The organism is Micromonospora sp. NBC_01655, from assembly GCF_026339755.1.
Classification (GTDB): domain Bacteria; phylum Actinomycetota; class Actinomycetes; order Mycobacteriales; family Micromonosporaceae; genus Micromonospora.
Genome location: NZ_JAPEQF010000001.1, coordinates 5,787,900 through 6,244,434, shown reverse-complemented (window position 1 = coordinate 6,244,434; position 456,535 = coordinate 5,787,900). Strand labels below are relative to the sequence as shown.

407 protein-coding genes, 9 tRNA genes, 7 pseudogenes and 1 riboswitch (2 of these 424 only partly in view) are annotated in these 456,535 nt (G+C 74.4%); of the genes and pseudogenes, 261 read left to right on the top strand and 162 right to left on the bottom strand.

Going from position 1 to position 456,535, the window contains the following annotated elements:
* From pglZ to OOK41_RS27465, 5 genes and pseudogenes are all read left to right on the top strand, one after another.
* A protein-coding gene (gene pglZ, locus OOK41_RS27485) for a BREX-2 system phosphatase PglZ (protein ID WP_266267206.1) crosses the window boundary here: on the top strand, window positions 1-2,667 show its 3' portion. 66 nt of this gene lie to the left of the window's left edge; 2,667 of the gene's 2,733 nt are visible here — the last part of the coding sequence; the start codon falls outside the window, past its left edge; it ends in the stop codon at window positions 2,665-2,667.
* Window positions 2,664-3,965 (top strand): BREX system ATP-binding protein BrxD, encoded by a 1,302-nt coding sequence (gene brxD / locus OOK41_RS27480; protein ID WP_266267205.1) that lies wholly within the window; start codon window positions 2,664-2,666, stop codon window positions 3,963-3,965. Before pglZ ends, brxD begins: the two co-directional genes overlap by 4 nt.
* On the top strand, window positions 3,962-6,142 hold the full coding sequence (locus OOK41_RS27475; RefSeq protein WP_266267204.1) for a DEAD/DEAH box helicase: 2,181 nt from the start codon (window positions 3,962-3,964) through the stop codon (window positions 6,140-6,142). The genes brxD and OOK41_RS27475 overlap by 4 nt, the downstream gene beginning before the upstream one ends.
* 314 nt (window positions 6,143-6,456) lie before the next feature.
* Entirely contained in the window at window positions 6,457-6,816 is a 360-nt protein-coding gene (locus tag OOK41_RS27470; protein ID WP_323136269.1) for a fatty acid desaturase, read from the top strand.
* Window positions 6,732-7,049, top strand: a pseudogene (locus OOK41_RS27465) (hypothetical protein); the annotation flags it as partial. The gene OOK41_RS27470 and the pseudogene OOK41_RS27465, both read left to right, overlap by 85 nt.
* 61 nt (window positions 7,050-7,110) lie before the next feature.
* Here OOK41_RS27465 and ilvD read toward each other — a convergent pair.
* Complete coding sequence (gene ilvD / locus OOK41_RS27460) at window positions 7,111-8,958, bottom strand: dihydroxy-acid dehydratase (protein ID WP_266267202.1); 1,848 nt, start codon at window positions 8,956-8,958, stop codon at window positions 7,111-7,113.
* A 130-nt stretch (window positions 8,959-9,088) separates the two neighbouring features.
* On the opposite strand from ilvD, the gene OOK41_RS27455 reads away from it, so the two are divergent.
* The 5 genes from OOK41_RS27455 (at window position 9,089) to serA (ending at window position 17,053) form a co-directional block, all read left to right on the top strand.
* Complete coding sequence (locus OOK41_RS27455) at window positions 9,089-11,521, top strand: bifunctional diguanylate cyclase/phosphodiesterase (RefSeq protein ID WP_266268022.1); 2,433 nt, start codon at window positions 9,089-9,091, stop codon at window positions 11,519-11,521.
* Between the two features lie 183 nt (window positions 11,522-11,704).
* Complete coding sequence (locus tag OOK41_RS27450; protein WP_266267201.1) at window positions 11,705-13,588, top strand: acetolactate synthase large subunit; 1,884 nt, start codon at window positions 11,705-11,707, stop codon at window positions 13,586-13,588.
* A complete protein-coding gene (ilvN, locus tag OOK41_RS27445; protein WP_117666201.1) occupies window positions 13,588-14,103 on the top strand; it encodes an acetolactate synthase small subunit in 516 nt (171 codons plus the stop codon). Before OOK41_RS27450 ends, ilvN begins: the two co-directional genes overlap by 1 nt.
* A 71-nt stretch (window positions 14,104-14,174) precedes the next feature.
* Window positions 14,175-15,188 carry a ketol-acid reductoisomerase gene (gene ilvC, locus OOK41_RS27440; protein ID WP_117666203.1) on the top strand — a complete coding sequence of 338 codons (1,014 nt, stop codon included), beginning with the start codon at window positions 14,175-14,177 and terminating at the stop codon, window positions 15,186-15,188.
* A 266-nt stretch (window positions 15,189-15,454) separates the two neighbouring features.
* On the top strand, window positions 15,455-17,053 hold the full coding sequence (gene serA, locus OOK41_RS27435; RefSeq protein ID WP_266267200.1) for a phosphoglycerate dehydrogenase: 1,599 nt from the start codon (window positions 15,455-15,457) through the stop codon (window positions 17,051-17,053).
* An 85-nt stretch (window positions 17,054-17,138) separates the two neighbouring features.
* On the opposite strand, the gene OOK41_RS27430 is transcribed toward serA, so the two are convergent.
* Together OOK41_RS27430 and OOK41_RS27425 are read right to left on the bottom strand one after the other, a co-directional pair.
* Window positions 17,139-17,495 carry a hypothetical protein gene (locus OOK41_RS27430; RefSeq protein WP_117666207.1) on the bottom strand — a complete coding sequence of 119 codons (357 nt, stop codon included), beginning with the start codon at window positions 17,493-17,495 and terminating at the stop codon, window positions 17,139-17,141.
* A 353-nt stretch (window positions 17,496-17,848) separates the two neighbouring features.
* A complete protein-coding gene (locus tag OOK41_RS27425) occupies window positions 17,849-18,724 on the bottom strand; it encodes an FAD:protein FMN transferase (protein WP_117666209.1) in 876 nt (291 codons plus the stop codon).
* 224 nt (window positions 18,725-18,948) lie between these two features.
* Here OOK41_RS27425 and OOK41_RS27420 point away from each other — a divergent pair, with 224 nt between their 5' ends.
* A complete protein-coding gene (locus tag OOK41_RS27420) occupies window positions 18,949-19,980 on the top strand; it encodes a 3-isopropylmalate dehydrogenase (protein ID WP_117666211.1) in 1,032 nt (343 codons plus the stop codon).
* 177 nt (window positions 19,981-20,157) lie between these two features.
* Complete coding sequence (locus OOK41_RS27415; RefSeq protein WP_266267199.1) at window positions 20,158-21,252, top strand: branched-chain amino acid aminotransferase; 1,095 nt, start codon at window positions 20,158-20,160, stop codon at window positions 21,250-21,252.
* 30 nt (window positions 21,253-21,282) lie between these two features.
* On the opposite strand, the gene OOK41_RS27410 is transcribed toward OOK41_RS27415, so the two are convergent.
* The 4 genes from OOK41_RS27410 to OOK41_RS27395 form a co-directional block, all read right to left on the bottom strand.
* Window positions 21,283-21,981: a tyrosine-protein phosphatase gene (locus OOK41_RS27410; protein ID WP_266268020.1), complete on the bottom strand. Its 699-nt coding sequence runs from the start codon at window positions 21,979-21,981 to the stop codon at window positions 21,283-21,285.
* 126 nt (window positions 21,982-22,107) lie between these two features.
* A complete protein-coding gene (locus OOK41_RS27405) occupies window positions 22,108-22,521 on the bottom strand; it encodes a PRC-barrel domain-containing protein (protein ID WP_243639258.1) in 414 nt (137 codons plus the stop codon).
* Between the two features lie 205 nt (window positions 22,522-22,726).
* On the bottom strand, window positions 22,727-23,257 hold the full coding sequence (locus OOK41_RS27400; RefSeq protein ID WP_117666218.1) for a carboxymuconolactone decarboxylase family protein: 531 nt from the start codon (window positions 23,255-23,257) through the stop codon (window positions 22,727-22,729).
* A 2-nt stretch (window positions 23,258-23,259) separates the two neighbouring features.
* Window positions 23,260-23,820: a peroxiredoxin gene (locus OOK41_RS27395; RefSeq protein ID WP_117666220.1), complete on the bottom strand. Its 561-nt coding sequence runs from the start codon at window positions 23,818-23,820 to the stop codon at window positions 23,260-23,262.
* 373 nt (window positions 23,821-24,193) lie between these two features.
* Here OOK41_RS27395 and cimA point away from each other — a divergent pair, with 373 nt between their 5' ends.
* Window positions 24,194-25,777, top strand: a complete 1,584-nt coding sequence (gene cimA, locus OOK41_RS27390; RefSeq protein WP_117666222.1) for a citramalate synthase — start codon at window positions 24,194-24,196, stop codon at window positions 25,775-25,777.
* 37 nt (window positions 25,778-25,814) lie between these two features.
* Here cimA and OOK41_RS27385 read toward each other — a convergent pair whose 3' ends face one another.
* Window positions 25,815-26,756: an endonuclease/exonuclease/phosphatase family protein gene (locus OOK41_RS27385; RefSeq protein WP_266268019.1), complete on the bottom strand. Its 942-nt coding sequence runs from the start codon at window positions 26,754-26,756 to the stop codon at window positions 25,815-25,817.
* Window positions 26,757-27,183: 427 nt separating this feature from the next.
* Between OOK41_RS27385 and OOK41_RS27380 the strand changes: the two genes are divergently transcribed.
* From OOK41_RS27380 to arfB, 6 genes are all read left to right on the top strand, one after another.
* Complete coding sequence (locus tag OOK41_RS27380; RefSeq protein WP_266267198.1) at window positions 27,184-27,711, top strand: hypothetical protein; 528 nt, start codon at window positions 27,184-27,186, stop codon at window positions 27,709-27,711.
* A 175-nt stretch (window positions 27,712-27,886) separates the two neighbouring features.
* Window positions 27,887-28,936 carry a MoxR family ATPase gene (locus OOK41_RS27375; RefSeq protein WP_117666229.1) on the top strand — a complete coding sequence of 350 codons (1,050 nt, stop codon included), beginning with the start codon at window positions 27,887-27,889 and terminating at the stop codon, window positions 28,934-28,936.
* 89 nt (window positions 28,937-29,025) lie between these two features.
* A complete protein-coding gene (locus tag OOK41_RS27370) occupies window positions 29,026-30,030 on the top strand; it encodes a DUF58 domain-containing protein (protein WP_266268018.1) in 1,005 nt (334 codons plus the stop codon).
* The gene (locus OOK41_RS27365) at window positions 30,027-30,986 is read left to right on the top strand and encodes a VWA domain-containing protein (protein WP_117666233.1); all 960 of its coding nucleotides are present in this window, start codon (window positions 30,027-30,029) and stop codon (window positions 30,984-30,986) included. The genes OOK41_RS27370 and OOK41_RS27365 overlap by 4 nt, the downstream gene beginning before the upstream one ends.
* Window positions 30,987-31,081: 95 nt before the next feature.
* On the top strand, window positions 31,082-31,945 hold the full coding sequence (locus OOK41_RS27360) for a S1C family serine protease (RefSeq protein WP_266267197.1): 864 nt from the start codon (window positions 31,082-31,084) through the stop codon (window positions 31,943-31,945).
* A gap of 75 nt (window positions 31,946-32,020) precedes the next feature.
* A complete protein-coding gene (gene arfB, locus OOK41_RS27355) occupies window positions 32,021-32,446 on the top strand; it encodes an alternative ribosome rescue aminoacyl-tRNA hydrolase ArfB (RefSeq protein WP_266267196.1) in 426 nt (141 codons plus the stop codon).
* A 406-nt stretch (window positions 32,447-32,852) separates the two neighbouring features.
* Here arfB and OOK41_RS27350 read toward each other — a convergent pair whose 3' ends face one another.
* Both OOK41_RS27350 and OOK41_RS27345 read right to left on the bottom strand, forming a co-directional pair.
* Window positions 32,853-33,770 (bottom strand): 3-methyladenine DNA glycosylase, encoded by a 918-nt coding sequence (locus OOK41_RS27350; protein ID WP_266267195.1) that lies wholly within the window; start codon window positions 33,768-33,770, stop codon window positions 32,853-32,855.
* Between the two features lie 46 nt (window positions 33,771-33,816).
* Entirely contained in the window at window positions 33,817-35,187 is a 1,371-nt protein-coding gene (locus OOK41_RS27345) for a hypothetical protein (protein ID WP_266267194.1), read from the bottom strand.
* Window positions 35,188-35,418: 231 nt separating this feature from the next.
* Between OOK41_RS27345 and OOK41_RS27340 the strand changes: the two genes are divergently transcribed.
* The 4 genes from OOK41_RS27340 (at window position 35,419) to OOK41_RS27325 (ending at window position 36,906) form a co-directional block, all read left to right on the top strand.
* Window positions 35,419-36,222, top strand: coding sequence for a fumarylacetoacetate hydrolase family protein (locus tag OOK41_RS27340; protein ID WP_117666245.1), 804 nt, complete (start codon window positions 35,419-35,421; stop codon window positions 36,220-36,222).
* A gap of 126 nt (window positions 36,223-36,348) precedes the next feature.
* Window positions 36,349-36,420: transfer RNA gene (locus OOK41_RS27335), tRNA-Gln, on the top strand.
* 130 nt (window positions 36,421-36,550) lie between these two features.
* A tRNA-Glu gene (locus OOK41_RS27330) sits at window positions 36,551-36,623 on the top strand.
* 210 nt (window positions 36,624-36,833) lie between these two features.
* A tRNA-Glu gene (locus OOK41_RS27325) sits at window positions 36,834-36,906 on the top strand.
* Window positions 36,907-37,004: 98 nt separating this feature from the next.
* On the opposite strand, the gene OOK41_RS27320 is transcribed toward OOK41_RS27325, so the two are convergent.
* Window positions 37,005-37,691: an IclR family transcriptional regulator gene (locus OOK41_RS27320; RefSeq protein WP_091671614.1), complete on the bottom strand. Its 687-nt coding sequence runs from the start codon at window positions 37,689-37,691 to the stop codon at window positions 37,005-37,007.
* 49 nt (window positions 37,692-37,740) lie between these two features.
* Here OOK41_RS27320 and leuC point away from each other — a divergent pair, with 49 nt between their 5' ends.
* The 4 genes from leuC to OOK41_RS27300 all read left to right on the top strand — a co-directional run bounded on the left by leuC (window position 37,741) and on the right by OOK41_RS27300 (window position 42,932).
* Window positions 37,741-39,183 (top strand): 3-isopropylmalate dehydratase large subunit, encoded by a 1,443-nt coding sequence (leuC, locus tag OOK41_RS27315; protein ID WP_117666247.1) that lies wholly within the window; start codon window positions 37,741-37,743, stop codon window positions 39,181-39,183.
* A gap of 17 nt (window positions 39,184-39,200) precedes the next feature.
* Complete coding sequence (gene leuD, locus OOK41_RS27310; protein WP_266267193.1) at window positions 39,201-39,788, top strand: 3-isopropylmalate dehydratase small subunit; 588 nt, start codon at window positions 39,201-39,203, stop codon at window positions 39,786-39,788.
* A gap of 172 nt (window positions 39,789-39,960) precedes the next feature.
* On the top strand, window positions 39,961-40,713 hold the full coding sequence (locus OOK41_RS27305) for an HU family DNA-binding protein (RefSeq protein ID WP_207892621.1): 753 nt from the start codon (window positions 39,961-39,963) through the stop codon (window positions 40,711-40,713).
* Window positions 40,714-41,036: 323 nt separating this feature from the next.
* Entirely contained in the window at window positions 41,037-42,932 is a 1,896-nt protein-coding gene (locus tag OOK41_RS27300) for an endonuclease/exonuclease/phosphatase family protein (protein WP_266267192.1), read from the top strand.
* 20 nt (window positions 42,933-42,952) lie between these two features.
* Here the strand turns inward: OOK41_RS27300 and OOK41_RS27295 are convergent, their stop codons facing one another.
* From OOK41_RS27295 to cofC, 4 genes are all read right to left on the bottom strand, one after another.
* Window positions 42,953-43,831, bottom strand: a complete 879-nt coding sequence (locus OOK41_RS27295; RefSeq protein ID WP_266267191.1) for an NUDIX hydrolase — start codon at window positions 43,829-43,831, stop codon at window positions 42,953-42,955.
* Between the two features lie 15 nt (window positions 43,832-43,846).
* Window positions 43,847-46,000, bottom strand: coding sequence for an RNA degradosome polyphosphate kinase (locus OOK41_RS27290; protein ID WP_266268017.1), 2,154 nt, complete (start codon window positions 45,998-46,000; stop codon window positions 43,847-43,849).
* Window positions 46,001-46,263: 263 nt separating this feature from the next.
* Entirely contained in the window at window positions 46,264-46,461 is a 198-nt protein-coding gene (locus OOK41_RS27285) for a cold-shock protein (RefSeq protein ID WP_117666257.1), read from the bottom strand.
* Between the two features lie 36 nt (window positions 46,462-46,497).
* The gene (cofC, locus tag OOK41_RS27280; RefSeq protein WP_266267190.1) at window positions 46,498-47,151 is read right to left on the bottom strand and encodes a 2-phospho-L-lactate guanylyltransferase; all 654 of its coding nucleotides are present in this window, start codon (window positions 47,149-47,151) and stop codon (window positions 46,498-46,500) included.
* Window positions 47,152-47,274: 123 nt separating this feature from the next.
* Between cofC and OOK41_RS27275 the strand changes: the two genes are divergently transcribed.
* The 4 genes from OOK41_RS27275 to OOK41_RS27260 are packed head-to-tail and all read left to right on the top strand — an operon-like array spanning window position 47,275 to window position 50,968.
* The gene (locus OOK41_RS27275; RefSeq protein ID WP_266267189.1) at window positions 47,275-48,018 is read left to right on the top strand and encodes a 1-acyl-sn-glycerol-3-phosphate acyltransferase; all 744 of its coding nucleotides are present in this window, start codon (window positions 47,275-47,277) and stop codon (window positions 48,016-48,018) included.
* The gene (locus OOK41_RS27270; RefSeq protein ID WP_117666262.1) at window positions 48,015-49,022 is read left to right on the top strand and encodes an NAD(P)H-dependent glycerol-3-phosphate dehydrogenase; all 1,008 of its coding nucleotides are present in this window, start codon (window positions 48,015-48,017) and stop codon (window positions 49,020-49,022) included. The genes OOK41_RS27275 and OOK41_RS27270 overlap by 4 nt, the downstream gene beginning before the upstream one ends.
* Window positions 49,023-49,029: 7 nt before the next feature.
* On the top strand, window positions 49,030-50,145 hold the full coding sequence (locus OOK41_RS27265) for a cystathionine gamma-lyase (protein ID WP_266267188.1): 1,116 nt from the start codon (window positions 49,030-49,032) through the stop codon (window positions 50,143-50,145).
* Window positions 50,146-50,176: 31 nt separating this feature from the next.
* A complete protein-coding gene (locus OOK41_RS27260; protein ID WP_117666265.1) occupies window positions 50,177-50,968 on the top strand; it encodes a putative protein N(5)-glutamine methyltransferase in 792 nt (263 codons plus the stop codon).
* 193 nt (window positions 50,969-51,161) lie between these two features.
* On the opposite strand, the gene OOK41_RS27255 is transcribed toward OOK41_RS27260, so the two are convergent.
* Together OOK41_RS27255 and OOK41_RS27250 are read right to left on the bottom strand one after the other, a co-directional pair.
* Window positions 51,162-51,362 (bottom strand): DUF397 domain-containing protein, encoded by a 201-nt coding sequence (locus OOK41_RS27255; RefSeq protein ID WP_266267187.1) that lies wholly within the window; start codon window positions 51,360-51,362, stop codon window positions 51,162-51,164.
* A gap of 4 nt (window positions 51,363-51,366) precedes the next feature.
* Window positions 51,367-52,212 (bottom strand): helix-turn-helix transcriptional regulator, encoded by an 846-nt coding sequence (locus OOK41_RS27250; RefSeq protein WP_117666269.1) that lies wholly within the window; start codon window positions 52,210-52,212, stop codon window positions 51,367-51,369.
* Window positions 52,213-52,640: 428 nt separating this feature from the next.
* Between OOK41_RS27250 and OOK41_RS27245 the strand changes: the two genes are divergently transcribed.
* Together OOK41_RS27245 and OOK41_RS27240 are read left to right on the top strand one after the other, a co-directional pair.
* Window positions 52,641-52,856, top strand: a complete 216-nt coding sequence (locus OOK41_RS27245; protein ID WP_117666273.1) for a hypothetical protein — start codon at window positions 52,641-52,643, stop codon at window positions 52,854-52,856.
* A gap of 468 nt (window positions 52,857-53,324) precedes the next feature.
* A complete protein-coding gene (locus OOK41_RS27240) occupies window positions 53,325-54,422 on the top strand; it encodes a D-alanine--D-alanine ligase family protein (RefSeq protein ID WP_266267186.1) in 1,098 nt (365 codons plus the stop codon).
* Window positions 54,423-54,465: 43 nt separating this feature from the next.
* Here OOK41_RS27240 and OOK41_RS27235 read toward each other — a convergent pair whose 3' ends face one another.
* Both OOK41_RS27235 and OOK41_RS27230 read right to left on the bottom strand, forming a co-directional pair.
* Window positions 54,466-55,002, bottom strand: coding sequence for a DUF3515 family protein (locus tag OOK41_RS27235; protein ID WP_266268015.1), 537 nt, complete (start codon window positions 55,000-55,002; stop codon window positions 54,466-54,468).
* 117 nt (window positions 55,003-55,119) lie between these two features.
* The gene (locus OOK41_RS27230) at window positions 55,120-55,353 is read right to left on the bottom strand and encodes an Lrp/AsnC ligand binding domain-containing protein (RefSeq protein WP_013284547.1); all 234 of its coding nucleotides are present in this window, start codon (window positions 55,351-55,353) and stop codon (window positions 55,120-55,122) included.
* A 182-nt stretch (window positions 55,354-55,535) separates the two neighbouring features.
* Here OOK41_RS27230 and OOK41_RS27225 point away from each other — a divergent pair, with 182 nt between their 5' ends.
* Both OOK41_RS27225 and OOK41_RS27220 read left to right on the top strand, forming a co-directional pair.
* On the top strand, window positions 55,536-56,474 hold the full coding sequence (locus OOK41_RS27225; protein WP_266267184.1) for a thiamine-phosphate kinase: 939 nt from the start codon (window positions 55,536-55,538) through the stop codon (window positions 56,472-56,474).
* Window positions 56,475-56,503: 29 nt separating this feature from the next.
* A complete protein-coding gene (locus tag OOK41_RS27220) occupies window positions 56,504-56,971 on the top strand; it encodes a GNAT family N-acetyltransferase (protein WP_117666281.1) in 468 nt (155 codons plus the stop codon).
* A 123-nt stretch (window positions 56,972-57,094) separates the two neighbouring features.
* On the opposite strand, the gene rpmB is transcribed toward OOK41_RS27220, so the two are convergent.
* The gene (gene rpmB, locus OOK41_RS27215) at window positions 57,095-57,286 is read right to left on the bottom strand and encodes a 50S ribosomal protein L28 (RefSeq protein WP_007456456.1); all 192 of its coding nucleotides are present in this window, start codon (window positions 57,284-57,286) and stop codon (window positions 57,095-57,097) included.
* A 186-nt stretch (window positions 57,287-57,472) separates the two neighbouring features.
* Between rpmB and OOK41_RS27210 the strand changes: the two genes are divergently transcribed.
* The 3 genes from OOK41_RS27210 (at window position 57,473) to OOK41_RS27200 (ending at window position 62,377) form a co-directional block, all read left to right on the top strand.
* The gene (locus OOK41_RS27210) at window positions 57,473-59,083 is read left to right on the top strand and encodes a DAK2 domain-containing protein (protein WP_266267183.1); all 1,611 of its coding nucleotides are present in this window, start codon (window positions 57,473-57,475) and stop codon (window positions 59,081-59,083) included.
* The gene (gene recG, locus OOK41_RS27205; protein WP_266267182.1) at window positions 59,080-61,284 is read left to right on the top strand and encodes an ATP-dependent DNA helicase RecG; all 2,205 of its coding nucleotides are present in this window, start codon (window positions 59,080-59,082) and stop codon (window positions 61,282-61,284) included. Before OOK41_RS27210 ends, recG begins: the two co-directional genes overlap by 4 nt.
* 154 nt (window positions 61,285-61,438) lie before the next feature.
* Window positions 61,439-62,377: a serine hydrolase gene (locus tag OOK41_RS27200; RefSeq protein WP_266267181.1), complete on the top strand. Its 939-nt coding sequence runs from the start codon at window positions 61,439-61,441 to the stop codon at window positions 62,375-62,377.
* A 230-nt stretch (window positions 62,378-62,607) separates the two neighbouring features.
* Here OOK41_RS27200 and OOK41_RS27195 read toward each other — a convergent pair whose 3' ends face one another.
* A complete protein-coding gene (locus tag OOK41_RS27195; RefSeq protein WP_266267180.1) occupies window positions 62,608-63,894 on the bottom strand; it encodes a cell wall anchor protein in 1,287 nt (428 codons plus the stop codon).
* Between the two features lie 300 nt (window positions 63,895-64,194).
* Between OOK41_RS27195 and rsmD the strand changes: the two genes are divergently transcribed.
* The 8 genes from rsmD (at window position 64,195) to mutM (ending at window position 69,770) form a co-directional block, all read left to right on the top strand.
* Window positions 64,195-64,758 (top strand): 16S rRNA (guanine(966)-N(2))-methyltransferase RsmD, encoded by a 564-nt coding sequence (gene rsmD / locus OOK41_RS27190; RefSeq protein WP_266267179.1) that lies wholly within the window; start codon window positions 64,195-64,197, stop codon window positions 64,756-64,758.
* A complete protein-coding gene (coaD, locus tag OOK41_RS27185) occupies window positions 64,755-65,237 on the top strand; it encodes a pantetheine-phosphate adenylyltransferase (protein WP_117666293.1) in 483 nt (160 codons plus the stop codon). Before rsmD ends, coaD begins: the two co-directional genes overlap by 4 nt.
* 220 nt (window positions 65,238-65,457) lie before the next feature.
* A complete protein-coding gene (locus OOK41_RS27180) occupies window positions 65,458-65,955 on the top strand; it encodes a hypothetical protein (protein ID WP_117666294.1) in 498 nt (165 codons plus the stop codon).
* Window positions 65,956-66,064: 109 nt separating this feature from the next.
* Window positions 66,065-66,628, top strand: a complete 564-nt coding sequence (locus OOK41_RS27175; RefSeq protein WP_117666296.1) for a DUF177 domain-containing protein — start codon at window positions 66,065-66,067, stop codon at window positions 66,626-66,628.
* A gap of 5 nt (window positions 66,629-66,633) precedes the next feature.
* A complete protein-coding gene (gene rpmF / locus OOK41_RS27170; protein WP_266267178.1) occupies window positions 66,634-66,807 on the top strand; it encodes a 50S ribosomal protein L32 in 174 nt (57 codons plus the stop codon).
* 114 nt (window positions 66,808-66,921) lie between these two features.
* Entirely contained in the window at window positions 66,922-67,920 is a 999-nt protein-coding gene (locus OOK41_RS27165; RefSeq protein ID WP_266267177.1) for a phosphate acyltransferase PlsX, read from the top strand.
* Window positions 67,921-68,023: 103 nt separating this feature from the next.
* The gene (gene rnc / locus OOK41_RS27160; RefSeq protein WP_266267176.1) at window positions 68,024-68,920 is read left to right on the top strand and encodes a ribonuclease III; all 897 of its coding nucleotides are present in this window, start codon (window positions 68,024-68,026) and stop codon (window positions 68,918-68,920) included.
* Window positions 68,913-69,770, top strand: a complete 858-nt coding sequence (mutM, locus tag OOK41_RS27155) for a bifunctional DNA-formamidopyrimidine glycosylase/DNA-(apurinic or apyrimidinic site) lyase (RefSeq protein WP_117666304.1) — start codon at window positions 68,913-68,915, stop codon at window positions 69,768-69,770. The genes rnc and mutM overlap by 8 nt, the downstream gene beginning before the upstream one ends.
* Window positions 69,771-69,782: 12 nt before the next feature.
* Here mutM and OOK41_RS27150 read toward each other — a convergent pair whose 3' ends face one another.
* Both OOK41_RS27150 and OOK41_RS27145 read right to left on the bottom strand, forming a co-directional pair.
* Window positions 69,783-70,628, bottom strand: a complete 846-nt coding sequence (locus OOK41_RS27150; protein ID WP_266267174.1) for an endo alpha-1,4 polygalactosaminidase — start codon at window positions 70,626-70,628, stop codon at window positions 69,783-69,785.
* 143 nt (window positions 70,629-70,771) lie between these two features.
* Complete coding sequence (locus tag OOK41_RS27145; RefSeq protein ID WP_266267173.1) at window positions 70,772-72,121, bottom strand: CAP domain-containing protein; 1,350 nt, start codon at window positions 72,119-72,121, stop codon at window positions 70,772-70,774.
* 372 nt (window positions 72,122-72,493) lie between these two features.
* Between OOK41_RS27145 and OOK41_RS27140 the strand changes: the two genes are divergently transcribed.
* From OOK41_RS27140 to OOK41_RS27130, 3 genes are all read left to right on the top strand, one after another.
* Window positions 72,494-72,688, top strand: a complete 195-nt coding sequence (locus tag OOK41_RS27140; RefSeq protein WP_036374707.1) for a hypothetical protein — start codon at window positions 72,494-72,496, stop codon at window positions 72,686-72,688.
* A gap of 308 nt (window positions 72,689-72,996) precedes the next feature.
* Window positions 72,997-76,605, top strand: a complete 3,609-nt coding sequence (gene smc, locus OOK41_RS27135; protein WP_266267172.1) for a chromosome segregation protein SMC — start codon at window positions 72,997-72,999, stop codon at window positions 76,603-76,605.
* Window positions 76,605-77,222, top strand: a complete 618-nt coding sequence (locus tag OOK41_RS27130) for an HAD family hydrolase (RefSeq protein WP_117666311.1) — start codon at window positions 76,605-76,607, stop codon at window positions 77,220-77,222. The genes smc and OOK41_RS27130 overlap by 1 nt, the downstream gene beginning before the upstream one ends.
* A gap of 46 nt (window positions 77,223-77,268) precedes the next feature.
* Here the strand turns inward: OOK41_RS27130 and OOK41_RS27125 are convergent, their stop codons facing one another.
* The 4 genes and pseudogenes from OOK41_RS27125 to OOK41_RS27110 all read right to left on the bottom strand — a co-directional run bounded on the left by OOK41_RS27125 (window position 77,269) and on the right by OOK41_RS27110 (window position 80,322).
* Entirely contained in the window at window positions 77,269-77,790 is a 522-nt protein-coding gene (locus OOK41_RS27125; RefSeq protein WP_266268013.1) for a DinB family protein, read from the bottom strand.
* 135 nt (window positions 77,791-77,925) lie between these two features.
* Window positions 77,926-77,982, bottom strand: a pseudogene (locus OOK41_RS27120) (universal stress protein); the annotation flags it as partial.
* Window positions 77,983-78,128: 146 nt separating this feature from the next.
* Complete coding sequence (locus OOK41_RS27115) at window positions 78,129-78,572, bottom strand: MarR family winged helix-turn-helix transcriptional regulator (protein ID WP_266267171.1); 444 nt, start codon at window positions 78,570-78,572, stop codon at window positions 78,129-78,131.
* Window positions 78,573-78,603: 31 nt separating this feature from the next.
* Window positions 78,604-80,322: an alkaline phosphatase D family protein gene (locus OOK41_RS27110; protein WP_266267170.1), complete on the bottom strand. Its 1,719-nt coding sequence runs from the start codon at window positions 80,320-80,322 to the stop codon at window positions 78,604-78,606.
* 145 nt (window positions 80,323-80,467) lie between these two features.
* Here OOK41_RS27110 and ftsY point away from each other — a divergent pair, with 145 nt between their 5' ends.
* The 8 genes from ftsY (at window position 80,468) to proS (ending at window position 91,419) form a co-directional block, all read left to right on the top strand.
* Complete coding sequence (gene ftsY / locus OOK41_RS27105) at window positions 80,468-81,658, top strand: signal recognition particle-docking protein FtsY (protein WP_117666319.1); 1,191 nt, start codon at window positions 80,468-80,470, stop codon at window positions 81,656-81,658.
* A gap of 7 nt (window positions 81,659-81,665) precedes the next feature.
* Window positions 81,666-82,529, top strand: a complete 864-nt coding sequence (locus tag OOK41_RS27100; RefSeq protein ID WP_266267169.1) for an aminoglycoside phosphotransferase family protein — start codon at window positions 81,666-81,668, stop codon at window positions 82,527-82,529.
* Window positions 82,530-82,807: 278 nt separating this feature from the next.
* On the top strand, window positions 82,808-84,217 hold the full coding sequence (locus tag OOK41_RS27095) for an ammonium transporter (RefSeq protein WP_266267168.1): 1,410 nt from the start codon (window positions 82,808-82,810) through the stop codon (window positions 84,215-84,217).
* Between the two features lie 25 nt (window positions 84,218-84,242).
* Complete coding sequence (locus OOK41_RS27090; RefSeq protein WP_174537509.1) at window positions 84,243-84,581, top strand: P-II family nitrogen regulator; 339 nt, start codon at window positions 84,243-84,245, stop codon at window positions 84,579-84,581.
* Window positions 84,582-84,596: 15 nt separating this feature from the next.
* Window positions 84,597-86,951: a [protein-PII] uridylyltransferase gene (locus tag OOK41_RS27085; protein WP_266267167.1), complete on the top strand. Its 2,355-nt coding sequence runs from the start codon at window positions 84,597-84,599 to the stop codon at window positions 86,949-86,951.
* A 195-nt stretch (window positions 86,952-87,146) separates the two neighbouring features.
* Window positions 87,147-88,706 (top strand): signal recognition particle protein, encoded by a 1,560-nt coding sequence (gene ffh, locus OOK41_RS27080; RefSeq protein WP_266267166.1) that lies wholly within the window; start codon window positions 87,147-87,149, stop codon window positions 88,704-88,706.
* 71 nt (window positions 88,707-88,777) lie between these two features.
* Complete coding sequence (locus tag OOK41_RS27075) at window positions 88,778-89,857, top strand: amidohydrolase family protein (protein ID WP_266267165.1); 1,080 nt, start codon at window positions 88,778-88,780, stop codon at window positions 89,855-89,857.
* 146 nt (window positions 89,858-90,003) lie between these two features.
* Entirely contained in the window at window positions 90,004-91,419 is a 1,416-nt protein-coding gene (gene proS / locus OOK41_RS27070) for a proline--tRNA ligase (protein ID WP_266267164.1), read from the top strand.
* 82 nt (window positions 91,420-91,501) lie between these two features.
* On the opposite strand, the gene OOK41_RS27065 is transcribed toward proS, so the two are convergent.
* Window positions 91,502-91,651, bottom strand: a complete 150-nt coding sequence (locus OOK41_RS27065; protein WP_266267163.1) for a hypothetical protein — start codon at window positions 91,649-91,651, stop codon at window positions 91,502-91,504.
* A gap of 125 nt (window positions 91,652-91,776) precedes the next feature.
* Between OOK41_RS27065 and OOK41_RS27060 the strand changes: the two genes are divergently transcribed.
* Complete coding sequence (locus tag OOK41_RS27060) at window positions 91,777-93,366, top strand: chloride channel protein (RefSeq protein WP_266267162.1); 1,590 nt, start codon at window positions 91,777-91,779, stop codon at window positions 93,364-93,366.
* Window positions 93,367-93,382: 16 nt separating this feature from the next.
* On the opposite strand, the gene fxsT is transcribed toward OOK41_RS27060, so the two are convergent.
* The 7 genes from fxsT to OOK41_RS27025 all read right to left on the bottom strand — a co-directional run bounded on the left by fxsT (window position 93,383) and on the right by OOK41_RS27025 (window position 104,888).
* Window positions 93,383-96,373: an FxSxx-COOH system tetratricopeptide repeat protein gene (gene fxsT, locus OOK41_RS27055; protein WP_266267161.1), complete on the bottom strand. Its 2,991-nt coding sequence runs from the start codon at window positions 96,371-96,373 to the stop codon at window positions 93,383-93,385.
* Between the two features lie 147 nt (window positions 96,374-96,520).
* A complete protein-coding gene (locus tag OOK41_RS27050; RefSeq protein WP_266267160.1) occupies window positions 96,521-97,729 on the bottom strand; it encodes an FxsB family cyclophane-forming radical SAM/SPASM peptide maturase in 1,209 nt (402 codons plus the stop codon).
* Window positions 97,726-97,962: a hypothetical protein gene (locus OOK41_RS27045; protein ID WP_128763522.1), complete on the bottom strand. Its 237-nt coding sequence runs from the start codon at window positions 97,960-97,962 to the stop codon at window positions 97,726-97,728. The genes OOK41_RS27050 and OOK41_RS27045 overlap by 4 nt, the downstream gene beginning before the upstream one ends.
* A 176-nt stretch (window positions 97,963-98,138) precedes the next feature.
* On the bottom strand, window positions 98,139-101,549 hold the full coding sequence (locus OOK41_RS27040; RefSeq protein WP_266267159.1) for an SAV_2336 N-terminal domain-related protein: 3,411 nt from the start codon (window positions 101,547-101,549) through the stop codon (window positions 98,139-98,141).
* A complete protein-coding gene (locus tag OOK41_RS27035) occupies window positions 101,549-102,559 on the bottom strand; it encodes a MoxR family ATPase (RefSeq protein ID WP_117666339.1) in 1,011 nt (336 codons plus the stop codon). The genes OOK41_RS27040 and OOK41_RS27035 overlap by 1 nt, the downstream gene beginning before the upstream one ends.
* 36 nt (window positions 102,560-102,595) lie before the next feature.
* Complete coding sequence (locus OOK41_RS27030; protein WP_266267158.1) at window positions 102,596-104,530, bottom strand: trypsin-like peptidase domain-containing protein; 1,935 nt, start codon at window positions 104,528-104,530, stop codon at window positions 102,596-102,598.
* A gap of 13 nt (window positions 104,531-104,543) precedes the next feature.
* The gene (locus tag OOK41_RS27025; protein WP_266267157.1) at window positions 104,544-104,888 is read right to left on the bottom strand and encodes a CU044_2847 family protein; all 345 of its coding nucleotides are present in this window, start codon (window positions 104,886-104,888) and stop codon (window positions 104,544-104,546) included.
* A gap of 141 nt (window positions 104,889-105,029) precedes the next feature.
* Here OOK41_RS27025 and OOK41_RS27020 point away from each other — a divergent pair, with 141 nt between their 5' ends.
* The 11 genes from OOK41_RS27020 to OOK41_RS26970 all read left to right on the top strand — a co-directional run bounded on the left by OOK41_RS27020 (window position 105,030) and on the right by OOK41_RS26970 (window position 111,993).
* Complete coding sequence (locus OOK41_RS27020; protein ID WP_266267156.1) at window positions 105,030-105,677, top strand: DUF402 domain-containing protein; 648 nt, start codon at window positions 105,030-105,032, stop codon at window positions 105,675-105,677.
* A 273-nt stretch (window positions 105,678-105,950) separates the two neighbouring features.
* Window positions 105,951-106,403 carry a 30S ribosomal protein S16 gene (gene rpsP / locus OOK41_RS27015; RefSeq protein WP_117666346.1) on the top strand — a complete coding sequence of 151 codons (453 nt, stop codon included), beginning with the start codon at window positions 105,951-105,953 and terminating at the stop codon, window positions 106,401-106,403.
* A gap of 1 nt (window position 106,404) precedes the next feature.
* Window positions 106,405-106,638, top strand: a complete 234-nt coding sequence (locus OOK41_RS27010) for an RNA-binding protein (RefSeq protein WP_013732101.1) — start codon at window positions 106,405-106,407, stop codon at window positions 106,636-106,638.
* A gap of 2 nt (window positions 106,639-106,640) precedes the next feature.
* Window positions 106,641-107,195 carry a ribosome maturation factor RimM gene (gene rimM, locus OOK41_RS27005; protein WP_207892637.1) on the top strand — a complete coding sequence of 185 codons (555 nt, stop codon included), beginning with the start codon at window positions 106,641-106,643 and terminating at the stop codon, window positions 107,193-107,195.
* A gap of 19 nt (window positions 107,196-107,214) precedes the next feature.
* Complete coding sequence (trmD, locus tag OOK41_RS27000) at window positions 107,215-108,018, top strand: tRNA (guanosine(37)-N1)-methyltransferase TrmD (RefSeq protein WP_266267155.1); 804 nt, start codon at window positions 107,215-107,217, stop codon at window positions 108,016-108,018.
* 141 nt (window positions 108,019-108,159) lie between these two features.
* The gene (rplS, locus tag OOK41_RS26995) at window positions 108,160-108,516 is read left to right on the top strand and encodes a 50S ribosomal protein L19 (protein ID WP_117666351.1); all 357 of its coding nucleotides are present in this window, start codon (window positions 108,160-108,162) and stop codon (window positions 108,514-108,516) included.
* Between the two features lie 196 nt (window positions 108,517-108,712).
* Window positions 108,713-109,594: a signal peptidase I gene (gene lepB / locus OOK41_RS26990; RefSeq protein ID WP_266267154.1), complete on the top strand. Its 882-nt coding sequence runs from the start codon at window positions 108,713-108,715 to the stop codon at window positions 109,592-109,594.
* The gene (gene lepB, locus OOK41_RS26985) at window positions 109,591-110,226 is read left to right on the top strand and encodes a signal peptidase I (RefSeq protein WP_117666355.1); all 636 of its coding nucleotides are present in this window, start codon (window positions 109,591-109,593) and stop codon (window positions 110,224-110,226) included. The genes lepB (OOK41_RS26990) and lepB (OOK41_RS26985) overlap by 4 nt, the downstream gene beginning before the upstream one ends.
* Window positions 110,227-110,297: 71 nt before the next feature.
* Window positions 110,298-110,867 carry an NUDIX hydrolase gene (locus OOK41_RS26980; RefSeq protein WP_266267153.1) on the top strand — a complete coding sequence of 190 codons (570 nt, stop codon included), beginning with the start codon at window positions 110,298-110,300 and terminating at the stop codon, window positions 110,865-110,867.
* Entirely contained in the window at window positions 110,861-111,673 is an 813-nt protein-coding gene (locus OOK41_RS26975) for a ribonuclease HII (RefSeq protein ID WP_117666937.1), read from the top strand. Before OOK41_RS26980 ends, OOK41_RS26975 begins: the two co-directional genes overlap by 7 nt.
* Window positions 111,670-111,993, top strand: coding sequence for a DUF2469 domain-containing protein (locus OOK41_RS26970; RefSeq protein WP_007075222.1), 324 nt, complete (start codon window positions 111,670-111,672; stop codon window positions 111,991-111,993). The genes OOK41_RS26975 and OOK41_RS26970 overlap by 4 nt, the downstream gene beginning before the upstream one ends.
* Before the next feature lie 43 nt (window positions 111,994-112,036).
* Here OOK41_RS26970 and OOK41_RS26965 read toward each other — a convergent pair whose 3' ends face one another.
* Window positions 112,037-112,279, bottom strand: coding sequence for a hypothetical protein (locus OOK41_RS26965; RefSeq protein ID WP_266267152.1), 243 nt, complete (start codon window positions 112,277-112,279; stop codon window positions 112,037-112,039).
* Window positions 112,263-113,150: a molybdopterin-dependent oxidoreductase gene (locus OOK41_RS26960; protein WP_266267151.1), complete on the bottom strand. Its 888-nt coding sequence runs from the start codon at window positions 113,148-113,150 to the stop codon at window positions 112,263-112,265. The genes OOK41_RS26965 and OOK41_RS26960 overlap by 17 nt, the downstream gene beginning before the upstream one ends.
* A gap of 260 nt (window positions 113,151-113,410) precedes the next feature.
* Here OOK41_RS26960 and OOK41_RS26955 point away from each other — a divergent pair, with 260 nt between their 5' ends.
* Complete coding sequence (locus OOK41_RS26955; protein WP_266268008.1) at window positions 113,411-114,085, top strand: murein hydrolase activator EnvC; 675 nt, start codon at window positions 113,411-113,413, stop codon at window positions 114,083-114,085.
* 162 nt (window positions 114,086-114,247) lie between these two features.
* On the opposite strand, the gene OOK41_RS26950 is transcribed toward OOK41_RS26955, so the two are convergent.
* From OOK41_RS26950 to OOK41_RS26925, 6 genes are all read right to left on the bottom strand, one after another.
* Entirely contained in the window at window positions 114,248-115,429 is a 1,182-nt protein-coding gene (locus OOK41_RS26950) for an aminotransferase class V-fold PLP-dependent enzyme (RefSeq protein WP_266267150.1), read from the bottom strand.
* 211 nt (window positions 115,430-115,640) lie between these two features.
* Complete coding sequence (locus tag OOK41_RS26945) at window positions 115,641-116,807, bottom strand: tyrosine recombinase XerC (protein WP_266267149.1); 1,167 nt, start codon at window positions 116,805-116,807, stop codon at window positions 115,641-115,643.
* Between the two features lie 212 nt (window positions 116,808-117,019).
* Window positions 117,020-118,213 carry a DNA-processing protein DprA gene (locus OOK41_RS26940; RefSeq protein ID WP_266267148.1) on the bottom strand — a complete coding sequence of 398 codons (1,194 nt, stop codon included), beginning with the start codon at window positions 118,211-118,213 and terminating at the stop codon, window positions 117,020-117,022.
* A complete protein-coding gene (locus OOK41_RS26935; protein ID WP_266267147.1) occupies window positions 118,210-119,730 on the bottom strand; it encodes a YifB family Mg chelatase-like AAA ATPase in 1,521 nt (506 codons plus the stop codon). The genes OOK41_RS26940 and OOK41_RS26935 overlap by 4 nt, the downstream gene beginning before the upstream one ends.
* 15 nt (window positions 119,731-119,745) lie before the next feature.
* Window positions 119,746-120,105: a YraN family protein gene (locus OOK41_RS26930; protein WP_117666941.1), complete on the bottom strand. Its 360-nt coding sequence runs from the start codon at window positions 120,103-120,105 to the stop codon at window positions 119,746-119,748.
* A 152-nt stretch (window positions 120,106-120,257) separates the two neighbouring features.
* Window positions 120,258-121,976, bottom strand: coding sequence for a sialidase family protein (locus OOK41_RS26925; protein ID WP_266267145.1), 1,719 nt, complete (start codon window positions 121,974-121,976; stop codon window positions 120,258-120,260).
* Window positions 121,977-122,383: 407 nt separating this feature from the next.
* Between OOK41_RS26925 and OOK41_RS26920 the strand changes: the two genes are divergently transcribed.
* The 8 genes from OOK41_RS26920 to OOK41_RS26885 all read left to right on the top strand — a co-directional run bounded on the left by OOK41_RS26920 (window position 122,384) and on the right by OOK41_RS26885 (window position 131,487).
* A complete protein-coding gene (locus tag OOK41_RS26920; protein ID WP_323136242.1) occupies window positions 122,384-123,598 on the top strand; it encodes a hypothetical protein in 1,215 nt (404 codons plus the stop codon).
* Between the two features lie 203 nt (window positions 123,599-123,801).
* Window positions 123,802-124,692: a 30S ribosomal protein S2 gene (gene rpsB / locus OOK41_RS26915; protein ID WP_117666373.1), complete on the top strand. Its 891-nt coding sequence runs from the start codon at window positions 123,802-123,804 to the stop codon at window positions 124,690-124,692.
* Between the two features lie 134 nt (window positions 124,693-124,826).
* Window positions 124,827-125,654 carry a translation elongation factor Ts gene (tsf, locus tag OOK41_RS26910; protein WP_266267142.1) on the top strand — a complete coding sequence of 276 codons (828 nt, stop codon included), beginning with the start codon at window positions 124,827-124,829 and terminating at the stop codon, window positions 125,652-125,654.
* A gap of 161 nt (window positions 125,655-125,815) precedes the next feature.
* A complete protein-coding gene (pyrH, locus tag OOK41_RS26905; protein WP_117666377.1) occupies window positions 125,816-126,583 on the top strand; it encodes a UMP kinase in 768 nt (255 codons plus the stop codon).
* Window positions 126,584-126,662: 79 nt separating this feature from the next.
* The gene (gene frr / locus OOK41_RS26900; protein ID WP_117666378.1) at window positions 126,663-127,220 is read left to right on the top strand and encodes a ribosome recycling factor; all 558 of its coding nucleotides are present in this window, start codon (window positions 126,663-126,665) and stop codon (window positions 127,218-127,220) included.
* A gap of 358 nt (window positions 127,221-127,578) precedes the next feature.
* Entirely contained in the window at window positions 127,579-128,943 is a 1,365-nt protein-coding gene (locus OOK41_RS26895; RefSeq protein WP_266267141.1) for a phosphatidate cytidylyltransferase, read from the top strand.
* A gap of 104 nt (window positions 128,944-129,047) precedes the next feature.
* Window positions 129,048-130,199 carry a 23S rRNA (adenine(2503)-C(2))-methyltransferase RlmN gene (gene rlmN, locus OOK41_RS26890; RefSeq protein ID WP_266267140.1) on the top strand — a complete coding sequence of 384 codons (1,152 nt, stop codon included), beginning with the start codon at window positions 129,048-129,050 and terminating at the stop codon, window positions 130,197-130,199.
* Window positions 130,200-130,230: 31 nt separating this feature from the next.
* Window positions 130,231-131,487, top strand: coding sequence for a DivIVA domain-containing protein (locus tag OOK41_RS26885; RefSeq protein WP_266267139.1), 1,257 nt, complete (start codon window positions 130,231-130,233; stop codon window positions 131,485-131,487).
* Window positions 131,488-131,659: 172 nt separating this feature from the next.
* Here the strand turns inward: OOK41_RS26885 and OOK41_RS26880 are convergent, their stop codons facing one another.
* Window positions 131,660-131,881 carry a DUF2631 domain-containing protein gene (locus tag OOK41_RS26880; RefSeq protein ID WP_323136241.1) on the bottom strand — a complete coding sequence of 74 codons (222 nt, stop codon included), beginning with the start codon at window positions 131,879-131,881 and terminating at the stop codon, window positions 131,660-131,662.
* A 245-nt stretch (window positions 131,882-132,126) separates the two neighbouring features.
* On the opposite strand from OOK41_RS26880, the gene OOK41_RS26875 reads away from it, so the two are divergent.
* Window positions 132,127-133,689 (top strand): Rieske 2Fe-2S domain-containing protein, encoded by a 1,563-nt coding sequence (locus OOK41_RS26875; RefSeq protein ID WP_117666387.1) that lies wholly within the window; start codon window positions 132,127-132,129, stop codon window positions 133,687-133,689.
* Between the two features lie 26 nt (window positions 133,690-133,715).
* Here the strand turns inward: OOK41_RS26875 and OOK41_RS26870 are convergent, their stop codons facing one another.
* Window positions 133,716-135,317, bottom strand: a complete 1,602-nt coding sequence (locus tag OOK41_RS26870) for an NAD(P)/FAD-dependent oxidoreductase (RefSeq protein ID WP_117666389.1) — start codon at window positions 135,315-135,317, stop codon at window positions 133,716-133,718.
* Between the two features lie 11 nt (window positions 135,318-135,328).
* Complete coding sequence (locus OOK41_RS26865) at window positions 135,329-136,213, bottom strand: YhjD/YihY/BrkB family envelope integrity protein (RefSeq protein WP_117666943.1); 885 nt, start codon at window positions 136,211-136,213, stop codon at window positions 135,329-135,331.
* 555 nt (window positions 136,214-136,768) lie between these two features.
* On the opposite strand from OOK41_RS26865, the gene dxr reads away from it, so the two are divergent.
* Genes dxr through ispG form a run of 3 tightly spaced genes read left to right on the top strand, consistent with a single transcriptional unit; the run spans window position 136,769 to window position 140,412 of the window.
* Window positions 136,769-137,980, top strand: a complete 1,212-nt coding sequence (gene dxr / locus OOK41_RS26860) for a 1-deoxy-D-xylulose-5-phosphate reductoisomerase (protein ID WP_266267138.1) — start codon at window positions 136,769-136,771, stop codon at window positions 137,978-137,980.
* A complete protein-coding gene (locus tag OOK41_RS26855; RefSeq protein ID WP_266267137.1) occupies window positions 137,980-139,230 on the top strand; it encodes an RIP metalloprotease in 1,251 nt (416 codons plus the stop codon). Before dxr ends, OOK41_RS26855 begins: the two co-directional genes overlap by 1 nt.
* Before the next feature lie 9 nt (window positions 139,231-139,239).
* Window positions 139,240-140,412 carry a flavodoxin-dependent (E)-4-hydroxy-3-methylbut-2-enyl-diphosphate synthase gene (gene ispG / locus OOK41_RS26850; protein ID WP_117666395.1) on the top strand — a complete coding sequence of 391 codons (1,173 nt, stop codon included), beginning with the start codon at window positions 139,240-139,242 and terminating at the stop codon, window positions 140,410-140,412.
* Between the two features lie 135 nt (window positions 140,413-140,547).
* Here the strand turns inward: ispG and OOK41_RS26845 are convergent, their stop codons facing one another.
* Complete coding sequence (locus OOK41_RS26845) at window positions 140,548-141,147, bottom strand: PadR family transcriptional regulator (protein ID WP_117666397.1); 600 nt, start codon at window positions 141,145-141,147, stop codon at window positions 140,548-140,550.
* A gap of 299 nt (window positions 141,148-141,446) precedes the next feature.
* On the opposite strand from OOK41_RS26845, the gene OOK41_RS26840 reads away from it, so the two are divergent.
* Together OOK41_RS26840 and OOK41_RS26835 are read left to right on the top strand one after the other, a co-directional pair.
* Window positions 141,447-142,286, top strand: a complete 840-nt coding sequence (locus tag OOK41_RS26840) for a DUF4081 domain-containing GNAT family N-acetyltransferase (protein WP_266267136.1) — start codon at window positions 141,447-141,449, stop codon at window positions 142,284-142,286.
* Window positions 142,287-142,445: 159 nt separating this feature from the next.
* On the top strand, window positions 142,446-145,952 hold the full coding sequence (locus OOK41_RS26835) for an ABC transporter ATP-binding protein (RefSeq protein ID WP_266267135.1): 3,507 nt from the start codon (window positions 142,446-142,448) through the stop codon (window positions 145,950-145,952).
* 78 nt (window positions 145,953-146,030) lie between these two features.
* On the opposite strand, the gene OOK41_RS26830 is transcribed toward OOK41_RS26835, so the two are convergent.
* Both OOK41_RS26830 and OOK41_RS26825 read right to left on the bottom strand, forming a co-directional pair.
* Entirely contained in the window at window positions 146,031-147,320 is a 1,290-nt protein-coding gene (locus OOK41_RS26830) for a dicarboxylate/amino acid:cation symporter (protein ID WP_266268006.1), read from the bottom strand.
* A 247-nt stretch (window positions 147,321-147,567) separates the two neighbouring features.
* Entirely contained in the window at window positions 147,568-148,248 is a 681-nt protein-coding gene (locus tag OOK41_RS26825) for a DUF998 domain-containing protein (protein WP_266267134.1), read from the bottom strand.
* A gap of 132 nt (window positions 148,249-148,380) precedes the next feature.
* Here OOK41_RS26825 and pcaF point away from each other — a divergent pair, with 132 nt between their 5' ends.
* The 5 genes from pcaF to OOK41_RS26800 all read left to right on the top strand — a co-directional run bounded on the left by pcaF (window position 148,381) and on the right by OOK41_RS26800 (window position 153,971).
* Window positions 148,381-149,586 (top strand): 3-oxoadipyl-CoA thiolase, encoded by a 1,206-nt coding sequence (pcaF, locus tag OOK41_RS26820; protein WP_266267133.1) that lies wholly within the window; start codon window positions 148,381-148,383, stop codon window positions 149,584-149,586.
* Between the two features lie 167 nt (window positions 149,587-149,753).
* Window positions 149,754-150,566, top strand: coding sequence for an SAM-dependent methyltransferase (locus OOK41_RS26815; protein WP_266267132.1), 813 nt, complete (start codon window positions 149,754-149,756; stop codon window positions 150,564-150,566).
* A 6-nt stretch (window positions 150,567-150,572) separates the two neighbouring features.
* On the top strand, window positions 150,573-152,750 hold the full coding sequence (locus OOK41_RS26810) for a bifunctional diguanylate cyclase/phosphodiesterase (protein WP_266267131.1): 2,178 nt from the start codon (window positions 150,573-150,575) through the stop codon (window positions 152,748-152,750).
* Window positions 152,747-153,247: a DUF456 domain-containing protein gene (locus OOK41_RS26805; protein ID WP_117666412.1), complete on the top strand. Its 501-nt coding sequence runs from the start codon at window positions 152,747-152,749 to the stop codon at window positions 153,245-153,247. The genes OOK41_RS26810 and OOK41_RS26805 overlap by 4 nt, the downstream gene beginning before the upstream one ends.
* 259 nt (window positions 153,248-153,506) lie before the next feature.
* Entirely contained in the window at window positions 153,507-153,971 is a 465-nt protein-coding gene (locus OOK41_RS26800; protein ID WP_266267130.1) for a hypothetical protein, read from the top strand.
* A 163-nt stretch (window positions 153,972-154,134) separates the two neighbouring features.
* On the opposite strand, the gene OOK41_RS26795 is transcribed toward OOK41_RS26800, so the two are convergent.
* From OOK41_RS26795 to OOK41_RS26785, 3 genes are all read right to left on the bottom strand, one after another.
* Window positions 154,135-154,722: an ATP-binding protein gene (locus OOK41_RS26795; RefSeq protein WP_266267129.1), complete on the bottom strand. Its 588-nt coding sequence runs from the start codon at window positions 154,720-154,722 to the stop codon at window positions 154,135-154,137.
* A gap of 79 nt (window positions 154,723-154,801) precedes the next feature.
* A complete protein-coding gene (locus OOK41_RS26790; RefSeq protein ID WP_266268005.1) occupies window positions 154,802-154,993 on the bottom strand; it encodes a DUF397 domain-containing protein in 192 nt (63 codons plus the stop codon).
* Complete coding sequence (locus OOK41_RS26785; protein WP_266267128.1) at window positions 154,990-155,790, bottom strand: helix-turn-helix transcriptional regulator; 801 nt, start codon at window positions 155,788-155,790, stop codon at window positions 154,990-154,992. The genes OOK41_RS26790 and OOK41_RS26785 overlap by 4 nt, the downstream gene beginning before the upstream one ends.
* A 303-nt stretch (window positions 155,791-156,093) precedes the next feature.
* Between OOK41_RS26785 and OOK41_RS26780 the strand changes: the two genes are divergently transcribed.
* The 3 genes from OOK41_RS26780 (at window position 156,094) to OOK41_RS26770 (ending at window position 156,885) form a co-directional block, all read left to right on the top strand.
* On the top strand, window positions 156,094-156,351 hold the full coding sequence (locus OOK41_RS26780; RefSeq protein WP_266267127.1) for a hypothetical protein: 258 nt from the start codon (window positions 156,094-156,096) through the stop codon (window positions 156,349-156,351).
* Window positions 156,352-156,428: 77 nt separating this feature from the next.
* Entirely contained in the window at window positions 156,429-156,620 is a 192-nt protein-coding gene (locus tag OOK41_RS26775) for a hypothetical protein (RefSeq protein WP_266267126.1), read from the top strand.
* Window positions 156,613-156,885 (top strand): hypothetical protein, encoded by a 273-nt coding sequence (locus OOK41_RS26770; RefSeq protein ID WP_323136240.1) that lies wholly within the window; start codon window positions 156,613-156,615, stop codon window positions 156,883-156,885. The genes OOK41_RS26775 and OOK41_RS26770 overlap by 8 nt, the downstream gene beginning before the upstream one ends.
* A 697-nt stretch (window positions 156,886-157,582) precedes the next feature.
* Here OOK41_RS26770 and OOK41_RS26765 read toward each other — a convergent pair.
* Complete coding sequence (locus OOK41_RS26765; RefSeq protein ID WP_266267125.1) at window positions 157,583-158,035, bottom strand: GNAT family N-acetyltransferase; 453 nt, start codon at window positions 158,033-158,035, stop codon at window positions 157,583-157,585.
* A gap of 233 nt (window positions 158,036-158,268) precedes the next feature.
* Between OOK41_RS26765 and OOK41_RS26760 the strand changes: the two are divergent.
* The 5 genes and pseudogenes from OOK41_RS26760 to OOK41_RS26740 all read left to right on the top strand — a co-directional run bounded on the left by OOK41_RS26760 (window position 158,269) and on the right by OOK41_RS26740 (window position 165,785).
* A pseudogene (locus OOK41_RS26760) lies at window positions 158,269-159,560 on the top strand (glutamine synthetase family protein).
* A gap of 135 nt (window positions 159,561-159,695) precedes the next feature.
* Window positions 159,696-161,048, top strand: a complete 1,353-nt coding sequence (locus tag OOK41_RS26755; RefSeq protein ID WP_266268004.1) for an aldehyde dehydrogenase — start codon at window positions 159,696-159,698, stop codon at window positions 161,046-161,048.
* A gap of 4 nt (window positions 161,049-161,052) precedes the next feature.
* Window positions 161,053-161,820 carry a 3-oxoacyl-ACP reductase gene (locus OOK41_RS26750; protein WP_117666429.1) on the top strand — a complete coding sequence of 256 codons (768 nt, stop codon included), beginning with the start codon at window positions 161,053-161,055 and terminating at the stop codon, window positions 161,818-161,820.
* Window positions 161,821-161,911: 91 nt separating this feature from the next.
* Window positions 161,912-162,463, top strand: a complete 552-nt coding sequence (locus OOK41_RS26745) for a pyridoxamine 5'-phosphate oxidase family protein (protein WP_266267124.1) — start codon at window positions 161,912-161,914, stop codon at window positions 162,461-162,463.
* Window positions 162,464-162,698: 235 nt separating this feature from the next.
* The gene (locus tag OOK41_RS26740) at window positions 162,699-165,785 is read left to right on the top strand and encodes a SpoIIE family protein phosphatase (RefSeq protein ID WP_266267123.1); all 3,087 of its coding nucleotides are present in this window, start codon (window positions 162,699-162,701) and stop codon (window positions 165,783-165,785) included.
* A 54-nt stretch (window positions 165,786-165,839) separates the two neighbouring features.
* On the opposite strand, the gene OOK41_RS26735 is transcribed toward OOK41_RS26740, so the two are convergent.
* On the bottom strand, window positions 165,840-166,154 hold the full coding sequence (locus tag OOK41_RS26735) for an STAS domain-containing protein (protein ID WP_117666435.1): 315 nt from the start codon (window positions 166,152-166,154) through the stop codon (window positions 165,840-165,842).
* A gap of 113 nt (window positions 166,155-166,267) precedes the next feature.
* On the opposite strand from OOK41_RS26735, the gene map (OOK41_RS26730) reads away from it, so the two are divergent.
* Both map (OOK41_RS26730) and OOK41_RS26725 read left to right on the top strand, forming a co-directional pair.
* Complete coding sequence (gene map / locus OOK41_RS26730) at window positions 166,268-167,125, top strand: type I methionyl aminopeptidase (RefSeq protein WP_117666438.1); 858 nt, start codon at window positions 166,268-166,270, stop codon at window positions 167,123-167,125.
* Window positions 167,122-167,835 carry a VIT1/CCC1 transporter family protein gene (locus OOK41_RS26725; RefSeq protein WP_117666439.1) on the top strand — a complete coding sequence of 238 codons (714 nt, stop codon included), beginning with the start codon at window positions 167,122-167,124 and terminating at the stop codon, window positions 167,833-167,835. The genes map (OOK41_RS26730) and OOK41_RS26725 overlap by 4 nt, the downstream gene beginning before the upstream one ends.
* Window positions 167,836-167,899: 64 nt before the next feature.
* Here OOK41_RS26725 and OOK41_RS26720 read toward each other — a convergent pair whose 3' ends face one another.
* The 7 genes from OOK41_RS26720 to OOK41_RS26690 form a co-directional block, all read right to left on the bottom strand.
* The gene (locus tag OOK41_RS26720) at window positions 167,900-168,610 is read right to left on the bottom strand and encodes a nucleotidyltransferase domain-containing protein (protein ID WP_117666441.1); all 711 of its coding nucleotides are present in this window, start codon (window positions 168,608-168,610) and stop codon (window positions 167,900-167,902) included.
* Between the two features lie 75 nt (window positions 168,611-168,685).
* Window positions 168,686-169,183 (bottom strand): nitroreductase family deazaflavin-dependent oxidoreductase, encoded by a 498-nt coding sequence (locus OOK41_RS26715; protein ID WP_266267122.1) that lies wholly within the window; start codon window positions 169,181-169,183, stop codon window positions 168,686-168,688.
* A 72-nt stretch (window positions 169,184-169,255) separates the two neighbouring features.
* Entirely contained in the window at window positions 169,256-172,069 is a 2,814-nt protein-coding gene (locus OOK41_RS26710; protein WP_266267121.1) for an FtsX-like permease family protein, read from the bottom strand.
* Window positions 172,066-172,791 carry an ABC transporter ATP-binding protein gene (locus tag OOK41_RS26705; RefSeq protein WP_117666947.1) on the bottom strand — a complete coding sequence of 242 codons (726 nt, stop codon included), beginning with the start codon at window positions 172,789-172,791 and terminating at the stop codon, window positions 172,066-172,068. Before OOK41_RS26705 ends, OOK41_RS26710 begins: the two co-directional genes overlap by 4 nt.
* Before the next feature lie 23 nt (window positions 172,792-172,814).
* Complete coding sequence (locus tag OOK41_RS26700) at window positions 172,815-173,423, bottom strand: PadR family transcriptional regulator (RefSeq protein WP_266267120.1); 609 nt, start codon at window positions 173,421-173,423, stop codon at window positions 172,815-172,817.
* Between the two features lie 92 nt (window positions 173,424-173,515).
* Entirely contained in the window at window positions 173,516-173,965 is a 450-nt protein-coding gene (locus tag OOK41_RS26695) for a ferritin-like domain-containing protein (protein WP_117666447.1), read from the bottom strand.
* Window positions 173,962-174,414: a hypothetical protein gene (locus OOK41_RS26690; RefSeq protein ID WP_207892639.1), complete on the bottom strand. Its 453-nt coding sequence runs from the start codon at window positions 174,412-174,414 to the stop codon at window positions 173,962-173,964. Before OOK41_RS26690 ends, OOK41_RS26695 begins: the two co-directional genes overlap by 4 nt.
* Window positions 174,415-174,642: 228 nt before the next feature.
* On the opposite strand from OOK41_RS26690, the gene rimP reads away from it, so the two are divergent.
* The 17 genes from rimP (at window position 174,643) to OOK41_RS26605 (ending at window position 192,823) form a co-directional block, all read left to right on the top strand.
* Entirely contained in the window at window positions 174,643-175,335 is a 693-nt protein-coding gene (gene rimP, locus OOK41_RS26685) for a ribosome maturation factor RimP (RefSeq protein WP_117666449.1), read from the top strand.
* On the top strand, window positions 175,332-176,375 hold the full coding sequence (gene nusA, locus OOK41_RS26680) for a transcription termination factor NusA (RefSeq protein WP_117666451.1): 1,044 nt from the start codon (window positions 175,332-175,334) through the stop codon (window positions 176,373-176,375). The genes rimP and nusA overlap by 4 nt, the downstream gene beginning before the upstream one ends.
* Window positions 176,376-176,391: 16 nt before the next feature.
* Complete coding sequence (locus tag OOK41_RS26675; protein WP_117666453.1) at window positions 176,392-176,724, top strand: YlxR family protein; 333 nt, start codon at window positions 176,392-176,394, stop codon at window positions 176,722-176,724.
* A gap of 93 nt (window positions 176,725-176,817) precedes the next feature.
* The gene (gene infB, locus OOK41_RS26670; protein ID WP_117666455.1) at window positions 176,818-179,832 is read left to right on the top strand and encodes a translation initiation factor IF-2; all 3,015 of its coding nucleotides are present in this window, start codon (window positions 176,818-176,820) and stop codon (window positions 179,830-179,832) included.
* Between the two features lie 90 nt (window positions 179,833-179,922).
* The gene (locus OOK41_RS26665; protein WP_266267119.1) at window positions 179,923-180,219 is read left to right on the top strand and encodes a DUF503 domain-containing protein; all 297 of its coding nucleotides are present in this window, start codon (window positions 179,923-179,925) and stop codon (window positions 180,217-180,219) included.
* A gap of 138 nt (window positions 180,220-180,357) precedes the next feature.
* Complete coding sequence (rbfA, locus tag OOK41_RS26660; protein ID WP_266267118.1) at window positions 180,358-180,849, top strand: 30S ribosome-binding factor RbfA; 492 nt, start codon at window positions 180,358-180,360, stop codon at window positions 180,847-180,849.
* On the top strand, window positions 180,846-181,886 hold the full coding sequence (locus OOK41_RS26655; RefSeq protein ID WP_117666459.1) for a bifunctional oligoribonuclease/PAP phosphatase NrnA: 1,041 nt from the start codon (window positions 180,846-180,848) through the stop codon (window positions 181,884-181,886). The genes rbfA and OOK41_RS26655 overlap by 4 nt, the downstream gene beginning before the upstream one ends.
* A gap of 64 nt (window positions 181,887-181,950) precedes the next feature.
* Window positions 181,951-182,358, top strand: a complete 408-nt coding sequence (locus OOK41_RS26650) for a hypothetical protein (protein WP_117666461.1) — start codon at window positions 181,951-181,953, stop codon at window positions 182,356-182,358.
* Window positions 182,358-182,567 carry a DUF6186 family protein gene (locus OOK41_RS26645; RefSeq protein WP_207892624.1) on the top strand — a complete coding sequence of 70 codons (210 nt, stop codon included), beginning with the start codon at window positions 182,358-182,360 and terminating at the stop codon, window positions 182,565-182,567. Before OOK41_RS26650 ends, OOK41_RS26645 begins: the two co-directional genes overlap by 1 nt.
* Window positions 182,568-183,197: 630 nt before the next feature.
* Window positions 183,198-184,514 carry an MATE family efflux transporter gene (locus tag OOK41_RS26640; protein WP_266267117.1) on the top strand — a complete coding sequence of 439 codons (1,317 nt, stop codon included), beginning with the start codon at window positions 183,198-183,200 and terminating at the stop codon, window positions 184,512-184,514.
* Between the two features lie 191 nt (window positions 184,515-184,705).
* Complete coding sequence (gene truB / locus OOK41_RS26635; RefSeq protein WP_243639264.1) at window positions 184,706-185,548, top strand: tRNA pseudouridine(55) synthase TruB; 843 nt, start codon at window positions 184,706-184,708, stop codon at window positions 185,546-185,548.
* A gap of 95 nt (window positions 185,549-185,643) precedes the next feature.
* A complete protein-coding gene (locus OOK41_RS26630) occupies window positions 185,644-186,573 on the top strand; it encodes a bifunctional riboflavin kinase/FAD synthetase (protein ID WP_117666468.1) in 930 nt (309 codons plus the stop codon).
* A 430-nt stretch (window positions 186,574-187,003) separates the two neighbouring features.
* Window positions 187,004-187,273, top strand: coding sequence for a 30S ribosomal protein S15 (rpsO, locus tag OOK41_RS26625; RefSeq protein ID WP_043962418.1), 270 nt, complete (start codon window positions 187,004-187,006; stop codon window positions 187,271-187,273).
* A 231-nt stretch (window positions 187,274-187,504) separates the two neighbouring features.
* Window positions 187,505-189,889 carry a polyribonucleotide nucleotidyltransferase gene (locus tag OOK41_RS26620; protein WP_117666469.1) on the top strand — a complete coding sequence of 795 codons (2,385 nt, stop codon included), beginning with the start codon at window positions 187,505-187,507 and terminating at the stop codon, window positions 189,887-189,889.
* Between the two features lie 96 nt (window positions 189,890-189,985).
* Window positions 189,986-191,356, top strand: a complete 1,371-nt coding sequence (locus OOK41_RS26615) for a pitrilysin family protein (RefSeq protein ID WP_266267115.1) — start codon at window positions 189,986-189,988, stop codon at window positions 191,354-191,356.
* Between the two features lie 172 nt (window positions 191,357-191,528).
* Entirely contained in the window at window positions 191,529-192,302 is a 774-nt protein-coding gene (dapB, locus tag OOK41_RS26610) for a 4-hydroxy-tetrahydrodipicolinate reductase (protein ID WP_117666473.1), read from the top strand.
* Window positions 192,303-192,346: 44 nt separating this feature from the next.
* Window positions 192,347-192,823 (top strand): GNAT family N-acetyltransferase, encoded by a 477-nt coding sequence (locus OOK41_RS26605; protein WP_266267114.1) that lies wholly within the window; start codon window positions 192,347-192,349, stop codon window positions 192,821-192,823.
* Window positions 192,824-192,868: 45 nt separating this feature from the next.
* Here OOK41_RS26605 and OOK41_RS26600 read toward each other — a convergent pair whose 3' ends face one another.
* On the bottom strand, window positions 192,869-194,989 hold the full coding sequence (locus tag OOK41_RS26600) for a glycogen debranching N-terminal domain-containing protein (protein WP_266267113.1): 2,121 nt from the start codon (window positions 194,987-194,989) through the stop codon (window positions 192,869-192,871).
* A 222-nt stretch (window positions 194,990-195,211) separates the two neighbouring features.
* Here OOK41_RS26600 and OOK41_RS26595 point away from each other — a divergent pair, with 222 nt between their 5' ends.
* Genes OOK41_RS26595 through OOK41_RS26580 form a run of 4 tightly spaced genes read left to right on the top strand, consistent with a single transcriptional unit; the run spans window position 195,212 to window position 199,535 of the window.
* Window positions 195,212-196,225 (top strand): LacI family DNA-binding transcriptional regulator, encoded by a 1,014-nt coding sequence (locus OOK41_RS26595; RefSeq protein WP_266267112.1) that lies wholly within the window; start codon window positions 195,212-195,214, stop codon window positions 196,223-196,225.
* Window positions 196,226-196,270: 45 nt separating this feature from the next.
* Window positions 196,271-197,518 (top strand): extracellular solute-binding protein, encoded by a 1,248-nt coding sequence (locus tag OOK41_RS26590; protein WP_117666480.1) that lies wholly within the window; start codon window positions 196,271-196,273, stop codon window positions 197,516-197,518.
* 30 nt (window positions 197,519-197,548) lie between these two features.
* Complete coding sequence (locus tag OOK41_RS26585) at window positions 197,549-198,637, top strand: carbohydrate ABC transporter permease (protein WP_266267111.1); 1,089 nt, start codon at window positions 197,549-197,551, stop codon at window positions 198,635-198,637.
* Between the two features lies 1 nt (window position 198,638).
* The gene (locus tag OOK41_RS26580) at window positions 198,639-199,535 is read left to right on the top strand and encodes a carbohydrate ABC transporter permease (RefSeq protein WP_266267110.1); all 897 of its coding nucleotides are present in this window, start codon (window positions 198,639-198,641) and stop codon (window positions 199,533-199,535) included.
* Window positions 199,536-199,601: 66 nt separating this feature from the next.
* On the opposite strand, the gene OOK41_RS26575 is transcribed toward OOK41_RS26580, so the two are convergent.
* Entirely contained in the window at window positions 199,602-200,183 is a 582-nt protein-coding gene (locus tag OOK41_RS26575; RefSeq protein ID WP_117666486.1) for a GNAT family N-acetyltransferase, read from the bottom strand.
* Between the two features lie 35 nt (window positions 200,184-200,218).
* Here OOK41_RS26575 and OOK41_RS26570 point away from each other — a divergent pair, with 35 nt between their 5' ends.
* Window positions 200,219-201,535: a glycosyltransferase 87 family protein gene (locus OOK41_RS26570; RefSeq protein ID WP_266267109.1), complete on the top strand. Its 1,317-nt coding sequence runs from the start codon at window positions 200,219-200,221 to the stop codon at window positions 201,533-201,535.
* Here OOK41_RS26570 and OOK41_RS26565 read toward each other — a convergent pair.
* On the bottom strand, window positions 201,434-201,985 hold the full coding sequence (locus OOK41_RS26565; RefSeq protein WP_117666490.1) for a GNAT family N-acetyltransferase: 552 nt from the start codon (window positions 201,983-201,985) through the stop codon (window positions 201,434-201,436). The genes OOK41_RS26570 and OOK41_RS26565 overlap by 102 nt on opposite strands.
* Before the next feature lie 78 nt (window positions 201,986-202,063).
* Between OOK41_RS26565 and OOK41_RS26560 the strand changes: the two genes are divergently transcribed.
* From OOK41_RS26560 to OOK41_RS26540, 5 genes are all read left to right on the top strand, one after another.
* Entirely contained in the window at window positions 202,064-203,293 is a 1,230-nt protein-coding gene (locus OOK41_RS26560) for a winged helix-turn-helix domain-containing protein (RefSeq protein ID WP_266267108.1), read from the top strand.
* Between the two features lie 5 nt (window positions 203,294-203,298).
* Window positions 203,299-203,817, top strand: a complete 519-nt coding sequence (locus OOK41_RS26555; protein ID WP_266267107.1) for a DUF2752 domain-containing protein — start codon at window positions 203,299-203,301, stop codon at window positions 203,815-203,817.
* Window positions 203,818-204,097: 280 nt separating this feature from the next.
* A complete protein-coding gene (gene thyX, locus OOK41_RS26550; RefSeq protein ID WP_266268003.1) occupies window positions 204,098-204,835 on the top strand; it encodes an FAD-dependent thymidylate synthase in 738 nt (245 codons plus the stop codon).
* A 53-nt stretch (window positions 204,836-204,888) separates the two neighbouring features.
* Window positions 204,889-205,812: a 4-hydroxy-tetrahydrodipicolinate synthase gene (gene dapA, locus OOK41_RS26545; protein WP_117666497.1), complete on the top strand. Its 924-nt coding sequence runs from the start codon at window positions 204,889-204,891 to the stop codon at window positions 205,810-205,812.
* A gap of 55 nt (window positions 205,813-205,867) precedes the next feature.
* Complete coding sequence (locus tag OOK41_RS26540) at window positions 205,868-207,556, top strand: ribonuclease J (protein ID WP_266267106.1); 1,689 nt, start codon at window positions 205,868-205,870, stop codon at window positions 207,554-207,556.
* 86 nt (window positions 207,557-207,642) lie between these two features.
* Here OOK41_RS26540 and OOK41_RS26535 read toward each other — a convergent pair whose 3' ends face one another.
* Both OOK41_RS26535 and OOK41_RS26530 read right to left on the bottom strand, forming a co-directional pair.
* Entirely contained in the window at window positions 207,643-209,406 is a 1,764-nt protein-coding gene (locus tag OOK41_RS26535) for a YbjN domain-containing protein (RefSeq protein ID WP_266267105.1), read from the bottom strand.
* A complete protein-coding gene (locus OOK41_RS26530) occupies window positions 209,403-209,882 on the bottom strand; it encodes a YbjN domain-containing protein (RefSeq protein WP_266267104.1) in 480 nt (159 codons plus the stop codon). The genes OOK41_RS26535 and OOK41_RS26530 overlap by 4 nt, the downstream gene beginning before the upstream one ends.
* A 113-nt stretch (window positions 209,883-209,995) precedes the next feature.
* Here OOK41_RS26530 and OOK41_RS26525 point away from each other — a divergent pair, with 113 nt between their 5' ends.
* On the top strand, window positions 209,996-212,467 hold the full coding sequence (locus OOK41_RS26525) for a DNA translocase FtsK (RefSeq protein ID WP_117666505.1): 2,472 nt from the start codon (window positions 209,996-209,998) through the stop codon (window positions 212,465-212,467).
* 30 nt (window positions 212,468-212,497) lie between these two features.
* Here the strand turns inward: OOK41_RS26525 and OOK41_RS26520 are convergent, their stop codons facing one another.
* The gene (locus OOK41_RS26520) at window positions 212,498-212,812 is read right to left on the bottom strand and encodes a multidrug efflux SMR transporter (protein ID WP_117666507.1); all 315 of its coding nucleotides are present in this window, start codon (window positions 212,810-212,812) and stop codon (window positions 212,498-212,500) included.
* Window positions 212,813-212,869: 57 nt separating this feature from the next.
* Window positions 212,870-212,941: riboswitch (guanidine-III (ykkC-III) riboswitch) on the bottom strand.
* Window positions 212,942-213,095: 154 nt separating this feature from the next.
* On the opposite strand from OOK41_RS26520, the gene OOK41_RS26515 reads away from it, so the two are divergent.
* From OOK41_RS26515 to OOK41_RS26485, 7 genes are all read left to right on the top strand, one after another.
* Entirely contained in the window at window positions 213,096-214,019 is a 924-nt protein-coding gene (locus tag OOK41_RS26515; RefSeq protein ID WP_266267103.1) for an ornithine cyclodeaminase family protein, read from the top strand.
* 134 nt (window positions 214,020-214,153) lie between these two features.
* Window positions 214,154-215,650: a 30S ribosomal protein S12 methylthiotransferase RimO gene (rimO, locus tag OOK41_RS26510; protein WP_266268002.1), complete on the top strand. Its 1,497-nt coding sequence runs from the start codon at window positions 214,154-214,156 to the stop codon at window positions 215,648-215,650.
* Between the two features lie 77 nt (window positions 215,651-215,727).
* Window positions 215,728-216,321, top strand: a complete 594-nt coding sequence (pgsA, locus tag OOK41_RS26505) for a CDP-diacylglycerol--glycerol-3-phosphate 3-phosphatidyltransferase (protein WP_117666511.1) — start codon at window positions 215,728-215,730, stop codon at window positions 216,319-216,321.
* A 139-nt stretch (window positions 216,322-216,460) separates the two neighbouring features.
* Window positions 216,461-217,036 (top strand): CinA family protein, encoded by a 576-nt coding sequence (locus OOK41_RS26500; RefSeq protein WP_117666513.1) that lies wholly within the window; start codon window positions 216,461-216,463, stop codon window positions 217,034-217,036.
* 157 nt (window positions 217,037-217,193) lie between these two features.
* Window positions 217,194-217,658, top strand: a complete 465-nt coding sequence (locus tag OOK41_RS26495) for a helix-turn-helix domain-containing protein (RefSeq protein WP_266267102.1) — start codon at window positions 217,194-217,196, stop codon at window positions 217,656-217,658.
* 263 nt (window positions 217,659-217,921) lie between these two features.
* Window positions 217,922-218,794, top strand: coding sequence for a PspA/IM30 family protein (locus OOK41_RS26490; RefSeq protein ID WP_117666517.1), 873 nt, complete (start codon window positions 217,922-217,924; stop codon window positions 218,792-218,794).
* 95 nt (window positions 218,795-218,889) lie between these two features.
* Complete coding sequence (locus tag OOK41_RS26485) at window positions 218,890-219,672, top strand: hypothetical protein (protein WP_266267101.1); 783 nt, start codon at window positions 218,890-218,892, stop codon at window positions 219,670-219,672.
* A gap of 4 nt (window positions 219,673-219,676) precedes the next feature.
* Here OOK41_RS26485 and OOK41_RS26480 read toward each other — a convergent pair whose 3' ends face one another.
* Both OOK41_RS26480 and OOK41_RS26475 read right to left on the bottom strand, forming a co-directional pair.
* Window positions 219,677-223,321: a multicopper oxidase domain-containing protein gene (locus OOK41_RS26480; RefSeq protein ID WP_266267100.1), complete on the bottom strand. Its 3,645-nt coding sequence runs from the start codon at window positions 223,319-223,321 to the stop codon at window positions 219,677-219,679.
* 207 nt (window positions 223,322-223,528) lie between these two features.
* A complete protein-coding gene (locus OOK41_RS26475) occupies window positions 223,529-224,398 on the bottom strand; it encodes a zinc finger domain-containing protein (protein ID WP_266267099.1) in 870 nt (289 codons plus the stop codon).
* A 213-nt stretch (window positions 224,399-224,611) separates the two neighbouring features.
* Here OOK41_RS26475 and OOK41_RS26470 point away from each other — a divergent pair, with 213 nt between their 5' ends.
* A complete protein-coding gene (locus tag OOK41_RS26470) occupies window positions 224,612-225,790 on the top strand; it encodes a hypothetical protein (protein WP_266268001.1) in 1,179 nt (392 codons plus the stop codon).
* 36 nt (window positions 225,791-225,826) lie between these two features.
* On the opposite strand, the gene OOK41_RS26465 is transcribed toward OOK41_RS26470, so the two are convergent.
* Together OOK41_RS26465 and OOK41_RS26460 are read right to left on the bottom strand one after the other, a co-directional pair.
* Window positions 225,827-226,069 (bottom strand): CPCC family cysteine-rich protein, encoded by a 243-nt coding sequence (locus tag OOK41_RS26465; protein WP_117666525.1) that lies wholly within the window; start codon window positions 226,067-226,069, stop codon window positions 225,827-225,829.
* A gap of 32 nt (window positions 226,070-226,101) precedes the next feature.
* The gene (locus tag OOK41_RS26460; RefSeq protein WP_266267999.1) at window positions 226,102-226,968 is read right to left on the bottom strand and encodes an S-adenosyl-L-methionine hydrolase; all 867 of its coding nucleotides are present in this window, start codon (window positions 226,966-226,968) and stop codon (window positions 226,102-226,104) included.
* 141 nt (window positions 226,969-227,109) lie between these two features.
* On the opposite strand from OOK41_RS26460, the gene OOK41_RS26455 reads away from it, so the two are divergent.
* Entirely contained in the window at window positions 227,110-227,280 is a 171-nt protein-coding gene (locus tag OOK41_RS26455) for a hypothetical protein (protein WP_266267098.1), read from the top strand.
* Here OOK41_RS26455 and OOK41_RS26450 read toward each other — a convergent pair.
* Complete coding sequence (locus tag OOK41_RS26450; protein WP_117666527.1) at window positions 227,262-227,822, bottom strand: hypothetical protein; 561 nt, start codon at window positions 227,820-227,822, stop codon at window positions 227,262-227,264. The genes OOK41_RS26455 and OOK41_RS26450 overlap by 19 nt on opposite strands.
* A 136-nt stretch (window positions 227,823-227,958) precedes the next feature.
* Window positions 227,959-228,261: a helix-turn-helix domain-containing protein gene (locus tag OOK41_RS26445; RefSeq protein WP_117666529.1), complete on the bottom strand. Its 303-nt coding sequence runs from the start codon at window positions 228,259-228,261 to the stop codon at window positions 227,959-227,961.
* Window positions 228,262-228,325: 64 nt separating this feature from the next.
* On the opposite strand from OOK41_RS26445, the gene map (OOK41_RS26440) reads away from it, so the two are divergent.
* Window positions 228,326-229,108: a type I methionyl aminopeptidase gene (gene map, locus OOK41_RS26440; RefSeq protein ID WP_117666530.1), complete on the top strand. Its 783-nt coding sequence runs from the start codon at window positions 228,326-228,328 to the stop codon at window positions 229,106-229,108.
* Between the two features lie 124 nt (window positions 229,109-229,232).
* On the opposite strand, the gene OOK41_RS26435 is transcribed toward map (OOK41_RS26440), so the two are convergent.
* Window positions 229,233-230,465, bottom strand: coding sequence for a hypothetical protein (locus OOK41_RS26435; protein WP_266267097.1), 1,233 nt, complete (start codon window positions 230,463-230,465; stop codon window positions 229,233-229,235).
* Between the two features lie 345 nt (window positions 230,466-230,810).
* On the bottom strand, window positions 230,811-231,212 hold the full coding sequence (locus OOK41_RS26430; protein WP_266267096.1) for a GntR family transcriptional regulator: 402 nt from the start codon (window positions 231,210-231,212) through the stop codon (window positions 230,811-230,813).
* A 377-nt stretch (window positions 231,213-231,589) separates the two neighbouring features.
* Here OOK41_RS26430 and OOK41_RS26425 point away from each other — a divergent pair, with 377 nt between their 5' ends.
* Both OOK41_RS26425 and OOK41_RS26420 read left to right on the top strand, forming a co-directional pair.
* Window positions 231,590-231,760 (top strand): hypothetical protein, encoded by a 171-nt coding sequence (locus OOK41_RS26425; protein ID WP_165878041.1) that lies wholly within the window; start codon window positions 231,590-231,592, stop codon window positions 231,758-231,760.
* Window positions 231,750-232,955 (top strand): helix-turn-helix domain-containing protein, encoded by a 1,206-nt coding sequence (locus OOK41_RS26420; protein ID WP_266267095.1) that lies wholly within the window; start codon window positions 231,750-231,752, stop codon window positions 232,953-232,955. The genes OOK41_RS26425 and OOK41_RS26420 overlap by 11 nt, the downstream gene beginning before the upstream one ends.
* Window positions 232,956-233,197: 242 nt before the next feature.
* Here OOK41_RS26420 and OOK41_RS26415 read toward each other — a convergent pair whose 3' ends face one another.
* Complete coding sequence (locus OOK41_RS26415) at window positions 233,198-237,772, bottom strand: ATP-dependent helicase (RefSeq protein WP_266267094.1); 4,575 nt, start codon at window positions 237,770-237,772, stop codon at window positions 233,198-233,200.
* A gap of 199 nt (window positions 237,773-237,971) precedes the next feature.
* Between OOK41_RS26415 and OOK41_RS26410 the strand changes: the two genes are divergently transcribed.
* The 10 genes from OOK41_RS26410 (at window position 237,972) to OOK41_RS26365 (ending at window position 248,247) form a co-directional block, all read left to right on the top strand.
* A complete protein-coding gene (locus tag OOK41_RS26410) occupies window positions 237,972-238,382 on the top strand; it encodes a hypothetical protein (protein WP_243639224.1) in 411 nt (136 codons plus the stop codon).
* A 132-nt stretch (window positions 238,383-238,514) separates the two neighbouring features.
* Window positions 238,515-241,358: a Na+/H+ antiporter subunit A gene (locus OOK41_RS26405; RefSeq protein ID WP_266267093.1), complete on the top strand. Its 2,844-nt coding sequence runs from the start codon at window positions 238,515-238,517 to the stop codon at window positions 241,356-241,358.
* Window positions 241,359-241,375: 17 nt separating this feature from the next.
* Window positions 241,376-241,828: a Na(+)/H(+) antiporter subunit C gene (locus tag OOK41_RS26400; protein WP_266267997.1), complete on the top strand. Its 453-nt coding sequence runs from the start codon at window positions 241,376-241,378 to the stop codon at window positions 241,826-241,828.
* Window positions 241,825-243,339, top strand: a complete 1,515-nt coding sequence (locus OOK41_RS26395; protein ID WP_266267092.1) for a Na+/H+ antiporter subunit D — start codon at window positions 241,825-241,827, stop codon at window positions 243,337-243,339. The genes OOK41_RS26400 and OOK41_RS26395 overlap by 4 nt, the downstream gene beginning before the upstream one ends.
* A 38-nt stretch (window positions 243,340-243,377) precedes the next feature.
* Window positions 243,378-244,019: a Na+/H+ antiporter subunit E gene (locus tag OOK41_RS26390; RefSeq protein WP_243639225.1), complete on the top strand. Its 642-nt coding sequence runs from the start codon at window positions 243,378-243,380 to the stop codon at window positions 244,017-244,019.
* Complete coding sequence (locus OOK41_RS26385) at window positions 244,016-244,279, top strand: monovalent cation/H+ antiporter complex subunit F (protein WP_117666545.1); 264 nt, start codon at window positions 244,016-244,018, stop codon at window positions 244,277-244,279. Before OOK41_RS26390 ends, OOK41_RS26385 begins: the two co-directional genes overlap by 4 nt.
* Window positions 244,276-244,614, top strand: a complete 339-nt coding sequence (gene mnhG / locus OOK41_RS26380; protein ID WP_117666547.1) for a monovalent cation/H(+) antiporter subunit G — start codon at window positions 244,276-244,278, stop codon at window positions 244,612-244,614. Before OOK41_RS26385 ends, mnhG begins: the two co-directional genes overlap by 4 nt.
* A gap of 142 nt (window positions 244,615-244,756) precedes the next feature.
* Entirely contained in the window at window positions 244,757-246,133 is a 1,377-nt protein-coding gene (locus tag OOK41_RS26375; protein ID WP_266267091.1) for a hemolysin family protein, read from the top strand.
* A complete protein-coding gene (locus OOK41_RS26370; protein WP_266267090.1) occupies window positions 246,130-247,197 on the top strand; it encodes a hemolysin family protein in 1,068 nt (355 codons plus the stop codon). The genes OOK41_RS26375 and OOK41_RS26370 overlap by 4 nt, the downstream gene beginning before the upstream one ends.
* Before the next feature lie 126 nt (window positions 247,198-247,323).
* Window positions 247,324-248,247, top strand: coding sequence for a sporulation protein (locus OOK41_RS26365; protein WP_117666968.1), 924 nt, complete (start codon window positions 247,324-247,326; stop codon window positions 248,245-248,247).
* A 69-nt stretch (window positions 248,248-248,316) separates the two neighbouring features.
* Here OOK41_RS26365 and leuE read toward each other — a convergent pair whose 3' ends face one another.
* Window positions 248,317-248,985 carry a leucine efflux protein LeuE gene (gene leuE / locus OOK41_RS26360; protein ID WP_117666553.1) on the bottom strand — a complete coding sequence of 223 codons (669 nt, stop codon included), beginning with the start codon at window positions 248,983-248,985 and terminating at the stop codon, window positions 248,317-248,319.
* Complete coding sequence (locus tag OOK41_RS26355) at window positions 248,982-250,226, bottom strand: bifunctional pyridoxamine 5'-phosphate oxidase family protein/GNAT family N-acetyltransferase (RefSeq protein WP_266267089.1); 1,245 nt, start codon at window positions 250,224-250,226, stop codon at window positions 248,982-248,984. The genes leuE and OOK41_RS26355 overlap by 4 nt, the downstream gene beginning before the upstream one ends.
* A 38-nt stretch (window positions 250,227-250,264) precedes the next feature.
* Here OOK41_RS26355 and OOK41_RS26350 point away from each other — a divergent pair, with 38 nt between their 5' ends.
* From OOK41_RS26350 to rny, 8 genes are all read left to right on the top strand, one after another.
* Entirely contained in the window at window positions 250,265-251,602 is a 1,338-nt protein-coding gene (locus tag OOK41_RS26350; RefSeq protein WP_266267088.1) for an aminotransferase class I/II-fold pyridoxal phosphate-dependent enzyme, read from the top strand.
* 176 nt (window positions 251,603-251,778) lie between these two features.
* Complete coding sequence (locus tag OOK41_RS26345; RefSeq protein ID WP_117666559.1) at window positions 251,779-252,483, top strand: UdgX family uracil-DNA binding protein; 705 nt, start codon at window positions 251,779-251,781, stop codon at window positions 252,481-252,483.
* Window positions 252,484-252,598: 115 nt separating this feature from the next.
* Window positions 252,599-253,741, top strand: a complete 1,143-nt coding sequence (locus tag OOK41_RS26340; protein WP_266267087.1) for an acyl-CoA dehydrogenase family protein — start codon at window positions 252,599-252,601, stop codon at window positions 253,739-253,741.
* Between the two features lie 94 nt (window positions 253,742-253,835).
* On the top strand, window positions 253,836-255,146 hold the full coding sequence (locus tag OOK41_RS26335; protein WP_266267086.1) for an MFS transporter: 1,311 nt from the start codon (window positions 253,836-253,838) through the stop codon (window positions 255,144-255,146).
* A gap of 2 nt (window positions 255,147-255,148) precedes the next feature.
* On the top strand, window positions 255,149-255,349 hold the full coding sequence (locus OOK41_RS26330) for a DUF3046 domain-containing protein (RefSeq protein WP_117666565.1): 201 nt from the start codon (window positions 255,149-255,151) through the stop codon (window positions 255,347-255,349).
* 187 nt (window positions 255,350-255,536) lie between these two features.
* Window positions 255,537-256,583 carry a recombinase RecA gene (recA, locus tag OOK41_RS26325; RefSeq protein WP_117666970.1) on the top strand — a complete coding sequence of 349 codons (1,047 nt, stop codon included), beginning with the start codon at window positions 255,537-255,539 and terminating at the stop codon, window positions 256,581-256,583.
* Between the two features lie 14 nt (window positions 256,584-256,597).
* The gene (locus tag OOK41_RS26320) at window positions 256,598-257,290 is read left to right on the top strand and encodes a regulatory protein RecX (protein ID WP_266267085.1); all 693 of its coding nucleotides are present in this window, start codon (window positions 256,598-256,600) and stop codon (window positions 257,288-257,290) included.
* Between the two features lie 605 nt (window positions 257,291-257,895).
* Window positions 257,896-259,662: a ribonuclease Y gene (rny, locus tag OOK41_RS26315; protein ID WP_117666569.1), complete on the top strand. Its 1,767-nt coding sequence runs from the start codon at window positions 257,896-257,898 to the stop codon at window positions 259,660-259,662.
* A gap of 153 nt (window positions 259,663-259,815) precedes the next feature.
* Here rny and OOK41_RS26310 read toward each other — a convergent pair.
* The 5 genes and pseudogenes from OOK41_RS26310 to OOK41_RS26290 all read right to left on the bottom strand — a co-directional run.
* Window positions 259,816-260,031 (bottom strand): annotated as a pseudogene (locus OOK41_RS26310) (IS1380 family transposase); the annotation flags it as partial.
* 216 nt (window positions 260,032-260,247) lie between these two features.
* Window positions 260,248-261,216, bottom strand: a complete 969-nt coding sequence (locus tag OOK41_RS26305) for an amino acid ABC transporter permease (RefSeq protein WP_266267084.1) — start codon at window positions 261,214-261,216, stop codon at window positions 260,248-260,250.
* On the bottom strand, window positions 261,213-261,920 hold the full coding sequence (locus OOK41_RS26300; protein ID WP_266267083.1) for an amino acid ABC transporter permease: 708 nt from the start codon (window positions 261,918-261,920) through the stop codon (window positions 261,213-261,215). Before OOK41_RS26300 ends, OOK41_RS26305 begins: the two co-directional genes overlap by 4 nt.
* A gap of 38 nt (window positions 261,921-261,958) precedes the next feature.
* Window positions 261,959-262,837 carry a glutamate ABC transporter substrate-binding protein gene (locus tag OOK41_RS26295; protein WP_266267082.1) on the bottom strand — a complete coding sequence of 293 codons (879 nt, stop codon included), beginning with the start codon at window positions 262,835-262,837 and terminating at the stop codon, window positions 261,959-261,961.
* Window positions 262,838-262,895: 58 nt separating this feature from the next.
* Window positions 262,896-263,651 carry an amino acid ABC transporter ATP-binding protein gene (locus OOK41_RS26290; RefSeq protein ID WP_266267993.1) on the bottom strand — a complete coding sequence of 252 codons (756 nt, stop codon included), beginning with the start codon at window positions 263,649-263,651 and terminating at the stop codon, window positions 262,896-262,898.
* Window positions 263,652-263,847: 196 nt separating this feature from the next.
* Here OOK41_RS26290 and selD point away from each other — a divergent pair, with 196 nt between their 5' ends.
* Together selD and OOK41_RS26280 are read left to right on the top strand one after the other, a co-directional pair.
* Entirely contained in the window at window positions 263,848-264,837 is a 990-nt protein-coding gene (gene selD, locus OOK41_RS26285; protein ID WP_117666579.1) for a selenide, water dikinase SelD, read from the top strand.
* A gap of 290 nt (window positions 264,838-265,127) precedes the next feature.
* Window positions 265,128-265,607 carry a hypothetical protein gene (locus OOK41_RS26280; protein WP_117666581.1) on the top strand — a complete coding sequence of 160 codons (480 nt, stop codon included), beginning with the start codon at window positions 265,128-265,130 and terminating at the stop codon, window positions 265,605-265,607.
* 187 nt (window positions 265,608-265,794) lie between these two features.
* On the opposite strand, the gene OOK41_RS26275 is transcribed toward OOK41_RS26280, so the two are convergent.
* Window positions 265,795-266,028, bottom strand: coding sequence for a DUF2277 family protein (locus OOK41_RS26275; RefSeq protein ID WP_117666583.1), 234 nt, complete (start codon window positions 266,026-266,028; stop codon window positions 265,795-265,797).
* Window positions 266,029-266,079: 51 nt separating this feature from the next.
* On the opposite strand from OOK41_RS26275, the gene miaB reads away from it, so the two are divergent.
* Window positions 266,080-267,651 (top strand): tRNA (N6-isopentenyl adenosine(37)-C2)-methylthiotransferase MiaB, encoded by a 1,572-nt coding sequence (miaB, locus tag OOK41_RS26270; RefSeq protein ID WP_266267081.1) that lies wholly within the window; start codon window positions 266,080-266,082, stop codon window positions 267,649-267,651.
* A 228-nt stretch (window positions 267,652-267,879) separates the two neighbouring features.
* On the opposite strand, the gene OOK41_RS26265 is transcribed toward miaB, so the two are convergent.
* Window positions 267,880-269,088, bottom strand: a complete 1,209-nt coding sequence (locus tag OOK41_RS26265) for a DUF349 domain-containing protein (RefSeq protein ID WP_266267080.1) — start codon at window positions 269,086-269,088, stop codon at window positions 267,880-267,882.
* A 202-nt stretch (window positions 269,089-269,290) separates the two neighbouring features.
* On the opposite strand from OOK41_RS26265, the gene OOK41_RS26260 reads away from it, so the two are divergent.
* Genes OOK41_RS26260 through dapF form a run of 3 tightly spaced genes read left to right on the top strand, consistent with a single transcriptional unit; the run spans window position 269,291 to window position 271,792 of the window.
* Window positions 269,291-270,010 carry a hypothetical protein gene (locus OOK41_RS26260; RefSeq protein WP_266267079.1) on the top strand — a complete coding sequence of 240 codons (720 nt, stop codon included), beginning with the start codon at window positions 269,291-269,293 and terminating at the stop codon, window positions 270,008-270,010.
* Complete coding sequence (gene miaA / locus OOK41_RS26255; RefSeq protein ID WP_243639270.1) at window positions 269,995-270,945, top strand: tRNA (adenosine(37)-N6)-dimethylallyltransferase MiaA; 951 nt, start codon at window positions 269,995-269,997, stop codon at window positions 270,943-270,945. The genes OOK41_RS26260 and miaA overlap by 16 nt, the downstream gene beginning before the upstream one ends.
* A 7-nt stretch (window positions 270,946-270,952) precedes the next feature.
* Window positions 270,953-271,792 (top strand): diaminopimelate epimerase, encoded by an 840-nt coding sequence (dapF, locus tag OOK41_RS26250; protein WP_266267078.1) that lies wholly within the window; start codon window positions 270,953-270,955, stop codon window positions 271,790-271,792.
* A gap of 48 nt (window positions 271,793-271,840) precedes the next feature.
* Here the strand turns inward: dapF and OOK41_RS26245 are convergent, their stop codons facing one another.
* The gene (locus OOK41_RS26245; RefSeq protein WP_266267077.1) at window positions 271,841-273,307 is read right to left on the bottom strand and encodes an NAD-dependent malic enzyme; all 1,467 of its coding nucleotides are present in this window, start codon (window positions 273,305-273,307) and stop codon (window positions 271,841-271,843) included.
* A 206-nt stretch (window positions 273,308-273,513) separates the two neighbouring features.
* On the opposite strand from OOK41_RS26245, the gene hflX reads away from it, so the two are divergent.
* Both hflX and OOK41_RS26235 read left to right on the top strand, forming a co-directional pair.
* On the top strand, window positions 273,514-274,965 hold the full coding sequence (hflX, locus tag OOK41_RS26240) for a GTPase HflX (protein WP_266267076.1): 1,452 nt from the start codon (window positions 273,514-273,516) through the stop codon (window positions 274,963-274,965).
* A 166-nt stretch (window positions 274,966-275,131) separates the two neighbouring features.
* Complete coding sequence (locus tag OOK41_RS26235) at window positions 275,132-276,862, top strand: hypothetical protein (protein ID WP_266267075.1); 1,731 nt, start codon at window positions 275,132-275,134, stop codon at window positions 276,860-276,862.
* A 151-nt stretch (window positions 276,863-277,013) separates the two neighbouring features.
* Here OOK41_RS26235 and lexA read toward each other — a convergent pair whose 3' ends face one another.
* Window positions 277,014-277,799, bottom strand: coding sequence for a transcriptional repressor LexA (gene lexA / locus OOK41_RS26230; protein WP_266267074.1), 786 nt, complete (start codon window positions 277,797-277,799; stop codon window positions 277,014-277,016).
* Window positions 277,800-278,376: 577 nt separating this feature from the next.
* Between lexA and nrdR the strand changes: the two genes are divergently transcribed.
* The 6 genes and pseudogenes from nrdR to OOK41_RS26205 all read left to right on the top strand — a co-directional run bounded on the left by nrdR (window position 278,377) and on the right by OOK41_RS26205 (window position 284,364).
* Entirely contained in the window at window positions 278,377-278,892 is a 516-nt protein-coding gene (nrdR, locus tag OOK41_RS26225) for a transcriptional regulator NrdR (protein WP_117666598.1), read from the top strand.
* Window positions 278,893-278,956: 64 nt separating this feature from the next.
* Window positions 278,957-279,343 (top strand): annotated as a pseudogene (locus OOK41_RS31985) (vitamin B12-dependent ribonucleotide reductase); the annotation flags it as partial.
* Entirely contained in the window at window positions 279,341-283,066 is a 3,726-nt protein-coding gene (locus OOK41_RS26220) for a vitamin B12-dependent ribonucleotide reductase (protein ID WP_323136268.1), read from the top strand. The pseudogene OOK41_RS31985 and the gene OOK41_RS26220, both read left to right, overlap by 3 nt.
* Before the next feature lie 240 nt (window positions 283,067-283,306).
* Window positions 283,307-283,492 (top strand): hypothetical protein, encoded by a 186-nt coding sequence (locus OOK41_RS26215; RefSeq protein WP_266267072.1) that lies wholly within the window; start codon window positions 283,307-283,309, stop codon window positions 283,490-283,492.
* Window positions 283,489-283,731: a DUF5522 domain-containing protein gene (locus OOK41_RS26210; RefSeq protein WP_266267071.1), complete on the top strand. Its 243-nt coding sequence runs from the start codon at window positions 283,489-283,491 to the stop codon at window positions 283,729-283,731. Before OOK41_RS26215 ends, OOK41_RS26210 begins: the two co-directional genes overlap by 4 nt.
* Before the next feature lie 81 nt (window positions 283,732-283,812).
* On the top strand, window positions 283,813-284,364 hold the full coding sequence (locus tag OOK41_RS26205) for a hypothetical protein (protein ID WP_266267070.1): 552 nt from the start codon (window positions 283,813-283,815) through the stop codon (window positions 284,362-284,364).
* Between the two features lie 79 nt (window positions 284,365-284,443).
* Here OOK41_RS26205 and OOK41_RS26200 read toward each other — a convergent pair whose 3' ends face one another.
* Window positions 284,444-285,169: a metal-dependent transcriptional regulator gene (locus OOK41_RS26200; RefSeq protein WP_323136239.1), complete on the bottom strand. Its 726-nt coding sequence runs from the start codon at window positions 285,167-285,169 to the stop codon at window positions 284,444-284,446.
* A 52-nt stretch (window positions 285,170-285,221) separates the two neighbouring features.
* Between OOK41_RS26200 and OOK41_RS26195 the strand changes: the two genes are divergently transcribed.
* The 3 genes from OOK41_RS26195 to OOK41_RS26185 all read left to right on the top strand — a co-directional run bounded on the left by OOK41_RS26195 (window position 285,222) and on the right by OOK41_RS26185 (window position 290,004).
* Complete coding sequence (locus OOK41_RS26195) at window positions 285,222-286,070, top strand: sulfurtransferase (protein WP_266267068.1); 849 nt, start codon at window positions 285,222-285,224, stop codon at window positions 286,068-286,070.
* 163 nt (window positions 286,071-286,233) lie between these two features.
* Window positions 286,234-287,415: an acetoin utilization protein AcuC gene (locus OOK41_RS26190; RefSeq protein WP_117666974.1), complete on the top strand. Its 1,182-nt coding sequence runs from the start codon at window positions 286,234-286,236 to the stop codon at window positions 287,413-287,415.
* A gap of 30 nt (window positions 287,416-287,445) precedes the next feature.
* Complete coding sequence (locus tag OOK41_RS26185; RefSeq protein ID WP_266267067.1) at window positions 287,446-290,004, top strand: bifunctional GNAT family N-acetyltransferase/acetate--CoA ligase family protein; 2,559 nt, start codon at window positions 287,446-287,448, stop codon at window positions 290,002-290,004.
* A 104-nt stretch (window positions 290,005-290,108) separates the two neighbouring features.
* Here OOK41_RS26185 and sigB read toward each other — a convergent pair whose 3' ends face one another.
* Window positions 290,109-291,125 (bottom strand): RNA polymerase sigma factor SigB, encoded by a 1,017-nt coding sequence (gene sigB / locus OOK41_RS26180; protein ID WP_117666614.1) that lies wholly within the window; start codon window positions 291,123-291,125, stop codon window positions 290,109-290,111.
* Between the two features lie 238 nt (window positions 291,126-291,363).
* Here sigB and OOK41_RS26175 point away from each other — a divergent pair, with 238 nt between their 5' ends.
* Window positions 291,364-292,152 (top strand): sporulation protein, encoded by a 789-nt coding sequence (locus tag OOK41_RS26175; RefSeq protein WP_117666976.1) that lies wholly within the window; start codon window positions 291,364-291,366, stop codon window positions 292,150-292,152.
* Window positions 292,153-292,270: 118 nt separating this feature from the next.
* On the opposite strand, the gene dtd is transcribed toward OOK41_RS26175, so the two are convergent.
* Both dtd and OOK41_RS26165 read right to left on the bottom strand, forming a co-directional pair.
* Window positions 292,271-292,693, bottom strand: a complete 423-nt coding sequence (gene dtd, locus OOK41_RS26170) for a D-aminoacyl-tRNA deacylase (protein WP_266267066.1) — start codon at window positions 292,691-292,693, stop codon at window positions 292,271-292,273.
* Window positions 292,693-294,177, bottom strand: coding sequence for a methyltransferase (locus OOK41_RS26165; RefSeq protein WP_266267065.1), 1,485 nt, complete (start codon window positions 294,175-294,177; stop codon window positions 292,693-292,695). The genes dtd and OOK41_RS26165 overlap by 1 nt, the downstream gene beginning before the upstream one ends.
* A 145-nt stretch (window positions 294,178-294,322) precedes the next feature.
* Here OOK41_RS26165 and OOK41_RS26160 point away from each other — a divergent pair, with 145 nt between their 5' ends.
* The 3 genes from OOK41_RS26160 to OOK41_RS26150 all read left to right on the top strand — a co-directional run bounded on the left by OOK41_RS26160 (window position 294,323) and on the right by OOK41_RS26150 (window position 296,395).
* Window positions 294,323-294,907 (top strand): HhH-GPD-type base excision DNA repair protein, encoded by a 585-nt coding sequence (locus tag OOK41_RS26160; RefSeq protein ID WP_266267062.1) that lies wholly within the window; start codon window positions 294,323-294,325, stop codon window positions 294,905-294,907.
* Window positions 294,908-295,202: 295 nt separating this feature from the next.
* Window positions 295,203-295,472, top strand: a complete 270-nt coding sequence (locus OOK41_RS26155; RefSeq protein WP_117666620.1) for a hypothetical protein — start codon at window positions 295,203-295,205, stop codon at window positions 295,470-295,472.
* Window positions 295,472-296,395 (top strand): hypothetical protein, encoded by a 924-nt coding sequence (locus OOK41_RS26150; RefSeq protein WP_266267061.1) that lies wholly within the window; start codon window positions 295,472-295,474, stop codon window positions 296,393-296,395. The genes OOK41_RS26155 and OOK41_RS26150 overlap by 1 nt, the downstream gene beginning before the upstream one ends.
* 18 nt (window positions 296,396-296,413) lie before the next feature.
* On the opposite strand, the gene OOK41_RS26145 is transcribed toward OOK41_RS26150, so the two are convergent.
* Together OOK41_RS26145 and OOK41_RS26140 are read right to left on the bottom strand one after the other, a co-directional pair.
* Entirely contained in the window at window positions 296,414-296,725 is a 312-nt protein-coding gene (locus OOK41_RS26145; RefSeq protein WP_117666981.1) for a hypothetical protein, read from the bottom strand.
* A gap of 12 nt (window positions 296,726-296,737) precedes the next feature.
* Window positions 296,738-297,025 carry a hypothetical protein gene (locus tag OOK41_RS26140; RefSeq protein WP_117666624.1) on the bottom strand — a complete coding sequence of 96 codons (288 nt, stop codon included), beginning with the start codon at window positions 297,023-297,025 and terminating at the stop codon, window positions 296,738-296,740.
* Window positions 297,026-297,130: 105 nt separating this feature from the next.
* Here OOK41_RS26140 and OOK41_RS26135 point away from each other — a divergent pair, with 105 nt between their 5' ends.
* Window positions 297,131-297,487 carry a DUF3099 domain-containing protein gene (locus OOK41_RS26135; protein ID WP_117666626.1) on the top strand — a complete coding sequence of 119 codons (357 nt, stop codon included), beginning with the start codon at window positions 297,131-297,133 and terminating at the stop codon, window positions 297,485-297,487.
* Window positions 297,488-297,551: 64 nt separating this feature from the next.
* Here the strand turns inward: OOK41_RS26135 and OOK41_RS26130 are convergent, their stop codons facing one another.
* On the bottom strand, window positions 297,552-298,451 hold the full coding sequence (locus OOK41_RS26130) for a carbohydrate kinase family protein (protein WP_266267060.1): 900 nt from the start codon (window positions 298,449-298,451) through the stop codon (window positions 297,552-297,554).
* Entirely contained in the window at window positions 298,448-299,380 is a 933-nt protein-coding gene (locus OOK41_RS26125; protein WP_266267059.1) for a pseudouridine-5'-phosphate glycosidase, read from the bottom strand. Before OOK41_RS26125 ends, OOK41_RS26130 begins: the two co-directional genes overlap by 4 nt.
* A gap of 87 nt (window positions 299,381-299,467) precedes the next feature.
* Here OOK41_RS26125 and OOK41_RS26120 point away from each other — a divergent pair, with 87 nt between their 5' ends.
* The 3 genes from OOK41_RS26120 (at window position 299,468) to OOK41_RS26110 (ending at window position 302,318) form a co-directional block, all read left to right on the top strand.
* The gene (locus tag OOK41_RS26120) at window positions 299,468-299,686 is read left to right on the top strand and encodes a DUF3039 domain-containing protein (RefSeq protein WP_117666632.1); all 219 of its coding nucleotides are present in this window, start codon (window positions 299,468-299,470) and stop codon (window positions 299,684-299,686) included.
* Between the two features lie 39 nt (window positions 299,687-299,725).
* Window positions 299,726-300,376, top strand: coding sequence for a trimeric intracellular cation channel family protein (locus OOK41_RS26115; protein ID WP_117666638.1), 651 nt, complete (start codon window positions 299,726-299,728; stop codon window positions 300,374-300,376).
* Window positions 300,377-300,584: 208 nt separating this feature from the next.
* The gene (locus OOK41_RS26110; protein WP_266267058.1) at window positions 300,585-302,318 is read left to right on the top strand and encodes a DEAD/DEAH box helicase; all 1,734 of its coding nucleotides are present in this window, start codon (window positions 300,585-300,587) and stop codon (window positions 302,316-302,318) included.
* 187 nt (window positions 302,319-302,505) lie between these two features.
* On the opposite strand, the gene OOK41_RS26105 is transcribed toward OOK41_RS26110, so the two are convergent.
* On the bottom strand, window positions 302,506-302,739 hold the full coding sequence (locus OOK41_RS26105; protein WP_074474066.1) for a hypothetical protein: 234 nt from the start codon (window positions 302,737-302,739) through the stop codon (window positions 302,506-302,508).
* Between the two features lie 244 nt (window positions 302,740-302,983).
* Entirely contained in the window at window positions 302,984-304,582 is a 1,599-nt protein-coding gene (locus tag OOK41_RS26100; RefSeq protein WP_117666642.1) for an RNA polymerase sigma factor, read from the bottom strand.
* A gap of 288 nt (window positions 304,583-304,870) precedes the next feature.
* Here OOK41_RS26100 and OOK41_RS26095 point away from each other — a divergent pair, with 288 nt between their 5' ends.
* Window positions 304,871-305,695: an inositol monophosphatase family protein gene (locus OOK41_RS26095; RefSeq protein ID WP_266267057.1), complete on the top strand. Its 825-nt coding sequence runs from the start codon at window positions 304,871-304,873 to the stop codon at window positions 305,693-305,695.
* A 114-nt stretch (window positions 305,696-305,809) separates the two neighbouring features.
* On the opposite strand, the gene OOK41_RS26090 is transcribed toward OOK41_RS26095, so the two are convergent.
* The gene (locus OOK41_RS26090; RefSeq protein WP_266267991.1) at window positions 305,810-306,325 is read right to left on the bottom strand and encodes a LytR C-terminal domain-containing protein; all 516 of its coding nucleotides are present in this window, start codon (window positions 306,323-306,325) and stop codon (window positions 305,810-305,812) included.
* Window positions 306,326-306,760: 435 nt separating this feature from the next.
* Between OOK41_RS26090 and OOK41_RS26085 the strand changes: the two genes are divergently transcribed.
* Window positions 306,761-307,057 (top strand): DUF4193 domain-containing protein, encoded by a 297-nt coding sequence (locus tag OOK41_RS26085; protein WP_007075406.1) that lies wholly within the window; start codon window positions 306,761-306,763, stop codon window positions 307,055-307,057.
* A gap of 176 nt (window positions 307,058-307,233) precedes the next feature.
* On the top strand, window positions 307,234-308,172 hold the full coding sequence (locus OOK41_RS26080) for a hypothetical protein (RefSeq protein ID WP_266267056.1): 939 nt from the start codon (window positions 307,234-307,236) through the stop codon (window positions 308,170-308,172).
* Window positions 308,173-308,201: 29 nt separating this feature from the next.
* Here the strand turns inward: OOK41_RS26080 and OOK41_RS26075 are convergent, their stop codons facing one another.
* A complete protein-coding gene (locus OOK41_RS26075) occupies window positions 308,202-308,693 on the bottom strand; it encodes a DUF3093 domain-containing protein (RefSeq protein WP_117666652.1) in 492 nt (163 codons plus the stop codon).
* Between the two features lie 84 nt (window positions 308,694-308,777).
* Here OOK41_RS26075 and dut point away from each other — a divergent pair, with 84 nt between their 5' ends.
* The 4 genes from dut (at window position 308,778) to OOK41_RS26055 (ending at window position 311,254) form a co-directional block, all read left to right on the top strand.
* Complete coding sequence (gene dut, locus OOK41_RS26070) at window positions 308,778-309,284, top strand: dUTP diphosphatase (RefSeq protein WP_117666654.1); 507 nt, start codon at window positions 308,778-308,780, stop codon at window positions 309,282-309,284.
* A 25-nt stretch (window positions 309,285-309,309) separates the two neighbouring features.
* On the top strand, window positions 309,310-309,975 hold the full coding sequence (locus OOK41_RS26065; protein ID WP_117666656.1) for a DUF3710 domain-containing protein: 666 nt from the start codon (window positions 309,310-309,312) through the stop codon (window positions 309,973-309,975).
* 180 nt (window positions 309,976-310,155) lie between these two features.
* Window positions 310,156-310,539 carry an OB-fold nucleic acid binding domain-containing protein gene (locus tag OOK41_RS26060; protein ID WP_117666658.1) on the top strand — a complete coding sequence of 128 codons (384 nt, stop codon included), beginning with the start codon at window positions 310,156-310,158 and terminating at the stop codon, window positions 310,537-310,539.
* A gap of 31 nt (window positions 310,540-310,570) precedes the next feature.
* Entirely contained in the window at window positions 310,571-311,254 is a 684-nt protein-coding gene (locus tag OOK41_RS26055; protein WP_117666660.1) for a DUF3159 domain-containing protein, read from the top strand.
* A gap of 80 nt (window positions 311,255-311,334) precedes the next feature.
* Here OOK41_RS26055 and OOK41_RS26050 read toward each other — a convergent pair whose 3' ends face one another.
* Together OOK41_RS26050 and OOK41_RS26045 are read right to left on the bottom strand one after the other, a co-directional pair.
* A complete protein-coding gene (locus OOK41_RS26050) occupies window positions 311,335-312,024 on the bottom strand; it encodes a TrkA family potassium uptake protein (protein ID WP_117666662.1) in 690 nt (229 codons plus the stop codon).
* A gap of 2 nt (window positions 312,025-312,026) precedes the next feature.
* Entirely contained in the window at window positions 312,027-312,692 is a 666-nt protein-coding gene (locus OOK41_RS26045) for a TrkA family potassium uptake protein (protein WP_117666664.1), read from the bottom strand.
* 159 nt (window positions 312,693-312,851) lie between these two features.
* Here OOK41_RS26045 and OOK41_RS26040 point away from each other — a divergent pair, with 159 nt between their 5' ends.
* The 4 genes from OOK41_RS26040 (at window position 312,852) to dxs (ending at window position 319,417) form a co-directional block, all read left to right on the top strand.
* A complete protein-coding gene (locus OOK41_RS26040) occupies window positions 312,852-314,924 on the top strand; it encodes an APC family permease (RefSeq protein ID WP_117666666.1) in 2,073 nt (690 codons plus the stop codon).
* Entirely contained in the window at window positions 314,921-316,222 is a 1,302-nt protein-coding gene (locus OOK41_RS26035) for a class I SAM-dependent RNA methyltransferase (protein ID WP_266267054.1), read from the top strand. Before OOK41_RS26040 ends, OOK41_RS26035 begins: the two co-directional genes overlap by 4 nt.
* Before the next feature lie 5 nt (window positions 316,223-316,227).
* Window positions 316,228-317,391, top strand: coding sequence for an anhydro-N-acetylmuramic acid kinase (locus OOK41_RS26030; protein WP_266267053.1), 1,164 nt, complete (start codon window positions 316,228-316,230; stop codon window positions 317,389-317,391).
* Window positions 317,392-317,464: 73 nt separating this feature from the next.
* Window positions 317,465-319,417, top strand: a complete 1,953-nt coding sequence (gene dxs / locus OOK41_RS26025; protein ID WP_266267052.1) for a 1-deoxy-D-xylulose-5-phosphate synthase — start codon at window positions 317,465-317,467, stop codon at window positions 319,415-319,417.
* Window positions 319,418-319,540: 123 nt separating this feature from the next.
* Here the strand turns inward: dxs and OOK41_RS26020 are convergent, their stop codons facing one another.
* Entirely contained in the window at window positions 319,541-320,734 is a 1,194-nt protein-coding gene (locus tag OOK41_RS26020; protein WP_165878043.1) for a hypothetical protein, read from the bottom strand.
* A 433-nt stretch (window positions 320,735-321,167) separates the two neighbouring features.
* On the opposite strand from OOK41_RS26020, the gene OOK41_RS26015 reads away from it, so the two are divergent.
* From OOK41_RS26015 to OOK41_RS26005, 3 genes are all read left to right on the top strand, one after another.
* On the top strand, window positions 321,168-322,955 hold the full coding sequence (locus OOK41_RS26015) for a hypothetical protein (RefSeq protein ID WP_266267990.1): 1,788 nt from the start codon (window positions 321,168-321,170) through the stop codon (window positions 322,953-322,955).
* Window positions 322,955-324,796: a hypothetical protein gene (locus OOK41_RS26010; RefSeq protein ID WP_266267051.1), complete on the top strand. Its 1,842-nt coding sequence runs from the start codon at window positions 322,955-322,957 to the stop codon at window positions 324,794-324,796. Before OOK41_RS26015 ends, OOK41_RS26010 begins: the two co-directional genes overlap by 1 nt.
* Before the next feature lie 170 nt (window positions 324,797-324,966).
* Entirely contained in the window at window positions 324,967-325,395 is a 429-nt protein-coding gene (locus OOK41_RS26005) for a hypothetical protein (RefSeq protein WP_266267050.1), read from the top strand.
* Window positions 325,396-325,505: 110 nt separating this feature from the next.
* Here OOK41_RS26005 and OOK41_RS26000 read toward each other — a convergent pair whose 3' ends face one another.
* Window positions 325,506-327,317, bottom strand: a complete 1,812-nt coding sequence (locus OOK41_RS26000; protein ID WP_266267989.1) for a hypothetical protein — start codon at window positions 327,315-327,317, stop codon at window positions 325,506-325,508.
* A gap of 236 nt (window positions 327,318-327,553) precedes the next feature.
* Between OOK41_RS26000 and OOK41_RS25995 the strand changes: the two genes are divergently transcribed.
* On the top strand, window positions 327,554-328,861 hold the full coding sequence (locus OOK41_RS25995; RefSeq protein ID WP_266267049.1) for a PQQ-binding-like beta-propeller repeat protein: 1,308 nt from the start codon (window positions 327,554-327,556) through the stop codon (window positions 328,859-328,861).
* A 33-nt stretch (window positions 328,862-328,894) separates the two neighbouring features.
* Here the strand turns inward: OOK41_RS25995 and OOK41_RS25990 are convergent, their stop codons facing one another.
* The gene (locus tag OOK41_RS25990) at window positions 328,895-330,091 is read right to left on the bottom strand and encodes a C39 family peptidase (RefSeq protein ID WP_266267048.1); all 1,197 of its coding nucleotides are present in this window, start codon (window positions 330,089-330,091) and stop codon (window positions 328,895-328,897) included.
* A gap of 147 nt (window positions 330,092-330,238) precedes the next feature.
* Between OOK41_RS25990 and OOK41_RS25985 the strand changes: the two genes are divergently transcribed.
* The 4 genes from OOK41_RS25985 to OOK41_RS25970 all read left to right on the top strand — a co-directional run bounded on the left by OOK41_RS25985 (window position 330,239) and on the right by OOK41_RS25970 (window position 335,688).
* Complete coding sequence (locus OOK41_RS25985; RefSeq protein WP_117666689.1) at window positions 330,239-330,907, top strand: response regulator transcription factor; 669 nt, start codon at window positions 330,239-330,241, stop codon at window positions 330,905-330,907.
* 71 nt (window positions 330,908-330,978) lie between these two features.
* A complete protein-coding gene (locus OOK41_RS25980; RefSeq protein ID WP_266267988.1) occupies window positions 330,979-332,163 on the top strand; it encodes a cell wall metabolism sensor histidine kinase WalK in 1,185 nt (394 codons plus the stop codon).
* A 353-nt stretch (window positions 332,164-332,516) separates the two neighbouring features.
* Entirely contained in the window at window positions 332,517-335,057 is a 2,541-nt protein-coding gene (locus OOK41_RS25975) for a malectin domain-containing carbohydrate-binding protein (RefSeq protein WP_266267047.1), read from the top strand.
* A gap of 247 nt (window positions 335,058-335,304) precedes the next feature.
* Window positions 335,305-335,688, top strand: a complete 384-nt coding sequence (locus tag OOK41_RS25970; protein ID WP_117666691.1) for a VOC family protein — start codon at window positions 335,305-335,307, stop codon at window positions 335,686-335,688.
* Window positions 335,689-335,844: 156 nt separating this feature from the next.
* Here the strand turns inward: OOK41_RS25970 and OOK41_RS25965 are convergent, their stop codons facing one another.
* The 3 genes from OOK41_RS25965 to OOK41_RS25955 all read right to left on the bottom strand — a co-directional run bounded on the left by OOK41_RS25965 (window position 335,845) and on the right by OOK41_RS25955 (window position 340,722).
* Window positions 335,845-337,947: a 3-hydroxyacyl-CoA dehydrogenase NAD-binding domain-containing protein gene (locus tag OOK41_RS25965; RefSeq protein ID WP_266267046.1), complete on the bottom strand. Its 2,103-nt coding sequence runs from the start codon at window positions 337,945-337,947 to the stop codon at window positions 335,845-335,847.
* Window positions 337,944-339,164 (bottom strand): thiolase family protein, encoded by a 1,221-nt coding sequence (locus OOK41_RS25960; RefSeq protein ID WP_266267045.1) that lies wholly within the window; start codon window positions 339,162-339,164, stop codon window positions 337,944-337,946. The genes OOK41_RS25965 and OOK41_RS25960 overlap by 4 nt, the downstream gene beginning before the upstream one ends.
* A 211-nt stretch (window positions 339,165-339,375) precedes the next feature.
* Window positions 339,376-340,722: a ribonuclease D gene (locus OOK41_RS25955; RefSeq protein ID WP_266267044.1), complete on the bottom strand. Its 1,347-nt coding sequence runs from the start codon at window positions 340,720-340,722 to the stop codon at window positions 339,376-339,378.
* A 201-nt stretch (window positions 340,723-340,923) separates the two neighbouring features.
* Here OOK41_RS25955 and OOK41_RS25950 point away from each other — a divergent pair, with 201 nt between their 5' ends.
* Window positions 340,924-342,180, top strand: coding sequence for a S1C family serine protease (locus tag OOK41_RS25950; protein ID WP_266267043.1), 1,257 nt, complete (start codon window positions 340,924-340,926; stop codon window positions 342,178-342,180).
* Between the two features lie 76 nt (window positions 342,181-342,256).
* Window positions 342,257-343,324: a hypothetical protein gene (locus OOK41_RS25945; RefSeq protein ID WP_266267042.1), complete on the top strand. Its 1,068-nt coding sequence runs from the start codon at window positions 342,257-342,259 to the stop codon at window positions 343,322-343,324.
* A 108-nt stretch (window positions 343,325-343,432) separates the two neighbouring features.
* On the opposite strand, the gene OOK41_RS25940 is transcribed toward OOK41_RS25945, so the two are convergent.
* A complete protein-coding gene (locus OOK41_RS25940) occupies window positions 343,433-344,005 on the bottom strand; it encodes a DUF3000 domain-containing protein (protein ID WP_117666699.1) in 573 nt (190 codons plus the stop codon).
* A gap of 134 nt (window positions 344,006-344,139) precedes the next feature.
* Here OOK41_RS25940 and hemE point away from each other — a divergent pair, with 134 nt between their 5' ends.
* From hemE to hemQ, 3 genes are read left to right on the top strand one after another with little or no spacing between them, the layout of a single operon-like run.
* A complete protein-coding gene (hemE, locus tag OOK41_RS25935; RefSeq protein WP_266267041.1) occupies window positions 344,140-345,231 on the top strand; it encodes a uroporphyrinogen decarboxylase in 1,092 nt (363 codons plus the stop codon).
* A 2-nt stretch (window positions 345,232-345,233) separates the two neighbouring features.
* Window positions 345,234-346,643, top strand: a complete 1,410-nt coding sequence (gene hemG, locus OOK41_RS25930) for a protoporphyrinogen oxidase (RefSeq protein WP_266267040.1) — start codon at window positions 345,234-345,236, stop codon at window positions 346,641-346,643.
* The gene (hemQ, locus tag OOK41_RS25925; RefSeq protein WP_117666703.1) at window positions 346,640-347,341 is read left to right on the top strand and encodes a hydrogen peroxide-dependent heme synthase; all 702 of its coding nucleotides are present in this window, start codon (window positions 346,640-346,642) and stop codon (window positions 347,339-347,341) included. The genes hemG and hemQ overlap by 4 nt, the downstream gene beginning before the upstream one ends.
* Window positions 347,342-347,532: 191 nt before the next feature.
* On the opposite strand, the gene OOK41_RS25920 is transcribed toward hemQ, so the two are convergent.
* The 4 genes from OOK41_RS25920 to msrB all read right to left on the bottom strand — a co-directional run bounded on the left by OOK41_RS25920 (window position 347,533) and on the right by msrB (window position 350,158).
* Entirely contained in the window at window positions 347,533-348,603 is a 1,071-nt protein-coding gene (locus tag OOK41_RS25920) for a lytic polysaccharide monooxygenase (protein ID WP_266267039.1), read from the bottom strand.
* A gap of 128 nt (window positions 348,604-348,731) precedes the next feature.
* Window positions 348,732-349,187 carry a GNAT family N-acetyltransferase gene (locus tag OOK41_RS25915; protein WP_117666707.1) on the bottom strand — a complete coding sequence of 152 codons (456 nt, stop codon included), beginning with the start codon at window positions 349,185-349,187 and terminating at the stop codon, window positions 348,732-348,734.
* A 46-nt stretch (window positions 349,188-349,233) separates the two neighbouring features.
* Window positions 349,234-349,494: a Prokaryotic metallothionein gene (locus OOK41_RS25910; protein WP_266267038.1), complete on the bottom strand. Its 261-nt coding sequence runs from the start codon at window positions 349,492-349,494 to the stop codon at window positions 349,234-349,236.
* 253 nt (window positions 349,495-349,747) lie between these two features.
* The gene (gene msrB / locus OOK41_RS25905; protein WP_117666711.1) at window positions 349,748-350,158 is read right to left on the bottom strand and encodes a peptide-methionine (R)-S-oxide reductase MsrB; all 411 of its coding nucleotides are present in this window, start codon (window positions 350,156-350,158) and stop codon (window positions 349,748-349,750) included.
* A 47-nt stretch (window positions 350,159-350,205) separates the two neighbouring features.
* Here msrB and ligD point away from each other — a divergent pair, with 47 nt between their 5' ends.
* Window positions 350,206-351,234, top strand: a complete 1,029-nt coding sequence (gene ligD, locus OOK41_RS25900) for a non-homologous end-joining DNA ligase (protein ID WP_266267037.1) — start codon at window positions 350,206-350,208, stop codon at window positions 351,232-351,234.
* A 78-nt stretch (window positions 351,235-351,312) separates the two neighbouring features.
* Here ligD and OOK41_RS25895 read toward each other — a convergent pair whose 3' ends face one another.
* A complete protein-coding gene (locus OOK41_RS25895) occupies window positions 351,313-351,609 on the bottom strand; it encodes a hypothetical protein (protein WP_266267036.1) in 297 nt (98 codons plus the stop codon).
* 167 nt (window positions 351,610-351,776) lie between these two features.
* On the opposite strand from OOK41_RS25895, the gene OOK41_RS25890 reads away from it, so the two are divergent.
* The 4 genes from OOK41_RS25890 to OOK41_RS25875 all read left to right on the top strand — a co-directional run bounded on the left by OOK41_RS25890 (window position 351,777) and on the right by OOK41_RS25875 (window position 359,535).
* Entirely contained in the window at window positions 351,777-354,950 is a 3,174-nt protein-coding gene (locus OOK41_RS25890) for an FtsX-like permease family protein (protein WP_266267035.1), read from the top strand.
* A 190-nt stretch (window positions 354,951-355,140) separates the two neighbouring features.
* Window positions 355,141-357,828, top strand: coding sequence for an FtsX-like permease family protein (locus OOK41_RS25885; RefSeq protein WP_266267034.1), 2,688 nt, complete (start codon window positions 355,141-355,143; stop codon window positions 357,826-357,828).
* A 1-nt stretch (window position 357,829) separates the two neighbouring features.
* Window positions 357,830-358,822, top strand: coding sequence for an ABC transporter ATP-binding protein (locus tag OOK41_RS25880; RefSeq protein ID WP_266267033.1), 993 nt, complete (start codon window positions 357,830-357,832; stop codon window positions 358,820-358,822).
* Entirely contained in the window at window positions 358,819-359,535 is a 717-nt protein-coding gene (locus tag OOK41_RS25875; protein ID WP_266267032.1) for an ABC transporter ATP-binding protein, read from the top strand. Before OOK41_RS25880 ends, OOK41_RS25875 begins: the two co-directional genes overlap by 4 nt.
* 174 nt (window positions 359,536-359,709) lie before the next feature.
* Here the strand turns inward: OOK41_RS25875 and OOK41_RS25870 are convergent, their stop codons facing one another.
* Complete coding sequence (locus tag OOK41_RS25870) at window positions 359,710-360,162, bottom strand: GNAT family N-acetyltransferase (RefSeq protein ID WP_117666723.1); 453 nt, start codon at window positions 360,160-360,162, stop codon at window positions 359,710-359,712.
* Between the two features lie 75 nt (window positions 360,163-360,237).
* Between OOK41_RS25870 and OOK41_RS25865 the strand changes: the two genes are divergently transcribed.
* A complete protein-coding gene (locus tag OOK41_RS25865) occupies window positions 360,238-360,726 on the top strand; it encodes a potassium channel family protein (protein WP_117666725.1) in 489 nt (162 codons plus the stop codon).
* 4 nt (window positions 360,727-360,730) lie between these two features.
* On the opposite strand, the gene OOK41_RS25860 is transcribed toward OOK41_RS25865, so the two are convergent.
* Together OOK41_RS25860 and OOK41_RS25855 are read right to left on the bottom strand one after the other, a co-directional pair.
* Window positions 360,731-362,314, bottom strand: coding sequence for an alpha/beta hydrolase (locus OOK41_RS25860; protein ID WP_117666727.1), 1,584 nt, complete (start codon window positions 362,312-362,314; stop codon window positions 360,731-360,733).
* Window positions 362,315-362,344: 30 nt separating this feature from the next.
* Window positions 362,345-363,463, bottom strand: coding sequence for an ATP-dependent DNA ligase (locus OOK41_RS25855; RefSeq protein ID WP_117666730.1), 1,119 nt, complete (start codon window positions 363,461-363,463; stop codon window positions 362,345-362,347).
* Between the two features lie 134 nt (window positions 363,464-363,597).
* On the opposite strand from OOK41_RS25855, the gene OOK41_RS25850 reads away from it, so the two are divergent.
* Both OOK41_RS25850 and OOK41_RS25845 read left to right on the top strand, forming a co-directional pair.
* Complete coding sequence (locus tag OOK41_RS25850) at window positions 363,598-363,816, top strand: hypothetical protein (protein WP_266267031.1); 219 nt, start codon at window positions 363,598-363,600, stop codon at window positions 363,814-363,816.
* 228 nt (window positions 363,817-364,044) lie between these two features.
* Complete coding sequence (locus tag OOK41_RS25845) at window positions 364,045-364,467, top strand: SRPBCC family protein (RefSeq protein WP_117666733.1); 423 nt, start codon at window positions 364,045-364,047, stop codon at window positions 364,465-364,467.
* Here OOK41_RS25845 and OOK41_RS25840 read toward each other — a convergent pair.
* On the bottom strand, window positions 364,442-364,936 hold the full coding sequence (locus OOK41_RS25840; RefSeq protein ID WP_266267030.1) for a GNAT family N-acetyltransferase: 495 nt from the start codon (window positions 364,934-364,936) through the stop codon (window positions 364,442-364,444). The genes OOK41_RS25845 and OOK41_RS25840 overlap by 26 nt on opposite strands.
* On the opposite strand from OOK41_RS25840, the gene OOK41_RS25835 reads away from it, so the two are divergent.
* A complete protein-coding gene (locus OOK41_RS25835) occupies window positions 364,924-365,523 on the top strand; it encodes a DUF1990 domain-containing protein (protein WP_323136238.1) in 600 nt (199 codons plus the stop codon). The genes OOK41_RS25840 and OOK41_RS25835 overlap by 13 nt on opposite strands.
* Before the next feature lie 36 nt (window positions 365,524-365,559).
* Here the strand turns inward: OOK41_RS25835 and OOK41_RS25830 are convergent, their stop codons facing one another.
* The 6 genes from OOK41_RS25830 to OOK41_RS25805 all read right to left on the bottom strand — a co-directional run bounded on the left by OOK41_RS25830 (window position 365,560) and on the right by OOK41_RS25805 (window position 373,976).
* Window positions 365,560-366,477, bottom strand: a complete 918-nt coding sequence (locus OOK41_RS25830) for a DNA-3-methyladenine glycosylase (protein WP_266267029.1) — start codon at window positions 366,475-366,477, stop codon at window positions 365,560-365,562.
* A gap of 180 nt (window positions 366,478-366,657) precedes the next feature.
* Window positions 366,658-367,515, bottom strand: a complete 858-nt coding sequence (locus OOK41_RS25825) for a spermidine synthase (RefSeq protein ID WP_266267028.1) — start codon at window positions 367,513-367,515, stop codon at window positions 366,658-366,660.
* A complete protein-coding gene (locus OOK41_RS25820; RefSeq protein ID WP_117666997.1) occupies window positions 367,515-368,468 on the bottom strand; it encodes a hypothetical protein in 954 nt (317 codons plus the stop codon). Before OOK41_RS25820 ends, OOK41_RS25825 begins: the two co-directional genes overlap by 1 nt.
* 50 nt (window positions 368,469-368,518) lie before the next feature.
* The gene (locus OOK41_RS25815; protein ID WP_266267027.1) at window positions 368,519-370,993 is read right to left on the bottom strand and encodes an SMC family ATPase; all 2,475 of its coding nucleotides are present in this window, start codon (window positions 370,991-370,993) and stop codon (window positions 368,519-368,521) included.
* The gene (locus OOK41_RS25810; protein WP_266267026.1) at window positions 370,993-372,141 is read right to left on the bottom strand and encodes an exonuclease SbcCD subunit D; all 1,149 of its coding nucleotides are present in this window, start codon (window positions 372,139-372,141) and stop codon (window positions 370,993-370,995) included. Before OOK41_RS25810 ends, OOK41_RS25815 begins: the two co-directional genes overlap by 1 nt.
* A gap of 80 nt (window positions 372,142-372,221) precedes the next feature.
* Window positions 372,222-373,976 carry an ATP-binding protein gene (locus OOK41_RS25805; protein WP_117666744.1) on the bottom strand — a complete coding sequence of 585 codons (1,755 nt, stop codon included), beginning with the start codon at window positions 373,974-373,976 and terminating at the stop codon, window positions 372,222-372,224.
* A 357-nt stretch (window positions 373,977-374,333) separates the two neighbouring features.
* On the opposite strand from OOK41_RS25805, the gene OOK41_RS25800 reads away from it, so the two are divergent.
* Window positions 374,334-375,860, top strand: coding sequence for a M4 family metallopeptidase (locus tag OOK41_RS25800; protein ID WP_266267025.1), 1,527 nt, complete (start codon window positions 374,334-374,336; stop codon window positions 375,858-375,860).
* Window positions 375,861-376,020: 160 nt separating this feature from the next.
* Here the strand turns inward: OOK41_RS25800 and OOK41_RS25795 are convergent, their stop codons facing one another.
* Entirely contained in the window at window positions 376,021-376,797 is a 777-nt protein-coding gene (locus tag OOK41_RS25795) for a pyrimidine reductase family protein (RefSeq protein WP_266267024.1), read from the bottom strand.
* 442 nt (window positions 376,798-377,239) lie between these two features.
* On the opposite strand from OOK41_RS25795, the gene OOK41_RS25790 reads away from it, so the two are divergent.
* The 5 genes from OOK41_RS25790 to OOK41_RS25770 all read left to right on the top strand — a co-directional run bounded on the left by OOK41_RS25790 (window position 377,240) and on the right by OOK41_RS25770 (window position 383,166).
* Window positions 377,240-378,553: an ABC transporter substrate-binding protein gene (locus OOK41_RS25790; protein ID WP_266267023.1), complete on the top strand. Its 1,314-nt coding sequence runs from the start codon at window positions 377,240-377,242 to the stop codon at window positions 378,551-378,553.
* Window positions 378,554-378,705: 152 nt separating this feature from the next.
* On the top strand, window positions 378,706-379,692 hold the full coding sequence (locus tag OOK41_RS25785) for a carbohydrate ABC transporter permease (RefSeq protein WP_266267022.1): 987 nt from the start codon (window positions 378,706-378,708) through the stop codon (window positions 379,690-379,692).
* Between the two features lie 13 nt (window positions 379,693-379,705).
* Window positions 379,706-380,605, top strand: coding sequence for a carbohydrate ABC transporter permease (locus OOK41_RS25780; protein ID WP_266267021.1), 900 nt, complete (start codon window positions 379,706-379,708; stop codon window positions 380,603-380,605).
* On the top strand, window positions 380,602-382,035 hold the full coding sequence (locus OOK41_RS25775) for a GH1 family beta-glucosidase (RefSeq protein WP_266267020.1): 1,434 nt from the start codon (window positions 380,602-380,604) through the stop codon (window positions 382,033-382,035). Before OOK41_RS25780 ends, OOK41_RS25775 begins: the two co-directional genes overlap by 4 nt.
* Window positions 382,036-382,119: 84 nt before the next feature.
* Window positions 382,120-383,166, top strand: coding sequence for a LacI family DNA-binding transcriptional regulator (locus OOK41_RS25770; protein ID WP_266267019.1), 1,047 nt, complete (start codon window positions 382,120-382,122; stop codon window positions 383,164-383,166).
* 182 nt (window positions 383,167-383,348) lie between these two features.
* Here OOK41_RS25770 and OOK41_RS25765 read toward each other — a convergent pair whose 3' ends face one another.
* Window positions 383,349-384,560, bottom strand: a complete 1,212-nt coding sequence (locus OOK41_RS25765) for an acyl-CoA dehydrogenase family protein (RefSeq protein WP_266267018.1) — start codon at window positions 384,558-384,560, stop codon at window positions 383,349-383,351.
* The gene (locus tag OOK41_RS25760) at window positions 384,560-385,720 is read right to left on the bottom strand and encodes a phosphotransferase family protein (RefSeq protein ID WP_266267017.1); all 1,161 of its coding nucleotides are present in this window, start codon (window positions 385,718-385,720) and stop codon (window positions 384,560-384,562) included. The genes OOK41_RS25765 and OOK41_RS25760 overlap by 1 nt, the downstream gene beginning before the upstream one ends.
* Before the next feature lie 149 nt (window positions 385,721-385,869).
* Here OOK41_RS25760 and OOK41_RS25755 point away from each other — a divergent pair, with 149 nt between their 5' ends.
* Both OOK41_RS25755 and OOK41_RS25750 read left to right on the top strand, forming a co-directional pair.
* Entirely contained in the window at window positions 385,870-386,577 is a 708-nt protein-coding gene (locus OOK41_RS25755; RefSeq protein WP_117666762.1) for an amino acid-binding protein, read from the top strand.
* Between the two features lie 252 nt (window positions 386,578-386,829).
* On the top strand, window positions 386,830-387,891 hold the full coding sequence (locus OOK41_RS25750) for a GNAT family N-acetyltransferase (protein WP_266267016.1): 1,062 nt from the start codon (window positions 386,830-386,832) through the stop codon (window positions 387,889-387,891).
* Between the two features lie 165 nt (window positions 387,892-388,056).
* Here the strand turns inward: OOK41_RS25750 and OOK41_RS25745 are convergent, their stop codons facing one another.
* Window positions 388,057-388,248, bottom strand: coding sequence for a DUF397 domain-containing protein (locus OOK41_RS25745; RefSeq protein ID WP_266267015.1), 192 nt, complete (start codon window positions 388,246-388,248; stop codon window positions 388,057-388,059).
* A complete protein-coding gene (locus OOK41_RS25740) occupies window positions 388,239-389,009 on the bottom strand; it encodes a DUF5753 domain-containing protein (protein ID WP_266267014.1) in 771 nt (256 codons plus the stop codon). The genes OOK41_RS25745 and OOK41_RS25740 overlap by 10 nt, the downstream gene beginning before the upstream one ends.
* Window positions 389,010-389,329: 320 nt before the next feature.
* Here OOK41_RS25740 and OOK41_RS25735 point away from each other — a divergent pair, with 320 nt between their 5' ends.
* Both OOK41_RS25735 and OOK41_RS25730 read left to right on the top strand, forming a co-directional pair.
* Window positions 389,330-389,620, top strand: a complete 291-nt coding sequence (locus OOK41_RS25735) for a hypothetical protein (RefSeq protein WP_266267013.1) — start codon at window positions 389,330-389,332, stop codon at window positions 389,618-389,620.
* A complete protein-coding gene (locus OOK41_RS25730; RefSeq protein ID WP_266267012.1) occupies window positions 389,620-389,895 on the top strand; it encodes a hypothetical protein in 276 nt (91 codons plus the stop codon). Before OOK41_RS25735 ends, OOK41_RS25730 begins: the two co-directional genes overlap by 1 nt.
* Before the next feature lie 273 nt (window positions 389,896-390,168).
* Here OOK41_RS25730 and OOK41_RS25725 read toward each other — a convergent pair whose 3' ends face one another.
* The 5 genes from OOK41_RS25725 to bioB form a co-directional block, all read right to left on the bottom strand.
* Window positions 390,169-391,737 carry an aldehyde dehydrogenase family protein gene (locus tag OOK41_RS25725; protein ID WP_266267011.1) on the bottom strand — a complete coding sequence of 523 codons (1,569 nt, stop codon included), beginning with the start codon at window positions 391,735-391,737 and terminating at the stop codon, window positions 390,169-390,171.
* 426 nt (window positions 391,738-392,163) lie between these two features.
* Window positions 392,164-392,964 carry an LPXTG cell wall anchor domain-containing protein gene (locus OOK41_RS25720; protein WP_266267010.1) on the bottom strand — a complete coding sequence of 267 codons (801 nt, stop codon included), beginning with the start codon at window positions 392,962-392,964 and terminating at the stop codon, window positions 392,164-392,166.
* A gap of 373 nt (window positions 392,965-393,337) precedes the next feature.
* Window positions 393,338-393,844, bottom strand: a complete 507-nt coding sequence (locus tag OOK41_RS25715; protein WP_266267986.1) for a GNAT family N-acetyltransferase — start codon at window positions 393,842-393,844, stop codon at window positions 393,338-393,340.
* Window positions 393,845-393,855: 11 nt separating this feature from the next.
* Complete coding sequence (locus OOK41_RS25710; RefSeq protein ID WP_266267009.1) at window positions 393,856-394,047, bottom strand: hypothetical protein; 192 nt, start codon at window positions 394,045-394,047, stop codon at window positions 393,856-393,858.
* Between the two features lie 11 nt (window positions 394,048-394,058).
* The gene (bioB, locus tag OOK41_RS25705; protein ID WP_117666771.1) at window positions 394,059-395,054 is read right to left on the bottom strand and encodes a biotin synthase BioB; all 996 of its coding nucleotides are present in this window, start codon (window positions 395,052-395,054) and stop codon (window positions 394,059-394,061) included.
* Window positions 395,055-395,279: 225 nt separating this feature from the next.
* Here bioB and OOK41_RS25700 point away from each other — a divergent pair, with 225 nt between their 5' ends.
* The 4 genes from OOK41_RS25700 to OOK41_RS25685 all read left to right on the top strand — a co-directional run bounded on the left by OOK41_RS25700 (window position 395,280) and on the right by OOK41_RS25685 (window position 399,823).
* Entirely contained in the window at window positions 395,280-396,416 is a 1,137-nt protein-coding gene (locus OOK41_RS25700; protein ID WP_117666773.1) for an 8-amino-7-oxononanoate synthase, read from the top strand.
* A 199-nt stretch (window positions 396,417-396,615) separates the two neighbouring features.
* Window positions 396,616-397,320 carry a dethiobiotin synthase gene (gene bioD / locus OOK41_RS25695; RefSeq protein ID WP_117667001.1) on the top strand — a complete coding sequence of 235 codons (705 nt, stop codon included), beginning with the start codon at window positions 396,616-396,618 and terminating at the stop codon, window positions 397,318-397,320.
* An 84-nt stretch (window positions 397,321-397,404) separates the two neighbouring features.
* Complete coding sequence (locus OOK41_RS25690) at window positions 397,405-399,120, top strand: sensor histidine kinase (RefSeq protein ID WP_266267008.1); 1,716 nt, start codon at window positions 397,405-397,407, stop codon at window positions 399,118-399,120.
* A 28-nt stretch (window positions 399,121-399,148) separates the two neighbouring features.
* Entirely contained in the window at window positions 399,149-399,823 is a 675-nt protein-coding gene (locus OOK41_RS25685; protein ID WP_266267007.1) for a response regulator transcription factor, read from the top strand.
* Between the two features lie 3 nt (window positions 399,824-399,826).
* On the opposite strand, the gene OOK41_RS25680 is transcribed toward OOK41_RS25685, so the two are convergent.
* The 4 genes from OOK41_RS25680 to OOK41_RS25665 form a co-directional block, all read right to left on the bottom strand.
* Complete coding sequence (locus OOK41_RS25680) at window positions 399,827-400,627, bottom strand: ABC transporter permease (RefSeq protein WP_266267006.1); 801 nt, start codon at window positions 400,625-400,627, stop codon at window positions 399,827-399,829.
* The gene (locus OOK41_RS25675) at window positions 400,624-401,592 is read right to left on the bottom strand and encodes an ABC transporter ATP-binding protein (protein ID WP_266267005.1); all 969 of its coding nucleotides are present in this window, start codon (window positions 401,590-401,592) and stop codon (window positions 400,624-400,626) included. The genes OOK41_RS25680 and OOK41_RS25675 overlap by 4 nt, the downstream gene beginning before the upstream one ends.
* 243 nt (window positions 401,593-401,835) lie before the next feature.
* Complete coding sequence (locus OOK41_RS25670; protein WP_266267004.1) at window positions 401,836-402,951, bottom strand: cytochrome P450; 1,116 nt, start codon at window positions 402,949-402,951, stop codon at window positions 401,836-401,838.
* A 57-nt stretch (window positions 402,952-403,008) separates the two neighbouring features.
* Entirely contained in the window at window positions 403,009-403,677 is a 669-nt protein-coding gene (locus OOK41_RS25665; RefSeq protein WP_266267003.1) for a methyltransferase, read from the bottom strand.
* 86 nt (window positions 403,678-403,763) lie between these two features.
* On the opposite strand from OOK41_RS25665, the gene OOK41_RS25660 reads away from it, so the two are divergent.
* Entirely contained in the window at window positions 403,764-403,934 is a 171-nt protein-coding gene (locus tag OOK41_RS25660) for a hypothetical protein (protein ID WP_243639241.1), read from the top strand.
* A gap of 66 nt (window positions 403,935-404,000) precedes the next feature.
* Here OOK41_RS25660 and OOK41_RS25655 read toward each other — a convergent pair whose 3' ends face one another.
* A complete protein-coding gene (locus OOK41_RS25655) occupies window positions 404,001-404,672 on the bottom strand; it encodes a TetR/AcrR family transcriptional regulator (RefSeq protein ID WP_117666785.1) in 672 nt (223 codons plus the stop codon).
* 415 nt (window positions 404,673-405,087) lie between these two features.
* Here OOK41_RS25655 and OOK41_RS25650 point away from each other — a divergent pair.
* The 3 genes from OOK41_RS25650 to OOK41_RS25640 all read left to right on the top strand — a co-directional run bounded on the left by OOK41_RS25650 (window position 405,088) and on the right by OOK41_RS25640 (window position 405,354).
* Window positions 405,088-405,160, top strand: a tRNA-Gly gene (locus OOK41_RS25650).
* Between the two features lie 35 nt (window positions 405,161-405,195).
* A tRNA-Cys gene (locus tag OOK41_RS25645) sits at window positions 405,196-405,266 on the top strand.
* Window positions 405,267-405,279: 13 nt separating this feature from the next.
* Window positions 405,280-405,354: transfer RNA gene (locus OOK41_RS25640), tRNA-Val, on the top strand.
* 176 nt (window positions 405,355-405,530) lie between these two features.
* On the opposite strand, the gene OOK41_RS25635 is transcribed toward OOK41_RS25640, so the two are convergent.
* On the bottom strand, window positions 405,531-405,770 hold the full coding sequence (locus OOK41_RS25635) for a DUF6458 family protein (RefSeq protein WP_117666787.1): 240 nt from the start codon (window positions 405,768-405,770) through the stop codon (window positions 405,531-405,533).
* Between the two features lie 193 nt (window positions 405,771-405,963).
* Between OOK41_RS25635 and OOK41_RS25630 the strand changes: the two genes are divergently transcribed.
* From OOK41_RS25630 to OOK41_RS25615, 4 genes are all read left to right on the top strand, one after another.
* A tRNA-Gly gene (locus OOK41_RS25630) sits at window positions 405,964-406,036 on the top strand.
* Between the two features lie 63 nt (window positions 406,037-406,099).
* Window positions 406,100-406,174: transfer RNA gene (locus OOK41_RS25625), tRNA-Val, on the top strand.
* Window positions 406,175-406,307: 133 nt separating this feature from the next.
* The gene (recQ, locus tag OOK41_RS25620) at window positions 406,308-408,143 is read left to right on the top strand and encodes a DNA helicase RecQ (RefSeq protein WP_117666788.1); all 1,836 of its coding nucleotides are present in this window, start codon (window positions 406,308-406,310) and stop codon (window positions 408,141-408,143) included.
* Between the two features lie 97 nt (window positions 408,144-408,240).
* Window positions 408,241-409,269, top strand: coding sequence for a reductase (locus OOK41_RS25615; protein ID WP_266267002.1), 1,029 nt, complete (start codon window positions 408,241-408,243; stop codon window positions 409,267-409,269).
* A 7-nt stretch (window positions 409,270-409,276) separates the two neighbouring features.
* Here OOK41_RS25615 and OOK41_RS25610 read toward each other — a convergent pair whose 3' ends face one another.
* The gene (locus tag OOK41_RS25610) at window positions 409,277-410,251 is read right to left on the bottom strand and encodes a nitroreductase (RefSeq protein ID WP_266267001.1); all 975 of its coding nucleotides are present in this window, start codon (window positions 410,249-410,251) and stop codon (window positions 409,277-409,279) included.
* A gap of 186 nt (window positions 410,252-410,437) precedes the next feature.
* On the opposite strand from OOK41_RS25610, the gene OOK41_RS25605 reads away from it, so the two are divergent.
* Window positions 410,438-411,076, top strand: coding sequence for a response regulator transcription factor (locus OOK41_RS25605; RefSeq protein ID WP_117666794.1), 639 nt, complete (start codon window positions 410,438-410,440; stop codon window positions 411,074-411,076).
* Between the two features lie 12 nt (window positions 411,077-411,088).
* On the opposite strand, the gene OOK41_RS25600 is transcribed toward OOK41_RS25605, so the two are convergent.
* The gene (locus OOK41_RS25600; RefSeq protein WP_266267982.1) at window positions 411,089-412,762 is read right to left on the bottom strand and encodes a GAF domain-containing protein; all 1,674 of its coding nucleotides are present in this window, start codon (window positions 412,760-412,762) and stop codon (window positions 411,089-411,091) included.
* Window positions 412,763-412,877: 115 nt separating this feature from the next.
* Window positions 412,878-413,951, bottom strand: a complete 1,074-nt coding sequence (locus OOK41_RS25595) for a nitroreductase family protein (protein WP_266267000.1) — start codon at window positions 413,949-413,951, stop codon at window positions 412,878-412,880.
* A 276-nt stretch (window positions 413,952-414,227) separates the two neighbouring features.
* Here OOK41_RS25595 and OOK41_RS25590 point away from each other — a divergent pair.
* Both OOK41_RS25590 and OOK41_RS25585 read left to right on the top strand, forming a co-directional pair.
* Window positions 414,228-416,007 (top strand): annotated as a pseudogene (locus tag OOK41_RS25590) (heavy metal translocating P-type ATPase); the annotation flags it as partial.
* Window positions 415,981-416,472: a hemerythrin domain-containing protein gene (locus OOK41_RS25585; RefSeq protein WP_266267980.1), complete on the top strand. Its 492-nt coding sequence runs from the start codon at window positions 415,981-415,983 to the stop codon at window positions 416,470-416,472. The pseudogene OOK41_RS25590 and the gene OOK41_RS25585, both read left to right, overlap by 27 nt.
* A 39-nt stretch (window positions 416,473-416,511) precedes the next feature.
* On the opposite strand, the gene OOK41_RS25580 is transcribed toward OOK41_RS25585, so the two are convergent.
* From OOK41_RS25580 to OOK41_RS25570, 3 genes are all read right to left on the bottom strand, one after another.
* Window positions 416,512-417,360: a universal stress protein gene (locus OOK41_RS25580; RefSeq protein ID WP_266266999.1), complete on the bottom strand. Its 849-nt coding sequence runs from the start codon at window positions 417,358-417,360 to the stop codon at window positions 416,512-416,514.
* 40 nt (window positions 417,361-417,400) lie between these two features.
* Window positions 417,401-419,803 carry a phosphoketolase gene (locus tag OOK41_RS25575; RefSeq protein ID WP_266266998.1) on the bottom strand — a complete coding sequence of 801 codons (2,403 nt, stop codon included), beginning with the start codon at window positions 419,801-419,803 and terminating at the stop codon, window positions 417,401-417,403.
* 122 nt (window positions 419,804-419,925) lie between these two features.
* Entirely contained in the window at window positions 419,926-420,789 is an 864-nt protein-coding gene (locus OOK41_RS25570; protein WP_266266997.1) for a universal stress protein, read from the bottom strand.
* Window positions 420,790-422,004: 1,215 nt separating this feature from the next.
* Here OOK41_RS25570 and OOK41_RS25565 point away from each other — a divergent pair.
* The 9 genes from OOK41_RS25565 to OOK41_RS25525 all read left to right on the top strand — a co-directional run bounded on the left by OOK41_RS25565 (window position 422,005) and on the right by OOK41_RS25525 (window position 429,849).
* The gene (locus OOK41_RS25565) at window positions 422,005-422,607 is read left to right on the top strand and encodes an RNA polymerase sigma factor (protein WP_266267978.1); all 603 of its coding nucleotides are present in this window, start codon (window positions 422,005-422,007) and stop codon (window positions 422,605-422,607) included.
* Entirely contained in the window at window positions 422,604-423,551 is a 948-nt protein-coding gene (locus OOK41_RS25560) for a CU044_5270 family protein (RefSeq protein WP_266266996.1), read from the top strand. The genes OOK41_RS25565 and OOK41_RS25560 overlap by 4 nt, the downstream gene beginning before the upstream one ends.
* 202 nt (window positions 423,552-423,753) lie before the next feature.
* Complete coding sequence (locus OOK41_RS25555) at window positions 423,754-423,990, top strand: HTH domain-containing protein (RefSeq protein ID WP_117666805.1); 237 nt, start codon at window positions 423,754-423,756, stop codon at window positions 423,988-423,990.
* Window positions 423,990-424,568: a Clp protease N-terminal domain-containing protein gene (locus OOK41_RS25550; RefSeq protein WP_266266995.1), complete on the top strand. Its 579-nt coding sequence runs from the start codon at window positions 423,990-423,992 to the stop codon at window positions 424,566-424,568. Before OOK41_RS25555 ends, OOK41_RS25550 begins: the two co-directional genes overlap by 1 nt.
* 133 nt (window positions 424,569-424,701) lie before the next feature.
* Window positions 424,702-425,706, top strand: coding sequence for a diacylglycerol kinase family protein (locus OOK41_RS25545; protein WP_266266994.1), 1,005 nt, complete (start codon window positions 424,702-424,704; stop codon window positions 425,704-425,706).
* The gene (locus OOK41_RS25540; protein WP_266266993.1) at window positions 425,699-426,700 is read left to right on the top strand and encodes a YihY/virulence factor BrkB family protein; all 1,002 of its coding nucleotides are present in this window, start codon (window positions 425,699-425,701) and stop codon (window positions 426,698-426,700) included. Before OOK41_RS25545 ends, OOK41_RS25540 begins: the two co-directional genes overlap by 8 nt.
* An 80-nt stretch (window positions 426,701-426,780) precedes the next feature.
* Complete coding sequence (locus OOK41_RS25535; RefSeq protein ID WP_117666813.1) at window positions 426,781-428,271, top strand: phosphatase PAP2 family protein; 1,491 nt, start codon at window positions 426,781-426,783, stop codon at window positions 428,269-428,271.
* Window positions 428,272-428,280: 9 nt separating this feature from the next.
* Complete coding sequence (locus tag OOK41_RS25530; RefSeq protein WP_266266992.1) at window positions 428,281-429,084, top strand: endonuclease/exonuclease/phosphatase family protein; 804 nt, start codon at window positions 428,281-428,283, stop codon at window positions 429,082-429,084.
* An 81-nt stretch (window positions 429,085-429,165) separates the two neighbouring features.
* Window positions 429,166-429,849 (top strand): hypothetical protein, encoded by a 684-nt coding sequence (locus OOK41_RS25525; protein ID WP_117666817.1) that lies wholly within the window; start codon window positions 429,166-429,168, stop codon window positions 429,847-429,849.
* A 321-nt stretch (window positions 429,850-430,170) separates the two neighbouring features.
* Here OOK41_RS25525 and OOK41_RS25520 read toward each other — a convergent pair whose 3' ends face one another.
* Window positions 430,171-431,133 (bottom strand): TIGR03557 family F420-dependent LLM class oxidoreductase, encoded by a 963-nt coding sequence (locus tag OOK41_RS25520; RefSeq protein ID WP_266266991.1) that lies wholly within the window; start codon window positions 431,131-431,133, stop codon window positions 430,171-430,173.
* A gap of 405 nt (window positions 431,134-431,538) precedes the next feature.
* On the opposite strand from OOK41_RS25520, the gene OOK41_RS25515 reads away from it, so the two are divergent.
* Entirely contained in the window at window positions 431,539-432,912 is a 1,374-nt protein-coding gene (locus tag OOK41_RS25515) for a cellulase family glycosylhydrolase (protein WP_266266990.1), read from the top strand.
* Window positions 432,913-433,054: 142 nt separating this feature from the next.
* Here the strand turns inward: OOK41_RS25515 and OOK41_RS25510 are convergent, their stop codons facing one another.
* The 3 genes from OOK41_RS25510 to OOK41_RS25500 form a co-directional block, all read right to left on the bottom strand.
* The gene (locus OOK41_RS25510; RefSeq protein ID WP_266266989.1) at window positions 433,055-433,393 is read right to left on the bottom strand and encodes an alpha-galactosidase; all 339 of its coding nucleotides are present in this window, start codon (window positions 433,391-433,393) and stop codon (window positions 433,055-433,057) included.
* A gap of 180 nt (window positions 433,394-433,573) precedes the next feature.
* Window positions 433,574-434,647 carry an ice-binding family protein gene (locus tag OOK41_RS25505; RefSeq protein WP_266266988.1) on the bottom strand — a complete coding sequence of 358 codons (1,074 nt, stop codon included), beginning with the start codon at window positions 434,645-434,647 and terminating at the stop codon, window positions 433,574-433,576.
* Window positions 434,648-435,204: 557 nt separating this feature from the next.
* A complete protein-coding gene (locus tag OOK41_RS25500) occupies window positions 435,205-436,917 on the bottom strand; it encodes an ISAzo13 family transposase (protein WP_266262960.1) in 1,713 nt (570 codons plus the stop codon).
* Between the two features lie 106 nt (window positions 436,918-437,023).
* On the opposite strand from OOK41_RS25500, the gene OOK41_RS25495 reads away from it, so the two are divergent.
* Both OOK41_RS25495 and OOK41_RS25490 read left to right on the top strand, forming a co-directional pair.
* On the top strand, window positions 437,024-437,863 hold the full coding sequence (locus tag OOK41_RS25495; RefSeq protein ID WP_266266987.1) for a hypothetical protein: 840 nt from the start codon (window positions 437,024-437,026) through the stop codon (window positions 437,861-437,863).
* A gap of 19 nt (window positions 437,864-437,882) precedes the next feature.
* Window positions 437,883-438,920, top strand: coding sequence for a sporulation protein (locus tag OOK41_RS25490; RefSeq protein ID WP_266266986.1), 1,038 nt, complete (start codon window positions 437,883-437,885; stop codon window positions 438,918-438,920).
* A 67-nt stretch (window positions 438,921-438,987) separates the two neighbouring features.
* Here OOK41_RS25490 and OOK41_RS25485 read toward each other — a convergent pair whose 3' ends face one another.
* Complete coding sequence (locus tag OOK41_RS25485; RefSeq protein ID WP_117666828.1) at window positions 438,988-439,359, bottom strand: hypothetical protein; 372 nt, start codon at window positions 439,357-439,359, stop codon at window positions 438,988-438,990.
* 290 nt (window positions 439,360-439,649) lie between these two features.
* Between OOK41_RS25485 and OOK41_RS25480 the strand changes: the two genes are divergently transcribed.
* Window positions 439,650-440,057, top strand: coding sequence for a hypothetical protein (locus OOK41_RS25480; RefSeq protein ID WP_117667007.1), 408 nt, complete (start codon window positions 439,650-439,652; stop codon window positions 440,055-440,057).
* A 78-nt stretch (window positions 440,058-440,135) separates the two neighbouring features.
* Here OOK41_RS25480 and OOK41_RS25475 read toward each other — a convergent pair whose 3' ends face one another.
* Entirely contained in the window at window positions 440,136-442,427 is a 2,292-nt protein-coding gene (locus OOK41_RS25475) for an AAA family ATPase (RefSeq protein WP_266266985.1), read from the bottom strand.
* A 146-nt stretch (window positions 442,428-442,573) separates the two neighbouring features.
* On the opposite strand from OOK41_RS25475, the gene OOK41_RS25470 reads away from it, so the two are divergent.
* Entirely contained in the window at window positions 442,574-443,200 is a 627-nt protein-coding gene (locus tag OOK41_RS25470; protein WP_266266984.1) for an SGNH/GDSL hydrolase family protein, read from the top strand.
* A gap of 74 nt (window positions 443,201-443,274) precedes the next feature.
* Here the strand turns inward: OOK41_RS25470 and OOK41_RS25465 are convergent, their stop codons facing one another.
* Both OOK41_RS25465 and OOK41_RS25460 read right to left on the bottom strand, forming a co-directional pair.
* On the bottom strand, window positions 443,275-445,047 hold the full coding sequence (locus OOK41_RS25465) for a tetratricopeptide repeat protein (protein ID WP_266266983.1): 1,773 nt from the start codon (window positions 445,045-445,047) through the stop codon (window positions 443,275-443,277).
* 60 nt (window positions 445,048-445,107) lie between these two features.
* Window positions 445,108-445,566, bottom strand: a complete 459-nt coding sequence (locus OOK41_RS25460; RefSeq protein WP_266266982.1) for a MarR family winged helix-turn-helix transcriptional regulator — start codon at window positions 445,564-445,566, stop codon at window positions 445,108-445,110.
* 50 nt (window positions 445,567-445,616) lie between these two features.
* Here OOK41_RS25460 and OOK41_RS25455 point away from each other — a divergent pair, with 50 nt between their 5' ends.
* Both OOK41_RS25455 and OOK41_RS25450 read left to right on the top strand, forming a co-directional pair.
* On the top strand, window positions 445,617-446,138 hold the full coding sequence (locus OOK41_RS25455) for a VOC family protein (protein ID WP_117666835.1): 522 nt from the start codon (window positions 445,617-445,619) through the stop codon (window positions 446,136-446,138).
* A 60-nt stretch (window positions 446,139-446,198) separates the two neighbouring features.
* Window positions 446,199-447,203: a hypothetical protein gene (locus OOK41_RS25450; RefSeq protein WP_266266981.1), complete on the top strand. Its 1,005-nt coding sequence runs from the start codon at window positions 446,199-446,201 to the stop codon at window positions 447,201-447,203.
* Here the strand turns inward: OOK41_RS25450 and OOK41_RS25445 are convergent.
* Window positions 447,169-447,690, bottom strand: coding sequence for a potassium channel family protein (locus OOK41_RS25445; protein ID WP_266266980.1), 522 nt, complete (start codon window positions 447,688-447,690; stop codon window positions 447,169-447,171). The genes OOK41_RS25450 and OOK41_RS25445 overlap by 35 nt on opposite strands.
* A gap of 112 nt (window positions 447,691-447,802) precedes the next feature.
* Window positions 447,803-447,982, bottom strand: coding sequence for a DUF4236 domain-containing protein (locus OOK41_RS25440; protein ID WP_007075522.1), 180 nt, complete (start codon window positions 447,980-447,982; stop codon window positions 447,803-447,805).
* 570 nt (window positions 447,983-448,552) lie between these two features.
* On the opposite strand from OOK41_RS25440, the gene OOK41_RS25435 reads away from it, so the two are divergent.
* Window positions 448,553-449,116 carry a flavin reductase family protein gene (locus OOK41_RS25435; protein WP_266266979.1) on the top strand — a complete coding sequence of 188 codons (564 nt, stop codon included), beginning with the start codon at window positions 448,553-448,555 and terminating at the stop codon, window positions 449,114-449,116.
* Between the two features lie 117 nt (window positions 449,117-449,233).
* Here OOK41_RS25435 and OOK41_RS25430 read toward each other — a convergent pair whose 3' ends face one another.
* On the bottom strand, window positions 449,234-449,689 hold the full coding sequence (locus OOK41_RS25430) for an Rrf2 family transcriptional regulator (RefSeq protein ID WP_117666843.1): 456 nt from the start codon (window positions 449,687-449,689) through the stop codon (window positions 449,234-449,236).
* 7 nt (window positions 449,690-449,696) lie between these two features.
* Window positions 449,697-450,959, bottom strand: coding sequence for an AraC family transcriptional regulator (locus OOK41_RS25425; protein ID WP_266266978.1), 1,263 nt, complete (start codon window positions 450,957-450,959; stop codon window positions 449,697-449,699).
* A gap of 171 nt (window positions 450,960-451,130) precedes the next feature.
* Here OOK41_RS25425 and OOK41_RS25420 point away from each other — a divergent pair, with 171 nt between their 5' ends.
* Window positions 451,131-451,907 carry an SDR family oxidoreductase gene (locus OOK41_RS25420; RefSeq protein ID WP_266266977.1) on the top strand — a complete coding sequence of 259 codons (777 nt, stop codon included), beginning with the start codon at window positions 451,131-451,133 and terminating at the stop codon, window positions 451,905-451,907.
* Window positions 451,908-451,978: 71 nt separating this feature from the next.
* Here the strand turns inward: OOK41_RS25420 and OOK41_RS25415 are convergent, their stop codons facing one another.
* On the bottom strand, window positions 451,979-452,410 hold the full coding sequence (locus tag OOK41_RS25415; protein WP_007457244.1) for an SsgA family sporulation/cell division regulator: 432 nt from the start codon (window positions 452,408-452,410) through the stop codon (window positions 451,979-451,981).
* 274 nt (window positions 452,411-452,684) lie between these two features.
* Here OOK41_RS25415 and OOK41_RS25410 point away from each other — a divergent pair, with 274 nt between their 5' ends.
* Window positions 452,685-453,260, top strand: a complete 576-nt coding sequence (locus OOK41_RS25410; protein ID WP_117666847.1) for a TIGR02611 family protein — start codon at window positions 452,685-452,687, stop codon at window positions 453,258-453,260.
* 50 nt (window positions 453,261-453,310) lie between these two features.
* A tRNA-Val gene (locus OOK41_RS25405) sits at window positions 453,311-453,382 on the top strand.
* A gap of 76 nt (window positions 453,383-453,458) precedes the next feature.
* Here the strand turns inward: OOK41_RS25405 and OOK41_RS25400 are convergent.
* The 3 genes and pseudogenes from OOK41_RS25400 to OOK41_RS25390 form a co-directional block, all read right to left on the bottom strand.
* The gene (locus OOK41_RS25400; protein ID WP_266266976.1) at window positions 453,459-454,679 is read right to left on the bottom strand and encodes a site-specific integrase; all 1,221 of its coding nucleotides are present in this window, start codon (window positions 454,677-454,679) and stop codon (window positions 453,459-453,461) included.
* Window positions 454,679-454,876 carry an excisionase family DNA-binding protein gene (locus tag OOK41_RS25395; protein ID WP_266266975.1) on the bottom strand — a complete coding sequence of 66 codons (198 nt, stop codon included), beginning with the start codon at window positions 454,874-454,876 and terminating at the stop codon, window positions 454,679-454,681. The genes OOK41_RS25400 and OOK41_RS25395 overlap by 1 nt, the downstream gene beginning before the upstream one ends.
* Window positions 454,873-455,509 (bottom strand): annotated as a pseudogene (locus OOK41_RS25390) (replication initiator); the annotation flags it as partial. The gene OOK41_RS25395 and the pseudogene OOK41_RS25390, both read right to left, overlap by 4 nt.
* 192 nt (window positions 455,510-455,701) lie before the next feature.
* Between OOK41_RS25390 and OOK41_RS25385 the strand changes: the two are divergent.
* Entirely contained in the window at window positions 455,702-455,938 is a 237-nt protein-coding gene (locus tag OOK41_RS25385; RefSeq protein WP_266266974.1) for a cold shock domain-containing protein, read from the top strand.
* 312 nt (window positions 455,939-456,250) lie between these two features.
* Here OOK41_RS25385 and OOK41_RS32120 read toward each other — a convergent pair whose 3' ends face one another.
* On the bottom strand, window positions 456,251-456,535 hold the 3' portion of the coding sequence (locus tag OOK41_RS32120) for a pentapeptide repeat-containing protein (RefSeq protein ID WP_353962209.1). It continues 63 nt past the right edge of the window; only the last 285 of its 348 coding nucleotides appear in the window; the start codon falls outside the window, past its right edge; it ends in the stop codon at window positions 456,251-456,253.

The window sequence follows — 456,535 nt, the reverse complement described above, 5'->3', positions numbered from 1 at the left end:
GAGCGGGACGACAGCGACGCCATCGTGCTGCACGCCCGCCCCGAGTGGACCGACGAGCCGGTGCTCACCGTGGGGGACACCCCGGTGCGGATCGTGCCCTGCCCGACGCCGATCGCCGCACGGGCCGCGCTCGCCGACCGGGCCGCGTACGAGAAGCTCGTCCTGCTGACCGACCTGACCGACATGGAACTGGGCGACGGCCTGCTGACCCACGTCAGCATGCAGAAGGGGCGCAGCGTCGACCCGTGGGACGTGGTCACCCAGGTGTTCGGCGGCCAGGTGCGGCTCGACTCGACCCTGGTGCGCACCGGCCGCTGGGTCGCCGACGCGCTCACCGATCTCGCCCCGGTCGAGGGCTGGGCCCCGCCCGCGGGCCTCATCCTCACCCGAGATCACGCCCTGCGGCACCTCGCCGGGGCGGTGCTCGGCCTCGACCCCGACGAGCTGGACGGCGCCGGGCTCCTCCAGTGGAGCACCGACGCACGTACCCAACTGCGCTTCGCCGACCTGCCCACCGAGTGGACCGACGGGATTGCCGTGTTCCTCGCCGAGGTGGCCGGCCCGGTCGCCGTGCCGGTGCTCGCCGCCGTCCGGGCCGGGCACGGCATCGACGCCATCCCGCTCGGCCTGCTCGCCGGGGTGCTCCGGCCCCGGGACGTCGAGCCGCGACCCGACGTGGAGCTGGTGGTCGCCCGGACCCGGCTCGAACCGCGCTTCGGCGGTGCCCGGCTGACGGAGGCGCAGGCGACCGCGTTCGGGGAGGCCACGGAGGCGTGGATCTACCGGGCCCTCGACGGCGACGACGCCGTACGCCACGACGCGCATCGGATGCTGCGCCGGGCCGAGGAGATCGCGGCCGAGATCGACATCGCCGGGCGGCTCGCCGCGTCGGCCCTGCTGCCGGCCGGCTTCACCCAGCGGATGCGCGCGTTCGGGGCCGCGGTGCGGCTCGCCGTTCCGGTGGCCGGGGCGGGGCCCGCCGCTGAGCTGATCGAACGGGCGCAGGACCGGCTCGCCGAGGTCGAGGCCCACCGGTCGGCCGACCGGCCTCGGGTGGAGACCGCCAGGATGGCCGTCCGGCTGCTGCGGTGGCTGGCCGTGCCCGAGGGACCCGCCCCCGCCACCATTCTCGACGCCGTGCACCGACAGGTCCGCGCCGACGGGTGGGTCGACCGCGCCCGGCTGGACGTCTTCGCCGGCGACGTCGACCAGGAGGTAGCGCAGGCGTACCGGCTGCTGCATGCGGCCGTCGACGCCCGTCGCGCCCGGCACGACCGCCAGTTCGCCGAGCTGCTGCAGGACATGACCGGCGCCGAGCGGGAACCTGGTGCCCTGCTGCGGGTGGAGGACGTGCTGGACCGCGTCGTCCGTCCCGTCCTCGACGGCGGGCGTCGGGTCCTGATGCTCGTCCTCGACGGCATGGGCACCGCGGCGGGCATCGAGATCGCCGACTCCCTCGGCCGCAGCGGCGTCTGGACCGAACTGACCCCCGGCGGCGGCCCCCGGACCGGGGTCCTTGCCGCGCTGCCGACGGTCACGCAGGTCAACCGGTGCAGCCTGTTCAGCGGGCGGATCGCCGTCGGTGACCGTGGCGCCGAGTTGCGCGCCTTCCGCGAGCAGTTCCCGGGCAGCGTGCTGTTGCACAAGTCCGACCTGCGCACCCCGGCCGGGCAGGCCGTCGACCCCGAGGTGGCCGCCGCCATCGCCGACCCCGCCGTCCCGCTGGTCGCCGCCGTCATCAACACCATCGACGACGCCCTGGACCGCAGCGACCCCGGCACCACCGAGTGGAGCACGGACACCGTCAACGGGCTGCGGGACCTGCTCGCGGTGGCGCAGGACCGGGTCGTGGTGCTGGTCTCCGACCACGGCCACGTCGTCGACCGGGGCACCGAGGCGGTCCTCCTGCCCGCCGACTCCAGCGAGAACCGGTGGCGTCCGGCGACGGGTGAACCCGGTGACGGCGAGCTGCTCTTCCGGGGCAGCCGGGTGGCCCTCGCCGAGGGGAAGGCGATCCTGCCCTGGCGGGAGGAACTGCGGTACGGCCCGCGCAAGGCCGGATACCATGGGGGTGCCGCTCCCGCCGAGGCCGTGATCCCACTGCTGCTCTTCGCGGTGCACGACGAGAACGCCGTCCCGGGGTGGGCGGGAGCGCCGGTGTCGAGCCCCGAGTGGTGGCGCGAGCCGCTGCGGCCGACGGCCGGGGAGGCGACCTCCCGCGAGGCCGCCCAACCGGAGAACAGGCGTTCCGTTCGCCGTGCCGCCCGGCCGGCCGTCCAGGACGAGGGCCTGTTCGACCTGCCCGCCCCGACTGCCGCGCCGGCCCCGCCCGAACCGCCTGCTGCGGCTGATCCCGCGACGGTCCTCGTCGACGCACTGCTGGCCAGCCCGGTGTACGCCGACCGCCGGGGCACCCGGGCGCCCCTGTCCGACGAGCGGGTGGCCGCCATGGTCGCCACTCTCATCGCCGGCAACGGGCGGGCAGCCCTGGAGACGCTGGCCACCAGGGCCGGCGTACCCGTGCACCGGGTCACCGGCACGTTCACCGTGCTGCGGCGGCTGCTGCAGGTCGAGGGGTACCCCGTGCTCAGCCTGGACCCGGACGGCCGGACCGCCAAGCTCGACATCGCCCTGATGGTCGAGCAGTTCGGGCTGGAGGCCCCGTGACGGTAGAGGTCAGCGCGCGGCGGCGCAGGGACATCGTCGACGCCCTCCGGCGGGGAGCGGTGCCCGCCAACGGCCTAGACGCACTCGCCGTCGGACTGGACCGCTTCACCTCCACCCTCGACGAGGAGCTCGACCGGGTCGCCGGTGGCGGCAGCGTGTTCAAGGCCGTGCGGGGCGAGTACGGCGCCGGGAAGACCTTCCTCACCCGGTGGCTGGGGGAGCGGGCGAAGCGCCGGGGATTCGCGGTGGCCGAGGTGCAGGTCTCCGAGCTGGAGACGCCGCTGCACCGGATGGAGACTGTCTACCGCCGGCTCGTCGAACAGTTGACGACCGAGCAGTTCGCCCCGAGCGCGCTGCGTCCGGTCCTCGACGGGTGGATCTTCGCTCTCGAGGAGGACGTGCTGGCCGCTGGCACGGTTGCCGAAACTGACGCGGACGGGCTCGACCGGGCGGTCGGCGAGCTGCTGGAACGTCGGCTGGCGGACATCTCCCGGAGCACACCCGGCTTCGCAGCCGCGCTGCGCGGCTACCGGGCGGCCATCGCCTCCGGCGACCAGGTGACCGCCGGCGGGCTGGCCGCCTGGCTGGGCGGACAGCCCCACGTCGCGGCCACGGCTCGCCGGGCCGCCGGGGTCAAGGGGGATCTCGACCACTTCGGGGCGCTCAGCTTCCTGCAGGGCCTGCTGACGGTGCTCCGGGACAGCGGGCATCCCGGCCTGCTCCTGGTCCTCGACGAGGTCGAGACCCTGCAGAGGGTTCGGTCGGACGCCCGCGACAAGGCCCTGAACGCGCTGCGGCAACTGGTCGACGACATCTACGCCGGGCGCTTCCCGGGCCTGTTCCTGCTGATCACCGGCACCCCGGCGTTCTTCGACGGCCAGCAGGGTGTGCAGCGGCTCGCGCCGCTGGCCCAGCGCCTCGCCACCGACTTCGGCCCGGAACCGCGCTGGGACAACCCTCGCGCCACCCAGCTTCGGCTCCCCGGGTTCACCGAGGCAGCCCTGGTCCAGCTCGGGATACGGGTACGCGAGATCTACGGCAGCGACCGGGTGACCGACGTGGTCGGCGACGACTACCTCGCTGAACTCGCCCGGGCCGTCGCCGGCCGGCTGGGTGGTCAGGTCGGGGTTGCTCCGCGGGTCTATCTCAAGAAGCTCGTCGCCGACATCTTCGACCGGGTGGACCAGTTCGCCGACTGGAATCCCCGGGAGCACTACGCGTTGACGCTGCGCTCCGACGAACTGACGGAGGTCGAACGGAACGCCGCCTCGGCCGACGACGTCGACCTGACCCTGTGAACGAAGAGACTTCGCTCGACCCGGTGGTGCTGCACCACGTCGTCAACAGCCTCGGCTGGCCGGAGCTGCGTCCGCTGCAACGAGACGCGATCGGGCCGCTGCTCCACGGCAACGACGGGCTGCTGCTCGCCCCGACGGCGGGCGGGAAGACCGAGGCGGCGGTGTTCCCCCTGCTGTCGCGGATGGCGCGGGAGGGCTGGACCGGCACCTCGGTGCTCTACCTGTGCCCGCTCAAGGCCCTGCTCAACAACCTGCATCCCCGCATCGAGCGGTACGCCGGCTGGCTCGGCCGCACCGCGGCGATCTGGCACGGCGACGTCAACACCGCCGCCCGGCGGGCCGTGCTCTGGCAGCGCCCCGACATCCTGCTGACCACTCCCGAGTCTCTCGAGGCGATGCTGGTGAGCGTCAACGTCGACCACCGGACCTTCTTCGCCGGGCTGCGGGCGGTGGTGGTCGACGAGGTCCACGCCTTCGCCGGGGACGATCGTGGCTGGCACCTGCTCGCGGTGCTGGAGAGGCTGACCCGGGTCGCCGGCCGGCCGCTGCAACGGGTGGGGCTCTCCGCGACCGTCGGCAACCCGGCGCAACTGCTGACCTGGCTGCAGGGCTCGGCGGCGGGCAGCCGGCCGGGGCGGGTGATCGCTCCCGACGTGCCCGCTTCCGCTTCCGCTTCCGTTGCCGTTGCCGTTGCAGATTCCGGTTCCGATTCCGATTCCGATTCCGCAGAGACTGCCGGCCCGCCGCCCGGCGAGATCGAACTCGACTACGTCGGGTCGCTGTTCAACGCGGCGAAGGTGATCTCCGCCCTGCACGCCGGCGAGAAGCGGCTGGTCTTCTGCGAGTCCCGGCAGACCGTCGAGGAACTCGGCCAACTGCTGCGGGAACGCGGGGTGACGACCTTCCTGTCGCACGCCTCCCTCTCCACTGACGAGCGACGCCGGTCCGAGCAGGCGTTCGCCGAGGCGAGGGACTGCGTCATCGTCTCCACCAGCACGCTCGAACTCGGCATCGATGTCGGTGACCTGGACCGGGTCGTCCAGATCGACGCGCCCGCCACCGTGGCGTCGTTCCTGCAGCGGCTCGGCCGCACCGGCCGCCGCCCGGGCAGCACCCGGAACTGCCTGTTCCTGTGCCGCACCGGACAGGACCTGACCCGGGCGGCTGCGCTGCTGACGCTGTGGGGGCGAGGCTGGGTGGAACCGGTCGTCCCGCCGCCCGACCCTCGGCACATCGTCGCCCAGCAGATGCTCGCGCTCTGCCTGCAGGAGCACCGGGTCGGTGACCGCCTCTGGGCTCAGGCGTGGAACGGCCTCGCGCCCTTCGGCCCGGGGGCCGAGCCGATCGTCCGGCACCTTCTCGACCACGGCTACCTGGACAGCGACGGGGGGCTGCTGTTCGTCGGGCCGGAGGCGGAGCGACGGTTCGGCAGGCGGCACTTCATCGACATGACGGCCGTCTTCACCGGGCCGCCGGAGTTCACCGTCCTGCACGGCCGCCAGGAACTGGGCCGGATCGACCCTAGCCTGCTCACCGAGGAGGTGCCCGGCGACCGGCTGCTGTTGCTCGGCGGGCGGAGCTGGCGGGTCACGTACGTCGACTGGCGTCGGCGGCGCTGCTTCGTGGAGCCGGCCGACGACGGCGGCCGGGCCCGCTGGACCTCGCTGGGCTGGGTGGGCTGGAGTCACCCGCTCACCCGGGCGATGCGGGACGTCCTCCTCGGCGAGGATCCACCGGTCCGGCTGACCGGGCGGGCGGTGGAACGGCTGGCGGCGGAACGGACCGACCGGTCGGCCGTGGTGCACCCGGGCGGGAGCCTCGTCGTCAGGGCACCTAACGGCGACCTGACCTGGTGGACGTGGGCGGGCCTGCGGGCAAACGCGACCCTGACCGCGACGTTGGGCGAGGTCGTCGATCCGATGCAGCGGTTCGACGACCACACCATCCGGCTCCGCGCGGACCTGAACCGGACGCAGTGGCGGGCCCTGGTCGCGGACGCGGCGCAGCGGATCTGCCTGCCCGAGGTCAGTGCGCGGGCCCTCGCCGGGCTGAAGTTCGGCGTCGCGCTGCCGGAGCGGCTGGCCCGCGCGACCCTCGCGGCACGCCTCACGGACATCCCCGGGGCGGCGTCGGTGCTGGCGGAGCCGGTCCGCTTCGCCGCCCTGACGCAGCGGTGAGAAGGGACACCTTCTGTATCCTGACCGATCCGATTTCCACCGCAAACGATGTGGCGGACGTTGCGCGAAGAATTGCGCGTTCGGGGACTGGCTCCCGGCGGAACAAGTTGACGATGCGACCCTTTCAGCAACGAATTCCCATGAGGGCGCGGTAGACGGATACGGCATAATCCCGCCGCGGTGGGGAGCTCGTCCGACGCGATCGTGAGTACAGCACCCTCCGGGTGTGTTGTCTGCCAACGGCAGAGCTCCACGTGTCCGCGCTGCGAAGCCTACGATTGTGGTTATTGGTCGCCGTTTCGGCGACGCTGATCATGTCAGTGCCGGAAGTCGCCTGGTACGTCGGTGGAATGTTGATTCTGTTGACGGCCGCATCGGTGCTGACCACGATCGGACTGCTTCGGGCGATGCACAACTATCTGCTGCATCACGCCAGCCACGGCGACTTCGGGCGGATGAGTGCCATCGTCGGAGACCTGGCCGGTGCGACGGCGGCGACCCACTCGCTCGCGGACTACCGGTCCGACCATCAGCGTCACCACGCCGGGCTGACCGACCAGGACGATCCCGATCAGCAGAGCGTGACGTCTCCTTCGGCCTGGTCGTCGGCAGCGAGTTCGGCGTCGCGGCACTCGGTGCCGGGCTGCTCGCCCTGCGAGGCCGCAGGGAGCTGATCCCCGCCTGGGTCGCCCTCGTGGTGGGGGTGCACCTGTTCCCGGTCGCGGCACTGCTCGACTATCCGTTGATCCACGTGGTCGCCGCCCTGGTGACGGCGGCGGCGCTGGCGGCGGTTCCGGTCGCCCGGGCCCGCACCGTGCCGGTGAGCGCGGCGGTCGGGATCGGCGCGGGCGGGGTGCTGCTCGCCGCCGCGGTGTCGTCGCTCGTCATCGCCCTGTTCGGGTACTGAGCGTCGCTCGTGGACGGTGTCGGGCCCTGCCGCCGCTCCGCGTCCGGCAGGGCCCCCGCGCCTACTCCGGCACCCGGCGGTACGCGCCGTCGCTGGCCGAGGTCGCCATCGAGGCGTACGCGCGCAGCGCCGCCGACACCGGCCGTTCGCGGTCGACCGGGGTGTACGGCCGGTCGCGCTTCTCCTGGGCGATGCGTCGGGCCTCCAGCACGTCCTCGGCGACATTGAGCGAGATCGACCGGGCCGGGATGTCGATGACGATCTCGTCGCCGGGCTCGACCAGGGCGATCAGGCCGCCGGAGGCCGCCTCGGGGGAGGCGTGCCCGATGGACAGGCCCGAGGTGCCGCCGGAGAACCGGCCGTCCGTGAGCAGCGCGCAGGACCGGCCCAGCCCCCGGCCCTTGAGGAACGAGGTGGGGTAGAGCATCTCCTGCATGCCGGGGCCGCCCTTCGGGCCCTCGTACCGGATCACCACCACGTCCCCGGCCACGATCTGTTTGGCCAGGATCGCCGTGACGGCGTCGTCCTGCGACTCGTACACCTTGGCCGGGCCGCGGAAGGTCAGGCACTCGTCGGGCACGCCGGCGGTCTTCACCACGCAGCCCTCGGGGGCGAGGTTGCCGTGCAGGATGGCCAGCCCGCCGTCGGCGCTGTAGGCGTGCTCGCGGTCCCGCACGCAGCCGCCCGCCGCGTCGGTGTCCAGCGTGGACCAGCGGTTCGTGGTGGAGAACGGCTCGGTGGTGCGCACCCCGCCGGGGGCGGCGTGGAACAGCTCGACCGCCTCCTCGGTGGCCGAGCCGCCCCGCACGTCCCAGTCGGCGAGCCACCGCTGAAGGCTGGGGGAGTGCACCGAGCGCACGTCCCGGTGCAGCAGGCCGGCGCGGTCCAGTTCGCCGAGGATGGCCGGGATGCCGCCGGCCCGGTGCACGTCCTCCATGTGGTACTGCGGCGAGTTCGGCGCGACCTTGGCCAGGCAGGGCACCCGGCGGGAGACGGCGTCGATGTCGGCGACGGAGAAGTCCAGCTCCGCCTCCCGGGCGGCGGCGAGCAGGTGCAGGATCGTGTTGGTCGACCCGCCCATCGCCACGTCCAGGGCGACGGCGTTCTCGAACGCGGCCCGGTTGGCGATCTGCCGGGGCAGCACCGAGGCGTCGTCGCTGTCGTACCAGCGCTTGGCGATCTCCACGACGGTGCGGCCGGCCTCGACGAAGAGCGACCGGCGGGCGGCGTGGGTGGCCAGCGTCGAGCCGTTGCCGGGCAGGGCCAGGCCGATCGCCTCGGTGAGGCAGTTCATCGAGTTGGCGGTGAACATGCCGGAGCAGGAGCCGCAGGTCGGGCAGGCGGAGCGCTCGATCTCGCCGAGCTGGTCGTCGGTGACCGCGTCGTTGGACGAGGCGACCATCGCGTCGATCAGGTCGATCTTGGAATGCACGATCCCCTCGATCGCCACCGTCTTGCCGGCCTCCATCGGCCCGCCGGAGACGAAGACGGTGGGGATGTTCAGCCGCAGCGCGGCCAGCAGCATGCCCGGGGTGATCTTGTCGCAGTTCGAGATGCAGACCAGGGCGTCCGCGCAGTGGGCGTTGACCATGTACTCCACCGCGTCGGCGATCAGCTCGCGGCTGGGCAGGGAGTAGAGCATCCCGCCGTGGCCCATGGCGATGCCGTCGTCGACGGCGATGGTGTTGAACTCCCGGCCCACCCCGCCGGCCTCGGCCACCGCGTCGGCGACGAGGCCGCCCATGTCCTTGAGGTGTACGTGGCCGGGTACGAACTGGGTGAAACTGTTGGCGATGGCGACGATCGGCTTGCCGAAGTCGTCGTCGGTCATCCCGGTGGCCCGCCAGAGGGCCCGGGCGCCGGCCATCGTCCGGCCGTGCGTGGAGGTCTTCGACCGCAGCTCAGGCATGCGTACCAGTCTTGCACCGCCGGCCGGCGCCCTCCCAGGGGTGCTGCGCGGTGTCCCAACAATTGCGCACCCGGCCCCCCACGCGAGGCGGGCATCCGGCACAGTTGAGGACGTGTACTCCACCCCGGTCATGATCGCCGTTGCGGCGCTGAGCGGGCTCGTCGCCGCCGGCGCCACCGCGCTGCTGGTCGTCCTCGCCCGCCGGGCCGGCCGCCCGTACGGGTGGGCCGGCACGCTGGTCGCCGCCGCGGCGGCCTTCGCGCTGGTCAGCCTGCTGACCGGGCTGACCGCGGCGCTCGCCGGCGGCAGCCACCTGGCGCACACGCAGGGGCAGCGTACGGGGTGGGCCACCCTGATCTCCGCCGGCACGACGATGAGCGCGTTCGCCTTCGGGGCGGGCCTGCTCCGGCTGCCCGGCGCGGGGGTCACCCGGGCGGCGACGGCCCGGCTGGTGCTCGACGGGCTGGTCGTGGCTGCCGCGCTCTGGTTCGTGGGCTGGGTGCTCCTCTCCGAGCCGAGCCGGCTGCTGGCGAGCGCCACCCCGGTGGCCTGCGCGCCGATCCTGCTGGCCACGGTGGGCGTCGCGCTCACCGCCGGGCTCACCCTGATCGTGCTCGTGCGGGCCGCCGCGCCCCGCCGCCGGCTGGCCTGGCTCGGTACCGGGATCACGGCGGTCACCTGCGGCGGCCTCGGCCTCGCCGGGGGGCTCTGCCAGGGCGTGCCGGGGATGGTGCTGGGCGGCGCCGGGCTGGTCGCGGCCGGGCTGCTGGCCGCCGCGCTGGCCATGCGCGGGGCCGTCCCGCCCGGTCAGGTCGACGTCGACCTGATCCGCCGGGACGGCATGTATGCCTTCGTACCGATGGTCGCGATGGCCGCCTCGGCGATGTACCACCTCCTCCAGGGCGGCCGGTTCGACGCGCTGGGCATCGTCGCCGGCAGCGTCGAGGGGTTCGCCCTGGTGGCCCGGCAGTACCTCGCCCTCAACGACGTGCGCCGGTACGCGGGCCGGCTGGCCGAGCGCGAGGCGCACTTCCGGGAGTTGGCCCACACCGACCCGCTGACCGGCCTGGCCAACCGGCGGGGGCTGCTGCGGGCCCTGCAGGACAGCGCCGGCTCCGGCGTCCCGTGCGTGCTGCTCGGCCTGGACCTGGACGGCTTCAAGAACGTCAACGACATGCGCGGGCACGACGTGGGCGACGAGGTGCTGGCCGAGGTGGGCCGGCGGCTGCGCGGCAACCTGCGCCCCGGCGACCTGGCCGCCCGGCTGGGCGGCGACGAGTTCGCGGTGCTCATGCCCGGCCGCCCGGCCGACGCCGGCCGGGTGGCCGAGCGGCTGCTCGGGGTGCTCGGCCGCCCGTACGAGCAGCCCGGCGGGCCGGTCTTCCTCTCGGTCAGCATCGGGGTGGCCGGGCAGCCCGACGAGCCGGACACCGAGCTGTTGCTGCGGCACGCCGACCTGGCCCTGCGCTACGCCAAGCAGCGCGGCAAGAACCGGATCGAGCACTACGACGTCGCCTACGACCAGCTCCTGCGCCGCCGCACGACGGTGGAGCACGAGCTGCGCGGGGCGATCGAGCGCGACGAGCTGCGGTTGGCGTTCCAACCGGTGGCGTCGCTGCCGTCGGTGCGCCCGGTGGGCGCGGAGGCGCTGCTGCGCTGGCACCACCCCGAGCTGGGCAACGTCCGCCCGGACGAGTTCATCCCGCTGGCCGAGGAGTGCGGGATGATCGCCAAGCTCGGCGCGTGGGTGCTGCACCAGGCGTGTTACCAGCTCTCCCGTTGGCTGGCCGACGGGCACGACGTGTGGGTGTCGGTGAACGTCTCGCCCCGGGAGCTGCACGCCCCCGAGTACGTGGTCCAGGTCGCCGAGGCGCTCCGCGCCCACCACGTGCCGCCGCAGCGGCTGGTGCTGGAGGTCACCGAGCACGCCGTCGCGACCGACCTCGACGAGCTGATCCGGCGGCTGACCGCGCTGCGGCGCACCGGCGTCCGGATCGCCCTGGACGACTTCGGCGCGGGGTACTCGTCGCTCGGGCAGCTCCGCCGGCTGCCGATCGACATTCTCAAGATCGACCACAGCCTGGTCGCCGAGCACGAGCCGGTCCGCCCGGTGGGCACCGACGGCCCGGCCTTCGCCCCGATGGTCGACATCGTCATGCGGCTGGGCCACCAGCTCGGGATGGAGGTGATCGCCGAGGGGGTGACCACCCCCGCCGAGCTGGCCGCGGTGGTCGCCGCCGGCTGCCGGTGGGGCCAGGGCGCGCTCTTCGGCTGGGGGGTGCCGGCCGAGCACCTGGAGGCGATGCTGGAGGCCGCCACGTCCGCCGGTGCGCGTCCCGCCCCGGTGTCGGCGCCGGCCGCCGGGCACCCCGCCGCCGTCGCGCCCCCGCCCGCGGCGGCGCGTCCCCGTCGACTGCCGTCGATGCCCGCCCCGCGCCCCGACGGGGAGGCGTCCGCGCAGCTCGGGACGGTCGGCAGCGGTGTGTCGGAGAGCACTCCGCCGAAGTCCGTGAACCAAAATGTGGGATCAGTTGACTCATCGCGTGAGATGCGGCAGGCTTGACCGCATGTCGTCGACCTCTCCGCGAGTACTTACCTGAGCGCACTCTCCGTCATCGAGAGTGCGCTGGCCCCGTGCATCTGCACGAGGGCCGTTTTTATTGCCGTCGGACCCATCGGGGCGGACCCCGCCCGCGTTGCACCGCCTGAAGAGCATCAGCCACTCCAGCCGAAGGCCTGAACCGCCATGACGAGACCCACGCCAGAGACCCTCGCCCACTCCGCCCGCCGGGCCCGCGCCGGCGCCGAGCCGGCGACCGCCGACCAGGTCGCGCCGGCCACCCGCGCCGCCGGCCCGGCCACCCCGGGGGTACGGCAGCCCGCTCCCGCGCAGACCTCCGGAGCCGGTTCGCTCGTGCGGTCCCTGGAGGCGCTCGGCGTCGACGTCGTCTTCGGCATCCCGGGCGGGGCGATCCTCCCGGCGTACGACCCGCTCTACGACTCCACCGTCCGGCACATCCTGGTCCGGCACGAGCAGGGCGCCGGACACGCGGCCACCGGGTACGCCCAGGCCACCGGCAAGGTCGGGGTCTGCATGGCCACCTCCGGCCCGGGCGCGACGAACCTCGTCACCCCGATCGCCGACGCGTACATGGACTCGGTGCCCGTGGTGGCGATCACCGGTCAGGTGGCCCGGCCGGCGATCGGCACGGACGCCTTCCAGGAGGCCGACATCCAGGGCATCACCCTGCCGATCACCAAGCACAACTTCCTGGTGCAGACGCCCGAGGAGATCCCGCAGGTGCTGGCCGAGGCGTTCCACCTGGCCTCGACCGGCCGCCCCGGCCCGGTGCTGGTGGACATCCCGAAGGACGTCCTCCAGGCGCAGACCACCTTCTCCTGGCCGCCGACGCTGGACCTGCCCGGGTACCGGCCGACCCTGCACCCGCACGGCAAGCAGATCCGGGAGGCGGCCCGGCTGATGACCTCGGCCCGCCGGCCGGTGCTCTACGTCGGCGGCGGGGTGCTCAAGGCCGGCGCCACGGAGGGGCTGCGCCGGCTGGCGGAGCTGACCGGCATCCCGGTGGTCACCACGCTGATGGCGCTCGGGGCGTTCCCCGACTCGCATCCGCAGCACCTGGGCATGCCGGGCATGCACGGCACCGTCGCGGCGGTCTACGGCCTGCAGAAGTCGGACCTGATCGTGGCGCTCGGCGCCCGGTTCGACGACCGGGTCACCGGCAAGCTGGACTCGTTCGCCCCGGACGCGGCCGTCGTGCACGCCGACATCGACCCGGCCGAGATCGGCAAGAACCGGCACGCGGACGTGCCGATCGTCGGCGACGCCCGGCACGTGATCGACGAGCTGATCGCCGCGGTCACCACCGAGCGGGCCGCCGGCCACCCGGCCGACCTCGGGGACTGGTGGACCCAGCTCGACGACCTGCGCGAGCGGTATCCGCTGGGCTACGAGGAGCCGGCCGACGGCACCCTCTCCCCGCAGTTCGTGATCGAGCGGCTCGGGAAGATCGTCGGGCCGGACGCCGTCTACGTCGCCGGCGTCGGTCAGCACCAGATGTGGGCGTCGCAGTTCATCTCGTACGAGCGGCCGGCCACCTGGCTCAACTCCGGCGGCCTCGGCACGATGGGGTACGCGGTCCCGGCCGCGATGGGAGCCAAGGTCGGCCGGCCGGACACGGTGGTCTGGGCGGTGGACGGCGACGGCTGCTTCCAGATGACCAACCAGGAGCTGGCCACCTGCGCGCTGGAGGGCATCCCCGTCAAGATCGCCGTGATCAACAACGGCAACCTCGGCATGGTCCGGCAGTGGCAGACGCTGTTCTACAACGAGCGGTACTCGAACACCGAGCTGGGCACCCACAAGCACCGCATCCCGGACTTCGTCAAGCTCGCCGAGGCGCTCGGCTGCATCGGCCTGCGCTGCGAGAACGCGGCCGACGTCGACAAGACCATCGAGGCGGCGATGGCGATCAACGACGCCCCCGTCGTGATCGACTTCGTGGTCGGCAAGGACGCGATGGTCTGGCCGATGGTGGCCGCCGGCACCAGCAACGACGAGATCATGTTCGCCCGCGGCGTCCGCCCGACCTTCGACGAGGACGACATCTGATGAACCTGCACACCCTTTCCGTGCTTGTGGAGAACAAGCCGGGCGTCCTGGCCCGGGTCTCCGGGCTGTTCTCCCGGCGGGGCTTCAACATCAACAGCCTCGCCGTCGGCGAGACCGAGAACCCGGACGTCTCCCGGATCACCATCGTGGTCAACGCCGAGTCGTCCCCGCTGGAGCAGGTCACCAAGCAGCTCAACAAGCTGGTCAACGTGCTCAAGATCGTCGAACTGGACCCGCAGGTCTCGGTCGCCCGGGAACTGCTGCTGGTCAAGGTCCGCGCCGACCGGGCCGTCCGCGGCCAGGTGCTGGAGACGGTCGCCCTGTTCCGCGCCCGGGTGGTTGACGTCGCGCCCGACACGCTGACGATCGAGGCCACCGGCACCCCCGACAAGCTGGACGCGCTGCTGCGCGACCTCGAACCGTTCGGGATCAAGGAGATGGTCCAGTCCGGCACGGTGGCGATCGGGCGCGGCTCGCGTTCGATCACCGCCGGCCCGGCCCTGCGGGCCGCCTGAGCCCCTTGCCCGCCACACCACCCGCACAAGCCACGACGGGCCGCCCGGGCCGTCGTACGAAAGGGAAGTCAATGAGCGTTGAGGTGTACTACGACGACGATGCCGACCTGGGCCTGATCCAGGCCAAGAAGGTGGCGGTGATCGGGTACGGCAGCCAGGGCCACGCCCACGCGCTGTCGCTGCGCGACTCCGGCGTCGACGTGGTGATCGGCCTGCCGGCGGGCTCGAAGAGCCGGCCCAAGGCCGAGGAGCAGGGCCTGCGGGTGCTCACCCCGGCGGAGGCCGCGGCCGAGGCCGACGTGATCATGATCCTGGCCCCGGACACCGCGCAGCGGACCCTCTACACGGAGGCGATCGCGCCGAACCTGGCACCCGGCAAGGCCCTCCTCTTCGGCCACGGCTTCAACATCCGGTACGACCTGATCAAGCCGCCGGCCGACGTGGACGTCGCGATGGTCGCCCCGAAGGGCCCGGGTCACCTGGTCCGCCGCCAGTACGTCGACGGCAAGGGCGTGCCCTGCCTGGTCGCCGTCGAGCAGGACGCCACCGGCAGCGCCCTCGCGCTGGCCCTGGCCTACGCGAAGGGGATCGGTGGCACCCGGGCCGGCGTGATCCGGACCACCTTCAAGGAGGAGACGGAGACCGACCTCTTCGGCGAGCAGGCGGTGCTCTGCGGCGGCGCGGCGGCCCTGGTGCAGACCGGGTTTGAGGTGCTCACCGAGGCGGGCTACGCCCCCGAGGTGGCCTACTTCGAGTGCCTGCACGAGCTGAAGCTGATCGTCGACCTGATGTACGAGGGCGGCATCGCGAAGATGCGCTACAGCATCTCCGACACCGCCGAGTACGGCGACCTCTCCCGTGGTCCGCGCGTGATCGACGCCCGGGTCAAGGAGGAGATGCGCAAGATCCTCGGCGAGGTCCAGTCCGGCGAGTTCGCCCGGGAGTGGGTGGCCGAGGACGAGGCCGGCCGGCCCAACTTCGCCAAGTGGCAGGCAGAGGGCGCGGCGCACCCGATCGAGGAGACCGGTCAGAAGCTGCGGTCCATGATGAGCTGGGTCGACCGGCCGATCACCGAGACCGCCTGACTCCGGCGCGGACAGCGGCGACCCGCCCGACGCCGATCCGGCGCCGGGCGGGTCGTCGCTGTCTCTACACCCACCCGTAACGCCACTGACGTGTCGGGTTTGTGAGGGCACTCACCCCGAGGTCCGGGGCCTGCCGGCCGGCCCGCGCCCTACGATCGCGGGTAGGTGCGTAGCCGGCACCTGACGGCCATGGCACGACTCGGCGCAGGGCGCAGCGCGGCGCCCCGACGTCCCGGCCGACCGCCACACGACCTCTACGAGGACCGATGAATCCTGTCGTACTGATCGCCGAAGAACTCGCCCCCGCCGCCATCGAGGTGCTCGCCCACGACTTCGACGTCCGGCACGTCGACGGCACCGACCGCCCGGCTCTGCTCTCCGCGCTCTCCGAGGCCGACGCGGTGATCGTGCGCAGCGCCACGCAGATCGACGCCGAGGCGATCGACGCCGCCCCGCGGCTGAAGGTGGTCGCCCGGGCCGGCGTGGGCCTGGACAACGTCGAGGTGCCGGCCGCCACCGCGCGGGGCGTCATGGTCGTCAACGCCCCCACCTCCAACATCGTGTCCGCCGCCGAGCAGGCCGTCGCGCTGCTGCTGGCCGTGGCCCGCAACACCGCCAGCGCCAGCGCCGCGCTCAAGGCCGGCGAGTGGAAGCGGTCCAGGTACACCGGCGTCGAGGTGCAGGGCAAGACCGTCGGCGTGGTCGGCCTCGGCCGGATCGGGGTGCTCTTCGCGCAGCGGATCGCCGCCTTCGGCACCCGGCTGATCGCGTACGACCCGTACATCCAGCCGGCCCGCGCGGCGCAGCTCGGGGTGCGCCTGGTCGGGCTGGAGGAGCTGCTGCGGGAGAGCGACTTCATCTCGATCCACCTGCCGAAGACCCCGGAGACCGTGGGCCTGATCGGCGAGAAGGAGCTGGCGATCGTCAAGCCGGGGGTGCGGATCGTCAACGCCGCCCGGGGCGGGCTGGTCGACGAGCAGGCCCTCGCCGACGCGATCGCCGAGGGCCGGGTCGGTGGCGCCGGCGTCGACGTGTACGCCAAGGAGCCGTGCACCTCCTCGCCGCTGTTCGCCTTCGACAACGTGGTGGCCACCCCGCACCTGGGCGCCTCCACCGCCGAGGCGCAGGACAAGGCCGGCCTGGCCGTGGCCAGGAGCGTGAAGCTGGCGTTGCAGGGCGAGTTCGTGCCGGACGCGGTCAACGTGCAGGCCGGCGGCGTGGTCGCCGAGGACGTCCGCCCGCTGCTGCCGCTGGCCGAGAAGCTCGGCCGGGCGTTCACCGCCGTGGCCGGCGGGGTGGCCGCCAGCGTCACCGTCGAGGTGCGCGGGGAGATCGTCAACCACGACGTCTCGGTGCTCAAGCTCGCCGCCACCAAGGGGCTGTTCAGCTCCGTGGTCGAGGAGCAGGTCACCTACGTCAACGCGCCGCACCTGGCCGCCGAGCGGGGCGTCGAGGTCAACCTCGCCAGCCAGGGCGAGACCGCCGACCAGCCGACCCTGGTGACCGTGCGCGGCGCGCTGCCGGACGGCCGCACGGTCAGCGTCTCCGGCACGGTCTCCCACGCCGGCGCCCGCGACGTCCTCAAGCTCACCGAGGTGGACGGCTTCGACGTGGAGATCGGCGCGGAGGGCATCCTGCTCTTCCTGCGCTACGCCGACCGGCCGGGCGTGGTCGGCACCGTCGGCACCCTGCTCGGCGAGGCCGGCATCAACATCGCGGCGATGCAGGTGGCCCGCCGGGAGGCCGGCGGCGAGACGCTGATGACCCTCACGGTGGACCAGGCGCTGGGCGCCGACCTGCTCACCTCGGCGGCCGAGTCGATCGGCGCGACCTCGGCCAGCGCCGCCGACCTGCGCGACGAGTAAGGTCCCTCCAGGACCCGCGCGACGTGCGTCCACGCAGGACGGATCGGGGGCCCGGCCGAACGGCCGGGCCCCTCGTCGTACCCGGTCAGCGGCGCGCCGGGGCGGGCGGCGGGTAGACCGAGCCGTCCTGGTAGTCGAACAGCATCAGGTTGCACTCGCCGGCCAGCCGCTCGATGTCGAGCAGCACCTGGTCCTCGCAGGCCGGGTTGAGGTTCATCTCGATGTGGTCGTTGGCCGCGTGCAGGGGCGCGACCTCCCACGGGGAACCCGGTCCCGCCGGCCGGTCCGGATAGCTGGCCGTGATCGCCCGGTAGAAGGCGACGACCCGCGGGTCCGGGTAGCGGTCGCTGTGCTGCCCCTGGCGGCACCGTTGCACCGCTGCCCGCACGTCCGCGGGCGTGGCCCCGTCCGGGAGGGCCCACACGCTCAGATCGAAACTCACGGCGGACAGCGTGCCATCCCGGGCCCGCTAAGTCACCGCGACCCCGCGGCAGGTCAGCCGCGAAACTTCCGATCGTCCCCCGGAGACCGTCCGCTGTGGAGACTCTTGCGTTGAGTTGCGTCGATTCGCTAGCGTACTCGTGCGGTCACTGGCTGAGTTCGGCGTCGGCCCGTCTTCGGGTGGCGCGGTCGACGTTCGGCCGGCCCGGGTCCGTACCCCTCGATTGCGCGAGCCACGCGCACTCGTCGCTGACCGGCCCCCACAGTCGTTGCCGAGACCGTGGGGGCCGATCGCGGGTCCACCCACGGCCGGGATGCGAAGACCGGCCGCCGAGGGTGGCCCCGGTCGGGCTCTCAGCGTCGGCGGTGCGCGAACAACGCCCGGTAGTCCGACCCGGTGCGGAACCAGGCCAGGCCCGTCGGGCCCGCGGCGTAGAGCGCGGTGGCGTACGCGTCGGCCACCGCCAGGTCCGGCCCGATCACGGTGGCGGCGTCGAGCTGGTCCGCGGGCTCCCCGGTGTGCGGGTCGACCACGTGCCCCCGTCGGCCGGTCACCCCGGAGGTGCCCACCGCGCCGGCCGTCATCTCCAGCACGAGCGGGGGCCGGCGGGGGTCGGTCGGGTGGTGCACGGCCACCCGCCACGGGCCCCCGTGCGCGGCGTGCCCGCGTACCACCAGGTCGGCGCCGGTGAGGACGGCGTAGTCGTGGATGCCGGCGGTCCGCAGCCGGGCCGCGGCCCGCTCCACCGCCCAGCCGCCGAGCAGGCCGCCCGGGTCGAAGCCGCCGGGCACCGCCCACGCGTCGAACCAGCCGTCGGTCGCCGCCCGCATCGCGGCGCACCGGTCCACCAGGTCGGCCAGCGGCGGGTACGACTCGGGGCTGATCTCCCCCCGGCGCAGCCGGGAGACGAGGCTGTCCCGCCGGTTCGGGCCGTAGGTGAGGTCGATGGCGCGCAGCTCGGCGACGGCGTCGGCGAGAGCCTCGCCCACCCCGCGCCGGCCCAGCCAGTTCGGGGCGTTGAGCAGCAGGGAGTACTCGGCCGTGCTGGTGCGGACGGTGTGCTGCACGGCGATCCGGTCGACGGCGGTGCCGCCGGCCCGGTCGAGGCGGTGGCTGCGGCTGCCCAGGCGCAGGTCGGGGCGGCGGCTGGCGATCGCCGGCTGCTCCACCCACCGGGTTCGCGGCTGCTCGTCGGCCCACCGGTGCCGGGGCTGCTCGTCGATCCGCATCACAGCTACTCCTTCGCTGACGGCGCCGCAGCGTGGCGGCGAATCCCGTCCGGGCCCCCGTGACCCGTTCGCCACCGACCCTAGGCAGCGAAGTTGACCGCATCATGAATCCCACCTGGGAGCCTGCTGTGCATCCCAGTTTCCCAGAATGCGGAAGGGTCGTACCGGGAGGCGGGACGGAGTCGTACCGTTGCGGAAGACGACGAGGCGAGGGAGCTCACGACGTGGCACGGATCGCGGTGGTGGCCGGGGACGGGATCGGACCCGAGGTGGTCGCGCAGGCCCTCAAGGTCGTCGACGCCGTGCTCCCCGGTGTGGAGGCTACCGAGTACGACCTCGGCGCGGCCCGCTACCACCGCACCGGCGAGGTGCTGCCGGACTCCGTGCTGACCGAGTTGGCCGGCCACGACGCGATCCTGCTCGGCGCGGTCGGCGACCCGACCGTCCCGCCGGGCGTGCTGGAGCGCGGCCTGCTGCTCAAGCTCCGGTTCGCCTTCGACCAGTACGTCAACCTGCGCCCGTCGCGGCTGTGGCCCGGCGTGGCCGGCCCGTTGGCCACCGTCAAGCCCGGCGAGGTCGACCTGGTCGTGGTCCGGGAGGGTACCGAGGGGCTCTACGCCGGCGCGGGCGGCTCGCTGCACCGGGACACTCCCGCCGAGGTGGCCACCGAGGAGAGCCTGAACACCCGGCACGGGGTGGAGCGGGTGATCCGCGACGCGTTCGCCCGCGCGTCCCGCCGCGAGCGGCGCAAGGTCACCCTGGTGCACAAGACCAACGTGCTGACCCACGCCGGGTCGCTGTGGGCCCGGGCCTTCGCGGCCGTGGCCGCCGAGCACCCGGACGTGGCCACGGAGTACCAGCACGTCGACGCCGCCGCGATGTTCCTGGTCACCCAGCCCCAGCGGTACGACGTGGTGGTCACCGACAACCTCTTCGGCGACATCCTCACCGACATCGCCGCCGCGGTCACCGGCGGAATCGGGCTGGCCGCCAGCGGCTGCATCAACCCCACCGGGGCGTACCCGTCGATGTTCGAGCCGGTGCACGGCTCCGCGCCGGACATCGCCGGCCAGGGGGTCGCCGACCCGGTGGCCGCCGTGCTCTCCGCCGCCCTGCTGCTCGACCAGCTCGGACACGCCGAGGCCGCGGCCCGGGTGACCGCCGCCGTCGGCACGGAGCTGGCCGGCCGCGCCCCGGGGGTACCGCTGCGCACCGCCGAGGTGGGCGACCGCCTCGCCGCGCACGCGGTGGCCTGACGGCCCATCCCGCCCCGACGCCGCCGGAAAGGGCGTCCGATCAGCCGGAACGTCCGTTCGGGACGTCCGTCCCGCCAGCACGCGGCTACCCGCTGAACGAGCGTTCGGGGTAAATTGCTGGCACCAGTGAATCCGGCGTGCGGTCCCGCGCGCCGTCGTCCCAGGGAGGTCCGCGCGATGAGCGGTGGTGACATGCTCGAATTCGAGATCCGTCCGAATCCCGCGCCGGTATCCGCCGCGGACCGGGCCGCCCTGCTCGCCAACCCGGGCTTCGGCCGGGTCTTCACCGACCACATGGTCACCATCCGGTACGCGGACGGCAAGGGCTGGTACGACGCCCGGGTCGAGGCGCGCGCGCCGATCCCGATGGATCCGGCCGCCGCGGTGCTGCACTACGCGCAGGAGATCTTCGAGGGCCTGAAGGCATACCGCACCGGCGACGCGGTGACCATGTTCCGGCCGGAGGCCAACGCCGCCAGGTTCGCCGCCTCGGCCCGCCGGATGGCGATGCCGCAGCTACCGCCGGAGACGTTCGTCGAGTCGCTGCGCCGGCTGGTGGAGATCGACCGGGAGTGGATCCCCGAGGGCGACGGGAGCAGCCTCTACCTGCGCCCGTTCATGTTCGCCAGCGAGGTCTTCCTCGGTGTCCGCCCGGCCAACGAGTACCTGTACGTGGTCATCGCCTCCCCGGCGGGGGCGTACTTCTCCGGCGGGGTCAAGCCGGTGACGGTGTGGGTCTCGCCGGACTACACGCGTGCGGCCCCGGGCGGCACCGGTGCGGCCAAGTGTGGCGGCAACTACGCCGCCTCGCTGGCCGCCCAGGCCGAGGCGATCGAGGCCGGCTGCGACCAGGTGGTCTTCCTCGACGCCGTGGAGCGCCGCTTCGTCGACGAGCTGGGCGGGATGAACGTCTTCTTCGTCTACGACGACGACACGCTGGTCACCCCGCCGCTGACCGGCACCATCCTGCCGGGCATCACCCGCGACGCGATCCTCACCCTCGCCGCCGAGGCCGGCCACCGGGTCGAGGAGCGGCCGGTCAGCTTCGCCGAGTGGCAGGCCGACGCGACCAGCGGCCGGCTGCGCGAGGCCTTCGCCTGCGGCACCGCGGCCGTGGTCACGCCGATCGGCGAGGTCCGCTTCCCCGACGGCGAGTTCCTCGTGGGCGGGGGCGAGCCGGGCCGGGTGACCACCGACCTGCACCAGCGGCTGGTGGACATCCAGCGCGGCCGGGCCGCCGACCCGCACGGCTGGGTCACCCAGGTCCACTGAGCGCGCCGGGGGAGCGGCCGGGCCGGGAAGTCACTCCAGCAGGTGGTCGCGGAGGGCGGCGAGCTGGGCGTCGGTGACGCCGGCGTGCCGCAGGTACTCCTCGGCGGAGCCGTGTCCCGCGCGCAGTTCGGTCAGGAACAGCGACATCGCCTCGGCCGGGGACGCCAGGAACGGCGCGGGAAGCTCCTCGGTCTCGGGGGTGGTGACGGCCACCCAGGCGCTGAACCGCGCCGCCGCCTCCGTGCTCAGCGCGTAGTCGGCGGCGATGTCGGCGTCGCTCACGCCGAGCGCCGAGAGGGTCAGCGCGCAGACGATGCCGGTGCGGTCCTTGCCGGCCACGCAGTGCACGACGACCGGGGCGGCGGCGCTGTCGGCGATCAGCCCGACCGCCTCGGCGAGCCCGGCGGCGCCGGTCCCGGCGAGGTCGGCGTACCGGTCGGCGAGGTAGCGGGCCAGGTTGGAGCCGGGCTGGTACTGCGACTCCGTCCACGCGGTGTGCTCCGGGTGGATGTGCCGGTAGGTGAGCCCGGCCAACTCCGGCACCCGGCCGTCCCGGGCCACCTCGAACGGGCGGCGCAGGTCGATCACCGTGCGGATGCCGAGGGCGACGAAGGCGTCCCGGTCTGCGCCGTCGATCCGGTGGGGTGAGTCCGAACGGTAGAGCCGGCCCCAGGCGACGGCGCGCCCGTCGCCGGTCGGGTAGCCGCCGACGTCGCGAAAGTTGAACATCGTGGAGAAGGGAATCCTGCGGTTTGCCTCGATCGCGTCCACCCCTGACACGGTAGCGGCCGGTGGGGTTGAACCCCACCGGCCGCGACGATGCATCGATCCCGCCGGCCGTGCCGGTGGCGCGGCTCAGCGCGCGGTGCCCGGGGGCAGGCTGCCGTAGCTCTCGTCGTAGTAGCCACCGAGCTTGTCCCGGTACGCCGGGTCGCTGTGGCTGTCCTCGTCGTACTCGGGCGCGGCCTTGATCTGGTCCTTGGCGCGGTCGACGTACACCTTGCGCTCGTCGTGGTCGACGTGGTTGACCGTGCCGGCCGGCAGCATGACCTTCTTGCCGAAGATCCACGGGCCGGTGTCGACCACGAGGTAGCTGCCGCCGACCTCGTGACTCGCGCTGTCGATCTTGCCGATGCCGCCGTCGGTGGCCTCGATCTTGTAGCCGACCAGGTCGGCGTCGGCCACCGACGCCCGGTCGCGGTAGCTCCACGGGTCGAACGCGCCGGCGGGGGCGCCGCCGGCGATCGCGCCCTGCCCGCCGTGGGTCATGGGCTCCGGTGTGCCGTGCGTGGTGTGCGGGTCGAGCCTGTCCATGGGGTGCTCCTGCCTCGACTGTCGTAGTCGCGTCGGAGAGAAGGTGTTCTCGTGTCCGAAATACACCTACCCAGCCCGGTCGGCCCCTACACGCGTACGGCGCGAACGCCGACTCCGCCGGTGCCGCGACCGCGGCACCGGCGGAGTCTGGACGGCCGGTTCAGGCCAGCGCGGCCTGCGCATCGAGGGCCACCGCGGCGGCGTGCACCACGGCGGCGATCCGCAGCCCCTCGTGCACCTGCTCGCGGGTGTAGCCCGCCCCGCGCAGCGTCTTCTCGTGTGACTCCAGGCAGACGCCGCAGCCGGTGATCGCCGAGACGGCGAGGCACCACAGCTCGAAGTCGCCCTTCTCCACGCCGGGCCTGGCGATGATCTGCATCCGCAGCCGGGCCGGCATCGACGCGTACTGGTCGTCGCCGATGAGGTGCTTGGCCCGGTAGTAGACGTTGTTCATCGCCATGATCGTGGCGGCGCCCTTGGCCGCCTCGACCGCCTCGGGGGTGAGGTGCCCGGCCGCCTCGGCGGCGATCTCCCGCAGCACCACCGGGTTGCGCGCCGCGACGGCGCAGGCCAGGGCGGTGCCCCAGGCCTGCTCCGGCTTCAGCGTCGAGGTGCCGACGGTGGAGCCGAGATTGAGCTTGATGTCCTTGGCGTACTCGGGCAGGGCCGCCTTGACCGCGTCCAGACCCATCGTCAGGCCCCGGCGCCGGCGAGCAGCTTGGTGGCGTCGAGGGTGTCGCCGCCCTTGTTCCAGTTGCACGGGCACAGCTCGTCGGTCTGCAGCGCGTCGAGCACCCGCAGCACCTCGGAGACGTTCCGGCCGACCGAGCCGGCGGTCACCATGGCGAACTGGATCTCGTTGTCCGGGTCGACGATGAAGGTGGCGCGCTGGGCCACGCCGTCCTCGCCGAGCACGCCGCAGGCGGCGGTCAGCTCGCGCTTGATGTCGCTGAGCATCGGGAAGGGCAGCTCGCGCAGGTCCGGGTGGTCCTTGCGCCAGGCGTAGTGGACGAACTCGTTGTCCACCGACACGCCGAGCACCTGGGCGTCCCGGTCGGCGAACTCGCCGTTCAGCCGGCCGAACTCGGCGATCTCCGTCGGGCAGATGAAGGTGAAGTCCTTCGGCCAGAAGAAGACCACCCGCCACTTGCCCTGGTGCGACTTGTGGTTGATCGACTCGAACGCGTTGTCGGCGTCGAGGGACACGCAGGCGGTGAGTTCGTACTCGGGGAAGCGGTCACCGACAGTGAGCACGGGGTCCTCCTTGACAGCGGCACGAGGCCGGTAACTGGATCGGTTCCAGATACTTCCGCAGTGGTGTTTCGGCTTGATAGCGGCCAGGTGACTTGTGAAACCGATCACCAACGGCGGGCTCTGCCCCGCAGGCGAGGGCGGTTGCGGTATCGCAACCCTGAGTCACCGTCCCGGCATGTGGATTGTGCCTCCCAAAACCGTGGGCCGAGTGGCAGAGTGGTGATCGTGACCAGCAGCGTCGTCATTATCGGCACCTAGCGCGCCCGGCCTCCCCTCCGCCGAGCGCGCAGACCTCCCGCATCCGCGGGGGGTCTTTTTGTTGGTCCCGCCCCCGCCGCCCGCCCCGTCCCACCCGCGCCCGAGAGGACTCCCCATGACGTTCCAGGTCTACGACACGACGCTGCGCGACGGCGCCCAGCGAGAGGGGCTCACCTACTCGGTGGTCGACAAGCTGGCCGTCGCCCGGCTGCTCGACGAGTTCGGGGTCGGCTTCATCGAGGGGGGCTGGCCGGGCGCCGTGCCGAAGGACACCGAGTTCTTCCGCCGGGCCCGCACCGAGCTGGACCTGAAGCACGCTCAGCTCGTCGCGTTCGGGGCGACCCGCAAGGCCGGCGTCGCGGTGGCCGTCGACCCGCAGGTCCAGGCGCTGCTGGACGCGGGGACCCCGGCCGTCGCGCTGGTCGCCAAGGCCGACCTGCGGCACGTCGAGCGGGCCCTGCGCACCACCGCCGCCGAGAACCTGGCGATGATCCGGGACACCGTGGCGCACCTGGTCGCCGAGGGGCGGCGGGTCTTCGTCGACGGCGAGCACTTCTTCGACGGCTACCGGCACGACCCGGCGTACGGGGCGGCGGTGGTCCAGACCGCGCTGGCCGCCGGCGCCGAGGTGATGGTGCTCTGCGACACCAACGGCGGGATGCTGCCCTCCCAGGTGACCGCCGCGATCGCCGACCTGGTCGCCCGGACCGGCGTCGACGCCGGGCGGCTCGGCATGCACGCCCAGAACGACACCGCCTGCGCGGTGGCCAACACCATCGCGGCCGTCGAGGCCGGCGTCCGCCACGTGCAGGGCACCGCCAACGGGTACGGCGAGCGCCCCGGCAACGCCGACCTCTTCGCCGTCGTCGCCAACCTCCAGCTCAAGCTCGGGCTGCCGGTCCTACCGGAGGGCTGCCTGGAGCAGATGGTGCGGGTCTCCCACGCCATCGCCGAGATCGCCAACATCGCCCCCGACACCCACCAGGCGTACGCCGGGGCCGCCGCCTTCGCCCACAAGGCGGGGCTGCACGCGAGCGCGATCAAGGTGGATCCGCTGCTCTACAACCACGTGGACCCATCGGTGGTGGGCAACGACATGCGGATCCTGGTCACCGAGATGGCCGGCCGGGCCAGCGTCGAGCTCAAGAGCCGCGAGCTTGGCCTGGACCTGGCCGGCCATCCGGAGACCCTGTCGAGGGTGACCAGCCGGGTGAAGGAGCTGGAGGCCGGTGGCTGGTCCTTCGAGGCCGCCGACGCCTCCTTCGAGCTGCTGGTCCGCTCCGAGCTGGCCGGCGCCGCGCCGGCCCGGCCGTTCGCCCTGGAGTCGTACCGGGTGCTGGTCGAGCACCGGGAGGACGGCGCGGTGGTGTCCGAGGCCACCGTGAAGATCCGGGTACGCGGTGAGCGGGTGATCGCCACGGCCGAGGGCAACGGACCGATCAACGCCCTCGACGAGGCGCTGCGGGTCGGCCTGTCCCGGCACTACCCGGAGCTGCGCGACTTCGAGCTGGCCGACTACAAGGTGCGCATCCTGGAGGGCAGCCACGGCACCGGCGCGGTGACCCGGGTGCTGGTGGAGACCGCCGACGGGACGGGCCGGGACTGGACGACCGTCGGCGTGCACCCCAACGTGGTGGAGGCGTCCTGGCACGCCCTCGTCGACGCGCTCACCTACGGCCTCGACCGCGCCCACGCCTGAGCGGGAGCGTCGTACCGAAGCGGCCGGGCCCGCCCGCTCACCCACCCGTCGGGGGCGGGGCGGGCAGCCGCAGCCCGGCCAGGACCGCGCGGTGGTCGCTGCCCGGCAGCGGGTGCACCGCCACCGACCGGACGGCGATCCGCCGGTCCACCAGCACGTGGTCGATCGTCACCGGCGGGATCGGGTCGCCGTCGTAGGGCCCCCAGGTGCCGGCGAGCCCGGTGCCGGCCGCGTCGGCCGCGTCGGCGTACCCGGTGGCCAGCAGGGCGCGCAGCGGCGCGTGGTCGAGGGTGGCGTTGAAGTCCCCGGCCAGGATCGACAGCCCCGCCGCCGGGGTGGCCGCCGGCTGTGATTCCAGGTCGGCACGCCAGGGCCCGACCTGGTCGACCGCGTACGGGGCCGCCGGGTGGGCCGACTCGACCCGCACCGGCGGCCCGCCCGGCGGCGTCACCGTGCCGTACGCCTGGCTGAACCCCCAGCCGCCGCGGTTCTGCCGGATCCCGCCCCCGGCGATCGGGAAGCGGGCGTAGAGGCCCGAGCCGGTGGTGCCCACCTGCGGGTTGAGCTGCCGGTGGGGCAGCAGGCCGGCCAGGCCCAGCCGGTCCAGCTCGGCCGCCGCGTCCGGGGTGAACTCCTGCACCGTCAGCACGTCGACCCGGTGCGCGCGGACCAGGTCCACCACGGTGCGGGCATCGGCAGCGCCGGCCAGCAGGTTGGCGGTGAGCAGCCGCAGCTCCGGCCCCCGCGCGGCGGGCTGCCCGGCGGCCAGCGCCCGGGGCCCGACCGTCCCGATCAGCGCCACCGCGACGAGGGCCGCGACCGCCGCCGGCCAGCGCCGCCGCAGGGCGAGCGCGAGCAGCAGCGGCACGGGCGTCCAGGCCGCGACGTACGGGGTGAAGGCGACCGCCTGCACGAGCGGGCCCCGTTCCAGGCCGGGCAGCCGCACCGCCGCCCAGGCCAGCCCGGGCGCCACGGCCAGCCAGCAGAGCCCCGCGCGGACCCGGGCACCTCGGTCGAGCCCGGGCGGCGCCTTCTCGGACGTGCTCACGGAGACACGTTAGCGCCTCCTGCGGGGCGTCCGGTTTCCTGGCGTCCCGAATACCTTTCGTGAATTGCGCGGCGCTCACGTCTCGCAATTTTCCGATTGCCTGAACAAATCTGAAACGCCGCCGTAGGCTATTGACCCCGCACTTTTTCCGGTGCTAGTTTCCACCTGGTTCCAGTCCCGGCGCTCTCGGTAGTTATAGCTGCTCAGAGGCCATCTGGTGGCCCGTCCGGCATCGTCAACGCGTCGGCGGCGGCTGTGCCGACGCTTTTCCGCAGCACTGGTCGGGCTCCGAAGCAATCCGACTCGTTGCCCGACGAGCCGGTCGTGTCGACACGGTCAACAAAAAGGGGGACCTGTCATGGCGAAATTCATTTCCGGTAGGGCGGTTACGGTCACGTTCGGCGTGCTGGCGCTGACGCTGGCCGGTGGCGGCATCGCCGCCGCCCAGACGACGGCGGCGAAGCCCGCGGCCCAGACCGGGCAGCCGGGTGCCCGACCCGCCGCCCCGGCCGGCCAGCCGGCGTTGACGCCGGCCGAGGCCGCCGAGGCCAAGGCCGCGCTTCAGGAGGGCGCGAGCCCGTCGTTCGTGGCCGGCTCCACCTCCTTCGCGGTGGTCAGCGCCGCCGGCGCGCTGGTCCGCGGGCGCGACTCGGTCTCGGCGACCAGGTACGGCCCCGGCCAGTACCAGGTCGTGTTCAACCACAGCCTGGTCCGGGGCGGGTACGTGGCCAACATCGGCGACGCCGCCGACTGCTGCATCCCGCCGACCGGCCAGGTCTCGGTCGCGCCGCGGCTCGGCACGCCGAACGGCGTGTTCGTGCAGACCTTCGACTCGACCGGCGCCGCGGCGGACCGACCCTTCCACCTGTCGGTGTTCACCCCCTGATCCACGGCCCACGAGCGACGCCGGTCCCGACGGGGCCGGCGTCGTCGCGTCCGTTACCGGACCTGGGGCGTGCTTCGCGGCGGAAGGCGAGGGTCGTCCCGGTCAGGGGACAAAGGCGCCCCGAGTGGCGTAGATTCCGACGTTTGCCGGACCGCCGCCCCGGGAAGCAAGCACCGTGACGGACATCTCGGACACCCTGGCCAGCCTGCCCAGCCCGGTCGATCCCGATCCGACCGGCGCCGAGCTGCAACAGACGCTCTTCGAGGTCAAACGCGTGATCGTCGGGCAGGATCGGCTCGTCGAACGCCTGCTCACCGCGCTGCTCGCGAACGGCCACTGCCTGCTGGAGGGCGTTCCCGGCGTGGCCAAGACGCTCGCCGCGCAGACGCTCGCCACCGTGGTCGGCGGGACCTTCTCCCGGATCCAGTTCACCCCGGACCTGGTGCCCTCCGACATCGTCGGCACCCGCATCTACCGGGCCTCGAAGGAGAGCTTCGACGTCGAGCTCGGCCCGATCATGGCCAACCTGGTGCTCGCCGACGAGATCAACCGCGCCCCCGCCAAGGTGCAGTCCGCGCTGCTCGAGGCGATGGCCGAGCGGCAGGTCTCCATCGGTGGGCGGAGCTGGCCCGTCCCCGACCCGTTCCTGGTGCTCGCCACCCAGAACCCGATCGAGTCCGAGGGGGTGTACCAGCTCCCCGAGGCACAGCGCGACCGGTTCCTCCTCAAGATCGTCGTGGACTACCCGGGGGACGCCGACGAACTGGCCATCCTCTACCGGATGAGCGCCGGCCGGCCGAGCCCCCGCCCGGTCCTCGACCCCGGCCGGCTACGCGCGCTGCAACGCCGGGCCGGCGACGTCTTCGTGCACCACGCCCTCGCCGAGTACGTCGTCCGGCTGATCCTGGCCACCCGGGACCCGGGCCGGTTCGGGCTGCCCGAGATCGCGCCGCTGCTGGCGTACGGGGCCAGCCCCCGGGCCACCCTCGGCCTGGTCGCCGCCGCCCGGGCCCAGGCGCTGCTGCGCGGCCGGGACCACGTGCTGCCCGAGGATGTCCGGGAACTGGCGGTGGACGTCCTCGCCCACCGGCTGGTGCTCTCCTTCGACGCGGTGGCCGATGGGGTCTCCGCCGAGGCGGTGGTGCACCGGCTGGTCGACGCGGTGCCGCCGCCCCGGATCGCCACCCAGCACACCGGGTACGCCACCGACCTGGCGGCGGCGTGAGGGGCCCCGCCGCCCCGCCGGCGCGGAGCGGGAGCACGTGGGCGTCGAACGGGACCACGCCGGCGCGGAGCGGGACCCCGCCGGCCGACCTGACCCTGGCCGACCTCGCGCCCGACGGGCGGCTGCGCCGGCTGGAGCTGACCGTCACCCGCCGCCTGGACGGGCTGCTGCACGGCCAGTACCGCGGGCTGCTGCCCGGCCCGGGCAGCGAGGTCGCCGGCAGCCGTGAGTACCGGCCGGGCGAGGACGAGGTACGCCGGATGGACTGGGCCGTCACCGCCCGGACCACCGTCCCGCACGTCCGCGAGGTCGACGCCGACCGGGAGCTGACCACCTGGCTGCTGGTGGACGCCAGCCCCAGCATGGAGTACGGCACCGCCGAGCTGGACAAGCGCGAGCTGGCGGTGGCGGCGGTGGCGGCGGTCGGCTTCCTCACCGCCGGCTCCGGCAACCGGCTCGGCGCGCAACTGCTGGCCCCGGACGGGCTGCGCCGGTTCCCCGCCCGCAGCGGCCGGACCCACCTGCTCGGCCTGCTCCGGGCGCTGCTGTCCGCGCCGCGCGTCGGCGGCTACGACCCGGACACCGCGCCACTGGCGCCCCCGGACCTGACCGACGGCCTGGCCGCGGTGGGGCGGGTCGCCGCCCGACGGGGCCTGGTCGTGGTGGTCTCCGACTTCCTCGACGGGCTGCCCGACGAACCGGCGGCCCCGCCGCCGTGGGAGGCACCGCTGCGCCGGCTCGCCGTGCGGCACCAGGTGCTCGCCGTGCAGGTGACCGACCCGCGCGAGCTGGAGCTGCCGGACGTCGGCCTGATCACCCTGGTCGACCCGGAGACCGGCCGGCGGCGGGAGGTGTGGACCGGCGACCCCCGGCTGCGTCAGCGGTACGCCGAGGCCGCCGTCGCCCAACGCGACCAGGTCCGCCAGGCGCTGCGCCGGTGCGGTGCGGGCCACCTGCCGCTGCGCACCGACCGGGACTGGTGCGCCGACATCGTCCGGCACGTGCACGCCCAGCGCCGCCTCGCCCTGGCGCCGGCGGCGAGCGGCGGCGGCCCGACGCCGCGGCCGGGCGCGGCCCGGGGAGGTGCCGCGTGACCTGGCAGTCACCCGCCCGGCTCTGGTTGCTGCTCGGGGTCGCCGCCCTGGCCGCCGGCTACCTGCTGGCCCAGCGCCGCCGCAGCCGGTACGCCGTCCGCTTCACCAACCTGCGGCTGCTCGACCGGGTCGCCCCGCACCGCCCCGCGTGGCGCCGACACGTTCCGGCCGGCCTCTTCCTGGCCATGCTGGGGCTGCTGGTGGTGGGCTTCGCCCGGCCGCACGACGAGGTGCGGGTGCCCCGGGAACGGGCCACCGTCATGGTGGCCGTGGACGTGTCCACCTCGATGCTCGCCTCCGACGTCGACCCGGACCGGCTCAGCGCGGCCAAGCACGCCGCCCGGCGGTTCGTCGACGGCCTGCCCGACGAGTTCAACGTGGGGCTGGTCGCGTTCGCCGGCAGCGCAGCGGTGCTGGTGCCGCCCGGCACCGACCGGGAGTCGCTGCACGAGGGGATCGACCGCCTCGCCGAAGGCGCCACCGGCGTGCAGGGCACCGCCATCGGGGAGGCGATCAACACCTCGCTCGGCGCGGTGAAGGGGCTGGACAGCCAGGCGGCCAAGCAGCCACCGCCGGCCCGGATCATCCTGCTCTCCGACGGGGCGAACACCTCCGGCATGGACCCGATGGAGGCCGCCGACGAGGCGGTCGCGGCGAAGGTGCCGGTGCACACCATCTCGTTCGGCACCCCGTCCGGGTTCGTCGACCGGGGCGGCCGGCCCATCCAGGTGCCGGTGGACGGGCAGACCCTCCGGGCGGTAGCCGACTCCACCGGGGGCGGCTTCCACGAGGCGACCAGCAGCGCGGAGCTGCGGGCGGTCTACGACGACATCGGCACCTCGGTCGGCTACCGCCGGGAACGGCAGGACGTCTCCGCCCGGTTCATCGGGCTCGGGCTGGTCCTGGCGATGGGGGCCGCGGCGGGGTCGATGCGGTGGTTCTCCCGGCTGCCCTGAACCGGCCGAGCGCGGGTCCCGGCGCATCGGCGCGCCGACCTTTCCGGGTGGCCGAGACGGACATCCGCGGTGACGAGGACGTGAGGAGCGCACGCATGGCAGTGCAGACCGGACTGGGCGAGCCGCGCGGACCGTGGTTCGTCTCGCCCGAACTCGACCCGGACGGACGGGGCCGGTGGGACGTACCCGGTCAGGACGGGGGCGGCCGGCGGCGCGGCTGGCGGGACCGGCTGCTGGCCGCGGCCGGGGTGGTGGCCCTGTCCACCCTGTCCGGCGCGGCGGCCGGCGCGTGGGTCGCCGACCAGGCCGGTGCGCCGGGCCCGGCCGCGGCGTCGGCGGCGCCGGTGCCCGCCGAGCTGGTCACCGCCGCCGAGCGGACCGTGCCGGGCGTGGTGTCGGTGCTGGTCGGGGGCGGCTCCGGCGCCGGGGCGACCGGCTCCGGGTTCGCCATCGACGACCAGCAGCACCTGATCACCAACGACCACATCCTGGCCAAGGGTGGCGGGGGAGCGGTGACGGTGGAGCTGCCGGACGGCCGGCGGTTCCCCGCCGAGGTGGTCGGCCGGGAGCCGGGCAGCGACCTGGCCGTGCTCCGGGTGCCCCCGGACGCCGGCCTGGCCCCGCTGCCACTGGCCAAACCGGGCGCCACCCGGGTCGGCGAGCCGGTGCTCGCGGTCGGTTCCCCGCTCGGGCTGGCCGGCACCGTCACCGCGGGTATCGTCAGCGCGCTCGACCGTCAGGTGCGGCTCGGCACCAACCGGCACCGGGCCGTGCAGACCGACGCGTCGATCAACCCGGGCAACTCCGGCGGCCCGCTGGTCAACGCCCGGGGCGAGGTGGTCGGGGTGAACACCGCCATCGCCACCATCGACGGCAGCGGCTCGATCGGCATCGGCTTCGCCATCCCGATCGACCAGGTGCAGCAGACCGCCGACACCATCATCGGCAAGGGCGGCTGAGCCGATCGTCCGCCCGGCCCCTCGGCGCCCCCACACCCCGCACCACGGGCGCGGGCGGGGCGCTAGCCTCGGGGCGTGGACGACGGACTGCGGGTGACCGACCGACTGGTCGTGCCGGACGCCGAGCTGCGGGAGCGGTTCTCCCGCTCGTCGGGCCCGGGTGGGCAGGGCGTCAACACCACCGACTCGCGGGTGGAGCTGAGCTTCGACCTGGCCGGCTCGCCGAGCCTGCCGGAGCCGTTGCGCGCCCGGGCGCTGCAACGCCTGGCCGGACGGCTGGTCGACGGGGTGCTCACCGTGGCCGCCAGCGAGCACCGGGCCCAACTCGCCAACCGGGAGGCGGCCCGGCAACGGATGGCGGCGCTGCTGCGCGAGGCGGTGGCCCCGCCGCCTCCGCCGCGTCGCCCGACCCGCCCGTCCCGGGGCGCCAAGGAGCGCCGCCTCGCCGACAAGAAGCGCCAGTCCCAGCGCAAGCGCGACCGCCGGGCCGACGGCGACTGACCGTCCCGGCGCAGGCCGGCGGCGTCGCGTCGACCGGCTGGTCGGTTGCGCGGCGTGGCCAGGGTGTCGCATGGATCGGCGGTGACGGGCCCCGGGCGGAAATCGGGGGCCGGCCGGAACCGGGGGCTGGGCGCCGAGGCCGTGCGGCTGGTCGTCGGGTACGGCTTCGAGCGGGGGCCGCCCGGACCGCCGGCTGGACGGTCGGCCTCACCCTCCCCGACGGCCAGCGGATCAGCCTGGCGTGGAACGCCGAGCTGACCCAGACCGGCGGGCGGTGACCGCCCGCAACGTGAGCTGGAACGGGCGCTCGCCCCGGGCGCGGAGGCCACCTTCGGCTTCCTCGGCAGCAGCACCGGCACGCCCACCGTCCCGCCGCTGAGCTGCACGGCGAGCTGAGGCCGGGAGGCTAGCGGAGGGGCCCCTGCCGCACCGCAGGCGCCGGGAGGGGCCCCTCCGCCCGCCCGAGTGCGTCGAGCAGCCGGGCGCGCAGGACGGCGGCCCGCTCGGCGAAGCCGCGCTGCGCGGCGGCGTACTCGGCGCGGCCCTCCGGCGTCTCCACCCGCACCGGTGGGTACCCGAGCGCGGCCAGGTCGTACGGGCTGGCCCGCATGTCCAGCGCGCGGATCTCCCGGGCCAGGGCGAAGCCGTCGGCCACCAGCTCCGAGCAGACCAGCGGGGAGAGCTTGTACGCCCACTTGTAGAGGTCCATGTTGGCGTGCAGGCAGCCCGGCTGCTCCAGGTCGTGCTGGCTCTCGCGGGTCGGGGCGAGCAGGTTCAGCGGCCGGGCCGGCGCGGTGAAGAACCGGTACGCGTCGAAGTGGCTGCACCGCACGCCCCGCTCCTCGACCACTGCGGCCGTCTCCGCCGGGCTGAGCCGCAGCGGCCACGCGTTGTGGCGTACCTCCTCCTGGGTCTGCCGGTAGACCATCGCCCACTCGTGCATCCCGAAGCAGCCCAGGTGCGCCGGCCGGTCGGCGGTCGCCGCGAGCAGGGCGCGGATCCAGTCGACCGAGCCGGCCCGCCGGGCGCGTACCCCCTCGGTGTCGAGGGTGAGCCCGGCGGCGGTGGCCCGGTAGTCCGGGCCGAACTCGGCCCCGTCCGCGCCGCGCAGCACCGCGCCCGGCCCGGGATGCCAGCGGCGGAGCTGGGCGGGGCGGTGCGAGTAGTAGGTGAAGAGGAAGTCCTCCACCGGGTGCTTCGCGCCGGTGCGGCGGCGGGCCAGGTGCGGGGCCAGCCACCCGTCGACCCGCTCCTCGTGGGCGCGCCGCCGGGCCTGCCAGTCGGCCAGGTCGAGCGGTGCGGCGGGAGCGAGGGCGGCGGTCACCGACCCAGCGTACGACCGCCGCCCGCCCGCCCCCGCGGCCCCGGGGTCAGGGCACGTCCACCCGGACCCCGGCGGAGAACACCCCGCTGCGCAGTTCGAGCTGCTTCGGCCGGGCCGGACCGTCGACCGTGAACACCAGCGGCAGCACCAGCCGGCTGCCCGCGGCGAGCGGCTGGGCGAACACGTCCCGCCCCTGGTTGGCCAGCCGGGTCGCGGTCTCGTCGGTGCTGACCCAGGTGCCGCCCGGCAGGTACGCCCGCTGCATCTGACCGTGCCAGGTCTGCGGCTGCGGGGTGACGTTGCGGACCCCGACGGTGGCCTGGCACTGCCCGCCGGCGACCGGCGCGTTCGGGCAAACGACCCGGTAGACGGTGAACTCCAGCGCCTGCTCGCGCAGCGGTACGCCGACCACCCCCGTCGCGCTGCGTCCCACCCAGGCGCCGCTGGTCGGCTGCTTGGCCGTGTCGATGGCGGCGACCCGCCGGGTGGCGGTCAGCGTGGCGGCGAGGACCACCCCGGCCAGGAGCACCAGGGCCGCCCCCACCAGCAGCCAGACCGGGGGTCGGCGGCGGCGGGTCACGGCCGCCGGCGTGGCGGGCCGGGGGTACAACACCGTGCCCCGGTCCGGCACGGTCGCCCCGACGGTCCCGGCCGGTGCGGCGGCCCCGGGCTGCCCGGCGCCGGAGCGCGCGCGCCGGTGCCGCTGCCACCACCACACCCCGCCGAGCCCGGCCAGGAGGACCACGGCCAGCGCGGCGAGCAGCACCGGGGGCCGACGCCACGGCGGGGCCGCGGTGGCCTGGGCCGCCGGCACCGCCGGGCCGCTCCAGGTCGCGGTCGCGCAGTCGTACGGCCGGCTGCCGTCGCTGGTGAAGGCGCAGGCCGGCGCGGTGAGCGGCCGGCCCGGCGCGGCGGCGGTGAGCGCGGTGTGCAGCGTGGTGGTGCTGCGGGCGGGCAGGTTGAGCTGCCAGGTCACCTCGGTGCTGGTCGCCGAGCGGGTGGCCCGCCCACCGGGGGTGATCCAGGTCGCGGACGTCCCGACCGGCAGCTCCTGGCGCACCGTGGTGGCCAGCGGCAGGCTCCCGGTGTTGCGGACCTGGACCTGGTAGCCCGGCGCGGGCGTGCCGGCCGGCGCCACCGCCACCGTCACCGGTGACAGCGCGCCCCGGGTCGGCACCACCACGGACGGCGAGACCAGCGGCGGCGGTGCGGGGGCCGCCGGCGTCGGTGCCGTCGCGGAGTCGGTGGGCGTCGGGGTCTCCGTCGGCGTGGCGACGGCCGCCGCCGGGCGGACCGCCGCTGCCGGCGTGGCCGCCGCCTCCGGGGCCGCCGTGGGCAGTGCCGGCACGGCGGCGAGAATGCCGAGGCAGTGTACGAACACTGCGAGGGCCCTGTGGTGTCGTGTCGTTGCAGGCATACGAACGAACCTCCGGTAGCCGACGCTAGGTGCGGCGGCACGTCGTGCGGGTACGAAGTGGCGAACCCGGCCCACGCCGGTGACGGACGACGTAGGGTGGCCGGCCCGGGGCCGTTCCGGGCCCCACCGCCCGCCGTCGCCGGGGCGTCCCCCGTGCGGCGCCGGCTGTCCGCGCCGCCCGTGGCGCGCGGCCGGCGCGGCCGGGCGCCGTCCCGGGGCTAGATTGGCCTGGTGCGTATCGCTCGTTTCGCTCATGCCAAGGGAATGTCGTTCGGGGTCGTCGAGGGCGAGTCGGAGGCAGGCCCGCAGGGCCTGACCATCGCCGAGATCGAGGGGCACCCGTTCGGCCAGATCCAGTTCAGCGGTGCCCGATGGGCGCTCTCCGACGTCCGGCTGCTCTCCCCGATCCTGCCCAGCAAGGTGGTCTGCGTGGGCCGCAACTACGCCGAGCACGCCGCCGAGCAGGGCAGCGAGGTGCCGAAGGAGCCGCTGCTCTTCCTCAAGCCGTCCACCTCGGTGATCGGCCCGCGCGACGCCATCCGGCTGCCGATCTTCTCCAAGCGGGTCGAGCACGAGGCCGAGCTGGCCGTGGTGATCGGTGCACCGGGCGCGCGGCGGGCCGACCGGGCAGCCGCCGAGCGGGCCATCTTCGGCTACACCTGCGCCAACGACGTGACCGCCCGGGATCTCCAGCGGTCCGACGGACAGTGGACCCGGGCCAAGGGGTTCGACTCGTTCTGCCCCATCGGTCCCTGGATCACCACCGGCCTGGACGTCACCGACCTGGAGGTCCGGTGCGAGGTGGGCCGCAACCCGGAGGAGATGGAGGTGCGGCAGCTCGGCCGGACGCGGGACATGGTCTTCGACGTCCCGGCCCTGGTGTCGTACGTCTCGCACGTGATGACGCTGCTCCCCGGCGACGTGGTGCTCACCGGCACCCCGGCGGGGGTTAGCCCGCTCGTGGAGGGGGATACCGTCACCGTGCGTATCGAGGGGATCGGGGAGCTGACCAATCCGGTCGTCCCGGTCAGCTGACTCGTCGGGGGGCCCGAAACCGCAGCACAGCACGGGTTTCGGGTCCCCGATTTGGCCTGCCGGGGCCGGGAGGGTAGAGTTTCTCTCCGGTGCCGCAAGGTGCCGAACGGCACCGTGAGGTGCCAATGGGGTATGGGGTAATTGGCAGCCCAACTGATTCTGGTTCAGTTAGTCTAGGTTCGAGTCCTGGTACCCCAGCAACCGGTGGTCGCGAGAGCGCCGGTCGCTGGATGCGCTGGAGAGCGCTCCGGTAGCCCGCAAGGGGCCGGAAGAGATCTCTGGTAGAGTTCAGCGGCGTCGCCCGGTAGGGCGGCGCAGGGAAAGTTCTGGCCCCGTCGTCTAGTGGCCCAGGACGCCGCCCTCTCAAGGCGGTAGCGCCGGTTCGAATCCGGTCGGGGCTACAGTTCCGTTCAGCCCGTCTCACTCCGGTGAGGCGGGCTGTTTCGCGTACCGGGATCGTGCGCTCTGGGTCTGGCCGGCGAGGAATCCGTGGCCGGGGCCGTGGTGGCGGGCGGTCTGCGCGACAGCCCACCCCGGGCGTGCCCCGCGCGGGGCACGCCGCTAGACTACAGCGGCGCCGCCCGGCAGGGCGGCGATGCAGGGAAAGTTCTGGCCCCGTCGTCTAGCGGCCCAGGACGCCGCCCTCTCAAGGCGGTAGCGCCGGTTCGAATCCGGTCGGGGCTACAGTCCCACTCGGCCCGTCTCACCAAGTGAGGCGGGCCGTCCCCATTCCCACCCCACCCCCCGCCGTCCCGCGAGGGGGTGGGGTGGGAATGGGTGGGTTAGAGGCCGGAGAGGCGTTGGCCGGCTCTGACCACGGCCATGGCGTGGCGTTCGCCGGGGCGGCGGCCGAGGCGTTCGATCGGGCCGGAGATGCTGATCGAGGCGATCACCCGGCCGGTGCGGTCGCGGATCGGGGCCGAGACGCTCGCCACACCCGCCTCCCGCTCGGCGACGCTCTGCGCCCAGCCGCGCCGGCGCACCTCGGCCAGGGTGCGGCCGGTGAACTTCGACCGGGGCAGCAGCGGCATCACCGCCTCCGGTGGCTCCCAGGCCAGCAGGATCTGCGCCGCCGAACCCGCGGTCATCGGCAGCACCGAGCCCACCGGCACGGTGTCCCGCAGGCCGCTGGCCCGCTCGGCGGCGGCCACGCAGATCCGCTCGTCGGCGCGGCGCAGGTAGAGCTGGGCGCTCTCCCCGGTGGCGTCGCGCAGCGCGGCCAGCAGCGGCTCCGCCGCCGTCAGCAGCACGTCCGGCGCGGCGTTGGCGAGCTCACCGAGGCGGGGGCCGGGGCGCCAGCGGCCCTGGGTGTCCCGGACCAGCATCCGGTGGATCTCCAGCGCCTGCGCCAGCCGGTGCGCGGTGGCCCGGGGCAGCTTGGTGCGTTCAACGAGTTCGGCCAGGCTGGCGCCGTCGACACAGGCGGCCAGGATGACCACCGCCTTGTCGAGAACGCCGACACCGCTCATACTGTGTCCCACAAGCCGAAATTTACCTCCCAGAATTTAGGATGTCCAGATGGTGGGAGTCACTCAACCGAGGACCCTGGCCGAGAAGGTCTGGGACACGCACGTCGTCCGGTCCGCCGAGGGCGAACCGGACCTGCTCTACATCGACCTGCACCTGCTGCACGAGGTGACCAGCCCGCAGGCCTTCGACGGGCTGCGGCTCGCCGGCCGCCCCGTGCGGCGCACCGACCTCACGCTCGCGACCGAGGACCACAACACCCCGACGGGGTACGCGGATCCGGCGTTCCAGCAGCGACGCGGCGATCTGCTCACGATCGCGGACCCCACCTCCCGCACCCAGATCGAGACGCTGCGCCGCAACTGCGCCGAGTTCGGTGTCCGGCTGCACCCGCTCGGCGACGCGAACCAGGGCATCGTGCACGTCATCGGCCCGCAGCTCGGCGTCACCCAGCCCGGCATGACGATCGTCTGTGGCGATTCGCACACCGCCACCCACGGCGCCTTCGGAGCCCTCGCGTTCGGCATCGGCACCAGCGAGGTCGAGCACGTGCTGGCCACCCAGACGCTGCCGCAGGCCCGCCCGAAGACGATGGCCGTGAACGTCACCGGCCAGCTCGGCCCCGGCGTCACCGCCAAGGATCTGGTGCTCGCCCTGATCGCCCAGGTCGGCACCGGCGGCGGTCGGGGGCACATCGTGGAGTACCGGGGCGAGGCGATCCGCGCGCTGTCCATGGAGGGGCGGATGACCGTCGCCAACATGTCCATCGAGTGGGGCGCCAAGGCTGGCATGATCGCGCCGGACGAGACCACGTTCGCGTACCTCAAGGGGCGGCCGAACGCGCCCCAGGGGGCCGACTGGGACGCGGCCGTCGACCACTGGCGGACCCTGCCCACCGACGAGGGGGCGACCTTCGACGCCGAGGTGACCCTCGACGCGAGCCGGATCACCCCGTTCGTCACCTGGGGCACCAACCCCGGGCAGGGCGCCCCGCTGGGCGCGGCCGTGCCGGACCCGGAGGAGTTCGGCACCGACTCCGAGCGCGCCGCCGCCCGCCGGGCCCTGGAGTACATGGACCTCACGCCCGGCACCCCGCTGCGCGACCTCTCCGTCGACGTGGTCTTCGTCGGCTCCTGCACCAACGGGCGGCTGGAGGACCTCCGCGCCGCCGCCGACGTGCTGCGCGGGCAGAAGGTCGCCGGCGGCGTACGGATGCTCGTGGTCCCCGGCTCCGCCGCCGTCCGCGAGGCCGCCGAGGCCGAGGGGCTGGACAAGGTGTTCACCGACGCCGGGGCCGAGTGGCGGTTCGCCGGCTGCTCGATGTGCCTGGGCATGAACCCGGACACGCTCGCCCCGGGCGAGCGTTCCGCCTCGACCTCCAACCGCAACTTCGAGGGCCGCCAGGGCCGGGGCGGACGCACCCACCTGGTGTCGCCGCCGGTCGCCGCCGCCACCGCCGTGGTCGGCCGGCTGGCCGCCCCCGCCGACCTGTAGAAGGGCAGCCGCGACAGATGGACAAGTTCACCGTGCACACCGGCACCGCCGTGCCGCTGCGCCGTTCCAATGTGGACACCGACCAGATCATCCCCGCCGTGTACCTCAAGCGGGTGACCCGGACCGGTTTTGCCGACGGGCTGTTCAGCGCGTGGCGGGAGGACCCGTCATTCGTGCTGAACGATTCCGTACATTCGGGCACGTCGATTCTTGTGGCCGGCCCCGAGTTCGGTACGGGGTCGTCCCGGGAGCACGCCGTCTGGGCCCTGCGGGACTGGGGGTTCCGGGCGGTGATCTCGCCCCGGTTCGGCGACATCTTCCGCGGCAACGCCCTCAAGGAGGGTCTGCTGCCGGTCGAGTTGGAATTGAAAGCCGTCGAGGAATTGTGGCGCCTCGTCGAGTCCGACCCGACCACCGCTGTCACCGTCGACCTGGCCTCCCGAGAGGTCCGGGCCGCTGGCGCCGCCTGGCCCTTCCCCCTCGACGACTTCAGCCGGTGGCGGCTGATGGAGGGGTTGGATGACATTGGACTCACCCTCCGCCATGAGTCCGACATCACCGTGTACGAGGGCGGCCGGCTGCCGTTCCTGCCCTCCGTGGCATAGCCGTTCGCCCGATCCGCCATCGGTTTCCGCCCCCACCGGCCCGCCAGGTGGGGGCGAATCCGTTACGACACAAGGGCTTTTTTCCGCCGAATGTTTGTGTCCAGGCAGCACAGGGCATACCGTGCGCGCAGAATGGCTCGCGTCGAGTCAGTTGCACAATCGGGAGGAAGTCGTGAACAAGGCCGAGCTCATCGAGGCGCTCGCCGTTCGCCTGGGGGACCGGAAGACGGCGACGGCCGCGCTCGACGCGGTCCTCGCTGAGGTCCAGGCGGCGGTCACCAAGGGCGAGAAGGTGGCGATCACCGGATTCGGAGCGTTCGAGAAGCGCGCCCGGGGAGCCCGAACAGCGCGCAACCCGCGGACCGGCGAGGCGGTGAAGGTCAAGAAGACATCCGTCCCGACCTTCCGGCCCGGCGCCGGGTTCAAGGAGATGGTGGCCAGCGGCAAGGTGCCGAAGGCCACGGCGGCGGCGAAGAAGACCGCCACGGCCGCCACCAAGGCCGCCACCGCCAAGGCGACCACCGCCAAGGCGGCCGGGGCGAAGGCGACCACTGCCAAGGCGGCGGGTGCCAAGGCGGCCGGGGCGAAGGCCACCACTGCCAAGGCCACCACCGCCAAGGCGACCACTGCCAAGGCCACCACCGCCAAGGCGGCCGGGGCGAAGGCGACCACTGCCAAGGCGGCGGGTGCCAAGGCGGCCGGGGCGAAGGCCACCGCCGCCACCAAGAAGGCCGCCCCGGCGAAGGCGACCAGGGCGACGGCGACCAAGACCGCCACCAAGAAGGCCGCTCCCGCGAAGAAGACCGCGGCGGCGACCAAGTCGACCGCGGCGAAGAAGACCACCGCGGCGGCGACCAGGAGCACGGCGGCGAAGAAGGCGCCGGCGAAGAAGTCACCGGCCAAGAAAGCGGCCAGCAAGCGCTGACCGGCCGAGCGAGAAGGCGGCCAGCAGGCGCTGACCGGCCGAGACCGCAGGAAGGGGCGCCGACCGCACCGGTTGGCGCCCCTTCCTGGTGTCGCCCGCCGCGCGGTCGGCGTCGGTTCCTCACGTCGCCCGCCGTGCCGGTGGCAGCCCGCCTCGGGTCGCCCGCCGCCGCGGCTCGGTGACGGGTCTGGGGCGGTTCGGTCCGTTGCCCGGTGCGGGCCCGAGAGCTGGGCCGACGCGGCGGGGCCACGGACGGGCGTTGACCGACGCCGGACGGCGCGCGCAGAATCGCCGGACCCCCGCCGGTCGGCGAAAGGCAGCCCGTGCGCTACCGCCACCTCAGCACCGCCACTCTCGCCCTGGGCGTCGTCGTCCTGACCGACGTGCTGCGGGTCTTCCTCCCGTCGGTCATCACCATCTTCGGGCAGGCCGCCGCCACCCCCGCCGAACTGCTGGGAGCGTTCGCGCTCGGCTGGTTCGTGCTCGCCCTGGCCTTTCCCCCGCTGGTCCGCCGGCTCGGGGCCCGCCCGGTCGTCCTCGCCGCCGCCGTGCTGCTGGCCGGCGCCCGGCTCGCCCTCACCGCCGCTCCGGGCGGCCGGACCCAGCTCTGGCTGGCCACCGCCGGCCTCGTCGCCGGGCTGCTCTGGCTCGCCGGCCGCGCCGCCAGCACTGACCGCCCGGTGCCCGGGCTGGCGCTCGGACTGGCCGTCGCCGCGGTGGCGCACGGGGCACTCGGCACGTACGACCTGGTCTGGCGGGGTGGCTGGGCCGGGTGGGCCGGCAGCGTCGCCCTCGTGGCGCTGTTCCTGGCCGGGACGGCCCGCCCGGCGCCACCGGCCGAACCGGGCGGCGCCCGCGCCTGGCTACTCGCCGGCCCGGCGCTGCTGCTGGCCGGCCTGGTGGCGCTCTCCCCGGCGGTGACGTGGGCCGCGTCGTCCTACCGGCGCGGCCCCGCCGACGGGCTCGCCGGCTCGCCGGACGCCGGTGCGGTGCCCGTCCTGTTCAGCCTGGCCGTCGCCCTCTTCCTGTTCACCGCGCTGGCCCGGCCGCCCCGCGGGTACCCGCGGCTGGGCGGCCCGCTGGCGCTGCTGGCCGGTGCGGCGCTGTTCGCCGCCGGTGAGCCCGGCTGGCTGGGACCGGCGGTCCTGCTGACCGCCGCCGGCACCGGGGCCTGCCTCGGCCTCGCCGGGGCGGCTCCGGCCGGCGCTCCGGGCCGGCCCGACCGGTCGGCTCTCGCGGCGGTGCTGGGCATGCTGCTCTTCGCCGTCGCCGCCGTCGGCTACTACGCCGCCTACGACCTGGGCTACCCCAACGCGGCGGTGCCGGTCGCCGTGGCCGGCTTCGTCGCCGTCGTGGCGCTCACCGGTGGGCCCGGGGGCGAGGCGGCGCAGCCGCCGGCGTCCCGGGCGTGGGCGGTGCGGACCGCCGCGGCCTCGGCCCTGCTCGCCCTCGTGGCGACGAACCTGTCGTCCACCGAGGTCGTGCCGGTCCGCTCCGGCGGGCCGGCGGCGGGCGTCCGGGTGGTGGCGTACAACGTCCGGATGGGATTCGGCCTGGACGGACGGTTCGACCCGGACGAACTGGCCCGGGTGGCCGCCGCCGAACATCCCGACGTGGTGGTGCTCGGCGAGGTCGACCGGGGCTGGCTGCTCAACGGCGGCCACGACGTCCTCGGCCTGCTCGCGGCGCGGCTGCGCATGTCGTACGTCTTCGCGCCCGCCGCCGACCCGGTGTGGGGCGACGCGGTGCTCAGCCGGTACCCCGTGTCGTCGGCCCGGACCGTGGCGCTGGCGGCCCTCGGCGCGCCCACCGGCGCCCAGGCGCTCGGCATCACCGTCGACATCGGCGGCGTCCCGCTCGCGGTGGTCGCCACCCACCTGCAACCGCCACCCGGCCGGGAACCGGTGGCACAGGCCCGCGCGGTGGCGGCGTTCGCCCTGGGGTACGCCGCCGGCCGGCCGCTCGTCGTGGCCGGCGACCTGAACACCGAGCCGGGCGCCCCGGCGTACGCGGAGTTCATCCGGGCCGGGCTGGTGGACGCGCTCGCCGCGGCCCGTCCCCTGCCGACCAGCCCCGCCGACGATCCGCGCGAGCAGATCGACCACGTCCTGGTCTCGCCGGGGCTGGTGGCCGCCGACCCGGTGGCGCCGCGCAGCACCGCCAGCGACCACCTGCCGGTCGCGGTGACCCTCGTCCTGCGGCCCGCACCGGCCGGCTGACCGCCCCGCCGGCCCCCTGGCTACAGGCGGTCGGCGGCGAGGAGGCGGTCGGCGGCGAAGGCGAGCAGCCAGCCGCCGCCCTTCGCGGTGGTGAAGTCGTCGGCCCGGCCGGTGAGGCGTGCCAGTGCCTCGGGGATCACCTTGCCCTGGCTGCACACCCCGGCGGCGGATCCCGTGGCGGCCAACTCGGTCAGGCAGGCCGCCGCGGCCAGCGCCCGCTCGTGGAGGTCCTGGCCGGGCTGCGGCTCGTCGAGGTCGCCGGACACCTCGATCGGCAGGTCCAGCAGGACCGCCGCCGGGTCCAGGGTCTGCACGCAGCGGCGGGCCGAGGCCGACAGCAGCCGGACCGGGCGGACCAGGGCCACCAGGGGCGCCAGGGCGTGTGCCTGTGCCCAGCCGGTGTCGTCCAGCGGGCGGCCGGCGTCCGGGCCGGACCAGGTGCCGCGCCGGCCGGCGTGGGCGTGTCGGACCAGCGCCACGGTCGCGGTGACCGGCGGCAGGGCGGCGAACGCGGCCAGCACCTCGGCGTCGTGCGGGTAGCTGACCAGGCGCGCCGCCTCCCCGGCGGGGAGCCAGCGGATCTCGTCGACCTCGGTGTCGGGCTGGAAGCCGCCGTCGCCGACCGCCCGCATCGACCAGTAGTCGACGGTCTTCGGCCGGCCCTCGCTGCGGTACCGCATGGTGGGCAGCCGGACCTGCGGCACCGCCCGCACGTCGGCCTCCTCGGCGACCTCCCGGACGGCGGCCGACAGCGGGTGCTCGCCCGGCTCCAGCTTGCCCTTGGGCAGCGACCAGTCGCCGTATCGGGGACGGTGCACCAGGCAGACCAGCACGTCGCCCCCGGCGGGGCGCCAGACGACCCCGCCCGCCGCCCGGATCATTTGGTCCCGCTCCGACATCCGCTCAGCCTAGGCTCAACCGGCGGTGCCACCGACGCGGCGCAGCAGCAGGTCCTGCAGATGGGTCAGCGGGGCGTCCGGCGTTCCCGTCCGCCGAGTCCAGGAGCCGTTCCCGGCCAGCTCGAACGCCTCCACGTCGGGGCTGAACGCCGCGACCAGCACGTGGTCCAGCTCGGCCCGGGCCACCGGGTCGCTCACCTGCACCAGCGCCTCCACCCGGCGGTCCAGGTTGCGGTGCATCAGGTCGGCCGAGCCCATCCAGAACTCGGCGGCCCCGTTGTTGCCGAACCGGAAGATCCGGGAGTGCTCCAGGAACCGGCCGAGGATCGACCGGACCCGGATGTTGTCCGACAGCCCCGGCACCCCCGGGCGCAGGGTGCACATGCCCCGGATCAGCAGGTCGACGTGCACCCCGGCCCGGGACGCCCGGTAGAGCGCGTCGGTGACCTCCTCGTCGACCAGCGAGTTCACCTTGAACTGCACCAGCCCGGGCATGCCGAGGCGGACGTGGGCGATCTCCCGTTCGATCCGCTCGACGAGCCCCCGCCGGATCCCCTGCGGGGCCACCAGCAGCCGCCGGTACGCGGTCTGCCGGCTGTAGCCGGTGAGCACGTTGAACAGGTCGGTGAGGTCGGCGCCGATCTCCGGGTCGGCCGTCAGCATGCCGAAGTCCTCGTACAGCCGGGCGGTCTTCGGGTGGTAGTTGCCGGTGCCGATGTGGCAGTAGCGGCGGATCTGGTTGCCCTCCTGGCGTACCACCAGGGCGGTCTTGCAGTGCGTCTTGAGGCCGACCAGGCCGTACACCACGTGGCAGCCGGCGCGTTCCAGCGTGCGCGCCCAGCCGATGTTGGCCACCTCGTCGAACCGTGCCTTCAGCTCCACCAGCACCACCACCTGCTTGCCGGCGGCGGCGGCGTCGACCAGCGCGTCGACGATCGGGGAGTCGCCGCTGGTCCGGTAGAGGGTCTGCTTGATGGCCAGCACGTCCGGGTCGGCGGCGGCCTGCTCGACGAAGCGCTGCACGCTGGTCGCGAACGAGTGGTACGGGTGGTGGACCAGCACGTCCCCGTCGCGCAGGGTGGCGAAGACGCTGCGCGGCACCTCGCCCTCGGTGAGCCGGGGGTGGGTGGCCGGCACGAACGGCGGATCCTTCAGATCGGGGCGGTCGGCGTCGCCGTAGAGCTGCCACAGCGCGGACAGGTCGAGCAGGCCGCGGACCCGCAGCACGTCGTGGCCGTCCATGTCCAGCTCGCGGACCAGCAGCTCCAGCATGTGGTCGGAGATCGAGGCGGCCACCTCCAGCCGTACCGGCGGGCCGAACCGGCGGCGGGCCAGCTCCCGCTCCAGGGCCTGGAGCAGGTCCTCGTCGCGGTCCTCGTCGACCTCCACCTCCGCGTTGCGGGTGACCCGGAACAGGTGGCACTCGACCACCTGCATGCCGGAGAAGAGCTGCCCCAGGTGCACCGAGATCAGCTCCTCGACCGGGAGCACCCGCACCCCGGGGGAGTCCCGGGCGACCCGGACGAACCGGGGCACGTTGTTCGGCACCTTGACCCGGGCGAACAGCTCCGAGCCGCCGTCGGGGTCGCGGACGGCGACGGCCAGGTTCAACGACCGCCCGGAGATGTACGGGAACGGGTGCGCCGGGTCGACCGCGAGCGGGGTGAGCACCGGGAAGACGTGTTCGCGGAAGTAGGTGCGCAGCCGCTCCCGCTCGGGCGCGTCCAGGTCCGACCAGCGCAGGATCCGGATGTCCTCGGCGGCGAGCTTCGGCAGCACGTCGTCGACGAAGCAGGCGGCGTGCCGGCCGACCAGGTCGGCGGTCCGCTCGGTGATCAGCTCAAGCTGGGTGCGCAGCGGCAGCCGGTCCCCGCCGCGCACCGGCAGCCCCGCCGACAGGCGGCGCTTGAGCCCGGCCACCCGGACCATGTAGAACTCGTCGAGGTTGCTGGCGAAGATGGCCAGGAACTTCGCCCGCTCCAGCAGCGGGGTGGCCGGGTCCTCGGCCAGGGTCAGCACCCGGGCGTTGAAGTCGAGCCAGGACAGCTCCCGGTTGAGGAACCGGTCCTCGGGCAGCGGCTCGGGCCGCGCCGGCTCGTCGTCGGGTTCGGGCCCGGGCCGCACCGCCGGCGTGGGCTGCTCCACGGGCGCGTCGAGCACCTCCTCCAGCCCGGCGGAGGCCGACGCGGCGGCAGGGCCGGACGCCGCCGGCTCGTCCTCGGCGGTCTCGCGGGCCCGGAAGCGGCCGTCGACGCCGCGCCGGGGGGACCCGTTGCGGGCGGGCGCCGCGTCGCCGGTCTCCCGTTCACCGGTGGGGCGGCCGTCGACGGGTCGATGGTCGGTGGACGGGCCGGTGGGGTGCTCGCGAGGGGTGCTCACCCGCTCATGATGTCCCGGAACGGGTTAACGCAAAATGAACTTGGGCGGGTAGCTCAGGGCATCGTCGGCAACGTCACCCGGACGATCTCCCCGGCGCCGTCGGTCTCGACCCGGACCCGCTGGCCCAGCCGCAGCAGCCGCAGCCCGGAGGCGTCGAACGCCCGGGCCGGGAAGGCCAACTCGGTGCCGTCGTCGAGGAGCAGCACGCCGCTGCGCGTCGCCGCGTCGTAGGTGGCCACCGTGCCCTGCATGGCAGCACCGTACACCCCGCGCCGGGGCCGGGCGGGTCAGCCCGGACGGGCGGCCGGCCGGCCGACGCCGGCCAGGGCGGCGGTGCGCGGCCCGAGCCCCAGCCGGGCGGCGGCGGCCAGGTCGGCGGCGGTGTCGACGTCCCGGCGCAGGGTCGGCCAGGCACCGGTCAGCGGCAGCGCGCCGTCGGCCAGGTGGGCCGCCGCCGAGCCGACCCCGAACCGGGGGGCCAGCGGCACGCCGGGCGGCGCGGCGAGCAGCACGGTGCCGGTGCCCGGGGCGTCGGCCACGAACCGGCGTACCCCCGCCGGCCCGGCGGCGACCGCGTGCAGCGCGGCGGCCAGCTCGGCCGGGCGCAGCGCCGGCAGGTCCGCGGTGAGCCCGGCCACCCACGCCCCGCCGGCGGTGGCGACCGTGGCGCCCAGCCGGAAGGCGGCGTTCAGGCCGGCGCCGGGCGGGTCCGGCACCGCCCGCGCGCCCGCTGCGTCGGCCACCGCCGCCACCCTCGGATCGTCGGTGACCACCACCACGTCGGCCACCGCCGGGCACGCCCGTACCGCGGCGACCGTGTCGGCCGCCAGGGCCAGCGCCAGCTCCTCGTGGGGTACGGCGGGCAGCGCCCCGCGCAGCCGGCTCTTCGCCACGCCGAGGCGCTTCACCGGTACCACCACAGTCCAGGTCCGCTGCCGCACGGCACAATCCTGCCAGTCGGGCGGCGGTACCCTCACTGGCCGTACCCGGGGCGAGCAGGCATGATTTCGCTGCGGGCGACGCGCGGCGGTGCGGTGTGCGGGTCGGGGCCAGGAGGAGGCAGGGTGACACGGCGCAGGCTGGGATTCTGGCGACGGTTCGCCGTGGTGCTGGTGAAGCCCGTGATGACGGTCTGGACCCGGCGCACCTGGCGGGGCATGGAGCAACTGCGCCGCGACGGCGGGATCATCATCGTGCCGAACCACCTGTCGCACGCCGACCCGCTGGTCTCCGCGCACTTCGTCTACGACGCGGGGCGCTGGCCGCAGTTCCTCGGCAAGGCCAGCGTGTTCCGGGTGCCGGTGGTCGGCTGGATCCTGCACCGGTGCCGGCAGATCCCGGTGGAGCGCGGCACGGTGGACGCGGTCAAGTCGCTGGACTCCCTGGTCGCCGCGCTGGCCGAGGGGGGCGCGGTGGTGATCTACCCGGAGGGGACCACCACCCGCGAGCCGGAGCTGTGGCCGATGCGGGGCAAGACCGGCGCCGCCCGGCTGGCGCTGGCCACCGGGGCCCCGGTGATCCCCGTTGCCATGTGGGGCCCGGAGCGGATCTTCGACCCCCGGACCAACCGGCTGAGCCTGCGGCCCCGCATCCCGGTGACCGTGGTCGCCGGGCCACCGGTCGACCTGGACCGGTGGGCCGGCTCGACGCCCAGCAAAGCCATCCTGGAAGAGATGACGGACGCCATCATGATCCGCCTACGCGACCAGCTCGCCGAGATCCGCGGCGGGACGCCGCCCCCGCTCTGGGAACGGCCGGCCCGCCCCGCCGCCGCCCGCTCCCGGCAGGACGAGGGGGATGTGGCATGACCGGGCACGTGGCCGTGCTGGGGGCCGGCTCCTGGGGAACGGCGTTCGCCAAGATCCTCGCCGACGCCGGGCGGGACGTGACGATCTGGGCCCGTCGCCGGCCCGTCGCCGAGGCGATCCGGCGGGACCGGCGCAACCCGGAGTACCTGCCGCAGGCGCGGCTGCCCGAGCGGGTCACCGGGACCGCGGACGCCGCCGAGGCGATCACCGGCGCGGAGATCGTGGTGCTGGCCGTCCCGTCGCAGACGCTGCGCGGCAACCTCGCCGAGTGGACCGGCGACCTGCACCCGGACTCGACGCTGGTGTCGCTGATGAAGGGGATCGAGCTGGGCACCACCCGGCGGATGAGCGAGGTGATCGTGGAGACCGCCGGGGTCACCCCGGACCGGGTGGTGGTGGTCTCCGGCCCGAACCTCGCCCCCGAGATCGCCGCCGAGCAGCCCGCCGCCACCGTGGTCGCCGGCACCGACGACCGCCGCGCCCAGCTCGTCCAGTCGTCGATCCGGACGCCGTACTTCCGGCCGTACACCAACGACGACGTGATCGGCTGCGAACTGGGCGGGGCCGTGAAGAACGTGATCGCCCTCGCGTACGGCATCGCCACCGCCATGGGCTTCGGGGACAACACCCGGGCGATGCTGATGACCCGGGGGCTGGCCGAGACCGCCCGGCTCGGGGTGGCGCTCGGCGCGGACCCGATCACCTTCGCCGGGCTGGCCGGGATGGGCGACCTGGTGGCGTCCTGCTCGTCGCCGCTGGCCCGCAACCGGACCTTCGGCGAGCACCTGGGCCGGGGGGAGACCCTGGAGCAGGCCCAGGCGGCCACCCGGCAGACCGCCGAGGGCGTGAAGAGCTGCCTGGCCATCCGGGACCTGGCCCGGTCGCACGGGGTGGAGATGCCGATCACCGAGCAGATCGAGCGGATCTGTCACGAGGGGATGGACCCGCGGCTCGCGGTGGACGCGCTGATGAGCCGGACCGCCAAGCCCGAGTCGTACGAGTGAGGCCCGGATGAACGCGCCGACCAACGACGGCGACGGCACCCGGTGCGTCCGGGCCGGCCTGCCGGAGCCCGCGCCGGGGGACCCGTTCCTGCCCGGCCCGGTGCTGGCCGCCCCGTACCACCTCGATCCGTGGCGGGGGCCGGCGGCCAGCCCGAACGGCTACGGCCGGCCGGACAACCCGACCCGGCGGCTGCTGGAGGCGGCAATCGGCGAGCTGGAGGGCGGTGACGTCCGGGTCTTCGCCAGCGGTCAGGCGGCGATCACCGGCCTGCTGCTGGCGCTGCTGCGCCCCGGTGACACCGTGCTGCTGCCCGCCGACGGGTACTTCCCGGTGCGGACGTTCGCCACCGACACCCTCGCCGGGATCGGCGTGCGGGTGCGCTTCGCGCCGACCGCCGGGCCGTACCCGTCGTTCGGCGGGGTCCGGCTGGTGCTGCTGGAGACCCCGGCGAACCCCGGCCTGGACGTCGCCGACGTGGCCGCGCTGGCCCGGGACGCGCACGCCGCCGGCACCCTCGTCGCGGTCGACAACACGACCGCCACGCCGCTCGGCCAGCGCCCGCTCGACCTCGGCGCGGACCTGGTGGTCGCCTCCGGCACCAAGGCGCTGACCGGGCACTCGGACCTGCTGCTCGGCTACGTCGCCAGCCGTACGCCGGAGCTGCTCGACCCGGTCACCGCCTGGCGCACCGTCACCGGCGCGGTGCCCGGGGCGTTCGACGCGTGGCTGGCGCACCGTTCGCTGGCCACGCTCGACCTGCGGCTGGCCCGGCAGTCCGCCAACGCCGAGGCGCTGGCCCGGCTGCTCGCCGGCCGCCCCGACGTGACCGGCCTGCGCTGGCCGGGCCTTCCCGGGGACCCCGCGTACCCGGTGGCGGCGGCGCAGATGCGCCGGCTGCCCGGGGTGCTCTCGTTCGACCTGGGCGACGCCGAGCGGGTCGGCCGGTTCGTCGACGCGGCCCGGCTGGTGGCCGCGGCCACCTCGTTCGGCGGCCTGCACACCACGGCGGACCGCCGGGCCCAGTGGGGCGACGACACCGCCCCCGGCTTCGTCCGGCTCTCCTGCGGGGTGGAGGACACCGCCGACCTGCTCGCCGACGTCACCACCGCCCTCGACGCCTGAGCCGCCGACGAGCGTTTCCCGGAGGCTGCGCATGACGTCCATCGAGTTCCACCCCGACCGTCCCGCCCTCGTGTCCCGGCTGCGCGCCGCCGGCTGCGTCTTCGCCGAGGAGGAGGCCGAACTGCTCATCGCCGCCGCCGACTCGGCCGGGCGGCTCACCGACCTGGTCGACCGGCGGGTCGCCGGCCTGCCGCTGGAGCACCTGCTCGGCTGGGCCGAGTTCTGCGGCCTGCGGATCGGCGTCGACCCCGGCGTGTTCGTGCCACGGGCGCGTACCGCGCTGCTGGTGTCGGCCGCTGCGGCGGTCACCCGACCCGGCGCGGCGGTGCTCGACCTGTGCTGCGGGTCCGGCGCGGCCGCGCTGGTGCTCGCCGGGCGGCTCACCCCCCGCTGGCTGGCCGCCGCCGACCTGGATCCGGCGGCCGTGGCCTGCGCCCGGCGCAACCTCGCCCACCTCGGCGTGCCGGTCTACCAGGGCGACCTGTTCGAGCCGTTGCCGGTGCGGTGGCGGGGCGAACTCGACCTGATCGTGGCCAACGCCCCGTACGTGCCGACGGACGCGGTGACGCTGATGCCGCCCGAGGCGCGGCTGCACGAGGCCCCGGTGGCGCTCGACGGCGGCTCCGACGGGCTGACCGTGCTGCGCCGGGTGGCCGAGGCGGCGGCGGACTGGCTCGCCCCGGGCGGGCACCTCGTCGTGGAGGTGTCCGCCGGCCAGGTCGACGCGTTGCGCGCGACGCTGACCGGACTGGGCCTGGAGCCGGCCGTGGTGCACGACGACGACCTCGACGCCACCGCGATGACCGCTCGTCGTCCGGGCTGACCCGCCCCGGCGACCGGCGGTGCGGTCGGCCGCGGCGGGCGGGGCGCCGTGGGGTGGTGGTGTGCGGTGGTGGCCCACCCGCCGGCCGGCGGTGCGGACCGGGCGGCGGGTGGACCACGACGAGGGGCCGGGCGGGTGCCGGCCGGGGCGGGCCGCGCCGGCCGGGGCGGGACCCCCCCGGCCGGCGCGGCGGTCAAGGGCGGGGCGGGGTGGCGGCGAAGGCGGTCCAGGCTGCCGGCGGGAAGATCAGTGCCGGGCCGGCCGGGTCCTTGGAGTCGCGGACCGCGATCGCGCCGGGCACGACCGCCATCTCCACGCAGGCGCCTTCGTCGCCGCTGCGACTGCTCTTGCGCCATCGCGCCGCGGCCAGCGCCGTGCTCGTCGTCGGGGTCATGGTCCTACCGTCCCTTCAGGATGCGGAAAAGCTGTTCCCGGCTGGCCGAGGGGCTGAGCGCGACCGACCGTAGATGTTCCATGATCTTGGTACAGGTGCGCAGGTCGCCGGGCCGGTCCAGGACCATCTGCCCGGCCACTGTCTCCACCGACGCGATGATCGGATCCTCCGGGTCGGGGAACTCCAGGATGTGCAGCGAGCCCCGGGTGCCCCGGTGGTAGCCCGCGGCCAGCGGTATCACCTGGACGGTGATGTTGGGCAGCTCGGCCGTCTTGAGCAGGTGACGCAGTTGCCCCTCCATCACGTTCGCACCGCCCACCGGGCGCAGCAGCGCGCCCTCGTCGATGATCGCGTCGAGGATCGGTGGGTCCTCGTCGGTGAGCCGCTGCTGGCGGTCGAGTCGCAGGTGGACCCGCTGTTCCACCTGGTCGTCGCTGAGGGTGTGCGGGCCGCCCCGCATCACCGCCCGGATGTAGTCCGCCGTCTGCAACAGGCCGGGCACCACCGACGGCTCGAAGTTGGCGATGCCGGTCGCCTCCGCCTCCAGCGCGATGAAGTCGATGGTCCGCCGGTCCAGCAGGTACGAGTAGGACACCCACCAACCCGGCTTGCGGGCGTCCTTGGCGAGCTGGACGGCCGCGGCCAGCTCGTCGGCGCCGACGCCGTAGAGGGTGAGCAGGGCGCGCACCGTGGCCGGGCTGATCAACGTCTGGGCGTTCTCGTACCGGGACAGGGTGCTCCGGGTGCTGTTGATCTCGTCGGCGGCGGCCTCGAGGGTGAGGCCGGCCGCCTCCCGGTGCGTACGTAGCGCGATGCCGAGCCGTCGGGCTCTGGCGGTCTTCGGAGCCATGCATTGATGGTGACATACATCTTCGGGAAGGTGTACATGAGAGAACGTTGATGAGAGTTGCATTCATGCCCATCCACATGTCAATGTGTGACCAGTTCCTCACCATCGGTTGTCGTGGCGACGGCGGTGGTGAGTGACCGGAGGGGATGGGGCGCGTGGCGATCGGGTTTTCTCCCCCGTACCCGATCGCCGCGTGCCGCCACCCGGGACGCACCGGAAGGGAATCGCATGACGGTGACCGCCTCCTGGCCCCGGGTGTCGCGGTGCCGTTGGTGCACGCATCCGGTGCTTCGCGACAACGACGACGCGTGGATCCACGCGAGCCTGGCCTACGTGTGCCGGGACCCCTCGGGCGGCCTGGCGGCGACCACGGCGGAGCCGGAGCAGGCGTCCGCCCGGTCGGAGTGGGGCAGGGCTGGAGAGCGGCGATGACCCGGTTCCTGGTGGTGCTCACCGACGTCCGGCCCGTCGACGGGGTCGTCCGGGACGAGCGGCGCGCGCCGGAGCGGCGCCGGCAGGTGGTCGGCGCGAGCAGCCGGGAGGCGGCCGACCGGATCGCCGGCGCGTTCATGGCGCTGGGCATGGTGCGGGCCGGCCGGCAGCGGGTGAAGGTGATCGCGGTCGGCCGCCGCTACGGCCTCTGACCGCCGCTACGGTCTTTGATCGTTGGTCGACCGCCGACCGCCGACCGCCGACCGCCCCGAGCGTCCTTTGGAGCTGAGTCGTCTGCGACATCACGTCCCGGCCAGGGATGCGCTGCTCTCGCCCGTCCGCCCGGCCCGCGTCCTCACTCGTTGCCCTCGGCTCTTCGGTCCGGGGCGGCCGATGGGGTGAGTCGTCTGCGACATCAGCTCCAAAGGCTCCCGAATGCGCATCCTCGCCGGGAGTCGGGCGTGCGCAAGAGACGTGCGGGCACAAGAGGCGTGTGGGCGAGTAGGCGTGGGCGAGCTGATGCGATTACGCTGCGTTTAGGCAATGTTGACCGGTTGCGGTGTATTGCCGCTCTCCCCGGGTATCGGCAGCCGTGTCCCGCCACCCACAGTAAGGTCAACCGGGTGAGCGCCACCGGCGAGCACCACCAGCCTCGCAGTCGCGGACGAAAGGGTGACCGAGTGACCACCCCAGGCAAGACCCGTGTGGCCCTCGTCTTCGGCGGTCGCAGCCCCGAACACGGCATCTCCTGCGTCAGCGCCGGCAGCGTCCTCGGCGCGCTCGACCCGGACGAGTTCGAGGTGGTCCCCGTGGGTATCACCCGGGCCGGCAAGTGGGTGCTGACCAGCGGGGACCCTCGCGACCTGGCGATCAGCGCCCGGCGGCTGCCGGAGATCACCGCCGAGGCCGGCGCCGACATCGTGCTGCGCGCCGACCCGACGGGCAACGGGCTGATGGTGCTCGACCCGGCCGAGGGCCCCCGGGCGTTGGCCGACGTCGACGTGGTCTTCCCCGTGCTGCACGGGGCCTACGGTGAGGACGGCACCATCCAGGGGATGCTGGAGATGGCCGGCATCCCGTACGTCGGGGCGAACGTCTTCGCCTCCGCCGCCGCCATGGACAAGGAGTTCACCAAGAAGCTCTGCGCCGCCGAGGGCATCCCGGTCGGGCCGTACGCGGTGCTGCGCAACGGGGTGACCCTGTCCGAGGAGGACAAGCGGCGGCTCGGCCTGCCGGTCTTCGTCAAGCCGTCCCGGGCCGGCTCGTCGTTCGGCATCACGAAGGTCGACGACTGGGCCGGCCTGGAGGCCGCCGTCGCCGCCGCCCGGGAGATCGACCCGAAGGTGCTGGTCGAGGGCGCGATCGTCGGCCGGGAGATCGAGTGCGGCGTGCTGGAGGGCGAGGCCGGGGGCGGGGCCGAGGCGTCCCTGCTGGCCGAGGTGCGTGCCGGCGGCGCGCACGACTGGTACGACTTCGAGGCGAAGTACCTCTCCGAGCCCGAGTACGACCTCCCGGCGCCGCTGCCCGACCATGTCACCCGGCAGGTGCAGGAGTACGCCGTCCGCGCGTTCGCCGCGCTGGACTGCGCCGGGCTGGCCCGGGTCGACTTCTTCGTCACCCCCGAGCTGGACATCTACCTCAACGAGATCAACACCATGCCGGGGTTCACCCCGACGTCGATGTTCCCGCTGATGTGGGCCGCCTCCGGGCTGGAGTACCCGAAGCTGGTCAACCGCCTGATCCGCACCGCGCAGCGGCGCGGCGTCGGCCTGCACTGAACCCGCGTCGGGTCCCGCCGCACCGGGCGGGCACGGCTTGCGCTCAGCCCGTGCAGCCGGCCGGGACGGCGCCGCCGGAGGGCACCGCGGCGACCACCACGTCGGCGATCGGGCTCACCCACTGCAGGGCCGACCCGTACGAGTGGGGGACGGTGACCCGCACGGCGGTCTCCCGGTCCAGGGTGGTGAGCACGGTCGCGTCCGGCCCCTCGACCGCGTACCAGCAGACCTTGTTGACCACCCAGACGTCGTCGGTGGACCCGGGGGTGGGCTCGTCGCCGCCGCAGGCGACGGTGAGCGCCGGATCGCCGTACGCCGCGTTCTGCTCGGGGCCGGCGGTGACCGGCCGCTGGGCCACGTCCCGCACGGTCGGCGGGAGCTGTGACGTCAGCGCGCGGCACACGATCTCGGGTCGCTCGGCCAGCTTCGGGGCGGCCATCTCGACCGGCGCGGTGGACTGCGGCCGGGCGCTGGTCGCCGACGGGCCCGGCTCGGCGGCCGGGGTGTCCGGGGTGAGCTTGGCGAAGGTGAATCCGGCCACGGCCACGGTCACCGGGACGGCGACCAGCGTGGCCACCAGCGCCGCGCTCCGGTTGGTCCGGTTCCGGCGCGACGGGCCCTGGGTCCGCCCGTCGGTCTTGTCGGCCCCGTCGGTCCTGTCGTCGGTCTTGTCCGAGGAGGAAGTGATCTCGTCCACTTACAGGCGCACCACCGAACACGTGAGGGTGCGGGTGATGCCGGGCACCATCTGCACCTTGCTGACGATGAGTTTGCCGAGCTCGTCGACCGTGTTCGCCTCGGTGAGCACGACCACGTCGTACGGCCCGGTGACGGCGTCGACCCGGACCACGCCGGCAAGGTCCGCGATCAGGCCGGCCACGTCACGCGCCCGACCGACCTCGGTCTGGATGAGGATGTACGCCTGTACCACGACTCGACCTCCGTCCGTCGCCGCCCGTGGGCGGCCCGAAGGGTGAAACTACCTTACGGACCAGGTCTGATCCCTATCGGTGGCCAAGGAGAAGCGGTGAGCGAGCGCGACGGGCGCGACAGCGGGTGCGGCGTGGGATGGTTCCGGGCCCACGGCGGGTACGGGCACGACGGGGGACGGGCATGAGCGTGGCCGGGATCGGCGAGTTCGGGTTGATCGACCGGGTCACCGCCCGGCTGCCCCAGGGGGCGGCCTGCCTGCTCGGGCCCGGCGACGACGCCGCGGTGCTGGCCGCGCCGGACGCCCGCGTCGTCGCGTCCACCGACGTGCTGGTCGAGGGACGGCACTTCCGGCGGGACTGGTCCAGCGCCCGGGACGTGGGGCACCGGGCGGCGGCGGCCAACCTGGCCGACATCGCGGCGATGGGCGGCACCCCGACCGCACTGCTGGTGGCGTTGTGCATGCCGGCGGACCTGGACCCGGCCTGGGCCGAGGAACTGGCCGACGGGCTGGCCGCCGAGGCGGCCACGGTGGGGGCGAGCGTGGTCGGCGGCGACATGTCCGCCAGCCCGACGCTGACGATCGCGGTCACCGCCCTCGGCGACCTGGGCGGCCGGGCCCCGGTGGTCCGCTCGGGCGCCCGCCCGGGAGACGTGCTGGCCCTGGCCGGCCGCAGCGGGTACGCCGCCGCCGGGTACACCGTGCTGTCCCGGGGCTTCCGCACCCCGAAGCTGCTGGTCGAGGCGTACCGACGGCCCGAGGTGGCGTACCCGGCCGGGCCGCACGCCGCCCGGCTCGGCGCGACCGCCATGATCGACGTGTCGGACGGGCTGCTGGCCGACCTCGGGCACGTGGCCCGGGCCAGCGGGGTCGGCATCGACGTACGCCGGGACGCCTTCGAGGTGCCCCGGCAGATGGGCGACGCCGCCCAGGCACTCGGGGTCGACCCGTACTCGTGGATCCTCGGTGGCGGCGACGACCACGCGCTGGCCGCGACCTTCCCCCCGGCGGTGGTGCTGCCCGCGCCGTGGCGGCCGGTCGGCCGGGTGGTCGAGGGCGCGGGCGTGACCGTCGACGGCGCGCCGTACGCCGGCCCGGCCGGCTGGGACCACTTCCGGTAGGCACTGGTCAGGGACGTACCCTTCACTCCGTGAGTGAGATCGAGATCCGCGCGGCCCGCTTCGACTCGCCGGAGGCGCAGGGGCTCATCCGGGCCGCCCTGGCGGACCTGGGCCAGCGGTACGGGGGCAGCGGGGACGACACCCCGGTCGACGCCGTCGAGTTCGAGCCGCCGGGCGGGGCGTTCCTGGTCGCGTACCTGGCGGGGGAGCCGGTGGGGTGCGGCGGCTGGCGCAGCCACGGCGACGCCGGGGACACCGCGGAGCTGAAGCGGATGTACACCAGCCCCGCGGCGCGCGGCCGGGGCGTGGCGCGGGCGGTGCTCGCGGCCGTCGAGCGGTCGGCGCGCGAGCACGGACGCAAGCGGCTCATCCTGGAGTGCGGGTACAAGCAGCCCGAGGCGATCGCCATGTACACCTCGGCCGGGTACGAGAGCATCCCGAACTTCGGGTTCTACCAGGACGCCCCGGGCTGCCTCTCCTTCGGCCGTACCCTCTGACCGGCCGCCCCGGCGCGGTGGCCTGCCGGGCCGGCGGGCGACGTTCGGGGCGGACACGAACAGCCGGCGAGCCCTCAGGCCCGCCGGCTGTTCGGCGAAAATGGTGGGGTCGGCGCTACCGCGTCAGGCGCGGGTGACCTTGCCGGCCTTGATGCAGGAGGTGCAGACCTGCAACTTCTTGGTGTTACCACCACCGGCCGGGGTACGCACCGACTGGATGTTCGGGTTCCAGCGGCGGTTGGTCCGCCGGTGCGAGTGGGACACGTTGTGGCCGAAGCCCGGTCCCTTGCCACAGACGTCGCACACGCTAGCCACGGGATACTCCTGGGTTTGAAACGTTCATGAGGTCGCCGCCAGGCGCTGCCCGGGCAACCTGGTCAGGTTACCCGATGCCCCCCGTGCCTGGCCAACCGGCCCTGTCGGGCATGACGGCGGGTGGACACGCCGGGGCGGGGCGGTCGGCCCGGGCGGGTGTCGGTGTGCGCCAGTAGGCTTCTCGCCGTGCTGGACACCCTCGACGCCGCCGCGGTGCGCCGCTGGTGCGCGGACGGGCTAGCCGCGCTCCGCCGGCACCAGGGGGAGATCGACGACCTCAACGTCTACCCGGTCCCCGACGGCGACACCGGCACCAACCTCGTGCTCACCCTCACCTCGGCCCAGCAGGCCCTGGCGATGGACCTGGAGACCGTCGGCGACGGCGGGTCCACCCCGCACGGGCACGCGCTGCGGCTGATGGCGCGCGGCGCGCTGCTCGGCGCCCGGGGCAACTCCGGGGTGATCCTGTCGCAGATCCTGCGCGGCTTCGCCGACGCCCTGGCCACCGCGCCGGTGGTGCGGGGCCGCCAGTTGGCCGCCGCGCTGCGCGACGCCACCGACGCTGCGTACGCCGCCGTCGCCAGCCCGGTCGAGGGCACCCTGCTCAGCGTGGTCGCGGCGGCGGCCGGGGCGGCGGAGTCGGCGGACAGCGACGACCTGCGCACCGTCGCCCGGGCAGCGGCCGGGGCCGCCGCCCGGGCCCTGGCGCGTACCCCCGAGCAGTTGCCGGCGCTGGCCCGCGCCGGCGTGGTCGACGCCGGCGGCCGGGGGCTGTGCCTGCTGCTCGACGCGCTGGTCGAGGTGATCACGGGGGAGAGCCCGCACCGGCCGGCGCCCGCCCCGCGCGAGGCCCGCCCGCCGGCCACCGCCGTGCGGGAGACCGGCTCGGCGCAGTACGCGTACGAGGTGCAGTTCCTGCTCGACGCCGGGCCCGAGGCGGTCGCCCGGCTGCGGGAGATCCTGGCCGGGCTCGGCGACTCGCTGGTGGTGGTCGGCGACGGGGCCACCGATGCGGCGTCGACCACCTGGAACGTGCACGTGCACGTCAACGACGTGGGCGCGGCCGTGGAGGCGGGGGTGGAGGCCGGCCGGCCGTACCGGATCTCGGTGACCCGCTTCGCGGACCAGGTGGCCGCGCCGGCGCGGGACGGCCGGGCGGCCGTGGTGGTCGCCTCCGGCGCCGGCATCGCGGAGCTGTGCGCAGGCGAGGGGGCGACGGTGGTGCCGGGCAACCCGTCCACCCGTGACCTGCTCGACGCGATCCTGGCCACCGCGGCGGCCCGGGTGGTGGTGCTGCCCAACGACCCGAACACCCAGGCCGTGGCGAGCGCCGCCGCGCGGGAGGCGCACGCGCTGGGGGTGAAGGTCAGCGTGGTGCCCACCCGGTCGCCGGTGCAGGCGTTGGCCGCCCTCGCCGTGCGCGACCCGGAGCGCCGCTTCGCCGATGACGTGATCGCGATGGCCGAGGCCGCGGGCGCGTGCCGGTACGCCGAGGTCTGCTGGGCCGGCCGGGAGGCGCTGACGGTCGCCGGCCCGTGCCGCCCCGGCGACGTGCTCGCCCTGGTCGAGGGGGAGGTGCACCTGATCGGCGTGGACCTGACCGACACCTGCGCCGCCGTCGTCGACCGGATGCTCGGCGGCGGCGGTGAGCTGGTCACCCTGCTCTCCGGCGCGGACGCCCCCGACGGGCTGGCCGCCGCCGTCGCCGAGCACGTCGCCCGGCGCTGGCCGTTCGTGGAGGTCCAGGCGTACCCGGGCGGCCAACCGCACTATCCGCTCCTGGTGGGGGTCGAATGACGACGTCCGAGCCGGCCACGGTCGACACGCCGCTGAAGAAGCTCGTCGGGGAGAAGACGGCCAAGGCCCTGGCCGCGCACCTCGACCTGCACACCGCCGGTGACCTGGTCTACCACTTCCCCCGCCGGTACGACGAGCGCGGCGAGCACACCGACATCCGCTCCCTGGACGTCGGCGAGCAGGTCACCGTCCTGGCCCAGGTGCAGAAGACCGCCGTGCGGCCGATGCGCCAGCGGCGGGGCAACCTGCTGGAGGTGACCGTCGGGGACGACTCCGGCGGTGTGCTCACCCTGACCTTCTTCGGCAACCAGGCGTGGCGGGAGCGGGAGCTGCGCCCCGGCCGGTGGGGGCTGTTCGCCGGCAAGGTCACCGAGTTCCGGAGCAAGCGGCAGCTCAACGGCCCGGAGTACGTCATGCTCGGCGACGGCGGCGACGGTGAGGCCGCGGTCGACGAGGAGGTCGAGGAGTTCGCCGGGGCGCTGATCCCGGTGTATCCGGCCGCGGCGGCGGTGCCGACCTGGGTGATCGCCCGCTGCGTGCGGGTGGTGCTGGACACCTTCACCCCGCCGGAGGACCCGCAGCCGGCCACCGTCCGGGCCGACCGCAAACTGGTCGGGATCGGCACCGCGCTGCGCGAGATCCACCGGCCGTCCAGCAAGGAGAACCTGTACCGGGCCCGCCGCCGGCTCAAGTGGGACGAGGCGTTCGCCGTGCAGCTCACCCTCGTGCAGCGCAAGCTCCGGGCCGCCGCCTGGCCGGCGAAGGCCCGGCCACCCCGCGCCGGTGGGCTGCTCGACGCGTTCGACGCCCGGCTGCCGTACGAGCTGACGCCCGGCCAGCGGACGGTCGGCGCGGAGATCGCCGCCGACCTGACCGTCCCGCACCCGATGCACCGGCTGCTCCAGGGCGAGGTCGGCTCTGGCAAGACGGTGGTGGCGCTGCGGGCGATGCTCCAGGTGGTCGACGCCGGCGGGCAGGCCGCGCTGCTCGCCCCGACCGAGGTCCTCGCCGCCCAGCACCACCGGGGGATGCTCGACCTGCTCGGCCCGCTCGCCCGCGCCGGTGAGCTGGGTGCCGCCGACGACGCCACCCGGGTCGAGCTGGTCACCGGCTCGCTCGGTGCGGCAGCCCGCCGGCAGGCCCTCGCCGAGGTGGCCGGCGGGCGGGCCGGGATCGTGCTCGGCACCCACGCCCTGCTGTACGAGGGGGTGGACTTCGCCGACCTGGGCCTCGTGGTGGTCGACGAGCAGCACCGGTTCGGCGTCGAGCAGCGCGACGCGTTGCGCTCCAAGGCCGACCAGCCGCCGCACGTGCTGGTGATGACGGCCACCCCGATCCCGCGCACGGTGGCGATGACCGTCTACGGCGACCTGGAGACGTCCACCCTGTCCCAGCTCCCGCAGGGGCGCTCGCCGATCGCCTCGCACGTGGTGCCGGCCGCCGAGAAGCCGGCCTTCCTGGACCGGGCCTGGCGCCGGCTGCGCGAGGAGGTCGCCGCCGGCCACCAGGCGTACGTGGTGTGCCCCCGGATCGGAGAGGGACCGGCGTCGGAGGAGGAGCCGCCCCGGGAGGACGACAACGGCCGACGGCCCCCGCTCGCGGTGACCGAGGTCGCCCCGCTGCTCGCCGAGGGGCCGCTGCACGGGCTGCGGATCGGCATCCTGCACGGGAAGCTGCCCGCCGACGAGAAGGACGCCGTGATGCGCTCCTTCGCCGCCGGCGACCTGGACGTGCTGGTGGCCACCACGGTCGTCGAGGTGGGTGTCAACGTGCCCAACGCCACCGTGATGATCGTGCTGGACGCCGACCGGTTCGGCGTCTCCCAGCTGCACCAGCTCCGTGGCCGGGTGGGCCGGGGCTCGGCGGCCGGGCTCTGCCTGCTGGTCAGCGAGGCGGCCGAGGGCTCCTCGGCCCGGGAGCGCCTCGACGCGGTGGCGTCCACCACGGACGGTTTCAAGCTCGCCGAGCTGGACCTGGAGCAGCGCCGCGAGGGCGACGTGCTCGGGGCCACCCAGTCCGGCCGGCGCTCGCACCTGCGGCTGCTGTCGCTGCTGCGCGACGCCGATTTGATCCGGGACGCCCGGGCCGAGGCGATCGCCCTGGTCGAGGAGGACCCGGAGCTGGAACGCCACCCGGCGTTGGCCGCATCGGTGGCCGCCCTGGTCGACGAGGACCGAGCGGAGTACCTGGAGAAGGGCTGATCTCGCCCCGGGCGGCCTGATCGACTCCGGGTGAGGCACCGGCGGCCCCCGTCGGGCGGTGCATGGTGCCGCACCCCGGGAGGAGCGGTGTCGCCTGCCGCGAGGGTCGTCGGCGGCCCCCCACCGGGGACGCGTCCGCGCCTAGGCTCGACCGATGTCGACCCCGTCTCTCCTTCGTGGCATGGTGCTGCTGGCCCAGGGCGACCGGCGCGCCGTCGAGCAGGCCACCGGCCTCGCCGACGACGCCACCGGTCAGCCCTGCTCCGGCCGGACCCGGTTCCAGATCGCCTCGATCAGCAAGAACATGGCCGCCGCGGCCGTCCTGCTCCTCGCCGAGCGGGGAAGGCTCGACGTGCACGATCCCGTCGACCGGTGGGTGCCGAACTGCCCGCCGGCCTGGCGGCCCATCACGCTGCACCACCTGCTCACCCACACCTCGGGCCTCGGGCACTGGGAGGAGTACCCGCTGCTCGACCTGGCCGGCGCGATCGACCCCGACGAACTGCTGGCCGTGTTCCGCGAGGTCCCGCCGCTGTTCGCCGCCGGTGCGGGCTGGCACTACAGCAGCCCGGGCTACGTTCTGCTCGCCCGCGCCGTCGAGCGGGCCGCCGACCGGGCGTACCGGGACTTCCTGGCGGAGGAGGTCTTCGCGCCGTTGGACATGACCGGCAGCTTCGCCGGCTCCGGCGCCGGACGCGCCGACGTGGCGACGGGCCACTCCGGCGGCCGTCCGGTGCCCTCCTGGGACCTGGACACGGTGAGCATGGGCGCGGGTGACGTCTGGTGCACCGCCGACGACCTACTGGCCTGGCTCGACGGGCTGCGGGACGCCCGACTGCTCACCCCCGCCTCGGTCGCGCAAATGATCACCGCGTACGCGCAGGCCGGCTCGGGACCGCAGGCGTACGGGTACGGCTGCTTCGTCGGCCCGCTGGCGGGGGAGCGGTCGGTCGGCCACTCCGGGCACAACCTCGGCTTCAAGGCGTTCGTCGCCTGGCTGCCGGACTCCGACCGCCGGCTGGTCGTGCTGACCAACGACGACGAGGACCCGGTCGCCCCAACCCTGATCGACCACCTCCTCACCACCAACTGACCACCCCCACCCCACCCGCCGCGTCCCACCCGCGGGCGTTCTTTCACGGGATCAGTGGCCTCCGGCCAGCACGACGCCACTGATCCCGTGAAAGAACGCGAACTCTGCGGGGCGGGGTGGGGGACGGCCGGCATGGGGCGAGGGCGCGTCGGCCGGGTGGTCGACGCGCCCTCGGGTCGTGCGGTTCGGGGGGACCCGGTCAGCTCAGCGGGTCGGGGTGGGTCGGTGGGTCAGGAGGTGAAGCGGATCCGTCGACGCCGGGCGACCACGAAGAGCACCGCGCCGGCCGCCAGCAGGGCGACCGCCCCGGCGGCGATGCCGCCGGCCGCCGCGCCGGTCACCGGCAGCCCACCCTCCTCGCCGCCGCCGGTGCCGCCCTCGTCGCAGCCGTTCAGCGGGGCGGTCCACTTGATCGGCTCGGCGGACTCCAGGTCGCCGGTGACGACGACGGTCAGACCCTTGGCGGCCGGGAAGCGCACGGACTTGTTGGTGCCCGGCTCGATGGTGACGGTCTGCGGCTTGCCGGTGCTCGGGGTGAAGGTCGAGGTCAGGCTGACGCCGTTCTTCGGGTTCTGGACCAGCAGGACCAGCTCGTCGCAGGTGGACTCGTAGGAGGTCTCCGGCTCGCCGACCTCGGGCTCCTGGCATTCCGCCGGGGCCTTCGGGGTACCGGTCCAGACGCTCTTCTCGTTGGCCGTGACGGTGATCTGGCCGTCCACGGCGGCGGCGTCCAGCTCGACCTTCTCGATGCTGCGCAGGGGGACCGTGACGGCCTTGCTGAAGCCCTTGTCGGTGGCGATCACGAAGTTCGCCGGGGCGTTGCCGTCGCGGTTGATCAGGCTGAACGTGACCTTGCCGGCGCAGTCGGACTCGACGACCACCTCGGGCGCGGCCTCGCAGGTCTCACCGCCGCCGTTGTACCAGGCCTGCGGGCCCTTCGACTGGGAGCCGATGCCCTTGGGGCTGCCGACCTTGCGGTCGCCGTAGCGCGGACCGCTGTCGGTCAGCGGGTCGATGATCTCGTCGCCGAAGACGAAGTCGACCTGGGTGTAGCAGGTGGGGACCTCGACCTTGAACTTCAGCGTCGACCGGGTGCCCACCTCGTCCTTGGCGACCGAGGTGAACTTGTCGACCGACTTGCTCAGCACGTACTGCGGGAACTCGACCTTCGCCGACGGGGCGACGTACGAGACCAGCGCGAAGGCCTGCTCCTCGCCCTCGCAGAGCGGGCCGTTGACCAGCGTGATGCTGGCCTCGCCGAGCTTGCCGCGGAATTTGTGCGTGTACCGCGCGTCGGCGGCGCTGACGCAGGTCGGCCCCTCCGGGGCGGGCGTGGTCGACGACTCGCTAGCGGGCGGCGTCGCCGTCGGCGCGGACGTGGCCGGGGAGGCCGACGGCTGCGGCGACGGGCTGGTGGCCAGCGCCGGAGACGACGCCGCGAACGCCGTGGCGAGGCCGGCCAGGGCGGCGGCGGCCACGACGACCGGTCGCCGTGGCGACAGCTTGGGACGGATCACGCGTACTCCCGGGGTGAAGAAGCGTCAGGGGGTGCGGCGCGGGGGCAACGGCGGTCGCGGCCGGGTGCGGCGCGCCCGCGACGACGCCTCCCGGCGCCGGTGGGCCGGCGGGACGCGGCCGGCACCCGGCAGACCCTAGCGAGAACGGGCCGGCCGGCACAGCGCACGGAAACCTCCGAGGGTGATGTTATGGATTTGAGATCATTGATGTACGTCCGGTGATCGCGGCGCGACGTCCGTGGCACGCACCGTGGCGGCCGGTGGGGTCGCGTAGCGTCGGGGCATGAGCAGGAGCAGGCGGTGACCCGGATCGTGGCCGGGACGCTCGGCGGCCGGCGGATCGCCGCGCCGCCCGGCGCCGGTACCCGACCCACCTCCGACCGGGTGCGGGAGGCGCTGTTCAGCGCGGTGCAGGCCGACGTCGACCTGGCCGGGGCGCGCTTCGCCGACCTGTACGCCGGCTCCGGCGCGGTCGGGCTGGAGGCGCTGTCCCGGGGCGCGGCGCACGTGCTGTTGGTCGAGTCGGATCCCCGGGCCGCCCGGGTGGTCCGGGAGAACGTCGCCGCGCTGCGGGCCGCCCCGGCCGCCCGGCTGGTCACCGGCCGGGTCGGCACGGTGCTGGCGGCCGGTCCGGACGGCGGGCCGTACGACGTGGTGTTCGCCGACCCCCCGTACGCCGTGCCCGACGCCGAGGTCACCGCGATGCTGACCGCGCTGGTCGACGGCGACTGGCTGGCGGCGGACGCCCTGGTGGTGGTGGAACGGTCCAGCCGGACCGGCCCGGTCGCCTGGGTGCGGGGCATCACGGGGGAGCGCAGCCGCCGGTACGGCGAGACCACCCTTTGGTACGGTCGCCGCTCATGAGACGTGCGGTGTGTCCCGGCTCGTTCGACCCGGTCACCAATGGACACCTCGACATCATCGGCCGGGCCGCCCGGCTCTTCGACGAGGTGATCGTCGGCGTGCTGGTGAACCAGTCGAAGAGCGGCCTGTTCACCGTCGAGGAGCGGATCGACATGCTCCGGGAGGTGACGTCCTCGTACGACAACGTCCGGGTCGCGTCCTTCCGTGGCCTGCTGGTCGACTTCTGCCGGGCGCAGCAGGCCAGTGTCCTGATCAAGGGCCTGCGGGCGGTCAGCGACTTCGACTACGAGCTTCAGATGGCCCAGATGAACATCGGTCTGGCCGGCGTGGAGACGTTGTTCATGCCGACCAACCCGCTCTACTCCTTCCTCTCCTCCAGCCTGGTCAAGGACGTGGCCAAGTGGGGCGGCGACGTCTCCGCCCACGTCCCCGACCTGGTCCGCGACGCCCTGCGGTCCCGGCTCACCCCGCACCCCTGACCCGCGCGCCCGATCTCGCACCTCGGCCCCGGACCGTCCCGTAACGGGCGATTCGTCGGGCTCGCGCGTGCCCGATCGGCCCGCCGGTCGCGACACGACGCCCGCCGGGCGGGGCAGACCGGCGGGCGGTGGCCCCGGCGCGACATGATGGGTCGAGCGGGAACCCGGCCGTAGCCCGCATCATGTAGGTCGGCCGACGAACGACAGGAGTGAGGTACCGGTGGACCCGCTCGATCGCATCGACGAACTGATCGCCATGGTGGAGCAGGCCCGCTCCGTCCCGATGTCACGCAACAACTGCATGGTCGACCGGGGCGAGATGATCGCCGCCCTCGACGAGATGCGTGCCGAGCTTCCCGCCGACCTGCGCCGGGCCGCCGCCCTGTTGGAGGAGCGGGACAAGATCATGGATGCCGGCAAGCGGGAGGCCGACCGGATCATCAGCGAGGGTGAGGCGGAACACGCCCGCCTGGTGTCGGTGAACGAGATCACCGTCTCGGCCGAGCACGAGGGCGCCCGGATCATCGGCGAGGCCCGGGCCGAGGCGCAGCGGCTGCGCGAGGAGGTCGACGACTACGTCGACACCGCGCTGGCGAACTTCGAGCAGTTCCTCACCCGGGCGCTGGCCTCGATAGAGCGCGGCCGGGACAAGATGCACGCGCTGCGGGAGATCGGCACCTTCGGTGGGGACGAGGCGGATCGCCCGCTACCCTTCTGAGCGGCACCTCAGCAGCCGACAGGCGGGGCGGGCGTCGCCCCCGGTTCGACGGTCCGGCGGGCGTCCAGGTAACCTTTTTTGTCGGCCTCTCACCGGCCGGAGTCTGACTATGCCCAAACACTCGCCTTCATCACTCAACCCCAGGGCGCCGCTGGTCCTCGACACGAGGGACCTGCCGCGTCGCCCTGGCGCGTTGCGTACGCATCGGCGGGTCGTCCCGGCACCGGCGGACCTCGGCGTGGAGTTGATCGGCGTGCCGGAGGGCGCGGACCTCGACCTCGATCTGAGGTTGGAGTCGGTGTCCGAGGGCGTGCTCGTCTCGGGGACCGTGAGCGGTCCCGTCCGGGGCGAGTGCGGCCGGTGCCTGCGCGAGATCAACGAGTCGATGGTCGTGAACGTCCAGGAGCTGTACGCGTACGAGAACAGCACCACGGACATCACGACCGACGAGGACGAGGTGGGCCGGATGCAGGACGATCTGATCGACCTGGAGCCGGCGCTGCGGGACGCGGTGGTGCTCATGCTGCCGACCAACCCGCTCTGCCGGGAGGACTGCCCAGGCTTGTGCCCCGAGTGCGGGGTGCACTGGGACGATCTGCCGGCCGACCACAGTCACCAGCAGATCGACCCGCGTTGGGCGGGCCTGTCGCAACTGAACCGTACAGAGGAGTAGGAACCGTGGCCGTCCCGAAGCGCAAGATGTCGCGCAGCAACACCCGGTCCCGCCGGGCGAACTGGAAGGCGGCCGTGGTGGCGACCGTGGCCTGCCCGCAGTGCAAGTCCCCGAAGCTGCCGCACACGGCGTGCTCCGTCTGCGGCACGTACAACGGCCGCCAGGTCATCGAGGTCTGACCTGGACGCCGAGTGACGCCCCCGACCCCAGGTCGGGTGGCGCGCGCATCCTGGCGATCGCCCGGTGCCCCGGCTCCCGCCGTCGCCGGCCGGACCGTTCCGGCCGACGTTCCGGTGGAGCCGGGCACCGCGCGGATCGCCGTTGACCTCCTCGGCGGGGACGATGCTCCCGCCGTCGTGGTTGACGGCGCTCTGTGGGCCATGCGCGCCGACCCGGACCTGCACCTCCTGCTCGTCGGCCCCGCCGAGGTCGCCGACGGGCTGATCGGTGCCCTCGACCCGGTGCAGCGCACCCGGGTCACGGTCCGGCCGGTGCGGGCCGCCGTCGGCATGGCCGACCACCCCGTCGCCGCCCGTGCCGACAGCACCGTGCGGGCGGCGGTCACCGCCGTCCGCGACGGGATCGCCGACGCGGTGGTCTCCGCCGGCGCCACCGGCGCCACCGTCACCGCCGCCGCCCTGGGGCTCGGTCGTTGGCCGCACGTGCGGCGGCCGGCGCTGGTGGCCACCCTGCCGGCGGTCGTCGGCCCGGTGGTGCTGCTCGACGTCGGCGGCTCGCTGGAACCCGGTCCCGCCACGCTGGCCCGGCACGCCGTGCTCGGCGCGGCCTACGCGGCCGTCGCGCACGCGGTGGCCGAGCCCCGGGTCGGGCTGCTGTCCGTGGGGACCGAGGGTGGCAAGGGGGACCGGCTGCGGCGCACCGCCGCCCCGCTGCTCGCCGCCGCGCCGCTGCCCGACGGAGCGCGCTACGTCGGCCTCGTCGAGGGCTACGACATCGCCTCCGGCGCGCGCGCCGACGTGGTGGTGACCGACGGCTTCACCGGCAACGTGCTGCTCAAGGCGATCGAGGGCGCGTACGCGATGGCCGGCGGGCCGCCCGCCAGCGGCGGCGCCCCCCGGGCGGCGGCCCTGCTCGGGGTGGCCGGGACGGTGGTCGTCTGCCACGGCGCGGCCCGCGCGGACGACGTCGCCTCCGGAATCGCCCTCGCCGCCCACCTGTGGCGTCGGCGAGCCACCGACACTGTCTCCACGCTGCTCGATCGTGCTCCGCAGGCCCCCGCGAAACCCGGTGACCACGCCGATCGCACCACCGACACCGAGGTGAGCCTGTGACCGCCCGTCCCGTCCCGGCCCGACCGGCCGCGCGCCCCGCGCCGGCCCCGGGGGGCCTGCCGCGCGCGGCCCGCCCGGTCGCGAACGAAGAGGTAACCGCATCATGACCAACGACAAGCGGCGGCGGGCCCCCGTCGGCCACCTGGAGTCCGCCTTCGGGGTCTCGCTGCACCCGGAACTGCTGGAACGGGCGCTGACCCACCGCTCGTACGCGTACGAGAACGGCGGCCTGCCCACCAACGAGCGGCTGGAGTTCCTCGGCGACTCGGTGCTCGGCGTGGTGATCACCACCGCGCTCTTCCACAACCATCCCGACCTGCCCGAGGGGCAGCTCGCGAAGCTGCGGGCGAGCGTGGTGAACATGCGGGCGCTCGCCGACGTGGCGCGCGGGCTGGGCCCGGAAGGGCTCGGCGCGTACCTGCTGCTGGGCAAGGGCGAGGAGAGCACGGGCGGCCGGGACAAGGCGAGCATCCTCGCCGACACCCTGGAGGCCCTGCTGGGCGCGATCTACCTCCAGTACGGCCTCGACACCGCCGCGATCGTGATCCACCGGCTGTTCGACCCGCTGATGGCCGAGTCGGCCGGGCGGGGCGCCGCGCTGGACTGGAAGACCAGCCTCCAGGAGTTGACCGCCGCCCTGGGGCTGGGCGTTCCGGAGTACCGGATCGAGGGCACCGGCCCCGACCACCTCAAGACGTTCACCGCCTGGGTGGTGGTTGCCGGCAACCGCTACGGCGGGGCGGAGGGGCGCAGCAAGAAGGAGGCCGAGCAGCGGGCCGCCGAGTCCGCCTGGCGGGAGCTGACCGCACAGGCCGAGCGGGACCAGGCCGAGCGGGCGGCAGCCGAGCAGGCGGCGGCCGAGTACGCGGCGGCCGAGCAGGTGGCGACGCCGGCGGCGGTGGGGACGGGCGCCCCCGGCGGGCCGAACGGGTCTGCCGGGGACGCGACCGGCGGCACCGCGCTGGGCGCCCGAGCGGCCGACGAGGCGGGCCGTGCCTGAGCTGCCCGAGGTCGAGACCGTCCGGCAGGGCCTGGCCCAGTGGGTCACCGGCCGGCGGATCGCCGCCGTCGAGGTACGCCACCCCCGGGCGGTCCGCCGCCACCTCGCCGGGCCGGGGCACTTCGCCGACGTGCTGGCCGGGCGGACGGTGCGTGACGTGCGGCGGCGCGGCAAGTACCTGTGGCTGCCGCTGGACAGTGGCGACGCCGTCGTCGGTCACCTCGGCATGTCCGGCCAGTTGCTGCTCCAGCCGGCCACGGCGGCCGACGAGCTGCACCTGCGCGTCCGGTTCCGGTTCGCCGACGACGGCCCCGAGCTGCGCTTCGTCGACCAGCGCACGTTCGGCGGGCTGTCGGTCTCCGAGGGCGGGGCGGAGTTGCCGGGGGAGATCGCGCACATCGCCCGGGACCCGATGGACCCCGAGTTCTCCGACGAGGCCTTCGTCGCCACCCTGCGCCGCCGGCGTACCGAGGTGAAGCGGGCGCTGCTCGACCAGACCCTGATCTCCGGCGTCGGCAACATCTACGCCGACGAGGCGCTGTGGCGGGCCCGGCTGCACGGTGCCCGGCCGACCGACGCGCTGACCGGGCCTGCCGCGCTGCGGTTGCTCGGCCACGTCCGGGACGTCCTCGGTGAGGCGATCACCGAGGGCGGCACCAGCTTCGACGCCCTGTACGTCAACGTCAACGGCGAGAGCGGCTACTTCGACCGCTCGCTCAACGCGTACGGGCGGGAGGGTGAGCCGTGCCGGCGGTGCGGGACACCGATGCGCCGCGAGGCGTTCATGAACCGCTCGTCGTTCAGTTGCCCCCGCTGCCAGCCCCGGCCCCGGGGCGCGCTGCGGGGCTGACCCGGGAGCCGGTCAGGGGGCGGCCGGGCAGGGCGACCGCCACGCGTCGAGTCCGCGCTCCTTGCGGATGGAGGCGAAGCCGTACCCGACGGTGGTCACGCAGAAGTCGGCGGGGTCGCCGGTGTACTCGACGTGGAACACCGGCTTGCCGGCGTCGGTGAACGGCAGCAGCTTCGCGCACTGGCCCCGCCGGACGCACTCCTCGTTGACCGCGAAGTCGAAGTCGGGCGCCAGCGCGGCCACCTGCGGTACGTCGCCCAGCAGGCCGGGGGAGAGGCCCAGCGAACGGGCCAGCGCGGCCACCCGCCGGTTGAACAGCAACTGGTCGTCGAAGTCCAGGGCAAGGCCGGGCCGGTGGGCGTACCCGTCGGCGTCGGCCAGCGCCACCGCGCCGAAGCCCTTGCCCCGGCAGAGTCGGAACCGGTCGGCGAGGATCGGTGCCAGCACGTCCCACTGCCGGACGTCCACCCAGCGGGTGTCCGGCCGTGGCCCGGCCCCGCCGCGCACCGCCGCCGGGTAGCGGTCGGCGTCCGGGTCGGTCCGGGTGTACGAGCCGACGGCGACGTGACAGATCAGCCGGCGGTCCCGGGCGCGCAACGCCGAGGTCTCGGTGGCGGTGGTACGCACCGGGTCGAGCAGGAACACGTCCGCGTCCACTGTGCTGTCGAGCGGCCCGGTCAGTTGCCACTGCCAGCGCCAGTGTCGGGCCGAGTCGGCCGGCCACGGGGTGGGTGCGCCCGGCGGGAGCAGGTCCGCCCGGCAGCCGTACGCCGCCGTGAGCAGCGTCACCGCGACGAGTGACCGCAGCATCCGGCGCGGTCCACGCCCGATGCCGGGCGAGCGCAGCCGGATCCGCATCGGCAGCTCCCGGGTAGCGGGCGGCCCCCGGCCGCCCGGTCGGGTCCGCCGCCCCCACGTACCGCCTCGGCGGGCCTCACCCGGTGCAACGAGCGGGCTCCCGCGACGACTCGCCCGGGCCGCAGGGGGTCAGCGCCGCCGCCTCAGCGCGGGGTGCCGAAGTCCTGCGTCCAGTACGGCCCGTTGCTGCTGGCCACGCCGACGCCGATCTGGGTGAACGAGCAGTTCAGGATGTTGGCCCGGTGCCCGGAACTGTTCATCCAGGCGTCCATCACCGCGGCCGGGGTCTGCTGGTTCCAGGCCACGTTCTCGCCATACGCCCGCCACGAGTACCCGACCCGGTCGAGCCGCTCGCCGACGTCGCTGCCGTCGCTGCCGTCGTGCGACATCTTGCGGTGGTCGGCCTGGTCCTGGCTGTGCGCCTGGGCGGCGGCCGTCAGCTTGCTGTTGATCTTCAGCGCGCCGCAGCCGGCCTTGGCCCGCTCGGCGTTGACCAGGTCGACGACCTGCTGCGCCTGGCTGCTGGCGCCCGTCCCGGCGGCGCTGCGGGACGTCGTCGCCGGGGTGCTGCGCTGGTTGCTCCGCGACGCGGCCGTGGACCGGCTGGGCCCCGGAGTCGGCTTGCCGGTCCGGCTCGGCGTGGCCGACGGGCGGGCGGTGGACGCACCCGGCGAGGGCGTGGCTGCGGCGCCACCCGGGCCGGACGCGGCGTCGGGGTCGGCCGGCGCGGCGACCGGAGCGTCGGCGGCGGCCCGGTCGGTCCGCAGGTCGTCCCCGCCGGGCAGGGGCAGGGCGCCGACGCCGAGGCTGACCACGAGCGTGGCCGCCGCGGCGGCCCCGCCGATCAGCAGCGGGCGCGGGAGCCGGCGGGCCGGCCGGTGCCGCCCCTCGCCGCCGGTCGGGGCGTCCCCGGCCCGGTCTTCCCGGTACGCCGGGCGGCCGGCCCGCGGCCCGTCGGCCGCCGACGCGGCGCGCCCGACGACCGGAACGATTCGGGTGCGCTCCGCCTCCCCCGCCCCGTCGGCGGGCTGGCCGTGCCACGGTCCGGTCGGCTGGTCGCGCCAGCGTCCGGCCGGTTCGTCCTGCCATGGTCCGGTCGGCTGGCCTTGCCACGGTCCGGCCGGCTGGTCGTACCACCGTCCGGCCGGTTCGTCGCGCCACGGCTCGGCGTCGGGCCGCCACGGCTCGCCCGCCGGCCGTCGCGGCCCGCCCGCGGGCTGCCACCGCCCGGTGGGCTCCTCCCGCCAGGGCCCGTCGCCCGGTCGCTCCCACCGCGCGGTGGCCGGCGGCGCCCACGGCCGGCGGACGGGCTCCGCCCGGTGCGGATCGGCTGCTCGGCGGTCGCCCGGCTGGCCCGGCTGGTCCGGCTCGTCCCCGAACAGGTACGCCGACCGCGGTTCGGGCCGGTCGGTCAGCCAGGCCGGCTCGCCGGCCGGGAAGTCCTGGCGGCGGCGGGCGCCCTCCGGGTCGGTCGGGTCGGTCGAGCCGTACACGCCTGTCGCCTCCACGGGTCGGTTGCGGACCGGGCTGAACCTACGGGTGCGGCGCGAGCTGCGGCAACGTGGCTAAGGAAGAGTTAAGCGAATCCGACTCGCACGAGTGGTCCCTTCCGGTGATCCCGGGCGTACAGTTAGCACGTCCGGACAGAGCGTGTCCGTGCCTGGTGGCAGCCCCCGACAAGTGGACCGGCCGACGTGGAGATGATCTACGGCCTGCGGCAACTTGACGAATGCGGGGTTGTCGGCTCAATATGTAGGTGTCGCCAGTCGCGCCCGGTCATGCCCAGAATCGCTGGGAATGGCAGCCGCGAACGAGTGGGCGCGCGTTGGACCGGCCTTTCCGGCAGCGCATATCAAGGAGTCAGCATGGCGAAGGCCCTCTACGGCCACGTAGGTGCAGCGCCCGATCGGCGTCTGCTCGACGAGGTCACCCGACTGCGGTCCAGGGTTCAGGCACTGGAGTTCGAGATCACGCGCCTGCGTGCCGAGAATGATCGGCTCGCGGCGGCTGCGGCGGAGGCGGACGATCTGCTCCGTCTGGCCGAGCCGGCGCTGACCTGATCTCCGGTTGTCAGACAACTGAATCGCACCACGCGAAATCGCGCGCCGACACTTATGTGCCGGCGCGCAGCCATGTCCGGGCCATTTTCCGGCCACCATTTCCCGATCTTGAATAATTGATCAAGGTGCGGCCCGGCGATCCGTCCGATCCGTACCGGTGACGCCCGGTGCCGGTCGTGAGCGCCGGTGGCCGACGGCCGCCCGGGGCGGGTCGCGTGCCCGGCCCCCGGCGACGCCGGGTTAGTCTGCGGGTTCAGCAGGTCCGCGCAGCCCACGACGGTCGGCGACCACCGACGAGGATCGAGAAGGTGTATCTCAAGAGCCTGACGGTGAAGGGGTTCAAGTCCTTCGCCTCCGCGACGACGCTGAAGCTGGAGCCCGGGATCACCTGCGTGGTGGGCCCGAACGGCTCCGGCAAGTCCAACGTCGTCGACGCCATCGCCTGGGTGCTCGGCGAGCAGGGCGCCAAGGCGCTGCGCGGCGGCAAGATGGAGGACGTCATCTTCGCCGGCACCGCCGGCCGGGCGCCGCTGGGCCGGGCCGAGGTCACCCTCACCATCGACAACACCGACGGCGCGCTGCCGATCGAGTACACCGAGGTCTCGATCACCCGCCGGATGTTCCGCTCCGGTGAGAGCGAGTACGAGATCAACGGCGACTCCTGCCGCCTGCTCGACATCCAGGAGTTGCTGTCCGACTCCGGCATCGGCCGGGAGATGCACATCATCGTCGGGCAGGGCCGGCTCGACGGCATGCTGCACGCCAAGCCGGAGGACCGGCGGTCGTTCATCGAGGAGGCGGCCGGCGTCCTCAAGCACCGCAAGCGCAAGGAGAAGGCGCTGCGGAAGCTCGACGCGATGCAGACCAACCTCAACCGGCTCACCGACCTCACCGCCGAGCTGCGCCGCCAGCTCAAGCCGCTGGGCCGGCAGGCCGAGGTGGCCCGGCGGGCCGCCGCGATCCAGGCCAACCTGCGCGACGCCCGGCTGCGGCTGCTCGCCGACGACCTGGCCACCCTGCGCGCCACCCTGGACAGGGAGATCGCCGACGAGAGCGCCCTGCGCGAGCGGCGGGAGCAGGTCGAGGCGGAGCACACCGAGGTGCAGGGCCGGCTCGGTGAGCTGGAGGCGGCGCTGGCCGAGGACGCCCCGCTGCTGGCCGCCGCCCAGGACACCTGGTACAAGCTCTCCGCACTGTCCGAGCGGTTCCGCTCCATCGAGCAGCTCGCCCGGGAGCGGCTGCGCCACCTCAGCGCCACCGGCGACGACGAGCGCCCCGGCCGCGACCCCGACCAACTGGAGGCCGAGGCCGAGCGGGTGCACGAGCAGGAGGAGGAGCTGCGGGCGGCGCTGACCGACGACCAGATCCGGCTCGCCGAGGCCGTCGAGCACCGGCAGGAGCTGGAACGGCAGCTCGCCGCCGCCGAGCGGGAGCTGGTCGCGGCGGCCAAGGCCATCGCCGACCGGCGGGAGGGACTGGCCCGGCTCACCGGGCAGGTGAACTCGGCGCGGGCCCGCACCACCAGCGCCGGGGAGGAGATCGACCGGCTCGCCGCTGCGCATGCCGACGCCCTGGCCCGTGCCGAGCAGGCGCAGGCCGACCTGGACGCGGTGGCCGAGCAGTCCACCGAGGCCGACCGGGACAACGCCGACCTCGACGCCCGGCACGCCGAGGCCGTCGCGGTGCAGGAACGGGCGCAGGCCGCCGTCCGGGCCCTCACCGACGCCGAACGGGCCGCCGAGAAGGACGCCGCCACGCAGAAGGCCCGCGAGGAGGCGCTCGCCATGGGCCTGCGCCGCAAGGACGGCGCGGGCGCGCTGCTCGCCCGCGCCGACGAGGTGCCCGGCCTGCTCGGCAGCCTCGCCGGGCTGCTCACCGTCGCCCCCGGCCACTCCGCGGCGCTCGCCGCCGCGCTCGGCGGGCTCGCCGACGCGGTCGCCGTCAGCGGCGTCGACGAGGCCGTCGAGGCGATGCGGCTGCTGAAGATCTCCGACGCCGGCCGGGCCGGACTGCTGGTCGGCAGCCCTGCCGGGCCGGGCATGACCGGGCCGGCCGACGCGCTGCGCCCGAAGCTGCCCGAGCACGCCCGCTGGGCCCCCGACCTGGTCGAGTGCTCCGCCGAGCTGCGCCCGGCCGTGCACCGGGCGCTGCGCGACGTGGTGCTGGTCGACGACCTCGCCGCCGCGTCCGAGCTGGTCGCCGGCAATCCCGAGCTGCGCGCGGTCACCGTGGACGGAGACGTGGTCGGGGCGTACGCGGCGGCCGGCGGGTCGGCCAAGGCGCCCAGCTTCATCGAGGTGCAGGCCGCGGTGGAGGAGGCCCGGGCCAACCGGCTCGCCGCCGAACGGGCCGCCGCCGAGCTGCGCGACCAGCTCGTCGAGGCGCGCGCCGAGGTGGCCGCCGCGAAGGAGGCGGTGCAGCACGCGGCCGCCGCGAAGCGGGAGGCCGAGAGCCACCGCAACGCCGCCGCCCGCCGGCTCGCCGAGCTGGGGGCCGCCGCCCGGTCGGCTCAGGCGGAGACCGACCGGCTCGGCGACTCCCGGTCCCGCGCCGAGGCGGCCCGGGAACGCGACCTGACCGCCCTGGCCGAGCTGGCGGATCGGCTCCGGCTGGCCGAGGCCACCCCGATCGACGCCGAGCCGTCCACCGAGGAGCGGGACCAGCTCGCCGCCATGGTGCCGCAGGCCCGGCAGAACGAGATGGAGGTCCGGCTCGCGGTGCGTACCGCCGAGGAACGGGTCTCCTCGATCGCCGGCCGGGCCGACTCGCTGCGCCGGCAGGCCACCGCCGAGCGGGCCGCGCGGGAGCGCGCGGCGGCCCGCCGGGCCGCCCGGGCCCGGGGCGCTGACATCGCCCGCGCCGTGGCCGGCGGCGCCCGCGAGGCGTTGACCCGGCTGACCACCTCGATCGCGCGGGCCGAGGAGCACCGCGATGCCGTGGCGCGCGAACGCGCCGGCCGGGAGGCCGAGCTGTCCGAGGTACGCGGCGCGGCCAAGCGCCTCGGCGCGGAGCTGGAGCGGCTGACCAGCCAGGTGCACCGGGACGAGGTGGCCCGCGCCGAGCAGCGGCTGCGCATCGAGCAGCTGGAGGCCAAGGCCGCCGAGGACTTCGGCCTGGACGTGGAGACCCTGGTCGCCGAGTACGGCCCGCACCAGCCCGTACCGCCGACCCAGGCGGACGTGGCGGCGGCCGAGCGGGACGGGCTGCCGGTGCCCGAGCCGGTCCGCTACGAGCGCCCGGTGCAGGAGAAGCGGGCCGCCAAGGCGGAGCGCGAGCTGGCCCTGCTCGGCAAGGTGAACCCGCTCGCGCTGGAGGAGTTCGCCGCGTTGGAGGAGCGCTTCAAGTTCCTCTCCGAGCAGTTGGAGGACCTCAAGGCCACCCGGCGGGACCTGCTCACCGTGGTCAAGGACGTCGACGACCGGATCCTGGAGGTCTTCGCCAGCGCGTTCGAAGACACCGCCCGGGAGTTCGAGCAGGTGTTCACCGTGCTCTTCCCCGGTGGGGAGGGCCGGCTGATCCTCACCGAGCCCGACGACCTGCTCAGCACCGGCGTGGAGGTGGAGGCCCGCCCGCCGGGCAAGAAGATCAAGCGGCTGTCCCTGCTCTCCGGCGGCGAGCGGTCGCTGACCGCGGTGGCCATGCTGGTGGCGATCTTCCGGGCCCGGCCCAGCCCGTTCTACATCATGGACGAGGTGGAAGCGGCCCTCGACGACGTCAACCTGGGCCGGCTGATCACGTTGCTGGCCCAGTTGCGGGAGAAAAGTCAGCTCATCGTGATCACCCATCAGAAGCGGACGATGGAGATCGCCGACGCCCTCTACGGGGTGACCATGCGCAGCGGGGTCACCCAGGTGATCAGCCAGCGGCTCAACCGGGCCGACGACGAGCGGCACAGCCGCGGCGAGGAGAACGAGTAGTGGCTCGGGAACGTGCGACGGCGCTCCTGGTGGACCTCGACGGGGTGCTGCGGCGCTGGGACCCGGCGGTCGCCGCCGGCGTGGAGCGGGAGTACGGCCTCTCTGCGGGGGTGCTCACCGAGATCGCCTCGCAGTGGGGGCGGCTCCAGCCGGTGCTGACCGGCCAGGTCAGCCACGCAGACTGGACGTCCAGCGTGGCCGACGCGCTGGCCGAGTCGGTCGGCCCGCAGCGGGCCCGGGCGGCGGTGGAGCAGTGGCAGCGCTACCGGGGCGAGGTGGACCCCGGGGTGCTGGCGTTCGTGCGCGAGGTGCGGGCCGCCGGGGTGCGGGTCGGTCTCGGCACCAACGCCACCGACCTGCTCGACACCGACCTCGCCGCGCTGGGCCTGGTCGGCGAGCTGGACGTGGTGGTCAACTCCTCGGTCGTCGGGGTGCACAAGCCGGCGAAGGAGTACTTCCAGGCTGCCTGCGCGGCGCTGGAGACATCCCCGGCCCGGGTGCTCTTCGTCGACGACGAGGACTGGGCGGTCCGGGGCGCCCGGGCCGCCGGGCTGTCGGCGTACCGGTGGGACGGGCCCTCGGGGCTGCGCTACCTGCGGGCGGCGCTGGCGTATTGACCCCCGGCGGGCCGTCCGGCCGGACGGCCCGCCGGGCGCCGGTCGGTCACTCGCCGGTGACCCCGTCGAGGCGTTCCCGGATCAGGTCGGCGTGGCCGTTGTGCCGGGCGTACTCCTCGATCATGTGCACGTACACCCAGCGCAGGTTGAACGTCCGCTTCTTGGACCCGACCTCGGTGAACTCCTCGTCGAGGGAGCGGCCGGCGGCGGCGGCCCGGGCCAGCTCGACCTCCCGGTGGTACGTGGCGAAGTCGGCCTCGGCGTCGGCGGTGCTGACGTCGTGGTCGGCGTCCGGGTGCTCGGGCGTGAAGTACGGGTAGTCGACCCGCTGGCCGGCGAAGTTCTCCCGGAACCACCAGGCCTCCACCTCGGCCAGGTGCCGCACCAGCCCGAGCAGGGTGAGCGCGGACGGCTCGACGCTCGGCGTACGCAACTGTTCGGCGGTCAGCCCGGCGCACTTGAGCAGCAGGGTCTGCCGGTGGTAGTCCAGCCAGCCGTCGAGCATGGTGCGCTCGTCGCCGACGTAGGGCTCGTTGGTCCGGGTGATCTCCGGTGCTGTCCAGGTCATCGGGTCATCCTGGCCGGTGCCCCGACAACCGGCGACCGGATTAACCGGCCGTCCCCGTGAGGTCGCCCGCCGCCCGTCGGCCGGCGTGCTGACGAAGACCACCACCAGCCCGGCGCCCTGCCGCCGGGCCAGCCCCGCCGCGTACGCGGCGGCCCGCAGCGAGGTCCGGGTGCCGTCGACGCCGACCAGCACCACCCGGGCCCGTCCGTGCCGCGCTCGAGGGGCAGCGGTCGGACCCGCGGGCCGTAGTCCTCCCGGTCGAGGGGGGCTCCCAGGCTCATGGTCGGCTCCTCACTGTCGCTCGCCGGCGCGGACCACCGCCGCGCCCGTCCCGGCGTTCAGTCGATGGCGTCGTTGAACCGGCGCAACAGCCGGCCGAAGTCCTCCACGTCCCGTTTCGGCCAGCTCTCCACGATCCGCCGGAACTCCGCGAGCCGGGACGACCGGGCGGCGTCGAACCGGCGCTGCCCCTCCTCGGTCAGGCTGAGCTGGAACGCCCGCCGGTCGTCCGGGTCCGGCTCCCGGCGCACCAGCCCGAGCCCCTCCAGGCCGTTGATCTGCCGGCTCAGCGTCCCCTTGCTGATGCCGAGCCGGGCGGCCAGGTCGGTCAACCGGATCGCGTCGGACCGGCGCAGCCACAGCAGCAGCCCGTACGCGTTCGGCTCCAGGTTGGGGTGCACCTCCTTGGCGACCTCCCAGGACAGCGAGCGGCCCCGACGCAGCAGCGCGGTCAGTTCGTGCTCCAGGGCCCGCAGGGTGTCCGGAAGGTGATCATCGTCCACGCCGCAAGGGTACGGCGTACGACAGCCGGATTCAGCGTTCGACGGCGAGCCGGCGCTGCGCCACCGTGCGCAGGTGCCCGTCCCCGGTGGTGCCCTCGATGATCACCTCGGCGGCGCGGCCCCGGTGGGTGAGGGTGGCCACCGCGTTGCCGAAGTACGGGCCGGCGAGCTTGCGCCAGCGCACGGTGGGGCGGCGCACCCCGGCCGAGCGGGCCAGCGCCCGGCTGGCCCCGGCCGGCCCCGGCGACCAGCCGAGCTTCATCAGCGGGCGCATGGCGGCCGGCACCTGGTTGTGGATCGGCGAGCAGGTGAGCTGGTGCACCGGCGTGCGCACCGCCGGGTCGTCGAACCGGGCCCGGGCCACGTACGAGTGGTGCACGTCCCCGGAGAGCACGCTGATCGACGCCGGCGGCGGGTACGCCGGGCCGGCGCCGACCCGGTCCCCGGTGTGCCCGGGCGGACCGCTGCCGATCCGGGCGAACAGCGCGCCGAGGGCGTCGAAGGACCGGCGGAACGCCGCCCAGTGCTCCAGGTCCAGCCCCCGGCGCATCTTCTCGGCCAGGCCCGCCAGCCAGGGGTGCCGGGAGTCGGCGAGCCGCTCGTTCCACGCCTCCACGTGGTGGATGCCCGGCGGCAGCAGCCAGGGCAGCGACGCGCCCACCACCAGGTGGTCGTAGACGCCGTGGGCCCGGTCGAGGAACCAGGACCACTCGCCCGGCGGCAGCATCGCCCGGTTGCCCGGCTCCAGCACCCGGCTGCACCGGTTGTCCAGCATCACCAGCCGGGTCCGCCCCAGGTCCAGGGCGTAACTCCACTGGTACTGCACGGCGCGCCAGCGGTCGGTGTCGTGCGCCTCGTCCGCCTCCCGGTCGACCCGCGCGCCGAACTCGCGCAGCACCTCGGTGGCGTCGCCCCCGGCGGCGGCGACCTTCGCGTACACCGGGTCGGCGGCGATCTCGTCCGGGTCGAGGTTGCCCAGGTGCTGGTAGACCCAGTACGAGGCCAGCCCGCTGCCGATCCGCTCGGCCCACCACGGCTGCTCGCGCATGTCGGCGCGCCACGACGCGGAGGTGTTCCAGTCGTCGATCACCTCGTGGTCGTCGAAGATCATCACGCTGGGCACGGTGGAGAACAGCCAGCGGATCTCCGGGTCCCGCCACGACTCCAGGTAGAGCTTCGTGTACTCGTCGAAGCTGACCACCTGGGTCGCCGGGGCGCCCTCCGGCCGCCGCCGGCGCCGCTTGAGCAGCCGGCGTACGGTCGGCGAGGTCTCGTCGGCGTAGACCTGGTCGCCGAGCAGCACCAGCAGGTCGGGCTGGGCGGCGGCCCGGTCCGGCTCGGCCATCAACCGCCGGGCGTACGCGTCGAGCGCGTCCGGGGGCAGCCTGCGGGCGGTCGAGTGCTGGGTGGTCTCCCGGCAGGAACCGAAGACCAGGCGAACCGGCTGGTTCCGGTCGTCGGCGGCCCGGGTGCGGATCACGCTGGGTGGGAAGCCGCCGCGCGGCTCCGGCCAGGCCGTCTCGTCGTCGACCAGCACCTCGTACGTCGTCGCGCTGTCCGGGGTCAGCCCCTCCACCACGACGAGCGCGTAGTGGTGGTCGTACGCCGAGAAGGTGGCCGCGGTGCCCTCGGCGCCGCCGGCCGTGCGGACCCGGACCGTGGCGGGCGCGCTGGTCTCCACCCACACCGTGGCCCGAGTGCCGACGACCCGGCGCAGCAGCGGGCCGATCAGCAGGCGGGGAGCCGGCACGGGAACCTCCAGGGTGAGCCGATCTCATCATTTCTACCCGGTCGGCCACTCCGCCAGCCACCGCTGGGCGAGCGTACCCGCAGCTCGGGTGCGCGCCGGGTGCGGTGGCTGGGACGCCGTCGTCGGCATCTGACAGGATTTCGGCATGACGGAATACCTCCTCATCGCGCTCGCCCTGCTCGGCGTGCTGATCCTCGGCGGCCTCGGGCTGGTGGTGCCGCGGCTGCGCCGGCGCCCCGAACCGCCGCTGCCGCAGACGGAGGTGGACACCCGGGCCGAGGAGGACCTCGCCGGGCCGCCCGTCGAGGCCCCGGAGTCCGACCTCTCCACCGGGATCCTGGTCGAGCCGCCGCCCGTGGTGGAGGCGCCCGCGCCCACCGTCGAGGTGCCCGAGCCGACCGCCGGCCGGCTGGTCCGGCTGCGTTCCCGGCTGTCCCGCTCGCAGAACGCCTTCGGCAAGGGCCTGCTCGGCCTGCTCTCCCGCGACCACCTCGACGAGGACGCCTGGGAGGAGATCGAGGACAGCCTGATCACCGCCGACGTCGGCATCGACGCCACCCGGGACATCGTCGACCGGCTCCGGGAGCGGACCCGGGTGCTCGGCACCCGCTCCGCCACCGAGCTGCGCGCCCTGCTCGCCGCCGAGCTGGTCAACGCCCTCGACCCGAGCCTGGACCGGTCGCTGCGCACCGCCCCGAAGGACGGCGTCCCGGCCGTGCTGCTGGTCGTCGGGGTCAACGGCGCCGGCAAGACCACCACCTGCGGCAAGATCGCCCGGGTGCTGGTCGCCGACGGCCGCACCGTGCTGCTCGGCGCGGCCGACACCTTCCGCGCCGCCGCCGCCGACCAGCTCGAAACCTGGGGCGGCCGGGTCGGCGCGGAGACCGTCCGGGGCCCGGAGGCGGCCGACCCGGCCAGCGTGGCGTTCGACGCGGTCAAGCGCGGCATCGACACCGGCGTGGACACCGTGCTGGTCGACACCGCCGGCCGGTTGCAGAACAAGGTCGGCCTCATGGACGAGCTGGGCAAGGTCAAGCGGGTGGTCGAGAAGCACGGCCCGATCGACGAGACCCTGCTCGTCCTCGACGCCACCACCGGCCAGAACGGCCTGGAGCAGGCCCGGGTCTTCACCGAGGTGGTCAACGTGACCGGCGTGGTGCTGACCAAGCTCGACGGCACCGCCAAGGGCGGCATCGTGATCGCCGTGCAGCGCAAGCTCGGCATCCCGGTCAAGCTGGTCGGCCTCGGCGAGGGCAAGGACGACCTGGCCCCGTTCGACCCGGCGCAGTTCGTCGACGCGCTGCTCGGCACCGAGCCGCTCGCCCGGGACGCGTAACCTCGCAGTGACCAGTGACGATCGCGCCTACGCCGGATGGCGCGGGGACCGCCACCCGGCGCCGGGCCTCGGGAGACCGTACGTGACTTCGCAGGAGATCCCGCTGCACGGCGGGAACGTGAGCACCGTGGTCCGGGTGGGCGACACCGTCCGGCGCAACGCCGGGCCGTGGACCCCGTCCGTGCACGCCCTGCTGCGCCACCTGGAGTACGTCGGGTTCACCGGCGCCCCCCGGGCGCTCGGGATGGACGAGCGCAACCGCGAGGTGCTGTCGTACCTGGAGGGGGAGTGCGGGGAGTACCCGCTGGCCCCGCACTGGGTCACCGACGAGGCGCTGGTGACCGTCGCCACCATGCTGCGGATGTTCCACGACGCCCAGTACGGCTTCGCCCCGCCGCCCGGGGCGGTCTGGCGCTCGTTCGGCCCGCCGCCGCCGGACACCGAGGTGATCTGCCACCACGACGCCGCCCCGCACAACGTCATCTGGCGGCCGGACGGCACCCTCGGGCTGATCGACTTCGACCTCGCCTCGCCGGGCGCGCGGATCTACGACGTGGCGTACGCGGCGTGGACCTGGGTGCCGATCTTCTCCGACCGGGACTCGATCACCCTCGGCTGGAAGCGCCCGGACCGGCCGCGCCGGCTGCGCCTGTTCGCCGACGCGTACGGGCTGATCCCGCGCGACCGGCACCGGCTGATCCGGACCATCCGCAAGCGGATCGTCGACCACGTGGAGGGCATCCGCCGGATGGCCGCCGCCGGGGAGCCGGCGTTCGTCCGGATCGTGCACAAGGGCCACCTCCGCCGCCCGATGCGCGACCTACGCCTGCTCGACTACGAACGACACGCCCTGGAACACGCCCTCCGCTGACCCCGCCCCGCCCGCGCCGCGCGCGCACTTTCACGGAAAGAGTGGTCATTCCCGCCGGGATGGCCACTCTTTCCGTGAAAGAGGGCGGGGCTTTCCGTGAGAGAGCGGGTTGGCGGCGGTGAGGGTTTCTTCACACGTGCGAAACACAGCGTCACTGGTTGGAAATCGATCGGTGACGTTGGGGGAACAGGAGGCGGCCAAGCTTCCGCGCAACCGGCGTACGGGCGACGCTGCCCCGGAAGCCGCGAAGGAGGGAACCTCACCTTTAGGAGGCCAGCGTGCCTGAAGCACCGACGATCGACGGCGGCAACACCGTTTGGCTGCTGGTTTCGACCGCGCTCGTGCTGCTCATGACGCCCGGGCTCGCGCTGTTCTACGGCGGGCTCAACCGCGCCAAGGGCGTGCTCAACATGATGATGATGAGCTTCTCCGCCATCGGGCTCATCTCTGTTCTGTGGTGGTTCTACGGCTTCAGCGTCGCCTTCGGGACCGACGTGAACGGATTCTGGGGGGACCCGGGCGCGTACCTCGGCACCAGGACCTTCCTGGCCGAGACGGACCTGTGGGGTGCCACCGCGGAGAACCCCAGCGGCATCGGGGTTCCGCTCTACGTGTTCATGGCGTTCCAGATGGTCTTCGCGGTGATCACCGTCGCGCTGATCAGCGGCGCCATCTCCGACCGGGCCAAGTTCGCCGGCTGGCTGCTGTTCGCCTTCGGCTGGGCGACGCTGGTCTACTTCCCGGTCGCGCACTGGGTGTGGGGCGGCGGCATCGTCGGCGGTGACCTACACGCGCTGGACTTCGCCGGTGGCACCGCGGTGCACATCAACGCCGGGGCGGCGGCCCTGGCCGTGGCGCTGGTGCTCGGCAAGCGGCTCGGCTGGCCCCGCGAGGGCATGAAGCCGCACAACATCCCGCTGGTCGCGCTCGGCGCCGGCCTGCTCTGGTTCGGCTGGTTCGGGTTCAACGCCGGCTCGGAGTTGACCGTCGACTCGGTCGCCGGCCTCGCGTTCATCAACACCCAGCTCGCCACCGCCGCGGCGGTGCTCGGCTGGCTCGCGGTGGAGTGGATCAAGGACAGGAAGCCGACCCTGGTCGGCGCGTCCTCCGGCGCGGTCGCCGGCCTGGTCGCCATCACCCCGGCCTGCGGCTTCATCGCCCCCTGGGCGGCAGTCCTGCTCGGCATCGTCGCCGGTGCGGCATGCGCCTTCGCCGTCGGCCTGAAGTACAGACTCGGCTACGACGACTCCCTCGACGTGGTCGGCGTGCACTTCGTCGGCGGCTGGATCGGCTCGCTCTGGCTCGGCCTGTTCGCCACGAACTCCGTCAACAGCGCGATCACCGACGTGATCGGTGCCTCCGACGGCCTGTTCTACGGCGGCGGCCTGACCCAGTTCGGCCGGCAGGCCGTGGCCGGCCTGATCGTGACCGTCTGGTCGTTCGCGGTTGCCTGGGTGCTCGCCTTCGTGATCGAGAAGACCATCGGCTTCCGGCTCAGGCCCGAGGCCGAGGTCGAGGGCATCGACATCGCCGAGCACGCCGAGAGCGGCTACGACCTCTCGCCGGCCGGTGGCGGCAGCGGCGGCGCGTTCGCGCTCGCCTTGATCGGGACGCCGAGCGGTACCGCCGGCGCCAAGCCGGCCCCGGAGGAGCCCGCCGAGCCGGTCAGCGAGAAGGTCGCCGGTTAACGTTCCTGGGATGGAGGGGTTGGACATGAAGCTGGTGACCGCAGTCATCAAGCCGTACCAGCTGGACGCGGTGAAGGAGGCCCTGCACGCCCTCGGGGTGGCCGGGCTGACCGTCAGCGAGGTCCAGGGGTACGGCCGGCAGAAGGGGCACACCGAGGTCTACCGGGGTGCCGAGTACACGGTCGAGTTCCTGCCCAAGATCCGGGTGGAGGTGCTCACCGACGAGATCGACGTCGACAAGATCGTGGACGCCATCGTCGGGGCCGCCCGGACCGGCAAGATCGGCGACGGCAAGGTGTGGGTCACGGGCGTCGAGGAGGTCGTCCGGGTCCGCACGGGCGAACGCGGCCTGGACGCCCTCTAGTCCGGAACACGGGAGATGACCTCGTTGATCAAGAGGAATGCGTCGGGAAGTACCGGCGACGGTGACGCAAACCTCTTGATCAACGGGGTCGTCGGCGTTCCCGGGGGGATCGGGGAAGGGGCTCGGGGGGCGCGGGCGGAGGCGTTCGACCGGTGGTTGGGCGGCCTGTCGGCCTGGCCGGAGGGCGTCGCGCTGGTCGCCGTGGGTGGGCTCGGGCGGCGGCAGTGTGCGCCGTACGGGGATCTTGACCTGGTGCTGCTGCACGCCGGGGTGGGCGGGGTGGACGAGCTGGCTTCGAAGATCTGGTACCCGGTCTGGGACGCCGGCGTGCGGCTGGACCACTCGGTGCGCACCCTCGCCGAGGCGCTCTCGGTGGCCCGGGACGACGTCAAGGTCGCCCTCGGCCTGCTCGACGCCCGGTTCGTCGCCGGGGACCGGGAACTGGCCGACACGCTGGTCCGGACCGCCACCGACCACTGGCGGCGCACCGCCGTGCGCCAGCTCCCGAGCCTGCGCGAGATCACCACCGCCCGCTGGCAGGCCCACGGTGAGCTGGCCTTCCTGCTGGAGGGCGACCTCAAGGAGGCCGCCGGCGGGCTGCGCGACGTGGGCATCCTGCGGGCCATCGCCACCGCCGGCGTCACCGACGCGCTGCGCCCCGCCGTCCGGGCCGCCCACCTGCGCCTGCTGGACACCCGCGACGCCCTGCACGAGCAGGCCGGCCGCCGGGTCGACCGGCTGGTCGCCCAGGAACGCGACGGGGTCGCCGCCCAGCTCGGGCTGCGACAACCCGAGTCCGACGCCGCGTACGGGCCGGAGGTCGTCGTGCGCGACGGCGACGCGCTGCTGCGCCGGGTGGCCGGGGACGCCCGCACCGTCAGTCATGCCCTCGACGACGCCTGGCGGGCCGCCGACCGGCTGCGCTCCGGCCGCCGCCGGGGCGGCGACGTCCGGCCGGTGCGCCGTCCGGTCGCCCGGGACGTCGTCGAGCACGACGGGGAGCTGGTGCTGGCCCGCACCGCCATCGGGGCCCGCCCCGACCCGAGCCTGTCGCTGCGGATGGCCGCCGCGGCGGCCACCACCCGGTTGCCGATCGCCCGGGCCACCTGCGAGTGGCTGGCCGCGTACTGCCCGCCGCTGCCGTCGCCGTGGCCCGTCGAGGCGCGCGCCGCGCTGATCACCCTGCTCGGGGCCGGTCCCGGCCTGGTGCCCGCCTGGGAGACCTGCGACCGGTACGGGCTGATCGACGGCTGGCTGCCCGAGTGGACCCGGCTGCGCAGCCTGCCCCAGCACAACCCGGTGCACCGTTACACCCTCGACCGGCATCTCGTGCAGACCGCGTACGAGGCCGGCCGGCACACCCGCGAGGTGGACCGGCCGGACCTGCTGCTGCTCGGCGCGTTCCTGCACGACATCGGCAAGGGGCTGCCCGGCGAGGGTGTCGCCGGGCGGGCCGGCGGTGCCGCCGACCACAGCATCGTGGGCGCGCCGCTGGCCGAGGCCGTGGCGGCCCGGATCGGCCTGCCCGGGACGGAGGTGGCGCTGATCGGCACGCTGGTCCGGCTGCACCTGCTCCTGCCCGACGTGGCCACCCGCCGAGACCTGTCCGACCCGGTGACCATCGCCCGGGTCGCCGAGCAGGTCGGCGACCCGGCGACCCTGGACCTGCTGCACGCCCTGGTCCGCGCCGACGCGGCGGCCACCGGCCCGGCCGCCTGGTCGGACTGGAAGGGCCGGCTCGTCGCCGAGCTGGTCACCCGGGTCCGCACCGCGCTGGACACCGGCGTGCTGCCCGCCCCGCCCGCCCCGGACCCGGCGCTGGTCGCCGGGCCGCTGCCGGTCGTACACCTGACCGGGGACCGGGTGGCGGTGGCCGCGGCGGACCGACGCGGCCTGCTCGCGACGGTGGCCGGCTGCCTGGCCCTGCACCGGCTGGAGGTGCTCTCCGCGGACGCCTCCACGGTCGACGGCCGGGCCCTGGTCGAGTGCCGGGTGCAACCCCGCTACGGCCTGCCGCCCGACCCGATCGCGCTCGGCGGCGACCTGCGCCGGGCGGTCGCCGGGGACGTCTCGGTCACCCAGCGGCTGCGCGGCCGGGCCCTCGCGGCGCGGGGGTCGGGCGCGGCGCCCCGGGTGGTCTGGCACCGGGAGGCGGCCACCGACGCGGTGCTGCTGGAGCTGCGCGCCGCCGACGCGGCCGGGCTGCTGTACCGGGTGACCTGCGCCCTCGACGAGGCCGGCGCCCAGGTCCGCGCGGCCCGGATCTGCACCCTCGGCGGCGACGTGGTGGACGCCTTCTACCTGGTCGGCAGCTGGCCGCCGGACGACGAGCGGGCCCGCCTGGAGGCCGCCGTCCTGGCCGCCGTGTGAGCCGGGGACGACCGTCCCCGCCCTGGGGCCCGCCGCCGGCCGCCGTGATCCCGCTGCTCGACGACGGGGCCGGAGCGCGGGCGCGGGCGGCGGGGCCGGAGCGCGGGCGCGGGCGGCGGGCTACCCTAGCGATGGCCGGACACCTGCGCCCGGCCGCGTTGTGCCCGCCGGAACACTGACAAACGGGATGTTCGCGTGTTTGACACCTTGAGTGACCGCCTCTCCGGGATCTTCACCAAGCTCCGCGGCAAGGGTCGGCTCACCGACGCCGACATCGACGCCACCGCGCGCGAGATCCGCATGGCGCTGCTGGAGGCCGACGTCGCCCTGCCGGTGGTCAAGGGCTTCATCGCAAACGTCAAGGAGCGGGCCCGCAGCGCGGAGGTCTCCCAGGCGCTGAATCCGGCCCAGCAGATCGTCAAGATCGTCAACGAGGAGCTGATCAACGTCCTCGGCGGCGAGGGGCGGCGGCTCCAGTTCGCCAAGCAGCCGCCGACAGTGATCATGCTCGCCGGCCTCCAGGGCTCCGGCAAGACCACCCTGGCCGGCAAGCTGGCCCGCTGGCTCAAGGCCCAGGGTCACCAGCCGCTGCTGGTCGCCGCCGACCTCCAGCGTCCCAACGCCGTCGGGCAGCTCCAGGTGCTCGGTGGCCGCGCCGGGGTCGAGGTGTACGCCCCGGAGCCCGGCAACGGCACCGGTGACCCGGTGCAGGTCGCCCGCGCCTCGATCGAGCACGCGAAGCGGGCCGCCCGGGACATCGTCATCGTCGACACCGCCGGCCGGCTCGGCATCGACGCCGAGATGATGCAGCAGGCCGCCGACATCCGCGACGCGGTCAACCCGGACGAGGTCATCTTCGTCATCGACGCGATGGTCGGTCAGGACGCCGTGCGCACCGCCGAGGCGTTCCGCGACGGCGTCGGCATCACCGGCGTGGTGCTCTCCAAGCTCGACGGCGACGCCCGGGGCGGTGCCGCGCTCTCGGTCCGCGAGGTGACCGGGCAGCCGATCCTGTTCGCCTCCACCGGGGAGAAGCTGGAGGACTTCGACGTCTTCCACCCCGACCGGATGGCCAGCCGGATCCTCGGCATGGGCGACGTCCTCACTCTGATCGAGCAGGCCGAGCAGGCCTTCGACTCCGATCAGAAGGAGAAGATGACCGCCAAGCTGATGGGCGGCGAGCAGTTCACCCTGGAGGACTTCCTCGACCAGCTCATCGCGGTGCGCCGGATGGGCCCGATCGCCAACGTGCTGGCCATGATGCCCGGCATGGGGCAGATGAAGGACCAGCTCGCCGATCTGGACGACAAGCACTTCGACCGGGTCACGGCGATCATCCGGTCGATGACCCCGGCCGAGCGCACCAATCCGAAGATCATCAACGGCTCCCGCCGGGCCCGGATCGCGGGCGGCTCGGGCGTCACGGTGATGGACGTCAACCAGCTGCTCAACCGCTTCGCCGACGCGCAGAAGATGATGAAGCAGATGGGCGGCATGATGGGCCTGCCCGGCGGTGGCCGGCGCAAGGCGACCAAGTCGCCGAAGAACAAGCGCAAGGGCACCAAGGGCGGCAACCGGCCGCGCACCGGGGCGGGCGCCGGGCTGCCGGGCGGTTTCCCGGGCGGGATGCCGCAGCTCCCGCCGGGCCTGGACCCGAACGACCTGGCCGGTGGCCAGGGCCTGCCGCCCGGCTTCAAGCACCCGAAGATCGACTTCAACAAGCTCGGCAAGGGCGGCGACAACCGCCCCCGTTGACCGGGTCGGCGACGGCGGGCGACGGGAGGTCCCCCGCGCGGACCCGGCAGTGATCCGGTAGGACTGTGCACATGGCTCTGCATGTGCGCGGTGTGCTCCTGCCGGACGACGAGGTCCGGGATCTCTGGCTGGTCGGCGACCGGGTCACCTTCGACCCGGTGCCCGGGGCGGAGACGGTGGTCGACGGCGGCTTCATCCTGCCCGGGCTGACCGACGCCCACTGCCACCTCGGCATCGCCCGGGGCGGCGCCCCGATCACCTCCCTCGACCAGGCCCGCGAGCTGGCCCGCACCGACCGGGACGCCGGGGTCCTCGCCATCCGGGACGCCGGCTCGCCGTACCCGTACCCCGAACTGGACGACGACCCGGAGCTGCCGCGACTGGCCCGCGCCGGCCGGCACGTCGCCCCGCCGAAGCGCTACCTGCGCGACATCGGCGTCGAGGTCGACGCGGCGGAGGTGGCCGCCACCGTCGCCGCCCAGGCCGCCGCCGGCAACGGCTGGGTCAAGCTGGTCGGCGACTGGATCGACCGGGGGGTCGGCGACCTCGCGCCCGCCTGGGACGCCGACACGATGGCCGCCGCCGTCGCCGCCGCGCACGCCGCCGGGGCGCGCGCGGCGGTGCACACCTTCTCCGAGTCCGCCGTCGAGACCATGGTGCGGGCCGGGGTGGACTCGGTGGAGCACGGCACCGGGCTCAGCCTCGACCTGATCGACCTGATGGCCCGGCAGGGCACCGCCCTCGTCCCCACGATGATCAACATTCGGACGTTCGGCGGGATCGCCGAGCAGGCCCGCCCGAAGTTCCCCGGGTACGCCGACCACATGCTCGCCCTGCGGGACCGGTTCCCCGACGTGGTCCGGTCCGCGTACGAGGCGGGGGTGCCCATCTACGTCGGCACCGACGCGGGCGGCGGCATCGACCACGGGCTGGCCGCCGAGGAGATGCTGCTGCTGCACGAGCAGGCCGGCATGTCGGCGGTGGACGTCCTCGCCGCCGCCTCCTGGAAGGCCCGGGAGTGGCTGGGTTTCCCGGGCCTGGTCGAGGGCGGCCTCGCCGACCTGACGGTCTACCCGGAGGACCCCCGCCGGAACCTCTCGGTCGTCCGCACCCCCACCCGCATCATCCTCCGCGGCCACCCCCTCCCCTGACCCCCACCCACCCCGGTTCGCCCCGCTGATCAAGAAGTTGCGTCGGAGTTCCGGCGGCGGGGGACCGGTGCACCCGGGGCGACGGGCGAACGGCGCACCGCGCCCGATGACGGCGTCCCGGCGGGGGCCGCATAGGATGTGCGGTCATGGCACGCGTGCTCACTCCCCGTGCGGAGGACTTTCCCCGCTGGTACCAGGACCTGATCGCCAAGGCGAAGCTGGCCGACAACGGCCCGGTCCGGGGGACCATGGTCATCCGACCGGCCGGCTACGCCATCTGGGAGCGGATTCAGGCCGAGATGGACGCCCGGATCAAGGCGGCCGGCGCGGAGAACGCGTACTTCCCGCTGTTCATCCCCGAGAGCTACCTCAAGCGCGAGGCCGAGCACGTCGAGGGCTTCTCGCCGGAGCTGGCGGTGGTCACCCACGGCGGCGGCAAGCAGCTCGCCGAGCCGGTGGTGGTGCGCCCCACCAGCGAGACGGTGATCGGCGAGTTCATGGCCAAGTGGATCGACTCGTACCGGGACCTGCCGCTGCTGCTCAACCAGTGGGCGAACGTGGTCCGCTGGGAGCTGCGCCCCCGGATCTTCCTGCGCACCAGCGAGTTCCTCTGGCAGGAGGGGCACACCGCCCACGCCACGCGGGAAGACGCCCGCGCCTACGCCCGCCGGATCCTGCACGAGGCGTACGAGGACCTGATGGTCAACGTGCTCGGCATCCCCGTCGTGGTGGGCCTGAAGACCGCCCGCGAGCGGTTCGCCGGGGCCACCGCCACGTACACGTGCGAGGGCATGATGGGCGACGGCAAGGCCCTCCAGCTCGGCACCAGCCACGAGCTGGGGCAGAACTTCGCCAAGGCGTTCGACATCAGCTACTCCTCGGCCGAGGGCGGCCGGGAGCACGCCTGGACGACCTCCTGGGGCACCTCGACCCGGATGCTGGGCGGCCTGATCATGGCCCACGGCGACGACAACGGACTGCGGGTGCCGCCGAGGCTGGCGCCGATCCAGGCGTACGTGATGGTGGTCAAGGACGGCGAGGGCCCTGGCGGCCCTGCCGAGGCGGCGAGAAAGCTCCGCGACGCGCTGCGCGACGCCGGGGTCCGGGTCGCGCTCGACGACCGCACCGACACCCCGTTCGGCCGCCGGGCCGTCGACGCCGAGCTGCGCGGCTATCCGGTACGCGTCGAGGTCGGCCCCCGCGACCTGGCCGCCGGCAACGCGGTCGTGGTCCGGCGTACGGACGGCTCGAAGTCGCCGACCCCGGTGGCCGACGTGGTCGGCGCGGTGCTGGCCGCCCTGGAGGCCGACCAGCGGGTGCTGCACGACCAGGCCCTCGCGCACCGCGAGTCCCGCACCGTCGAGGTCGCCACGCTCGCCGAGGCGATCGGGGCGGCGGCCACCGGCTGGGCCCGGGTGCCGTGGTCGGCGGTCGGCGTGGCCGGCGAGGCCGAGGCGAACGGCCAGGGCGTCACCGTGCGCTGCCTGCTGCGCGCCGACGGCTCGGTCCCCGACTCCGAGGACGAGTCCGACCTGGTCGCCATCCTGGCCCGCGCCTACTGACCCACCGCCTGCGCGGGGCGGCCGGCACCCCCGGCCGCCCCGCCACGCGTTCCCGGTCACCGGAGCCGGGCCCGTCGGCGCGTCACCGCCCGGCGGCACGTCCGTTCGACAGGACGCCGACGCCGCTGCCGAGCACGCCGCTGCCGAGCACCGCCCCGGCCGCCGACGGCAGGACGAGACCGTAAGACGACGGCGCGAGCGGCACCCATCGTGACGGATCGGTCGCTATCATCGGGCACGCGGGTGGCGGTCGACGGTGGACGGTCACCCGTGACGCAGGCCCGGTCGCCGGCCGCTCGACGAGGCGGGTGACGCACCGCCTCGGCTGGCGAGGCATCGCTGGTGATGGAGTTGCCGATGAGCGGTAGCGGCGGGCCGGGTGGCCTGCGCCTGTGGGTTCCCCTCGCGACGCTCACCGGAGCGCTCTCGGGGCTGGCCGCCGCCGCGTTCGCCGAGCTGCTGCACCTAGGCAACGAGCTGCTGCTGCGCGGGATCGCCGGGCACCGGGTGCCCGGCCTGGTCGGCGAGGACGGCCCGGCCGAGGCGAGCGGCTTCCCGTACCCGGTGGTCGTCCCGCTGCTCGTCGCGGCCGGCGCGTTCGTCGCCACCGCCCTGGTGCTCCGGGTCGCGCCGGAGGCCAGCGGGCACGGCACGGACGCGGCGATCCACGCCGCGCACCACGACCCGACCGGGATGCGGGCCCGGGTGCCGGCGGTCAAGATGTTCGCCTCCGCGGTGCTGATCGGCTCCGGTGGGTCGGGCGGCAGCGAGGGGCCCACCGCGCAGATCACCGCCGCCCTGGCCTCGGTGGTGGCCCGGCGGTTCAAGCTGAGCTACCAGCAGGCCCGCACGACGGTGGCGATGGGCCTCGCCGCCGGGGTCGGGGCGATCTTCCGGTCACCGCTGGGCGGCGCGCTGCTCGGGGCCGAGCTGCTCTACCGGGCGGACGTCGCGCCCGGCGTGGTGGTGCCGGCCCTGCTCGCCTCGGCGGTGTCCTTCCTGGTCTTCGGGCTGTTCCACGGCTTCGAGCCGATCTTCGGCACGGTCGCCGGGACCGGCTGGGACCATCCCGCGCAGTGGCTGGTGGTGCCGCTGCTCGGCCTGCTCGCCGGGCTGCTCGGCCGGCTGTACGCGTGGACGTTCTACTCGACGGCCGGCTTCTTCGCCTCGGCGCGGCTGCGCCGGCTGCCCCGGGTGCTGCGTCCCACCCTCGCGGGGCTGGTGGTCGGGACGATCGGGCTGGCCGTGCCGGGCGTCCTCGGCACCGGGTACGGCACGGCGCAGCGCGCCTTCGACGCCGACGCGATGCTCGCCACGTCGGTGTGGGTGCTGCTGGCCATCCCGCTCGTCAAGATCGTGTCCACCTCGCTGTCGGTCGGCTCCGGCGGCTCCGGGGGGATCTTCGGCCCCGGGCTGGTGATCGGCGCGACCGCCGGGGCGGCGGTGTGGCGCCTGCTGGAGCCGCTCGGGCTGGCCCCCGGCTCCCCGGCCCCGTACGTGATCATCGGCATGGCGGCCTGCCTCGGCTCGATCGCCCACGCGCCGCTCGCGCTGGTCGTGATGGCCGCCGAGACGACCGGGAACCTGAGCCTGCTCTTCCCGAGCATGCTGGCCACCGGGATCGCCTGCCTGGTGGTCGGCGACCGGACGCTGTACCGCAGCCAGCTCCGCGACCGTTCGGCGGACCCCGACCCGGCGGCCGACCCGGGCAGCGCGCACAGTGGGCCGGCGGTCGTCGGCCCGCGCGTCCCGGCCTCGGGGCCGCCGGCCGTCCAGGCGGGCCGGCGGGCGGCGCGGCCCGGCGTCGGCCGGCCCCGCCAGGCGGGCGGTCGGCCCCGAGGCCGGGACGCTGGGGCGACCGGGGTGCCGCGGCGGTGGACCGCCCGGCTGTACCCGCCGCCCGAGCCCGTCGACCGTCCGAGCCCGTCGGCCGGGCGGGCGGGCTGAGCGCGCGGGGCGCGGCTCAGGCCGGCGGGGGCTCCACGTCGCAGTCCAGCCGGCTACGGGCCGCCGCGGCCTCGGCCTCCGGGTGGTCCGCGCCGAGGGTGCGCTCGTAGCTCGTCATGGTGTCCCGTAGCAGGTCGCGGGCGCCCTCGTGGTCCTCGTCGGCGCGCCGGTCCTCGCTGAGGTTCGACGCGCAGGCCAGGGTGTAGGGGTGCGCCTCGCCCCGGACCGCGCGCAGCCGCTCCAGCAGCTCCTCGCCGAGCCGCCGCGCCGCCCGGACCTCGCCGAGCGCCCGCAGGTCGCTGGCGAGGTTGGTGCCGCAGGCCAGGGTGTACGGGTGGTCCGGGGCGAGCGCCGCCGACAGCCCGGCCCGGGTGCGCTCGTTGAGCCGGCGCGCCTCCTCCGGCGCGCCGGTCAGCCGCAGGCAGATCGCGAGGTTCAGGGCGGCGCACAGCGCGTACGGGTGCTCCTCGCCGGCCGTGCGGCGCAGCCGCTCCAGCGCGTCCTCGGCGCGGGCCCGGGCCCCGGGCGTCTCACCGAGGCACCGCAGGTCGTTGGCCAGGTTGACGGCGGCGGCCAGCGTCTCGGCGTAGTCCGGCCCGAACCGGTGCCGGTGCTGGGCCAGGCAGCCGCTGGCCAACTGGTACGCGTCGAGGTACCGCCCGGCCTTGCGGCGGGTGACCGCGAGGTTCTTCATCGCCCGCAGCGAGTCCGGGTGGTCCGGGCCGAAGAGCACCCCGTAGCGCCGGTGGACCTCCTCCTGGAGTTCCCACGCCCGGGCGTACTCCCCGCACTCGCGCAGGTCCCGGGCGACGTTGTTGGCGGAGAACAGCGTCGACCGGTTCTCCTCGCCGCCGAACCGGATCCGGTACCGGCGCAGCGTGTCCTCGTCGAGGGCGAGCGCGGCGCGGAACTCGCCCATCATCCGCCGGGACACCGCGAAGTTGTGCGCGGTGAGCAGCGTGCGGGGGTGGTCGGGGCCCAGCGCCAGCAGCCCACGCTCGTGGGCCTGGCGGTCCAGTTCGTACGCCGCCTTCCAGTCGCCGAGCCGGCGCAGGCCCGCCGCCAGGCCGTTCGCCGCGCCGAGCGTCTCCGGATGCCCCTCGCCCAGGTCGGCGCGGGCCCGGGCCAGGTTCGCCTCGTCCAGCGACCGGGCCCGCTCGTACTCGCCCCGGCTGCGCAGCGCGTTGGCCAGCGTGACGCTCAGCGCCACCACGTCCGGGTGGCTCCGGGCGATCACCTCCACCCAGGCCGCCCGGGCCCGGGTGCCCAGCCGCTGGCACGCGGTGTACTCGCCCCGGGCGAAGAGGTACCGGCACAGGTTGATCACGAGGCCGCGGACCGCCGGGTCGTCCGCGGCGACGGCCACGTCGGCGGCCTCCGCGTGCACCAGCAGGTCGGCGTAGCGGGGACGGTAGGCGATCTGGTCCGGATCGCCCGGGTCGGCGGCGGCGAGCAGCCGCCGGGCGGTGCCGGCGTACGTGCGACGCTCGGCGTCGGTGAGCTGCTCCCGGAGGAACTGCTGGAAGACCCGGTGCAGTTGGACGGTCTCCCGGCCGTCGCGCTCGCCGATCCGGGCCAGCCCGTACGCGCCGATCTCGTGGAACATGCTCGCCCGGGACATGGTGTCCCCGATCTCCTCGCCGAGCGGGGCGGGCAGCTCGACCGCCGGCCGGCTGCCGTCGGGCGGGCCGAGCAGCAGGGACATCGGCACCGGCTCCGGCCCCAGGAACGCGCACAGCCGCAGGAGTTGGGCGGCGGACAGCCGGCGCTCCCGGAGCCGGTTCATCGGCAGCACCCAGGCCATCACCACCTGGCGCTCGTACGACGAGACCTGGGCCTGGTTGAGCAGCGCGGTCATCCGCTGCTCGCTCTCGACCAGGTAGTCCCGCACGGGCAGGTGCGAGGTCGACAGGTACCCGGCGCTGGCGTCGAGGGCGAGCGGCAGATCGCCGAACCGGTCGGCCAGCTCGAAGGCGTCGTGCTCGGTCAGCCGGGGCGCCCGCCGGCGCAGGAAGTCGACGCTCTCCACCCGTCGGTAGACGTCCAGCTCCAGCACGTCGGCGCGGGACCGCCAGTCCTCGTCCCGCGAGGTCACCAGCACGTGGCACCGCCCCCGCGGCGCCCGGCCGCTGGGCAGCAGCCGGGCCAGTTCGTGCGGGGCGGGCGCGTTGTCGAAGACCAGCAGCCAGTCGCGGACCGGCTCGCCCCGGCGCAGCGCCTCCAGCACCGCGTCGGCGGTCACCCCGAGGTCGTCGCTGATCCGCAGGCCGATCGAGGCGGCCAGCCCGGCCAGGTCGGCCCGGACCGTGGAGAGTTGCTCGCTGCGCACATACCAGACCAGGTCGTAGCAGGCCGCGAAGCGGTACGTGTACTCGACCGCGAGCTGGGTCTTGCCGATCCCGGCCGGGCCCAGCACCGCGGTCGGCACCACCGCCGTCACGTCCCCGGCGAGCCGGTCCCGCAGTTCCCGCAGCGCCTCCTCGCGGCCCGTGAAGTGCTGGTTGCGGGGCGGGAAGGGCTGGCGCCAGTACCGGGGCTGGTGCAGCGGCCAGGGCACGGCGGACGACCGGCGGGAGGTCGGTGCGGCCAGCCCGAACAGGGCGAGGACCTCGGCGCGGGCGTCGGCCTCGTCCAGCGCGCCGAGCACCGGGCACTCGCCGGCGGAGAGGAACGTCGGCCGGCGCAGCCCGACCGCCACCGGGCGCAGCACGTCCCCCCGTTCGGCCCGCAGGGCGGCCACCGCCTCCGCCCACTCGGCGACCGAACGTGTCCCGGCGCGCAGCAGCGCGTCACTCAGCACCAGCAGCAGCCCGGCGGCGTCGCCGGCCGCGTCCCGCAGCAGCGCGCCGAGGTCGTCGGCGGGCCGGGGTTCGAGCTGCTTCGGTTCGGTGCCGGCCCCGCCCTGTTCGAGCTGCTCGCCGAGCCACTCCGCCCACAGCTGGTCGGCGCCGGCGTGGGCCAGGACGATCCGCGGCCGGCCGTCGGCGGCGCTGCGCTGAGCACTCATCGAGCCTCCCTGGTCCCGGCCGCCGGACTCCCGGGGCCCGGGTGGCGCGGCCCGGCCGAGCTACGAGGATAGCCTTCCGCGCCGCCCACATCACCCTCCGTCCGTACTCTCCGGATGTCCTATCGGGATGCCGACACGGCCGGCGGGTCAGGCCGCGGCCGGGCCCGGCACCGTCCGCTCCGTCGCCGGGTCCGGGGGCCCGGCCGGCGGCGGTCCGGGCGCCCCGGCGACCCGCCGGGCCAGGTGACCGATCAGGCGGTACAGGTCCGCGCAGTACACCGACGGGTTGTCGAAGCCGCGCCCGGCGCGGAACCGGTGCGGGTACAGGCCGCCGCCGCAGACCTGGTGCGCCGGGCAGGCCCGGCACGCCCCCGGCAACCCGGCCACGCCGCGCTGGCCGGCCCGCACGGCGGGATGGGCCAGCGCCGCGTCGAACCGGTCGGAGTGCACGGTCAGCCCGGTCGCCGCGGCCCCCGGGTAGGCCGCCTTCAGCGTGTCCACCAGCTCGATCTCGCCGTCGGTCTCCACCACCACGAACGCGGCCGGGGACAGCCCGACGGACTCGACGCGGCTCGCCCCGCCGAGCAGCAGCACCAGAATCTCCTCCAGTATCCGCACGCCGGTCTCCCGGCGCGGCGCCGCGTACCAGCGCTCGAAGACCGCGATCAGCCAGTCCGCGTACGGGGTCGAGGCCGGGTCGGCCGACCGGCCCGGTGGCGGGTCGGTCCAGGTGCCGTGCGGCAGCAGGAAGTCGACCACCGGCGGGTCGAACTCCAGCAGCGCCTCGTAGGCGCGGACCGGGTCGGTGCGCAGGTCCACGGTGGCCAGCAGGCCGGCGAAGAGCGACCGGTAGCGCGGCCCGGACAGCAGGTCCAGGGCGCGGACGGTGGCCGGGTAGCTGCTGGCGCCGTCGGGGCGGCGGCGGTGCCGGTCGGTCGCGGCCCGGTCGCCGTCGAGGCTCACCCCGACCCGCACGTCGTGCCGCCGGAACACCTCCAGCATGTCCTGGTCGAGCAGGGTCCCGTTGGTCTGCACCACGAAGGACAGCACGGTCCCCGCCCCGGCGAGCCGGCGCAGCTCCGTCACCACGTGTTCCAGCCGGCGGGCCCCGGCGAGCAGCGGCTCGCCGCCGTGCAGGACGACGCTGGCCTCGGTGACCCCGTGGTCGCGCAGGTGCTCGGCGATCCGCTCCCCGGTCCGCCGCACCACCTCGGCGCTCATCACCCGGGGCCGGCGGGCCCAGCTCTGGTCGGCCATCTCGTAGACGTAGCAGTAGTCGCAGGCCAGGTTGCACCGGCTGTGCACCTTCAGCACGAACTCCTGGAACGGCACCGGCGCCGGCCCGGCGTCCGTCACGGGCCCGCCTCGTCCGCGCCGGGCCCGGCCGGGGCGTCCCGGCCCAGGTACGGCGCGGTGGGCACGCCGCCGTTCTGGTTGTTGAACCGGGCCACGATCCGCCCCCCGGCGCCCGCCTCGGCCCGCACCCGCCGGATCACGTGTCGGAGCACGTCGGTGCCGTTCTCCGCCAGCTCGTCGAGCAGTTGGTCCGGCAGGATCGTCGGTGCGGACCCGAACTCGGCTTCCCTCATGCGCTCGGCCATCCCTCCGCCAAGTGCCGCAGGCCGCGCTCCGACGAGCGACCCAGATAAATGCGTCGATCCCAAGAGCCGAGGATAACTCGCGGGTGGCCGGTCGAAGGGCCCGCGCGAGCTGCGCCGACCGCGCCGCTCGGGCGCCCCGCCCCGCCGGCTGCCCGGGCCCCGAGCTACCCGTCCCCGGCCAGCCGGTCCAGCAGCCGCCGGGTCGCCGCCGGGTCCGCGTCGTCCGCGCCGAGCGAGCGGATCTGCCCGGCCAGCACGTCGCGCAGCTCCCGACCGGCCCCGCCGGGGTCGCCGAGGCCGGCCAGCGCCTCGGCCGCCGCGGACCGGACGGCCAGGGTGCGGCGGTGCCCGGGGCCGAGCCGCTGGGTGAGGATGTCGGCCACCGCCCGCAACTCCTCCCGGGCCTCGGCGAACCGCTTCGCCGCCAGCAGCGCCCGGCCGAACGCGACCCGGACGTCGACGGTGGGGTCGCCGTCCGGGCCGTGCCGGCGGCCGTGCAGCTCCACCGCTCGGCGGTAGACCGCCACCGCGGCGGACCGCTCGCGCAGCGCGAGCAGCACCTCCGCCAGCAGGCGGACCCGGTCGGGGAGCCGGGGGTCGTCGGCGGGCGTGACGTCGACCGCCCGGGTGAGGGACTGCCGGGCGGCGTCCAGGTCGGCCCGGGAGCCGAACCGGTCGGCCCGGGCCCGCAGCGCGTCGCCGAGGTCGGCCAGCCGCCGGCCGAGCTGTGCGCCGGAGGTCGGGGACGTCCGCACGGCCTCCTCGTACCGGGCGCACGCCTCCTGGATGTCGCCCGCGTCACCGCCCGCGTCGTACCGCAGGCGCAGGGCGTCGCCCAGCGCGGCGAGGTGGTGGTGCCGGTCCGGGTGGAAGCCGGGCACCGCGTCGAGCAGCCGGCGGGCGGCGTCGACCAGCGCGTCGAGGTCGCCGTCCCGACGGTCCCGGTCGACGCGCAGGCGCAGCACCCGGCCGAGGGTGGCCAGGCACTCGACGTGCGTCACGTCGTCCCGGCCGCCGGCCGCCACGGCAGCCCGTGCCGCCTCCACCGCCGCGTCCAGCTCGGCGGGGTCACCGGTGGCGACGGACAGCTCGCCCCGCGCCTCGGCGAGGCCGCGCAGGACCCGGGCGTCGTCGTCCGGCCCGGAACGCTCGGCGGCCTCGACGTACAGGGCCGCGGCGCGGCGCAGCAGGTCCGGCTCGCCGGTCTCCCGGGCGGCGCGGCGCAGCAGGTCCGCCAGGCGTACCCGACGACTGTGCCGCCCCGCCGTGGCCGGGGCGTCGCCGCTGACCGCGTCCGCCCGGGTCAGGGCGGTCGTGTCCCCGGTCAGCGCGTACCGGCGCAGCAGCGCGTCGACGGCCCGCAGCCGCAGGTCGTCCCCGCCCGGCCCGGGGGCCGTTCCGGCCGCCGCGAGGTAGAGCTCGACCGCCTCGTCGAGGTCGGGCACCGTGCCGAGCCGGTCGGCCCGGACCACCAGCGCACGGGCCAGCCCGACGGTGCCGCGCCACCACTGCGGGCGCGGGCCGTCGGGCGCGGCGAGGGCGCTGCGGAACAGGGCCACGGCCTCGTTCAGGTCGGCCGTGGCGCCGCGCTCGGTGCACAGCGACAGCCGGACCTCGGCGAGGTCGAGCACCGCGTCGGGGTCGTCCGGCTCCGTGCCGCCGCCGGCCCGCCCCCGCACCTGCTCCAGGATCGACGCCGCCTCGACCAGGTCGGCGACGTCCCCGGTGAGCTGGAACCGGGCGCGCAACGCGTGGGCGAGACGGGTCAGGCCGGCGCGGTCCGGGCCGCCGGCCGTCGCCTGCCGTAACGCCCGGATGGTCGCGTCGAGCCCGTCGAGATCCTGCGCGTCCACGGGCGGGTCGGTGCCGGACGGGGCCGGCTCCGTCGTCACCCGGGGGTCCGGGTGGTGGCCGTTGGCCGGGGGCGGCAGGCGGGCGTCCTGCTCCCGCTGCTCGACGAACTCGATCAGCTCCCGGTGCCGGCCGCCGAGCCGGGTCAGCACCGTGGCCGGGAAGCGGCCGAAGGACTCACCGAGCCCCGCGTCGCCGGCCACCCCGGCCGGGGCGCTCAGCGCCGCCGCGAACTCCCGCATGCTGATCCCCATCTGGCGGGCCAGGAACCGGGCGATCTCGTGCCGCAGGTGCAGCAGGTCGGTGTGCAGCAGCAGGTCCCGCAGCATCGGCCGGATGCCCTGGTGGAAGTCGAACCGCAGGTCGCCCGCCGGGTCGGGCTGCCGGACGAGCAGCCCGCCGAGGAGCACCTCCGCCAGGTGCGCCGGATGGGCCGGCACCGCCGACGCCTGCTGCACCAGGCGCATGATCGGCAGCGTCACCGGAAGGTCCGCGAGCTGGGTGGCCAGCCGCAGCGCCTCCGGGCTGGCGGTGGCCAGGAACCGGCTCAGCCGCCGGGCCGCCTCGTCCTGCGGGGGGCCGTCGACCGGCTCGGCGGGGGCCGGCGGCCCGGGCTGCGGCGGCAGCGTGACCACCGCGTCGATCGTGCCGGCGCCGGTGCCGGTGAGCCGTGCCCAGCCGGCCAGCCAGTCCGGCTGGATCTGCAACACCGGCACCGGGACGAGCCCGCGCAGGCCGGCGCCGGGCCGCCACTGCCGGGGTACGAACCGGAGCCGGCGGTTGGCGCTGTCGCCCTCGGTCGCGGTGAGCCGGCCGCGCACCGGCACCAGGCCGCTGCGCCGCCACATCCGCTGCGGCAACGGTTGCAGGATCGCCACGGTCTCGTGCCGGGCCCAGGTCTGCAGGGTGCGGAACATCGAGCCGTCGTGCCACTGCGGCCCGGCGCAGTCGCTGACCACGAGGATGAGCTGGCGCCCCCGCGGGTCGAGCAGTTCCCGCGTCGAGTGGCCGGGCCCGCCGGGCCCGTCGGCCGGGCCGATGGTGAGCCGGGGCTCGGCCCCGGACGGCAGCCGCACCCGCCGGACGTGCCGGAACGCCCCCAGCCGGGTCAACGCCAACTCCAGGTCGGCCACCAGCGGACGCCAGACGGCCATCGACGCCCCGGTGTCCACGGCGAGGGTCAGATCGAACCACGGCTGCGACGTCGGGCGCAGGACCGGCACCCACAGTCCCTGCTCGACGACCCGCGTCGCGGTCGCCTCCTCGTCGAGGGCGAGCGTGTGCGGGTCGGGCACCCGGCGGCGCAGCGGACGCAGGCTCCGGGCCAGCGCCCGGGTGTCCAGGGCGGGCGGTGCCGGGGCGCGGACCGGCAGGCCCGCCCCGCCGGTGCCCGCCGTGCGTCTTGCCGGCCCGGGCACGTGCAGGCGTACCCAGCGCACCGGGTCGGACGCGCCGTCGCTGTCCGGCGTCGGCGTGGACCGGGGCCCGGTCAGGGGCGTCCGGGGCGTGGGGAGCCGGTCGGGGGCCGTCCGCTCGGGCGTCGGGTCCGCCGGTTCGGTCGGCTCGGCGTCCGCCGGGTCGGTCGACGGGACGGGCGTCCGCGCCTCGCCCGGCGGGCCGCCGCCGGGCAGGAACCGGGCCAGCCAGAGGGCGTCCGCGAGCTCCCGCGGCTGCACGTCGAGGTCGAGACCGCGCAGCGCGCCCACCAGCCGGACCGTGTTCATCAGCTGTCCGGCCCCGCGTCGAGCTGCCGCAGCACCAGGTCCGCGAGCCGCTCCCGGTCCGGCCGCCCCCCGTCGGGTGCCTGGACGGTGAGGTAGATGGCGTTGAGGAGCTGGTCGGTGGCGAGGGTGCCGCGCTCCCGCCGGGACAGGAACAGCTCGATCAGGTCGGCCGTCTCGGCCGTCGGCTCGGTCCCGAAGTGCGCGGCGACGATCGCGGCGAGCTGCTCGGCGTCCGGCTGGCCCAGGTCCAGCCGCAGGCACCGGCGGTGGAACGCGGGGGAGAACTCGCGCTCGCCGTTGCTGGTCATGATGACCAGCGGGAACGCGTGGCAGCGCACCACGCCCTGGTGCACCGCGACCAGGTCCGTGCTGCCCTCGATCGGCAACTCGACCTGCGGCTGGCTGGCGGCGATCCGTTGCAGCTCCGGGATGCGGTACTCGCCGTCCTCGAAGATGTTGAGCAGGTCGTTCGGCAGGTCCACGTCGCTCTTGTCGATCTCGTCGATCAGCAGCACCCGGGGGTGCTCGTACGGCAGTAGGGCCGTGCCGAGCGGGCCCAGGTGCAGGTAGCGGCCGATCGGGAGGTCTCCCGGCGTGCCGAGCTGGTGGTGCAGGCTGGCCTCCTGGAGCCGGCCGATCGCGTCGTAGCTGTAGAGCCCCTCGGCGCGGGTGGACCGGCTGGTGATCGGCCAGCGCAGCACCGGGCCCAAAGCCAGCTCGTGCGCCACCGCGTAGGCGAGAGTCGACTTGCCCACCCCCGGCTTGCCGGTGATCAACAGCGGGCGCCGCAGGTAGAGGGCGGCGTTCACCAGCTCCAGCTCGTCGGGGCGGGGCTGGTAGCTGACCGCGCGGTGCAGCTCACCGAGCCGTCGGCCGGCCGCGTCGTCCGGGCTCGACGGCGGCGGCACCAGGGGGGCGCCGTCGAACACCCGCCAGGGCGGGGGAGGGGGCAGCCGGAGTATCCCGGAGTGGGGACTCCCCGTGCCCCGATAGATCCACCAGTCCTGCAAGGTCTCGTCCCTCCTGTCGGCCGGCCCGCGCCGGTCTCACCACTGCGCGTCGAGCGTCGAGGGGTCCCGGTAGCGCCGGAACGGGTTGTCCCAGAGCAGGACCAGCCGGTGCCCGCAGTGGTTGTCGTCGCGGGCGGCCACCGCCGCGGCGCGTAGCTGCCGGACCTCCAGCGGCAGCGCCCCGATCGGCCGGCGGCGCAGCCGGGACTCCAGGTCGGCCAGGAACGCCGCCCCCCGGCAGGCGCCGGCGCCCCCCGGGGTGGGATGCCGGTCGCAGCCCGCCCGGCTCCACAGCGCCACCGGCGCCCCGGCCCGCACCCCGACCTCCAGCAGCGTGCGCTGGGCCGGGTCCGTGGTCGGGCCGGGCAGCAGCACGCCCGCCGGGTTGGTCGTGGTGAGGTGGGCGTAGAACCAGGTCGGATCCGTCTCGGCGCGACAGTCGACGGTGGCGAAGGACATCCCCTCCGCCGCCGCCGACAGCGCCTCCCAGCGCTCCTGCGCCTCCGGCCCGGCCGCCCCGTCCTCGCCGTCGTCGGCGATGCGCACCAGCACGGGCCGGACCAGCCCGAGCGGGGCGACGTCGTGCGGGGCGAGGACCCACTCGTCGATCGGCAGGTCGAGCAGCTCCGGCGGCAGCGTCAGCTCGATCATCACGGTGCGGCCCCAACCGAGCTGGCGGAGCCCGACGTGCAGCTCGCGGCGCACGGCGGCCTCCAACTGGGGCAGGGCCATCGGTTCGTCGTGCTGGGCCAGGCAGCGTACGTCGTCCCGGCCCCGGTAGACGGACACGGACAACAGGTAGCGCCGCTGGTCGTGGCCGGCGGGGGTGACCTCGACCAACACGGACGACGCTTCCCCCGGCGGCACCCGCTGGGCGGGGAGTCGGGCGGGCCGGTGCTGCGCGAGCTGGGCCCGCTGGCCCAGCCGGAACGCCAGGTCGTCGACCCAGTCCTGGAGCCGGCCCCGCTCGGCGACCGGGCAGCGGGGGATCAGCGCGGTGGCGAAGACGAGCAGCGGGTGCAGCTCCCCGCGCCGGGCCCGCGCGACGTCGTCGAGGGCGCGGACCACGTCGCGCCGGTCCAGCAGCGGCTGGGCCGGTGTCGGCGACCACCGGCCGCACGCCCGCTCGTAGAGCTGGTGCGCGTCGTCGGCCGCCGGCAACCGGGCCAGGATGCCGCGCAGCTTCGCCTCCTCGGCGGCCCGCAGCACCGGCAGCTTCGCCCCCGGGTCGAGCAGCTCGGCCACCTCGGGCGGCGTGCTGGCGGCGCGCCGGGCCCGTAACCGGTCCACGGCGTGGGCCCAGGAGCCGTCGGCGCCGTGGTGCCGGTCGTGGCCGCGCCACAGCTCGCGCAGCAGCGCCACGGGCAGCCCGCGCAGTTCGCCCAGGGGAACGGCCAGCCCACCGTACGGGTCGCCGGGGCTGCGGGCGGTCTTCACCACCGCGCACACCTCGCCGCTGGTGAGGTCCACGATCGGGCTGCCGGAGCTGCCCTCGGCCAGCTCGTCGTCGCGGATCCGCAGCGCCGTGGCGCCCCGGACGCCCTGCCGGCCCGCCGAGGAGAGCCAGGCCGGGGTGGGCTCGGGCGTGCCGTACGCCCCGGCGAAGCCGAAGGTGTGCAGCGGCGCGCCGTCGGGCGGCGGCTGTTCGCCGAGCCACACGCAGGGGTGCTCGGCGGGCGCGTCGGCGACCCGGAGCACCGCGAGGTCGGGCAGGGGCCAGATCGGCTGGCCGCCGGGGGAGGCGGGGGCGGCGTGCACCACCCGGGCGCTCAGCGGCCGGCCGCCCCAGCGCACCGGCAGCGTGGCGCCCTCCCGGCCGTTCACGACGTGCGCGCAGGTCAGGGCGTAGCCGGGGGCGACGAAGAAGGCCGTGCCGCCGCGGATGCCGTCGCCCCGGGGCACCTCGATCACGGTGGACCGCAGGGCTCGGCTGATCTCGTCGAATCCGTCGGTGACCAGCGGGACCCCCATGACGCGCGGTCCCTCAGCCGTTCGTGCCCGTGGACGCCGGGCGGTCGTCGGCCGGGCCGGTCTGCCAACCCAGGGTGATCTTCAGGTTGGCCTCGGCGCCGGCCTCGGTGAGCACGCTGAGCACCCGGCCGGTCTTCGCCGACATGGTGACCCCGAACTCCACACTGACCGAGTCGGGCCGGGCCTCGTGCAGCCCGGCCCGGACGCTGCCCGCCACCCCCCGCACCGCCTCCAGCAGGCCCTCCAGGCGGTACACCTGGTCCTCCCGCCAGCCCACGTCGGCCGGGCCGGCGGTGCCGGCGACCCGGACCCAGACCGTCTCGCCGCTGGGCAGTTCGACCCGTACGTCCTCCGACACAGGCGGTCCTTCCCTCGGTGACCCGGCGTCCATCACACCGTAGCGATTCAGCGACGGGGATCGACAGCCCGAAACGGCCGATCGGGTGTCGGAACATCGGCGCCCGCCCTCCCCGGGCGCGCCCCGGTAGGGTCGGTGCCCATGACGTTCGCGCCCGGCCGGTTGATCATGCATCGCAACGTGCGGCACGGCCGGATCGGTTGGGTCCGGGCGGGGCGGGTGGTCAGCGACGACGAGCGCGGGCTGCTCATCTTCGTCGCCCGGGACTCGCCGGTGGCCTACGAGGTCACCGAGGCCGGCCTCGGGATGCGGGCGATGCCGTTCGCCGAGTGGGTCACGTCGTCGTACCGGCTGGCGCGCGGGTCGTGGAACGGCCCGTCGGTGCTGAAGTTCCTGCCCGTCGGCGCGGCCCACTCGGTCTGGTGGTTCTCCGACGCCGACGGGCGCTTCACCAACTGGTACGTCAACCTGGAGGAGCCGGGCGTCCGCTGGGACGACGGCGACGTGGCCGGGGTGGACATGGTCGACCAGGACCTCGACGTGGTGATCCGGCCGGACCGCAGCTGGGAGTGGAAGGACGAGGAGGAGTTCGCCGAGCGGCTGGCCCTCCCCGACGACTACTGGGTGACCGACGAGGCCGCGGTGCGCGCCGAGGGGCTGCGGGTGATCGCCCGGGCCGAGGCCGGCGAGTTCCCGTTCGACGGGACCTGGTGCGACTTCACCCCGCCGCCCGGGTGGGAGGTGCCGGAGAAGCTGCCGGACGGCTGGGACCGCCCGCCGGTCCGGTGAGCCGTCGCCGCGACGGGCCCGGACAGTCGGACAAAGGGCGCGAAGGGCGCCATCGGGCCGGCCGGCCGGGTGACCTGGCCCGCCGGTGTGAGGGATCCGGGCCCGATCTGGCAGAATGGGTCGCTGGTATCCGGCGCGCGTCCGGCGCCCTCTAACCCGGGCGCGTCGCCAGTCCACCGAGCAGTCTCCGGCCCAACCCCACTGTGCCGGTCGGCGCTCACCCGTGCACCGCCCGTGTTGGGCCGGTGAGATCGCAACAGGAGCGAAACAACTGTGGCCGTAAAGATCCGGCTCCTGCGGATGGGCAAGATCCGCAACCCGCAGTACCGCATCGTCGTCGCCGACGCGCGCACCAAGCGTGACGGTCGCGCGATCGAGTTCGTCGGTGTGTACCAGCCGAAGGAGGACCCTTCGGTGATCGAGGTCAAGTCGGAGCGGGTCCAGTACTGGCTGTCCGTCGGCGCGCAGCCGAGCGAGGCCGTGCAGCGTCTGCTGGAGCTGACCGGTGACTGGCAGAAGTTCAAGGGCCTGCCGGCCCCGCCGCCGCTGAAGGTCGCCGCCGAGCGCGCCGACCGCAAGGCGGCGTACGAGGCCGAGGCGAAGGCCGCCGCCGGCCTGACCGACGCCCCGGCGAAGCCGGCCAGGAAGGCCGCCAAGGCCGAGGCCCCGGCCGAGGCGCCGAAGGCCGAGGAGCAGCCCGCCGCGAACGCCGGCGAGCAGGCCTGACATGGCACTGCGTCCGGCGCTCGAACACCTGGTCAAGGGCATCGTCGACCACCCGGACGACGTCCGGGTCCGGATGGTCGACTCCCGTCGGGGCAAGCGGCTGGAAGTCCGCGTGCACCCGGAGGACCTCGGCACGGTGATCGGGCGGTCCGGCCGGACCGCCAAGGCGCTGCGCCAGGTGATCGGCTCCATCGGTGGGCGCGGTGTGCGCGTCGACATCGTCGATTCGTACTGATGCTGCTCATCGTCGGCAGGATCGGCAAGCCGCACGGCATCCGCGGTGAGGTCACCGTGGAGGTGCGCACCGACGAGCCCGAGGCACGCTTCGCTCCCGGCTCGGTACTCAGTGCCGAGCCGGGCGCGGCGCCGCCGGCCAACCCCGCCCCCGGTCCCGGCGTGCAGTTCCGGGTCCCGGCCGAGCTGACCGTGGAGTCCGCCCGCTGGCACCAGGGGCGGATGCTGGTCGCCTTCGAGGGCATTCTCGAACGCGACGTCGCCGAGGCGCTGCGCGGCACCCTGCTCGGGGTGGACAGCGGCGACGTCGCCCCGCCGGAGGACCCGGAGGAGTTCCACGACCACCAGCTCGTCGGGCTCGCCGTGGTCACCCCGGGCGGCGAGCACCTCGGCGAGGTGGCCCGCATCGACCACGCGCCCGCCTCGGACCTGCTGGTGCTGCGCCGCCCCGAGGGGCGGACCGCGCTCATCCCGTTCGTCAAGGCGATCGTCCCCCAGGTGGATCTCGCCGGCGGACGCGTCGTCGTCGACCCGCCGGCCGGTCTGCTCGACCTCTAGACCGCTGGAGCACCCGCGCATGCGCGTCGACGTCGTGTCGATCTTCCCCGAGTACCTCGCCCCGCTCGACCTGTCGCTGATCGGCAAGGCCCGGGCGAACGGGACGCTGCGGCTGGCCGTGCACGACCTGCGGAGCTGGACCCACGACGTGCACCGCACCGTCGACGACACCCCCTACGGCGGCGGCCCCGGCATGGTGATGCGGCCCGAGCCGTGGGGAGACGCGCTCGACGCCCTCGCCCCGCCGGAGCTGACCCCCGACGGGCTGACCCCCGACGGGCTGACCCGGCCCCGGCTGCTGGTGCCCTCCCCGGCCGGGGAACCGTTCACCCAGGCCATGGCGCACGAGCTGGCCGCCGAGTCGCACCTGCTGTTCGCCTGCGGCCGGTACGAGGGCATCGACCAGCGGGTGCTCGACCACGCCGCCACCCGGATGCGGGTGACCGAGGTGTCGCTCGGCGACTACGTGCTCTTCGGCGGCGAGGTGGCGGTGCTGGTGATCCTGGAGGCGGTCACCCGGCTGCTGCCCGGGGTGCTCGGCAACGCCGGCTCGCTGGACGAGGAGTCGCACGCCCACGGGCTGCTGGAGGCGCCGATGTACACCAAGCCGGCGGCCTGGCGGGGGCACGAGGTGCCGGAGGTGCTCCGCTCCGGCGACCACGGACGGATCGCCCGCTGGCGGCGCGACGAGGCGTTGGTGCGTACCGTGACCCGCCGGCCCGACATGTTCGCCGCGCTCGACCCGGCGAGCCTGGACAAGCGGGACAGAGCGGCCCTGGACCGGGCCGGATTTCAGGTGCCGCCGGGGGATGTGGCAAAGTAGGGAGGTTGCCGTATCCGCCTGCGCCGTGGGCGGTTGCGAGGATTCCCGACCGGGGCCGCCCGTCGGTCGCCACCCGGGGATCAGAATCACCCATCCGCGCACCGAGTGACGGTGCGCCGTGAGCCTCACGAGGACGCAGCGATGAACATCCTGGACGCCCTTGACGCCCAGTCGAAGCGGGTCGACATTCCCGAGTTCCGCGCCGGTGACACCGTCAAGGTGCACGCGCGGGTCGTCGAGGGCAACCGGTCCCGTGTCCAGATCTTCCAGGGCGTCGTCATCCGCCGCCAGGGTGACGGCCTGCGCGAGACCTTCTCCGTCCGCAAGATCAGCTTCGGCGTGGGTGTCGAGCGGACCTACCCGGTGAACAGCCCGGCGATCGACCGGATCGAGATCGTGACCCGTGGTGCCGTCCGTCGCGCCAAGCTCTACTACCTGCGCGAGCTGCGGGGCAAGAAGGCCAAGATCAAGGAGCGTCGCGAGAAGCAGCCGAGCTGACCGTTCGCTCGCCACACCGCCTGAGCTGCGCGGATGTCGTACGGGCCAGCCCCGGTTACGCTGTTCGCACGGGCGCAGGCGGGCATCGACGCGGCGCGGCGGCAGCCGCGACCACGGATCTTCCCACTACCGCCCGCGGGGCCTCGACGAGGCTCCCGGGCGGTAGTGTCGTTTCTGCGGACCGGGGAGTGGCCAGGTGCGGACGCTTGACGAGGACGGCTCCGTCGACCCGTGGCACCGGCGCCCCCGACGCATCCGCCGGCAGATGCCGCTCTGGCAGGAACTGCCCCTGCTGCTGATCGTCGCCTTCTGCCTGGCGTTGCTGATCCGCACCTTCCTGTTCCAGGCGTTCTTCATCCCGTCCGGGTCGATGGAGGACACCCTGCTCATCGGCGACCGGGTGCTCGTCAACAAGGTCGTCTACGACGTGCGGGACCCGCGGCGCGGCGAGGTCGTGGTCTTCCGGGGCACCGACAGGTGGGTCCCCCAGCAGACTCAGGAGCCAGAGCCCGGGATCGCCGGGAGGTTCGCCCGCACGATCGGCGACCTGGTCGGGGTCAGCCGCCCCGGCGAGAAGGACTTCATCAAGCGGGTCGTCGGCCTGCCCGGCGACCGGGTGAGGTGCTGCGACGACCAGGGCCGGGTCACCGTCAACGACATCCCGCTCGACGAGCCGTACGTGATCCAGGACTCCCCGCTGGACCTTCCGCCGAACCCCCGGGAGTGCCGGTCGCGGCGCTTCGACGAGGTGGTGGTCCCACCCGGTCAGATCTTCGTGATGGGCGACCACCGGCTGGTTTCCCAGGACGCCCGCTGCCAGGGCCCGGTGCCGATCGACAACGTCGTCGGGCGGGCGTTCATGGTGGTCTGGCCGTCCTCCCGGTGGGCGTCGCTGCCGGTGCCGGAGACCTTCGCCGGGGTCGGCAGGACCGTCACGACGGCCGGCGACTCCCCGGCCCCGGTGCGACCCACCGGATCGGGCGGTGTGCTGCTGCTCGTCCCGGTCTCGGCCGCGGCATCCGTTCTCGCGCGTTCCGGACGGCCCGGGTGGTCCCGGCGACGTAGGCTCCACCCGTGATTGACGAGCAGACCGACAAGAAGAGCGGCTCCTTCTGGAAGGAGCTGCCCATCCTCCTGGGCGTGGCGATCCTGGTCGCGGTGTTGGTGCGGGCCTTCGTGCTGCAGACCTTCTACATCCCCTCGCCGTCCATGGAGAACACCCTCCAGATCAACGATCGGGTGCTGGTCAACAAGCTGGTGTACGACTTCCGGTCGCCGCACCGGGGCGAGGTGGTCGTCTTCAAGGCGCCCACCGAGTGGAGCGGCAACCCCGACGGCGAGGACTTCATCAAGCGGGTGATCGGCGTCGGCGGCGACCACGTGGTCTGCTGCGACCCGCAGGAGCGGTTGGTGATCAACGGCAGGTCGCTCGACGAGCCGTACATCTACTCGGCGAACGGCCAGCAGGACAAGCCGGCCGACCAGGAGTTCGACATCACCGTCCCGAAGGGGCGGCTGTGGGTGATGGGCGACCACCGCTCGGCCTCCGGCGACTCGCTGGAGCACTGGCAGCAGTCCGGGCAGAACATCCAGAGCGCCACCATCCCCGAGGACCAGGTGGTCGGCCGCGCCTTCACCGTGTTCTGGCCGGTCAGCCGCGCCACCTGGCTCACCGTCCCGAAGTCGTTCGACGGCGTCCCCAACCCCTGATCCGCCGCGCCGTCCCCGCCGGCTCCCGGGTGGGCGTGGGCGACCCGGGACGGGTCTGGCAGGCTGGAACGGTGACGGTCTACACCCATCGACGCGCGGCGCGCGTGCTGCTCGTCGACGCCGCCGGCCGGGTGCTGCTCCTCGCCGGCTCAGACCCGGCGCGTCCCGAGCACCGGTACTGGTTCACCCCCGGCGGCGGGCTGGAGCCGGGGGAGTCCCCGGCCGCCGGCGCGGCCCGGGAGCTGGCCGAGGAGACCGGCCTGCGGCTGGCCCCGGCCGAGCTGGGCGAGCCGGTGTGGCGGGAGACGATCCGGTTCCCGTTCGACGGCCGCCAGTACCAGCAGGAGCAGGAGTTCTTCCTGGTCCGGGTGCCGTCCTGGCAGGTGGACACCGCCGGCTTCGACGCGGTCGAGCGGGCCAGCGTCTTCGGGCACCGCTGGTGGCCGGCCGACGAACTGGCCGCCACCACCGAGCGGTACTACCCGGCCGACCTGCCGGCCCTGCTGGGCCGGGTGCTGGCCGTGTGGCCCGACGCGCCGCCCCCGCCCGCCGGGTCCGCCGGGTCCGCCGGGTCCGCCGGGGGCGCCGGGTCCGCCGGGGGCGCCGGGGGCGTCCCCACCGCCGGCGGTACGTCGTGCTGACCCCGCCGCGCACGGTGGTGCGCCGGGAGGCCGGGCTGTACGCGTTGGAGCGCGCCCTGCAACGCCGCGGCTTCCGGCACGTGGCGGGCGCCGACGAGGCCGGCCGGGGCGCCTGCGCCGGCCCGCTGGTCGCGGCGGCGGCGGTGCTGCCCGAGGGACGGCGGGGCGAGATCGACGGGCTGGCCGACTCCAAGCTGCTCACCCCGGCCAGCCGGGAGCGGGTCTACGAGCAGGTGGTCACCCGCGCCCTGGCGTACGCGGTGGTGGTGATCCCGGCCGACGAGGTGGACGCCCGGGGCCTGCACGTGTGCAACCTCGCCGCGATGCGCCGGGCGCTGGCGTCGCTGGACACCCGCCCCGACTACGTGCTGACCGACGGCTTCGGCGTCGACGGGCTGGACGTGCCGGGGCTGGCGGTCTGGAAGGGCGACCGGGTGGCCGCCTGCGTGGCGGCGGCGAGCGTGCTGGCCAAGGTCACCCGGGACCGGATCATGGTCGAGCTGGACGGGACGTTCCCCGACTACGGCTTCGCCGAGCACAAGGGCTACATCACGGCGGAGCACACCGCGGCCCTGCGGGCGCACGGACCGTGCCGGGAACACCGTTTCTCGTACGTGAACGTGGCCGCCGTGTCCGGCCTGGACGGGCGGCCCCCCAGGTCCCGTCGACCGGTGGGTGCGGGTCCGAACGAGCCGATGGCGCGCTTCGGCGCGTCAGGGGGTACCGTCGGCGTGGCGTTGGGCGAGCAGCCCCGACCTCCCGCGCCGGTGGGGGAAGATGTGGTCATGGAAGGCGGAGTGCGATGAGCGCGGAAGATCTCGAGAAGTACGAGACCGAGATGGAGCTCCAGCTCTACCGGGAGTACCGCGACATCGTCCGCCAGTTCTCCTACGTCGTGGAGACGGAGCGCCGCTTCTACCTGGCCAACCAGGTGGACCTGCACGTGCGCAACTCCGACGGCGAGGTCTACTTCGAGGTAGAGATGCACGACGCCTGGGTGTGGGACATGTACCGTCCCGCCCGGTTCGTCAAGAACGTCCGGGTGATGACCTTCAAGGACGTCAACGTCGAGGAGCTGGAGAAGCCCGACATCTCCCTGCCGGCCGACTCCGGCTTCGGCGGCTGACCACCTCCGACCCGTCCCGGCCCGTCCCCGCCGGGTCCGACGCTCACTCCGCCGGCACCACGACCTCGACCCGCTGCACCATGTTGTTGGCGAAGCCGCCCCGGTTCCACGGCTGCTCCACCGGCTGGCTCCGCCCCGAGGCGTCGGTCGCCCGCGCGCCCAGCACGTGCTGCCCCGGCTCCGCCGTCCACTCGAAGCGCCACCGGCGCCACGCCCACTCCCCGCCGGTGGGCTCGTCCAGCACCGCCGGCGCCCACGTCACGCCGCCGTCAATGGTCACCTCCACCGAGGTCACCGGCGCGTGCCCGGACCAGGCCCGACCGTCCACCGTCCACCGTGCACCGTCCCGGCCGCAGCACCCGGGCGCGGGACATGAAGTCCGGGAAGCCCGGCGGCCGGACCAGGGCACGGGGCTCGATCCGGGTCACCGGCACGCCCGGGTCGTCGGCGTCGGCGCGCAGCCGGTAGGCCACCGCGTTCTGGTAGCCGTCGAACTCGCCGGTCAGCACCGTGATCGAGCGCAGCCACTTCACGTGCGCCATCCCGTACCAGCCGGGCACGATCAACCGCAGCGGCGCGCCGTGCTGCGGCAGCAGGGGAGCACCGTTCATCTCGTACGCCAGCAGCACCTCCTCGCGCAGCGCGTCGGCGACCGGTAGCGCGCGCCGGTAGTCCTGCTCGATCCCCCGCTCGAACCCGTGGTCGGCGCCGGTGAACACCACGTCCACGGCGTCCGGGGCGAGCCCCGCCTCGCGCAGCAGCGGCGCCAGCGGGGTGCCGGCCCACTCGGCGTTGCCCACCGCCTCGACCAGCCACGGCTGGCTCACCGGCCGAGGGCGCAGCAGCGCCCGACCGTTGCCGGCGCACTCCAGGGTGACCTGGTGGGTGACCCGGGGACGCCGGCGCAACTCGGCCAGGTCGACGGTGAACGGGGTGCCCACCGCGCCGTCGACGGTCAGCGCGTGGGCCGCCGGATCGACGTCCGGGATGTCGTAGTGGATGAGCAGGTAGTGCAGCCCGGCCGGGGTCACGTCGTAGCGCAGCGCCTCCAGCGGGATACCGTGGTTACGGGCGGCGAGCTGGAGCTCCTCGGCACTGATCGCCTCGTCCGGCCCGGCGACCCGGGAGGGCCGGCTGATGTCGTCCACAGTGGTCATCACGCTCTCCCTGGTCCGGGCCGGCACCGCTGGTCGGGTCGCGGGCCGGGGTGCCGGCCGCGACGCACCGGGTCAGCATAGGGCCGGCCCCGGCCGGCCGGGCCATAGCAGATCATCGGTCCGGGCGGGGGCTGTCCACAGCCCGCGCGGCCGTCCACAGGCCGGCGGCCGGCGGTGGCGGCGCGTCCCGGGAACCCGGCACGCTGCCGGGCATGCGGACGAAAAGCGGGGCCGGAGGCCCGGGGTGGGGCAGTGCGCTGCTGGCCGGAGCGGCGCTGGGCGCGGTCGTCCTCGCCGCCGGGCACGGGTCCGGTCCCGGGGTACCGCCGCAATCCGGTGCCGCCGGCGCGGTGGTCGTGTCCGCCGTCGGGCCTGGCCCTGTCCTGCCGGGCCCTCTCCCGTCTGGCCCTGTTCCGTCCGGCCCTGTTCTGGCCGGCCCCGTTCTGTCCGACCCTGTTCTGCCCGGGTCCGGGCCGGCGGCGGGAGCGCCGGGCGCAGCGGCCCGGACCCAGCCGTCCGCGCCGGACGTGCGGTTCCGGTGGCCGCTCGACGGCGCCCCGCGACTGGCCCGCCGCTTCACGCCGCCCCCGCAGCCGTGGCTGCCCGGCCACCGGGGCGTCGACCTGGTGGCCGCGCCGGGGGCCGTGGTCCGGGCCGCCGGGCCGGGGGTGGTGCTGTTCGCCGGCCCGGTCGCGGGTCGTCCCGTGGTCACGGTCGGGCACGACGCGGGGCTGCGGACCACGTACGAGCCGGTGCGGCCGGGCGTCCGCGCCGGGGACCGGGTGACCGCCGGAACGCCGTTGGGCTGGTTGCGGCCCGGGCACGCGGGCTGTCCCGAGCCGGCCTGCCTGCACTGGGGGCTGCGCCGGGCAGAGGAGTACCTGGACCCGCTGGCCCTGCTGGGGCTCGGCCCCCTCCGCCTTCTGCCCATCTGACCGGCGTGCCTGACCGGCCCGGCCGCACGGTGCAGCCGGGTACGGCCGCACGACCGGTCGCCAGGGGCCGCCGCCCCGGCGAGCCGCCGCCCCGGGGCCCACCGGTGCGGTCGACACCGGTGCGGTTGGCGTCGGTGCGGTCGACGTCGGTGCGGTCGCCGATCAGCGCCGGGCGAGCAGGGCCGGCAGCCGCGCGGCGAGCCGCTCGTACTCGTCCGGCGTGTTGTAGACCTGGCCGCACAGCCGTAGCCAGCCACGGTCGTTCCAGGACATCACCGCCACCTCGGCGGACAGTTCCTCGGCGATCCGGCCCCGCAGGGCGCTGGCGTCGTCGATCGTGGTGGCCAGCCCGGCCGGCAGCGGAACGATCCGCATCGCCACCGTCGGTCCGCCCGGATCCGGCAGATCGGCCGGCGCCACCCCCAGCGCGTCCCCCACCACCCGCTGCCCGTACGCGGCCAGCGCGGCGTTGTGCGCGCGCACCCGGTCGACGCCGAGGTTGCGCAGGGTCCAGACGCCGGCCGGCGCGGCCAGCCACGGGGTGTAGTCCAGGGTCGCCTGCCACTCGACGTTGCCCGGGAAGCCGGACGTTTGCTCCCAGGAGACCACCAGCGGCTCCATCCGGTTCCGCCACGACGGGGCCACCACCAGCGCCGCGGTGCCGCGCGGGGCGTACCCCCACTTGTGCAGGTTGCCCACCCAGAAGTCCGCGCCGATGCTCCCGACGGGGGTCGGCAGCATGCCCGGGGCGTGGGCGGCGTCGACGAGGACCGGCACCTCCTGCTCGTGGGCGACGCCGACGATCGCCGCGGCCGGGAAGAGGCGGGCGGTGGCCGAGGTGAGCTGGTCGACGACGAGCAGCTTCGTCCGGCCGGGCCGCAGCCCCGCCCGGACGAGCCGGACGACCTGCTCGTCCGTCGCGGCCAACGGAACGTGCAGGGTGCGGTGGGTGGCCCCGGTGCGCCGGCACTCGCGGTCGACGGAGAAGCGGACCGCGCCGTAGCCGTGGTCGGTGGTGAGCACCTCGTCGCCGGGGCGCAGGCCGAGCGACTGGAGCACCACGGCGACGCCGGTGGTGGCGTTGCCGACCAGTGCGGTGCCGTCAGGGTCGGCGCCGAGGAAGCCAGCCAGGTGCCGGCGGGTGTGGGCGATCCGGTCCACCAGGCCCGGCCCGAAGAAGCGCAGCGGGTTCGCCTCCATCTCGTCGCGCAGCCGCTGCTGGGCGCGTTGCACGCCGATCGGCACCGCGCCGAACGAGCCGTGGTTGAGGTGGCTCACCGCCGGGTCGAGGGAGAAGAGCAGCCGGGCGCCGGGGATGGGTTCGGGCGGCTGCGGCGCGCTCATCCCATGATCGTAGCCCGACATCCATCGACGGTGGCCCGCAACCACCATGCGACGGCGGCCCGTCGGCTCTCCCGGCTCTCCCGGCTTTCCCGGTCACGCCCGAAGGACCTGCGCGACGGTCGGTCCGAGGGGGAACATCGGTGCGGGACCGGGCCGGCTCAGGCATGCGGGGTGGGCAGTCGTGCGGCTCAGGCACGCGGTGCTGTGCCGTTCAGGCGCGCGGGTGTGCCTGCCGGTACGCGGCCCGCAACCGCTCCACCGAGACGTGGGTGTAGATCTGCGTGCTGGCCAGCGACGAGTGGCCCAACAGCTCCTGCACCGCCCGCAGGTCCGCGCCGCCCTCCAGCAGGTGGGTGGCGGCCGAGTGACGCAGGCCGTGCGGGCTGGTCCGGGGCAGCCCGGCCGCCTCCGCGTACCCGGCGACGACCCGCCGGGCGGTGGTCGGGTGAAGTCGGCCGCCCCGTGCCCCGAGCAGCAGGGCGTCGCCGGAGCCCGGGCCGGCGAGGACGGGCCGGCCGGCGCGAAGCCACCCGTCCAGCGCCCGTTGCGCCGGCACCCCGTACGGCACGGACCGCTCCCGGGAGCCCTTGCCGAGCACCCGGACGACCCGGCGGGCGTCGTCCACGTCGGCGGTGTCCAGGCCGCACGCCTCACTGATCCGCACCCCGGTCGCGTAGAGCAGCTCAAGCAGTAACCGGTCCCGCAGCACCACGGCGCGCGCCTCCGCCCCGTCGGCGGGAGCCGGCGGCGGGGCGGTGGCAGGGCCCGGCCCCTCCGGGGGCCGTTCGTCACCAGGCCCTTCCGCCGTCGTGGCCGGAGCCCGGCCCTGGACCGAGCTCCAGGCTGGGTCGTGGGCTGGGCTCCGGGCTGGGTCGTCGGCTGTTCCCTGGACCGGGCCCTGGGCTGGGTCGGGGGTCGGGCCGGTGGCGGGGGCCGGGGTCGTCGGCTGGGGGGCCGGGGCCTCGATCAGGGCCCTCGCCTGGTCGACGCGGAGCACGGTCGGCAGGTCCCGGTGGGCCCGAGGGCTCGCCAGCGGGGCGGCCACGTCGGTGGGCAGCAGGCCGGCCCGGTGGGCCCACGCGCTGAACGTGCGCGCCGAGGCCGCCCGCCGGGCCATCGTGGTCCGGGCGGCCCCGGTCGTCCGCTGCTTCGCCAGCCAGCTCCGCAGCACGCCGAGGTCGAGGTCGGCCACCCCGACGCAGCCCATCCGGGCGGCGTGGTCGAGCAGGGAGACCAGGTCGCCGACGTACGCCCGGACGGTGTGCGCCGAGCGGTTGCGCACCCGGGCCAGGTGGTCGGCGAAGTCGTCCACCGCCTCCCGCAGCGCTGCCGGAAGGGCCGCGTGCGTCTCCCTCGTGCCGCGCCCGGCGCGGCTCACCGGGGGCCGCCCGGCGTGTCCTTCGTGGCCGACCACTCCGGCCGTGCCCGTCCGTCGCCTCGCACCGGCTCAGCTTACGAGCGCCCCGCGACCCGGGCCGGGCTCCGCGCCGATCCTGCGGCGGTGGCCCCTGCCGCCGGCTGCGGCCGGCAGGGTGAGACGGTGCCGTGCGACGTCTCCGGTGCCGGCGCGGGCCACCCGGGCGTGCCCCGTCACGGCGGTGGTGCCGGCGCGGCACGCGCCGGGCGGGCGGCCAGCGCGTACCCGTCGTCGCGGCGGCGCACCATGCCCAGCTCCTCCAGCAGGGAGAGCTTGCGCAGGGCGGTCCGGAGGTCCACGCCGGCGCGGGCGGCCAGCCGGTCCACGTCGACCGCTCCGCGCCGGGGCATCGACTCCAGCACCAGCGTCGCCTCGTCGTCGAGCAGGTCCCGGGGGCGTTGCGGGGCGCGGGGCGGTGGCGCCAGGTCGGCACCGATGCGGCCCACCTCCTCCAGCACGTGCGGCACGCCGGTGACCAGCCTCGCCGACGGTTGCTCGCGCAGCAGTTCGTGGGCGCCGACCGACATGGCGGAGGTGACCGGACCGGGCACCACCATCGGGCGCCGGCCGATCGCGAGCGCCCGGTTGAACGTCTGGGTCGCGCCGCTGCGCGCCGCCGCCTCCACCAGCACCGTGCCCAGCGTCGCCGCCGCGATCACCCGGTTGCGGATGAGGAACCGGGGACGATGCGGCTCGGCACCCGGCATCCACTCGCTGACCAGCAGCCCGGTCTCGGCGATCCGGTCGAACAGGGCGGCGTTGCCCATCGGGTAGGGCTGGTCGATCCCGCAGGCGAGCACCGCCACCGTCAGCCCGCCAGCGTTGAGCGCGCCCCGGTGCGCCGCGGCGTCGATGCCGAAGGCGCCCCCGGAGACCACCGTCCAGTCCCGGTCGGCCAGCCCGTAGCCGAGCTCGGTGGCCACGTGCGTGCCGTACCCGGTGGCGGCCCGGGCACCGACCACCGAGACCGACCGGTCCAGCGCCTCCCGGAGCGGCCAACCGCCGCGCGCCCAGAGGCAGAGCGGGGGCGCCGTCTCCCGGTCCACCCGTCGGTTGGCGCCCGGCAGGACCATCCGGCGCAGGCCCTCGACGCGGGGCGGCCACTCCTCGTCGTCCGGGGTGACGATCCGGGCACCGAGCCGCTGGGTACGGGCCAGGGCGTCGGCGGCCACGGCCCGGGCGTCCCCGTCCCGGGACCGGGCCGCCACGGCGGCGCGTAGCCACTCCTCGGGCGCGCCGCCGTCGAGCAGCAGGTCCAGGGCGCCCGCCGGGCCCAGTTCGTCGACCAGCCGGTGCACCGACCGGGTGCCGGGCTCGGCGAGCCAGGTCAACGCCACCCGGGCCAGCAGGTCCTCGTCGGTGTTCACGCCGCGTCCCCCGTCCTGAGCTGGATGGCCTCCCGGACGTCGTCGGAGTCCGGCCGGTCCCGCCCGTCGAGGTCGGCGACGGTCCACGCCATCCGGGTGATCCGGTCGAAGCCGCGCGCCGACAGCGAGCCGGAGTCGAGCCGGCCGCGCAGTTCGCGGGTGTCCCGCTCGGGCAGCCGCCAGGGTGGACGGCGCAGCCAGGGACCGGGGACCTCCGCGTTGACCCGCCAGCCGGTGCCCGCCCAGCGCTCGGCGGCGGCCCGGCGGGCGGCGGCCACCCGGGCCGCGACGGCGGCGGACCGCTCCCCGGTCGTCGTGCTCTCCAGCAACTCCGCCGCCCGCAACGGCGGCAGGGTGACCTGCACGTCGATCCGGTCCAGCAGTGGGCCGGAGAGCCGGCCGAGATAGCGCCGGCGGGCCAGCGGCGAGCATTCGCAGTAGGCGTCCCCGGCCGGCTTCGCGCAGGGGCACGGGTTGGCGGCGAGCACCAGTTGCGTCCTGGCCGGGTACTCGGTGCCGCCCCGGCTGCGGGCGAGCTGCACCCGGCCGTGCTCCAGCGGCTGGCGCAGCGCCTCCAGCGAGCCCTTGCCGAACTCGGGCGCCTCGTCGAGGAAGAGCACCCCGCGGTGGGCCAGCGACACCGCGCCGGGGCGGGCCAGCCCCGACCCGCCGCCGACCAGCGAGGCCACCGTCGCGGTGTGGTGCGGCGCCTGGAACGGCGGCCGGCGCACCAGCCGGCCGCCCGCCGGCAGTAGCCCGGCGATCGAGTGCAGCGCGGTGACCTCCAGCGCCGCGTCGTCGTCCAACTCGGGCAGGATGGACGGCAGTCGCTCGGCGAGCATCGTCTTGCCGGCCCCGGGCGGCCCGAACAGCGCCAGGTGGTGCCCGCCGGCGGCGGCCACCTCCAGGGCCCGCCGGCCCAGCGCCTGCCCGGCCACCTCGGCCAGGTCCGGCCCGCCCGTGCCGGTGGACGGCGCCTCGGCGGGCGGCTCGATCAACGGCGTGCCGTCCCGGACGAACTCGACCAGCCGGTGCAGGGTGTCCACGGCGCGGACCCGGACACCCGGGACGACCGCCGCCTCGGCCGCGTTGCCGGCCGGGACGATCACCCGGTCCAGACCGGCCCGCGCCGCGGCGGCCACCATCGGCAGCACCCCGCGCACCGGCCGTACGGTGCCGTCGAGGCCCAGCTCGCCGAGGACCACCACCCGCTCCAGCGCCAGCAGCGGCAGCTCCCCGGAGCCGCCGAGCAGCGCCACGGCGATCGCCAGGTCGAAGGCCGAGCCGAACTTCGGCATCGTGGCCGGCAGCAGGTTCAGGGTGATCCGCCGGTTCGGCCACCGCTGGCCGGAGTTGACGACCGCGGCGCGGACCCGGTCGCGCGCCTCGTGCAGGGCGGTGTCGGGCAGCCCGGAGATCACCACGGCCGGCAGCCCCGGCGCGAGGTCCGCCTCCACCTCCACCACGTGTCCGGCCACCCCGACCAGGCCGACGCAGAGCACCTTCGCGTAGCTCACGCCCGGCCGCCCATCTCAGAACGCCCCCTTGAGGTGCTCGACCCGGGCCGCCCCGGCGTCGGGCAGCTCGACCGAGAGCACGTCGAACCGCACCTCGTCGGCGGTGGTGCGGGTCTCCGCGAGCCAGCGGGCGGCCAGCCCTCGCAGCCGCCGCGCCTTCGCCGGCACGACCGCCTCGGCCGGCGCGCCGAACTCGGCGGTGCGCCTCGTCTTCACCTCGCAGAAGGCGAGCACCGCGCCGTCCCAGGCGATGATGTCGATCTCGCCGGCCGGGCAACGCCAGTTCCGGGCGACCGGGCGCAGCCCGGCCCCGATCAGGTGTCGGACGGCGCACCGCTCCCCGTACGCGCCGACCGCCTGGTTCCGCTTCGTCATGCGCCGCACCATGCCCGGCCCGGCAGCCCGCCCGGGGGAGGCTGTGGACGACGGGGGCCGCTGTGGACGATCGGACGATCATGCCCCCTGCGTGCTATGGACGGCCGGGCCGCCGGTCCCCGCGACGGGGTCCGACGGCCCGGCGTCCCGGCTCAGAAACCGAGCGGGTTGTACGCGTGGATCGCCTGGTCGAAAGCCTGCCCGGCGGGCGGTGCCTGGCCGACCGGGAAGGTCGCCACGGCGCTGCCGTTCGCCACCGACAGGCCCAGGTACTCGCCGAGCATCCGGCCGAGCCCGCTGTTGGCGAGCTGGTCCGTCCGCATCGTCGCGAGCGTCTGCGGATAGCGCCGCCAGGTGTGCCCGCCGTCGACGGACGAGGTGAACTGGGTGTCGATCCGGCCGTTGAGGTAGCTGTTCCAGAGGATGCCGATCCGGGCCGGGTCGTCCGGGTCCACCGCGACCGTCGGGGCGAGCCGGTCGGTGGCAGCGCACAGCCCCTGGTCGGGGCAGTCCACCGGCACCTCGGCCGGGTACGTCCAGTTCACCCCGTCGGGCGAGGTGCTGAACAGCACGTCGTTGACCTGGCAGGGGTAGCCGGCCCGGCAGCCGTGCCAGGTGGCGACGATCCGGCCGGAGCGGTCGGCCTCGGCCGAGACCACCGAGACGGCCCGCATCCCCGGCACGGGATGGTAGGTGCCCGCGTGGATCGTGCCGCTGTCGTTCCACACCGCGCCCGCGCCGTCGACGGTGAACGCCCTGGTGGACCCGTTCAGCCCGTACGCCACGACCAGCCGCCCGTCGGGCCGTACCACGGGGGCGGTGCCGTTGCCGGTGGGCGAGGAGGCGGCCCCGCGCGGGTTCGGCACGGTGGCCCAGGTGAGGCCGCCGTCGGTGGACCTGGCCAGCTCGATCCGGCTGCTGGCGCTGAGGTTGGTGATGGTGAGGTAGCAGGTCCCGTAGTGCGGGCTGGCGGTCCAGTTGTCGCAGACCACCCACTCCTTGTCCCGGTCCTGCCCGTCGTTGCCGATCGCCCAGCCGGGGGCCGACCAGGTCCGCCCGTCGGTGGACCGGTTGACCAGCACGCCGTCGTGCAGGTCGTTGATCACCAGGCTGGCCGTCAACCAGACGCCGTGCCGCGCGCTGTAGGCGACCACCGGGTCGCTGGCCCGCAGGTGCGGTCCGCCGCCGGCCAGGGTGATCCCCGGCAGCGTGCCGCTGGTCCAGGTCAGCCCCGCGTCGTACGAGGTGGCGAAGCCGATGTTGGTGGCGCCGCCGGGCGCGTCGGCGTCCCGCCCGACCTGGTACGCGGACACGATCGTCCGCCCCCAGGCGAAGGAGTCGGGTTCGACGGCGGTGGCGTGCTGGGTGTCGCCGGTCAGGTACGGGTCGCCGCCCACCCGCTGGCGGCCGGCCACGTAGTCGCGGCAGCCCAGCGATTTCTCGGCCGGCTGGCGTGGGAGGCTGCCGTAGACGTTCACCGCGGCCACGCAGACGGTGTGCCGGCCGTCCGGGGCGGCCGGCAGCAGCCGGTCGAAGCCGTGCGGCCCGACGCCGGGCCGGGACCCGTCGGCGGTGGCGGTCAGGACCAGCACGCCGTCCCGGCGGATCTTGACGGTGACCGCCCCGGGGGTGTCCCCGTCCGCCGCCCAGCCGACGACCCGGATGCCGCCGTTGCGGTGCTCGATCGCCTCGAACGAGCCGGTCGGGGCCTGGTCGGGCTCCCCCGGTTCGGAGCAGATCGGCGGCGGGTCGGGGACGTCGCAGTCGGGGGCGGCGGTGGCCGGTGCGGCGGCGAGCGCCGAGCAGGCCACCGCGAACAGGGCGGTGAGGGTGGCGGCGAGCCGGTGCCGTGCCGGGAATGTGAGTCGCATGGGACCTCCGTGGATCGGGTTCTCCGGAAGGCTGCCGGCGCCGCCCTGGCGCGGCTGCCGCCGATCCGACCGACGATCGTGACAACCGGAGGCGGTTGCCGGGGCAACCGCTGGTCGGGCCGCCGGTGGCCGGGCCGCCGCGGGGGCGGTCCCGCCGGAACGGTCCGGGCGGGGGAGCGTGGCCCCGCCCCGCCGTCCGGCGGCCGTGACCGGCCGTCGCGCGCGCCGCGCCGGACGGCGACGCGCAGGCCCGGCCCCCGGGACGTCCGACCCGCCGCCCCGGGCCGTTCCGCGTCCCGGCGTCCGGGTCCCGCCCACCGCCAACGGTGGGCGATCCAGTGGGGCGTCCGGTGCCGTTCGGGGGCAGTCGATCATCGGATGGCGCGGGGGTGCCCCTGTCACATACGGTGCCCGTCGTGAACGCACGACGGAGCTTTCCCGATGATCAGGAGTCGAGCTGGTACCCCGGCGAGCGGGGGTACGGCGAGCAGGACTGGCGCTCGCCGGGCGACGACCGCTACCGAGCGGACGAGTTCCCCGCCCCGGACCAGCGCGGGGACACCGGCGAGCGACGCTATGACGGGCTGACTGACCCGCCCGTCGGCCGGTACGGCGAGACCGGGCGGCACGGGGCGGACGACGCCTTCGGGCTCACCGAACCCGATACTGACAGTTACCGGCCGTCGCGGTCGAGGCGGGCCGACACGGGTTCGTTCGGGGTGTCGGTGGACGAGTTGGCCGCGGAGCGGGAGGCGCGCCGGGCGGCCCGGGCCGCCGAGGCCGGACTGGCCGCCGGGCCGCGGGGCGCCGACCCCGCCGTGCCGGCCGGCCAGCACTCCGCCGCGTTCCCGCTGCCCCCCGGCGAGCGCGCCGGCGAGTTCGCGCTGACCGTCGGCCAGCGGCCCACGCCGGTCTCCGGCGCCCCGTACGACGCGGCCTCCCGGGACGCTCCGCCCGAGCCGGACCCGCTCGGCGTCGACCCGGTCGGGCGCAGGTCGGAGCCGGTCCGTTCCGGGCCGCTCGGCGGCTACCCGGTCGTCGACCCGAACCGCCCCGGGGAGGCGGACCGCCCGGGCGGCCCGGACCGGGGCACGGGCCCCGGCCCGGCGGCCGAGGCGGGGCGCGCGGGCGAGGCTGGGCGGGTGGGCGAGGCTGGGCGCGGGGCCGACGCGGGACCGGCGGTGGGCGCGCCGCACCCGCTGGAGATGCCGACCGGACCGATGCCCCCGGTGGCCGTCCGACCGGACCTGCCCCCGCCGGGCCTGGACCCGGCGTACGCCCAGGACGGGCTGCGCCGCCCCGGCCCGCCGCTGTCCGACGGCGTCTACCGGACCCGCCGCCCGGCGCTGGCGGTGCTGATCGCACTGCTGGTGGCGGTCTTCGAGGTCCCGGCCCTGCGGGTGCTGCGGCACGGCGTGCTCGGCGACCCGCTGTCCGCCGCCGACGTCGTGGTGGGCATCTTCCTGGTCGCCGGGTTGCCGATCTTCGGCGTCGGCCTCTACGGGCTGCGCACGGGCGGCCTCGCGCTCGCCGACGGCAGCCGGGGCTGGCTCCGGCCGCCGACGGCGTACCTCACGGTGGGCCTGGTGCTCTTCGTCGCCGCCGCGCTCGCCGCCCGCTGACCGGCGGGCCGGGCAGGGGCGTACACTGGGCGACTGGCGACCGCCTCGGCGGTCGACCTCGCGCGCCCTCTCCACGAATCGTCGTGGGGCGACGGCCTCCCTGGTCCCGATCTTGATCGGGAACACCATGGCCGGCGACCAGGCGCCAGGACGCCCGGCCACCGGCCGGGCGTGACAACCAGGGACCACAAGGAGTACCCACCATGGCCGTCGTGACCATGCGCCAGCTGCTGGAGAGCGGTGTCCACTTCGGGCACCAGACCCGGCGCTGGAACCCGAAGATGAAGCGCTTCATCATGACCGAGCGCAACGGCATCTACATCATCGACCTGCGCCAGACCCTCGACTACATCGAGAAGGCGTACGACTTCGTGCGCAACACCGTCGCCGAGGGCGGCAGCATCCTGTTCGTCGGCACCAAGAAGCAGGCCCAGGAGGCCATCGCCGAGCAGGCGACCCGGGTCGGCCAGCCGTTCGTCAACCACCGCTGGCTCGGTGGCATGCTGACCAACTTCCAGACGGTGTACAAGCGGCTGCAGCGGATGAAGGAGCTGGAGGCGCTGGGTGACCTGAGCGGCACCGCCGCCGGTTACACCAAGAAGGAGACCCTGCAGCTCTCCCGCGAGAAGATCAAGCTCACCCGCACCCTGGGTGGTCTGCGGGACATGCAGAAGCTCCCGGCCGCGATCTGGGTGGTCGACACCAAGAAGGAGCACATCGCCGTCGACGAGGCCCGCAAGCTGGGCATCCCGGTGATCGCGGTGCTCGACACCAACTGCGACCCGGACGAGGTCGACTTCCCGATCCCGGGCAACGACGACGCGATCCGCTCGGCCGAGCTGCTGACCAGGGTTGTGGCCGCTGCCGTCGCCGACGGCCTGATCGCCCGTTCCGGCCGTCGCCGGGGCGGCGACGAGAAGCCGGAGCCGGGCCAGGTCGGTGCCGACGAGCCGCTGGCCGAGTGGGAGCGCGAGCTGCTCGAGGAGCCGAAGAAGGCCGACGCGCAGCCGGCGCAGCCCACCGAGCAGCCCGCGCAGTCTGCTGAGCAGCCCGAGCAGCCCGCCGAGCAGCCGGCGGCAGCCGCCGCGGAGTGACCGCATCGCCGCGTCCCCGCCGTCCGGTTGCCCGGGCGGCGGGGCGCGGCGGGTAGGCCGGGCAGATCCGGCCCGGATTTGGGTAACCGCCCCCCAGAACATCCCATCGCTGTCTCAACACCGAAGAGAGAGTCATGTCCAACTTCACCGCCGCGGACGTCAAGAAGCTCCGCGACCTCACCGGCGCCGGCATGATGGACTCCAAGAAGGCGCTGACCGAGGCTGAGGGCGACTTCGACAAGGCCATCGAGATCCTACGGGTCAAGGGCGCGAAGGACGTCGGCAAGCGTGCCGGCCGGACGGCCGCCAACGGCCTGGTCGCGCACTCGGGCAAGGCGCTGCTGGAGCTCAACTGCGAGACCGACTTCGTCGCCAAGAACGACGCCTTCATCGTGCTGGCCCAGCAGCTCGTCGAGCACGGCGAGGCCAGCGGCGTGGGCACCACCGAGGAGCTGCTCGCCAGCACGATCGACGGTAAGCCGGTCGCCGACCTGATCCAGGAGCAGTCCGCCAAGATCGGCGAGAAGCTGGTGCTCAACCGCTTCGCCAAGCTGGACGGCACCGTCGCGGTCTACCTGCACCGCAAGAGCCAGGACCTGCCGCCGGCCGTCGGCGTGCTGGTGGAGTACGCCGGCAAGACCGACGAGGCCGGCGACGCCGACGCCCGCGGCGTGGCCATGCAGATCGCCGCGATGCGGCCGAAGTACCTCACCCGCGACGAGGTGCCGGCCGACGTCGTCGAGTCCGAGCGGCGCATCGCCGAGCAGACCGCCCGCGAGGAGAACAAGCCCGAGGCGGCGCTGCCGAAGATCATCGATGGTCGGGTCAACGCCTTCTTCAAGGACTACGTCCTGATCGAGCAGGCGTCGGTCGCCGACAACAAGAAGACCGTGAAGCAGGTGCTGGCCGAGGCTGGCATCGAGGTGACCCGCTTCCTGCGGTTCGAGGTCGGCCAGGCCTGAGCCGCCGCTCGGGCGTGTGACGCGCCCGCGGGCAGGGAACGTCGACGGGAGGTCGCTGGTGTACGTGACAGGCACCGCGGCCTCCTTGTCGCATAGGGTCAGCGACGGCAGGTACGCGGTAACCGGCGCACGTGGGGTGCGCGTGGGGAGGGGCGGGGCGGATGACGCAGGTTGTTGGTGACCGGAGCCGTGGGGCGGACGATCCGACCGCCCCACCGCCAGGCCGGGCCCGCCGGGTGGTGCTGAAGCTGTCCGGCGAGGTTTTCGGCGGCGGGGCGATCGGCGTCGACCCGGACGTCGTGCAGGCCATCGCCCGACAGATCGCCACCGTGGTCCGCCGCGGCGTGCAGGTCTCGGTGGTGGTCGGCGGCGGCAACTTCTTCCGCGGCGCGGAACTGCAGAAGCGCGGGATGGACCGGGCCCGCGCCGACTACATGGGCATGCTGGGCACCGTGATGAACTGCCTCGCCCTCCAGGACTTCCTGGAGAAGGAGGGCATCGAGACCCGGGTGCAGAGCGCGATCACGATGGCCCAGGTCGCCGAGCCGTACATCCCGCTGCGCGCCATCCGGCACCTGGAGAAGGGCCGCGTGGTCATCTTCGGCGCGGGCGCGGGCATGCCGTACTTCTCCACCGACACGGTGGCCGCCCAGCGCGCGCTGGAGATCCGCGCCGACGTGGTGCTGATGAGCAAGAACGGCGTGGACGGCGTCTACTCCGCCGACCCCCGGATCGACCCGACCGCCAGCAAGTTCGACTCGATCACCTTTTCCGAGGTGCTGCGCCGCAACCTGCGGGTGGCCGACGCCGCCGCGTTCAGCCTCTGCATGGAGAACGGCCTGCCGATGCTGGTCTTCGGCGCGCAGGGCGAGGACACGATCATCCGCGCGGTGGGTGGCGACAAGATCGGCACCCTGATCACCGCGTGAGCGGCCGGAGGCCGGCGAGCGACGGTCCCGACACGACAGCACAGCCCACGACGAACACAAGAAGGAGGCGAGGAGACCGGTGATCGACGACACCCTCCTCGAGGCCGAGGAGAAGATGGAGCGTGCGATCGAGCACGCCAAGGAGGAGTTCGGCGCGATCCGTACCGGTCGCGCCAACGCCGCCATGTTCTCCAAGATCATTATCGACTACTACGGCAGCCCCACCCCGCTGCCCCAGATGGCGTCCATCGGGGTCCCCGAACCGCGCATGGTGATCATCAAGCCCTACGACACCTCGCAGATCAACGCCATGGAGAAGGCGATCCGCGACTCCGACCTCGGCGTGAACCCGAACAACGAGGGCACCCAGCTCCGCATCCTGCTCCCGCAGATGACCGAGGAGCGGCGCCGCGAGATGATCAAGGTCGCCCGGCACAAGGGCGAGGAGGCCAAGGTGGCCATCCGCAACATCCGCCGCAGGGGCAAGGAAGAGCTGGACCGGCTCGTCAAGGACGGCGAGGTCGGCGAGGACGACGGCCGCCGCGCCGAGAAGGACCTCGACGACCTGACCCAGAAGTACGTCGCAGGCGTTGACGAGCTGGTCAAGCACAAGGAGACCGAGCTCCTGGAGGTCTGATCCGCGTCCGGCCCGGGCCGGACGCGTGACCTGCCGTGGCACCGGTGTGCCGTCGCCGTCGGGCGGCGGCACGCCGGTGCCCTCGTCGTCGCGGGCCGCCGTGTCCCTGCGGGGCCGGCACCGGGCCCTGGCCGGCCGGGGAGTCCCGCGTACCGCCGCCGGTCGGCGCGGGTGGCCCATCGTCCGCCCTCTCCGGGCGGCCGGTGCAGTAGGCTCGGCACGATTCCGGCCACCACGCGGTGAACGGCCGGGATCGGCCGGCCGTCGGGCCGGTCAACCGGACGGAACAGTCGTTGTAGGGGATGGTCTTGGTCGTACGTCATGTGGTGAACCCCGTACCGCGTCCGTTCGGTGCGTGATGTCCCACCTCGACCCCTACCGCAGCGCCGGGCCCCGAGGCTGGAACCGGCCGGACGCCCCGGCCGCGCTTCCCTGGCCCGACCGTGACCTCGAACCGGGGCAGTGGGCCCGCAGCGCCGCCACCGACGCGTACGCGCCCTCGGCCCCCGACACACTCGGCGCCCCCGCGCCCGACCCGATCGCGCCGGACACGGCCGGGCCCGGGGGCCGGGCCGAGTCGCGCCGGCTGGAGCCGTTCGACGCCGACGCCACCGACCCGTACGGCGCCCGTCCGCTGCCCGGCGACGAGCCGAGCTGGCCCGGCCTGCCCGGCGTCGGGGACCCGGGCCACGCCGCCCGGGACCGGCCGGTCGGCCCCGGGCACCCCGCCGGGCCGGTCGACGAGCCCGTCGCCGGGCGCGAGCCGGCCCCGCCGCCGTACCTGCCGGAGGAGCCCTCCGCGACGGTGACCGGCGGCGACGCGGTGCCGGAGCCGCCCCGGGGCCGACGGGAGCCCGGGCGCCGGCGGGCCAGCGCGGACCGCCCGGCCACCCAGCAGGCGTCGCCGAGTCGCGCCGGGCGCAACCTGCCCGCCGCGATCGGGGTGGGCCTCGGTCTCGGCGCGGCCGTGCTGGTGCCGCTCTTCTTCTACCTGCCCGCCTTCCTGTTCGTGCTCGCCGTCGCCCTGGCGGTCGGCACCTGGGAGATGGCCCGGGCGGTCCGCCGTGGCGGGGCCCACCCGCCGCTGGTGCCGCTGATCACCGGTGGCGTGCTCACGGTCGGGCTGGCCTGGTTCGCCGGCCCCGACGCGCTCTGCCTCGGCCTGCTGGTGACCGTGCTCGGCACGATGATCTGGCGGCTGGGCGACGGCCCCGGCAACTACCAGCGTGACCTGACGGCGGCCACCCTGATCGCGGTCTACGTGCCGTTCCTCGGCGGGTTCGCGGCGATGCTCGCCGCGGCGCCCGGCGACGGGAACCTGCGGGTGCTGGTCACCCTGGTCGCGGTGGTGCTCTCCGACACCGGCGGGTACGCGGCCGGGGCCAACTTCGGCAAGCACCCGATGGCCCCCTCGATCAGCCCGAAGAAGTCCTGGGAGGGCTTCGCCGGGTCGGTCACCGCCGCCGCCGTCGGCAGCGCCCTGCTGATCTGGCTGCTGTTCGACGTGGCCCCCTGGTGGGGCGCGCTGTTCGGGGTGGCCGTCTCCTGCGCGGCGGTCCTCGGCGACCTGGCCGAGTCCATGATCAAGCGGGACCTCGGCGTGAAGGACATGAGCAACCTGCTGCCCGGCCACGGCGGCCTGATGGACCGCCTCGACTCGATCCTGTTCGCGGTTCCCACCGCGTACCTGCTGCTGGCCGTGTTCGTCCCGGTGGTGGGCTGAGGCATGGATCACGCCGGTCACCCCGTGCCGACCGCCTGGTCGGGGCCGATTCGGCACCTCCGGCCAGGCGCGTCGTCCATTCGGCGTGGGAGACTGGGAGCGCCATGACGAGCCTTCCGCTGATTCCCGCCGCCCCGGACACCCCCGCCGCACGCCGCGCGGCCATGCCACCCCGGCACCTCGCCGACCTCGACCTGGCCGGTCGGCAGGCGCTGGTCACCGAGCTGGGCGAGCCGGCGTTCCGCGCGAAGCAGGTCTCCACCCACTACTTCGGCCGGCTCGTCCGCGATCCCGCGGGGATGACCGACCTGCCCGCCGCCACCCGGGACCGGCTGGCCGGTGCGCTGCTGCCCACCCTGCTCACCCCGGTCCGTGAGCTGGCCTGCGACGACGGGGCCACCCGCAAGGCGCTCTGGCGGCTGCACGACGGCTCGCTGGTGGAGAGCGTGCTGATGGGCTACCCGGACCGGGTCACCGTCTGCATCTCCAGCCAGGCCGGCTGCGGGATGGCCTGCCCGTTCTGCGCGACCGGCCAGGCCGGGCTGACCCGCAACCTCTCCACCGCCGAGATCGTCGACCAGGCGGTCTACCTGGCCGGCGTGGCCGCCTCCGGTGCGGTCGCCGGCTCCCCGCCGCGGCTGTCCCACGTCGTGTTCATGGGGATGGGTGAGCCACTGGCCAACTACTCGCGGGTGACCGCGGCGATCCGCCGGCTGGTCGCTCCCGCCCCGGACGGGCTCGGGCTGTCCCAGCGGCACATCACCGTCTCCACGGTCGGCCTGGTCCCGGCCATCCGCCGGCTGGCCGGCGAAGACCTGTCGGTGACCCTTGCGCTGTCCCTGCACGCGCCCGATGATGAGCTGCGCGACGAGCTCGTGCCGGTCAACCAGCGCTGGAAGGTGGCCGAGGTGCTGGACGCAGCGTGGGACTACGCGGCCCGGACGGGGCGTCGGGTGTCCATCGAGTACGCGATGATCAAGGACGTGAACGACCAGCCGTGGCGGGCCGACCTCCTCGGCCGGTTGCTGGCCGGCAGGCTGACCCACGTCAACCTCATCCCGCTCAACCCGACCCCGGGCAGCCGGTGGGACGCGAGCCCCAAGCCGGTCGAGCGGGAGTTCGTCCGGCGCCTGCGTGCCGCCGGGGTGTCCACGACGGTGCGGGACACCCGGGGCCGTGAGATCGACGGCGCCTGTGGGCAACTCGCCGCCGCCGAGGACGACGACACCGACATGCCGCAGGAGGCGACGGCGTGACCGGGCGTAGCGAACGAGACCAGGAGACATAGTGGCGAGTCAGGGTCAGCGTTTCCGACGTAAGGCGCTCCGCCGGGGCTACAAGGTCGACGAGGTTGACGCTTTCCTGGACCGGGTCGAGGCGACGCTCGCCGGCCAGCCGATCGGCGCGCCCGTGGCCTCCCAGGAGGTCCACGACGTCGTCTTCCGGGTCCGCTTCAACGGCTACGACGAGTGGCAGGTCGACCTGCACCTCGACCGGGTCGAGCGGCAGCTGGCCGAGTTGGAGGAGCGCGGCGGCGTGCCCGGTCGCAGCACCGACTCCGGGATGCCCGACCGGCTCGGCCCGCCGAACCGGATGGGCCCGCCTGACCGGATGCCGCCGATGCGGGACGACCGTGGCCCGGTGCCGATGCGGGACGACCGGGGGCCCGGCCCGATGCGGGACGACCGTGGCCCGGTGCCGATGCGCGACGACCGGGGGCCCGGCCCGATGCGCGACGACCGTGGCCCCGTCCCGATGCGGGACGACCGTGGCCCGGTGCCGATGCGCGACGACCGGGGACCGGGGCCGATGCCGCCCCGACCGATGCCCGCGCAGGCCGGCCCGCCCGCCGACCGGTACGGCCGTTACGACGAGCCGAGCGGCGCCTTTCCCGCCGGGGGCTACGACGCGCCGCGCGGCGGGTACGACGCCCCGCGTGGCCCGGGTGGCCCGGGTGGTGCCGGCCCGATGGGTCCGGGCGGCCCGATGGGCCCCGGCCCGGGCCACGGCGGCCCCCCGCCGCGGGGCCTGCCCGCCGGGCCGGGCGGCTACGGCCCGGACGACCGGTTCGACGGCTTCGAGGCGGGCCGGCACGGTCGGGCCGACATGACCGCCGAGATCCGGATGCCCGAGCGGGACCTGCGTGAGCTGCGCGGTCGTGGCCCAGGTGGGCCGCCGCCCCTGCCGCAGCAGCCGCTCGGTGGCCCGCCGATGGGTGCGCCGCCCCCGGTCACCGGCCCGCCGGTCGGTGGCCCGCCGGTCGGTGGCCCGCCGCCGATGGCCGGCCCGCCCGGCAGCGACCTCCACCGCGTGGACCAGATCCGCCGCAGCTTCCAGGTGCGCCGGTTCGGCAGCGGGTACGACCCGGAGCAGGTCGACCGGCTCTTCGACGAGCTCCTCGGCGGCATGGCCGGCCGAGGGCCGATGCCGGTCAACCCGAAGGACCTGGACACCCTGCGGTTCGGCCTGGTGCCCGGCGGCTACTTCGAGGCGGAGGTCGACGCGGCGCTGAAGGACGTCCAGGACATCCTCTTCGGTCGCTGACCCGGCGCCTCCTCCCCGGCCACCAGCCGTCCGCCGCGGGCGCCGGCCGGCGGTGCGGCGTTCGCCCGGCAGGGCCCGCCGCGACCTGCGCAGACGGCGAGGGCCCGTTCCCCTGGTCAGCAGGGGGACGGGCCCTCGGTACGTACTGGGGTCGGCGGGCCGCCGGCCAAGGTCAGGAGCGCAGGCCGTTGCGCCGCAGCACCGCGTCGCCGACGACGACGGCCAGCAGCAGCACGGCCAGGCCGACCAGCCAGATGTCCTCGACCCTGCCCTCGTGGTTGCCGCACAGCATCGCGAGCAACGCCAACGCGGTGAGCACCGCGCCGATCCGCCCTGCCTTCCGGTGCCCGGGCCTGTGCTGATCTGGCGACGTCACCGGCTCGCTTCCTGCCACTGTCGGTCCTTCCCTCGCGATCGGATCTCCGGTTAGTCTGGCACGCCCCGCGCCTGGCCTCGTCCGGTGGGGGTTTCCCGGTGTCCGGCCCCGGGCGAGCCGGAGCCGCCGCGCACCGGGGCCGCCGGCCATCCGGCCCGGGGCCTCCGGGCCGGAGGGCACTACCGGCGTCGCGGGTCGCCGACCACACTGCCTCCGGTAGCGTTCTGACGTACACCTTGATTGCCTGTTTGAGGGGGACTGCGGTGCGAGTGACCGGTACGGGACATGCCAGCATGCGGATCGACACGGCCGCGGGCAGCATCCTGTGCGACCCGTGGGTCAATCCCGCCTACTTCGCGTCCTGGTTCCCGTTCCCCGACAATTCCCTGCTCGACTGGGAAGCCCTCGGCCAGGTCGACTACCTGTACGTGTCGCACCTGCACCGGGACCACTTCGACGCGGCGCACCTCAGGCGGTACGTGTCGAAGGACGCCACCGTCCTGCTGCCCGAGTTCCCCACCTCCGAGCTGGCGGACGAACTGCGCGAGCTGGGCTTCACGAAGTTCCTCAGGGCCCCGAACGAGCAGGTCGTCGAGCTCGACGGCGGCCTCAAGATCATGATTCAGGCGCTGACCAGCCCGACCGACGGCCCGATCGGTGACTCCTCCCTCTGGGTCGAGTACGACGGGGTCCGGCTGCTCAACCAGAACGACGCCCGCCCGACGGACCTGAGCGTCTTCGCCGAGCTGGGCCACGTGCACGCGCACCTGCTCCAGTTCTCCGGCGCGATCTGGTACCCGATGGTCTACGAGCTGCCGCAGTCGGCGAAGACGGCGTTCGGCAAGCAGAAGCGGGAGCGGCAGTTCGACCGCACCTGGCGCTACATCGACGATCTGAAGGCCGACCACGTCTTCCCGATCGCCGGGCCGCCGTGCTTCCTCGACGACGCGCTGTGGCAGTTCAACGACATCCACGGCGACGAGGGCAACATCTTCCCCGACCAGTCGGTGTTCCTGTCCGAGTACGCCAAGGTCGGCGGCAGCAACGGCATCGTGCTGCTGCCCGGCAGCGTCGCCGAGGTCACCACCGGCGGCGCGACGACCACCCACCCGGTTCCGGTGGCGGAGTTCTTCGCGAACAAGGTCGCCCACCTGGAGGAGATGCGGGAGCGCAAGCGCGGCGTCATCGAGGCGGAGAGGGCGTCCTGGCGGCACCCCGAGGTCGACGTGCTGGCCGGGATGAAACGCCGCATCGAGCCGCTGCTGGAGGAGTCGATCTACCTGGCCAAGGGGGTCGGCGGCCCGGTCCGCTTCGATCTGGTGGGCTACGACGGGGAGAGCGTCGAGTCGATCGTGGTGGACTTCCCGGGCAAGGAGGTGCGCCCGTACGCGGACGAGAAGGTCCGCTACCGGTTCCGTACCGAGCGGGCGCTGATCGAGCACCTGCTGCACATCGGCGAGGTGGACTGGGTCAACTCGCTCTTCCTGTCCTGCCGGTTCTCCGCCGCCCGGATCGGCCAGTACAACGAGTTCGTGTACGCCTTCTTCAAGTGCCTGTCCACCGAGCGCCTCCAGTACGCCGAGGGCTGGTACGACGAGCACGAGCGGTCGAACGACGCCGAGGACATCACCCTCGGCGACTGGGTGGTGCAGCGCCGCTGCCCGCACCTGAAGGCGGACCTGACCCGGTTCGGCATCGTCGAGGGCGACCAGCTCACCTGCCAGCTACACGGCTGGAGGTTCGACCTGCCCAGCGGCCGGTGCCTGACCAGCGTCGGCCACAAGGTGCGCGCCCACCGCGCCACCGCAGAAACCCCCACCCCCTGACCCACCCGAGGGGGTGGGGTGGTGGGTCAGCGGGAGAGGTCGGTGAGGATGCGGCGGGCGGCGTTGTGGCCGGCGGCGCCGATGACGCTGCCGGCCGGGTGGCAGCCGGCGCTGCCCGCGTAGACGCCGTCGACGCCCGTGGCGTAGGGCATCCGGTCGGTGAACGAGACCGTGTTGTCGACGTGGTGGATGTGGCCGCCGGTGATGCCGAAGTGCGCCTCGATCCCGGGCGGGGGCAGCGGCACGGCGTCGGCGATCAGGTCGGCGGTGCCGGGGGCGTACCGCTCGCAGATGTCGACCAGGCGCGAGACGTAGCCGGGCAGGGCCTCGTCCCAGGTGGTGCCGGCCAGCTCGTAGGGGACCGACTGGACGAACAGCGCCGAGGAGTGGTGGCCGGCGGCGTCGGACAGCGACGGGTCCACGGTGGTGTGCAGGTACCACTCGATGGTCGGCTCGTCGGGCAGCCGGCCGGCCTGGACGTCCGCCCACATCGCGCGTAGCGCGGCCATCGGCGGCTCGCCTCCGCCACCGACCAGCGACGCCGAGCCGGGCAACAGGTGGATGGTGGAGCCGAACGGGCTGGGCGCGTCCTGCGGCAGGCAGGAGAACCGGGGCAGCCCGGTCAGCGCCAGGTTGAGCTTGAGGGTGGTGCCGGGGCGGCGGGCCGCCGCCATCCGCTGCGCCAGCGGCGCCGGGAGCGCGCCGTCGGGCAGCAGGTCGATCAGCCGGTACGGGTCACAGGCCCCGAGCACCACCCGGGCGGCCACCTGCCGGCCGTCGGCCAGGGTCACCCCGCTGGCCGCGCCGCCGTCGAGGGTGATCGCGGCGACCGGGGCGCCGGCCAGGATGGTGGCCCCGGCGGCGCGGGCGGCCTCGGCGAAGGTACGCGAGACCGTGCCCATCCCGCCCTCGGCGATCATCCAGGTGCCGTCGGAGCCGGGCAGCCGGCACATGTTGTGCACGAGGAAGTTGTGCCCGGTGCCCGGGTCGTCCGGGCCGGCGTTCAGCCCGGACAGGCCGTCGGTGACCGCGTACATGCTGACCAGCAGCTCGGAGCGGAAGTCGAAGCGGGCCAGGTAGTCGGCGACCGAGCCGCGCACCAGGTCGACGAAGACCTGCCGCAGGGCCGGGCGGACGTGCCGCTGCGCGGTCTCCTCCACCGCCAGCGGCTCGGCCAGCCAGGCCGGTGCCAGGTCCTCGCGGAGTTGGGCCAGCTCGGCCTGCATGGCGTCGTCGGCGGCCACGTCGGCGGGGGAGAAGAACTCCGTGAGCTGCCGCCGGGTCGCCGCGTGGTCGCTGCCCATCAGCAGGTACGGCGAGCCGGCGCCGCCCGGGGTGGGCAGGAAGTAGTGCGGGTCGCGGCGAAGCACCGGGATGCGCACGTCGAGCGTGGCGAGCAGTTCCGGCGGCATCAGCCCGAGCAGGTACGACCCGGTGGAGTGGCGCAGCCCCGGCACCCTCGGGAACGGGTTCTCGGTGCGGGTCGCGCCGCCGATCACGTCGGCGGCCTCCAGCACCAGCACGTCCAGCCCGGCGCGGGCCAGCAGGATCGCCGAGACCAGCCCGTTGTGTCCGGATCCGACGATCACCACGTCGGCGCGGGACGGCAGCTCACTCGTATCGCTCATGCCCGGGCAGCCTAGTGCGGCGGGGCTGCCGGCGGGAGACCGTCGGGGGCCCCGGCCGGGGTTTCGCCGGCCCGGCGGGCGCGCCAGTCGCTCAGCGCGAGGGTGGCCGAGTAGCCGGCGAGCACGATCACGTGGAACACGTAGAGCCAGAGCAGCACGGCCACCCCGCCGCCGATCTGGTCGAAGCCGCCGAACGGCACGCCCAGGTCGAGGGGGAGCGAGGCGAACAGCACGAAGCCGTGCAGGAACCCGGACAGGTTCGCCGCGGTGAACGAGCCCATCCCCAGCGTCGACAGCCAGTCCGGCGAGGCCGGGCCGACCACCCGGAACACCCAGAACAGCACCGGGGTGAGCACCAGCCACACCCCGAGGAACGACAGCACCACCCCGAGCGCGCCGGACCAGCCGCCCTGGCGGACCAGGCCGGTGGTGTACGGCAGCGCCAGCAGGATCGACAGCAGCAGCGCGGGGGCCGGGGCGAGCAGCGGGAGCAGCAGCAGCCGGCCCCGCCAGCCGACCAGCGCCCCGCCCGGCTCACGCGGGGCGGCCACCGAGACGAACGCCCGGCGCAGCCCCTCGCCGTACAGCGACGCCGGCAGCAGCGAGGCCAGGGCGAGCACCGGGGTCAGGTGGAGGCCGGCCTCCAGCAGCGCGGCCACCGCCCGGTTCGCGCCGATGTCGGTGGGCAGCGTGTCGACGGCGTACGAGGTGAGCCGCCGGACCCGGCCGCCACCGGCGAGCAGCCCGGTCAGCCAGATGGCCAGCAGCGCCACGGGCACCACGGCGACCGCCCCGTAGAAGGTGATCGCGGCGGCGTGCAGCGACAGGTCCCGGCCCCGTACCGGCCGGAACGCGGCGCTGGTGATCCGCTTCGTCCGCTGCCATCCGTCTCCCACCGCGATCATCTTCCCCGCGCCGCACCCCGGTACGCACTCCGATCGCGCGACATGACCGTGCTCCACACCGAGCGACTGCTGATCCGCGGCCCGAGCCGTGGTGGCGCGGGTGGCGGGGAGGGGCTGTTCGCGGCCCTTTGGAGCTGACTCGTCTGTGCAGTCAGTCGTCTGCGCCCCCTCTGCGCGATCTTCGGTGCGGCCGTCTGGGCGGTCGTCGGGGGGCGGGGACGCCGTGCTGAGGTGGTCACCCCGCCCCGGTCGACCGCGTACTCCTGGCTGTAGTGCGCCCCGAGCGCGCTCCGGTCGGTGCTGAGGAACCCCTCGATCAGCGAGCCGAAGACCTCATGATGAAGCGCTGAGTCGACTCCGGGGCGCGGCCTGCCGTTCGAGCAGATCGAGGCCGTGCCCAACCGTCGTTGGGCGATCCCTGATGATCGTCTGCTGGTTGGGGAGAACTTCGTCGGCGTGTCGTCTCTGTTCTGCGCAAACGATCATGGGTGGGTCGGCGGTGAGGCTCGCAGGGGACGCCCAGCGGCGGTGGGGAAGAATGGGCGGGTGAACTCTCCCCGCGATCTTGTGCTGCTCGGGTCGACCGGGTCGGTCGGCACCCAGGCCATCGACATCGTCCGGCGCAATCCCGACCGGTTCCGGGTGGTGGCGCTCGGTGCCGGGGGCGGCAACGTCGAGCTGCTCGCCGCCCAGGCCCTCGAACTCGGCGTCGAGGCGGTCGGGGTGGCGAAGGCGTCCGCCGCGCAGGACCTCCAGCTCGCCTTCTACGCGGAGGCGAGCCGGCGCGGCTGGTCCAGCGGCGACTTCAAGCTGCCCAAGATCGTGGCCGGCCCCGACGCGATGACCGAGCTGGCCCAGTGGCCCTGCGACGTGGTGCTCAACGGCGTGGTCGGCTCGCTCGGGCTCGCGCCGACCCTCGCGGCGCTGCGCGCCGGCCGTACCCTCGCCCTGGCCAACAAGGAGTCCCTCGTCGCCGGCGGCCCCCTCGTCAGGGCCGCGGTGACGCGCCCGGGGCAGATCGTGCCCGTCGACTCGGAGCACTCGGCGCTGGCCCAGTGCCTGCGCTCCGGATCGCGCCCCGAGGTGCGGCGGCTGATCGTCACCGCCAGCGGCGGTCCCTTCCGAGGCAAGCGGCGTGACGAGCTGACCGAGGTCACGCCGGAACAGGCCCTGGCCCACCCGACCTGGAACATGGGGCCGGTGGTCACGATCAACTCGGCCACCATGGTCAACAAGGCGTTGGAGGTGATCGAGGCGCACGAGCTGTTCGACGTGCCGTACGCCGACATCACCGTGATGGTGCACCCCCAGTCGGTGATCCACTCGATGGTGGAGTTCGCCGACGGGTCCACGCTCGCCCAGGCCAGCCCGCCGGACATGCGGCTGCCCATCGCGCTCGGCCTCGGCTGGCCCGACCGGGTGCCGGACGCCGCCGCCGCCGTCGACTGGACGACGGCCCACACCTGGGAGTTCGCCCCGCTCGACGACGAGGCGTTCCCGGCGGTGGCGCTGGCCAAGGCGGCCGGGGAGGCCGGGCGCTGCCGCCCGGCGGTCTACAACGCGGCCAACGAGGAGTGCGTGGCGGCGTTCGTCGCCGGCCGGTTGCCGTTCCTCGGCATCGTGGACACCCTCCGGCGGGTGTTGGAGGACACTCCCGATTTCGCCGAACCAGGTACCGTCGAGGACGTGCTCGCCGCCGAGTCGTGGGCACGCGCGCACGCGCAGGAGATCATCGTGGCGTCGGTGGAAGGAGCTTGATGGCGTACCTGCTCGGGGTGGTGCTCTTCGCCCTGGCCATCCTCGTCTCGGTCAGCCTGCACGAGGCGGGGCACATGCTCACCGCCAAGGCGTTCGGGATGAAGGTCACCCGCTACTTCGTCGGCTTCGGCCCCACCATCTGGTCCTTCCGGCGCGGCGAGACCGAGTACGGCGTCAAGGGCATCCCGCTCGGCGGCTTCTGCAAGATCGTCGGCATGACGCCGCAGGACGACGACGTCGACCCGGCCGACGAGTCCCGGGTGATGTGGCGCTACCCGGTGTGGAAGCGCACGATCGTGATGTCCGCCGGCTCCGTCACCCACTTCGCGCTCGCCCTGGTGGCGACCTGGATCGTCGCGATGTCCGCCGGCCTGCCCAACCCCGACTTCCCGACCACCGACGCCGAGGCCCGCCAGGAGCCCGCGGTGATCGCGCTGGCCAAGTGCGTGGTGCCGGAGAACCTGGTCCGGGAGTGCGCGGTCGCCGACCCGGCCAGCCCCGCCGCCCAGGCCAACCTGCGCGACGGCGACCGGATCACCTCGCTCAACGGCACCCCGGTCAACAACTACGGCGACCTGCTGGTCGCGCTGCGGGCCACCAAGCCCGGCGACAAGGCCGAGATCGGGTACGTCCGCGACGGCCAGCCGGGCAGCACGAGCACCGTGCTCGCCCAGACCCAGCGCCCGCCGCTGGACAACCCGAAGGGCCAGGTCGGCCCGGTCTCCGCGCTCGGCGTCGGCCTCCAGTTCAGCACCCCGACCCGGGTGTCGTACGGGCCAATGGAGGCGCTCGGCGGGACCGCCCGGTTCACCGGCGACATGGCCGTCGGCACGTACGAGGCGATGAAGCGGATCCCGCAGAAGGTGCCCGCCCTGTGGACGGCGATCACCGGCGGCGAGCGGGACATGGACACCCCGATCAGCGTGGTCGGCGCGAGCCGGCTCGGCGGCGAGGCGGTGGAGAACAACGCCTGGCTGGTGTTCTTCATGCTGTTCATCTCGCTGAACTTCTTCATCGGCGTGTTCAACCTGCTGCCGCTGCTCCCGCTCGACGGCGGGCACATCGCGATCGCCTGGTTCGAGCGGGCCCGGTCCTGGCTGTTCGCCCGCTTCGGCAAGCCGGACCCGGGCCGCGTCGACTACCTCAAGCTCATGCCCATCACGTACGCGGTGATCCTGATCGGCGGCGCGTTCACGCTGCTGACCATCACCGCGGACGTCGTCAACCCGATCACGCTCTTCTCAAGGTGAGTGCCTGAAGTGACCGCAGTCAGTCTCGGTATGCCCGTCGCGCCGCCCCCGGCGCTCGCCCCACGGCGGCTCAGTCGCCAGATCATGGTCGGCTCGGTGCCGGTCGGTGGGGGTGCGCCGGTCTCGGTGCAGTCGATGACCACCACCCTCACCTCCGACGTCAACGCCACCCTCCAGCAGATCGCCGAGCTGACCGCGTCCGGGTGCCAGATCGTCCGGGTCGCCGTGCCGAGCCAGGACGACGTCGAGGCGCTGCCGGCGATCGCGCGCAAGTCGCAGATCCCGGTCATCGCCGACATCCACTTCCAGCCGAAGTACGTCTTCGCCGCGATCGACGCGGGCTGCGCGGCCGTGCGGGTGAACCCGGGCAACATCCGGCAGTTCGACGACAAGGTCAAGGAGATCGCCAAGGCGGCCGGCGACGCGGGCGTGCCGATCCGGATCGGCGTGAACGCCGGCTCGCTGGACAAGCGGCTGCTGGCCAAGTACGGCAAGGCCACCGCCGAGGCGCTGGTCGAGTCGGCGTTGTGGGAGTGCTCGCTGTTCGAGGAGCACGGCTTCCGGGACATCAAGATCTCGGTGAAGCACAACGACCCGGTGGTGATGATCCGGGCGTACCGGCAGCTCGCCGAGAAGTGCGACTACCCGCTGCACCTCGGCGTGACCGAGGCCGGGCCGGCGTTCCAGGGCACCATCAAGTCGGCGGTCGCGTTCGGCGCGCTGCTGGCCGAGGGGATCGGCGACACCATCCGGGTCTCCCTCTCCGCGCCGCCGGTCGAGGAGATCAAGGTCGGCAACCAGATCCTGGAGTCGCTGGGCCTGCGCGAGCGCGGCCTGGAGATCGTCTCCTGCCCGTCCTGCGGCCGGGCCCAGGTCGACGTCTACAAGCTCGCCGAGGAGGTCACCGCCGGCCTGGAGGGCCTGCCGGTGCCGCTGCGCGTCGCGGTCATGGGCTGCGTCGTCAACGGCCCGGGCGAGGCCCGCGAGGCCGACCTCGGCGTCGCCTCCGGCAACGGCAAGGGCCAGATCTTCGTCAAGGGCAAGGTCGTCAAGACCGTCCCGGAGGCGCAGATCGTGGAGACCCTGATCTTCGAGGCCCTGCGAATCGCCGACGAGATGGGCGCGGAAATCCCCGAGGACCTGCGCGACCTGGCCCCGGGAGCCACGGTCACGGTCCACTGACCCCACCCACCCACCCACCCCCACCCGCCCACACCCGGGCCCACCCGCGCAAATTCAGAGAAAGAGTGGCCATTCCAGGCGGAGTGGCCACTCTTTCTCTGCATTTGCGGGTGGGAGGTCGTTGCGGGCGGGAGGTCAGTCGGATTCGGCGAGGATCGCGTAGAGCTTGCGCCGGGTCTCGGCCAGCACCTGCGCGGCCCGTTCCCGCTGGTCGTCGGTGCCGGTCGTCATCACCTGGCGCAGCGCCTGCATCGCCTGGTTGCCGGCGTCGCGGATGTCGTGCCAACTGTTGACCGTGTCCTCGGCGAACTCGCCCCACGGCGGGGCCTGTGCCGCCTCACCGGCCTCGGCCCGGCCCGCCTCGGTGACGGTGAACCGCTTCCGGCCGCCGCCGGCGTCCTCGGTGGCGACGGTGACGACGCCCTCGTCCTCCAGGAGTTGGAGGGTCGGGTAGATCGATCCGGGGCTGGGCCGCCAGGCCCCGCCGGTGCGGGAGTCGATCTCCTGGATCATCTCGTACCCGTGCATCGGCCGCTCGGTGAGCAGGGCCAGCACGGCGGCGCGCACGTTGGGCCGGCGCCCCCGGCCACGGCCCCGGTGGCCGCCCCGGCCGCCGCCGTGCCCGTGCGGGGGACCGGGCGGGAACGGCGGGCCGGGGGGACCCGGCGGGAACGGGGGGAAGCCGAAGCCGCGCATCCGCGCCTCGGGTACGTGCATCCGTTGGTGGAAACCCATCAGGGCTCTCCCTTCCAAGTTCTGTCGCTGATGCATCAACGATATATCGGCAACGTGTCGACGACAAGGTGGCGTACTGTCGGATACGTCAGCGGCCGTCTCGGGGCGACCAGGGCGCCGCGGGTCACCGCGCGGGGTGCCGGGGGGTGCAGGGGCCGCCGGGATGGATCATCGGGTGCGGGGCGTTCCCAGCGCGCTGCCCGCCCAGGGGCCGCCTTTCCGGGGTGCGGTCGGGCCGGTCTCGGTGGGCTCGGCACTCGGCCGGCGAGGCGGCGGGGTGATCTGGCAGGCTGGTAACCGTGCTGACGGTGCCGGTACGGCAACTCGGGGAATCGGAGCGGCGCGCGGTCGAGCGGCTGCTCGACCTCGACCCGTTCGCGGGCGCGCAGGTCGCCGAGCGGGTCGCCGCGCGCGGGCTGGCCTGGTGGCGGGCCGAGGGCCGGATCCTGGGGTACGGCGCGCGCCGCAGCCTGGAGTCGATCTGCTGGCTCGGCGGCAACCTCACCCCCGTGCTCGCCTCGGAGCCCGCCGTCGCCGCCTATGCCGAGCTGCTCGCCGCCGAGGAACGCCTCTGCTCCTCCATCGTCGGTCGGGCCGATGCGGTGCTCGGGCTCTGGGACCGGCTCTGCGGGCACTGGGGGCCGGCCCGGGACGTCCGCCCCAACCAGCCGCTGCTGGCCGCCGACGCGCTGCCGTTGGTGGCCGTCGACCCCGACGTGCGGCTGGTGCACGGCAACGAGGTCGACCGGCTCTTCCCGGCGGCCGTGGCCATGTACACCGAGGAGGTCGGCGTCTCGCCGCTGACCGAGGACGGTGGGCACGGCTACCGGCGGCGGGTCACCGACCTGGTCCGGTCCGGTCGGGCGTACGCCCGGTTCGTCGACGGCCAGGTGGTGTTCAAGGCCGAGCTGGCGGTGGTGACCCGGCGCACCGCGCAGGTCCAGGGGGTCTGGGTGGCGCCGGAGTGGCGCGGCAGGGGAATCGCCACGGCGGCGATGGCGGCGGTGACCCGGGACGCCCTGCTGCGGGTCGCCCCGACGGTCAGCCTCTACGTCAACGACTTCAACCTGGCCGCCCGCCGGGTCTACGAGCGCTGCGGCTTCCGCCCGGTCGGCACCCTCGCCACCGTGCTGTTCTGAGCCGCGGGGCAGCTCCCCCGCCGCCTGGCCGCTTCCTCCGGCGGGTCGCCCGGACCTGACCGCCGCCGTACCCGACCCCGATGGGGTAAATGCGTTGAACGGTCCGGCCGGATCACGCAGGGTGGAGGCACCGCCACCCCGGAGTCCGGAGGGACCGACATGCGCCTTTTCCGTGACCTGTGGGCCACCTCGGCACGCCGGATGACGGTCGTCGCCGTGCTGGTCGTCCTCGGCGCCGCCGGCCAGGCCGCCGCGTCGGCGCTCGCCGGCCCGGTGCTGGTGCACCGCTCGGGGGCGCTGTTCGTCGTCCTCGCGGTGGCGCTCTGCGCCGCCGTTCTCACCGACCTCGCCATCGGGCTGGTGATGGCCGGGCTGACCGCGGACTGGTCCGCCGACGTCCGGCGGCGGCTGTGCCGGGTGGCGCTCGGGCAGGACCTGCCCACCCTGGAGGGGACCCCGGTCGGCGAGCTGCTGGACCGGATCGACGGGGACGTCTACCAGGTGGCCTCCGAGGTGCGCGGGCACGGCGTACGGATCGCCCAGATGTCCGCCACCGGCCTGCTCTCCACGGTCGTGGCCCTGGTGGTCTGGTGGCCGGCCGGGGTGAGCATGCTCGTGCTGACCGCGCTGCTCGCGGTCGTGCTGCGCCGGCCGACCCGGCGGATCGCCCCGGCCCGGATGGCCGAGGAGGAGGCCTGGACGGACCTCGCCGCCGTCATGGAGGAGGCCGTCCACGGCCAGGACGACGTGCGTACCAGCCTGGCCCGGCCGTACGTGCTGCGGCTCTACGCCCGGCGGGCCGCCGAGGTGCTGGCCCGGGGGCGGCTGGTGTGGCGGATGTCGGCGGCGGTCACCACGGTCGGCGCCGGCGTCATCCGGGTCGGCATCGTCGGGGTGGTTCTCGGCGGGGCCTGGGCGCTGGCCGCCGGCCGGATCGACGCGGCCCGGCTGACCGCCGTCTGGCTGCTGGTGCTCGCCTTCGGCGCGACCGTCGAGCACGTCAGCCGGATGGTGCCCGAGTTGCAGTACGCGCTCGGTGCCTGGGGGCGGGTGCAGCTTCTCCAGGACGCCCGGCAGGAACCGACCGGCGGCCGGGAGCCCGTCGACGGTGACCTGGCCGTGCGGAACCTCACCTTCCGCTACCCGGCGGGCGGGGCGGAGGGCGACCGCGCCCCGGCGCTGCGCGACGTCTCGCTGACCTTCGTCCGGGGCCGGTCGTACGCCCTGGTCGGGCGGACCGGGTCGGGCAAGTCCACCCTGGCCAAGGTGCTCACCCGGGCGGTGGACCTGCCGCGCGGCACCGTCCTGCTCGGCGGGGTGGACCTGCTCGACCTGGACGTCGAGCGGCTGCGCCGGTGGGTGGCCGTGGTGCCGCAGCGCACCGAGATCCTGGCCGGCACCCTCGCCGAGAACGTCGCCCTGTTCGACCCGGCCCTGCTCGACGCCGCCGCCCGGGCGCTGCACGAGCTGGGCCTGGCCGATTGGATCGCCGAGCTGCCCGACGGCCTGCGCACCCGGCTCGGCGAGGGCGGGCACGTGCTGTCCGCCGGCCAGGAGCAGCTCGTCGCGTTCGCCCGGATCCTGGTCCGCGACCCGCACGTGGTGGTCCTCGACGAGGCCACCGCCCGGCTGGACCCGGTCACCGAGACGCTGGTGCAGCGGGCCACCGACCGGCTGCTCGCCGACCGGATCGGCATCGTCATCGCCCACCGGCTCTCCTCGGTGCGCCGCTGCGACGAGGTGGTGGTGCTGGCCGACGGGGCGGTGGTCGAGGCCGGGCCACTGCGCTCCTCGGCGCGGTTCGCCGAGTTGCTGGCCGTCAGCCACGCCGCCGCGTACGCCGAGGCGGGGGCGGCCGGGCGGGGCGGCGGCACGGCGCTGCTGACCGATCCGCCGCCGGCCCCGGCCCCGGGTGCCGGCCCCGGTGGGGCGGGCGCGCCGGTCGGCGTGGCCCGGACGAAGGTCGAGCCGCCCCCGCTGCCGCCGACGCCGCCCGCCCGGACGATGCGGGAGATCCTGCGCCTGACCACCAACGACCCCCGGTACGGCCTGGCCGCGATCGCCCTGTTCACGTTCGGCGGCCTGCTGGGCCTGGACGGCGCGGTGCTGCCCTGGCTCTGGGTGGACCTGGTGGACGGCGTCGGCGGGCCGTGGTGGCCGGCGGTCGGCATCGTGACCGCGCTGCTGGTGACCACGCCGGTGCCCTACCTGACCAGCGTCTGGTTCCCCAACTGGTGGGTCCGCCAGATGCTGCGGATCAGCCTGCGGCTGGTGCACGGGCAGACCGGCCCGCGCCGGATCAGCGGGCACACCCCGGCCGAGGTGGTCGCCCAGGGCGGTGACACCGAACGGGTGGTGATCCTCGCCGACAACCTGCTCGACCAGGCCATCGCCCTGGTCGCCGTGGTCGCCATGACGCTGGTCTCCGGCAGCCTGGTGCCGGCCGCGTTCTTCGCCGGGACGATGGTCGTCTCCGGGCTGGCGGCGACGCTGTTCGGGCCGCGCCTGGAACGGTCCGCCCGGGCCACCGTCGCGGCGCGGGCGGCGTTCGCCACCGCGCTGGTCTCGTCCCTGTCGGCCGCCCGCACGGTGAAGCTGGCCGGCGCCACCCGGCCGGTGCTGGGCCACCTCGCCGACCTGGACGCCAGCCGCAGCGAGCGGCAGCGCCGGGAGATCTCCGTGCAGGTCTGGTCGCGCTCGACGCCGGCCCTGGTCAGCGGCCTGCTGCCGATCGGCGCCTGGGCGCTCTACCTCAGCGGCGGGCTGTCCGCCGGGGCCACCCTGGTCGCGGTGTCCACCCTCGGCGCGGCCCGGTGGTTCGCGTGGACCACGGCGTCCCTGGTCTCCCAGCTCCCGTCGGCCCGGGTGTGGACGCGCCGGACGGTGGCGATGACCGGGGTGGGGACGTACTCGGCGCCGGTGGACGGGGTGGACCTGGCCGCCGGGCGGGCGCCCGCGCCCGAGCCCCCGCCCCGGCGTCCGCTGCGCCGGCTGGACCTGGTCGGCTTCGGCGCGTTGCACACCGACGGGACGCTCGCCGTCCGCGACGTCGACCTGACCGTCGAACGCGGCCAGCTCGTGCTCGTCGTCGGGCCGGTCGGCTCCGGCAAGTCCTCGCTGCTGCGCGCCCTGGCCGGGATCGTGCACCACACCGGGGCGCTGCGCTGGAACGACGAGCCGGTCACCACACCGGAGCTGTTCCTGCGCCCGCAGCAGGTCGGCTATGTCGGCCAGCTCCCCCGGGTGCTCTCCGGCACGGTCTCCGACAACATCGCGCTCGGCCACGACGTGGACGCGGCCGGCGCGGTGTCGACCGCCCAACTCGACCACGACCTGGCCGCCGCCGGGGGCGGGCTCGGGCTGCTGATCGGGCACAAGGGGACCCGGCTCTCCGGCGGGCAGCTCCAGCGGCTGGCGCTGGCCCGGGCGCTGGCCCCGCGTACCGAGCTGCTGGTCGCCGACGACGTGTCGTCGGCGCTGGACGTCACGACCGAGCTGGAGCTGTGGGCGGCACTGCGGGAGCACGGGGTGACGGTGGTCGGCTCGACGTCGAAGCGGGCGGCGCTGGTCCGGGCCGACCAGGTGGTGGTGCTGATCGGCGGGGCGGTGGCGGCCCGGGGCCCGTGGCGGGACCTGGAGAACGACTGGGGGCACCTGGCGGGGTGACTCCGGCCGCCGTGATCAAGAGGTTTACGTCAGGAACGATCTCCGCAGTGACGCAAACCTCTTGATCAACACGGGGGGTCAGGCGGGGACGGGGCTCGGGTCGTCGGTGCGGAGGGGGGCGTCCGGCGCCACCGGGTTCCGGCGGCCGGCCGAGTCGTACGCGGCGCGGTCGAGGGTGCCCTCGCGGGCGGCGACGATGGTCGGGACGACGGCCTGACCGGCCACGTTGGTGGCGGTGCGGATCATGTCCAGGATCGGGTCGATGGCCAGCAGCAGGCCGGCGCCGGCCAGCGGCAGGCCCAGCGTGCTCAGGGTCAGCGTGAGCATCACGATCGCGCCGGTCAGTCCGGCGGTGGCCGCCGAGCCGACCACGGAGACGAACGCGATCAGCAGGTAGTCGCCGACGCCGAGGTCCACCCCGAAGACCTGCGCGACGAAGATCGCCGCGAGGGCCGGGTAGACCGCCGCGCAGCCGTCCATCTTCGTGGTGGCGCCGAACGGCACCGCGAACGAGGCGTACTCGCGGGGGACGCCGAGGCGCTCGACGGAACGCTGGGTCACCGGCATCGTCCCGACCGAGGAGCGGGAGACGAAGGCCAGCTCGATGGCCGGCCAGGCGCCGGCGAAGAAGCGCAACGGGTTGAGCCGGCCCGCGACGGCCAACAGCAGCGGGTAGACCACGAACAGCACGATCGCGCAGCCGACGTACACGGCGGTGGTGAACTTCGCCAGCGGGGCCAGCAGGTCCCAGCCGTACGAGGCGACGGCGTGGCCGATCAGGCCGAGGGTGCCGATCGGGGCGAGCCGGATCACCCACCACAGCGCCTTCTGCACGATGGCCAGCAGGGACCGGTTGAGCGCCACGAACGGCTCGGCGGCCTCGCCGACCAGCAGCGCGGCGGCGCCCACCACCAGGGCCAGGAAGACGATCTGGAGCACGTTGCCCTCGACGAACGCGCCGACCGGATTGGTCGGCACGATGCCGGTGAGGAAGTCGGTCCACGAACCGGTGGTCTTCGGCGGGGTGGCCCCGCCGACGTCCAGGGTGACGCCCCGGCCCGGGTCGGTGAGCAGGCCGAGGCCGATGCCGACGGCCACCGCGACGAGCGCGGTGACGCCGAACCAGAGCAGGGTCTTCAGCGCCAGCCGGGCGGCGTTGGCCACGCCGCGCAGGCTGACCACGCTGACCACGAGGGCGGTGAAGACCAGCGGCGGCACGGCCAGCTTGAGTAGCTGGACGAAGAGGCCGCCGACGGTGTCGAGGGTGCTGGCCAGCCAGCTCAGGTCGTTGGCGCGGGCGAGGAAGCCCAGCGCCACGCCGAGGACGAGGCCGAGCAGGATCTGTACGGAGAAGGGGAACTTGCGCAGGGCGGAAGCCATGAGGATGCGTCCAAGGGTCTGGGGGCGGTCGGTCGGGCGGGCGTCAGGAGACGGGCCGCGCCGGACAGATGCCGCTGGCCTGCCGTCGGAGGTCGACGTACAGGCGCACGGTGAGGTGCCAGACGTTGGTCATCGCCTGCCGACGATACGCCGCCCCCCGCCGCAGGTGGAAGGAGCGCCGACGGTGAGGCTCCTTACAGGGGTGGCCTGCGGGGTTCGCCGTCGACCGGAGGCCTCAGCGGCGGCGCAGGGCGAGGGCGGTGGCGGTGGCCAGGCCCCAGGCGGCGCAGACCGCGAGCAGCACCCGTTCCAGCACGCCGGTCAGGGCACTCCGACCGACGACGAGCATCGCCAGCCCCACCGCCCCGGCCAGCGGCAGCGACACCGCCGCGCCGGCTGCGGCGAGCCGCCGCAGCAGGGCCGCCGCGGCCGGAGAGAACAGCACCGCCAGCATCGCGAACACCACGGACGCCGTCGCCGCGATGCTCGCTCCGCCGTGCACCAGGTCGGCCACCGTGGCCCGTTCGAACGGCGGCAGCGGGCAGCCGGCGCTGCACGTCACCGCGCCGGAGAGCGCTGCGCACACGCCACCGGCGGCGAGCAGGCCGGCCGCGACCCGCAGCGCCGCCGGCAGCGCCGCGGCGAGCAGCAGCAACGCGCCGGCCAGGGCGAACACCCCGATCCGGTACATCGGGGCGTACCCGCTGTCGGTGACGCCGGCCTCGCTGACGTACCCGGTCAGGCCCGGGCCCGGACCGGCGGCCACGGCGACGGTCACCGCGACCGTGCCGGCCAGGACGCAGCCGGCGGCGGCCGACGCGGCGGCGGCCCGGGGCGCGGGCGACGGGGCGGGCCGGTCGGGTCGGGGCCCGGGGCCGGCCGGCCCGGTGGGCGCCGGCCGCCTCCGGTCAGCCACGCCCGTGCGGCGTCTGAACTGGGCAGGCCATGCCGACAACCTATCCGCTCACCGCGCGGATATCCTGGCCCCGCGTCGCCGTGACCCGGCGGGCCCGTGTCGACCCTCCCACCACCCCGAAGGACTACGTCGATGACCGTGGCATATCTCGTGGCCGGTGTCCGCACCCCGATCGGCCGGTACGCCGGCGCGCTGTCCGGGCTGCGCCCCGACGACCTCGCCGCGCACGTGATCCGCGAGCTGGTCGCCCGGCACCCGTCGGTCGACTGGGCCCGGGTCGACGACGTGGTTCTCGGCTGCGCCAACCAGGCCGGCGAGGACAACCGCAACGTGGCCCGGATGGCCGCGCTGCTGGCCGGGCTGCCCGGCGAGGTGCCCGGCAGCACCGTCAACCGGCTCTGCGGCTCCGGCCTGGACGCGCTGGCCACCGCCGCCCGGCAGGTCGTCGCCGGGGAGGCGGAGCTGGTCGTGGCCGGCGGGGTGGAGAGCATGAGCCGGGCGCCGTTCGTCATGCCGAAGGCCACCTCGGCGTTCTCCCGGGCCGCCGAGGTGTACGACACCACGATCGGCTGGCGACTGGTCAACCCGCTGATGGAGCGGGAGTGGGGCATCGACTCGATGCCCGAGACCGCCGAGAACGTGGCTGCCGAGTATGGCGTCGACCGCGCCGCGCAGGACGCGTTCGCGTACCGGTCGCAGCAGCGGGCCGCCCGGGCACAGGCCGGCGGCCGGTTCGCCGAGGAGATCGTGCCGGTGACCGTGCCGGCCGGGCGGCGCGAGACGAAGCTGGTCGAGGTCGACGAGCACCCCCGAAAGACCTCGCTGGAGAAGCTCGCCGCGCTGCCCACCCCGTTCCGGGAGGGCGGCACGGTGACCGCCGGCAACTCCTCCGGCGTCAACGACGGCGCGGTGGCGCTGCTGGTGGCCGGCGCGCGGGCGGTGGCCCGGTACGGGCTGACCCCGCTGGCCCGGGTGACCGGCGCCGCCGCGGCCGGAGTGCCGCCCCGGATCATGGGCATCGGGCCGGTGCCGGCCACCCGCCGGCTGCTCGACCGGCTCGGGGTGGGCCTCGACGGCGTCGACGTGATCGAGCTGAACGAGGCGTTCGCCGCCCAGTCGGTGGCGGTGCTGCGCGAGCTGGGCCTGCCCGAGGACGCCGAGCACGTCAACCCCAACGGTGGCGCGATCGCCCTGGGTCACCCGCTGGGGGCCAGCGGCGCCCGGCTGGCGCTCACCGCAGCGCTGGAGCTGCGCCGCCGGGGTGCCCGACGGGCGCTCGCCACCATGTGCGTCGGGGTGGGTCAGGGCATCTCGCTGATGCTGGAGTCGGCCGGCTGACCGGTGCCCGGTGGCCGAATCGGATCTCGCCTACCGTGGAGCCTGCGGCCTAGAGTGTGGAACACCACAGACCTGCGGGTCGGCCGGCCACCGGCGGGGTGCGCCCGAGCGCGCCCGGCGGCCGGCGCGGCCCGCGGCGCGGCGACGACTGGGCGGGAGCGACACACATGCCGGACGGACTTCCCACCGAGATCGATCTGAGCCGGCCGAGCGCGGCTCGGGTCTACGACTACTTCCTCGGCGGCGCGCACAACTTCGAGATCGACCGGAAGCTCGCCGAGCAGATCGCGGGCATGACGCCGAACCTGGCCGCCACGATGCGTTCCGGCCGGGAGTTCCTGCGCCGCGCGGTCCGGGCGCTGCTCGACGCCGGGATCGACCAGTTCCTCGACATCGGCTCGGGGATACCCACCGTCGGCAACGTCCACGAGGTGGCCCAGGCCGCGAACCCGAAGGCCCGGGTGGTCTACGTCGACATCGACCCGGTGGCGGTGGCGCACAGCCGGGAGCTGCTGGCCGGCAACGACCTGACCGGCGTGATCCACGCCGACCTGCGGGAGCCGGAGCGCATCCTCGCCGAGTGCCGGGCCACGGGCCTGCTCGACCTCGGCCGGCCGGTCGGCATCCTGCTCGCCGGGGTGGTGCACTTCGTCCCGGACGCCGACCGTCCCGCCGACGTCCTGGCCACCCTGCGGGCCGCCGCCGTCCCCGGCAGCTTCCTGGTCGTCTCCCACTCCACGTTCGAGGACCAGCCGCAGGAGATGCTGGACGCGCAGCGGCTGTCGGCGCGCACCGACACCGAGATCACCCTGCGCTCCCGGGCCGAGATCACCGGCTTCTTCGGCGACTGGACGATCCTGGCTCCGGGGGTGGTGCACATGCCGCTGTGGCGCCCCGACTCGCCGTCCGACGTGGACGACCACCCCGAGCGGTTCGGCGCGTTCGGCGGCGTCGCCCGGTACGACCAGCCCGCCGGCTAGGCGGCCATGACAGCCGTGCCGGGGCCCGGCGGTGAGCAGCTCAGCCGCGCCGGTGCCGAGGCGTACGCCGCCGGGTGGGCCCGCGCGGCGCGTCGGCTCGGGTTCGTGCCGCTGAGCGCCGTCGAGACCGAGCGGCTGCTGTTCGTGCACACGGTACGGCTGGCCCAGGCGTTGCTCGCCGAGGCGTTCTCCGCCCGGCCCGCCGAGGACGTCGGCCGGGCGCTGGTCGAGGCACACCTGATCGAGCCCGGGTTCCTGGACTGGTCGGTCACCGCCCTCGGGGAACGGTTCGTCGCCCAGGTGCTGCCGGGCCACCCGGCCCGGCACGGCACGGCCGACCGGGTAGCCGCCCTCCAGGGCGCCTTCGCCGGCGGGTTCGCCCGGGCGCTGCGCGACCGCACCTTCGCCCAGCAGGAACGCATCGCCCGCAGCGCCTGGCAGGCCCGGGACCGCGTCGAGCAGGCCCTGCGGGACAGCGAGGCGCGGTTCCGGGCGGTCTTCACCGGGGCGGCGACCGGGATCGGCATCGCCGGCATCGACGGGCAGATCATCGAGGTCAACCAGCCCTTCGCCGACATGCTCGGCTACTCCGCCGAGGAGCTGCGGCAGACCAACGTGGCGGGGCTGTTCCACGCCGAGGACGCGGCCGGGATGTGGGAGCTGTACCAGGAGCTGATCGAGGGCAAGCACGACTCGGCCCGGGTGGAGAAGCGCTACCACCGCAAGGACGGCAGCGTGGTGTGGACGGACCTGGCCGTCTCGCTGATCCGGTACGACGACGGCCGGCCGCGCTTCACCGTGGCGATGATCGAGGACATCACCGAGCGGTACGAACTCCAGCAGCGGCTGCGCTTCCAGGCGCTGCACGACCCGCTCACCGGCCTGCCCAACCGGACCCTGTTCTTCGAGACCCTCGGCCAGGTGCTCGGCGACGCCGGCCCGGACCACCGGATCGGGGTCTGCTTCCTCGACCTGGACGGCTTCAAGGCGGTCAACGACGGCCTCGGGCACGACCTCGGCGACCGGCTGCTGGTCGTGATCGCCCGCCGGCTGGCCGAGTGCGTCGCCGGGCACGGCCACCTGGTCGCCCGGATGGGCGGCGACGAGTTCGTCATCCTCGTCGACGGCGGCGACGGCATCGACGACGCGGTGGGCGTCGCGGAGATGGCGCTCGCGGCGGTCTCCGTCCCGGTGCACGTCGGCGACCAGCAGCTCGTGGTGTCGGCCAGCATCGGCATCGTGGAGTGCCCCAGCGCCGAGACCAGCGCGTCGGAGCTGATGAAGGCCGCCGACACCACCCTGTACTGGGCGAAGGCGGAGGGGCGCGGCCGGTGGGCGGTCTACGACCCCGAGCGCAGCGCCCGCGACATCGCCCGTTCGGCGCTGGTCGCCGGCCTGCCCGCGGCGCTGGACCGGGGCGAGTTCGTCGTCCACTACCAGCCGATCGTGTCGCTGCTGGACTCCTCGATGGTGGCGGTCGAGGCGCTGGTCCGCTGGCAGCATCCCGAGCTGGGGCTGGTCGGGCCGGACCGGTTCATCGGGCTGGCCGAGGAGACCGGCCTGATCGTCCGGCTCGGCGAGTGGGTGCTCCGGCAGGCGTGCCGCGACGCCGAGGCGTGGCGCCGGCAGTTCCCCGGAACGGAGCTGGTGGTCAGCGTCAACCTGGCCGCGCGGCAGGCCAACGACCCGGCCATCGTCGATACGGTGGCGAGCGCGCTGAGCCGCAGCGGGCTGCCCGCCCGCCTGCTCCAGCTCGAACTGACCGAGAGCGCCGTGATGGGCACCACGGGGGAGCCGTTGCGGTCGCTGCACCAGCTCGCCGACCTCGGCGTACGACTGGCGATCGACGACTTCGGCACCGGGTACTCGAACCTGGCGTACCTGCGGCGGCTGCCGATCCACTGCCTCAAGCTGGCCGGGCCGTTCGTGGAGGGGATCCGGGCGGACGACCCACTGGACCCGGCCGACCACCGCGACGAGCGGATCGTGGACGCGCTGGTCCGGCTGGCGCACGCCCTTGAGCTGTGGGTCACCGCCGAGGCGGTGGAGACCGAGGCGCAGGCCGAGCGGCTGCGCGCGCTGCGCTGCGACACCGGGCAGGGGTGCTGGTTCGGCGGCCCCGTGCCGGCCGCAGCGATCACCGCCCGGCTGCGCGGGGACGATCCCCCAGAGGGAATGGCATGAGCCTGACGGACTCGCAGGCGGTCGTCTCGGTGGTGGCCGCGCTGGCCATCGTGGCGGGGCTGGCCGGGGTGGTGGTGCCGGGGCTGCCCGCGCTGCCGCTGTGCTGGGGCGGGGTGCTGGTGTGGGCGCTGTTCGGCGACGCCGGGGCGGGCCGCTGGCTGGTGCTGGCCGCCGCCACCGTGGTCGCGGCCGGCGGTGCCGTGGTCAAGTACCTCTGGCCGGGGCGCAACCTGCGCAGCGCCGGGGTGCCGACGTCGTCCCTGCTGGCCGGCGGCGTGCTGGGGCTGGTCGGGTTCTTCGTGATCCCGGTGGTCGGCCTGGTGGTCGGCTTCGTCGGCGGGGTGTGGGGTGCCGAGCGGCTGCGGCTGGGCAGCAACCAACTCGCCTGGCCGTCGACGGTGCAGGCGCTCAAGGCCGCCGGCCTGTCCATGCTGGTCGAGTTTCTCGCCGGCCTGGTGATCGGCGTGCTCTGGGTCGCCGGCCTGCTGTTCGCGTGAGGGTGGTGCGGCGGCGGGGGCGGATCGCCGTACGGTGAGAGAGAGGTGAACGCCCCGCGCCGCCGCGGGCCGGGCGGTGCCGAGCGCCCGGCGGGCCCGTCCGGATCGGGCCTGGTCACAGGCTCAAGGATGCGGCCCGCTGACGGCGCGGGCAAGGCAATTAGGGACGGGCCACGGACCGCAACCGGATCACAACCGCCGGATGGTTCACTCCGCGGCACCGGCGGGGATCGCCGGTGGAAGAGAGCGGGAGGCTGAATTGTCCGAGAAGCTGCGCAGGATCGCGCTCGGTGCCGGCATGTCACTGACGGTGGGCGTAGCCCACCTGCTCTGGGCCGTCGCCCCGGCCCACGCCTCGGGTGGCACGGTGCAGGTGAACGGATCGACGGTGTCCTACGTCGCCCCGGCGGGTGTCGCCAGCCACGTGACGGTGGAGTCGGTCGACGGCGGTGTCGCGGTCACCGACACCGGGTCGTCCGTGGTGTCGGGCGCCGGCTGCGTTCCGGTCACCAGGAACCAGGCGACCTGCCAGGTGACCGGGGCGGTGACCGTCGCGATCTGGACCGGGGACCTGGCCGACGAGGTGCACGTCACGGCCGCCGTGATGTTCGCCAAGATCGACGTGGGGGCCGGCGACGACCTGCCCCGATCCGGCGGGCCTTCGTGGTCTTCAACATGTCGTTCTCCTTTTCACCGGTCCCGGGAACTTCCCGTCGGGGACTGACCTATTTCTAGGCACCGGCGACTGTGGAGCGGTTGTGATCGGGTTGCGGTCCGGTCGTCTGACGGGTCGGCTCACGGAGCCGGTCGCGACCGCGGCCGATCGGGTCCGGCTGACAGCCGGGTAGGCGGGGCGGGGCGGGCCGCCGCGCGGGCCAGTCGCGGAATCATGGAAACGCGACCGTGGGGCCACTGCCCAGCTGCACGAATTCGACGATCTCGTCGAGTCCGGGTCGGTAGCCGTCGCTGGTGTCGACTTCGAGCTGGGGTACGTCGAGTCGGACGCGGTCGAAGCTGTCGTGGCCGACCGCGTGCACCTGCTGCTCGACGAGGGACGCGTCGGCGTGTGCGCGCCGCGTGGGGTTCTCGTTCTGCCGCTGCCGGATGCGGTCCCATGCGATCTCGGCCGCGAGCTGGCAATGCACGATCCGGATGTCGGCAAGGCCGGCCAGGGGCCGCAGGTGGGGACGCCAGAGCCGGTCCTGGAAGGCTGCCTCGGCAACCGTGGTGACACCTGCCGTCAGGAGCAGTTCCAGCACCTGGAAGAACGTCGGCAGCGTGCGCAGGGTCAGCGCGTCGCTCGGCGCGGCGATGAAGTCGCCAGCCGCGTGGACCATGCCCTCCTTGATCTCGTCCCGGCAGATCGCCGGACAGCCGATTCTGCGGGCGAGTCGATGGGCGAGCGTGGTCTTGCCCGCGCCGGGTGGACCGCTGACGACGACAAGAGTCGGTCTTCTCCGCACCAGGTCGCTCATGGTCGCGCTCGCGGCGGGACGGGGCGTCGTACGCTGGTCATGCTCGACGCTCGACAGCCGGCCTTTCGACACTTCTGGGTCAGGCTACGGGGCCGATCTGCTTGGCCAGGTCGACGAACGACCGCCAGGTCCGAGGGTTGAAGTGGAGGGTGCCGCCCTCGCGGTCCTTGGTGTCGCGCACCAGCACGACGCCCGGCATGTTGTCGGCCACCTCGACGCAGGACCCGCCGTTGCCGCCGGACCTGGTCGACTTCCGCCACTGCGGGGTCATCGATTCCATGACTTCGCCACCTCCTTGATCAGCTCGATGGACTGCCGGCGGGAAAGCGCCTCGTTCCGCACGATCTCCCACGTCTTCGCCAGCCTAGCAACGTCGGCGGGCGCATCGACGATCTGCGCGTTGAGCTGGTTGTCCGCGTGGGCCACCCGGGCGCCGTCGGGCAACTCGGCGATGATGAACTGCCCGGCCAGCCCCAGGTACATCCCGGCGTCCACGGGCACGACGTGCACCTGGATGTGCTCCCGCAGCGCCTGCGCGGCGAGGTGGTCGAGCTGTTCCGCCATGAGCCCCGGCTGGTCGAGCACCGGCCGGCGCAGCACGCTCTCGTCCACGACGGCGATGAACTGAGGCGGGCGGTCGCGCTCCAGGACCTCCTGCCGTCCCAGCCTCGATGCGACGTTCCGCTCGACCTCGTCGGCGGTGAAGCGACCCCCGGCCAGCGTCGCCCGCGCGTACCGCTCGGTCTGGAGCAGGCCGGGGAGGTAGGACAGCTCGAACCACCGCAGCGTGGTCGCCTCGCGCTCGAACTCGATCCATTCGCGCAGCCAGACCGGCTCGGCGTCCAGCTTGGCCAGCTCGCGGAGCATCCGGCCGAACCGGCCGTCGAGGTTGTAGTGATTGTCGATCGCCTTCATGTACTCCTTCGTCGGCGGGCGACCACCCGTCTCGACCGAGCTGACGTGGGAGCCGGAGTAACCGATGGCCCGGCCGAATTCGTCCTGACTGGCCCCGAGTGACGCTCGGAACAGTCGCAGTTCACCGAGCACGTAGTTTGTGGCCGTACCCATCGATCCCCCAATTTTGGCTCAGCCTCGTCGGTGTGTCTCGCGTGGTCGCTCGACCAGCCCTCTGACCTGCGCGGACCGGGCGAGCGCGTATGGAGAGTAGCGGCGTCCTCACCAGACTGTCACTACGCGGACCCGCTTTTGGCCACAGGCGGAGGCGGGTTCTGCGCCGGGGGTCGCCCGGTCCTTCCCAGAGCTGGCGACCCCCACCTGTGCGGCGAGGAGGGGGAGAGAATGAGCGGACACCATGGAGGCTGGCCCGATGGCGCCGCCCCCGGTCTTCCCGAGGATCGGCGGGGGCGGGGAGTGAACCCGCTGGTCGCCACGGGCGACGTGCTGACCCTTCAGCCGTGCGACTACTGCATCGGGCGGACCGTCCTGTGGTTGAGGGTCACGTACGTCCCCCGGTACGCGAACTTCCTGGCGTCCCGGTGGGTGCGGCTGGAGGGGTTGGAGCTGCGCCCCGACGGCACGCCGTGGCGGGAGCGCGTCGTCATGGTCCGGGTGCAGGCGATCATCGACGACCCGCCGGCCCGGCTGGAGCCGGGGGTGCGGGAGCGGTGACGGGCCAACACCCGCCGAGGTACGCCGGCGGACCGTGCCTCACCTGCGGCAAGCCATGGCCCTGCTTCGATCGCCAGGTGGCGAGCCTCGTCGAGTTCGCCGGCCGGGGGAGCCTGCTCGTCGCGTACATGGGCGACTGGCTCCGCCTGGGGGTCGAGGAGCGGGAGCGACGCGGCCTGCCGTTCGACCCCGAGATGGAGACGCGGCACCTCGGGTGGCTCGACATGGTCCTGCCGACGCAGGGGGACCACCGGAGCGGCGATGCCTGAGGCCGGGCCGCCCAGGAAGCCGAAGTGCGGGGATCTCCTGTACGTCAACCGGGCCGCCAGCGTCCAGTTCGTCCGGCCCATCGTCTTCCGCGTGATCCGCGTCCACGACGACTGGCACACCTACCACGGGTGGCTGTGGCTGGACGGCTACGAGGTCGACGCCAAGGGCGACGCCGTGGCCCGCCGCTCGATCTACGTCCAGCCGGCGGGGCTGCGGTGGCTCACCACCCGGCTAGTGCCCCGTCATGCAGCCTTGACGGGGTAATCCGGGTGCCGGATCCTGGATTCGGTGGCGAATCCGGTGGTCAGTTCCGTGACGTGGCCGACCTCGACGAGAACGGCGCCACGGTCGCCCGCCGCAGCGCTTTACCGGATCCTTCTACCCACCGGCCACCGCCCCCACAGCCTCGTGCGTGGGGAGGCGGCCTGCCCGACACGCCCTCGGCACCCACGGCGGTGGCAAAGAATTCGGGCGGGAGCGCTTCGGTCACGGAGTCCGGGGGTTCCTGGCGTGGGCGCCGCTGCACAGCAGGTGTGCCTTCCAGGTGCCTATGGAGCTGAGTCGAATACGACATCGGCCACGCCCGCCGCCATCGACCACGCCCGTCGCCATCGGCCACGCCCGCCGCCGTCGGCGACCGCCAGCCACGACTGCCAGCCGCGACCCGACGGGGCGGTGGGTGACCGCGAACGGTGGTGGCCCGACCGACGGTGATGACGTGAACGACTCAGCTCCATAGGCACCGCCGCCCACGTCATCGACCGCCGTCGCCCACAGTTCCGCCCGGGCCACCGTTCCCCGCCGGCCGGGGACCGCACCCACGACCAGGCAATGGTCTTGCCCCGCGTCACCCTCCAGCCAGGCCACGCATCGCGTACGCCCAGGTCAGACATACCTCAATCGACTACGTAAAGACCCTGCCTCAGAACCGACGGATTACACGATCAACGTTCAAAGACGACTAGGACCTCTGGTTCGCGTCGCGCCGGTAGCTGTAGTGGATGAGCCCCTCGTGGAATGTGGCCACCTTGTCGTACAGGGCGCGAGCTGGAGAGTCGTCCAGCGTGTTCCAGTAAAGGCGTGGGGCGCCGTGCTCCTCGGCGTCCCACGCCATCCACTTGAGCATTGCCGTCGCGACACCCCGCCGCCGGACTTCCGGGTCCACGAACAGGTCCGCTAGATAGCATCTCCCGACCCCCCAGATGGCGGCGTGGAACACGTAGTGCGCGATGCCGACCATCTTGCCGTCGAGCCGCGCGGCGATCCCGCGTCTCTGGTCCCCATCGAGCAGGCGTTGCCAGGTCTGTTCGTAGCCGTCGTCGCTGATCTCGGTCCCGAAGTACGCATTCTGCCCACGGGCCAGCACTTCCCAGTTGGCGCGATCGGATCCGGTCAGGGGGCTGATCTCCACCATGGCGCCCATCCTGCCGTACGGGTCAGGTCGGCGGTGGGCACGGATCAGAAGGCCCGGTCAGCGCCGGGTCGAACGTGGCGGCTGGCCGTCACACCACGGTGTCGGTGCAGGCTCAGTGGCCTGCACTGGTCCGGTCAACACACCTTCCTCGCCTCCGGGTTTGCCGGCACGCCGTGGCCGGGCATTGACGGTGATCCGGTCAGGCAGTAGACCTTGGTGATGGAGGCCCGCGGATGAGCAGAGCTCCCCTGTCCCTCGAAGAGCTACGGGCCGCCGTCGCCGCCGGCAAGCTCGACACGGTGGTGCTGGCGCTGGTCGACATGCAGGGCCGGTTGCAGGGCAAACGGTTCCACGCGCCGTTCTTCCTCGACCAGGTGGTGGAGCACGGCAGCGAGGGGTGCGACTACCTGCTCGCCGTGGACGTCGACATGAACACCGTCGACGGGTACGCGATGTCGAGCTGGGAGCGCGGCTACGGCGACCTCGCCATGGTGCCCGACCTGGAGACCCTGCGCCGGGTGCCGTGGCAGCCGGGGACGGCGATGCTGCTGGCCGACCTGGCGTGGCCGGACGGGTCCGGGCCGGTGGTCGCCTCGCCCCGGCAGATCCTGCGCCGCCAGCTCGACCGGCTCGCCGCGCACGGGCTGACCGCGTACGCCGGCACCGAGCTGGAGTTCGTCGTCTACCGCGACTCGTACGAGGACGCCTGGCGGCGCGGCTACCGCGAGCTGACCCCGGCGAACCAGTACAACGTGGACTATTCGCTGCTCGGCACCGCCCGGGTCGAGCCGCTGCTGCGCCGCATCCGCACCGAGATGGCCGGCGCGGGCCTGACCCCGGAGAGCGCCAAGGGCGAGTGCAACCTCGGCCAGCACGAGATCGCCTTCCGCTACGACGAGGCGGTAGCCTGCGCCGACCACCACGTGATCTACAAGAACGGGGCGAAGGAGATCGCCGCCCAGGAGGGCATGTCGATCACCTTCATGGCCAAGCCGAACGCCCGGGAGGGCAACTCCTGCCACATCCACTTCTCGCTGCGCGACGCCGACGGCCGCTCGGCGATGCTCGGCGACGGCCCGGCGCACCTCAGCGTCACCGGCCAGCGGGTGCTGGCCGGGCTGCTGGACACCATGCGCGAGTTCAGCCTGCTGTTCGCCCCGAACGTCAACTCGTACAAGCGGTACCAGCCCGGCTCGTTCGCCCCGACCGCGCTGCGCTGGGGCACCGACAACCGCACCTGCGCGCTGCGGCTGGTCGGCCACGGCGAGGGGATGCGGGTGGAGAACCGGGTGCCCGGCGCGGACGTCAACCCGTACCTGGCGATCGCCGGGCTGGTGGCCGGGGCGGTGCACGGCATCGAGCGCGAGCTGGAACTGGGCGCGGAGTGCGCCGGCAACGCGTACGACGAGCCGTCTTCGGCGACGAGGTGCACGCCCACTACGCCAACCACGCCCGCGTAGAGCTGGCGTCCTTCGACGCCGCGATAACGGACTGGGAGCTGACCCGTGGCTTCGAACGCCTCTGACCGCGTCGATCATGGACTGGTGGTGGGCGAAGTATGGCGGTACGGGGTTTTCGTGGGGCGCCACGACTCCATGATCGACGAGGAAAGGGTGGAAAGGGTGGAAAGGGTGGGGAGGGAGGGGAGGTGGGGGGCGTGATGGAGGTGGTTGATCCCGCTAGCGGGGTTGTGGTGGGGGAGGTGTCCGCGTTCTCGCTGGTGGAGGTCGATGAGGCGGTTGCGCGGGCGGGGGCGGCGTTCGAGTCGTGGCGGAAGGTGGGGCCGGGGGAGCGGGCGCGGGTGTTGCGGCGGTTCGCCGGACTCGTCGACGCGCACCTGGAGGAGCTGGCGTCGCTGGAGGTGCGCAACTCCGGGCACACCATCGGCAACGCCCGGTGGGAGGCGGGCAACGTCCGGGACGTGCTCGACTACTACGCGGGCGCGCCCGAGCGGCTGACCGGCCGGCAGATCCCCGTGCCGGGCGGGCTGGACGTCACCTTCCACGAGCCGCTGGGCGTGGTCGGGGTGATCGTGCCGTGGAACTTCCCGATGCCGATCGCCGCCTGGGGTTTCGCCCCGGCGCTCGCCGCCGGCAACACGGTGCTGCTCAAGCCGGCCGAGCTGACCCCGCTGACCGCGCTGCGCCTGGCCGAGCTGGGCCGCGAGGCCGGGCTGCCCGAGGACGTGTTCACCGTGCTGCCCGGCGAGGGGTCGGTGGTGGGGGAACGGTTCGTCACCCACCCGGCCGTACGCAAGGTCTGCTTCACCGGCTCCACCGAGGTCGGCACCCGGATCATGGCCGGCTGCGCCGAGCAGGTGAAACGGGTCACCCTGGAGCTGGGCGGCAAGAGCGCCAACCTGGTCTTCGCCGACGCCGACCTGGAGAGGGCGGCGGCCACCGCGCCGTACGCGGTCTTCGACAACGCCGGCCAGGACTGCTGCGCCCGGTCCCGGATCCTGGTCCAGCGCCCGGTGTACGACCGGTTCCTGGAGTTGCTGGAGCCCGCTGTGCGCGGCTTCCGGGTCGAGGACCCGGCGCTGGAGACCGCCGAGATGGGCCCGCTGATCTCCGCCGGCCAGCGCGACCGGGTCGCCGGGTACGTCGACGGGGCGACGGTGGCCTTCACCGGCTCCTGCCCGGAGGGCCCCGGCTTCTGGTACGCCCCGACGGTGCTGCTCGCCGACTCGCCGGCCGATCGGCACTGGCGGGAGGAGGTCTTCGGCCCGGTGGTGTCGGTGCTCCCGTTCGACGACGAGGCGGACGCGGTCCGGCTGGCCAACGACACCGAGTACGGCCTGTCCGGCTCGGTCTGGACCCGGGACGTGGGCCGGGCGATCCGGGTGGCCCGGGCGGTGGAGGCGGGCAACCTCAGCGTCAACTCGCACTCCTCGGTGCGGTACTGGACCCCGTTCGGTGGGATGAAGCGCTCCGGGTTCGGCCGCGAGTTGGGCCCGGACGCGCTGCACGCCTTCACCGACGTCAAGAACGTCTTCATCGCCACGGAGGAGTGACAAGGTGCAGGGTCGGTTGGCGGGGCGCGTCACGGTGGTCACCGGGGCGGGCAGCGGGATCGGGTTGGCCACCGCGCGGCGGTTCGCCGCCGAGGGGGCGCGGGTGGTCTGCGTCGACGTCGACGCGGCGGCGGGTGGGCAGGCCGCCGAGGAGGTCGGGGGAGAGTTCGTCGCCTGCGACGTGGCCGACGAGGCGGCGGTGCGGGACCTGTTCGACGGGGTGGTCGAGCGGCACGGCCGGGTGGACGTGGCGTTCAACAACGCCGGCATCTCCCCGCCGGAGGACGACTCGATCCTTCAGACCGGCCTGGACGCCTGGGAGCGGGTGCTGCGGGTCAACACCACCAGCGTCTACCTGTGCTGCAAGCACGTCATCCCGCACATGCGCCGGCAGGGCAAGGGGTCGATCATCAACACCGCGTCGTTCGTGGCGCTGATGGGGGCGGCCACCTCGCAGATCGCGTACACGGCGAGCAAGGGTGGGGTGCTGGCGATGACCCGCGAGCTGGGCGTGCAGTTCGCCCGGGAGGGCATCCGGGTCAACGCGCTGTGCCCCGGCCCGGTGGCCACCCCGCTGCTGCTGGAGCTGTTCGCCGCCGACCCGGAGCGGGCCGCCCGCCGGCTGGTGCACGTGCCGATGGGCCGGTTCGGCCGGCCGGAGGAGATCGCCGCGGCCGTGGCCTTCCTGGCCAGCGACGACTCCTCGTTCATGACCGCCGCCCAGTTCGTGGTCGACGGCGGGATCACCGGCGCGTACGTCACCCCGCTGTGACCTCCGGCCAGCGCGTCCGCGGGGCCGCCGCCCGTCCTGTCTGACGGGAAGGGCCATCCCATTTTCCGGTAGGTGGTGCGACGATGGCGGCATGGGGAAGGTCTATCCGGCCATCGACGGGCGGCTGCGCGACTTCATCGAGGAGCAGCCCGTCTTCTTCGTGGCCACCGCGCCCTCCGGCGCCGACGGGCACGTCAACCTGTCGCCGAAGGGGATGCGCGGCACCTTCGTCATCCTCGGCCCGCACCGGGTGGCCTGGCTCGACTTCCACGGCAGCGGGGCGGAGACCATCGCCCACCTGCGGCAGAACGGTCGCATCACGCTGATGTTCTGCGCCTTCACCGGCCCGCCGAACATCGTCCGGCTGCACGGGCGGGGCACGGCGGTGACGGTGGAGGACGCCGGTTTCGCCGAGCGGCTCGGCGACTTCCCCGACCCGCCGGACCTGCACTCCGCCCGCGCGGTGATCACGGTCGACGTCGACCGGGTCAGCGACTCCTGCGGGTACGCGGTGCCCCTCATGGACTATCAGGGGGACCGGGACCTGTTGGTCAGGTCACACTCCCGGCGCACCGCCGAGGACCTGGTCACCTACCGGGCCACGAAGAACGCCGCGAGCATCGACGGCCTGCCGGTCTTCTGACGCCGGACGCCGCCGTCCCGCCCGTTTCCGCCGGTGGTGGGCGGCGGCTGCCGTCCCCACCGTCCGCCGGCCGTGGGCGTTCGGGTGGCACGCGGGTTACCAGCGTCGTTCCCGACCGACGCGTTACGTTGCTGGTCCGTCTGGGTAGAAGGCGGGGCACGGCGACGATCATCGGTCGTCGGGGGGCGACGATCTGGCGGTCGTCGGGGGGACGCGGCCCGGTGCGGGAGGGTGTATGAACTCGGCCCAGGGGGGCGAGGACGGGCTGCACCCGTCCGTCGGGACCATCGACGAGACCATCCCGCCGCTGCTCACGGCCGCGTTCGACGCCGGCGGCGAGATGGGCGAGCGGCTGGGCGGGTTCGACTGGACCAGCAGTCCGCTCGGCTCGCCGGCCGGCTGGCCGGCGGCGCTGTGCCACGCGGTCGCCACGATGCTCTCCTCCCGGGCACAGATCGTGATGTTCTGGGGGCCGGAGCACCGCGCCTTCTACAACGACGCCTACCTGCCGACCATCGGCGCCAAGCATCCGCACGTGATCGGCCAGCCCGCCCGGGAGCACTGGGTGGAGACCTGGGACGTGCTCGGGCCGCTGCTCGACTCGGTCCGGGAGACCGGCGAGCCGTACCGGGGCGAGAACCACCCCTTCGTGCTCGACCGGCACGGCTTCCTGGAGGACGTCTACTTCGACGTCTCCTACGACCCGATCCGGGACGCCGACGGCGGCATCAACGGGATCTTCTGCATCGTGAGCGAGACCACCGGCCGGGTGCTCGGCGAGCGCCGGCTGCGGGCCCTGGCCGAGCTGGGCGCCGGCTTGGCCGAGGCGGAGCAGTCCGGCGAGCTGGGGACGGTCCTCGCCCGGGTGCTCGACCGGCACCGGGCCGACGTCCCGTTCGACCTGGTCTACCTGCGCGACGGCACCGGCCGGCTCACCCTCGCCGCCCGCAGCGGCGGCGCGGCGATCGACCTGCCACCGCTCGGCGCGGCCGCCACGGCCGTGCTGAGCCGGGTCGCCGACGGCGGGGCCGCCGGCACGGTCGACGTCGCCGACCTGTTGGCCGAGGTGCCGGACGGGGTCGCCGGGCAGGCGCTGGTGCTGCCGCTCACCGCGACCAACGAGCCCGCGGGGGCCCTCGTGGTGGGAGTGTCCGCCCGGCTGCCGCTCACCGACGACTACCGCACGTTCCTCGACCTGGTCGCCGCCCAGCTCTCCCGCGCGGTGGGCCGGCAGCGGGCGTACGAGCAGGAGCGGGCCCGGACCGCCGAGTTGGCCGCCCTGGACCGGGCCAAGACGAGCTTCTTCGCCAACGTCAGCCACGAGTTCCGCACCCCGCTGACCCTGGTGCTGGGGCCCCTGGAGGACCTGCCCGCCGCCCGGGTCGCGACCGCCGACGTACCGGCCGCCCCTGCCGAACCGGCGCAGGCCCGGCTCTTCGCCGCCGAGAGCTCGCTGTGGGCCGACGCGCCGCCGGCCACCTCGGCGGCCGTGTCCGCCGGCCCGCTCGACCGGCGCCCGGCCGGCCGCATCCTGCTCGCCGACGACAACGCCGACCTGCGCGAGCACGTCGCCCGGCTGCTCTCCCCGACCTGGGAGGTGGTGGGCGTGCCGGACGGGGTGGAGGCCCTGCGTCAGGCCGTGCAGACCCCGTTCGACCTGGTGCTGACCGACGTGATGATGCCCCGGCTGGACGGGTTCGGCCTGGTCACCGCGCTGCGCGCGGACCCGCGTACCCGGCACGTGCCGATCGTGCTGCTCTCCGCCCGGGCCGGCTCGGCCGAGGCGGTCGCCGGCCTGTCGGTCGGCGCGGACGACTACCTGACCAAGCCGTTCTCCAGCGAGGAGCTGATCGCCCGGGTCCGGGCGAACGTCGAGCTGGGCCAGCTACGCGGGCAGATCATCCGGCGGCTGCACGCGCTGGCCGACGCCGCCGTCGAGGTGAACACCGCCCGGACCACCGCCGAGGTGCTCCAGGTGGCCGCCCGGCACGCGCTCGGCCTCGCCGAGGCCGCCCGGGTGGTGGTCACCGCCACCGGGGCCCGCTACGAGACCGACGGCGGCGGCCCGGCCGCCGTCGAACCGTCCGTCGTGTTGCCGCTGACCGGCACCGCCGGCGAGCAGCTCGGCGAGCTGCGGGTCTGGGGGCGCGCCGACGGGTCCACCGACACCGTCCGGGCCGCGCTGACCCAGCTCGCCCGGCTGATCGGCGTACGGCTGGAGAACGCCCAGCTCTACGAGGCCGAGCACCGCATCGTCACCACCCTCCAGCACAGCCTGCTGCCCCGCACGCTGCCCCGGCTGCCTGGCGCGGTGGTGGCCAGCCGCTACCTGCCCGGCAGCGCCGACGTGGAGGTCGGCGGCGACTGGTACGACGTCGTCGAGCTCGACGACCACGAACTCGTCCTGGTCATCGGCGACGTGGTCGGCAAGGGCGTCCGCGCCGCCGCCGCGATGGGTCAGCTCCGCAACGCGCTGCGGGCGTACGTGCTGGAGGGTTACGACCCGGGCGAGTCGCTGACCCGGCTCAACCGGCTGGTCGGCTCGACCGAGCAGCCGTCGTTCGCGACGGTGGTCTGCCTGTGGTTCTCCTCCCGCACCGGGCGGCTGCGCTACGCCAGCGCCGGGCACCCGTCTCCCCTGCTGATCCGAGGAGACGCGGTGGGCTTCCTGCACGACCGCGCACTCGGGCCGCCGGTCGGTGCGATTCCCGCCGCCTCGTACCGGACGCTGGAGGACGAGCTGGCCCCCGGCTCCCGGCTGCTGCTCTACACCGACGGCCTGATCGAGGACCGCCAGCTCGGCATCGACGCCGCCCTCGGGCAGTTGCGCGCCGACGCCACCCGGCACGCCGGGCACGTCGCCGACCTGGTCGACGCCGTCGTCGAGCGGGTGGCCTCCCGGCCCCGCCGCGACGACGTCGCGGTCCTCGCGCTGGAGGCGACCGAGCCGAACCGGTTCGCGCTGCGGCTGCCGGCCGACCCGGCCCGGCTCAGCGTGCTGCGCCGGCGCCTGGAGGACTTCCTCGTCGCCCACCGGGTCGGCGAGACCGACCTGTTCGACCTGACCGTGGCGGTCTCGGAGGCCGCCGCCAACGCCATCGAGCATCCGGTCGAGCCGACCGAGCCGACCATCGGCGTGGAGGTGACCATCGCCGACCGCACGGTGGTGGCCACCGTCCTGGACACCGGGCGGTGGCGGGAGTCGACCGGCGCGGGCTTCCGCGGCCGGGGGCTGGAGCTGATCAGGGCGCTCGGCGACCTGACGGTCAGCCGGACCGCCGAGGGGACGGAAGTGACGCTGCGCCGGCGGCTCCAGGACTGACCGCGGCCGGCCGTCGGGGTGGACCGGGCGCGGCCGGCGGGTTTCAGGCCGGGCTCAGGCCGGGGCGACCCAGGTCTGCTCGGCCAGGCCGGAGATCTCCAGCACCCGCCGGACCTGGCGGGACGGCAGCACGGTCAGCGCGTCCGGGTAGCGCCGGGAGAGTTGGACCACGGCGTGGATCGCGACGGAGTCGAAGAAGGTGACCGCCCGCAGGTCGAGGGTGACCCGGCCGGCCGGCTCGCGCAGGACGCTCTGGAGCATCGTGTCGGCCGTGGCCATGTCCACCTCGCCGGAGACCACCACGCGGACGTGTTCGCCGTCGGTCTCCGCCCGGGCGGCGAAGACGGGAGGTGTTCCCCCTTGATCCACGCAGCACACGATCGCACAGCGGTTGTGGTAGGTCGTCGTCGTGGGAGAGGTCACGGCCGCCGCCGGGCACCGCGCCCGCGCGTCGCGAGCCGGGCCGGCGATAGGCTTGCGCCATGACCGTCCGTGCGCCGCTGACCCCCGGCACGCTCTCCCCGATGCGACCGGTGCCGGGTCACATCGTCCGACCGGAGTACGTGGGCAAGAAGCGTCCCCAGGAGTGGCGCGGCTCGCACGTGCAGACCCCGGAGACCATCGAGAAGATGCGGGTGGCCGGCCGGCTCGCCGCCCAGGCCACCCAGCTAGCCGGGGAGCACTGCAAGCCCGGGGTGACCACCGACGAGATCGACCGGGTGGTGCACGAGTTCCTCTGCGACCACGGGGCCTACCCGTCGACGCTCGGCTACAAGGGCTTCCCGAAGTCCTGCTGCACCAGCCTCAACGAGGTGATCTGCCACGGCATCCCGGACTCGACGGTCCTGGCCGACGGAGACATCATCAACGTGGACGTCACCGCGTACCTCGACGGGGTGCACGGCGACACCGACGCGACCTTCTGCGTGGGGGAGGTCGGCGAGGAGGCCCGGCTGCTGGTCGAGCGGACCCACCAGGCGATGATGCGGGGAATCAGGGCGGTCGCTCCGGGCCGGCAGATCAACGTGATCGGCCGGGTCATCGAGTCGTACGCCAAGCGGTTCGGCTACGGCGTGGTCCGCGACTTCACCGGCCACGGCATCGGGGAGTCCTTCCACAGCGGGCTCTACGTGCCGCACTACGACAGCCCCCGCCCCACGGACGTGATGGAGCCGGGGATGACCTTCACCATCGAGCCGATGATCACCCTCGGCACGTACCAGTACGACATGTGGGACGACGGCTGGACGGTGGTCACCAAGGACCGCAGGTGGACGGCCCAGTTCGAGCACACCATCCTCGTGACCGAGGACGGTCACGAGATCCTGACCCTGCCATGACCGAGACCCCCGCAGCCCTTCGTGAGGCGCACCACGCGGACGTGTCCGGCGGTTGGCTGCGGCCGGCCGTGTTCGGCGCGATGGACGGCCTGGTCACCAACATCGCCCTGATCGCGGGCGTCGGCGGCGGCGGGGTGTCGCCGCGCAGCATCGTGCTCACCGGTGCCGCCGGCCTGGTCGCCGGGGCCATCTCGATGGGCCTCGGCGAGTACACCAGCGTCCGGTCGGCCAACGAGCAGGTGGCGGCGGAGGTGGCCAAGGAGCGCCGGGAGCTGGAACGGCACCCGGAGGCGGAGGCCCGCGAGCTGGCCGACGCGTGGGTGGCCCGGGGCCTGCCCCGCGACCTGGCCACCCAGGTCGCCGAGGCGGTGCGGCGCAACCCGGAGGAGGCGCTGCGCGTGCACGTCCAGGAGGAGCTGGGCGTCGACCCGGACGTGCAGCCGAGCCCGTGGGCGGCGGCGACCTCGTCGTTCCTGTTCTTCTCGGTCGGTGCGCTGGTCCCGCTGCTGACGTACCTGTTCGGCGCGACCAGCCTGTGGCTGGCGCTGGCCGTCGGCGGGGTCGGGCTGTTCGTGGCCGGGGCGGTCGTGGCCCGGTTCACCAGGCGCCCCTGGTGGTCCAGCGGCCTGCGGCAGCTCCTGCTCGGCGGGGCGGCGGCCGGCGCGACGTACCTGGTCGGCAGCCTGATCGGCATCCAGGGCGGCCTGTAGGCAGGGGCACCCTCCCGACCGCCGGCGGCGCGGGGCCGGCGAACCACCGCCCGTGCGGCCGGGATCAGCCGGCGAGCAGGTCGTCGATGGTCCCGTCGACGGGCCGGCCCCGGGCGGCCAGCTCCTCGGCCTGCCGGGCCAGCACCGCGCCGACCTCGGTCATGTCCGCCCCGGCCAGCCCGGTACGCCGGACCGCGTCCCCCGGGTCCCGGAAGTAGGTGCGGCTGAGCAGCCCGTTCACCGTGGCCGCCGCGAGCCGGGCCTCGCCGAGCATCAGCAGCGCCTGGTCCGTCTCGTACCACGCGGCGAGCCGGGCGGCCCGGGAGTGCGCGGCGCAGCCCCGGTACCACGCCTGCCGGGCGGCGTCGGTGAACTCCGCCGGCCGGGCCCGGGCCAGCCGGGCCAGGTGCTCGTCGCGCAGCGTCGGCAGCCAGCCGGTCGGGTCGTGCACCGGCCGGGTGGTGACGTACCGGTCGGCGGTGAGCGGCCACAGCGCGGTGATCGCCCGCGCCTGGCGGAGGTGCTCGTCGGCGGCGGCGACGCTCAGGTCGACCAGGACGCCGTCCACCCGGCGGGTCGCCGGGGCCGGGCCCGCGCCGGCCCGGTACGTGGCGATCAGCAGCCCGACCTCGCCGTCCCCGCCGCCGTCGTCGTCACCGTGGGCCAGCGGGCCGTGCGCCGCGACCGCGAGGACGTCGGCCGGGAAGCGCCGCCTCGCGGCGTCCGCGACCCGCTCCGCCACCGACCACCGGGGATCGTCCTGGTACGGGTCCACGAACCACCTCTGCCTCGCCGACTGCCCGCCGGGCCGGCCGCCGGGAGGGCCGCCGCGACGCCGGCTCCACCCTAGTCACCGGTCGGCGGCGTCGCCCGGTTCGCCGCGCCCGGCCGGCACCAGCCGGAAGACGCGGATCTCCCGCCCGCCGGCCCGTTCGACGTACGTCCGGTACGCCGGCCACTCGGTGACCAGCAGCGTCCAGAGCCGGTCGCGTTCCGCGCCGGTGGCCACCTCGGCCCGGACGGCCACCCGCCGGCCCTTGACGTCCACCTCCGCCTCGGGGCGCGCGAGCAGGTTCATCGCCCAGCCGGGCTGGTGCTGCTGCCCCCAGTTGGAGCCGATCACCACGTAGGCGTCGCCGTCCGGGACGTACAGCAGGGGGTTGCTGCGCGGCAGGCCGGAGCGCCGGCCGGTGGTGGTGATGACGAGCGAGGGGATCAGGCCGAGCGCGACCACCCGGCCCCGGGTGAGCCGGCCGACCACCCGGTCGGCGGGGACGAGCAGCCGGGCCACCGCGCCGAACCAGCGGTGGTGGCCGAGGCGACGGGTGAGGCTTCCGAGTGCGGGCACCCGACCAGTCTGCCGCCCCGGGGCCGGCGGCGGCACCCCCGATCCGGACCCGCCGCCGGCCCGCCGGCGCAGTCAGTCGAGGCGGCGCTCGACGGCCAGCCGGGACCGGGTGAACAGGCCCGCGCCGAGCATCGCCACCAGCGGCACCACCACCAGCACCCCCAGGGTGGGCCAGGGCACCACGACCGGGTACGGCTCCTGCACCGGCCAGGCCGTGGCGTACCGGCGGTTCGTGGCGGCCAGGACGATCACGGCGGTGCCCAGCCCGGCCACGATGCCCAGCGCCGAGCCGAGCCCGGCGATCACCCCGGCCTGGCAGAGCGACAGCACCCGGCGTAACCGGGGGCTGGCGCCCACGGCCGCCAGGGTGGACAGGTCGGCCCGTCCCTCGGCCGCGGCGAGGCCGGTGGCGACGGCCGCCGCGCCGACGGTGATCAGGCCGGAGGCGATGGCCAGCAGCAGCAGGACCGGCCGCCGGTCGATGTCCGGACGCCCGCGCTCGACGACCACCTCAAGCGGGGCGAGGCGCCGCAGCTCGGCGTCGAAGCGGTCCCGCTGGTCGGGGGTCGGCGCCGCGTCGGTGGCCAGGACATAGCCGACCTGGCGCGCGGCGAGCCCGATCCGGGCGGCGGCGGCGTGGGACAGCACGAGCTGGTCCACCTCGACCTCGCCGCGCAGCACGTACCCGGGCACGGTGGACCGGACGGTGCCCCTCGACTCCGGCTCGTCGGGCGTCCGGGTCGCCGCCAGGGTGACCCGGCCGTCGAGGAGGTAGCGCGGGTCGGTCACCACGGCGCCGCCGGCCCGCAGCACTCGCCGGGCAGCCGCGACCTCCTGCGGGGCGGCGCCGGTGAGCGCGGCCAGCGCGTCGCCGTCGTCCACCACCGACGGCAGCGAGTAGCCGGAGTATCCGCCCGACAGCCATCCGACGCAGCGCGGATCGGCCCGGGCGCGCAGCCGGACGGCGGCGTCCCGGAACTGCGGCACCTCGTACGGGCAGGCCTGCCCGGGCGGCAACTCCGCCCGGACCTCGCACCACTCTCCGGCGGTGGCGGCGGGCGCGGCGCAGGCCGGGGCGTCGACCCGGGCCACCGTGCTGGGCGGCAGCTCGGCGGCAGCGACCTCGGCGACCCGGGCCACCGGCGGCAGCGGCCCGGTCGCGGCGCCGGAGTCGAGGACCAGGACGTGGCCGTACGGCAGGCCCGGCCGGTAGGTGGCCGTCGTGCGCGCGTCGTCGCTGGCCACGTACACGCCGAGGGCGACACTGCCGGCGACCGCGGCCATCACCGCCGAGATGGCCGGGGCGGCGGAGGCGCGGTTGCGGCTCGCGTCCCGCAGCGCGACCCGGGGGGCCAGCGGCAGCCACCGGCCGGCCCGGGCGAGCAACCCGACCAGCGTCGGGGTGGCGAAGACCAACCCCAGCTCGCCGAGGACCAGGCCGGCGAAGAGCACCGGCGTGACGCTGCGGGCGGCACCCAGCGCCGCCACCGCCGCGCCGCCGGCGGTCAGCGCCGCCCCGAGCAGCGGCCAGCGCCGCCGGTGCGGGGGCGGGGTGCGCCGGCCCGCCAGCCCGGCCACCACGTCCTGCCGGGCGGCGGTCCAGGCCGGCGCCAGCGCCGCGAGCACCCCGGCCAGCGCCGCGACCGCGGCGATCGCCGCCAGGGCGGCCGGAAAGATCCGGTACGCTCCGAACCGCGCCTGGACGACGTACTCCTCCGTCAGGGGCCGGGCGGCGACCGCGGCGGCGATGCCCAGCGCCAGCCCGGCGGCGGCCCCGGCGCAGCCCAGCACCACCCCGTCGGCCAGCACGATGCGGCGCAGGTGGGCGGCGTCCCCGCCGGCCACGGCGACCAGGGCGAGGTCCCGCCGTCGGCGGCGCACCCCGACGGCGAACGCCGGCCCCACCAGCAGCACGACCTCCAGCAGACCGAGGCCGCCGATCAACACCGCGTTGCCGGCGTCCTCGGCGCTCACCGACGCGCCGAGCAGCCCGACGTCGACCCCGGGGTGGGGCGCCGGGGTGCGGGCGACCACCGCGATCCCGCGCGCGTTGAGCCGGTCGGTCAGTCCGGGGTCGACGTCGTCCGGCAGGTCGGCGAGCCACCTCGTCTCGCCCCGCGAACCGACCGGCGCGCGGGCCGTCGGTGGCAGGGCCACCATGGGACCCAGGTCGTCGGGGAACTCCACCACCCCGACCACGGTCCGGTCGCCCGAGCCGTCGGCCGGGGCGACCCGGTCGCCGGGCCGGACGTGCAGCCGGCGCAGCGCCGCCCGGTTCAGCCCGATCTCGTCGGCGGCCGTCGGCGGGCGGCCGGCGAGCTGCCGGGCCTGCCCGCGCAGCAGTGGATCGCCGAGGTCGAGCTGCCGGCCGTCGAACATCTCGCGCCGGTTGCCGACGCGCACCTCGAACGGCACCCACCACAGCACCTCGCCGACCCGGCTGCCGGGCGGCAGTTGGGCGGTCAGCTCGGTGGCGGTGACCGGCCGGGTCCGGTGCTGGACGCCGTCGCGGGGGTAGCCGTTGTCGCCCCAGGCGTCCTGCGTCAGCGGGCCGTCGGCCAGCCAGCGCAGCTCCGCGTCGGCGGTGCCGAGCTGCCGGTCGATCCGCTCGGCCCGGGTCAGCCGGGACATGTCGTAGCTGACGGCGGCGAAGGCCAGCGCCAGCACGGGAAGGGTGATCATCGCGAGCACCAGCGCGGTGCGTCCGCGGGCCCGCCCGGCCTCCCGCCGCGCGATACGCAGCGCGGCCCGCCAGGAGCGCAGGGCCGCCACGATCCGCCGTTGCCGGGCGCGGGCGTCGCCCCCGCCCGCCGGGGCCGGCCCCGGCACGTCGGCCGGGCGCCGGCCCTGCCGGAGCGGGGCGGTGGCCGCCCGCTTCGGGCTCACCGACCGCTGCCGGCCAGGAGCTGCTCGACGCCGCCCAGCGGCGCCGTCGAGTCCACCATGACCCCGTCGCGCAGGAACACCACCCGGTCGGCCCAGGCGGCGTGTCGGGCCTCGTGGGTGACCAGCACGGCGGCGGCGCCCGCGTCGACCCGGCGGCGCAGCAGGCGCAGCACCGCCTCGCCGGTCTGCGAGTCCAGCGCGCCGGTCGGCTCGTCGGCGAGGACGAGCCGTCGCTCGCCGACCAGGGCCCGGGCGATGGCCACCCGCTGCTGCTGCCCGCCGGACAGCTGGTCCGGGAAGCGCCCGCCCAGCTCGGTCAGCCCCACCTCGTCGAGCGCGGCCCGGGCCGCCCGCCGCGCCTGCCGGACGCCGACGCCGTCCAGTTCGAGGGGGAGCGCGACGTTCTCGGCGGCGGTGAGACTGCCCAGCAGGTTGAGGTCCTGGAAGATGTAGCCGATCCGTCGGCGGCGCACCCGGGCCAGTGCCCGGCGGTCGAGCGCGCCCAGCGGCTGCCCCTCGACGAGGATCTCGCCCGCGGTCGGCCCGTCGAGCCCGCCGGCCAGGGCGAGCAGCGTGGACTTGCCGGAGCCGGAGGGCCCCATTACCGCGACCAGTTCGCCGGGGCCGACGGTGAGGCTGACGCCGCGCAGGGCGTGCACGACTGCCTCGCCGCTGCCGTGGGTACGGTGGACGTCGCGCAGGTCGAGCACCGCCGTGCCCACCTCCGGCGCGTCGTCCGGTCCGCTCACCGCCGTGCCTCCTCGCCGTTCCGACCCGCCGTCTGCGCCGTCTCCGGCGGCCGGCCGGCGGAGGCAGGCCGGCCGCCGGGCCCCGTCGCCGGCCGGTGCCGCACGAGGCTCGTCTCGCAGTGGTCCAGCCAGCGGATCTCCGCCTCGGCCTGGAACACCATCGCGTCCAGCACCAGCCGCCAGGGCAGGTCCTCGGGACGGTCGCTGGCGTACTTCAGCCGGGTCAACTCCTGCAACGCCCGCATGGTGGCGGTGCGCTGGGTCTGCACCACCGAACGCACGTCCACGCCCGGGGTGGTCAGCGCCAGGGCCAGCTTGATGGCCAGCTCGTCGCGGGGCCGGTCGGTCCGGCTGATCGGGGTCGCGAACCACAGCGCCAGGTCCGCCCGCCCGGCGTCGGTGATCTCGTACGGCCGCTGCCCGCCCTCGTTCTCCGGCAGCGGGCGCACCAGCCCGTCCCGCTCCAGCCGGGACAGCGTGGTGTAGACCTGCCCGATGTTCAGCGGCCACGTCGAGCCGGTCGACTCCTCGAACGCGGCCCGGAGCTGGTAGCCGTACATCTGGCCGCGTTCGAGCAGCGCGAGCAGACCGTGACGGATGGACATGGCTCCGGAGTATGCATACCTGGTATGCCGTCCGCAACCGGGGGCGGTGGCCCGCGGCTCCACGGTGAGCAGCGGAAACGCTCCGCAGCCGGTCAGTCGGGCCGGCCGGGGAACGCGACGGTGACCGGGGTCACCCCGGCGGTGCGCCGCCAGCGGGTGGCCCGCACCGCGCAGTCGGTCAGCGCCGCGAGGGCCCGGTTGCGGTCCGCGCCGGTGGTGTGCGGCAGCGCCGCCCGCCAGAACGCGGCGGTGCGCTCCTCCACCTCGACCGCCAGCCGCAGCGCGCTGGCCGCGTCGGTGACGGGGAAGGGCAGCGCGTACCCGGCCTTGTCGGCGGGGACCGGGCCGCCGGCCGCGCTGAGCTGGAGCACCAGCGCGTCGCGCCGGGCCCGGTGCGCCGCCTCGGCCCGGCGGGCGGCCGTGCGGGCGGCGTCGGTGAGCCGGACCCCGATCGGCGCGTACGCGAAGACCGCGGCGTACTCGGCGGCGAGCGCGTCGGCCAGCGCCTGGGCCGGCCCGGAGGGTGCCTGTCGGTGGATCATTTCAGCGCCTCCACGTGGGTGGCCCGGGCGGCGGCGATCGAGCCGAGCAGCGCCGCCCGCCCGGCCGGCGCCCCGGCGCAGAGCTTCGCGGCCGACTCGCGCCCGCGCTGCTCCGCCTGCCGCAGGTCGGCCAGCGTCGCCGCCCGGTCGCCGCCGGCGCTGGCCCCGGCCGACGGCCCGCCCGGGGACGCGGACGCCGGGCGGCCGAACAGCGTCGCCAGTTCGGCGGCGTGCGCCTCGTGGGCCTCGGCGATCGGGGTGAGCAGCCCGGCCAGGCCCGGGTCGGCGGCCAGCGCGGCGCGGTGCCGGGCGGCCAGTTCGCGCGCCTCGGCGGCGAGTGGTTCGAGCGGATCGGGGGCCGGGTCCGGTTCCTCGCGGTCGAAAAGATCACAGCCGGTCAGCGGTGCGGCGGCACCGCCGAGCGTCAGCAGTGCGCCGGCCCGCAGCAGGTTTCGTCGGGAATGTCCTGGTGCCCGGTCGTGCTGTGTCGTTCTGCCCCTCGCCACCGGACAAGTCAACACCATCCGAGCACGGACGGGGGCGACCGGCGTCGGTGCGCCGCCCGGCCCGTCGCGCGGTGGGCGCGTTACGCTCTGCGCAGCCACCGGGGCGGAGCGCCGGTGGCGTGCCGGCATGGCGTCCGACCGGGCGCCGTCGATCACGAAAGGGTGCGCCAGATGACGCAGCGTGGCCGTGCCACCAGGTCGACGGGGCCGACGGGGAGACCCCGGCGCGCCGACGGCCCCCGGGGCGGTGACCGCGTCGGCGGCCCCCGGGGCGACCTCGCGGCCCGGCGGGCCCGGTTGCGCGCGGTGGTCGAGCCGGTCGTCAACGAGGCCGGGTACGACCTGGAGGACATCTCCGTCTCCCGGGCCGGCCGCCGGCACGTGGTGCGGGTGATCGTGGACGCCGACGGCGGGATCAGCCTGGACGCGGTGGCGGACGTCTCCCGGGCCGTCTCCGCCGCGCTCGACGCGGCCGAGGAGGCCGGCGGCGACATCCTGGCCGGCGAGTACCAGCTCGAGGTCAGCTCCCCCGGAGTGGACCGCCCGCTCACCCTGCCCCGGCACTGGCGGCGCAACGTCGGCCGGCTGGTCAAGGTGACCGCCAGGGCCGCGCTGCCCGGGCCGCGCGCCGAGCAGCCCGCGGGCGACCGCCAGGTCACCGGCCGGGTGGTCGAGGCCGACGACGAGCGCGTGGTGCTGGAGACCGATTCCGGCCGCGCGGAGTTCCGTCACACCGAGCTCGGCCCCGGCCGGGTTCAGGTCGAGTTCCACCGCCTCGACGAGGCGGGCGACGACGAACTCGACGACATCGAGGACATTGACGACATCGACGACGAAGATGATGTGGAGGACGAGGAGAGGTGAACATCGACCTCGCGGCGCTGCGCGCACTCGAGCGCGAGCGGGAGATCCCGTTCGACACGATCCTCGCGGCGATCGAGACCGCGCTGCTGACCGCCTACCGGCACACCGACGGGGCCGAACCGCACGCCCGGGTGGAGATCGACCGGAAGTCCGGCGCGGCCCTGGTCTACGCCCAGGAGTTGGACGACGACGGCAGCGTGGTGCGGGAGTGGGACGACACCCCGCACGACTTCGGCCGGATCGCGGCCATGACCGCCAAGCAGGTGATCCTCCAGCGGCTGCGGGAGGCCACCGACGAGGTGCACTTCGGCGAGTACGTCGGCCGCGACGGCGACCTGGTCACCGGCGTGGTGCAGGCGCACGAGGCGCGGTCCGAGAAGGGCATCATCACGGTCGACCTGGGCAAGCTGGAGGGCGTGCTGCCGCAGTCCGAGCAGGTCCCCGGCGAGCAGCCCAAACACGGCGAGCGGATCCGCTGCGTCGTGGTGCACGTCGCCAAGGGGATGCGCGGCCCGCAGATCACCCTCTCCCGGTCCCACCCGGCGCTGGTGAAGAAGCTGTTCGCGCTGGAGGTCCCGGAGATCGCCGACGGCACCGTGGAGATCGGCGCCATCGCCCGCGAGGCCGGCCACCGCACGAAGATCGCGGTGCGTTCCACCACGCCGGGCGTGAACGCCAAGGGCGCCTGCATCGGCCCGATGGGCCAGCGGGTCCGCGCGGTGATGAGCGAGCTGCACGGCGAGAAGATCGACATCATCGACTGGTCGGACGACCCGGCCACCTTCGTCGGCAACGCGCTGTCGCCGGCCAAGGCGCTGCGGGTCGAGGTGGTGGACCTCGCCACCCGCACCGCCCGGGTGACCGTGCCAGACTTCCAGCTCTCGCTGGCGATCGGCCGGGAGGGGCAGAATGCCCGACTTGCTGCCCGGTTGACCGGTTGGCGGATCGACATCCGGTCGGACGCGGAGCAGACTTCCACGGCCGCGCGGAGCGGGGCCGATCACGTCCGGGAGCCGGGCGGAGCGATCTCGGGCAGCTAGGGGTAGACTTCTTCCGGTGGTACGACGCGCGCTGCCGGAGCGCACCTGTGTGGGTTGCCGGCGACGTGCGCCGGCCAGCGAATTGCTGCGGATGGTCGCGGTCGGGGACGAGGCTGGTCACAGCCTCCGGCCCGATCCGGCTCGCAGGCTGCCGGGTCGGGGAGCGAACATGCACCCAGATCCGGCCTGCTTCGCGCTGGCGGTGCGACGCCGCGCCTTCGGGCGCGCGTTGCGGGTCACCGGGGTCGTCGATCACGGTGAGCTGGCCGAGCATCTCGATGCGCCAACCACTACGTCCGGTCATCCCGACCGGGCGAGGGTCGCTAGCAAGGTAGGACGACCGACATGAGCACACGATGAAGTCCCTGAAATGACCAGGCTTCAAGTGCACGAGTGAGGTCGCTGCGGGTGCTGCCCGCACGACCTCGGAGTGAGGAGTGCAGTGGCAGGTAAGGCCCGCGTACACGAGCTTGCTAAGGAGCTCGGGGTCGAAAGCAAGACCGTTCTCGCCAAGCTGAAGGAAATGGGCGAGTTCGTGAAGTCCGCGTCCAGCACCGTCGAGGCGCCCGTCGCCCGGCGGCTGCGCAACGCATTCGTCGCCTCCGCCGGTTCCCCGGCGCCGGCCGCCCCTCCGGCGGTCGCACCGAGTCCGACGCCGACCCCGTCCCCGTCCCCGACCCCGGGTGCCCCCCGGGTCGCGGCGAAGCCGATGCCGCCGCGGCGGCCCGGCCCGCCGACCCCCGGCCCGAAGCCCAAGGGGCCACTTCCCGGCCCGCCGCAGCCGGTGACCCCGGTCGCCAAGCCGGCGAGCGCCCACGACATCGAGGTGGCGGCCGCCGAGGCGCGCGCCGCCGCGCTGAAGGCCGAGCAGGAGGCGGCGGTCAAGGCCGCCCAGGCCGCCCGGCAGCAGCAGCGGGAGAACGTCCGTCGGGAGCCCCCCACCGAGGGTGGTCCCCGCCCCGGCCCGCGTCCGGTTCCGGGCACGGGTCCGGGTGCGATGCCGCCCCGGCCGGGCTCCCCGGCCGCCGGTCGCCCCGGCGCGCCGGCCCCGGGCCCGGGTGCCCGTCCGGGCGGTCGTCCGCCGGCGCGCGGCGCCGGTAACAACCCGTTCGGCATCCAGGGCGGTCAGCAGCAGCGGCCCCCGGCCGCCGGTGGTGGCGGTCCCCGCCCGAGCCCGGCGTCGATGCCGCCCCGGCCGAGTCCGGCCTCCATGCCGCCTCGGCCGAGTCCGGCCTCCATGCCGAGCCAGCGCCCCGGTCGCCCCGGCGGCCCCGGCGCGGGTCGTCCCGGCGGCGGCGGTGGCGCGGGTCGTCCCGGTGGCGGCGGCGGTGGCTTCCGCGGCGGTCCCGGTGGTGGCGGTGGCGGCGGCGGTGGCTTCCGCGGCGGTCCCGGTGGTGGCGCCGGCGGTGGCGGTGGCTACCGCGGCGGTCCCGGCGGTGGCGGCGGTGCTCCCGGCGGCGGTTTCCGTCCGGGCGCCCCGGCCGGCGGCGGTGGTCGTCCGGGTGGTGGCGGCCGTGGCCGTGGCGGCGGCGCCGCGGGTGCCTTCGGGCGTCCGGGCGGTAAGCCGACCCGTGGCCGCAAGTCCAAGAAGCAGCGCAGACAGGAGTTCGACAACCTGTCGGCCCCGACCATGAGCTCGGGTGCCCCCCGGGGTCAGGGTCAGGTCGTCCGGCTCTCCCGTGGCGCCTCGCTGTCGGACTTCGCCGACAAGATCAACGCCAACCCGGGTTCGCTGGTCCAGGAGATGTTCAACCTGGGCGAGATGGTCACCGCGACCCAGTCCTGCTCCGACGAGACCCTGCTGCTGCTGGGTGAGCACCTCGGCTTCGACGTGCAGATCGTCAGCCCGGAGGACGAGGACCGCGAGCTGCTCGCGCAGTTCAACATCGACCTCGACGCCGAGGTCGCGGAGGACCGCCTGGTCAGCCGTGCGCCGGTGGTGACCGTCATGGGTCACGTCGACCACGGTAAGACCAAGCTGCTCGACGCGATCCGCAAGGCGAACGTCGTGGCCGGCGAGGCGGGCGGCATCACCCAGCACATCGGGGCCTACCAGGTCCACGTCCCGCACGAGGGCGAGGACCGGGCGGTGACCTTCATCGACACCCCGGGTCACGAGGCGTTCACCGCCATGCGTGCCCGTGGTGCCCAGGTCACCGACATCGTGGTGCTGGTGGTCGCGGCCGACGACGGCGTGATGCCGCAGACGATCGAGGCGTTGAACCACGCCAAGGCGGCGGACGTGCCGATCGTGGTCGCGGTCAACAAGGTCGACAAGCCGGAGGCGAACCCGGACAAGGTCCGCCAGCAGCTGACCGAGTACGGCCTGGTCGCCGAGGAGTACGGCGGCGACACGATGTTCGTCAACGTGGCCGCGAAGCCGGGCATCGGTATCGACGAACTGCTCGAAGCGGTCCTGCTGACCGCCGACGCGTCGCTGGAGCTGACCGCTCCGATCGACGGGCCGGCGCAGGGTGTGGCCATCGAGGCGCACCTGGACAAGGGCCGTGGTGCGGTGGCGACGGTGCTGGTGCAGAAGGGCACCCTGCGGGCGGGCGACTCGATCGTCGCCGGCGGGGCGCACGGCCGGGTCCGGGCGATGCTCGACGAGAACGGCAACCAGGTCGCCGAGGCGGGCCCCGCCCGTCCGGTGCTGGTGCTCGGTCTCACCGCGGTCCCCGGGGCGGGCGACACCTTCCTCGCGGCGGCGGACGACCGTACGGTGCGCCAGATCGCCGAGCAGCGGCAGGCACGACGGCGGGCGGCGTCCTTCGCCAACTCCCGCGGCCGGGCCACCCTCGAAACGCTCATGGAGCAGCTCAAGGAGGGCGAGAAGACCTCGCTCAACCTGGTGCTCAAGGGCGACGTCTCCGGTTCCGTGGAGGCCCTCGAGGACGCGCTGTTCAACCTCGACATCCCCGAGGAGGTCCAGCTCAGGATCATCCACCGGGGTGTGGGTGCGATCACCGAGAGCGACGTCATGCTCGCGAGCGCCTCGTCCGAGGCGGTCACGATCATCGGCTTCAACGTGCGGGCCGCCAACAAGGTCCGCGAGATCGCCGACCGCGAGGGCGTGGAGATCCGGTACTACACGGTCATCTACCAGGCCATCGAGGAGATCGACGCCGCGCTCAAGGGGCTGCTCAAGCCGGAGTACGAGGAGGTCGAGCTGGGCAGCGCGGAGATCCGCGACGTCTTCCGCTCGTCCAAGGTCGGCAACATCTCCGGCTGTATCGTCCGGTCCGGCATCATCCGCCGCAACGCCAAGGCGCGGCTGCTGCGGGACGGGTCGGTCGTGGCGGACAACCTCACGATCAGCTCCCTCAAGCGGTTCAAGGACGACGCGACGGAGGTCCGCGAGGGCTTCGAGTGTGGTCTGACCCTGGGCGGGTACAACAACGTCCAGGTCGGCGACGTCATCGAGACCTTCGAGATGCGGGAGAAGCCGCGCGCCTGATCCGTTCGACACCCTGATCAAGGGGTTTACGCCCGCAACGGCGTAAACCCCTTGATCATGTGGGGGCCACAGCGGGTATCGTCCGGGGCGATGTTCACCGGAACCGCGGTCTTCGACCTGCTGCTGCCGGGCGACTCCCGGTCGCTCAAAGCCAAGAGATCATATGTACGGCCGATCGTGGCGGCGCTGCGCCGCTTCGAGGTGTCGGCCGCCGAGGTGGGAGCGCTCGACCTGCAGGGTCGGGCGGAGATAGCCGTGGCCGTGGTGGCCGCGGAGGGCGCGCACGTGCGCGAGGTGCTCGACTCGTGCGAGCGCCTGGTCGCGGGCCGTCCCGAGGTCGAGCTGCTGTCGGTGCGCCGTCACCTGCACGGCGACGGCGACGACTGACCGGCGCCGGGCGTTGCCGCCCGTGCCCGGCGGTCGACCCGACCGCGAAGGTAGTGTTCGAATTGTTGGCCGGTCGGATCCGGCGGCGCTCCGCGCCGCCGCTCCGGCCGGGAGCAGGACGCCGTGGAGGTGGGCGAGATGACGGATCCGGCCAAGGTACGCCGGCACGCGGAGCGGATTCGCGAACTGGTCGCGTCGGTGGTGCGGAGCCAGATCAAGGACCCCCGGCTCGGCATGATCACCATCACCGACGCCCGGATCACCGCCGATCTGCGCGACGCGACGGTCTTCTACACCGTCCTGGGCGACGCGGCGGCGCAGTCCAGCACGGCGGCGGCGTTGGAGAGCGCCAAGGGGATGCTGCGCAGCACGGTCGGCAAGGCCCTCGGGCTGCGTCACTCGCCGTCGCTGACCTTCGTCCTCGACGACGTGCAGGACCAGGTCAAGCAGATCGACGACCTGCTGGCCCAGGCCCGCAGCGCCGACGCCGAGGTGCAGCGCCTCGCCGCCGGTGCCCGGTACGCGGGCGACGCCCAGCCGTACCGGCTGCACGACGAGGAAGACGCCGACTCCGCCGACGAGGCGGACGCCGACGCCGAGGACGCCCCCCGCGGCACGGACCGGCGGTGACCGGTCCCGACGCCGGGCCGGCCGACACCGGCCCGGGCGAGGCCGACTGGGCCGCCGCCGTCGCGGCGGTGCGCGGCCTGTCGCCCGACGCCCGGGTCCTGCTGATCTGCCACGTCAACCCCGACGGGGACGCGCTGGGCAGCATGCTCGGCTTCGGGCTGGGGCTGCGCCAGCTCGGCGTACGCCGGTTGCAGGCGACCTTCGCCGGCCCGCCGGAGGTGCCCGAGCCGATCCGCGGCCTGCCCGGGATGGACCTGCTGGTCCCGGAGGCGGACGCGGACCCGGCGCCGGAGCTGGTCGTCTGCTTCGACGCGGCGAGCGAGTCGCGGCTCGGCGGCCTGGTCGACCGGCTGGAGACCGCCGGGGCGGCGCTGGTGCTCGACCATCACGCCTCGAACACCCGGTTCGGCGGGATCAACCTGGTCGACCCCCGGGCGGCGGCCACCTCGGTGGTGGCCGAGGAACTGCTGGCCCGGCTCGGGGTGACCCTGGACGCCGCGATCGCCGAGTGCCTCTACGTGGCCCTGACCACCGACACCGGGTCGTTCCGGTTCGAGGCGACCACGCCGGCGGTGCACGAGCTGGCGGCCCGGCTGCTGGCCACCGGCATCCGGCCCGGCGACATCTCGCGCCGGGTCTTCGACACCCGGCCCTTCGGCGCGGTGCGGCTGTTCGGCGAGGTGCTCTGCCGGGCCCGCCTGGAGCCGGCGGCGGCCGGGGGCCACGGCCTCGTCTGGACGTACGCCACGCTCGACGACCTGGCCCGGCACGACCAGCGACCGTACGTGCTGGAGGCCCTGATCGACTCGGTCCGGTGCACCGCCGAGGCCGACGTGAGCTGCGTGGTCAAGCAGGTCCGCCCGGCGGAGTGGGCGGTGTCGATGCGCAGCAAGGGCGCGGTGGACGTGAGCCGCGTCGCGGTCGCCCTCGGCGGCGGGGGGCACCGGCTCGCGGCCGGCTTCACCGGTCGCGGCACCGCCGAGGACGTGCTGGCCGGCATCCGCGCCGAGCTGGACAAGGCGTTGATCGCTTCGTAGATCAGGGAAGACTCCGGGGGGTGCTGGTCTTCCCGCGCTCCGTCACGGCGGGGAGAATTGCGGGATGGATCACCCGCGCGAGCTCGCCGGCACGGAGCCCCGGGTCTGGGACCGTCCCGTGGTCTCCGTGCCGATGCTGGTCTGCCTCTCCCTCGTCGGCGGGCAACTGCCCTCGTTCTCCGCCTCGGCGAACCTCTACACCCTCGGCACCGGGGGCGCGTTGATCTGGCTGGGCCTGGGCGCCCGGGTGCCGCGCCGGCCGGCACCCCGCCGGCTCGGCACGGGCGCGGTCTGGTGGCTGCTCCCGGTGGCCGTGTTCGGCGTGTTCGAGGGGACCACCTTCGTCCTGCACGCCGGCGACGACTTCCCCACCTTCTCCCGGCTGGCCGACCCGTTGCTGGAGGACGAACTGGTCCGCTCGGCGGCTTGGTTCGCCTGGCTCGCCGCGTTCTGGGGGCTGGTGCGGCGATGATGCGGGCACTCGCCATCGGCGGCTTCGTCATCGCCCTGGCCCTCTTCGCCGCGGTCGAGTGGGCCGCCCGTCGCCCCGGCTCCCGGATCCCGTCGCTGGCCGACGTCTGCGCGTACGTGATGCGCTACGAGGTGGGCCCGGTGCCCGTCGGCCGGATCGGCCTGTTCGGCTTCTGGTGGTGGCTCGGCTGGCACTTCCTGGCCCGCTGACCCGGTTACCGTTCCGTGATCCTCGCCCGCTCGGGGGCATCCCAACGTGTCCAGATGGCGGGAACAGTGGGCAGCATGTGGACCTGAACGATAGCTTGGGAATCGATCGGCGCCGTGCGTCATGGCGCAGGTCACCGGTGGTGGTGCCGCACCCGGTGCCGCCTCCCTCCAGGGTCCGACCGACCCGGGCCAACGCGCCCAGACCGGCCGCTCCGGTGATCCCGGGCCGCCCGGCGGGCGCCAGCACGACCGGCCGCAGGGCCACCACGTCGCCGTGGCCCGCACCCTGGAAGGACCGAGCCATGCCGAGCAAGCCCAAGCCCGAGAACACCGACGAGGCGCGCGAGCAGGCTCGCCGCGCGCTCCAGACGTCGATGGACACCCGTCAGTGACCCAGGCCGCCCCCCGGTGATGCCGACCACGTCCCACGACGCCGGCATCACCGACCGCCGGGTGCCACCCGCCCGGCCCTGATCCACCCCGCACGCCGCGCCCGTGCTCTTTCTGGGAAAGAGTGCCTTCGGGGCGCCGTGAGGCCACTCTTTCCGAGAAAGTGCATGGACGCTCGGCGGGGCGGTAAGTTGTCGGGGGTGTTGCGGTCCTTACGGGATCGTGCCAGGATCGGCGGCGATGAGTCCTTCCGCCCCGTCCGTCGTCGCCTCGCCGCGACGGATCGCCGCGCTGGCCCTGCCGGCTCTCGTGGTGCTGGCCGCCGAGCCGCTCTACGTCCTGGTCGACACGGCTGTGGTGGGGCACCTCGACCGGGTGGCGCTCGCCGCGCTCGCCGTCGCGGGCACCGTGATGACCCTGATCGCGTGGCTGGGCACCGTGCTGGCGTACGGGATCACCGGGCGCGCCGCCCGCCGGTTCGGCTCCGGCGACCGGGCCGCCGCCGTGGCCGAGGGCGTGCAGGCGTCCTGGCTGGCCCTCGGCGTCGGGGTGCTGGTCGCGCTCGGCATGCAGCTCGGTGCCGGCCCGCTGGCCGACGCGCTCGCCGGGCCCGGCGAGGTCGCCGACGCGGCCGGGCGGTGGCTGCGGGTCGCGGCGCTCGGGGCCCCCGGGCTGCTGCTCGCCGCGGCGGGCAACGGCTGGCTGCGCGGCGTGCAGGACACCCGCCGGCCGCTGTGGTTCGTGCTCGGGCCCAACCTGCTCTCCGCGCTGCTCTGCCCGCTGCTGGTCTACCCCGTCGGGTGGGGGCTCACCGGCTCGGCGGTGGCCAACGCGGTGGCCCAGACCATCTCCGGCGGGCTGTTCGCCGCCGCGTTGGTGGGCGAGCGGGTGGCGCTGCGTCCCCGCCCGGGGGTGATCCGCCAGCAGCTCGTGCTCAGCCGGGACCTGCTGGTCCGGGGCGTCGCCTTCCAGGCCAGCTTCCTGTCCGCCACCGCCGTCGCCGCCCGGTTCGGCGCGGCGGCGGTCGGCGCCCACCAGATCGCCGTACAACTGTGGTTCTTCACCGCCCTGGTGCTCGACGCCGTCGCGATCGCCGCGCAGGCGCTGATCGGCGCGGCGCTCGGGGCCGGCGACGACGACGGGGCCCGCGCCCTGGCCCGGCGGGTGGCGTTGGTCGGCGCCGCCTGCGGCGTGGCGTTCGCGGCGCTCATCGCCGCCGGGGCCGGCGTCGTGCCGGGGCTGTTCAGCTCCGACGGGCAGGTCCGCGACCAGGCCATGGTCGCCTGGCCCTGGCTGGTGGCGTTGCAGCCGATCGGTGGCGTGGTGTTCGCCCTCGACGGGGTGCTGATCGGCGCGGGTGACGTCCGCTACCTGCGCAACCTCACCATCGTCGCGGCGTTCGGCGGCTTCCTGCCGGCGATCTGGCTGACGTACGCCTTCGACCTGGGCCTCGGCGGGATCTGGGCCGGGCTGACCCTGTTCGTCCTGCTCCGGCTGGTCGCCCTGCTGCTGCGGCTGCGCTCCGGCGGCTGGGCGGTCGTCGGCGCGGTCCGCTGACGGCTCACCAACCCTCGCCGTCGTCCGCCCACCGGCCCCGTCGTAGCTGTCGCCGGTGGGCCCGGCGCGGCGGCTGTCCGGGTCCGCCCCGGGCGGTGGCGTCGTGCCGGCGACAGGGCCCGCGCGCCGGTCTGGCAGGCTTGGCGATCGTGAGCGCAGACGGTCTGATCGTGGTCGACAAGCCTGGCGGCATGACGTCGCACGACGTGGTGGCGCGGATCCGCCGGCTGGCCCGGACCCGCCGGGTCGGGCACGGCGGCACGCTCGACCCGATGGCCACCGGCGTGCTGGTCATCGGGGTCGGCCGGGCCACCCGGCTGCTGACCTACGTCATCGGCGCCGGCAAGAGCTACGCGGCCACGGTCCGGCTGGGCCAGGCCACCGTCACCGACGACGCCGAGGGCGACGTGCTGGCCACCACCCCGGCCGGGACGGTCACCGACGAGGCGGTCCGGTCGGCGTTCGCGGCGCTGACCGGCGAGATCGACCAGGTGCCGAGCGCGGTCAGCGCCATCAAGATCGACGGCCAGCGGGCGTACAAGCGGGTACGCGAGGGGGAGAGCGTCGAGCTGCCCGCCCGCCGGGTCACCGTGAGTCGCCTCGACGTGCGGGCCATCCGCCGGGACACCCCCGACGTGGTGGACGTGGACATCGACGTGACCTGCTCGTCCGGGACGTACATCCGGGCGCTGGCCCGGGACGCGGGCCTGGCGCTCTCCGTCGGCGGCCACCTGACCGCGCTGCGCCGCACCGCGGTCGGCGGCTTCACCCTGGCCGAGGCGGCGACCCTCGACGAGCTGGAGCGGCGCGCGCCCGAGGTGGTGAACCTGCCGCTCGACGCGGCGGCCGACCGGTTCTTCCCGCGCCGGGAGGCCGGCGCCGACGAGGCCAGGGTGCTCTCCCACGGCGGCCCGCTGGACCCGGCCGGCATCGCCGGGCCGTACGCGGTCTTCGGACCCGACGGCGGCCTGATCGCTATCGTCAGCGAGCGGGACGGGCGGGCCCGCGCGGAGATCGTGCTCGCCCCGGCCTGACCGGCGGGCGGGGAGCCGCCGGCCGGCCGGCGGGAAGACGGCCCACCGGCCGTCGCCGGGGTACGGCCGGTCGCGGAAGGCAGGGGAGGAGCGTCATGCAGCGGTGGCGGGGGTACGACGCGGCGCCCGGCGGCTGGGGCCGTTCGGTCGTCACCATCGGCGTCTTCGACGGCGTGCACAAGGGGCACCAGGCGACCATCGGGCACGCCGTGGCCCGGGCGCGGGAGCTGGGCGTGCAGTCGGTGGTGGTGACCTTCGACCCGCACCCGGCCGAGGTGGTCCGCCCCGGTTCGCATCCGGCGGTGCTCACCGAGCCGGCCCGCAAGGCCGAGCTGATCGAGGCGCTCGGCGTCGACGCGCTCTGCGTGGTGCCGTTCACCCCGGAGTTCTCCCGGGTGCCGGCCGAGGCGTTCGTGCACGACCTCCTGGTCCAGCACCTGCACGCCGCCCTGGTGGTGGTGGGGGAGAACTTCCGGTTCGGGCACAAGGCGGCCGGCGACGTGGCGCTGCTGGAGCGGCTCGGCCGGACGTTCGGCTTCTCGGTCGAGGGGGCGCCACTGGTCGCCGAGGACAGCACGGTCTTCTCCTCCACGTACATCCGGGCCTGCGTCGACGCCGGTGACGTCGCCGCGGCGGCTGCCGCGCTGGGCCGTCCGCACCGGATCGAGGGGGTGGTGGTCCGGGGCGACCAGCGCGGCCGGGAACTGGGCTTCCCCACCGCGAACCTGCTCTGCCACCGCTACGTGGCGGTGCCCGCCGACGGCGTCTACGCCGCCCGGCTGGTCCGCCGGGGGCACCGGGAGCGGCTGGCCGCCGCCGTCTCGGTCGGCACCAACCCGACGTTCTCCGGCCGGGAGCGGCGGGTCGAGGCGTACGCGCTGGACTTCTCCGGGGACCTGTACGGCGAGTGGCTGGCCCTGGACTTCGTCACCCACCTGCGCGGCCAGGTGCGCTTCGACTCGGTCGAGCCACTGGTCGCCCAGATCACCGAGGACGTCGAGCGCGCCCGCCGCGCCCTCGGCTGAGCCGAGCGGCGTGCCTCTCGGCGTCGCCCGTTGGCCCCGGCCCGGGGGCCCGCCCGGCTCTTGATCCACACGAGGTCAGTGACGTCGTGGCTTCTGGGGCCCGGGATGCCGCGATGTCAGTGACGTCGTGCTGGCCGCTCGGCCCTGCCCCTCTCGCCCTGCCCCGCGTTTCGCGTTCCGGCTCGCGTTTCGCGTCGGCTCGCGTTTCGCGGTCCGGCCTCGGCCCAGGCCAGGCCGGGTCCCGTCGGTCGGTCGGGCCGCCCTTGGCGGGCGGTTCCGGCGCGGGCTGGTAGTCTGGCGGGGACGTCGACTAGCCGACGTGGGGCCTCGCGTGCCTGCACGACGCCGCGGGTGCGAGGTGCCGGTCCGTCTCCGGTCCACCGACCGACACGACGGGCAGCAGTGACCAACCCATCGAAACAGGGAGAACATGGCGCTCGACCAGGAAGCCAAGGCCAAGATCCGCGCGGAGTACGCGACCGCCGAGGGCGACACCGGTTCGCCGGAGGTGCAGGTCGCGGTCCTCACCAAGCGGATCGCCGAGCTCACCGAGCACCTGAAGGTGCACAAGCACGACCACCACAGCCGTCGTGGGCTGCTGCTGCTGGTCGGCCGTCGCCGTCGGCTGCTCAACTACGTCCAGAAGAAGGACATCAACCGCTACCGGTCGCTCATCGAGCGGCTCGGCCTGCGCCGGTGACGTGACGGGGGAGCGACCCAGCGGGTCGCTCCCCCGATCGGAGTCCACCACCTGACGAAACAGGGGCCGCGCGACCACCCGACAGGGAGCCGGTCAGCGTACCGGTCTCCGGTAGTGGCCCCCGGGAACCCTGGCAGCTCGCCGGCACCCCGGGCGCTTCGATCGAAGACCGGCCGTCTGAGCAGCTCCCCGCGTCGTGGGCCCCCCGATGCGAAGGAGCACCACCGCACCATGACCGAGCACAACCTCGGCACCGAGTCCCGCACCGCCGTGATCGACAACGGGTCCTTCGGCACCCGGGAGATCACCTTCTCCACCGGCCGGCTGGCCCGCCAGGCCGCCGGCTCCGTCGTCGCCCAGCTCGGCGAGACGGTCGTCCTGTCCGCCACCACCGCCGGCAAGCAGCCGAAGGAGCAGTTCGACTTCTTCCCGCTGACCGTCGACGTCGAGGAGCGGATGTACGCCGCGGGCCGGATCCCCGGCTCGTTCTTCCGCCGCGAGGGCCGCCCCAGCGAGGACGCGATCCTCACCTGCCGGCTGATCGACCGGCCGCTGCGCCCGTCGTTCGTCAAGGGCCTGCGCAACGAGGTCCAGGTCGTCGAGACCATCCTCGCGCTTGACCCGAAGCACCCGTACGACGTGGTGGCCATCAACGCCGCGTCGATGTCGACCAAGCTGTCCGGCCTGCCGTTCTCCGGCCCGATCGGGGCGACCCGGGTCGCGCACATCGACGGCCAGTGGGTCGCCTTCCCGACCCTGGAGGAGCTGGCCCGGGCCACCTTCGACATGGTCGTGGCCGGCCGCACCCTCGCCGACGGTGACGTGGCGATCATGATGGTCGAGGCCGAGGCGACGCCGAACGCCGTGACCCTGATCGCGGGCGGCGCCACCGCCCCGACCGAGGAGATCGTCGCCAGCGGCCTGGAGGCCGCCAAGCCGGCGATCCGCGAGCTGTGCCGCGCGCAGAGCGAGCTGGCCGAGGTGGCCGCCAAGCCGGTCGCCGAGTTCCCGGTCTTCCTGGACTACCAGGCCGACGCGTACGACGCGGTGGCCGACCTGGCCCGCGCCGAGGTCGCCGAGGCCCTGAAGATCGCCGGCAAGGCCGACCGCGAGGAGGCCCTGGACCGGGTCAAGGCCAAGGTCGCCGAGGAGCTGGGCGGTCGCTTCGAGGGCCGGGAGAAGGAGTTGTCCGCCGCCTTCCGGTCGCTGACCAAGTCCGAGGTGCGCAACCGGGTGCTGCGCGAGCAGGTCCGCATCGACGGCCGCGGCCCGCGCGACATCCGCCCGCTGACCGCCGAGGTCGGCGTGCTGCCGCGGGTGCACGGCTCGGCGCTGTTCGAGCGGGGCGAGACCCAGATCCTGGGCGTCACCACCCTGAACATGCTGCGCATGGAGCAGATGGTGGACACCCTCTCGCCGGAGAACCGCAAGCGCTACATGCACAACTACAACTTCCCGCCGTACTCGACCGGTGAGACCGGCCGGGTCGGCTCGCCGAAGCGGCGCGAGATCGGCCACGGCGCGCTCGCCGAGCGGGCGCTGATCCCGGTGCTGCCGTCGCGCGAGGAGTTCCCCTACGCCATCCGGCAGGTCTCCGAGGCGCTCGGCTCCAACGGCTCCACCTCGATGGGCTCGGTCTGCGCCTCGACGCTGGGCCTGCTGTCGGCCGGTGTGCCGCTGAAGGCGCCGGTCGCCGGCATCGCCATGGGCCTCATCTCGGACGAGGTGGACGGCAAGACCCACTACGTGACGCTGACCGACATCCTCGGCGCCGAGGACGCGTTCGGCGACATGGACTTCAAGGTCGCCGGTACGCCGGAGTTCGTCACCGCGCTCCAGCTCGACACCAAGCTCGACGGCATCCCGTCGGACGTGCTGGCCGCCGCGCTCCAGCAGGCGTACGAGGCCCGGCAGACCATCCTCGACGTGATGCAGCGGGCCATCGAGGCCCCGGCCGAGATGTCGGACTACGCGCCGCGGGTCACCACCGTGAAGATCCCGGTCGACAAGATCGGCATGGTGATCGGCCCGAAGGGCCAGACCATCAACGCCATCCAGGACGAGACCGGCGCCGAGATCTCCATCGAGGACGACGGCACCATCTACGTCGGCGCGACCAACGGCCCGTCGGCCCAGGCCGCGGTCGAGCGGATCAACGCGATCGCCAACCCGACCCTGCCGAAGATGGGCGACAAGTTCCTCGGCACGGTGGTCAAGACCGCCGCGTTCGGCGCGTTCGTCTCGCTGCTGCCGGGCCGCGACGGCCTGCTGCACATCTCCAAGGTGGGCGACGGCAAGCGGGTCGAGCGGGTCGAGGACTTCCTCAACGTCGGCGACAAGGTCGAGGTGGAGATCGCGGACATCGACGCCCGCGGCAAGATCTACCTCGACAAGGTCCGCCCGGAGGGCGCCGAGGCGCCGGCCGCCACCGGCGAGGTCGCCGGCGACGAGCGGCCGGCCGGCCGGGGCGGCGACCGGGGCCCGCGCGACCGGGGCGACCGCGAGCGCGGCGGCGACCGGGGCGGTCGTGGCCCGGGCGGCGGCGAGCGCGGCCCGGGCGGCGGCGAGGGTGGCGAGGGCGGCGAGCGTCCGCGCCGCCGGACCCGGCACAGCTGACCCGCGTACCCCAGCACCACCCACCCCTCGTCGAACTGAGAGCAGGTTTCTGTGAGTCGGGCCCAGCGCGCGTCTTTTCCTGCGGTTCGACGGGGGGTGGCGCCGTCCGGGGCCGTCCGGCACGCCACCGGGGCACAGCCCGGGCGGGCCGGCGGGTCGACCCGGGCGGTCACCCGCACGCTGAGTGACGACCCGCTGGGCGGCACGGTACGCCGTACCGTGCTGCCCAGCGGGCTTCGCGTGCTCACCGAGGCGATCCCGGCGATGCGCAGCGTCTCGTTCGGCATCTGGGTCTCCGTCGGTTCCCGCGACGAGACCGGCCCGCAGGCCGGCGCCGCGCACTTCCTGGAGCACCTGCTGTTCAAGGGCACCCACAAGCGCACCGCGCTGGACATCTCCGCCGACATCGAGGCGGTGGGCGGCGAGACGAACGCCTTCACCACGAAGGAATACACCTGCTACTACGCCCGCGTGCTGGACGAGGACCTGCCGCTGGCCATCGACGTGATGTGCGACGCGGTCGCCGACTCGCTGCTGGAGCCGGCCGACGTGGAGACCGAGCGCGGCGTCATCCTCGAAGAGATCGCCATGCACGACGACGAGCCCGGCGACGAGGTGCACGACCTGTTCGCCCGCGCCGTCTACGGCGACCACCCGCTGGGCCGGCTGATCTCCGGCACCGAGGAGACGGTCACCCCGATGACCCGGCGGCAGATCCACGGCTTCTACCGCCGCCACTACACGCCGGCGCAGATCGTCGTCGCCGCCGCCGGTAACCTCGACCACGGCGCCGTGGTCAAGCTGGTCCGCCAGGCCCTGGCCGGGACCCCGCTGGACACCGACCCGGCGGTGCCGGCCCCGCACCGCCCGGCCGCCCCGGCGGTACGCGTGCAGCCGGCCACCACCCTGGTCGAGCCGAAGGAGACCGAGCAGGCGCACGTCATCCTCGGCTGCCCCGGCATCGACCGCCTGGACGAGCGGCGGTTCGCCCTCGGGGTGCTCAACAACGTCCTCGGCGGCGGCATGTCCAGCCGGCTGTTCCAGGAGATCCGGGAGCGGCGCGGCCTGGCCTACTCGGTCTACTCGTACGCCAGCCAGTACGCCGACAGCGGCCTGTTCGCCGTCTACGCCGGCTGCGCGCCGGGGAAGGTGGACGAGGTGCTGGAGCTGACCCGCGCCGAGCTGGCCCGGGTGGCCGCCGACGGGCTGACCGGGGCCGAGGTGGCCCGGGGCAAGGGGATGAGCAAGGGCTCGTTCGTGCTCGGCCTGGAGGACACCGGCTCCCGGATGAGCCGACTGGCCAAGGGGGAGCTGCTCTACGGCGACCTGATGCCGGTCGACGAGCTGCTGGCCCGGGTCGACGCGGTGAGCGTGGACGACGTGAACACCCTCGCCGCCGAGCTGCTGGCCCGGCCGATGTCCCTCGCGGTCGTCGGTCCGTTCGACGGGCGTGACTTCTCCGCCTGACCGCCGGAAGCTCCCCGTCCCGCCGGGGCCCGACGGGACGTGCGGGATCTCGCGGTCCGCGTGGTGGTGGAAGCCGCGACCTGCCGCAACCGGAGTCGATCACCCGCCGTCCCCTGGGACGGCGGGCGGTCCCGTCCGCTGACCGCGTCCCGATTGGGATAGGTTGTGCCCCGTGACTGACGAGCAGGAGAAGGGCCCCGAGGAACTGGTCCGGGTCGGCGTGCTGGGCGCCCGGGGCCGGATGGGCATCGAGGTGTGCGGGGCGGTCGACGCGGCCTCCGACCTGGAGCTGGTGGCGATGGTCGACCAGGGCGACGGCCTGTTCGCCGCGTCCGACGCCGGCGCCGAGGTGGTCGTCGACTTCACCACGCCCGACGTCGTCATGGACAACCTGCACTGGTGCATCGACCAGGGCATCAACGCGGTGGTCGGCACCACCGGCTTCACCGAGCAGCGGCTCGACCGGGTGCGCGGCTGGCTGGCCCGCAAGCCCGGGGTCGGGGTGGTGATCGCCCCCAACTTCGGCATCGGCGCGGTGCTGATGATGCAGTTCGCGGCCCGGGCGGCCCGGCACTTCGAGTCCGTCGAGATCATCGAGCAGCACCACCCGCGCAAGCTGGACGCCCCCAGCGGCACCGCCACCCACACCGCCCGGCAGATCGCGCGGGCCCGCGCCGAGGCCGGCCTCGGGCCGGTTCCGGACGCCACGAAGGACGAGGTGCCGGGCGCGCGGGGCGCCGACATCGACGGGGTGCGGGTGCACGCCGTCCGCGCCACCGGCCTGGTCGCCCACCAGGAGGTGCTGTTCGGCACCCTGGGCGAGACGCTGACCATCCGGCACGACTCGTACGACCGGGCGTCGTTCATGCCGGGCGTGCTGCTGGCCGTCCGCGCGGTGCGCCACCGTCCCGGCCTCACCGTCGGCCTGGATCCGCTGCTCGACTGAACACCGACCGCGCCGACCGGCTGGCGCGGTCCTAGGCTTGCTGGATGATCGACTCGAACCTGCGCGACCGGGCCGGCCGGCACCTCACCCTCCGGCCCGTCGACGACGACAACTGGCGGGCCGTCGCCGACGTGGTGCCCCGCGACGACCAGCGGGCCTGGGTGTATCCGATGGCGGCCCGCTACCTGCTGCTGAGCATGCGCGGCGGCGGGTGGACCTCCCTGGCGGTGTACGCCGACGAGAACGTCGTCGGGCACGTCATGTGGGGGGTCGACGACGACGGTTCCCGGTGGATCGGCGGCATGGTCGTCGACGCCGCCGAGCAGGGCCGGGGCGTGGGGGCGGCCACGGTCACCACCCTCGCCACCTGGCTGGCCGCCCAGCCCGGCTGCCTCGCCGTCCGCCTCTCGTACCACCCGGACAACACGGTTGCCGCCGCCCTCTACCCCCGCCTCGGGTTCACCCCCACGGGCCTGGTGGAGGACGGCGAACTGGTCGCCGAACTCACCCGCACCCCCTGACGACTGCGCTCACCAGGTGATCCGAGCCATGGCCCAGCGGCAACCTCATGACCGACGTGAGTGGTCGGGGTCGGGGGAGCGGCGGGGGGACGGGACCGGGACGGGGCGGGCCAGGGCCAGGGTCGGCGGGAGGTGGTCGATGCGGGCGGCGCCGGTGGCGGTCACCGTGACGTCGACCGAAGCGTCCGCGACCCGCAGGTTGCGCGCCGCGAGGGTGCCCAGTTCCGGGCCGGCGAGGGGGGCGAGGAGGACCCGGCCGGCCGGCACGTCCGGGTAGAGCCCGACCCCCGCCTGGAGCAGCAGCACCGCCGACGCCGCCGACCACGCCTGCGGCCGGCACGCGGCCGGGTAGGGCACCGGCCGGCCGGCCAGTGCCCGGTCGTCGCCGCCGTACAGCTCCGGCAGCCGGTGGTCGAACGCCTCGGCGGCGGCGAGCAGCCCCTCGGCCAGGCCGAGGGCCGCCGCGCGGAAGCCGCCCCGGGCCAGCCCGGCGAGCACGATCGCGGTGTCGTGCGTCCAGATCGACCCGCAGTGGTACGACAGCGGGCTGAACCCGGCGTCGTCGGTGGACATGGTGCGCAGCCCGAACCCGCCGGCCAGCGCGTCGGTGGTGAGCAGGCGGGCGACCTGCGCCGACTCGTCGTCGTCGAGCAGGCCGGTGCCGAGCAGGTGGCCGATGTTGCTGGTCAGCGAGTCGACGGGGCGCTTGTCCCGGTCCAGGGCCAGCGCCGGCTGCGGGCCGTGCGGGCCGTCGACCCAGAAGGCGGCCCGGAACCGCTCGGCCAGCCGGGCCGCGTGCTCCCGCCAGCGGTCGCCGCCAGGGCGGTCGAACGCGTCGAGCAGCGCCGCCCCGCCGATCGCCGCCTCGTACGCGTACCCCTGGACCTCGGCCAGCACGATGGGCGCCCGGGCCTGGCGGCCGTCGCGGAACCGGACGGCGTCGCCGGAGTCCTTCCAGCCCTGGTTCGACAGGCCGTGCCCGGTGGTGTCGACGTACTCGACCAGGCCGTCGCCGTCGGCGTCGGCGTGCTCGCCGAGCCAGGCGAGCGCGGCCTGGAGGTGTGGCAGCAGCGGCTCCACCTGGTCGGCCGGCAGTCCCCAGCGCCAGGCGTCGTGCAGCAGGGACACCCAGAGCATGGTCGCGTCGACCGTGCCGTAGTACGCCGGGGGCAGCCGCAGCCCCTCGCCGGCCGCGAACTCGTGCCGGCGCAGCTCGTGCAGGATCTTGCCGGGGGCCTCGCCGGTGGCCGGGTCGACCCGGGCGCCCTGCCGGCGGGCCAGCACCCGCAGCGTGCCGGCGGCCAGTTCGGTGCCCAGCGGCAACAGCATCCGGGCGGCCCAGAGGCTGTCCCGGCCGAAGAGGGTGAGGAACCAGGGCACGCCGGCGCCGAGGAAGACGTCGCCGGGGTGGGCGGGCTCGGCGAGGCGCAGCGCGTGCAGGTCGTCCAGCGAGCGGTCGAGGAACCGGACCAGCCGCCGGTCGTCGGCGGTGACCTCGGGCCGGGCCCAGGTCCGCGCGGCGGGCGGGGCGACCACCACGGCCCGCGGGTCGTCGACGGCGAGCCGCCAGGACAGGGTGACCGCGCCCCGTGCCGGCAGCTCGACCGGCCAGCTCAGCCGGGGCGAGCGGGACCGGTCGGCGTCGGCGTCGACCGTCGCGCCGTCCGCGGTGACGGTGACGGTGATGCCATCGGCGGCCCAGGCGAGCTGGCCGGGGCGGCCGGCCTTCGCCTCCAGGGGCTCGGCCGTGCCGCCGGACTTGACCACCTCGATCGGGGCCAGGTCGCAGCCGAGGTCGACGCTGACGGTGGCGCGTACCGGGTCGGCGGCGGTGGAGACGACGTGCAACTCCTCGGTGAGCCCGGCCGGGTCGAGCCGGCGGATCCGGTCGACCCGGACGGTCGGGTCGGGGCCGGGGTCGCCGAGCCAGCGGGCCAGGCCGACGAAGCGGGCGGCGTGCGGGCCGACCGGCCCCTGGGTCAGCGCCTCGGGCTCGCGGTCGTCGACGCGCAGCTCGGCCCGGGACAGCACCCGGGCGTCGGCGTGGAAGACGCCCTGCACGCCGGCCGGGCGGATCTGCCCGGCCGCGTCGCCCAGCGCGCTGGTCGGGGCGCGGACCACCCCGACGAGATCGTGCAGCAGGGGTTGCAGGCGGCGTTCGGTCACGGCGGCTCCAGGTGCTTCTCGGGGGGACGTCCTGCCTCGACGGTGGCGGCGGCCGGTCGGGGCGACCGGCGCCCGGCGTGGTGACGGCGGGCCGCCCGCGCGGGTCGGCGGTGTCTTGACAGATCGTCCGGGGCGGTGCAAAGTGCGAAACATTCCGGCAACTTGAACGTTCTAATCCTGCCGCATCGGCATTTGATCGTTCAAGAAGGCAAGGGGGATTTTGTGGCACAGAAGGTGACCATCGCGACGGTGGCCCGGCGCGCCCAGGTGAGCCGGCAGACCGTGTCCAACGTGCTCAACGCCCCGCACATCGTCCGCGAGGAGACCCGGCGCCGGGTGCAGGAGGCGATCGACGCGCTCGGCTACCGGGCCAACCAGGCCGCCCGGCAGATGCGCACCGGCCGGTCCCGGCTCATCGCGGTACGCATCGAGCCGACCCGGGACGGCATCAACGGCTCGGTGCTCGACCGGTTCCTGCACGGGCTCACCGAGACCGCCGAGAGCGCCGGCTACCGGGTCATGCTCTACACCGCCACGGACGCCCACCAGGAGATCGACGTGTTCGACGACCTGCTCGGCGCGTACGACCTCGACGCGTTCGTGCTCACCGGCACCGAGCACGGCGACCCGCGTACCGCCTGGCTGGCGGGGCGGGGCGTGCCATTCGTGACGTTCGGCCGGCCGTGGGGCGTCCCCGATCCCCACCCCTGGGTCGACGTCGACAACGCCGACGGCACCGCCCAGGCCACCCGGCACCTGCTGGCCACCGGCCACCGGCGGATCGGCTACATCGGCTGGCCGCTGCCCAGCTCGGCGGTCGGCGGGGAACGCCGCTCCGGCTGGTACGACACGCTGCGGGCGGCCGGCATCGACCCCGGCGGGCTGCACCGGGAGACCGTCGACGGCATCGCCGAGGGTGAGTGGATGATGCGCGAGCTGCTCGCCGAGCCGACGCCGCCGACCGCCGTCGTCTGCGCCAGCGACTCGCTCGCCCTCGGCGCCCTCCAGGCCGTCGGGGCCGCCCCCGGCGGGCCGGGCTGGCCGGCGGCCCCCGTCGCCGTCGTCGGCTTCGACGACACCCCCGTCGCCGCCGCGCTCGGGCTGACCAGCGTCAGCCAGCCCCTCGGCACGGCCGCCGCCCGCTGCGTCGATCTGCTCACCGGCGTGCTCGACGACCACCCCACCGATTCACCGGTGCTGCTCCAGCCGTCGCTGGTGCTCCGCCGGACCGCGTGACACCCCCTTTCCCCCACTCACCACCATCCCCACCAGGAGAATGAGATGGCACCTCGATCCCTGCGCCGCGCGGCGGTGGCCGGCGTCGCCGCCGTGGCGCTGTTCGGCTCCGCCGCCTGCGGCAGCGGCTTCGACGACGACTCCGGCGATTCCGCCCAGTCCGGCGGGCCGGCCAGCCTGCAAATCCTGATCGGCTCCTCCGGCGACGCCGAGACCAGGGCGGTGCAGGACGCGGCGGCGAAATGGGCCGCCGCCTCCGGCAACAGCGCCACGGTCACCCCGGCCCAGGACCTCACCCAGCAGCTCGGGCAGTCGCTGGCCGGCGGAACCCCGCCGGACGTGTTCTACGTCGACGCCGCCCGGTTCGCCGACTACGCCAGCGTCGGCGCGCTGGAGCCGTACGGCGACAAGATCAGCAACCCGGACGACTTCTACGGGAGCCTGCGCACCACCTTCACGTACGACGGCAAGCTGTACTGCGCGCCGAAGGACTTCTCCACCCTCGCCCTCCAGATCAACACCGAGCTGTGGACGAAGGCCGGACTGACCGACGCCGACGTGCCGACCACCTGGGAACAGCTCACCGCCACGGCGCGGAAGATCAAGGCCAAGGGCCTCGTCCCGCTCGCCCTCGGCGACACCCGGGACCGGATCGGCGCGTTCCTGGTGCAGAACGGCGGCTGGCTGGTGAGCCCCGACGGCAAGCAGGCCACGGCCGACACCCCGCAGAACCTGGCCGCCCTCCAGTACGTCCGGACGATGCTCGACGACGGCCTCGCCCGGTACCCGAAGCAGCTCGACGCCGGCTGGTCCGGCGAGGCGTTCGGCAAGGGCAAGGCGGTGCTGACCATCGAGGGCAACTGGATCAAGGGCGCCCTGCAGAACGACTTCCCCAACGTCAAGTACAAGGTCGTCGAACTGCCCGCCGGGCCGAAGGGCAAGGGGACGCTCTCCTTCACCCAGTGCTGGGGCGTCGCGGCCAAGAGCAGGTACAAGGAGCAGGCGATCAAGTTCGTCGAGGCGATGACCGCCGGCGACCAGCAGATGGCCTTCGCCAAGGCGTTCGGTGTCATGCCGTCCCGGCAGTCCGTCCGCGACCAGTACACGAGCGCCTTCCCGGCCGACAAGCCGTTCATCGACGGCGCCGAGTACGCCCAGGGTCCGGTGAACGCCCCGAAGATGGACAGCGTCCTCGGCGACCTGGACACCGGCCTGCAGGGGCTGACCAACGGCGACCCGAAGGCCGTCCTCGCCCGCTTTGACGCCAACGCCAAGGCGGCGCTCGGCGGCTGAGGTGGAAGGAGGGGCCAGGGAGGAGGGGAGATGGCGATCCACGTGGCCCGCCGGGGGCGAGGCGTCCGGGGCAACGAGAAAGTCGCCGGGTGGCTCTTCGTCGCCCCGGTGATCGTGATCCTCGGGCTGTTCCTGCTGCTGCCGATCCTGATGGCGCTCTGGGTGAGCCTCACCGACTGGAACGGCCAGGGCAGCCCGTTCACCGCGAAGGTGCCGTTCGTCGGCGCCGACAACTACACCAGGCTGTTCACCGAGGAGGGGCTGGCCCGCCGGGACTTCATGACCAGCATCCGCAACAACGCCTACTACGTGGCGATCGTGGTGCCGACCCAGACGGTGCTCGCCCTCGGGCTCGCCCTGGTCGTCAACAACCGGATGCTGCGCGGCAGGGGGTTCTTCCGGACCGCGTTCTACTTCCCCTCGGTGACCAGCTCCGTGGCGATCAGCGTGGTGTTCCTGTTCCTGTTCGCCAACTCCGGCGCGGTCAACGCCCTGCTCGGCATGGTCGGCGTCGAGGGGCCCCAGTGGTTCGCCGACTCCCGGGGCGTGCTGCACCTGCTGCTCGGCGCGGTCGGGGTGGACTCGCCGCCCGCCGCGCTCGCCGCCGGCGGCCCGTTGGGGCTGAGCTGGTGGGAGTGGCTGTCGGGGCCGAGCGTCGCGATGATCTCGATCATCTCGCTTGTCGTGTGGACCACCTCGGGCACGTTCATGCTGATGTTCCTCGCCGCGCTCCAGAACGTCCCGTCGGCCCTCGACGAGGCCAGCACCCTCGACGGGGCGAGCCGGTGGCAGCGCCTGCGGCACGTCACCCTGCCGATGATCAAGCCGACCATGTTCCTCGTGCTCACCCTCGGCCTGATCGGTTCCTGGCAGGTCTTCGACCAGGTGTACGTGATGAGCCAGGGCGAGCCGGCCAAGACCACGCTCACCCCGGCGTACCTGTCGTACCGGACCGCGTTCCGGGACTTCGACTACGGCTCCGGCGCGGCGATCTCGTTCGTGCTGTTCCTGATCATCATCGGGCTGACCCTGCTCCAGCGCCGGCTGATGGCCGACCGGGAGCCGGACGCGCCCCGGCGCGGCCGGTGGTGGCGTCGGCGCGTACCGGAAGGGGGTTGAGATGGCCGTGCTGACCGACCGGCCGGCGCCGGCCGCCGCGCCCGCCCGGCCGCGCCGCGACCGTGCGCCCCGCGCCCTGGCCAGCCGCCTCGCCGGGTACGCGGTCCTGGTCTTCTTCGCGCTGGTGTTCCTCTACCCGTTCGTCATCCAGATCGGCAACTCGCTCAAGACCGAGCCGGACGCGGCGGCGAACCCGCTGTCGCCGGTCCCCGACCCGCTCACCCTGGCCGGCTTCGAGCGGATCTTCGCCGGCACCAGCTTCCCGCTCTGGCTCGGCAACTCGCTGCTGGTCACCGTGCTGGTCACCCTCGGCCGGGTGTTCTTCGACTCGCTCGCCGGGTACGCGCTGGCCCGGCTGCGCTTCCGGGGCCGGTCCGGGCTGTTCGCCGCGATCATCGCGGTGCTGGCGGTGCCCGGCGTGGTGCTGCTGATCCCGAAGTTCCTGGTGCTCAACCAGCTCGGCATGTACGACAGCTACGCCGGGCTGGTGGTGCCCCTGCTCGCCGACGCGGCCGGCGTGTTCATCATGAAGCAGTTCTTCGAGTCGATCCCGGTGAGCGTGGAGGAGGCGGCCCGGATCGACGGGGCCGGCGTCTTCCGGACCTTCTGGTCGGTGGTGCTGCCGATGGCGAAGCCGGCGCTGATCACGCTGACCATCCTGTCGTTCCAGGGCTCCTGGAACGAGTTCCCGCACAGCCTGGTCTCTGTGCAGGACCCGGGCCTTTTCACTCTGCCACGCGGGCTGGCCGACCTGGTCAGCGGCTCGCTGGGCAAGGGCACCCAGTACCCGCTGAAGCTCGGCGCGGCGCTGCTGGCCACCATCCCGGTGGCGGTGCTCTTCGTAATCTTCCAGCGGTACTTCGTCCGGGACGCCAACGACGGCGCGGACAAGGGCTGACCCGTCCGCCCGGCTCCTCCGGCTCGTCCGGCGGGCCGGGGCGGCAGGCCCGCGGAGGTCGGCCGGTCAGCCGTCGGCGGGGCGCTCGACGGGCACCGCGACGTGCAGCCGGAGCTGGTTGACCAGCATGTCGTCCACGTCGAGGGCCCGGGCCGCCCCGTCGGGCTCCCAGCCGGCGGCGGTGAGGAACTTCCGGGTCGCCGCGTCGGCGTCGAACGCCCATGCCAGCGCCCGGGCGAAGCCGTCCTCCCGCCACAGGTCGACGCTCGCGGCGAGCAGCCGGCTGCCGTGCCCGCGTCGGCCCCAGCGCGGCTCGACCAGCAGGTCCGTCACCGCCACCACGTCCGGGCCGAGCGCCTCGGCCGGCTCGTTCGGGGCGAGGGACTCGGCGTCGGCCGGACCCGAGGCGACGAAGCCCACCAGATACGATTGCTCGGCCTGTTCGACGGCGACCAGCACCCGGTGCGCGCCCGAGGGCGGCTCCTGCACCGCCGTGCTCCACCGCCGGGCGAGGTACGCCTCGTCCAGGTTGTCGAGCACGTGCCGGGGCAGGATCCGGCGATAGGCGACCCGCCAGGTCGCGAGCTGGATGCGTGCGATCTCGCCGGCGTCTTCTGGACGCGCCGGGCGGACGTACCCGAGAGCCATGGGACGTGAGCCTACGCAGGGCGAGGGAGGCGACGGTGGCGCAGGGTGCCAAACGGACGACCGGGCAGGTCGTCGGCGTCTGCTGCCTCGCCGTCGCGGTGGCCGCCTTCCTGTCGGTGGCGGCCGTGCGGCACGGCTTCTTCGACCTCAAGGTCTACTACGGCGCGCTGAACTTCTGGGTGCACGACGGCGGGGAGATCTACGACTTCCTCAAGCCCGGCACCCAGTACGGCTTCACCTACCCGCCGTTCGCCGCCCTCGCGATGCTGCCGATGGCGGTGCTGCCCTGGACGGCGGCGATCGTGGTGAGCGTGGCCGCGTCCGTGGTGGTCAGCGCCGTGCTGATCTGGTGGCTGGTCGACCCGATCGCCCGCCGGGCCGGCTGGACCCGCTGGTACGCCCTCGCCGTGGCGCTCCTGCTGGCCGCCGCGTTCGAGCCGATGCGCGAGACGGTCAACTTCGGCCAGGTCAACATGCTGCTGCTGTTCCTGGTCGCGGTGGACCTGCTGCGGCTGCTGCCGGCCGGCAACCGGTGGGCCGGGGTGGGCATCGGCCTGGCCACCGCGATCAAGCTGACACCGGGGATCTTCATCGTCTACCTGCTGGTCACCGGGCGCTGGCGGGCCGCGCTGACCGCCGTCGGCGCCGCCGCCGGGGCCACGCTGGCCGCCGCCGCGCTGTTCCCCGACGCGTCCCGGGAGTTCTGGACCTCGGCGCTGTGGAACACCGGCCGGGTCGGCGAGCTGGCGTTCGTGTCCAACCAGTCGCTGCGCGGCGTGGTGGCCCGGCTGAACCCCGAGCACCCCAGCAGCCTGGCCTGGGCGGCGCTGGTGCTGGCCACCCTCGCGGTCTGGGCGTGGCGGTCCCGGGCCGCCGCCGCGGTCGGCGACGAGGCCACCGGCCTGGCGCTGACCGGCGCGGTGATGTGCCTGGTCAGCCCCGTCACCTGGGTGCACCACCTGGTCTGGCTGCTGCCGGGGCTGATCCTGCTGGTCGACAACGGCATGGCGGCCCCCGCCCGCAGCCGTCGGCGCGGCGTCCTGCTGGCCGCCGCCGCGCTCGGGTACGGCCTCCTGATCAGCCGGATCGTCTGGGCCTGGGAGAAGGACTTCACCGGGGTCGGGGGCTTCCTCGGCAGCAACACCTACGTCTGGATCAGCCTGGCCCTGCTGCTGTTCCTGCCGGTCCGCCGGTGGGCCGTACCCGGGGCGGCCGGGGTCTGGTCGGCCGGGGGGCCGCCGCCGGCCGGGTCAGTCGTCGAGGCGCCCGGCGTAGCGCAGCTCGACCAGGCCGAGCGGGGGCGCTCCGCCGGCCAGCGGCACGCGGTAGGTCGCCCGCTCGCCGTCCGGTGACAGTCCGGCCCGCTCGTAGAAGCGGCGGGCCCGCCGGTTGTCCCGGAGCACCCAGAGCCGGTACGCGCGCCAGCCTCGCCCGGCCAGCCGCTCCTTCGCCGCCGCCAGCAGCCGCCCGCTCGTCCCGTCCCCCCAGTACGCCTTCTCGACGTACATGGTCAGCACCTCGCCGAGGGTCTGGTCCAGGTCGGCCCGGTCCTGGTTGTTCCGGTACGGCCCGAACGTGGTGAACCCCACGACCGTCCCGTCCCGCTCGGCCAGCAGGGTGGTGAACGGGTGCTCCGGGTCGGCCGTGCCGGTGTCCCGGCGGCGCTGCGCCCAGGCGGCCACGTTGAGCCGGTCCAGCACCTCGTCCGGCATGAACCCGGCGTAGCCGTCCTGCCAGCCGTGCACGTGCACCCGGGCGACCGCCTCGGCGTCGTCCGGCTCCTCGGGGCGGATGATCAGCATGCGTCCGTTCTATGCCCCCGTGGGCGCGTCGTCCAGCGAGCCGCACCGGTGTCGTACACCTGGATTAGGGTGCCCACGATGGCCGCACCGGAATCGCTCTCGCTCGCCCAGGCCCGGCGGGTGGCACTGGCAGCCCAGGGCTTCGCCGACCCGGCACCCGCAGGGGCGCCCACCCGTCGACACCTGCGCCGGGTGCTCGACCGGGTCGGTCTGATCCAGATGGACTCGGTCAACGTCCTGCAACGCGCGCACTACCTGCCGCTCTACAGCCGGCTCGGGCCGTATTCGACGGCGCTGCTCGACGCGGCGGCCTACCGCCGCCCCAGGGAACTGTTCGAATACTGGGGGCACGAGGCGTCGCTGGTCCCGGTCGGGCTGCACCCGGTGCTGCGCTGGCGGATGGCCCGGGCGCACGACGACGCCTGGGGCGGGATGCGCCGCATCGCCCGGGAACAGCCGGGCCTGGTCGCCTGGGTCCGCGACGAGGTGGCCGCCCGGGGGCCGCTGACCGCCGCCGAGATCGAGCACGACGCCCCCCGGGAGACCGGCAACTGGGGGTGGAACTGGTCGGCCGTGAAGAAGGCCCTGGAGTTCCTGTTCTGGGCCGGCGAGGTGGCCGCCGCCGACCGCACCACCTCCTTCGCCCGCCGCTACGACCTGGCGGAGCGGGTGCTGCCCCCGGCCGTGCTGGCCGCGCCCACCCCGACCGACGCGGAGGCGTACCGGGCGCTGGTCGGGGTCGCCGCCCGGGCGCTGGGGGTGGCCGCCGAGCCGGAGCTGCGCGACTACTTCCGCCTCCCGGCGGCCGGGGCCCGGCAGGCGATCGCCGAGCTGGCCGAGGCCGGCGAGCTGACCCCGGTGACGGTGCGCGGCTGGCGGCAGCCGGCCTGGCTGCACGCCGCCGCCCGGCTGCCCCGCTGGGCGCGGGGCGCCACCCTGGTCAGCCCGTTCGACCCGCTGGTCTGGGAGCGGGGGCGCACCGAGCGGCTGTTCGACCTCAGCTACCGCATCGAGATCTACGTGCCGGCCCCGCAGCGGGTGTACGGCTACTACGTGCTGCCCTTCCTCCAGGGCGAGCGGTTCACCGCCCGGGTCGACCTGAAGGCCGACCGGAAGGCGGGCGTGCTGCTGGTCCCAGCCGCCTGGGTGGAGCCGGGCGCCGACCCGGGGGAGACGGCGCTCGCCCTGGCCGCCGAGCTGTACCGGCTGGCCGGCTGGCTCGGGCTGGACGCGGTCGCCCCGCCCGCCGCCGGTGACCTCGCCGTCCCGCTGGCCGCCGCGCTGAGAAGCGTGTCCGGTGTACCGTGAGCGGCGTGACGAGCGTTGACAGCCCGGCCGGTACGCCGCCGGGCGAGTGGCCGCCGGGGGCCTACCCGATGGCCGAGCCGGACCGATTCACCCGCTTCGTCATGCGGGTCTACGCCCGTTCGCCGCGCTGGGCGGTGCCGCTGGCCGCGCTCGGCTGCGTCGGCCTCGGCATGACGTACGCGCTGCTCAGCGACCCGACCCGGGCCGCGCCGGACGCCGCCCCGAGCTGCCTGTTGAAGCTCACCACCGGGCTGGACTGCCCGGGCTGCGGCGGCACCCGCGCGCTCTGGTACGTGCTGCACGGCGACCTGCCGGCCGCCGCCCGGCACCACTTCCTCTTCGTCTTCGCGCTGCCCTTCCTGACGTACCTCTTCGTGGCCTGGGCCGGGAAGCAGGCGTTCGGCTGGCGGCTGCCGGAACCACAGGTCAGCTCGAAGCTGATCGGCGGGTTCCTGGCCCTCTGGCTGGTCTTCTCGGTCGCCCGCAACCTCCCCTGGGCCCCCTTCACCTCGATCTACGTCTGACGCCCGCCGGCCCGCCGGCCCGCCGTCCGGCCGGCCCCGGGCCGGTCGGGTGGGGCCGGGGTACTGTTCTGCCGGCCCTTTGGAGCTGAGTCGTTCGCGTCGTCACCGGTCCCGGTGGCCCATGATGACGCGAACGACTCAGCTCCAAAGGACTGGCACCCCCGTACCGCCCGCCCCCGCCCGCTTCCCCGGCGGCGCAGAGGGGTGACCGATGTTGCACCGGGCGAGCCTGGCTTGGGCGCACCGGCGGGCGGCCACTACAGTCCCAGGAATGCCGGAGATGGTGCAGCCCCAGGTCAAGCTGATCGCGTGGACCCAGTTCCAGCCCCCGGACGACGTGCCGTGGTCGACCGACGCCGACGGCGGCCAGGCGCTCGCCGAGTTCGCCGGCCGGGCCTGCTACCAGAGCTGGAAGAAGCCGAACCCGGCCACCGCCACCAACGCCGGCTACCTGGCGCACATCCTGGAGGTCGGGCACCTGTCGGTGCTGGAGCACGGCTCGGTGAGCTTCTACTTCACCGGGGTGTCCCGCTCCTTCACCCACGAGCTGATCCGGCACCGGCACTTCTCGTACTCCCAGCTCTCCCAGCGGTACGTCCCGGAGCGCGACGCCGCCATGGTCGAGCCCCGCGCGATCGCCGAGGACCCGGAGCTGCACAAGCGGTTCGTCGAGGCCGCCGAGGCCAGCGTGCGGGCGTACACGGAGCTGCTGGAGGGCCTCGAACAGCGGTTCGCCGACGAGCCCAACCCGACGCTGCGCCGCAAGCAGGCCCGGCAGGCGGCCCGCGCGGTGCTGCCCAACGCCACCGAGACCCGGATCGTGGTCACCGGCAACTACCGGGCCTGGCGGCACTTCATCGCGATGCGGGCCACCGAGCAGGCCGACGTGGAGATCCGGGAGCTGGCGGTGGAGTGCCTGCGTCAGCTCCAGGGGGTCGCCCCGAACATCTTCGCCGACTTCGTCGTCACCACCCTGCCCGACGGCACGCAGGTGGCGGCCAGCCCGCACGGCGAGTGAGTCCTGAACCCTTCCCCGCCGACGCTCCGGTGGTCGTCCGCTAGGTTGTGAGCATGACGCACGACCACCCTGTTGCCACCGAGCGGGCGGTGTCCCGCCCGTTCGGCCGACTGCTCACGGCCATGGTGACCCCGTTCACCGCCGACGGCTCCCTCGACCTCGACGGCGCAGTACGGCTCGCGAACCACCTCGTCGACGAGCAGGGCAACGACGCGCTCGTGCTCAACGGCACCACCGGCGAATCGCCCACCACCACCGACGCGGAGAAGGAATGCCTGATCCGGGCTGTGGTGGAGGCGATCGGCGACCGGGCCAGGGTGGTCGCCGGGGTCGGCACCAACGACACCCGGCACACCATCGAGCTGGCCGCGGCGGCCGAGAAGGCCGGCGCGCACGGCCTGCTCGTGGTGACCCCGTACTACAACAAGCCGCCGCAGAGCGGGCTGGTCCGGCACTTCACCGCGGTCGCGGACGCCACCGGACTGCCGATCATGCTCTACGACATCCCGCACCGCGCCGGGGTGCCGATCGCCACCGAGACCCTCGTGCGCCTCGCCGAGCACGGCCGCATCGTCGCGGTCAAGGACGCCAAGGGCGACCTCACCGCCACCTCGTGGGTGACCAGCCGCACCGAACTGGCGTACTACAGCGGCGAGGACTCGCTCACCCTGCCCGCCCTGGCGGTCGGCTGCGCCGGCGTGGTCGGCACCTCGACCCACTTCACCGGTGCGCAGACCCTGCGGATGATCGAGGCGTACGACGCGGGCGACACCGGCACCGCGTTGGCGCTGCACCGGCGGCTGCTGCCCCTGTTCACCGGCATCTTCCGTACCCAGGGCACCATCCTGGTCAAGGCGGGACTGGCGGCCAAGGGCCTGCCGGCCGGCCCGGTACGACCCCCGCTGGTGGACGCCACCGAGGACGAGATCGCCCAGCTGCGCACGGACTGCGCGGCGGCGGGTCTGGAGCTCCCCTGATGAACGAACGACACGACGGACGCCGAGTGACGGCGTCGCAGAATGAGGTGGACGCGTGACCGAGGCGCACAACGAGGGGGAACTGCCCCCGCCGCTGCCGGAGGGCGGCCTGCGGATCATCCCGCTCGGCGGGCTCGGCGCCATCGGTCGGAACATGACCGTCTTCGAGTACGACGGCAAGCTGCTGATCGTCGACTGCGGGGTACTCTTCCCCGACGTCGAGCAGCCCGGCGTGGACCTGATCCTGCCCGACTTCGGGCCGATCCTGGACCGGCTCGCCGACGTGCAGGCGATCGTGCTCACCCACGGCCACGAGGACCACATCGGCGCGGTGCCGTACCTGCTGGCCCACAAGCCGGACATTCCGCTCGTCGGCTCCCAGTTCACCCTCGCCCTGGTCGAGGCGAAGCTGGCCGAGCGGCGGATCCAGCCGTACACGCTGACCGTGCGGGAGGGCGGCCGGGAACGGCTCGGCCCGTTCGAGTGCGAGTTCTTCGCCGTCAACCACTCGATTCCGGACGCCCTGGCGGTGGCCATCCGCACCCCGGCGGGCCTGGTGCTGCACACCGGCGACTTCAAGATGGACCAGCTCCCGCTGGACGGCCGGATCACCGACCTGGCCGGCTTCGCCCGGCTCGGCGCCGAGGGCGTCGACCTGCTGCTGTCGGACTCCACCAACGCGGAGATCCCCGGCTTCGTCACCCCGGAGCGGGAGATCGGGCCGGTGCTCGACTCGATCTTCGCCAAGGCGAAGGGGCGGATCATCGTCGCCTCGTTCGCCTCGCACGTGCACCGGGTGCAGCAGGTCTTCGACTCGGCCGTCGAACACGGCCGCAAGGTCGCGCTGATCGGCCGCTCGATGGTCCGCAACATGGGCATCGCCCGGGACCTCGGCCTGCTCAACATCCCGGCCGGCCTCGTGGTCGGCATCGAGGAGGCGACCACGCTGCCGCCCGAGCAGATCGTGCTGATGTCCACCGGCTCGCAGGGCGAGCCGATGAGCGCGCTGGGCCGGATGGCCAGCGGCGACCACCGGCACATCACGATCGCCCCCGGCGACACGGTGGTGCTGGCGTCCTCGCTGGTGCCGGGCAACGAGACCTCGGTGTACCGGGTGATCAACCGGCTGGCCCGCGCCGGCGCGGTGGTGGTGCACAAGGACGTGGCGAAGGTGCACGTCTCCGGCCACGCCCCCGCCGGCGAGCTGCTCTACCTGCTCAACGTGGTCCGCCCGAGCAACCTGATGCCGGTGCACGGCGAGTGGCGGCACCTGCGGGCGCACGCCCGGCTGGGCATCGAGTCCGGGGTCGCCCCGGACCGGGTGGTGCTCTGCGAGGACGGCGACGTGGTCGACCTGGTCGAGGGCCGCGCCAGCCTGGTCGGCCACGTCAAGAGCCGGTACGTCTACGTCGACGGCCTGGCCGTCGGCGACGTCAGCGAGTCGCTGCTCACCGAGCGGCGGATCCTCGGCGACGGCGGCTTCATCGCCACCACCGTGGTGGTCGACTCGGTCACCGGCAAGGTGGTCGGCGGCCCGACCCTCTCGGCGAAGGGCTTCTCCGAGGACCCGGAGGCGTTCAACCCGGTGGTCCCGCTGGTCACCGAGGCGCTGAACCGGGCCGCGGCGGACGGCATCACCGACCCGCACCAGCTCCAGCAGATCGTCCGGCGCACCGTCGGGCGCTGGGTCAACGACAAGTACCGGCGCCGGCCGATGATCGTCCCGACGGTCGTCGAGGTCTGACGGCCCGTACCGCGTCGCCCGACGCCGGTCCGCCCCTCGGGGCGGGCCGGCGTCGGCCTGTGCGGGCTGCCGGGTTCCGGTCCCGGTCAGGGCAGCGCGGCGACTGCCTCCGCGTACGCGACGCCGGTGGTGACCGCCGCGGTGACCAGCACGTCGAGCTGCGCCGGCGCCACCCCGTGGGCCAGGTCGGTGGTCACGTCACCGGCCAGCACCAGCTCCCCGCCGTCGTCGTGCGCGTACGCCTTGGGCAGCAGCCGGTCGTGGTTCCAGGCGTTGCAGAACGCGTACGCCTCGGCGCGCCGGTCCGTTGGCAGTCGCCGGGTGGCCAGCACCCGCACGTGCAGGATCTCGCCCCGCTCCCCGGCCTGCCGGAACTCGATCACCGCCGGATCCCACCGCCCGACCACCGTTCCGCCGCCCCGCACCGTCCAGGCGTCCCCGCGCCGGTCCAGGGCCGCCGTGACCATGGCGACGGTCAGCGCCCCCGGCTCGTCCTCGGCCAGCCCGTCGGATCCCCCGTCCGTGCCGCCGCGCTCCATGTCCCCGCCGTCCACCTCCTCGGCGGGCAGCGGGACCGGGGCGGCGACCGGCCGTTCGGCCAGCCGGGCGGCGATCCGGCCGGACTGGTGACCCGTGCCGTTGCGGGCGTCGAAGCTGCCGGCGAGCCCGGTCGCCAGCTCGGCCAGCAGCCCGCCGAGCCGGGCCACATCGACATCGACATCGACATCGACGTCCGCCCGGCCGACGGCCCCGGCGGCGGGCATCCGCCGGTCGCCCCGCCCCGCCTCGGTGGCGAGGGCGCACAGCAGCGCCCCGGCCGCGGCGAACTCCATCGCCGCCATGTCGTCGGCCGGGTGGCCCAGCCTGGGCAACTGCTCGGCGAGGATGTCCAGACCCCGGTCCAGGTGCCCGCCCAGCGCGCAGAACCGCAGGTGCGCGGCGAGGTACGGGAAGGCCGCCCGCTCCCGCCGGTGCCGCCGGTACGCCTCGACGTGCGCCTGGGCGGCTCGCTCCGGCTCACCGGCGCGCAGCAGCGGCAGCAGCGCCCCGGCCAGCGCCCGCTCGGGCTGGTCGGTGCAGTACACCGAGTACACCGAGCCAGGCCCGTCCGTCGGCCCGCTGGTCCCGCCCGGCCCGGTGCCCTGGTCGGGCGGCCGGTCGCCGAGGAGCGGGCGCAGCTCGGCCAGCGCCGCCGCCCAGTCGCCCCAGCCGGCCAGCAGGTCGGCGCGGCGGGACGGGGCACAGCCCGGACAGCCGGCGGCCGGGTCGGCCGGGGCGGTGCGCCAGCGGTCGTACCAGCGGCGGGCCGCCGGCTCGTCGCCGAGGTGGTCGGCGAGCCGGCAGCGCAGCTCGGCCACCAGGTCGCCCGGGGCGTCGTCCGCGTCGCCCGACCCGCCGGGGGAGCGGGCGAGCTCGTCCAGCGCGGCCCGGGCCTGGTCCAGCCCGACCCGGGGGGTGGTGAACACCGCCTCCACCGCGAAGCGCTGGTAGCGGCGCAGCTCGGCACCCCGCTCGTCGGTCAGCTCGGGCACCCGGTCGAGGAGCTCCCGGCAGCGGCGGACCGGTTCGAAGAGCCGCCACCGCTCACCCTGCCGCAGGTACGCGTCGATCAGCGCGAACCGGGCGTCCAGGCCGGTGCGGAGGTCACCGGACGCCTCGGCCGCGGAGGCGATCCGTTCCAGCTCGGCGACGCGCGGCTCGGAGTCGGGCAGGTCCCGCGCGGCGGCCAGCGCCTCGGCCGGGCCCCGGTCGCCGCGCCCCGGATCCCGGGACCGGCCCGCCGGTCGGCCCTCCCAGCGGCCCCCGAGCCGGCCGTCCCACGGGCGCGGCTGCCCGGCTGCCCTGGTCATGGCCGTGCCCCGCCCGTGAGCTGCCCGACGGCGGCGGCGAGCTGGCAACCGGTCGAGATGCCGCAGTCGAGGAGCTGGTCGAGCTGGTGCGGGGTCACCCCACGTTCCAGGTCGGTGATCACCTCGCCGCAGACCAGCGCGCGCCCGTCGTCGTCCACGTGCACGAAGGCCTTCGGCCAGTACCGGTCGTGGTTCCAGGAGTTGCAGAAGGCGTGCAGCGTCGGCACGTACTCGATGGGGAAGGTCGGCGTGGCGACGGTGCGCACCTGGAGGATCTCGCCGGCGGCGCCCATTCGCAGGAACCAGATGAGGCTGTCGTCCCAGCGGCCGAGCAGCCGGCCCTGCGGGTCCACCGAGACCGCGTACCCCCTGGTGCGCAGCACGGCGGCGATCAGCTCGCCGGTCAACGGGCGCAGCGCCCGGCCGGGCCCGGCCAGGGGGCCGTCCGGACCGTCCTCGATCTCCGGCGACGCCATCGGGCATCCCTTCTGAGGCGAATAACACAACAGGCGGCTCCGTTCGCGCTGCGACGCGCGGACACGACCCGGAAAAGCGGCGATCCGCCGGGTCCCGCCGTTACGGTGACTCTATGGCGGGCCGTACCTCTCAGGCGAGCCGGCGACGCGGCGCGTCGCCGCGCGGCACCACGAACAGTCGTGCCCGTCAGCCGGCGAAGAAGACCAGCAAGGCGGCGCCCCGGCGGCGCACCGCCGCCGCCCGGCCGGGCCCCGCCGTCCACATCGGCCGCGCGATCGGCACGGTGTGGATGGGGCTGGCGCACGGTGTCGGCTGGGCGGTGCGGGCCGCCGGTCGGCAGGCCGCCTCGGCCCGCGACCTCGACCCGGAGCACCGGCGCGACGGCGGCGGTCTGTTGCTGCTCGGCCTCGCCCTGCTCAGCGCGGTGGCCATCTGGTTCTCCGGGGCCGGCCCGCTGGGCGCCCGGCTCGCGGACACGGTCCGGCTCTTCCTCGGGGCGATCTCGGTCGTCGTCCCGGTGCTGCTGTCGATCGGCGCCTGGCGGCTGATGCGTACGCCGGCCGATCCGGAGCACCGCGGCCGGGGCCTGGTCGGCTGGGGGTCCATGCTGGTCGCCACGGCGGCGATGCTGCACATCGGACAGAACCCGGTGGACTCGGTCCAGCGCGACTATGCCGGCGGCCTGATCGGCGCGGGCATCGGCGACCTGCTGGAGTCCGCCGTCACCGCCTGGGTGGCCGTGCCGCTGCTGCTCCTGCTGCTGGTCTTCGGCCTGCTGGTGGTCACCGCCACCCCGATCAACAAGATCCCGGAGCGGCTCGGGCTGCTCGCCGGGGCGGTCGTCGGCACGCCGCCGGCCGCCGACGAGGCCGAGGCGGTGGAGGCGGTCGAGAAGAAGCCGGCCCGCCGCCGCCCGGCCAAGCGCGCCGCGCCGCCGCTGCCGGACCCGGACGACTTCGAGGAGGCGTACGAGGGCGTCGACCTCCAGGAGACCGTGGTCCTGCCCCGCAAGCCCCCGGCGAAGGTGCCCGCCACCCGCAAGCCGGCCGAGCCGCCGGAGCACTCGCCCCCGCCCACCCGGGCCGAGCAGCTCGCGCTCAGCGGCCTGTCCGGCGACTACACGCTGCCGCCGGCCAACATGCTCAGCGGCGGCGCCGCGCCGAAGACCCGGAGCAAGGCCAACGACGAGATCATCGCGGCGCTGACCGGCGTGTTCGACCAGTTCGGGGTCGACGCCGAGGTGACCGGCTTCACCCGGGGCCCGACGGTCACCCGGTACGAGGTCGAGCTGGGGCCGGGCGTCAAGGTCGAGCGGATCACCCAGCTCTCCCGCAACATCGCGTACGCGGTGAAGTCGCCGGACGTGCGGATCCTCAGCCCGATCCCGGGCAAGAGCGCGGTCGGCGTGGAGATCCCGAACACCGACCCGGAGAACGTGGCCCTCGGCGACGTGCTGCGCTCGCGGGTGGCCACCAGCGACCACCACCCGATGGTGGTCGCCCTCGGCAAGGACATCGAGGGCGGCTTCGTGGTGGCCAACCTGGCGAAGATGCCGCACATCCTGATCGCGGGCGCCACCGGGGCCGGTAAGTCGTCATGCCTCAACACCCTGCTGGTGTCCATCCTCACCCGGGCCACCCCGGACGAGGTGCGGCTGCTGCTGATCGACCCGAAGCGGGTCGAGATGACCGGCTACGAGGGCATCCCGCACCTGGTCACCCCGATCGTGACCAACGCGAAGAAGGCGGCCGACTCGCTGGACTGGGTCGTCCGCGAGATGGACATGCGCTACGACGACCTCGCCGCCAACGGGGTCCGGCACATCGACGACTTCAACCGCAAGGTGCGCAACGGGGAGATCAAGGCCCCGCCGGGCAGCGAGCGGGAGATGCGGCCGTACCCGTACCTGCTGGTGATCGTCGACGAGTTGGCGGACCTGATGATGGTCGCGCCCCGCGACGTGGAGGACTCGGTCGTCCGGATCACCCAGCTCGCCCGCGCGGCCGGCATCCACCTGGTGCTGGCCACCCAGCGCCCCTCGGTCGACGTGGTCACCGGCCTGATCAAGGCGAACGTGCCGTCCCGGCTGGCGTTCGCCACCTCGTCGCTGGCCGACTCGCGGGTCATCCTGGACCAGCCGGGCGCGGAGAAGCTGCTCGGCCGGGGCGACGGCCTCTTCCTGCCGATGGGCGCGTCGAAGCCGATCCGGATCCAGGGCGCCTGGGTCACCGAGCGCGAGATCGCCGACGTGGTGAAGTTCTGCAAGGACCAGCGGGAGCCGGAGTTCCGCCCGGACGTGCTGGCCCCGGCGCAGGACACCAAGAAGAAGATCGACGAGGAGATCGGCGACGACCTCGACCTGCTGGTGCAGGCGGTCGAGCTGGTGGTCACCTCGCAGTTCGGCTCGACCTCGATGCTCCAGCGCAAGCTGCGGGTCGGCTTCGCCAAGGCGGGCCGGCTGATGGACCTGATGGAGACCCGGGGCGTGGTCGGCCCCTCGGAGGGCTCCAAGGCCCGCGACGTGCTGGTCAAGCCGGACGAGCTGGAGGAGGTCCTGGCCGGACTGGGCGGTGCGGGGGACTGACCGCGCCGGCGGGGTGGGCACCCCGTGGCGTCAGTGGAAGACCTTCAGGCCGACCACCCCGGCCACCACCAGCAGCAGGCAGAGGATCCGGGGCAGGCTGGTCGACTCGCCCAGCGCCAGCATCCCGACCAGCGCGGTGCCGACCGCGCCGATGCCGACCCAGACCACGTACCCGGTGCCGACCGGGATCTCCCGCAGCGCGTACGCCAGCCCCAGCATGCTGAGCACCAGCGTGCCGGCGAAGACGAGCGAGGGGAGGGGGCGGCTGAAGCCGGCGCTGCGGTCCAGCGAGATCGCCCACGCGGTTTCCAGGAGTCCGGAGACCACCAACACGATCCAGGCCATGTGACATCACCTCTGCGGGGGCCCGGACCACCGGGGACCGGGACGAGTGGGCACAACTCGCGGGCGTCTTGCCTGACCGGGTACGCCCACCCTCGTCCGGGGCGGCCGTCGTCGTGCCTCGGCCCCCACCCCTGACGCTAGCACCGTCGCCACCCACCCCGTCGATCATGGAGTCGTGGTGGGTGAAACGGCCCTGATGCCCGTTGTGTGGGGCAGCACGCCTCCATGATCGACGGGGTGGGGGGTTGAGGTGAAGGTGAGTTCAAGTTTCAGTATTGGGGGCATGGCTCTGTTTGTGTCCGACCGGGAGGTCTCCGCCGTGCTCGACGCGTCCACCACCGTGGCCGCGATGCGCGACGCCCTGCTCGCCGCCCACGCCGGCCGGCTGGTCGCGCCGCCCCGCGCGTCCGCCCCGCTGGGCGGGGGCCGGATGGTGCTCACCGCCGGGCAGCTCACCGACGAGTGGTACGGCTACCGCTCGTACGACACGTTCGGCCACCCGCAGGGCGAGCAGCTCGTCGTGCTGCACGACGGGCGGACCGGGGCGGTGCGGGCGGTCGCCGTCGGCGAGGAGCTGGGCTCCCGGCGTACCGGGGGACTGGGCGGGGTGGCCGTCGATGCGCTGGCCCGGCCGGACGCGGCCACCCTCGGCGTGATCGGCTCGGGCGGGCAGGCGTGGACCCAGGTCTGGGCCGCCGCCGCGGTCCGCCCGCTGCGCGAGGTGACCGTGCACAGCCGCTCGGCGGCCCGCCGGGAGGCGTTCGCCGCCCGGGTCCGCGCCGAGCTGGGCGTGCCGGCCCGGGCCGTGGACACCGCCCGGGCCGCCGTCGCCGGCCGGGACGTGGTGGTGCTCGCCACCACCAGCCCCACGCCGGTGCTGGCCGCCGCCGACCTGGCCCCCGGCGCCCACGTCAACGCGGTCGGCTTCAAGCAGCGCGGCCGGGCCGAGTTCGCCGCCGACCTGCTGGACGCCGCCGACGTCCTGGTCACCGACTCGGCGGCCCAGGCGAGGGCGTACGACCCGCCGATGCTCGCGGCGCTGCCCCCGTACGCCGGGCGGCTGGCCGACCTGGGCGCGGTGCTGGCCGGGGCGGTCCCCGGAAGGACCGGCGCGGACCAGGTGTCGGTGTTCTGCTCCACCGGCCTGGCCGGCACCGAGGTCTTCCTGCTCGACCGGCTGCTGCGGGTCGGCGCGGCCCGGCGCTGACCGGCGGGCCCGGCGCCCGGCGGGCGGCGACCGCCGTTGCCGGGCCGGTCTGCCGCGCCCGGTACCCTCGGATGGTGTCTGCCACCTCCCCTTCCGACGGCTCCAGCTCGGCGCGTCTGGCGCCGCGCCGCGACCTGGAGCCGTCGTCCACCGCCACCGCCACCGCCGGCCGCCGCGTCGCCCTGCTGACGCTGGGCTGCGCCCGTAACGAGGTCGACTCGGAGGAGTTGGCCGCCCGGCTGCACGCCGACGGCTGGCAGGTCACCACCGACGGCGAGGGCGCCGACGTGGTGGTCGTCAACACCTGCGGATTCGTGGAGAAGGCCAAGCAGGACTCGATCCAGACGCTGCTGGCCGCCGCCGACACCGGCGCGAAGGTGGTCGCCGCGGGCTGCATGGCCGAGCGGTACGGCCGGGAGCTGGCCGACAGCCTGCCCGAGGCTCAGGCGGTGCTGAGCTTCGACGACTACCCGGACATCGCCGCCCGGCTCGACGCGGTCGTGGCCGGCGAGGCGATCGACGCGCACACCCCACGCGACCGGCGCGAGCTGCTGCCGCTGACGCCGGTCGCCCGGCGCGACAGCGCGGTCTCGCTGCCCGGCCACGGCACTGCGCGGACGGCCGTGCAGGCCGACGAGCACACCCCGGCCCACCTGCGCCAGGTGCTGCGGCGCCGGCTCGACACCGGCCCGGTGGCGTCGCTCAAGCTGGCCAGCGGCTGCGACCGGCGCTGCGCGTTCTGCGCCATCCCGGCCTTCCGCGGCGCCTTCGTCTCGCGTACGCCCGACGAGCTGCTCGCCGAGGCCGAGTGGCTGGCCCGCGGCGGCGTCCGGGAACTGGTGCTGGTCAGCGAGAACTCGACGTCGTACGGCAAGGACCTGGGCGACCCCCGGGCGCTGGAGAAGCTGCTGCCGCAGCTCGCCGCCGTGTCCGGCATCGTCCGGGTCCGGGTGAGCTACCTCCAGCCCGCGGAGACCCGGCCCGGGCTGGTCGAGGCGATCGCCGGCACGCCGGGCGTCGCGCCCTACTTCGACCTGTCGTTCCAGCACTCCAGCGAGCCGGTGCTGCGCCGGATGCGCCGGTTCGGCTCCACCGACCGGTTCCTGGAGCTGCTGGCCTCCGCCCGCGCCCTGGCCCCGGCGGCGGGCGCGCGGAGCAACTTCATCGTCGGCTTCCCCGGCGAGACCCGGGGCGACGTCGAGGAGCTGGTCCGGTTCCTCACCGAGGCGCGGCTCGACGCGATCGGCATGTTCGACTACAGCGACGAGGACGGCACCGAGGCCGCCGGCCTGCCCGGCAAGGTCTCCGCCGCCACCATCAAGCGCCGGTACGACCGGCTCGGCGCGCTCGCCGACGAGCTGTGCTCGCAGCGCGCCGAGGAGCGGCTCGGCTCCACGGTCGAGGTGCTGGTCGACTCGATCGACGACGGCGTGGTCGAGGGCCGGGCGGCGCACCAGGCCCCCGAGGTCGACGGCTCGACCACGCTGGTCGCCCCGGCCGAGGGTGGCGTGGACCTGGCCGCGTTGCGCCCCGGCGACCTGGTGCGGGCGACGGTCACCGCCACCGAAGGGGTGGACCTGGTCGCGGTGCCGGATGAGATGATCTCGGCGGCGCCCGGCGCGGAACGGTGACGGCGGGCCCTGAGGAAGCGGGGGAGCCACGTGGTGCGGTGCCAGGTTCGCCACAGCGGCCCGATCGGGGCGCGCCGGTGACTCCGGCGGCGGAGTCGACGCCGTCGCCGGTGGTCGCCCGGGTGCCGGTGCTCAACGCGGCCAACGCGCTGACCCTGCTGCGGCTGGTGCTGGTGCCGGTCTTCGTGGCGATGGTCGTGGTGTCGCAGATGAGCCAGGCCGGCTGGCGGATCGTGGCCTGCCTGATCTTCGTCTTCGCCTCGGCCACCGACCTGGTGGACGGCTGGATCGCCCGCCGCTTCGGCCTGGTCACCTCCGTCGGCAAGGTGGCCGACCCGATCGCCGACAAGGCGCTGACCGGCGCCGCCCTGGTGCTGCTGTCCTGGTACGACCTGCTGCCCTGGTGGGTGACCGTGGTGATCCTGGCCCGCGAGCTGGGCATCACGGCGCTGCGGTTCTGGGTGATCCGGCACGGCGTCATCGCGGCCAGCCGGGGTGGCAAGATCAAGACCGCGCTCCAGGTCCTCGCGATCACCTGGTACCTCTGGCCGATGCCGGCTGCCCTCGCCGCCGTCGGCCCGTGGATCATGGCCGCCGCGGTGGTGGTCACAGTGGTCACCGGCTTCGACTACATCGCCCAGGCCCTTCGGCTGCGCCGGCCCCGCTCCTGACCCCGACCCCCGGTGAGCACGGGTGGGTCGCGTCCGCCCGGCGTGTCCGGGCGAGCACCAACCGACCACCGCTGGCGGGCGGGAGGATGCGGGGGCGGGAGGATGCGGGGGCGGCAGCGGCGGGGAAAGGAACGTGGACATGGGGACGGACGCGAACGGGCTGCGGCCGGTCGGCAACCCGGCGGCCGGGGTGGTGCACCGCCTCGCCCTGCGGCACGAGACGCTGGCGACGGTGGAGTCGCTCACCGGCGGGCTGCTCTCGGCCGCGCTCGTGGAGATCGCCGGGGTGAGCGGCGTCTACCGGGGCGGGCTGGTCGTGTACGCCACCGAGCTGAAGGCGCGGCTGGCCGGCGTACCGGAGGACCTGCTGGCCGACCGCGGACCGGTCGACCCGGACGTGGCCCTCGCCCTCGCCGAGGGCGGCCGGCGGCGCTGCGGCGCCGACTGGGGGCTGGCCACCACGGGCGTGGCCGGGCCGGAGCCGCAGGACGGCAAGCCGGTCGGGCTGGTCTACGTCGCCGTCGCCGGGCCGACCGGCGCCGAGGTCACCCGGCTCGACCTGGACGGCGGCCGGGACCACATCCGTTCCGCCGCGGTGATCGAGGCGTTCCGGATGCTGGCCGAGCGGATCCACGCGGCGGGCCCGGCGACCGGGCCGGGTGCGCCCGCCGCCGACGACGGCGATCCCGCGACCGCCGCGACGGACGGGCGTTGAACGGCCACCGCCAGATGGTGGGGCGGGGTGGGATGTCACCGGGGCCGGCAACGGGTACGGTTGCGGGAAGGCTCCGACGCGCGTCGTCGGCACCGGGGCGGTGCACCGCGCCGGGAACGACGACCGTCGGAGGGTGAGACACGTCAGGGGAGGTGCGATGGTCCTGCTACGCCGGGTGATCGGTGACGCACTGCGGGCGCGCCGGCAGGGGCAGCACCGCACCCTGCGCGAGGTCTCCTCCGCGGCGAACGTGAGCCTGGGCTACCTGTCCGAGATCGAGCGCGGTCAGAAGGAGCCCTCCAGCGAGCTGCTGGCCGCCATCTGCGACGCCCTCGGCGCCCGGCTCTCCGAGCTGCTCCGCGACGTCAGCGACACGGTCGCCCTCGCCGAACAGCTCCCCGGGGTGCTGGTGCCGGTGCAGGACGAGACCGCCGGCCCGGCCGAGCCGACGCCGGTGGGCCGCGCGGCCGTCCGCAGCGCCGCCGGCCGCGGGGTGCGCCAGGTCACCACGGGCGGCCCGGTGTCGGTCGCGGTGCACCAGGACTCGCCGCTGAAGGCCACCCTGCGCAGCACGCGGGTGCGCTCCGCCGAGCGCGACCGCGACGTCGTCTGCGCCGCCTGACCCGGTCCTGCGCGCGGCCACCCCGGCCGGCGCGTCGCCGCCCGCCGGCCCGACCGCGCGCGGCCCAAACCCCGGCCGCCGACGACGTGGCCGGGCTTTCCCCCGCCGCGTACTGTTGATCAGACGGTGGCGCGTGCCGCTCGTGGCGTACGGACGGCCGGGCTGGCGCCCGGCTGGGACGATGGGGCCACTGTCGCGTGCGACCACCGGACCGCCCGGCACGGCCGAGGCGGCGCGACTCTAACTGAGGGGATACCGCGGAGATGGCGAACCCGTTCGTCAAGGGCTGGAAATACCTGATGGCGCTCTTCGGTGCCCGGATCGACGAGCACGCCGACCCCAAGGTGCAGATCCAGCAGGCCATCGAGGAGGCGCAGCGCCAGCACCAGGCGCTGGTCCAGCAGGCGGCGGCGGTGATCGGCAACCAGCGTCAGCTGGAGCTGAAGCTGTCCCGGCAGATGTCCGAGGTCGAGCGCCTCCAGGGCAACGCCCGGCAGGCCCTGGTCCTCGCCGACCAGGCCCGGGCCCGTGGCGACGAGGCGGAGGCCGGCAAGTACGAGCAGTCCGCCCAGGTGCTGGCCACCCAGCTCGTCTCGGCCGAGCAGGCCACGGAGGACCTGAAGACCCTGCACGACCAGGCGCTCGGCGCCGCCGCGCAGGCCCGCCGGGCGGTGGAGAACAACTCGATGATCCTCCAGCAGAAGCTGGCCGAGCGCACCAAGCTGCTCAGCCAGCTCGAGCAGGCCAAGATGCAGGAGAGCGTGGCCCGCTCGCTGGAGTCGATGTCCTCGCTGACCGCGTCCGGCAGCACCCCCTCGCTGGACGAGGTGCGGGACCGGATCGAGAAGCGTTACGCCACCGCGATGGGCCGGGCCGAGCTGGCCGGCAACTCCGTCGAGGGCCGGATGCTGGAGATCCAGAAGGCGACGCTGGACTCGGCCGGCTCGTCCCGGCTGGAGCAGATCCGCTCCAGCATGGCCGGCGAGCAGCTCGCCGGCCGGCAGGACCGCTCGGCGGCGGGGCAGCAGGGCCAGCCCGCGCCGGCCGCCGACCCGGCCGCCGCGGCCCGGCTCGACCAGATCCGGGCCAGCATGGGTCAGGAGCGCGGCACCGGGGACAGCACCGCCGCCGGCTGAGCGGCAGCAGCGCCGCTGGTCGGGCGGCACCAGGGCCGGTCGGGGCCGGCGGCGGGCGCGCCGAAGGCCGGGGCGGCCGGATCGAGGAGGCACGGGTGGCAGACGAGCGAGCACGGTACTTCCGTCAACTGAGCCGGCTGCGGCGGTCCGCCCGGCGGTGGAGTGTCCTGGGCGGCGGCCTGACCGGGGCGGCGGCCGTGCTGACCCCGTACGCGGGGCTCGGGCTGCCCGACGCGGCCTGGGCCGGCGCCGCGGGCAGCGCGGTGGCGCTGGCCGCCTGGCGCTGGCTCGACCTGCGGGCCCACGCGGCCCGCCCCGCGCCCCCGGCGCTCGACCCGGCCGAGGCCGCCGCCCGGTCCCGGGCCCGGCTGGTCGCCGCCGTCGAACGGCTCCCCGCCGGGCAGGGGGTGCTGGCCGAGGTGCGCCGGGTGCGGTCCCGGTTGACCCTGCGTGGCACCAGCGTGGCCGAGCCGTGGGCCCGGCTGGACCGGGCCGCGCTGACCCTCGGCGGGATGGCCGGCCGGCTGACCGGGCTGGCCGAGCCGGCCGTGTTGGAGGCCGCCGCCGCGGACCGCTCGCTGCGCGAGCTGGCCGGGCGGGTGGCCAGCGTCGAGCGGGCCCTGCAACTCGCCCCGGCCGACGCCCGGGCACCGCTCGCCGACGCCCACCGCGAGCTGTCCACGCAGCTCCAGAGCGGGGTCACCGCGTACGAGCGGCTGGTGGTGGCCGCCGCCGGCTACCTGGCCGAGGACGCCCGCCCCAGCACCGAGCACGCCGCCGCGTCCCGGCTCGCCGAGGCGACCGACCTGCTGCACGGGGTGGCCTCGGCGCTGGCCGAGCTACGCACGGTCGGCGACCCGCTGCGCGCCCCCCGCTGACCGCTCAGCCGGGGGTGGTCACCGCCACCGGCGAGGTGAACGGCGAGCTGCCGACCACGTTGAACGACCGCACCCGGTAGTGGTACGTCACGCCCCGGGCCAGCCCGGTGTTGGTGAACCCCCGCCCGTGCACCGTGAACGCGACGACCTCCCGCTCGAACGCCGGGTCGAGGGCGCGCTGCACCACGAACCCGGCCCCCGGCCCACCCGGCGGCCCCGCCGCCCAGGTCAGCGCCACCGTCGCCGTGTCCGGCGCGGGGGCGCTCGCGGCGCCGGCCAGCGCCGTCGGCGGCGCTGGCCGGGGCGGAGTGGTGACGGTGGCGACCGTCGACCACGGCGACGCCGCGCCCAGGTAGGTGGTGCGCACCCGGTAGTAGTAGGTGGTCTCCGGGGCGACCACGGCGTCCACGTGCTGCTCGCCCACCCCGATCGCCGTGGTGACCGGCCCGCTGGTGAAGGTGGGGTTGGTGGCCCGCTGCACGTCCACGCCCGTGGCGAAGGAGCGGTTCGCCCAGCGCAGCGCCACCCGTGGCGGCGCGGCCGGCGGGACCGCCGCGACCAGCCCGGACGGGGCGGCGAGCCGCACCCCCGCCGGCACCCCGTTGGACCAGGCTGAGCAGCTCACCTCGTTCTCCGCCCGGATCCGGTAGTGGTACGTCACCCCCGGGGTGACCGTCGCGTCGGTGTACCGGGAGGCGGCGGCGGCCACCGTGATCGCGGTGACCCCCTCGGTGAACGCGGCGTCGGTGGCCCGCTGGAGCAGGTGGCTGCGGGCCGGCGGGTGACTGCCGTTGCCGGTCCAGGTCAGCGCGATCGCCGGCAGCACGGTCGCCGAGCCGGCCACCGGCGTGGCGGTCAGCCCGGTCGGGGCCTTCGGGGCGACCCGCAGCACCAGCGGGCGGCTCATGCCCTGGTCCCGGTGGCCGCCGAGCTGGCTGTGCCAGCGGTACTCCCAGCCCATGTTGACCAACTGGTTCACCACCGCCGCCGGCCGGCCGTCGAGCGGGCTGACCGCGGTCGAGCCGATCCGGGCGCCGGCCGGGCGGGTCGGGTCGAGCAGCCGGACGCTGTCACCGAGCTTGAACGGCAGGGCGGGCGCGACGGGACGCAGCGCCACGATCACGTCCTCCCGGGGGTTGACCCGGATCGTCTCCTTCCACCCCAACTCGTTGGCCTCCGGCAGGCGGATCGTGCCGTCCCGGCCGACCCGGTTGACGAGTTGCACGTCGCAGCCGCCGACGTGCACGGGGTGGGTCTGCCCGGCGTCCCCGGTGATCCGCCAGAGCTGGGTGCCGTCCGCGGGCGCGCCGATCGGGACCGTCGGGTCGGCGATCACCAGGGTCTCGGTGGCCGGGTCGACCGGCCCGAGCGGCAGGGTCACCGGGCCGAGCGGTCCGGCGTTCGGGTGGGCGACCCCGAGCCGGCCGGCCACCCGCCCGTACGCCGGTTCGAACACCTGCCCCACCGCCTTCACCGCCAGCGGCAGGGTCACCGGGGCGGCGGCCCCGGCCGGGGTGAAGCTGACCGAGGTGGCGTACGCCGTGACCACGGTCTCCCGGGCCGTGCGGGTGCCGAACGCGGCGTCGTACGCCGGCTGGGGCACGATCGGCGGGCGCTGGCTGGCCGCGTACGCGGCGGGCAGCCGGTCGGCGAGCCGGGCCAGGTCGAACGGCTCGGCGGGCTCGCCCGCCACCCGGAACTGGAGCAGGGTCCGGGTGTTCGGCCCGTACCCGGGGCGGGTGCCGGGGGCCCCGCCGACGGCGGTGCGGTCCGGCGCGCCGGTGTGGTGGTCGTAGCGGGGGTCGAACCGGGGCAGCGGGGCCGGGCAGTCGTTGTACAGGAGCACCGTGGCCCCGGGCGGGACGGCGGAGAAGTCGACCACCACGTCGGCCCGCTCGCCGGGGGCGAGCAGCAGGGCGTGCCCGTCGACGTTCAGCACGGTCGGGTCCTGCCGGTCGTACCGGTAGCCCACCGGGCGGTTGGGCAGCACCACCGGGGCGGGCAACAGCCCGCACTCGTTGCCCACCTGGACGAACTCCGGCCCGGTCGCGGCGGGGTCCGGCACCCCGCCGTCGCGGCCGTCGGTGGGCCAGTGCGCCGGGCGGCCGGGGCAGCGGACCGCGTCCACCATCGGCACCTCGCCCGCGTCGGCGTCGCGCAGCTCGCCGTCCGGGCCCCACATCGGCCCGTCCGAGCGGGCCCGGTAGAGCTGGAGGTTCAGGCCGCGGTCGGCGCAGGCGTTGAGGATCCGGAACCGGTACGCCTTCGGCGCCACCGTCAGGTACGGGTAGGCGACCCCGTTGACCAGCGGGGTGTCCCCGTACGCCTCGGGCACCGCCGACGGGTGCGGCACGCCCGGGGCCAGCGGCGGCTCGTCGGGGGCGGCGACCGGGTCGTGGTGCGGGTTCGGCGCCGGCCCGACGGGGTGGCCGTCGGGCTCCGGGTCCGGCCCCGGTCGGGCCGTCGCCTCCCGGCCCGGCGGGGGACCCGTCCACGGGCCGTAGTCCCAGCGGCCGGTCGGGTTGCCGCCCGAGGCCCGGTACGGGTTCTGTCGGGGCTGGTAGACGTGCGGGTGCCACAGGCTGCCGCGGGCCCCCCAGCGGTCCCGGTCCCAGGTCGGGTCCTGGGCGGCGAGCTGGGTGTCGTCCGGCACGAAGGTGCGGTCCTGGATCACCAGCGGAAGCTGTTCGGCGGGCAGCACGCCGTCGGCGACGAGGCGCTCCTCGGCCGGGTCGGTGAGCAGGTAGAGCGCGAGCTGACCGGAGTGGACGGTGAGCCGGGACAGGCCGAGCGTGTTGTCGTGCAGCCACATCAGCCGGCCGCTCTGCTCGTTCGGGTAGTACAGGGTCGTCGCCCCGGGGCCGGGCGGCGGCATGTCCGGCACGTGGGTCAGCCCCACCCCCGTCGGGTACGGGGTGATCTCACCGGCCGGGGTCACCCACTGCCACGGGTTGCCGGCGCTGATCCAGCCGGTCTGCCCGCCGTACAGGTGGGGCACCGCCCGGTTCTGCGGGTACGGCGCCGGACCGTCCAGCGGACCGACGCCCGCGCCGTCGAGGGACGGGTCGACGGGCAGGAACAGGTCGCCGGCCTGCCCGGTGGGAAGCTGGTTGATGAACTTGATCCGTACCGGCCGGCCCCGCCGGGCCACGATCACCGGCCCGAGCAGGTACGGCCGGTCGGGCGGGGCGACCGTGTTGTGCCCGGAGCCGTCGGTGCCCAGGTTGAGCTGCCGGTAGCCGCGCAGCCGGGTGGCGGGCAGGTCGCGGTGCAGACGCTGGGCGTACTCCTGGAGGCCGATCTCGTAGTAGTCGCAGCCCGGCCAGGTGATGGTGTCCGGGACGCCCACCGGCAGGTACCCGCCCAGCTCGGTGCGGCCCGCCTCGCCCGGGCCCGGCAGCGCGTCGACGAACTTGCGCAGGCCGGTGCCCGGCACCGTCCCGCCCCGCCCGTCGGGGACCGGCAGCGGGCTGGTGGCGAAGTTGGGCACCGGCCCGAAGCAGCGCGGGACCGCCGCCGGGTCGAGGCTGGCCGGGGCGGGGGTCGCCGCCTCGGCGGCCCGGGCCCCCGGCACGGTCGGCCCGGCCTCCCGGCCGGTGCGGACGGCCCGGTCGGTGCGGTTGGAGCGCAGTCTGCGGAACAGCACCATGGCTCTCCCCGGGATCGAGGCGCGGCAGCCGCCACCCCCTCGGGGCGGCCGTCGCGCCTGTTGACGATCGGTGAGCACTCAACCGCAGCATGCGACGTCGGACCCCGGGTTAGGAATTACCCAATCGTCCCTATCTGTCGACGTCCCGGACCGTGGGACGGGTGCGTCGGGGCAGGTCAGGGCGTCGCCCGGCCCCGGCCGTCGGGGTCAGCGGGGCGCGGGTCGGGTCAGCGGGGCCGCCGGTGCGGGCGGCGCGTCGCCCGGCGGGGCGGGCTGGCAGGCCGGGCACCAGTAGGTGACCCGCTCGCCCAACTCCTCCCTGCGGATCGCGGTGCCGCACCGGCGGCAGGGCTGCGCCCGCCGGCCGTACACGTAGCTGGTCCGCCCCCGGTGCAGCGAGCCGGTGGTGCTCTGGGTCCACCGCCCCCGGTTGGCCGCCAGCAGCTTGCGCGCGAGCGCCACCGTGCCGGCGAGGTCGGGCACCGCGCCGACCGGGGTCCACGGCGAGATCCCGCGCAGGAACAGCACCTCGCACTTGTACAGGTTGCCCACGCCGGCCAGGTTGCGCTGGTCGAGCAGCGCCTCCCCGATCGTCGCCGCCGGGTGCGCGGCGAGCCGGCGGACCGCCTCGGCCGGGTCCCAGTCCGCGCCGAGCAGGTCCGGCCCGAGGTGGCCCACCAGCGCGCCCTCCTCGGCCGTCGGCACCAGCGCCAGCTCGTGCAGGTGGTACCCGACGGCCACGGCCTCCGTGCCGCGCAGCACCGCCCGGATCAGGTGCGCGGGCCGGGCGGTCCAGCGTTCGCCCGGCGCGTACGCCCGCCAGGCCCCGTCCATCCGCAGGTGCGAGTGCAGCGTCCAGTGGGTGGTCCCGTCGGCCGGGTCTGCGGGCAGCGGCTCCGGGGCGGCCAGCCGCAGCAGCAGGTGCTTGCCCCGGCTGGCCGACTCGCGCACCGTCCAGCCGGTCAGGTCGGTGGTGGCCAGCCCCGGCACCCGGAAGTCGGAGCCGGTGAGCCGGGCCCCGCCGAGGGCGCGGTGCAGGACGCGGGCGGTGTTCCAGACGGTGTCGCCTTCGGGCACCCCACCATTCTCCCTCCCCGAGTGGGATTCGCATGTATCGCTATTTGTACTGAGGTTCCCATCTATCCAGGGAAACGTAACGATCGGGGTGTTCTGAGGAGGAACAACGTGAATCATCCGCGAAGTCGTACCCGTACCCTCGTCCTCGCCCCGCTGCTCGTCGGCGCCCTCGCCGTCGCGCTCTCCCCGGCCGCCGCCCCGGTCCCGCCCGCCCTGGCCCTGCGGCCGGCCGCCGCCGTACCTGCCACGTCCGCCCCCGCCGCCGACGCGGTCGTGCCGACCGAGCGGTGGGACGTCGACCTGTCCCGCACCGGCGGCCTCAACGCCCGCTGGGCCGACGGCGGGCTCCGGCTGGCCGACCGGGCGCCGCGTGCCGTCACCTCCGCCGCCCTGGACCGGCACGCGCCGGTCGCCGAGGGCGCGTACCTGAGCCCGGAGCAGGCCCTGACCCGACCCGCCACCCGGGTCCGCGCCGAGGTGGCCGCGGACGCCGGCCCGGACGCCGAGGTGGAGGTCCAGGTGCGCGGCTGGCGCGCCGCCGGCTGGACCGAGTGGCGGACGGCCGGCCCGGCCGCCGTCTTCGACCAGCCGGTCACCCGGGTCCAGGCCCGGGTGCTGCTCACCGCCCGCGCCGCCGGGGCCACCCTGGCGGTACGCGCCGTCCAGCTCACCGCCGACCGGGCGGCCGTCGCCGCCGCCACCCCGGGGCGCAGCTACCGGGTCTACGCCACCCGGATCGGGCTGGTCGGCCAGACCACCGCCAACGGGCACGTCGTCACGTCCCGCGACCACTTCGCGGCGCTGCCGTCCCGGCGCTCACTGTCCCCGCTCGGCACCGGCGACTACACCGTCCGGGTCTGCACCACCAGCGGCAGCCGCTGCGAGTACGCGCCGGTCTGGGACGTCGGGCCGTGGAACACCCGGGACGACTACTGGAACCCCAGCGCCGTCCGGGAGAACTGGAAGGACCTGCCCCAGGGCCGCCCCGAGGCGCAGGCCGCGTACCAGGACGGCTACCACGGCGGGCGGGACCAGTTCGGCCGGACCGTGCTGAACCCGGGCGGCGTCGACCTCGCCGACGGCACCTTCTGGGACGGTTTGCAACTCACCGGCAACGCCTGGGTGGACGTCGCGTACCTGTGGACCGGCACCGGCCCGCACGGCGTGGTCGGCTCCGGCCCCCTCAACCTCCGCGCCGGCCCCGGCACCGGGTACGCCGCCCGTGGCCTCGCCGCCACGTACGCCCACGTGCCGATCGAGTGCTACGTCACCGGTCAGACCGTCAGCGGTCCCTACCGGACCACGAACCGGTGGAACCGTCTCGCCAGCGGGCAGTACGTCAGCCACGCGTACATCTCCGCCGTGTACGGCGGCACCGCGCCGCGCTGCTGACCGCCGTCCGGCGTGCCCCGATCCGGTGCGCCCCGGTCAGGGGCGTTCCTCGGGGCGCGCCGGGCGCACGATGTCCTGGTAGCGGGGGTGGCTGGCACCGTAGATGGCGAAGTTGAGCCGCGCGAGGGACAGGCTCAGGTCGCCGTTCGGGCCGCCCCGCACCACGTCCGCGTCGGCGTCACCCTGGCCGTCGTCGGTCCAGAAGCAGACCGGGCACGTGCCGCCACCGGTCCTGGACGCGCAGCAGGGGCATGCCGACGGAACCCATTGATCACCCACCGGAAGAGCATTCCACAACCGGCCACCGGGCATCAGTCCGGCAGTGGTCCGATTTCGGCACCCGCCGGACGGCCGGGCGGCTCCTCGGCCGCCGCGGTGACGGACACCAGGTCACCCGGGCCGACCGCGAGCACGTCGGCGGCCCGGCCGCCGTTCACCGCCACCGCGACCCGGCCCGCGGAGTCCACGTGCACCACCAGCTCGCCCGGCGGGGCGTCGCCGAAGGTGCGCCCGTGCGTCGCCGGGCGGCCGGCCACCCGCAGCCGGGCCGGCAGCGCGGCCAGCAGCCCGCCCGGCGCGGCGAGCTGCACGTTGCCGAAGTGGTCCACGGTCAACACCTCGGCGGTGAGGCCGCCGTCGCCCGATCGGACCACCGGCTCGGGGAGCCGGACCAGGCCGGCGGGGTCGACCGCCGGGCCGGCGTCGGCCAGCGGGGCGCCCAGCGCCAGCCGGGCCGCGACCGGGGCGAAGACGTCCCGGCCGTGGAAGGTGCGGGACACCTCGGGGGCCAGCCAGTGCGGGTTGGTCAGCTCGACGGCGGACGTGATGCCGCCCAGCGCGGTGGCGGCGTCCAGCAGCAGCCCGTTGTCCGGCCCGACCAGCAGCCCGCCCGGGGTGGCCAGGGCGATCCCGCGCCGGGCGGTGCCCACCCCCGGATCGACCACCGCGACGTGCACCCCGACCGGCAGGTACGGCACCGTCTGGGCGAGCACGGCGGCGCCCCGGCGCACGTCGGCCGGCGGGACCAGGTGGGTCACGTCGATCACCCGGGCGGCCGGGGCGAGCCGCCCGAGCACCCCGTGGCAGGCGGCCACGAACCCGTCGGCGAGGCCGTAGTCGGTGGTCAGCGAGATCCACGCCGGGGCATCGCCGACGCCGTCTCGCGGCCCGCTGGTCACCTCCGCCCCCGGCTCCCGCTCGTGCGGCACGTCCGTCGCCGCCCGGTCCGTCGGCTCCGCCCGTCGTACGCTCACCACGCCGTACCCCTCCCGCCCGCCGCGAGGGCGGCGGGCTGCCGGCTCGACGCTAACCTCTCGGGCATGACCCGCGTGCTGCTGGTGCCCGGCCGCAACGAGCCGCTACCTGGCCGCTGGCAGGAGCGGCTGCGCGGCCGGGACCCGGAGCGCCCGCGCCCGCCTGATCGCCCCCTGGTCGGGGGACGGTCGGACGACGCCGCGAGCGGGACGGTGACTCAGCACCGCACCGCGTAACTGGATCCGTAGGCCCACCGCAGGGTGGCGTACGAGAACCACTCCTGGTGCCAGTACCGGAACGTGAGGATCGCGAGGTACGGCCGCTGCCAGGAGGTGCGTTGCCCGACGAACCGTTCGGCCTCCGACTCCGCCGGGTAGCGGTCGGCGGTGCTGGTGCAGGCCGCGGTGCCGAACCCGTCGGTCGTCGGGATCTCGGTGCTGGAGAGCAGCGAGTCGCCGGAGCAGCTGGCCACGTAGCTGTTCCGGTAGTACCACGTCGACCCGCTCAACTCCTGCACCATCCAGTACCGGTAGGTGTAACTGCCGTTGGACCGGCTACCGACGTGCGACCAGGTCAGGGCAAGTGGGCGACTGATGTCCGGAGGCTGGCTGAAACCGCTGGCGTAGCAGAGGGGATCGGCGGCCTGCGGGGTGGGCCGAGCCGACGCTGGGGTCGTCAGCGCCGTGGGGGCGGCCAGGCCCAGCATCAGGCTGAGTACCAGGAGCAGGGTGGAGGGACGCCGGCGGCGGAACGTGGGCGGGGCGTGGTTGGGGGACACGGGTCACCTCCGTGGCGGAACGGCAGGCGCGGGCGACGGTGCCGGGAACAACGACAAGCATAGGGATTTCTCTATTCGCCTGGCGGTTCTGGCAGCGATGCGACAGCGGCCGGCCCTCCGGGGTGGCCGGAGAGACCTACGAGGCCAACCGCTCACGTGCGTTGTGACCAGAGCCGGTCGGTTCGACACCACGTGCGGGCTGGTTGATCTCGGCCCACACCGCATCGAGGGAGAGGCCGAGGACATCGGCGATCGCAGCGATGGTCGGGAAGGCAGGGGTCGCTACGCGGCCCGACTCGATCTTCCGGAGGGTCTCCGGTGAGACACGTGCATCGAGCGCGGTCACGAGCATCGAGCGCTCTCCCCTGGCGCGACGCAACAGGGCGCCGAGGCGCTGTCCGCGCTCGACCTCTGCGGGTGTGAGCGGCAACCTGACCATGGCTCCGATTCTAGTACCGGGATAGTATGGCCGGGATAGTTATTGGTCGCGTGGAAGGCGTCGCATGATCGAGATCCTGAACCCCACCGAACTGCCCCGAGCCAGGGAGGCGGGTGCCCTGGTCGCTGACATTTTGCAGACGCTGAAGAGCCGCAGCGCAGTAGGCACCAACCTCCAGGACATCGACCGGTGGGCCGAGACCATGATCGTCGAGGCTGGTGCGGTGTCCTGTTACGTCGACTACGAGCCATCCTTCGGACGCGGGCCGTTCGGCCACTACATCTGCACGTCCGTCAACGACGCCGTGCTCCACGGACTGCCGTACGACTACACGCTTGCCGACGGCGATCTGCTGTCACTCGACCTCGCCGTCTCCAAGGGTGGGGTCGTTGCGGACTCTGCCATCAGCTTCATCGTGGGCGACTCAAAGCCCCCGGAGAGCGTCGCGATGATCAGCGCGACCGAACGCGCGCTGTACGCGGGGATAGCCGCTGCCGGCCCTGGGGCTCGCGTCGGCGACATCTCCCATGCCATCGGCTCAACCCTGTCCGAAGCGGGGTATCCGATCAGCACCGAGTTCGGAGGTCATGGCGTCGGGTCAACGATGCACCAGGACCCGCACGTGTCGAACACCGGACGGCCCGGTCGTGGATACAGACTGCGCCCGGGGCTGCTGCTGGCACTGGAACCGTGGGTCATGGCGGACACCGCTGAACTCATCACTGATGCCGACGGGTGGACGCTCCGAAGTGCGACCGGCTGCCGGACGGCACACAGTGAGCACACGATCGCCATCACCAGCGACGGAGCCGAAATCCTCACCTTGCCGAAGCAGGCGCACTCGTGAGGACCCCGTTTCACCGGCTGCACCCGTCAGGTCACCCTCGATCTGCTTGACGGGCCCGGTCCGCGCGTAACGGCGTGCGCGATCTCGCGCTGAAGGTCGGCTTCTGGGTCGACCTCGTGGTTCGTCAGGGTGTCAGCATGGTTCGGAACTCTTGAGCTTCGGGCAACGTTCGAAGGTGTGCCGGCATCTCCCGGTACAGGTCCAGGGCGCGTTTGCGGGTCAGGTCGGTTCGGAAGCGGGCTGGAAGGTCGATCAGTGCCAGGGTGGCGGCGTGGCAGCCGTCGATGGAGTTGCCGTCGCGGTGGTCGCACATGGCGGCGTCGAGCCGGATCAGGGTGCGGGTGAGGGCGCTCGTGGGTGCCGACAGCGCCAGTGCCTGGGCCTGGTTCTGCCGGGCCCGGGTGGTCTCGCCGAGCGCGGTGAGGGCGTGGGAGAGGTGCACCCGGTGCTTCTGTTCGCAGTGGCCGAACCAGGAGTCGGTACGTTCGCCTGCGGGCAGATGCTCGGCGAGGCGGTCGGCTTCGGTGAGCGCGGCCAGGGCTTTGTCGCGTTGGCCGCTGATGGCGTAGGCGCGGGCGGCGACGGCGGAGGCGAGGGTGGCCGCCGCGGTGGTGCCCTTGCCGGCGACGTGTCGGGCTTGCTCGGCGAGGTCTGCGGCTGTACGCGGTGCGCCGAAGTTCAGGGGCACCATGGCTTCTCGGGCCAGCACCCAGGCGTGCAGCGCTCGGTCGCCGGACTCCTCGGCGGCCCGAGCGGCGGTGCGGAACCAGGCGTGCGCTTCGCGTCGGTTGCCGAGGTCGTGGAGCACGATGGCGGTCATTCCCGCGATCATGCTGGTGAGGTGGGACAGCCGGGCCCGGGCTGCCGCGTGTTGCGGCCGGCGTAGCAGGGGGGTCATCTCGCTGAAGTCGGCGACGAAGTCGGCGAGCACGTCGGTGGGTGGGCGTCCCCGGTAGCCGTAGCTGTGCTGTTCGGCGGCTGACTCGATGTGGGCCAGGTCGGTGGTGCCGGTAACGGTGAGGGCCCTGTCGCCACTCTGCCGCGCCTCGGTGATGTGCGTCAGCGAGGCGGTGGTCAGGCCGGCGGCGAGAGCACCCCGCAGGAGTTGACGGCGCTTCATGAGATCGTCTCCTGTCCTGCTCGACGGATGGCGTGCAGGCTGCTTCTCCCAGCATCGCTCAGCGAGACCGACCATCCCACCCGGAATGTGCAAGCCGTCAGCGATCCGTTCAACGGTGTCGATGCTCGTGACGGTGGCGCTGCTACGTGCGATCAGGCTGACCCGCTCGGTCTTCATTCCGCACGCGGCGGCGATCGCGTTGTAACTCAACCCGGCCGCCTTCGCCGCGGCGAACACCGGGGTGAAGTTTCGCTGGGTGAGCGCGTGGACGATCTGCGGATCGTTGAGCAGGCGCCGGGGAAGCAGGCGGTCTGTCCGTGCGTCCACGTGGCTCCCTCCGTCAGGGAAGCTGGTAGGCGGTCACGGTATCGCGTTCACGGCCGGCAACGGGGGACCCGTGGGGGGACCCCACGGTGGGGTTACCACGATCGTCCACCACGGGATGGAGTGTCGGCATGACTACGTTGCGCGAGTTGGCCGACGACGATCCAGAGGTGACGGACCTCCGCGACACGTTGGTCAGGGCCCTGCTCGACAGTAGGGCGGCTGGATCGCGCCTACCGCTGGGTGCTTCGAGGGATGCTAGCGGCCAACGCGGATGCGGTCTGCGGGGTAGAGCTCCCGGGAGCCGTCCGCGCGAAAGATCACCAGGAGCGGGACCCCCTCGCCAATCTGTAGCTCGCGCCGCTCGGAGGGCGTCGGCATCCGGGCGGAGACGGTGTCACCCTTGAGGAGGGTCAGGGTCTCGGTCGGCTCGATGGAACGAACGAAGGTGCCGCGCGGCGGTTCCACGATGACGAGCCCTTCCGACCGGAGTAGCGCGATGGCCTGTCGGACGCTCGTGCGGCTTAAGCCGTACTCCTGAGCAAGTCGCAGCTCGCTGGGTAGCGACGCCCCGGGCGCGAGGTTGCCGGACGCGATCCGGTCTCGCAGGAGATCTGCGAGCTGCCGGAACAGTGCCCGATCGGCGCTGGGGTCGATCACGCACGTGACGCTACGTGGCCAACAGTTCTACATCTCATTGTATCTACAGTCCAACATTGGCGCGGCGATGAGTGGATGCAGCGGTCGGAACGCCGGTGAGGGCCCAGCCGTCATGCCGGCGATCCACTTCCGAGGGGAGGTCGGGTGTCGCGTGTCTCGTTCGACGAGTACGTCTTGGCGGTGGCCCGCACCCTGGCTCGCCGGCATCAGCCGGTCTGGTCTTGGCGGAAGTGGCGGCGGGTGTGCCGGTGTGGAGCCGACCTGCCCTGCCGTGTCCGGCACCGCATCCCAATCAACCGCGATCACTGGCCGGGCGCGGCGGTGTCGGTCCTTCCAGGAGCACGCCGCGCCCCTACCCGGAGGCGGGGATGAGTGGCATGGCATCCAGCAGCGGTGACGAGTCGACGTCCAGCCGTGGTGAGCAGGCCGAGGCCGCCGAGCGGGAGGCGGCGAGGCGGCGCATCCTTGCGCAGGCCGAGGCGGATCGGATACCGGTGGACGAGACCACGCGGGCGGTGCCGGACCGGCGGTGGCGTCGTGGGCAGTGATGAGCTGCCGATAGGCCGGCGGGTGGCGCAGTGGCGGGCCCGGCGCGGGATGACTCAACAGATGCTGGCCGACCGGTTGGGCAAGTCCAAGAGCTGGGTCGACAAGGTCGAGCGCGGCGTCCGTGCGTTGGACCGGTTCTCGGTCATCCAGGACATCGCCGAGGTGCTTCGCGTGGACCCGTCGGTGCTGGTCGGCGGGGACTCCCGGCCGTCATCGACCACCGCTGCCGTTGCGGGCGTGGACGGAGTGCGGGCCGCGCTCGCGCGCTACCCCACCCTTCTGGACGGGGCGGGTTCCCGACCGGTCCTGCCGGTCGGCGAGCTGGGCCGACGGGTGGAGCATGCCTGGTTGACCTACCAACACGCGCACTACCCGCAGGTGGTGCGGATGCTGCCGGACCTGCTCGGCGACGCCCAACATGCCCACGCCGCCGGCCCGGGGGACGAGGCGGCGAACCGGCTGGTGCAGGTGTACCGAATCATGACGTCGGTGCTGGTGAAACTGGGGGACGCAGACCTGGCGTGGCTGGCGGCCGACCGGGCGATGGCGGTGGCCGCCGGTGACCCGCTGCTGGGGGCGGTCGCCGCGGTGCCGTTGGGGCAGGCGCTGCGGGCGGCGGGGCGGGGCCGGTTGGCGATGGCGGCGACGGTCGCCGCCGCGCACCGGATCGCACCTCCTGTGCCGCACGACGGCCCGCTCCGGGAACTGTCGTGGTGCGGGACGTTGCTGGTGGAGGCCGCCCTTGCCGCCGCCGTGTGCGGTGACGCGCGCAGCGTGGGGGAGCTGATCGAACAGGCGGCCGAGATCGCCGAGCGGGTCGGCGAGGGCCGGGGCCAGCACAATGGAACCAGCTTCGGACCCACGACGGTCGAGCTGGCTCGGGTGGCGGCGGCGGTGGAGCTGGGTGACGGTGGTGAGGCGGTGAGCTGGCACGAGAAGGCCACCGGCCGTGGCGGGTGGGGGCGGTTGCCGGTCGAGCATCGGGCCGCGCACCTGGTGGACGCCGCGCGGGCGTACCTCCAGGTCGGTGACCTGCTGCGGGCGGGCCGTGTCCTGGTCGACGCCGACCGGACCGCGCCGGCGGAGATCCGGTGCCGGCCGGTGGCGCGTACGGTGATCGCCGACGTGGCGCGCGGCGGCCCGACACCGGCCGACGTGGCACGCCTGGCCGCCCTGGTCGGCCTGACCCGGTGACCGCGCCGTTCCTCTCCCTGGCCCAGATCCGCAACCGGATCGCCCTGGCGGCCCGGACGGTTCTGCGCCAGCATCGGCCCGGCCGGTCGTGATCCACACGGTGTGCGGTATGTCGTGCTCTGTTGGGGGCGGGAAACCGCGTTGTGCCGCACAGCGTGTGGATCATGGCCGGGCCGGGCCGGGCCGGGCCGGGCCGGGCCGGGCCGGGCCGGGCCAGGCCAGGCCAGGCCAGGTCGGGCGGGTCAGCGGCGCAGGCGTAGGCCCCGGGGGGTGGCCCGGAAGCCGGCGGCGGTGAGCGCGTCGCGCAGCGGGGACGCGGAGACCGCCTCCCCGTCGGCCCGCTCCACCGACATCGCCCCGAGCGCGCCGGAGTGCACCGCGTCGGCCAGCGCCCTGCCCGCCGCCGCCAGGGCGTCCGGGTCGTCGGCGAAGGAGAGGATCGTCCGGCCGCCCCGCTCGACGTAGAGCAGCAGATCGCCGCCGACCAGCACGACCAGCGCGCCCGCCTTGCGGCCGGCCCGGTGCCCGGTGGCCGGGGCTGCCCCGTCGCCCGAGTCCACCACCCGCTCGGGCCAGGGCAGCGCCGCGCCGTACGGGTTGGCCGGGTCGGTGGCGGCGAGCACCAGGGCGGGCCCGCCCCGGCCAGGCCCGGCCGGGTCGGCGAGGGCGCGGATCCGGTCCACCGCCCCGGGCACCGCGAACTGGGCCGCGCCCAGCCCCTCGACGAAGTACCCTCGCCGGGCCGCCCCGCGCTCCTCCAGCGCGGACAGCACCGGGTAGACGGCGGCGAAGCCGCCGGTCACCTGCTCGGCGACGACCGCGCCCCGGGTGACCACGCCGTGCCGCTCCAGCAGCACGTCGGCCAGGGCGGCGGCCCGCCGGGTCGGGTCCAGGTCCCGTTCCGGTAGGCGGGACCAGCGGCCGGCGACGGTGGGCGGGCCGCTGCGGCTGGGCAGCGCGACCCGGCCGGGGCGGCGGTACCGGGTGCGCGGCGCGGTCGGCCGGGACCGGTGCGCGCCCCCGCCGCCGAGCGCGGCCCGCAGCGGGGCGAGGGTGTCGTTGGTGAGGTGCCCGGCCCAGACCAGGTCCCAGAGCGCGGCGGTCAGCGCGGCGTCGTCGGTGGCTTCCACCCGGTCGGACAGCGACCGGAAGAACAGCGCCTGCCCGCCGGCGAGCGCGTCCAGCACGGCGTCGTGCAGCGGGGTACGGGTCAGCGCCTCGTCGGGTGGCGGGAGCAGCAGCGGCGCGGCGTCGGCGTACGCGAGGGTGACCCAGCCGTCGCCGCCGGAGATCGCCCCGGAGCCGGCCCACAGCACCTCGCCGCTGGCGCACAGCTCGTCGAGCTGGGCGGGGGAGTAGTCGGCGACCCGTCCGGGCAGCACCAGGCGTTCCAGCGCGGACGCCGGAACCGCCGCGCCCTGCAACTGCTCGACGGCGGCGGCCAGGGCCTCCACCCCCCGCGCCGACGCCCCGACCTGCTGCCAGCGGGGCAGGAACGCCGCGAGCGCCCGGGGCGGCACCGGCTCGATCTCCCGGCGCAGCGCGGCCAGGGACCGGCGGCGCAGCAGCCGCAGCACCTCGGCGTCGCACCACTGGGTGCCCACGCTGTCGGGGGCGAACTCGCCGGACACCACCCGCCCGGTCGCGGCGAGCCGGCGCAGCGCCTGCTCCACCACGAACACCCCGAGGCCGAACCGGGCCGCGCAGGTGGCGGCGGCGAACGGGCCGTGGGTGCGGGCGTACCGGGCGACCAGGTCGCCGAGCGGGTCCGCCACCGGGGCGAGGTACGCCTCGGCCACCCCGACCGGCAGCGCCACGCCCAGCGCGTCGCGCAGCCGGGCGGCGTCCTCGACGATCACCCAGCGGTCCTCGCCGGCGATCCGCACCCGTAGCACCCGGCGGGCCGCCGCCAGCTCGGTGAGCCAGTCGACCGGCGCGCCGCGTTCGGCCAGCTCCGCCTCGGACAGGTCGCCCAGGGTGCGCAGCAGCTCGACGACGTCCTCCGCGTCGCGGGGCCGGCGTTGCTCGGTGCGCCAGCGTAGCTGCCGCTCGGTCTCGGCGAGCACCGCCGGGTCGAGCAGTTCGCGCAGGTCGACCCGGCCGAGCAGCTCGCCGAGCAGCGCCGAGTCCAGCGCCAGGGCGGCGGCCCGCCGCTCGGCGAGGGGGGCGTCGCCCTCGTAGAGGAACGCGCCGACGTACCCGAAGAGAAGCGACCGGGCGAACGGCGACGGCTGGGTCGTCTCCACCTCCACCAGGCGCACCTTGCGGGCGGTCAGGTCGCGCATCAGCGCGGCGAGCGCCGGCTGGTCGAAGACGTCCTGGAGGCACTCCCGGGCGGCCTCCAGGGTGACCGGGAAGTCGGCGTACTCGCGGGCCACGTCGAGGAGTTGGGCGGCGCGTTGGCGCTGCTGCCACAGCGGCTGCCGGCGGCGCGGGTCGCGGCGGGGCAGCAGCAGCGACCGGGCCGCGCACTCGCGGAACCGGGACGCGAACAGCGCGGACGTGCCGACCGACTCCTCGACGAGCTGGGTGATCTCGTCGGGCTCGAACACCACCACGTCGGCCCCGGGCGGCTCCTCGGCGGTGTCCGGCAGCCGCACCACGATCCCGTCGTCCGACGGCATGACCTGGGCGTCGACGCCGTACCGCTCGGTTAGCCGGCGGCCGATGGCCAGCGCCCAGGGGCCGTTGACCCGGGCGCCGAGCACCGAGTGCACGGCGAGCCGCCAGTCGCCCAGCTCGTCGCGGAACCGCTCGACCACCACCGTCCGGTCGTCCGGCAGGGACCGGGTGGCGGCCTGCTGCTCCCGCAGGTACGCCATCAGGTTCCCGGCGGCCCAGTCGTCCAGCCCGCCCGCGCGCAGGGCGGCCACCGCCGCCTCGTCGCCCTGGCGCAGCAGGGCCCGCACCCGGCCGCCGATGGCCCGGCCCAGCTCCACCGGCCGGCCGAGCTGGTCACCCTTCCAGAACGGCATCCGGGCGGCCTGCCCGGGGGCGGGCGACACCAGCACCCGGTCGGGGGTGATGTCCTCGATCCGCCACGAGGACGAGCCGAGCAGGAACACGTCGCCGATCCGCGACTCGTAGACCATCTCCTCGTCCAGCTCGCCCACCCTTGCGGCCCGCTCCGCGCCGGCCAGGAAGACCCCGAACAGGCCCCGGTCGGGGATGGTGCCGCCGCTGGTGACGGCGAGCCGCTGCGCGCCGGGCCGGCCGGTGAGCACGTCGGCGGCCCGGTCCCAGACCAGCCGGGGCCGCAGCTCCGCGAAGGCGGTCGACGGGTACCGGCCGGAGAGCATGTCCAGCACGGCGTGCAGCGCGGAGTCGGGCAGTTCGGCGAAGGGCGCGGCCCGGCGGACCAGGACGGCGAGGTCGCCGACCCGCCACGGCTCCAGCGCGACCATCGCGACGATCTGCTGGGCCAGCACGTCGAGGGGGTTGCGCGGGGGGTGCAGTTCCTCGATCGCGCCGTCGGCCATCCGCCCGGCGACCACGGCGCAGGACAGCAGGTCGCCCCGGTGCTTCGGGAAGACCACGCCCCGGGAGACCGCGCCGACCTGGTGCCCGGCCCGGCCGACGCGTTGCAGGCCGGCGGCGACGCTGGGCGGGGCCTCGATCTGCACCACCAGGTCGACCGCGCCCATGTCGATGCCCAGCTCCAGGCTGGAGGTGGCCACGACGGCGGGGAGCTGACCGGACTTGAGGGCCTCCTCGATGTGCTTGCGCTCCTCGCGGGAGACGCTGCCGTGGTGGGCGCGGGCGATCACCGGGGCCGCCCCGGCCGCCGCGCCGGACTGGGCCATCACCTCGGCGGGCGGCCTGGTCGGTCGGCCGCCGGCGGGGGCGGCGGTCAGCTCCTCGGCGGCCAGCTCGTTGAGCCGGGCGCAGAGCCGCTCGGCGCTGCGCCGGGAGTTGGTGAAGACGATCGTCGAGCGGTGCGCCCGGACCAGGGCGAAGACCCGCTCCTCCACGGCCGGCCAGATGGAGGCCCGGCGCGGGCCGGGGCCGCCGAGGTCGTCGGCGGGCTGCTCCCGCTCGTCGAGGCGGGTCATGTCCTCCACCGGGACCTGGACGCTCACCTCGATGGTCTTGGCGCTGGGCGGCTGCACCACGTCGACGGGCCGGGCCCCGCCGAGGAACCGGGCGCACGCGTCGACCGGCCGGACGGTGGCGGACAGACCGATCCGCTGGGCGGGGGCGGGCAGCAACTCGTCGAGGCGCTCCAGGGAGAGCGCGAGGTGCGCGCCGCGCTTGGTGCCGGCGACCGCGTGCACCTCGTCGACGATGACCGTCTCCACGCCCCGCAGCGAGTCCCGCGCGGCGGAGGTGAGCAGTAGGAACAGCGACTCGGGGGTGGTGATGAGGATGTCCGGCGGGGTGCGGGCGAAGGCCCGCCGCTCGTCGGCGGGGGTGTCGCCGGTGCGCATCCCCACGGTGATCTCCGGCGGGGGCACGCCCAGCCGGGTGGCGGCCTGCCGGATGCCCGCGAGCGGGGCGCGCAGGTTGCGCTCGACGTCGACGGCGAGCGCCTTGAGCGGGCTGACGTAGAGCACCCGGCAGCGCTGCCGGGCCTCGGCCGGCGGCGGCGACCCGGCGAGCCGGTCCAGCGACCAGAGGAACGCCGCGAGGGTCTTGCCGGAGCCGGTGGGCGCGACGACCAGGGCGTTTCGGCCCGCTGCCACGGACCGCCAGGCGCCGACCTGGGCGGCCGTGGGCGCGGCGAAGGCCGCGGTGAACCACTCCCGGGTCGCCGCCCCGAACCCCGCCAGCACCCGCGCCGCGTCTGCCGCGCCCGGGCCGGCCGTCACCTCCGCCACGCCCCCATCCTGCCTCGGGGATGGGACATCCGCGCCGGCCGGAGCGGCGCGGAGGCCCACCGACCCCTGGGATCTGTCCGACTGCGGGTTTTACGTAAGGGAAAGGTAGGCTAATTACGTTAAGTCTTACTTAACTGCTTGCTTGTATCGGACAACATAAAGTAACTTCACTCGCAGCGCGAGCGGTGGAGGAGGGCGGATGGCGGTCGAGGGGCGAGACTTCGGGCCAGGCATCGACGTGCTCATCCGCAAGGTCGACGGTCACCTCGCCGCGCTGCGGACCGGCCTGCACGGCCCCGAGCTGGAGCTCGCCGAGCGGCTCGCGTTCTGCCTGCGGGAGCTGGTCCGGCAGACGGCCCAGTCCAGCGCGGCCGACCGGGGGCAGGTCCGCGCCGCCGTGCACTACTTCGTCCTGCGCCGGGAGAGCCGGGGCCGGCTGCTCTCCGTGCGCTCCCTCGCCGCCGCCCAGCGCGTGGTCAACAAGGTGGTGCTCCAGCTCGGCCGCCCCGACCTGTTGGTCGAGGCCCACCGTGACCTGCTGGCGGAGGTTCGCCGTGACGGGCCCGTCCTGGAGCCGGCGCTGCCGGCCGGGGACGCCGCCCTGCGCTGACCGTCCGGCGGGTGTCGGGGCGGGCCGCGTCAATTCCGGCAAAACCGCCCATCAGGCTGCGAACTGGCGTCTGATCGCTCCTAGGCGCTTCCTCCGGGGCGCGCACTGCTGCCACCTCGACCGGGAGCGCGGGTGCTCGTACTGCTGATCCTCCACCTCGTGGTGGCGCTCGTCGCGCCGCTGCTGGTCCGGTGGTGGGGGCCGCGGGCCTGCTATCTGCTGGCGCTCGCACCGGCCGCCGCGTTCGGCTGGGCGCTGGCCCGCACGCCCGCGGTGCGCGACGGTGGCGCGGTCGTCGAGACGTACCCCTGGGTGTCGCAGCTACGCCTGGAGCTGGCGTTCCGGATGACCACCCTGTCCTGGCTGATGACCCTGCTGGTCGGCGGCGTGGGGGCGCTGGTGCTGGTCTACTGCGCCCGGTACTTCGCCACCGGCTCGGTGGGGCTGGCCCGGTTCGCCGCCGTGCTGGTCGCCTTCGCCGGCGCGATGCTCGGCCTGGTGCTCTCCGACGACCTGTTGCTGCTCTACGTCTGCTGGGAGCTGACCACGGTCTTCTCGTACCTGCTGATCGGGCACAGCACCGAGCGGCGGTCCAGCCGCTGGGCCGCTGCCCAGGCGCTCACCGTGACCACCCTCGGCGGGCTGGCCATGCTGGTCGGGTTCCTGATGCTCGGCCGGCACACCGGGGAGTACCGCTGGTCCGCCCTCGCGGCGGCCGACCTGCCGTCCGGTGGCTACCTGACCACGGCCGTGCTGCTGGTGCTGGCCGGGGCGCTGAGCAAGTCGGCGGTGCTGCCGTTCACCTCCTGGCTGCCGGCGGCGATGGCCGCGCCCACGCCGGTCAGCGCGTACCTGCACGCGGCGGCGATGGTGAAGGCCGGCGTCTACCTGCTCGGGCTGCTCGCCCCGGTGCTCGCGGCGGCCGGCCCGTGGCGCCCCGTGGTGCTCACCGCCGGGCTGCTCACCATGCTGGCCGGCGGATGGGCCGCGCTGCGCCAGACCGACCTGAAACTGCTGCTGGCGTACGGCACGGTCAGCCAGCTCGGCCTGCTCACCGTGGTGCTCGGGGCGGGCACCCCGCAGGCCGCGCTCGCCGGCACCGCCATGCTGTTCGCCCACGCCCTGTTCAAGGCGGCGCTCTTCCTCGTCGTCGGCGCGATCGACCACAGCACCGGCACCCGGGACCTGCGGGAGCTGTCCGGCCTGCGCCGGCACGCCCCACTGCTGGCCACGGTCGGGACGCTCGCCGCGGCCTCGATGGCCGGGGTGCCCCCGCTGGTCGGCTTCGTCGCCAAGGAGGCGGTGCTCGCCGCGTTCGCCGACCGTCCGCTGGTCCTCGCCGGGCTGGTCGCCGGGACGGTGCTGACCGTCGCCTACAGCGCCCGCTTCGTCTGGGGCGCGTTCGCCGACCGGCCGCCCGCCGCGTCCGTCGAACCGGACCCGGTCCCCGTCGCCATGCTGGGGCCGCCGGCCCTGCTGGCCGCCGCCGGGCTCGTCGTCGGGCTGCTCGCCGGCCCGCTGGGCCGCCTGCTGCGCCCGTACGCCGAACTGCTCGGCCCGGTCGACGAGGGCCTCGCGCTGTGGCACGGGCCGACCGCCGCGCTCGGGCTCTCCGCCCTGGCGCTCGGCGGCGGCGCGGCGCTCTTCGCGCTGCGCGGCCCGCTCGCCGGCGTGGTGGAACGGGTCCGCGCGCCGGTGGACGGCGCCCGGGGGTACGAGTGGCTGACCCACCAGTTCGACCGGCTCGCCATCGAGGTCACCAGCGTCACCCAGCGCGGGTCCCTGCCCCAGTACCTCGGCACCATCCTGATCGTACTGGTGGTCGTGCCCGGCGGGGCGATGCTGGCCGCCCGCCCCTGGCGGCAGGGGATCGACCTCTGGGACAACCCGTTGCAACTGGTGGTGGGGCTGGTCATCGCGGTGGCCGCGCTGCTGGCCGTCGGCGCCCGCCGCCGGCTCACCGCGATGCTGCTGGTCGGGGTCACCGGCTACGGCCTCGCGATGCTGTTCGTCCTGCACGGCGCGCCGGACCTGGCGCTGACCCAGTTCCTGGTGGAGAGCGCCACCATCGCGGTCTTCGTGCTGGTGCTGCGCCGGCTGCCCGAGCGGTTCTCCGCCCGGCCGCTGCGCCGCAGCCGCTGGGTACGCCGGTCGCTCGGCGTCGCCGTCGGCGTGGTGCTCGGCGGCTTCTCCCTGGTCGCGGCCGGGGCCCGGACCGCGCCGCCGATCTCGCTGGCCTTCCCGGACCTGGCGGTCGCCGCCGGGTACGGGCGCAACGTCGTCAACGTGACCCTGGTCGACATCCGGGCCTGGGACACGATGGGCGAGATCTCGGTGCTGGTGGTGACCGCGACCGGGGTGGCCAGCCTGATCTTCGAGCGGTCCCGGACCGGTCCCCGCCCGCGCCGCCCCCGCCGCACCGAGGCGCTCCGCCACCCGGGGCCGCAGCGGCCGGTCTGGCTGCGCGGCGGACCGACCCTGCGGGAGCACCGCCGGTCGATCGTCTTCGAGGTGGTCACCCGGCTGCTCTTCCACACCATCGTGCTGTTCTCCCTGTTCCTGCTCTTCTCCGGCCACAACGCGCCCGGCGGCGGCTTCTCCGGCGGCCTGGTGGCCAGCCTCGCCCTGGTCGTGCGCTACCTGGCCGGCGGCCGGTACGAGCTGGCCGAGGCGGCCCCGGTCTCCGCCGGCACGATCCTCGGCGCGGGCCTGGCGGTGTCGGTCGGCACCGGCGTGGCCGCGCTCGTCGCCGGCCGGTCCGTGCTGGACAGCGTGAAGGTCGACCTCGCGCTGCCGGGCGTCGGCGACCTCCACCTCGTCACGTCGCTCTTCTTCGACGCCGGCGTCTACCTGATCGTGGTCGGTTTGATGCTCGACATCCTGCGCAGCCTCGGCGCGGAGGTCGACCGGCACATCGAGGCGACCGGCAAGCGCGAGCGCGGGCTGGTCGTCGACCCGGAGGGGAACCGGCGGTGAACGGGACCGGGACGACCATGGTGCTGGTGGTGGTCGTCGGCGTGCTCGCCGGCACCGGCGTCACCCTGCTGCTGGAGCGCAGCCTGACCCGCATCCTGCTCGGCGTCATCCTGCTCGGCAACGGGGTGAACCTGCTGATCCTGCTCGGCGGCCGGCCCGGCGGGGCCCCGGTGGTCGGCACCGGCCCGGTCGACCGGATGAGCGATCCGCTGACGCAGGCGATGGTGCTCACCGCCATCGTGATCACCTTCGGGTTCACCGCGTTCCTGCTCGCGGTCGCGTACCGCAACTGGTACCTGGAGGGCAACGACGAGGTGCAGGACGACCTGGAGGACCGCCAGGTCGCCGAGCTGGCCGCGCGCCACGAACTGCCCGCGCCCGACCTCGGCGGCGAGGGGCCGGACGACGACCCGGAGCAGGTCGCCCCGGAACCGCACCTGCGCCGGCCGCGGCGGTCGGGGGAGCCGTGACCGGTCACCAGGCGCTCGTGCCGCTGCCGGTGGTGGTGCCGCTGCTGGGCGCCGCGCTCACCCTGCTGCTGGCCAACCTGCCCCGGCTGCAACGCGCCGTCAGCATGGTCGGGCTGAGCACCAGCCTGGTGGTCGCCGTGGTGCTGCTGGTCGAGGCGTACCGGCACGGGCCGGTGGTGGTGCGGATCGGCGGGTGGCCCCCGCCGGTGGGGATCGTGCTGGTCGCCGACCAGCTCGCCGCGCTGATGGTGGTGGTCTCCTCGGCGGTGACGCTGTGCGTGCTGCTCTACTCGATCGGCCAGGGGCGGGGGGACATCGGCGAGTCGGCCCCGCTGACCATCTACCACCCCACCTACCTGGTGCTCACCGCCGGCGTGACCAACGCCTTCCTCGCCGGCGACCTGTTCAACCTCTTCGTCGGTTTCGAGATCCTGCTGGCCGCGAGCTTCGTGCTGATCACGCTCGGCGGCACCGGGATCCGGATCCGGACCGGTTCGACGTACGTGGTAGTCAGCATCCTGTCGTCGATGATCTTCCTGGCCGGGGTCGGCCTGGTGTACGCGGCCACCGGCACCCTCAACATGGCCCAGCTCGCCCAGCGGCTCGACGAGCTGCCGGCCGGGGTACGGCTCAGCCTCCAGCTCATGCTGCTGCTGGCGTTCGGGATCAAGGCGGCGGTGTTCCCGCTGTCGGCCTGGCTGCCCGACAGCTACCCGACCGCGCCCGCGCCGGTCACCGCGGTCTTCGCCGGCCTGCTCACCAAGGTCGGCGTGTACGCGATCATCCGTACCGAGACGCTGCTATTCCCCGGCGGCCAGGTCACCGGGCTGCTGATGGTGGTGGCCGGGCTGACCATGGTGGTCGGGATCCTCGGCGCGGTGGCCCAGTCGGACCTGAAGCGGCTCCTGTCGTTCACGCTGGTCAGCCACATCGGTTACATGATCTTCGGGGTGGCGCTGAGCACCGTCGCCGGGCTGTCCGGGGCGATCTTCTACGTGGTGCACCACATCACCATCCAGACCACCCTGTTCCTGGTCGCCGGGCTGGTCGAGGCGCGGGCCGGCAGCACCGACCTGCGCCGGCTCGGCGGCCTGGCCCGGGTGGCCCCGGTGCTGGGGGTGCTCTTCTTCGTCCCGGCGATGAACCTCGCCGGCATCCCGCCGTTCTCCGGGTTCCTCGGCAAGCTGGGCCTGCTCCAGGCCGGGGTGGCGGTCGGCGGCCCGCTGCCCTGGGCACTGGTCGCCGCCGGCACGGCCACCAGCCTGCTCACCCTCTACGCCGCGTCCCGGGTGTGGAACATCGCGTTCTGGCGGGCGCCCCGGCTGGACACCGCCGAGCCGGCGGTCCGGCTGCCACCCCTGATGGTCGGCGCCACCACGGCCCTGGTCGTGCTGGGTCTGGCGCTCACCGTCGCCGCCGGCCCGCTGTTCGGGGTGACCACCGACGCGGCCACCGACCTGCGCGCCCGCACCCCGTACGTACGCGCCGTGCTTCCCGGCGGCGTGCCGTGACCGGGGCCCGCCGCCCGGCCTCCGGCGACCCGCGGTCCGTGGGCGGGACGGCCCCGGGGCCGCCCGGCCCGGCGGCCCGGGGCAGCCGGGCCGCGCGGTGGCGGGACCGGCTGGTGGCCCTCGCCTGGATGGTCGTGGCCTGGAACCTGCTCTGGGGCCGGTTCTCCTGGGGCAACCTGCTCGGCGGGCTGCTGGTCGGCGCGGCCGTGCTGGTGTTCTTCCCGCTGCCGCCGGTCACCTTCGGCGGCCGGCTGCGCCCCCGGGCGTTGCTCGTGCTGGCGGGCCGGTTCGTCACGGAACTGGTCAGCGCCAGCATCCACGTGGCCCGCATCGCCGTGCAGCCCGGCTACCTGCCCCGGGGCGCGATCATCGCGGTACGCCTGCGGGTGCGCACCGACCTGAACCTCGCGCTGACCGCCGAGGCCATCTCGCTGGTCCCCGGCACCCTGATCGTCGAGGTCGACCGGGAGCGCGGCGTGCTCTACGTGCACGTGCTCGACGTCCGCGGCCCGGCGGACCTGACCGACAGCCGGGACCGGACCCTCGCCACCGAGGCCCGGATCGTCCGCGCGATCGGTTCCGCCGCCGAACTCCGCCTGCTGGACACCCCGGCCCCGGACGTGCCCGCCCCCGCCGCCGCAGATCCCGACCCTCCCACCGACAGGGGGCCAGACCAGTGACCGTCCTGCTCGCCGCCGTGCTCACCGTGCTCTTCTCGGTGACCGCGCTGCTCGCGCTGACCCGGCTGTACCGCGGCCCCTCGCTGCTGGACCGCGTGATCGCGGCCGACGTGCTGCTCAACACGATGGCCGGCGCGGTCGCGGCGGAGGCGGCGGTCAACAGGCACGCCACCACCCTGCCCGTGCTCGTGGTGCTGTCCCTGCTCGGCTTCGTCGGCGCGGTGGCCCTGGTCCGCTTCGCCGTCCGGGAGGAGTCGTGAGCGCGGGTACGGTCGTCGACTGGCTGGGCGCGGCCTGCCTGGTCGCCGGCGGCCTGCTCAGCCTCGCCGCCGGGATCGGCGTGCTGCGCTTCCCGGACGTCCTGGACCGGATGCACGCGGCCACCAAGCCGCAGGTGCTCGGCGTGCTGCTGCTGCTCGCCGGGGTGGCGCTGCGGCTGCGCACGACGTCCGACATCGGCATGATCGTCCTGGTCGCGCTCTTCCAGTTGGCCACCGCGCCGGTCGCCGCCCAGATGGTCGGCCGGGCCGCGTACCGCTCGGGCCGGGTGGACCGCTCCCTGCTCGACGTCGACGAGCTGGCGCAGGAGCGGTGAGGACGTCCTTCAGCGGGCACTCAGCCGACGCCGATAAAATGGGCCACATGATCGACTCTTCTGCCCAGGAGGGCAGCAGTAGCCAGCCGGGTCGTGCCCGGCATCTTCCCGTCCCGACGGCCCCGGGAGCCCTGAGCGACCCGTGTTGATCGTCGTCGGACTTGTCCTCATCACCGTTCTCACCGCCGCCACGGGATACTTCGTGGCCCAGGAGTTCGGCTACGTCGCCGTGGACCGGGGGCGACTCAAGCAGCTCGCCGACGAAGGCGACCAGGCCGCCGCCCGGGCGCTCAAGGTGACCGGCCGGCTCTCCTTCATGCTCTCCGGCGCGCAGCTCGGCATCACGGTGACCGCCCTGCTGGTCGGTTACGCCGCCGAGCCGTACCTGGGCGCGGGGCTGGCCGAGCTGCTCGGCGGGGCCGGGGTGTCCACCGCGGTCGCCCTCCCGCTGTCCGTGGCGCTGGCCCTGCTCATCGCGACCGTCGTGCAGATGGTCCTCGGCGAGCTGGCCCCGAAGAACCTGGCCATCGCCCGCGCCGAGCAACTGGCCCGGGCGTTGAGCCGGTCCACCCTGATGTACCTGAAGGTCGCCGGGCCGGTGATCACGCTCTTCGACAAGGCCGCCGTCCGGCTGCTGCGCCGGGTCGGCATCGAGCCGATCGAGGAGCTGCCCAGCGGCGCCACCCCGAAGGACCTGGAACAGATCATCGCCGAGTCCCGGGAGGAGGGGCACCTGGACGCCGAGATGTCCGACCTGCTCGACCGGGGGCTCGACTTCCGGACGCTGACCGCCGGGGAGGCCATGGTGCCCCGGGTCGACGTGCACACCGTCCGGGCGCACGAGCCGCTGAGCCGGGTGGTGGAGCTGCTCGACACCGGCCACTCCCGGTTCCCCGTCCGCGGCACCGAGGGCGTCGACGATTTGGTCGGCGTCGTCGGCATCGCCGACGTGCTGGCGGTGCCCCCGGCCGAGCGCGCGACCACCCCGGTCAGCGCGGTGGCCGGCCCCCCGCTGCTGGTGCCGGAGACGCTGCCGCTGCCGACGGTGCTGGACCGGCTCCGGGTCGGGCACCGGCAGCTCGCCTGCGTGGTCGACGAGTACGGCGGCTTCGCCGGCGTGATCACGCTGGAGGACATCGCCGAGGAGTTGGTCGGCCCGATCCGGGACGAGGACGACCCGCCGGAGCGGGCTCCCGCCCGGCAGGACGACGGCTCCTGGGTGGTACCGGCCCGCTGGCGGATCGACGAGGTCGCCGACAGCACCGGCATCGCCCTGCCCGAGGCCCCCGAGTACGACACCCTCTCCGGGCTCGTCATGCGCGAGCTGGGCCGGGTGCCCGAGGTGGGCGACCGGCTGGAGATCGCGCTGGTGGTCGACGGCGACGCCCAGACCGAGCCGCATGCCCTGGTCGAGGTGCTCGCGGTGGACCGGCATGTCGCCGACTCGGTGCGGCTCCGGCTGACCGGGGCCACCGCCGGCAGGGCGGGCGGCCGGCGCGGCGAGGGGGAGGCGGCATGAGCCCGGGAGTGGCGCTCTTCGTCTCCGTGGTGCTGCTGGCGTTGAACGGGTTCTTCGTGGCCGCCGAGTTCGCGCTGGTGGCCAGCAAGCGGTACCGGCTGGAACAGGCCGTCGCCGGTGGCGGCGGCCGGGGGGCCCGCGCGGCCCTGGACGGCGTACGCGAGCTGTCCCTGATGCTGGCCGGCGCGCAGCTCGGCATCACGCTGTGCACGCTGGGGCTGGGCGCGCTGGCCGAGCCGGCGATCGAGGGTCTGCTCAGCCCGCTGCTGCACGCCGTGGGCCTGCCGACGGCGGCCAGCCACGTCGTGGCGCTGGTGTTCGCCCTGGCCCTGGTCACCTTCCTGCACCTGGTGGTCGGCGAGATGGCCCCGAAGTCCTGGGCGATCACCGACGCGGAGCGCTCGGCGACCCTGCTGGCGCTGCCGTTCCGGGCCTTCGCCCGGGTGGCCCGGCCGGTGCTGTCGGCGCTCAACGCGCTGGCCAACGCGATCCTGCGACTGGTCCGGGTGCATCCGCAGGACCAGCTCGCCCAGGTGCACGGCCCGGCCGAGCTGCGGATCCTGCTGGAGCAGTCCCGCGAGCACGGGCTGCTCGGCGCCGAGCAGCACCAGATGCTCACCAGCATGCTGGAGCTCCAGGGCACCACGGTCGCCCAGGTGATGGAGCCGTTCGACCAGATCGTCACGGTCCGCCGGGACGAGCCGGCGGAGCGGATCGAGCAGGTCTCCCGGGACAGCGGCCGGTCCCGGCTGGCGGTGCTGGACTCCGGCGGCGAGGTGTGCGGCCTGGTGCATGTCCGGGAGGCCGTGCGGGCCACCACGGCCGGCCGGACGGCCACCGCCGGCGAGCTGATGAGCGCAGCGTTCACGCTGCCGGGGACGGCGTCGGTGACCGAGGCGGTGGCCGCGATGCAGGGCCGGCAGGCCCAGCTCGCCCTAGTCCGCAACGGTGGCGGCCCGACCCGCCCGATCGGTTTCGTGGCGCTGGAGGACCTGCTGGAGGAGGTCATCGGCGAGTTCGACGACGAGACCGACCCGGTGCCCCGGGGCCGTCGGATGCGCTGAGGCCCGCCCGGGGGCCGGTCCGGCGACCAGCCGGGCCGGCCCCCGGCGTCCGTGCCGGTCCGGCAGGACTGTCCGGCCGCCGACCGGGAATGCCGTGCCACCACCGAGGGGTACGGGGGGAGCGGCGTGCGGCTGACCGGGGTGTCGCCGGAGTCCGGCCGGACCGGGCTCGCGGTGCACACCACGCTGGCGAACCCGAGCAGCCGACCCGGGCTGCGGCTGCCCGGGCGGGTGACGCTGCACGCCGGCCGGTACGACGTCCCCGTCCGGCGGCTCCGGCTCGGGCTGGTCACCCAGGTCGAGCCGGACGACCCGGGCGCGCCCCGCCGGCTCGTCCAGTTCCACCAGGTGCCGATCGCCGGGGCGTTCGTGGTGCCGGCCGGGCGGCGGCGGGCGGTCGACTTCGCGCTGCCGCTGCCCTGGGAGACCCCGGTCACCATCTTCGGCGGGGTGCCGCTGATGAGCCTGCGGATGGGCCTGCGCACCGAGGCGTCGGTCGACGTCGACCTGGAGCAGGGCGCGATGGTTCCGATCTTCGTGCACCCCCTGCCGACCCAGCAGCACATCCTGGCCGCGCTGGACACGCTCGGGTTCAGCCTGCGCCAGGCCGGCCTGGTCGCCGACCGGCTGCCCGGGGTGGAGCAGGCGTTGCCGCTGCACCAGCGGCTCGGCTGGTGGGTCGCGCCGCTCTACGCCGGCCCGATCACCGAGCTGGAGGTGATCTTCGTGGCCAACTCCGCCGGCCTGGAGGTGATCCTCTGGGCCGACCGCCGGCTCTCCCTGGCCGGGGTCACCCACCAGAGCATCAGCCGGTTCCGGGTCTGGCACGCCGGGGCGGACCGGGCCGACTGGGTCGCCGTGGTGGACGGCTGGCTGCGGCACGCGATCAACCGGCACGCCGCGGCGGCGGCACACGGCGTCTGGTCGGCCCGGATCAGCGAGTCGGCGCACGTGAGCCGCCGGCCGGACGAGCCGGTCCGGCCGGGCTACGGCCTGGGCGGCACCGCCGGCGGCGCCGGCATCGGCGGGGGCGGCGGCGACGGCACCTGAGCCGGTGCGCCGCCCCGGGTGGTGCCGCCGTACCCGCCCGCCGGGTGCGGACGGGCACGGCGGCCCACGCTAGATCGAGGCGGTGGCGAGCTTGACGCTGAAGCCGAGGAAGAGCGCGGCCACCCCGGTGGTCGCCCCGGCGGCCAGCCGGCGGCGCTGGCGGAACTGGGCGGCAAGGTACGTCCCCGCGAAGATCAGCATCGTCAGGTACAGCACGCTGGTCGCCTGGGCGATCAGCCCGAGCAGCAGGAACGACACCGCCGGCCAGGCGTACCCGGGGTCGACGAACTGGATGAAGAACGAGATGAAGAACAGGATCGCCTTCGGGTTGAGCAGGCTGACCACCAGCGCCCGCCGGAACGGGCTGCGCAGCTCCGCCGGCTCGGCGGCGTCGATCAGGCGCGGCGCGGCCGGGTCGTTGCGGTCCCGCCAGCGCCGCCACGCGCCGCGCAGCATGGTCAGCCCGACCCAGCCCAGGTACGCCGCGCCGGCGTACTTCACCACCAGGAACAGCGGCGGGTACGCCTGGAGCAGCGAGGCCACCCCGGCGGCGGAGAGGATCATCAGCACCGAGTCGCCGAGGAACACCCCGGCGGCGGCCCGGTAGCCGGTCCGCACCCCGCGCTTGGCGGCGGTGGAGAGCACGAAGAGTGAGTTCGGGCCGGGGAGCAGGATGATCGCCACGGTCCCCAGCAGGTACGTCCAGATGTCTGTGATGCCCAGCACGCCCGCCATCATCGCGCCGACGACGGCGCGGGGAGAAGGCGTTCCCGCAGCCTGGCCTGTGCGTTCGGCCACTCTTCGACGATCATCGAGTACTGGACGGTGTCCCGCCAGGAGCCGTCGGGCCGGACGCGGTGCCGGCGCAGCACCCCCTCCCGGGTGGCGCCCAGCCGCTCGATGGCCCGCTGCGAGCGCTCGTTGCGCAGGTCGGTGTGCCACACCACCCGCTCGGCGCCCAGTTCCTCGAAGGCGCGGGCGAGCAGCAGCAGCTTCGCCTCGGTGTTGATCCCCGTCCGCCACCAGGGCCGGCCCAGGTAGGTGTGCCCGATCGCCACCGCCCGCTGCGCCGGGTCGACCTCGTAGAACGACGTGGTCCCGACCACCGCCCCGGTGACCGCGCAGCGCTGGACCCAGGGCACCCGCTCGCCCCGGTGGTGGGCCGCGAGCGCCGCCCGGACCAGCTCGGCCGTGCCGGCCGGATCGGCCGGCTGCGGGCTGCCCAGGTGCCGCCACACCTGCGGGTCGGCGGTGGCGGCGTGCAGCGCGTCGACGTGCGCGAGGTCCAGCGGTTCGAGCACGACGTGCGCGCCCCGCAGGGTGGCCGGCTCCAGCCACGGCGACCGGCCCGGCCGCAGGTACGCCGGCACCGGCACGCTCACCCCCGCGGCCGGCTCGGGCGGCCCGGCGGTCAGCGCCAGCGGCACCACCCCGGCCCAGTGCGGCAGGTGCAGGTCGGCCTCGTCCTCGCGGACCCCGCCGGCCCGGACGCGCGTCGACACCTCGCGCAGTGGCAGCGCCAGCACCGCCGTCTCGGCCAGTTCCCGGCGGCTCGGCGGGCGGGCGTCCGCGCTGCGCCCGGGGGCGACCTTCTCCACCAGGGCGGTCATCGCGGCGGCCTTCTCCCGGGCATCGGTGACCAGGTGCGCGGTGCCGTGCGCGACCACCGAGCGGTAGTTGGCGCTGTGGTGGAACTGCGAGCGGGCGTAGACCAGGCCGTCGAGGAGGGTGACCGCGACGCAGACCGGCAGGCCGTCGCCCCGGGCGGCGAGCAGCGGCCGGCTGCCGGTGGAGCCGTGCAGGTAGAGGGTGTCGCCGATCCGGACGTGCAGGGTGGGCAGCACCCGGGGCTCGCCGTCCACGGTGAACGCGAGCGCGCAGTGGTACGCCTCGTCGAGCACGGCGTGCGTGGCGGCCCGGTCGTAGCTCATCCGGTCGCGGGTGCGGCTGGCGGTGGTCCGGGGCGTGGGTGGGTACATGCGACGTCCCGCCTTCGTTCTAGTACAATACCTGAATTGTGTCAGCACGTTATCAGGTGAGCGGCGGGACGGCCGCCGAGATCTCGGCCAGCGTGGAATCGGGCATCCGGTCCGGCGAGCTGCCGGCCGGGGCCCCGCTGCCGCCGGTGCGGTCCCTCGCCGCCGAGCTGGCGGTCAGCCCGGCCACGGTCGCCCGGGCGTACCAGGAACTGCGCCAGCGCGGTCTGCTGGCCACCGCCGGCCGGCACGGCACCCGGGTGCGTCCCCGGCCGCCGGTGGCCACCCGCCGCGCGATCCGCCCGCCCGCCGCGCCCGGCGCCCGCGACCTGTCCCTCGGCGAGCCCGACACCGGGCTGCTCCCGCCGCTCGGCCCGCACCTGGCCGCCCTCGCCGCCGACCTCGGCGCTCCCGCCGGGTACGCGTCGGTCGGCGTCGTGCCCGAGCTGGCCGCCGCCGCCCGGGAGCGGCTCGCCGCCGACGGCGTGCCCGCCGACGAGGTCACCGTCACCGGGGGCGCGCTCGACGGCATCGAGCGGCTGCTCGCCGCCCACCTGCGCCCCGGCGACGCCGTCGCCGTGGAGGACCCGGGCTGGGCCAACCTGCTCGACCTGGTCGCCGCGCTCGGGCTGCGCCCGATCGGCGTCCCGGTCGACGACGACGGGCCGGTCGAGGCCGGGCTGCGGGCCGCCCTGGCCGCCGGGGCCCGGGCCCTGGTGGTGACCAGCCGGGCGCAGAACCCCACCGGGGCGGCCGTCTCCGCCGACCGGGCCGCCGCGCTGCGCGCCCTGCTCGCCGGACGCAACGACCTGCTGCTGATCGAGGACGACCACGCCGCCGAGCTGGCCCGGGTGCCCCTGTGCCCGCTCGCCGGGGCCACCCCGGCCTGGGCCTTCGTCCGGTCGGTCAGCAAGCCGTACGGGCCCGACCTGCGGCTCGCGGTGCTGGCCGGCGACGAGGCGACCGTGGCGCGGGTCGCCGGCCGGGCCCGGGTCGGCGCGGGCTGGGTATCCACCGTGCTGCAACGCCTCGTGCTGGAACTCTGGCGCGACCCGGCCACCGCCGCGCTGGTGGACCGGGCCGGCGAGAGCTACGAGCGGCGTCGGGGCGACCTGCTCGCCGCCCTGGCCGCGCGGGGCCTGACCGGGCACGGCCGCACCGGCATCAACGTCTGGCTGCCCGTGCCGGACGAGACCAGCGCCCTCACCGCGCTGCGCGACGCCGGCTGGGCGGTGGCCCCCGGCGCGCTGTTCCGGATCGCCGCCGGGCCCGGGCTGCGGATCACGGTCAGCTCTCTCGCCGCCGCCGACATCCCGGCACTGGCCGACGCACTGGCCGCCGCCCTCCACCCCGTCCCCCCGTCCGGCTTCACGGCCTAACCCCCACCGGCCCCCACCCGGCTTTCGCGGTTGACCAAGAGGTTTGCGTCGGGGATCCGCCCTTGGCGTGACGCAAACCTCTTGATCAACCGGGTGGGGGTGGGGGGTGGGTGGGGTGGGGACACGCGGGGGTGGGGTGTTCGCTTGAGGGGGTGGGGGCGGGTAGGAAGATCGTCATGTCCGAGGAGACCGACACCGCCCCCGGTGCGCAGCAGTTCATCCCGCCGCAGGCCGACACCATCGACGAGCTGCGCGTCGCCGCGGGCGGCTGCCGGGGCTGCGAGCTGTACCGGGACGCCACCCAGACCGTCTTCGGCCGCGGCGGCGAGGACGCCCGGGTGGTGCTGGTCGGTGAGCAGCCCGGTGACCTGGAGGACCAGAAGGGGCTGCCGTTCGTCGGGCCGGCCGGCCGGCTGCTGCGCCGGGCGGTCGACGACGCCGGGCTCGACCCGACCCAGCTCTACCTGACGAACGCCGTCAAGCACTTCCGCTTCGAGCTGCGCGGCAAGCGGCGCATCCACCAGACCCCGGACCGGGTGCACGTCACCGCGTGCCGGCCGTGGCTGGTGGCCGAGTTCGCCCGGCTGCGCCCGGACGTCGTGGTGGTGCTCGGCGCGACCGCCGCGAAGGCGCTGCTCGGCCCCACGTTCCGGGTCACCCGGCAGCGGGGCACGCTGATGCCGTGGCCGGCCTGCGCCCAGCACCCGGAGGACTTCGCCCGGGTGCCGGTCGACTCCGCCGGGAAGGTCGCCGACGCCCCGGCGGCCCGGCTGCTGGCCACCATCCACCCGTCGGCCGTGCTGCGCGCCGACGACCAGGACATCGCGTACGCCGGCCTGGTCGCCGACCTGACCGTCGCCGCCCGCGCCCTGTCCGCCTGACCTCGCGGCGCGCCCGCTGGCCGTGCCCGGCACCTGCCCTGACCACGGCCGGGCGGTCGGAGCGGCGGTTGGCGGGCCCTGGGCAGGGCGGGTGCGCGGTGCCACACTTCTCGCCATGGAGCAGCATCTCTACGAGCCCGTCCACGAAGAGTTCCGGGACCTGTGCCGAGAGTTCCTGGCCCGCGAGGCGGTGCCGCACCACGACCGGTGGGAGGCGGCCGGGATCGTCGACCGCGAGGTGTGGCGCAAGGCGGGTGCGGCCGGGCTGCTCGGCACGGACGTCGACCCGGAGTACGGCGGCGGCGGGCAACGCGACTTCCGGTTCAACGCGGTGCTGGTCGAGGAGATCGTCGGGGCCGGGTGCACCGGGCTCGGCTTCGGGCTGCACAACGACGTGGTGGCCCCGTACCTCACCGAGCTGACCTCCGCCGGGCAGCGCGAGCGGTGGCTGCCGGGCTTCTGCTCGGGCGACCTGGTGACGGCGATCGCGATGAGCGAGCCCGGCGCCGGCTCCGACCTGGCCGGCATCCGCACCAGCGCGGTCCGCGACGGCGACGCGTGGGTGCTCGACGGGCAGAAGACCTTCATCACCAACGGCGAGCTGGCCGACCTGGTGATCGTGGTGGTGCGCACCGCCCCGGACCGGGGCGCGCACGGGGTGAGCCTGGTCGCCGTGGAGACCGGCGCCCCCGGGTTCAGCCGGGGCCGCCGGCTGGCGAAGGTCGGCCTGAAGGCCAACGACACCGCCGAGCTGTTCTTCGACGGCTGCCGGGTGCCGGCGGAGAACCTGATCGGCACCGAGAACCACGGCTTCTACCACCTGATGGCCAACCTGCCCCGCGAGCGCCTCGGCATCGCGGTGTCGGCGGTCGCCGCCGCCGAGCGGCTGCTCGCCCTGACCCTGGCGTACGCCCGGTCCCGGGAGGCGTTCGGCCGGCCGGTCGGCGCGTTCCAGCACAACCGGTTCCTGCTGGCGGAGCTGGACACCGAGGTCACCATCGCCCGGACGTTTGTCAACCACTGCGTCGCCGAGTTCAACGCCGGCCGGCTGTCCGCCACCGACGCCGCCAAGGCGAAGTGGTGGACCACCGAGTTGCAGAACCGGGTCGCCGACCGCTGCGTCCAGCTGCACGGCGGGTACGGCTACATGCTGGAGTACCCGGTGGCCAAAGCCTGGCTGGACGGGCGGGTGCAGACCATCTACGGCGGCACCACCGAGATCATGAAGGAGATCATCGGCCGGGGTCTCGGTCTCTAGCAGAACCCGGGTGCCGGCCCGGCCGGGGGTGCGCAAGGATGGGTCGGCCCCCCACCCCTTACCCGGGAGCCGCCGTCCCCACCGAGGAGCCCCGATGGCCACCGACCTCACCGCGCCGGCCCCGAGCCGGACCGACGTCGCCCCGATCCAGCGTCGGACGGTGCGGCTGCTCTTCGTGACCCAGATCATCGGGGGCGTCGGCGTCACCATCGGCGTCACGGTCGGGGCGCTGCTCGCCGCCCGGATCGCCGGCACGGCGGTCGCCGGCCTGGCGCAGAGCGCGGGGGTGGTGGGCGGCGCGCTGCTCGCCGTCCCGGTCACCCGGATCATGACGGGGTACGGCCGCCGGCCGGGCCTGGTCACCGCGTACCTGGTCGGGGCGGCCGGGGGCGCGCTGGTGGTGCTCGCCGCGGTGACCCGTCAGGTGCCCCTGCTCTTCCTCGGCATGCTGCTGTTCGGCGGCGGCACGGCCGCCAACCTCCAGGCCCGCTACACGGCCGTCGACCTCGCCGAGCCGGCCCGCCGGGGCCGCCAGCTATCCGTGGTCGTCTGGGCCACCACGGTCGGGGCGGTGGCCGCGCCGAACTTCGCCGCGCTGGCCGACCGGACCACCCGGGGCTGGGGACTGCCGCCGCTGGCCGGCCCGTTCGCGTTCAGCGCCGTGGCGTTCACGCTCGCCGCCGGCGTACTGCTGGCCCTGCTGCGGCCCGACCCGCTGCTCACCGCGCGTCGGCTCGCGGCGGCCGAGGCCCCCGACGCCGCCGGGACCGCCGGCCCGGCGACCGCCCGGCGCGGGACGGGCATGCGGGCCGCCTGGCGGGTGGTCCGGGCGCGGCCGGCGGCCCGGCTGGGCATCGCCGCCGTCGCGGTCGGCCACCTGGTGATGGTCGCGGTGATGTCGATGACCCCGGTCCGCCTCGGCGAGTACCACTCCGACGCCGCCGTGCTCGGGGTGGTCGGGGTCGTGCTCAGCCTGCACATCGCCGGCATGTACGCGCTGTCCCCCGTGGTCGGCTGGCTCACCGACCGGCTCGGCCGGCGTCCGGTGATCCTCGGCGGCCTGGCGGTGCTGCTGGCGGCCTGCGCGGTGGCGGGCGTCTCCGGGCACCACACGCCCGGGCTCTCGGTCGGCCTGGTCCTGCTCGGGCTGGGCTGGTCCGGGACGATGGTGGCCGGCTCCACCCTGCTGTCGGAGTCGGTGCCGACCGCCGTGCGGCCCAGCGTGCAGGGGCTGTCCGACCTGACGATGGGCCTGGCCGGGGCCGCCGCCGGCGCGCTGAGCGGGTTCGTCATGCAGGTGGCCGGGTATCCGACACTCACCCTGCTGGCGGCGATCGCGACGGTGCCCCTGCTGGCGCTAGCGTTGCGTCCGGCGCGCGGACCGGCGCCGGACGAGGAGGACTGACAGTGCGGCTGACCGACTTCTGGACCCGGCTGGAGGAGGCATTCGGGCCGGGCTACGCGGCCAGCATCGCCTCGGACCAGGTGCTGTCCCAGCTCGGCGGGCGGACCATCGAGCAGGCGCTGAGATCGGGTGAGCAGACCCACGTCGTGTGGCGCGCGGTGGTCGCCGCCTACCCCGACCGGGTGCCCGCGCGGCTACGCTGAGCAGCCTTTTCGCTCCTTCCGCGTGTCGCTTGTCGAGTCGTACACCTGTTCGGCTATTGTCCACAGCGGGGTACTCGTCCACAGCTCGCGGCCGGTCGGCTGGTGTTCTGTCAGACCCAGCGCCTAGCGTGTCCGCGTGACGAGAAGCTCAGCAGCAAAGACGCCGGCGAAGGCAGGGGTGGCAACGATGGCGGCAGGTCCTGACCGGGAGAAGGCGCTCGACCTTGCTCTCGCTCAGATCGACAAGCAGTTCGGCAAGGGATCGGTGATGCGGCTGGGGGAGCGGCCGGTCGTCCAGACCTCGGTCATCCCGACCGGGTCCATCGCGCTCGACGTGGCGCTCGGCGTGGGCGGTCTGCCCCGCGGCCGGGTCGTCGAGATCTACGGTCCGGAATCCAGCGGTAAGACGACGGTGGCCCTGCACGCGGTGGCCAACGCCCAGCGGGCCGGCGGCATCGCCGCCTTCGTCGACGCCGAGCACGCGCTCGACCCGGATTACGCGAAGGCCCTCGGCGTCGACACCGACGCCCTGCTGGTCTCCCAGCCGGACACCGGTGAGCAGGCGCTGGAGATCGTGGACATGCTGGTCCGCTCCGGCGCGATCGACATCATCGTGATCGACTCGGTCGCGGCCCTGGTGCCGCGCGCCGAGATCGAGGGCGAGATGGGCGACAGCCACGTGGGCCTCCAGGCCCGGCTGATGAGCCAGGCGCTGCGGAAGATCACCGGTGTGCTCAACAACACCGGCACCACGGCGATCTTCATCAACCAGCTCCGCGAGAAGATCGGCGTGATGTTCGGCAGCCCGGAGACCACCACCGGTGGTCGGGCGCTGAAGTTCTACGCCTCGGTCCGGCTCGACGTGCGCCGCATCGAGAGCCTCAAGGACGGCACCGACGTGGTCGGCAACCGCACCCGGGTCAAGGTCGTGAAGAACAAGGTCGCCGCGCCGTTCAAGCAGGCCGAGTTCGACATCATGTACGGCAAGGGCATCTCCCGCGAGGGCTCGCTCATCGACGTGGGCGTGGAGCAGGCGATCATCCGCAAGTCCGGAGCCTGGTACACGTACGACGGCGACCAGCTCGGCCAGGGCAAGGAGAAGGCCCGCGAGTTCCTCCGGGAGAACCCGGACGTGGCGGCCGAGATCGAGAAGAAGATCCTGGAGAAGCTCGGCGTCGGGGTCGGCGCGGGCGACGCCGCCGGTGGCCCGGAGCTGCCGCCGGTCGACTTCTGACCGGGCGCTGACCCGTGGCAGGACGACGCGCCCGGACGGGGCGGGGTTGGGATGCCAGCCCGCCCCGGGCGGGCGACGCCGACACCCCGCCCTGTTCCCGGCGCGACCGGCGTGATCGGCCCGATCCGGAGTCCGGCGGGCAGGCCACGCCCCGGGACGAGGCCGAGGTGGCCCGGGAGATCTGCCTGCGCCAGCTCGCCCTGCGCCCGCGCACCCGGGCCGAGTTGGCCACCGCGCTGGCCAAGCGGGGGATCTCCGAGGAGGTCTCCGCCGGAGTGCTCGACCGGTACGACGAGGTCGGCATCATCGACGACGCGGCCTTCGCCCGGGCCTGGGTGTCCAGCCGGCACGCCGGCCGGGGGCTGGCCCGCCGGGCGCTCGCCAACGAGCTGCGCCGGCGCGGCGTGGACGGCGAGGTGGCCACCGAGGCGCTCGGCGAGCTGGACGAGGAGACCGAGGCCGAGACGGCCCGGGCGCTGGTCGAGCGGAAGCTCCGCACCGCCCGGGGCGAGCCGGACGCGGTGTTCCGCCGGCTCGTCGGCATGCTCGCCCGCAAGGGCTACCCGCCGGGCGTGGCGATCCGGGCGGTGAAGGACGCGCTCGCCGCGCAGAGCGCCGAGGCGGCGGAGTTCGCCGACCGGATCGACGCCGACGCGCTCGCCGACGCGGAGGGCGACATCGACCGGGACAGCCGCAGCCTCGACTGACCGGGCGCGGCCCTCGCGCGCGGGGCGAGCCGAGCGGCGCCGATGCCCCGATGGCGGGTGCGCCACGCCTCCTTTGTCCGCCGGTGTCCGAGGCCGGATCAGCTTTCGGTGACCCCTCAACTTCGCTCCGTTCGGGGGGTTTGATCATGAGTCCTTGACCAGACGGCCCCCGGAGACCTAGCCTCGCCATACAGGCTCACATTGCCCGACCAGCGCAGGCTAAGCGCACAACATAGATCGCGTAACAGAACAGCATCACTTTGGCCGGCTCGCCGGCCTGCGGTGCCAGCTCCGGACAGGCCGGTCCGGAGCTGGTGCGACAACTGCACCCGGCCGCCGACGATGCCCGTGGGCACCGCCGGCGGTGAGAGCTACCCACGGCCAGCCGCTCAGGTCGGGCGTCTCAGAGCCGTAGCGCGCGTGCCACCGGCACGATCACTGCGGCGCGACGTTCAGGGGGAGGCGGCCATGACGGGGCGGCACAGGTACACCGGTGGTCCCGGCAGGACGGCCGTCGGTCGCGGCACACCGACGGGCGGCCGGGTCCGCCGGCACACCCCGACCCGTCGGTTCGGTTCGGCCCGCGTCGACGCGGCGGTCCGGCCGTGAACGCCTTCGACGTCGTCATCCTCGCCGTGGTGCTGGTGCTGGCCGCCGTGGTCGTCGGCGCGGTGCTGGTGGGGCTGCGCACGATGCGCCGGATCAGCGCCGCCCCCCGCCCCGAGGACCCGGCCTTCATCGCCGAGAAGGACCGCCAGGAGCAGTCGCTGGCCGCGCTGCGCACCGCCGCCGACGAGGCGAACAGCACCATCGACGTGGCCAAGTCCGCCGCCGCCGCGGCCCGCGCCGAGGCCGCCGCCGCGAAGGCCGAGGCGAAGGCGGCCCGCGCCGAGGCCCGCCGGGTGCTCGACGACGCCCGTGCCGAGGCGGACACCGTCCTGGAGCGGGCCCACAAGCAGGCCGAGGCGGACGCCGAGCAGTTGCGTACGACGGCCCGGCGCAGCGGCGAACGCGAGGTGGCGGTGCTCGCCGCGACCACCCGGGAACAGGCCGCAGAGGTGGAGCGGCGGGCCGCCCGGATGGACGAGCGGGAGCGGCTGCACACCGAGGAGGTGGAGCGGCTCGCCGACCGGGAGCGGCAGCTCACCGCCACCAGCGCCGCCCTGGCCGTCCGGGAGTCCGCGCTGGCCGAGCGGGAACGGGCGCTCACCGAGGCGGAGGAGCAGCGCCGGCGGGAACTGGAGCGCGTCGCCGGGCTGACCGCCGACACCGCCCGCAGCGAGCTGATCGAGGCGATCGAGACGCAGGCCAAGCGGGAGGCCGCGCTGCTGGTCCGGGACATCGAGTCCGACGCCCGCAACACCGCCGAGCAGCGCGCCCGGCACATCGTCGTGGACGCCATCCAGCGGGTGGCCAGCGAGCAGACCGCGGAGAGCGTGGTCAGCGTCCTGCACCTGCCCGGGGACGAGATGAAGGGGCGGATCATCGGCCGGGAGGGCCGCAACATCCGCGCCTTCGAGTCGGTCACCGGGGTCAACCTGATCATCGACGACACCCCCGAGGCGGTGCTGCTGTCCTGCTTCGACCCGGTGCGGCGCGAGGTCGGCCGGCTCACCCTGGAGAAGCTGGTGCTCGACGGCCGGATCCACCCGCACCGGATCGAGGAGGTCTACGACCTCGCCCGGCAGGAGGTGGAGCAGCTCTGCCGCCGGGCCGCCGAGGACGCCCTCGTCGAGGTCGGCATCACCGAGATCCACGACGAGATGGTCACCCTGCTCGGCCGGCTGCGCTACCGCACCTCGTACGGGCAGAACGTGCTCAAGCACCTCGTCGAGACCGCGCACATCGCCGGGATCATGGCCGCCGAGCTGCGGCTGGACGTGCCGACGATCAAGCGCTCGGCGTTCCTGCACGACATCGGCAAGGCGCTCACCCACGAGGTGGAGGGCAGCCACGCCATCATCGGCGCCGACCTGGCCCGCAAGTACGGCGAGAGCGAGGACGTCGTCCACGCCATCGAGGCGCACCACAACGAGGTGCCGCCGCAGACCATCGAGGCCGTCCTCACCCAGGCCTCCGACGCCTGCTCCGGCGGCCGGCCGGGGGCGCGGCGGGAGAGCCTTGAGGCGTACGTCAAGCGGCTGGAGCGGATCGAGGAGATCGCGGCCGGGAAGCTCGGCGTGGAGAAGGTCTTCGCCATGCAGGCGGGCCGGGAGATCCGGGTGATGGTCAAGCCCGACGACGTCGACGACATCGGTGCGGCGGTGCTGGCCCGGGACGTGGCCAAGCAGATCGAGGAGGAGCTGACCTACCCGGGCCAGATCCGGGTGACCGTGGTGCGCGAGTCCCGGGTCACCGAGATCGCCCGCTGAACCTCTGGACCCAACTCCTGCATCGTGGGCCTGGTAGTGGCCCGGTGCTGGGGGCCGGTTTTCTCCATGGCTGCTTGTCGGGTCGTGGTGGCGAGGGGTCAGCCTGCCGGACGGGGTAGCGCGGTCAGATGCTGCGGGCGTCGGCGTGCTGGGCCACGCGACCTTGGGGGCCTGTGTCCGCGTGACGCGTAGCTCGGCCAGCATGGCGTCGTCCAGGTCGGACAACAGTCGCCATGCGGTCGCGTCGGACGCGACCGGCCCGAACAGGGCTGTCTGGTCGCGGAGCACCGCGAGATCGGCGATGGCCTCACCGCTGTCGGCGAGCATCACGGCCAGGTCCACGGCGACGCGGCCAGGCTCGTGCCCGGCTACGACGCCGGGAAGAAGGTAACGGGGCGGACTTGATCGACCGGCAGTCCCACCTTTCGATCCGGCGCTGGCTCGACGACGCGGGCATGCCGAGGCCGGGTAGGACGGCGGCGATCCGGTCGATTTTGCTCTTTAGCTTGCCGCTGCTCCCTTTTCCTATAACGCGACGGGCCGGCACGGGATCTGTGCCGGCCCCATCGCGTCATAGGGTCGGTGCTAGCCGGGGCCGCCAGCGCCCTCGGCCTGCGACATGATCGCTGCGGGCGGCGGGTTCTGGGCGGGCGTGCCAGCGGTCTTGCGGCCCCGGGAGAGCCGGTGCTGGACGTACTGGGCCAGCTTCGACAGGGAGTAGTTCACCACGATGAACAGCACCGCGATCACCACGTAGACCTGGATCGGGTTTTCCAGCACGCCGATGATCTGCTTGCCGATGTTCAGGGTCTCCTCGTAGCTGATGATGAAGCCGAGCGAGGTGTCCTTGAGCACCACGACGAGCTGGCTGATCAGCGCCGGCAGCATGATCCGGAACGCCTGCGGCAGCAGGATCATCCGGGTGGTCTGCATCGGGGAGAGCCCGATCGCCGCCGCCGCCTCGGCCTGCCCTCCGGGCAGGCCCTCCATGCCGGAGCGGAGGATCTCGGCGATCACCACCGAATTGTAGATGGTCAGGCCGATGACCAGGTACCACAGCGCGTTGAGCGAGATGTCGAACTCGGGGAAGCCGCGGGCCACGAAGAAGATCGTGATGACCACGGGTAGGCCCCGGAACACCTCGACGAAGACCCGGGTGACCGCCGACAGTAGGACGCTCAGCCCACGCAGCAGGTACCCCAACGGGGTGGCGGCCCCGGTGAACCGGCGGCGGGTCAGGCTCTTGAGCTGGATCCGTAGCACCGCGAGCAGCATGCCGACCACCAGCGAGGCGACGATCGCCAGGGCGGCGGCGGTCAGCGTGTTCTTGAAGCCGACGCCGATCCTGTCCCACACCAGCGAGAAGTTCTCGTTGGACGGGTCGACCAGTGGCCCCCAGAGTTCCATCGCGAACTGGCCCTTGGCGTCCAGCGGGCGGTACACCAGGAAGTACGCGCCCGCGAGCAGCACCACCGTTGCCAGCGCGCTGCCGATCAGGGTGATCCGGCGCTGCCGGGGGCCGGGGACGTCATAGAGGACGCTCTGCTGGCTCATCGGGCCACCGCCTGCCGCTTCTCGATCCGGTCGAGGAGCGCGCCGAGGGGGATCGTCATGATCAGATATCCGATCGAGATGCCGATGGCGACGGGGACGAAGGCGTAGCCCTCGGCCGAGGTCAGTTGGTCGGCGGTCTGCGACAGGTCGCCGACCACGCCGAAGAAACCGACCAGCGCCGAGTTCTTGATCATCGCGATGATCACCGAGCCGAGTGGCACCACGGAGGCCTTCCAGGACTGCGGCAGCACCACGTACCGCAGGTTCTGGCCGAACGTGAGCCCTAGCGACCGGGCGGCCTCTGCCTGGCCGGCGGGGACCGCGTTCACCCCGGAACGCAGCGCCTCGCAGACGAACGCCGCTGTGTAGAGCACCAGCGCGATCAGCGCGAAGCGGAAGTACGGCAGGTCCGTGCCGAGCCGGCTGAACAGCATGTCCACGCCGGGGATGCGCAGGAAATCCGCGTTGGAGCCGAGCGCCGGCAGGCCAAACGCGGTAAAGAACATCACCACGGTCAGCGGCATGTTCCGGAAGACGTTGACGTAGCCGGTGCCGAGCGCCCGCAGCGGCGGCACCGGGGAGATCCGCAGTACCGCCACGACGGCGCCCAGGATCAGGGCGCCGATCGCGGCGAGTACGCAGATCTGGAGGGTGAGCCAGAAACCACCCGCGAAGACGTCGAGCTTGTCGATGAGCACACTCACGGGTCGGTCTTCCTCCCCACCCTCCAGATAGGAATCGATCAGTAGCGGTTGACGGTCGGGGCGGAGCCCAGCTCGGCGCCGAACTTGCCGGCGGTGCCGTCCCAGGCCTTCTTCCAGCTGCCGTCCGCGAACGCCTTCTCCAGCGTGTCGTTGACGAAGTTGCGGAAGGCGGTGTCCTCCTTCTTCACCCCGAGGCCGTACGGTTCCTTGGTGAAGTTGGCACCGGCCAGCTTGAACGACGCCTCGTCCTTGGCGATGTAGCCGAGCAGGATCACGTTGTCCGTGGTGACGGCGTCGACCTGGCCGCCCTTGAGGGCGTCGCGGCACTTGTCGTAGGTGTCGAAGAGCACCAGTTGGGTGGCGACGTCCTTGACGTGCTTCTTGATCTCCTCGGCCGGGGTGGAGCCGGTGACCGAGCAGACCTTCTTGGTGCCGTCCTTGAACGAGTCCGGGCCGGTGATCACGGCGTCGTCCTTCTTCACCATGATGTTCTGGCCGGCCTCGTAGTACGGCCCGGCGAACGCGATGCGCTCCTTGCGCTTGTCGTTGATGGTGTAAGTCGCGGCGACCAGGTCGACCGTGCCGTTCACGATTACATCCTCGCGGACCTTCGAGGGGGCCTCGACCCACTCGATTTTGTCCTCGGGAATGCCCAGCTCCTTGACGATGATCTTCGCGACCTCAACGTCGAAGCCCTCCGGCTTGCCCGACAGGCCCTTCTGGCCGAAGCCCGGCTGGTCGAACTTTGTGCCGATCTTGATGGACTGGGCCTTGTTGAGGCGCTCCATCGTGCTGCCGGCGGCGAAGGACTTGCTGCCGGCTCCGGTGTCCTTCTCGGCGTCGTCACCACCGCATGCGGTGATGCCGAGCGCCAGGGTGGCGGCCGTCGCGAGCGCCGCTACGCGCGTGATACGCATGTGTTTCTCCTTCTCGATCGGAACCCGCCGGGCGGCGGCGCGCTCCAGGTACGGACGCCTAGTGCGTGAGAATCTTGGAGAGGAAGTCCCTGGCCCGCTCGCTGCTCGGGTTGGCGAAGAACTCGGCGGGGGGCGCGTCCTCGACGAGTTGGCCGTCGGCCATGAAGATGACCCGGTTGGCCGCGTGCCGGGCGAAGCCCATCTCGTGGGTGACCACGACCATGGTCATGCCCTCGCGGGCCAGCGAGGTCATCACGTCCAGCACCTCGCCCACCATCTCCGGGTCCAGCGCGCTGGTCGGCTCGTCGAAGAGCATCGCCTTGGGCTGCATGGCCAGCGCCCGGGCGATCGCCACCCGCTGCTGCTGGCCGCCGGAGAGCTGGGCGGGGAACTTGTCGGCCTGGTTGGCGATGCCCACCCGGTCCAGCAGGGCCAGCCCGCGCTCGCGCGCGCTGGCCGCCTTCTCCTTGCGGACCTTGACGGGACCCAGGGTGACGTTCTCCAGGATGGTCTTGTGCGCGAAGAGGTTGAACGACTGGAACACCATGCCGACCTCGCTGCGCAGCCTGGCCAGCGCCTTCCCTTCGGCCGGCAACGGCTGGCCGTCGAAGGTGATGCTGCCGGAGCTGATCGGCTCCAGGCGGTTGATCGTGCGGCACAGGGTCGACTTCCCGGAGCCGGACGGGCCGATCACCACGACCACCTCGCCCTTGCCGACGGAGAGCGAGACGTCGTCCAGCACGTGCAGCGGCCCGAACCACTTGTTGACCGAGTCCAGCACGATGAGCGGTTCGCCCGTCGTCACGTCGTCCACCGTCCCTGTCGTCACGTACGCCAGTGGAGTCGGATGACCCCCGGTCCGGCCACTGTAGGCGGGCCGACATGGTGGAATGCCGCTGATCTGGTCACGGTGCGGTAACACCGGTAACGATCGTCGTCAGGGGCCCGAATTCCGGAGCCGGTCGGCCGGTCCGGTGGCGGGGGCCCCGTCGCGTGGGGATCATGGGGGGATGACCGAACCGGTGCGCCTGACCGATTACGCCCGTGGCGGCGGGTGTGCGTGCAAGATCCCACCCGGCGAGCTGGAGGCGATGGTCGCCGGGCTCGGCCCCGCCAGCGGCACGGCCGAGCTGCTGGTCGGCCTGGACCACGGCGACGACGCCGCGGTGGTCCGCCTCGACGAGCGGACCGGCCTGGTCAGCACCGCCGACTTCTTCACCCCGGTCGTCGACGACGCGTACGACTGGGGCCGGATCGCCGCCGCGAACGCGCTCTCCGACGTGTACGCCATGGGGGGCACCCCGCTCGTCGGGCTCAACCTGCTCTGCTGGCCCCGCGAGCGGCTGCCGCTGGAGCTGGCCCGGGAGGTGCTGCGCGGCGGCCAGGACGTGGCCCGGGCGGCCGGCTGCCACCTGGCCGGCGGGCACAGCGTCGACGACGACGGCCCGAAGTACGGCCTCGCGGTCACCGGCGTGGTCCGGCCCGAGGAGCTGATCACCCTGGACGCCGGCCGGGCCGGGCTGCCGTTGTCGCTGACCAAGCCGCTCGGCGTCGGGGTGCTCAACACCCGGCACAAGGCCACCGGGGAGCGGTTCGCCGAGGCGGTCGCCTCGATGGCGGCGCTGAACCGGGACGCCGCCCGCGCGGCGGTCGCCGCCGGGGTCCGCTGCGGCACCGACGTGACCGGCTTCGGGCTGCTCGGGCACGCCTCGAAGCTGGCCCGGGCCAGCCGGCTCACGGTGGCGATCGACGCCGCCCGGGTGCCGTACCTGCCGGGCGCGCGGGAGGCCGTCCGCGACGGGTACGTCAGCGGCGGCACCCGCCGCAACCTCGACTGGGTCGTCCCGTGGACGGACTTCGGCGCGGCCGGCGAGGCGGAGCGGCTGCTGCTGGCCGACGCCCAGACCTCGGGCGGGCTGCTGGTCGCCGGCGAGCTGCCGGGGGCCACGGTGATCGGCGAGTTGCTGCCGCGCGGCGAGCACCTCGTCGTGCTGCGCTGAGCCGGGCCGAGCAGGTCGCCGAGCCGGGCAATGGTGCCGGGCCGGGCCTAGCCGGGCCGGGCAAAGGTGCCGGGCCGGAGTGGAGTGGGTGGGGTGTCGGGGTGCCGGACGGGCAACAATACCCGATAAACTGTCATCTTCCTGCCACTCTCCGCGACGGCGGGCCAGGAAATTTTGCCCGGAATGGTCACAGACCGGTAACTTGCCCCCGGCTGAGGTCATATGCCCCCCACCATCGTCATTAAGGCCCGATCCGGAGGCCGGTGGGACGAACGCAGCGAGGAGGCGGCATGACCGAGCTGTGGAACTGGAGAATCGACGGGGTACCCCCGGTGGAGGTCTACCCGGCGCTGGCCGAGGCCCTGGGGCGGGTGGTGATGCCGCTCGCGGTGGCCGACCCCGCCCGGCTGCCCACGTACGCGGTGATCTGCGACGTCTGGGAGGCGCCGGGGGAGTTCGGCACGATCGTGGACTGCTACGGGGTGCCCGAGAGTCTGCCCGAGCTGCCCGGCGTCGCCGCGCTGGCCCGGCTGCTCGGCCGCAACTGCCTGCTGCGCGACGACACCCTCGACGCCGGCCGGCACCTGCTGGTCGCGCCGGACGGCACGATCCGCCCGGTGCACTTCGACGTCGCCGAGACCGACGACGGCGAGGTGCTGGGCAACCAGCGCCTCTGCACGCTGGCCCACCCCGGTTGCCGGGGCTGGTCGCGGTGCCACCGCTCCAGGTGGGCCCCGGACTCGGTCGTCCCGGCCCTGGCCGCCGCCTGACCGGGCCGGGCCCCGCCGGGTGGACCGGGAGGCGGCCGTCGCCCGCCCCTCGGCACCGTGGCGGGGCGCCCGGCACGCCCCAGCCGGCCGTCCGGCGGCACCCTGCCGGCTCCCGGCGGCACCGCCGCCGGGGCGCGGCGAAGGGCCCGGCCCGGGTGCGGCCCGCCCGGGCCGGGCCCCGTCCGGCTCAGCCTCGGGCGGCCGGCTGCTGGCCACCGCCGCGGACCACGAGCTGGTCCAGCAGGGTCGCGGTGGCCTCGGCGACGGCGGCCACCGCCGCGTCGAACGCCGCCGCGTTGTGCGCGGCCGGCGCCCGGAAACCGGAGATCTTCCGGACGTACTGCAACGCCGCCGCCTCGACGTCGGCCCGGGTCACCTCCGGCACGTACGGCTCACGCAAGGTCTTGATGCTTCGGCACACGGCTCCTCCTCGTTCGGGTCGATCGGCTCGCCCGGATACGCTGTCCGGGTCATGACTACCGCAGCCGCGGGCAGCCCGCGCACCTACCAGGTGCGTACGTACGGCTGCCAGATGAACGTGCACGACTCCGAGCGCATTTCCGGCCTGCTGGAACAGGCCGGCTACGTGCGTGTCGCCGAGGCCGACGACAACCCCGACGTGGTGGTGTTCAACACCTGCGCCGTCCGGGAGAACGCCGACAACCGGCTCTATGGCAACCTGGGTCATCTGCGCCCCGTGAAGGACCGGCATCCCGGGATGCAGATCGCCGTCGGCGGCTGCCTCGCCCAGAAGGACCGCGGCGACATCCTCCGCAAGGCCCCCTGGGTGGACGTGGTCTTCGGCACGCACAACATCGGCTCGCTGCCGGTGCTGCTGGAGCGGGCCCGGCACAACGCCGCCGCCGAGGTGGAGATCCTCGAATCCCTCGACGTCTTCCCCTCGACGCTGCCGACCCGGCGCGAGTCGACGTACGCCGGCTGGGTGTCGATCTCGGTGGGCTGCAACAACACCTGCACGTTCTGCATCGTGCCCGCCCTGCGCGGCAAGGAGAAGGACCGCCGCCCCGGCGACATCCTCTCCGAGGTCCGTGCCCTGGTCGACGAGGGCGTGCTGGAGGTGACCCTGCTCGGGCAGAACGTCAACTCCTACGGCGTCGAGTTCGGCGACCGGTACGCCTTCGGCAAGCTGCTGCGCGCCTGTGGCGAGATCGACGGGCTGGAGCGGGTCCGGTTCACCAGCCCGCACCCGAAGGACTTCACCGACGACGTGATCGCCGCGATGGCCGAGACCCCGAACGTCTGTCACTCGCTGCACATGCCGTTGCAGTCCGGCTCCGACGACGTGCTGAAGGCGATGCGCCGGTCGTACCGGTCGGAGAAGTACCTGGGGATCATCGAAAAGGTGCGGGAGGCGATGCCGGATGCGGCGATCACCACCGACATCATCGTCGGCTTCCCCGGCGAGACCGAGGCGGACTTCCAGCGCACCCTGGACGTGGTCCGCGAGGCCCGGTTCTCCTCGGCGTTCACCTTCCAGTACTCCAAGCGCCCCGGCACCCCGGCCGCGACGATGGACGGCCAGCTCCCCAAGCAGGTGGTCCAGGAGCGGTACGAGCGGCTGATCGCCACGGTCGAGGAGATCACCTGGGCGGAGAACAAGCGGTTGGTCGGCGAGGCCGTCGAGGTGCTGGTCGCCGTCGGCGAGGGCCGCAAGGACGAGCGCACCGGCCGGATGTCCGGCCGGGCCCGCGACGGCCGCCTGGTGCACTTCGCGACGGGCGTAGCCGGAGCGAACGGCCAACTCGGCGCGACGGGCGTAGCCGGAGCGAACGACCAGCCCGGCGACGCGGGGTCCCTCGCCGGGCGGATCCGCCCGGGAGACATCGTGCACACCACCGTCACGTACGCCGCCCCGCACCACCTCAACGCCGACGGCGAGCCGCTGTCGCACCGCCGTACCCGGGCCGGCGACGCCGCCGAGGCCGGCCGCTCCCCGCGTACCCCCGGGGTGTTGCTCGGGCTGCCCACGATCGGCGCGCCGGCCGCGGCGCCCGCGCCGACGACCGGCTGCGCCGCCCACTGACGCGGTCGGGGCCCGCCGCGCCGGCGGGCCCCGACCAACGTCCGGAGGGCCAGACCGTGATCTTGCAGGCGCCCGCGCAAATTCTCAGAAAGAGGGCCTAACAGCGCTGGCGAGACCACGCTTTCTCTGAATTTGCGGGTGCCGCTGCCGGGCGGGGTGGGCGTGGGACGGCGGAAGCCCCCGGTCCGCGAGGGCGGGCGGGGGCTTCCGGGGGTTAGGTCAGGTTGGTCAGCCGGTTTGCTCGGCGAGCTGGAGGAACTGACGCTTCGAGGCGAGCGCCTGCTCGGCCTCCTTGACCCGCCGGGCGTCGCCGGCGGCCTGGGCCCGGGCCAGCCGATCCTCGGCCTCGGCGACCTGCACCCGCATCTGGGCGAGCAGCGGGTTGTCCTCCTTGGTGGTCCGCCGCCACGCGGAGTCCATCACCTCGCGGACCTTGTCGTCGATCGCGCGCAGCCGGCGCTCCAGCCCGGCGGCGGCCTCCCGTGGCACCCGGCCGGCCTCGTGCCACTGCGCCTGGATGTCCCGCAGCTTGGCCTGGGCGCCCTTCGGGTCGCTGTCGATGTCCAGCGCCTCCGCCTCGGCGAGCAGCGCCTGCTTGCGCTCCAGGTTGGCCCGCTGCTCGTTGTCCCGGGCCGAGAAGACCTCGCTGCGCCGGGTGAAGAACGCGTCCTGGGCCGCCCGGAACCGTTCCCAGAGCTTCTGCTCGGCCTCCTTGGAGGCGCGCGGGGCCGCCTTCCACTGGGTCATCAGGTCCTTGAGCTGGTTGGCGGTGGCCGCCCAGTCGGTGGACTCCTTCAGCTTGTCCGCCTCGGCGACCAGCTCCTCCTTGACCTGCTGCGCCTGCTTGCGCTGCGAGTCCAGGGTGGCGAAGTGGGCGCCCCGGCGGCGGGTGAAGGCGTCCCGCGCGGCGGCGAAGCGCTTCCACAGCTCACCGTCGGTCTTCTTGTCGACCCCACGGACGGTCTTCCACTCGTCGAGGATCTCCTTGAGCCGGTCGCCGGCGGTCTTCCAGCCGGTCGACTCGGCGGCCAGCTTCTCCGCCTCCTCCACCAGGGCGGTCTTGCGGGCCAGTGCCTCGACCCGGGCCGCGTCCTTGGCGGCGCGGGCCTCGCCGGCCTTCTCCTCGGCGACCGCGGCGAGCTTCTCCAGCCGCGCGGCCAGCGCGTCGATGTCGCCGACGACGTGCGCCTCGGCCAGCGAGGCGCGGATCCGGCGGATGGTGGCCAGCGATCCGCCGGCGTCAGCCGCACCCGAGTTGAGCCGTGCCTCGGTCAGGTCCACCTCGGTGACCAGGTCCGCGAAGCGGCGGGCGAAATGGGCCAGCCCCTCCTCGGGGGCTCCCGCCTGCCAGGATCCGACCACCCGCTCGCCCTCGGCGGTCTTGACGTAAACGGTGCCGTCCGCGTCCACCCGTCCGAAGGCCGTCCAGTCGCTCATGTGCCCATCCTCGTTCTCCCGGCGTCGACGGGACAGACCCGCGATCGCCGCCACGGCGCAGCCAAGTTACTCCCGGCATTGTCACAGGTCCGACCCCGTCCGCGTCGAGCGCCTGTCGTCGACCGTGACCATACGGTGTCCTAGGCCCCGGACGACCGGATCGGTGCGGGGACGCACCGGTGGGTCCGGCTACGGTGAACGGGTGCCTCTGGTCGCCGCCGCAGTCTGCCCCCACCCGCCCCTGATCGTGCCGGAGGTGGCCGGCGCCGCCGCCGGCGAGCTGGACGGACTCCGCGCCGCCTGCGCCGCGGCGGTGGCCCGGCTGCTCGCCGCCGGTCCGGACGCGGTCCTGTTGGTCGGCGCCGGTCCGCAAACCCTGTCGTTCCGGTCCGCCGACTACGGCTCGCTGCGGCCGTACGGGGTGGACCGGCACGTGCGGCTGTGGCGGGTCAACTGCGCGGGGGGCGAGCGCCTCCCGCTGAGCCTGACGATCGGCGCGTGGCTCCTCGGCCGCACCGGCACCAAGCTGCCCCGGTTCGCGCACGCGATCGCCGCCGACGCGTCCCCGCAGGAGTGCGCCCGACTCGGCGCCGAGCTGGTCGGGGCGGCGGACCACCGGATGGCGCTGCTGGTGCTGGGGGACGGTTCGGCCTGCCGCGGGACGAAGGCGCCCGGCTACGACGACCCGCGCGCGTGGGCGTACGACGACGGGGTGGCCGGGGCCCTGGCCGACGCGGACGCCGAGGCCCTGCTCGGCCTGGACCCGGCGCTGTCGGCGGAGCTGAGCGTCGCCGGCCGGGCGCCCTGGCAGGTGCTGGCCGGAGCGGTCCGCGCGGCGGGCGGCGACTGGCGCGGCGAACTGGGCCACCACGAGGCGCCCTACGGCGTCGCCTACCTGGTGGCCAACTGGGAGCCGGCGTGAGTGCGGCGGACCCGGGCGGCGCACCGGGCGGCACGGTGGTGGCGGTGGTCGGGCCGACCGCCGCCGGCAAGTCGGCGCTGAGCATCGCCCTCGCACACGCTCTCGACGGCGAGGTGGTCAACGCCGACTCGATGCAGCTCTACCGGGGGATGGACATCGGCACCGCGAAGCTCACCCCGGCCGAGCGGGAGGGCGTGCCGCACCACCTGCTCGACATCTGGGAGGTGACCGAGCCGGCCAGCGTCGCCGAGTACCAGCGGCTGGCCCGCGCGGCGGTCGACGACGTCCTGGCCCGGGGCCGGGTGCCGCTGCTGGTCGGCGGCTCCGGCCTGTACGTGCGGGCGGTGCTGGAGCGGTTCGAGTTCCCCGGCACCGACCCGGCCGTGCGGGAGCGGCTGGAGGCGGAGCTGGCCGAGGCCGGCCCGGCCCCCCTGTACGCGCGGCTGCGCGCGGCGGACCCGGCCGCGGCCGAGGGCATCCTGCCCGGCAACGGCCGGCGGATCGTCCGAGCCCTGGAGGTGATCGAGCTGACCGGGGCACCGTTCACCGCGTCCCTGCCCGAGCCCACCCCGTACTACCCGTCCGTGCAGCTCGGGGTGGACCTGGACAGCACGGCGCTGGACGAGCGGATCGCGCTTCGGGTGGACCGGATGTGGGCCGACGGCCTGGTCGCCGAGACCCGGGCCCTGGCCGGGCGCGGCCTGCCCGAGGGCCGCACGGCCAGCCGGGCGCTCGGCTACCACCAGGTGCTGCGCCTGCTCGCCGGGGAACTGACCGAGACCGAGGCGCACGACGAGACGGTCCGGGCCACCCGCCGGTTCGTCCGCCGGCAGCGCTCCTGGTTCCGCCGCGACCCCCGGATCCACTGGCTGGACTCCGCCGCCCCGGGCCTGGTCGCCGACGCCCTGCGGCTCGTCTCCGCCGCTGCGCGATGATGGGGGCGTGGAGTTCACCAAGGGGCACGGCACCGGCAACGACTTCGTCATCCTTCCCGACCCGGACGGCGCACTCGACCTGACCCCGGGGATGGTCGCGGCGCTGTGCGACCGGCGGCGGGGCCTCGGCGCGGACGGCGTCCTGCGGGTGGTGCGGGCCGCCAAGCACCCCGAGGGCGCCGCGCTGGCCGGCGACGCCGAGTGGTTCATGGACTACCGCAACGCCGACGGGTCGGTCGCCGAGATGTGCGGCAACGGCGCCCGGGTCTTCGTCCGCTACCTGCTGGAGACCGGGCTGGCCACGCCGTCCGGCGCGGCGCTGCCGGTGGCCACCCGGGCCGGCGTCGTGCGCGCGCTGGTCGAGGGCGACACGGTCTCGGTCGAGATGCGCCGCCCCCGGCCGTACGCCGCGGCGACCGCCGCCCTGGGCGGGCTGACCCTGCCCGGCACCGCCGTGGACGTCGGCAACCCGCACCTGGTCTGCGCCCTTCCCGGCGGCCTGGACCTGGCCGGCCTGGACCTGACCCGGGCGCCGGTGTTCGACGCCGGGGTCTTCCCCTGCGGGGTGAACGTCGAGTTCACCGCCCCCGGCGACCCCGTCGGCGGCACCGACGTCCACGTGCTCATGCGGGTCTACGAGCGGGGATCCGCCGAGACGTTGTCCTGCGGCACCGGCGCGTGCGCGGTCGCCGCGGTCGCCCTGCGCGACGCCGGCCGGGACACCGGCACGGCGACGGTCGACGTCCCCGGCGGTCGCCTCACGGTCACGGTGACGGACGACTCCTGCTGGCTCGCCGGCCCAGCCCTCCTGATCGCCACCGGCACCATAGCCCTCCCCCCCTCCTGACCCCCCTGCCCCTTTGGCCGGGCCAAAATGGGGGGCAGGGGGTCAGGGTCAGGGGGTGGCGCTGGCGGCGGCGGCGATCTCCGGGAGGTCGGACGGGCCCGGGTCGGCGGCCGGGGGCGGGGCCGGGGACTGGGCGGCGGCGCGCACGGCGGCGGCCACCGCCGGGGCGACCCGGGAGTCGAAGACGCTGGGGACGATGACCGTCGGGTTGATCTTGTCCTCGCCGACCACGTCGGCGATCGCCCGGGCCGCGGCGATCGCCATCTCCTCGGTGAACTCCTCGGCGTGCGCATCCAGCATGCCCCGGAACACGCCCGGGAAGGCGAGCACGTTGTTGATCTGGTTCGGCTGGTCGGAGCGGCCGGTGGCCACCACGGCGGCGTGCTTGCGCGCCTCCCGGGGGTCGACCTCCGGGTCCGGGTTGGCCAGTGCGAAGACGATCGAGCCCTTGGCCATGGTGGCGATGTCGTCGCCGGTGAGCAGGTTCGGCGCGCTCACCCCGATGAACACGTCCGCGCCGCGCACCGCCCCGGGCAGGTCCCCGGAGTAGTTCTCCTTGTTGGTGTTCTCGGCCAGCCACTGCCAGGCCGGGTTGAGCCCGGTCAGGCCGCGGTGCAGGGCGCCCTGCCGGTCGTACGCGATGATGTCGCCGACGCCCTGGCGCAGCAGCAGCTTCATGATCGCGGTGCCGGCCGCGCCGGCCCCGGAGACGACCACCCGGACGTCCGCGAGTTGCTTGCCCACCACGCGCAGCGCGTTGGTCAGCGCGGCCAGCACGCAGATCGCAGTGCCGTGCTGGTCGTCGTGGAAGACCGGGATGTCGAGCAGCTCACGCAGCCGGGCCTCGATCTCGAAGCAGCGCGGGGCGGCGATGTCCTCCAGGTTGATCCCGCCGTACGCGGGCGCGATCGCCTTGACGATCGCCACGATCTCGTCGGTGTCCTGGGTGTCCAGCACCACCGGCCAGGCGTCCACCCCGCCGAACCGCTTGAACAGCGCCGCCTTGCCCTCCATCACCGGCAGCGAGGCGGCCGGCCCGAGGTTGCCCAGGCCGAGCACGGCCGAGCCGTCGCTGACCACCGCGACCGTGTTGCGCTTGATGGTGAGCCGCCGGGCGTCCGCCGGGTTCTCCGCGATCGCCATGCAGACCCGGGCCACCCCCGGGGTGTACGCGCGGGACAGCTCGTCGCGGTTGCGCAGCGCCACCTTCGAGCTGACCTCGATCTTGCCGCCGAGGTGCAGCAGGAACGTGCGGTCGGAGACCTTGCGGACGTCCACCCCGTCGAGCGCGGTGAGCGCGTCGACCACCTGGTCGGCGTGGCTGGCGTCGGCGGTGTCGCAGGTCAGGTCGACGAGCACGTGCGTCGGGTCCGAGTCGACCACGTCCAGCGCGGTGACGATCGCCCCGGCCTCGCCGACCGAGGTGGTCAGCCGGCCGATCGAGGAGGCGTCCGCGGGCACCGCGATCCGGATGGTGATCGAGAACCCGGCACTCGGAAGTCGGGTGATGGCCACGGGAATGCCTCCGTCAACGCTGATCGGCCGGTCGTATGTCGCCCCGCATTTCTACTCGCCCGCACAGGTCGCGTCGCATTCGCCCCCACTTTTGGTGGTCTTCGCTACGGGCATATAGCGGGTGCGTCCGGCGTTGTCACGTGTCAGGATTGCTCGTACGCGACGGAAAGCCGTCGCTCCGCTACAGAACGGTCAGGAGGCGCAGCTTGCGCGACCAGGAGACCTACGTACCCTTCTCGGACGATGAGCTCGACGCCACCACCGGCGAGTTCGAGCTGTCAGAGCGGCAGGCGCTGCGGCGGGTCCCTGGCCTCTCCACCGAGCTCACCGACATCAGCGAGGTCGAGTACCGCCAGCTCCGGCTGGAGCGGGTCGTCCTCGTCGGGGTCTGGACCGAGGGCAGCCAGACCGACGCCGAGAACTCCCTCACCGAGCTCGCGGCGCTGGCCGAGACGGCCGGATCGCAGGTGCTGGAGGGGCTGATCCAGCGCCGCAGCCGCCCCGACCCGGCCACCTACATCGGCCGGGGCAAGGTCGACGACCTCGGCTCGGTGGTGCTCTCCACCGGCGCCGACACGGTGATCTGCGACGGGGAGCTGTCCCCGTCCCAGCTACGGAACCTGGAGCAGCGCACCAAGGTCAAGGTGGTCGACCGCACGGCGCTGATCCTCGACATCTTCGCCCAGCACGCCAAGAGCAAGGAGGGCCGGGCACAGGTCGAGCTGGCCCAGCTGCAATACCTGCTGCCCCGGCTGCGCGGTTGGGGCGAGACGCTGTCCCGGCAGACCGGTGGCTCCGGCCGCGGCGGCGGCGCGGGCGGCGGCGTGGGCGTGCGCGGTCCCGGTGAGACCAAGCTGGAGACCGACCGGCGGCGCATCCGCCACCGCATCTCCAGGCTGCGCCGGGAGATCAAGGGCATGCGGACGGTACGCCAGACCAAGCGCGCCCGCCGCTCCCGCAACTCGGTGCCCGCCGTGGCCATCGCCGGCTACACCAACGCCGGCAAGTCCAGCCTGCTCAACCGGCTCACCGGGGCCGGGGTGCTGGTGGAGGACGCGCTGTTCGCCACCCTGGACCCGACCACCCGCAAGGCCACCGCCGCCGACGGCCGGATCTACACCCTCTCCGACACGGTCGGCTTCGTCCGGCACCTGCCGCACCAGATCGTCGAGGCGTTCCGCTCGACGCTGGAGGAGGTCGCCGAGTCCGACCTGGTGGTGCACGTCGTCGACGGCACCCACCCGGACCCGGAGGAGCAGGTCCGGGCGGTCCGCGAGGTGCTCGCCGAGGTGGGCGCCGACCGGCTGCCCGAGCTGCTGGTGGTCAACAAGACCGACGCGGCCGACGAGGAGACCCTGCTGCGGCTCAAGCGGCTCTGGCCGGACGCCGTCTTCGCCTCGGCCCGCTCGGGGCGGGGGATCGACGGCGTGCGGGCGGCCATCGAGGAGCGGCTGCCCAGCCCGGCGGTGGAGGTCCGCGCGGTGCTCCCGTACGACCGGGGCGACCTGGTGGCCCGGGTGCACCGGCAGGGCGAGGTGCTCAGCACCGCCCACCTGCCCGAGGGCACGCTGCTGCACGTGCGGGTCGGCGCGGCGCTCGCCGCCGAGCTCACCCCGTACGCGGCCGACGAGGCACCCGTCGTCGCCCGCACCCGGTGAGCGGTGTCCCGGGAGCCGGCGCGCCGGCTCCCGGGATGTGCCCGGCGTGCGGGCCGGTGGCGGCGCGCAGGCCACGTCCCTGATGCGGCGGCGGGCGTGAGTGGCGACTCAACGTCGGCGTCCCGGCGTGACCCTGCTGTTCATCCAGACATGCGACACTGACTCCATGCGCCGTGCTGTTTCCTCGGTCACGGTTGCCCTCGGCCTGATCGGGGCGACCGTGGCGCTCTCCGGAGCCGCCCTGGCCGCGCCCGCACCGGGGGCCGCCGCACCTCAGCCGACCCCCGGCAAGAAGCGCTGCACGGTGACCGACGAACGACTGCGGGAGCTCTCCGGCCTGGTGGCGACCAAGAGCGGCTACGTCGTGATCAACGACGGCACCGACGTCGAGAGCCGCAAGCGGGTGTTCTTCCTCGACACCAAGTGCAAGCTGGCGAGGGAGCCGGTCCGCTACTCCGGCAACGGCCCGTTCGACACCGAGGACCTGACGCTCTCGCCGGACGGCAAGAAGCTGTGGATCGCCGACACCGGCGACAACATCACCAGCAGCCAGCGGCGGGAGCGGGTGGCGGTGTGGAGCATGCCGGCCGACGGGTCGGCCAAGCCGGTGCTGCACCGGCTCTCCTACCCGCAGGGCAAGCCGCACGACGCCGAGGCGCTGCTGATCGGCGACGACGGGAAGCCGCTGATCATCACCAAGGTGGCCAGCGGCAAGGCCCAGATATTCGCCCCGTCGGGCGCGCTCAGGACCGGCGACACCGAGCCCGTGCCGATGACCGGGGTCGGCGAGGTCTCGTTGCCGAAGACGAACACCCCGAACGTGCTGAACACGATCGGCCGGGTCGCGATCACCGGTGCCGCCCGGTCCCCGGACGGCACGAAGGTGGTGCTGCGCACGTACGCGGACGCCTTCGAGTACGACGTCTCCGACGGCGACATCGTCGGCGCGCTGACCGGCGGCAAGCCCCGGGTGACCCCGCTGACGGACCCGTTCGGCGAGGCGATCTCCTACACCCCGGACGGCAAGTCGTTCGTCACCGTCTCCGACGGCGGGGAACTGGCCCCGGACGACCCGATCGACATCCTGGGCTACACCCCCGCCAGCACCGGTGCCGAGGCGCTGACCGGTGGCGACGGCGGCCCGCCGAAGCCGGCGGCGGAGAAGTCCTGGATGGAGGGGCTGAGCCTCGACGAGATCACCTACCTGATCGCCGCAGTCGGCGTGGTCGGCGCGCTGATGGTCGGCGCGGGCATCGTCGGCATCGTGCGGGCACGGAAGCGCCCCGCCCCGGCCGACGACCCGAAGGTCGGCCCCGACGGGCCGGAGCGGGACGAGTTCCCGCTTGACGACGGCCCGGCCGAGCGCGGCTACGGCCGCCCCGCCGACGGCCCGCCGCCGGGCGGGGGCCGTGCACAGGACGGGGACCGTTCGCGGGGCGGGTTCTACGGCGGCGCGCCGGCCGGCGGTGGCGGCTACGGCGGGCCCCCGGCGACCGCCGGCCCGGCCCGGGCCTCCTCCGGCGGGGTCTACGGTGGCGGTGGCGGCCGGCCCGCCGGTGGCGGTGGCCGTCCCCAGGGCGGCGGGGTCTACGGCGGCGGTGGTGGGGGCCGCCCGGCCGGCGGCGGCGTGTACGGCGGCGGCGGACAGCCCGCCGGCGGCCCCCCCGGCGGGGGGCAGCAACCCGGCGGGAGGCAGCCCGGCCGGGACGGCCGGCCGGTGCGCGGCGGGGCCTACGGCGGCGGGCGGGCCGAACCGCCCCGACGGGGGCGGGACCCCCGCGATCCCCACGACCCCCGCGCGGGCCGGCACGGTGAGGGCGGGCCTGACGACGGGCCGGGCGGCTACGGTGGCCCGCCGCCCGGTAGCGGTCGCGAGTATCGCGGCGACCGCTACTGACTGACCACTGACTGAGTGACCGCCCGGTGCGGCCACGGATCCCGGGGGGCCCGGTCGTTCGGCCGCATGGTCGACGATCCTCGCCGAGGCCCCGTCGGGGGCGGCGGTCGCCCGGGCAACGGCCGCCGTGGCGACCGCTGCCCAGGGGCGGTCAGATCCGGCGCAGGACGGCGACGACCCGGCCCATGATGGTGGCGTCGTCGCCGGGAATCGGGTCGAAGGCCGGGTTCTGCGGCATCAGCCAGACGTGGCCGTCCCGGTGGCGGTAGGTCTTGACCGTCGCCTCGCCGTCGAGCATCGCCGCGACGATCTCGCCGGAGTCGGCGGTCGGCTGCTGCCGGACCACCACCCAGTCCCCGTCGCAGATCGCGGCGTCGAGCATCGAGTCGCCCTTGACCTGGAGCATGAAGACCTCGCCCTCGCCCACCAGCTCGCGGGGGAGGGGGAAGATGTCCTCCACCGCCTGCTCGGCGAGGATCGGCCCACCGGCGGCGATCCGGCCCAGCATCGGCACGTACGCCGGGGCGGGCCGCTGCGAGCGGCTGGCCTCGTCGTCGATCACGTCGCTGGGGGCCCGGACGTCCACCGCGCGCGGCCGGTTCGGGTCGCGGCGCAGGAAGCCCTTCTTCTCCAGCTCCTTGAGCTGGTAGGCGACGCTGGACGGGGAGACCAGGCCGACGGCCTCGCCGATCTCCCGCACGCTCGGCGGGTATCCGTGCCGCTCGACCCAGTTGCGGATGAACTCCAGGATGCGGCGCTGCCGGGCGGTGAGGTCGACCGTGGCCGGGTCGGGAAAGCTGCTGACCACCGGGGTGACCGGGCGCACGGCCGGCTGCCCGGTCCGGCTGCGCGCGGCGCGGGGGCGCCGAGTGGCCGGCGGACCCGCCTCGGCGATCTGCTGCGGGTTCTTCGGCCGGCTGGCCCGGTCCTCGGTCACGTCCGTCCTCCCTGGTCGGCGCTGGGTGCCTCGGCGGCTCGTGGTGCGTGCGGGGGTATGGCGACCGGTCGGGATGGAACCACCCGCGCCCGGTTGTTCTTGACCGTATAGGTGGGATCGGTCATTTTCAAACATCTGTACGACCTTCACCGGCGTGTCGGAGCGGGAAAGCAGGAAATCCGAACGCCTGTTCTGGTAAATGGTACGCGGCTCTCGAACGTCAGTTCGAGTCCCGGCGTTCCCGGCCCGGGTTTCCCGGGCCTCGCCGGGTCGGCCGTGACCGGGGGGAGCGGTCCCGCGTTGGGGCTTTCGGCGAGCCGGGGAGGGGGAGTGTGCGACGTGATCCTGATGACGCGCCGGGCATGCCGGCGAACTTGATTTCGGTTCGCCGGGCGCATACGGTCGACCCCTAGATGTAGTAGTCACATGGGCGTAAGTCGCCTACAGGTTGGGTTCGACTACCGACCGCACTCCCTGCTACCGCACCCGGTGGCGGCCCCCGCGCGGGGGTCGGCGCCGTGGTTCCGCGCGTCCGGGGGTGCCCGGTGTGCCCGCCGTCGATGAAGGAGGTCAGGCGATGCGGTGCCCGTACTGCCGGCACGCCGACTCCCGGGTCGTCGACTCGCGGGAGGCCGACGACGGCCAGTTGATCCGTCGACGGCGGTCCTGCCCGGAGTGCGGCAAGCGGTTCACCACCGTCGAGGAGGCGGTGCTCGCGGTGGTCAAGCGCAGCGGGGTGACCGAGCCGTTCAGTCGCACCAAGATCAGCGGCGGGGTGCGCAAGGCGTGCCAGGGGCGACCGGTCGACGAGGACTCGATCGCCCTGCTCGCCCAGAAGGTCGAGGAGACCGTCCGGGCCAGGGGGGCCGCCGAGATCCCCAGCCACGACGTGGGGCTGGCGATCCTCGGCCCGCTGCGGGACCTGGACGAGGTGGCGTACCTCCGCTTCGCCAGCGTCTACCGCTCCTTCGACTCGCTGGCCGACTTCGAGCGCGAGATCGAGACACTGCGGGCCGCCGCCCGCGCCCGGGAGGGCGCCGGGGCGGACGGCGACGCCGGGGCGGCGGCGGGGGCCGCTGGCCGTACCAACTGATTTCTTCTGGTTTTTGACAGTTCGACGCGCGGCGGGTGACCGCGCAGACGAGGGGGCGGATGAGATGGCGGGGGACGGCGTGACAACCAGCCGGACGCGGACGAAGGCCGGCGCGGGGCTGAAGATCGAGCGGGTGTGGACCACCGACGGGGTCCACCCCTACGACGAGGTGACGTGGGAACGTCGCGACATCGTGATGACGAACTGGCGGGACGGCTCGATCAACTTCGAGCAGCGCGGGGTCGAGTTCCCCGAGTCCTGGAGCGTCAACGCGGCCAACATCGTGACCACCAAGTACTTCCGGGGCGCGGTGGGCACCCCGGAGCGGGAGTGGTCGCTGCGGCAGCTCATCGACCGGGTGGTCAGCACCTACCGCAAGGCCGGTGAGGAGCACGGCTACTTCGCCACCCAGGCCGACGCCGAGGTGTTCGCCCACGAGCTGACCTGGATGCTGCTGCACCAGGTGTTCAGCTTCAACTCGCCGGTCTGGTTCAACGTCGGCACGCCGTCGCCCCAACAGGTCTCTGCGTGTTTCATCCTGGCCGTGGACGACTCGATGGACTCGATCCTCGACTGGTACAAGGAGGAGGGGCTGATCTTCAAGGGCGGCTCCGGCTCCGGGGTCAACCTGTCCCGGATCCGCTCCTCCCGGGAACTGCTCTCCTCCGGCGGCACCGCCTCCGGCCCGGTCAGCTTCATGCGCGGCGCGGACGCGAGCGCGGGGACCATAAAGTCCGGCGGCGCCACCCGGCGCGCGGCCAAGATGGTCATCCTCGACGTCGACCACCCGGACATCGAGGAGTTCGTGATCACCAAGGCGCGCGAGGAGGACAAGATCCGCGCGCTGCGGGACGCCGGCTTCGACATGGACCTCGGCGGCAACGACATCGTCAGCGTGCAGTACCAGAACGCCAACAACTCGGTCCGGGTCTCCGACGAGTTCATGTCGGCGGTGGAGAGCGGCGGCGGCTTCGACCTGCGCGGCCGGCTCGACGGGCAGACCATCGAGACCATCGACGCCAAGAAGCTGTTCCGCACCATCTCGCAGGCCGCCTGGGAGTGCGCCGACCCCGGCCTCCAGTACGACGACACCATCAACGACTGGCACACCTGCCCGGAGACCGGCCGGATCACCGCGTCTAATCCCTGCTTCACCGCGGACACCCTGGTACACACGGACAAGGGGCTGATCCGGTTCGATGCGCTGATCGACCGGGCGCGGCAGGGAGAGACGTTCTGCGTCTACACCCACGACGCGACCAACCCGGACGCACCCGCCGACCGGATCGAGCTGACCAACCCCGAAGCGCTCATGATCACGGGTACCAACGAGATCCTGCGCCTGGAGTTCAGTAACGGCATGGTGCTGCGCTGCACGCCGAACCACCGGATCTGGACCACCAACCGGGGCTACGTCGAGGCTGCGGAGTTGACCGGCGAGGACCGGATCCTCCCGCTGAACCTGCCCACCCCGGCGGTAGCCGCTTCCCGTGCCTTCGCCATGCAGCCCGGCACGTCCGTGCAGCCCGGTGACGTGGTTGCCACCAAGTGGCAGCGGGAGTCCCGGCTGCCGGAGAAGTGGACCGAGGAGTTCGCCCATCTGCTGGGCTGGCTGACCGGTGACGGCTGCGTGCGCCTGGGCAGCGAGGCGCGTGGTGACAACCCCGTCGCCAGCTGGGTGTACAGCGCAGAGGACCGAGAGGACTTCCTGCCCCGACACCAGATGTTGCTCGCGGAGATGCTCGGTTTCACCCCGAAGCCGTCCGAGCAGCCCAACGGCACCGTCCAACTCCGTGCCGGCCGCACGGCGCTGGTGGACTTCCTGACCGGGCTCGGGGTAAGTGCCGGAAAGGCCGCCGACAAGCGGGTCCCGGCGGCGGTCCTCGAGGCGCCGGTGGAGGTCCAGGCGGAGTTCCTCCGAGGCCTGTTCGACGCTGACGGCTGCGCCGCCGAGACCGCGAACGACACCCGCTACGTCGGACTCGGCTCGGTCTCCGTCGAACTGCTGCGGGACGTACAGCGGATGCTGAGCTGCTTCGGCATCGGCAGCCAGATCTACCCCAGTCGGAAGGAGGGTTCTTCCTTCTCCTACACCACCATCGCCGGTGAAGAGCGCAGCTATGCCGGCGGGCAGCTCTACGACCTGCGGATCAGCGGAGCGAACATTCCAACCTTCGCCGCCGCGATCGGCTTCGCCCACCCGCGCAAGGCGGATCGGCTCGCCGGTTGGCTGCGGGAGAAGCGTTTCTACCGTACGGACCAGACCGCGACGCTGGAGAAGCGCGAGTTCGACGGGATCGAGACCACCTACAACCTGTCCGAGCCGCGTAACCACTCCTACATCGCCAACGGTGTGGTGGTCCGGAACTGCTCGGAGTACCTGCACCTGGACAACTCCTCGTGCAACCTGGCCTCGCTCAACCTGATGAAGTTCCTCCGCGCCGACGGCAACTTCGAGGTGGAGAAGTTCGTCAGGTCGGTCGAGTTCGTCATCACCGCGATGGACATCTCGATCTGCTTCGCCGACTTCCCGACCGAGAAGATCGGCGAGACCACCCGCGCCTACCGGCAGCTCGGCATCGGGTACGCCAACCTCGGCGCGCTGCTGATGGCGTCGGGCCTGCCGTACGACTCGGAGCAGGGCCGCTCGGTCGCCGCCGCGATCACGTCGCTGATGACCGGCACCGCGTACCGCCGCTCGGCCGAGCTGGCCGGCATCGTCGGCGCGTACGACGGCTACGCCCGCAACGCCGAGCCGCACAAGCGGGTCATGCGCAAGCACGCCGCCGCCAACGACGAGATCAGGCCCACCAGCACGGTGGCCACCGCGATCGTCCGCGAGGCGACCAAGCAGTGGACCCAGGGCAACAAGATCGGTGACAAGTTCGGCTGGCGCAACTCGCAGGCCGCAGTACTGGCTCCGACCGGCACCATCGGCCTGATGATGGACTGCGACACCACCGGCGTCGAGCCGGACCTGGCGCTGGTCAAGTTCAAGAAGCTGGTCGGCGGCGGCTCGATGCAGATCGTCAACCAGACCGTCCCGCGCGCCCTGCGCAGCCTCGGCTACCCCGAGGAGCAGGTCGAGGCGATCGTCGAGCACATCGCCGACCATGGCCACGTGGTGGACGCCCCCGGCCTCAAGCCGGAGCACTACCCGGTCTTCGACTGCGCGATGGGCGAGCGGTCCATCGCGCCGATGGGGCACGTGCGGATGATGGCGGCCGTCCAGCCGTTCATCTCCGGCGCCATCTCCAAGACGGTCAACATGCCGGAGCAGGCGACCGTCGAGGACGTCGAGAAGATCTACTTCGAGGGCTGGAAGCTCGGCCTCAAGGCGTTGGCCATCTACCGGGACAACTGCAAGGTCGGCCAGCCGCTGTCCGTGGCCAAGCCGAACAAGGCCGTGGCCGAGTCCCCGGCCGCGACCGCTGCCGTCGAGCCGGTGGTGGAGAAGGTCGTCGAGTACCGCCCGGTGCGCAAGCGGCTGCCGAAGAAGCGCCCGTCGCAGACGGTCAGCTTCTCCGTCGGCGGTGCCGAGGGGTATCTCACCGCGTCGTCGTACCCGGACGACGGCCTCGGCGAGGTGTTCCTCAAGATGTCGAAGCAGGGCTCGACCCTGGCCGGCGTGATGGATGCCTTCTCGGTGGCCATCTCGATCGGCCTCCAGTACGGCGTCCCGCTGGAGACGTATGTCAGCAAGTTCACCAACATGCGCTTCGAGCCGGCCGGCATGACCGACGACCCGGACGTGCGGATGGCCGCCTCGGTGATGGACTACATCTTCCGCCGCCTGGCCCTGGACTTTCTGCCGTACGAGCGCCGCGCGGAGCTGGGCATCTTCACCGCCAAGGAGCGGGCCGCCCAGTTGCGGGCCGAGGCGGAGGCGGAGAGTGCGTCGGTCAGCGGTGCGGAGCTGACCGCGATGGCCTCCTCCGCCCCGGTCGAGGCGCCGGAGACGAAGATCGGCCCCGTCGCCCAGCCGGCGCGGGAGGTCGCCGACGTCGCCGCCGCCAAGCCGTCGCCGTCGGTCGGCTCCAGCACCGAACTGCTGGAGGCCGTGATCGGCAAGGCCGCCGACGCGCCGCTCTGCTTCACCTGCGGCACGAAGATGCGCCCGGCCGGTAGCTGCTACGTCTGCGAGGGCTGCGGCTCCACCAGCGGCTGTAGCTGACAGAAGGTCGCGAGCCCCGGGCGGTGGCGCGCCCGGGGCTCTCGACACGAGGTCAGTGACATCGGGGTGTCCGGAGGCAACGGAAGCGCAATGTCGATGACATCGTGCCTCCGTTGGTCTCTTGATCGACTCCGGGTCACTGACATCGGGCGGCCCGCCGCCCGGGAGACCGCCAGGTCACTGACACGGTGACGACGAGACAACGCCCGCCCACTCCGGCGGCGGCTATAGTGGCCGGCCATGGGGGAACCGGACTGGCTGCGGGAGACCCGCGCCGCGTACGACACGGTGGCGGTCGACTACGCGCGACTGGTGCACGGCGAGCTGGCGACGAAGCCGCTGGCGCGGGCCATGCTGGCCACGTTCGCCGAGCTGGTCGGTGACGCCGGGCGTGGACCGAGGCCTTTTCCTACACTGCTGCGGTGAGTGGAGAGCGGCTGCCGCTGGCGCCCCGGCCGTTGACCGAGCCGCACCCGTCCCGGCTGTCGCCGGAGCACCCGCACCGGGAGCGGGTGCTGGCCGCGCACGCCGCCGCGCTGGCCGCCGGCGAGGCCGGCTACCTCGACCCGGACACCGGGCTGTTCGTGCTCACCGCCGGATTCCTGGCCCGGCGGGGCACCTGCTGCGGCCGCGGCTGCCGGCACTGCCCCTACGTGACCGACTGAGGGCTTCCGTCCGACGCGGACAGCCCGTACGGTGTCCGACGACAAACGGCGGGAGCCCGCCGGGGACTGCGGAGGTGGCGCGTGCGCGGTCGGATCTGCCTCGCGGGCGTGGCGGTGCTGGTGGTGGCGGGGTGCGCCGCCCAGGACCCCGAGCCGGTGGCGGTGCCCCGGGCCGAGCCGGTCGTGCTCGACGTCCCGGCGGCCTCCTCGGGCGGCGCGTGCCGGCTGCTCGACTTCGCGGTGATCGAGGAGCACACCGGGGAACGGTTCGACGTGGCGGCGTCCAGCTCGCGTGGCGACACGCACACCTGCGTGGTCCGCGCGGAGCGGGTGCTGCTGCCCGAGCTGGCCCTCACCGTCAGCGACACCTCGATCGACGTGACGGGCTTCACCGCCGACGTGCTGCCGGGCGGGGCCCGGAAGGTCGGCAACCTGGGCCGGGCCGGCTACCGGCGGACGGCCAACGCCGCTGACGGCCACGGGCCGGTCGCCGAGGTCGGCTGGCTGGCCGCCGAGGGCCGGCTCGTCACGTTGCGCTGGACGCTGCCGAAGGGCGCCGACCGCGCCGCCGCGGACGAGCTGGCGGACCGGCTCGTCGGCCTGGCGAAGACGGTCGACACCCCGGCCCTGTGAGCCCTCGACCCGGGTGGGCCGGCGGCGTGGGGCCGCCCGGGCAACCGACCCGGGCGCGGCAGGGACAGCGGCAGAGGGATCAGCGGGCGGCGACGAACACCCGGGACGCGACCTCGCGGGGCAGCCGGATCCGGTCGCCGGAGCGGTCGATGAAGACGCCGTCGCGCTCCTGGGCAACCGTCACCGTGGCCCCCGGGTCGACCCCGGCGGCGTGCAGTTGGCGCAGCACCCCCGCGTCGGTCTGCACGCTCTCGCAGATGCGTCGCACCACCACCGGGCCGGACAGCCCGGGGAAGGCCAGGTTGCGCTCACCCTCGCTGCCGTCGGCCTGCGCCTCCGGGTTGCCCAGCTCCTCCAGCCCCGGGATCGGGTTGCCGTACGGCGAGCGGGTCGGGCGGTTGAGCAGGTCGTAGACCCGCTTCTCCACCGCGTCGCTCATCACGTGCTCCCACCGGCAGGCCTCCTCGTGGGCCTCCTCGTAGGGCATCCCGATGACGTTGACCAGCAGCAGCTCGGCGAGCCGGTGCTTGCGCATCACCGACACGGCGGCGTTACGGCCCAGCGCGGTCAGCGTCAGGTGCCGGTCGCCCTCGACGGTGAGCAACCCGTCGCGCTCCATCCGGGCGACGGTCTGGCTGACGGTGGGACCGCTCTGGCTCAACCGTTCGGCGATGCGGGCACGCAGCGGCGGCACCCCCTCCTCTTCCAGCTCGAGGATGGTGCGCAGGTACATCTCGGTCGTGTCGACCAGGTCATTCACGTCAGCGGACCTCCCGAGGTCGATGGTACCCCGGCCGCCGGACATTCCCCGCAGGTGAAACGCGAGGTGGCTGCCCTGATGGTGTTGACTGGACGGCATGTCCGGTACCGAGGAACCGTTGGTCGAGGCCGACCGGCTCGCCGCCGAGCTCGACCACGCCGACCCGCCCACCCTGCTCGACGTCCGCTGGCGGCTCGCCGGCCCGCCCGGCCGCGACGACTACGCCGCCAACCACCTCCCCGGCGCGGTCTTCGTCGACCTCGACACCGACCTGTGCGGGCCGCCCGGCGTCGCCGGCCGGCACCCGCTGCCCGACCCCGTCGCCCTCCAGGCCGCGCTGCGGGCCGCCGGGGTCCGCGCCGGTCACCCCGTCGTCGTGTACGACGGCGGCGACGGGATGGCCGCCGCCCGTGCCTGGTGGACGCTGCGCTGGGCCGGGCACCGGCCGGTGCGGCTGCTGCACGGCGGCTTCCCGGCCTGGGTGGCCGCCGGGCTGCCCGTGTCCACCGAGGTTCCCGTCCCGGTGCCCGGCGACGTGCCGGTCCGGCCGGGGAAGCTGCCGGTGCTGGACACCGGCGCCGCCGCCGCGCTCGCCGCCGCCGACTCCGGGGTGCTGCTCGACGTGCGGGCCGCGGCGCGCTACCGGGGCGAGGCCGAGCCGGTCGACCCCGTCGCCGGGCACGTCCCGGGCGCGGTGAACCTGCCCGCCGGCGGGTACGTCGAGCCGGACGGGCGGTTCCCCGCCGCGGCGGTGCTGCGAAACCGGTTCGCCGCCGCCGGGGTCAGCGACGCCGCGCCGGTCGGGGCGTACTGCGGCTCCGGGGTGACCGCCGCGCAGGCCGTGCTCGCCCTGCACCTCGCCGGCCGCCCGGACGCCGCGCTCTACGTCGGATCGTGGAGCAACTGGGTGGCGGACCCGTCCCGTCCCGTCGCCACCGGCGGCTGACCGCCGAAGCCGCGGCCCACCCGGGCGGTCGGGCTCGCCCGGCCGCCCGCCGCCGCGCCGGGCCGTCAGCTCGCCCGGGGCGACGCTCCGGCTCGGGCACGACACCGGCCGCGGGCCAGCGCGGGTGATGGGCTACCGCCGATGCTCGTGCGACGATGAGCCCATGTCCGAGGACACGGTGGTGGTGTGGGACGAGGCCCTGCTCGCCTACGACATGGGTGACCATCCGCTCGACCCGGTCCGGGTGGAGCTGACCGTCGCGCTCGCCCGCGAGCTGGGTGTCCTCGACCGGCCCGGGGTCCGCCTGGTCGCCCCGCAGCCGGCCGACGACGCCCTGCTCACCCGGGTGCACGACCCGCGTTACCTGAACGCGGTCCGGCGCGCCCCCCGCGACCCGCTCTTCGCCGGCTACGGGCTGGGCACCTCGGACAACCCGGTTTTCGACGGGATGCACGAGTCGAGCGCGCTGATCGCCGGGGCCACCGTGGCCGCCGCGGAGGCGGTCTGGCGGGGCGAGGCCCGGCGCGCGGTCAACGTGGCCGGGGGGCTGCACCACGCCATGCCGGACCGGGCCGCCGGCTTCTGCGTCTACAACGACCCCGCGGTGGCCATCGCCCGGCTGCTCGACCTCGGCGCGCAGCGGGTCGCGTACGTGGACGTGGACGTGCACCACGGCGACGGCGTGCAGGAGACCTTCTACCACGACCCCCGGGTGCTCACGATCAGCCTGCACGAGACCCCGCTGGCCCTGTTCCCCGGCACCGGCTTCCCCGACGAGACCGGCGGCCCCGGCGCGGAGGGCAGTGCCGTCAACGTGCCGCTGCCGCCCGGCGTCGACGACACCGGCTGGCAGCGCGCGTTCCACGCGATCGTGCCGTCGGTGCTGCGCGTGTTCCGGCCGCAGATCCTCGTCACCCAGTGCGGCGCCGACGGGCACCGGATCGACCCCCTCGCCGACCTGCGCCTCTCCGTCGACGGGCAGCGGGCCACCTACCTCGCTCTGCGGGCGCTCGCCGACGAGCTGTGCGAGGGTCGCTGGGTGGCCACCGGCGGCGGCGGGTACGCCCTGGTCGAGGTGGTGCCCCGGGCGTGGACCCACCTGCTGGCGGTGGCCACCGGCGACCCGGTCGACCCGGCGACGCCGACCCCGCCGGGCTGGCGGCGGCTGGCCGCCGAGCGCCGGCCCGGCCGGGAGGTGCCGCTGCGGATGACCGACGACGTCGACCCGGCGTACGAGCCGTGGCAGCCGACCGGCGAGCCGAACTCGGTGGACCGGGCCATCGCGGCCAGCCGCAAGGCGGTGTTCCCGCTGCTCGGGCTCGACCCGCACGACCCGCGCGACTGAGCCGGCGCACCCGGGGAGGGGACCGAAGGCGTGACCACTGTGGACCAGCCGGTGGACGTGCTGCTCAGCGACGGCACGACCGTCGGGCTGCGACCGATCCGCCCGGACGACGCGCCGGGCATCGTGGCCATGCACGCGCGGTTCTCGGAGCGCACCCGCTACCTGCGCTACTTCTCGCCGTACCCGCGCATTCCGGAGCGGGACCTGCGCCGGTTCGTCCACGTCGACCACCGGGACCGGGAGGCGTTCGTGGTGCTGGCCGGGGAGCGGATCGTCGCCGTCGGCCGGTACGAGCGGCTCGGCCCGCAGGGCCCCGAGGCCGAGGTGGCGTTCGTGGTGGAGGACGCCTACCAGGGCCGCGGCATCGGCTCGGTGCTGCTGGAGCACCTGGCCGACGCCGCCCGGCGGGCCGGGATCGTGCACTTCGTCGCCGAGGTGCTCCCGGCCAACGGGGCGATGCTGCGGGTCTTCGCCGACTTCGGTTACCAGGTCCAGCGCCAGTTCGCCGACGGCGTGGTGCACCTGAGCTTCCCGATCGCCCCGACGGAGCAGACGCTGGAGGTGCAGCGCGGCCGGGAGCACCGCACCGAGGCGCGCTCCATCGCCCGGCTGCTCGCCCCCCGGGGCGTCGCCGTGTACGGGGCCAGCGCCACCGGCCAGGGCGTCGGCGCGGCGCTGCTCGGGCACCTGCGCGACGGCGGGTTCACCGGGGCGGTGGTGCCCGTGCACCCGAGCGCGGCGACGGTCGCGGGGCTGCCCGCGTACCCCTCGGCGGTCGACGCCGGCCGGGCGATCGACCTGGCGGTGGTCGCGGTGGCCCCGGAGGCGGTCGGCGCGGTGGTGGCCGACGCGGCGGCGGCCGGCGCGCACGGCCTGGTGGTGATCTCCGCCGGTTTCGCCGAGGCCGGCGCGGCGGGCGCGGCGGCCCAGCGGGCCCTGGTCCGCGCGGCGCACGCCGCCGGCATGCGGGTGATCGGCCCGAACTGCCTCGGCGTGGCCAACACCGACGAGACGGTACGTCTCAACGCCACCCTCGCCCCGGCGCTGCCGGCCCCCGGCCGGGTGGGTGTCTTCAGCCAGTCCGGGGCGTTCGGGGTGGCCCTGCTCGCCGAGGCGCACCGGCGCGGCCTGGGCGTGTCGAGCTTCGTCTCGGCCGGCAACCGGGCCGACGTCTCCGGCAACGACCTGCTCCAGTACTGGCGCGACGACCCGGGCACCGACGTGATCGTGTTGTACCTGGAGACGTTCGGCAACCCGCGCAAGTTCGCCCGGCTGGCCCGGCGGATCGGCCGGGACAAGCCGGTGGTGGCGCTCGCCTCGCCGGCCCGCCCGCCCGGGCTGAACGCCGACGCCCCCGGCCCGGATGCGGTCGCGGTCAGTGCCCTGTTCGCCCAGTCCGGGGTGATCCGGGTGGACACCGTCGCCGAACTGCTCGACGTCGGCGTGCTGCTGGCCCACCAGCCCCTGCCGGCCGGCCGGCGGGTCGGCGTGGTGGGCAACTCCTCGGCGCTGACCGGGCTGGCCGCCACGGCCTGCGCCGCGCAGGGGCTGACCGTGGCCGCCGGCTACCCGTCCGACGTGGGACCCCGGGCCGGGGCGGCCGAGTTCGCCGCCGCGCTCGGCGCCGCCGCCGCCGACGACGGCGTGGACGCCCTCGTCGCGGTCTTCGCCCCGCCGCTGCCCGGGCAGCTCACCGACACCGAGGCCGACTTCGCCGCGGCCCTGCCCGGGGCGCTCGGCGTCGGCCGGCCGGTGGTGGCCACCTTCCTCGTCGGGCGGCCCCCGGCCGGGGTGCCGGCGTACCCGAGCGTGGAGGAGGCCGTGCGTGCCCTGGGCCGGGTCGCCACGTACGCGGACTGGCTGCGCCGCCCGCCCGGCGCGTTGCCCGAGCTGCCCCGGATCGACCTCGCCGCCGCCCAGGCCGCGCTGCGGGCCGACGGTGCCGACCCGGCCGGCCTGCTCGGCGCGTACGGGATCGACGTGGTGCCCTCCGCGCCGGCGCGCTCGGCCGACGAGGCGGTGGCCGCCGCCGGGGTGCTCGGCTGGCCGGTGGCACTGAAGGCCGCCGCCGCCGGGCTGCGGCACCGCCTCGACCTCGGCGCGGTCCGGCTCGACCTGGCCGACGAGCCGGCCCTGCGCCGGGCGTACGCGGAGCTGGCGGCGACCTTCGGCGCGGACGTCCTGGTGCAGGCGATGGTCCCGCCCGGCGTGCCCTGCGTGGTGGAGCTGGTGGAGGACCCGGCGTTCGGGCCGGTGGTCGGGTTCGGCCTCGGCGGCGTCGCCACCGAGCTGCTCGGCGACCGGGCCTGGCGGGCGGTGCCGCTGACCGACTCCGACGCCGCCGAGCTGGTCGACGCGCCCCGGGCCGCGCCGCTGCTGCGCGGGCACCGCGGCGCCGCCCCGGTGGACCGGGCGGCCCTGGCGGAGCTGCTGCTGCGGGTCGGCCGGCTCGCCGACGAGCAGCCCCGGGTCCGCTCCCTCACCCTCAACCCGGTGCTGGCCCGCCCGGACGGCGTCTCCGTGCTGCACGCCGCCGTCCGCACCGGTGCCGCCGGCGCCCGTCCCGACACCGGCCCCCGCCGGCTGTGAGGGGACGGCGTCCGACGCCTCCGCGCCGCAGGAGCCCGGCCGGCGGAGCCGCCCACGCGTGAGGGCCCCGGCGAACCGCCGGGGCCCTCCTTCGACGCGACCGTTCAGCAGGCGTACGCCTCCAGGCGCTGTGCCCGCTCCGGGGCGCGCAGCTTCAGCAGCGTCACCTTCTCGATCTGCCGGATCCGCTCCCGGGACAGGCCGAACTCCCTGCCCACCTCGTCGAGGGTGCGCTGCCGGCCGTCGTCCAGGCCGAACCGGAGCCGGATCACGGCCTGCTCCCGCTGGGACAGGGTGGCCAGCACGATCCGCACCTCGTTGCGCAGCTCGCCGTCGGCGGCGGCCTCGCCCGGCTCGGCGGCCGGGTCCACGGCGGCGACGAAGTCGCCGAGGGCGCTCTCGCCGTCCTCGCCGACGGCCTGGTCGAGGCTGACCGGCTCCCGGTCGTAGGAGATCAGCTCGATGACCTGGAACTCGGGGACGCCCATGGCCCGGGCGACCTCGGCCACGTTGGGCTCGCGGCCCAGCGTGACGGCCAGCTCGCGACGGGCCCGGACCATCCGGTTGACCTGCTCGACCATGTGCACCGGGATGCGGATGGTGCGGGCCTGGTCGGCCATGGCCCGGGTGATCGCCTGCCGGATCCACCAGGTGGCGTACGTGGAGAACTTGAAGCCCTTGGTGTAGTCGAACTTCTCGACCGCCCGGATCAGGCCCAGGTTGCCCTCCTGGATCAGGTCCAGGAACGCCATCCCCCGGCCGGTGTACCGCTTGGCGATGCTGACGACGAGGCGCAGGTTCGCCTCCAGCAGGTGGTCCTTGGCCGCGCGGCCCTCGGCGACGATCAGCTTCAGGTCGGAGCGCAGCTCGGTGGACACCGGCGTGCAGGTCGCCAGCTTCTCCTCGGCGAACAGCCCGGCCTCGATCCGGCGGGACAGCTCGACCTCCTGCGCGGCGGTGAGCAGCTTGGTGCGCCCGATCCCGTTGAGGTAGGCGCGGACCAGGTCCGTGGAGACGCCGCGCTCGTCGGTGGCGTCCAGGTCGGTCAAGGTGTCGGTGCCGAGTTCGGCGTCGATGGTGACGGCCGGGCCGATCTGGTTCTCGATCATCTGCAGGACCATCTCTGTTCTCCCCGTGTCCACGTCGGTGCCGCGTCGCCGGCCCAGTGGCGCCGGTGACACACACTCTGGCAAGCCGGGCGTGAAACGGGAGTGAGGCGATCGGGGAACCGACACGGGATAGGGGTGTCCGTACCCCTGTTGGTTGCCGAGCCCGGTTACCGTGCCAGCGGTCGGCCGTTCGGGCCGGTCACACGGTCGGTCGCCGCGGCGGCCGGTCACCGAGGAACTGGAGGGTGTCGTGGTCTTCAAGCGGCTCATGCAGGCGATGGGCGTGGGCGGCCCGTCGGTGGAGACGATCCTGGCGAACCCGAACTGCCGCCCCGGCGGGCAGTTGGAGGGCACCGTCCACGTGGCCGGCGGCGAGCACCCGGTGGACATCGAGTATGTCGCGCTGGGCCTGGTCACCCGGGTCGAGGTGGAGAGCGGGGACAGCGACTACGAGACCACCCAGGAGTTCCACCGCCGCCAGGTGACCGGCGCGTTCCGGCTGGAGCCGGGGCAGCGCTACGACGTGCCGTTCCGCTTCGACGTGCCGTGGGAGACCCCGCTGACCGAGCTGTACGGGCAGCACCTGCACGGGATGACTATGGGCCTGCGCACCGAGCTGGAGGTGGCCCGCGCGGTGGACAAGGGCGACCTGGACGCGGTGGCGGTGCACCCGCTGCCGGCCCAGGAGGCGCTGCTGGAGGCGCTGCTGCGGCTGGGCTTCCGGTTCGCCCGCGCCGACAACGAGCGGGGCCACATCTACGGGGTACGACAGACCCTGCCGTTCTACCAGGAGATCGAGTTCCACCCGGCGCCGCAGTACGCCCGGGCGATCAACCAGCTCGAGGTCACCTTCGTCACCGACCCGCAGCAGGTGCAGGTGGTGCTGGAGATCGACAAGCGGGGCGGCGTCTTCACCGAGGGCCGGGACGCCTTCGGTCGCTTCACCGTCCCCCACGCCACGGCGCACAACACGGACTGGGCCGCCCAGCTCGACGGCTGGCTCCGCCAGTCCATCCAACGCCGCGGCCTGTTCTTCTGACCCCCGGCCCCCACCGACCCCACCCGCCCCAGCCCCGTTGATCAAGAGGATTGCGTCAGGATCCGGGCTCCGGACGACGCAACCTCTTGATCAACCTGGGCAGGGGGTGGGTGGGGGGTCAGAGGTCCAGGAGGAGGGTGCGGGGGCCGATGTTGGTGCTCTCCACCAGCATGTGGGCGCGGAAGCGGCCCGTCTCGACCGGCGCGCCGCGCTCGCGTAGCGCCTCGACGACCGTCGTGACCAGGGGTTCCGCCACCTCTGCCGGGGCTGCCGCGGTCCAGCTCGGCCTTCTGCCCCGTCGGGTGTCGCCGTAGAGGGTGAACTGGCTGACCACCAGGATGCCGGCGCCGGTCTCCGCCGCGCTGCGCTCGTCGTCCAGGATGCGCAGCTCGTGGATCTTCCGGGCCATGGTCCGCGCGGTCTGCGGGGTGTCGGTGTGGGTCACCCCGAGCAGCACCAGCAGCCCGTCGGCGACCGCGCCGACGACCTCGCCGTCGACGGTGACGCTGGCCCGGCCGACCGTCTGCACCACCGCCCGCATCAGGCGGTGACCGGCTCGACGATGCCGCGCTCCACCAGGTGCGCCACGATCGGGCCGGCCGCCTCGGCCAGCTCCTCCGGCGTCACGTCGTGCGCGGCGGCGAGCAGCGCGAGCTGGTCGCGCAGCGGCAACCGGCCGTCCGCTCCGCCGACCAGGGCCAGCACCAGCGGGTCGATCTCCTCGGTCCAGCGCAGCCCGTGCGGCATGGCGAGGACCTGCCGGTCCACCGCCCAGCCCTCGTCGCCCATGGTGGCCTCCTGGCGTAGCTGGAGCCCCTCGGCGGCCCGGTAGCGCTCGGCGAGCAGCCCCTCGGTGTCGCGTACCCGCAGCCAGTCCTGGCGGTCGAACCAGGCGGCGATCCGGTCGCCCATCGGCGGCTGCACCCGCTGCCGCAGGTCCTCCACCCGGACCACCGGGTCGGCGTGCCCGGCGCGGCGCAGCGAGACGATGCCGAAGCCGATCGCCTCCACCTTGTGCGCGTCGAACCAGTCCAGCCAGGCCGCCATCCGGTGCGGGTCGGCGGCCTCGCCGACGTCGGTCAGCCACAGGTTCACGTACGCCATCGGGTCGGCGACCTCGCGCTGGATCACCCAGGCGTCCAGGCCGGTACCGGCGAACCAGCCGGCCACCCGCTCGCCCCAGTCCTCGCCCGTCACGTGCACCCAGTTCGCGAGGTACTGCATGGTGCCGCCCTCGGTGAGCAGGCCCGGGGCGGCGGCGGCCAGTTCGGACCCGATCGCGTCGCCGGCCCGCCCGGAGTCCCGGTAGACGTGGGTGGTGGTGCCGGGGCCCACCACGAACGGCGGGTTGCTGACCACCAGGTCGAACCGCCGCCCGGCCACCGGGGCGACCAGGTCGCCGCGTAGCAGCTCCCAGTCCTGGCCGTTGAGCGCGGCGGTGGTGGCGGCGAAGCGCAGCGCCCGCGCCGAGAGGTCGGTGGCGGTGACCCGGCGGGCGTGCTCCGACAGGTGCAGCGCCTGCACCCCGGAGCCGGTGCCCAGGTCCAGCGCGGTCTCCACCGGCCGCCGCACGGCCGCCCCGATCAGCGTCTGGGTCGCCCCGCCGATGCCGAGCACGTGCTCGGAGTGCAGCGGCCGGCCGGGCCGGGAACTGGCCGGCAGGTCGGCGAGGACCCACCAGTCGTCCCCGTACGGCTCCAGGTCGACCCCGGCCCGCAGGCCGTCGCCGTGCCGCTCGACCAGCCCCCCGGCCAGTGCCTCGGCGACGGTCAGCGGGGCGAGCGCGGCGGCCACCGCGGCCTCCGACTCGGTCTGGTCGCAGATGAACACCCGGATCAGCGTGCCGAGCGGGTCACGGTCCTCGGTGGCCCGCAGCGCGGCCCGGAAGTCGTTGCGGGCCACCCCGCCGGTGGCCTGCGGGCCGAGCCGGTCGGCGATCCCGTTCGAGGTGTACGCGGCGCGGCTCAGCGCCGTCCGGAGCGCCTCGACGCCGTCGGGGGAGAGCAGCATGTCGTGTTCGTCCACGTTGCCATCCTGCCCCCCGTGCCCGGGCGACCCGTCACCGCCGCCCGCAAATCCGCCCGCCGGGGAGCGGGCGCGGCTCGGCGTCGGCGTCGTGAGGCGGGGCGCCCGGGGAGTCGCCGTCGCTTCCGGGGCGGCTGCGGGCAGGATGGACGGCATGACGGTTTCGCTCCCCATCGACCCCGAGGCCAACCGGCTGCTGGAGCGCAGCCCGCTGGCCCTGCTGCTCGGGATGGTGCTCGACCAGCAGGTCCCCATGGAGAAGGCGTTCTCCTCGCCGTACGTGCTGGCGCAGCGGCTCGGGCACGAGCCGGACGCCCGCGAGCTGGCCGGGTACGACCCGGACGAGCTGGTCGCGGTCTTCGCCCAGCCGCCGGCCCTGCACCGGTTCCCGAAGGCGATGGCGGCCCGGGTGCAGGAGGTGTGCCGGACCCTGGTGGACCGGTACGACGGCGACGCCGCCCGGCTCTGGGCCGACGCCGCCGACGGGCGGGAGCTGCTGGCCCGGATCGCCGGGCTGCCCGGGTTCGGCCGGCAGAAGGCGCAGATCTTCCTCGCCCTGCTCGGCAAGCGGTTCGGCGTCAACCCGGACGGCTGGCGCGAGGCGGCCGGCGGGTACGGCGACGCCGACGCGTACCGGTCGGTCGCCGACGTCACCGACCCGGAGTCGCTGCGCCGGGTGCGGGAGTACAAGCAGCGGATGAAGGCGGAGGCGAAGGCCGCGAAGGGCTGACGCGACCCGCCCACCGGACTCGTCGCCCGTACGGCGGGGGCGACGGTGGACGGGCGGGGTCGGGCGTGGGTCTCGTCCCGTCGGTGGCTACCCGTAGGGCCGCTGACGTGGCATTCTGCAACCAGAGCAGCGGGTATCGGGCGACGCCCATCCCGCCGCAACGGCGCAGCGGGTGGTCGTCCGGCGCGCGACGGCACGGGCCTGCCGGTCGGGTGCGTCCACCGGGAAGGGTGGGCGGCCCGCGGCTGATCCTGATCGCCTGGGCTCAGGCCCGCAGCCGCCCCCGGAGGGCATCATGGCCAATCCCGTCATCCGGTCGATCACCGCGACCCCCGGCACGCTCCAGCCCGGCCAGACCGCCCAGGTGGTGATCGACGCCTACGACCCGGACGCCCGCACCGTCACCGTGACCGGGAAGGTCACCGACGTGGCCGGGCACGTGGCGACCGCCACCACCACGCTGACCGTCGGCGACCCGCTGAAGTTCGAGTTGACCACGACCGATCCGGCCGTGACGATCGTCGCCGACCCGGCGGCGCCCGGGCGCTTCTCGGTCCGGGTCTGATGTTCACCCGTACGGTCATCCTGACCGCGCGGGTGGCGGACGCGGTCGGCAACACCACCAGCGTCAGTGCCGCGGTCAGGGTGGAGGTGCCGACGGCCCTGGGCTGGGCACCCCCGGCGAGCTCGGTCGCCGCGCTCCAGGCGATGCTCGCCCGGTACCCCCGCCCGAGGACGGTGCGGCTCTACTCCGGCCCCGGCGCCGGCCTGGAGTCCTGGTCGTCGGCGCTCCTCGCCCAGGTACCCGCCGACTGCGCGCTGCACTACAGCTTCAAGGACTGGACCGCCGGCACCTCGGCGGCGGCCGTCCGCGACTGGCTCTCGGCGCGGCCGGCCAACCGCCGTCGGGTGGTGGACCTGGTGACGCTCGGCCACGAGCCGGAGCAGCAGTCCGGGGGCGACGCGGCCCCGGCCGCGTTCCGGCAGCAGTGGCAGGAACTGGTCGGCGCGCTCGCCGGGCACCCCCGCCGCCGTGAGGTCTGGCTGGTGCCGGTGTTCACCGAGTACGCCGCCCGGCGGCAGGCGTCCTGGTGGGCCGACTTCGGGGTGGTCGCCAGCCACCCCGGGGTGGACGCGGTGGGGTTCGACATCTACGACACCGGCTACGAGCGGTACCGCACCCCGGTCGAGCGCAACGAGTTCGCGCTCGCCCAGGCGAGGCGGGTCGGCAAGCCGCTGGTGGTCCCGGAGTGGGGCATCAGGCGCAAGCCCACCCTCAACGACGGGACGTCGTACGACCCGGACGGGGTCGTCTGCGCGCAGGCGATGCGGGACAACATGGCCCACCTGCGGGCGCAGCCCGACGTGCCGTACGTCGAGTGGTTCTACCGGGGCGACTGCGACCTGGACGCCACGCTGACGTACCCGTCGGGGCGGACGTACGTGCGCGACGCGGAGCGGGCCGCGTTCGGGCAGCTCACGGGCTGAGGCGCGGCGCCGGACGGCTCAGGCGGCGGTGGGTCGGGAGAGCGCGGCGAGGGCCCGCCGGACGTCGGCCAGCGAGACCGTCGCCGAGTCGTCCAGCTCGGCCAGGCCGGCCTCGATCCACTGCCGCATCAGGGTGGTCACCCCGATGCCACGGGCGTCGGCGGCGGCCCGCACCCGCTCGTACGTCTCCAGCGGCAGCCGCACGGAGCGGCTGACCATCGGCACGTCGGTGTCGGGGGTGGGCAGCTCCACCGGCTGGCTGGAGTCGACCAGCTCGGCGAGCCGGTCGTCGCCGCTGTGGAACTGCTTGGTCGCGTCGTTGCGGTTCATCGCCACGCCTCCTCATCGGCGGGATCTGCGGACGGCCTCGTCGTAGCGCTTGGCCTCGACGTCGCTCAGCTCCCGGGCGGACAGGACGTCCCAGTCGTTGTCGGCGCCGTCGGCCTCGGCGAGCAGCACGGCCAGCCGCCGCCCGTGGCGGGCCGCGGCGTAGACCACCATCACGTCGTCGCCGAGGTGCCGGATCACCCGGCGTGGGCTGTGCAGCGCCTCCCAGACCTCGCCCGGCGTGACGCCGTAGACGCGCAGGTTGGCCAGCGCCTCGTCGGTGAAGCTGAACCGGCTGCCCACGAGGCGGAGCGTACCACGTGCGTAACACGGGCCGGAATGACGCGATTCTCGCTGATCACCCGGCGGGAGTGACAGGATGGGGGCAATCCCTCTTGGAGGTCCGTGGTGAAGCGTCAGGCGTACCAACCGATCCTGATCACCGACGCGGCCCGCAGCCAGGGCGACCAGCTCAACAGCCGGCAGCGGCGCTACGTCGTGATGATGGCCGTCCGGGTGGCGTGCGTGATCGGCGGCGCGATCCTGGTCGGCGCGCAGGCGCCCATGCTCTGGCTCTGGCTGCCGCTGTGCGGCCTCGGGATGGTGCTCATCCCGTGGCTGGCGGTGCTGCTGGCCAACGACCGGCCGCCCAAGGAGCGGCACCGGTTGGCCAACCGGTTCCACCCCCGTAGCCGGGACGAGACCCCGCCGATGAGCCTGACCGCCGAGGACCGGCCGCACAAGGTCATCGACGCCGAGCCCTGACCGGCCCGGCCGAGCCGCCGGCGCGCCCGTCCCGGACCCGTCCCGTCCAGGCCGGCGCGTCCGGTCAGGGCGCGGGCCGGGCGCCGACCGTGGAGACGGCCAGCGCGCCGAGGTCGCCGGCCCGGTCCAGCGCCGCCCGGGGCCCGGCCCCGGCCAGCCAGGCGGACAGCAGCCCGGCGGCGAAGGCGTCTCCGGCCCCGGTGACGTCGGCCACCGCCACCCGCCGCGCCGGGGCGACGCTGACCGTAGCCGTCCGGTCGGCCCAGACCGCCCCGGCCGCGCCCCGCTTGACCACCACCCGCCGGGCCGTCGCCGACAGCGCCCGGGCCTGCGCCGCCGGGTCCAGCCCGCCGGCCAGCACGGCCGCCTCGTCGGCGTTGACCAGAAGCAGGTCGACGTCGCGTACCCAGGCCAGGAAGACCGACGCGCCGACCTGCCGCAGCGGCGCCGCGGACGCCGCGTCGACGCTGGTGCTGAGCCCGCGCTCGCGCGCCGCGGCCAGCGCGCGCAGCCCGGCCCCGCGCGACCCGTCGTCCAGCAGGCAGTACCCGGACAGGTGCAGGTGCCGCGCGTCGGGCACCCCGGCCAGGGCCTGCTCCACGTGTCCGGCGGCGAGCCACAGGTTCGCGCCCCGCTCGGTGACCATCGTGCGCTCCCCGGCGCCGGTGAGCACGATGACGGTGCCGGTGGCGCGGCCCGGGTGCCGCTCGATCGCGCAGTCCACGCCGGCGCGCTCCAGCTCGGTCACCCGGTCGCGTCCCGCGTCGTCGTCCCCGACCGCGCCGACCATGGTCACCGGGACGCCCTGGGCGGCGAGCCAGGCGGCGGTGTTGGCCGCCTGCCCGCCGCCGCTGACCCGGATGGTGGCCGGGGTGTCCGAGCCGGTCGCCAGCGGCCCGCCGAGCACCGCGACCACGTCGGTGATCAGGTCGCCGACGACGACGATGCGGGACTGAGCGGTCATGCGGCGGAGTCGCCGCGGCCCGCTGCGGCGACCGCGACCCGGGCGGCGAGGTCGGCGTTGCGCAGGATGATCCGCACGTTCACCGCGAGGCTGGCGCCGGCGGTGGCGGAGTGGAAGTACGCCAGCAGGTACGGCGTGACGGCCTTGCCGGTCACCCCGTCGCGCTCCAGCCGGGCCAGGCCCTCGGCGAGCGTGCGGTCGTGCAGGTCCGGGTCGAGCTGCTCGTCGACCGGGAGCGGGTTGGCCACGATCAGCCCGCCGTGGTGCACGCCGTGCCCGGCGCGGGCGGCCAGCACGTCGGCGACCTGCTCCGGGGAGTCGACCGACCAGTCCAGGTCGAACCCGGAGTCGGTGCGGTAGAAGCCGGGGAACCGTCGGGTGCGGTAGCCGACGACGGCGACACCGAGGGTCTCCAGCCGCTCCAGGGTGGCCCCGACGTCGAGGATCGACTTGACCCCGGCGCAGACCACCGCGATCGGGGTCCGGGCCAGGGTGCCCAGGTCGGCGGACTCGTCGAAGGTCTGCGCGGCCTCCCGGTGCACCCCGCCCAGCCCGCCGGTGGCGAAGACCCCGATCCCCGCGGCGGCGGCGACCGCGCTGGTGGCGGCGACCGTCGTGGCCCCGTCAGCCCCGATCGCGGCGGCCACCGCCAGGTCGCGGACCGAGAGCTTGCTCACCCCGTCGACGGTGGCGAGCCGGGTCAGCTCCGCGTCGTCGAGTCCCACCACCAGTTGGCCACCGACCATGCCGATGGTCGCCGGGACCGCGCCGGCGTCGCGTACCGTCTGCTCGATCTCGCGGGCCACCCGCAGGTTGTCCGGCCGGGGAAGGCCGTGCGAGACGATTGTGCTCTCCAGGGCGACGACCGGGCGGTGCTCACGCAGGGCGTCGGCCACCTCGGCGCCGAGACGAATGTGGAAGCTGTTCACGTCCTTAACGTTACGGGCCGTCGCGCGGTGGCCTGCGGTGGACCCGGTCAGGTCGACCTGTCAAACTGGAAAGTTGGAGGTGCAGTCGTGAGCACAGAGGTTCTCGAGCGTCCGGAACTGAAGGACGCCGACACCGGTCCCGAGATGTTCCACTACGTCCGCAAGGACAAGATCGCCGAGAGTGCCGTCATGGGCACCTTCGTCGTCGCGCTCTGCGGGGAGAAGTTTCCGGTGACCAAGGCGGCCAAACCGGGCTCGCCGGTCTGCCCGAAGTGCAAGGAGATCTACGACTCCTGGGGCGCGTGACCACGGGGGCCGTTCCGGCCGCCCACGTAACCTTCGGCGGTGACCACCTCCACCGCCCTGCTCCTCGCCGACCTGGCCGGGGTGACGGTCTTCGCCGCCTCCGGCGCTTCCGCGGCGGTGGTCAAGCGGCTCGACCTGTTCGGCGTGGCCTTCGTCGGCTTCATCGCCGCGCTCGGCGGCGGGATCTTCCGCGACCTGGTCATCGACGAGGTGCCCCCGCTGGCCTTCGCCGACTGGCGGTACGCCGCCACGGCCGCGGTCACCGCCGCCGCCGTGTTCTGGCTGCACCCCCAGCTCGCCCGGCTGCGCACCACCGTGCTGGTGCTCGACGCCGCCGGCCTCGGGCTGTTCACCGTCACCGGCACCCTCAAGGCGCTCGACGCCCAGGTGCCGCCGGTCGGGGCCTGCCTCATCGGCATGCTCACCGCCATCGGCGGCGGGCTCGCCCGGGACCTGCTCACCGGCGAGATCCCCGTGGTGCTGCGCCGGGAGATCTACGCGGTGGCCGCGCTCGGTGGCTCGGTCGCCGTGGCGGCGCTCGACGCGTCCGGGCACGCCAACGCCGCTGGGCTGACCGCCGCGGCGGTGTTCGTCTTCGCGCTGCGCCTGGTGGCGCTGCGGCGGCGCTGGTCCGCTCCGGTGGCCACGCTCCGCCCGCCCCGCACCGGCACCCGCGGCCCCCGCTCCTGACGCACCGTGAAGGTGGAGGCGCAATCGGTACGGGTGCCGGGCGGTGCGGATGTGACCAGCGTGGCGTCGCCTGGGCCGACCGGCGCGCGCTGGTTATGCTGATTCGGCCTTCGCGGCAACCGATGCGCGAGGGTCTTTTCATGGGCGGCGGTACCCGTGGCCCTCGGCCGGGGTCCGCCGTCGTGGCGGTCGGAGAGGAGCCTGACGCGTGGCAGCCCGGACGCCGGTGCTCGAGACGTTCCCACCACTGCGCGCCTGGCAGCGCAAGGCGCTGGTGGAGTACCTGCGACGACGTACCGACGACTTCACGGCGGTCGCCACCCCCGGGGCCGGCAAGACCACCTTCGCCCTGCGGATCGCCGCCGAGCTGCTCGCCGACGGCACCGTCGAGGCGGTCACCGTGGTCGCCCCCACCGAGCACCTGAAGACCCAGTGGGCACAGGCGGCGGCCCGGGTCGGCATCCAGCTCGACGCGGCGTTCCGCAACGCCGACCTGCACTCCTCGGCCGACTTCCACGGCGCGGTCATCACGTACGCGCAGGTCGGGATGGCGCCCCAGGTGCACCGGCGGCGCACCATGATCCGGCGCACCCTGGTCATCCTCGACGAGATCCACCATGCCGGCGACTCCCGGACCTGGGGCGACGGGGTGAAGGCGGCGTTCGAGCCCGCCGTGCGCCGGCTGATGCTGACCGGTACGCCGTTCCGCTCCGACGACAACCCGATCCCCTTCGTCACCTACGAGCGGGGCGGCGACGGCCTGCTCCGCTCCCGCGCCGACGCCGTGTACGGCTACTCCGACGCGTTGCGCGACGGCGTGGTCCGGCCGGTGCTCTTCCTGGCGTACTCCGGGGAGACCCGGTGGCGGACGAACGCCGGCGACGAGCTGGCCGCCCGGCTGGGCGAGCCGATGACCCAGGACCTGATCGCGCAGGCCTGGCGCACCGCCCTGGACCCGGCCGGCGACTGGATGCCGCAGGTGCTGCGGGCCGCCGACGCCCGGCTGACCGTGCTGCGCAACGCCGGGATGTCCGACGCCGGCGGGCTGATCATCGCCAGCGACCAGCAGACCGCCCGCTCGTACGCGCGGCTGATCGAGCAGGTGACCGGTGAGAAGGCCGCGGTGGTGCTCTCCGACGACCAGGGGGCCTCCGCCCGGATCGCGACGTTCGCGGAGTCCGGGCAGCGGTGGCTGGTCGCGGTCCGGATGGTCTCCGAGGGCGTCGACATCCCCCGGCTCGCGGTCGGCGTCTACGCCACCAGCGCCAGCACCCCGCTCTACTTCGCCCAGGCCGTCGGGCGGTTCGTCCGGGCCCGCCGCCCGGGGGAGACCGCGTCGGTCTTCCTGCCCAGCGTGCCGCACCTGCTCGGGCTGGCCAGCGAGATGGAGGTCGAGCGGGACCACGTGCTCGGCAAGCCGAAGGACCGCGAGGGCTTCGACGACGACCTGCTGGAGCGCGCCCAGCGCGACGACCAGGCCAGCGGCGAGCTGGAGAAGCGGTTCCTGGCCCTCTCCGCCACGGCCGAGCTGGACCAGGTGATCTTCGACGGCGCGTCCTTCGGCACCGCCGCCCAGGCCGGCACCCCCGAGGAGGAGGAGTACCTCGGCCTGCCCGGGCTGCTCACCGCCGACCAGGTCTCCCTGCTGCTCACCAAGCGGCAGGCCGAGCAGTTGGCCGCCCAGCGTCGCCGGACCGCCGAGCGGACCGCTCAGCCGGCCGCTACGGCCACGGCGGCGCCCCCGCCGCCGATGAGCGCGGCCCAGCGTCGGGTGGCGCTACGGCGGCAGCTGAACGCCCTGGTGGCCTCCCGCCACCACCGCACCGGCCTGCCACACGGCAAGATCCATGCCGAGCTGCGCCGCCTCTGCGGCGGCCCGCCGAGCGCCCAGGCCACCATCGAACAGCTAGAGGAACGCATAGCCACGGTCCAAACCCTCTAACTTCACCACCCCCGGGGGTCTTTTGCGGTGACCAAGAGGTTTGCGTCGTCCCGGGACCCCACCCGCGACGCAAACCTCTTGATCCACGCGGCGGGCCGGGGTGGGGTGGGTGGGGGCGGAGTGCCGAAAGCCGGCCGGAGGGGCCCCGTAGGGCACCTCCGGCCGGCTATGTCGGTGTTACGCGTTTTCAGTTCGCCATAAGATCGGCGCCACGCCAGCTGAACTCGGGGTCCGTCGCGAACCGCACGGTGATCTTCACGAGATCCTCCGCGTACTTGTTCGCGTGGTGCCCACAGAACACCAGCTCGCTCCCGCCCGCCAGAGTGATACGGAGCTTGCCGGCAGCGTTGCAGCGGTCGCACCGTTCATCGGCGGCTGGGGGAGCCACCGTCTCGGGCGGCGGCGTGAGGGTCGGGGTCATCGCCTTCCTCCTCTGGTCGTCACCGATGAACAATCTCTTCGGTCGTTGCTCACCTATCGTGCAACACCCAACTCGGGCCCTGCCTTCCCTGTGTGCCCGCGGGGGACCGAGGTCACACATGGCAGCAACAGTGTGCCGTGCACCAAGGGTGCCACGTCAACGATCACAATCGTGCAACCGACCGATCACCATCGGGTGTTGTACGGCTGGTGATCAAACCGACACGCCTGGTTGACGAAACGGCTCAGTCCAGGTAGTCACGGAGTACCTGTGAACGGGACGGGTGACGCAGCTTCGACATCGTCTTGGACTCGATCTGCCGGATCCGCTCCCGGGTCACCCCGTAGACCTGGCCGATCTCGTCCAGCGTACGTGGCTGGCCGTCGGTCAGGCCGAAGCGGAGCCGGACCACGCCCGCCTCGCGCTCGGAGAGCGTCTGGAGCACCTGCTGGAGCTGGTCCTGCAGCAGCGAGAAGGAGACGGCGTCGACCGCGACAACGGCCTCCGAGTCCTCGATGAAGTCGCCGAGCTGGCTGTCGCCCTCGTCACCGATGGTCTGGTCGAGCGAGATGGGCTCCCGGGCGTACTGCTGGATCTCCAGCACCTTTTCCGGTGTGATGTCCATCTCCTTGGCCAGCTCCTCCGGGGTGGGCTCGCGGCCCAGGTCCTGGAGCAACTCGCGCTGGATGCGGCCGAGCTTGTTGATGACCTCGACCATGTGCACCGGGATGCGGATGGTGCGGGCCTGGTCGGCCATGGCCCGGGTGATCGCCTGCCGGATCCACCAGGTGGCGTACGTGGAGAACTTGTAGCCCTTGGTGTAGTCGAACTTCTCGACCGCCCGGATCAGGCCCAGGTTGCCCTCCTGGATCAGGTCCAGGAACGCCATCCCCCGGCCCGTGTACCGCTTGGCCAGCGACACCACCAGCCGGAGGTTGGCCTCCAGCAGGTGGTTCTTCGCCCGCTCGCCGTCCCGGGAGATCCAGCCGAGGTCGCGGACCATCTCGCGGACCAGCTTCTCCTCGCCCTCCTCGGCGGCGCGCAGCCGCTCGGCGGCGTAGAGGCCCGCCTCGATCCGCTTGGCGAGCTCCACCTCCTGCTCGGCGTTGAGCAGGGGCACCTTGCCGATCTGCTTGAGGTACGCCCGGACGGAGTCGGCGGAGGCGGTCAGCTCGGCGTCGCGGCGCGCCTGCTTGAGCGCCTCGGACTCCTCGTCGTCCCACTCGAAGTCGTTGTCGGTGGCGGAGCTCGCGGCGTCGGCCGCGGCGGCCTGGGCCAGCTCGGCCGGCTCCTCGACCACCACGTCCTCGATCTCGGCGGCGAGTTCCTCCGGGTCGATGTCGCCCTCGGCACCCTCGCCCTTGGCCTTGCCGGCGGCCTTGGCGGGCTTGCCGGCGGCCGTGGCGACGGTCGCCTTGGTGGCCCGGGTGGACTTCGCGGCCCTCGCCGGGACGGCCGCCTTGGCGACCGCCTCGGTGGTGGCCTTGCGCGCGGCGACCTTGCGCGCCGGCGGGGGGGCCTCGTCGGCGGCGGCGGCCTGCTTCGGGGCCGGCGCGGCGGCCTTCTTGGTGGTCTTGGCGGTGGTGGCCCGGGACGCCGGGGTGGCCGACCGGGCGGCGGCGACCCGGCGGCGGGGGCCGACCGAGCCGTCCACGACCACGGTCACCCCCGCTTCCGCGAGCGCCCGCAGGATCTTCTTGGCCTGGGCCGGAGTCACCTCGGCGGACTCGACGGTGCGCGCGAGCTGGGCCGACGTGAGCTGGCCACCCGCGCTCTGCGCGTGGGCGATCAGGGTGTCGGTGAGCGAGCGAACGTCGGCGCCGGTCTGGCGGGGTTCTGTCACGAATGACCTTCCGGAGGCGAAGAGCGAGCACGGCCGGGTTGTCCGGCGCAGCACGGTGCACGGTGCCGGACGATGTGGTTGAGGAACCCCCGTGTCCCGGGCCGGCCGGTCGTCGGCGGTCCGTGGCGCGTGGGCAGGGGTGAATTGTAACGCCGTCTGCGGCGATCATCCTGCGCCGCACGGCGTACCAACGATCGGGACCGCCGATTCGACGTAGATGTGGACTTTGTAAGGATGATACTCGCGCGCGACACGGAGGGGCCCAGTCGTGCGGGAAGGGGACGGACGATGCAACGCTCGGCACCGCCGCAGCAGGAGCTGCTGGAGATCGCCGTCGATGTCGCCCGGGACGCCGCGGCGACCGCCCACCGGATGCGGGCCGAGGGGGTGTCGGTGGCCGCGACCAAGTCCACCGTCACCGACGTGGTGACCGCCGCCGACCGGGCCGTCGAGCGGCAGGTGGTCGACGCGCTGCGCCGGGTCCGGCCGGACGACGCGGTGCTCGGCGAGGAGTACGGCGCGGGCGACGGCACCCCGGCGGCCGGCGCGGCCAGGGTGCGCTGGATCGTCGACCCGATCGACGGCACCGTCAACTACCTCTACGGGCTGCCGTACTGCGCGGTGTCGCTGGCCGCCGAGGTGGACGGCGCGGTGGTCGCGGGCGTGGTGCGCAACGTGGCGACCGGCGAGGAGTGGACGGCGACCGCCGGTGGCGGCGCGTACCGCGGCGGGAGGCGGCTGCGCTGCTCGGGCGAGACCGACCTGGGCCAGGCGCTGGTCGCCACCGGGTTCGGCTACGACGCCGGGCGGCGGGCGCACCAGGCCCGGGTGCTCGCCGAGCTGATCCCGCACGTGCGGGACATCCGCCGGCAGGGCGCCGCGGCCCTGGATCTCTGCCTGGTCGCCGAGGGCCGGCTGGACGCGTACTACGAGAAGGGGCTGGCCGCCTGGGACCAGGCGGCGGGGGCGCTGGTCGCCACCGAGGCCGGGCTGCGGGTCGGTGGGCTGGGCGGGCGGGCCGCCGGGCCGGACCTGGTGATCGCCGCCCCGCCGGCGTTGTTCGGGCCGCTGCACGACCGGCTGGCCGCCCTGGACGCCTCGGGCGGGCCCTGACCGCCGCCCGGCCCGCCGTCGCCCCGTGGCGGGCCCTGAGCGGGCCGCCGCGTCCGGTGGATGGTCGGGCGCCGGTCAGGGCCCGGCGGGCGGGTGGCGGCCGGGGTCAGCGGGTCACTTGTCGGCGGGCATCGGGCACGAGCCGGGCGGCGCGACCGGGGCGCCCAGGTCGCCGAGGGACTGGTTCACCTCGGTGGTGGTGGCCAGCTGCGCGAAGGAGCTGCCGAGCACCACGTCGACGGTGTCGTCCTTGCGCTTGGCGTCGTACCCGTCCTTGGCGTTGTTGAGGAAGTACGCGCGCAGCAGGTGCGCGGAGCCGACGCCCTTCGGGCCGTACCGGAGGATGGCGACGTCGTCGATCTGCTTCTTCTCGGTGGCGGTCTTCTTGACCTGGAACTTTCGGTTGCGGAAGTCGTCCGCCACCTTGCTGGCGAGGCCCGGCTCGTCGGTGGCGTTGTAGACGTTGAGCTTGACGTCCTTGGGCTCGTGCAGGGTGACGTCCGCGAGCGGGGCGTCCTCGGGACAGCCGCCGGCCAGTCCGGCCTCACCCTGGGTGTCGCGGACCACGGCGACGACCACGAAGACCAGGGCGACGACCGCCAGCAGACCGACGACAACGAGTGCTCGCACTCGCGCAAAACTCATCTGGGCGCTCCCGGACGATGGGTGGGTGGCGGCGGCCGTCGGCGGTCGGGCCGTCCCGCCGGCCGTCGAGTACGCCGCTGAGGTTAACGGTTGTCCGGCGGTCGCGTGGAAACAGTCCGACATGCCGGCGCGCCAACCGGGAAGCGGGTACTACTACCCCTATCTTCGTGTCGCCTGAGTCACATTGGGAACAACTTCGACGGCTGGGGCGTACATCTGAGCCGCGAGGGCGGTATACATGCCTCGCCCAGAGGGGGGTAAGGTACCGCGCTCGCTGGGGGAGTTCCTTTGGCGACCCCGTCCCGACCGGCCGTCGGGTCGGGTGACCGACACAAATTGGTGGCCGGCCAGCGGAACCGAAACAGCGTCGTCCGGCGTTACAACCGGAAGCGACCATATCGATATGGGAGAGTGAAACCGATGGCCACCGACTACGACGCCCCGCGTCGCGACGAGGTCGACCTCGGCGAGGACAGCCTGGAAGAGCTCAAGGCCCGGCGGGTCGACTCACAGTCGGGCGCCGTGGACGTCGACGAGGCAGAGGTGGCCGAGAGCTTCGAGCTTCCCGGTGCCGACCTGGCCGACGAAGAGCTCACGGTCAAGGTGCTACCGATGCAGCAGGACGAGTTCCGGTGCGCCCGCTGCTTCCTGGTCCACCACCGCAGCCAGCTGGCGGTCGAGCGCAACGGCGAGTTGATCTGCCGCGAATGCGTCTGACCTCGACGCGGCATACCGGCGGCGGCCTCCTCGACGAGGCCGCCGCGGGGAGAGCCGCCATCTCACGTACGCCCGCCAACGCCCCGCCCGCCCACGGCGCCGCCGTGCGCCGGTAGCGGGGAACTGCTTGACTCGTCTCGGCAGCTTCCACCCAGACGGACCGGGGAGGTCGACGCATGGGCGAGCGCAGCGACGACGGCACGGGCGGTCGCCCGGTCACCGGCGGCCCCACCACGCCTGACGTCGACGAGCCCGGCGGGTCCGGGCGTCCGGGGGTGGGCCGGCCCGGCGGGACGGCACCCGGCGCCGACGACCGGGGCCGGGCCGGCAGGGAGAGCGGGGACGGGCCGACCGGCGGTGGGGCCGAACTCGGCGCCACCGTGGCCGCGCTCACCGCCGACGACATCGAGCCGGCCCGGCGGCGACAGTTGTTGACCCGGCTCGTCGGGCAGGTCCGCGTCCGGGGGCTGGCCGACCTGTTCAAGCCGAGGGCCGCCGTGCGGTGGATGACCGACGCCGTCGCCGAGATCGCCCCGCACGTGCCGGTCCGTGACCTGGCCACCCTGCGCCGGCACTTCCCCGGTCTGGACGACGAGGCGCTGGCCGACCGGCTGGTCCGCAACGCCGCCCGGACGACCGCCGGGATCGGCGCGGCCGGCGGTGGGGTCGCGGCCGTGGAGTGGACCGTCGCCCCCACGCTTCTTTCCGCGCCGGTGCTGCTGGCCGCCGAGACGGTCGCGGTCGTGGCCGTCGAGCTGAAGCTGATCGGCGAGCTGCACGAGGTGTACGGTGCCCCGCTGCCCATCGGCGGCAGCCAGCGGGCGGTGGCCGTGGTCCAGTCCTGGGCCAGCCAGCGCGGGATCAACCCGATGCTGCCCGGGGTGGGCGTCGGCGCGGTGCTCGGCACGGCGGCTCGCAAGGAACTGCGGGACACCCTGCTCAAGCGGTTCGGCCGCAACCTGACCACGCTCGGCCCGTTCCTGACCGGGGCGGTGGTGGCCAGCTACCTCAACCGGCGGGCCACCCGCTCCCTCGCCGGTCAGCTCCGCGCCGACCTGCGCCGGCAGCGCCGGACGCTGCCCGGCGGAGGGCGCACCCCACCCGCGCTGCCCTGAACCCCGCGCTGCCCTGAAGCCCGCGCGGCTCAGGCGGCGGCGCGGGCGGCGAGGAGCGCCGCGGCGAGGCGTACCGGGTCGCGGGTGCTGATCACCCAGAACGGGGTGGGGTCGGCGGGGTCGTCGAGCACCACCTGCACCGCCCCGGCGATCCACGGGCGCTGGACCACGAAGGCGAGCGGGTCGGCCCCGACGCCGAGCACCTCGCGGCGGCCTGCGGCGTCCAGCGCGACGGCGTCGGCCACGAACCGCACCGGCAGCCGGGCGTCGTCGACCCGCAGCTCCCCGTCGGCCACCGCGACCCGGATCCGCCCCAGCCACCACAGGACGGCCGCCGCCGCCGGCAGCAACACCACGAACGGCAGCCAGCCGCGCACCCCCGTCGCGCCCATCCACAGCTCCACGGCGAGGAAGCCGCCGAGCGCCAGGCCGGCCAGCCAGGCCCACCAGGGCAGGCCGAGCCGCTCCGCGTAGGCGGTGGTCAAGGTGGCGGCGGGCGGCGAGGACGGCGATCGGCTCACTCCTGCCAGGGTACGGCGCACGACGGGCGGCCGACCCGGCAGGATGGCAGGGGCACCCCACGAACCGGACGGAAGAAGGAGATCGTGACCGACGACGTACCCGTGCCCGTACGGCAGCTCGACCCGGAGCTGCCGCTGCCGGCGTACGCCCATCCCGGCGACGCCGGGGCCGACCTGATGTCCGCGGCGGACATGGAGCTGCCCCCCGGCGGGCGTGCCCTGGTCCCCACCGGCGTGGCGATCGCCCTCCCGGAGGGCTACGTCGGTCTGGTGCACCCCCGCTCCGGCCTGGCGGCCAGGCTCGGCGTGACGGTGCTCAACGCGCCCGGTACGGTCGACGCCGGCTACCGGGGTGAGATCCTCGTCAACCTGATCAATCATGATCGGGAGGCGCCGGCGAAGATCTCCCGTGGCGATCGGATCGCGCAGCTCGTTGTCCAGCGGGTGGAGCGGGTCGATTTCCGGCCGGCGGCCGAGCTGCCGCCGTCCCGGCGGGGCGCCGGCGGGCACGGCTCGACCGGTGGACACGCCGGGCTCGTCCCGCCGCCGGCGGACCGGGCCGGCGGCCAGTCGGAAGAGGTGGCAGGGTGAGTGCGAACAGCGGAGGGTGGGCGCAGTGATCTTCTCCCGAAAGCGGGCCGGTGGCGGTCGGCAGGGCCGTGACGAGCGGGCCACCGAGGTCCTGGACGGGCACGACGCCGAGGGCTCGTCGGGGCCGGAACGCGGCCCGTACGACGTCGCCGAGGCCCCGGACGGGGTGCAGCGGCTCGACCTGGGCAGCCTCCAGATTCCGGCGGTGGCCGACGTCGAGGTGCGCGTGCAGGCCGACCCGCAGGGCGTGATCCAGCAGGTCGTCCTCGTGCACGGCGAGAGCGCCCTGCAACTCGGTGTCTTCGCCGCGCCCCGCTCCGAGGGCATCTGGGACGAGGTACGCGAGGAGATCCGCCAGTCCCTGTTCAACGACGGCGTGGCGGCCCAGGAGGTGCAGGGCGAGTACGGCCCCGAGCTGCGCGCCCGGGTGCGCACCCCGGACGGCCTGACCGACCTGCGGTTCGTCGGCGTGGACGGCCCGCGCTGGATGGTCCGGGGCGTCTACCAGGGCGCCGCCGCCACCGACCCGGCCACCGCCGGCCCGCTGGCCGAGTGCCTGGACGGGCTGGTCGTCGACCGCGGCCAGGAGGCCAAGCCGGTGCGCGAGCCGCTGCCGCTGCGGCTGCCCCGCGAGGTCGCCGACCAGGCCGGCGAGGGTGACCCCGGCGCCCCGGGCCCGATCGGGGCCTGACCGGCGTCCCTCCGAGCCCGGGCCGGCCCGTCGGCGCGCTGCCGGCGGCCCGTCCCGGGCGGCCGGGTGGTCCCCCCGGTACGCCGCGCGGCGTACGCTGGCGGGACGGCCCGGCACGCTCGGGGGCCGCACCGGTGCCGACGCGTGCCGGCCGGCGGAGGAGAGGGTGACGCGGAGGTCATGACGACCGACGAGGGCAGCAGGGTGTCGCTGCGGCGGCTCCTGCACCGGCTCACCGCGAGCGAGGCCGAGATCGAGGCGCAGGAGCTGCGCCGGGAGAGCGCGCAGTCCGGCGGCACGCCGGCCCGGCAGTGCACGCGCGGCCAGGTGGTCTCGGTCACCGGCCGGTTGCGTACCGTGGTCTACACTCCGCGGACGAACCTGCCCACGCTGGAGGCCGACCTGTACGACGGCAGCGACGTGGTGACCCTGGTCTGGCTCGGCCGGCGACACATCGCCGGCATCGAGCCGGGGCGCCACCTGACCGCCCGTGGACGGGTGGCGGTGCGGGACGACCGCAAGGTCATCTACAACCCGTACTACGAGCTGGAGTCGCCGAAGTGACGGCGCGGACGCCGGGAACGGGAGAGACGCGATGACCACCGGACAGCACCGGGCGACCGAACCGGGAACCGGCCCGGAGGACTCCGAGCAGCTGCCGAGTCTCGCCGAGCAGATGGCCGACCAGCTCGGCGGCTGGCGCGGGCTGGTCGAGTCCAGCATCCCGGTGGTGGTCTTCGTGATCGCCAACATCATCGGCGAGCTGCGCCCCGCGGTGATCGCCTCGGTGGCCGTGGCCCTGCTCATCGCCGGGCTGCGGCTGGCCCAGCGCCGGCCGGTGCGGCACGCGGTCAACGGCCTCGTCGGCGTCGGCATCGGCGCGGCGATCGCCTGGCGCACCGGCGACGAGCGCGACTTCTACCTGCCGGGCATCCTGTACGGCATCGGGTACGGCCTGGCCCTGCTGGCATCGGCGGCGATCCGGCAGCCCCTGGTGGGCTGGATCTGGTCGGTGCTGGTGGCCAAGGGGCGCTCGGAGTGGCGGGACGACCCACGCCTGGTGCGCACCTTCACCCAGCTCACCGTGCTCTGGGGCGTGGTGTGGCTGGCCAAGGTCGGCGTGCAGGCCGGGCTCTACCTCGCCCACCAGGACACCGCGCTCGGCGTCGCCCGACTGGCCCTGGGCTACCCGCCGTACGCGCTGCTGCTGCTGATCACGGTGTGGACGGTACGCCGGGTGACCCGCGAGACCGCCCCGGAGCCGCTGCCCGGCGCCTGAGCCGCCCGCGACCCGCGCCGGCGGGACCCTGGCCCCGAGAACCCGCCGGCCGCCCCGCTCGGCCCCCCCAGAGAGCCCGCTCAGCCCGCGCTGCGGGTCCGCTCGACGCTGTCCGGGCCCAGGATCACCACGCGGACGTCGTCCTCCACCTCGGCGGTGCAGACGAAGACCAGCTCGTCGCCGGCCTCGATCGGGTCGTCGGGGCTGGGCACCAGCACCCGTTTGCCGCGCAGGATCGCCACCAGCGCGGCGTCCCGGGGGATCGGCACCGCGTGGATCGGCTGCCCCACGTACGGGGCGGTCGGCGGCAGGGTGATCTCCACCAGGTTCGCCTCGCCCTGGCGGAACGTCATCAGCCGCACCAGGTCGCCGACGGTGACCGCCTCCTCGACCAGGGCCGCCATCACCCGCGGCTTGCTCACCGAGACGTCGACGCCCCACTGCTCGGTGAACAGCCACTCGTTCTCGGCCCGGTTGACCCGGGCCACCACCCGGGGCACCGCGAACTCGGTCTTCGCCAGCAGCGACACCACCAGGTTGACCTTGTCGTCCCCGGTCGCCGCGACCACCACGTCGCAGCCGGCGATGTTGGCCTCCTCCAGGCTGGCCAGCTCGCACGCGTCGGCGAGCACCCAGTCGGCGGCGGGCACCCGGTCCGGCCGCAGCATCCGGGGCTGGCGCTCGATCAGCATCACCTGGTGGCCGTTGTCGATCAGCTCCTGGGCGATCGAGCGGCCCACGTTGCCGGCGCCGGCGATGGCGATCCGCATCTTCAGTGCGCTCCTTCCGGCGGGCTGCCCGCCACCGACGTGACCGACGCCACGATGTCGTCGGTGACCAGCATGAAGACCTGGTCGCCCTCCTGTACGGCGGTGGACCCGGTGGGCAGCGTGCCGATGCCGAAGCGGGTCAGGTACGCCACCCGCGTGCCGGCCGCCTCCTCCAGGGCCCGCAGCGGCCGGCCGATCCAGTCCTTGTGCACCGGCACCTCGACGATCGAGACGGTGCTGGTCGGGTCCCGGAAGACCTCGACGTTGCCTTCGGGGACGAGGTGCCGCAGCATCCGTTCGGCGGTCCACCGCACGGTGGCCACGGTGGGGATGCCCAGCCGCTCGTAGACCTGGGCCCGGCGCTGGTCGTAGATCCGGGCGGCCACCCGGGAGACGCCGAACGTCTCGCGGGCCAGCCGGGCCGAGATGATGTTGGAGTTGTCGCCGCTGGAGACCGCGGCGAAGGCGTCCGCCCGCTCGATGCCGGCCTCCCGGAGCACCTCGCCGTCGAAGCCCGCCCCGGTGACGGTGACGCCGGCGAAGTCCGGGCTGAGCCGGCGGAACGCGTCGGCGTCCTGGTCGATCACCGCCACCGAGTGCCCCCGGGACTCCAGGCTCTGGGCCAGGGTCGAGCCGACCCGGCCGCACCCCATGATCACGACATGCACGGTGTCCCTCCCAAGGTGCGCGCACCCGCCGGTGACCTGTCGACTGCGAGCCTGCCACGTCCGGGTCACCGGCGGGGCACGACGGTACCGCGCCCGGTCCCCACCCCACGCTCAGCCACCCCGGGCGACAGCGGGACGGTGGTCGTACCCTTAGCGCTTGTGGCCAGTCCCACCTCGCTGCTGAAGCGGCTGCTCGTCGGTCGACCGTTCCGGTCCGACCGGCTCCAGCACACCCTCCTGCCGAAGCGCATCGCGCTGCCCGTCTTCGCCTCCGACGCGCTGTCCAGCGTCGCGTACGCCCCGGACGAGATCCTGCTGACGCTGTCCATCGCGGGCGCGTCGGCGTTCTTCTTCTCGCCGTGGATCGCCCTCGCGGTGGTCGTGGTGATGCTGACGGTGGTGGCCAGCTACCGGCAGAACGTGCACGCCTACCCCTCGGGCGGCGGCGACTACGAGGTGGCCACGGTCAACCTCGGCCCCCGGGCCGGCCTCGCGGTGGCCAGCGCCCTGCTGGTCGACTACGTGCTCACCGTCGCCGTGTCGGTCTCCTCCGGGGTGGCCAACCTGGGCTCGGTGGTGCCGTTCGTGGCCACCCACAAGGTGCTCGTCGCGGTCAGCGCGGTGGTGGTGCTCACCGCGATGAACCTGCGCGGCCTGCGTGAGTCCGGCACCGCGTTCGCCATCCCGACGTACGGCTTCGTGATCGTGATCGGCGGGATGATCCTCACCGGCCTGGTCCGGGTCTTCGTCCTCGGCGACGACCTGCGCGCCCCGAGCGCCGGCCTGGAGATCCAGGCCGAGCACAGCGTCACCGGGTTCGCCCTGGTCTTCCTGCTGCTGCGCACCTTCTCCTCCGGCTGCGCCGCGCTCACCGGCGTGGAGGCGATCTCCAACGGGGTGCCGGCGTTCAAGACGCCGAAGAGCCGCAACGCCGCCACCACCCTGCTGCTGCTCGGCACCATCTCGGTGGGCATGCTGGTCGGCATCATCTGGCTGGCCCGGCTGACCAGGCTCCAGTTCGTCGAGGACCCGGTGCAGCAGATCCTCTCCGGCCCGGACGGGTACGTGCAGAAGACCGTCACCGCCCAGCTCGGCGAGACGGTGTTCGGCTCCGGGTCGGTGCTGCTGTACGTGGTCGCCGGGATGACCGCGCTGATCCTCTTCCTGGCCGCGAACACCGCGTTCAACGGCTTCCCGGTGCTCGGCTCGATCCTCGCCCAGGACCGCTACCTGCCCCGGCAGCTACACACCCGGGGCGACCGGCTGGCGTTCTCCAACGGCATCGTCTTCCTGGCCGTCTTCGCCGTGGTGCTGATCGTCGGCTTCCAGGCCGAGGTGACGAAGCTGATCCAGCTCTACATCGTCGGCGTCTTCGTCTCGTTCACGCTCTCCCAGGCCGGCATGATCCGGCACTGGAACCGGCACCTGCGCACCGAGCGGGACGTCCAGGCCCGGCGTCGGATGATCCGGTCCCGGGCGATCAACACCTTCGGCATGGCGATGACGGGCGGGGTGCTGGTCGTCGTGCTGCTCACCAAGTTCCTGCTCGGCGCGTGGATCGCCATCGTCGCGATGGCGCTGATCTACGTGCTGATGCTGGCCATCCGGCGGCACTACGACCGGGTCGCCGCCGAGCTGGAGCCGACCGAGGCCCGGGGCGTGCTGCCCGCCCGCAACCACGCCATCGTGCTGGTCAGCAAGCTGCACCAGCCGACCCTGCGGGCCGTCGCGTACGCCCGGGCCACCCGGCCGGACACGCTGACCGCGGTGACGGTGAACGTCGACGACAAGGACACCCGGGACCTCCAGGCCGACTGGGAGCGGCGGGAGCTGCCGGTGCCGCTCACCGTGATCGACTCGCCGTACCGGGAGATCACCCGGCCGATCCTCGACTTCGTGGCCAACACCCGCCGGGAGTCGCCGCGCGACGTGGTCACCGTCTTCATCCCCGAGTACGTGGTGGGCCGCTGGTGGGAGAACCTGTTGCACAACCAGAGCGCGCTGCGCCTGAAGGGCCGGCTGCTGTTCGAACCGGGCGTGATGGTGACCAGCGTCCCGTGGCAGCTCGCCTCCACCGCCGGCAAGAACCTCGACCGGCTGGACGCGACCCTGAGCCGGGGCCCCGCCCGGGGCCCCCGGGTCGCCCCGCGCAGCACCCTGCCGCCACCGGTGGCGCCGGTGGTCCCGGCCCCGCCCGGCGAGAGCGGCCCGACCGAGGGGAGCCAGCGATGACCGCACCGGTGGACGACGGCGACGACCGGCGGGGCCCGGGGGAGACCGGGCCGGCCGGTGGCGACCGGCGCGGGCTGGAGGAGGCCGAGCGGGTCGAGCTGACCGTCGACGCGGTCGCCCCCGGCGGGCACTGCGTGGCCCGGGTGAACGGCCAGGTGGTGTTCGTCCGGCACGCGCTGCCCGGGGAGCGGGTGGTCGCCGAGGTGACCGAGGTGCACCGGGGGTTCGTCCGGGCCGACGCGGTGACGGTGCTCGACGCCGCCCCGGAGCGGGTCGAGCCGCCCTGCCCGTACGCGAGGCCGGGCCGCTGCGGCGGTTGCGACCTCCAGCACGTCGCGCCGCAGGCCCAGCTCGCCTGGAAGACGGCGGTGGTACGCGAGCAGCTCAGCCGGCTCGCCGGCCGCACCGACGCGGAGATCGACCGGCTGGGGGTCCGGGTCGCGGCGCTGCCCGGCGGGCCGCTCGGCTGGCGCTCCCGGGTCCGGTACGCGGTGGACGCCACCGGCCGGGCCGGGCTGCTCAAGCACCGCTCGCACGAGGTGGTGCCGGTCGACCGCTGCCTGATCGCCCATCCGGCGATCCAGGAGTTGCCGGTGCTCGCCCCGAGCGGGGCCCGCTGGCCGGCGGCGGACGCGGTGGAGACGGTGGCCTCCACCGGCGGCGACGTCGCCGTCACCGCCCTGGCCGACGGCCTGCCCACGCCGGTCGACGGGCCGACGGCGGTGCGCGAGGTGGCCGCCGGCCGGGAGTGGACGCTGCCCGCGTCCGGCTTCTGGCAGGTGCACCCGGCGGCGGCGGACACCCTGGTCGACGCCGTGCTCGACCTGCTCGACCCGAGGCCGGGCGAGTCGGCCTGGGACCTGTACGGCGGGGCGGGGCTGTTCGCCGCCGCGCTGGCCGGCCGGGTCGGCCCGGACGCCCGGATCACCGTCGTCGAGTCCGCGGCGTCCGGCGTCGCCGCCGCCCGGGAGAACCTGCGGGACCTGCCCCAGGTCGAGGTGGTGGCGGCCCGGGTGGAGACCGCGCTGGCCCGCCGCCGGATCACCGGACCGGTGGACCTGGTGGTGCTGGACCCGCCGCGCACCGGGGCGGGCGCGCAGGTGGTGCGCGACGTGCTGGCCGCCGCCCCGCGCGCGGTGGCGTACGTGGCCTGCGACCCGGCCGCCTTCGCCCGGGACGTGCGCACGTTCGCCGGGGCCCGGTGGCGGCTGGCGGAGCTGCGGGGCTTCGACCTGTTCCCGATGACCCAGCACGTCGAGCTGGTCGGGCTGCTGCTGCCCCCGGCCGTCGGGAGGTAGCGGCCGTGCGGATCGTCGGGCTGATGTCGGGGACGTCGTACGACGGGGTGGACGTGGCGGCGGTGGAGTTCGCCGCCGAGGGGGACACCCTGCGGCTGCGTCCGCTCGGGTTCGCCAGCGTGGACCACGACGACGGGCTGCGGGCGGAGATCGGGGCGCTGCTGCCGCCGAACCCGACCACGATCGAGGCGGTCTGCCGGCTGGACAACCGGCTCGGCGAGGTGTTCGCCGAGGCGGCGGCGCGCGGCGTGGAGCTGGCCGGCGGCCGGGTCGACGCGGTCGTCTCGCCCGGGCAGACCGTGTTCCACTGGGTCGACGGCGGCCGGGCCCGGGGAACCCTCCAGCTCGGCGCGCCGGCCCGGGTGGCGGCGCGGGTGGGCGTACCGGTGCTGTCGGACCTGCGGTCGGCGGACGTCGCGGCCGGCGGGCAGGGCGCGCCCCTGGTGCCGGCCTTCGACGCGCTGCTGCTGGGCGGCCGGGCCGGGCCGCCCCGGGCGGCGCTGAACCTGGGCGGCATCGCCAACCTCACCGTGGTCGCGCCGGGCGCCCCGGTCCTCGGGTACGACGTGGGCCCGGCCAACGCCCTGCTCGACGCGGCGGCCCGGCGGTTCCTCGGCCGCCCCTGCGACCTCGACGGGGCCCGGGCGGCGGCCGGCCGGGTGCATCCGCCCCTGCTGGAGCTGCTGCTCGCCGAGCCATACTACGCCGCGCCGCCGCCCAAGTCCACCGGCAAGGAGTTGTTCCACGCCGGCTACCTGGACGACCGGCTGGCCGCGCTCGGCGAACCGGTGGCCGCCGACGACGTGCTGGCCACGCTGACCGAGCTGACCGCCCGGACGGTGGCCGCCGAGTGCGACCGGCACGGGGTGGCCGAGGTGGTGGCCGCCGGGGGCGGGGTGCGCAATCCCACACTTCTGGGCCGGCTGGCCGCGCTCGGCGGGGGCCGGTGGCGGCTGCGGGCCAGCGACGAGCTGGGGGTGCCGGCCCAGGCCAGGGAGGCGTACGCGTTCGCCCTGCTCGGTTGGCTCTCCTGGCACGGCCTGCCAGGGGCGATCCCGTCGGTCACCGGGGCCCGGGAGGCCACCGTGCTGGGCTCCTGGACGCCGGCCGGACCGGCCCGCCGCGCGTCGCCGGCGGTGCCGCCCCGCCGGCTGGTGATCACGGGCTGACTGTCCCCTGGGTCAGGCGGGTGAATGCCCGGCCAGGCTGCGGACTACCGGACGGCCGATAGACTCTTCGCTCATGAGCGTTGAAGAGGACACGGCCATCCACGGCCGGCTGCTGGGCACGGTGCGGGGTCCGCAGGACGTGAAGCGGATGACCGCCGAGCAGCTGGACATCCTCGCCGCCGAGATCCGCGACTTCCTGATCGCCAAGGTCTCCCGCACCGGTGGGCACGTCGGGCCCAACCTGGGCGTGGTGGAGCTGACCCTGGCGATGCACCGGGTCTTCGACTCCCCCCGGGACCGGCTCCTGTTCGACACCGGCCACCAGGCGTACGTGCACAAGATCCTCACCGGACGGCAGGACGGCTTCGACCGGCTGCGCCAGCGCGGCGGCCTCTCCGGCTACCCGAGCCAGGCCGAGAGCGAGCACGACCTGGTCGAGAACTCGCACGCCTCCACCGCCCTGTCCTACGCCGACGGCCTGGCCAAGGCGTACGCGCTGCGCGGCGAGCAGCGCAGCGTGGTCGCCGTGGTCGGCGACGGCGCGCTGACCGGGGGCATGTGCTGGGAGGCGCTGAACAACATCGCCACCGCCGGCAACTCGCTGGTGATCGTGGTCAACGACAACGGCCGCTCCTACTCGCCGACGATCGGCGGCCTGGCCGACCACCTCTCCTCGCTGCGGCTCAACCCCGGCTACGAGAAGATCCTCGACACCGTCAAGGACGCCCTCGGCTCGACCCCGCTGGTCGGCCGGCCGATGTACGAGGTGCTGCACGCGGTCAAGAAGGGCATCAAGGACGCGGTCGCCCCGCAGGCGATGTTCGAGGACCTGGGCATCAAGTACGTCGGCCCGGTCGACGGCCACGACCTGGAGGCGGTCGAGTCCGCGCTGCGGGCCGCGAAGAACTTCGGCGGCCCGGTGATCGTGCACGCGGTGACCCGGAAGGGCTACGGCTACCGCCCGGCCGAGGAGGACGAGGCGGACTGCTTCCACGGCCCCGGCGCGTTCGACGTGGAGACCGGCAAGCTGGTCGCCGCCCCCTCGGTGAAGTGGACCCACGTCTTCGCCGACGAGCTGGTCGCGATCGCCGACTCCCGGCCCGACGTGGTGGGCATCACCGCCGCGATGGCCGAGCCCACCGGCATCGCCAAGCTGGCCCGCAAGCACCCCGGGCGGGTGTACGACGTCGGCATCGCCGAGCAGCACGCCGTCACCTCGGCCGCCGGGCTGGCGCTCGGCGGGCTGCACCCGGTGGTGGCGGTCTACGCGACCTTCCTCAACCGGGCCTTCGACCAGGTCCTGCTGGACGTGGCGATGCACAAGCTGCCGGTGACGTTCGTGCTGGACCGGGCCGGGATCACCGGCCCGGACGGGCCGAGCCACTACGGCATGTGGGACATGTCCGTCTTCGGCGTGGTGCCGGGCCTGCGTATCGCCGCGCCCCGGGACGCCGCCAGCCTGCGCGAGGAGCTGCGCGAGGCGGTCGCCGTGGACGACGGCCCGACCATCGTCCGGTTCCCGACCGGCACCGTCGCCGCCGACCTGCCGGCCGTGCGCCGGGTCGGCCCGGTCGACGTGCTGACCGAGTCGGCCCGCGTCGACGTGCTGCTGGTCGCGGTGGGCTCCTTCGGCCAGCTCGGCATGGAGGTCGCCGCCCGGGTCGCCGAGCAGGGCTACGGGGTGACCGTGGTCGACCCGCGCTGGGTCCGTCCGGTCCCGGCCGAGCTGGTCGAGCTGGCCGCCGCCCACCGCCTCGTCGTCACCGTCGAGGACGGCGTCCGGGTCGGTGGGGTCGGCGACGCCCTCGCCCAGGCGATGCGGGACGCCGACGTCCGGGTGCCGCTGCGCGACCTGGGCGTGCCGGCCGACTGGCACCCGCACGGCACCCGCGCGCAGATCCTCGCCGACCTGGGTCTCACCGCCCAGGACGTGGCCCGGGACGTCACCGGGTGGATCTCCCGCCTGGACGCCCAGCAGGACGAGCCGGTGAGCCTGCCGGCCGGCGGGAGCGGCGCGCACAACTGATCCGACCGTCCCGGTTGATCAACTCGGTGTGCGGCATGTTGCGGTCCCCCTGTGCTGGGATGCCCCGATGTGCCGCACACCGATTCGATCAAGCCGACGACCGGCGAGGGGGACGGGCCGGGATCAGCGACCGCCGACCGAGCGGTAGTAGGTCTTCTCCGCGCCGGCCAGGCTGAAGGTGGCCTTGCTCACCGGCTGCGGCACCACCACCAGCCCGGGCCGGTCGACCAGCCGGGGGGTGCCCGGCGGCACCGACAGCGAGCTGTACCGGCTGGACCGCCAGCTCAGCACCACCAGCGGCTGCCCCGGCACGGGCAGCACGTAGGTCTGCAACGTGTTGGCCCGGTCGGCCGGCGAGACCACCGGGTCGCCGCCGTCGGCCGGCCGGTACACCACCGCGGTCATGGTGCCCGCGTCGGTCTCCCAGCTCAGTTGCTCCAGGTCGGCCGGGTCGCCCCCGCCCAGTGCCACCTCGCCCAGCGCCCGGACGCTCAGCTTCGCCATCGGCCAGGACTCGGGCACGGAGCGGGGCGCGTCCCGGTCGCCGATCCGGCGGGGGACGCTGCCGAACGGGCCCTGCTCGTCGGCGAGCACGCAGGTGTCCAGGCCGTCCAGCGCCCGCCGACCCGAGCCGGTCTCGTCCCGGACCAGGGGGTACCGCGGGTCCGTGGTGGCCGTGCCGAGGTCGAGCAGGCGGTCGGCGGCCCGGCCGCGCGGCAGCGACCGGGTGGCCCGCAGCGTCGCGGTCAGCGCCACGGCCCGGCAGGCCGGCACGTCCACCGGGTCGGTCAGCCCGTCCCGGCTGGCCAGGGCCCGGCCCTTGGGGCCGAGCAGCCGCTCCACCCGGCCGGAGAGCAGGTACCGGCGCCCGTCGCCGGTCTGCACCGGCAGCACGTCGGAGTAGACGAGGTAGCCGGGCTCGGTGTACTCGCTGGCCCGGTCGACCACGTACCGGTCGCCGTCGCGGGTGAGCTGGAGCAGCCAGGAGGCGCTCTCCCCGGGGACGTCGGCGGCCACCAGGGCCAGCGGGGCGCCGTCCACCTCACCGGACCACAGGATCCCGGACGAGGGCAGGTGCGCGCGGTCGTCGGCCGGCGTACGCCAGGCCCGGACCGCCTCGGTGACCGCCGCCGTCGCGGTGCTGTCGCCGGCCAACCGCCCCCGCGCGGGCCATACCCGCAGCGTCCCGTCCAGGCTGTCGTAGCCGACGGGAAGGACGTCCGGCTTCCGGTCGGCCACCGGCCCACAGGCGGCGGCGGTCAGCAGCACGGTGAGCAGTGCGGTGGCCGTCATGCCGCGCCGGCGGACTGAAGCCACCTGTACGCCCCCGATCGCGTCGTCCGGTCGTGTTCGCGCCCCACATGGTACGAGACGTCCGGACCGCGCGGACCGGCACCTCGCACCGTCCCGTGAGCTGCGGCGGGACCGACCACATAGGACCGCCCGGTGATTTCAGGGCTTTCGCCGGCTCCGGTAGACTCCGCCGACTGTGACCCCTGCCGAGCCCCGTGGAGAATTCCCCCCGGTTCCCGACGCTCCCGTGGGGCCCGCCGCCCGGACGACGGTGGCGACCGCCGAGCGGCCCGCAGCCACGGAGGCACCGACCCTCGCCCCGGCCCCCGCCGCTGAGGCCGCCCCGGCTGCCGCCGCTGTCGCCGCTCCGGCCGTCGCGGAGCCGGCCCCCGCCGACGCCCCGGCCACGCCGGCCCCGGCTGCCGACGCCGTCCCGCCCTCCGCCGGGCCCGCGGAAGTGTCCCGGAGCGCGGCGGAGCCGGGCGGGGCCCGTAGGCGGCGCTGGCGGTGGACCACCCGGCGACGGGACCTCGCCGTGTACGGCCTCTTCCTGCTCGCCGCGCTCTGGGTGACCAGCCGGATCTGGGTCGACCCGGCGGGCCGGGTCGCGTCGCTGTACAGCAGCGACCCGGCGCAGGTGCAGTTCTTCCTGGCCCACAGCGTGCGGGTGGTGCTGCACGGGGAGTTCCCGTTCTACACCGACCAGTTCAACTTCCCCGACGGGGTCAACCTGATGGCCAACACGGCCATCCTGGCGCTCGGCATCCCGATGGTGCCGGTGACCCTGCTCTTCGGGCCGGCGGTGTCCTTCGTGGTGCTGGTCACCCTCGGCCTGGCCGGCACCGCCGCCGCCTGGTACCGGGTGCTCTCCCGGCACGTGGTGCGCACCCCGCTGGCCGCCGCCGTCGGCGGCTGGTTCTGCGGCTTCTCCCCGGCGATGCTCTCGCACGCCAGCTGGCACCCGAACATCATCAGTCAGTTCCTGCTGCCGTTCATCGTCTGGCGGGTGCTGGTGATCACCCGGTCGCGCCGGCCGGTCCGGGACGGGGCGCTGCTGGCCCTGCTGGTGACCGTGCAGGCGTTCATCAACGAGGAGATCCTGCTCTTCACCGCGCTGGCCTGCGGGGTGTTCCTGATCGCCGTGCTGGCGCAGCGGCCCGCGTTGTGGTCGGCGGCGTGGCGACCGCTGGGCGTCGCGGTGGCGGTGTGCGCCGGGCTGGCCGGGGCGCTGCTGGCGTACCCGCTCTACGTGCAGTTCGCCGGGCCGATGGCGTACCACGGGCTCAGCGACGCGGTCCGGGACTACGGCAACGACATCGCGGCCTTCTTCGCCCCGGGCTCGCCCACCCTCGGCGGCAACGAGCGGGCCAACGTCAACCTGGCCCCGAACTACTCGGAGGAGAACGCCTTCTTCGGCTGGAGCCTCGCGCTGCTGTCCGTCGGCATCGTGCTCTGGCTGCGCCGCGAGCCGGTGGTCCGGGCGCTCGCCGCGACCGGGGTGTTCTTCGCGGTGCTCTCCCTCGGCGAGCGGGTCTCCTGGTGGGACCGGGAGCTGTTCACCGGCCCGTGGGAGCTGCTGGTGCGGGTGCCGCTGCTGGACGCGGTGGTGCCGACCCGGTTCGGGATGATCACCACGGTGGTGATCGGCGTGCTGCTGGCGCTCGCCGTCGAGCGGATCTGGTCGTTGCGGCCGGCCGAGGCCCGCACCGTGCGCACCCTCGGTGTCGGCGCGCTGGCGCTGGCGCTGCTGCCGATCGCGCCGATGCCGCTGGCGGTCACCTCGCGCCCGCCGGTGCCGGAGTTCATCACCGCCGACCGGTGGCGCGAGTACGTCGGGGCGGACCAGACCCTGGTGCCGATCCCGGTGCCCAGCATGGGCAACACCCACGGGATGCGCTGGGCCGCGTCCACCAACCTCGACTTCAAGATCCCCGGCGGCTACTTCCTCTCCCCGCGCAACGGCAACACCGGCGACCCGGGGCGCTTCGGCGGCCGGCCCAGCGGGGTCGGCAAGCTGCTGGAGGAGGTGGCCACCACCGGTCGGACGCCGAAGCTGGACGACCGGCAGCGCCGCCGTTCCCTCGACGAGCTGCGGCACTGGCGGGCCGCCGTCCTGGTGCTGCCGGTGCGCCAGCACAACGCCGAGCCGCTGCGGCGTACCGTCGAGGAGTTGGTCGGCCCCGGCCGCCGTGAGCTGGACGTGTGGGTCTGGGACGTCCGGGCGCTGACCGACCCGCCGGCCTGATGGCAGCCCCGGCCGCGCCCGTCTCCCGCGGTCCCGCACCGGAGCCGGGCCCGGCGTCCGGCCGGGCGCCGGCGGACGCGCGGCCGGCCCGCCGGCGGTGGCGGCCGCGCGGCGTGGACGTCGCGGTGGTCGCCGGCTACCTGGGCCTGGCCGTGCTGCTCACCGGCGGGCAGTGGGGACGCCCCGACCGGCTGTTCCACCAGGACAACGACCAGATGCTGTTCGAGTGGATGCTGGCCCGGGCGGCCCGCGCGGTCACCGGCCCGGAGAACCCGCTGCACAGCACGGCCCTGAACGCGCCGGACGGGGTCAACCTGATGGCCAACACCTCGGTGCTCGGGCTGGGCGTGCCGTTGACCCCGGTGACGCTGCTGTTCGGCACCCAGCCGGCGTTCCTGGTGGCGGTGGTCGCCTGCCTCGCCGGCACGGCCACCGCCTGGTACGCGCTGCTGGCCCGCCGGCTCGTCGGCTCCCGGGTCGCCGCCGCCGTCGGCGGCCTGGTCTGCGGCTTCGCCCCCGGCATGGTGGCCCAGGCCGGGGCCCACCTGCACATGGCCGCCCAGTTCCTGGTGCCGCCGATCCTGGCGCTGGTGTTCCGGCCGACCGTCGGCCGGGTCGGCCGGCGCGGGGTGGCGCTCGGGCTGCTGGTGGCGTACCAGGTCTTCCTCGGCGAGGAGGTGCTGGTGTTCCTGGCGCTCGCCGCCGGCGTGCTGGCGCTCGCGTACGGTCTCGCCGACCGGGCAGCGGCCCGCCGGCTGGCGCCCGCGCTGCTCGGCCGGATCGGGGTGGGGGCGCTGGTGGCGGGGGCGCTGCTGGCGTACCCGCTGTGGTTCCAGTTCGCCGGGCCGGGCCACTACCGGGGGATGCCGTTCGACGCGCCGGGGTTCCGGCTCGACGCCGCCTCCTTCACCGCCTCCGCCCGGCAGACGGTGCTCGGCGACGACCGCCTGCCCGGGCTGCTGGCCCCGAACCCGACCGAGGAGAACTCGTTCTTCGGGCCGGGCCTGCTGGTGCTCGCCGTGGTGATCGTGGTCTGGCTGTGGCGTCGCCCGCTGGTCCGGGCGCTGGCCGTGGTCGGCACGCTCGCCGCGCTGCTCTCCCTCGGCACCACCGTCCTGGTGGACGGGGCGTCGACCGGGCTGCCCGGGCCGTACCGGCTCGTCGCCGGGGTGCCGCTGCTCGACCTGGTGGTGCCGGCCCGGTTCGCGCTGGTCTGCGTACCGGTGCTGGGGGTGCTGGTCGCCCTCTCCCTGGACCGGCTCCGGTCGGCCGCCGCCCCCGGCGGCGACGGACCGGCCGGCGGGCCGGCGGCGCCGGTGCGGCTGCTGTGGGGTGGTGCGGTGGCCGCCGCGCTGCTCCCGCTCGCGCCCACCCCCATCCGCACCGTGCCGGCGTGGCCGGTGCCGGCCTTCGTGGCCGACGGCGGCTGGCGGGCGTACGTGCCGGCCGGCCGGACGCTGGTGCCCGTGCCGCCGGTGACCGGGGCCGGGGTCAGCCCGGCGACGTTCTGGTCGGCCCGGACCCGGCTGGCGTTCACCGCGCCGGGCGGCTACTTCATCGGCCCGCACGCCGCCGACGACCCGACCGCCCGCTGGGGCGCCCCGGACCGCCCGACGGCCCTGCTGCTGCGCCGGGTGGCCGAGACCGGCCAGGTCCCGGTGCTGACCGACGCGGACCGCCGGCAGGCGGCGGTGGACCTGCGGCACTGGCGGGCCGCCGTGCTGGTGCAGGGCGGGCTGCGCCGGGGCGACCCGGTCCGGCGCACCGTCGACCAGCTCGTCGGTCCCGGCCGCGAGATCGACGGAGCCTGGGTCTGGGACGTTCGCGGCCTGGTCGGCTGACCCGCCCGCCGCCGGCTCGGCCGGGCGGTGGGGTGGCTCGCCCGGGGCGCGGGACGGACCCCGGGGGCACGGGGAGGAAAAGGGGGCCGCTTCGTCACCTTTCGACACCACCTCCGCGCCTGGTTTCCTGACCATCGACCGACCGGGTCCACCAGAGAAAGCAGGACGTCATGTCGACCCTCCGCCGTACCCTCGCCGTGTCCACCGCGCTGGCCGCCGTCGGCGTCGCGTCGCTGGTCAACGCGTCGCCCGCCCTGGCCAGCACGCCGGCCAGCTGCTCCAACGTCCGTCAGATCGGCACCACCCGGGTGCTGACCGTCGGCGGGATGGAGGCGGCGTCGGTGAAGCAGTACTACGGCTGCGGCTACAACTACGCCTACATCTACGTCTGGCAGCAGTACCGCGACACCCACTCCAACTGGGACCTGTACGTCCACGTGATCGACCACTCGGACAGCGGCTCGGACTACGGGGTGGGCCAGCTCAACAACACCACCCGGGCGGAGCTGTGGGGCGCGCCGGCCAACACCGCCGCGCACTGCACGCACGTCACCGGCTACCTCAACTCCACGGGTGGCTCGACCAGCAAGGTCTGCTGACGTCGTCCCGCCGGGGCGCGGTCGACCGCGCCCCGGCCGGCCCCCGCCACGCGTCGGCGGGGGCCGTTCCGCACACTGCCCGAGCACCAGCGCGAACGCGGTGCCCGACCTCACCCGACGAGCGGACGGACGTCCCAGAGCCAGACGTCGTCGACCCGCCGGGCCGGGCCGAGCAGGGCGGTCATCAGGTCACGCAGGACCGCCTCGCGCGGGTGCGCGCCGAGGACGACCACCGACGCCTTCCAGTAGCGCAGGTCCTCGACCGCCTGGCGGCGGTTCTCCGGGGTCAGCGCCGGCAGCGTGCCCGAGTCCATGGTGGAGTAGACCAGGGTGCTGGTCGGCCGGTTCGGGGCGCCGAAGACGCCCTCGCCGTCGGCGTTCGGGCCGATGAAGTAGCCGCCGGGGACCGGGAAGGCGTGCCCGGTCAGCGCGCTCCACCGCAGGGTGGGCAGGCCGTGCACGTTGCTGGGGATCGGCACCGGCACCAGGGTCCGGCCCGCCGGCACGTAGGGCCGCCAGCCGCCGGCCGTGATGAAGCGCGGCGGCGGGTCGATCTGCTGGGCCGGCAGCGGCCGGGGCACCAGCGGCAGCACGGCGAGCGCGATGGCGGCGTACCCGACCGGGCGGAGCCAGCGGCGCGACCGGGCGGGCGCGGCGGTGGGGCCGGTCCGGGTCCCGGCGGCCCGCGCCGGGGCCGCCGAGCCGGTGGTGCCGGCGGCCGAACGGGGGGCCGGCACCACCGGCGAGGGGGCCGGTGCGGTGTGGGCCAGCGCGTCCCAGGCCAGGGCGAGCAGCACGCCGAGGGCGGCGGCCACCACCAGGGCCAGCCGGGTGGGCATCATCATCTCCACCAGCGGCAGGTCGTCCGGGATGTACGCCCAGGGACCGTCGATCGTGGTCTCCGCGCCGTCGAAGCGCACCACCGGGCCGATCGAGGCGACGGTGAAGACCACCACCAGCACGGCGACGATCCGGGCCGCCAGCGACCGGCGGACCAGCAGCACCAGGGCGACCAGCGCCAGCAGCACCAGCGGCCAGCCGAACCAGGTGTTCTGCTCGGTCAGGCCGATGGTCTTCTCCACCGCCTCGTCCCCGGCGGCGGTGTCCCGGGCGAACGTCACGAAGGCCACCAGGTCCTCGCCCCAGTTGTGGAACACCCCGCCCTGTAGGCCCCGGTAGGACTGCGGGCCGTTGAACTGGAACCAGATCGGGTACGCGGTGAGCAGCAGCGTCAGCCCGCCGCCGAGGCCGAGCGCGGCCAGGAAGCCGCCGGCCCGCTGCCGCGCCGCCCGGGGGCGCTGCGCCGCGTACGCGGCCACCACCACCAGGCAGCCCAGCGCGGTCAGCAGCAGCATCTCCTCGTTGATGAAGACCTGGTACGCCACCAGCAGGCCGAGCACCAGCCCGTCGCGCCGCCAGCTCCGACCCGGCGCGCCCAGCCGCAGCACCCGGGCCACGATCACCGGCAGCAGGTAGTTCGAGACGAAGTTCGGCTGCCCGTTGGCGTGGTGCACGATGCCGGGCGCGAAGCCGAGGAACGCGCCGCCGACGAACGCCGCCGCCCGCGAGCGCACCAGGTGCCGCGACAGCATCCAGTACGCCGTGCCGGCCGTCGCCGCGAGCGCCCCGCCGAGGTAGAGGGCGTACGTCACCTGCGGCCCGAACAGCCACGTCACCGGGGCCAGCGGCAGGGTGGCCCCGAGCAGCGACGTGTTCGCCATCATGTTCACCCCGTCCGGGGCGTTCTGCCGCATGGAGAACAGCGGGTTCTCCAGGTGGCGCAGCGAGTACGCGCCGTGCGAGAAGAGCCACTCGAACCAGCTGTGGTCGGTCGGCAGGTGCGACGACACCCGGTGCTGGACGTCCCCCCAGTAGTTCAGGCACACGAGGACGCCGAGCAGCACATAGGCTCCGATGGCCAGGACGTCGGCGCGGGTCGGTCGCCGCCGGGGCCGACGCGGTGTGCCTGTGTCCGCCCCGTCGGGTCCGGTCGGCGCGGCCTGCGCCGCGACGGGTGCGGAGTCGGAGTTCAGCGAGGGGTCTACCACCGGCACAGCCACGACGGGCCATCGTACAGACGTCGCCGCGTGGCGCCGCCCGGCCGGTGCGCCCCGGTGCCGACCGGGTGGGCCGGCAGCCAGCTCGGGGAGGAACACCAGTGACCGTCATCGACCTCGGTGAGCTGCGCGGCGCCGTCGAGCCGGAGCCGCCCCGCCCGCCCCGGGCGGTGGGCCGGCCGCTGCGGGTGGCGCTGGCCGGGGCCGTCGCGCTGCTCACCCTGGCCGCGTCCGCGCCGGTCGCGCGGCCCGCCTCGGCGGTCGTCCCCGGCGGGCCCGGCGTCGAGGTTCTCCTCGTCGGCGGTGGCCGGCTGTACGTGGCGGTCCCGGAGACGCCGGGCTCGGGCGGGACGCGGGGGGTGACCGTCTACGCGACCCCGGCCGGCGCGGGTGGCGTCCTGCGACCGTTGTGGCGCACCTCGGTGCCCGGCGGGGAGGGCCTGTTCCAGGTGCAGGAGCACGGCGGGTTCGTGCTGATCACCGGCCGCCGGGACGACCGGGTGGCCGAAACGGTCGCCCTGGACGCGGCGACCGGGCGGCAACGGTGGCGGCAGCCCGGCTTTCCGACTCCCACCGTCGGCGGCGGACTGCTCCTTTCCGGGATCGTCGAGGGGGAGACGACGGAACTCCTGCGCGTGGTGGATCTGCCGTCGGGGCGGCTGCGGTGGTCGGTGCCGGTGGACCGGGGCCGGACGGCCCACCACTACCAGGGCGCGGAGATCGACCGGGTCGTGCTGATTCCCGAGTCCGGGCGGATCGAGGCACGGGACGCCGGGTCCGGGGCGGTCCTCCGCGCTGGCGATCCACATCCGGCCGGATCGCCGGGATACCAGAGCGCCAGCCTCGCCGGGGACCTGCTGCTGCTGACGGCCCACGACGGGATCGGGGGCAGCCGCCGGGTCACCGCGTACGGGCTGGCCGTGCTGGACCGGCGCTGGGAACTCGACCTGCCCCCGACCCAGTCCCTAATGGAGTGCGGCGACCTGCTCTGCGTCGGAAGCCAGGAAGCCGGGCTGTTGGCGCTCGACCCGGCGACGCTCCGGCCCAGGTGGGTCAACCCGCGCTGGCAGTGGGTCGCGGCGGTCCGGGGCGACCGGCTCCTCGTGGCCGCCGACGGCATGCGTGGGGCGACCGTGGAGTTCGCCGTGCTGGACGCCGCCACCGGGCGGACGGTCGCCGAGCTGGGGGGTTGGGAGATGGTGCCCAACCAGGATCCGGACGGGCCGTTGTTCGGCATCCGACGCACTCGGGAGGGCGGATTGCTCGTCGCCGAGCTGGACCCGGCGCGGGCCGTGGCCCGGTGGCTAGACGTGCTGCCCGAGATACCGGGGGAGTGCCACTCCGCCGGCCGGGACCTGGTCTGCCGCCGCCCGGGCGGGACGTACGGCTGGTGGCGGCTGCCCCGGTGACCCGGGTCCGGCGCGGGCAGCCGGCGCGCCGGGTCACCAGTTTGGCTGGGCGGGCGGCGGGGGCAGTGGCACGTCGGGCGGCCGGATGACGTAGACGATCCCGCCGCTGCAGCCCAGCCAGGCCGCCTCGAACCGGTCCCGGTCCACGGTGCGGCGCACGTCGGCGTCGTCCGGGGCGTACGGGTCGTTGAGCACCGGGTCGCCGTCGGCGGTGAACCCGACCAGCACCATCAGGTGCCCCCTGGTGTCGTAGTCCAGCCCCGGCACCTCGCCCCGGCGGAACGCGGCGGAGAGCACCAGCGGCACCCCGGCGGCCACGAACGCCCCGGCCTCGGCCAGCGACCGCAGCCGGGTGACGAACGCGTCCACCCCGTGCCCGCCGGCGTACGCCGTGTTGAACGCCCAGTTGCCCGCCCCGTCGAAGGCCGGGTCGTAGCAGTGCCGGGCGGCGTGCACCACCACCGGCCGGGGGCCGGGCGGCGTGACCCAGGCGTACCGGTCGGGGGCCGGGCCGGCGGCCCAGAAGTCCAGCACCATCGAGACGCTGGTCGGGCTGCACCAGGAGTCCCCGCCGCCGCCCCAGCGTCGCTCGGCCCCGCCGTGCAGCCGCTGCGAGTACCGGGGCACGTCCAGCACCCGGCCCCAGCCGGCCCGGTCGCCCTCGGCGGCCCGGTGCGCGCCGACCGGGGTGGCCGGCCGCGGGCCGGAGGCGACCGCGCCGAGCGCGCGCAGCAGCGGGGTGGCGGTGCCGCCGGCCGGCCGCAGCAGCGTCACCCGGGCCTGCCAGCCGGTGACCGTCGCGCCGGTGACGACCAGGGTGTCCGTGTCGACCCGGGCGTCGGCGTCCCGCTGGCCGGGCACCGAGGTACGGCCGAAGGGCTCGTCGTCGGCGGCCCAGCGGCCAAGCTGGTACCAGCCGGTGGCCGGGGCGTCGGCGTGCCAGCCGCGCAGCTCGACGAGGATCCCGCAGCCGTCGGGGGTGTCGGCGGCCCAGGAGGGGACCACCTCGGCGACGGCGAACCCGGTGGACACCGGCGGCGAGGTCCAGCTCGCCGCGTCGTACCGGCGGGTGGGGTCGTCGGGGTGGACGAGCCGGCCGGTCGGGGCGGCGAGGACCGCGCCGGCGGCGTCCGCGCGGACCCCGTGGCAGGCCCCGGCGGCCAGGTCGGCCGGGAGCCGGAAGCGCCGGTGGACGACGTCCCGCCGGGTGGTCGGGGCCGGTCCGGTCATCGCCGCTCCCTCCGCCGCACATCAGCGCCGGGAAGCATCCCCTACCTGAAGGTTTTTTGCAATGACGGCCCCGGTGCGGGCGGCGCGACGCCGGTTTGGTGGCCGGCACTAGGTTTGTCGGCAGGTCAGCCGGCGAGGAGGTCGGGCATGCGGGTACTGGTGGTCGAGGACGAGCGCAACCTCGCCGACGCGATCGCGCGCGGGCTGCGCAAGCGTGGCATGGCGGTCGACGTCGCCTACGACGGGAACTCGGGCCACGAGCTGGCCTTCGTGACCCGGTACGACGTGGTGGTGCTGGACCGGGACCTGCCCGGCATGCACGGCGACCAGATCTGCGCCGAGCTGGCCGCCTCCGGCACCCTGACCCGGGTGCTCATGCTCACCGCCAGCGGCACGGTCGCCGACCGGGTCGAGGGGTTGCAGCTCGGCGCGGACGACTACCTGCCCAAGCCGTTCGCCTTCGACGAGCTGGTGGCCCGGGTGCAGGCGCTCGGCCGGCGGGCGACCCCGGCGGCCCCGCCGTTGCTCGCCGTCGCCGACCTGGTGCTCGACCCGGCCCGCCGGCTGGTGACCCGGGGCGGCGAACCGGTCGACCTGACGAACAAGGAGTTCGGGGTGCTGGCCGAGCTGCTCAAGGCGCGCGGGGCGGTGGTCTCCAGCGAGGAGCTGCTGGAGCGGGTCTGGGACGCCAACACCGATCCGTTCACCACCATCGTCCGGGTCACCGTGATGACCCTGCGCAAGAAGCTGGGCGACCCGCCGCTGATCGAGACGGTCGTCGGGGCCGGCTACCGTACCGCCGAGGGGTCGGCGTGAGCGCCCCGCCCCGCCCCGCGGCCCGCCGCCGCACCCTGCCCCGGCCGTCGCTGCGCCGCCCGGCCGTCCGGCTGCGGCCCACCCTGCGGCTGCGGCTGACCCTGCTCAACGGGGTGCTGCTGGTGGGCGCCGGGGCGATCCTGGTGCTGCTGGCCTGGCTGCTGGTCCGCGACGCGCTGCGCCCCACCGACGAGCTGGTGCCCGGCACCACCGTGCTGCTGGCCGACGGCCGGTTGCTCGACGCCGGGCAGTGGCAGCAGCAGCTCGTCGACGCGGCGTCGCAGGAGCTGCTGGCCAAGGGCCTGGGGGCGCTGTTGGCGATCAGCGTGGTCGGGGTGGCCGGCGCGTACGCGGTGGCCGGGCGGGCGCTGCGCCCGCTGCACCAGGTCACCGCGACCGCCCAGCGGCTCGGCGAGGCCACCCTCGACCAGCGGATCGGCTGGTCCGGGGCGGACGACGAGGTGGCCGAGCTGGCCAAGACGTTCGACGCCATGCTGGATCGGATCGCCGCCGCGTTCGAGGCGCAGAAGCGTTTCGTGGCCAACGCCTCGCACGAGCTGCGCACCCCGCTGGCGGTGATGCGGACCGAGATCGACGTGACGCTCAGCGACGACGAGGCCGACGCCGCTGAATACCGCCGGATGGCCACCGTGGTCCGGGACGCCTCCGAGCGGGCCAACGGGCTGGTCGACGCGTTGCTGGTGCTCGCCCGCAGCGAGGCGCAGGCCGGCCGGCGGCTGGGTCGGCGCACCGAGTGCGACCTGGCCACCGGCACCGTCAACGCGCTCTCGGCCGTGCGCCGGGAGGTGGAGCGGATCGGGCTGCGGGTGCAGACGTCCCTGGAGCCGGCCCCGGTCGTCGGCGACCCCGGGCTGCTGGACCGGCTGGCCGGCAACCTGATCGAGAACGCGGTCCGCTACAACCACCTGCACGGCCGGATCCGGGTGCGCACCGGCACGGACGGCTGCACGTCCTGGCTGGTCGTCGCCAACACGGGCTTCGAGGTCAGCCAGGCCGACGTGCCGGGGCTGTTCGAGCCGTTCCGCCGGGGCGGGCAGGAACGCACCGGGGCCCGGGGCTCCGGGCTGGGGCTGTCCATCGTCCGGGCGGTCTGCGACGCGCACGGCGGGACCGTGCGGGTCGTCGCCCAGCCCGGCGGCGGCCTGGAGGTCACGGTGACCCTGCCCGCCGCCGACGCCACGCCGGTGCTGACCGGCCCGACCCACGGCGGCGGGCGGTCCGCGACCGACCGGTGACCCGCCGGCCGGCGGTCAGCTTTTCGTGGGCCCGGCCCGGCTGACCCGGCGCGGCCGGTGCCGGGTGGGCGGGGCGGCGGACGTCGGGCGGTCGGGGCGGCGTCGGGTGCTCGGGTGGGGCCACCACGCGGTCGGGCAGAGCCGGCACGCGGTCGGGCAGAGCCACCACGCGGTCGGGCAGAGCCGGCACGCGGTCGGGCAGAATGAGCCACCCGTGCTGGACGGCCGCCCACCGGTGGGTGAAAGTGTGGTGGCGCCATGCCACCCGCGGCGCGTGCCCGGACCGGCCGCGCCTCAGCCCGTCCAACGTACGTGGTCGCCTCCTCCGTCCGCCCGTGCTCCGGGAGTTGCCCGTGACCCATCCCTCGGCCCTGCCCCGCCGAACCCTGGCTGCGCTCGCCGCGGTCGCCCTGACCGCCGGTGGCCTCGCCGCCGGCGGTGCCGCGAGCGCCGCGCCCAACCACGGCACGGTGGTCTCCGCCGCCCCGTCCGCCGCGTCGCCGAACATCCAGGACGGCACGGTGTTCGCGATCCACGACGCCGGCACGAAGATCGTCGCGGCGGGCTCGTTCACCCGGGTGCGCAACCGCAACTCCGACGTGGACATCACCCGCAACTACGTGCTCGCCTTCGACAAGGCCACCGGCGCGGTGGACACCGCGTTCGCGCCGGCCGTCGACAACGAGGTGAGCGCGGTGGCGGCCGGCCCGACCGCCGACACCGTCTACCTGGCCGGCAAGTTCAACACGGTCAACGGGGTCACCCGGCGCAAGCTGGCCCTGGTCAACCTCGCCACCGGCGCCACGGTCACCAGCTTCGCCGGGCCGGCGTTCAACGGCCTGATCGACGACGTCGCCGTGGCCGGCAACCGGCTGCTGGTCGGCGGGATCTTCACCACCGCAGGCAACGCCAACCCGCGCGGCGGGCTCGCCTCGCTCAACGCCACCACCGGAGCGCTGGACGGCTACCTCACCACCGCCCTCACCGAGAACCACAACTACGACGGGGTGAGCGGCGCCAAGGCCGGCGTCGGCGCGGAGAAGCTCGCGCTGTCCCCGGACGGCACCCAGCTCGTGGTGATCGGCAACTTCCGCAAGGCCGACGGGGTGCTGCACGACCAGATCGTGAAGCTGGACCTCGGCGCCACGGCGGCGACCGTCGCCGACTGGAACACCAGCCGGTACACCCCGCGCTGCTCGTACTGGGCGTTCGACTCGTACATGCGGGACGTGGCGTTCGCCCCGGACGGCAGCTACTTCGTGGTGGTCACCACCGGCGGGGCGTACGGCGGGACCCTGTGCGACACCGCCGCCCGCTGGGAGGCCGCCGCCACCGGCGACGGGCAGCAGCCCACCTGGGTGGACTACTCCGGCGGCGACACCTTCCTGTCGGTGGGGATCAGCGAGCAGGCCGTCTACGTCGGCGGGCACCTGCGCTGGCTGAACAACAGCTTCGGCGGGGACTCGGCGCAGGCCGGGGCGATCGGCCGGGCCAGCATCGCCGCCCTCGACCCGCGCAACGGGCTGCCGCTGTCCTGGAACCCGGGCCGGCGCCCGCGCGGCTACGGCGTGGCCGAGCTGCTGGTCACCCCGCAGGGCATCTGGCTCGGCTCCGACCAGTCCTGGATCGGCAACTTCCAGTACCGCCGGGAGCGGATCGCGTTCTTCCCGCTGGCCGGCGGCAACGCCCCGCACCCGAGCACCACCGCCGGCCTGCCGGGAACCGTCTACCAGGCCGGGGTGCCGGCGCCGACCAACGTGCTGTACCGGGTGAACGCCGGCGGCCCCACCGTCGGGTCCACCGTGGGCGGGCCGGACTGGAGCGCCGACGACTCCGGCAGCCCCAGCCCGTACCACAACGCCGGCAGCAGCACCTCGGGCTTCGCCGCCGTGGGCAGCCTGGACGCCACCGTCCCGGCCGGCACCCCGGCCGCCCTCTACACCGACGAGCGGTACGACTCCGGCGGCGGGACGGAGATGGAGTGGAACTTCCCGGTGCCCGTCGGCACCGAGGTTGAGGTCCGGCTCTACCTGGCCAACCGGTACGACGGCACGTCGGCCCCCGGCTCGCGGGTCTTCGACGTGACCCTGGACGGCACGCTCGTGCTCGACGACCTGGACCTGTCCGGGACGGTCGGGCACAACGTCGGCACCATGCGGTCGTTCACCGTGGTCAGCGACGGCACCGTGGACATCGACTTCGGGCACGTGGTGGAGAACCCGCTCGTCAACGCGATCGAGATCGTCAAGACCGGCCCGCCGCCCACCGGCACCGGCGACGAGGTGCAGGCCCGCGCGTACGACGGGGCGGGCACGGTCGGCGCGCCGGCCCCGGTGGCCAACCCGGACAACACCGCGTGGTCCACCGCCAGGGGCGCGTTCTGGGTCGGCGGCACCCTGTTCTACGCGATGAACGGGGCGCTCCAGCGGCGCACGTTCGACGGGACCACCTTCGGCCCGCCGAGCCTCGTCGACCCGTACCACGACGCGTACTGGGACACCGTGCAGACCGACTCCGGGCCGGCCGGACAGACCTACGTCGGGGTGACCAGCAACTTCTACCCCGAGATCGGCAACGTCACCGGCATGTTGTACACCGCCGGCCGGCTCTACTACACCCTCGCCGGCCAGGGCGGGCTGTACTGGCGCTGGTTCACCCCGGACAGCGGCGCGGTCGGCGCCGAGAAGTTCACCGTCGCGGGGGTGACCGGATTCGCCGACACCGGCGCGGTCCTCCTGGCCGGCGGCACCCTGTACCGGGTCAGCCGCTCGACCGGCGCGCTCGCCTCGACCGCGTGGGCCGGCGGCGCGCCCACCGGCGCGTTCACCACCGTCAGCGGCCCCGACGTGGACGGGGTGGACTGGCGCGCCAAGGCCGTCTTCGTCGGCCCGTAGACCCCCGTCGCACCACGGGGGCATCCCGGCCCGGTCCCGCGTCCGCGCGGGGCCGGGCCGGTCCGGTTCCCGGGTACGCCGCAAAGGCGTTGCAGGGACCGCCGGAGGCTGGCAGGATCAGCCGCGTCAGCCCGACGGCCGGAGGGAGGTGCGGTTGATGTCCACGACCAGTCCCGCGCCCCGCTCCACCCGCCGCTGACCTCTGACGATCACGCGGGGCGCTCCACTCCACCACGGAGGAAACACCGTGAGCGCACGGATCAGGAACATCAGCTTCGACTGCCACGACACCTACGCCCTGGCCGGCTTCTGGGCGCAGGTGTTCGGCTCCGAGCGGCAGCCCGACGACTTCCCCGGTGACCCGGAGGCGATGGTGCTCACCCCCGCCGGGGAGACCGTGCTGTTCCTCCAGGTGCCGGAGGACAAGACTGTGAAGAACCGGGTCCACCTGTGCCTGGAACCGGCCGACCGGCCCCGGGACGCCGAGGTCGAGCGGCTGCTCGCGCTCGGCGCCACCCAGGTCGACGACCGGCGACAGTCGGACGGCACCGGCTGGGTGGTGCTCGCCGACCCGGAGGGCAACGAGTTCTGCGTGCTGCGCAGCGCGGCCGAGCGGGCCGCGACGGCGTGACCCGCCCGGCGGACCGGGCCCCGTCGGGGTGATCCGCCGGACGGTACGGGCCCCCCGCGCCGACGGCGCGGGGGGCCCGGTCACGCGTGGCTCAGGACCGCTGCTCGATCTCGCCGCGCAGGACGACGAACTCGGCCCTGGCCTGAGCGGGCTGGGTCAGGCGGGCAGGCTGGCCGCGCCGGGCGGCAGGAACCGCTGGCCGGTGACCCGCTCGCTGGTGCCGGTCCGGTCCAGGTACGGCGTGACGCCGCCCAGGTGGAACGGCCAGCCGGCGCCGAGGATCATGCACAGGTCGATGTCCTGCGCCTCCGCGACGACGCCCTCGTCGAGCATCAGCCGGATCTCCTGCGCCAGCGCGTCGAGCGCGTTCTGTCGCACCTGCTCGGCGGTCAGCGGCTGGTCGCCGACCACGAGCAGCTTGGCCACCTCGTCGTTGATCTGGTCGTCGACCACGATCGGCTGACCGGACTCGGCGATCCGCTTCAGGTTCTCGCTGACCCCGAACCGGTCGGGGAACGCCGCGTGCAGGGTGCCGCCCACGTGGTACGCGACGGCCGGGCCGACGAGCTGGAGCAGGGCGAGCGGGCGCATCGGCAGGCCCAGCGGGTCCAGCGCGGCGTTCGCCACGTCCAGCGGGGTGCCCGCGTCCACGGCGGCGAAGACGGTGCCGAGGAAGCGGGTGAGCAGCCGGTTCACCACGAACGCCGGGGCGTCGGACACCAGCACCGAGGACTTCTTGAGCTGCTTGCCGACCGCGAACGCGGTGGCCAGGGTGGCGTCGTCGGTCCGCTCGCCCCGGACGATCTCCAGCAGCGGCAGCACCGCGACCGGGTTGAAGAAGTGGAAGCCGACCACCCGCTCCGGGTGCGCCAGCTCCTCGGCCATCGCGCTGACCGACAGGCTGGAGGTGTTGGTGGCGAGCACCGCCTCCGGGGAAACGATCTTCTCCAGCTCGGCCCAGACCTGCTTCTTGACGTTCAGGTCCTCGAAGACGGCCTCGATGACGAAGTCACAGTCGGCGAACGAAGTGAGCTGGCCCGGCGTCGACGCGGCGAAGGCCTCCGCCTTCGGCGAGCCGCTGACCAGGCCGTACAGCCTGGCGGCCGTGCCCTTGTCCATCCGGCCCTTGGAGACGGCCTTCTCGATCTGGGTGTGCACGTAGGCCACGCCCTTGTCGACCCGGCCCTGGTCCAGGTCGGTCATGACGACCGGCACCTGGAGGCGGCGGGCGAACAGCAGCGCGAGTTGGCTGGCCATCAGGCCGGCGCCCACGATGCCGACCTTGGTGACCGGGCGGGCCAGGCCCTTGTCCGGCGCGCCGGCCGGCCGCTTGGCCCGCCGCTGCACCAGGTCGAACGCGTACAGCCCGCTGCGCAGTTCCTCGGAGAAGACCAGGTCGGCCAGCGCCTCGTCCTCGGCGGCGGTGCCGGTCGCGAAGTCCGCGTCCTTCGCCGTCTCCAGCAGGTCCAGCGCCCGGTACGCGGCCGGAACCGCGCCGTGCAGCCGCTGGTCCAGGGTCTGCCGGGCGAAGTAGAGCACGCCGGCCCACATGTCCTTGTCGACCTCGGGCCGGGTCACGGTGACCCCGCCGCGGACCACGCCGGCAGCCCACTCCAGGGACCGCTCCAGGAAGTCCGCCGGCTCCAGCAGCACGTCGGCGATGCCCAGCTCGGCGGCCTGCTTCGGCTTGAGCATCTTGTTCTGCATCAGTGGGTTCTGCAGGATCACCTGGGTCGCGGCCGGGATGCCGATCAGGTTCGGCAGGAGCTGGGTGCCGCCCCAGCCGGGGACCAGCCCGAGGGAGACCTCGGGCAGCGCGAGCGCGGAGGCCCCGCCGGACAGGGTCCGGTAGTGGCAGTGCAGGGCCAGCTCCAGGCCGCCGCCCATCGCCGCGCCGTTGACGAAGGCGAAGGTCGGGACCTGGCTGTCCTTCAGCCGGGCGAAGACCCGGTGGCCGAGCCGGCCGATCTCCAGGGCCTGCGCCCGGTCGGCGAGCTGCGGCAGGCTGGTGAGGTCCGCGCCCACGCAGAAGACGTACGGCTTGCCGGTGACCGCGACGAACGCCGGATCGGCCGCGAGGGCGGCCGTGATCGCCTCGTCCAGGCTGGTCAGGCCGCCCGGGCCGAAGCTGTTCGGCTTGGTGTGGTCGAAGCCGTTGTCCAGGGTGATCAGGGCGGCCGGCCGGTCCAGCCCCGGCACGTTCACCTGGCGCAGCAGCGCCCGGGTGACCACCTCGTTCGGTGCGGCGAGCGCGCTCACTTGTTGCCCTCCTGTGCAGCCTCGGCGGCGGAACCGGTCCAGTGCGGGTTCTCCCAGACGACCGTGCCGCCCATGCCGATGCCGATGCACATGGCGGTGAGGCCGTAGCGGACCTCGGGGTGCTCGGCGAACTGCCGGGCGAGTTGGGTCATCAGCCGCACGCCCGAGGAGGCGAGCGGGTGGCCGATGGCGATCGCGCCGCCCCACTGGTTGACCCGGGGGTCGTCGTCGGCGATGTCGAAGTGGTCGAGGAAGGCGAGCACCTGCACGGCGAACGCCTCGTTCAGCTCGAACAGGCCGATGTCGCCGATGCTCAGGCCGGCGATGCGCAGCGCCTTCTCGGTCGACGGGATCGGGCCGACGCCCATCACCTCGGGCTCGACGCCGACGAAGCCGTACGACACCAGCCGCATGGCGACCGGCAGGCCCAGCTCGCGGGCGGTGTCCTCGGCGGCGAGCAGGCTCGCGGTGGCGCCGTCGTTCAGGCCGGCGGCGTTGCCCGCGGTGACCTTGCCGTGCGGGCGGAAGGGGGTCTTGAGGGTGGCGAGCTTCTCCAGCGAGGTGTCCCGGGGCGCCTCGTCGACGGCGGCCAGCCCCCAGCCGCCGTCGGCGTCGCGGATCGCCATCGGGACCAGGTCGCCCTGGAGCTTGCCGTTGGCGTACGCCTTCGCCGTCTTCTGCTGCGAGGCGAGCGCGAACGCGTCGGCGCGCTGCTTGGTGACCTGCGGGACCCGGTCGTGCAGGTTCTCCGCGGTGGCGCCCATGACCAGCGCGGACGGGTCGACCAGCTGCTCCGCGACGATCCGCGGGTTGGGGTCGACGCCCTCGCCCATCGGGTGCCGGCCCATGTGCTCGACGCCGCCGGCGATCGCGATGTCGTACGCGCCCATGGCGATGCCGCCGGCCACGGTGGTGACGGCGGTCATCGCCCCGGCGCACATCCGGTCGATGGCGAAGCCGGGGACGGTCTTGGGCAGGCCGGCCAGCAGGGCCGCGGTGCGCCCGATGGTCAGGCCCTGGTCGCCGATCTGGGTGGTGGCGGCGATGGCGACCTCCTCGACCCGCTCCGGCGGTAGCTGCGGGTTGCGGCGCAGCAGCTCGCGGATGCAGCGGATCACCAGGTCGTCGGCGCGGGTGTTGGCGTACATGCCACCCGCCTTGCCGAACGGGGTGCGGACGCCGTCGACGAAGACGACATCCCGGACTTCACGGGGCACTTGTGAGCCTCCTTCTCGACCACGATTCGGCCTCCGCGCCGACAGGCGGCGCTGCGGACCGAACGAAGGTCGCCGGCACGGGCGTGGTCCCTCGGATGCTACTCGCCAGTAACCACCGCTGGCACCCACCCCACTGTGTCCCACCCCACACCCACCCCCCAACCCCCGCCGGGCGGCCTTAGGCCGGCCGGGGGGTGAGGTGGGGTGGGGGTCAGGGGTGGGGGTCGGGGGGTGGGGGTGGGAGGTGGGGGGTCAGGGCTGGGGTGAGGTCGTCGACCAGGAGGGCGATCTGCCACTCGCGGGCGCCGAAACCGCGCAGCGTCTCGGCCACCGTGTCCTCGGTTACCTCGTCGGGCGGGGTCCAGGCGAGGCGGCGGATCGAGTCCGGGGCGATCAGGTTCTCCGGCGGCAGGGTGTGCGCGCCGGCGATCCGGACCACGACCTCCCGGCACCGGGCCAGCCGGCCGGCCGCCACCGGGTCCCGCTCCGCCCAGCGGTGCGGCGGGGGCGGCCCCTCCACCGCCGGGGTGACCGGCAGCGCGTCGTCCGGCAGCCCCCGGGCGTCGTCGAGGGCCGTCAGCCAGGTGCGGGCCAACCGGCGCACCGACCGGCCGCCGAACCCGGGCAGGGTGAGCAGGGTCTGCTCGTCCCGCGGGTCCAGCTCCGCGGCGGCCACGATCGCCGAGTCCGGCAGCACCCGGCCCGGCGCGGCGTCCCGGCGGGCGGCGATCTGGTCCCGGGCGTACCAGAGGGATCGGACCCGGGCCTGGGCGCGGGCGCCGCGCACCCGGTGGATGCCCGAGGTGCGCCGCCACGGCTCCGCGCGGACCCGGGGCGGGCGGGCGCCGTTGCGCACCAGCGCGGCGAACTCCTCCGCCGCCCACGCCGACTTGCCCTGCCGGGTCAGCTCCGCGTCGAGGGCGTCACGCAGGTCGGTCAGCAGCTCGACGTCCAGGGCGGCGTAGGTGAGCCACGACTCCGGCAGCGGCCGGCTCGACCAGTCCGCCGCCGAGTGGTGCTTCTCCAGGCTGAAGCCGAGTAGCTGCTCGGTCAGCGCGGCCAGGCCGACCCGCTCGAATCCGGCCAGCCGAGCGGCCAGTTCCGTGTCGAACAGCCGGCGCGGGCGCAGCCCCACCTCGGCCAGGCAGGGCAGGTCCTGGCTGGCGGCGTGCAGCACCCACTCGGTGTCGGCGATCGCCGCGTCCAGGGTGCTCAGGTCGGGCAGCGGCAGCGGGTCGATCAGCGCTGTCCCCGCACCGGCCCGCCTCAGCTGGACGAGGTACGCGCGCTGACTGTAGCGGTATCCCGAGGCGCGCTCGGCGTCCAGGGCGACCGGGCCGGTGCCGGCCGCGAACCGGGCCACCACCTCGGCGAGTTCGGCCTCGGTGGACACGGGCAGGGGGGTGCCGTCGTGGGGGGCGGTCAGCGGCACGGGCCCGCCGTCGGTCGGTTCGGGCCCCGCGTCCACCGGCTCCGGTGCTGCCGACGGCGGGTGGTGCGGCTCGTCTCCGGTGCGGCTTGCGGCGGCCCGACGGCGCAGGGGTGGTTCGTCGGTCACCTGACAACCCTAGTGCGCCGGGCGATCCGGCGCGCGTAGCCGGGTACGGCGCGTGTCGGTGCCGGCGGCTTGACCCGGCATGGCAGGGTCGGACACCGGGGGAGACAATGCGCGACAGCGCAGGTACGGTCTTCGGGCCGCCGACCGGGGACGAACCCGCGCCGGCGCGGCACCGGGGGCGTCTACGGGGAGGGCGTGGCGATGACGACGGCTGGGTACGGTCCGACGGGCGCGGGGCAGGGGCCCGGCGATGGTTCCGGGGGTGGCTGGCCGGACCCGGCCCGTGCCGCCGAGGTGCGGGACGCCGAGGCCCGGCCCGGCCCGCTGCCACCACGGATCGTCCCGCCCCGGGGCGCCGCCGCCCCGTACCCGCCCGCCATCCCCGGCCAGGCCCCCGTCCAGCCCCCAGCCCCCGGTCAGGCCCTCGCCCCCGGTCAGGCTGCCACTCCCGGTCAGGCCGCCTGGTCCCCGCCGCCGAACGCCGGCCAGTGGGGCGGGGGGGCCGCCCCCGCCGCCGGCCAGTACCCGCCGGTCCACGGGCAGCAGCCGGCCCCGTCGGGCGTTCCGGCCGGGCCGCCCCCGGGCCCCGGTCCGGCGTACCCGCCGCAGGGCGCGCCGGTTCCCCACCCCGGGCCGGCCTGGCCCGCACCGGCCCCGGCCGCCGCCCCGACCCCGCGCGCCCGGGGCCGCGCGCTCACCCTGGTCGCGCTCGGGCTGGCCGTGGTGCTGGCCGTGGTGGCCGGCGTGCAGGCGTACCAGCTCAACCGGCTCTCCGGCCGGCTCGCCGACACCGACGGGCGGCTGGCCGCCGCGCAGCAGGGCGACGGCACCCGGCTCGACGACCTCGACCAGCGGACCCAGGTCCTGGAGAAGCAGGCCGGGGCCCAGTTCAACCCCGAGGCGGTGGCCAGCGCGGTGCTGCCCAGCGTGTTCCGGGTCCGGGCCGGGCAGTTCACCGGCACGGCCTTCGCGGTCGGCAAGCCGGCCAGCGGCGGCGGGACGAACCTGTTCACCAACTTCCACGTGGTCGAGTCGGTCTGGCAGGGCGGCGGCCGGGAGGTCTTCCTGGAGCGCACCGACCAGCGCTACCCGGCCACCATCGTCCGGGTCGACGAGGCCAACGACATCGCCCAACTGCGCACCACCAGCAAGTTCACCGGCCTGGTGACGGCGTCCACCGCGGTCAAGTCCGGCCAGCAGATCGTCGTGGTCGGCGCCCCGCTCGGCCTCCAGGACAGCGTCACCACCGGTGTGGTCAGCGCCTTCCGCGAGGCCGGACAGGGCTCGGGACCGGTCATCCAGTTCGACGCACCGATCAACCCCGGCAACTCGGGCGGTCCCGTGATCAACGGCCAGAAGCAGGTCGTCGGGATCGCCACCGCCAAGGCCCGCGACGCCGAGGGCATCGGCCTCGCCGTACCCATCAAGGTCGCCTGCGACGGCTTCCAGATCTGCTGACCCGGCCGTCGCCCTCGTACCAGCCCGCTCCGTCGCCGTCGTCCGACAGCGGGCCAGTCACCTGGAGGAAGAAAACATGTCCCAGCCACCGACCGGGTCCGGGGACCAGCCGCCCTACCCGCCGCCGGCCGGCCCCGGCCAGCCCGTGCCCCAGCAGTACGGCCCGACCGGCCAGCCGGCCGACCAGACCCGACAGTTCGCCCCCGGCCAGTACGGCACCCCCCAGCCGCCGGCCGAGCCGACCCAGCAGTTCGGCCAGTACGGCAACCCCCCGCCACCCGCCGAGCCGACCCAGCAGTTCGGCCAGTACGGCGCGCCGCAGCCGGGCCAGTACGGCGCCCCGCAGCCGGCCCCGCCCGCGCCGGCCTACGGCGCCCCGCAGCCGGCCCCGCCCGCGCCGGCCTACGGCGCCCCGCAGCCGGCCCCGCCCGCGCCGGCCTACGGCGCCCCGCAGTCCGCCCCGCCCGCGCCGGCCTACGGCGCCCCGCAGTCCGCCCCGCCCGCGCCGGCCTACGGCGCCCCGCAGTCGGCCCCGCCCGCGCCGGCCTACGGCCAGCAGCCGCCGCAGTCCGCCCCGCCGTTCGGCCCGCCGGTCTCCACCCCGCCGGTCTCCGCCCCCGGGTACGCCCAGCCGATGTCGGTGCCCCCGGCCTCCGGGCCGGGCTTCGGCCAGCCGATGTCCGGCCCGCCCGGCCCGCCACCGTACGGCCCGGCGGCGCCCGCCGCCGGCAAGGGCCGGCGCAGCGTGCTGGTGCTGGCCCTGGTGGCCGGGCTGCTCTTCGTCCTCGGCGGCGTGATGACCGGCCTCTACGTGACCAAAGGCAACGAGCTGGACCGCACGGAGAAGCGGCTGACCGCCCAGGTCAGCGAGCGGGACGGCACGATCACGGCGAACAAGACCGAGATCGAGAAGCTCAAGAAGGACCTCCAGGGCGTGCGGGACAAGCTCTCCACCACCGAGCAGGACCTCACCGGCACCCGCAACGACCGCGACGAGCAGGCCCGGCAGAAGAAGGTCATCGCCACCTGCCTGGACAAGCTCACCAGCGCGCTGGCCGCGGCGGCGGCGAACAACAAGGCCGCGTACAACAAGGCCACCCAGGGGATGAACAAGGTCTGCGACGAGGCCGAGGACTACCTCTGACAGGTAGGCCCGCCCGGGCCGCGCCGCCGGACCCCGGTCCGGTTGGCGTGGCCCGCGTCGTCTCCGGCCCCGTCCGTCCCGCCGGGTCGCTCACCGGCCCAGCGCGGGTCAGGCGGCGCCGGCCGGGCGGCGCTCCGGGAGGGCCGTCACCCCGGGCGGCGGCAGGCCCGCCGTGGAGGCGAGCAGCGCGCACCAGGCCAGCAGGTGCGGGCTCAGGTCCTCGCCGAGCGGCGTCCAGGAGGCCCGGATCTCGATGTCGGCGACGGTCGGCGGCCCGGCCAGGTCGCCGAACCGGGTCGACATCGTCTGGGTGATCGTGCCCCCGATCGCCCGGTGCGGGGCGTCCTGGGCGTCCAGCGCGTCGGTCAGCCAGGTCCAGCCCACCCCGAGCAGCAGCGGGTCGGCGGCCAGGTCGGCCTCCAGCTCCGCCGTGACGTAGGTGACCAGCCGCAGGGTGCCCTGCCAGGCCTCGTGACCGGCCGGGTCGTGCAGCAGGATCAACCGCCCGGTGGCGACCTCGTCGTCGTCGCGCAGCACCGTCGCGGAGAGCGCGAACGCGTACGGCGCGAGCCGCTGCGGCGCGCCGACCTCCTCCAGGACGATCTCCGACCGGGGCGCGGCCGACCGCAGTCCGGCGACCGCGCGGGCGAAGGTCTCCGGGAGCGCGATCGGGGGGGCCATGCGGGCAGCCTATGCCGCCTGCCGCCCCCGCCGCCGTAACGGCACGCCGACGGGCCGCCCCGCCAGGCGGGGGTGGGTCACAAAAGGTGGCGGGGGTGGGGGAGCGGCACCGGGGGCGTGGCACGATTGCCGCGATGACCACCGACACCACGGGCACTGCAGCCCGAGACGGAGAACCCCGCCGCGGCGGACCGGTCGACTCCCCGTTCGTCCGGGCCTGCCGGCGCGAGGACGGCCCGCACACCCCGGTCTGGTTCATGCGCCAGGCCGGCCGGTCGCTGCCGGAGTACCGCGAGATCCGCAAGAACGTGGGGATGCTGGAGTCCTGCCGCCGCCCCGACCTGGTCGCCGAGATCACCCTCCAGCCGGTGCGCCGGCACCGGGTCGACGCGGCGATCCTGTTCAGCGACATCGTGGTCCCGGTGGCCGCCGCCGGGGTGGACCTGGACATCGTCGCGGGCACCGGGCCGGTGGTGGCCGAGCCGGTGCGCACCCCCGCCGACGTGGAGCGGATCCGGCCGATCAGCCGCGACGACGTCTCCTACGTGGACTCCGCGGTCCGGCTGCTCGTCGCCGAGCTGGGCGACACCCCGTTGATCGGGTTCGCCGGCGCGCCGTTCACCCTGGCCAGCTACCTGGTCGAGGGCGGCCCCTCGCGCACCCACGCGAGGACCAAGGCCCTGATGTACGGCGAGCCGGAGCTGTGGCACGCGCTCTGCGTCCGGCTGGCCGAGGTGACGCTGTCCTTCCTGCGGGTGCAGGTCGACGCCGGGGTGTCCGCGGTGCAGCTGTTCGACTCGTGGGCCGGCGCGCTGTCCGAGGCCGACTACCGGCGGTACGTGCTGCCGCACTCGACGAAGGTGCTGTCCGGGCTGGCCGACGCGGGGGTGCCCCGGATCCACTTCGGGGTGGGCACCGCCGAGCTGCTCGGCGAGATGGGCGAGGCCGGGGCCGACGTGGTCGGGGTGGACTGGCGTACCCCGCTGGACGTGGCGACCCGCCGGATCGGCGCCGACAAGGCCGTACAGGGCAACCTGGACCCGGCGGTGCTGCTCGCCCCGTGGCCGGTGGTGGAGGCCGAGGTGCGGCGGATCCTCGCCGAGGGCCGGTCCGCCCCCGGCCACGTGTTCAACCTCGGTCACGGCGTGCTGCCGGAGACCGACCCGGACGTGTTGACCCGGGTGGTCGCGCTGGTGCACGAGGTGTCCGCGCGTCCGGCGGAGTGACCGTGCGGCAGCCGTGGCGGGTGGCGATCGTCGGGGGCGGGATCAGCGGGCTGGCCGCCGCCGTCCGGCTACGCGACCGCGCGCCCGCCGGCACCGAGATCACCGTGTACGAGCAGTCCGGCGCGCTCGGCGGCAAGCTGCGCACCGGTGAGCTGGCCGGGCAGCCGGTGGAGTTCGGCGCCGAGTCGTTCCTGATGCGCGACCCGGCCGGCGGGGAGTCCGCCGCCGTCGCCCTGGCCCGCCGGCTCGGGCTGGCCGGCGAGATCGTGCACCCGACCGTCGGGCAGGCCGCCCTCGCCGTCGACGGGGGGCTGCGCCCGGTCCCGGGCGGGACGCTGGTGGGCGTACCCGGGGATCTGGCGAAGGTGACGACGGTCGCGCAGCCGGCCGCGGACGCCGACCGGGACGCCGGCCGCCCGCTGCTGGCCCCCGGCGCGGACGTCTCCGTCGGGGCGCTGGTCCGCTCCCGGCTCGGCGACCAGGTGGTGGACCGGCTGGTCGACCCGATGCTCGGCGGCGTCTACGCCGGCCGGGCCGACGACCTGTCCCTGGTCACCACGATGCCGGCGCTGGCCCGCGCGGCCCGCACGGAGCACACCCTGGTCGGCGCGGTCCGGGCCGCGCAGGCCGCCGCGCCGCGCGCGCCCGGCGCCCCGGTCTTCGGCACCCTGGCCGGTGGGCTGAGCCGGCTGGTCGAGGCCGCCGCCACGGCCAGCGGGGCGACGATCCGCCGGGACGCGGCGGTGCGCGAGCTGACCCCGACGGCGACCGGCTGGCGGCTGACCGTCGGCCCGACCCGCGACCCGGAGCTGGTGGCGGCGGACGCCGTGGTGCTGGCCGTGCCGGCCCGCCCGGCCGCCCGGCTGCTGGCCGGCGTCGCGCCGACGGCCGCCGCGACCGTCGGCACGCTGGACTACGCCAGCGTCGCCCTGATCACCCTGGCCCTGCCCGAGCCGGCGCTGCCGGCGCTGTCGGGGTTCCTGGTGCCGGCCACCGAGGGGCTGCTGATCAAGGCGTCGACGTTCTTCACCACCAAGTGGGGACACCTGGCCCGGCCGGACGGGCTGGCCCTGGTGCGCGCCTCCGTCGGCCGGTACGGCGAGGAGGCGTCCCTCCAGGTCGCCGACGCCGACCTGGCGGACACGGTGCACCGGGAGCTGTCGAAGGTGCTGGGCGCCGCGTTGCCCGCGCCGGTGGCCAGCCACGTGCAGCGGTGGGGCGGGGCGCTGCCGCAGTACACCCCGGGGCACGCCGACCGGGTTGCCGCCGTCCGGGCGGCACTGCGCGGCGCGCACCCGACGCTGGCCCTGGCCGGCGCCGGCTACGACGGCGTCGGCATCCCGGTCTGCGTCCGCTCCGGCGCGACGGCGGCCGAGGAGATCATCACAGCACTGGGAGGATCGGCAGCATGACCGAGCAGACCAACGCGGCACGGCTGCGGGAGCTGAACGACAGCATCCGCTACACCATGTGGTCGGTGTACCGGGCCACCAGCCCGCTGCCCTCGCTGCGCGAGAACGTCACCGGCGAGGTCGAGGCCCTGTTCGAGGAGCTGGCCGGCAAGGACGTGACAATTCGCGGCACGTACGACGTGGCCGGGCTGCGCGCCGACGCCGACCTGCTGATCTGGTGGCACTCGTCGTCGAGCGACGCGCTCCAGGACGCGTACCTGCGGTTCCGCCGGACCACGCTGGGCCGGGCGATGACCCCGGTGTGGTCGCAGATGGCGCTGCACCGCCCGGCGGAGTTCAACAAGAGCCACATCCCGGCGTTCCTGGCCGGCGAGGAGGCCCGGGCGTACCTGTGCGTCTACCCGTTCGTCCGCTCGTACGAGTGGTACCTGCTGCCGGACGCCGAGCGGCGCGAGATGCTGGCCGAGCACGGCAAGATGGCCCGGGGCTACCCGGACGTGCGGGCCAACACGGTCGCCTCGTTCGCCCTCGGCGACTACGAGTGGATGCTCGCCTTCGAGGCCGACGAACTGCACCGGATCGTGGACCTGATGCGCGACCTGCGGGGGTCCGGCGCCCGCCGGCACGTCCGGGAGGAGATCCCGTTCTACACCGGCCGCCGCCGCCCGATCGCCGACATCGTCTCCTGCCTGATGTGAGCGCAGGCCCTGGCCGCGACACCTGAGGCCACCACCAACCCCGCCGACCGTGCGGTCCGTGCAAATTCACGGAATCAGTGGCTATCCCGGCCGGGACAGCCACTGATTCCGTGAATCAGGCGCGATCTTGCCGGTGGGGGGCGTGGATCCCAGCCCGGCTGGGGCGGTCGTGCCTGGTCGGTCGGTGGGGATCAGACGGTCGCCGTGCAGGTCGGCGTCGGCGCGGTGTTGGTGCCCGTCGAGGAGCCGAGGAAGCCGAAGGCGGTCTTCGCCCCGGCGGCCAGCGTCCCGTTGTACGCGACGTTGCGGGCGGTCACCGTGGACCCGCTGCTGGTCACGGTGGCGTTCCACGACGAGCTGACCTGCTGGCCGTTGGCGTACGTCCAGGTCACCGTCCAGCTCTTGATGGCCGACGCGCCGGCGGTCACCTCGACCTCGCCCTGGAACCCGCCGGCCCAGGAGGAGGTGACCCGGTAGGCCGCCGCGCAGCCACCGGTCGCCGGGGGCGTGGTGGGCGGGGCCGTCGTGGGCGGGGTGGTCGTCGGCGGCGTCGTGGTCGGGCCGCCGCCGAAGTCCACGTCGCTGCACAGGTAGTACGACTGGTCCAGGTGGCTGGCCTGCCAGATGGTGTAGACGACGTGCCGGCCGGTGCGGCCCGGCGCGTTCGCCGGCACCTGGATCGACACGCCCTGCGTCTCCGGCGTCCACTGCGCCGCCGGGGTGTTGCCGATCTGGCCGGCCAGTTCCAGGTCACTCCAGGCCAGCGGCTTGGTGAGCGCGTTGAAGCCCTGCTTCGTCACGTACACCCGGATGTAGTCGGCGCCGTGGCTGGCCTGGTCGTACAGCTTGATGCGGAAGTTGTTCGTGGCCGGCGCGGTCTTCCACGCGCCGACGGTGTCGAGCGCGTTGTACCGGCCGCTGGAGGTGTGGCCGGCGCTGCACAACTGGCCGTCCGGGATGGCGGCCTGGTGGTTGCCGGCGACGCCCTCGCGGAACAGGCCGTTCCAGTTCCACATGGCGTTCGGGTCGGCCTGCCAGGCCTGCCAGCACATCGGGTCCTGGGTGGCCATGTTCGGGTTCTGGAAGTCGCCGCCCCAGCGCTGCCAGCAGCCGTAGTTGCGGGACGCGGGGTCGACGACCGAGCCGTGGGCGGACGCGGAGTTCGCCAGGGCGGTGGTGAGCAGCAGCGCGACGACCGCGCCGGCGGCGAGCAGCCAGGCTGCCAGGAGCGGCGTGGACCGCCTGCGGACAAGGGTGGGCATGGGAGCCTCCGGGTGAGAGGTTCGGACTGCGACGACGCCCGGACGGCGGGAGTTGCCCCTCCCCGCCGGCTCGTGCTGATCCCGTGGCGGCTCCTGCTCGCGCAGATTTCCACATCCATTCGCTTATGTCAATGGATGGCGCTTTCCCGGCGCATCGGGGTGTGCGGAATGCCGTCCTCGACGTACTCGGGCCCGCTGACGGCGAAGCCGTGCCGGGCGTAGAAGCCGGCCAGGTGGGACTGCGCGTCCAGCACGCACGGCCGGTCGCCCACCACGGCCAGCGCCTCGGCCATCAGCCGCCCGGCGTACCCGCCGCGCCGGGCGTCCGGCGCCACCACCACCCGGCCGATCCGCGCCACGCCGCCGGGGTCGGCCAGGATCCGCAGGTACGCCACGACGGCGCCGTCGCGGGTCAGCCACAGGTGCCGGGTGCCGGGCTCGATGTCCCGGCCGTCCAGTTCCGGGTACGGGCACGCCTGCTCCACCACGAACACGTCGACGCGGAGCCGGAACAGGTCGTGGAGGGTGCGGGCGTCCAGCTCGGCGAAGGAGGCGAGTCGGGCCTCGACGGTCTGCGGCGGCATCCGGTGATGGTAGGTGCCCGTGCCCGCCGGGACGCGGTAACCCCGCTCAGCGGGGGCGAGCGCCGATAGCGTCGCGGATCTCCGCGCCCCGGTCGCCCTCCTCCTGCCGGGCGCAGTGGGCGCAACAGAAGAAGCGCCCCGAGACCTCGACCCCATGGCCGACGATCTTGACCTGGCAGTGCTCGCAGATCGGCGCCAGCCGGTGCGCCGCGCATTCGAAGCAGTCGAAGGTGTGCACGTCGCCGCTGACCGTACGCACCTCGAACGCCATCCAGTAGTCGTTGCCGCAGACTTCGCACGTCGCCATGGCCGGACCCCCCGAGAAAAGGACATGTGTCTCCACAGCGTGCGGCAGCGGCCCGATCCGGGCGGCCGGAACGGCCGAAGCCGACCGTCGCGGCGGCGTGTCGGGCCGGCGTGTCGGCCGTTGAGCCTGGTGGGAGCCTCGAACCCCGGAGGATGACATGATCAGGCGCAGCAGGCTCTCCGGCAACCGGACCCGGGTCACGTTCTGCCTGCCCCGCGACGCGCCGGCCGGCCGGCGGGCGGGCGCCCGCGCCTCAGCCCTGCGCCGGCTCCAGCCGGACGGAGATCGAGTTCACGCAGTGCCGGGTGTTCTTCGGGGTGAACCCCTCGCCCCGGAAGACGTGGCCGAGGTGGCTGTCGCAGCGCGCGCAACGGATCTCCGTACGCCGCATGCCGTGGCTGTCGTCCTCGATCTCCTTCACCGCGCCCGGGAGCGCGTCGTCGAAGCTCGGCCAGCCGCAGTGCGAGTCGAACTTCGTGTCACTGGGGTAGAGCTGTGCCCCGCAGGCGCGGCAGTGGTAGACGCCGGGGGTCTTCGTGTCCACGTACTCGCCGGTCCACGCGGGCTCGGTGCCGGCCTCGCGCAGCACCCGGAACTCCTCCGGGCTCAGCCGGACCCGCCACTCGTCCTCGGTTCGGGGCAGCTCGTTCTCGTCAAGACTCACCCGACAACGGTACGCCGGGTGTCGGTGCCGTGGCATATGGTCTCGGAATGGGCGGCAGCACGAAGGCAACGGCCACGGAGATCGAGGTGGCCGGCCACACGGTTCGACTGACCAGCCCGGACCGGGTGATCTTCCCGGAGCGGGGCTTCACCAAGGCGGACGTCTTCGGCTACTACGTCGCGGTGGGCGAGGGCATCCTGCGCGCCCTGCGGGACCGCCCCACCACGCTGCAACGCTTCCCCGACGGCATCGCCGGGGAGATGTTCTTCCAGAAGCGGGTGCCCACCCGGGGTGTGCCGCCGTGGGTGCGCACCGCCCGGATCAGCTTCCCCAGCGGCCGGACGGCCGACGAGCTCTGCCCGGCCGACCTCGCCCATGTGGCCTGGGCCGCCCAGATGGGCACCGTCGTGTTCCACCCGTGGCCGGTGCGCGCCGACCACGTCGACCACCCCGACGAGCTGCGGATCGACCTCGACCCGCAGCCGGGCACCGACTTCGCCGACGCGGCGTCCGCCGCCGCCGAGGTGCGCGCCCTGCTCGGCGAACTGGGCGCGACCGGCTGGCCGAAGACCTCCGGCGGCCGAGGCGTGCACGTCTACCTGCGGATCGCGCCCCGGTGGACGTTCACCGAGGTGCGGCGGGCCACCATCGCGCTGGCCCGGGAGTTGGAGCGCCGCCGCCCCGACCTGGTCACCACCGCCTGGTGGAAGGAGCAGCGGGGCGAGCGGGTGTTCGTCGACTACAACCAGATGGCCCGGGACCGCACGATCGCCTGCGCGTACTCGCTGCGGGCCAACGCCCGGGCCACCGTGTCCACCCCGGTCACCTGGGACGAGCTGCCCGACGTGGACCCGGACGAGTTCCACCTGGGCAGCGTCCCGGCCCGGCTGGCCGAGCGGGGCGACCCGCACGCCGGCATCGACGACGCCCCGTGGGACATCACCCCGCTGCTGGAGTGGGCCGACCGGGACGCCACGGCGGGCCAGGGCGACATGCCGTACCCGCCGGACCACCCGAAGATGCCGGGCGAGCCGAAGCGGGTGCAGCCCTCCAAGGACCGCGACCGCCCGCGCTGACCGCCTGCGGAGCACCCGGGCCGCTCACGTCGACCGGGTGGACGCCCGTCGCTCACGTCGTCCGGCCCCGGCCCCGGCTCAACGGAGCGGGCCCATCATCGCCTCCACGGCCTCCTTGGCCGTCCGCAGGTCCGTGCCCGTCGCCGCCCGGTACGCCTTGATCGCCTTGAGCTTCTCGCCGCGGGCCAGGTACTCGCGGACCCCGGGCGGCGTCGGCCGCTCGTCCACCACCCCGAGGTGGTCCATCACCAGTTGCAGGCGTCGCTCGATCTCGGCCAGCCGTCGGGGCGTGCTGCGGTCCTGCCGGGGCCCGACGAGCTGGGCGGCCAGCAGCAGTACGACGGCGATGATCAGCACGGCGAGGGCGATGTCCATGACCGCCATCCAAGCAGTTCGACGCCCGGACCGGTGACCACGGGCGGGGCAATACGGTCGGCCGCGCCGCACCACCACCATAACGGTCGGATAACGGGCGCGAACCTTTCCGGGCCCGCAGCGGGTCATTGTGATCGTCGGCCCGCTGGGCCCAGGGAGGCGGCGCGATGGCGATGGTGTGGAGGCGGGCCCGGGCGGCCCGGGGACTGCTGCTCGCCGCGGTGGCGGCGGCCCTGGTGGCGATCGCCCTCGTCACCGGGCTGGCCGACTACAACCGGCGGGCCGTCGACGCGGGGCAGCGGGCGGTGCTCGCCGCATCCCCGGCGCAGGAACGCAGCCTGCTGGTCAGCGGCTCCGGTGGCGCGGACCGGGCCGCCTACACCGCCCGGGACCGGGCCGTCCGGGAGCGTTTCGCCGCCGGGCTCGGCGGTGCGCCCGTAGCGGTGCGCGGGGCCCGGTTCGGCACCGGGCGCGAGCTGACCGGCGACCTCGGGGCGGCCCGGGTCGGCACCGATCCGGTCTTCGCCGCGCTGGCCACGCTGGAGGGCCTGACCGGCCACGCGGACCTGGTCGCCGGGCGGCAGCCCGAGCGCGGGGCCGAGCCGATGCAGGCCCTGCTGCCGGAACGGGTCGCCGGCCTGCTCGGCCTGACCGTCGGCGAGCGGGTGCCGCTGCGGGACCGGGCCAGCGAACGGGCCAGCCAGGTGGAGGTGGTCGGGCTCTTCCGGCCCCGGGACCCGGCCGAGTCGTACTGGCGGCTCGCGCCGGGTGCCGTCGCCGCCGGCTCCGCCACGTCGTACGGGCCGTTCCTGCTCGACCCGACCGACTTCGACCGGACGTTCCCCGGCACCACGTCGGCGTCCTGGCTGGTCGAGCCCGACCTGGCCGCCGTCGAGCCGAGTCGGTTGGAGGCCGTGAAGCGGGCCGTCGCCACCCAGGTCGCCGAGCTGCCCGAGGCGAGCGGGCTCGGCTCGTCCGCTCAGACCGTCACCACGATGGACCGGCTGATCGACCGGCTCGGCCGCGCCGACCTGGTGGGCCGCTCCTCGCTGCTCACCCCGCTGCTGCTCATCCTGGTCCTCGGCGGCTACGCGCTGGTGCTGGTGGCCGCCCTGCTCAACGAGGACCGCCGCGCGCAGACGGCGCTGTTGCGCGCCCGGGGCGCGGCCCGGCGGCAGATCGCCGGCCTGGCCGCCCGGGAGGCGGCCCTGGTGGTCCTCCCGGCCGCGCTGCTCGGGCCGCCGCTCGCCGCCGAGGCCCTGCGCCACGTCGGCCGGGGCCAGGCGTGGGCCGACCCGTCGGCCGCGGGCAGCACGCTCACCTGGGCGGTCGCCGCCGCCACGGCCGCCGGCTGCCTGGTGGCGATGGTGCTGCCGGCGATGCGCCGGGCCGGCACGTACGTCGCCGACCTGGCGGCCCGGTCCCGCCCGAGCCGGGCCGCCACGGCCCAGCGGGCCGGCGCCGACCTGGCCCTGGTCGGCCTGGCCGTGCTCGCCTGGACCCAGCTACGGCAGTACTCCTCCCCGCTGGCCGGCGCGGGCGGCCGGCTCGGCGTCGACCCGCTGCTGGTGGCGGCGCCGACGCTGGGCGTGCTGGCCGGCGCCGTGGTCGCGTTGCGCCTGCTGCCGCCGGCCACCCGGTTCGCCGAGCGGTTCGTCGACACCCGGCCCTGGACCGCCACGATGCTGGGCATGTGGCAGGCCGGCCGGCGTCCGCACGCCGGCCCGGTGCTGCTGCTCGCGCTCGCCGTGGGCGGCAGCACCCTGGCCTGGTCGCTGGTCACCACCGGGGAACGGTCGCACGTCGACCAGGCCGACCACAGCGTCGGCGCCGACCTGCGGCTGGTCGAGCGCTCCGGCGCCGCGCCGGCCGACCGGGCGGGACGGCTGGCCGGGGTGCCCGGCGTCGACCGGGTGCTGCCCGCCTGGCGCGACGACATCCGGGTGGGCCGCGAGGACCTGCCGGTGAGCGTGCTGAGCCTGGACGCCGCGGCGGCACCGGACGTGGTCCGGCTCGCCGACGAGCCGGCCCGGGCCCTGCTCGACCGGCAGGCACGCGGCCGGGCCGCCCCCGCCGGCGTCGAACTGCCGGCCACCGCCCGCCGGCTCGCCGGCACCGTCCGTACCCCGGTGACCGGCGCGCTGCGTCCGCACCGGATCGCGGTGTCCGTGCTGCTCACCACCGCCGACGGCGATGCCTGGGCGCTGCCGCTGGCCGACGCGGGCAGCGACGGCCGGCCCGTACCGGCGGCGGTGGACCTGCCCGACACCGGCGGCCGGGCCTTCCGGCTGGCCGGCTTCGAGGTCACCGGCGGCCCGGCGCTGGGCTCCGGCTACCGGCTGGAGGTGACCGGGCTGAGCGCGCTGGACGCCGCCGGGACGGCCAGCCCGGTACGGCTGACCGGCGACTGGACGACCCGGACGGACGGCCCGCAGCAGGGCGAGCCGGTCCGGGTCGGCGACGGGGAGCTGCGCGCCGGCCGGAGGATCGACATCGTCGCGGGCGGCCGGTTCGCGTCGCAGCCATCCAGCCGGTTCGCCGTCGTGCCGGCTGGGGACGGCTCGCCGGTTCCGGCGCTGATCACCCCGCAGGTGGCCCGGGCGCTGAGCGTCGGCCGGGGCGACACGATGCAGGTCAGTCTCTCCGGGGCCACCCTGCCGGTCCAGGTGGTGGGCGAGGTCGAGGCGGTGCCGGCCACCGGATCGGCCGCCGGCATGCTGCTGGACCTGCCCGCCGCGGTCGACTGGCTGATCCGCGCCAAGGGTGCGGTCCGGCCGGTCTCGGAGTGGTGGGTGCGCACCGACCCCGGCGGGTACCCGGAGGCGGTGCGGGCGGTCGCCGACCTGCCCGGGGTCACCGTGCTGGACCGGCGGGCGACGGCGGCGGAGGCCGACCGTGACCCGTACTGGCTCGGCACCCGCACCGGCCTGCTCGCGGCGGCGCTGGGCTCCGTCCTGCTCGCCCTGGTCGGGCTGGGCGTGGACGTCTGGGCCACCGCGCGCCGGCGGATCGGGGAGCTGACCGTTCTGCACACGCTGGGCGCGACGCCACGGCTGCTGGCCCGCGCCCTGCTTGCCGAACAGACCTTCCTGGCCGGGATCGGCGTCGGCGTCGGGCTGCTGGTCGGCGCCGGGGTGGGTGCCACCATGGCACCCCTCGTGGTGCTCACCCGGGCGGCGGACCGACCGGTGCCGGAGGCGGCCTTCGCGCTGCCCTGGCTGCCGGTCGTCGGCACCGCCCTCGGCCTGCTGCTGGCGGCGCTCGCGTTCAGCACGGCGCTCGCCGCCGGCCTGCGCCAGCGGGTGGCGGCGGCGCAGCTGCGGTTCGGTGGTGACCAGTGAACGGCGATGGCGCGGTCGCGGTCCGGCGGGGGCCGGCGCGGTCCGGCGGCGCGGTCGCGGTCCGGCGGGGATCAGTCAACAACGTCGGCGCGGTCGCGGCCCGGCGCGGGCCGGTGGGCCGCGGCGGCGCGGCCCCGGATCGGGGGAGAGCAGTGAGTGCAGCGACCGTGCGTCCCGGGGCGGGCAGCCGATGACCGGGGCCGCCCGCCGGGTGCGGGCCTTCGGCGGGCAGTTCCTGCTGCTGGGGGTGCTGGCCCTGGTGGCCGTCCTGCTGGTGACCGGGATCCCCCGCGTCGCCGACGGGCTCGCGCAGCAGGGCCTTCGGGAGTACATCGCCGGCCGCCCGGTCGCCGAGCGGGACCTGACCCTGAGCACCGCCGAGGAGCCGGTCGACGGGAGCCAGGGGCCGGTCAGCGCGGCGCGGGGCCGCGACCTCGACGCGTTCCAGGCGGGCATGCCGCCCCCGGTCCGGAATGCGGTGGACAGCCGCTGGTACGTGGCGGAGACCGCATTCGGCGGGCTGACCGGGCCGGACCTGGCGGCGAAGAACCTCTTCGTCGTGTCCCGGCTGCGCGCGATGCACGGCATCGCGGAGGCGGCCACCCTGGTCGAGGGGCGCTGGCCGGCCGAGGCGACCGGGCCGGGCCGGCCGGTCGAGGTCGCGCTGGCCGCCGACACGGCGCAGAAGGTGAACCTGCGCGCCGGCAGCCGCCTGGGCTGGGCCGGGGAGGGGACCGCGCCGCTGTCGCTGCTCGTGGTCGGCGTCTTCGAGCCGACCCGACCGGCGGACGGGATCTGGGACACGCTGCCGCCGGTCCTGCGGGTGACCGAACCGGCCGGCGACGGGGAGCCGTACGAGATGGTGGCGGTGACCGGCGACGCCGGCCTGGACGCGGTGGCCGCCACCGGCGGGCCGGTCCGGTTCTCCTGGCGGTACCGGCTGGCCGGGGACGGCATGGACGTCGCCGACCTGCGCGGCGTCATCGACGGCGTGCGGCTGCTGCTCCGCGAGCCCCCGGCGGGGCTGAACGTCACCCAGGCGGTGGACGTCCCGTTGCAGCAGTTCCTCGACGCGCTCTCCGCCGCGCGGACGCTGCTCGCGGTGATCGCCGCCGGGGTGCTCGCCACCCTGGCCGGGCTGATCGGGCTCGCCGCCCGGCTCGCGGCCCGCCGCCGGGAGACCGAGTTCGCCCTGCTGGTCGCCCGGGGCGGCGCACCGACCAGCGGCGCGCTGCGCAGCCTGGCCGAGTCGCTGCTGGTCGTCCCGCCGGCTGCGGCGCTGGGCTGGCTGCTCGGCCGGCTGCTGCCCGGCTCCGGCGGTGGGACGGGCTGGCTGGTCCTGGCCACGGCGACCCTGGCCACCCTGGCCCTGCCGCTGGCCGCGCTGGCCGTCTCGGCCGTCCCGGGCGGCCGGCGCGACCTGGTTTCCGCCCGCCCCGGTGTCCGCCGGCTGACCGTGGAACTGCTGGTCGTGGCGCTGGCCGTGCTGGCCGTCGTGCTGCTGCGACGCCGGGGCCTGACCCCGGGATCGGTCGATCCGCTGCTGACCTCGGTCCCGGTGCTGCTGGCCGTCGCGGCGGCGGTGCTCGCGCTGCGGCTCTACCCCTGGCCGCTGCGGCTGCTGAGCCGGGTCGCCGCCCGGCTGCGGGGCAGCGTGACGTTCCTCGGCACCGCCCAGGCGAGCCGGTCGGCCGCCACCGCCCCGGTGGTCGTCGTGGTGGTGGCGATCGCGACGGCGGCGTTCTGCGCCGTCGTGGCCACCGGGATCGAGACCGGCCGGGACCGGACGGCGACGCTGGCCGTGCCGGCGTCCGCGCTGGTCGACGGCGAGCGGCTCGCCCCCGACACCGGCGCCGCCCTCCGGGAGCTGCCCGGCGTCCGGCGGGCCACCCCGATCGTGCGGGACACCGCGCTGCGGATCGCCGACCCGCGCGGCGCCGACGCGGGCCTCGCCGCCGTCTCCGTGCTGCTGGTCAACGGGCCAGGGCTCGCCGAGGCGGCCCGGGACGCCGGGCTGGCGGTCTCGGTGCCGCCGCTGCTGCGGGGCGACCCCGCACCCGGGCCGGCGCCCGCGCTGGTCTCCCCGGCGCTCGCCGCGGACCTGGCCCGCAAGGGCCTCGACTCCTCGGCCCTGGTGTCCGTGCAGGGACGCGGCTACCCGTTCCGGGTGGCCGGCACGGCGGAGGACTTCCCGCTCGTCCCGCCCGCCACCGACCGGTTCGTGGTGCTGCCCTGGCAGGCGCTGCCCGCCCCGGGCCCGACCGGCCCGGTGCCGACGGCGTTCCTGGTCGCCGGCGACGGGTTCGACGTGCAGGCGCTGCGGCAGGCGGGCGACGAGGGGCAGCGCCGCTACCAGACCGGCGGCGCAGTCGTCGCGGGGGAGCGACCGCGCGGCGCCGAGGTGACGACCTGGCGGGACGCCCGCGACTCGCTCGGCGGGGGCGGCGCGAACGGCCTGCTGGTCTTCGGTTTCGCCGCCGGCGCGGCCGGCGGGGCCGTCCTCGGCCTGCTGGCGATTGCCTTCGCGGTGCTCGCCGGGGCGCGGGCCCGGGGTCAGGTGCTGTCCCGGCTGCGCACCCTCGGCCTGTCCCGTCGCCAGTGGCGCGCGCTGCTGCTGGTCGAGCTGACGCCGCTGGTCGCCGTCGCGCTGCTCACCGGCGCGGTGACGGGCGCGCTGCTGCCCCTGCTGCTCACCCCGGCGCTCGGATTGGCCGCGTTCACCGGGGGCGCGCCGGTCCGGGTCGCGTTCTCGCCCGGGCTGGTCGGTGCCGTGCTCGTGGTCGGCGCGGTGGCGCTGGCCCTCGCGGTGACCGTGGAGACGCTGAACAACCGCCGGCTGCGCCTCGGTGAGGTGCTGCGGCTCGGAGAGGAGAGCTGAGATGACAGCCACCGTGGAGGCGTCCGCCGTACCGGACCTGGCCGCCCTGCAACAGCGGGCCGCGCAGCGCGCGGCCGAGCGGGCCGGCGGGCAGGACCGGCTGCGCGGGCACATCGTCTGCGACGGCCTGGTGCGGATCTTCAAGAGCGACGGCGTCGAGGTGGTCGCGTTGCAGGGCCTCGACCTGGTCATCGACCGGGGCGAGTTGGTCGCGATCGTCGGGGCGTCGGGGTCGGGCAAGTCGACCCTGCTGAACATCCTGTCCGGGCTGGACACCCCGACCGCCGGCATCGCCCGGGTCGCCGAGTACGACCTGCTCGCCCTCTCCGCCCGCCGCCGGCTCAGCTACCGCCGGGAGATGGCCGGCTTCGTCTGGCAGCAGACCGGGCGCAACCTGCTGCCGTACCTGACCGCCCTGGAGAACGTCGACCTGCCGATGAAGCTGGCCGGGCGGCGTGGGCGGCGGGTCCGCCGGGACCGGGCCCGGGAGCTGCTGGACCTGGTCGGCGTGGGCCACCTCGCCGACCGGCGGCCGGGGCAGCTCAGCGGCGGGGAACAGCAGCGTTGCGCGATCGCGGTGGCGGTGGCCAACGACCCGGAGGTGCTCTTCGCCGACGAGCCGACCGGCGAGCTGGACGAGGCCACCGGCGCCGAGGTCTTCGCCGCGTTGCGGCAGATCAACGCGGAGCTGGGGGTGACGGTGGTGGTGGTGACCCACGACCAGGCCGTGGCCACCCAGGTCCGCCGGACCGTCGCGATCCGCGACGGCCGGACCTCCTCCGAGGTACGCCGCACCGCCCGGATCGGCGCGGACGGCGCCACCGAGCTGGTCAGCGAGGAGTACGCGGTGCTCGACCGCACGGGCCGGATGCAACTCCCGGCGTCCTTCGTGGACGCGCTGGCCCTGCGCGACCGGGTACGACTCAACCTGGAACCCGACCACGTCGAGGTGCGGCCGGGCGACCGGACCGACGCCGAACGGAGTGACGCATGACCGAGCAGCCGTTCCCACGCCCGACGGCCGCCACCACCGAGGAGGTGGTGCGGGTCTCCGGGTTGAGCCGTACCTTCGGCCGGGGTGAGCGCGCCGTGCACGCCGTCCGGGACGTCTCGTTCACCGCGGGCAAGGGCGAGCTGGTCGCCCTGCAGGGGCGGTCGGGCGCCGGCAAGACCACCCTGCTGAACCTGGTCGGCGGCCTGGACCGGCCGGACTCCGGGCAGGTCCGGGTGGCCGGGCACGACCTCGGTACGGCCGGCGAGCGGGAGCTGCTGCGGTTGCGCCGGGGCACCGTCGGCTTCGTCTTCCAGACCTTCGGGCTGATCCCGATCCTCTCCGCCGCCGAGAACGTCGGGGTGCCGCTGCGGCTGGCGAAGGTGCCCGCCGCCGAGCGGGAGGAGCGGGTGTCGGTGCTGCTGGAGCTGGTCGGGCTGGGCGGGCACGCCGCGCAGCGGCCGTACGAGCTCTCCGGCGGGCAGCAGCAGCGGGTGGCGCTGGCCCGGGCCCTGGCCAACGAGCCGGACCTGCTGATCGCCGACGAGCCCACCGGCCAGCTCGACTCGGAGACCGGCCGGTCGATCATGGACCTGCTCCGGGCGGTGGTCCACGCGCGCGGGATGACCGCGTTGGTCGCCACGCACGACCCGGCCCTCATCGAGCTGGCCGACCGCACCCTGACCCTCCGCGACGGCCACCTCCTCCCCACCTAACCCACCCCACCCCCACCCCGTCACCCTCACCCCACCCCCCGCCCCGTCGATCATGGACTTGTGGTGCCCCGTGAAAGGGGTGCGACGGCGTATACCGGGCACCACGACTCCATGATCGGCGCGCGTGAGGGGAGGGGGGAGGGGGAGGGGGAGGGGGAGAAGGGGGAGGGGGCGTCAGAGGGTGAGCTTCATGCCCTCGTGGCTGGCGGTGAAGCCGAGGCCCCGGTAGAAGCGGTGCGCGTCCGGGCGGCTCTTGTCCGTGGTGAGCTGCACCAGCGCGCAGCCACGCCGCTCGGCCTGGTCGATCGCCCAGCGCATCATCTCCCGCCCCAGCCCCTGCCCGCGGCGGTCCGAGCGCACCCGCACCGCCTCGATGAGCGACCGCTCGGCCCCGTGCCGGCCGAGCCCGGGGATGTAGGTGATCTGCATGCAGCCCACCAGCACCCCGTCCTCGTCGGCCACCACGAGGTGGTTGCGGGGGTCGGCGGAGATGTCCGCGAACGCCCTCTCGTACGCCTCGTCGACCTCGGTGAAGTCGCGGGTCTTGCCCAGCATGTCGTCGGCCAGCAGGGCGATGACGGCCGGCAGGTCGGCCCGGACCGCCTCCCGGAGGATCAGGGTGCGCATGGCGTCAGCCTGGCACAGCGACCCGGGCGATGCCCCGGCGACCGGGTTTGCCGGCAGGGGGCAGCATGATGCGGCATGGACGTCCTGCTGCTGCCGTTCCGCTGGGTCTACCGGGGGCTGGTCTGGTTCGCCAACTCGCCCCGGACGCTGATCGCGTCGTACCTGTTGATGATCATGGTGGCCGGGGTCATCTACAGCCACGTGGAGCACAAGAGCGCCACCGACTCGGTGTGGTGGGCGGTGGTGACCGCCTCCACCGTCGGGTACGGCGACATCTCGCCGACCACCGGCGCGGGGCGCGCCCTCGCGGCGCTGCTCATCTCGACCATGGTGCTGCTGGTCATCCCGCTGATCACCGCGCACTTCGCCAGCCAGTTGATCGTGGACGACGACGCCTTCGAGCACGCCGAGCAGGAGGAGCTGAAGGCCGACGTGCGGCGGATGCGGGCGCTGCTGGAGGAGTTGGCGGCCCGGCACGGGATCGTCCTGCCGGCCGAGCCGGCCCCCTCACCCGCCCCGCCGGGGGCGGCCGGAAGGCGCGGCCGGGGCCGCCGCCTCGGGTGAGCCGTCAGCGGGCCGGGCAGCGCAGCCCCTCCCCGGGCACCGTCAGCGAGATCAGGTACGCGTCCACCGCGTCCGTCACGCAGCGCGTCTGCGGGTACGCCGTGTGCCCCTCGCCCTCCCAGGTCAGCACCCGGCCCACGCCCAGCATCGAGGCCAGCTTCGCGGTCTGCTCGTACGGGGTCGCCGGGTCCCCGGTCGTGCCCACCACCACGATGGGCGGGGCGCCGACGGCCTTGCCGGTCGGGTACGGGTCCCGCCCGCCGGGCCACTCGACGCAGCCGAGCATGCCCACGGCCAGCGCCGGGCCGAACAGCGGGTACTTCTCCCGCCACTGTGACTGGAGCTGACGGACCCGTTGCAGGGTCGGCTTCTCCGACTCGTCGGTGCAGTTGACCGCGAGGTTGGCGTCGAACAGGTTCGAGTACCGCCCGTCGTCCTCCCGCCCGGCGTACGCGTCGGCGAGGCGGAACACCTCGGCCGGGTCGCCGCCGTCGAGCCGGTCGATCGCCTGGGCCAGCTCCTGCCAGCCCGACTCCGTGTAGAGGGAGGAGATGACCGCGTAGAAGACCCAGCCGGAGGTGGCCTCCCGGCCGTCCGCCGCCTTCACCGGGGAGACCTTGGCCTTGTCGATCGCCGAGGTCACCGCGGCCCGGGCGTCCGGGGCGAGCGGGCAGCGCCCGGTGTTGGCCGCGCACCACCGGGTGAAGTTGTCGAACGCCCGCTCGAAGCCCTTCGCCTGGCTCTCCGAGCCGGCCACCAGGTCCTGCGTCGGGTCGACCGCGCCGTCGAGCACCAGGGCCCGGACCCGCTGCGGGTAGAGCTGGGCGTACGTCGCCCCGAGCAGGGTGCCGTAGGAGTAGCCGAGGTAGGTCAGCTTCTCGTCGCCGACCGCCGCGCGCACCGCGTCCATGTCCCGGGCGGCCTGCTCGGTGCCGTAGAGCGGGAGCTGGTCGCCGTACCTGTCGCCGCAGCCGCGCCCGATCCGCTGGTTCAGCGCGACGAACCCGTCGAAGGACGCCGGGGACTCCGGGTCCGGGTCGTAGCCGAAGCTGGCGTCCAGGTCGGCGTCGGGGATGCACTTGACCGGGCTGGACCGGGCCACCCCGCGCGGGTCGAACCCGACGATGTCGAACCGCTCGGTGACCGACGGGGGCAGCCCTCCGAACGTCGGGCCGAACGAGAGGTAGACGGCCGTGTCCACCCCGGAGCCGCCGGGGCCGCCGGGGTTGATCACGAGCGAGCCGATCCGGCCCCGCTGCTTCGTCGACCGGGCCCTCAGCAGGGCGATCTCGAAGGTCTCCCCGCTGCCCGGGCCGGCCGTGGCACCGGTGCCGGAGCCCCAGTTGCGGGGCACCGAGATCCGTGCGCAGTCGTACCGCATGTCCGGGGCGCCCCGGCCCACCAACTCGTCGGCCACCTCGGGACAGGCCCGCCAGGTCGGCGCGGCGCCCGGCGGCGCGGCAGCGCCCTCGGACTCGGTGCGCGGCGCGAACGCCGGCATCGTGCAGCCGGCGGCGACCACCGCCGCCGAGACGAGCCCGGCGAGGGTCAGCCGGACCCGGCGGATCCGGTCGGGAAAGCGGGTCACCGGCGCGCCTCTCGTGGTCGGGTCGACGGCTCAGGCTACGCCCGGCCCCGGAGCGGCCTCGGCGGTCGCCGCCGGATCGCCGCGCAGGACCTGGTCGACGTCGTATCGGATCGGGCGGTCGAGCTGGTCGTAGCCGCAGGACCGGGGGTCGCGGTCGGGCCGCCAGCGGACGAATCGCGCGGTGTGCCGGAGCCGGTCGCCCTCCATCGCGTCGTAGCCCACCTCGACCACCAGTTCCGGGCGCAGCGGCTCCCACTCCAGGTTCTTCGTCCCGGTCCACCGGCTCACCCCGCCGGGGATGCGCTGGCCGCGCTCGTGGTCGCCGTGCGCCCAGGGATGCTCGTCGCCGACGTCCCGGTACGGGGCCAGCTCGTCCAGCAACTCCTTGCGGCGGGCGGCCGTGAACGAGGAGCTGACGCCGATGTGGTGCAGGACGCCGGCCTCGTCGTAGAGGCCGAGCAGCAGCGAGCCGACCACCGGCCCGGTCTTGTGCCAGCGGAAGCCGGCAACCACCACGTCGGCCGTGCGGGCGTGCTTGACCTTGAACATCAGCCGCTTGCCGGGCTCGTACGGCAGGTCGGCCGGTTTGACGATGAGCCCGTCGAGCCCGGCGCCCTCGAACACGTCGAACCAGCGGCGGGCCGTCTCCGGGTCCGTGGTGACCTGGGTGACGTGCACCGGCGGGCGGACCCCGGCCAGGGCCCGCTCCAGCCGGGCCCTGCGGCGCGGGTACGGCTGGTCGGTCAGCAGCTCGTCGTCGAGGGCGAGCAGGTCGAACGCGACGAAGTCGGCCGGGGTGGTCTCGGCCAGCAGCTTCACCCGGGACGCGGCGGGATGGATGCGCTGGGCGAGCAGCTCGAAGTCGAGCCGGGGCTGGCCGCCGGGGCCGTCGCGGCGGATCACGATCAGCTCGCCGTCGACGGCGCAGCGCTCCGGGAGCTGCCGCAGCGCCTGCTCGACCACCTCGGGGAAGTAGCGGGTCATCGTCTTGCCGCCCCGGCTGGCCAGCTCCACCTCGTCGCCGTCGCGGAACACGATGCAGCGGAAACCGTCCCACTTCGGCTCGTACGTCATGCCGGGGTCGGTGGGCAGTCGCGGCACGGCCTTGGCCAGCATCGGCTCGACCGGCGGGTTGATCGGCAGGTCCACGGCGTCAGTCAACCAGACGGCACCGACAGTCGTGAGGCAGATCACCGGGGGTGGCGGGGCGACCTGTCCCGTTCCGTCCCGCTCCTCCCTCGGGACCGGATGGTGTTTCCGCAGCTCAGAGCTAACTTCGCCGGATGCGGGAGTGGGTCTGCGGGTGCTGCGGGCGCTGGCGGGTCAGCGTCGAGCTGATCCGCGGCCGGTACCGCTACCGCCTGGTGCGCCGCTACCCGGCCCGCTTCGGCGGCGGCAAGGACGTGCTCGGCGAGGTCGGCACGGTCGCCGAGCTGGACGACCTGCTGCGCCGCCGCACCCCGCTCACCCTCGCCGACCTGCACGAGACCGAACCGGCCTGACCCGCCCCGCCCCGTCCCGTCTCGACGTCGGCCGGGCCGTGCTGTCCGGTCACGATTGCGTGCGCCGGCTCGTCATCGTGGCGGCGGCCCCCGTGACGGCGGCGTATCGCGTCGCCGGAGCACGCCGATCCGGGGAAGCCGCGCGGCGCGTCGTCGGCGCGCCGGGCCGCCGGGCAGGCCGCCGACGGGGATCGTCGAGCGACAGGATTCGACGACAGGGGAGGGACCGTGCGCTTCGCAGCAGTCACCGAGATCGACGCCGATGCCGAGCGGGTCTGGCGGGTGCAGTCCGACATCGACCGGTGGTCGGAGTGGACCGCCTCGGTGTCCCGCGCCCGGCGGCTGGAACCGGGGCCGTTGACGGTCGGCTCGACCGCGCGGCTGGAGCAGCCGCGGCTGCCTCCCGCCGTGTGGCGGGTCGTCGAGGTCGAGGCACCGTACCGCTTCGCCTGGGTGTCGACCGCCCCGGGCGTCCGCAGCCGGGGCGACCACCGGATCGTCCCGCTGCCGGACGGCCGGGTCCGGGTCGAGCTGACGCTGGAGCAGTCGGGCCCGCTCGCCGCACCCGTCGGTTGGCTCTACGGCGGGCTGACCCGCCGGTACCTCCGGCTGGAGGCCGACGGCCTCAGGCGCCGCTGCGAGCGGCATTGACCAGCCGCTTCTCTAGCACGGCGAGGGGGATGCCGTTGGCGTCCGGCCGGTTGCCGACGATCTCGTAGCCGTGCCGCCGGTACAGCCGCAGGCTCCGTTCGCTGGCGGCCCCGGTGAACAGCGCGAAGCGGGACACCCGGTCGGCGCAGGCCGCCTCCACCGCGCGCAGCAGCCGGGCCCCGATCCCCCGGCCCTGCTGGTCCGGGGCCACGGCCAGCCGGCCGACGTGGGCGGTGTCGTCGGCGACCCGCGCCCGGACCGAGCCGACCAGCCGGTGCCCGGCCCGGGCGACCAGCACCGTCTCCGGGCCGGCCAGCGCGGCCAGGATCTCGTCGAGCGTCTCGGTGAGCGGCGGCAGCAACGGGTCGGCGTAGTGCTGGGCCTCGGTCACGTAGGCGGCCCGCTGCACGGTGAGGATCTCGCCGGCGTCGGCGGGGGTGGCCGGGGTGATCAGTGGTGGCGTGGTCACGACCCCAGCCCACCACACCGCCGGCGCCCGGCGCGCAGCGCCGTACCCTGGCGGTGTCGCAGACCCGGGGAGAGGCGGCGATCGTGCCCGAGCTGACCTACCCGCACGTCGGGGCCACCGACGCCGGCGAGCTGCCCGCGGGCTGGCGGCACGTCCGGCACCGGGTGCGGCTGCCGGACGGCTGCTTCGCCACGGCCGGCGCGGCGGTGCTCGGCTGGCGGCTGCACCGGACCGCCGGGATCCGGATCGACGCCGACGCGCCCCGCGCCGCGCCCGGGGTCACCGTCGTCTCCCGGCTGGGCGTCGGCCCGCTGCGGCTGGCCGCGCCGTGCGCGGTGGTCTGGGCCGCCGACGACGCCCGCCGGGCCGGCTTCGGGTACGGCACCCTGCCCGGCCACCCCGCGCGGGGCGAGGAGGCGTTCGTGGTGAGCCGGGACGACACCGGCGCGGTCTGGTTCGAGGTGCGCGCGTTCAGCCGGCCGGACCGCTGGTTCATGCGCGCGGCCGGGCCGGCGGCCCGGGCCTTCCAGCGCGGGTACGCCTGGTGGCTCGGCCGGACCCTGCGCCGGCTCTGCGCCCGGCCCTGACCCGGACGCGCCACCCGCCCGACCCTGCGCCCGGCGTCAGTACCGGGCGAAGGAGCGGATCGGCATCCTCGGCCCGTATCGCGGGGCGTGCACGCCCTCGGCGGCGAGCAGCAGGCAGACCCGGCCGCGGTGGCCCCGGAACGGCTCCAGCAGCGCCAGCATCCGGGCGTCGTCGCCGCGCGGCTCCCCGGCCAGGGCCCAGGCCACCGTGTTCGGCACGTGGTAGTCGCCGACACTGACCGCGTCCGGGTCCCCGTACGCGATCCGCACCACCTCGGCGGCGGTCCACGGGCCGATCCCCCGGATCGCGGTGAGCCGGCGGGTGGCCTCGGCGGAGTCGGCGCAGCGTTCCAGCCGGTCAGCCTCGGCGGCGGCCCGGCGCAGCGTGTCGGCCCGCTTCTGCTCCACCCCGAACGGGTGGAAGACCCAGTACGGCGCGGCGGCCACCGCCGCCGGCTCGGGCGGCAGCAGCAGCGGCTGCAACGGCCCCGGCGCCGGCTCCCCGAAGTGGCGCACGGTCGCCGCGTACGACCGGTACGCCTCCGTGCCGGTGACCTTCTGCTCCAGGATCGCCCGCAGCACGCGCGGGAAGAGCTGGCTGGTGGCCGGCATCCGCAGCCCGACGTGCCGCGCGGCCAGCCGGGCCACCAGCGGGTGCGCGCCGGCCAGCTCGGCGAAGCCGGTGCGGTCGTCGCGCAGCCCGGCGACCGCCTCGGCCCGCTGGACCGCCCAGTCGGCGCCGGGGCCGTACCCCTCGGCGAGCAGGTCCCCGCCGCCGGCCGGGCGCAGCGCGAGGGTGGCCGGGCCGGCGGGGGTGCGGGTGGCCCACCAGAACGTGCCGGCGGCGATCCGGGCGCACGGGTCGTACGTGCTGAACGTGAGCGACCGGACCGAGGCGGCCAGCCGGTAGCCGGCCGGTGGGCGCAGCGTCCGGCGGGCGGCGGGTTCGGTCACCCCGACACTCTGCCACGACCGTCCCCGGCGGGGACCGGCCACCGGGCCTCGGGGTCGGTACGAGTAGCCGGGGCCGCCCGCGTCCGAGCTGTCCTGGCTTCCGGCCTCCGGGTGTCCGATGACATCAGCCCGCCCCACGGGCATGGCCGCCCGATGGTACGGAGCCACCGCGTCAACGGATCAACGGCGGACGGAGAAGATCCCCGGCGGCGGCGGGGTGGAGTCGGTGGCGTCGGCGTCGCGCACCACGGCGGCCCCGCCGGCGAACCGGTCAAGTTCGTCGCCGGCCAGCACCCGGCCGGGGAACCAGTCCCCGGCCGCCCGGCGGGTCAGCTCCGGCACCGGCGGCTCGACCCGGCCCGCGACCAGCACCAGGTTGCCGTAGCGCCGGCCGCGCAGCACCGCCGCGTCGCCGATCAGGCAGGCCCGGGGCAGCACCGCGCGGACCGTGGCGACCTGGGCGCGGGCGTGCCGCAGCGGCGGGCCGTCGGCGATGTTGGCCAGGTACCAGCCGCCGGGGTGGAGCACCCGGGCCACCTCGGCCGCGTACTCCACGCTGGTCAGGTGCGCCGGGGTGCGGGCGCCCGCGAAGACGTCCGCGACCACCACGTCGTAGCTGCCGTCCCGGGCGGACTCCAGGGTGGCCCGGGCGTCGGCGACCCGCACCTTCAGCCGGGGGTCCGCCGGCCAGGGCAGCTCCCGGCGGACCAGGCCGACCAGGGCGGCGTCCACCTCGGACACCCGCTGGGTCGAGCCGGGCCGGGTGGCCTGCGTGTACCGGGGCAGGGTCAGCGCGCCGCCGCCCAGGTGCAGCACCCGCAGCGGCGCGCCCGGCGGGGCGACCAGGTCGAGGGCGGCGGCCAGCCGCCGGACGTACTCGAACTCCAGGTGGGTGGGGTCGGCGAGGTCCACGTGCGACTGCGGGGCGCCGTCGAGCAGCAGGGTGAACGAGCGCGGCCGGTCCGCGTCCGGGACCAGCGCGGCCTCGCCGGTGTCCACCCGCGCCACGATCCGGTCCGTACCCCGGCGGCGGCCCATCAGTGGCGGGGACCGCGGCCCCGGGCCGCGGCGGTCAGCGCCCGGTGCAGCAGGCGGGCGTCGCCGAGCAGCGCCCGCAGGCGACGCTCCAAACCGGCGATCGGGATCAGGTTCTGCGGGGCCCGTGGGTCCTTGTACGGGGTGGACGCGAACCGGGGGAGGGTGACCAGCGACAGGTCGGCCAGCCCGATCGCCTCGGACTCGGCCAGCTCGGCCGAGCACTCGACCCGCACGATGCCGGCCCACGGCGCGCCGCCGGCCCCCGGCAGTCGCAGGTACCAGGAGTATCCGCCCCAGGCGGTGCCGAGCTTGAACACCGGGGACCGCTGGCCCGCCCGCAGCCCGGTCACCACGGCCGTCAGCCGGGCGTCGAGGTACTGGCTGTGCTGGGTCTTGACGTAGCCGAGCGCCCGGGGCAACTGCCGGCGGCTGCGCAGCGGGCCGTCGACCACCAGCAGGTCCCCGTCGACCCGGGCCGCCCCGGAGACCTCCACCTCCAGCGCGGTCAGCGGCCCCTGCACGGCCGCCTGGAGCTTGTTCAGCTCGCCGGTGCCGCCGACCCGGTGCACCGGGTAGCGCACCGTCCCGGCCCGCACCTCCCGGGCCGACGGGCTGGCCGTGAACAGCCCCCGCCGTACCTGCGTCCCGGCGAGCCGGGCCGCGCCCCGCTCCAGGTCGCAGCGGACCACCCCGGCCGCGTACGAGGCGGCCACGCCGGGGAACGACGCCCCGTCGGCCTCGGCCGTCCAGACGCTGGCGTCGATCCGGCGCACCCCGTCGACCAGCAGCACCACGTCCGGTGCCCGCACCCCGGCCCGGACGTCGATCGCCCGCCAGTCCACCGCCGGCAGCTCCACCTCGGCGTCGACCTGCTGCCTGCTCGGCGTGGCCGGACCGCCGGGGACCGCCTCGAAGGAGGCCCCGTAGCCCGGGTCCCAGACGTCGACGAACAGCTCCGGGGCCGCGACCTGCGGCGCCGGCCCGGCCGGCCCGGTCGGCCCCGTCACAGGCCGGTCCGTTCCACCCGGGCGGAGCGGGCGTCCTTGCGGACCTCGTACCGGACCGGGATGCGCTCGGCGAGGGCCGGCACGTGGGTGACCACCCCGACCATCCGGTCGCCCCGGGCGGCCAGGCTCTCCAGGGTGGCCGCCACCGTGTCCAGGGTGGCCGCGTCCAGGGTGCCGAATCCCTCGTCCAGGACGATCGACTCCAGGCTCGCCGCCGTGGTGGACATCCCGGCGAGCTGCTCCGACAGCGCCAGCGCCAACGCCAGCGACGCCTGGAACGTCTCCCCGCCGGACAGGGTGCGCACCCCGCGCCGCAGCCCCGCGTCGTGGTGGTCGACCACGAAGAACTCGCCCTTGTCGTGCACCAGGTCGTACTGGCCGCCGGACAGCTCGCGCAGGATCCCCGACGCGCCGTCGACCAGCAGGTCGAGCGCCTCGGCCAGCAGCCAGCGCTCGAAGTTGTTGGCCCGCAGGTGCCCCGCGAGGGCCCGGGCCACCCGGGCCTGCTGCTCGTGGCCGGCCCGCTGCTCGCGCAGCCCGGCGGCCTGCTCGCGGCGCTCCACCAGCCGCCGGTGGGCCGCCTCGGCGCGCTCCACCGCGACGGTGGCCGCCCGCACCGGGTCGTCCCCGGCGGCCAGCCCGGCGGCGGCGAAGACCTCGCCGATCCGCTCCTCCACGGCCGCCTCGGCGGCCTCCGCCGCGGCGACCGCCTCGGCCAGCCCCACCCGGTCCGTCCGCCGCCGGAGCGCCTCCGCGTCGGCCCACCCGGTCAGCGTCGCCCAGGCCGTGGCAACGTCGTCGCGGTCGGCGGCCGGCGGGCCGAACCGGGCCAACCCGTCCCGGGTCGCGTCGAACTCCCGCCACGCGGCGCGCAGCCGCTCCTCGGCGGCGTCCAGCGCGGCCCGGGCCCGCCGGGCGGCCTCCCGGCCGGCCCGCACCCCGCCCGCCGCCTCGTCCAGCTCCCGGCGCAGCCGGGCGTGCTCGGCCAGGGCGTGCCGCAGCGCCTCGGGGGCGGCGGCACCGGCGAGCTGGTCGTCCAGCTCCGCCAGCCGGCCCCGGAGCTGGTCGTGCTGCGCCCGGGCGCGTAGCAGCACCCGCTCCAGGTCGCGGGCCGCCACGTCGCGCTCCTGCACCGCCCGCTGCGCCTCCTGGGTCGCCGCCCGGGCCGCCTTCCCGGCGGCGGTGGCCCTGGCCACCGCCGAGCCGGCCGGCACCGCCGGCACCCGGGGCACCACCTGCTCGCAGACCGGGCAGGCCGCCCCGTCGACCAGGTGCGCCCGCAGCGCCACCGCCTGGTCGGTGGCCTTCGCCTCCTCGTGTGCCCGGAACGCCGCCTCCAGGTCGGCCTCGGCCCGCCCGACCGCCGCCCGCGCCGCGGCCAGCGCGGCCACCGCCGTGTCGTGCTCGCCCTGCGCCGCGGTCACCGCCGTGGCCACCGACCCGGCCTCGCCGGCCAGCCGGTCCCGATCGGCGTGCGCCCTGAGCAGCAGCCGCAGCGCGCTCTCGTCGCCCGCGCCGGCCAGCTCCCCGCGCAGCTTCTCCTCGCGCTCCTCGGCCAGCGCCACCCCGGCCGCCGCCTCGTCGGCGCCAACCCGCGCGGCGGACACCGCCCGGGCCACCTCGGCCACCCCGTCGGGTGCCCGCACCGCGCCGAGCCCGGCCAGCTCGGCGTCGAGGGCGGCCAGCGCTGCGTGCGCGTCCCGCGCCGCCGCCCGGGCCCGCTCCCGTTCCGGTACGGCCGCCGCGACCGCCCCGGCCAGTTCCTGCGCCCGGCCGACCTGGGTCTGCGCGTCGGCCAGCGCCGCGTCGTCGACGTCGGCGAGCCCGCCGAGCATCCGGTCGACCGCCTCCAGCCTCGCCTCGGCCTGACCGGCCCGCTCGGTGGCCCGCTTCTGCACGTCCTCGTAGACGCCGAGGCCGAGGAGGTTGACCAGGATCTGCTGCCGGGTCGCCGGCCGGGCGTGCAGGAAATCGGCGAACTGCCCCTGCGGCAGCACCACGCAGCTCGTGAACTGCTCGTACGGCAGCCCGACCGCCTCCAGCACCGCCCGATCCATCTCGGCCGGGGTGCCGGCCACCACCTCGCCGAGGTCCTCCGGGCTGAGCCCGGTGTCCAGCTTGGTCACGTCGAACCCGGCCGGCATGAGCTGCAACCCGGCGTTGGCCGTCTTGACGTTGCCCCGGCCGTCCCGGCGGACCACCCGGGTCGCCACGTAACGGTCCCCGGCCGACTCGAAGACCAGCCGGACCCGGGCCTCGGTGGCGGACGGGGCGAGCGCGTTCGCCAGCCCCCGCGTCCCGCCCCAGCGGGGCACCGTGCCGTACAGGGCGAAGCAGATGGCGTCCAGCACCGTCGACTTGCCGGAGCCCGTCGGCCCGACCAGGGCGAAGAAGTCGGCGTCGGTGAAGTCCACGGTGGTCTCGTCGCGGAAGACGGTGAAGCCCGCCATGTCCAGCCGCATCGGGCGCATCAGCGGTCCACCTCCTCGAACAGCTCGTCGAACAGCTCCCGGACGCCGGAGTCGGCGTGCCCCCGGCTGTCCAGGTAGTCGGCGAACAGCTCGCGGGGCGACCGGCCGGCCCGCTGGGCGGTGCGCGTCCCGCTGCCGGGGACCGGCACCAGCTCCGGGTCGATCCGGATCTCCAGGGCCCGGGGCAGCAGCTCCTGCACCTCCTCGCGCAGCCCGGCCCGGGGCTGCTCCCGGACGAACACCCGCAGCCAGCCCTCCGGCGGGGTGACCTCGGCGAGCTGGGCCAGGGTGCCCCGCACCGTGCGCAGCGGCACGGCCGCCGGGACCGGCACCTCCCGGATGCGCGCCGCGCTCGTCGCCGTCACCTCGACGATGGTGACCGACGGAACGTTCTCCTGCTCGCCGAAGTCCACGGCGAGTGGGCTGCCGCTGTACCGGATCGGGCAGGGGCCGGACACCTGCTGCGAGCGGTGCAGGTGGCCCAGCGCCACGTAGTGCGCGGTGCCCGGGAACACCGTCGCCGGGACGGCGTACCCGAGGACGGTGTGCGCGTCGCGCTCGCCGCCGCCGGTGGCCGCCCCGACCACGGTGAGGTGGGCGGTGACCAGGTGCACCCGGTCCGGCTCGGTGAAGCCCTCGGTCAGCCGGCCGAGCACCCGGCCGAGGTGGTCGGCGTACGTCTGGGTGGCCTCGGCGGCGGTCAGCTCGTACATCTCCACGGCGCGGACGGCGTACCGCTGGGACAGGAACGGCAGCGCGGCCACCCGCCACCGCTCCCCGCCGGCGGTGACCCCGTCGATCACGTGCTCGTCCGGGTTCTCCCGGACCCCGCCGCGCAGGGTGATGCCGGCCGCCTCGGCCCACGGCCGCAGCGCGTCGAGGGCCTGGCCGTTGTCGTGGTTGCCGCCGATGGCCAGCACGTCCGCGCCGGTGCGGCGCAGCGCGGTCAGCGCCCGGGTGACCAGCCGGGTCGCCTCCGGGGTGGGCGCGGCCGTGTCGTAGAGGTCGCCCGCGACGATGACCAGGTCCGGCTGCTCCTGCCGGGCGACGTCGATCACCCCGGCGAGGACCTGCTTGTGCTCCTCGGCCCGGGACTGCCCCTTGAGCACCTTGCCGACGTGCCAGTCCGAGGTGTGCAGGATCTTCACCGTGCGGGCCCTTCGTTCGCGACTGCGGGACTTCCTCGCTTCGCTCGGGCGTTCCTCGCGCTCACGGGTCTCTCGCCCCCTCAGAACGGGATGTCGTCGTCGCTCGTGCCGCCGCCCGAGCCGACCACCACGAACGGGTCGGCCGCCCCGGTGATCGACCGTAGCGTCTCCGAGGGCGCCCGGCCGGCCTCGGAGACCCGGGTGGCCCAGGCCGGGAACGGGAACTCCAGGCAGAGCGGCACCGGGATGTCGGGCTGGTTGACGAACATGGTGCCCGGCTTGGCCAGCAGCGCCCGCTGCCGCTGGGCGGGCGGGAGGAAACCGTACTCCGGGCGGGACGCCTCGGCCGGGTCGAGCCGGCCGACCACCCGGATCGCCGAGTTGGTGACGATCCGCCGCTCCACCTCGCTCGCCGTCTGCTGGGCGCCGACCAGGATCACCCCGAGCGAGCGGCCCCGCTCGGCGATGTCGAGCAGCACCTCCTTGATCGGGGAGGAGCCCTCCCGGGGGGCGTACTTGTTCAGCTCGTCGAGGACGACGAAGAGCAGCGGCTTGGCCGTGCCGGCCTTCTCCTTGCGCTCGAACTCGCTCTTGAGCGTCACGCCGACCACGAAACGCTGCGCCCGGTCGGGCAGGTTGTGCAGGTCGACGACGGTGACCTGGGCGCTCTCGGCGGTGTTGATCGAGTGCGGGCGGCGGGTGGCCAGGTCGCCCCGGATCAGCCGGCCCAGGTCCTTCTTGCTGCCGATCAGCCGCCGGGCGAACGCGTTGACCGTGCCCAGGCCGACCGCGCTGCCCGCCCAGTCGCCCCGGGTCTCGTCGTCGTTGAGCTGCTCCACGATGTGGTCGACCAGATCCGTGTACGAGCCGAGCCGGACCCCGTCGACGCTCACCCCGCCGTCGGCGGGCTGGGCGTAGCGGGCCAGGTGGGCGGCGACCGAGTGGACCACCATCGTGTACTGCTGGCGTTCGTCGTCGGCGTCGGCGAAGACGTACGGCAAAAGGCGGTCGGCGCAGAACTCGCTCAGCGTCCAGTAGAAACTGTCCACCCCGGTCAGTCGGCTGCTCACGTCCGGCGTTCCGGAGGAGTCGCCGACCCGGGGCGGGGCGTACACCCGCACGTCGGGGAAGGCGCCGGCGTCCAGCCCGAGCTTCGCGTAGCCGGCCCGGGTGGCGTCGTCGAGGCGGGTGTTGGGGTGGTCGAGGAACAGCAGGTCCTCGCCCTTGACGTTGAAGATCAGCGCCTTGGCGTTGACCGCGTCCCCACCGAGCACCCCGGAGCGGAAGACCGAGTAGAGCAGGAAGGTGGCGAAGCTGGTCTTGGTGGCCACCCCGGAGATGCCGGAGATGGAGACGTGCGCGCCCCGGCTGCCGTCGAGGAAGTCGGCGTTGAGGTAGACCGGCACCCCGTCGCGGCCCATCCCCATCGGGACCCGCCGCTCCATCCGGTCGAAGTGCAGCGCCCGGGCCCGGGCGTCGCCCTCGGCCCGGTGCACCACCGCGCCCGGGGTCGGCGGGACGTAGAGCTCCGGGTCGACCCGGGTGGTGGTGATCTCGGCCGCTTCCTGCACCATCGCCGGCAGGGTGCCGTCGGCGATGGCGAAGACGTCCGAGTCGAACTGGGCGCCCTCGTGCCGGGCCCGTACCTGGGTCACCACCCCGGCGATGGTCACCGGCTCCCGGTCGGGCAGCTCCCGGCGGGTCACCACCACGTCGTCGAGCTGAAGGTAGCTGCCGGGGGCCACGGCCGTCCAGAACGTCAGCGGGGTGGCGTCGGCGGTGCCGAGCACCCGGCCGACCCCCTCGCCGGGGCCGTCGAACTGGTCGTCGGTCATCCACGGGCTCCGGTCAGCTGGTCTCGGTCACGGCACACGTGAGCATCCTGCCCGAGGGATGTGACACGTTGCCACGCGACGCGGCGGACGCCACCCGCCGGGCCGGAGCGCGGTCGCGCAGCGCGTCCGACCAAACACGCCCGGTTGCGAAAATCTTGGCCGGGGGGCGTGACAGGTGGGGGTGGGGCGGGGCGAGAATAGGCACGACACCCATCGACGATCTTCCAACCATCGATGCGATCGGGTGTCCCGGCGGCTCGTGACCTGTGCGCCGCCGGTCGGCCCGCCGGCCACCGCCGCCGGGTCGTCGCCGGTCGGCACCCCCCGACCGGCCGTCCGAGGGAAGGCAGGAACCCCATGCGTCGTACCACCGTCCTGGGCGGGCTGGCCACGGCCGCGCTGCTGGCCGCCGCCGCCCTGCCGGGCGTGGCCGCCGCCGCGCCCGCCGCCGACGCGTTCACCCGCGCCGTCGCCCAGCTCAAGGCACACTCCGGCAGCACCCTGGTCGACGACGGGCAGAGTTTCACGCTCCGCGACGTCGTCACCGACGCGGACGGCGCCCAGCACGTCCGGCTCCACCGCTACGCCGACGGGCTGCCCGTCCTCGGCGGCGACCTGGTGGTCCACCTCGGCAGCGGCAACTCCTGGCGGGGCACCAGCCAGAGCATGACGGCCGCGCCGCGCCGGGGCGCGAAGGCGACCGTCGGCCGGGCCGCCGCCGGCCAGGTCGCGCTCGCCGCCTCCACCGCCACCGCCCGCCGGGTCGCCGGCACCCAACTGGTGTACGACGCCGGCGACACCGGCACCGCCCTCGCCTACGAGGTGGTGGTCGGCGGCATGTACGCCGACGGCACCCCGAGCGAGCTGCACGTGCTCGTCGACGCGAGCACCGGCGCGGTCCGCGACTCCTGGGAGGGCGTGCAGCGCGAGGGCACCGGCAACACCTTCCACTCCGGCACCGTGCCGCTGGGCACCACCGCCGCCGGTGGCACGTACCAGCTCAACGACGGCGCCCGGGGCGGCCACAAGACGTACGACCTGAACGGCGGCACCACCGGCACCGGCGCCCTGGTCAGCAGCGCCACGAACGTCTTCGGCGACGGGACGCTGGCCAACCGGCAGACGGTCGCCGCCGACGCCCACTACGGCGCGGCCGTGACCTGGGACTTCTACAAGAACACCTTCGGCCGCAACGGCATCCGCAACGACGGTGTCGCCGCGTACAGCCGGGTGCACTACAGCTCCAACTACGCCAACGCGTTCTGGAGCGACTCCTGTTTCTGCATGACCTACGGCGACGGCGGCTCCGGCTGGTACCCGCTGACCTCCCTGGACGTCGCCGGGCACGAGATGACCCACGGCGTCACCAGCAACACCGCCGGGCTGGTGTACCGCGGTGAGCCCGGCGGCCTCAACGAGGCCACCAGCGACATCTTCGGGACCCTGGTCGAGTTCTCCGCGGCCAACGGAAACGACCCGGGCGACTACCTGATCGGCGAGAAGCTGCGCAGCACGCCGTTGCGCTACATGGACAAGCCCTCCAGGGACGGCTCGTCGGCCGACTGCTGGTCCAGTTCCCTCCGCTTCCTGGACGTGCACTACTCCTCCGGCGTGGCGAACCACTTCTTCTACCTGCTCGCTGTCGGCAGCGGCGCCTCCGCGTACGGCAACAGTCCGACCTGCAACGGCAGCACCATCACCGGCATCGGCAACGCCAAGGCCGGGGCGATCTGGTACCGCGCGCTGACCACCTACATGACCTCGCGGACCAACTACGCGGGCGCCCGCACCGCCACCCTGTCGGCTGCCGCCGACCTGTACGGCAGCGGCAGCACCGAGTACCAGACGGTCGCCGCCGCCTGGTCGGCCGTGAACGTCAACTGACCCACCGACTGGCCGACGACGCACCACGGGGGCGGCCCGGGCCGCCCCCGTCCGGCTGGCGTTGCCGCCGTTCGTGGCGTCCGGAAGGATTGCCGCTGCCTGTGGCGTCCGGGTGGGGTGCGCCGCCGGCCAGCGGGTGGCCGGGCGTGCGGCCGTGCGACTACCCGGCCGGCCCGGCTCCCGGGGCCGGCGCGTCCCGGGCGTACCGGAGCATCAGCACGCCGTCCGCGGCGGCCAGCACGTGCCGCAGCGGCAGCTCCCGGTGCGGGCTGGGGGCCCCGGCGGTGATCCGCCCCGGGCCCGCGCCGGCGAGCAGCGGCGCGACGGTGAGGCAGACCTCGTCGACCAGGTCGGCGGCGGTGAGCGCGCCGAACAGGTGCGGGCCGCCCTCGCAGAGCAGTTGGCCGAGGCCCCGCCGGCGCAGCTCGGCGAGACCGGTGGCCAGGTCCACCCGGTCGGTCCCGCAGCGCACCAGATCGGCCACCTCGGCCAGGCCGGGGGGCGCCTCGGCGGCGGCATGGGTGAGCACGACCGGTCGCACCGGCGCGTCGGCGAAGGCAGCCTGCGCCGGGTCCAGGTCCAGCGAGCCGGAGACCACGACCAGGGTCGGGTACTCGGCCAGCCCCCGCGCGCGGCGCCAGGCCCGGCGCGGCCCGCTGAGCCGTACCGCGCCGTAGCCCTCGTGCCGCAGGGTGCCGGCGGCCACCAGCAGGCCGTCGCAGAGCATCCGCAGCAGCCCGAACACCCGCTTGTCCGGCTCGCCGGAGAGCCCGGCGGAGTAGCCGTCCACGGCGACCGCGCCGTCGACGCTGGTCACGAAGTTCACCCGCAGGTGGGGACCGGCGGCCCGGCCGTAGAGGGCGGTCAGCTCCGCGTCGTCCAGCGGTGCCGGGGACGGGGCCGGCCACAGCCGGGAGATCGGGCTACCGGCGCTCATTCGCCGGCCGGACCGGTGACCGGAGGGGTGGGCTCGGGGGTGCGGTGCTGGCAGTCGCACCAGTTCCGGCCCGGACAGTCGTCGTGCCGCCGCTCCCGGCAGGCTCGGCAGATCATGCCGGCAGCCTATGCCGGGGAGGGACGGGACAGCGCACGGCCCGGCGGATCCTCCAACTGAAGGTGAGCGGGCCTGCCCGCCGGAGGACGTCGACGGCCGCCGTGGTGGGAGGTTCGATACACGGCGGTAACGATCTGGGAACGCTCCCAAAGGCTTATTGACACCTCCCGGACTCGCCGGCAATCTCATGGGAGCGCTCCCGCCGTGTGTCGCGGATCTCTCCCCGAGCACACCGGGCGCCCTCCGCGGGCCCGTCCTCGGCGGCGCGCGACTGCACAGCACCCCACCACACGACACAGCCTCACCACTGAAAGAGGGGTCTCGGATGAGCGTCCCAATCCGTCGTCGGCGGCTCGCGGCCATCGCGCTCGCGTCCGTCGCGGTGATCGCCACCGCCTCCGCCTGCGGCGACGACTCGTCGGAAACGAGCAGCAGCGACGGCCCGGTCACGCTGGTCGTCGACGTCTTCGGCGACCAGGGCTTCGGCTACGACGAGCTCTACAAGCAGTACGAAGCGGAGCACCCGAACGTCAAGATCCAGGAGCGCGGCAAGGGCCTCGGCCTCGGTGACTACAACACCCGGCTGACCCAGCAGATCACCGCGGGCTCCGGCGCCGGCGACGTGGTGGCGCTCGAAGAGGGCACGATCGTGCAGTTCTACACCCAGTCCGACAAGTTCGTGAACCTGGCCGACCACGGCGCGAACGACCTCAAGGGCAACTTCCTGCCGTGGAAGTGGGAGCAGGGCACCACCCCGGACGGCAAGGTCCTCGGCCTCGGCACCGACGTCGGCTCGATGGCGCTGTGCTACCGCAGCGACCTGTTCAAGGCCGCCGGCCTGCCGACCGACCGAGAGCAGGTCGCCGCCCTCTGGCCGACCTGGGACGAGTTCATCGCCACCGGCCAGAAGTTCGCCGCCGCCGACAAGAAGCACAAGTTCGTCGACTCGGCGACCAACTTCTACAACGTCGTGCTGATGCAGATCGCCGGCTCCGGCTCCGGCCACACCTACTACGACAAGAGCAACAAGCTGGTCATCGGCGAGAACGCGGACATCAGGACCGCGTACGACCTGACCACCAAGATGATCTCCGCCGGCCTGTCGAACAACCTCCAGTCGTTCTCGAACGAGTGGAACGCCGGCTTCAAGAACGGCACCTTCGCCACCATCGCCTGCCCCGCCTGGATGACCGGTGTCATCAAGGGCCAGGCCGGTGACGCGGCGGCCGGCAAGTGGGACGTCGCCAAGGCCCCCGGCAACGGCGGCAACTGGGGCGGCTCCTTCCTGGCCGTGCCGAAGTCCAGCAAGCACGCCAAGGAGGCCGCCGAGCTGGCGAAGTTCCTGAGCAGCGCCAAGGGCCAGACCGAGGCGTTCAAGAAGGTGGGCAACCTGCCCTCGTCGCCGCAGGCCCTGGCCGACCCGGCCGTGGCCGACTCGACCAACGAGTACTTCAGCAAGGCCCCGGTCGGCAAGATCTTCGCTGCCGGCGCGACCGACCTGAAGCCGGTCTACCTCGGCCCGAAGAACAACGCGGTCCGCACGGCCGTGGAGAACACCCTGCGCGCCGTCGAGCAGGGCAAGTCCGCCGCCGAGCAGTGGCAGTCGGCGTTGAAGAACGGCGCCGCCGCCGGTAAGTGACCGGCCGAACCGACCACGGGTGGCGCCGACAGTGCGACTGTCGGCGCCGCCCGCGGTGCCCGGTAAGCCCCGGCGCCGCCCGCGCGGCCGGCCGGTAAGCCCCCGGCGCCGCCCGCGCGACGGGTCGCGCCGACCGACGAGAAGGACCGTCGATGAGCCTGGACCTTGACACCGCAGCGCCCCCCGGCGGGGGCGGTGACCGCGCCCGCCCGGCCCGCGCCGCGCACCGCCGCCCGGCCTCCCTCACCCGGCTGGACCTGAAGTACTCCCCGTACCTGTACGTCCTGCCGTTCTTCGCGATCTTCGCAGTCTTCAGCGCGTACCCGATCGGCTACACCGTCTGGATCGCGCTCACCGACCGGTCGCCGCTGAACGCCACGATCAGCTTCGTCGGCCTGGACAACTTCGTCGAGCTGTTGACCGATGACCCGCAGTTCTGGAACGCGGTGGTCAACACGTTCGGCATGTTCGTGCTCTCCACCGTGCCGCAGCTCCTGCTGGCGCTGGTGCTGGCCAACGCGCTGAACCGGAAGCTGCGCGCGCAGACCTTCTTCCGGATGGCCATCGCGATGCCGATCATCACCTCCACCGCCGTGGTGGCGCTGATCTTCTCGATGATCTACGCGAAGGACTTCGGCCTGGTCAACTGGCTGCTCGACCTGGTCGGCCTCGGCCCGATCGACTGGCGGGCCAACCGCCTCGCCTCCTGGTTCGCCATCTCGACCATGGTCGACTGGCGCTGGGTCGGCTACAACGCCCTGATCTACCTGGCCGCCATGCAGTCGATCAGCAAGGACATGTACGAGGCCGCGGCGCTGGACGGCGCGTCCCACCGCCGCCAGTTCTGGTCGATCACCATCCCGCAGCTCCGCCCGACGATCATCTTCACGCTGATCATCTCGACCATCGGCGGGTTGCAGCTCTTCACCGAGCCGCTGCTGTTCACCAGCGGTTCCGGGGGCATCTCCGGCGGCTCCGAGGGGCAGTTCCAGACCATCACCATGTACCTGCTCGACGTGATGAACACCCGGTTCCGCTGGGGGTACGCCGGCGCCGTGGCGCTCGTGCTGTTCCTGCTCATCGCGCTGGTGTCGCTGGTGAACTACCTGCTCGCCCGCCGCATCAGTTCCGACAAGTGAGGGTTGCGCCCAGATGACGACCACGACGCTCCGCCCACCCGTACGCCCGGCCGCGAAGGCGCCGCGCGACGCCCACCAGGCCGACCGGCTCTGGAAGGCCACCCCGCTGACCTGGGTCGGGCTGGTCCTCGGCGTGATCCTCTCCCTGTTCCCGTTCTACTGGATGATCGTCATCGCGTCCCGCACGAACGACGCCGCCAACTCCTGGCCGCCACCGTTCCTGCCCGGCGGCAAGCTCGGCGAGAACATCCAGCGGGTGCTGGAGAACGGCGACGCCAACATCGTCAAGGGGCTGATGAACTCGTTCCTGGTCTCCGGGACGATCACCATCGCCACGGTCTTCTTCGGCTCCCTGGCCGGGTTCGCGTTCGCCAAGCTGCGCTTCCGCGGCAAGAACGCGATGCTGCTGGTCATCCTCGCCTCGATGATGGTGCCGATCCAGCTCGGCGTGCTGCCGCTGTACATCCTGATGGCCGAGCTCGACTGGCTGAACACCATGCCGTCGGTCACCGTGCCGTTCCTCATCGGCGGCTTCGGCATCTTCATGATGCGCCAGTACGCTGAGCAGGCCGTCCCCAACGAGCTGATCGAGGCGGCCCGGGTGGACGGCTGCTCCACCTGGCGCGTCTACTGGCACGTCGTCGTCCCCGCGCTGCGGCCGGCGGCGGCGGTGCTCGGCCTGCTCACCTTCATGGAGCAGTGGAACCAGTTCTTCTGGCCGTTCGTGGTGCTCGCCGACCCGGCCAACCCGACCGTGCAGATCTCGCTGCGCAGCCTCAACACGGCGTACTTCGCCGACAACTCGCAGATCTTCGCGGGCACGTTGATCGCGACGCTTCCGCTGTTCATCGTGTTCGTCCTGTTCGGCCGCCAGATCATCGGCGGGATCATGGAAGGTGCCGTCAAGTCGTGACCGAGCCGACCCGCCCGCCCGCCGTCGGCGTCCTCGACCAGGGGCCCGCGCGGCCCTTCCCGCCCGGCTTCCTGTGGGGGGCCGCCACCGCCGCGTACCAGATCGAGGGGGCCGCCGCCGAGGGCGGACGCGCCCCGTCGATCTGGGACACCTTCAGCCACACCCAGGGGCGGACCGTCGCCGGGCACACCGGCGACGTGGCCTGCGACCACTACCACCGGATGCCCGACGACGTGCGACTGATGGCCGACCTCGGCCTGAGCTCGTACCGGTTCTCGGTGTCCTGGCCCCGGGTGCAGCCCGGCGGCTCGGGGGCGGCCAACCCCGAGGGGCTGGACTTCTACCGGCGGCTGGTCGACGAGCTGCTGGGCCACGGCATCGAGCCCTGGCTGACCCTCTACCACTGGGACCTGCCCCAGCCGCTGGAGGACGCCGGCGGCTGGCCGGCCCGGGACACCGCGGCCCGGTTCGCCGACTACGCGCGGCTCGTCGCGGACGCGCTCGGCGACCGGGTGCGCTACTGGACCACGCTCAACGAGCCGTGGTGCTCGGCGTTCCTCGGGTACGGCTCGGGCGCGCACGCGCCCGGGCGCACCGACGGGGCGGACGCGGTCCGGGCCGGGCACCACCTGATGCTCGGGCACGGGCTGGCCGTCCGGGCGCTGCGGGCGGCCCGCCCCGACGCCCAGCTCGGCATCACGGTGAACCTCTACCCGGTCGACCCCGCCAGCGAGGCGCCCGCCGACGTGGACGCGGCCCGGCGGATCGACGGGTTGGCCAACCGGTTCTTCCTCGACCCGGTGCTGCGCGGGTCGTACCCGGACGACCTCCGGGGGGACCTGGCGCCGGTCACCGACTTCGGGCACGTGCGCGACGGCGACCTGGAGATCATCTCGACCCCGCTCGACCTGGTCGGGATCAACTACTACAGCCGGCACGTGGTGGCCGCCCCGGTCGAGGGGGAGCAGCCGCAGGACTACTGGCGGGCGTCGACCTGCTGGCCGGGCAGCGAGGACGTCCGGTTCGTCACCCGGGGGATCCCGGTGACCGACATGGACTGGGAGATCGACGCCCCCGGGCTGGTCGAGACCCTGGAGCGGGTGTACCGCGAGTACACCGACCTGCCGCTCTACGTGACCGAGAACGGTTCGGCGTTCGTCGACGCGGTGGTCGACGGTCAGGTGGACGACGTCGACCGGTTGGCCTACTTCGACTCCCACCTGCGGGCGGCCCACGCCGCGATCGATTCCGGGGTGCCCCTACGGGGCTACTTCGCCTGGTCGCTGTTGGATAATTTCGAGTGGGCCTGGGGGTACACCAAGCGCTTCGGCATGGTGTACGTGGACTACGACAGCCAGGCCCGCATCCCCAAGTCCAGCGCCAGGTGGTACGCCGAGGTGATCCGACGCAACGGTCTGGCCGCACAATAGGCGGGGCCAGCCAGTGACGGGCGGACCCGGCGCCCACCCCCGACGCGGGGGCGCGCCGGGCCGCCCGATGTCGGAGGAGCAGACATGACAACGCAGCGCACGCGGTCGCTCGGGCGTCCGACCCTGGACGCGGTCGCCGCCCGCGCCGGCGTCGGGCGTGGCACGGTCTCCCGGGTGGTGAACGGCTCGCCCCAGGTGAGCCCCGAGGCGCGGGCTGCGGTGCAGCAGGCCATCGCGGAACTGGGGTACGTGCCGAACCGGGCGGCCCGGGCGCTGGTCACGCAGCGGACCGACTCGGTGGCGCTGGTCGTCTCCGAGTCCGGGGACCGGGTCTTCACCGAGCCCTTCTTCGCCGGAATCGTCCGGGGGGTCAGCTCCGGGCTGCTGGAGACGCCCCTACAGCTCTGGCTGGCGATGGTGCAGTCCCCGATCGAGCGGGAGCGGGTCGAGCACCACCTGACCAACCAGCACGTCGACGGCGTGCTGCTGCTCTCCCTGCACGACGCCGACCCGCTGCCCACCCTGCTGGAGGAGCGCGGCCTGCCGACCGTGCTCGGCGGCCGGCCGGCCCGGATGCTGCAACCGGGCGCGCAGCCGGCGCACTACGTCGACGTGGACAACGTCGGCGGCGCCCGGCATGCGGTGGAGTACCTCTTCGCCCGTGGGCGGCGGCGGGTCGCCACCATCGCCGGCACCCAGGACATGGGCGCCGGCCTGGCCCGGTTGACCGGCTACCGGGAGGCGGTCCAGGCCACCGGGGCCGGGCTCAACCCCGACCTGATCTCGTACGGCGACTTCAGCGAGGGCAGCGGGGCGGCCTGCATGCGCCGGCTGCTGGAGGTCTGCCCGGACCTCGACGCGGTCTTCGTCGCCTCCGACCTGATGGCCTTCGGCGCGCTGCGGACGCTGCGGGCGGCCGGGCGGCGGGTGCCGGAGGACGTGGCGGTCGTCGGCTTCGACGACGCGCCGGTGGCCCGGCAGGCCGACCCGCCGCTGACCACGGTCTTCCAGCCGGTCGAGGAGATGGGCCGGCAGATGGCCCACCTGCTGGTCGCCCGCATCCGGGGCGAGGATCTCCAGGCCAACCACATCCTCCTCGACACCCACATGGTCCGCCGCGCCTCGGCCTGACCGCCCCCCGCCCCGCCACCCCCTCGCCACCTCTCGCCACCCCCCCTCGCCACCTCTCGGCGTCGATCATGGAGCGATGGTGCCCGGTGTGCCCCGTCATGCCCCTTTCGTGGGGCGCCGCAAGTCCATGATCGACGCCGAGGGGTGGGGCGGGGGAGGGGGCGGGGGAGGGGGAGGGGGGTTCAGGGCCAGCGGCGGAGTTCGCGTTTGGCCAGGGAGGAGCGGTGGACCTCGTCGGGGCCGTCGGCCAGCCGCAGGGTGCGGGCCTGGGCCCAGAGGGCGGCGAGCGGGGTGTCCTGGCTGACGCCCGCGCCGCCGTACCCCTGGATGGCCTTGTCGATCACCCACTCCGCCATCGCCGGGGTGACGATCTTGATGGCCTGGATCTCGGTGTGCGCGCCCCTGTTGCCGACGGTGTCCATCAGCCAGGCGGTCTTGAGCACCAGCAGCCGGGCCTGCTCGATGCGGACCCGCGACTCGGCGATCCACTCCCGGACCACGCCCTGCTCGGCCAGCGGCCGGCCGAACGCGATCCGCTGGTTGGCCCGGCGGCACAGCAGCTCCAGGGCCCGTTCGGCCATCCCGATCAGCCGCATGCAGTGGTGGATTCGCCCCGGGCCGAGCCGGGCCTGGGCGATGGCGAAGCCGGCGCCCTCGGCCCCGACCAGGTTCTCCGCCGGCACCCGGACGCCGGTGAAGTCGATCTCCGCGTGCCCGCCGTGCGACGCGTCGCTGTAGCCGAACACCGTCATCCCGCGCCGCACGGTCACCCCCGGGGTGTCCCGGGGCACCAGGATCATGCTCTGCTGGCGGTGCCGGTCGGCGTCGGGGTCGGTCTTGCCCATCACGACGAAGATCTCGCAGCGCGGGTCCATCGCTCCGGACGACCACCACTTGCGGCCGTCGACCACGTACTCCGCGCCGTCGCGGGTGATCCGGGTGGCGATGTTGGTGGCGTCGGAGGAGGCCACCTCCGGCTCGGTCATGCAGAACGCCGAGCGGATCTCGCCGTCGAGCAGCGGCTTCAGCCAGCGCGCCCGCTGCGCCTCGGAGCCGAACTCCGCCAGCAGTTCCATGTTGCCGGTGTCCGGGGCGGCGCAGTTGACCGCCTCCGGGGCCAGGTGCGGGCTGCGTCCGGTCAGCTCCGCCAGCGGCGCGTACTGGAGGTTGGTCAGCCCGGCGCCGTAGCGGGGGTCCGGGAGGAAGAGGTTCCACAGGTCGCGTCGGCGTGCCTCGGCCTTCAGCTCCGCCAGCACGGGCGACCGCGACCACGGGTCGCCGGCCGCCGCGACCTGCGCGGCGTGCACCGCCTCGGCCGGATACACGCACTCGTCGAGGAACGCGGTCAGCCGGGCGCGCAGCTTCTCGGTGCGGGCGTCGAACTGGAAGTCCATCAATTCTCCCTGACTGCGCGCAGCCCGTGCTCGACCAGCGGCGCCACCAGCTCGCCGATCCGGTCGAAGCCCCCGCCGAGCGTCTGCCCGAGGGTGTGCCGGTAGTGGATACCCTCGCAGATCACCGCGAGCTTGAAACAGCCCAGGGCGACGTGCCAGTGCAGCGGGCCGACGTCGACGTCGCTGCGGCCGGCGTACCGGTCGATCAGCTCGGCCCCCGCGGGGAAGCCGGCGCGCGGGCCGAGCCCGTCGGCGACCGGATTGTCGACGGCCGCGTCGCTGTCGCCGAGCACGGTCCAGTACGTCAGCAGGAGCCCGAGGTCGGCCAGCGGGTCGCCGAGGGTGGCCATCTCCCAGTCCAGCACGGCCCGCACCGACACCGGGCCGGGGTGCGGGCCGGCCGGTCCCGCGGCGTCGGGGGTGCCGGTCGCGGCTGCGGCGGAGTGCGTGCCGGCCCCGGTCGGGCCGGCCGCGACGGTGGCGAGCAGATTGTCCAGCCGGTAGTCGCCGTGCACGATCCGGCCCGCGTTCGCGCCCTCGGGGACGGAGCGGGCGAGCGCGTCGCGCAGCTCGTCGACGCCCGGCAGCGGACGGCTGCGGGACTGGTCGAGCTGGCCGGCCCAGCGCCGGACCTGCCGACCCAGGAAGCCCTCGGGGCGGCCGAAGTCGGCCAGCCCGACCGCGGCGGGCTCGACCGCGTGCAGGGCGGCCAGGGTGTCCATCATCGCCGTCGCCAGGTCGCGCCGCTGGCCGTCGGTCAGCGGATCGGTCTGCGACCGGCTGCGGAACACCTCGCCGTCGACCTTCTTCATCAGGTAGAAGGGCGCGCCGATCACGTCGGTGTCGGGGCAGAACAGCAGCGCCTCGGGGACCGGCACGGCGGTCGGGGCCAGCGCGGAGATGATCCGGTGCTCCCGGGCCATGTCGTGCGCGGTGGCCAGCACGTGCCCGAGCGGGGGCCGGCGCAGCACCACCTCGTGCCCGCCGGAGCGGAGCAGATAGGTCAGGTTGGACTTGCCGCCGGCGATCAGCCGGGCCCGCAACGGCGCGGCGGCCAGCTCGGGGCGCCGCGCGGCCAGGTAACCGGCGAGCCGGTCGAGGTCCAGCCCTCTCGGGGCACCGGCAGCGCTGCCCGCGTCGGCGACGGCCGGATCGGTCATCCGAATAGTTGATGGCACCTCAGCCTTCTTGTCAAGGCGGGATTTTCCCCGGGGACATGCCACGGCAACAGGGGCGAAATGGTCAACCGGCAGGCTGGGCCCCAGCCTGCCGGCCGCCCCGTGCCGGCCCGCCGAGCGGAGGGACGACCATGTTGCTGAGAGTTCGGGTGACCCTGCCGGACCGTCCCGGCACCCTCGGCCAGGTGGCCCGCACACTCGGCGTCTCCGGTGCCGACATCGTCCAGGTCGTCGTCCTGGAACGGCTCGGCGGGCGGGCGGTCGACGACTTCACCGTGGTCTGGCCGGGGGTCGCCCGGGTGGAGCGGCTGCTGGCCGGCCTGGCCGCCATCCCCGGGGTCCGGGTCGACGGCGTCTGGCGGGCGATCGGCGCGCCGACCACCACCGGGCAGGACGCGGAGCTGCTGGCCCAGGTCGCCGGCAACCCGGCCGACGGGCCGGCCACGCTGGTCGACGCCGTGCCCGGGCTGCTCGCCGCGGACTGGGCGGTGGCCGCGGTGGTCCCGCTGGACTGGGCGTCGCGCACCGGCTCCGGCAGTGGCGACGCCACCGTGGCGCACGCGAGCTGGCGGGCGCCCGGCCCGCCCGCGCTGCCGGAGGTCACCCCGCTGCGGGCCCGCGCGCTGACCAGCACCGACGGCACCCACTACGCGATCGCGCCGTTCGGTCGGGCCGGCCTGGTGCTCGTGGTGGCCCGGGACCAGACCGAGATGCTGACCCCCGCCGCGTTCCACTCCACCGAGGTGGACCGCCTCGCCCAGTTGGTCCGGGCCAGCGCGGTGATCCTCGGCGACCGGCTGGACCTGGTGGGTGCCCCGCCGGTGGTGGCCGGCGGTTGAGCGACCGGGCCCCGATGCGGGGCCCGTCGGCCGGTCCGGGTCCCGACGCGGGACGCGGACCGGCGGAAACAGTACGGACCCGGCCGATGCGGCCGGGTCCGTACTGCGCCTGCGCCGGTGGCCGGCCCGCACTCGTGGCGCCGGTCACGGCCTGTGGCGCGGGTCATGCCGGCGGTTCCCAGGCCGTCACCGCCGGGCAACGGCCCGGCAACAGCGGCCCGGCATCGTCGTGGGCGGGGAAGGGAGACAACCATGGCGCTGTGGCGGATCCGAGCCACCGTGGACGACCGGCCGGGTTACCTGTCGGTGCTCACGGCGAGCCTCGCGTTGCGCGGGGTCAACATCCTCACCGTGCAGGTGCACACGACCGAGGTGGGCGCGGTCGACGACTTTCTCGTCGACGCGCCCGACTCGCTCGACGAGGCGGAGCCGGTCGCGGCCGTGGAACGGGGCCGTGGGCGGGACTGCTGGGTGGCCCGCAGCGAGGCGCGCGGCCTGGCCGACCAGCCCACCCGGGTGCTCGGCCTGGCCACCCGGCTGGTCCGGGATCCGGGGGCGACGGGGGAGGCGCTGCGCACCCTGCTCGGCGCCGACGAGGTCACCTGGCGACCCACCCCGGTCGGCGGCGGCGTCACCGGCACCACGATGGCGCTGCCCGACCCGACCGGCGGGTCGTACGAGCTGAACCGGGCCGCGCCGACCTTCACCCCGGCCGAGTACGCCCGGGCGCAGGCGCTCGCCGAACTCGCGGCGACCGTGGCCCACCGGACCGCCGGCCAGGTCACCCTGGTGCTGCCCGACGGCGCCGAGCTGGTCGTCCGGCCGGCGAGCGCCGACGACCTGGCCGGCGTCCTGGAGCTGCACCAGCGGTGCTCGGCTCGGACCCGGCAGCGCCGGTACCTCAGCGGGGCGGCGCTGCCCACGCCGGCCCGGTTGCGCCGGCTGCTGGAGCCGATCCAGGGCCTAACCCTCGTCGTGACCACGATCGGCTCCGGCGGGGCGGCGGAGCCGGTCGTCGCGTTGGCGAACCTGCTCGCCGAGGGGGACGAGGCCGAGGTGGCACTGCTGGTCCGCGACGACTGGCAGCGGCGGGGACTCGGCTCGGCCCTGCTGCGCCGGCTGGTGGGCCACGCCGAGCGGGCCGGCCTCGCGGCCCTGCAACTGCACGTCCAGGCGGAGAACGCGCCGATGCTGCGCACGCTGGCCCGGCTCGCCCGGCCGACGACGAAGGAACGCGACGGTTCGCTGGTCACCGTCACGCTGCCGCTCGCCGCCGCCGCGGTGCCGCCGGTGGTGCCCCTCCAGCGCCGCTGACCGGCCTCGCCCACGCGGTCAGCGAGCGGACCGTCAGGCGCTACGTGCCCCACGTCTGCGCCTACTAGCGCCTTGGGTCTGCGGTGCGTCCCATAGCGAGCGCGCTGGTTTTACCCACGAATCAGGCCCCCGGTGCGAACCGAGGGCCTGCGGGTTGGACGGGGGTCAGCCGGCGCTCTTCGCCAGCTCGACGAAGCCGCGCCACGCGGCCGGCGCGAAGGCCAACGTCCCGCCGTCGCGGCTCTTCGTGTCCCGCACGAGGACGACGCCGGGCAGATTGTCGGCGACCTCGACGCAGTTGCCACCGTTGTTGCCGCTCTTGGTGCTCTTGCGCCACCGCGCGCCGGTCATGTCCATGATGCTGCCACTTCCCTGATGAGATCCAGTGACGCCGCCCGAGGCAGCGCTTCGCCTACTATGCGCGCCCACCGCCGCTCAAGCGTAGCAATGTCGGCCTGCTCGGCGATGATCTGCGCTTGCACCTGCCCGTCCACGTGTGACACCCGCGCCCCGTCGGGCATCTCGGCCAGGATGAAGGGGCCGCCCATCCCGGGGTACACGGGGGTACCCGCCGGCACCACCTGCACCTGCACGCAGGGTAGTTCGGCGCACGCCGCGAGGTGTTCGCACTGCTCGCGCATCAGCGCGTGACCGTTCCGTGTAGCCGGCCGCCGTAGGGCAGTTTCGTCGACCACCGCGACGACCATCGGTGGTCGAAGCCTGTGCAAGATCGCTTGCCGGCCGACTCGCGCCGCCACCAATTCATCGATCTCGCTAGGGCTCAGCGTCTCTCCCGCGAGGGTCGCTCGCGCGTATGCCTCGGTCTGTAGCAACCCCGGCACCCACGCCAACTCAAATCCGCGCAGTGCGACCGCCTCGCGCTCGATCTCGACCCAGGGGCGGAACCATGGCGGTTCGCGGCGCTTCAGCACGGCCGGCCAAAGGTCTTCTACGTCCCGCCCGACGATTCCGGCGATCTGTGAACGTCGGCGAGGTCGAGGGATGCGCCCCGGACTGATCCACCTCTGAGCCGTTTTCGGATCTACGCCTACCTGACCTGCGAGACTTTCTGCGGTTTCGCCGGCCTGTGCCATTGCCGCGATGAGTCGATGGTTCATGTCGTCTCCTCCTTGGACGTCCCGAGTGTCCCGGAGGCACAACCTAACGCTGTGTTCGTGTCCTGTCACTACGCGGCAGGGTATTCCCAGAACGGCGCCGGTCGGCGGAGGGCGGCCCCCCTCGACCGGCGTTCGTCGAGGGGGTCGCCCGGTCCTTCCGGCACACGAGCGGGTGACCCCCTCTCCAATCCTCACCGGACGAAGGGGGTCACCGTGCTGCATCGAGGGGGGCGTCACCGCGCCTGGTCCGAGGTCATTTGGGGGATGGCCGGCGAGCTGATTACCCCGGCGCAAGCGATGCACGGCGCCGGGGACCGACGGTGATCACCCGCCCGATCACCGCAGGCGACGTGCTGCACCTGACCCGCGCCGCAAGTCCGCAGTTCGTCAAGCCGATCTTCGTGCGGGTCATCCGCGAAATGCCGCTGCACACGTACTACGGGTGGACGTGGGTCGAGGGGTACCAACTGGACGCCGCGGGCGACGCGGTCGCGAAGCGCGAGCTGTTCGTGTTGCGCGAGGGTCTGATATGGCTCGCTGCGGGTTTGCGGCCCGCAGCCCTCACGCGGCGACAGCCGGCGCGAGACATGAACCGGGTGCCGGCGTCCTGATGTCGCGCCCGGTCCGCCCGCACCTGCCGATGCGTCCCGCCTGGCTGTGCCGGGTCTGCGCCGCGCAGTGGCCCTGCCCGGCGGCGCAGCTCGACCTGGCCACCGAGTTCTACGGCCATAGCGTCGCGCTCGCGTTCTACCTCGCGACGTCGATGCACGAGGCCATCGACGATATGTACCGCCTGGGCGGTCGCCCTGACTCCGCCGCGATGCACGCCCGGTTCCTCGGCTGGCTGTCCCTGACGCGCCGCCCACGCGGCACCGAGCGCCGCTGACCGCCCGCCCTGGGCCCGTCTTCTTCCCCCGTTGGGAGACGGGCCCGGGGCGGGCCCTTCTACGCCGGGCGACGCCGGAGGGGCGGGTACGGGCGTAGAGGTCGCGTTCGCCTAACGCTGCGTGCGCGGCATGAAGGTGTTGGTCGTCATCGCGGGCACTCAAGCTCAGAACGGTGGGGCCAGGTGCCGCCGCTGGTGCAGCGCCTGGCCACGCCAACCGCCTCATCAAGCGATTCTTCGTGCATTCAGGCCTTTTCGGCGACGTACGAACGGTTAGACGTTCGGCGGTAGTGCCGTCCAGTCGGGGAAGTTGCCGTAGAGGCGGTTCTCGCCGCCGACCGTGACCGCCTGCACCAACAGGTCGCCGCCGACGAAGGCGCCCTTCCAGGAGGCGCCCCGGCCGCCGAACGGCTCGTCCCGGTCGCCGCGCGAGCGCGGCCTGTTGATGCCGACCTTGAACGCCTGGAGGTCGACCGCGATCTTGCCGGCCAGCTCCTCGTCGTCGCAGGCGAGGCTGGCGACCAGTGCGCCGTTGGAGGCGTTCATCGCGGCCAGCAGCTCGTCGGTGGTGTCCACCACCACGATCGTGTCGACCGGCCCGAACGGCTCGGCGTGCATCAGCCGGGACCGGCCGGGCGGGGCGAGCAGCACCGACGGGGCGACGTACGCCGAGGTGTCCTGGCCGTCGAGGAACGGCGCCCCGGCCAGCGTGCCCCGGTGCAGCGGGACGGCGCCGCCGCGGACCGCCTCGTCGACCTTGCGGCGCAGCTCGTCGGCCTTGGCCCCGCTGATCAGCGGGCCGAAGTCCAGCTCGGGCAGCGGGTCGCCGGCCCGCCAGTTCTCGTCCACCGCGAGTGGATGGCCGAATCGGATCGAGCGGACCACCGGCAGGTACATGTCGAGGAACTCGTCGACCAGGTCGCGCTGGACCACGAACCGGGGGTACGCGGTGCACCGCTGCTTGCCGTACTCGAAGCCCTTCCTCAGGTGCCCGGCGAGCAGCTCCCACTGGGAGAACTCCCAGATGCCCCAGGCGTTGAGGCCCTCCTGCTCGATGAAGTGCCGCTTGTCGGAGTCGAGCAGCGCGGCGGCGACCTTGCCGCCGTTGGACCGCCCGCCGACGAACGCCACCGCGCCGATCTCCGGCGCCCGCACCAGCACCTCGGACAGCTCCTCGCCGCCCCCGGAGACCAGGGTGGCGGGGAGCCCGGCGCGGCGCATCAGCGCGTGCGCGACGGTGAGGCAGACCGCGCCGCCCTGGGACGGGGTCTTCGCGATCACCGCGTTCCCGGCGAGTAGCTGCACCAGCTCGGCGTGCACCAGCACGCTCATCGGGTAGTTCCAGCTGGCGATGTTGCTGACCGGGCCGGGCAGCGGCTCCCGGCCGTCGGCCAGCATCCGGTCGATCTCGGCGACGTACCAGCGGACGCCGTCGAGGGCCCGGTCCACGTCGGCGCAGGCCAGCCGCCAGGGCTTGCCGATCTCCCAGACCAGCAGCAGGGCGAGCAGGTCACGGTGGGCGGTGAGGGCGTCCAGGGCGTCGGTGACCCGGGCCGTCCGCTCGGCGAGGGGGGTCCGCGCCCAGTCGCGATGCGCCACGGAGGCGAAGGCGACCGCGGCGCGGGCGGCGTCGGCGTCCAGCCGTGGCAGGTTGACCAGGACCGTGTTGTCGACCGGGGTGCGGACCGGGTGCGGCACGCCGACCGCCCGCCAGTCGCCCTCGACGAGGTTGCGCAGGGTGGTCACGCCGTCCGCCTCGGGCCCGAAGGCCTCGGGTGTGGCGGCCACCGCTCGGGCGAGGGTCTCGGCCCAGGCGGTACCGTCGGCGAGTCGTAGAGCCATCGGGTCTCCTCAGGGTGAACCGGGGAGCGGCGGCGTCGATGGCACCGCTGGTGGCCGTACTGTGGCGTGCCGGCGGGGCGGCGGCAACAGTACGTTCGTATCTCAGGACGCGTCAGCCGGCCTCCCGGCCGCCGGCCGCGCGCCAGCCGGGCTGTGCCGACCGGCCCTGACCAGCGGGTACGCGGCCATGGAATCGGGTCTGATCGATAATGTGATCCCGTTCGGAGTGACGTTGGCCGCTCTTGCGCCTCGCCCGGATCGATGCCGGGGGCCTGGGCGACCGTGCGGGGCGATTCGGCGAGGCGGGCCCCGGGGCGACCCCGGCACTCACGGACACGCGGACCGGCCGCCGGACGGAGGTCCGGCGGCCGGTCGCGGGCGCTGCCCGGAAGCGGTCGGCCGATGGCCGCGGGTGCTGTCCGAGGGTCAGCTGGTGAAGGTGATCCGGTCCCGGCGGCGCCGCAGGACCATCAGGGCGGCACCGCCACCGATCAGCGCGACGCCGGTGAGCGCCATGCCGGTGACGGCCGCGCCGGTCAGCGGCAGGTCGCCGCCGCCCGTGCCGCCCGACGGGGAGGCGGGGGCGGTCGCCGACTCCGAGGGGGACGCCGAGCCCGACGGCACGGGCGACTCCGTCGCCGACGGCACGGGCGACTCCGTCGCCGACGGGGAGCCCGACGGCGACGCCGAGGTCGACGGCGACTCCGACGGCTGCGGCGACTCCGGGGTGGACGGGGACGGCGACGGCGAGGGGGACTCGGTCGATGCCTCGCCGGCGCAGGTGTGGCTCACGTTGAATTTGGTGCCGGTCCCGCTGACCGTGGCGGACCCGCCGACCAGCGTCCACCCCGCCGGGGTGAACAGGTAGGCGTGGATCTGCCGGGGGGCGCGGCCGCCGATGGAGTAGAAGAAGTCGGGGTACGCGTCCGAGCCGTCCGGGATCCGGACCGTGACGGCGGCCGTGCCGTCGTCGAAGGTCAGCGTCAGGCTCTCGAAGTTGCCGGACTCCTTGCCCGGCAGCACGAAGTGCCAGCCGTCGTCGCCGGCCGGGAGGCCGGCGAAGCGCTCGTCGTCGCAGACCTGGGTGAAGTGGGACGCCGTCCGTCCCTCGTGGGCCGGGTTGAGGCCGATGGTGCTCGACGCCCACGCCGGGGTGGCGAGGGCGAGGGAGGCCGCGGCAGCGGTCGTGGACAGGGCCGCGCGCGCCAGGCGCCGACGCTGAGGCATGGGGATTCCTCCGGGGAAAGACGAGGGGTCGTCTCATGACCGCACGCGGCGGGCCGGCTGCGGGCATCGGGCGAATGGCCTGAGCTGGGGCGACGCGCGTCGAATCCCCCTCTCTGGCGGGAGATTATCGTCACTGGGCGGCGTGTCGGGGTAACGCTTTCGGCCCCACCGACGCCCGCCTCGCCGCCGGAACCAGCCAATGATCGACACGGTGTCCCTGACATCGGCGCCTCCCGGTGACCCGACACCGCCATGTCACGGACACCGTGTCGATCACGACTCGGTCCTCGGCCCCGGACGGTCGTCGGCCCCGGACGGTCGTCGGCCCCGGACGGTCCTCGGCCCCGGACGGCCGGGTCGGCGGGACGACGCGTCAGTCGGGCAGGTCGTCGGCGAGCAGGTCCATCAGCAGGCCGTCGTGCCAGCGGCCGTCCTCGCCGCGCTCGTAGCGGCGCAGCACCCCGACCGGGCGGAAGCCGACCTTCGCGTACGCGCGGATCGCGGCGGTGTTGGCCGCCGCCGGGTCGATGGTGAACCGGTGGTGGCCGTGGTCGTCGATCAGGTGCCGGGCCAGGGTGCGGATGGCGTCCCCACCCAACCCGCCACCGCGTACCTCCGGGTCGAGGAAGAGGTCGAAACTGGCGTGCCGGTAGTCGGGATCGCCCTCGGCGTACCACTGGATGGCGCCGACGACCCGGCCGTCGTGCTCGATCGCGTACACGGTCAGCACGTCGTCGGCCAGGTCGGCGCGCACCGCCCCGGCCAGGTCGTCGCCGCCGCGCCACCAGCGGCGCACCTCGGGCGTGGCCCGGATCGCCGCGAGGACCGGCACGTCGGCGTCCGTCGCCGGTCGTAGCGTGACCGCCCTGCCCCGTAGCACCGACACCGGGCTCAGCCCCGCAACTCGCCGTGCTCGACGCAGACCGCCGCCCAACCGACCGGCAGCACCTGCACCTTCATCCGCCGCCGGCAGCGCGCACAGAACCGGGGCGGCTCCAGATCGCGCGCCGCCCGGCACGCGGCGTGGCTCCCGGCGTCGGCCGGCTCCCCGCACCGGTCGCACCACACCTGCGTCGTGGTCATCGGCGTCGGCGTCACAGCGTCGCGGAGAGCGCCTTGACCGGCATCTTGAGGTCGTCCAGCAGCGCCAGGTCGTCGGTCGCCGGCCGGCCCAGCGTGGTCAGGTAGTTGCCGACGATGACCGCGTTGATGCCGCCGAGCAGGCCGTCCCGGGTACCAAGGTCGCCGAGCGTGATCTCCCGGCCACCCGCGTACCGCAGGATGGTGCGCGGCATGGCCAGCCGGAACGCGGCGATGGCGCGCAGCGCGTCCTTGCCCTCGACCACCGGACGGTCGCCCAGCGGGGTGCCCGGGCGCGGGTTGAGGAAGTTCAGCGGGACCTCGTGCGGGTCCAGCGCGGCGAGCTGCGCGGCGAACTCCGCGCGCTGCTCCACCGTCTCGCCGAGGCCGAGGATGCCGCCGCAGCAGACCTCCATGCCGGACTCGCGGACCATCCGCAGCGTCTCCCACCGCTCCTCCCAGGAGTGGGTGGTGACGACGTTCGGGAAGTAGGAGCGGCAGGTCTCCAGGTTGTGGTTGTAGCGGTGCACGCCCATGTCGACCAGCTCGTCGACCTGCTCCTGGCTCAGCATGCCGAGCGACGCGGCGACCTGGATGTCGACCTCCGCCCGGATCGCGGCGACGCCCTCGCGCATCTGCTTCATCAGCCGGGCGTCGGGGCCGCGCACGGCGGCCACGATGCAGAACTCGGTCGCCCCGGTCGCCGCGGTCTGCTTCGCCGCCTCCACCAGGGAGGGGATGTCCAGCCAGACCGAGCGGACCGGCGAGGTGAACAGCCCGGACTGCGAGCAGAAGTGGCAGTCCTCCGGGCAGCCGCCGGTCTTCAGCGAGACGATGCCCTCGACCTCGACCTCCGGGCCGCACCAGCGCATCCGCACGTCGTGCGCGAGCTGGAGGACGGTGGGGAGGTGCTCGTCGGGCAGGTTCAGCACGGCGAGGACACCGGCCTCGTCGAGGCCGACGCCGTTCTCCAGAACCTGGGTCCGGGCCTGGTCGAGGATCTCTGGCATGGCTTGTACCCTACAAGGCCACCCCGGCCCGGAGAAACGCCCGAGTTCGCACGTCCGGGCGGCTCCCGCCACCCCCGGCCCGCTGCCGGGCGACCCCGCGCGCCGACCGCCGCGACCCCGCCCGACCGCCGTACCCGCGCCGGACCGTGGGCCGCGGGTGGTAACTTCGCCCGGCGTAAGCGGCCGTGGCGGACGGCCGGGACCGGCGGACGTGGGGAGCGGGGCGTGGCGGACTGGCTGGCGGCGCTGCACCGCCGTGCCGAGCTGCGGGCGAAGGCGGGACTGACCCGCCGGCTGCGCCCCCGGGCCGCCGGCGACGCCGTGGTCGACCTCGCCGGCAACGACTACCTCGGCCTGGCCACCCACCCCGAGGTCACCGCCGCGGCCGGGCGGGCCCTCGCGGCGTACGGGCTGGGCGCGACCGGCTCCCGGCTGGTGCGCGGGTCCACCGACGTCCACCACGGGCTGGAGGCCGCCCTCGCGGGCTGGCTCGGCGCCGACGCCAGCCTGGTCTTCTCCTCCGGCTACCTGGCCAACCTCGGCGCGGTCCGGGCGCTGGTGCAGCCGCGTACCCTGCTCGTCTCGGACGCCCACAACCACGCCTCGCTGATCGACGGCTGCCGGATCTCCGGCGCGCAGACGGTGGTCACCCCGCACGCCGACCCGGCGGCGGTGGCCGCCGCGCTGGCCGCCGCGCCCGGCCGCCCGGCCGTGGTGGTCACCGAGTCGGTCTTCTCCGTCGACGGCGACCTCGCCCCCCTCGCCGAGCTGCACGCCGTCGCCCGCCGGCACGGCGCCCTGCTGTTGGTCGACGACGCGCACGCGCTCGGCGTCACCGGCCCGGCCGGCGCGGGCGGGGTGGCCGCCGCCGGGCTCGCCGGCGAGCCGGACGTGGTGGTCACCGCGACCCTGTCCAAGGCGCTGGGCGGCGCGGGTGGCGTGGTCGCCGGGCCGGCCGAGTTCGTCCGGCACCTGGTGGAGACCGGCCGGACCTTCATCTTCGACACCGCCCTGCCGCCGGCCGTGGCCGCCGGGGTCCGCGCCGCGCTGGACCTGGCCCGCGCCGGCGACGACCTGCGCGCCGAGCTGGCCGAGCGGGCCGCGGAGACCGTACGCCGGCTGCGCGCCGCCGGGCTGACCGTCTCCGCGCCGGACGCTGCCGTGGTGTCGGTGACCGCCCCGGGCCCGGAGGCGGCGACCGCCTGGGCCGCCGACTGCGCCGACCGGGGGGTGGCCGTCGGCTGCTTCCGTCCGCCGTCCACCCCGGACAGCCGGTCCCGGCTGCGGCTGACGATCAGCGCCGGGGTGCCCCGGGCGGACTTCGAGCGGGCCCTCGACGTGATCGTGGAGTGCGCCCCGTGACCGGCCGGCCCGGTCGCGCCGGGTCGCGCCGCCCGTTGACCGGTGGGTCCGGGTGCCGCCCCGCCGCCGACGGGGGCGGGGCGCGCCGGGGCCGCCGTGGCGGGCGTCGGGACGCCGGGCGCGCGGGACAGGGCCGGGGCCGGCGTGCCCCGCAGGAACGGGTGGAGGTGACGTCGTGAGCGGGGCGTGGACCGGACCGGTGCTGGTCACCGGCACCGACACCGGGGTCGGTAAGACTGTGGTGACGGCGGCGGTGACGGCCGCCGCGCAGGCCGCCGGCCTGCGGGTCGCCGTGGTCAAGCCCGGCCAGACGGGTACGGCCACCGGCGACCCGGGCGACGTCGACTCGGTGACCCGGCTGGCCGCCCCGCTCACCGGCCGGACCCTGGCCAGCTACCCCGACCCGCTCGCCCCGCTCGCCGCCGCCCGGGTGGCCCGGCTGGAACCGCTGGAGCTGTACGCCGCCGTCGACGCCGTCCGCGAGGAGGCCGACAAGCACGACCTGGTGCTGATCGAGGGGGCCGGCGGGCTGCTCGTACCGATGGGGCTGCGCCCCTCGGGGGAGCCCTGGACGGTGGCCGACCTGGCGGTGGCGCTGGGCGCCCCCGCCGTGGTGGTGGCCCGCGCCGGGCTGGGCACCCTCAACCACACCGCGCTGACCCTCGAGGCGCTCGAGCGGCGCGCGGTGCCGGCCGGAGTGGTGATCGGCGCCTGGCCGGCGACCCCGGAGCTGGTGCACTGGGCGAACCTGACCGACCTGGTGCCCAACCTGTTCGGCGCGTTGCCGGCGGGCGCCGGGGCGATGGACCCGGGGGTGTTCCGCCGGTCTGCCCCGGGCTGGCTGACCCCGGCGCTGTACGGGGTGCTCGACGACTGGCGCGCCTGGGCCGAGGACAGTAGCTGACCACCGGCCCGGCCACGGTCCGCCGAGCGGCCACCTGACTTTCGTCGGTGCCCGGGCCCGACCACCGTGGGTAGCCTGGCCGACGTGCGGCGGGAACGGTGGGGACGGTGGGGTGGCGGCGGCCGGGGCGGGCCGGCGCGACCCCCGTCGTCGCGGTCCCGACCGTCGCGCTCCCGGTCGCTGCGGGACGGACTGTCGCGGGGTGGGCTGCTGGGCGACGGGCTGCTCTGGGCGGTGGTCGCCGCGCCGATCGGCTTCGCCCGGCTCACGCCGCCGTACGACGGGTACAGCGTGCCGTTCGGGCTCGGCGCCCTGCTGCTGCTCGCCGTCGCCGTCCGGCTGGGCCACCGCCGGCCGTTGCCCGCGCTGGTGCTGGTCGTGCTCGGCTCCCTGCTCGACGGCAACTTCGTCTTCGCCATCCCGGTGTTCAGCTACCTGGCCGGGCGGCGCAGCCCCGGACCCGCCCCCGCCGCGGTGGTGTTCGGGGTGATCGCCGCCGGCGGCACCGTCCTGAACGTGGGACTGCTCGGCGCGGGCGCCGCGACCTGGTTCCTGCTCGCCTCGGTGCTGCTCTTCGCGGGGGTGTTCCCGTGGCTGGTCGGCCGGTACCGGCGGCAGCAGCGGGAGCTGGTGGTGGCCGGGGACCGGCACGCCGAGGCGGTGGCCCGGGAGCGGCGCGGCGCGGCGGAGCGGATCCGGCTGCGGGAGCGGGCCCGGATCGCCCAGGAGATGCACGACTCCCTCGGCCACGAGCTGAGCCTGATCGCGCTGCGCGCCGCCGCCCTCGAACTGGCCGACGACCTGCCGGCCCGGCACCGGACGGCGGCCGGGGAGCTGCGCGCCAGCGTCACCGGGGCCACCGAGCGGCTGCACGAGATCATCGGGGTGCTCCGGGAGGAGGGCGGCGGCACGGCGTCCACCCAGCCGGCCGGGGAGAGCGTCGCGGAGCTGGTCGACCGGGCCCGGGAGGCCGGGATGGCGGTGCGGCTGGACGGCGACCCGCTCGACCTGCCCGCGATGGCCGGGCACGCGGCGCACCGGGTGGTCCGGGAGGCGCTGACCAACGCCGCCCGGTACGCCCCCGGCGCGCCGGTCACCGTCACCCTGGCCCGCCTCGACGGCCGGGTCGAGGTCGGCGTGGCCAACGCCCCGCCGCCGGCCGGCCCGCTGCCCGGTCCGCCGTCCAGCGGCTCGGGCCTGCTCGCCCTCCGGGAGCGGGTACGCCTGGCCGGCGGCACGCTGACCGCAGGACCCGGGGCGGCCGGCGGCTTCGCCGTGCTGGCCCGACTCCCGCTCGCCCCCACCCCGCCGCTCGACCCCCCGTCGGCGGAGGCCCGCCCACCGCGGCACGGTCCGGCGCGGGCCCTCCCGGCCGATGCCCTTTCGGAAGATGCCCACCTGGTGGATGCTCATCCGGCCGATGCCGGCCCGGCAGAGGGACGGCCGGCGGAGGGACGGCCGGCGGAGGCGGAGCGGCGGCTGCGCGAGGCCCGTCGCCGGGTCCGGCGCAGCCTGGCCGCGGCGCTCGGTGCCCCGGTGGTCCTCGGGCTGGTGCTGACCCTGGTCTACTACCCGTTCGCCACGGCGGGCGCGGTCCTCGACGCCGTGACTTTCGACCGGCTGCCGCTGGGTGCCGCCCGGCAGGAGTTGGCCGGCCTGCCGCGCCGCCAGGCGGAGCCGCCGGCCAGGGTGCGCCCCGGCTGCGAGTACTACACCGACGGCAACTTCCCGCTCGCGCGGGCCACCTGGCGGCTCTGCTTCTCGGACGGGCGACTCGTGGGCAAGGAGCGGATCGATTGATGGTCGTGGGCAAGGAGCGGATCGAGTGATGACGGACCGGTGGGACGACGGGTCGGTGCGGGTGGTGCTCGCCGACGACGAGGCGATGATCCGGGCCGGGGTCCGGGCGATCCTCGGCACCGACCCCGGCATCGAGGTGGTCGGCGAGGCCGGCGACGGCGCGGCGGCCGTCGAGCTGGTCCGGGCGTACCGGCCGGACGTGGCGCTGCTGGACATCCGGATGCCCCGCCTGGACGGGCTGGCCGCCGCCGCCGAGATCCGCCGGCTGGCGCCGGGCACGGCCACGGTCATGCTCACCACGTTCGGCGAGGACGACCACGTTGCCCGGGCGCTCGGGCACGGTGCGAGCGGATTCCTGCTCAAGGCCGGCGACCCGCGGGAGCTGATCGCCGGGGTGCGGGCGGTGGCCGACGGCGGGGCGTACCTGTCGCCGCGGATCGCCCGGCGGGTGATCGAGCTGAACGGTGCCCGGCTGGCCCGCCGCCCGGCGGCCCGGGACCGCACCGCCGGGCTGACCGACCGGGAGCGGGAGGTGCTCGCCCTGGTCGGCGCGGGCCTGTCCAACGCCGAGATCGCCCGCCGCCTGCATCTCGTCGAGGGCACCGTGAAGAGCTATCTGACCAGCATCTTCACCCGACTGGAGGTGCGCAACCGGGTGCAGGCGGCGGTCCTCGCCCACGAGGCCGGCCTCGTCGAGACGTGAGCCTCAGGCGTCGCGGTGGCGCAGGGCGGCCCGGCCGGCGACCAGCGCGGCGGCGGCCCAGCCGGCGAGCAGCAGCAGCCCCACCACCGGCGGGTACGGGTCGGCGTCCCCGGCGAGGAAGTGGCCCCCGGCGACGCCCGGGAAGGCGTCGGCGATCCGGGTCAGCACGGCGATGCCCGGCTCCTGGAGCGACAACGGAACGATCATCAGCACCGCGAGCAGGACGATCACCGTCAGCACCGCGCTGCGCAGCACCGTGCCGAGGCCGAGCGCCAGCACCCCGACCAGCGCAAGGTAGGTCGCCGACGCCAGCACGTCGCGGATCGTGCCGCCGGCCGGGGCCTCGCCCCACTCGCCGAGCACCGCGCCGGCGACCAGCGTGCCGACCCCGCCGAGCAGCAGCCCCGCCCCGAAGGTCACCGCCCCGCTCACCGCGGCCTTCGCCAGCAGTACGCGCCCGCGCGACGGCGTGCAGCGCAGGGTGGTCCGCAGCGTGTCGGCGCCGAACTCGGCGGTGACCGCGAGCAGGCCGATGGCCAGCACGGCGTACTGGGTGAGCTCCAGGGAATCGATGACGACGCTGCCGAGGGTGACCATCCCCCGGTCGTCGGTCGGGTCGTCGTTGGTGTTGGCGTTGGCGGCGTAGATGGCGAGTTGGCCGGCGGCGGCGGCCGACAGCAGCACCGCCGACAGCAGCGTCCACCAGGTGGACCGCACCGACCACAGCTTGGTCCACTCGGCGGCGACCGCCCCGGCGAGCGGGCCGGCGGTCGGTGCGGTGCGGGTGGCGGTCCGCGCGTTCATCGGGCCTCGATCCGGTGGTGGGTGGCGGGGGAGCCGGCGGGAGCGGCCGGGGCGGCGGCGTACTCGACGCTGCCGTCGGTGAGCGCCATGAACGCCTGCTCCAGCGACGCGGCCACCGGGGTCAGCTCGTGCAGGGCCACCCCCAGCTCGTACGCGAGGTCGCCGACCCGGTCGGCGGTCAGCCCGGTGACAATCAGCCCGTGCGGCCCGTCGGCTTCGACGACAGCCCCGTCGCCGGCCAGCCGCCGGGCCAGCGTGGCCAGGCCGGCCGGCTGCGGGCCGCGTACCCGCACCGAGGCGGCGGCGGAGCCGCCCGCGATCACCTCGGAGGTGGGCGCGTCGGCGATGAGCCGGCCCCGGCCGATCACGACGAGGTGGTCGGCGGTCTGCTGCATCTCGCTCATCAGGTGGCTGGAGACCAGCACCGTCCGGCCCTGCGCGGCGAGCGAGCGGGTGAGCTGACGGATCCAGCGCACCCCGTCCGGGTCGAGCCCGTTGACCGGCTCGTCGAACAGCAGGACCGGCGGGTCGCCGAGCAGCGCCCCGGCGATGCCGAGCCGCTGGCCCATGCCGAGGGAGAGGGTGCGGCCGGGCTTCGCGGCGGCCCGGTCGTCCAGGCCGACCAGGGCCAGGACCTCGTCGACCCGGCGGCGGCCGATGCCGTTGCTGCGCGCGGTGGCCAGCAGGTGGGCGCGTCCGGACCGGGCCGGGTGGATCGCCCCGGCGTCCAGCAGCGCGCCGACGGTGTGCAGCGGGTGCCGCAGCTCCCGGTACGGCCGACCGTCGACCAGGGCGCGGCCGGCGGTGGGCCGGTCCAGGCCGAGGATCATCCGCATGGTGGTGGACTTGCCCGCGCCGTTCGGGCCGAGGAACCCGGTGACCCGGCCGGGTGCGATGTCGACGGTCAGGTCGTCGACGGCGGTCGTCGGGCCGAACCGTTTCGTCAGGCCACGTAGTGTGATCATGGATCGACGGTAGGGATCCGGGCGGTCCGCCCGCCGCTGCCGATCGGCGACTACCCACCCCCACTTTCGTCAGTTCCGCCCGCGCCCCGCCCCTACGTCGGGCCCGCCCCCACCCGGCCGGCTTCCGGCCGTCCGCTGACCGGCACTGCCCGCCCCGCCGGCTTCCGGCCGTCCGCTGACCGGCGCCGGCTGGACCGGCCCGGCGCGGCTCGCGGATGCCCGGAAGCCGGCTCGTGCGGGCGGTCAGCGGCGGGCGACCACGAAGGCGTCCGGCATCCGGAAGGTCAGGTTGTCCGGGCACCACGGCGGACGGACGACGCGCACCCCGTCGAGCAGCGGCGTGGCCTCGGCGACCACCACGGCGGCCTCCAGCCGGGCCAACTGGGCGCCGACACAGCGGTGCGCCCCCGCCCCGAACGCCAGGTGCCGGCGGGAGCCACGCTGCCCCGGGCGGAACTCGTCCGGGGCGGGCACCACCTCCGGGTCCCGGCCGGCGCGGGCCAGCCAGAGCACCACACTGGTCCCCGCCGGCACCGCCGTCCCGCCCAGGGTGGCGTCTACGGCGGCCACCCGCCGCCAGGTGACGATGGGCGGCTCCAGCCGCAGCCCCTCCTCGACCACGTCGGCGACCGCGACGCTGCCGGCGCGCAGCCCGGCGCGCACCGTCGGCTCGCCGGTCAGCCGGTGCAGCAGCAGGGTGAGGAACTGCGAGGTGGTCTCCTGGCCGGCGACCAGCAGGAAGAACAGCGCCCCGACGACCACGTCGGGGGAGTGCCCGGCGGCCCGCAGCCGGGCGGCGAGGCCGCCCCCGGTGGCGGCGAACCCCCGCAGCACGGTGTGGAAGCGGCCCACCTCGGCGGCGAGCGCCCGCTGCCGCGGCTCGTCGAGCGGGGCCCAGAACAACTCCAGCGCCGCGCGGGCGAACTCCTTCACCGCGCCGACCGGGGCGTCCGGCAGCTCGACCAGCCGGGCCAGCACCAGCAGCGGGAGGTCCGCGGCGAGGTCGGCGTACAGGTCGACCGGTACGCCCGCGTCGAGCGTCGCGCGCAGCCGGGCGACCCGCTCGCGGACCAGCCCGGTCAGCCAGGGCCGCTGCGCGGCGACCCGGGTCGGGTGCAGCGCGTCGGCGACGATGCCGCGGATCTCCGGGTGGCTCGCCCCGCCGTTGTTCGCCAGGGTCGGCGGCAGCCTGAACCGGTGCCCGGCGAGCACCCGCAGGGCGGCCACCGGCAACGGGGTGACCGCGTCCAGGGCGTTGTCGGGCCGGAAGGTCGCCGGGTCGGCGAGCACCTGCCGGACCAGCGAGTGCCGGGTCACCACCAGGTGTCCGACGCCGACGTGGTCCACGACCGTCGCCACGTCTGGCCACCGCCCGTCGACGGCGTCCCCCCACCCCCGGAACAGCACGGCGTCAACCTAGCGGGCGGCCCCCGGCGGCGTCGGGTCCAGCTCCCACACGGTGGTGCGCTTCACCCGTACGCTCTCCAGAGCCTCCGGCACCGGCACGTCGTAGGCGGCCAGCTCGCGGAACCGCTCCCGGGGCAGGAACGCCCGGCCCGGGTCGCCGACCAGCACCCGGGCGCCGGCCCGGGCGGCCCGGAGCAGGAAGCGCAGCATCCGCCGGGCCATCGCCTCGCTGTAGAAGACGTCCCCGGCGAGCACCACCTCGGCGTCGGCGGCGTCGCCGTCGAGGATGTCGCCCAGCTCGGCGTCGACGCGTACCCCGTTGGCCTCGGCGTTGAGGGCGACCGCGGCCACCGCGCGCTCGTCGACCTCGACGGCGCGCACGGCCGCCGCGCCGGCGCGGGCGGCGGCGATGGCGACCAGGCCGGAGCCGGACGCGAGGTCGAGCACCCGGCGGCCGGCGACCAGCTCGGGGTGGTCGGTGACGTACCGGGCGAGCCCCTGCCCGCCGGCCCAGGCGAACGCCCAGAACGGCGGCGGCTGGGAGCTGCGGAACTCGCCCTCGGTGAGCTCCCACAGCCCGATCGGCTCGTCGGCCTGGTGCAGGCGGACCTCGGGGACGAAGGTCACCGGGGCGAGCCGCGCGTGCAGCTTCACGAAGGCCGCGGAGAGTTCGGACACGCGCCGATTGTCCCCGGCCCGTCCGGCCGTCGCCGGTCGGGGGCCGGCGACCCCGCGACCGACCGTCCTCCACCGGCGGGTTCGGGATGGTGCAGGCGGCCTTCCTGCTCGGCGCGCTGCTGCTGTCGCTCGGGGCCGGACTGCTGCTGCGGCTGTGCCACGTGCTGCGTTCGACCGCCGGGAGCGCCGCGCCGACGGCCGGCCTGGACTGGGAGCGGGCCGCCCCACCGGGGCGGTGGCCCCGGGCACGCCGCTGACCCGCCCAGCGAACGAAGATCGGCGACTTTACAACTGAGTCGACGGTACCGGGCTGCGGCGTGCGCTCAGCCCACGCCGTCGGGCTGTGGCTCGGGCTGCTCGGCCCGGCGGGAACGTTCCTGCGCCGGGGCGGACCACTCGAGCTGGGCCGGGTCCAGCCCCAGCTCGCGGGCGGTCACCAACCGGATCCACTCGGCGGACTGACGGCGGGAGATCACCCGTTCGTGGACCGCGAGCTGTACGGCGAGGCCGTCCATCACCGCGTTGATCCGCCAGGCCGCGCCGGCCGGGTCGGCGCACTCGAAGGTGCCCTCGCGCACCCCGTCGCTGATCACTGCGGTGAGGTCCTCCCGCCAGCGCAGATCCAGCCGGCGGGAGACCTTCTCCAGCTCGGGGGCGCGCAGTGACTCCGACCAGCCGTCGATCCACATCGACCAGGAGGTCGACCGCCCGGTGGGGGCGTACAGCTTGAGCATCCTGCGGAGCTTGACCAGGGGGGAGGCGGACGACCGGATCACGGCGTCGAGCCGGGCCAGGTCCTGTTCCACCGCGTACTCGAAGGCCTGGGCGAGGAGTCGCTCCTTGGTGGCGAAGTGGTAGAAAACCAGTGCCTGACTGACCCCGGCGGCCTGCGCCACGTCGGCCGTGCGGGTGTTGGCCAGCCCTCGTTCCGTGATCACGTCACAGGCCGTGCGCAACAGGGCATCCAGGCGGATCTCGGCGGCACGTCTCGTCACGCCGCTACCGTAACCTATCCGTTCGTGCACAAACAGTTACCGCCGCGGTTGATTCACACCGAGAGAGTCGGAAGACGGACAGTTTTTCCCTCTTGCCGGGCCTGCCCCGACTGATCCTACCCAGGCTCCTAGGAAGCCCACCCGCTGAGCCCACCGCCTCGCCGGACTGAGCCCCCGCTCCGGCCCCGCGCTCCGCCCCCGCGAGTGCAGATTCGGAGAATTAGTGGCCTCCCGGCCCGACTGAGGCCACTAATTCTCCGAATCTGCGTGAGATCTTGCGCCGGCGCGTCGGGCGCGCCCAGTGCGCCCGCGTGGGGGGTGGGGTGCGGGGGCGCGCCGGGGTGCACCCCGAGTTGGCAACCGTTCCCGGACTCGGCTAAAGTTCTCATCCGTCACCGGTTAACGCCGGAGACAAGCGGACGTAGCGCAGCTGGTAGCGCATCACCTTGCCAAGGTGAGGGTCGCGGGTTCGAATCCCGTCGTCCGCTCGGAGCTGCCGCCACGCATGTTCGGGGGCAACCTCGGTGGAGTGGCCGAGAGGCGAGGCAACGGCCTGCAAAGCCGTGTACACGGGTTCAAATCCCGTCTCCACCTCGGCAGTTGACGAGGGCGATTGGCGCAGTGGGAGCGCGCTTCCTTGACACGGAAGAGGTCACTGGTTCAAACCCAGTATCGCCCACCACACGAAGAGGCCTGGCACCGTGACGGTGCCGGGCCTCTTCGTCATTCTGCTACCCGAGGTGCCGGCCGCCGCCGGTGGTCGGCACCTCGTCGCCGGCGCCTGGACCGTTCAGCTCCGTCGGCCAGGGCGCGCGGTGCACGGTGGGTCGACGGAGGCGCGGGTCGACCCACGGTCGCCTACAGCGGCGGCGTGACGTCCCGGCGCTCCTCGACCCGGCGGTACTCCACCGGCTCGGTGGTGGTGACCACCTGGCGGCGGCGGCCCCAGACCAGTGTGGTCATGACGAGGCCGAGCACGCCGGCGGCCATCAGGATCCAGCCGACGACGTCCAGGTCGACGCCGCCGAGATTGGCGTCGAGCGCGAACGTGAGGATCGCGCCGACCGCGATCAGGAAGATGCTCGTACCGATACCCACGACAGCCTCCTTCGGGGGATGCAGTGTGCTGTCGGTGGAGGGAAGTACCCCGCCGGCGACCTGCGTAATCGGCCGGCACCGGGAGGCGGTCCGTGGGGTCTCCTCCGGTGCCGGTCGTACGCCGTGGGTCGGTGCCGTCGGCGATCTTGTCGTCGGGTACAGTTCACCCGTCGCCGACGAACATCGGCGACACGCGGACGTAGCGCAGCTGGTAGCGCATCACCTTGCCAAGGTGAGGGTCGCGGGTTCGAATCCCGTCGTCCGCTCGCGATCCGCCCCGCTGGGGCCGACCGCCGCCGGGCCCCGACGTCTCCGGGCCGGGCGCGCGCGGGCGATTGGCGCAGTGGGAGCGCGCTTCCTTGACACGGAAGAGGTCACTGGTTCAAACCCAGTATCGCCCACCAGACCGCACGGTCCTTCCTCCCTTCCTTCCTCGGCCACTGGCCGGCCGCCACCAAGCGGGGCGGACACGCCCAGGTCAGCAGGCGGTTCGGCGTCGGCCGGGACGGTGTCGGGGAGTCCTCGTAGACTCCCCGGATGACTTCCCCCAGCGACACGCTCACCGAGACCCCGCTGGGCGTGCTCCGCAGGGTCTTCGGCTACGACGCCTTCCGCGGCGAGCAGCAGGAGATCATCGACCATGTGGTCGGCGGCGGCGACGCCCTGGTCCTGATGCCGACCGGCGGGGGCAAGTCGCTGTGCTACCAGATCCCCGCGCTGGTACGCGACGGCGTCGCGGTGGTCGTCTCCCCGCTGATCGCCCTCATGCAGGACCAGGTCGACGCGCTCACCGCTGTCGGGGTGCGGGCCGGTTTCCTCAACTCCACCCTTGACTTCGACGCCCGGCGGCGGGTCGAGGCGGCGTTCCTCGCCGGGGAGCTGGACCTGCTCTACCTCGCCCCGGAGGCGCTGGGCAGCCGCGCCACCGTCGGGCTGCTGGAGCGCGGCCGGATCGGGCTGTTCGCCATCGACGAGGCGCACTGCGTGGCGCAGTGGGGCCACGACTTCCGCCCCGACTACCTGGCGCTGTCGATGCTGCACGAGCGCTGGCCCGCCGTGCCGCGGATCGCGCTGACCGCCACGGCCACCGCCGCGACCGCCACCGAGATCGCCACCCGGCTCGGCCTCACCGAGGCCCGGCACTTCGTGGCCAGCTTCGACCGGCCCAACATCCAGTACCGGATCGCCCCCAAGCGGGAGCCCCGCAAGCAGCTGCTCGACCTGATCCGCACCGAACACCCTGGCGACGCCGGCATCGTCTACTGCCTGTCCCGGGCCTCGGTCGACAAGACCGCCGAGTTCCTGGTCGCCAACGGCGTCTCCGCGCTGCCGTACCACGCGGGCCTGGACGCGGCCACCCGTGCCGCGAACCAGAAGCGGTTCCTGCGCGAGGACGGCCTCGTCATGGTCGCCACCATCGCGTTCGGGATGGGCATCGACAAGCCGGACGTGCGGTTCGTCGCCCATCTCGACCTGCCCCGCTCCGTGGAGGGCTACTACCAGGAGACCGGTCGCGCCGGCCGGGACGGCCTGCCGTCGACCGCCTGGCTGGCGTACGGGCTCCAGGACGTGGTGCAGCAGCGCAAGATGATCGACTCCTCGGAGGGCGACCTCGCCCACCGGCGGGTGCTCGCCGCCCACCTCGACGCGATGCTGGCCCTCTGCGAAACCGTGGAGTGCCGCCGGGTGCGGCTGTTGAGCTACTTCGGCCAGGACAGCGGGCCGTGCGGCAACTGCGACACCTGCCTGGAGCCGCCCGAGTCCTGGGACGGCACGGTCGCCGCGCAGAAGCTGCTGTCGACGGTGCTGCGGCTGCACCGGGAACGCAACCAGAAGTTCGGCGCGGGGCAGTGCGTCGACATCCTGCTCGGCCGGCGTACCGAGAAGGTGACCCAGCACCGCCACGACACGCTGACCGTGTTCGGCATCGGCGAGGAGTTGAGCGAGGCCGAGTGGCGGGGCGTGGTCCGGCAACTGCTCGCCCAGGGCCTGCTCGCCGTCGAGGGCGACTACGGCACCCTGGTCCTCACCGACACCAGCGCCGAGGTGCTGGGCCGGCGCCGGCCGGTGCCGATGCGTCGCGAGGCGGCCCGGCCGGCGCGGACCCGGGCGGCGAAGACCCGTCCCGGCGCGACTCCGGCCGTCGAGCTGTCCCCGGCGGCCGAGCCGGTGTTCGAGCGGCTGCGCGCCTGGCGGGCGGCCACCGCCAAGGAGCAGGGGGTGCCCGCGTACGTGGTGTTCCACGACGCGACGCTGCGCCAGATCGCCGCCGACCCGCCGTCGACGCTCGACGACCTGGCCCGGGTCAACGGGGTGGGGGAGGCCAAGCTCGCCCGGTACGGGGAGCAGATCCTCGCCGCCCTCGCCGACTGATCCCCACGAGAGGACCGGCCGGGGCTTCTGCCGTCGGCAGATCCGCTGCCGGTGAACACCGTCGCCGCCACGGCCGGCGGGCCGGCACTGTGGGCGGATGAGACTTCTGGTGCTGGGTGGCACGGGCTTCGTGGGCGGGGCGACGGTCGGCGAGGCGGTGCGCCGAGGCTGGTCGGTGACGGTGTTCAACCGGGGGCTGCACGGCGCGCCGCCGGCGGGCGTACACCTGGTGCGGGGTGACCGGTCGGCGCTCGGCGGTCTGGCCGCGCTGGCCGGCGGCGAGTGGGACCTGGTGGTCGACACCTGGGACGGCGCGCCGCGCGCGGTGCGGGACGCGGCCCGGGCGCTGCACGGCTCGGTGGGCTGGTACGGCTACGTCTCCAGCGGCTCCGTCTACGCGCTGCCGTTCCCGCTCGGCGCGGCCGAGGAGGCGCCCGTCGTGGCCGCCGAGCCGGACGCTATCGGCGGCGGGTACCCGGAGCTGAAGGCGGGCGGGGAGCGGGCCGCCGTGGAGGTGTTCGGTGACCGGGCGCTGCTGGCCCGGGCCGGGTTGATCCTCGGGCCGGGCGAGGACATCGGGCGGCTGCCCTGGTGGTTGACCCGGATCGCCCGGGGCGGCGACGTCCTCGCCCCCGGCCCCGCGGACCTGCCCGTGCAGTACGTCGACGTCCGTGACCTGGCGATCTGGCTGCTGGACCGGGGCGTGGCGGGGGCCGGCGGGGCGTACAACGTGGTGTCGCGGACCGGTCACGCGACGATGGGTGAGCTGCTCGACGCCTGCGTCGCGGCCACCGGGTCGACGGCCCGGCTGCGCTGGACCGCACCGGAGTCGATCCTCGCCGCCGGCGTGGAGCCCTGGAACGACCTGCCGATCTGGGTCCCCGTCGGGCACGAGTACCGCATGCTGCACGGGCGGGACGTCGAGCGGGCGTACGCGACGGGGCTGGCCTGCCGGCCGGCGGCCGAGACCGTCGCCGACACCTGGGCCTGGCTGCGTGAGGTGGGGGCGGTGCCGCCGCGCGCCGGCCGCCCGCCCCGGCAGGCCGTGGGCCTGGATCCGCAGCGGGAGGCGGAACTGCTTGCCGCCGCTGACCGGTCGAGGCCGATTGCGACGACGCCTTCCTGAGGCCAGATCACGCCCTCGTGACCGAGAGGTCGAGCACCTCGTCGACGCTGCGGCGCGGCGTCGGGGAGCCCGGCTGGCCGTACCCGATGCGCATCACCATCTGCGGGGTGCCGAACCGGCCCAGGGACAGCCGCAGGGCCTCCCGCGCCCCCGGCACCTCGATCGGCTGGGAGAGCATCGACACGCTCAGCCCGGCGTCGGTGGCGGTGAGCAGCACCCGTTGCAGGGCCTGGCCGGCGATCACCTGGTCGGTGGTGGTGTTGCCCGTCGCGCCGAGCACGGCGACCAGGGGCTCCGGCTCGAAGTCCCGCCCGGGGGCCCGGTCGCGCCCGCCGAAGCCACGGCTGGGCAGCAGGTCCTGCGGTTCACCCAGCGGGCCGCCGGCGGTGGCCGGGATCCCGTCGGGGGCGGGCGCGGCGCGTACCCAGTCGGCCAGTTCGGCGCGGTAGGCGGGGTCGCGTTCCAGGACCCGGTTGGCGCTGCGGGCGATCTCGGCGAACGCGTTGACGGCGCTGACCCCGATCACCAGCTCCAGCCAGCACTGCTCGGCGCGGGCCGCCTCGCCGAGCCGCCAGCGGGCGTCGGCGGGCACCGGGTCGGGCCAGAACGGGGTGCGGTTGCTGAACCGGCGCGGGATGGCCGCGTACAGGGTCTGCTCGGCCGGGGTGGGGCGGCGCGGCACGTCCGGGGTGAGCCGGGCCAGCACGTCGGGCTCCGCCGGGTACGGGCGTAGCCGCACCCTCGCGGGGGTGCCCGCCACGGCCAGGGACAGCCGCAGGTTGAACAGGGCCGCCCCGCAGGCGATCCGGGCGCCCCAGCCGCTCGGGTCGGTCGCCGGCAGCCGGCGCGTGCGGTCCAGCGTCACCTCGATCCCGCCGTCGCGCAGGCGGAACCGCCACGGCTGGACGTTGTGCAGCGAGGGTGCCCGGACGGCGTCCGCCGCGGCGGCCCTGAGCTGCTCGACGGTGAAGTCGGTTCCCATGGTGGTGCTCCCTTCCCGTGGTTCCTGCCGCCCCGTTCGGTCCACCTCCACGGTGCGTCACCGGGGCGGCACGCGAGCAGGGCCGGACGTCCCCTCTGCCCCGGGACCCCCTGCCCGGCGGCACGTGGGCGGGGGTTGGGACCTTCGGCCCGTGCGGGCGGCGGCGCGAGAGGGTAGAAACGAGGGATGATCCGGGTGTTCCTGCTCGACGACCACGAGGTCGTCCGTCGTGGCCTTGCCGACCTGCTCACCGCCAGCGGCGACATCGAGGTGGTGGGGGAGTCGGGTTCCGCCCAGGAGGCGGCCCGCCGCATTCCCGCGCTGCGGCCCGACGTGGCGATCCTCGACGCCCGGCTGCCCGACGGCAACGGCATCGACGTGTGCCGGGACGTCCGGGCCGTGGACTCGTCGATCAAGGGCCTGATCCTCACCTCGTACGAGGACGACGAGGCGCTGTTCGCGGCGATCATGGCCGGCGCGTCCGGGTACGTGCTGAAGCAGATCCGGGGCACCGACCTGGTCGACGCGGTGCGCCGGGTGGCCGCCGGACAGTCGCTGCTCGACCCGGCGATCACGACCCGGGTGCTGGAGCGCATCCGCAGCGGCGTGGAGCAGCCCAGCGAGCTGAAGGCCCTCACCGAGCAGGAGCGCCGGATCCTGGAGTACGTCGCCGAGGGGCTGACCAACCGGGAGATCGCCGGCAAGATGTTCCTGGCCGAGAAGACGGTGAAGAACTACGTCTCCAGCGTGCTGGCCAAGCTGGGCCTGGAGCGCCGCACCCAGGCCGCCGTCCTGGCCACCCGCCTCCTGGGCCCCCGCCACTAACCCCACCTCCGGTCAGTCGTCGCGGAGCGGGACCGACCAGCGCAGTTGCGTGCCGTGCGGGGTGGCCGGGCGTACCTCGAAGTCGCCGGCGTGGCGTTCGGCGCGCTCCCGGAGGTTGACCAGGCCGCCCCGGGCGGCGGCCGGGTCGCAGCCCCGGCCGTCGTCGGTGACCGTGACCGTGACCCAGCCGTCGTCGACCCGCACCGCCACCGAAACCCGGCTGGCCTCGGCGTGGCGTACCGCGTTGGACAGCGCCTCGCGGAGCACGGCTGTGAGGTCCGGGCGGATCGGCTCCGGGACGGCGCTGTCGATCGGCCCGGTCAGCTCCAGCGTCGGCCGGAAGCCCAGCGACCCGGCGGCCACGTCGACCGCCTCGCGGATCTCGGTGCGCAGCGCCGCGCTCATCGGGGTACGCAGCTCGAAGATGGTCCGCCGGATGTCCCGGATGGTGGCGTCCAGCTCGTCGACGGCCGCGTTGATCCGCTTGGCCACCTCGGGGCGGGCGTTCATCGCGCCGCTCTGCAACTGCAGGCCGGTGGCGAACAGCCGCTGGATCACCACGTCGTGCAGGTCGCGGGCGATGCGTTCGCGGTCCTCCAGGACCACCAGCAGCTCCCGCTCCTCCTGCCCCCGGGCCCGTTCCATGGCCAGCGCGGCCTGCCCGGCGAAGCTGCCCAGCAACGCCACGTCGTCGTCGGTGGCGCCGCCCCGGTCCGGCCCGTACGCGATCACCAGGACGCCGTGCAGGGTGTCGGCGGCGGCCAGTGGGGAGACCACCGCCGGCCCGGCGGTCACCGGGGCCGGCCAGGGCGCCGTCTCGGCCAGGTTCTCCACCAGCTCGTGCCGCCGCCGGGTGACCGCCCCGGCGAAGCTGGTCTCGTCGGCCGGCAGCACCGCGCCGACCAGCTCCCGGCCCTGCTCGTCGGCGCCGTCGACCACCTCCACGGTGAACCGGTCGGCGTCCTCGTCGTAGAGCAGCACCATGGCCAGTTCCGCCTCGGCGACCTCCCGGGCCCGGCGGGCCACCAGGGTCAGCGCGTCGGTGCGCCGCACCTCGCCGAGCAGCACCGAGGTGATCTCGGCGGCGGCGGCCAGCCAGCGCTCCCGGCGGTGGGCCAGCGCGTACAGCCGGGCGTTCTCGATCGCCACACCGGCCGCGGCGGCCAGCGCCACCACGATCTCCTCGTCGTCCTCGGTGAACTCCGCCGCGCCCTGCTTCTCGGCCAGGTAGAGGTTGCCGAACACCTGGTCGCGGATGCGTACCGGCACGCCCAGGAAGCTGTGCATCGGCGGGTGGTGCGGCGGGAAGCCGTACGACTGTGGGTGCTTCGTGATGTCCGGCATCCGCACCGGGTGCGGGTCGTCGATGAGCAGCCCGAGCACGCCCCGCCCGTGCGGCAGGTCGCCGATCCGCGCGTGCAGCTCGTCGTCGATGCCGTGGACGATGAAGTCGTGCAGCAGCCGGTCGGGGCCGATCACCCCGAGCGCGCCGTACCGGGCGCCGACCAGCTCGCAGGCGGACTCCACGATCCGTTGCAGGGTGCTGCGCAGGTCCAGGTCGGTGCCGATGCCGACCACCGCGTCGAGCAGGGCACGCAGCCGCTCCCGGCTGGTGACCACCTCGCCGACCCGGTCCAGCATCTCCTGGAGCAGCTCGTCGAGGCGGACCCGGGACAGCGGGGTCAGCCCGAGCGACGGGGTGACGTGTTCATATCTCGGGTTCGGTGCGCTGCTGGCCACCGGGGGATGCTATCGCCCGGCGATCGCCCCGACACCGCCCGGCGACCTACGCCACCGGCCGTCACGCCTCCCCGGCGCGCACCGCGGAGGTGTCCACCACCTGCTCGGTGGGCAGCCGCGGGGTGTGCGGCGGCCCGGCGTGCGCCGGGTCCGCGATCCCCATCCGCAGCACCAGGTACGGGTACCCGAGGCCGGCGAGCACCCGACGCAGGGTCTGCCGGGTGCCCTCCACCTCCACCACGCCGGACAGCGGCACCATCGACACGCCCAGCCGGGTGGCGGTCAGCCACGCCGCGGAGAGCGCCTCGCCGGCCCGCAGCCAGCTGTTCCGCTCGTCCTCGTCGCCGTAGAGCAGCCCGTACACCGCCGCCCGGTCGTGGCCGGGGCCGACCGGCAGGGTGCCGGAGCGGCCGAAGTCCCGGCCCGGCACGGTGGTCTGCGGCGGCTGCTCGGGCAGCACCTCCGGCGGAAGCCCGGTGCCGGTGCCGGTCCGGCTGGTCCAGTAGTCCAGCTCCTCGCGCAGTTGCGAGTCCTTCGCCTCCACCGTGTCGGCGTGTCCCGCCGCCGCGGCCAGCTCCATCACCTGGTCGGGGTTGAGGACGTGCAACCGGGCGCCCTCGTCGGCGGCCGCCTTGGTGATGTCGTCGATCGTGGCGACGGGCACGGGCTCGTCGCTGACCGGTCGCCGGTCGGTGTGCCGGACCTGCATGCACTGCACCGTGCGCATCGCCTCCGGGTCCGCCTTGACGCGCTGGAGTCCGGTGAGCCGGGCCAGCAGCTCCGGATCGCTCGGGTCGTCCACCCGCTCGACCACGGCGGCCCAGCCCTCGGCGGCCAGCGCCACCCGGGCGTGGTGCAGCGCCGCGCCGCAGCTCAGCGCCACCAGCCGCCCCTCGGGGTCGGCGGCGGTGAGCTGGCGGTCCCGGACGACACGCAGCTCCAGGGCGTCGGGTAGGACCCGCCAGCGCCACGGCTGCGTGTTGTGCACCGAGGGGGCGCGCCCGGCCGTCGCGGCGGCCTCCGCGAGCGCGGTGGTCAGCGGGCGGTCCGGAGTCTCGTGGCTCATCGGCACGACCTTTCGTCTCTTCCCATCGTGCCCCACCCGGCGGTGCCCCGGGCGGGGTTGCCGCTCCATCGTGCGGCATCGGCCCCACCGTCGCACGGTGCGCGGGACCCGTCGTACCCGGGCCCTTCGATCCGGGCCGGCGGCCGGCCCGCCGTGCCCGGCGATCGGTGTCCGCCGGCTCGGCCGCGACCCGGCCGGGTCGCCGCCGTCCCGGGGGCGGATTCGACGGTTGCCCCGGCCGGCGGGCGGTGTCGTTGAGACGATCCGCAGGTGGGGACCAAGCCGCGGGAGTGCGTACCGGAGCAGCCGGTGCGGCATCGGTGGGCTCCCGCGCGGGAGTGGGGGCTGCTGGCCGCGCTGACCGTGGGCGTGCTGATCGGGGCGGGGCTGTGGTTCGCCGGGCGGCGTGGCGCGGCGGACGGGATCTGGGCGGCGGCGACGGTGGCGGCGCTGGCCCCGGCCGCCTGGTCGACGCTGCGCCAGGTGTGGCGCCGGCAGTTCGGGTGGACGTCATCGCTGTGCTGGCGTTGGTGGGCGCGCTCGTCGTCCGCGAGTACCTGGCGGGCGCGGTGATCGCGGTGATGCTGGCCACCGGCCGCTCGCTGGAGTCGTACGCCCAGCGCCGGGCCACCCGCGACCTGCGCGCCCTGCTCGAACGGGCCCCGCGCTCCGCGCGGCGGCGCCGGGCGGGTGGCGGCATCGAGACGATCCCGCTGGACCGGGTCGCGGTCGGCGACCGGCTGGTGGTTGGCCCGGGGGACGTGGTGCCGGTCGACGGGACCGTCGAGGAGGCCGCCACGCTGGACGAGTCGGCGGTCACCGGGGAGTCGCAGCTCGTCGGGCGGGCGGCGGGGGAGCCGGTGGCCAGCGGCGTGGTCAACGCCGGGGCCGGGTTCGGGCTGCGGGCCACGAGGAACGCGGCGCAGAGCACGTACGCGGGGATCGTCCGGCTCGCCGAGGAGGCCACCGCGCGCAAGGCTCCGATCGTCCGGATGGCTGACCGGTACGCGGCGGCGTTCGTGCCGTTCACCCTGGTCCTGGCCGGCCTGGGCTGGCTGCTGTCCGGGGAGTTCGTGCGGGCCGTGGCGGTGCTCGTGGTGGCCACGCCCTGCCCACTGTTGCTGGCCACCCCGATCGCGATCGTCTCCGGGCTGTCCCGGGTGGCCCGGCGTGGGGTGCTGGTCCGCGACGGCGGCTCCCTGGAACTGCTGGGCCGGGCCGGACCCTGCTGGTCGACAAGACCGGCACGCTCACCACCGGCCGGCCCCACGCCGCCGAGACGGTGGTCGCCCCCGGCGGCGACCGGGACGAGGTGCTGCGGCTGGCCGCCTCCGTGGAGCAGCTCTCCCCGCACGTGCTGGCCGCCGCCCTGGTCCGGCAGGCCGGGGACCGGGGGCTGGCGCTGGCCGAGCCGACCGAGGTGACCGAGGAGCCGGGGCGCGGCGTCACCGGGCGGGTCGACGGGCGGCTGGTCCGGGTCGGCCAGCTCGCGGGTGAGCTGCCCGAGTGGGCGGCCCGGGCCCGGGAACGTGCCGAGCTGGCCGGCCGCTCCGTGGTCTGGGTCGGCGACGAGCGGGGGCCGATCGGGGCGATCCTGCTGGAGGACCCGGTGCGCCCCGACGCCCGCCGGACCGTCCGGCGGTTGCGCGAGGCGGGGCTGAGCCGGGTCGTCATGGTCACCGGCGACCGGCCGGCCACCGCCGAGCAGGTCGCCCTGGCCGTCGGCGTGGACGACCTGCTGGCCCGGTGCTCACCGCAGGAGAAGACCACCCGGGTCCGGGACGAGGCGCGGCGGGCCGTCACCGTCATGGTGGGCGACGGGGTGAACGACGCCCCGGCGTTGGCCGAGGCGCATGTCGGGGTGGCGATGGGGGCCACCGGGGCGACTGCCTCCGCCGACGTCGCCGACGCGGTGCTCACCGTCGACCGGCTCGACCGGCTCGCCGACGCCGTGGAGATCGTCCGGCACGCCCGCCGGATAGCCACCCAGAGCGCCGTCGTGGGGATGGGGTTGGCCGTGCTGGCGATGCTGTTCGCGGCGGCTGGCCGGCTGCCCCCGGTGGCCGGCGCGTTCCTCCAGGAGGGCATCGACGTGGTGGTGATCCTCAACGCGCTGCGGGCGCTCGGCGGCGGGCTGCGCCGCCGGGACGTCTCGGCGGACACCCGCGAGCTGCTCGACCGGTACGCGGGGGAGCACGGCGACGTCCGGGACGTACTGGCCGCGCTGCGGGACACCGCCGACCTGGTCGCCACCCGCCCCGACTCGCCCGACTGCGGGCCCGCGTTGCGGGAGGTCCACCGCCGGCTCACCGAGCGGGTGCTGCCGCACGAGGCCGCCGAGGAGCGGCAGCTCTATCCGGCGCTGGCCGGGCCGTTCGGCAGCGACGAGGCGACCTCGACGATGAGCCGGGGCCACGTGGAGATCCGCCGGCTGGTCGACCGGATCGGCGGGCACCTCGTGCAGGCCGGCGCCGGGCCGCCGCGCCCCGACCAGGTCCCCGATCTGCTCGCCGCCCTGTACGGGCTGGACGCCGTCCTGCGTCTGCACCTCGCCCAGGAGGAGGAGGACTACTTCTCCCTGCGGGAGTGACCGGAGGGGCCCGCGCCGACGAGGGCCCCTCCGGCATCCTCAGCGCTCCCGGACCACCGCGACCGGGCAGTGGGCGTGCTGGATGAGCTGCTGGCCGACCGAGCCGAGCAGCATGCCGCGCAGCCCGCCCCGGCCCCGGGTGCCGACCACCACGAGCTGGGCGTCCCGGCTCGCCTCGACCAGCGCGCGGGCCGGGCGGCCGGTCACCACGTCGGTGGTCACCTCGACGTCGGGGAACGTCTTTCGCCACTTCGCCAGCGGCTCCGCCAGCGCCGTCCGCTCCGCCGCCACCGCGTCGTCGGGGGCGAGGCCGCCGTCCGCCGGCTCCCAGGCCCGCACCACGTGCAGCGGTACGTCCCGCTGGGCCGCCCGCTCGACGGCGAACCCGAGGGCCAGCAGCGACGTCGGTGACCCGTCGACCCCGACTACCACCCGCCCGGCGCGGCCGGCGTCGCCGTCGCGGACCACCACCACCGGGCAGTGGGCGTGCGCGGTCACCGACACGGCGGTGGAGCCGACGAGCAGCCCGCCGAACCCGCCGTGGCCCCGGCTGCCGAGCACCAGCAGGCCGGCCTCGGCGGAGCGTTCCTCCAACACCAGCGCCGGCGGCCCGTCGAACACCTCGCCGCGCACGGTCAACCCGGGCCGAGCGGTGGCGGCGTCGGCGGCGGCCGTGCCGACCAGCTCCTCCACCTGTCGCCGGGCGGTCTCGTCCGGCCAGATGCCGGGGGCCACCCCGGGGCCGATCCACCCGGCCACGGTGACCCACTCGAAGACGTACGCCAGGCGGACCGGCCGTCCGCTGCGCTCCGCCTCGTCCAGCGCCCAGTTCAGGGCGACGGTGGCGTCGGCGGAACCGTCGTAGCCGACCAGGATCTCGTCACTCATCGTGTCCGCCTTTCGTTCGTGGCTGCGGGGGCGCGCAGGCTCACTGTCCGCTCCGTCCCTCGGGGTCCGTCTCCCGGATCCAGCGCCACTCGGCCACCCGCGGGTCGTCCTCGCCGAAGCGGCGGGTGTGGTCGCGGCAGGACTGCCGGGCGTCCACCATCTCCTGACGCAGGTGGGCGGCGCGCGACGCCAGCCCCGGCACCCGGTCGATCACGTCGATGACCAGGTGGAACCGGTCCAGGTCGTTGAGCATCACCATGTCGAACGGCGTGGTGGTGGTGCCCTCCTCCTTGTATCCGCGCACGTGCAGGTTGTCGTGGTTGGCCCGGCGGTAGGTGAGCCGGTGGATCAGCCACGGGTAGCCGTGGTACGCGAAGATGATCGGCTTGTCGCGGGTGAAGATGGTGTCGAACTCGTTGTCCGGCAGGCCGTGCGGGTGCTCCGACGGGGGCTGGAGGCGCATCAGGTCGACCACGTTGACCACCCGCACCTTCAGCCCGGGCAGGTGCTGGCGGAGCAGGTCGGCGGCGGCCAGGGTCTCCAGCGTCGGCACGTCCCCGGCGCAGCCGAGCACCACGTCCGGATCCTCGCCGTCGTCGCTGCTCGCCCAGTCCCAGATGCCCAGGCCGCGCCGGCAGTGCTGGATCGCCTCCTCCATGGTCAGCCAGTTCGGCGCGGGCTGCTTGCCGGCCACCACCACGTTGATGTACTGCCGGCTGCGCAGACAGTGGTCCATGGTGGACAGCAGGGTGTTGCCGTCCGGCGGCAGGTAGACCCGGACCACCTCGGCCTTCTTGTTCATCACGTGGTCGATGAAGCCCGGGTCCTGGTGGGAGAAGCCGTTGTGGTCCTGCCGCCAGACGTGGCTGGAGAGCAGGTAGTTCAGCGAGGCCACCGGCTGCCGCCAGGGGATGGTCCGGGTTACCTTGAGCCACTTGGCGTGCTGGTTGACCATCGAGTCGACGATGTGGATGAACGCCTCGTAGCTGGTGAAGATGCCGTGCCGGCCGGTCAGCAGGTAACCCTCCAGCCAGCCCTGGCACAGGTGCTCGGAGAGCACCTCCATCACCCGGCCGCCGGGGGAGAGGTGGTCGTCGCCGGGCCCGGTGTCGGCGACGAACGCCCGGTCGGTGACCTCGAAGGCCGCGCCGAGCCGGTTGGAGGTCACCTCGTCGGGGCCGAACAGGCGGAACGTCTGCGGGTTGGCGGCGATCACGTCGCGGATCCACGCGCCGAGCACGCCGGTGGCCCCGGCCACCGGCGTGCCGGGCCGCTCGACGTCGACCGCGTACTCCCGGAAGTTCGGCAGGGTCAGGTCGCGCAGCACCGTACCGCCGTTGGTGGCCGGGTTGGCGCTCATCCGCAGGTCGCCCTTCGGGGGGAGCGCGGTCAGCTCGGCGACCGGGGCGCCGGTGGCGTCGAACAGCTCCTCCGGCCGGTAGCTGCGCAGCCAGCGCTCCAGCTCGGCCAGGTGCGCCGGGTTGTCGCGTACCTCGTCGACCGGCACCTGGTGGGCGCGGAACGTCCCCGCCACCTGCTTGCCGTCGACCGTGTCCGGGCCGGTCCAGCCCTTCGGCGTACGCAGGATGATCATCGGCCAGCGGGGACGCTCGACCGCGCCGCCGGAGCGGGCCCGGCGCTGGATGTCGGCGATCTCGTCGACCACCCGGTCCAGGGTGGCGGCGAGGAGCTGGTGCACGGTCGCCGGGTCGTCACCGGCGACGACGTACGGCTGGTAGCCGTAGCCGCGCATCAGGTCGAGCAGGTCCTCGGTGGGGATCCGGGCCAGCACCGTCGGGTTGGCGATCTTGTATCCGTTCAGGTGCAGGATGGGCAGCACCGCCCCGTCCCGGGCCGGGTTGAGGAAGACGTTGGACAGCCAGCTCCCGGCGAGCGGGCCGGTCTCGGCCTCGCCGTCGCCGATCACGCAGGCGACCAGCAGGTCCGGGTTGTCGAACGCGGCGCCGTACGCGTGGCTCAGCGCGTACCCCAGCTCGCCGCCCTCGTGGATCGAACCCGGCACCTCGGGGGCGACGTGGCTCGGGATGCCGCCGGGGAAGGAGAACTGGCGGAACAGCCGCTGCATGCCCGTCTCGTCGCGGCTGACCGAGTGGTACAGCTCGCTGTAGGTGCCCTCCAGCCAGGTGTTCGCCACCAGGGCGGGACCGCCGTGCCCGGGGCCGGTGATGAAGATCGTCGGCAGCTTCCGGTCGACGATGATCCGGTTGAGGTGGGCGTAGAGCAGGTTCAATCCGGGGCTGGTGCCCCAGTGGCCGAGCAGCCGGGGCTTGATGTGCGCGGGGCGCAGCGGCTCCCGCAGCAACGGGTTGTCCAGCAGGTAGATCTGGCCGACGGTCAGGTAGTTGGCCGCCCGCCAGTACGCGTCCAGCCGGCGCAGCTCGTCTTCGGTCAGGGGGCCTTGCAGGTCTACAGCGGTGTTCATGCTGCGTCAGCCTCTCGCGGATCGGGGACTTTCGCATCCGGTGTCCCGGCCTTCCCGGCACGTCCAGCCTCGTCGCCCAACCGGGGAGAGGGCAGGGCCGTAGGTCCCGGGCCGTACGGGAGTCATACCCCGTCCGGCGCGGTGGAGACGAGTCCACGCACGACGATGACCGGGGCGGGGGAGTGGTAGAGCAGGGACTGGCTGACCGCGCCGAGCATCCCGCGCAGTGGTTCGTCGCCCCGGGCGGCGACGATCGCGAGCTGCGCCGAGCGGGACCGGTCGACCAGGACGCCGCCGGGATCGCCGACGACGCTGTGGCACTCGACCGGCACCGCCGGGTGCCGCCGCCCGTACCGGGCCACCGCCTCGGCCAGTTCGGTGCGGGCGTCCTCGGCGGCGGACTCGGCCGAGCCGCCGTCCCCGGCCGGTCGGGCCGGCTCGGTGACCCGGACGGCGAGCAGCCGGGCCGACCGGCGGGCCGCGCAGTCGAAGGCGAACCCCAGCGCCGTCCAGGAGCTCGCCGAGCCGTCGACGCCGACCAGCACCGGGCCCTGCGGCGGCGGCTCGGTGCGGACCACCAGCACCGGGCAGCCGGCCCGGGCGGCGAGCAGCACCGCCGGCGCGTCCGCGGGTACGCCGCTCTGGCGGTGGGTCATCCCGCCGTCCCCGACGGCGACCAGGAACACGGACTCGGAGCGGCGGATCAGCGCGGCAACCGGGGATCCCTCGACGATCTCCCCGCTGACCGGCACCGCCGGGGCCACCTCGCCGGCGACCCCGGCGGCCCGCTCGATCAGGTACTCGGCCTCGTCGCGCGGACCGGCCACCGAGGGGGCCTCCAGCGCCGCCGCCCAGTTGAAGGCGTGCAGCAGGGTGAGCGGGCGGTCGCGGCCGGCGGCCTCCCGGGCGGCCAGCCGGACGACCTGGAGGTCCGTATCCGACGAGCCGAGCGCGGCCACCACCGGCGCGTCGGCGGGTGGGGTCATCCGGCCTCACCTCCCCGGCGCCCGTCACGCATTCTGTGACTGAGCGTAGTCGCGTGGTTGTGCTGGCGGGGCCGGATCGGCGGTGCGAGGACGCCGTCGGGACCCGGTTCCGCCCGGCCGAACTCCACCGGAAGCCCACCTCGGCCGCCTCGTCGGGGGAGTCGCCGCCAGGTGGCCCAGGTCAAGACCATGGTTCGTGAGCAGGCTGCGGGCGGCAGGGCGCCCGCTGCCGGAGGGCGCACAGGGTCGACGACGGCATGGGTCTTCACGGCCTCCCTGCCGGCCTGGCCGCTGCGGTCGATTCACCTGTCCAATCAACCAGCAGGGGCCGCGGTTGCGCGGCAGGGTCATTGCGTTGTCGCGGGTGCGGTCCCGGTCGGCCGGGGACCGTGGCCCGGGCGGAGCTGTGGGCGCGGCGGCTCGATGCCGTGGGACGCCGCCTATGGAGCTGAGTCGTCCACGTCATCACCGCCGGGCGGGCCACCGCCGTCGCGTCACCCACCACCCCGTCGGGTCGTTCGCCTGCGGTCGCCGATCGCGACAGGCGTGGGTGATGTCGTATCCGACTCAGCTCCATAGGCACCGGGAGGCATACCTGCGGTGGAGCGGCGCCCACGCCAGGAACCCCCCGGACTCCCTGATCAAAGCGCTCCCGCCCGACTTCGCAATCACCCTGGGTTGCGCGGCCCCTGCTGGTTCGTCTGACGTAGACCGTCAATGATGTCGCTGTAGCCAACGCCGATGTTGCTATTCCAGTCGAGCGCGTCACTCGAAAAGAGCGAGGCAAAAATACTGCCATTCCAGAGAAGGTGCTGCGAGTACCGTCTGTCCTGGTTGTTGAGGCAGCTCGTCACTCTGTCGTTCTACTTCCCACCAAGCGGGAAGCTGATCGTCCCCAGGTCCATGAACCCGCAATCGCTAGGAATTTCACTGCCGGAGCGCGAGAGTTTTAGGGGCAGCCGTTTTCGGCGAGGCGGCAAACCTCTCGTCGCTTGCGTTGGTGGATTCAGGCTAGCAGCAATCTGATCATAGCTGTGACCCGCTATTCCATCGATGAATCGGATTGTCGGTCATACACCCACGTCATTGCTGCGAGCTGTCGGTCGCCACGAGGATGACCAGGTCGGCGCCTGTCGGTATAGGGAGTGGTTGCCTAGCGCGTGATAACGAATCGATAACCTTGCCGAGACGTCCTGGGAGGCGGGGTTGAAGCAGGTGATCGACACGGAAGGTCGCGTCCACGGCCCCCCGGCTGCGGCCGAGAGTACCGACGCCGAGATCATCACGGAGTCGCTGGCGGAGCCCGACCGGTTCGGTGTGCTGTACGAGCGGCACTCCGGGGTGTTGCATGGTTACGCGTATCGGCGGCTCGGGCGAGAGGCCGCAGAGGACGTCGTCGCCGAGACCTTCATGAAGGCGTTCCGCGCTAGACGGACGTACGACCTCCGTCACAGTGATGCTCGGCCCTGGTTCTTTGCCATAGCGATCAGGGAGATCGCCCGTCATCATCGCGTCGAGCAGGCCAGGTACCGCGCTCTTCTGCGCTCCGCCCGCGACCGAGGTGAGGAGGACCTTGCCGATCGAGTCGCTGATGCCGCCTCGGCTCAAGCATGGCGAAGGTCGCTGCTCGAGGCGCTCACGAGGCTTTCTCGTCGGGACCGGGACGTGCTGCTCATGATTGCGTGGGCCGACCTGACCTACGAAGAGGTGGCCAGGGCGCTCGGGATACCGCTCGGCACGGTCCGATCGCGGTTGCATCGTGCCCGTCGGAATATCCGCAAATGCCTACCCGGCGACATCGCTTTGGAGTTGACGTGAAGGACTTGGACCTGATCAAGCAGTTGGGGGAAGACCTCGCCCCTCGTGAAGATGAGCCACTTGCCGCTCTCCCTGCGGCCGTCTTCCGCGACTCGCCTCGCAGGCGAGCACTCAAGACGTGGCATGTCGGAGTGGTGGCGCTCGCCGTGGTGGGTGCTACTGCGGCCGTGGCGGGCTCGTGGCCAAGTTCGCATACGCCGCCCGGACAAGCGGCCACGCCCCGAGCCGCAACTGTCCTCGATAACGCAGCCGTCGTCGGCCGACAGTCCACCATCACACGCCTTGAGGAAGGCGGATACATCTTCACGGAGACGGTCAGCAGCTACCCGGAGCAGGTCCAACAGCCTGACGGCTCCTTCAAGATCATGAGAACAGCGCCAGTCGTGACACAGATCTGGCTCCCCGTGGACCCGACGAAGAGCGGTAAGCAACGCCAGCGCCCGAAGGACGGCAACGCCGAGTGGTGGCCGTGGATTGCAATCGCTTCGTGCCAGGAAGAGCGGAATCCGACCAAGCTGGGCGATGGCCTCCCGCAATGCACGAGGGGCGTTCTGCCGGCGAACTTCCCCGCCGATCCCTCCGCAGTGCTGGCCTGGCTCAAGGGAGATCGTCCGGCGGGTACGCCCAGCCCGCGCCCCTCGAGCGCCGGGCCGATCGGGGGTGAGGATGGTCTGGCGTTGGAGGCGGCAAGGACGCTTCTCGTGACAGGAACGTACCTACTGCCGGCCCAGCGCAGTGCGATCTTCAAGGCGCTGGCAAAGCTCCCGGGAGTCACCGCGGTGGCCAACGTTCAGGACGGTGCGGGTCGGCAAGGCATCGGGATCTCCGCAGGTGGCCATGAAGCTCTGGTCTTCGACTCCACCTCATTTGCGTTTCTCGGCACCACCAGCTCGGCCGTCATGAGACAAGGCGCGACTACCGAAGCCGGCAAGATCCCGTCCTGAACCGGGCGCAGTGGTCGAGCCCGCTGGTCTCGTGCCACTCGCTGCGCCGTAGCCCTTCGGCCTGGTTCTCGTCGAGCACTCGTTGGCCAGGCTCCAGGTGTCGATCGGGCCGGTGCGTGTTGTCGCCATGTGAGGGCCGAGGTATTGCGCCACCTCGTCAACTTTTGTTGACACGCGGGGGTTGTCAACGTAAGTTGACGACATGAGTCAGGCGACGGAACTCGCGGCGGCGGCCGGCAGCACCGATCCCCGGATCGGCCTGCGCGCCGTGCGCGCCCTGAGCCGGCTGCTCGAACGGCTGGAGGTGCTCCAGGTGGACAACGCCCGTCGACAGGGCTGGTCCTGGCAGGAGATCGCCGACGCGCTCGAGGTCAGCCGGCAGGCGGTCCACAAGAAGCACGCCGGGCGACCGGCGGTCCCGAGCTCCTGGGAGGCGTGATGTTCGAACGGTTCACCGAACGGGCCCGCGAGGTGGTCCGGGCGGCCCGCGACGAGGCGCGGGCCACCGGCCGGCGCCCGATCGGCACCGAGCACCTGCTGCTCGGGATCCTCGCCGACGCCGACAGCCTCGCGGTGCGGGTGCTGCGCGAGGCCGGCGTCCGCGCCGTCGACCTGCGGGCCGCCGTGGCCCGGCACACGGCCGACGGCGGGGCCGTCCTCGCCGAGGCGGACGTCGCCGCGCTGCGCGAGATCGGCATCGACCTCTCGGCCGTGGTCGCCCGGATCGAGGAGTCCTTCGGCCCCGACGCGCTGCGCGAGGCCACCCCCGGTCCCCGCCGCCGCTGGGGACGCCGGCCGCACCCCGTCGGCGCCTTCTCGCCGCGCGCCAGGAAGGTGCTGGAGCTGGCGCTGCGGGAGGCGCTCCGGCTGCGGCACCGGCACATCGGCACCGAGCACATCCTGCTCGGGCTGTTCCGCGAGGGCGGCGGGCTGGCCGCGCTGGTGCTCACCGAGGCCGGGCTGGACCTGGCCGACCTGCGCCGCCGGGTGGAGACCGCCCTGCGCGCGGCGGCCTGATGGGGGCGGACGGGCCGCTGGCCGACGCCCGGTGTCGACCAGCGTCCCGTCCGCCCGCAAACCTGATTTCGGTGCGCGCAAGCTCACCGGTCGCCGGCTCGCCGCCTGTTCGGAGTTGCTGCACACTGGCGCCGTGGATGCCGAGCAGGACACGCGATCGACCGCTGCCGACGGCGGGCTGCGCTCCGCGGTGGTGGTCAACCCGGTGAAGGTGACCGATCTCGACGAGCTGCGCGAGACCGTCGACGCAGCCCTCACCGCCGCCGGCTGGCCCCCGCCGCTGTGGTTCGAGACCACCCCCGACGACCCGGGCCGGGGCCAGACCGAGGAGGCCGTCTCAGCCGGCGTCGACGTGGTCTTCGCCTGCGGCGGCGACGGCACCGTGATGTCCTGCGTCGGCGGCCTGGTCGGCACCGACGTGGCCCTGGCCGTCCTGCCCCAGGGCACCGGCAACCTGCTCGCCGCCAACCTCGGCCTCACCGGCGACCTCGCCGCCGGCCTGGAGGTGGCCGTCGAGCGGGGCCGCCGGCAGCTCGACGTCGGCGCGGTCGAGGACAACTACTTCACCGTCATGGCCGGGATGGGCTTCGACGCGCAGCTGCTCGACGCCACCTCGGAGACCACCAAGGCCCGCATCGGCTGGCCCGCCTACGTCGTGGGGGCCGCCCGGCACCTGCGGGACCGGCCGATGAGGGTCACCATCCGCATCGACGACCGGCCGCTGCTGCGCCGCCGGGCCCGCTCGGTGCTGGTCGCCAACGTCGGCCGGCTCCAGGGCGGGGTCACCCTGCTCACCGGCGCCGAACCGGACGACGGCTGGCTCGACGTCGCGGTGCTCACCCCACGTACGCTGCGGCACTGGCTGGCCATGGGCTGGGCGCTGGTCCGGCGCCGGGGCAGCGTGCCCCGGATGGAGGTCTTCCGGGCCCGCCGGGTGGAGATCACCAGCAACCGGGCGCAGCCGCGCGAGCTGGACGGCGACCTCATCTCCCCCGGCCGGCGACTCACGGCGGAGATCCGCCCCCGCGCGCTGTGGCTCTGCGTGCCGCAGCCCGAGCAGGCGCCCGACCTGGCCGTCGACGCGTCCGCGGCGGGGGAGCGGGGCGAGGAGCTGGTCGGGGAGGCGCGCCGTGAGTAGCACCAGGATCGTGCCGGAGACCCGGCTGATGTCCGACGAGGAACTCGCCGCCGACGACGCCTGGCACACCCTGCGCCGGCAGGGCGGCTGGCGCCTGCTGCGGGACGCGTTCATCCGGTTCCGCTACGGCGACGGGTTCAGCCACTCCCGGGCGTTCGCGTTGCAGCTCTGCCTCGCCGTGGTGCCGTTCCTGATCGCCCTCACCGGCCTGATCGCCGGCCTGGGCGTCGAGGAGGGCGGCCAGGTGGTCGCCGACACCGTGCTCGCCCTCACCCCCGGGCAGAGCGAGCAGATGGTGCAGGAACTGCTCGGCGAGGGCGAACGCACCGAACGCGCCGGCCAACTGGCGCTGACCCTCGGCCTGCTGACCTGCCTGGTCGCGCTCACCACCACCATGGCGCAGATCGAGCGGGGCGCGAACCGGATCTACGGCGTCGAACGGGACCGCCCGGCGCTGTGGAAGTACCTGCGCGCCGCCGTGCTCGCCGTCGTCGCCGGCGTCCCCGCGCTGACCGGGTTCCTGATCCTGGTCGGCGGCGGTGCGATGGGCGATTCGGTACGCCGGCACTACGCGTGGGGGACGTTCGCCAACGGCGCGTGGGACGCGGTCCGCTGGCCGCTGAGCCTCGGGCTGACCGTGCTCGCCGTGGCCCTGCTGTTCCGGCACGCGCCCCGGCGCAAGCAGCCCGGCCTGTCCTGGCTGCTCTTCGGCGCCGGCATCGCCACCGCGCTGTGGTGGCTGGCCAGCCTGCTGCTCGCCGCGTACGTGCGGTTCAGCGACGGCTTCGGTCAGACCTACGGCGCGCTGACCGGGATGATGGCGCTGCTGCTCTGGGCCAACCTCACCGGGATGGCGCTGTTCGGCGGGCTGGCCTTCGCCGCCCAGCTCGAGGCGATGCGGATCGGCGTGCGGGAGCCGGCCCAGCCGGACCTGTGGCAGCCGGAGGCCGAGCGCGAGGAGATCCACGACACCGGTGAGATGACCGCGCTCTGACCCCGCCGGCGACACCCCCGGTGTACGCGCGACGCGGATCGGGTAAAGCGCCTCGCCAGGACGGACAAGGGAGGTGCGGGGTGACCGCGGTCAAAGAGGTGGTGCGGCGGCCACTCGGCCACTTCGCCGAGCGGAGCATCGCCGGGCTGGCGGCCGTCGCCGGCGCGGGGGTCGCCTTCGGCCTGCTGCTGATGCTCGTACGCTTGCGCTGGAGCCCGCTGAACGACGCCGACCACGAGGTCGCGGAGTGGTTCAACGGGCTCGTCGCTCCGCATCATGCCCTGGTGACCGTGCTCCAGGCGATCACCGACCTCGGCGGCCGGCCGGTGCTGATCTGGCTGGTCAGTGTCGCCGTGATCGGGCTGCTGATCCGGCGTCAGGCCCGGCTGGCGGCCTACCTGATCATCACCGGGGTCGGCGGGCTGATCCTCGACCCGTCGCTGAAGACCCTGGTCGGCCGGCTCCGCCCGGTGGTGGACGTGCCCGTCGCCAGCGCCCCCGGCAACAGCTTCCCCAGCGGCCACGCCCTCGGCTCGTTCGTCGCGTACGGGGCGCTGCTGCTGGTGTTCCTGCCGGCCATGGCGCCCCGCTGGCGCAAGCCGGCGATCGCGATCGGCGCGGTGCTGGTGGCGCTGATCGGGCTGACCCGGATCGCGCTGGGCGTGCACTTCGTCTCGGACGTGATCGGCGGCTGGCTGCTCGGCGCGGCCTGGCTGGGCGTCACCGCGTACGCCTTCCGGCTGTGGCGGCGCGAGCGTGGCCGGCCGGTGCCGCCGCTGACCGAGGGCCTGGAGCCCGAGGCGGGGCGCGACATCGCCCCCGCCCCGGCCGAGGAGCACGTGCTGGAGCACCCCCGCTCGGTCGTCGCGGAGCTGCTGGTCGGCTGGGTGCTGGTGTTCGGCGCCCTGTACGCCTTCGGCGAGTTCGTCAGCTACCACGCCAAGGACACCGTCCTCGGCACCCTGGACACCGAGATCCCGCGCTGGTTCGCCGGGCGGCACACCGACACGCTGACCGACGTGAGCTGGTGGTGGAGCAAGTTCGGCGACACCCACGCGATCCTGTTGGTGTCGCTGGTGTTCTGCCCGCTGGTGCTGGCGGTGTGGCGGCGCTGGCGGCCGGTGCTCTTCGTGGCGCTGGCGATGTTCGGCGAGCTGACCCTGTTCCTCGCCTCCGCCCGCGCCGTCGACCGGCCCCGCCCGCCGGTGGAGAACCTGGACGGGCAGCTGCCCACGTCGTCGTTCCCGTCCGGGCACATCGCTGCCACCATCTGCCTCTGGCTGGCCATCGCGGTCGTCGTGTTTCCCCGTACCGACCGCTGGTGGCGGTGGATCTTCGTGGCGCTGGCCGTGATCATGCCGGTCGGCGTGGCCGTCTCCCGGATGTACCGGGGCATGCACCACCCCACCGACTTCATGGGTGCGATCCTGCTCAGCGCCCTGTGGGTCGGCCTGCTCCACTGGGCGATCCGCCCCAACGCCGACCTGGCCGAGGGCAACCGCCCGGCCATCTCCTCGGAGCAGGTCGACGAGCTGGACGACGAGCTGGCCAAGGCCGGCCGGCCGGACTGACCGCGCGCCATGCTGCGGGTGATGACCTGGAACATCCGGACCGGCGGCCGGGACCGGACCGGTCCCGGCCGGCTGGACCGGGTGGCCCGGGTCGTCGCCGCGCAGCGGCCGGACCTGCTGGCCGCGCAGGAGCTGCGCGGCTTCGACCGCGGCGACGTGCTGGCCGGCTTCGCCGCCGAGGTGGGCATGTGGCCGTACCTGGGCCGCTCCTGCCTTGGCCAGCCGGTGGCGGTGCTGGTCCGCCCGCCGCTGCGGGTGCTCGCGGCCGGTACGGTCCGCCGGCCGTTCCACCACGCCGCCGTACGGGTCACCGTGGCCACCGACGCCGGCCCGGTCACCGTGTTCGCCGCCCACCTCGACCCGTACCGGGGGCTGCGCCGGCGGATCGAGGCCGGCTGGCTGGCCGCCGCCGTCCGTCGGGCCCCCGGGGAACTGGCGCTGCTGGCCGGGGACCTGAACACCCTCGACCCGGGCACCGACCACACCGACCGGGTCGCCCGGCTGTCCCCCGCGTACCGTCGCCGTCACCTGCGTCGGGACGGCCGGACGGTGGAGACCCGGGCGGTGGCCCGGCTGGCCGCCGCCGGCCTGGTCGACCTGTACGGCGCGCTGGTGCCCGGCGACGAGGGGCTGACCGCGCCCACCCGGCACGGCGGCGGGGCGGAGTTCTCCGGCATGCGGCTGGACTACCTGTTCGGCACCCCGGCGCTGGCCCGGCTGGTCCGCTCCTGCGAGGTACGGCGGGGCGGCGACACCGAGTACGCCTCCGACCACTACCCGGTGCTCGCCGAACTCGACCTGCGCCCGGCCTGACCGCCCGCCCCGCCGCGGGACCCCCGGTCGGCCGGGCGACGTCGATGGAGCACCGTTGCCGCTGGCTTCTACGCTCACCCCATGAACGTCACGTCGACGGGGCGACAGGGGCCGCCCCCGCTGATCGTCGTGATCGCCCGTGGCGTCGCCCTGGTCGTGGTGCTGCCCGTGCGGCTGCTCTGGGAGCTGCTGGCCGGCACCGCGCGGTGGGTGGACCGCTGGCTGCTCAGCCCGATCGGCCGGGCCGTGCGCGCCTGGGTGCTGCGCCCGCTGGCCTGGCTCCTGCACCGGCTGGTCTGGGTACCGCTGGCCTGGCTGGCGAAGCACCTGCTGTGGTACCCGCTGGTCTGGTTCCTCCGCACGCTGGTCCGGCCCGTGGCGCGCGTGCTCGTGAAGGTGGTCGACTGGCTGATCCGGCACGTGCTGGTGCCCCTGGTGGAGCTGGTGAGGCGGGCGTTCGGCCCGGCGCTGGCCGCCGTCGGGCGCGGGCTGTGGTGGCTGCTGCGGCTGGTGGCCGGCGCCCTCGCCTACGCCTGGCGGCTCACGGGCCGCATCGTCAACGTCCTCTACCGGCTGCTGCTCCGTCCGGTCGGCCTGGCGCTGGGCTGGGTGTGGCGGCACACCGCCGTCCCGCTCGGACGGGCCCTGCGCGCCGCCTGGCGGGTCACGGTCACCCCGACAGTCCGCTGGCTCCGCGACGCGATCCTGACCCCGATCCGCCAAGCCACCCGCGACCTCCTGACCGCCCTCGGCCTCCGCCGCTGACCCACATCGCGGGGGCCGGAAGCGCAAGATCGCGGGGAGCGGGGGCGGGGGCTGGACAGGGGTGGGGTGGGTTAGAGGAGGAGGTTGAGGAGGACGGTCAGGGCGATCGAGGCCAGGACCGAGAAGAGGATCATCAAGAGGCAGCCGAGGCCACCGCCGAGCGGGCGGATCTCCGTGTTGCCGATGCGCATGACGGTCCTTGTCCTGGTACGGGGCGGGCAGGGCGGGTACGGGGCGCGGCCAGGGCGAGCCGCAGGTGCGCCGGGGGGAACCCCACCGGCGAGACCCCAGCGGACGGGCCCCTCGGCCGGACCGTCGCCGTCACAGCTCGCGGAGCCGGGGGAGCAGCTCCTCCCGGGCCCAGTCCAGGAACATCGGCTGGGTGTCACCGCCGACCTGGACGAGCGCGACGTGGGTGAAGCCGGCGTCGACGAACTTCTTGAACGCCTCCACGTGCCGGTCGACGTCCGGGCCGCAGGAGATCCCCTCGGCGACGTCCTCCTCGCGGACGAACTGGCTCGCGGCGGCGAACGAGTCCGGCCCGGGCAGCTCCGCGTTGACCTTCCAGCCCGACCCGAACCAGCGGAACTGGTCATGCGCGATCTTGCGGCACTCCGCCTCGTCCGGGCCGTAGCAGATCGCCACCTGGCCGTACCGGGGCCGGCCCGCGCCGCCCGCCTCGTCGTACAGCGCGATGATGTGCGGGTCCGGTTCGGTGGCGACGATCCCGTCGGCGTAGTCGGCCGCCAGCGCCGCCGACTGCCGGCCGGACGCGGCGACGGCCATCGGCACCGGGCGGCCGGGCCGGTCCCAGACGTACGCGTCGGGCACGTCGTAGTGGTTGCCGGAGAAGGTCAGCGTCTCGCCGTTGAGCAGCGGCCGGATGATCTGCAATGCCTCCTCGAACATCTCGTGCCGCTGCTGCACGTGCGGCCAGCCGCCGACGACGTGCTCGTTGAGGTTCTCCCCGGCGCCCAGGCCGAGGGTGAACCGGCCGTCCGAGAGCACCCCGATCGTGCTGGCCTTCTGCGCCACGACGGCGGGGTGGTAGCGGCGGATCGGGCAGGTCACGAAGGACATCAGCGCGGCCCGGCTGGTGGCGTGGGCGACCGCGCCGAGCACCGACCAGGCGTACGGGGAGTGGCCCTGGGAGCCCAGCCAGGGGTAGTAGTGATCGGACATCACGAGCTGGTCGAAGCCGGCCGCCTCGGCGCGTACCGCGTGGTCCACCAGTTCCTTGGGGCCGGTCTGCTCGCACATCAGGGTGTAGCCGATGTTGACCATCGCGGTATCTCCTTCGCTCTCCCGATCGTCACCGGATACCCCGACCGGCGGTCGTCAACCCTCGGGGTCCGCTTCGCCCCTGCGGGTCGCGCCTCCCGGCCGGCGGGTCCTTGGCGGCCGGCGCCGGGCTGCATGGTGTGCTGCCTTAACCGGTTCAGGCCGGGGCGCCGCAACCTGTGGTGGGGATGAACCGCCCTTGTGGCGGCCCGCAGGCGTGCGGGCCGCCACGGGGCTGGTCACTCCGGGCGGCCATTCACTGAACCGGTTGCCCCGAAACGGTCGATCGGCCTACGCTGATCCCTGCGCCGCCGGGAGCCGGACGGCGGCTGCCGGGCCGGCCGCCTTCCTACGTCACCACCACCGCACCCCCCTGGGCACGGGGCTTGACCCTCCCTGAGGAAGGCCATGAGAAAACGTCTCTCCGTCGCGGGCGTCGCCCTGCTGACGGTCCTCGCCGCCGTGTTCGCCTTCGGGCCGCCGGCGCACGCCGCCGCCGGCTTCTCCGTCGCCGACGGCAAGCTGTACGACGCCAACGGCAACGAGTTCGTCATGCGCGGCGTCAACCACGCACACACCTGGTACCAGCAGCAGACCAGCTCCTTCGCCAACATCAAGGCGCTCGGCGCGAACACCGTGCGGGTGGTGCTGGCCAGCGGCGACCGCTGGGCCGAGAACGACACGGCGGATGTCGCCAACGTCATCTCGCTGTGCAGGGCCAACAAGCTGATCTGCGTGCTGGAGGTGCACGACACCACCGGGTACGGCGAGCAGAGCGGCGCGATCACCCTGGACAGGGCGGTCGACTACTGGCTGAGCATCGCCAGCGCCCTCGCCGGCCAGGAGAAGTACGTCATCGTCAACATCGGCAACGAGCCGTACGGCAACCAGGGCTACGGCACCTGGGCGACCGACTCGGCCAACGCGATCAAGCGGCTGCGTACCGCCGGCCTGGCGCACACGATCATGGTCGACGCCCCGAACTGGGGCCAGGACTGGTCGTTCACCATGCGCGACAACGCCGCGTCGGTCTTCGCGGCCGACCCGCAGAAGAACACCGTCTTCTCCATCCACATGTACGGCGTCTTCGACACCGCCGCGGAGATCAGCGACTACCTCGGCCGGTTCCGCACCGCGAAGCTGCCGATCGTGGTCGGCGAGTTCGGCTTCGACCACTCCGACGGCAACCCGGACGAGGACACCATCCTGTCCTACACCCAGGCCAACGGGATCGGTTACCTGGGCTGGTCGTGGAGCGGCAACGGTGGCGGCGTCGAGTACCTCGACATGACCACCAACTTCAACCCGGCCGCCCTGACCACCTGGGGCCAGCGGATCTTCAACGGCGCCGACGGCATCAAGGCGACCGCGAGGGAGGCGTCGGTGTACGGCGGGGTCACGCCGACCACGCCGCCGACCACCAGCACGCCGCCCACCACCGCCCCGCCGACCACGCCGCCGCCGACCACCCCGCCGGCGAACGGCGGCTGCACGGCCACGTACACGATCGTCAACCAGTGGCAGGGCGGCTTCCAGGGCGAGGTCACGGTGACCGCCGGTTCCGCCGCCATCAACGGCTGGACGACGAGGTGGACGTTCGCCAACGGCCAGAGCGTCAGCCAGTCCTGGAACGCCACGGTGACCAGCAGCGGGTCGAGCGTGACCGCCACCAACGCCGGTTACAACGGCCGGCTCGGCGCCGGGGCCAGCACCAGCTTCGGCTTCGTCGGCAGCGCGGGCGGCACCACCGCCGTCCCGGCAGTCACCTGCACGGCGAGCTGACCGACCGCACCACCGGTGGCCGGGCCCGCCCGGGCCCGGCCACCTCCCTTTCGGGTACGCGGGCCGCGCGCCACCTGTTCCGTCGGGTGCGTGCTGCTGTCGCCCGGCAGCCAAAGACGTGCCCGACGGCTGGCCACCGGGCTCAGCCGGCCGGTCCGGCGAGGCGGGCGGCCCGCATCCGCAGGTAGTGCTGCTCCGGCAGGCTCGTGGTCCGGTCCGCGGCGGTCCGGTAGTGGGTGACGGCGCGCGGCGCGTCGCCGGCCAGCTCGTACAGGTGTGCTCGCAGCAGCCCCGTCCAGCGCTGGACGGAGAACCGTTCCAGGGCGTCGTTGCAGTCGCTGGCCCAGACCCGGTCGGCGCGGCGCAGGATCTCCAGGTCCACCCGCGCGCCGCCGGACGAGCAGCTCTCGATCTTCACCCCGGGGTGGCGGCGACGCAGCTCGTCGAGCAGCCGGTAGACGGCGAGGGTCTGCTCGTGCACCCTGGCCGCCCGGCGTGGCCGGCCTCGGTGAGGTCCCGGTTGTGGTCCCACTTCAGGTACGCGATACGCGCATTGGGTCGGGCACGGGCGGCCATGTCGACGGTGCTGGCCCCAGGTTCGAAACCTGCCGCGCCGATAGCTGGAGGGGCCCGGCCGGCAGGTCACCGGCCGGGCCTCCGATCAGGACTGGTGTGTTCGACGACGCCGGGAGAGGAAGAGCATGAACCCACCCAGGGCGACAATGACACTTCCCGTGCCCGTCAGGGCCGGTACCAGACCGCTACCGGTTACCGGCAGCATTCCGGAGTCGTCACCCCGACCGCCTGGCCCACCGGGGCTGCCGGGCGCACCGGGGCTGCCGGGGGCACCGGGGCTACCGGGGGCGCCGGGGGCGCCGGGGGCGCCGGGGCTGCCGGGTGCACCGGGGCTACCAGGGGCGCCGGGGCTACCGGGGGCGCCGGGGCTGCCGGGCGCACCGGGGCTACCGGGAGCACCGGGACTGCCGGGAGCACCGGGACTGCCGGGAGCACCGGGACTGCCGGGAGCACCGGGACTGCCGGGTGGGCCAGACGGGCCGGGTGGGCCAGACGGGCCGGCGCACACAGGTGCGGTGATGACGTTGGTGTCGAGGGTGACGGCGGCGGTTCGAGCCAGCGCACGGCCCTGGAGGGTCGCCCCCGTGGCCATCGTGATCGACGCCTGAGCCATGATGGTGCCCACGAAGGTGGTGCCCGTGCCGATCGTCGCCGAGCTGCCGATCTTCCAGAACACGTTGCAGGGCGAAGCGCCGTTGATCAGGACGACGCTGCTGTTCGACGCCGTCGTCAGCGCGGAGTCGACCTGGAAGATGAACACGGCCTGGGGGTTGCCCTGGGCGTTGAGCGTCAGCGGCCCGGTCAGCTGCGCTGCCCCGATCCGATAGACGCCGGGGTTGAGGGTGTTGCCGCCGAGCTCTGCGGGCAGGTTGGTGAACGGGGTCCGGCCGGCGGCGTCGTTGAAGGCCGTGGTCAGGTCGCTCTGGGCCTGTAGGGCGACCGCGTCGCCGAGGTGAACCTCACCGCCGATGGTTGCCGTCTCGAAGCCCGACGCAGTGTTCCCTGGGTACCTCCCGAGGCTCTGACCCAAGAAGCTTGGGCCAGTGTTGGTGGGCTCGGCCCCGGCCAGTACGGAGAAGTTGCCAGCCGTGCCGAGGCCCACCGGCGCCTCCTGCGCGTTGGCCGCAGTCGAGTTGAAGGCCAGCAAGGCGACGACCACGGCGGCAGCCGCGGAAACCGCGAGCGCCGGCGGGACTGCCCGTCTAAGGCGATGAATGGGTTTAACTATCACAGAACACCCTCCGTGGGTACTACTCGCAGGAGGCGCCTCGCAAGTCGCGTCCTGCCTGAAGCGGTATATATAGCGCAGACCGGCACAGTGACTACCACACCACCTTTTGCTCGCCAAAGTGGTGAAAACAGGACAATCCGCAAGCTTCACGATAGGGACTGGACTGGAGAGCGCCGCCCACTGCGCTGCAACGGCTGTCGAACGGGCGAGCGATGCGCTGCGTGGCGGTCGGCAGCAACGGGGGTCACGACAGTGACAGCCGCCGGCGGCCGGACGCGGACAGTCGCCCGAGGTCGCAGATCACCAGGGTTTTGATGGTATGAGTCGGGTCTTGCCGGAGACGAACCGGTCCCGGCCGGCTCGTCCCGCGATCGGCCGACGTGCGCTGGTTCGTCATGATCACAGCACCCACCATGGCCGAAACGACGATCATCGATACTCAAGGATTTACAACCATGCACGAGGTCGTTAGGGCTCGCAGAGAATCAACCTGTTCGTTTCGTCTTCCTCGGGGGCTGGTTGCCGTACATGTCGAGGTGGGCGGCCACGTCGGCCGGGGTGCGGAATCTGGCGGTTGAGGGCGGGATCGCGTGTTCGGCCAGAAGGGGCCGTACCTCTTGGACGGCCCGCGTGAGCGTGCTTCCGGCGACGCCGAAGATCCGGGCGAGCAGGTCGTGGGTGCCGATCTTGCGCAGGCAGAGGACGGCGGCCAGGATCCGGTCCGTATCGGAGAGCTTGTCCTTGGCGCCCGCGCCTCGCGCGCGGAGTCGCTCACTGCCCCGGCGTTCGTGGCGAAGCCGCTCACGTTGGTGTGCCAGTGCCGGGATCAACGAGCAGACCAGAGCGTCCAGTTGCTCGATGGTCATGCCCGTCAGTTCCGGGTCGCGGAGCAGGGAGGTGCTGAGTCCGTCCGGGCATCCGGGCTGCTCGGCGCTGTTCGTGGCGGCGGCTTGCGGTCCTGCCTCTCGGTCGTCGGCCAGCTGGGACCCGACGGGCTGGAGCGTGTAGTTCCAGTCGCCGTGGAAACGGTGGCGGGTCATCGGAAGCGCATCGATCTCGTCGTCGGTGACCTTGACCCCGGTGTCGTAGGTGCCCGGATCGAGTTCGGCGTGGACTCTCAGCCCGGTGCGGGTGGTGGTCGCCGCGATGCTGTTCACGATCACTTCGTGGCTGGTCAGCGGCCTGCCGCGCCAGTTCATGCTGATGTGGGAGAACAGCCGGTGTTCCACCTTGTTCCACTTCGATGTGCCGGGCGGAAGGTGACAGACGGTGATGTCCAGGTCGGTCTCGGCGGCCAGGGCCGCGAGTTCGATCTTCCAGGCGCGGGTGCGGTAGCCGTTGGAGCCGCCCGCGTCGGCGGTGATCAGCAGCCGGGCGGCACGCGGGTATTCGTGGCGACCGACTGCCTGCCACCAGCGGCGGATCGAGGCCACCGCGAACGCGGCGGTGTCGTGGTCGGTGCCAACGCTGACCCAGCCGGTGTTGGCGGCGATGTCGTAGATCCCGTACGGGATTGCCTTGCCCAGCCCCTGCCGGTCCAGGAAGTCGTGCGTCTTGACCAGCACCGGCTCACCTTGAGGCCGCCACTGGCGCCCGCCGTTCTTGTAGTCTCCGACCAGCTCTTTCTTCTTGGTGTCCACGCTGATCACCGGGTCCCCGGCACCCATGTGGTCCTTGGCCTGGTCATTGATGTAGCGGAACTGGGCGCCGCGGTCGGGGTGTTGCGTGCCTTCGACGGTCTTGGCATTGGCCTGCAGGCTGAAGCCTTCCTCACGCAGCAGGTCCCCGGCCGTGTCAGCGCTCACCTTGTGTCCCTGACGGGTGAGCTCGGTTGCGAGATTCCGGGTCGACTTCGTCGTCCAGCGCAGCGGCGACATCGGATCCCCGCGCACATCCGGCTCGACAAGTGCCAGCAGCGCGGGTCGCAGACCTGGGTCCACGTCCGCAGCCTTCTTCCGACCGCCGCCGGGCCGGCGCACCCGCCCCAGCGGTTCCTCGCCGGCCTCCAACTCGTCCACACCCTTACGCACCGTTGTCTCACTGACCCCAGCCGCACGCGCGACCGCCCGGATCCCGCCATGTCCCAGGACCCGGGCCTCGGCCCCCATCAGCAGCCGCCGCTGCCGCTCGTCCAAATGCGCGAACAACACCTCAAACTTCACCGCGAGTTGGCGACAGACCGAACCGGAGACGCACATACCACACCAACGAGCCGAGTCACCAGAAGCAACAGGTTGATTCTCTGCGAGCCCTTAGCGTCGTAGATCTTCTCGCGCCGCCGGCCTGGTCACGACGTAGGGCGTCTTGCTCGTCACCCTCGCCGTCGTCACGTTCGTCCACCAACGGGCGGCCCCGGCCGAGGCCCGCCCCTTCCTGCGCGGCCTCGGTACGCCCATCGTGGCGGCGGCGTCGGTGAGCGTCGCCGCGGCCTTCACCGCCACCCTGGTCTTTCCGGGTCGCCGACCAACTCGACCGCGGCTACATCCCCGACTCGATCCGGCCGAACCCACCGGCTATCGGCCCCCTGGAACCGCCGGCCGCCTACTGGTGGGCCGCACTGGCCGGACTCATCACGCTCCTGATCGTCACCGCGGCGCCGCCACGCTGCCTCTGAGCCGAAGGCGGAGACGCGACCTGGCCAAACACGCCGTCGAACAGGACTACCCGCACGTGCCCGGGGAGGCGGTACCCCGGCTCCACGCGGTGCGCAAGGCCATCGCGAAGTCCCACGTCACCGAGGAACTGGACCCGACGCTGGTCGCGTTCTTCGCGATCTCCTCGCTGGGCCTGGCCACCATCGTCCTCGACCTGATCGGGATCGGCCCCACCCAACTCGTGACGAAACTCAGCGGGCAACACAACGGTACGGCGGTGCTCGCCGCCTACGTCACCGACGCCGGGATCTGGATCGTCAGCCTGCTGGTGATCGTCGGCTTCTGCGCGTACCGGTCGGTCGAGACCCGCCGCGTCGTGGTGGTTTTCTGGGACTCACCTTCTGGCCGCGTACGGTCCACCCGTTCTGCTCCCGCGAGGGCAGGCGCCAGGGCAGGTGGCGCGCCTGCTTCTGGCTTCCCAGACAATTCACAGCGGTCCCGGTTAGTCTTCCCTGGTCAGCCGCCAGCGTTCCACGGTGGAGCGTGGTGACCGTCCCGCGGAGGGTTCGATGGTCTTCAAGAAGTTGTTGAGCGCGTTCGGCGTGGGCGGTCCCACCGTGGACACAGTCCTGGTCAACCCGAACACCCGGCCGGGTCTCGCCCTCGACGGTCGAGTCAACCTGGTCGGCGGGGACGCGCCGGCGGCCATCGAGCAGATCGTCGTCGGCCTGGTCACCCGGGTCGAGATGGAGAGCGGCGACGGCGAGTACGCCGGCGTGATGGAGTTCCACCGGCTGCCGGTCTCCGGGGCGTTCGAGCTGGCCCCGAAGCAGCAGCTCTCGATCCCGTTCCAGCTTCCGGTGCCGTGGGAGACCCCGATCACGGACGTCTACGGCCAGCGCCTGCACGGCATGACGATGGGGCTGCGTACCGAGGTGGCGGTGGCCCGGGCGGTCGACAAGAGCGACCTCGACCAAGTCAACGTCCACCCGCTGCCCGTGCAGGAGCGGATCCTGGACGCCTTCGCCCGGCTCGGCTTCCGGTTCAAGGGGGCAGACCTGGAGCGCGGCCACATCCGCGGCGTGCACCAGACGCTGCCGTTCTACCAGGAGATCGAGTTCTTCGCCGCGCCGCAGTACGCGCAGGTCATCAACGAGGTCGAGCTGACCTTCGTGACCAGCCCGCAGGGGATCGAGGTCGTGCTGGAGTGTGACAAGCGGGGCGGCTTCCTCAGCGCCGGCCACGACGTCTTCGGCCGGTACACCGTTGCGCACACCGACGCCGACCGGGTCGACTGGGTGCAGGTCGTCGACGGCTGGCTCCAGCAGACGACGTCGCACTACGGCGGCCTGCGCGCCCAGGGCTTCGGCGCCCCGCAGGGCTTCGGCGCGCCCCCCGGCTACGGGGCCCCGCACGGCTACCCGATGCAGCACGGCCACGGCCACGGCCACGGGCACGGGGGCCACGGCCGGGGCGTGGGGATGGGCGGCATCGTCGCCGGCGCGGCGCTCGGTGCGGTCGGCGGGATGGTCGCCGGCGAGATGATCGAGGACGCGGTCGAGGGCGACTTCGCCGAGGACTGGGGCTTCGGCGGCGACGAGGAGTGACGTACGACGGTGGCCCTCCGGGAGAATCCCGGAGGGCCACCGTGCTGCTCGAAGCTGATCGGTCCGGTCAGTGCCGGGCCTTGCGCTCCGCGCCGCTGCGGAAGTTGCTGCCGGCCTTGGCCAGGCCCCGGCTACCGAGGTAACCGATGGTCAGCAGCGTGATGAAGAACCAGGCCTGCGGGGCGCGGAAGATGTCCACGCCGACCGAGTTCTTGCCCACCAGGTACGACGCGGCCAGCACGCCGATCACCGCGGCGGCGTAGACCCAGAACTCCGTCGTCAGGAAGGCCTGCTTCGTCTCCGTGCCCGGCGCCTGCATCGGCTCGCGGTGCCCGTCGTGCATCATCGGCATCGGGCGGGTGGGTGCCTCCTGCATCGCGCGGTTCGGCGCTTCCTGGGTCCGGTTCATCGGCCTGGTGGATGCAGCCTGCGTGCTCATCTTGTCCTCCTCAGGATGCGATGAGTCCTACCTGCGCTCCCTCGCCCCGCTACCGCGGTTCGGCCACGGCACGGTTCGCTCTCTCGGCGGGGGCACCTCCCGACTACCCGGGGGTGCCGGCGAAGTAACACCCGCCGGAACCTCGGATGGCGGCGCCCGTACCGCACCGTGCGGGGCGTACGTCCGATCCGCGAGGTATCCGGGCTCTGCTGCGGGCGGAGGGCGCGGGGTTTGGCCGGCCGGTCCCCGGGCACGCAGGACGATCCGACAGTTTCTGCGAGGTGATGGACGTGCGTGAGGACGACACGATGCGGGAGTCCGCCCGCAAGGCCGAGCAAAGGATCGCCGGCGGTGTGTACGGCGAGGGGGCCCTCGACGAGGTCACCGTGCCGCAGACCGACGAGACGCGGATCCTCCAGGAGGAGGACCCGGACGACCCGGCGCACGTCCCGATCGACCCGGAGGTGCTGCGCGACGGCGGCCCGACCCGGGGTCAGGGCGCGCTCACCACGACCGGCGGCACCGCCGGCCCGGCGAGCGCCCGGCGGGTGGCCCGCCAGCCGGAGCGGCACCCGGGCAAGGTCGCACCGACCACCACCGGTGACGCCACCACGGGCGGCCTGAGCACCCCGGCGGGCGGCTCGACGAGTGACCAGTCGAGCAGCGCCAGCCAGGTGGGCGACTTCACCACCGAGTGACCGCCCTGGCCTGGGCATCACCCCGGACAGCCACCGTCCCGCCAGGACGGTGACTGTCCGGGGTCCACGGAGGTCGGGTCAGGCGACGCGCAGGACGCCGAGGCGCTGGGTGGCGCGGGTGAGGGCGACGTACAGGTCGCTGTGACCGCGCGGGGACTCGGCCACGATCCGCTCCGGGTCGACCACCAGGACGGTGTCGAACTCCAGCCCCTTGGCCTGCCCCACGGTCAGCAGCACCACCCGGCTCTCCAGCTCCGGGTGCTCGCCGACGGCCGCCTCCGGCAGCGCCGCGACCAGGGCGGCGCCCAGCTCGTCGACCCGGCCGCCGGGGACGATCACCCCGAGCCGCCCGTCGGCCAGCCCGGCAGCCTCGGCCACCGCGGCGTCGGTCAGCTCGGCGGCCAGCCGGTCCCCGGCGACCGCGCGGTCCCACGGCGGCACCCCGCTGCGGCGCACCGAGCGCGGCGGGCGTAGCTGCGGGTCGATCTCGGCCAGCACCCCGGCGGCCAGCGCCATGATCTCGGCGGGCGTGCGGTAGCTGACGGTCAGCTCCTCCAGCCGCCACCGCTGCGCCACGTACGGCTCCAGCGCGTCCGCCCAACTCGGCGTGCCGGCGAGCGCGCCGGTCTGCGCCACGTCCCCGACGATCGTCATCGACCGGCTCGGGCAGCGGCGCATCAGCAGCCGCCAGGCCATCGGCGACAGCTCCTGCGCCTCGTCGACGATGACGTGCCCGAACGCCCAGCCCCGGTCGGCGGCGGCGCGCTGGGCGGTGGTCAGCCCGTCGGACTCCTCCTGGCGCTCCAGCAGCCGGTCGGCGTCCAGCAGGTCGGTGACGCCGAGGATCTCGCCGCCGTCGGCCTCGTCCTCCACGTCGATGGAGCGGGAGCCCCGGGCGATCTCCAGCACGCCCTCGGCGTACTCGCGCTGGAGCGCGCGGATGCGCTGCCGGCGGGCGGCGGCGGCCCGGTCGTCCTCGCCGAGCAGCTCGGCGGCCTCGTCGAGCAGCGGCGCGTCGGCCGGCGTCCAGCCGCCAGGCTGGCGGTGCAGCAGGGCCCGTTCGGCGTCGGTCAACTCGGGCGCGGCGGCGGCGATCCGGTCGGGGTCGGCGTACAGGTCGGCGAGCAGCCGTTGTGGGGTGAGCACCGGCCAGAGCCGGTCCAGCGCGTCCCGCACCCCGGACTCCTCGCGCAGCTCGCGGCGGATCTCCGCGATGTCGGCCTCGTCGAGCAGGTTCTCCCCGCCCAGCGGGTCCGCGCCGATCCGCTCGGCCACCTGGTCGGCGAGGGCGTGCACGATCTCGACGTCGAAGACCGCGCGGGCCAGGTTGTGCGGGCGGCCGGTGCGGCGGGCCCGGTCCCGGGCCGCCCGGACGGTCTCCGGTGCCAGCCGCAGCACCTCCCGCTCGACCTCGATCTCCAGCGGCTCGTCGGGGACCCACTGCCGATCCCGCACGGCCGCGGCGAGCACCTGCGCCATCTCGGCGCGGCCCTTGACCGCCGCGGCCCGCGCCGACTCGTCGCGGCGGGCGCTGACCCCGGGGAAGAGGTCGCCGGGGGTACGCAGCAGCACGCCCGTCTCGGCCAGCGCCGGGAGCACCTGCGAGATGTAGCGCAGGAACGTCTCGTTCGGGCCGACCAGCAGCACGCCGCGGCTGGAGAGCTCCCGCCGGTGGGTGTAGAGCAGGTACGCCGCGCGGTGTAGGGCGACGGCGGTCTTGCCGGTGCCCGGGCCGCCCTGGACCACCAGCATCCCGGGCAGGTCGGCCCGGATGATCCGGTCCTGCTCGGCCTGGATGGTCTCGACGATGTCGCGCATCCGGCCGGTCCGACCGGCGTTGAGCGCGGCGAGCAGGGACGCCTCGCCGGTCAGCTCCTCGTGCGCGGTGGGGGAGGCGGTGGCCAGGTCGAGCACCTCGTCGTTGAGGGCTGTCACCTTGCGCTGCCGGGTCCGCAGGTGCCGGCGCCGCCGCACGCCCTGCGGGTTGGCCGCGGTGGCCAGGTAGAAGGCCCGGGCGGCGGGGGCCCGCCAGTCGATCAGCAGCGGGTCGTAGTCGCCGTCGGTGTCGAAGATGCCGATCCGGCCGATGTAGTGGCGGGCGTCGTCGTCGGTGTCCAGCCGGCCGAAGCAGAGCCCGTTCTCCACGGCGGAGAACTGCTCGACCTGCTCGGCGTACATCCGTACGGAGCTGTCCCGCTGGGACCGGGCCTGGAGGGTGCCGCCGGTGGTGCGCAGTTCCTCGGCGAGCCGTCGGGCGGCCTGCTCCCGCATGCCGTCCAGCCGGTTGTAGAGCACGGAGACGTACTCCTGCTCGGGGCCGATCTCGTCGTCGTGCCGTAGCTCGTCGGGACCCGCGGAGTGCCTTGACAAGCCGTCTCCCTAGTGATTAAAATTCCAATCGGAACGGCAATTATCAGCCGTTCTTTTTTTGTGCCTGAACTGCAAAAGATACCGCGCGACGACCTCTCCCACCAAGCGGTCGGGCGGGGCCACGCCGCCGGGGACGGAGTCGCGCGATGTTGCTGGGTGCCGGTCAGCGGATCGTCTTCATCGGGGACAGCATCACCGACTGCGGCCGGCGGGACGCCGCCGCTCCCTACGGCGACGGGTACCTGAGCCTGGTCCGCGCGTTCGTCGACGCCCGGTACCCGGAGCGCGAGCTGACCTGGGTCAACCGGGGCGTCAGCGGCAACACCGTCCGGGACCTGGCGGCCCGCTGGAACGCCGACGCGATCGGCGAGCGCCCCGACTGGCTCGTCGTGATGATCGGGATCAACGACATCTGGCGCGCGTTCAGCCCCGGCCGGGAGGCCGAGGCGGTGCCGATCGACGAGTACGAGCGCACCCTGCGCACGCTGTTGCGCCGGGCGGTGGACGCCACCGGGTGCCGGCTGGTCCTCGCCGACCCGTTCCTCATCGAGGCGGACGTCGACGAGCCGCAGCGCGCCGAGACCGACCGGTACGCCGCCGTGGTGGCCGCCCTCGCCAAGGACTTCGAGGCGGTGCACGTGGCCACCCAGGCGGCCTTCGACCGGGTGCTGCGGCACAGCCCGTCGAGCCGCTGGGCCGACGACCGGGTGCACCCGGGGCTGCCCGGCCACGCGGTGATCGCGGACGCCTTCCTGACCGCCCTGGCCGCCTGAGGCCCGCCCGCCCTTGCCGCCTGAGGCCCGGCCGGGCCGGCCTGGTCGCCCGGTCCGCCGGCCGCGCGTCGCGGTCAGCGGCGGTTGGTGCAGACCTGGCCGGTCCGGCCGACCGTCTCCACCGACCACACCACCGCGACGGTGAAGCAGTAGTCGGCGGTCCGGTCCAGGCCGTAGACCAGCAGGCTCGTGCTGCCCGGCGGGAGGGTCTCGAACGCGCGCGGCTCCTGCCCGGACTGGCCCCGGGCGAGCACCACCGGCCCGTTCGCGCCGGCCGGGTACGTCCAGCGCAGCGCGATGTTGTCCCGGTTGTCCCGGAGGGTGAACCCGCCCGGCGGGGTGCCGGGGGACGCGGCGGCCCGGGGACTGGCCGGCGCTCCGCCGGGCGGTGAGACGCCGGACGGGTCGCTGCCCGGGGCGCCGGAGCCCGGCGGGGCGGTGACCGAGGGCGACGGGCCGGGGTTCGGGCCGTCGACCCGGGCGACCCCGGCGATCACCGCCGCCGCGCCGAGCACCACCACGGTCACCCCGCCGAGCACCACGAGCGGGGTGAGTCGGCGCTGTGGTGGTGCGGGCGGGCGGGGGACCAGTACCGGGAGCAGCCGGGAGCGGTCCTCCCGGGTCACGGGCGGGTGCACGGCCCGCACCCCGGCCGGCTCGTCGGTGGCACCGGCCAGGCCGACGACCGTCGGGGGCAGCGAGTTCGCCGCCGACCATCCCGGCTCGTCCGGCCACCGGTCGTCGTCCGCCGGGTACGACTGGCCGCCCCGCGCGTCGCCGTCGCGGGCCCACCGGTCGTCGTCGGCGCGGGCCGGGCCGCCGGGCGCGGCGTGTTCCCGGACCCACGGGTCGTCCTCGGCGGTCTCGGGTGCGGCGGGGTCCCGGGTCCACGGGTCGTCGTCGGCCGCGCGGCCGGGAGCCTCCCCGGGCCATCCCTCGTCGCCCCCGGGGCACGCGGCGGCCCCTGCCGCGGTGTGCTGGGCCGCCTCGTCCGGGGGCGTCCGGGGAGCCGGCACGCCCGGCGGGTGCGGGTCGTCTTCCGGCGGCCACGCCGGTTGGTACGTCGGCGGCCCCTCGGCGGCCGGCGGGACGCGGGCCGCCGGGACCACGGGTGCCTCCGCCGGCTCCTCCCGGTCGGCCGTGGGCGTCCGCGCGCAGACGTGGTCGGGGTTGGCGGCGGCCCGGGCCAGGCCCGCCACCTGCACGGCGAGCGGGTCGTCCGGGGCGAGGTGCTGCCGGCACAGCTCCCGGGCCAGGGCCAGGTGGTCGTGCGCCTCGGCGAACTCGCCGCAGTCACGCTGCATCGCCCCGAGCCGGGCCAGCATCTTGATGCCGCTGGGGTGGCCGTCCCCGTACACCTCCCGGTGCAGCTCCCAGGCGTCCTGCAACCGCTCCCGGGCCACCTCGCACTGGCCGCGGGCGTACTCCACGGTGGCCAGGTCGGCGTGGGCGGCCAGCACCCGCAGCGACTCCGGCCCGTCGGACGCGGTCAGCTCGATGATGACGTCGGAGTAGAGCCGGGCGGCGCGGGCGTAGCTGCCGACCCGGTGCAGCACCGCGGCAAGGGTCGCCGCCGCCGAGACCGTACGCGGGTCGGAGCGGCTGTACAGCCGGGTCGTCGCCGCGTAGGCGAACGCGGCCCAGCCCCGTGCCGAGTGGGGCTCGCCCAGCGCGACCAGCACCCGGGCCTGGAGGCCGGCGGCGTCGGCCAGCTCGGGGGAGGCGTGGTCGGGGCGCGGATCGGCGTCGCTCAGCGCGTCGGAGAGTAGCTGTTGCGCGCCGGCCAGGTCGCCGGCGGACACCAGGTGGTGCGCCTGGCCGGTCAGATCACCGAAGGCGGAGGACACGCCCCATCGTGGCCGTCCCGCGACAATATGTACAACCCCCCGACTATCGCGATTCGGCCATCATCCGGTCAGGTGGTCGGCGAGCGCCTCGCTGATCCGGCGGAGCTGGTCCACCTGGGCCGGGCTGAGCGCGTCGAAGAGGTGCCGGCGCACCCCCTCGACGTGGCCGGGCGCGGCGGCGGCGAGCGCGGCGAACCCGGCGTCGGTGAGCACGGCGACCTGCCCGCGTCGGTCGGTCGGGCAGTCCTCCCGCCGGATCCAGCCGGCGGCCTCCAGCCGGGTGGCGGCGTGCGACAGCCGGCTGCGCGAGGAGCCGGCCGCGTCGGCCAGGTCGCCCATCCGCAGCCGCCGGTCGGGCGCCTCCGAGAGCCGGACCAGGATCTCGTAGTACGCGTGCGGCATGCCGGCGTCGCGTTGCAGCTCGCGGTCGAGCGTGTCCATCAGCGCCCGGGAGGCGGCGAGGTACGCCCGCCAGGTGCGCTGCTCGTCAGGGTCCAGCCAGCGGGTCATGGCCCTCATCATAACCACTCTTGTTGAACGCTCAACCAAATGGCGCTAGCCTGGAGGGCATGGGAATCCACCGTCTCAACCACGCCGTCCTCTACGTCTCCGACCTGGCCCGCAGCGTCGCCTTCTACCGTGACGTGCTGGGCTTCCGGGTCATCCCGATGACCCCCGACGGGTTCCGGGGCGCGGCCTTCCTCCAGGCCCCCGGCTCCACCAACGACCACGACCTCGGCCTGTTCGAGCTCGGCCGGGCCGCCGGCCGCTCGCCCGCCGGCCGGTCCACCGTCGGCCTCTACCACCTGGCCTGGGAGGTCGACACCCTCGACGAACTCGCCGTCACCGCCGAGCGGCTGGCCGCCGCCGGTGCCCTGGTCGGCAGCTCCGACCACGGCACCACCAAGAGCCTCTACGGGCAGGACCCGGACGGGCTGGAGTTCGAGATCGTCTGGCTGATCCCGGCCGACCGGCTCGACGACGACGCCCTGGCCGCCCGCAAGCGGATCGGCCGCCTCGACCTGGACCGCGAGCGCAAGCGCTACGGCGGTCAGACCCGTGGCGGAGTGGGCATCTCCGTTCCGGCCTGAGCACCCGCCCGGGTGGGGAGCCGTGTCCCGGCCCCGTGGGCCGTGCGGTAGAACGACACCATGCCGACCGACACCGTCCTGCGCGAGCTGCTCGTCCGACAGCTCGACGCCTGGTTGCCCGTGGCGCTGCACCGCGCCCGGCGGGCCACCCTCGCCCTGGCGTACGCCGGGACCGACGCGGGGGGCGCGGACGCCGCGCTGCGGGCGGTGGCGGACCTCGCCGACCGGCTGCGCGGGTTCCGGCTGACCGTCCTCGTGCTGGCCGAGGGCGACGCGGCGCTGCCGGCCCGGCTGGGCGCGGTCGAGGCGACCCTGCCCGCCGAGGTGGCCGTGCACGTCATGCCCGGCGACCCGGGGCGGCTGCCGGTCGCGCTCAAGGCGGCCGGGGCGGCCGGCGCGCCGCTGCTGACGGTGGTCCACGGCGCGGACCCGACGCCGGCCCTGCTGGCCGCCGCCCGCACCGGCCGCCCGGCCGACCTGCTGCTGGTCACCGGCCCCGGCGCGCCCCTGCGGCCGGTGCTGGACGCGGCCGGCTTCCCGCTGGTGGCCGAGGTCGACCTGGTCGCGCCGGCCGAGGCCGGCCAGGTCTCGCCGGCCGGCGAGACGGCGGCCGGCCTGGCACAGGCGACGATGGCGACGGCGGGGAAGACGGCCGATGCGACCCCGCCCGGCGGGACCGTCGAGGGGCGGCGGGTCGCGTTCGCGACCGCGTCGGACCGCAGCCTCCAGGCGTTCAAGGACGCGCTCTGGGCCGTGGGACCCACCCCCGGCCTGCGCTACCGCGACCCGGCCGACCCGCAGGGCCGGTCCCTCGCCGTCGGGCCGGAGCCGGACGCGGGACCGCTGGGCCGGGAGCTGCTCGCCGAGCTTCGTCGCCGCGGCCCGCGTACGGTCACCGAGCTGCGCCGGCACGCCCTCACCGCGACGCCCTACCGGGCCGCCGACGCGACCCGGGCGGTGACCGGCCTGCTCGACTCCGGTGCGGTGACCCGCGCCCCGGAGCACGGCCGGCTCGGCGGGGACGTGGTGATCAGCGCCGGGCCGGGCGGCGGGTCAGCTGCTTGAGCACGATGGACGCCCCGGTGGCGACCACGCCGATGCTGAAGACCATCTGGAGACTGACCGCCACCCGAGCGATCTGCCCCTCGGCATGCACGTCCCCGTACCCGACGGTGGTCAGGGTGGCCAGGGCGAAGTAGATCGCGTCGATCCGGGTGTTCAGGTTGACGAACTGCCCGGGGGCGGACCGGGCGATGACGAGGTCGGCGAGCGCGAACGTGAACAGGCCGGCGACCAGGGCGACCGCGAGGTTGACCAGTGGCCGGAGCTGTACCTGTCCGGGGTCGTCCGCGACCAGGAGCTGTCGACGCACCAGGCCGGTCACCAGCCAGGAGATGAGGGCGACCAGGACCGCCGTCGCCGCCCCGCGCAGCACCAGCCGCAGCTCGTTCGGGTCCTGCTCGACCGGTACCAGGAAGTAGGCGACGGCCAGCAGCAGGCAGGCCAGCGCCGCGCGGCGGCGTTCCCGTCGGTAGGGCCGGTCCTGCGTCATGCGGGTGATTCTCCGCCCGTGCCCCGCCGCCGGGTGGCAATTCGGCCCACCGTGGCCGGAACGTCGAGCGGGGCGCCGGCGAACCGCCGGCGCCCCGCTCGAACCCGGGAGGTCAGGCCCGGGACTTGTCCTGCTTCCACGACAGCGGGCCGGGCAGGTCGACGCGGTGCGCCTTGGCCCGCGAGTTCCAGGACCATCGGCCGATCTTGATGCTCCACGAGGAGAAGCCGTTCTCGGTGAAGTTCAGGATGATCGGGCCGTACTTCTTGCGCTTGCGGAACATCAGGCCCATCGCGGGCCTCCCTTCGTCACCGTTTCCTGCCGTGTCGAGTTCCTGCCGTGTCGAGATCGGACATGCCCGAACCGACGATTCGCGAAACCTTCCCGTGTCTCCACTGGACCCCGTCTGCGCGCGCCGCGACAATCTCTACTCAGCGGATGGGTCTTGGGGGGTGATCGGTGCTGGTGGAAGCGGTGGACATCGGTCATGGAGACGTGGATCTCAGACTGTGGAAGGTCGTTGACCGGCCGCGCGGGACACCGGCACGATGAGCGGATGTCGCAGTGGGACGAGGTTCTCCGCACCGCTCGCGTGCACGTCGACCTGGCCCGGCACGCGGGCGCGCTCTGTTGAGCTGACCGGTCGGTCGGCTCAGCCCCGGCACCGTGCCCCGCTCGCCCGTCCGCTCACCGCGGGGCGGCGTGCCGCCACGTCCCGCCCGCCGGAACGCGCTCCACCGATCGTGGACCCACCTCCCTCGTGGACAGATCAGGAGACAGCCGTGTCCCCATCCCCGCGTCCGCTGCCGCCCACCCCAGCCGCGCCCACTCCGCGGGCCGGAGGCCACCGGGCGGTGCCGGCGTGACCACCGTGCACCGGCCCCGGGCCGGCGCCGTCGAGCTGCGCCCGGTCGACACCGACCTGTTCCGCGCCCTGCTGCGCCGGCAGGCGGCCACGGTCACCGTGGTCACCGCACCGGGGCCCTCCGCCGGCCGGGGGCGCCCACTGCTGCCGCCGGCCGGGTTCACCGCCACCTCGTTCACCTCGGTGTCGCTGGAGCCGCCGCTGGTGTCGTTCTGCCTCGCCCGGGCGTCGTCGAGCTGGCCGACCATTCAACGCGCGGAGCACGTGGCCGTGCACCTGCTCGCGGCCGGGCAGCAACAGGTGGCCCGCACCTTCGCCACCAGCGGCATCGACCGCTTCGCCGCGCACCCGGGCTGGACGGTCGGCCCGTTCGGGGTGCCGCTGGTGGACGGGGCGCTCGCGGCGCTGCTCTGCCGGGTGGTGCACCGGGTGACCGCCGGCGACCACACCATCGTCATCGCCGAGCCGCTGGCCCTCGGGTCGGGGGAGGACGGCAACCCGTTGGTGCACCACCGGGGCGGCTTCAGCACCACCGCCGGCCCGTGGGACGCCCTCGGCTGACCGCGCCGGCCCGTACCGGAGGGTCAGCCGCCGGGGTCGTGCCGCCGGCCGGGGCCGCGCCGCGCCCGCGCGGGATCGACGGTTAGCGGGGCTCCCCGGCGTGGCCCGGCCGGGCGGTCAGCGGGGCTCCCAGGCGTCCGGCCGGGCGATCAGCCGCCGCACGTGGCCGGGCAGCCGACCGCTGGTCAGCTCGGCCAGGCTCACCTCGTCGACCACCTGCCGGACCGCCGCCCGGACGGCCACCCAGAGTCGGGGCAGGTTCTCCGCCGCCCCCTCGTAGCTGGTCTCCTCCGGGCGCATCCCGCGCACCCCGGCCAGCGGACCGTCGACGGCCCGCAGGATCGCCCCGATGGTGACCTCCTTCGGCGGGCGGGCCAGCGTGTAGCCGCCCTCGGCACCCCGCTGGGCCCGGACCAGCCCGGCCCGGCGCAGGTCGGCCAGGACCGCCTCCAGGAACTTGCGCGGCATGTCCTGCTCCGCCGCGATGGCCTGGGTGGACAGCAGGGAGGGGTACGCGGTGGCGAGGCTCAGGGCCGCCCGTACCGCGTAGTCGCCGCGCGCGGAGATCTGCACCCCCTCATCATGCCCGCCCGCCCGGCCAGGTCGGATCGGTGGGCGGCCGTGGCCGGACGATCCGGCCTGCCGCCGCCCCGTCCCGCCCGCCGCCGGGGTCCGTCGGACGCTCCCGAAGGCCCGCCGCATGCTCCCGGCTGTTGCGCGACGACCCGCCCGGCGCGCCCGGCCGGCGGGCGCCGCCCGCGCGCCCGGCCGGCGGCTGCTCCCGGCCGTTGTGGTACGACGCCTGCTCCCGGTCGTGCTGGGGCGACGCCGGCTCCCGGTCGTGGCGGTGCGGCGCCGGGGCGGGGCCCTTTCGGCCCGGCGGCTGCTGCCGCCCGGCGGGCGTCGCCCGGCCCCGGGCCGCCCGGAACGCGCCGGGGCTCACCCCCACCTCGCGGGTGAAGAACCGGCCGAAGTTGGTCGGCTCCGGGAAGCCGATCCGGCGGCCGATCCGGGCGATCGGCTCGTCGGTGGCGGCGAGCAGCCGGCTGGCCTCAAGGGCCACCCGCTCGTCGATCACCTGCTTCGCGCTGCGCCCGGTCACCGCCAGGCAGGCCCGGGTGAGGGTACGCACCGAGCAGCCGATCCGAGCCGCGTAGTCCTCCACCCGGCGGGTGTGCTGGTAGCCGCGCTCGACCTCCTGGCAGAGCCGCCGGAACGTGGCACCCTCGGCGCGCCGCCCGGCCGGCGCCGGGTCCGCCGGGTCGGCGGGCAGCAGCGTGAGCCGCAGCAGCAGCACGGCGAGCTGGTGACGGAGCAGGGCGCGGGCGGCGGGTACGTCCGGTTGCCGCCGCAGGTCGACCACGAGCTGGGTCACCTCGTTGATCACCGCGTCCTCGTCCTCGCCGGCGAGCTGCCGGTGCGCCGGCACGTCGTCGCCGTCGGCGTCGAGGCTTGGGTTCCGCAGCAGGGCGGCGGGCGTCCAGCGCAGCACCACGGCGTCGAGCTGCTCCCCGGCACAGCGCAGCGCCTGGCCGGGGCGGACCCGCAGCAGGGTGCCGGGGCGGCAGGGCAGCGGCCGGAAGTCCAGCTCGGCGGTGCCGTGGCCACGGGTGACCAGGACCACGAGGTCCGCGTCGAGCAGGACCGGGCGTCGCCACTCGGGGTCCTCCGGGGCGAGGTCGCCGAGGGCGAGGGCGGCGATGCCGGCGGCGCGGGCGGCGGGCTCGGTGCGGGGCGCGGGCTCGGTGCGGGGCGCGGGGGCGGAACGGGCCGTCGCCAGGTCGGAGCGGGTCGACGCCTGGTCGGTGGGGGGTGCCGGGGAGGGCTGACCGGAGGGGACCATCGCTGCGACGGTAGCCCGCGTCCGAGCAGGTCGCATCCCGACAAGGCCCGGGTCGCCCCGCCGCACCCCGGCCCGGCGGCTTGTCGGGGCGCGGCGACCAGGCTAGGTTACCGATCGGTAGCGCCGGGTTCGGCGGACAGACCGGCGGCCCCGAACGGCGATGGGATGGGCATGACGGATCTGTTCTCGGTCGAAGGCAAGACGGTCCTGGTCACGGGCGGCTCACGGGGGATCGGGCTGATGATCGCCCGGGGCTTCGTGCGGGCCGGCGCGGACGTGATCATCTCTTCCCGCAAGGCGGACGTCTGCGCGGCGGCGGCCAAGGAGCTGTCCGCCGAGGGCTGCTGCGCGGCGATCCCCGCCGACCTGGGCCACGACGCGGGGGCCGAGGGCCTGGCCGCGGCCGTCCGGGAGCGGGTGGACCGGCTCGACGTGCTGGTCAACAACGCCGGGGCCACCTGGGGGGCACCGCTGGAGTCGTACCCGGAGAGCGCGTTCGACAAGCTCTGGGCGGTCAACGTCAAGGCCGTCTTCCGGCTCACCACCGCCCTGCTGCCGGCGCTGCGCGCGGCGGCCACCGGCGACGACCCGGCCCGGGTGATCAACATCGGCTCGATCGACGGCATCCGGGTGCCGTCCATGGAGGTGTACGCGTACTCGGCCACCAAGGCGGCCGTGCACATGCTCACCCGCGGCCTCGCCCACCAGCTCGCCGGCGAGCGGATCACCGTGAACGCGATCGCGCCGGGGCCGTTCGAGAGCAAGATGATGGCCTTCGCGCTGGAGGACCCGACGGCCCGGGCGGCGATCGAGCAGCAGGTCCCGCTCGGCCGGATCGGGCGCCCCGAGGACATGGCCGGCACCGCGATCTACCTGTCGTCGCGGGCGGGGGCGTACCTGACCGGCGCGGTGATCCCGGTCGACGGCGGGATCACGACGCACGGCTGAGCGCGTACCCGGCAGCAGCGGCCGGGGCCGCGCGGACTCGGCAGATCCGCGCGGCCCCGGCCGGCGTCGTGTCAGCGACCGGCGAGGAGCCGGTTCACCGCCGTGTCGACGTCCAGGTGCTCGGCCTCCCGGCCGCGTGGGACGACGACGTAGGTCCGCCGCAGGAAGCGCACCAGGACGCTGCGCGGCACCTCGAACAGGGCGTTGCCGTCCGGTGACGACAGCGCCAGCGCGACGAAGTCGCCGCGCGGGGTGGCCCACGGCCAGACCCGGACGTCGCCGATGCCGGCCGGCTCGTCCAGGCCGGTGACCAGCAGCTCGCGGGCGAACGACCAGCTCACCGCCTCGCCGCCGGCGGATTCGGCGTGGAACAGGACATGGACCGCATACGGATCAGCAGGGTCGTAACGCAGGCTGGCACGCACCGGCAATGCGGTGGCGTCAGGCGCGACGAGCCTTAGCGACGTCTCGACCTCTACGGTCGTCGGTCGGATGACACTCATGGACGTTCTCCCCCCGGCACCGCTGCGGAACGCGCGTGTCCCGCTTTTCCCATACTCAGGTGCTACTCCTGGCTACGCTCCGCCATACGCTGACTTCACCCAGTGGTGGGAAGGGGGTCGGAAACGCCGCTAGAATGTGAAAATTCTTGTACGATATCCGGTTCTGCCCAGTGCGTGATCCCGCCCGGCATCGGGGTGGTTCAGACGTCGACTTACTCCGGTAACGTCCAGTGGTCCGATGGAGTGACGGGCCGGGGCGACACTGGAGGACGAAATGGTCACGAACCGATCCTCAGTGGATGGGCCGGCCCGGCCCAGCCCCCCGAAAGGAGGGGTCCGAGCAGCCGAAAGGCGGGGGTACGCAGTGCCGAAGAATCAGCGCGACCGGCGCGGTCGGGGTGGCGTCGACGCCTCCTCGTCCGGGGGCGGGACGGCGGTCGCGGAGCGGCGCCCGAGGCGCTGGCGGCAGCGGCTGGTCAGCACCCTCGACCTGATCCGCGCCAACCCCACCGGCCGGGTCACCCTCAAGATCTTCATCTCCATCGCCGGCGCCCTGGTCGTCACCATCGGTGTCGCCCTGATCCCGCTGCCCGGCCCCGGCTGGCTGCTGGTGATCGCAGGGCTGGGCATCTGGGCCGTGGAGTTCCACTGGGCCCGCCGGCTGCTCAACTTCACCCGCCGGCACGTGCAGGGCTGGACCCGGTGGGCCACCAGCCGGTCCCTGCCGGTGCGGTTCGTGCTCGGGTCGGTGGGCCTGGTCTTCGTCGCCGTGGTGTTCTGGCTCTCGCTCAAGTACAGCCTCGGCATCGACCTGCTGGCCCGGCTGCTGCACTACCTCGCGACGCACTGACCCCGGATTCGCCGTCCGGTCCCTCGATCGGGTAGAGTCATCGGCGCTGAGGGCGATTAGCTCAGTGGGAGAGCGCTTCGTTCACACCGAAGAGGTCACTGGTTCGAAACCAGTATCGCCCACGCAGGTCAAGGCCACTTCCCGGCTTCGGGAGGTGGCCTTTCTGCTGTCGTACAGCAGTGAAGTACAGCAACGGCGTCAGCGGCCGAGCGAGTCGCCGAGGCGCTTGAGGGCTTCCCGGGTCGCCTTGGGCGAGACCTGGGTGTAGATCTCCATCGTCACGGAGAAGCGGGCGTGCCGGAGGATCTGCATGGCGACTCTCGGGTGGACGTCGAGGCCGGCGAGCAGGGTGGCGCAGGTGCGGCGGGCGGCGTGGACGGTGATCGGCTTGACTCCCGCCTTGTCGCACCGGGTCTGCCAGGAGCGTTGGAAGTTGCGCGGTTCGATGGGTGTGCCATAGCGGGTGGTGAATACGAGGTCGGATTTCTGCCACGCCTTTCCGGCGGCTTCTCGTGCCTCGTCGCGTTGTGCGCTTCGTAGCTTGAGTGCGGTCACGCAGATGTCGGGGAGCGGGAGGGTGGCGTCGGACGCCTGAGTCTTGGTGTGGCGGTGGAGCAGTTTTCCCCGGACGCGTTGCAGTTGCCGGCCGATGGTCAGCTCTCCGGCGTCGAGGTCGATGTCCTCCCAGGTGAGCCCCAGCGCCTCGCCCTTGCGCAGGCCGGTGACGAGGACCAGGGCGTAGGCGGCGTAGAGCGGGTCTTCGTCGGCGCGAGCCGATTCGAGGAACTTGCGGGCCTCGTCGCTCGACCAGGACTTGCCGCGCCGGCGGCGGACGGTGGCGAGGGTGACCGGCACGGCCGGGTTCTTGGTGATGAGGTCTTCGGCCTGGGCATGGGTGAGGGCGGCCCGCAGCGCGGCCCGGATGTCGCTGACCGTTCGCGTCGACGGGACGGCCTGGCAGCAGCGGCCGACGGCGCAGCAGCGGTGCTTGTCCTTGCGGCGGGCGGCGTCTTTGCCCTGGGCGCAGCACTGGCAGGTGCGGGCCACCTGGTTGATCCAGGTCTGTACGTCGCGTGATTGGAGCCGGTCGAGCCGCTTTGCGCCGAGGCCAGGGGCGAGGTAGCGGCGGACGAACGTCTCGTAGGTCGCGTAGGTCAGGGGTGCCCGGTTCGGTTCGATGATCTCGGTCAGCCAGTAGGTGAGGAAGCTGCCGACGGTCGGGACACTGGTCGCCACCGGCCCGGCCTTGGCCTGCTGGTGCAGTTTGATCCACTTGTCGTGGACGGCTTCTCTGGTCTGCCCGTAGACGTACTTGCGGGTGCGTTTGCCGTCGGGTTTGGTGACCCAGACGTAGGCGGCGTGGCCGTTGCGGTAGGGGAAGATGGAGCCTTCGCCGTTGGCTCGTGCGCGTCCGGGCATCAGGCGGCCTCCTGCCGTTCGACCTGGTCGTGGATGAAGTCGTCGACCCATTCGGGGAGGATGCGGCGGTACTTGCCGTCCTTGATGGAGCGCAGTTCGCCGGTGGCGATCTTCATCTTGACCTTGGACAGGCCGAAGCCGAGCAGGACAGCGACCTCGGTGGGGGAGTACCAGCGCGGGGTGAGGTCTCGGGTCATGCGGCGGCCCCGATGAGCCAGGCTTTGTGGGCGAGTTCTTCCCTGCCGATTCGTCTGCCCTCGCGTCGCTGCCGGGCGGCGGTGTTGGCGAGCAGGCGTCACTTTCGGTGAGCCAGCTGGACCCGATGTAGGTGAGGGTGCCAACGGTGAAGGTACCGGCGGGTTCGTCGTCCTCTCCGCGCCGATAGGTGGCGCGGGTGTCCCGGAGCAGGCGGAAGGTGACGGAGTAGCGGCGGGCCTTGGTGAGGAGATGACCGCCGAAACCGAGCATGTGCGCCCAGCGCCGTAGCCCGGTGCAGGGGCGCGGTTTGGTGTCAAGGCTGTCTTGACGGTCGTCGACGGTGTCCCGGCCGGCGGTGGCACGAGGGCGTCCGGGTCGTCGCCGTCGAGGCGCAGCATTACGTGAAAGTGCACCGCTGCCCGGCGCTGCATCTCGGCAACCTTGCCGTGCGACACCCGCACTGGCGGCACCCAGCGGACCTTGCCCGAGGGGGTGACGACCCGAACGAAGGGGATGCCGCGCCTCCGGCAGAGGGCGGCGAGGTGGCGATCGATGGCCTGCTTGGTGCGCCGCCACAACTCACCCGAGAAGTAGTTCCAGACGACCTGGTGGTCGTGGTCGTAGCAGTCCAGGCTGATTCCGGCAGGTTGAACGGGCACCACCCGGGCAGGTTCTTCGGGCACCACCTGCCGTCATAGCTGATCGGCGGCTGTTGATGGTTAGCTTCTCTGGGCACCACTCGGCGTGCCTTCTTGATCGGCACCTTGGTCGAGCATCATCGCGGTCCCCTGCCCGACCTCCATCGAGCCGATACCCTGGCGCGTGTGAGTGATCAGGGCCTGCGGGACACCGGCGTGGTGAAGGCCTGGCGCTCCGAACAGGGGTGGGGAACTGTCGCCCTCGATCACGTTGACCTGACCGTCTGGGTGCACTACAGCCACATCGTCGCAGGGCCGACCGAGTACCGGAGCCTGACACCGGGTCAGCAGGTGCGATGCCACTACGAAGTCCCGGGCCAGGACGGTTACCCCGCCCGGGCGGTCGAGGTCACCATCCTCTAACCCACAGCAGCGGGCGTAACGCGTCCGCGGCGGTGTCGAGAACTACTTGTCGGTCAAGAGTGTGGCCCCCAGGCTGGTGCCGAGTTCACATGTCGATCTTCGGCACCGACAGGCTGAGATTCAGTGGCCCGTACACCACAGCTGGTGCCCGAAGAACCTACCCAAGTGGTATCGAATCAAGGTGCCGGATTCAATGGCCCGCATCAGCGGCAGGCAGGCCGCTCGGTGTCTCCGGAGTCGAGTCCAGCGATTCGGCAGAAGGCCATGCTGGCATGCTCAACGAGGGCCAGAGCAGCACTGGGTGCCGACACGTCAACCCGAAGTAGTGCGTGAGTCTGAGAGGCCGTCCGGCCACCCAATGACGCGCTCGGCGGTGACGCCTCGAAGGTTGGCCCCGTCCCACCGGGCCCCGGTAACGTCCGTGCGTCCGTACTCCGGATCGTGAGTCCTAACGTAGCTGAACCGCGCGTAGGACAGATCCGCGCCGCGCAGGTCGGCATCCCGCAGATCGCAGCCAGCAAAGCTGGCACCCCGGAGAGACGCACCCCGGAGGTCGGCGCCACGGAAATCACAAAACTTGAAGGAGTGCCTATCGAG

Excerpts from the sequence above, each read along its gene's own strand:
- OOK41_RS25610 (WP_266267001.1), bottom strand. The coding sequence starts at position 410,251 with ATGGGAACCGACTTCACCGTCGAGCAGCTCAGGGCCGCCGCGGCGGAC.
- tsf (WP_266267142.1), top strand. The coding sequence starts at position 124,827 with ATGTCCAACTTCACCGCCGCGGACGTCAAGAAGCTCCGCGACCTCACC.
- hemQ (WP_117666703.1), top strand. The coding sequence starts at position 346,640 with ATGACCGAGCAGACCAACGCGGCACGGCTGCGGGAGCTGAACGACAGC.
- OOK41_RS25985 (WP_117666689.1), top strand. The coding sequence starts at position 330,239 with ATGCGGGTACTGGTGGTCGAGGACGAGCGCAACCTCGCCGACGCGATC.
- OOK41_RS25920 (WP_266267039.1), bottom strand. The coding sequence starts at position 348,603 with ATGCCCACCCTTGTCCGCAGGCGGTCCACGCCGCTCCTGGCAGCCTGG.
- OOK41_RS26050 (WP_117666662.1), bottom strand. The coding sequence starts at position 312,024 with ATGCGGATCGCCATCGCCGGCGCCGGCAACGTGGGCCGCTCGATCGCC.
- OOK41_RS26400 (WP_266267997.1), top strand. The coding sequence starts at position 241,376 with ATGGTGCTGGTGGTGGTCGTCGGCGTGCTCGCCGGCACCGGCGTCACC.
- recG (WP_266267182.1), top strand. The coding sequence starts at position 59,080 with ATGACGACGTCCGAGCCGGCCACGGTCGACACGCCGCTGAAGAAGCTC.
- rpsB (WP_117666373.1), top strand. The coding sequence starts at position 123,802 with ATGGCCGTCGTGACCATGCGCCAGCTGCTGGAGAGCGGTGTCCACTTC.
- sigB (WP_117666614.1), bottom strand. The coding sequence starts at position 291,125 with ATGGTCCTGCAGATGATCGAGAACCAGATCGGCCCGGCCGTCACCATC.
- serA (WP_266267200.1), top strand. The coding sequence starts at position 15,455 with ATGAATCCTGTCGTACTGATCGCCGAAGAACTCGCCCCCGCCGCCATC.
- OOK41_RS27285 (WP_117666257.1), bottom strand. The coding sequence starts at position 46,461 with ATGCAGGGCACGGTGGCCACCTACGACGCGGCGACGCGCAGCGGCGTG.
- OOK41_RS26580 (WP_266267110.1), top strand. The coding sequence starts at position 198,639 with ATGGCCGTGCTGACCGACCGGCCGGCGCCGGCCGCCGCGCCCGCCCGG.
- OOK41_RS27090 (WP_174537509.1), top strand. The coding sequence starts at position 84,243 with ATGAAGCTGGTGACCGCAGTCATCAAGCCGTACCAGCTGGACGCGGTG.
- OOK41_RS26105 (WP_074474066.1), bottom strand. The coding sequence starts at position 302,739 with ATGACCCCGACCCTCACGCCGCCGCCCGAGACGGTGGCTCCCCCAGCC.
- OOK41_RS26640 (WP_266267117.1), top strand. The coding sequence starts at position 183,198 with ATGAGTCCTTCCGCCCCGTCCGTCGTCGCCTCGCCGCGACGGATCGCC.
- OOK41_RS26745 (WP_266267124.1), top strand. The coding sequence starts at position 161,912 with ATGGGGAAGGTCTATCCGGCCATCGACGGGCGGCTGCGCGACTTCATC.
- OOK41_RS26340 (WP_266267087.1), top strand. The coding sequence starts at position 252,599 with ATGGAGCAGCATCTCTACGAGCCCGTCCACGAAGAGTTCCGGGACCTG.
- OOK41_RS26010 (WP_266267051.1), top strand. The coding sequence starts at position 322,955 with ATGGCAGCCCCGGCCGCGCCCGTCTCCCGCGGTCCCGCACCGGAGCCG.
- OOK41_RS26665 (WP_266267119.1), top strand. The coding sequence starts at position 179,923 with ATGTTCACCGGAACCGCGGTCTTCGACCTGCTGCTGCCGGGCGACTCC.
- dxs (WP_266267052.1), top strand. The coding sequence starts at position 317,465 with ATGAGCGTTGAAGAGGACACGGCCATCCACGGCCGGCTGCTGGGCACG.
- OOK41_RS25990 (WP_266267048.1), bottom strand. The coding sequence starts at position 330,091 with ATGACCGGACCGGCCCCGACCACCCGGCGGGACGTCGTCCACCGGCGC.
- OOK41_RS25520 (WP_266266991.1), bottom strand. The coding sequence starts at position 431,133 with ATGGTCAACATCGGCTACACCCTGATGTGCGAGCAGACCGGCCCCAAG.
- OOK41_RS27030 (WP_266267158.1), bottom strand. The coding sequence starts at position 104,530 with ATGGGGGTCCCGCTGGTCACCGACGGATTCGACGAGATCAGCCGAGCC.
- OOK41_RS26575 (WP_117666486.1), bottom strand. The coding sequence starts at position 200,183 with ATGGCTCTCGGGTACGTCCGCCCGGCGCGTCCAGAAGACGCCGGCGAG.
- OOK41_RS25795 (WP_266267024.1), bottom strand. The coding sequence starts at position 376,797 with ATGAGCGCCGGTAGCCCGATCTCCCGGCTGTGGCCGGCCCCGTCCCCG.
- OOK41_RS26500 (WP_117666513.1), top strand. The coding sequence starts at position 216,461 with ATGGGGACGGACGCGAACGGGCTGCGGCCGGTCGGCAACCCGGCGGCC.
- OOK41_RS27270 (WP_117666262.1), top strand. The coding sequence starts at position 48,015 with ATGACCGGGCACGTGGCCGTGCTGGGGGCCGGCTCCTGGGGAACGGCG.
- OOK41_RS27140 (WP_036374707.1), top strand. The coding sequence starts at position 72,494 with ATGGCGAAGGCCCTCTACGGCCACGTAGGTGCAGCGCCCGATCGGCGT.
- OOK41_RS27295 (WP_266267191.1), bottom strand. The coding sequence starts at position 43,831 with ATGTCGGAGCGGGACCAAATGATCCGGGCGGCGGGCGGGGTCGTCTGG.
- recA (WP_117666970.1), top strand. The coding sequence starts at position 255,537 with ATGGCGGCAGGTCCTGACCGGGAGAAGGCGCTCGACCTTGCTCTCGCT.
- OOK41_RS26055 (WP_117666660.1), top strand. The coding sequence starts at position 310,571 with ATGACCACCGGACAGCACCGGGCGACCGAACCGGGAACCGGCCCGGAG.
- OOK41_RS26585 (WP_266267111.1), top strand. The coding sequence starts at position 197,549 with ATGGCGATCCACGTGGCCCGCCGGGGGCGAGGCGTCCGGGGCAACGAG.
- OOK41_RS26425 (WP_165878041.1), top strand. The coding sequence starts at position 231,590 with ATGGCATCCAGCAGCGGTGACGAGTCGACGTCCAGCCGTGGTGAGCAG.
- OOK41_RS26445 (WP_117666529.1), bottom strand. The coding sequence starts at position 228,261 with ATGGTCAGGTTGCCGCTCACACCCGCAGAGGTCGAGCGCGGACAGCGC.
- OOK41_RS26770 (WP_323136240.1), top strand. The coding sequence starts at position 156,613 with ATGCCTGAGGCCGGGCCGCCCAGGAAGCCGAAGTGCGGGGATCTCCTG.
- OOK41_RS25595 (WP_266267000.1), bottom strand. The coding sequence starts at position 413,951 with ATGGAGCGGCAACCCCGCCCGGGGCACCGCCGGGTGGGGCACGATGGG.
- OOK41_RS25685 (WP_266267007.1), top strand. The coding sequence starts at position 399,149 with ATGACGGACCGGTGGGACGACGGGTCGGTGCGGGTGGTGCTCGCCGAC.
- OOK41_RS26620 (WP_117666469.1), top strand. The coding sequence starts at position 187,505 with ATGACCGAGCACAACCTCGGCACCGAGTCCCGCACCGCCGTGATCGAC.
- OOK41_RS25550 (WP_266266995.1), top strand. The coding sequence starts at position 423,990 with ATGTTCGAACGGTTCACCGAACGGGCCCGCGAGGTGGTCCGGGCGGCC.
- OOK41_RS25605 (WP_117666794.1), top strand. The coding sequence starts at position 410,438 with ATGATCCGGGTGTTCCTGCTCGACGACCACGAGGTCGTCCGTCGTGGC.
- OOK41_RS26080 (WP_266267056.1), top strand. The coding sequence starts at position 307,234 with ATGGGCGAGCGCAGCGACGACGGCACGGGCGGTCGCCCGGTCACCGGC.
- rpsO (WP_043962418.1), top strand. The coding sequence starts at position 187,004 with ATGGCGCTCGACCAGGAAGCCAAGGCCAAGATCCGCGCGGAGTACGCG.
- OOK41_RS25420 (WP_266266977.1), top strand. The coding sequence starts at position 451,131 with ATGACGGATCTGTTCTCGGTCGAAGGCAAGACGGTCCTGGTCACGGGC.
- OOK41_RS26845 (WP_117666397.1), bottom strand. The coding sequence starts at position 141,147 with ATGGGTTTCCACCAACGGATGCACGTACCCGAGGCGCGGATGCGCGGC.
- OOK41_RS25460 (WP_266266982.1), bottom strand. The coding sequence starts at position 445,566 with ATGAGGGCCATGACCCGCTGGCTGGACCCTGACGAGCAGCGCACCTGG.
- OOK41_RS26645 (WP_207892624.1), top strand. The coding sequence starts at position 182,358 with ATGCGGGCACTCGCCATCGGCGGCTTCGTCATCGCCCTGGCCCTCTTC.
- ilvN (WP_117666201.1), top strand. The coding sequence starts at position 13,588 with ATGAACCTGCACACCCTTTCCGTGCTTGTGGAGAACAAGCCGGGCGTC.
- miaB (WP_266267081.1), top strand. The coding sequence starts at position 266,080 with ATGACTACCGCAGCCGCGGGCAGCCCGCGCACCTACCAGGTGCGTACG.
- OOK41_RS27265 (WP_266267188.1), top strand. The coding sequence starts at position 49,030 with ATGAACGCGCCGACCAACGACGGCGACGGCACCCGGTGCGTCCGGGCC.
- OOK41_RS25425 (WP_266266978.1), bottom strand. The coding sequence starts at position 450,959 with ATGGTCCCCTCCGGTCAGCCCTCCCCGGCACCCCCCACCGACCAGGCG.
- OOK41_RS26700 (WP_266267120.1), bottom strand. The coding sequence starts at position 173,423 with ATGTCCATCCGTCACGGTCTGCTCGCGCTGCTCGAACGCGGCCAGATG.
- OOK41_RS26815 (WP_266267132.1), top strand. The coding sequence starts at position 149,754 with ATGCCGGACGGACTTCCCACCGAGATCGATCTGAGCCGGCCGAGCGCG.
- OOK41_RS26855 (WP_266267137.1), top strand. The coding sequence starts at position 137,980 with ATGGCGTACCTGCTCGGGGTGGTGCTCTTCGCCCTGGCCATCCTCGTC.
- OOK41_RS25770 (WP_266267019.1), top strand. The coding sequence starts at position 382,120 with ATGACAACGCAGCGCACGCGGTCGCTCGGGCGTCCGACCCTGGACGCG.
- OOK41_RS25675 (WP_266267005.1), bottom strand. The coding sequence starts at position 401,592 with ATGATCACACTACGTGGCCTGACGAAACGGTTCGGCCCGACGACCGCC.
- proS (WP_266267164.1), top strand. The coding sequence starts at position 90,004 with ATGGCACGCGTGCTCACTCCCCGTGCGGAGGACTTTCCCCGCTGGTAC.
- OOK41_RS25875 (WP_266267032.1), top strand. The coding sequence starts at position 358,819 with ATGACCGAGCAGCCGTTCCCACGCCCGACGGCCGCCACCACCGAGGAG.
- OOK41_RS26950 (WP_266267150.1), bottom strand. The coding sequence starts at position 115,429 with ATGAGCGCGCCGCAGCCGCCCGAACCCATCCCCGGCGCCCGGCTGCTC.
- OOK41_RS26370 (WP_266267090.1), top strand. The coding sequence starts at position 246,130 with ATGAGCCCGGGAGTGGCGCTCTTCGTCTCCGTGGTGCTGCTGGCGTTG.
- OOK41_RS25455 (WP_117666835.1), top strand. The coding sequence starts at position 445,617 with ATGGGAATCCACCGTCTCAACCACGCCGTCCTCTACGTCTCCGACCTG.
- OOK41_RS25400 (WP_266266976.1), bottom strand. The coding sequence starts at position 454,679 with ATGCCCGGACGCGCACGAGCCAACGGCGAAGGCTCCATCTTCCCCTAC.
- OOK41_RS27045 (WP_128763522.1), bottom strand. The coding sequence starts at position 97,962 with ATGAGGGAAGCCGAGTTCGGGTCCGCACCGACGATCCTGCCGGACCAA.
- OOK41_RS25785 (WP_266267022.1), top strand. The coding sequence starts at position 378,706 with ATGAGCCTGGACCTTGACACCGCAGCGCCCCCCGGCGGGGGCGGTGAC.
- OOK41_RS26605 (WP_266267114.1), top strand. The coding sequence starts at position 192,347 with ATGATCGACTCGAACCTGCGCGACCGGGCCGGCCGGCACCTCACCCTC.
- OOK41_RS26410 (WP_243639224.1), top strand. The coding sequence starts at position 237,972 with ATGGCGGTCGAGGGGCGAGACTTCGGGCCAGGCATCGACGTGCTCATC.
- OOK41_RS25410 (WP_117666847.1), top strand. The coding sequence starts at position 452,685 with ATGGTCACGAACCGATCCTCAGTGGATGGGCCGGCCCGGCCCAGCCCC.
- OOK41_RS27245 (WP_117666273.1), top strand. The coding sequence starts at position 52,641 with ATGACCCGGTTCCTGGTGGTGCTCACCGACGTCCGGCCCGTCGACGGG.
- OOK41_RS25530 (WP_266266992.1), top strand. The coding sequence starts at position 428,281 with ATGCTGCGGGTGATGACCTGGAACATCCGGACCGGCGGCCGGGACCGG.
- pyrH (WP_117666377.1), top strand. The coding sequence starts at position 125,816 with ATGACGCAGGTTGTTGGTGACCGGAGCCGTGGGGCGGACGATCCGACC.
- OOK41_RS26220 (WP_323136268.1), top strand. The coding sequence starts at position 279,341 with ATGCTGCTGCACCAGGTGTTCAGCTTCAACTCGCCGGTCTGGTTCAAC.
- OOK41_RS25815 (WP_266267027.1), bottom strand. The coding sequence starts at position 370,993 with ATGCGCCCGATGCGGCTGGACATGGCGGGCTTCACCGTCTTCCGCGAC.
- OOK41_RS27410 (WP_266268020.1), bottom strand. The coding sequence starts at position 21,981 with ATGTTCAACTTTCGCGACGTCGGCGGCTACCCGACCGGCGACGGGCGC.
- OOK41_RS25800 (WP_266267025.1), top strand. The coding sequence starts at position 374,334 with ATGCGTCGTACCACCGTCCTGGGCGGGCTGGCCACGGCCGCGCTGCTG.
- selD (WP_117666579.1), top strand. The coding sequence starts at position 263,848 with ATGACCGAACCGGTGCGCCTGACCGATTACGCCCGTGGCGGCGGGTGT.
- OOK41_RS25850 (WP_266267031.1), top strand. The coding sequence starts at position 363,598 with ATGCGGGAGTGGGTCTGCGGGTGCTGCGGGCGCTGGCGGGTCAGCGTC.
- OOK41_RS25415 (WP_007457244.1), bottom strand. The coding sequence starts at position 452,410 with ATGAGTGTCATCCGACCGACGACCGTAGAGGTCGAGACGTCGCTAAGG.
- OOK41_RS26495 (WP_266267102.1), top strand. The coding sequence starts at position 217,194 with ATGGTCCTGCTACGCCGGGTGATCGGTGACGCACTGCGGGCGCGCCGG.
- truB (WP_243639264.1), top strand. The coding sequence starts at position 184,706 with ATGACGTCGCACGACGTGGTGGCGCGGATCCGCCGGCTGGCCCGGACC.
- OOK41_RS26005 (WP_266267050.1), top strand. The coding sequence starts at position 324,967 with ATGTCGACCCTCCGCCGTACCCTCGCCGTGTCCACCGCGCTGGCCGCC.
- OOK41_RS26335 (WP_266267086.1), top strand. The coding sequence starts at position 253,836 with ATGGCCACCGACCTCACCGCGCCGGCCCCGAGCCGGACCGACGTCGCC.
- dtd (WP_266267066.1), bottom strand. The coding sequence starts at position 292,693 with ATGCGGGCGGTGGTGCAGACGGTCGGCCGGGCCAGCGTCACCGTCGAC.
- rplS (WP_117666351.1), top strand. The coding sequence starts at position 108,160 with ATGAACATCCTGGACGCCCTTGACGCCCAGTCGAAGCGGGTCGACATT.
- hemE (WP_266267041.1), top strand. The coding sequence starts at position 344,140 with ATGACCACCGACACCACGGGCACTGCAGCCCGAGACGGAGAACCCCGC.
- OOK41_RS27150 (WP_266267174.1), bottom strand. The coding sequence starts at position 70,628 with ATGCGGATCCGGCTGCGCTCGCCCGGCATCGGGCGTGGACCGCGCCGG.
- OOK41_RS27380 (WP_266267198.1), top strand. The coding sequence starts at position 27,184 with ATGGCGAAATTCATTTCCGGTAGGGCGGTTACGGTCACGTTCGGCGTG.
- OOK41_RS27455 (WP_266268022.1), top strand. The coding sequence starts at position 9,089 with ATGATCGCCGTTGCGGCGCTGAGCGGGCTCGTCGCCGCCGGCGCCACC.
- OOK41_RS25490 (WP_266266986.1), top strand. The coding sequence starts at position 437,883 with ATGGTCTTCAAGAAGTTGTTGAGCGCGTTCGGCGTGGGCGGTCCCACC.
- OOK41_RS27320 (WP_091671614.1), bottom strand. The coding sequence starts at position 37,691 with ATGAGCGGTGTCGGCGTTCTCGACAAGGCGGTGGTCATCCTGGCCGCC.
- cimA (WP_117666222.1), top strand. The coding sequence starts at position 24,194 with ATGACGTTCCAGGTCTACGACACGACGCTGCGCGACGGCGCCCAGCGA.
- thyX (WP_266268003.1), top strand. The coding sequence starts at position 204,098 with ATGGTGCAGCCCCAGGTCAAGCTGATCGCGTGGACCCAGTTCCAGCCC.
- OOK41_RS25885 (WP_266267034.1), top strand. The coding sequence starts at position 355,141 with ATGACCGGGGCCGCCCGCCGGGTGCGGGCCTTCGGCGGGCAGTTCCTG.
- OOK41_RS25515 (WP_266266990.1), top strand. The coding sequence starts at position 431,539 with ATGAGAAAACGTCTCTCCGTCGCGGGCGTCGCCCTGCTGACGGTCCTC.
- ilvD (WP_266267202.1), bottom strand. The coding sequence starts at position 8,958 with ATGCCTGAGCTGCGGTCGAAGACCTCCACGCACGGCCGGACGATGGCC.
- OOK41_RS25570 (WP_266266997.1), bottom strand. The coding sequence starts at position 420,789 with ATGACCCCACCCGCCGACGCGCCGGTGGTGGCCGCGCTCGGCTCGTCG.
- OOK41_RS26870 (WP_117666389.1), bottom strand. The coding sequence starts at position 135,317 with ATGAGCGATACGAGTGAGCTGCCGTCCCGCGCCGACGTGGTGATCGTC.
- OOK41_RS27020 (WP_266267156.1), top strand. The coding sequence starts at position 105,030 with ATGACGTTCGCGCCCGGCCGGTTGATCATGCATCGCAACGTGCGGCAC.
- OOK41_RS25525 (WP_117666817.1), top strand. The coding sequence starts at position 429,166 with ATGAACGTCACGTCGACGGGGCGACAGGGGCCGCCCCCGCTGATCGTC.
- OOK41_RS26930 (WP_117666941.1), bottom strand. The coding sequence starts at position 120,105 with ATGACGAAGCGGAACCAGGCGGTCGGCGCGTACGGGGAGCGGTGCGCC.
- OOK41_RS27255 (WP_266267187.1), bottom strand. The coding sequence starts at position 51,362 with ATGACCCCGACGACGAGCACGGCGCTGGCCGCGGCGCGATGGCGCAAG.
- OOK41_RS27125 (WP_266268013.1), bottom strand. The coding sequence starts at position 77,790 with ATGACCTGGACAGCACCGGAGATCACCCGGACCAACGAGCCCTACGTC.
- OOK41_RS26200 (WP_323136239.1), bottom strand. The coding sequence starts at position 285,169 with ATGTCCGGCGGCCGGGGTACCATCGACCTCGGGAGGTCCGCTGACGTG.
- OOK41_RS26725 (WP_117666439.1), top strand. The coding sequence starts at position 167,122 with ATGACCGAGACCCCCGCAGCCCTTCGTGAGGCGCACCACGCGGACGTG.
- OOK41_RS25745 (WP_266267015.1), bottom strand. The coding sequence starts at position 388,248 with ATGGACATGACCGGCGCGCGGTGGCGCAAGAGCACCAAGAGCGGCAAC.
- OOK41_RS26095 (WP_266267057.1), top strand. The coding sequence starts at position 304,871 with ATGCAACGCTCGGCACCGCCGCAGCAGGAGCTGCTGGAGATCGCCGTC.
- OOK41_RS25725 (WP_266267011.1), bottom strand. The coding sequence starts at position 391,737 with ATGGCTCTACGACTCGCCGACGGTACCGCCTGGGCCGAGACCCTCGCC.
- OOK41_RS26280 (WP_117666581.1), top strand. The coding sequence starts at position 265,128 with ATGACCGAGCTGTGGAACTGGAGAATCGACGGGGTACCCCCGGTGGAG.
- leuD (WP_266267193.1), top strand. The coding sequence starts at position 39,201 with ATGGACAAGTTCACCGTGCACACCGGCACCGCCGTGCCGCTGCGCCGT.
- OOK41_RS26035 (WP_266267054.1), top strand. The coding sequence starts at position 314,921 with ATGACCGCACCGGTGGACGACGGCGACGACCGGCGGGGCCCGGGGGAG.
- leuC (WP_117666247.1), top strand. The coding sequence starts at position 37,741 with ATGGTGGGAGTCACTCAACCGAGGACCCTGGCCGAGAAGGTCTGGGAC.
- OOK41_RS25765 (WP_266267018.1), bottom strand. The coding sequence starts at position 384,560 with ATGGACTTCCAGTTCGACGCCCGCACCGAGAAGCTGCGCGCCCGGCTG.
- OOK41_RS27040 (WP_266267159.1), bottom strand. The coding sequence starts at position 101,549 with ATGAACACGGTCCGGCTGGTGGGCGCGCTGCGCGGTCTCGACCTCGAC.
- OOK41_RS26480 (WP_266267100.1), bottom strand. The coding sequence starts at position 223,321 with ATGGTGCTGTTCCGCAGACTGCGCTCCAACCGCACCGACCGGGCCGTC.
- OOK41_RS27065 (WP_266267163.1), bottom strand. The coding sequence starts at position 91,651 with ATGATAGCGACCGATCCGTCACGATGGGTGCCGCTCGCGCCGTCGTCT.
- OOK41_RS27470 (WP_323136269.1), top strand. The coding sequence starts at position 6,457 with ATGTCAGTGCCGGAAGTCGCCTGGTACGTCGGTGGAATGTTGATTCTG.
- OOK41_RS25680 (WP_266267006.1), bottom strand. The coding sequence starts at position 400,627 with ATGAACGCGCGGACCGCCACCCGCACCGCACCGACCGCCGGCCCGCTC.
- OOK41_RS26560 (WP_266267108.1), top strand. The coding sequence starts at position 202,064 with ATGGCCGCACCGGAATCGCTCTCGCTCGCCCAGGCCCGGCGGGTGGCA.
- OOK41_RS26130 (WP_266267060.1), bottom strand. The coding sequence starts at position 298,451 with ATGACCGCTCAGTCCCGCATCGTCGTCGTCGGCGACCTGATCACCGAC.
- OOK41_RS25720 (WP_266267010.1), bottom strand. The coding sequence starts at position 392,964 with ATGCCTCAGCGTCGGCGCCTGGCGCGCGCGGCCCTGTCCACGACCGCT.
- OOK41_RS26895 (WP_266267141.1), top strand. The coding sequence starts at position 127,579 with ATGTCCCACCTCGACCCCTACCGCAGCGCCGGGCCCCGAGGCTGGAAC.
- ftsY (WP_117666319.1), top strand. The coding sequence starts at position 80,468 with ATGACGGAATACCTCCTCATCGCGCTCGCCCTGCTCGGCGTGCTGATC.
- OOK41_RS25805 (WP_117666744.1), bottom strand. The coding sequence starts at position 373,976 with ATGACCGACGACCAGTTCGACGGCCCCGGCGAGGGGGTCGGCCGGGTG.
- coaD (WP_117666293.1), top strand. The coding sequence starts at position 64,755 with ATGAGACGTGCGGTGTGTCCCGGCTCGTTCGACCCGGTCACCAATGGA.
- OOK41_RS26215 (WP_266267072.1), top strand. The coding sequence starts at position 283,307 with ATGGGGGAACCGGACTGGCTGCGGGAGACCCGCGCCGCGTACGACACG.
- OOK41_RS27425 (WP_117666209.1), bottom strand. The coding sequence starts at position 18,724 with ATGCGGATCGACGAGCAGCCCCGGCACCGGTGGGCCGACGAGCAGCCG.
- OOK41_RS25450 (WP_266266981.1), top strand. The coding sequence starts at position 446,199 with ATGCCGACCGACACCGTCCTGCGCGAGCTGCTCGTCCGACAGCTCGAC.
- OOK41_RS27075 (WP_266267165.1), top strand. The coding sequence starts at position 88,778 with ATGGCTCTGCATGTGCGCGGTGTGCTCCTGCCGGACGACGAGGTCCGG.
- OOK41_RS25615 (WP_266267002.1), top strand. The coding sequence starts at position 408,241 with ATGAGACTTCTGGTGCTGGGTGGCACGGGCTTCGTGGGCGGGGCGACG.
- OOK41_RS25895 (WP_266267036.1), bottom strand. The coding sequence starts at position 351,609 with ATGGACATCGCCCTCGCCGTGCTGATCATCGCCGTCGTACTGCTGCTG.
- OOK41_RS27010 (WP_013732101.1), top strand. The coding sequence starts at position 106,405 with ATGGCACTGCGTCCGGCGCTCGAACACCTGGTCAAGGGCATCGTCGAC.
- OOK41_RS25910 (WP_266267038.1), bottom strand. The coding sequence starts at position 349,494 with ATGGCGACGTGCGAAGTCTGCGGCAACGACTACTGGATGGCGTTCGAG.
- map (WP_117666530.1), top strand. The coding sequence starts at position 228,326 with ATGATCGAGATCCTGAACCCCACCGAACTGCCCCGAGCCAGGGAGGCG.
- rimP (WP_117666449.1), top strand. The coding sequence starts at position 174,643 with ATGACGCAGCGTGGCCGTGCCACCAGGTCGACGGGGCCGACGGGGAGA.
- OOK41_RS27405 (WP_243639258.1), bottom strand. The coding sequence starts at position 22,521 with ATGACCCACGGCGGGCAGGGCGCGATCGCCGGCGGCGCCCCCGCCGGC.
- OOK41_RS25945 (WP_266267042.1), top strand. The coding sequence starts at position 342,257 with ATGTCCCAGCCACCGACCGGGTCCGGGGACCAGCCGCCCTACCCGCCG.
- OOK41_RS26305 (WP_266267084.1), bottom strand. The coding sequence starts at position 261,216 with ATGAGCCAGCAGAGCGTCCTCTATGACGTCCCCGGCCCCCGGCAGCGC.
- OOK41_RS27360 (WP_266267197.1), top strand. The coding sequence starts at position 31,082 with ATGGCAGTGCAGACCGGACTGGGCGAGCCGCGCGGACCGTGGTTCGTC.
- OOK41_RS25740 (WP_266267014.1), bottom strand. The coding sequence starts at position 389,009 with ATGAACCATCGACTCATCGCGGCAATGGCACAGGCCGGCGAAACCGCA.
- OOK41_RS26790 (WP_266268005.1), bottom strand. The coding sequence starts at position 154,993 with ATGACCCCGCAGTGGCGGAAGTCGACCAGGTCCGGCGGCAACGGCGGG.
- leuE (WP_117666553.1), bottom strand. The coding sequence starts at position 248,985 with ATGATGGCGGGCGTGCTGGGCATCACAGACATCTGGACGTACCTGCTG.
- OOK41_RS25780 (WP_266267021.1), top strand. The coding sequence starts at position 379,706 with ATGACGACCACGACGCTCCGCCCACCCGTACGCCCGGCCGCGAAGGCG.
- ilvC (WP_117666203.1), top strand. The coding sequence starts at position 14,175 with ATGAGCGTTGAGGTGTACTACGACGACGATGCCGACCTGGGCCTGATC.
- OOK41_RS26295 (WP_266267082.1), bottom strand. The coding sequence starts at position 262,837 with ATGCGTATCACGCGCGTAGCGGCGCTCGCGACGGCCGCCACCCTGGCG.
- OOK41_RS26960 (WP_266267151.1), bottom strand. The coding sequence starts at position 113,150 with ATGACCACTGTGGACGACATCAGCCGGCCCTCCCGGGTCGCCGGGCCG.
- OOK41_RS27085 (WP_266267167.1), top strand. The coding sequence starts at position 84,597 with ATGACCTCGTTGATCAAGAGGAATGCGTCGGGAAGTACCGGCGACGGT.
- OOK41_RS26525 (WP_117666505.1), top strand. The coding sequence starts at position 209,996 with ATGGCGGGCCGTACCTCTCAGGCGAGCCGGCGACGCGGCGCGTCGCCG.
- OOK41_RS26195 (WP_266267068.1), top strand. The coding sequence starts at position 285,222 with ATGTCCGGTACCGAGGAACCGTTGGTCGAGGCCGACCGGCTCGCCGCC.
- OOK41_RS26145 (WP_117666981.1), bottom strand. The coding sequence starts at position 296,725 with ATGAACCGCAACGACGCGACCAAGCAGTTCCACAGCGGCGACGACCGG.
- OOK41_RS26345 (WP_117666559.1), top strand. The coding sequence starts at position 251,779 with ATGTCCGAGGAGACCGACACCGCCCCCGGTGCGCAGCAGTTCATCCCG.
- OOK41_RS26835 (WP_266267135.1), top strand. The coding sequence starts at position 142,446 with ATGCGCCTTTTCCGTGACCTGTGGGCCACCTCGGCACGCCGGATGACG.
- OOK41_RS25445 (WP_266266980.1), bottom strand. The coding sequence starts at position 447,690 with ATGACGCAGGACCGGCCCTACCGACGGGAACGCCGCCGCGCGGCGCTG.
- OOK41_RS27200 (WP_266267181.1), top strand. The coding sequence starts at position 61,439 with ATGTCGACCCCGTCTCTCCTTCGTGGCATGGTGCTGCTGGCCCAGGGC.
- OOK41_RS26785 (WP_266267128.1), bottom strand. The coding sequence starts at position 155,790 with ATGGGTACGGCCACAAACTACGTGCTCGGTGAACTGCGACTGTTCCGA.
- OOK41_RS25865 (WP_117666725.1), top strand. The coding sequence starts at position 360,238 with ATGGACGTCCTGCTGCTGCCGTTCCGCTGGGTCTACCGGGGGCTGGTC.
- rnc (WP_266267176.1), top strand. The coding sequence starts at position 68,024 with ATGACCAACGACAAGCGGCGGCGGGCCCCCGTCGGCCACCTGGAGTCC.
- OOK41_RS25730 (WP_266267012.1), top strand. The coding sequence starts at position 389,620 with ATGTCGCGCCCGGTCCGCCCGCACCTGCCGATGCGTCCCGCCTGGCTG.
- OOK41_RS26490 (WP_117666517.1), top strand. The coding sequence starts at position 217,922 with ATGGCGAACCCGTTCGTCAAGGGCTGGAAATACCTGATGGCGCTCTTC.
- OOK41_RS27450 (WP_266267201.1), top strand. The coding sequence starts at position 11,705 with ATGACGAGACCCACGCCAGAGACCCTCGCCCACTCCGCCCGCCGGGCC.
- OOK41_RS25710 (WP_266267009.1), bottom strand. The coding sequence starts at position 394,047 with ATGACCACGACGCAGGTGTGGTGCGACCGGTGCGGGGAGCCGGCCGAC.
- fxsT (WP_266267161.1), bottom strand. The coding sequence starts at position 96,373 with ATGAGTGCTCAGCGCAGCGCCGCCGACGGCCGGCCGCGGATCGTCCTG.
- OOK41_RS26650 (WP_117666461.1), top strand. The coding sequence starts at position 181,951 with ATGGATCACCCGCGCGAGCTCGCCGGCACGGAGCCCCGGGTCTGGGAC.
- OOK41_RS26150 (WP_266267061.1), top strand. The coding sequence starts at position 295,472 with ATGTTCACCCGTACGGTCATCCTGACCGCGCGGGTGGCGGACGCGGTC.
- ligD (WP_266267037.1), top strand. The coding sequence starts at position 350,206 with ATGGGCGGCAGCACGAAGGCAACGGCCACGGAGATCGAGGTGGCCGGC.
- OOK41_RS26265 (WP_266267080.1), bottom strand. The coding sequence starts at position 269,088 with ATGAGCGACTGGACGGCCTTCGGACGGGTGGACGCGGACGGCACCGTT.
- OOK41_RS25660 (WP_243639241.1), top strand. The coding sequence starts at position 403,764 with ATGGTGCAGGCGGCCTTCCTGCTCGGCGCGCTGCTGCTGTCGCTCGGG.
- OOK41_RS25470 (WP_266266984.1), top strand. The coding sequence starts at position 442,574 with ATGTTGCTGGGTGCCGGTCAGCGGATCGTCTTCATCGGGGACAGCATC.
- OOK41_RS25950 (WP_266267043.1), top strand. The coding sequence starts at position 340,924 with ATGACGACGGCTGGGTACGGTCCGACGGGCGCGGGGCAGGGGCCCGGC.
- OOK41_RS27345 (WP_266267194.1), bottom strand. The coding sequence starts at position 35,187 with ATGCCTGCAACGACACGACACCACAGGGCCCTCGCAGTGTTCGTACAC.
- OOK41_RS26160 (WP_266267062.1), top strand. The coding sequence starts at position 294,323 with ATGGACGGCATGACGGTTTCGCTCCCCATCGACCCCGAGGCCAACCGG.
- OOK41_RS26530 (WP_266267104.1), bottom strand. The coding sequence starts at position 209,882 with ATGGCGTCGCCGGAGATCGAGGACGGTCCGGACGGCCCCCTGGCCGGG.
- OOK41_RS25870 (WP_117666723.1), bottom strand. The coding sequence starts at position 360,162 with ATGCGCACCCTGATCCTCCGGGAGGCGGTCCGGGCCGACCTGCCGGCC.
- OOK41_RS25395 (WP_266266975.1), bottom strand. The coding sequence starts at position 454,876 with ATGACCCGAGACCTCACCCCGCGCTGGTACTCCCCCACCGAGGTCGCT.
- OOK41_RS27060 (WP_266267162.1), top strand. The coding sequence starts at position 91,777 with ATGAGCGGTAGCGGCGGGCCGGGTGGCCTGCGCCTGTGGGTTCCCCTC.
- OOK41_RS26740 (WP_266267123.1), top strand. The coding sequence starts at position 162,699 with ATGAACTCGGCCCAGGGGGGCGAGGACGGGCTGCACCCGTCCGTCGGG.
- OOK41_RS25575 (WP_266266998.1), bottom strand. The coding sequence starts at position 419,803 with ATGAACACCGCTGTAGACCTGCAAGGCCCCCTGACCGAAGACGAGCTG.
- OOK41_RS27400 (WP_117666218.1), bottom strand. The coding sequence starts at position 23,257 with ATGGGTCTGGACGCGGTCAAGGCGGCCCTGCCCGAGTACGCCAAGGAC.
- OOK41_RS26520 (WP_117666507.1), bottom strand. The coding sequence starts at position 212,812 with ATGGCCTGGATCGTGTTGGTGGTCTCCGGACTCCTGGAAACCGCGTGG.
- OOK41_RS27250 (WP_117666269.1), bottom strand. The coding sequence starts at position 52,212 with ATGGCTCCGAAGACCGCCAGAGCCCGACGGCTCGGCATCGCGCTACGT.
- nrdR (WP_117666598.1), top strand. The coding sequence starts at position 278,377 with ATGCGGTGCCCGTACTGCCGGCACGCCGACTCCCGGGTCGTCGACTCG.
- OOK41_RS25750 (WP_266267016.1), top strand. The coding sequence starts at position 386,830 with ATGGCGCTGTGGCGGATCCGAGCCACCGTGGACGACCGGCCGGGTTAC.
- OOK41_RS27225 (WP_266267184.1), top strand. The coding sequence starts at position 55,536 with ATGAGCGTGGCCGGGATCGGCGAGTTCGGGTTGATCGACCGGGTCACC.
- OOK41_RS26805 (WP_117666412.1), top strand. The coding sequence starts at position 152,747 with ATGAGCCTGACGGACTCGCAGGCGGTCGTCTCGGTGGTGGCCGCGCTG.
- OOK41_RS26765 (WP_266267125.1), bottom strand. The coding sequence starts at position 158,035 with ATGGTGGAGATCAGCCCCCTGACCGGATCCGATCGCGCCAACTGGGAA.
- OOK41_RS25555 (WP_117666805.1), top strand. The coding sequence starts at position 423,754 with ATGAGTCAGGCGACGGAACTCGCGGCGGCGGCCGGCAGCACCGATCCC.
- OOK41_RS26060 (WP_117666658.1), top strand. The coding sequence starts at position 310,156 with ATGACGACCGACGAGGGCAGCAGGGTGTCGCTGCGGCGGCTCCTGCAC.
- OOK41_RS25825 (WP_266267028.1), bottom strand. The coding sequence starts at position 367,515 with ATGGGCCGCCGCCGGGGTACGGACCGGATCGTGGCGCGGGTGGACACC.
- OOK41_RS25485 (WP_117666828.1), bottom strand. The coding sequence starts at position 439,359 with ATGAGCACGCAGGCTGCATCCACCAGGCCGATGAACCGGACCCAGGAA.
- OOK41_RS27175 (WP_117666296.1), top strand. The coding sequence starts at position 66,065 with ATGCCCAAACACTCGCCTTCATCACTCAACCCCAGGGCGCCGCTGGTC.
- OOK41_RS26755 (WP_266268004.1), top strand. The coding sequence starts at position 159,696 with ATGGAGGTGGTTGATCCCGCTAGCGGGGTTGTGGTGGGGGAGGTGTCC.
- OOK41_RS26155 (WP_117666620.1), top strand. The coding sequence starts at position 295,203 with ATGGCCAATCCCGTCATCCGGTCGATCACCGCGACCCCCGGCACGCTC.
- map (WP_117666438.1), top strand. The coding sequence starts at position 166,268 with ATGACCGTCCGTGCGCCGCTGACCCCCGGCACGCTCTCCCCGATGCGA.
- OOK41_RS25940 (WP_117666699.1), bottom strand. The coding sequence starts at position 344,005 with ATGGCCCCCCCGATCGCGCTCCCGGAGACCTTCGCCCGCGCGGTCGCC.
- dapA (WP_117666497.1), top strand. The coding sequence starts at position 204,889 with ATGACGCACGACCACCCTGTTGCCACCGAGCGGGCGGTGTCCCGCCCG.
- OOK41_RS26235 (WP_266267075.1), top strand. The coding sequence starts at position 275,132 with ATGCGCCGTGCTGTTTCCTCGGTCACGGTTGCCCTCGGCCTGATCGGG.
- OOK41_RS25760 (WP_266267017.1), bottom strand. The coding sequence starts at position 385,720 with ATGACCGATCCGGCCGTCGCCGACGCGGGCAGCGCTGCCGGTGCCCCG.
- OOK41_RS26085 (WP_007075406.1), top strand. The coding sequence starts at position 306,761 with ATGGCCACCGACTACGACGCCCCGCGTCGCGACGAGGTCGACCTCGGC.
- OOK41_RS26630 (WP_117666468.1), top strand. The coding sequence starts at position 185,644 with ATGCAGCGGTGGCGGGGGTACGACGCGGCGCCCGGCGGCTGGGGCCGT.
- OOK41_RS26590 (WP_117666480.1), top strand. The coding sequence starts at position 196,271 with ATGGCACCTCGATCCCTGCGCCGCGCGGCGGTGGCCGGCGTCGCCGCC.
- OOK41_RS26190 (WP_117666974.1), top strand. The coding sequence starts at position 286,234 with ATGTCCGAGGACACGGTGGTGGTGTGGGACGAGGCCCTGCTCGCCTAC.
- recQ (WP_117666788.1), top strand. The coding sequence starts at position 406,308 with ATGACTTCCCCCAGCGACACGCTCACCGAGACCCCGCTGGGCGTGCTC.
- OOK41_RS25890 (WP_266267035.1), top strand. The coding sequence starts at position 351,777 with ATGGCGATGGTGTGGAGGCGGGCCCGGGCGGCCCGGGGACTGCTGCTC.
- OOK41_RS25500 (WP_266262960.1), bottom strand. The coding sequence starts at position 436,917 with ATGTGCGTCTCCGGTTCGGTCTGTCGCCAACTCGCGGTGAAGTTTGAG.
- OOK41_RS25755 (WP_117666762.1), top strand. The coding sequence starts at position 385,870 with ATGTTGCTGAGAGTTCGGGTGACCCTGCCGGACCGTCCCGGCACCCTC.
- rbfA (WP_266267118.1), top strand. The coding sequence starts at position 180,358 with ATGACGGATCCGGCCAAGGTACGCCGGCACGCGGAGCGGATTCGCGAA.
- OOK41_RS25790 (WP_266267023.1), top strand. The coding sequence starts at position 377,240 with ATGAGCGTCCCAATCCGTCGTCGGCGGCTCGCGGCCATCGCGCTCGCG.
- trmD (WP_266267155.1), top strand. The coding sequence starts at position 107,215 with ATGCGCGTCGACGTCGTGTCGATCTTCCCCGAGTACCTCGCCCCGCTC.
- OOK41_RS26810 (WP_266267131.1), top strand. The coding sequence starts at position 150,573 with ATGACAGCCGTGCCGGGGCCCGGCGGTGAGCAGCTCAGCCGCGCCGGT.
- pcaF (WP_266267133.1), top strand. The coding sequence starts at position 148,381 with ATGACCGTGGCATATCTCGTGGCCGGTGTCCGCACCCCGATCGGCCGG.
- OOK41_RS26795 (WP_266267129.1), bottom strand. The coding sequence starts at position 154,722 with ATGAGCGACCTGGTGCGGAGAAGACCGACTCTTGTCGTCGTCAGCGGT.
- OOK41_RS25440 (WP_007075522.1), bottom strand. The coding sequence starts at position 447,982 with ATGGGCCTGATGTTCCGCAAGCGCAAGAAGTACGGCCCGATCATCCTG.
- OOK41_RS26695 (WP_117666447.1), bottom strand. The coding sequence starts at position 173,965 with ATGATCCACCGACAGGCACCCTCCGGGCCGGCCCAGGCGCTGGCCGAC.
- bioB (WP_117666771.1), bottom strand. The coding sequence starts at position 395,054 with ATGCCAGAGATCCTCGACCAGGCCCGGACCCAGGTTCTGGAGAACGGC.
- OOK41_RS26455 (WP_266267098.1), top strand. The coding sequence starts at position 227,110 with ATGACCCGCGTGCTGCTGGTGCCCGGCCGCAACGAGCCGCTACCTGGC.
- rlmN (WP_266267140.1), top strand. The coding sequence starts at position 129,048 with ATGACGAGCCTTCCGCTGATTCCCGCCGCCCCGGACACCCCCGCCGCA.
- OOK41_RS25915 (WP_117666707.1), bottom strand. The coding sequence starts at position 349,187 with ATGCCGCCGCAGACCGTCGAGGCCCGACTCGCCTCCTTCGCCGAGCTG.
- OOK41_RS27415 (WP_266267199.1), top strand. The coding sequence starts at position 20,158 with ATGAGCGGTGGTGACATGCTCGAATTCGAGATCCGTCCGAATCCCGCG.
- OOK41_RS26565 (WP_117666490.1), bottom strand. The coding sequence starts at position 201,985 with ATGCTGATCATCCGCCCCGAGGAGCCGGACGACGCCGAGGCGGTCGCC.
- OOK41_RS25580 (WP_266266999.1), bottom strand. The coding sequence starts at position 417,360 with ATGAGTGACGAGATCCTGGTCGGCTACGACGGTTCCGCCGACGCCACC.
- OOK41_RS26355 (WP_266267089.1), bottom strand. The coding sequence starts at position 250,226 with ATGTACCCACCCACGCCCCGGACCACCGCCAGCCGCACCCGCGACCGG.
- OOK41_RS26535 (WP_266267105.1), bottom strand. The coding sequence starts at position 209,406 with ATGACCAGGGCAGCCGGGCAGCCGCGCCCGTGGGACGGCCGGCTCGGG.
- OOK41_RS26970 (WP_007075222.1), top strand. The coding sequence starts at position 111,670 with ATGAGCGCGGAAGATCTCGAGAAGTACGAGACCGAGATGGAGCTCCAG.
- OOK41_RS26515 (WP_266267103.1), top strand. The coding sequence starts at position 213,096 with ATGGCTCTGTTTGTGTCCGACCGGGAGGTCTCCGCCGTGCTCGACGCG.
- OOK41_RS25880 (WP_266267033.1), top strand. The coding sequence starts at position 357,830 with ATGACAGCCACCGTGGAGGCGTCCGCCGTACCGGACCTGGCCGCCCTG.
- OOK41_RS26925 (WP_266267145.1), bottom strand. The coding sequence starts at position 121,976 with ATGCGACTCACATTCCCGGCACGGCACCGGCTCGCCGCCACCCTCACC.
- OOK41_RS27260 (WP_117666265.1), top strand. The coding sequence starts at position 50,177 with ATGACGTCCATCGAGTTCCACCCCGACCGTCCCGCCCTCGTGTCCCGG.